Raw genomic sequence first — 461,373 nt, 5'->3', positions numbered from 1 at the left:
AGCGCAATTGGCGGCCCCATTCTTATCCATAAGCGTTAAGACCGGCATATAAAAAAGCCGGGAAGTGTTTCGACCCACTTTCCCGGCTAAATGCCTGGGCCCCATAATAATTGCAACTGACGAATTGAAACTTAATGTTTAACCCAAACACAACAAACTTATGAATTTTAATTCTAAGGCCATGCCTTTGGCATGGTCTAAACTCTCCAAAATAATATTGGTTATGAAACTAACTGCCATTTTAATAATTGCAGCCCTTACCAATGTAACCGCAAAAACGTTCAGTCAAACTGTATCGTTGCGGCAAAAAAATGCCTCTGTTGAAAAAGTTCTGCGCCTGATAGAGAAACAAACCGGCTATCATTTTATGTATGATAAGCAGGATGTATCAAAAGCCGGCGGTATCAATATCAACGTAGACAAGGTTACCGTTGACCAGGCCCTTAACGAGGCGTTTAAAGACCAGCCCCTTACTTACAAAATTTTTGAGGAAACCATTGTAGTAAAAAAGAAGGACGCTAATAATACCCCGATAGAAATTAAAGCTATTGATATACAGGGTACAGTAAGCGATGCCAAAGGCCCCCTGCCGGGTGTGAACGTAAAGTTAAAAGGCACCATCATCGGCACATCAACTGATGTTAACGGTAAGTATAAGCTGACCGTTCCGGATGGTTCTGGCGTGCTGGTGTTTAGCTTTATTGGGTATACATCAAAAGAAGTGCCTATTAATAACCAGCAAACCATTGATGTGGTATTGACCGAGCAGGCCAAAGACTTGAATGAAGTTGTGGTAATTGGTTACGGTACCGCGAAAAAATCGGACCTTACCGGGGCTGTAACAACTGTGAAGGCCGAACAACTGTTAGATAAGCCGGTGCCAAACCTATCGCAGGCATTGCAGGGCAAGGTTGCGGGTGTTGATGTAAGTGTTAACAGCAACGCGCCCGGCGCGGCTGCAAAGGTACGCATCAGGGGTATTGGTTCTATCAACTCCAACCTCGACCCTTTGTATGTTGTCGACGGCGTTGTTGGGGTCGACCCCAACTCTATCAACCCTAATGATGTTGCATCGCTCGAGGTGTTAAAAGACGCGTCATCAACCGCTATTTATGGCGTGCGCGGCGCTAACGGTGTAATTATGGTAACCACCAAACGCGGCCGGAAAGGCCCGGCTACCATTAGCTACGAGGCAAATGCCAACATAAGCGACCTGTACCGCCATGTGCCAACGCTTAACTCGCAGCAATTTGTCGACATTTATAACCAGGCGTTTGCCAACGGGGCTAAGTTTGACCCTACCGGAACGGTACAAACCCCGCCAAAGGCTTTAAACCATGCCAATTTCCCGTTATTGTTTGATGCCAATGACAAGCCCCTTTACAATACCAACTGGGAAAAAGAAACCTATAAACCGGCCTTTTCGCAAAGCCATCAATTGATCATACAGGGCGGCAGCGAAAAATCAGTTTACAGCTTATCATTAGGGTATCTTAACCAAAATGGCTTAACTCCTACATCAAACTTCAAGCGTTACTCGGTTAAAATGACCATGGACAATGATGTTAAGGACTGGTTAAAAATAGGCGGCAGCATAAATGCCATAGCCAGCAGGCAGCGTGTGGTAACTGATGGCAACGGTAGTTTGAATGTACCGCGCGCCGTAACAGAAGAAGTACCCATCGTTCCGATCAAATATCCTGACGGCACCTGGGCCGGAAATTTTGACATAGCAGGCCTTGAAGGGGCGCCAAACCCCATACAGATAGCTAACGAGCGCTATACTATTAACAATACCCAGCAAGTGGTGGGTAACGTATACATGCTGTTTAAGATATCTGATGAACTGGAATTTAAAACAGACCTGGGGTACGATCTGCGCAGCCAAAAAAATAACTTTTACTCGTCGCTTTCCCTGCAGCATTTATCGGCCGACCAGGGTGGTGTAGCAAATATCAATGCCAATACAAACTATTACTGGCAATCAGAAAATTACCTTACCTGGAATAAAAAGATCAACGACCGTCAAAAACTGACCGCATTGGTTGGGATATCTTTTAGTGATGACGTGTACGAAAGGGTTCGAGCCGAAACGCAGAACTTTATAGATGATTATTTCCAGTATAATAACTTAGGTGCCGGCTCAGTTAAAAGCGCTTCCGAATCAGACAATCAGCCCAACTCACCGGGTGGTTACCAGCCGGGCGCGTTAAACTCATACTATGGCCGTATCAGCTATAATATCGATGAAAAGTACCTGTTTACAGCAACCGGCCGCTACGATGGTTCCTCAAGGTTCAGCAGTAAAAACAAATACTCCTTCTTCCCTTCGGCGGGTGTGGCATGGCGCGTATCGCAGGAGAACTTCCTGAAGGACAGTAAGTCGATATCAAACTTAAAGGTACGGACCAGCTACGGTATTACAGGTAACCAGGAAATTGGTAATTATCGTTCACTCGCGCAATTATCCACCAACCAAACCGCTTTAGATGGTGCATCGGTAATCACGTTATTGCCGGGCTACCTTGGCAACCCCGACCTGAAATGGGAAAGGACCAAAATGTTTGATGCCGGCTTAGAATTAGGGTTATTTGGCGACAGGGTGAACTTTACCGCTGATTTTTATATCAAAAACACCAGCGATATTTTATTGCAAACCCCTATACCATGGACAGCCGGTTTTACCACCGCTAACGTTTATAAAAATGTTGGCTCGATGCGTAACACGGGTATAGAGCTAAGCTTAAACACCGAAAATATCAAAACCGATAATTTTAGATGGTCGACCAACTTATTATTTGCAAGTAATAAAAATGAGGTAACCAAACTTAACGACGGTAATGCCGATATTTTTCCGGGGCCTAACTTTTTAGGGCAAAACTATGTAATACGCGTTGGCGCACCGATAGGGTCATTTTACGGAATGACCAGGCTTGGCACTTACAGCGATTCGCCTGCTGATGTTGCCGAAGCTGCCAAGCACGGCTTAAAACCCGGAGACCGTAAATATATCTATAACGCCGATGGCAGCAATTACTACAGTATCATCGGCCGTTCTACACCAAAATGGACCGGGGATATTAACAGCAGCATGCAATACAAAAACTGGGATTTTTCGTTTGATATCCGTTTTGTACAAGGCGTAAACACCGCGGCTAACTTTAAGCACTCGGCCGAAGACAGGCAAACCATTTCAAACAGTTTGGCCACCGTATTAAACGGATGGAAACCCAGCAATCAAAACACCATGATATCGCAGGTGCGTAATTATAAATACGCGCAGGATTCGCATTTTGATACCTGGTGGGTTGAAGATGGCTCGTTCATCCGCGGGCAAAACTTTGTTTTAGGTTACAATTTCCCTACATCAACGCTTAAAAATTTAGGCATGACGCGCTTACGCATTTATACCAGCGTTCAAAACCTGTTTGTGATAACCAAATACACCGGCTACGATCCGGAGGTTGACACATTCAATCAAACTTACGGCAACAACTCGGCGCTTTCGCAAAACATCGACTTTTTTGCGAATCCCCGCCCCCGTATTTGGAACCTTGGTGTACAGGTAGGATTTTAAACTTATTATATGATTAAAACGCATAGCAACAGCAGTGAAGGATTGAATCATATCATACAAAACCGCATTAAAATGAAAACATTAAAAAATATATTGATAGTGGCATGTTTATTACTTACATGCTCGTGCAAAAAATTCCTGGAAGAAAAACCCGAGGGCTTTTTAACACCCGATGCCAACTTATCGAGCGCGAAAGTTGCCAGGGCGCTCGCCAACGGGTCTTATCAAAACCTGTCGGGTTTCCTTAATGGCCAGCCATCGTCTTACGGCGGCAACACCTGGAATTTGATGGAGTTTATGACCGGTAAAGCAAACAGCGACCTTGGGCAAACCGGGTTTGTGAATTTTCAAACCCTTATTTACGATAACACCTCGTTTTATATGGATACCTGGTGGCAGCAACTGTATTTGGGCGTTGGCGCAACAAACCTGGCTATCCAAAAGATACCAACCATTAACGCCGCTGGGTTAAGCGATGCCGACAAGACCAACATGGTAGCCGAGGCCCGCACCCTGCGCGCCCTGTACTACTTTTACCTGGTGCGCATGTTTGGCGCGGTGCCCAAAGTAACCGAACCGCCAAAGGACTTGAACCTGCAAATACCGCGTGTGCCTGCCAAGCAAATTTATGACGAAATTATAATACCTGATTTGCTGGAGGCCGAAAAATCAACACTCCCCTGGAAAGATGCCACCGGTAAGGTATCAATGGGCGCTGTAAAATCCATCCTGGCCGATGTATACTTAACCTATGCCGGCGCTGCCATTAACGGCGGCGAACAATATTACGCCGAGTCGGCTAAACGCTCGCTTGACGTGATCCAGAACGGAGGTTATACCTTATTTCCCGAGTATACAGATATGATCGTTCCGGCTAACAAAAACAGCAGGGAGTTCATTTTCCAGATACAGTATGCGGCAGCCATCCCAAAAACAAACCCGCTTACCCCGCTTACAATTCCCAACTATTCGGGTATATCCGCATATTCTGACGAGTATGGATCGGTTTACCCAACAGACCAGTTCATCGCCTCGTTCCCGGCTGGTGATAAGCGGGTACAGGAAAAGCAATTCTTTTTTACCAACTACGCCAGCTATAAAACGCCTGCCGAAACGGTGAACTTTAAAAACCACTACATTTATAAATGGTTTGATGTAAACGCGGTGCGTAACACCACAAAATCCGATCTTAACTTCACCCTATATCGCCTGGCCGATGTGATGTTAATGTACGCCGAGGCATCTAACCGTGCCGAAGGCGCTCCAAATTCAAACGCGATTAAATATGTGAACGAGATACGCGACCGGGCCGACCTTGCGCCTATCGGGGCATTATCGCAGGATGAGTTTGAGAAGGAAGTGTGGTTGCAGCGTTATTTCGAGCTTTGCTTTGAAAACAAGATGTGGTTTGATATGCTGCGTACCCGCAAGGTACACAACGATGTTACCGGCAATTGGGACAATTTTGTAGGTCATAAAACCGTTTTCGGATCCACCTTTACCGAAAAACAACTGCTGTTCCCGATACCGAAACAGGAAACTGATGTAAACCCTTTATTGTTACCGAATAATCCTGGTTTTTAATTAAACTGTTTAATGAAAAACCCAGCGTGGCAATAATTTTACAATATAAAAGACTGGCAATACCTGCCAGTCTTTTATATTTACGGCCGATTACACCATAACTATTAACGCTTCTCATGAAAAAAAGGCTCCTTTTTTTAATTTCCATACTATTTACCGCTGCCACATTTGCCCAACAGGTTACCAAAGTGACCGACCCGGTGGAATGGATAAACCCGTTAATGGGCACACAATCTAAATACGACCTGAGCAATGGCAATACCTATCCCGCGATAGCGGTGCCATGGGGCATGAACTTCTGGACACCCCAAACCGGTAAAATGGGCGACGGCTGGCAGTACACTTACGACGCCTATAAAATAAACGGCTTTAAACAAACGCACCAGCCATCGCCGTGGATGAACGATTACGGGCAGTTTGCCATTATGCCTTTTACAGGCAAAATAAAGGTATCGCAAAACCAGCGTCAAAGCTGGTTCTCGCACAAAGCTGAAATTGCCAAGCCTTATTATTACAGCGTTTACCTGGCCGACCACGATGTTACCACCGAGATAGCCCCTACCGAACGCAGCGCGCAGTTTCGGTTCACGTACCCAAAAACAGACAGCTCTTTTATTGTAATAGATGCTTTTGACCGCGGGTCGTATATCAAAGTTATTCCCGGCGAAAAAAAGATAGTGGGGTACTCAAGCAAATACGCGCGCGGCCCGCTTAAAAACTTCAAAAACTATTTTGTTATCTACGTAGATAAGCCCATAACCCTTGCGCAGGTTTACAGCGACAGCACTTTGAACGACGGACTGGAACTTACCGCTAAACATGCGAGCGCCGTTATCGGCTTTAAAACCACTAAGGGCGAAAAGGTGCACCTGCGTGTAGCATCGTCATTCATCAGTATCGAGCAGGCCGAGATCAGCTTGAACAGGGAAATTGGGAACGACAATTTTGATTTCACCAAACAAAAGGCAAAAACCGTTTGGAATAAAACCTTAAGTCGCCTGGCAGTTGAAGGCGGCTCGGTGGAGCAGGTAAAAACATTTTACTCGTGCCTGTACCGCATGCTGTTCTTCCCAAATAAAATGTACGAGATAAATGCCAAAGGGCAGATAATGCATTGGAGCGCGCAAAACGGCGAAGTGTTACCCGGTTACAAATTTGCCGGTACAGGTTTTTGGGATACCTTCAGGGCGTTGTATCCGTTCCTGAACCTGGTTTACCCTTCTATCAACAAAGAAATGCAGCAGGGCCTGATAAACGATTATAAGGAAGGTGGCTGGCTGCCCGAGTGGAGCAGCCCCGGTTATGCCAATGTAATGGTAGGCAACAACTCGGCGTCGGTGGTATCCGAAGCTTACTTAAAAGGCGGACGTGGCTATGATATCGGCACTTTGTACCAGGCCTTGTTACACGGCGCTAATAACGACGGGCCGGCAGCAACCGGCCGGGACGGTGTTGATTATTATAACAGCCTGGGCTATGTGCCTTACGATGTGAAGATAAACGAGAATGCTGCCCGCACCTTAGAATATGCCTATGACGATTTTGCCATTTACAAGCTGGGCAAGGCCCTTGGCCGCCCGGCATCCGAAACGGAGATCTACCGCAAGCGCAGCATGAACTACAAAAACCTTTTTGACCCACAAACCGGTTTGATGCGCGGCAAGAACAAGGATGGTAAATTTCAAAGTCCGTTCAACCCTTTTAAATGGGGCGATGCCTTTACCGAAGGCAACAGCTGGCACTACACCTGGAGTGTTTTTCATGATGTGCAGGGATTGATAAACCTGATGGGCGGCAAGGAAAAATTTGTGACCAAATTGGATTCGATATGGACATTGCCCCCAATATTTGACGATAGCTACTACGGCGAGGTTATCCACGAGATCCGCGAAATGCAGATAGCAGGCATGGGCCAATATGCCCATGGTAACCAGCCAATACAGCACATGACCTACCTGTACAACTACGCCGGCCAACCCTGGAAAACCCAGCTGCACGTACGCGACGTGATGAACAAAATGTATCACTCGGCCCCCGATGGTTACTGCGGCGACGAGGATAACGGCCAAACATCGGCCTGGTATGTGTTTTCGGCAATGGGCTTTTACCCGGTAACCCCCGCCAGCGACCAATATGTATTAGGTGCACCCCTGTTTAAAAAGATAACCCTTACCTTAGAGAACGGCAAGGTAGTTACCATAAACGCGGCAAACAACAGTGCGCAAAACCGTTTTGTAAAAGCCCTTACGGTTAATGGCAGGCCATACACACATAACTGGCTTAGTCATGCGGCTTTGCAACAAGGCCAAACGCTTAATTTTAACATGTCGGCCGTGCCTAATAAGGTGAGGGGTAACAACGCGGCAGACGCACCTTATTCGTTATCAAATGAGAAATAGCATCATAAAAACCGCGAGGTTGATATTCTGCGCGTTATTTATATCGTGCGCGTTTTTCACAGCTGCAGTAGGGCAAACTACATCGGTTGTAAAAACATTGCCGCTTGCGCCGGTGCAGCCGGTGTTACTGAGCACCCAGAAGCTGGCGATAGCAGGGTTGTCGCACGATCATGTGCACAATATACTGGGCGATTATCGAAACGGTAAGGTACTTATTGTAGGTATTGCCGAGGGCGACAAGCAGCTCCGTGCACGCTACCAGAAACAATACAATCTACCCGATTCTATCTTTTTTGATGACCTGAAAAAGATGGTTACAACCAAAAAGCCCGATGTGGTACTGGGCTATAACCCCGTAGCAAAGCACATCGATATTGTAGAGGTTTGCGCCCCCCTGGGCATCTCTGTAATGGTTGAAAAGCCGCTGGCCGCTACCCTGGCACAAGCTAACCGCATGGAATTTTTAGCATTAAAATATTATATAAAGCTGCTTACCAACTACGAAACCACCTGGTACCCATCGTACCAGCACGTATATGATATGGTGGCGCAGGATAGTATAGGCCAGATCAGGAAAATGGTTGTGCACGACGGGCACCAGGGCCCCAAAGAGATTGGCTGCAGCAAAGATTTTACCAACTGGCTTACCGACCCGGAAATGAACGGCGCCGGTGCGCTAAACGACTTTGGCTGTTACGGTGCCGACCTGATGACCTGGCTAATGAACGGACAAAAACCGGTAGCGGTAACAGCCGTTGCGCGTCATTTTAAACTAAAAACTTACCCCAAGGTGGATGATGACGCTACGATAATTGTGGAATACCCAACGGCCACAGGTATCATTGAGGCATCGTGGAACTGGCCGTTCTCTATCAAAGACCTTGAGGTGTTCGGCGACGAGGGCTACATGCACGCGTTAGATAAAGATACCGTTATTACCCGTTTAAATAATTTGCGGGCGGTAAAAAGCGTGGCGGCCCCTTTGCTTGCACCAAATGATCATCCTATCCCCTATCTCCAGGTTGTGGTAAAAAACCGGCTAAAGGGGATAACCGACAGGTCATCGCTGAAGTATAATATGATAGTAATGCAGATACTGGATGCTGCCAAACGGTCAATCGCCGAAGGCAAACGGATAGTGCTGTAACAACCAAATAAATACATCAAAACCCGCATTGAGCGGGTTTTGATGTATAAGGTAGTGATCTGTTTAGCACCGTTGGATACTTACATAGGGCCGCAAATCGATATCGAAATAATATTTATTAACAGTTAATACATCGCTGCATAATTGTATTATTTTAGCGGCAAATAAATCATCATCCACATATGTTAAAGCAATTTTCGGCGCTGCTGCCACTTTGTATCATGGGCATGGTATCGTGCCAGTCAAAACCATCATCTACAGAAAAAACTGCTGCCGACAGCGCCAAAACCACCACAGAAGAAACCGCGACACCAGTGGCTAAGCTGGCAACCGGCCCTGTGGATAAAGCCGCAGTTTTAGCCCGCAAACAGGTGCCTATACTGTGTTATCACCAAATACGCGACTGGAAGGCAACCGACTCAAAAAATGCTAAGGATTATATCGTTCAGATAGCGGCATTTAAAGAGCATATGAAGATGCTGGCCGATAGCGGCTACCATACCATATTGCCCGACCAGTTGTATAACTACCTGGTTACCGGGGCACCACTGCCTAAAAAGCCAATTATGCTAACGTTTGATGATACCGACGTTGACCAGTTTACCATTGCCGCGCCCGAAATGAAAAAATATGGCTTTAAGGGCGTTTTCTTTGTGATGACGGTATCAATAGGTCGGCCGCATTACATGACTGCGGAGATGATCAAGAAACTTTCTGACGAGGGGCACGTAATTTCGAGCCACACCTGGGACCACCATCGTGTAGACAAATATTCGCATAACTCCAATTTGGTGATAAAGGGCTTAAACGGCAAGATAACCAACCGCCCGGTTGACGACTGGGTTACCCAGATTGACAAACCAACAAAAAAACTGGAAGAAATTACCGGTAAAAAAATCCAATACTTTGCCTACCCCTTCGGTATATGGAAGAAACCGGTTTTACCTGAGCTTGATAAAAGAGGCTTTAAAATGGCGTTTCAACTGGCTGATAAGCGCGATCCGGATTACCCGTTATTAACGGTGCGCCGGATATTAGACAGCGGTTACTGGAGCGCAAAAACGTTAAGCAACAGTATTAGGAATAGCTTTTAACGGCTGACTTTCAATAAAAATAAGACCCTCTTTTGTACCACAAAGAGGGTTTTATTTTTTAATATATCTTGCTACTTTTAATACATGACAATTACCCTGCGCCCTATCCTTGCTGCGTTACTGGCAATTGCGTTTACAGCTTGCAATAATAAGCCCGATAAACCCGCAGTTGGCCAAAGCGACATTTCAAAACAAGTTATTGACGAGCATTTCAGGTACCTGAATGACCATGATCTGAAAAGCCTGGTTGCACAGTATGACGATAAAGCCAAAATAACCACCAGCGATTGGGATGGCGAAAACACGGGCAAACAAGGGGCCGACCAAATATTTCATCAGCTATTCTACGTATCGCCTGATGCCAAATACCTGGTGGATAATATAATCAATAACGATTCGACGGTGGTAGTTGAATACGATGTGATCGGCCTGAAAGAAAAAGCAGGCAGCCCTATCCGTTACGATGTTCGTAACTGTAGTGTCTTTAAGATAAAAGGCGATAAAATTAGCAGCGAGGCCACCTACTCAAATTCTAGGCTGTACCATAACAGGTAGGATATATTTACGAGCATAGCTATAATATTACGTCATTGCGAGGTACGAAGCAATCTCTTCACATGCTACGTGGCAATAAAAGTCCGGAGATTGCTTCGTACCTCGCAATGACGGTTTATATTAAGCCCATTATTTTATAAATTTTCACCCGAAGGGCCCTGCCCTTTGTTAGAAGAATTTTCTTCGGTAGACGGGCCCGGGCCGCCGTTATCATTATCGGGCACAACCGTTTTCACGCGTGTATCATCAGGTTTATCCTGAACGTTTGGTTCACCCCCTTTATCCAGTTCGTCACTGTCGGTATTGGTGCGTACGTTCTGGTTGTGTAAATTATCTATATTGCCCTGTGTATCATGGTTCTGACCTTGCTCATTGGCCCTTTCAAAACCTCCTGTGTTGTTTTCCATAGTATGTTTAATTTGTTTGTTCAATAGTTTCTACTTCTTTCGCGTTTATCCATTCTACAGCCTGGTCAAGTTGCGCCAACGAAAAGCCTTTTGAGTTACCCGGCACAAAAAAACGGAACGCATCTGTAACCCACTGTACGCCTTTCTGGTCGCTAACCACCGCTATTTTGTTCCACTTTGTAAAGTTTTTCAGTCCCACCTTAATATCGTTCCACCACGCGCCCATCGTCCAGTTCTGCACATCGGTATCCAGCACCAGCAGGTAGTTTATTTCGCCCTGTCGTGCTACAAGTTCGTCAATACGCGGCATCAATACATTTTCAATATCTTCTTTGGTCACCTCGCCTGTGGCGTGTATGCCTACTACATGAGGTTCCAGGTCATTAATAAATTGCAGCATAGTGTTTCTGTTTTGTAAACTATACCAAAAGCCATACCATTGTTTAGAAGAAACTTTTTTATTGCATACTTTAATTTATTTCGTCGGCTGTGCGGTGGTAAGCGGCCTAAAAACACCGGTATATTGTATCTTTGTAAAATGCAGCAAAAACTGTCGGCATACTCGCAACTGATAAAAACCGAAGCTAAAAACCTGGGCTTTTTGTTTTGCGGTATAGCCAGGGCTGAATTTTTGGAAGAAGAAGCACCCCGGTTGGAGGCATGGTTAAACAAGCGTATGCACGGCGAAATGCGTTACATGGAAAACTATTTTGATAAGCGCCTTGACCCACGTTTACTGGTAGACGGTGCGAGATCTGTTATTTCGTTAGGGCTTAACTATTATACCGACGCTGTACAACACGACCCCCTGGCTCCCAAAATATCAAAGTATGCTTACGGCACTGATTACCATTCGGTTATAAAGGATAAACTAAAGCAATTATTAGGAATAATTAACCAGAAAATTGGCGCGGTAGGCGGCCGCGCGTTTGTAGATTCGGCACCGGTGCTTGATAAGGCCTGGGCTAAAAAGGCGGGTTTAGGGTGGGTTGGGAAAAACACCAACCTGATAAGCAAACAGGCCGGCTCATTCTTTTTTTTAGCAGAGCTGATAGTGGATATTGAGCTGGAGTACGATGTGGAACCTACTGCCGACCATTGCGGCACCTGCACCCGCTGCATTGACGCGTGCCCAACCGACGCCATTGTTGGCCCCTATGTGGTTGATGGCAGCCGCTGCATATCGTACCTGACCATTGAACTGAAGAACGAGATACCGCAGGAGTTTAAGGGCAAAATGGATAACTGGATGTTTGGCTGCGATATATGCCAGGATGTATGCCCCTGGAACCGGTTTTCGGTACTGCACAACGAACCCGCATTTGACCCGCACCCGGAACTGCACGGCCTTAAAAAGCAGGATTGGGAAGAGATAACTACCGATGTTTTTCAAAAAGTATTTAAAAATTCGGCGGTGAAGCGCACCAAATTTGAGGGTTTGAGAAGAAATATAGAGTTTTTAAAAAAAACATAACAACACCGTCATTGCGAGGTACGAAGCAATCTCTTTAGCACAGTTATACACCCTGTAAGAGCGATTTGCTTAAAGAGATTGCTTCGTACCTCGCAATGACGCGCGGAAGTGCTTACCCCTTCTTAAATTTATTGGCTAACTGTGCCAGCATATCATCATCTACAGGCCTGGCCGGTTCTTCTTTCTTTTTAAACGGCTGGTTGTTTATTTGAGGGCTGCTTTTTGGGCTGTTATTCTGAAAAGCAGGGCGGGGCGTTTGTGGCTGCTGTGCCTGTTGGTTTGCAGGGCCTGCCTGTTGCGCGGGCCTGGCATGCTGGCGTTCTGCCACTTTTTTAGCGTTCCAGCGTTTGTATATCTCTTCCAGCTTACGCTTGGTGTACAGCGGGAAATCGCCCTGCATCATCCACGAGTAATAGCTTGGCTCAACATTAAATACATCCTCTACCCTTTTGCCTTTGTGTTTGCCAAAGTTTATCAGTTCTTCACCTTGTTCGTTATACACCATACGGCCTGCAAAGTCAACCGGCCGGCTAAGGTTGGTAAACTTATGTAAGGCTTCCACATCGCCCACTACAGGGATGCTTTTATTACCTTTTTTGTCTTCCCACTCCATATTCTCGTAGCGCTCTATCTGCGCCAGCAAAACTTCCATGGTAGCGCGGGTGTCGGCCTCGGCCGAATGCGCGTTAACAATTTGCTTATTACAATAAAACTGGTAGGCAGCTTTTAAGGTGCGCTGCTCCATTTGGTGAAAAATGTTCTGCACATCTACAAAATGGCGCTGATCAAGGTCAAACTGCACACCCGCGCGTAAAAACTCCTCCATCAGCATCGGGATGTCAAACTTGTTGGAATTATAACCTGCAAGATCACTATCGTGGATAAAATCGGCAATTTCCTGCCCCAAGTCATGAAAACGCTTCTCGTCCTTTACGTGCTCGTCGTAAATACCATGTACCAACGATGATTCCAACGGTATAGGTATGCCCGGATGGATGCGCCAGGTTTTTACATGTTCGCTGCCATCAGGGTTAAGCTTAATAACAGATATCTCTACTATGCGGTCGGCGCCAATATTGGTACCGGTAGTTTCCAGGTCAAAAAAGGCAAGAGGCCGCTTTAATTGTAATTTCATGCTTGCTTATCAGTAGCACAAAGGTGGTAATTCTCTTAAAATTATCAGCACACTATTTTGTAGCAAAATGTGGTTTTTATTTTTTACTTTCAGGTTTGTGTTATATAACCTAAACTACATGAATAAATTATTACTTAACTTACTGGTACTCATCTCTCTTACTACCCTGGCAAACGCACAGGATTTCGCTTACGGTCAATTCACCTTCGAAGAAATGAGGGCAACTAATTACAAGAACGATACTTCGGCCCATGCCTATGTGATACAGGAGTTTGGCTCCAGCCGGTTAGATATCACCGGCGACGACGATTTAAAGATAGCTTTTACCTACCACGTAAAGATCAAGATATTAGACAGTAAAGGTTTTGATAAAGGCACGGTAAGCATCCCTTTTTATGATTTTGACGACATCCATGATGCCGTTACCGATATCAAGGGCCGCACCACTTACATGGAAGAAAACGGCGCGATAAAAACCAGTGATCTTGATAATTCAAAAATTTACCCTACCACACAAAACAAGTACTGGAAAGAAATAAAATTTGCCTTGCCAAACCTGCGCAGCGGCTGCGTTATCGAATACTCTTACACCAAAATGGTGGATGGGTTTTACAGGTTCCCCTCGTGGCAGTTCCAGGATGATATCCCAAAAAAATATTCGGAATATCAGGCGCATATCCCCGCGTTTTGGACTTACAACGCCCTGATACGGGGTAGCCTTGCGCTTACAAAAAATAAAGCCGACGTAGAAAAGGAGTGTTTTAGCAGCCGCGGCGCAAAGTGCGATTGTTCTTTTCTGACCTTCGGTATGGCGGATATCCCGGCTTTTACCGAGGAAGATTACATGACATCGCCAAAAAACTTCCTGTCGGCTATATACTTTAGCTTGCAGGAGTATACAAACCCTTACACGGGTGTGAAAAAGAGGGTAACCAAAGAATGGAAAGATATTGATTATGGCCTTAAACACGCCGATTACTTTGGTTCGCAGATAAAAAAGGACCTGTTAAAGCCCTACATAGCCCCTGTTATTGCCGGTAAAACTACCGACATGGAAAAAGCGCTGGCGGTTTACAGCTACATACAAAAACACATTAAATGGAACGACGTCTATTCGACGGGTAGTGATGGCGTACGCAAATCGCTTGATACGCATACCGGCAATTCGGGCGATATCAATATAGCATTGGTAGCAGCCCTAAATTCTGCCGGTATAAAAACCGACGCGGTATTGTTATCTACACGCGCCAACGGCGTAGTAAACCGGCTGTATCCTGTAGAGAGTGAGTTTAATTATGTAATTGCCAAAACGACTATTGATAACGTTGACTACCTGCTTGACGCAACCGACCCTTTACTGCCATTTGGCATGCTGCCGCTAAAATGCCTTAACGATCAGGGCAGGGTAATGAGCCTTGATAAACCATCGTACTGGATAGACCTTGTTGCCAGTCAAAAAAGATCGTACACAAGCAGCCTGGACCTTACCCTGCAGCCTAATGGTAAACTGCGGGGCACAATAAGCACCTACTCCAGCGGTTACCAGGCTTATGAAAAACGGAAAGATATTAAGAAATACAACTCGGTTGAAGAGTACATCGAGAACCTGGACGAAAAACTGGTTAAGTTAAAGATACTGAAATCGAATATAACTAATCTGGATAGCCTTGATAAGCCCCTTGGCGAGCAATACGAGGTAGAGATCGATCTTTTTGATAACATTAATCATAACAGGCTATCCTTTAACCCTATCATTTTTGACCGCTACGTAACCAATCCGTTTAAATTAGAAGACCGCACTTACCCGGTAGACTGGGGCATGCCATCAAACAGCAGGTATATATTAACCATGCACCTGCCCGAGGGGTATGCCGTTGAAAGCGCCACGCAAAATATGGCTGTAAGCTTACCAAACGAGGGTGGTAAATTCATGACCGAATTTAGCGGTAAGGATAACACTTTCAGTTACTCCAATGTAATACAGTTCAACAAATCAATTTACGCGCCCGAGGAATATCCTTATTTAAAAGAACTATATAATAAAATCATAGCTTCAGAAAAGGCCGAGATCGTTTTCAGTAAAAAGTAATGAGAAGAGTTTTAGTGTTAGTGATGTTATTGGGTGCGGCCACACTTACCCATGCGCAGGTTAATTACGATGTAAGCCTGATAGCTAAAGACCTGCTGCCTTATGCAAGTGCCGTGGTACGAGATCAAAACGTATACACCGAGGTTAAGGATAACAGTACATATTATCACATTAAAAAAGCCATAACCGTTTTAAACCAGAACGGCGACGATTTGGCGCACATTGTGGTATGGTATAATAAAACTAACCTCATAAAAAGCATTAAGGGCACAACCTATAACGAGTTTGGAAAGCCCACGGGCAAATTCTCTGAAAAGAATTTTGAAGATGAAAACGCGGCCAGCGACATGTCGTTGTTTGAGGATTCGCGGGTGAAACATTTTATACCTTCTATAGGCTCGTACCCTTATACAATTGAATACGAGTATGAGATCCGGTCGAAACAAACCCTAAACATTAACGATTGGCAGCCTAACCCTAATACAGGCCTTGCAGTGCAAAAAAGTTCGTACACCTTTGCCTGCCCTCCTGACTTTGATATCAGGTATAAAGAGATAAACATGCCCGTAAAGGTTACCACAGGCAGCAAAGATGGCCTTAAAACATATGCCTGGCAGGTAAATAATTTAAAGGCCGTGAGGAGCGAACCGTTTAGCCCTGTCAGCGAAACTTATTTAAGCACCGTAAAAATAGCACCTAAAAATTTTGTTTACGCCGGTATAACCGGATCGTTCTCCAACTGGAACGAACTTGGCCGCTGGAATTACGAAAAATTACTGGCTAACAGGCAAACCCTGCCGCCCGAAACCATTGAACAGGTAAAAATGCTTACTGCCGGCATTACCGACATCAAACAGAAGGCAAAAAAAATATATGCGTACATGCAGGGTAAAACCCGGTATATAAGTGTTCAGGTGGGTATTGGCGGGTATCAGCCCATGCAGGCCGCCGATGTAGACAAATTTAGCTACGGCGATTGCAAGGCTCTGGTTAACTATACACAGGCGTTGTTGAAAGCGGCGGGTATCGATTCGTGGTACTGCGTGGTGAACGGCGACGATACTAAAATAAGCATGCTTAACGATTTTGCAGGGATGAGCCAGGGTAACCACGTAATATTGTGCCTGCCTTTAAAAAACGATACTACGTTTTTAGAATGTACCAGTCAAAAGATTCCCTTCGGCTTTCTGGGAGACTTTACGGACGACCGTACGGTGCTGGCCTGCACGCCCGAAGGCGGCAAACTGCTGCATACTCCCAGGTACGCGTCGAAAGATAACCTGCAAAGCCGTAAAGCAGCTTTTAGTATCGATACAACCGGCGCTTTGAACGGTGACATGGTAACTGTTTACCAAGGCACACAATACACTAACCCCGACGAGTTGGTTAACGAGCCTTTTGGTGAACAGAAAAAGATATTACAGAAGATGTATGCGCGCATCAGCAACCTTAATATCGAAACATGCGATATTAAACAGGACAAGTTGCAGATGCCCGTAGCTACAGAAACCGTTAAGCTAAGCGCACGCGACTTTGCTTCGGCAGATAACAATAAGCTTTACTTCGCTTTAAACCCGGTTAACAAATACGGTACGATACGCGATGTGCGCAACCGTATAAACCCGGTTTACATTAACCGTGGATACATTGATGAGGATGAGATAACGTATCACCTGCCCGCCGGTTACCGCCCGGATATGCAACCGCTTAACATAAATATTAAACAACCCTTTGGCAGTTTTACCGTGACAGCGGTTGTAAATAACGGCAATATTATTTATAAACGCCGCGTAGAACTTGTTGATGGTACTTACAGCAAAGATACCTATGAGGCCCTGGTCGATTTTTATCAGCGGATTGCCGATGCCGACGCTTATAACGTTACGCTGATTAAAATTTAAACTAACTGAATATGATGATACCCAATATGATGCCTACTATCATGATCAAATAAAGCATTATTTCGGTACCGGCAAAACGTTTATATTTAGTCCAGAAAGAATAGTCGTTATTTTGCTTCGCCATAGCGCAAAATTATACAATATATTTAAGCAATGGATATTAAAGAAGAAGAGGAAATTAAAAAAGAGTTTCAGCTGGAGCGTGTTGTTTTGTTCAGCGATGCAGTTTTTGCTATCATCATCACCATAATGGTGATCGAGATAAAACTGCCGGAAGGCCTGCGCCACCAAAGCCACGAAAAGGTACGCGAAGCATTTATTGAGCTGCTGCCAAAGTTTGCCGGCTACATATCAGCGTTTTTCCTGGTAGCTGTTTTCTGGACCAAGCATTTAAGGATATTCAGCTACTTAAAAGACTATACCAAGCAGCTCATCATTTTTAACCTTATCTTTTTGTTCTTTATATCACTCTTCCCCTTTGGCGTATCTTTGATGACCGAAACCATCAGCCCTAAAAATTTTGAAGGGTTGTTTATTTATATTGGCATTGTAATGCTTGCTTCTATGACACAAACCCTTTTAATTTGGTACCTTATACGCAATGCAAAAACGCTTTGCATAAGGCCTGCAGAAATTGAAAGGAACCTGGAATGGAAGGCCCAGCGCTTTAATTTTATAGCTATCCCTGTATTGTTGCTTTACGTTGCTGTAATCACCGCAAACCATTATGGGCCCAATGCCTATACCGTGGGTTTTATTATTTGGGCGGCCGTTGTAAGCCTGGTACGCAAAAAATTTTATCCAAAGCAAAACACCGACGGTCCAATGCTGGCAAGGTTATTCCGTTCGCGTAAAGCCAAACCTGCTGATACCGAATAATCAATTACCCTGCGATGTATAAACCGGTTCGGCGATTGAACCGCCGCGCGAGAAAAACTTGTAGATGCCGTTATCATGCAGGCGCGCGATCATGACGCCCTTTCGCGTACTGGCATGCACAAAATAACCATTTTGCAGGTACACCCCTACATGGCTGAACTGTTTTCCGTCAAAATCAAAGAAAACCAGGTCCCCCTCTTTTAGCTCGTCCTCATATTTACGCTTAATGGTATTTACCTGCATGGCGCAGGTGCGCGGCATTGGCTGATCATAAACCTGCAGCTGAAGCAACAATACCAGTCCCGAGCAATCGACCCCATCCTTATCCAGGCCGCCAAACCGGTAAGGCGTACCGTACCATTCATCAATGAAGCTGTAAAGGCGGCCGTTTTGGATCTCGTTACGTTTTACGCCCATTAAACCGGCATACTTTTCAGCGATCTCTTTGTCGGGCTTTACCATTACATACGGTCCGCGTTTTACAACAGGCACACCGTTTTGCTCCAGGTCTGCATTATTCCTAACCACCATTTTTTTTGAGTGACAGGCCGAAAGCAGTATCGTAGTAACAAGAAGTATCAGTAAACGTAAATGTCGAGGTATTAACATGAGCTAAAGATATCTGCTATGGTATAAACGTTACAAGCAGATGTTATAAACATTTCAACAATTTCCATATCGTCATTGCGAGCGATAGCGTGGCAATCTCTTTAGGACAATTTACACCTTACATAAACGGTTAGCTTTAAGAGATTGCTTCGTACCTCGCAATGACAAGATAGGATAGCACATCAAAAATCTACCCCTTTATCACCCGCTGTATCTCGTCCAGCTTCATCAGGGCTTCAACGGGCGTAAGGGTGTTAACATCAAGGTTATTCAAGGTGTCGCGGATCTTCACCAGCACGGGATCATCGATCGAGAACATTTGCATTTGTACGGCTTGCTTCTGCACCTTGCGGATACTCTCTTTGATGTGCTCGCCGCCGGTACGCTCGTTTTCTAGTTTCTTTAATATCTCGTTGGCGCGGCTTAAAACCTTTTGCGGCATTCCCGCAAGTTTAGCAACGTGTATCCCAAAGCTATGCTCGCTGCCGCCGGGTACCAGTTTGCGCAAAAAGATGATCTGCTGGCCCACTTCCTTAACCGATACATTGTAATTTTTTATGCGACTGAAACTATTGCTCAACTCGTTCAACTCGTGGTAATGGGTCGCGAAAAGTGTTTTAGCTTTCGCTGTTGGATGGTTATGCAGGTACTCGCCTATTGACCACGCGATAGAAATACCATCGTAAGTTGATGTGCCCCGGCCTATTTCGTCTAAAAGTATCAGGCTTCGGTCGCTCAGGTTGTTCAGGATGCTGGCGGTTTCGTTCATCTCCACCATAAAGGTCGATTCTCCTGAGGATAAGTTATCCGATGCGCCTACGCGTGTAAATATCTTATCCACCAAACCAATTGAGGCGGCCTTGGCGGGCACGTAGCACCCCATTTGCGCCATAAGTACTATAAGGCCGGTTTGCCTCAATAATGCCGATTTACCCGCCATATTTGGACCCGTAATAATGATGATCTGCTGCGAGTCCGAATCCAGGTAAACGTCGTTGGTGATGTACTCCTCGCCCAGTGGCAGGTTTTTTTCTATCACCGGGTGGCGGCCGCCTTTTATATCCAGTACGCGGCTATCGTTCACATCGGGCTTAACGTAGTAGTTTTTGATGGAAATGGTGGCGAAGTTCAGCAGTACATCCAGGCGAGCTATCAGTATCGCGTTTAGCTGAATGGGTTTAATGTATTCGGCAAGGGCGTATAGCAGGTCGTTATATAGCTTGGTTTCCAGCACCAGTATCTTTTCTTCAGCGCCAAGTATCTGCTCTTCGTATTCCTTCAGTTCGGGGGTAATGTAACGTTCGGCATTCACCAGGGTTTGCTTGCGTATCCAGTCGGCAGGTACTTTATCCCGATGGCTGTGCGTTACCTCCAGATAGTAGCCAAACACGTTATTGAACGATACCTTCAGCGATGGAATGCCCGTTGCCTCGGCCTCGCGTTTTTGTATCTCCAGCAAGTAACCCTTTCCGCCAAAGGCTATCTTACGCAGCCTGTCAAGTTCCTCGTTTATCCCATCATTCATCACCGAGCCTTTTACCATCATTACCGGCGGCTCGGGGTGCAGTTCGCGGGCAATGCGCTCACAGATAGACGCGCAAGGGTTAAGCTGCTCCCCAATAGCCCTCATAGGTTCGCTGGCCGATGCTTCAGTCAGTTTTTTTATGCTTTCGATGGCAGTCAAAGCTTTTTTCAATTGGCAAACCTCGCGGGGATTTGCTTTTTGCAAACCAATCTTTGATATCAGCCTTTCCAGGTCACCTATCTGCCGAATGTGATTTTGCAGGGCCTCTCGCAGTTCCTCCTGGGCTATCAGGTATTCTACAACGCCCAGGCGGTCCTGTATGGGTTTAATTTCTTTTAAAGGCATTACTATCCACCTGCGCAGCATCCGTGCGCCCATGGGCGAACAGGTATGGTCGAGCACATCAACAAGCGTCAGGGCGTTCTCGTTATTTGACCCCACCAGTTCAAGGTTGCGGATACTGAACCTATCGAGCCACAGGTACCTGTCCTCTTCTATCCGGCCTATGGCCGATATATGCTGCAGGTTGCGGTGTTCGGTCTCGTTAAGGTAATGCAGCGCCACCCCGGCGGCTACAATGCCCAGGTTGAGCTTATCAATACCAAACCCCTTCAGCGATTTTACTCCGAAATGCTTCAGCAGCGTTTCGTTCGCGTAATCGCCGCTGTAAGGCCATTCATCAAGGGTGTAGGTATAAAAGCGGTCGCCGTAGGTATCCCTGAAATCGTGCTGACGGCTTTTGGGGAATATCACCTCGCTGGGCGCATAGCTTTGCAGCAGCTTATCAATATAGTTGCTATTCCCTTGTGCGGTTAAAAACTCGCCGGTGGATATATCTATAAGCGCAATGCCTATGCTGTTCTTTTCAAAATAGAGCGATGCCAGGTAATTATTGCTTTTTTGCTGCAATATATTATCACTTACAGCAACACCGGGCGTAACCAGTTCGGTAACACCGCGTTTAACTATACCCTTTACCGATTTTGGGTCTTCCAGCTGATCGCAGATGGCCACCCGCTGGCCGGCACGCACCAGTTTAGATAAATACGTATCAAGTGAATGGTGCGGGAAGCCCGCCAGCTCGATATGCGATGCCGAACCGTTGGCCCTGCGGGTAAGCACAATACCCAAAATACCCGAAGCTTTTACAGCATCCTGACCAAAGGTTTCGTAAAAATCACCCACCCTGAACAGCAGTAAAGCACCGGGGTACTTGGCCTTTATGGCATTATATTGCTGCATTAACGGGGTTTCTTTGGTATCGCTCTTAGCCAAGGGTTTGCTTTATTAATTAATCTGCTAATTTAACCGATTACACGTGTAATACCGGGATTGTGGAAAATTTAAGGAATTGTGGATAGCCTGTGATCGATACGTTGAACAGTACTTTGCATTAAACGGATTAATAGCTAATTTACTGCGGTATGAGTGCTATCGATCTTACTAAACTTCGCCTTCAACACCAGCATTTGGCGAAACCAGTATTTAACCAACCTGCGGATGTAGTTAAATACCTCGGTGCGGTGCAATCGCAGGATTACAGCGGGGCTAAATGGGCTTTGGGCATGCGGTTAAATAACAGCACCGATGAACTGATAGAACAAGCGTTTAACAATGGCGAAATCATCCGCACACATGTAATGCGCCCTACCTGGCACTTTGTACACCCGGGCGATGCCCGCTGGATGCTTGACCTTACGGCAAGCCGCATACAGGCGTTAGCAAAGGGCAGGCATAAGCAATTAGAAATAGATGAAGCTGTACTGGCAAAAAGCGAAAAGTTGCTTTACAAGGCCCTGCAGGGCAAACAGATAGCGCGTAATGAGCTTTCGGCCTTACTTAAAAACAAGGGCATAGCCGCCGATGAACAGCGCTTTGTGCATATTATGATGCATCTTGAACTGGAGCAACTGATTTGCAGCGGCGGGCGCGAGGGCAAACAGTTTACCTATGCTTTATTTGATGATCGCATACCTCAGAGCAAAAAACTTGATCGCGACGAAGCCGTTGTGATGTTGATGCGACGCTACTTCACGTCGCATGGGCCGGCCACCCTGGCCGACTTTGTATGGTGGAGCGGCCTTACCATTACAGATGCCCGCGCAGGCATAGACACTCTTAAAGGACAATTAGAAAGCTACATCATTAACGGTGATACTTATTGGTTTGCCGAAAGCGTCTCATCTGTAGAGAGCCCCACTGCATACCTGCTACCTAACTACGACGAGTACCTTGTGAGTTATAAAGACCGCAACTTTGCCATAGCCGAAAAAAATATCAACAAATCCGACCCGCGCGGTACGATCTTTAATCATACCATCATCCTTAACGGCAAAATAGGAGGTTTATGGAAAAAGACAATAAGAAAAGACACGCTTGAGATAGAGCTGACGCCCTTTAACAAGTTGAACAATGCCGCTTTAAAAGTTATTGAAACAGCAGGCAAAAAATACATGAAGTTTTTAGGATGAAGGATGTTAAGCTATCAATGTAACAGTTGCCTCTCCGACCATTCTATCTGATCCGGCAGATTGGCTTTGCTAAACTCGATATGGATAACTTTACGGGGCTTGTTATTGGTAGTGCGGTTAGATGCATGCAGCAATAAAGGCTTCATGATCATAATACCGCCTGCCTTCACATTGCAAGTTTGTTCAGTTTCGCTATTCCAGTCGATCGTTTCCGGGCGGTAAACACCTTTAAGGTGCGAGCCTGGAATAACCTTTAAAGCGCCGTTACCTTCGTCTGTATCATCAAGATGAATGCGGATAGTAAAATTGTTTTGCAGGATATTGAGCGGCGGCTGCACAGCAAACTGGTTTTGCTTAACCGTCCACGGGCCATAGCCGGGCAGATCGGCTTTTTTATTTACTGATATGGTCAGGTCCTGATGCCAGGCTACAAACCAGTTAGACTTTTCCGGCTTATCAAAGTAGATCGATTTTACAGCGAAATAGTCGTCTCCGAACAATTCATCAATAATGGCCGTTAGCTTAGTGTTAAAAATAATATTGTTAACAGCAGGAAGTTCTTTCAAAAACTGCCTTATAGCAAACAGGTCGTCAGTTTTACGGAAAGTGTTTTTATCGGTATCGGCTTTGGCTATTTCAGCAAGGATGGCTTCAATTTCTTCCTGGGTATAAACAGCCTCTATAACTGTAAAGCCATTGGCTGAGATATTATTTTTGTAAAAACTGATCGACTCCATTAACACAAAGGAAAGAAAAAGATAAACATATTTTTTGGATTAAAGACGCGAAGTATCGCATCTCTACGGCGTTACATGATATAAAACCCCGGTGCTTCGTCCCCTATTCATTAGCACAAAAGCCACAAAGTTTTCACTTTATGGCTTTCCGTATTTATTTTGAAGTATATGCTACTTTGTTTTGCGCGGTTGTACTTTGCGTTGCGCTTGTACCTTAACCGGCTCAGGTCTTATTTCTTTATTCCTTCGCAGTATCGACATAAAGAACCCAATGATCATGATAATGGTGCCGGCCCACAGGAAATTAATATACGGGAACTCGATAGCTTTCATCACAATGAATTTTTTCTTGCTTTCGGGTTGCTGGTAAACGGTTATTTCTACCTTACCCTCAGCAAGGGTTTTGCCTGGAATGATTTTGGTAAAGCGCAGCTTTAAACCGGCATCTTCTATCTTCTTACCAAAATCAAACACGCTACGGCCTTTTATCAGGTAAACAGGCTCGGTTTGGTAGGTTTTACCGTGGGTAATTACCTCAAGCTGCGCGCCAACAGCAATATCCTTATCTGTAATAGGGATATTTTGTAGCTTAACATTCTTGTTTAAGCCTTTCAGCACAATTTTACCATCGCGATAGTTCATGGTATCGCCAATGGCAATTTCATGCGCCACGGGGGCGTCGTAATTCTTATCATCGCCTTCCTCACCATGCGATGCCTCTTCCTCTTTCGGCGCTGTGCTTATTACGTTGGTCATGGTAATATGCGTGTACAGGTCATGGAAAAGATAATGCTTGGTATCAGGCGTTGACGACATGCCGCCCTGCGCCTGTATAACGTTTGGCCTAAGTGTAAAGCTTTCGGTTACCTTACCATCTTTTATCCGCTGGTAATCGATATTGAAGAAATGGCTGGCCCCGTCAATGGTATCGCCTTTAAACGTTACCATGTACTCGCCCATTTTTATAGGTTCGTTCTTGTAAAGCAGTATATTATCTTTCGGGTTTTCTTCCTTCGCAAAGTCGGCACTGTATTGCTCACCGGTAAGGTTTTCAGATACGATCTTTTTTGTACCTGCCGATATTAGCGCTCCAACCAATAATAACCCGAAACCGATATGCGCCACGGCAGATCCTGCAAGCTTATATTTGCCCTTAAATGAGTCGGCCAGTATTTTGGCATTGCTAACCAGTGTGTATACTGAGCACAGCATTACCAGTATAAACACAAAATGCAATTTATAAACGCCCGTTGCATAAACTATCAGAGCGGTAACCAGGGCCGCGAAAACAAGGTATATCAGCGTGGTGATAAAAAAACGGGTAACATCTGTTTTTTTGTATTTCAAAAACTGGGTAAAGCCGCTTAACAAAGCTATCACCACCGCGAACGATGCCTGTATAACGTTGTAGTGTTTAACCGGATCTGTAGGCGGCGCCAGTTTGGTGCCGAACATCAGGTTCCATACGGGTACCGAGGTTACGATGATGAGGTGGAAGCACGACAGGCCAAGGAAAATAGCCCCTACAAACATCCAGAACTCGCGCGAGTAGGTTTCCTCATCTGTTTTGGTTATCGGCAGTTCTTTCCAGCGGGTTACAAGCAGGTAAACGGTGATTGCTAAAAATATCAATATACCCACTACCAACTGCCAGAACAGGCCCAGATCGGTAAACGCGTGTACAGATGACTCGCCCAGTACACCGCTGCGGGCCAGGAATGATGAGTACCAAACCAGTACAAATGCCACCATGGTTAAAAAAGTGGCCGTAAAATATGAGTGACCCGTATTTTTATAAACTATTAATACATGCAACGCCCCAACCAATATCAGCCACGGAAAGATAGAGGCGTTCTCTACAGGGTCCCATGCCCAAAAACCACCAAAATTCAGCGATTCGTAAGCCCAGAACGAGCCCATTACAATACCTGTACCCAGCACCATACAGGCAAACAGCGCGTATGGTATGGCAGGTTGTACCCACTCTTTATACCGTCTTTTCCATAAGCCGGCCACCGCGTAGGCAAACGGCACAACCAACGATGCCGAACCCAAAAACAGGGTTGGCGGATGGATGATCATCCAGTAGTTTTGCAGCGAAGGGTTCATGCCCTTGCCGTCCTTAATAAAGTCAAGATAATTGGGGTTCTGGAAAATAGGCGCTTCCATACCTGAGTTTCGCAGCAGCATGAACGGCGAGCTGCCTATATGTGCGCTGCCTATTTGCAGCCCCAGCACCATGGTGCCCAACACTACCTGTGATAGCGCGAGGGTTGTCATTACCGGTTTTTCCCATGATTTGGCTTTCCATATCAGGATATTACCCAAAACAGCTTCCCAAAACATCCACAGCAAAAAGCCACCCTCCTGTCCGTTCCAGAAACCGGAGATCAGGTAGTAGGTTGGCAGTTCGCGCGAGGTGTATGACCAGGCGTAATGGTATTCGAAATAATGATTGTAAAGGATATAGAACAGGCAAACACCCATGCCCAGTATGGCTACGCTGTTCAGCCAATAGCCTATACGGCCCAAACGCTGCCACGAGTTATCAGTTTCGGCAGCATTTTGCTGCGAGGCAAAAAAATAACAGATAAAGGAAAAAAGCGCGGAACCAAATGCAAGAACAATAAAAAACTGGCCTAAATCACCCGGTAGCAGGTGTTCGCCTTTAAAAACTGTATCCATTAAAATCTAATTATAAGTTGGCGCTTTTTTTGGCGCTTACCTCGGTAACATTCAGTTTGTCATCGGTGTATTTAGAAGGGCATTTCATCAAAATTTTTGAAGCGTGAAACTCATTTCCCTTCATTTGGCCGGTTAGTACTATCTGCTCCGAGCGTTCAAAGTCCTGAGGTTTGGTGCCGGTGAAAACTACCTTGCATTCTTCGCCTTTATTATCCTTCATGTAGAACGAAAAATAATTGGCGTCCCTGGTAGCATCATAAAACAGCTCTTTTGATTTATTCAGATGCCCAACCACGTGCAATTCGCTTTTGGTTGTTTTAGCATCGTGGAATGAGCCATAAGTACTTGTATTTGAATAGGTACTGATAATTACCGCAATGGCTATAGCAATAACAATGATACCTATGATCGAACTTTTTTTCATTAATTGGTATTTTCCTGTAAAACGGTTTACAAAAATACAAAACGCAAAGTTAAATATGTTTATTACAAGCCATATATGTTATTTAGAATTATTATTGATAATATACTGGCAGGTATGGTTTGTTGTGAACTTTTGCGATTCGTAATTATATTATCATCCTTAAAGTTCTTTTATTACATTTACTGTATTAAATCTCTTTGTAAATATCCAATATCAGCATAAGGCATCAAGCCTATGCGCCCTCATGTTTCCATACCCGGCGACATGAGCTTAAAACGTATTATTTTATATTTACATAACAGGGATTTTAATGAGATCTATACATACACTTGCCGTTATAGGCGGCACAGGCAAAGCAGGCAGATACCTGGTTAAACAATTATTGCTGCAAAACTTCCGGATTAAATTACTGCATCGTAAGCCCGAAACTTTAAGCTTGGACAGCCCGCATATTGAAGTTATTAAAGGCGACGCGAGAGATTATAACGCTATTTACACCCTTTTAACAGGATGTGACGCAGTTCTAAGCTGCTTGAGTCAGCCGGTTGGCGAACCCTCCATTTTTAGCGATGCAGCCCGGAATATTCTGAAAGCGATGCACATCCTTAACATCAGCAGGTATATCACCATTGCCGGTTTAAATGTAGACACACCAAATGACCATAAAAGCGCCCAAACCCAATTTGGCACCAATTGGATGTACGAGAATTATCCGGCCACTACAAAAGACAGGCAGGTAGAATACCAACTGCTGGCGGACAGTAAGACCGACTGGACGATGATACGCCTGCCGTTGATAGATCAGACCGACGATGCAAGGGCTATAACCGTTAGCCTGGTTGATTGCCCGGGCAGTAGCATCAGCGCTACCAGCCTGGCCTTGTTCATGATAAAGGCCCTTAAAAACGGGGAATATATAAAACAGGCACCGTTTATTGCGGATGTATAGCTATTGTTAAATAACTGTACTACGCAATGGTTTTGAAAGGGGGCGCGTTTATACGTCCCCCTTTTACCATACCAACTTATACCCCACCCCGCGAATGTTCATGAGCTGAATATTAGGGTCGGCTTGCAGATGGCGGCGCAATTTAGTAATAAACACATCCAGGCTGCGTGCGTTAAAGAAACTATCGTCGCCCCATATGGCATCCAACAATGTCTTGCGCGGGATAACCTGATGCTGATATTTGCATAACATGTGCAGTATCTCGCTCTCGCGGGCGGTAATTTGCCATATGTTTATACCTTGCTGCAATGTATTTTTTTGGGGATTAAAAAACAGATCGCTTATCCTGTAAATTTCCCTCAGCGTTTTTGGCTTGTCCAGCAGGCGGTTGGTGCTGAGTAATACCCTTATCCTAACAATCAATTCCTCTACACTGAATGGCTTCTTCAAATAGTCATTTGCGCCGCTTTCAAAACCTGTTACCACGTCTTTCGGCTGCGAGCGGGCGGTAAGGAAAATGATCGGTGTCAGTTTATCCGCTTCGCGTATCCTTCGTGCAACTTCAAAGCCGTCAACTTTAGGCATCATCACATCAAGCGCCAGGATGTCGGGTTTTTTGTCGCGATATTTTTGAAGGGCCTGCTCGCCGTTAGCACATAATATAACGTCAAAACCGCTCTCTTCCAGACTTTCGCGTACAATATGCGCCAGGGATAGTTCGTCTTCCGCTAATAATACACAGATCTTATCCATTTTTTAAAGGTAGGGTTATAATGAATTCGCTTCCCGTTCCTTGCTGACTTTTTACCCTAATGCTGCCGCCATGCGCGTGTACAATGTACTTTACATAGTTTAAACCTAAACCGGTACCTTTTACATTATGTACGTTACCGGCCGGCACCCGGTGAAACTTATCAAATATATGACGGACGTGCGCGGCCGGTATGCCAATACCATTATCTTTTATAGAAAATACCGCTTTACCGTTATGGCTTGACAGGTTTATTTTAACTTCGGCAGGCTCGTCGCTGTATTTAATGGCATTATCAATAATATTGGTCATTACATTCCTCAGATGCGTCATATCAGCTACGATAGTAATGATTCCCTCCGGGTTATTATAACTGATGTCGACCTTTTTACCCGCTTTTAACTTTTCTGACGAGATCACGTCGTCTATCAACCGGTCAATCTGTACCTGCTCCTTATGTAAGTTTATTTGCTTGCTTTCAAATGCCGCCACGTTCAGTACCTTACTTACCAGGTCATTAAGGCGGGCAAGCTCGTTGCGCGAGGTTTGCAGGTAGCGCTGCGTCTTTTCCGGATCGCTGAAGGCATTGTACTTTTGCAGTCCCTCAATTGCAACGGTTATAGTAGCTATAGGCGTTTTCAGTTCGTGGGTCATGTTGTTGATGAAGTCGTCCTTTAACGCGGTTAATTTTTTTTGCCTTACCATGGTGCGGATGATATAGTAAAAACAGAATATGGTAAATACTATGAGTAAACCTGAAAGTAACAAGGGCAATATCATTTCTTTTAAAACTCCTACCTGTGCACGGTCAAACACAGCGCGTACATACAAGGTGTTCTTTTCGTTATGCTGCAGAAATAAAAAACCGTGATACTTGTAGTCGTATTGTTCAGTTTCGCTATACATAAGCTCGTTAGCATGATTTGTCTGAGCGGAAGTTATAGCAGCAGGCTGTGGTGAAGAGTGCCACAGCATGGAAAACGGCTTTGGCACACTGGTTACAGTGGCCGCTATCGGCTTGTCAGAAAAATGCAGTTCAAATTCGGCGCGCGGGTGTAGCTTATCCAGTTCTCTGCTGTAATATTCGTATAGCTTTATACTATCAGCCCTCCGGTAATTTTCAGGTAGTTCAAAAATTCCGTTGTGCAAGCCCTGGTTACCCGTATTGCTTTTCATAGCATCCTCCATTCCTAATAAAAGCAAGAGCTCATCCCTTAAATGCGGTACGTAAAACGACATTTCCGTTAAAACTTCGGGCACGGTGGCTTTATGGTCTATTTTCTGCCTGTAATAATCGTATACCGGTACGGTGGTGCTGTAAGGTTCACCTAAACCGGTGTATTTATTTTTTATGGTTATCTGTAAGGCCACGTGGGCTGTATCGCGCCCCATGATGGTATCTATTTTAATATGCGTACCCGGATCTGAAAGGCGCCTTACCATTACCACGCGTACAGAATCGAAATAGTCTTTTTTACAGCTGTCAAGCGCGCGCTGCATCACCACGTCAATATCATCGTCAAAACGTTGTTTGTTTAATTTAAAGGCATTAAAGCTCCAATACGCCTGGAATAAAATAACACCTGCCAAGGCAACGGCGGCTAAAACAAATACAATTTTAAGTTTGGTTTTCATTGCTGTTTGGGTTGATCGGAATAAAAGTAATGTGCCAAAAAGCAATCAGGCGTATCTGTTAACATTCGTTAACATAAAATAAGATTGGTTAGGGAAAAGTTACAAAAACAGCTTGTAGTTTTGGTGCCAGTAATCTTTTACAAAACCCCATTTATAGTTTGTATAGTTATTGATAGCGGTGATATTCATTTGCTTCATTTTAATGTTTTTTCCGCCAACAACCCTGTAAATATATATTCCATCTTTAATTTCGTTGTCGGCACATTCGTAACCGTTGATGGTGCCAATTTTAACAGGCTTGTAGTTCTTGAGGTAGAACAGGTCGCTCGTCCAGTTCATATCGGCACAGCCACTGCGGTGGTACGAGTAATAATAGCGGGTACCCTTTATTGCTTCCGGCGCAGGGAAACGGTCAAAGTCGGTTACCTCTATAAAGGTTTTGGAGGTTTTGTTATAAAGCAATAACCCTCTTATGCCTGGTACGTTGCCCGGTCTTACTATCCAGATATCTTTATAGCCATCGTTATTAAAATCTTTAAATTTCGCGTCGCTTATGTATGACGAGTCGCGGAAGATGATCTCTTCTTTTGAATTAAGCAAGGTTAAGCCAGCCTGCACAGTCCTGCGGATAGTATATTGCCGGCCGTCGACAACTTCTTTGATAACATCTAATACCGTATCAGCAACTGAGGGCGCCAGTGCAGTTTTGATGAAAGCGTGGCGTTCAATCGCTTTCGGTTCAGCCCGGTATTGCGGTGCCGCTTCCTTCGGCTTGCCGGTAACCACCAACGTTATAAAAAACATGAAAAAAAGTTTAGGCATACAGCTATAATTTGGCTTGAATATAATATTAAATCCTTGGGCAGCCATAAAAAAAGAGCGCCTTTAGCGCTCTTTTTTTATAATCGAAACGGAGACTAATCTCCTTTCTCTAATCTCTATTTACGGCCACACACCAAGGTTTTGGTACGATACCGCTATTTTGTTGATAGCGCCCACCATTGCGGCGTTACGCAGGGTTTCAACCTTGGGGTTGTTTTTGTATATCTCGCGTATCTCGTGGTATGAACGGATCATGGTATCTTCTAAACCGGAGTTCACCAGTTCAAGTTCCGATGCACCTTTAATAATGGTTGAACGTTGAATAGGTGTTAATGATGTACCGGTAATGCCTTCAACCATATTTACCAGGTTAAGGTTCGAGTTTTCTTCAAACCTGCGGTTCATGCGGCCGAAAGCAACGTGACTAAGATTTTTTAACCACTCAAAGTATGATACGGTAACACCGCCGGCGTTGGCGTACATATCCGGGATGATCATACCGCCGTTTTTATAGAATGCAGCCTCAGCCTCTGGCGAGGTCGGCCCGTTTGCACCTTCGGCAATGATCTTTGCCTTAATGCTGCCAATGTTTTCGGCGGTTATCTGGTTCTCTAAGGCGGCAGGCACTAAAATGTCGCAGGGCTGCTCCAGGCCATCCATGGTGTTTTTAAACTCTTTTTTGGCGCCTGTATAACCTAAGATAGAGCCGGTTGATTTGCGGTGCTGAAAAACGGCCTCTACATCCAGGCCATCCTCGTTATAAATAGCGCCTTCAAACTCACAAAGCCCTACTATGATGGCACCAAACTCCGACAAGAATTTTGCGGAATAGTACCCCACGTTACCTAAGCCCTGTACAATTATCTTTTTGCCTGATAAACCTGCAGTAAGGCCAAGCTTCTGCATATCCTCGCCAACGCTTACGCATTCGCGTATGGCAATGGCCACACCACGACCGGTAGCTTCGCGGCGGCCTGCAATACCATGCAAAGCGATCGGTTTACCGGTTACGGCGCCTAAAGCGTCAAGCTGGCCGGGGTTCATGGTGGCGTATGTATCGGCTATCCAGCTCATTTCGCGCTCGCCCGATCCGTAGTCAGGGGCAGGTACATCAATGCTGGGGCCAATAAAGTTCTTTTTGATCAATTCTACCGTATAACGGCGGGTAATATTCTCCAACTCGCCAACGGTGTAGTTTTTAGGGTTTATTTTAATACCGCCCTTTGCCCCGCCAAACGGTACGTTTACAATGGCGCATTTGTAGGTCATCAGGGCTGCAAGGGCCATAACCTCATCCTCGTTCACCATTTCGCTGTAGCGGATACCGCCCTTGGTTGGCGACTGGTGGTGCGAGTGCTCTACACGCCATGCATCTATCACTTCAAAGCCATTGCCTTTGCGTATAGGGAAACGAAACCGGTAAACACTGTTGCATGATTTGATCTGGTCTAACAAACCGGCATCGTGCTGGGTAAACTGCGCTGCATGATCAAAGTTTTTACATACGTCACCAAAAAAGTGCGTATCCTGATTTGCAGTCGGATTATTGATATTCATAATTTAGAATTGGATAAATAATTAATTCCTTAAAAAAGTGCACAAATTTGGTATAAATTTTATCAATAATTCAAATTTTTAATGTTAGTGTATCGCTTACACATGTGGCTATATGCGCCCTAAATCAAGGTTTAAACAACACAGGCCATGCTTTTGATTTACTTTTCTTTCTCGATTTTTCTCAATCTCCTGTCAATGCTGAACAGGTAAATAGTTATCCCGGCAAATACTATTACTATGGTGCCAATTACCACGTAAATTTTGCCTTCGCTGCGCATTTTATCGGCCATTTCAACAGAAGCTCCGTTTTGTGCTTTTACGGCAACAAAGCAAAGCAGCATCAGTAGTACGGAAACAAGTTTTTTCATCAGGCAATTTATTTTAATGGTGATAAGCGATCATGTGTCGGTTTACTTTTTTGAGCGGCGCACATGAGGGTTTTATATTAATTGATAGCGTTCTTTTTATATTCAATTAAACGGATGCGGTAACGTATAGTAGCTATCCATACGGCTATAAGCGCCCAGGCAATAAATGCCGGGTATAACACTATCCGCATACGGTTATCCATATCCAGCTTACCAAATGCCGGATTCCCCCCGTTGCCCGGGTGCAACGAGTCGGTCAGTCGTGGCAGCACCATAATAAGCACCACCATCACCGGGAAGGCGAAAATGTTGTATATGGCCGATATTTTGGCACGTTTCTGCTCCTCGTCTATCGAATTTCGCAGCACCAGGTAAGCGCAATACAGCAAAAAGGCAATAGCTGCGCTGTTTTGCTTGGGATCGTTACTCCAGTACTCGCCCCAGGTATAGCGTGCCCAAAGCATGCCCGTTATAAGCCCTAAAACAAAGAAGAATACACCCGTATTGGCGCATTCAACAGCTATCATGTCATACTCTTCCTTGCCGGATTGCAGGTACTTTATACTGTAGATGACCGATATGGTAAACACCGTGAACATGGCTATCCACATGGGTACGTGGAAGTAAGTGTTACGTATGGTTTCGTGCATGATGGGCAACCTTGGCACACCCAGCAGAAACCCGGCTACAAGCGTGTAAAAGATCACTACAACGGCTAATACTTTCCACCAGGTTTGATAAATAAATTTCATATATAAATTATGGCAGCAAATGTAATAATTAGATAGGTTGATTTAAGCATGCTGCGCTATTATTAGCAATGTTTCATTATGCATGCATATCAATTATAATAAGTTATTTACGCAGGTATGTTGAATTGAAAGATTGATAGGGTTTTGGGTTTGTGTGATGCTGCGCCCATCTTTCCACGCGGTTGAGAAATTCACTAATTCCCTGCCCCGTCCGACGGCTCGTAATCAACCGGCAATAAATTAGCCAGCTTGGCTTTTGACCATGTGCCTTCATAAAGCGGACTATCAGCCACCACTGTTCCGTTCATATCAAATACTACTATCGGGGCTAATAAGGTGATAACACTGGTTTCAAAATTTTCCATATCCAGCGGGCGGTAAAGGTCTTTAAAATCTTCGGTTTCGTGCTTTTTGGTATAAACAACGTACAGGTAATTGGGAAATGTTAGTACAAACAAACCTTCTTGCGGGGGTTTGCGCAGAACCGCGTAAGCGGTTAAAGGTGGTTTAGTAAGGTGCTCTTGGTACCATTTGGGCATGTCCTCCTTCCCCAGCCAATAAATAGTCGAGTCGCGATTAACCATTCTGAACGCTTTCAGCTTTTTTTGTATCAGCGCTTCGGGCGGCCGGTTGGGGTCAAGGGTCCTGCTGAAATCGTATATAACAAACCCTTCCTGCGAGAGGCGGTTCTTATACAGCGACCGGTAAAAGTGCTGGGCCGAGCCATAGTATGCTTCATCGCGCCTGGTCTTCCACTTTTGCTTTTGCGCTGCGGTGCCCGGCAACTCTTCAAAAAGCACGCGGCCGGAGTAGTTTATAGTACGGGTAATATTATTGCTGCTAAAATCCCTCAGTAAAAATTTCACTTTATATCCCAACGCATCATTATTCACCACCAAAAACTCATCACTCGATGCTTCTAACGTTTGTGTTTTACGGATAAACGAAAGGCTGAGCACCCGGGGATTTTCCACCTTGCAGTATTTAGCATTATCCGTTACGCCTATAAAGTCTTTTTTAAACTGTTCAAAGTTCTTTTTCCAGTCGGCGTTGCTGGTAATTACCACCTCGCGCATCATCATTACTTTTGGCGTAAGCGCTATGTTAACGGTTATGGGCCCCTGCCCCACCTGTATTTTTTGCGTGTATTCTTCATATCCAAGGGTTGATACGATGAGGTCATACTGCCCCGGCTTAACGCCGCGTAAAGTAAACGTACCGTCGTCATTAGTTGCGGTGCCAAATGTGGCGTTGTTTAGAAATACGCTGGCCTTTGGTACAACCTCGTTTGATGCCGAACTAACCACCTTGCCATTGATCACTGATTGCGCATCGGCACTAAAACCCCAGCCAATACAAACCAGTAAAACAAACCACCGGCAAACAGCTAAACGATATAATGGTGACGAAAGCATCAGTCGCGCCACAGATATGGAAACAATATTAAAGAGGAGGCAATAACAATAACGTTTATGGCCAGCAGCACGCCAATGCTGCCCAGGCTGAGGCTGCGGTCTATACCATCCATGGCAGCTTTGCTTACTTTTACCAGCAGCAGTATCACCGGTATAATAACAGGGAAGCTTAGTATAGCCATGAGCGTACCATTGTTGCCCGCCTTTGATGCTATGCCCGATAGCATGGTAAACACGGTAGAAAAGCTTATGCTGCCCAACAGTACGGTTACAAAGTAGAACAGGAGATCGTTTACTGTGTTAGGGAAAAACAGCATATAAACCAGCAGGGCCAGTATGCTCAACAATGCCATGAGTAAGGCGTTGTAGATGGTTTTTGACAGGATAATAGCTTGCGGATGCGCTATAGAATAATAGTAGAGCAAACGGGCCTTGCTTTCCTGCAAAAAGCTTTTGGCAATAGCGTTTACTGATGCAAAGAGCATAATTATCCAAAAAAGGATATTCCATACAATGGCGTAGCCGGTGCTTTCTTTAAAACCGGGATTTAGGTTAAAGGAAATATAACAAACAAACACGGTAGAAACGATATATAGCAGGATACCATTAAAAGCGTATTTTGAACGCCATTCCAGGATGATCTCCTTTTTTAAAAGTTCGATAGTTTGCCCGGCCAGTTTCATACTGCAAAGAAAGGTAAAAAGTCCGAAAGTCCGGAAGTCAGAAAGTCCGGAAGTCGGAATGTCCGAAAGAAAAAATATCTTTAACGATCGGGCTCCTGTCTTTCGGTCTTACGGACTTTCGGACTTTCCGTATTTCGGTCTCTCGGTCTTCCGGACTTCGGTCTTTCGGACTCACGGACTTCCCAACTTTCCGACTAAAAGAATAACTTAGCAAAATGAAAAACCTGCAGTTGAATAATAAATGGGTATTGGTAACGGGCGCATCAAGCGGACTTGGGCAGGAAATGGCCCGGCAGCTGGCGAACGTGCATAAAGCCAACCTTATTATTGCCGCCCGCCGTGCCGATAACCTGAACCAGCTGAAGGCCGAACTGGAACAGGTCGCGGGTATTAAAGTTAAGGTTATTGTTGCCGACCTATCCATCCCGGAAGAGGCCGACCGGGTAATTGCTGAAAGCATTGCAGATAATAACCTGTATGCCGCCATTTTAAACGCCGGTGTAACCTATTTTGGCAGGCATACGGAGCTACCGTGGGATAACTTTGAAAGCATCCTTAAAACAAACGTAATAGGCGTGGTACGCATGACCAACAGCCTTGTAAAATATTTTGACAAACCCGGTACTGAGGGCGGGTTGATGCTGGTATCGAGCATGGCAGGTTTTTTCCCGGTGCCCTACCAGGCGGCTTACTCGGCAACCAAGGCCTTTATAACCGCGTTTGGCAATGCATTGCATAACGAGTTAACCAACCCTGCTTTTTCAATAACTGTTTTTGCGCCGGGCGGCATAGCTACCGAGATGACCGACAACAGCAAGTTTAACGAGCTTAAAGGATGGCTGATGCCTGTTAGCGAAGCTGCAAAAGAGGCGATCTACGCGTTAATTACCCGTAAATATAACTATGTGCCTGGCTTGCTAAACCGCATAGGGAATGTATTCATGAACTTTTTACCGGCAAAATTTATAGGCAGTAAAATGAGCAAGGTGTATTTAAAATCGCTTACAAAAGCACAGCAATAATATGTACCAGGTTTATCACCGCACCCCTGTAGGTATTGCCCTTATCACTGCTGATGATACACATATCACCAAGGTATCCATCCGCGATGAAGAGGGGTTGCAAGAAACCGGAACCGATTCGCCGTTGCTGAAAGAGGCTATGAAACAATTAGACGAGTACTTCGCCGGCGACCGGAAAGAATTTGACCTGCCGTTAAACCAGCCTGGCTCGGCTTTTCAGCAACAGGTTTGGCAGCAGTTGTTAAAAATACCGTATGGCAGCACCATTACCTACGGCCAGCAATCAACCCTGAAGAACAACCCGCTGGCCATACGCGCCATTGCAGCGTCAAACGGCAAAAACAATTTGTGGATAATTGTGCCATGCCACCGCGTTGTGGGCAGTAACGGCAGCTTAACAGGTTATGCAGGCGGCTTATGGCGCAAGCAGTGGTTGTTAGACCACGAAGCGCGCGTTATGGGCAAAGGCCAAATTAAACTGCCCTTTTAGCCATCTTTTTGTCTTTTAAAACCTTTGCTATTTTGGCATGCAACTCATGTGCTTCAAAGGGTTTCGACAATACATCATTCATACCGGCAGCTATCGCTTCGAGCTGCTCGTGTTCAAATGCCGACGCGGATAGCGATATAATAGGTATACTGCGCATGGGCTCCTCAAACTCCGTACGGATAGCCCGGGCAGTTTGGTAGCCGCTTAGCCCCGGCATATGTGTATCCATCAGCACCAGGTCGTAACGCGTTTCTTTTAACTTTTCAAGAGCTTTATCGCCTGAATCAACAATCTCAACCTTTACATTCCAGTCCTTTAGCAATTTGGTCACCATAAATTGGTTTATCAAATTGTCTTCTGCAACCAAAACACTTGTGTTTACAAACGGGGCCAGTTTAGTGCTTGTTTTAACCATTTTAGGAACCTGAGGGTGGTTTGCTATAGCAAACCAGTTTACAAAACTAAATATGCTGCCGGTGCCGGGTTTGCTGCTTACCGTAAGCTCGCCTCCTTTTAGTTCGATGAGCCGCTTAACAATAGCAAGGCCTAAACCGGTACCTCCGTATTTATTAGAGGTATCGTCTTCGGCCTGTTCAAACGATTCGAATATCTTCGACAATCGTGCAGGCGGTATACCAATACCGGTATCCTCTACACTAAACTTGAGTTTCACTTTATTGTTTGATTTTTGCAGCACGGATACATTAAGTTTAACGTATCCCCTATCAGTAAACTTTATAGCGTTGCTTAGCAAATTCATCAATATCTGGTTTAACCGCAACGAGTCGACCAGTAAAGTTTCGGGTATATCGCTGTCTACATCGGTAATAAACTCTAAATCTTTTTCATCCGCATTAAATTTCAATAAACCTGCAACCGAGGTAACGATGGCTTTAATGTTATTTGGCGAACGAACGATGTTCAGTTTACCTGCCTCCATCTTGCTTATATCAAGCACATCGTTAATAACGCCCAATAATGAACGTGATGATGTTTCGAGCATATCCAGCAAGTTGTTCTGCTGGTTGTTAAGGGGTGTTTTGCGCAGCAAGCTGCTTAAGCCAATTATACCGTTAACCGGCGTGCGCAGCTCATGGCTCATGTTGGCCAAAAAGGTCTCTTTTACTTTTTTACCGTACTCGGCCGCTTCTTTTGATTTAATAAGCTGTAACTGATAACTTTTTTGAGGCGAGATATTGCTGATGTTGATAAAGATAGTCTTATTACGGTACGAAGCACGGCACTCTACCCATATAACATGCTTATCAAAGGTATTGAACTGAAGTTCGGATACCGCAAAACTTTTGTTGTCCTTAACAATTTCGCCCAGCTTTTTCCTGAACACGGGTTGGTCGGTATCAATGGCCAGATCAATAATGCTGGTACCTAAAACGGCAGCTTGCTTGTGGCCCAAAATAGTTTCGACAGCCGGGTTTACAGACTTTATCCTAAAATTTTCCGCATCAACAGCACATATAATATCGGCGCTGTTTTTAACTACTATTGCAAAATCTTCAAGCTCGTTGTTTTTTTGCCGGATATCATTCTGCGACCGCGCAAGCTGTATAAAGGCATCAACCTTGGCGGATGTAATATACGGATCGAGCGGTTTATACAAATAATCTACCGCCCCTGCTCCAAAACCTTTAACGGCGTACTTTGATTCTTTGGAAATTGCAGTAACAAAAATAGTGAGTATATTTTTTGTACGGGGGTTGGCCTTCAGCATTTGTACCAGTTCAAAGCCATCCATTTCGGGCATCTGAACGTCAATAAGCGCTATGTTAATTGGCGTTTTCCATGCTATTTTAAGCGCGTCGTTTGGCGATGTAGTGGCGAATAATTGTATATCCGGGCGGTTAAGCAGGGCCTCGAGCGCTATTATATTTTCTTTCCTATCATCAACAATAAGAATATTTACAGGGGCCATTAAGGTGAAATAAAGTTGTAGGGGTTATGTTATTTTTCAAGCAGTTCAAAAATCTCGGTTGTTCGTAAAATGTATTCGGCAGCACCCAAATCAATGGCCGCCTGGGGCATTTCTATCATATCTGCGTCGTCGGGATGCTGCGCTATTGTTAATGCCCCCTTCTGGCGTAATTTTAATAAACCCTCTGCCCCATCCTGGTTAGCGCCCGACAATAAAACGGCAGTAACACGGCTTCCGTAAACGTCGGCAACACTCTCAAAAGTAACATCGATAGAGGGCTTTGAGTACCACACCGCATCAGATACATCAAGGCTAAAAAAACCTTCGTTCTCCACCAGTGTATGATAATTTGGCGGTGCAATATAAATTACGTTGCGCTCTACCGGCTCCTTGTCGCTGATTTCCCGTAGCAACATACGGCTATTCTCTGCGAACAGTTTTTCGATTTCGCTAAAAAAGTTTTTTTTTCTGTGGATAACGATAATTACCGTTTTATTCAGGTTTTTGGGGAACAGTTTTACCAGCCGGAACAAAAGTTTAAATGACCCCGCCGAACCGCCTAAAAGCAGTATTCGCGATTGCGCCCAACGGTTCCTTATTTCATCATCAAGAGCCAATTTTTTGGTATATGTTTTCTTTTTGGTTGATGACCTTGAACTTTTTACGGAAAACCTCTGAACGGATGGTTTCCTTGTTGCCTAAACAAAGGTAGCCCAGCGGACAAAGGCTTTTGTAAAACAGGTCGAGTATCTTGTATTGCAATTCGGTTTCAAAATAAATAAACACGTTGCGGCAGCTTATCATCTGAAATTCGTTAAAACCGGTATCAGATATTAAGTTGTGGACCGAGAAAAGCGTATTTTGCTTCAGCTCGCTGTGGATGGCCGCGGCATCGTACATAATGGTAAAATGGTCGGTCAACGAGCCGGGAAGGCCTGTGAACAAATAGTTTTCGGCATAGCTTTTTAATTTGCGCAAGCTGTATATGCCTTTTCGGGCCTCGTTAAGTACACCGGCATTTATATCCGTACCGTATATAAATGTTTTTTTAAGCAGCTTTTCCTCGTTAAGCAAAATTGCCATTGAGTAAACCTCTTCGCCCGACGAACATCCCGCACTCCATATCTTTATATTCTGATAGGTTGACAGGTATGGTACCACCTGGGTTTTTAAGGCCTTATAAAACGCCGGATCGCGAAACATTTCGGTAACATTTACCGTAATTTCTTCTAAAAATTCCTGAAAAAATTCGGGGTTATTTACCAGTATATGTTTAAGATCGTAAAATTCCAGCTTTTTCAACATCATGATGCGGCCAAGCCTTCGCTTAAAGGAGGCTTCGGTATAATCACTAAAATCAAACCCATGGATAGTTTTTACAATATCTATAAGTTCGTTTAGTTGCGCGCTTGTTATGGTGTCTTTAGTTGGCAGTACCTTCATATATTAGCTATCCAGCCACAACTGCATTAAGGATATCAGCCTATCCATATCAACCGGTTTAGTAATATAATCGTTAGCGCCGGCTGCTATGCATTTTTCACGGTCATCCTTCATGGCCTTTGCGGTTAACGCAATAACAGGAAGCTTAGCCCATTTGTTTTGTTTACGAATATGCCTTGTGGCTTCGTAACCATCCATTTTCGGCATCATGATATCCATCAGCACAATATCAATATCGGTTATCTCTTCCAGCTTCGCTATAGCCTCTTCTCCGTCGTTAGCAATCACCACGTTAAGGTCATAACTTTCAAGGGCGCTGCTTAGGGCGAAGATGTTGCGCATATCGTCATCAACAATAAGCACCTTTTTGCCTTTAATGGTTTCTTTACCTTTGGTGGTGGTTTTAATTTTACCCGGGTTTGCTCCGGGCTGAATGCCCGATTCGCTTATCTTGTTCAAAAACAGGTTTACTTCGTCTATCAGCCTGTCTGATGATTTGCTGGTTTTTACCACCATGGCATTGGCATACTGCATCAGCCTGTTTACCGATGTTTTATCAAGTTCCATAGCCGTATTGATGATAACCGGCAGGGAAGCAAATTTATCAACCTCTTTGATCTTGTCTAACAGGTCAAGCCCGGATATATCAGGCAGGTTAAGGTCAAGTATAACGCACTGGTATTCGGTCTCGTGCAGCATCCGGAATGCCGACTCGCCGTCAAACGCGGCATCTACGGTTATACCGCGGCTCTGCATCAACTCTTTAAGCGCCTGACTTTGCGCCTTATGGTCTTCTACCAACAATATTTGCGTAACACGGGTATCGCTGTTGGCAACAATATCACCAAACAGCTTATCAAGGGCTTCGGTGCTTACCGGCTTTTTCAAAAAGCTGATTGCGCCTTCTTTACGTACACGGTTTGCGGCGGCTTCGCCGGCCGACATTAAATGCACAGGGATATGCAAAGTCGCCTCATCGTGCTTTAATTCTTTCAATATCTGCCAGCCATCCTTGCCCGGCAGCATGATATCCAGGATGACTGCATCGGGCTGCTGCTCCTTAATGGCTTCAACAGCGTTGGTGCCTTCGCTTATCACTATAGATTTAAATCCATGCTCCTGAGCGTAATCCTGCAGGATGTTGGCAAAGTTTTTATCGTCCTCAACAATGATCACAAAGGGCTCGTGGTCTGGGTCAGAAGATTTTTTAACTATCGTTTCCAGGAAGGTGGTCGGCTGATAAGTTTCCACTGTCGGCAGGCTGTTTTCGTGCGGTTCGGCATTTTTAGCCTTAAAAGGAAGGGTAAGCACAAACTCGCTGCCCTTGCCCGGCTCGCTGCTAAGGGTAATTGTGCCGCCCAGCAGTAAAGCCAGTTCGCGACTGATAGACAATCCTAACCCGGTACCGCCGTATTTGCGGCTTGTTGAACCGTCGGCCTGTTGAAACGCCTCGAAGATCAGCTTCTGCTTTTCGGCCGGGATGCCTATGCCCGAATCTTTTATTTTAAAGCTAATGGTGTTTTCGCGGGGGCCTGCAACAGCGTTTATACTGATGGTGCCAGCTTCGGGGGTAAACTTAAACGCGTTCGCCAGCAGATTTTTCAATACCTGCTCTACCCTTACCTTATCAGTGTATATGGTTTGCGGCACATCTGATAGCTGGGTGGTATAATTGATGTGTTTGTTGCTGGCAACTTCGGCAAAAAGCGATTGCATATCGGCCAGGATATCGCTAACACGGATATCTTCGTTTTGCATATCCAGCTTACCCGATTCAATTTTCGACAAGTCGAGGATGTCGTTGATCAGCGTAAGCAGGTCGTTGCCGGCATTGAATATAACACTTGCGTATTTGATCTGATCTTCGGACAGGTTGTGCGGTTTGTTGTCTTTCAGAATACGGGCCAGCACCAAAATACTGTTTAGCGGGGTGCGCAGTTCGTGGCTCATATTAGCCAAAAACTCTGATTTGTACCTGCCTGTGGTTTCCAGTTCGTTCGCTTTAATGCTGATGGATTGGCGGGCCTCTTCAATGGCCTGGTTCTTTTCTTCAAGCAGGCTTGCTTTTTCTTCCAGTTCGGCGTTAATGGTTCGCAACTCTTCCTGCTGTACACGCAGCTCTTCTTCTGATGCCTGCAACATTTCTGTTTTGTTCATCAGTTCTTCGTTGGTAACCCGCATTTCTTCCTGCTGTGCTTCCAGTTCTTCGGCCTGTTGCTGGGTTTCTTCAAACAGGTCGTGCATAATGGTGCGCGCCTGCGATGTATTTACCGCTATGCCAATATCGTTTGACATCAGTAATATATATTCTTTTATATGCTCGGGTACCTGTTCCCGGAAACCAAGTTCGATAACGCCTTTTAGCTTTTTATCAAAAAAGAAGGGTACTATAAAGGTTTCTACCAGTTCGTCCTCTAAAACAGAGGAGCTTAACAGCAGTTTATCATTAAGTTTACCTTTAACTATAGCAGCCTTTTCGTCACTTGCGGCCTGGCCTATCCAACCTTCGGATATACGGATGGATTGTTTCAGTGCACTTGGGTCGGTAAAGGCGTACGACGCGTACAGGTCAAGCTTCTCTTCATTCTCGTTATACAGATACAGGGTACCGGTAAGGGCATTTGAATATTTGCTAACTTCTGACAGGATATTATTTGCCAGTTCTTTTTCGCTTTGCTGGCCCTGCATTTTTTCGTTTAGGTTGCCGCTACCGGTAAGCAGCCAGTTTTTCGCCTCGTTTTCGGCTAATACCTTTTCCAGTTCAATGTTGGCAACACGTACTTCTTCTTCTACTTTTTTCTGGCGTGCAAAAGTTGCCTGTATGTAAAAGAACATGATCACAACAATAAGCAGGAATATGCCGCAGCCAATTGCAATTACAATTATCGCCTCCCTGGAAGCCTTGTCAGATGCCGCCTTGCGCTCGGCCAGCAGGCTGTTTTCAGTTTCTACTACGCGGCTGTTGATATCGCGGATACTATCCATGTTACCCTTACCCTTAAAAAACATGCGGTTGGCCACCATATAATCAAGCCCTTTGGCTTCGCGGGTTTCGATATTTGTTTTCAGGATAACCAGCTGGCGGTTTACAATCGTCTTCAGCGAATCAACCCTTCTAATTTGCGATGGGTTATCAGCCACCAGCTCGGTTAATTGGTTCAGGCTTTCGGTAATCCGTGGTACTGCCTCGTTATATGGGTCAAGAAAGCTCTTATTAGCTGTAGCACCATAACCGCGCATGCCCGTTTCGCCATCGATAAGCAATTGCATTAAATTATTGGTGGTTCTTATAACCTTTTGTGTGTGGTTAACCCAAACGGTATCGTCCTCTAACTGCTTTATGCTTTTAAAGGAAAGTACGCCAACAATTAATACAAGCAGAATAGATATGGCAAAGCCAGCTAATACCTGATTGCGAAAATTAAGCTTGAACATAGATATGAGGTAGTTTAATGTGGTGCAAATATGTTTAAAAATATTTGCACCCAAAATAATATTGAGTAATAAACAATTAGCAGGTAAACAGTTATCTGCCTTCGTTGTAAGTACGTTCTTTTGAACTTAAAGCACCTATTACGGCTATTGCAGGCCCGGCAAATAATACATACCAGCCCCACTTAAATGCAATTTGCCTGGTAAGGAACCCGTTTATACCCTTAAATGGTATAAAGCTAAAGCTGGCCTTTACTTTTAGCAACGCCGCAATATAAAGAAGCGTTACCAAAACCAGGGCTACCCATGCCACAACGCGGGCAATTTTAACCTGATTAAGCACGGTGCAAAGTATGCCTATAACGCCAACCAGCATAATGCAAATGCCGTAGGGCTGGTTAAGCTTATAAACATTCATGTTAAATAAATGAAACGGACGCAGCATTGGGCAATAGGTTGCCACAATTAACATGATAAAACCTGACAATAACAAAAGTGATGCAGGGCGCATAGCTTATTTTTTTATCTCCATTTTATCGGCAAAGTGGGCACAGTAATCGCGCAGATCTTCTACGATATTCTTTTCGCCGGTTGCCCGTAAAAAGGTATCGCCCATGGTTTGCAGGGTTTCGTAAAAAAAGCGTTTCATTTCATCTACAGGCATATCTTTTGTCCACAGGTCTATCTTCAGCGTATTTTGATAACTTTTATCCCAAAGCGATAACATCATTGCGTTTACAGGCAAAGCCTCTTTGTTTTTAGAATCGGTTGACTCCCACATAATGTTTTCGGGAATGTTGTTATCGTCAAGTTGTATGGTAAGCTTTATTTCAGCGGTCTTCATTTAAAAGATATTATTTAACAAGGAAAAATATGATCAGCACCAAAGTTATAAAGCTTAGCTCTACAATCCATAGTTTTTTGGTTTCGGCAAAGAAATTACGGAAAATTATATCCAGCAATGACACAACTATGCCAAAAAGAATAAATATAAGGCCAATGGTTCCGCTCCAATGTTCGTAGGGGCTGCCGGTAATTTTGGCTCCGTTTATAAAGATATAGCCCGCCAGTATAAAAAAGGCAGCGGTTGCAAAGTTCAGGGGGCTTATCCTGAATTTTGATGGCTTAGTAGCGTTTTTTTCTGTCAGATCGTTTTGCTCCGCCATAGGTTTTAGCTGGTTTCTTGTTAGCACTGTTAGGTTGTTTTTTGGCTTTCGCGGCCTCGAATTTCTTGATCTGCGCAAGCGATTTCTTCTCGTGAAAGGCGCCCTTAAAATCAGGATCTTCCTTTCGCTTTTGCATATCTATTTCGCGGGCCTGATCTTGCCGCTCGGCATAAGGCGTTTCTTCAACAAATACCTCATCGGGCATATTATACACCGGGATGGTTTGCCTTATCAGCTTTTGGATCTTATTGATATAATATTCTTCAGAGGGTACGGCAAATGTAATGGCCACGCCCGAATTATACGCCCTGCCCGTGCGGCCTATACGGTGCACATAATCTTCAATCACTACGGGCACGTCAAAGTTTATAACGTGGCTAACGTCGCTTACATCAATACCGCGTGATGCCACATCGGTAGCCACCAGTATTTTTACCTCATCGTTTTTAAACGAATTAATGGAGTTAATGCGTGTATTTTGCCCCTTGTTGGCATGCAGTACCTTTACTTCTGCTTCGCCAAACTTGCGCAGCAAAAATTTGTAAACATCCTCGGCAGCGGTGCGTGTCTTGCAAAATATCATTAACTTTTTAATGTCGCCCTCTTTATCAAGCAGGGCTTTAAGCAGGTTTATTTTAGTTTTAACGTTGGGTACGTGGTATAGTTGCTGGTCAACCGTTTCGGCGGTAGTTGCCTGTGGGGTAACTTCGATAATCGTAGGAAACTCCAGGAAATTGTACGAAAGCTGCTGTACCTTATCAGACATGGTAGCCGAAAAAAGCAAGTTCTGCCGTTTTACAGGCACCACCTCCAAAATTCGATTTATTTGCGGCATAAAGCCCATATCCATCATTTTATCGGCTTCATCCAATACCAGGGTATTAATGGTTTTGGTAACAATGTGCCCGGCTATATAAACGTCAAGGAAACGCCCGGGTGTAGCCACAATAATATCAACCCCTTTTTTAATGTTCTCTATCTGGGTTTTAGGACCAATGCCGCCATAAAGCACCACTACACGCAAATCGGTATTTACAGCAAAGGCCTTGATATTCTCTTCTATCTGCATAGCCAGTTCACGCGTGGGCGATACAATAAGTGCGCGCGGGTTTTCGCCTTGCGCATATTTAAGCTTCATTAAAATAGGCAATACATACGCCGCGGTTTTACCCGTACCGGTTTGCGCAATACCCATTACATCCTGCCCGTTTAAAATCGGCGGAATAGCTTTTTGCTGTATAGGCGTAGCCTCGGTATAACCGGCATCGGCAATAGCATTTAATATTTGCCGGTTAAATTTAAAATCTTCGAAAGGTACAGCCATAGCGGCAAAGATAAGGTTTTGTTTTTAGTCGTCATTAAACTTACCCCCTGCCGCGCTAAACGGGGATTTGAGCATAAGTATTTCCCATTCTGCCTTATTGTGCAAAAAGAAGATATTACCCATTGACCGGTACTTTGCTTGTATCATCGGCATTGTGTTTCGCGTATAGCTTTCAAAACTTATCTTCGCTCAGAATTAATTTAACACATGAAAAAACTTTTACTTACTGCAATTACCGCGCTCTTCATTTTTTTTACTGCTTCCGCTCAAACGGGCAAAGGTCATAAATATCTTGGCGGCAGTTTCACCTTTAGTTACGACGAAGATGGCACCGTGCAAAATGTGAATTTTGACAGCGGCACTACACAATACTTTAATAAGAACATCATCAGGTTCAACATCAGCCCCGAGTTTGGCTTCTTTTTAGGCGATAAATGGTCTATCGGCGTACAGCCCGGCTATTCAAGGGTATCGGGTACCGAAATATCAAATTTTTATTCAGATACCGACCCCACCAAAAATTACAGTTATACCAGTAAGTATCATACCGATGTTATTGGCCTTGCCCTTAACATACGCTACTACTGCATGCTTACCGATAAATTCGGCATTTATCCCCAGGCAGGGATAAGTTCGTCGCATATAGCCAATAACTTTACCGATGGCCACTTTGCAGCCTTTGCCGGGCCTAATGTGGTATTTTTCCCGACGCCAAGAGTTGGTTTAAATATGGGGTTTGGTAATATCAGTTACCAATACAACTACCTGAGCCACGGAAGTTTTGTAAACGCGAGCCTTAACGATAATTTTGTTTTCGGGATTAATTATTACTGGGGTAAATAGCCGTTCTGCTTCCCAAAGAGGGTTATCCCCGGGTAATAATAAATTGCAGGTGGTTTACCATACCAAAGTCAAAGCCATTTTTTGACACGCATAAGTTGCAGATTTGACCCGGGATAAAATGGAAAACAGTACCTTTACAGCTATGGCAAGTATCCTTATTAAAAGCGCTACTATTGTAAATGAAGGAAGGCAAACCCAGGCCGACCTTTTTGTTAAAAACGGTTTTATTGAAAAGATCGGCGGCAATATTAATGTAAAGGCCGATAAAGAAATCAATGCCGAAGGCCTGCATTTGTTGCCTGGCTGTATTGACGACCAGGTGCATTTTCGCGAGCCGGGCCTTACGCATAAAGGGAACATCTATTCTGAATCGCGCGCGGCAGTTGCAGGTGGCATCACCTCTTTTATGGAGATGCCCAACACGGTACCAAACGCCTTAACACAACAATTGCTGCAGGATAAGTACGATATTGCCGCCCGGAATTCGCCTGCAAACTATTCCTTTTTTATGGGTGCCTCAAACGACAACCTGGACGAGGTTTTACGCACCGATGCGCGGAACGTTTGCGGTATTAAGGTTTTTATGGGTTCATCAACGGGCAATATGCTGGTAGATAACCCCCACACACTTGAAAACCTGTTTGCGCAATCGCCTATGCTGATAGCCACCCATTGCGAAGACGAGGCCACTATCAAAAGCAACCTGGCGCATTACAAGCAACTGCTTGGCGACAACATACCGGTAAGGCTGCACCCTAAAATACGCAGCGCCGAGGCTTGCTATCTTTCATCGTCAATGGCGGTTGAACTGGCTAAGAAACACAATACCCGGCTGCATATCCTGCATATATCTACCGCTAAAGAAACCCACTTGTTCAGTAACGATATCCCACTGGCCGACAAGCGCATAACCGCCGAAGCCTGCATACACCATTTATGGTTTACCGATGCCGACTACGAAACAAAGGGCAACTTTATTAAATGGAACCCTGCCGTTAAAACCGCGGAGGACAGAGATGAGATATTGAAAGCCGTGCTGGACGGCCGCATAGATGTGATAGCAACTGACCACGCACCGCACACCCTGGAAGAGAAAGCGCAACCTTACCTGCAGGCGCCAAGCGGCGGCCCGTTAGTGCAGCACGCCCTGCCGGCCATGCTTGAACTGTATCATCAGGGCAAAATAACACTGGAGCAGGTGGCCGAAAAAATGGCCCACAATGTGGCAACCATCTTCCGGGTAGAAAAGCGCGGCTTTATACGCGAAGGCTACTGGGCCGATCTGGTGCTGGTAAACCTGAACAACCCGTGGCAAGTGAACAAAGATAATATCCTTTATAAATGCGGCTGGTCGCCGTTTGAGGGTAACACCTTTAAGGCAAGGGTGGTGAGCACCATTGTATCTGGCAATTTGGCTTATGAAGAAGGTAAGCTGGTTAGCCAACAAAGCGGGCAACGGATGACGTTTGAGCGATAAAATTATCCAAACGTGTTGGGGGCCGGCAAGAGCATCCTAACTGCTTCCTCACAACCCAAATCATGGTTAACATGGTTAACACAATTAAGCCGATTTTTGACACAAGTAGTTGATTATAAACTATTTAATAAAAAACCGTGTTAACCATGTAATGATCAATCTACCGCTACGTATACTTTCGATTCAATATCCTCAAACGCTTTGCCGGTAACATCGTAAACATCAAAGTCGGCGGTGTAGGTACGCCCGATACCCGATTGCCAGATGTATTGCCAGGTATCGCCAATGTTGGCAGGGAACTCGCCAGCCGGCGTAAATACCATGTATTTGCCAGCCGGGATAGCCTTGCCGGTAAATCCTTCGGGAAGGTATTCTATCGAACTTACCTTGCAGCCTAATATGGCGTTATAGTAATCGTTGTGATCGCTTTCGTAGTCGGTATAAACGCAATACAGTTCGTTGCCCTCCTTTTCGTTCAGCTTTTCGGCCATATTACCATCGGTAAACTTTTGCCAAAGGCTCCCAATGTCGCGGCTTGCCCGGCCGTCTTTATTTATTGTTCGTACGGCTAAGCCCGCCACGTAAAACATAGGCAGGTGCGTTATTTCGTTATCCATTTAAATATAGTTGTTTATAAATGCAGCGTATGCGGCGGTTATTTTTCTAAAATCTTTTTTAAACCTCCAAATACCATTTGCCAGTTCTTTTCCGAATGCTCTTTCGAGGCTTCATCCTTTATATTATCCTGGGTGAGGGTAAGTGTGGTAACACCATCATTTTCCGCTAAACCGTAGCTTACATTAGCGTAGTTTTCGGGCTTATCCTCGGTGCCGCTCATGCTGCTCCAATAACTGTATAAGATATATTTACCGGGGATGATTTCCTTTATGGTTCCCTTGTCCTGGTAGGTTTTGCCTTCCCATTCGCCGCTAAAAGTAATAGGGCTGCCTGCCTTCCAGTCAGATTTTACCGTAGTGCCAAAAAAATATTGCTTAATCACCTCAGGGTCTGTTAACCCCTTCCAAACCTCGGCAGCAGGTGCCTTAATATCAACAGTTGTTGTTAACGATAGCTTATCCATGATGTTTTATTTTGATTTTAGTGTAATTAACAGCCTATATCGCTTATAGTTTGCTAACACAAATAAAGGGGGCGAATTGACAACTGTATGTCAGCAGGACTAAAAGTGGCACCGAATTTATTTTGGGATCACACTCGCAACTTAAGGTGCACTATCTACCTGTCCTGAGAGATGCTGAAATAAATTCAGCATGACGAACCGATTATACTTCAACAGGAGTATTCCGTTTTATGATACCCTCCGCTATCTCCGCTATTTTATCTTTTAAACCAGCCGGGCTTAACACTTCCGCGTGGTCGCCAAACATCATAAACCAGCGCGCAAAGCCTTGTATAGAGATGGTAAGGAAGGTCATTTCGCGGTACCCCTCAAACTGCTTTTCAGATACAAAGCCATGGTAATAGCGCTGCTCGTTTATATAATTTGTTACCCCGTCATCAACCCGTATTATAACGGTTTCCAGCTTATGCTCTGACGCGGTTTGCGCTATGTAATCTTTAAGTGTCGGGTGGTTCCCTTCAAATACCTCGTCGGTTTCGGTAAGGCCCAATATCCGGTCGAGCCTGAAGTCGCGGTAATCGTTACGCATTCGGCAATAGGCTATCAGGTGCCAGTAGCTATCCAGGTAAAAAATACCAATAGGCTCTATGTGGCGGTTAGTTTTGGTTTGGGTATAACCGGCCATGTAATCGATACAAAGCACTTTTTTTGCAGCAATGCCATTTAATATCGTTTGTATGTGGTTATTGTTGTTTACCCGGCGCTGTATCTGGCTTTTTAGCACCTCAATACTGCTGTCCATACTTTCCAGCAGGTCCTTTTCAGATGTTTTTAGTATAGCCCGTATCTTATACATAGCCGAGCGGTGCTGCGCCGCGGTAGAGGCGTCGGTCATTTTTTCTACAAACTTCTCAGCAGTTAAAAAAGCCGTGGCTTCTTCGCGGGTAAACATAATAGGTGGCAAACGGTAACCATCTACCAATGAGTAACCTACTCCCGCCTCGCCAATAATGGGCACGCCGGCCTCTTCAAGCGAGCGCACATCACGGTAAACCGTGCGCAGGCTGATGTTAAACCTTGCTGCTATATCGCTTGCTTTTACAACTCTGCGGGTTTGCAGCTGTATCAATATGGCAGATATGCGGTCGATGCGGTTCATTGCCCCAAAATAACAAAAAACAAAGTATCTTAGTGCAAATGTTATTTAATAATGACCGAAGAACCGGACGACAGGATCATCACCCTCGAGCAATATTACGACCCCATGCTGGCGCATATTATGCGTACCAAACTGGAAGATAATGGCATCCCCTGTTTTATTGCCGATGATAATATCATATCAGCTAACCCAATATACAGTAACGCGGTTGGGGGTATCAAGCTCAAAATATTTGAGCGCGACCTTGAAAAATGCCGCGAAATTTTAGCGCAAACCGGCGATCTGCACGAGCAGGACCACTTTGAGATAGACGAGGAAACACATGTGCCGGTTGTATGCCCGTATTGCGGGTCGAGCAACGTGCGTTACGGTGCAGCCACGGAACGGAAGGCGCATTGGTTAACAGCATTCTTATTTTTGATACTTTCGGCATTTCCGCTTTACGCGCGTAAGGCCTGGCATTGCTTTAACTGCCAGCGGGACTTTGACTGAGCCTCACCCCAGCCCTCTCCAGAGGAGAGGGAGCAAAACTTTTTTAAAGTCCTCTCCTTTGGAGAGGATTTAGGTGAGGCTTCCCGAATGTATCAAAGCTGATACATTCATACATATTTACACCCTATCATTATATTTATCTCTATGTATAACCGTCGTAAATTTTTACAGCTAACCGCTGTAACTGCTTCTTTAACAGCTATATCAAAATATGCGCCTGCAAAACCTTTTGCAAGCAAGGCCGCCGGCCGGTTCCCTATCGTGATCTCTACCTGGGATTTTGGCATCGTAGCCAATAAGGAAGCATGGAAAACGCTGTCAAAAGGCGGGCGGGCGTTAGATGCTGTTGAAGCCGGTGTGCGCATACCCGAAGCCGACATGAATAACCATACCGTTGGACGCGCCGGTTACCCCGACCGCGACGGCCACGTTACACTGGATGCCTGCATTATGGATGAGTTTGGCAATTGCGGATCAGTGGCCGCGATAGAAAACATCGCGCACCCCATATCGGTAGCCCGGCTGGTGATGGAAAAAACCCCGCATGTAATGCTGGTTGGCGATGGCGCTACACAGTTTGCCGTTGAACATGGCTTTAAAAAAGAAAAGCTGCTTACCCCCGAATCATATAAAGAATGGAAGAAATGGCTTAAAACAGCCAAATATTCGCCGGTGTTGAACATCGAAAACCAGCAGCACCGCCCGGGTGGCAAATACAACCACGATACCATTGGCATGCTTGCTATTGATGCCAAAGGCAACATCAGCGGTGCCTGTACTACCAGCGGTATGGCCTTTAAGCTGCATGGCCGTGTTGGCGATAGCCCTATCATAGGCGCAGGGCTATTTGTAGATAACGAGGTGGGCGGCGCAACATCAACCGGCGTGGGCGAAGAGGTGATACGCAACGTAGGCAGCTTTTTGGTAGTTGAATTAATGCGCCAGGGCTACTCGCCCGAGGATGCTTGTAAAGAGGCCGTTAACCGCATCATCAAAAAGAAGCCCGAAACCGCCAAAGAGATACAGGTAGGCTTTTTGGCCATTAATAAAAAAGGTGAGTATGGCGCATATGCCATACAGGAAGGTTTTAGCTTTGCCGTATGCGACGCCAATAAACAAGACCTGCTGATACCGGGCAAAAGCTTTTACAAGGATAAAAAGTAGTATCTTTACCAGGCTCGCACCTTTCATTCCAATTAACTTTTTTACGCTTAATAAGGTTTAGTACCGTAACCCCTGCTATGATATTATGAACCGCGAAAAGCTCCCTGTAATACTCGAAGTTTGTTCAAATTCTGTAACATCGGCCATTGCCGCGCAGCAAGGCGGTGCGGTGAGGGTTGAATTATGCGAAAACCTGGCCGAGGGAGGCACTACCCCATCGTACGGCCAGATACTATTGGCCCGCAAACACCTGCACATTAAACTTTACGTGCTGATACGCCCGCGGCGGGGCGATTTTCTGTACACCGACCTGGAGTATGAGGTGATGCAGGCCGATATACGCAATTGCATTGAAGCCGGTTGCGACGGTATTGTAATAGGTATACTCCGGGCAGACGGATCAGTAGATAAGGAACGCTGTACCGAACTGGTGCGCCTGGCCAGGCAATGGGGGCTTGGCGTCACTTTTCACCGCGCGTTTGATATGTGCGCCGATCAGTTTCAGGCACTTGAGGATATTATTGAAATGGGCTGCGAGCGAATCCTTACTTCGGGCGGTAAAAGCACCGCCATGGAAGGCGCTAACGTAATTGCCCACCTGATAGAAAAGGCCGCAGGCCGAATCGCTATTATGCCCGGCAGCGGCATAACCGAAAATAACGTAGCCGACCTGGTGCATTTTACCGGCGCTACCGAAGTGCACTCATCAGCCCGTGTAAATGTTAATGGTGGCATGGCTTATAAGAACGATCACATCTTATTAATGACCAATAGCATTGCCGATGAATATAGCCTTGATGTAACCAGCGCCGAGCGGGTAAAGGAGATATTGAAAAGGGCGAACGGGTAATTCGAAAAAGCGTCATTGCGAGGAGCGATAGCGACGTGGCAATCTTCGTTATAAATATCGCCGACTTTCTGTCGAAGATTGCCACACTACGTTCGCAATGACGGTGGGTACTTGTCTATCCTAAAATATCGCCACAGGCAACACCAGTTCTATCCGGTTACGGCCGGTGCCGCCAAAAATATCTTCATCCAACAAACGGCTGTAGCGTATCCCGAATGATATGGGTGCCTGGTTAAACCATTTGGTATCAAAAAATATCGCGGCGCCTGCCGAACGGAAATTGGAATTTAACGCCGACTTATCCGCATAAAAATCATCTTCCGCAGCGTGTGTCTGATCGTAAAATAAGTTACCGCGCAGGCGCATCACATAAAGCAGGTTGCCAAAGCCGGCATCGGGGTAAGCGATGGGGAAATGATAGCTTGCCGCGAACTTATTCATGTTGTTAAGACTTACCGCCGTGTAGCCGTGTGAGAAAGGAAAATCGTTTGAGAAGCTGATGCCGTTATTTTGCGGGCGATATTGGTATGCGCCGCTTATAACAAGGCTGTGATTGGCCGATAGCCCGGGAAAATAAAATGTGCCCGTGCTTAAAAACCGGCTGCCTTGCCTGCCCGAAACAGATTTTTTATAATTAAGGCTGATGCTTTGCGCAAAATGCGGGTTTATATGCTGCCGGGCCTGTTGCGTTTGGTTCCTGAAGCTCAGGGTATTGCTTATATAAGTATAATAACTATCTGCAAACAAACTGCGGTACGCCTGCTGAATGGTGGTACGGCCATAATAAAAAATACTGCTTGCCGATAATGACGTAAGCCTTTTACCAACCGATAAATTAAGCGGCACCTGCAAACCACCGTGTATAGCCGTTTCGTTAAAATAAACACTGTTGCCCTTATAAAATACGCGTCGGTCAAAAGTGTAGTCGGCCCCGGCTAAAATGTAGGGAAAAAGCGCGCCGTAGGCCGCCTCGTAACCTATCTCTTTATAACCTTCATCGCGGTTGTAGGTAAAAGTTAGCTGCGACTGCAATGTGTTCAATACGTTTTCGCCAACCAGTTGCAGCGAGTAATTGGGGTCATCCAACGATGGAAAAATGCTGTGGAAATTAAACAGGCGGTGTTGTTTACTGTAATTAGTTATCGGCAACGCAGCAGGCGTTACGCTTGCTGATATATTTGACGCGCTATCGTTACTCAGCGCGCTTATATTCATATCCGGCAAGGCCGAAGCCTGATCGCTATTTACAGGCGAGAGTTTCATATCAGCATGGTTATATTGCTGCAAACGATAGCCCGATGCGGTAAAACCTGTCCAGGCTATTTTGTTATTACCAATTGCAGGCTGGTACTGCCCTATCGCGCCGTTTTGCTCCGCTGTAGTTACCTCATTCAGTTGGTTGGAACCGATATCTAAAACAAACAGTTTATCGTTTAAACCGGATGTTTTGGTAAAGTAAACCTTATTGCCCTGCACCTGGGGGAATGCGATGGGTTGGAAACTAAAGGGCAGCAAGTACTTTGCTGCTCCGGAAGATATATCAATTAAAGCCAGGGACATTTCGCCCTTAAAATTACGAACGGCCGATACCAGCTTATCGTCGCCATAAAACTTAGGGTAGGTATAAAACAAGCCGGCAGTATTTGGCAGCGTTTTGATCAGCGTGCCGTCCGCGGTATTGAGCAGGTGCAGTTCGCTTTTGCCTGTTGATGCAACCTGTACGGCCACAATGGTTTTGCTATCGGCACTAAATGCAGGTGCAAAGTATTTGGTTTTGCGGGTAATGCGGCGCTCTGTACCGGTGTTTACATCAAGTACTGCCAGCTCGCTGTAATTACGGTACCCCCAGCGTACATCCGGCCGGTATGATGCGTAAACTACTTTTCCATCGCGATAGCTGAAATAATTATCGGTGGTAACACCCTGGGCAGCGACCGTCTTTTCCTCCTTTCCTGATTTAATAACAAACCGGGGAATATCATTATAGGTTGATCGCAGGTAGATAAGCGTATTGTCATTCACAAAAGCCGGGTACTCTTCATCGGCTATAAAGTGTTGGTATTTAGCATTGGGATCTTTAGTATCAGCCTTAAACACTTCCTTAAAGTGATCAAAGGCAGCGCTTCTAAAGTCTTTATAACCCACACCTGCATGCCTTTTTATAGCGCCCTGTAACGGGTAAAAACCTGTATTAAAAGCGGCGGCATCATATGTAACGCCCTTCCAAAACGCATTGCCATATTTTTCGCGCCCGTAAGCTACCATCATGTAGCCCAGGGGGTAATGGTTTGGTGTATAATCCACATACGAACCGTTGCGCAGCTTCATCCAGCTATAATCTTTCCCGGCAGCCCATAACGCACGGAAACTGTTAAAAAAATAGGGCAGTCTTCCCCTGCCCTGCCGGCTTACCAGTGTTTCGTTGTAAACCGCATCGCCCTCAAAAAACCAGTCGGGCACCGATAGCGTGTTACCCAGCGCCTGCCCGCCTTCACCAAATAATATGCGCAGCCCGCGCGACAGGCCCACATTAAAATTATTGTACTGCTGTACATGCCTGAATTCGTGAATGGCCAGTTGTTCGGGCCAGGGCAGGCTGCCTATTTCGAAGCTGTTTTGCCCTGCCGTTAAGTAAAACTCGCTGCGGAACGGCGCCAGCCCCACGTAGGCGTTTGATATAGTTGTCTGATTTTGCAGCACAATGCTAACCTGTTGTTGTTTAAAACCAATAGTTGGCTGTATAAGCGGGTTCATAGCAGCTATGGTTTGGGCTACCCGCAATGCAACAGAGTCCATCCCCCGCGAAAATATAACACGGGCAGCAGGCGTATTCACCTGTTTCCATTTAACGGATGGCGGGTTACCGCCAAACTGCTGTGCCTGTACAAAAGTGGCTGTAAAAAGTAAAATCGGCAGCAGCAGTCGTTTCATCAGGGATGAAAGTAATAAATCAAACAATCAAATCCGAAATCTAAAATCGTAAATCCGAAATCCACATGACACTCCTTGCCTTAAAACTAAGTACATTTGCGCTTTGTTACTATATACCATGGCTAAAGTTTCCATCAACCTGGCAACAGGTTCAATACAAAAAGAAGATATTATTGTAGGCATCGACCTGGGCACCACCAACTCGCTTGTTGCTTTTATAAATCCCGAAAAAGAACCTCGGGTGATCAACGATGCGGGCAAAGGTGTGCTGGTACCTTCAGTGGTGCATTTTGGCCAAACGGGCGATATCACCGTGGGTAACGATGCTAAAGAATATTTAATTACCGACCCGCAGAACACCGTATTTTCGGTAAAGCGTTTGCTTGGCCGCTCGTACGCGGATGTAGCCAACTACCAAAACTTTTTCTCGTACAAAATCATTGACGACGACAGCGAAAACCTGGTAAAAATTAAGGTTGGCGATAAATTTTACAACCCCATTGAACTGTCGGGCCTGATATTAAAAGAACTGAAAGAACGCGCCGAACATGTGTTGAAAACGCCCGTTAACCGTGCGGTGATAACCGTACCCGCGTATTTTAACGACTCGCAGCGCCAGGCAACCCGCGATGCAGGCAAATTGGCCGGATTGGATGTTTTACGTATTGTGAACGAGCCTACCGCAGCAAGCCTTGCCTACGGTATTGGCCTGAACCCCGAAGAAACCAAAACCATTGCCGTTTACGACTTGGGCGGCGGTACATTTGATGTTTCCGTTCTGCAGATACAAAACGGCATTTTCGAAGTATTATCTACCAACGGCGATACTTTTTTAGGAGGCGATGATTTTGACCGCGCCATTGCCGATTATTGGATAGATAAAAACAATATTGATAAGACTACCCTGGCTGATAACCGCGAACTTACCCAGCAGCTGCGGTTAAAGGCCGAAGAAGCTAAAAAGGCGCTGGCCCACCAAAGTCTTTTTAACGAGCAAATTGGCGATATATGGTGCACTATTGATCGCAATACCTTTGAAGAACTTATTCTTCCAAAAGTACAGCAAACCATAACCGCCTGCCAAAACGCGCTTAAAGACGCTAAACTGAGCACATCCGATATTGATGAGGTAGTGATGGTTGGCGGCAGTACCCGCACAGCCCTGGTTAAAAAGATGGTGTCGGAGTTTTTTGGCCGCCCGGTGCATGACGATCTAAACCCCGATGAAGTGGTTGCCCTTGGCGCGGCTATTCAGGCCGATGTGCTGGCCGGTAACCGCAGCGACATCTTACTGCTTGATGTTACCCCGCTATCTTTGGGTATTGAAACCATGGGCGGTTTAATGGACACCATTATTCCCCGAAACTCTAAGATCCCTACCAAGGCGGGCAGGCAATACACTACCAGCAAAGACGGCCAGGTGAACATGAAGATAGCCGTTTACCAGGGTGAGCGCGACCTGATCAGCGAGAACCGAAAACTGGCCGAGTTTGAACTGAAAGGCATACCTGCCATGCCGGCCGGCTTCCCTAAGGTTGATATTAACTTTATACTGAATGCAGATGGTATTTTAAAGATACAGGCCATTGAATTGCGCAGCGGCGTTAAGCAGGAAGTGGAGGTAAAACCCGCCTACGGCATTACCGACGACCTGGTTGAGCAAATGCTGATGGACAGCATTACCCACGCTAAAGATGATGTAAGCGCGCGCATGCTGATTGAAGCGAAAACCGAGGCCGAACAAATGGTTTACACGGTTGAAGGTTTCTTAAAAAAGAACGGTCAATTGTTAAATGCTGATGAGGTAACCGAAACCAATATCCGGTTAGAGGCCCTTAAAGCCGCGCTAAGCACAGGCGATAAAGACCTTATCCACTCCAAGATAGATGAGCTGAACGACTTTACCCGCCCCTTTGCCGAAAGGGTAATGGACGTAGCCATAGCTACCGCGATGAAAGGGAAGAGTATAGAATAGCTTCTGACCGTCATTGCGAGGTACGAAGCAATCTCAAGACTTTGCATCGCCGCTTAGCATGAAGAGATTGCTTCGTACCTCGCAATGACATATTTTTTATATTTGGCTTATGCCATCCACGCCCTACCACCAGCTTAAACAATACATCAACAACAATATGCGGGTTGATGAACAGCAGGCAGAAGCGTTTTGCAAAAAATTCAGGCATAAAACGGTTAAACGTAACGAAGTACTGCTGCGCGTTGATGAGGTTTGCCCTTACATCTACTTTGTAAACTCGGGCTGCCTGCGGGTGTATATGCTGGATGTAAATGGCAAAGAATCTACCCGTTTCCTGATTACCGAGGGCCGGTTCGGCACAGCGTTCCCCAGTTTTAATTTACAGGAACCGTCGTTAGCTGCTATACAAAGCATAGAGGCCGGCGAAATACTTTATATTTGTCACCACGACTTTAACGACCTGCTGGCTAATTTTCCCGGATGGGAACACACCTACCGGATAGGTTTAGAAAAAGATTACATCGCTTCCATCAAGCGTATCGAAAGTTTGATCACCATGGATGCCAGGCAGCGTTACCAACTGCTAATGGAAACCAGCCCCGCCCTGATACAAAGGCTGCCGTCGAAGATCATTGCCGACTACCTGGGCATATCGCAGGAAACCCTTAGCCGCCTTAAATCAAAAAAATAAATTATTGACATTTGTCAATACCCGGCAATTTGTAAATACCTTGTTTTGTGTATTAATTTATACTCATGAAACTAAAACACCTTATACTGATATCACTGTTTTTACCGGCCTATGCCCTGGCACAAACCGCTATTGGTGAGCAAACCTATAGATATAACGATACGGCACGCAAACGCCCGTTAGTTACCGAAGTATGGTATCCTACAGCTGACCGCAAAACACCGGCACTTAAAGAGAATTTCCCCTTTATAGTTGAACCCACCATACGTAATGCCAAACTCCCGGCAGAAAAGCATCCGCTCATCATGATATCACACGGCACCGGCGGGGGGCGCTTAACCATGGAGTGGCTTGCCGACGCGCTTGTAAAACAAGGCTTTATTGTAGCAGCGGTTGACCATTGGGGTAACACTTACGATAACAAAATAGCCATTGATTTTTTAACACCCTGGCAGCGCGCCCAGGATATCAGCTTTGTGTTAACGCAATTATTGAATGATGCCGCTCTGGATAAAGTAATAGACAGGCAGCGCATTGGCGCGGCGGGCTTTTCTATCGGCGGCTTTACGGTAATTGCTTTGGCTGGAGCCAAGGTGAGCTTAGATGCCATGGATGCCTTCAACAAAACACCGCAGGGTATCAAGGAAATAACCATCCCCGAATTTCCGGACCTGATCAATAAGGTGGATGAAAAAGAACTGGCGGCTTTGTTTGCAAAAAGCCCGCCCTTAAAAGATAAGCGCATTAAAGCCGTATTGGCCATGAGCCCGGCCGTGGGCCAGGGGTTTGTAAGCCCGGTGCAGTTTAAAGAGGTAGATATACCAATGTATATTATCAGCGCGCAAAGCGATAGCATTGCACCCGTTAAAACCAACGCGGCCCATTACCATCGGCTTATGCCAAAGTCAAAACTTTATGTTGTGCGGGGCAAAGCAGGGCATTACGTATTTCTTAATGAAGCAATACCTGAAGTGAAAAAAACAGGCGGTATCATTTTTAATGATGACCCTGCTGTAAGCAGGTCGGCCGTTCATGAACTGGTTGGTAATATGGCGGCGAAGTTTTTTAAGGAGAGTTTGAAGTGGCAATTATAATTCCCTCCCTCGGGAGGGCAGGGAGGGGTTATTCGCATGCAAGGTATCAAACCCCTCCCTGCCAGCGCACATCCTGTCCCGCCCCTCCCCAAGGAGGGAACTTAAAAAAAAAAGCCCCTATTCGGGGCTTTTCGCGGTTTAGCATTCGCCTTACAATTTGCTTATTTCTTCCTGCTCTTTCAAACCGGAGATATTATTTTTGCTGTTGAACTCGCTGGTTTGCGATGCAAAGTCCTCAAGGATGCTTGCAATCGTATCCAGGTTATCGCTAACGCGCTGGTGCATATCCGGCAGATCCTTTTCCAGGCGTTTGTTGCCCAGGTCAATATTATCTACCTCTATCTTTGTTAGCTTTTGCACTATAGCCTGCTGACTGTTCTTTAAATCTTCTAATTCATGGACGATTTTTTCCATCAATTCAAATTTCCTTATCTTATCCATAGTATCTGGTTTATATACAGGTACAACCGTTAAAGTGCCAATTTGTTTAATATTTGGATATATGATTTATAACTAATAATTTAGTTATATGAAATCCATCGTTACATCTGCCCTTTTTTGCCTTTATTGCGTTGTAAGTTTTGCACAGTCGAAAGTAGACGACGCCCTGTTATTAGACTACTACCAAAATCAGCGTTTTGCCGAAGCTGCCGACTACCTTAAAAGCTCCTACCCCGAACCTGTAACAGATATAAAAGCTTTGGGTCAGCTGGCTTATACCAATAGCATGGCCGGCAGACTGGCTTTTGCCGAAGATTATTACCAGCGTATTTACAATATCGATTCGACTAACACTAAGGTATTGATCAGCCTTGGGGGGCTTAATATGCGCAGGGGCAATATTACAAAGGCCGAAGGTTATTATAAAAAGATAACAGCTCGTGATACCACCAACTTTATGGTGTACAAGCAGCTTGCAAGCATCAGTCGCGACAAAAATGATCTCACATCCTATATTGTTTACCTGCAAAAGGCCAACTTGCTAAACCCGGCCGAACCGGATGTTGCAGCCGACCTGAGCGATATTTACGTGAACATGAAACTCAACACGCAGGCCGAAAAGGTATTAAACCGGGCTATTGCCAACGATAAAGAAAATATTGTTTTGTTGAACAGCCTGATGAAGTTACAATATGCCCAAAAGAAATGGCCCGAAACCATCAGCACCTGCCTTAAACTGGTAAATGCGGGCAGTCAATCCGGATTGGTATTAACTAAACTGGGGATTGCCTATTATAACATTAAAAGTTACGAATGCAGCTTAGCTGCCTTTATGGATATTGATGAACAGGGCCGTAGCGAAACCAGTTATTACTATACCGCGCTTGCCTACAAAGCGCTTAAAGATCAACGGATGGCTATAGTTTACCTGGATAAAGCCATTACCGAAGGTATATCGCCAAACACTGCAGCCTATTACGGCGAAATGGCCGATAGCAACGAAAAACTGCGCCATTATAAAAATGCGCTGACTGCCTACCAAAAAAGCCTTCAGTTTAATGAAACGCCGATGGTATATTACTCGCTTGCAAACGTTTACGACACCAACCTGAAAGATAAAAGAAGCGCTGTTAAATACTACAAAAAGTACCTGGCAAGTAAGCCACCGGTTGATAAGCAGAAGAGCTTCATTGCGTATTCGAAAAGCCGGGTGGCGGTGCTGAGTAAATAATATATAAGACCCTCACGCATCATTTCGGACGAGCGATAACGAAGGGAAATCTTATTCGAAATGCAATGTCAACGACCTGTAATTTGACAAGATTTCTCACTATAGTTCCAAATGACTGGGTTATTGTAAGATGTCATGGTGAGCCTGTCGAACCATTATTAGCGCGTACGGGTCTTCGACAAGCTCAGACTGACAGTTGAATTACCTGTTCATCAATCTTGCAACATACTTACCAATAATATCAAACTCCAGGTTTACTACGCTGCCCTCGCGCACATTGTGCAGGTTGGTATGCTCGTAAGTATATGGTATTATAGCGACAGAGAAATGATCCGGACCGGAGTTTACAACTGTAAGACTGATACCATTAACACATATCGAACCCTTTTCTACGGTCACATTTCCTGCCGAGGGATCATATCTGAAAGTGTACTCCCAGCTGCCATCCAACGCTGTAAACCTTGTACAAGTAGCAGTTTGGTCAACATGCCCCTGAACAATATGGCCATCCAGTCTGGCGTTCATTTGCATACAGCGTTCCAGGTTAATGGGTTCGCCTACCTTAAGCTGGCCCAGGTTGGTTTTATTAAGGGTCTCATCAATCGCAGTAACGGTGTGCATGCCATCGCCAAGGGCAATAACCGTTAAGCAAACACCATTGTGCGCTACCGACTGATCTATTTTAAGCTCGTGGGCTATGGCCGATGCTACCGTAATGTGCAAGTTACCCTGTTCGCGGCGCAAGTCGGTCACTTTACCTAACGTTTCAATAATTCCTGTAAACATACGGCAAAAGTACAGATTTTTAAGCTTGCCATGCGTTACAGAAACATCATAAAAAAAGCGGTTAACCTTCGTTAACCGCTTTTGTGTAAGGTAGAACTAAATGCTATAAAATTTCAACATCATAAGTTTTGCCGCCAAAGGTTACTTTAGCTTTGTGGCCGCCCAAAAACTGGATAGTACCCGAGTAACTGAAATCTTTACCTGCGTTGGTGCCGTTTGAAACGAAAGTTGCGGTACCGGCAGTAATATCAAAAGGCTGTGTGGTAGAGTCTACTACCAATCCGGTTAAAGTGTAAGAGTTATTCTGCACCATATACTCGCCATCTTTTTTGGTTACTGTTTTATAAACTGAAACCTGGTTACCGTCAACCTGCATCCTTGCATATTCGGGTGCTAAGGCTTTCAGCGTATAAAATTCTTTTACGGTTATATCGTAGGTACTGAAAGGGTTAAAGCCGGTATTAACATAGCTGCCGCTGTAAGTGTAGCCATTAGGATTGTTGTTTGCATCGCAGCTGATCACATACTTATTTGTTCCGTTCATTACATCTTTAACCGAATCCCCTTTGGTGTAAATATTATTGTAAGGCTGCTCTATATATTCACCACAGGTAAGGTCGTTAACCTTTTTGCCATTACGCACACTGTTTATAACAGGCAGGCCTGTAAGGGCGTTTTTGCTGGCAATGGTACTACCAAACGAATGATATAAGCTTACAGCTATAGTTTTAGCGATTGCAGCGCTATCGTCTTTTGTTGATTTAGATGAATTATCTTTTTGGCAGGATGAGTACGACAATACAGCTGTGGCTAATAAAGCTACTACAGCTATTGGTTTAAATTTCATTATCATAACAAATAGTAATAAAGTTACTTATATATCCCAAAAGTACTTCATTTATAATCATTTACACAAAAAATTTTCACTTTACTGAAACAAAATTTCAATTTAAGAAATGCGAAAAAATTGCCGTTATGTTTGCCCTTTGATTAAATATAAAAGGTTTAATTAACCATTAATACACAAAAAATGTAATAAAGGCTTATCGCCTGATTTGAGCGTTATCTGTAAAAACGCATCATGTTTATCCGAAGGAAACTTGGCGGCGTTATATACATTCGATGGCAACGCTGTTTGAAGCCGCATTGTATGGCTGGTTCAACTGTCGCTTTCCAGGCGGGAGATCACTGCATCGCCCAGCGGTTATAATAAGCAAATAGCTTTTTTACACTTGCCAAATAGCTGTTACCTGCATTTTCCATCAGTTTTAACTATTTAAAACAAGTATTCAGATCAACCCTTTTGTTGCGCAGGTCCTTGCCTCCTTCTATAACAGATTTTAAATTGGCCAGGTAGAAAGTCCACCCTATCTGGCATTGCACCAGTAAATTTTTTTCCGGGTCGCTCTCCTGCGGTATATCTGTTTGTTCAAGTTCGATGATGGTTAACCCGTTACGGGTTGAAAAAGACACGCTTACGGTAGTACCGCCCGTAAAGGTGAACCTCAGTAAGTCGTGGCCGTTTGCTTCAAGTATCCTCCCTTTTTCAAACACATTGTTGTGGTGTCCGTGCCAGTACCATACATAGGTATCCTCCTTGGCTATTTGCTCGTCATTCGCACGCAGCCGCTGCGGTACGGTATAAAAGTCGGCTTTGCGCAGAAACCATTTTTCGAGCCCGCCGGGGGTTGTCCAGGCTAGGTAAAGGCTGCGCATATCAGCGTTATAATCGCCGCATAATTTAAATTTTTTCCAGCGGGTATCTTCCATAGCTACCAGGTTAATAGAAATGTGTGCATATAAAATTAACCATAATACTTTGTGTTTTGTAATTTGCCACCAAAACAATTTATGCCAAAACAAAGCGCGGGAATATTGCTGTACAGGCGGGCGAATGGTTTACTGCAGGTTTTCCTGGTACACCCCGGCGGCCCGTTCTTCCGTAATAAGGATAACGGCTCGTGGTCGGTACCCAAAGGTGAGTATGTTGACGGAGAAGAACCGCTTACCGCTGCCAAACGGGAATTTGAAGAAGAGACCGGGCAAACCCTCACCGGAAATTTTATAAAGCTAAAGCCTGTAAAGCAAAAAAGCGGCAAAACTGTACATGCCTGGGCTGTTGAGGGCGATATTGATCACGAAAAGATTATAAGCAATGTTTTCGAAATAGAATGGCCGCCCCGCTCCGGCAAAAAAGCTACCTTCCCCGAAGTTGACCGTGCCGGATGGTTTACTATTGACGAAGCCCGGTTAAAGATAATACCAGCGCAGGTTGGTTTGATAGAGGAATTGGAAGGGATTGTATGAACCGATATTACCGCAGTGCCAAGCAACCTCTTTTTGTTCTTCGTTAGGAACGGGCTTGTGTCGTATGACCGTCAGTGGATGTACTTTTTCTTTTCTCTCAACAGAAAAAGTACCAAAAAGAAAAATCGCGGCTGCGCCCTGTTCTGTGAATGTGTGTGCCGAGACAATGTCTGTGCTACCCGAACAGGCCAATGCCGCAGTTGGCGGTTACGTTCCGTTCATCAGGCACGAAATAAAAGTTAAGAGCGCAGGCGTTCATAAAAGCGCAACCTTAAGTATGAGATACTGAAACAAGTTCAGCGGCGAATATATTTGATAACTGTCCTAAAGAGATTGCTTCGTACCTCGCAATGACGTGTAAGGTAAGTCGGGCTTTTCCTTACTTTTGTCCTTTACTTATGAGTATCTTCCTATCTCCTGTTCCTCACCCAATTACTTTCTTCCACTCCCGCAGTTTCGGTGAAGGCTATTTTTTTGGCGCTTAATAACTTTTCCATTATCAATGCAGCTATAAGGGCTTCGGTTTCGTTACCTGTTTGCAGCGATTCGGGGGTGAAATATTTTTTCACAAAATGAGTATCAAAATTACCTGATGTGAACGCCTCATGCTGCATTACAAATTTGCCAAAAGACAGCGTGGTCGTAATGCCGGTGATCATATACTCGTCGATAGCGCGGATCATTCGCTCAATGGCTTCAGTACGGTCTTTACCATAGGTTATCAGTTTGGCTATCATGGGGTCGTAATAGATAGGTATCTCCATGCCCTGCTCAAAACCATCGTCAACCCTAACGCCGGGGCCTTTTGGGGTAACATAGGTTTGTAAGGTGCCTATATCAGGTAAAAAATTATTATCGGGGTCTTCGGCGTAAACACGCAGTTCCATAGCGTGTCCCTGTATCTCCAGATCTGTTTGTTTAAAACTGATGGCTTCGCCGCGGGCAATACGGATCTGTTCTTTTACCAGGTCTATGCCGGTTATCAGTTCGGTTACGGGGTGCTCTACCTGCAGCCGGGTGTTCATCTCCAGGAAAAAGAAGTTAAGCTTTTCGTCCATGATAAACTCCACGGTACCCGCGCCGGTATAAGCAACCGAGCGTGCTACATCTACGGCGCATTTGCCCATCGCTTCGCGAATTTGGGGTGTAAGTACAGACGATGGCGCTTCCTCCACCACCTTCTGGTGGCGGCGCTGTACCGAGCAATCACGCTCGAACAAGTGCACGATATTGCCATGTGTATCGCCTAACACCTGTATCTCAATATGGCGCGGCGACGAAACATAGCGCTCTATAAATACCGAGCCATCGCCAAAGGCCGATATAGCTTCGGATACAGCCAGGCTCATTTGTTCTTCAAAATCTCCGGGCGCGTCTACTATGCGCATACCTTTACCGCCACCGCCGGCAGCGGCTTTTATAAGTATTGGGAAACCCACTTCAATGGCGCGCAGCTTAGCCTCGGCAACATCGGTAATGGATTCTTCGGTGCCGGGCACCATAGGTATGTTGTATTTTAAAGCGGCCGCTTTTGCAGATAGCTTGTTGCCCATCACTTCCATAGCCTCAGGCGATGGGCCTATAAGGATCAGCCCAGCCTCGCGCACCTGACGGGCAAACGCGGCATTTTCGCTCAAAAACCCGTAACCGGGATGGATACCCTCTGCACCTGTTTGTTTACAGGCGGCAATTATTTTATCTCCTACAAGGTATGATTGACTTGACGGCGCTTCGCCAATGAACACGGCTTCGTCAGCATAACGTACATGAAGCGCGTTACGGTCGGCTTCAGAATAAACAGCTACAGTTTTTATGCCCATTTCACGGGCCGAGCGCATTACACGTAAAGCTATCTCGCCCCGGTTTGCTACCAATATTTTTTGCATAGGTAACAAATGTAATTATTCTATCGAAAGGCTGAAATATCGGCGCGGGGTATTAACGTTTTTCTTTTTTGCCGCTGCTTTTTCTGATGACAAGAAATAATGCAAGCACCACAAATATGGCGATGCCTACAAATGCGAATGGTAATAACATAGTATTTAGTTTAATTTATTAACTAAACATTAATAAACGCTATGGGTTTTCAAAAATTTGGATTAGGATTGCTCACCCGCAACAATATGCTCCTTTTCAATCTTCTTTTGCAGTTCTAAGATCGAGCCTATCAAAGCCTCGGGGCGGGGCGGGCAGCCCTGCACATACACATCAACCGGGATAACCCTGTCTACTCCTTTTACCACATGGTAGCCGTGCTGCCAGTACGGGCCGCCGCAGTTGCTGCACGATCCCATCGAGATAACGTATTTGGGGTCGGGCATTTGCTCGTACAGGCGTTTAATGCGCTCGGCCATTTTAAAGGTAACCGTGCCGGCGATGATGATCACATCGGCCTGACGTGCAGAGGGCCGCGGAAAAACGCCAAACCTGTCCAGATCGTACGTCGACGCCATAGCGCCCATCATTTCTATCGCGCAGCAGGCAATACCAAAGCTTAATGGCCATAACGATGACAGCCTTGCCCAGTTAAGCAGGTCATCCATCTTGGTGACAACAATGCCACCGCTTTCGTTGGTCAGGTCAGGCGTCATTAGCTGGTTTTTTAAATGCTGGTTTAAACATGGGCTTGCGTGGTTCGGTTGCAGGGGCTGTAATGCCTGGAGATGTTGGGGTTGCCGCGATGGCGGGCTCAGCTACTTCCAAACTAAATTGCTTTACCTTAAAGTTGCCCTGTTTAGCGTTCAGGTCGTCATATAACGATCGCGGGATGCGCGCGTCTGTTTGCGGCAGTGTAACGTTCGGCTTTATCCAGTTGAGGTCGCCTTTGCGCCATACATAGGCCAGGCCCAGTATCAGTATCCCTAAAAAGATAAACATTTCCGTAAGCGCGATCCACCCCCAGCGTGCATCTGTGGCTATAATTTCGCGGTTACCGAAAACCGTTGCCCACGGAAAAACAAACACCATCTCTACATCAAACAACAAAAATACAAGGGCTATAACATAAAAGCGCGAATTGAACGGCAGCCAGGCGCTGCCTGTAGGCTCTTCGCCGCATTCGTAGGTGGTAAGCTTTTCGGGGGTTGGGTTGCGGGGCGATAAAAGGCGGTTGGTAAAAAATAATCCGCCTATTGCCACAATGCCCGTAATTAAAAAGATAAGTATCTTTCCAAATTCTGATATTTGCGCCACACCATCCATGACAGCAAATTTAACAAAACAATCAAACTTTGACGCTATAATTATTGGCGGCGGCGCCTGCGGATTAATGTGCGCGGTACAAGCCGGCTTTTTGGGCAAGCGAACTTTGGTATTGGAGAAGAACGATAAGGTTGGCGCCAAGATACTGATCAGCGGCGGCGGCAGGTGCAACTATACCAACCTGTACACCACTCATAAACAATTCATTTCGCAGAACGAGCACTTTAGCCGCTCGGCCCTGGCGCAATGGACGGTGGAGGATACCATCAGTTTTTTTGAAACCTATGGGATTGAAGGCAAGGAAAAAACCCTGGGCCAGCTGTTCCCGGTAACAGATAGGGCTAAAGATGTAGTAAATGCGTTTACAAGCCTTTGCGCCGATCTTGAACAGGAAATTTGGTGCGATACAGAGGTTATAAATATTGAAAAGGCTGAAAATGGTTTCAATATCGCCATTAACAAAAATGGTAAACAGCAACTATTGTTCTCGCCCAAAGTGGTTGTAGCCAGCGGCGGGTTGCCTATACCTAAAATGGGCGCTACCGATTTTGGCCTGCGAATAGCGCGCAAGTTTGATATTAGGGTTACCGATACCTCTCCGGCCCTGGTGCCGCTTACCATTACGGGTAAAGACCAGCCCTGGTATGAACAATTATCGGGTAACAGTATTTTTTGCCGGGTTTGGAACGACAGGGCAAGCTTTGAAGAAAATATCCTGTTTACCCACTGGGGATTAAGCGGACCGGCCATCCTTCAGATCTCATCGTACTGGAAACCCGGCGAACACATCTATATCGACCTGCTGCCCGGCAAGAATATTACTGAACTGATACTACAGGAACGCGAGCAAAATGGCAAAAAGATGCTGCTGGCTTATTTGTCTAATTTGTTTACCCGCAAATTTGCCGAGGCTTTGATGGACCATATCCCTGCCGATAAAAACCTGGCCTCGTTAACAAAAACAGAACTGGAAGACCTTAGTGCGCTGCTGCACCAGTTTAAGGTGAAACCTGCCGGTACCAAGGGTTATGATAAGGCCGAAGTAATGACAGGCGGCGTAGATACCAACGAACTATCATCTAAAACCCTTGAAAGTAAAAAGGTGCCCGGCATGTTCTTTGGCGGCGAATGTGTGGATGTTACCGGCTGGCTGGGCGGCTATAATTTTCAATGGGCATGGGCAAGCGGCTTTGTGATAGCGCAGAATTTGTAGTTTTAACTGCAAAGGGTGCAAAGGAAAAGCACAGAGGACACAAAGAACTTGCAATCATAGTTGTTCCCGTCTTCCCGCACAGGTACCCTTCACAGGGCTCGTGCGTGTATGTTGCTCTTAAGTGCTTAAATGAACGTTAGCCCGCTCATTCGCCGCGGAGGGCTATAACTTTGTCTTGATACAAAGTACTCAAAAATCAAGACAAAAAAATCCTTCGCCACACAGGCCGTACCCATCGGCCCCGGTTTTTTGTCGGTCCATCGCTCCTCAATACTGGCCTCGCACGTCGCCGTCCTAATGCGGCCTTAGCGCATTGCGGATGGCACAGGCCCTGCCTTATCACATCCTTTAAAAGCAAGGCGGTACAGCCGCGTGTTTTTTCTTTGGTTCGTTTCTTTTTTGCGACACAAAAGAAATGAACATCCACTGACGATCAATACCATTTACTACCATTCCTAATGAAATACTGATAGCAAACGATTCATCTAAAATTGCCAAGTATAGCTTGGAATGAGCTCGGAGTTAGGTATAAATTAAAAGGCCACAAAGAAAAAATCTTTGTGGCCTTTTAATTTCGGTTCAGCAAAATTACGGTTTTGTTTCCGGGGCAGGCTGCTGCTGTCCTTCGGCAGGTTTGCTACCACCCGGTGCCTGGCCGTTACGCGGCGGGCGGGGCAGTTCAGAAGCCCTTACTACTTCGGGGTGCTGTACGCCGCGGTGGCAGGTATAGCAGTTAACATTGCTCTCAACCACCATGTTGGTGCTGTCTTTTTTGGAGTGAAAATACTTTTTGTTGATAGCTTGGGTCATTTTATACATGTTGCGGGCCATTTCTTTCTCAGGCTTGGCATCGTTGGCCCAATCCATTTTTTTGGTATCCTCGTTGCGTACATGGCAAAAGCTGCAACGCGCGCCTAAAGCATGCTCCCACTCCTCCATTACCTTATGCAACTCTTTATCTGATATATCTTTTGGCAAAACCTTAAGGTTTACAAACTTATCGCCATCAGCCGGTACCGCTGCCGGCGACATAGCCATAAATACTACTGCCGACAGCAGCCCTATTGTGGCCAGTAATTTTTTATTCATTGTCATACAAATATTCAGGTTGTGTGTTTAAACTTCTAAACTAGATTATTTTATTAATATTAACAATACGTAGCATGTTTTTTACTAACCTCAGGTTAAAAAGGGCGCTATAAGTTCCATGCTCAACTCCCACAGCCTGTCGCGCCCTACTTCGTTTGTGGCTGCCGCCGAAGTATTTGCCGGATGCCTGTTTTTAAAATACTTGCCGCTTTTAGCATCAATTCGGGAGGCCGATGCCAGGTAAATACTGGTTTGGGCACCTGTTTCGGCCGATATCATAAACGGCCGTGCCAGCCACATTAATGTTTTACCAATACCGGTAAGCCCTGTACCAAAGCGGGTGTTAACCAATCCCGGATGCACCGCAAATGCACTTATTCCCTTAGGGCCATATTTTAACGCCAGCGACCGTGTAAAATAAATATTAAATAACTTGGCGGTGCCATACGCCTTCCACGCAGCGTAAGGCCGCTTTGTCCATTGCAGGTCGTTAAAGTTTGGTTTAGCCATGCGATGCGCTTCCGAGCTTACATTGATAATCCGGGCCTGGCCTTTCTCTAACAATGGCAAAAGGTTTTGTACCAATAAAAAGTGCCCAAGGTGATTTACTGCAAAGGTCATTTCAAAACCGTCCTTACTTTCGCTTCGTTGGTTAAAAATGCCGCCCGCGTTGTTTATCAATACATTAATAGCCAACAAACTGCTTTTTAATATACCTGCGGCGTTCCTGACGCTTTCCAGGTCGGCAAGGTCGCAATGCACCACGTAAACACTTTTGTTTTTTGTGATAGCTATAATATCCTGCTTAAGTTCCTCGCCGCGTACGGTATCGCGCACCAGCAAGTAAAGCGCATGGTCTTTTTTGGCAAGGGCAATTGCGGTCTCTTTTCCTATACCGGATGTTGCGCCCGTTATAACTGTAGTTGTGATAGGCATAGCTAATTATTAATAGGTTGCTGTTGTAAAACTAAAATAATTCGGTCAAAAGGCAAACCTGCGTAAAACCTGCTAACTGATGTTTAAACGGGAAATATGCCAAAATCTTTTACGGTATCGGTTTTTGCCGAAAATTCTTTTTGTTAAATTTTGTTAAACAATTTGCATTGTTACGAAATAGTCGTATGTTTACGAAATAATCGTAGAAGCATGGAGAAATTATCACAACAGGAAGAAGAAGCAATGCAGGCAGTTTGGCTTGCGGGTACCGGTTTTATTAAAGATTTTCTTGACCAGATGAACGAACCGAAACCGCCCTATACCACCCTTGCATCCACCATAAAAAATCTTGAACGCAAAGGTTTTGTAAAGGGCGAAAAACTGGGTAACTCGTACCGCTACACACCGGCCATTGCTGAAGAAGAGTATAAAAAACGCTTTATGAGCGGCTTTGTGAGCGACTATTTTAAAAACTCGTACAAAGACCTGGTTACCTTTTTCGCCAACGAAAAAAAGATAAGCGCTACGGAGTTAAAAGAGATCCTAAACCTGATAGAAAAACCTAAATCATAATAAAATGCCAGCCTTATTTGTCTTTTTATTTAAAGTAAATATTGCACTGCTGCTGTTTTGCGCAGGCTACTACCTGGTGCTACGCCATCTAACCTTTTATACGCTTAACAGGGCTTATTTAATGGTTGCCATATTGTTTGCAACCCTTTACCCAAAAATAGACCTGAGCGATTTTGCATTGCGCCACGAAACATTGACCAGGCCGGTGCAAACAGTGGTATTAAATTGGCAAGCGCCTGCCCAAACACTTATAAAACCGTTAACCCAGCCTAATTACTGGCAATGGGCAACAGCTATATTCTGGATCGGGGCTATTTTTTTGGCCTTCAGGCTAATGATGCAGTTATTTTCGCTGTTCCAGTTGTACCGCAGGTCGCGGCCGGCGCGCATCCTTGATCATGATGTAAGGGTTATTGAGGGCGAAGCCGCGCCATTCTCTTTTTGGAGGAGCATTTATGTAAACCCTGCCAACCATACCCCTACCGACCTGAAAGCTATATTACTGCACGAGCAGGTACACGTAAATGGCTGGCATACTATTGATATTTTACTGGCCGAGCTAAGCAGCATATTTTATTGGTTTAACCCCGGTATATGGCTCATGAAAAAGGCTGTGCGCGAAAATATCGAGTTTATAACCGACAGAAAAATTTTAAACAATGGTATTGATAGTAAAACCTACCAATATAGCCTGGTAAACGTGAGTTTTAACGCCACTACCCCCGGCATTGTAAACCATTTTAATATTTCAACTATAAAAAAACGTATAATTATGATGAACGCTAAAAGATCTTCGAGGTTTACACTTACGCGGTATGCGTTTGTGGTGCCTGCTGTTATTGCCCTGCTGCTGGTATTTACACTGTCAAAAGCTGATGTTGCCAAACCAATTACCCATAAAATAGCTGTTGCAATAAAACCGGTTACCGCAGCTATAAAAGAGGCGGCTAAAACCGCGATGACCATTACTTTGACCGATACTGTGCCGGTTAAAAAGGCAAAATCAGCGCCGGTTATACAAAACGACAATGAAAAAGTAACCATAAACCAGGTATTTACGGTTACAAAAGCCGATACCGGCAAAAAACGAAAGTTATACATCAGGACATCCACAACAAATAATATCGACTCGATGAACGTGGTATTAAACGGCAAAAAGATAACTAACGGAAAATTCTCGGAAATTGACCCTGAAACAATATCGAGTGTTAACATTGTTAGCGCCAGCAAAATAAAAAGCCTGCTGGATGCCAATCCAAATTACACCTTCGATAATAACGACCAGGTTATTTTTGTTACCACAAAAGATTCGAAAGAAGGAAAAGAACTTGCCGAAAAACTGGGCGTAAACCGCCAGATAACCAACATCAGGATAAACGGTGTAACAAAAGACCGCAACAACCTAACCTTAAAGGAAACAGCGTTGGTAAATTCGTTGCCGGGCCTAAAGGGTACGCTGAATGATGTAGTTGTAATTAACGGCAGCCCGGCCCAAACTACCGACAAACTAAATGAAGTTGTGGTACAGGGCTATGGTACAAACATTTTAACAAACGATACCGCCGTGGTAGTTAAAGGCTATCCTTCAAAAATTGCAAAAGAAGTTTATGTAACCGGCGTACCTTCAAAACGCTATACAGTGGCGACACGGAATGGTTCAGTATATTACCCGTCAGCAATAAACTTAAAGCGCAGCAGTACTATCGACAGGATATCAGATAAGCTGATCGTTATTGATGGTAAAGTGGCCAGTGAAAAAGAAATGAAAAAGTTATCAGCCTTTGATATCGACAGGATGAGCGTGAGCAGGGATAACGATGCGGATACCCTGAAAAAGTATGGCGAGAAGGCTAAATATGGTGTGGTTTATATCTATACCAAAAAAGGAAAATAATCAGATCAGTTAATAGTTAACCATCAGGTTGGTTGGGGCAAGCCCGATCGACCTTTTTTGGTTGAAAATATTTGTCATGCTGAAGATGGTGAAGCATCTTTAATAACCAGAAGCTTAATTTTCCTCCTCGGGGAGGGGCGCTGAGAGCTGTGTAACGGCAGGGAAGGGTTAACCCTTCCCTGCAGCCTCCCGCCGGGAGAGAATCGCACGAGTCCTGCATTAACTTGCTGCCGCCAGCTTCTCGTTCTCTAAAATTTCCAGTAGGGCTTTTTCGGCTTTATTAAGTTCGGCGGCCTTAATATCCTTATCTTCATCAAGCGCCTCGATGTACTTAAATATGGTGCGTTCTTCGTAGCTTTTTATAACAGTAGGGTGCACATAATATTTTTTGCATACCGTGCGGGTATTGCCAAGGTTTATGGCAACCTCGTCGAGCACGCTCACTATCTTCCTTTTACATTCGGCTATGGTATCAAAACCACCCTGGTCTTTAAAGGCGTACAAAGCGCTTACACTGCCCGCCCAGGTACGAAAATCTTTAGCGGTAAAATCTTCGCCGGTAATTTCTTTTAAGTAAGCGTTTATATCGCCAGAGCCTATGGTGCACCTGCTGCCGTCCTGGTTATAATACTGAAACAGCTCTTTACCGGGTATATCGCGGCATTGCTTAACCAGTTTGGCCAGCTTTTTACTTTGCAGGGCAATTTTATGCATCACGCCTTTTTTACCCTTAAACTGAAAATTAAGCTTGCTTCCCTCTATCTTCACATGCTTATCCATCAAAGTGGTCAAGCCAAACGATCCATACAGTTTTTTATACGACTCGTTACCCACGCGAATGCTGGTCAGCTCCATCAGGCGTACCACCAGGGCTACCACCTTTTCGTGGTCGAGGTTTCGGCGGGCCAGGTCCTGGTCAACCTGCTGGCGTATGGCAGGCAAATGCGCAGCAAACGTTTGCAGGCGGTGATATTTGGATTGATTGCGTATCTGGTTCCAATAGGTGTGATAACGGTATTGCTTGCGCCCTGCCGCGTCAGTACCCGTAAACTGCAGGTGGCCATTCTCGTACGGCGATATCCATACATTGGTGTACGCAGGCGGTATTACCAGTTTGTTGAAACGCGAGATAAGCTCTTTATCTTTAACCGTATTACCGTCGGCATCAATATAACGCCAGCCCTTCCCGGCCTTTTTGCGTGTGTAGCCGGGCACCGAGTCTGATACATAGCGCAGACCCACTGCCTTAGCGGTTATTTTTGGGTCGCGGCCAATTTTTTCGAGTTTTTTTAACAGGCGGTTCATGTGTATGATACAACATGCGTGTAAGTCGAAAGTTTTAAGTCCGCAGTCCTAAGTAAAAAATAACCTCTTACTTTAGACTTAGGACTTTAAACTAGAGACTTTTCAGCACATCCACCACATACTCTACCTGACCCGGGTGTACATCCAAATGCGTTACAAAACGGATGCGGTGAGTATCGGTGTTGTTAGCCTTTATACCTTTTAATTCTAATTTGGCAAGCACGGCATCAGCAGGTTCGGCGGTGTCAAATAAAACGATGTTGGTTTCAACGGGCACTACGTTTGTTACCCAGGGGCATTGGGCCAGTTCTTCGCCCAGTATGCGCGCGTGGGCGTGGTCTATCTTTAATCGCTCTACGTGATGGTCGAGCGCGTATATACCTGCTGCTGCCAGGAAACCCGCCTGGCGCATCCCGCCGCCCAATACCTTGCGTATGCGGCGGGCATATTTTATGGTAGGCTTATCCGCCAGCAAAACAGAGCCTACCGGCGCGCCCAGTCCTTTTGATAAACATACCGAAATACCATCGAAGTATTTGCCGTAATCTAAAGCGTTGTCGCCCGTGTGGGCAAGGGCGTTAAAGATACGCGCGCCATCCAAATGCAGCTTTAAGTTTTGCTGTTGGCACAGTTCGGCGATGGGCTTTATATGTTCTAATGTATAGCAGCTGCCGCCGCCCTTGTTCACCGTATTTTCCAGCACTACCAGGCTGGTATGCGGATAATGAATGTTTTCGGCGTTTATTTCGGGCGCTATCATTTCGGCGGTAAGGATGCCCCGGTAACCGTTAAGCAAGCGCGTTGATACCCCTGAGTTAAAGGCGATGCCCCCACCCTCGTAACGGTAAACATGCGCGGTTTGGTCGGCTATCAGTTCGTCAAGCGGCTGGGTAAAACATTTAATTGCTATCTGGTTGGTCATGGTGCCCGAGGGGCAGAATATGGCATCTTCCATACCAAACATAGCGGCGGCTTTTTGCTCCAGCGCATTAACGGTTTCGTCCTCGCCAAACACGTCGTCGCCCACTTTGGCGCTCCACATGGCCTCAAGCATTCCCGGGGTCGGTTTAGTTACGGTATCGCTGCGCAGATCAACTGTTATCATGTCAAAAATTCCATTATATTTGGTTTCAAATCTAAACCATTTATGAGGAAAATATTACTCCTGCTTTGTATTTTAAGCATTACAATTGGCGCGAAGGCGCAATTATTTGGCAAACATTACGACGAAGGAGCTTACTATGATTCAGTTGGTGTAAAACATGCAGGACTAATTTCATGGGAAGTTCCAGCCCCTTCAATTTTTAAAAAGAAAGGCGATCATATATATTACAAACCCAATAAAAACGCTGATGACGTTAAGATTAACTCTACTGCCCTTACTTCGTTTACCATGAGGCGAAATGAGGAAACCGTTGATAGCTTTGTTGTTTCCCAAAATAAAAAATTTGAAAAGGCTCCGTTTTTAAAGGTGGTAATTGCAAATGAGGTAAAACTGTACAGTTGGACTACCATGTCCCAGTCATCCGGAATGTCAATGGGCACAGGCTTTTCTGTAGGGGCCGGTGTTTCAGGCGGCAAAACAACTTATTTTTTCGGTAATGGTCCCGAAGATCTCACCGAACTTAATAAAAAGAATTTCATCGAAATTATGAGCCAGATAATGGCAAACAAGCCCGAAGCTGTTGCAAGAATAAAAAATAAGAAACTGCGTTATGGTGACATGGACGACCTGCTTTATTTTTATAAATACGATGTAATGCCTCCGGCACAGGCCCCTGATCCATTCAGCGGTTCAAATAATTAAACCATGCGTAAAATAACACTGATACTTTTTATCCTTACCGGCTGGCTTACTGCCAACGCTCAGGGGCCACAACGCAAATGGTTCGAGGGTACGGTTTACCATACCAGCGGCGAGATATTCGACGGGCTGATATCATGGCAACCGCCCCACAAAGGCGAGTACGCCGATGGCGACCAGATACTGTACACCGCCAACGAGCACTCGGAGGTATTCCCTATCCCCTATTATAAAATAAAATCGTTTGTAATGGGTGCCGATAGCTTTGTGGTATCGCACAACGTGCTGTTTAAAAACAACCCGTTCATGATCGTATCGCTTGATAACCCTACTAAACTTTTTACGGTTAAAACAGCTAAGAACGGCTTCCCGCTGATGCTTAACACCGGTGGCGGCGGCGGCAATTTTGGCGTAGGCGTGGGCATAGCTACCACTGTTGGCGGCGGCACCCGCACTACTTATTATTATGGCACCAATAAGGATAACGTTACCAAACTGGAGAAGAAACAGTTTATTGAGGTGATGAGCGATATTATGGCCGACAAGCCCGAGGTGGTGGCCAAAATTAAAGATAAAACATTTCGTTATGGTGATATGGAAGACCTGCTGACCTATTATAAAACAGGGCAAATGCCAAAAAGATCATATGACTATTAATTATATACTTCCCGTTAAACATATTTTTAAGGCCGCACTTGCCTTGTTATTGATACTGATAACAAGTAGCAGCGTTATGGCACAAAAATGGCTGCCGGGCTTTTTTATCGATATAAAAGGCGTAAAAACCGAAGGCTTCATCCACCCTAACCCCGGCGGTAAGGGGCCGATAAAAGACGAAGGCTTTATTGAGTTTAAGGACGAGGAAAAATCCACCCCGTATTTTTTGAGCACCAGCGACCTGCAGTCGTTTGTAGCAGGTAAGGATAGCTTTGTGGTGGCGCACGCGCCCGGCAACGAAACCTGGGCCAAAAAGGACTTTGATTTTGTACGCGTAGCCGTTAACGAGGAAATGAAAATTTATGCTACCCGCGGCGCAGGCAGCGGTGGCAGCGGCGGCAAAAAGGTGCGGGTAGCACCATCAATGGGCGTTGGCGCGGGCACTTACGGCGCATCGTACGGCGGCGGTTTAGGTATAAGCATAGGTGGCGGCGAGGGCGGCAGCAACAATACCAAGCTAAGCTATTATTATGGCAGCAACACGGCTAATATGCAGCACCTCACCAGCGAAAACTTTAACGATATCATGAGCGAGGTAATGGCCGATGAACCCGAAGTGGTTGAGCAGATACGCAACAACCGCTTTAGCCTGGGCAGCATAGAAAAATTGATAGCGTACTTTTATAAAGTAAAGGCTTCGCACAGGTAAAATTCTTAAAACTTTTTAGGTGTGCTGTGTGTCGTTAGTACATAATATTGCAGCCTTATGCCCGAAAAACATCCAGAAGCGCCAAAACACCCCAAAAAAGAGCTTACCTATATCGAAAAGGTATGGCACACAGTAGCCATAGTAGCCTTGCTGGTGGTGGCTATTTTAATAGCCCGGGTAGCCTTTAATGTGCTGCTGATGATACTTGCCGGGTCGTTAATTGCGGTATACTTTCATGGCCTGGGCGATATTATTGAACGCCGCACCAAGTGGAACCGCAAATGGTGCATGACCATATCCGTTGGGGGGTCGTTTTTACTTTTGGGCGCATTGTTTTGGTTTATGGGCACTACCATACAGGGGCAAATTGCCATCCTTAGCGAAAGCCTGCCCCAAACCATCAGCAATTTAAAGTTAAAGCTTGGCGAAAGTCCCCTCGGCGCCAAGGTGCTCGAATATTTTAATGATGACAACGGCGACAAGGTATTTTCTACCGCGCGCAGTTTCTTTAGCACCAGCTTTGGTGTGCTGGGCAATATTTACATCATACTGTTTCTGGGGATATTCTTCACCACACATCCCTCGTTGTATAAAGATGGCATCATTAAACTTTTTCCGGTTCAGAATAAGCCTATGGCCCGGCAGGTAATAGACCGTACCAGCCAGGCTTTAAAGGGCTGGTTAAAAGGCACAATGCTTTCTATGGTGCTTATATTTATCATGATAAGCATCGGTTTGTACATCATTGGCATACCGGTAGCCCTGGTACTGGCGCTTTTAACCGGCTTGTTAAAATTGATACCAAACTTTGGCTCATTGGCCGCGATGATACCCGGCGTACTGCTGGCATTAACAAAGGACGTTAATACTGCTATTATTACCGCGTTGCTTTATATGGTGTCGCAAACCATAGTGAGTAATATCGTTACACCGCTCATTCAAAAAAAGATGATCAACATACCCCCTGCTTTAACCATTATCAGCCAGGTTATTATGGGGGTATTATCGGGCGTGTTGGGTATAATATTAGCGGTACCGCTGCTTTCGATTTGTATAATCCTGGTAGACGAACTGTATATCAAAAAGATCAATCCCGAAGAAGCTAACGATAACAAGGTTGGTAAACGTACGGTCGACAGCGATTGAAGCAGTTGGCGGTTGGCAGTTGGCAGTTGGCAGTTGGCAAATATCCGGAATAAAAAGGCCTGTCCGTAACTAACGGACAGGCCTTTTTATTTTGACTTTTAACTTAAAACTTTAGACTTTAGACTTAACTATTGCCCTTGCGCCAGGGTGTATCCTATTTTACCATCAAATTTCATCAGGAACTCTACCGAGCATACTTTAAAATCTTCCGACAAGTCGGCAGCGATATGCAGTATCTCTTTTTGGGTAATATCGGTACCTTCCTTCTTTTCAAAACGCATACGATATTCGTTCACCAACTCGGTAAAAATGGACCCGGTTGGCCATACCTGTGTACCCCGGTTTGATATCATCACCAAATGAAAGTTATCTATCAGTTTACGCTGGGCTATTTCGGCAAGTTCGTTTGGTTGCTTGTTAGATTGTACAAACACATCTACCCCTATCATCTCCTCTTTTGTGTTAGCGTTGGTAACGGTAAGCTTATTTTTTGAAGGATGATCGTGGTTGGCTTTCACTTCCATATCCGGCTGCCCCACCACGGCGCCCTTTGCAGGGGTTTGTCCCAGGTTGCTTATCACCGCGTCGGCAAACGCTTCGGTATTAACCGATGGGGTTGCTTTGTCGCCAAAATCACCGGTATGTACCCCTTGTTCAAGGGTGTAAAGCAGCGAGTTTTCGATAGTCGCGGCAGCGGTAGTAAAACCAAGATAGCGCAGCATGGATATACCCGATAGCAGTAAAGCCGTAGGGTTGGCAATACCACGACCAGCAATATCAGGCGCGGTACCGTGTACGGCCTCGAAGATAGATATATTATCGCCAATGTTGGCAGATGGGGCAAAGCCAAGGCCGCCAACCAAACCTGCGCACAGGTCAGATACAATATCGCCCTGCAAATTGGTTAACACGATAGATTGGAACATCTCCGGCCTTGATACCAGCTTCATACACAAATCGTCCACAATAATATCTGATGATTCGATATCCGGATATTCACGTGCTATCTCATAAAATGTTTCCAAGAACATGCCATCGGTAAGTTTCATGATATTGGCCTTGTGGCCGCAGGCCAGTTTGGTATAACCCTTACGGCGCGCCATTTCAAAAGCATACCGTATTACCTGCGCCGAACCGGGGCGGGTGATGATACGGCGGCCAACAGCAACGTCGTTAGTTAGCAAATGCTCTATACCACCGTAGGTATCTTCAATATTTTCGCGTACTATGGTCAGGTTAATGGGGATACCTGCTTTTGAAAAAACAGTATCAACACCATTTAAAGATCTAAAATCGCGTTGGTTGGCATAAGTATTCCACACCTTCCGGGCGGTTACGTTAATACTTTTTACGCCTTTGCCCTTAGGGGTTTCCATAGGGCCTTTAAAAAGCAGGCCTAAGCGCTCAATAGTTTCTTTAGCCAGGGCGGTCATGCCGGTAGAGTGGCCTGCATCAAAATAAGATTTGCCCATTTCTACAAACTCGTAATCGAGCTGTACATTGGCGGCTTCAAATATGCGGAGAACGGCTGCCATAATTTCGGGGCCTATGCCGTCACCTTTTGCTACTGCTATTTTGGTTTTCATGAAGTTGTATAGAGGTAAGTAAAAACAGCGCAAAGATAGGCTTTTTAAGGGTATTTTTAGCCAACAGCCTACCTATTGCACTTAATTTGTGACAATTAAAACAGCTTTGTTTGCAGATAGTTTGATGGTATATTTTTACAAGCAATAATTCTTCAACCGCTATTTAAAAGATTTAGGTAAATTTGCAGCCTACAATGAAAGCATTTTACGGCGATTTAAAATTAGGGATTTTAGGCGGCGGCCAGTTGGGCCGCATGCTTATACAGCAGGCAATAAACTATAACGTTACCGTTAAGGTACTGGACCCCGACCGCGAGGCGCCCTGCCGCAAGCTTTGCAACGAGTTTGTTGTGGGATCGCTGGGGGACTACGAAACGGTTTACAACTTTGGTAAAAAGGTTGACCTGTTAACCATCGAGATAGAAAAGGTAAACGTTGACGCGCTGGAGCAACTGGAGAAAGAAGGGGTGCTGGTTTACCCGCAGTCGCGTATTATTAGGCTGATACAGGACAAAGGCCTGCAAAAACAGTTTTTTAAAGAGAACGACATACCAACCGCCGAGTTCCAGGTGATATCATCGCCCGAGCAACTGGCGCAAAGTCATATCCCCTTTCCCTACATTCAAAAGCTGCGCCGCGATGGTTACGACGGCAAGGGCGTTTACCGGGTAAACGATGAAAGCTATTTGCCCAGCGCCTTTACGGAGCCGAGCATTATTGAAAGGATGGTTGATTTTGAGAAAGAGATTGGCGTAATTGTAGCCCGTAACGAAAGTGGCGAAGTAAAGACCTTTCCGTTGGTTGAGATGGAGTTTAACCCCGAAGCTAACCTCGTAGAATTTTTGATCACCCCCTCTACGTTCGCTTTTGAGGTGCAGATGGAGGCCGAAAATATTGCTAAACGTATAGCCGAAACACTGAACATTGTTGGCATACTGGCAGTAGAAATGTTCCTGACCAAAGATGGTAAGATACTGGTGAACGAGTTGGCCCCACGCCCGCACAACAGCGGCCACCAAAGTATTGAAGGTAACGTGGTGTCGCAGTTTGAGCAGCATTTACGTGCGATATTTAACCAGCCACTGGGCGATACCGCCTGCCTGAGCAACGCCATTATGGTAAATATTTTAGGTGAAGCAGGCTACGAAGGCCCTGCCATTTACCAGGGCATCGAAAAAATATTAAAATGCGATGGTGTTTATGTGCACCTGTACGGTAAAGCGCTAACTAAGCCTTTCCGCAAGATGGGGCACGTTACCGTTATAGATAACGACAGAGAAAGAGCGATAGAAAAGGCAAGGTATGTGCAGCAAACGCTAAAAGTGATTGCATAAAAGTTAAACAAAAAATTAAACCCACGTCATTGCGAGGTACGAAGCAATCTCTTTAGGACAATTAGACGCCCTGTCTAAAGGATTTGCTCAAAGAGATTGCTTCGTACCTCGCAATGACGGTTTGAAATAAACAATACAACCAATGAGCCAACCAAAAATTGCCATTATAATGGGCAGCAAATCGGACCTGAACGTTATGCAGGATGCCGCGGATGTTTTAAAAGAACTGGGTGTGGAATATGAAATAACTGTGGTATCGGCACACCGCACACCCGACAGGATGTTCAGCTACGCCCGTGCCGCTGCCGACCGGGGCATAAAAGTAATTATTGCAGGTGCCGGTGGTGCCGCGCATTTGCCGGGCATGGTGGCCTCGTTAACCCACTTACCTGTTATTGGCGTACCCGTAAAATCAAGCAACTCAATTGATGGCTGGGACTCTATCCTGTCTATCCTGCAAATGCCAAACGGTATCCCGGTGGCTACCGTTGCCCTTAATGCGGCTAAAAATGCAGGCATCCTGGCAGCGCAGATCCTCTCGACCGCTGATGAATATCTGGTTCAAAACCTTATCGCCTTTAAAGAAAAGTTAAAGCAGATTGTTGAAGCCTCGGCAGCAGAAATGGAGAAGTGAGTCGGAAGTTTTTAGTCGGAAAGTCCGGAAGAGAACGCGCTGTCATACGGAGCAATAGCGAAGTATTCACTAACGAAGAGTTCGTGACCGTTTCGGTGGTTAGATCCTTCAGTATATTCAGGATGACAAATGGGAGATCACAAATCCGGAATCCGGAATCACTTAATTTAACATCGGGTTTTCCGGAAAATTGGCAATATGGGCGTAGCGCTGGCCAAGGCTGATCACTATCTCTTTCCACAGGTTTTGCTCGTTATTGCTGAATATATTATCGGCTTCAAATTTATTGGCCACTATCCAGGCGTCTTCGCGAAGCTCATCATCAAGCTGTCCGGGTGTCCAACCTGAGTAACCCATAAAAAATTTCACCTCGTCTTCTTTTAACTGATAATTGCTTATGAGTTCTTTGATCTGCTCAAACTCACCGCCCCAGTAAATACCGTCCCATATCTCAATACCATTGTCTATCTCGTCGGGGCAGCGATGTATGTAATGCAGTGTATTGCCCGCAACCGGCCCGCCCATGTACACAGGTATCTCTGAGTACGAAATATCCGGCAATATATCGCCCAGCAAATACTCGGTTTGGTGATTAAGAATAAAACCCATAGCGCCCGCCTCTGAGTACTCAGTAAGCAGGATAACCGACCGCTTAAAATTAGGATCGGGCATAAAAGGTTCTGATATGAGCAAACGGCCCGCAGCCGCCGAAATTTGACTTAGCATGGGTGGTATATTTACATATGATTAACAGTAAATTTAAAAATATGTTCTTTAATCGTCAAAATGAACTGCCTGTAGATATGTACGGTATAATTAATTTGTAAGTTTGCGTCGATGGACCAAAAAGATATAGAAAACTTACGGCAGGACTATACCGCGGCTTCGCTGAACGAAACCGACGTTGACGCCAACCCCATACGCCAGTTTGACAAGTGGTTTAACGAAGCTATTAATTTTAAGATACACGAGCCCAACGCCATGACATTGGCCACCGCAACACAGGATGGCCGGCCATCGGCAAGGATAGTGCTGCTTAAAGGCTTTAGCGATGATGGCTTTAAATTTTACACCAATTACCTTAGCCGAAAGGGTAAAGAGCTAAGTAAAAACCCGTTAGGCGCCCTTGTATTCTTTTGGGGGGATATGGAACGCCAGATACGTATTGAAGGCACTATCGAAAAACTGGATAAAGCTTATTCTGAAAAGTATTTCCACTCGCGCCCCAAGCTTAGCCAGATCGGCGCGGCAGCATCGCCGCAAAGCAGGGAAATTGACAGCCGCGAAGAGCTTGAACAAAAGATGGCAGCGTTGGAAGTTGAATACGCTGATAGCGAAGTGCCAAAACCATCGTACTGGGGCGGTTACATTTTAAAGCCCCGCCTGATAGAGTTTTGGCAGGGCCGCCGCAGCCGCCTGCACGACAGGATAGTTTATAAGAAAACGGATAATAAAAACTGGAAAATTGTTCGGCTGGCACCATGAGTTTTGATGATATCAAATTATTGCTTATCCAAAAGTTTGGCGAAACTGTAATTATCGGCGAAGAACGTACCGGACTGCAACCCGCACTGCTGATAAACCCGGACCATATTGCCGGTGTTTGTTTAGAGCTGCGCAATAACCCAAAAACTTATTTCGATTTTCTTTCGTGCTTAACAGGAATGGACTACGGGGCAGAAGTCGGCCGGTTTGGTGTGGTGTATCACCTGTCCTCTATCCCCTACCATTTACAGCTTACACTTAAAATAAGTAAGGAAAATGACCGCACGGCGGATAATTTGCCATCGTTCCCGAGTATCACGTCGGTTTACCGCACTGCGGACTGGCACGAGCGCGAAGCTTACGACCTGGTAGGGATATATTTTGAAGGCCACCCTGATCTGAGGAGAATTTTACTGCCCGATGATTGGGAAGGTTATCCGTTAAGGAAGGATTATAAAGCAGCAGAATATTATAAGGGGATAAAAGTTGACTAAAAATAATAACCGTCATTGCGAGGCACGAAGCAATCTCCTGACTTTGCAGGTTAGATTTGCATGGGAAGAGATTGCTTCGTACCTCGCAATGACGACACGGATAAAACATTGAACACAGAGACATCAAAATATAACCGTGCTTTAGAAGCCTATCACAAAAAGATAGCGGACGCCGCCGTAGAGGATATGGTGCTTAACATGGGGCCGCAGCATCCGTCAACACACGGGGTTTTGCGGCTGGAGCTGATAACCGACGGCGAGATAGTGAAGGAAGTGATCCCCCATGTAGGGTACCTGCACCGTTGTTTCGAAAAACATGCCGAATCGCTCACCTATCAGCAAACCATCCCTTTTACCGACAGGCTGGACTACCTTGCATCAATGAACAACAGCCATGCCTGGGTAATGGGCGTGGAGAAAATGCTGGGCATTGATCAGGATATTCCAAAACGGATAGAATACATCCGCGTACTGGTATGCGAGCTTAACCGCATTGCATCGCACCTGATCGCCATTGGTACCTACGGTATTGATATTGGGGCTTTCACCCCTTTCCTGTGGTGCTTCCGCGACCGCGAACATATTATGGGCATGCTGGAATGGGCCTCGGGCTCGCGCATGTTGTATAACTATATTTGGGTAGGTGGTTTATTTTACGATTTACCCGTCGGGTTTGAAGAGCGCTGCCGCGAGTTTGTAGATTACTTTAAACCAAAAATGGTTGAGCTTAACCAGCTTTTAACCGATAACCAGATATTTATAAGCCGCACTGCCAATGTTGGGGTGTTGCCTATGGATGTGGCCATTAACTGCGGCTGCAGCGGCCCTGTGCTGCGTGGCTCGGGGCTTAAGTACGATCTTCGCCGTATTGATAATTACTCGGTTTACCCCGAACTGGAATTTGACATCCCGGTAGGTAAAGGCGAAATGGGCACAACCGGCGATTGCTGGGACAGGTACAAAGTGCGCGTTGACGAGATTCAACAATCGCTGCATATTGTTGAGCAGTGCCTTAACCGTTTGCAAAACGAATTAAAACGTACCCCCGATTTTGACCCCCGCGCTAAAATGCCCCGCAAACTAACTCCAAAAGTGCAGGATTATTACGCCCGCTGCGAAGGCGCCAAAGGCGAGCTGGGCTTTTACTTTGTGCATAATAACGAACGTTCCGAAATTCCATTCCGCGCTAAAGTACGTGGCCCAAGCTTCAACAACCTATCTGTATTGCCCGAAATAGGCAAAAACATCATGATAGCCGACCTGGTGGCAATTATCGGCTCACTGGATTTTGTATTGGGCGAGGTGGATAGGTAGGATTTTAGAGATAAGAGGTTTGTGATTAGTGGGTAGGTTGACAACTACCTGTCCTCGCGTCATTGCGAGGTACGAAGCAATCTCTTTAGGACAATTCAACACCTTACATCAACGAATGGCTCAAAGAGATTGCTTTGTCGCTATCGCTCCTCGCAATGACGCGTTGATGAAGTGAGCCAAAAAAAGGGAGGCAGTTTCCCGCATCCCTCTTCGCTATATAAATTGTTGATTTTTTACTGGTTGTAAACCTTCACCATAAACACATAGTTACGCAGCTTTTTTATTTGCTGGGTACGGCTAAGGCCGGCCAGGGTGTTTTTGGTGTTAAGTGTAAGCGATTTGCTTAACGAATCGGCAGGGATGTTTTGAATGGCCTTTAGCAGGTAATTTGATTTTACCGCGAAAGCCGCTCCGGTTGTTTGGGTTTGCTTACCGTTTATCACACCAATGATATTGCCCTTATCATCAAGTAAGGGGCCACCGCTGTTGCCGGGGTTAACGGGTATAAATACTTCATATTCGGTGGTATCGCCGCGGAAACCGGTGCTGGCGGTTAGCGCGCCGGGGCCAAACTTGATGTCATCGCCGGGGTAACCCAATGTATATACTACTTCACCTAAATCGCTTTTCGATTTTTTAAAGGTATACGGCACCGGGCCGATATTTTTGAACAACGTATCGTTGATCTGTAAAATGGCTACATCATACGCCGGATCGGTATAAACCACTTTGGTGTGGTACGATTCGCCGGCAGCATTTTGAACATACACGCTGTCGCCACCGTTTATCACATGATAATTGGTAACAATGTACCCGTTACCGGTAAGGGCGAAACCTGTACCTCTGAACCGTGCAGAAATGCTGGGACCTGTTTTAGTGCTTTTAATAATATTATCCTGCTGCTGCCCCAACTGGCGCTGCTGGTCTTTAACCAGTTTAACCTCCCTGCTCAATTGCTGGAAACGGGGATCCTTGTTGCTCAGGTCGCCGGTGGCGTAAAGTATAAGCAAAACCGCAAATATAGCTACCGACGCTGCAACTGATATTTTTGAGTGATGGTTACGCCACATTTGTACCACCCACGATGGATGCGCCATCAGGTCGTCTTTAAGGGTATGCACATCAATTTCCTCGTGTATCTCGTCTAAACGGGCCTGCATGCTCAAGCGGTCGTTATATTGTTTTAACAGGCCTGTAAAATGTTTGTACTCTGTTATTTTTGCATCAATGGTCGCATCCTTTTTGCGCAATGCCTCAAACTGAGCGCGTTCACCCTCGGGCATTTCGCCGCTCAGGTAGCTCTCTATCATTTCTAAAAGTTGGTTATCTTTCATTTCGTCGCCCCTTCCTTATATTACTGCTGAAAAAATAATTTCTTCAGCCTTTGCAAGCACTTGTACTTCTGTGTCTTCGCGTTATCAGCATTGGTATAGCCAAACCGTTCGCAGATATCCTGCATCGATCTGTTATGCATGTAAAAATCCTCCATAATAGTTTTGCAGGGTTCGCCGAGTAACTTTAGCGCGTCGCCCATTTTGTTAAGCTGCATATCGCGTTCCTCGTGCATCTCCACCTCATCCTCAACCGGCAGGTACTCCTGAAAATCTTTTATATCGCCGCCGTACCTGTTCAGTTGCTTAAGCCGCTTTAACCATAAACGCCTGCATATCGAATATATGTACGTTTTTAATTTGCTGCTCAGCTCAAAATCGCCCCGCTTAACCTTATTATAAAGAACTATTATCGCTTCCTGGTAAATATCCTTAGCTTCATCCTCGTCGCCATTGTTACTGATAACGAGTTGTAAAACCATTGGAAAATAAGCCAGGTATAATTTTTTTAAAACACTATCAGAGTTATTAAGTATCCCAATGATCACTTCCCTATCCGATGGTGCTTCCACATTTAACTGATTATTCACTACTTAATACTTTTTATACTCAATTGTAACCCAATTATATTTTTTATTTTTTCGGTTTATGTTAATAGCATGCTGTATTCCGCATCTTGCCGCAATATCGGTAAATATTTATTAGCACAGAGCGGCATTAAATTTGAGTTAGGTATGGCATAACATAAACAGCTTAGTATGAAAAATTTAATAAAGACAAGTTTTTTAGCGTTTTTTATCGCTACAACATTTGCCGCGTGCAGCGGAAACAATTCTACGCACGTTCCGGATAGTACGCGGGTAGATACCCCGGTAAACAAGAATGCTCCTGATGCCGGCGGCGCCGAAGCTAACGGCGCGCCATCTGCAATCGACAGCGGGATGGATAAATCCGGATCGGGCGGTACGGATAGCGTAAAACAAAGTAAGAAGCGAAAAGAATTTGACCATTAATACCTTGCGAAAGTCAAAAAGCTACAAACGGGGTAGACAGTACTGTAAAAGTTGATTCGACCGCCGCGCCTGTTGATTCAACAAAAAACGACAGCGTAAAAAATAATTTAAATTAGTGGGTTACCTTTTTCAGATCGGCGTATTAACAACCGATAAGAATAAAATAACTTACAAATCATCAAACAACAAAAAATGAAAAATTCATTCAAAATCGCATTTTTAGCTTTAGCTATCGCTGTTTCAGCTGCTGCTTGTAAAGGTTCTGGTTCTGCATCTTCAGCTGATTCTGCTGCTGATACTACTGTTAAAGTTGACTCTACTGTTAAAGTTGATTCTACTGTTAAAGTTGACTCTACTGCTGCTCCAGCTGATTCAGCTAAAGCTGATTCAACTAAAAAATAATTTAACGTAACCCGTTAAATACTAAAAAATTACATTGTTAATTTTTTAAGTTTTTTAATTTTTTAAAGAGGTAACCTGCATTTTTTTTAAAAAGTGGGTTACCTTTTTTTGTTTTGGGTATTAACTAACGAAAAACTATTAAATCACTTAAAAAAAACAAACAATGAAAAATGCATTCAAAATTGGCTTTTTAGCTTTAGCTATCGCTGTTTCAACTGCTGCTTGTAAAGGTTCTGGTTCATCATCTGCTGCTGATTCAGCTGCTATGGACTCAGCTAAAATGGATTCGGCTAAAATGGATTCAACTTCTACTATGACAGATTCAACTAAAATGGATTCTGCTGCAACTGATACTGCTGCTAAAAAAATGTAATAACTTTTTTTGGTAAAAAACGCCCCTGGTTTTCAGGGGCGTTTTTTTTTGCCTTTTATTTACGTGAAAACATTCGAGTGGAAGTTTGTTTATTGATGGAAAAGCGTACACATGAAATATTCTGAATGGAAAAACCTTAGCGACGAAGACAAGAAGAATACCCACTGGCGACATCACCCCCGCATCAGGATCGCTACAATATTCACCTTCCTGTTTGCGCTCCTGTTTTTTGTGGTAATGCTACGTGTGCTGCAAAACCGGCGCGTACATGTAAACCGGAAACCAAATGCTAAAGAAGCGTTTGCTATAGCCAAGGTATTTATTAACGATAAACTGCGTCAGCCGGGTACGGCCAGCTTCCCAAAAAGCAGGTTCGAATCTGATATTGATACCGCCCGCAACACCTACAATATATCATCGTATGTTGACGCGGCAGACAGCGCCGGAAAAATAGTTAAAACCACTTGGCGGGTAAGCCTATCATATAAGGGGGGCGACTGGGCCGATAAAAAGAGCTGGAACGTTGTTGATATGCGTATAAACCGCTAACGCGGCTATTCCCGTTAGTTTTGCGCCTTGCATCAGCGAGCAGTGGCTTAGTTTGCATCGTTTGATGCTGTAAACATAAGATAACGCCGGCATCAAGATTAGTTCTGCGATCATGACTGCCTGCATAAGCTTCCCTAAACAGTCCCGCGGGCAATAAAACTGCAAAAAAAATATTGTTTTAGTTAAAAAACAATATTTTCCAGTAGGTTATGATATAATAAGTACGGCTTATGATCTTCCTCTGAACGCTGATATTATCCAGATGACCAACAGGATCACTACAATTACGGCTATAACGCCTACAGCTGCCCCGGCTTTAAAAATACCGCCGATAACAGAACATCCGCTAAAGGCAACCATTGCCAATGCGATCAAAAATAAGTTAATTTTTTTCATGGTAGATCATTGTAAGATTTATGATTGTAAATCTTAGTACAATAATCAGACCTTGATTATTACAGTAATAAATTCGAATCAGATTCTTCCGTTTCTGTATTCTCGTTTGGTAAAAATTGTACAGCAATCAATACAATAAAGATTGCTAACAGGCTCATGGGTACAAGGGCTTCAACAGCAACTAACAATAGTTCCATACTTAAATTATTGGGGGGTAATAATTAAAACTGGTTAATTCTTGCCGCAGCTCAAATTGGTATTTTTCATTCAGGTTGCTTAAAGCTAAATATTGTTTTCTGAAAAAACCAAGAAATGTTAATAAGTTAATAAAAATGTTACAAGTGTATCAAAGTTAAGTTTGGGGCACAAAATGTAAGTTAGAACGCAATAATCTGCAGCCGATGTGTAAATTCACCGTCCTATGACACTGCCTCTGATCAACATTCATAACGCATCGATAAAACTCCCGGAAAAATTCCTATCCACTAATTTGAATTTTGTGCTGCATCCCGGCCAAAACTGGGCGCTTATAGGTAAAAGCGGCTCGGGTAAAAGTGTGCTGCTGCAGGTTATCGCAGGTAACATGGCCATAAGCGGTGGCAACATTACTTATGGCTTTATGGATGAGGTGCATCAGCAGATGCCACTTACATATGATTTGCTCACGTTTCATCGCTTTATTGCTTTTGCAGGCGCTAAGCACCATTTTAAAACACTATCAAATACTTCCGAATTTTATTACCAGCAACGGTATAATTCGTCCGACGCTGAAGATAGCCTTACCGTACGCCAATACCTGCAATCCGTTAAGGTTAACAACCATCGACCTCCATACTGGACGTTTGATAAAACTGTAGCATCCCTGAATTTAACCGCACTATGCGATAAGCAAACCATTAAACTATCAAACGGCGAAACTAAACGCCTGATGATAGCAGCCGCTTTGCTAAAAAATCCAATTATATTACTATTAGATAATCCGCTAACGGGCCTGGACACAGCAACCCGCAAAGCGTTTAACGATCTGCTAAGCGAGGTATCAGCCTCGGGTATCAGTATCATTATGGCAACATCTGCTTTTGAAATTCCGGATTGTATTACCAATGTGGCCATGTTAGATAATGGCTGCGTGAGCCAAAGCCTGAGCAAACAGGAATATGAAGCAAGCGAGCACTTTACCGCGCCGAAAGCATTCGTCGACGCCGGGGTATTAGGGCAATTGCTTAACAGCCCGGCAGTAACCCATCGTTACAATAAAATAGTAAGCATGACCGATGTTTTAGTTAAGTACGGCGACAAGGTTATCCTGAATAAAATAAACTGGCAAATAAACCCCGGCGAGCGCTGGGCGCTGCTTGGCCCCAACGGTGCGGGTAAATCAACCCTGCTGAGTTTGATAAACGGCGACAACCCACAAGCCTATGCCAATAATATTACACTATTTGATAAAAAGCGCGGCACCGGCGAAAGTATCTGGGACATTAAAAGTAAAATTGGTTTTGTATCGCCTGAGCTTTACCAGTATTTCCCTACCGATAACTCGTGCCTGCAGGTTATTGAGAGTGGCTTTTACGATACATTGGGTTTGTTTAGACCCAGCAGCCAAACCAACGCCCACCTGGCGTTGAACTGGATGAAAGCTTTAGAGATAGACCAATATGCGCGACAGCTATTGAAAAATATCCCCGCCAGCGCACAGCGCCTTTGCCTGCTGGCCCGCGCGCTGATCAAAGCCCCTGCCCTGCTCATATTTGACGAACCCTGCCAGGGACTGGATGATCACCAGCAACAGCATTTTAAGGCCGTGGTTGATGCCATTTGCAGCATAAGCAACGTAACGCTGATATATGTTACACATTACCAGCACGAGATACCTGATAGCGTGGATAGGGTTTTAAGATTGGATAAAGGGTTGGTAGTCGGCAGTTAACGGTGTGCAGTTAGCACATTTGTCAACCCAACAACACCTTTCACCTCTACCCTTTCACCTTTAAGCCACAACAACGTATATTTGTGTATGAATACAGCCGAACTGTTGCAGCGTGCTTTAGCTTTTGATTTTTTGAGCATTGATGAGGGGGTTTACCTTTACAACAATGCCTCAACGGCGGACCTGATGTACGTAGCGAACGAGCTGCGCAAGATACAGGTGCCGCATGGCAAAGTTACCTGGCAGATAGATCGTAACGTAAACACTACCAACGTTTGTATTGCCAACTGCAAGTTCTGTAATTTCTTCCGTCGCCCGGGGCACGAGGATGCTTACATTACCGATATCGAGACCTATAAAAAGAAGATTGAGGAAACCTTTAAGTATGGCGGCGACCAGCTTTTGTTACAAGGCGGCCACCACCCAGAGCTTGGCCTGCAGTTCTATACCGATCTGTTCCGCCAGCTTAAACAGCTCTATCCTAAATTAAAACTGCATTCATTAGGCCCGCCCGAAATTGCCCACGTATCTAAACTGGACGGGATGAGCCATTACGACGTGTTAAAGGCTATGAAAGATGCCGGGCTCGACTCATTACCCGGTGCGGGCGCCGAGATACTGAACGACCGCGTACGCCGCCTGATATCAAAAGGTAAATGCGGCGGCCAGGAATGGCTCGATGTGATGCGCGCGGCGCACCAGCTAAACCTGCCTACCTCGGCCACCATGATGTTTGGCCATATCGAAACCATTGAAGAACGCTTTGAACACCTGGTTTGGATCCGCGAAGTGCAATCAGAAAAACCCGAAGGCCATTATGGCTTCGTGGCCTTTATACCATGGCCATTCCAGGATGATGGCACCCTGTTAAGGAAAGTTCGAGGCATCACCAACAACGTAACAGGCGACGAGTATATACGCATGATTGCCCTGAGCCGCATTATGCTGCCTAATATTAAAAATATCCAGGCATCGTGGCTAACTGTGGGCAAACAGGTAGCCCAGCTTTGCCTGCATGCCGGCGCTAACGATTTCGGGTCTATCATGATCGAGGAGAATGTGGTATCTGCCGCCGGCGCGCCTCACCGCTTCACCGCAAAGGGCATACAGGACTCTATCAAAGAAGCTGGTTTCGAGCCGCAGTTGCGCACCCAAAAATACGACTGGCGTGATATACCGGCCGAGATAGAAGAACAGGTGATAGACTATTAAGTCAGAAAGTTTTTTAGTCGGTAAGTCCGAAAGACGAACCGGCTTTACAATTTTCCTCCTCATTATAAATCCGTCTTCCGGACTTTCGGACATTTTTACTACTTTCGGACGTCACTGACTTTCCCGACTTCGGACTATTATGGAAAACATCGAGCAATACATCGAGGCGCTTATTTTTGCATCTGAACAGGGCATCCGTACCGAGGAAATTATTTATTGCCTGCAAGCATCGTTCGAGCATGACTACACCGTTGATGAGGTTACGGAACACGTAAACACCATCACCCAAAAGTACCTTGATGATGCTTTCGCAATTGAAGTAGTAAAGATCAATAACGGCTATCAATTTCTTACAAAAAAAAAATACCATGCAGCTATCAGCCTGCTTCAATTACAACGTTCAAAAAAGAAACTAAGCCAGGCCGCACTGGAAACGCTGGCTATTATTGCCTATAAACAACCTGTTACCAAAACCGATGTGGAGCAAATACGCGGTGTAAACTGCGATTACTCGATACAAAAACTGCTGGAAAAGGAACTGATAGCCATAACAGGGAAGTCGGAAAGTGTGGGTAAGCCGATATTATACGGCACCAGCAGCCTTTTTATGGATTATTTCGGCATAAACAGTATTGCTGAACTTCCACAGTTAAAGGAGATTACCGACAATAGTTCGGCTATTGGTGAGCAAGTTGAATAAATTTAAAAATGATTTTAATTAAAAATGATTTTAATTATTTTTACTGGTAAATAATGCTGATTATAACGCAGCAAACGAATAATAAAACAAGCAGGTTTATCTGATATAAGTTTTAACAAACATTTATTAAAATGGCAGCTCCAAAAAAACCTTTGAACACCTCTACCAAAAAGATCAGCGATGAGGAGGATGACGATTTTGATGACGACCCGAAGCCGGGCAAGAAAGTGGTGGATGACGATGACGATTTTGATGAGGACATCCCCCTGGATGACGACTTAGGTGTTGCCGGCTTTGACTCGTACGACCCGTACGACGATGATGACGACGATTAACACTTGATGGTGTAAATTATACATGTAAAGCATTCAGTAATACGCTGAATGCTTTTTTTATAGCTGGCCAACCAATTACCTATGATACTTACCGAAGTAAAAAGCAAGGCTGATAAAAAAGCTTTTTTGGATGTTGCGCGCATTATCTACAAGGATGATCATAATTGGGTTTGCCCGTTGGATAACGATATCGAAGCGGTTTTTGATCCGTTGAAGAACAATTTCCATAGCCATGGCAAAGCAACCCGGTGGATATTAAAAAACGATAAGGGCGAGCTGATTGGCCGGATAGCTGCCTTTATTAACGATAATAAAGCTTACCAATATCCACAAGCTACCGGGGGCTGCGGTTTTTTTGAATGTATTGATGACAGGCAAGCCGCGTTTTTGTTATTTGATACGGCTAAAAGCTGGCTTGTGCAAAATGGCATGCAGGCAATGGACGGCCCGATAAATTTCGGCGAGAACGACAATTTCTGGGGTTTGCTTGTTGAAGGCTTTACGCCCCCTTCCTACGGGATGAATTACAACCCACCTTATTACCAACAGCTGTTTTCAGAATATGGTTTTACAACGCTGTATGAGCAAATAACAAATCATTTAGATGTGCACAAGCCTTTTTCAGAACGGTTTACCAGGATAGCCAATTGGGTTATGCAAAAACCAGGCTATACCTTTGCACATTTTAATGCGTCTGAAATAAATAAATTTGCTGCTGATTTTATCGAGATCTATAACGATGCCTGGCAGGGCTTTGATAACTTTGCGCCCATAACCCAGGCCACTATATTGGAAAGCTTCGAAAAGATGAAGGCCATTATGGATGAGAAACTGATATGGTTTGCATATGTAGATAACGAACCGGCGTCGTTCCTGGTGATACTGCCAGATGCAAACCAAATGATAAAGTCGCTTAATGGCAAACTTAACCTGTGGGGCAAGCTGATTTTTTTATACCGCAAATGGCGGGGCGTATCGCGTATGCGCGCCATTGTAATGGGCACCAAACAAAAGTTTCAAAAGCACGGGTTAGAGTCGTGCCTGTTCATTAAACTAAAAGAATATGTATTGCCACTAAAGCAATACGATGAGTTGGAACTATCGTGGGTTGGCGATTTTAACGATAAAATGCTCGCCATACATGCTGCCGTTGGCGCGGTATTTGGCAAAAAGCACTTAACAATGCGGTATATATTTTAAAAGCCCGAATAAATCGGGCTTTTAATTACGCGTTGGCTATTTTTTTATGACGTAGCTCTTCAAAGAGCTCAATAACCTTCTTCTGCAGGTCAATAACTTCAGTTTCACGGTCCATCAGCTTCTTGTTCACATTTTCAAGCTCGGTGGCTATCTTCTGGTCTTGCTCAACCTCGTTATAGGTAAGCAGCTGAACTACCGACATTTCGAACAAAACCGCTATCTGCTCAAGGCGCGAAAGGTTGATATCGGTAATACCGGTTTCAATTTTAGAAAAAGCAGGGATAGAAATGTCTAAGCGTTTAGCAACTTCTTCCTGGCTCCATCCTTTTTGATGGCGCAATAACCGGATCTTTTTTCCAAGTGTCTTCATATATAACGTTAATTAGGTAAGGTTTCTCAATAGTTAATAAAGTTACAACATTTTTTATCAACAAACTAATAATCAATAAATTTTATAGTAAAATATTTTTTAATTCTATTAAATTAATGCCGCCGAAATTGCCCGAACTCATCATCAGCAGGTTACTATGGTTAATATTCAGGTTTTCAAGGTGTTTCAATAACTCCGCCGGGTCATTAAAAAACAACAGGTTTTTGTTCGCAAAGGCTTCTTTTACAGCCTCAGCCGCATACGGATCGATCTTTTTCTGTTCAAATGTTTTTTTGTCGATAAACACGATCGCGCGATCAGCCTGATCCATAGTCCCGGCATACTCGTTCAAAAAATCCTTATTTAAACTGCTAAAAGTATGCAGCTCGATACACGCGATCAGCTGCCTGTCAGGAAACTGGGCCTTAACTGCACGGATAGTTGCTGTAAGCTTCGATGGCGAGTGCGCAAAATCTTTAAATATAGTAGCATTATCATTTTTGCCAACCACTTCCAGCCTGCGTGCCGCACCTTTAAATGTGGTGATATACGTATAAAAATCAGCGCTGCCGATGTCCAGCGCCTCGCATACTAACCGGGCGGCCTGCATGTTCAATAAATTATGCTGCCCAAATACTTCGAGCGCGCACTTTTCACCATCGGCGATAATGCTGGTTATACCGTTATGAATGCTGTATTCGGGCAGGTCATAGGGTATTTTTTCGATAGCCACAGTTAGGTTTGCAACCATCTTGTTCAATACCTCATCGGTTTGGCTGTAAATAAGCCTGCCGTTGGGTTGTATGGTTTCAGCAAATATCCTAAACTGATCTATATAATTATCAAATGTGGGGAATACGTTAATATGGTCCCAGGCTATGCCGCTTATTACACCGATATCCGCTTTATAAATATGAAATTTCGGGCGCCTGTCTATAGGCGAGGCCAGATATTCGTCTCCTTCAATAATCATCACCGGTGCATCGCGCGTAAGGCCAACCATGGTTTCAAAGCCTTCCAGTTGTGCGCCTACCAGGTAATCAAACTTTTTACCGGCCTGCTGCAGCACGTGCAAAATCATGCTGGTAATGGTGGTTTTGCCGTGGCTGCCGCCTATAACCACACGCAATTTATCTTTTGATTGCTCGTAAATATAATCGGGATAGGAATATATCTTAACACCGAGATCCTGCGCTTTAAGCAATTCAGGATTATCTATGCGGGCATGCATGCCTAATATAACAGCATCAAGGCTGGTTGTTATCTTTTGAGGGAACCATCCCACCTCCGCCGGCAATATGCCATATTTGGCCAATCTCGAAGCCGAAGGCTCAAACAGTACATCATCAGAACCTGTTACGTTAAATCCTTTTTTATGAAGGGCAATAGCAAGGTTATGCATAGCACTACCGCCTATTGCAATAAAATGTACGTTCATAAGTATATTGGCAATTGCGCAGCAAATTAACGTAAAAAATACCTGTCGGAACAACAATTTTGCAAACTATAACCCAATAAATTATCATTTAAGCAACAAAACGGGTATAGTGGAGTTTTTTGCTAACTGTTGTGATATGCTGTTATGTAATATGGATTGCAGGAAACTATAGGTGTGTGGCAGAGCGATAACCATCTGGGCTTTTTGTTCCGCGGCAAAATTCAGTATTCCGGTAATAACATCGGGGTTGTTTACGTAAAAATACTTAGGCCGGAAACTTTTTAACATGCCATGCACCGCCGTTTGCTGCGCCAATTGTTCGGTATCGGCATCCTTGCCCGAAGGATTTATATTCACCACCAATAACTTAACCATCTGTTTGCCTAATAGTTTGTGCAAAACATCCATTGGTATATTTTCTTTAACCTTCTTAAAATCGCACGCTAAAACAGCTTCATTAATTAAGTGGTACCGGTAATCAGGCGGTACTACAATAACCGGCACCGCACTCGCCTTTGAAATTTTGATAACATGATCGCCAATACCGGCGCTTCCTTCGCGTACGGTACTGTTGCCGATACTGCCTAATATCACCAGGTCGGCGTCATCTTCGGCAATCACATCAACCACCGCGCGCAACAAGTGCGACCGGTTTAAACGTATGTTTATCTTAACGCCTTCCTTAACCTGCTTGCTAAGTTTGTCGCGTAGTTTTTTTAATCCCTCCACGCGGTCTCTTGCTTCCTCTTCTATCTCCTCCTGGCGCAGCATTACCATATTTGTATCAGGGAGCATTGTCTCGTATGGCGATATGTAATAAGCATTCATCAGGATAATGGTTGTTACATCGCTTTGATGACTTAAACTGGCAGCAAAATGAGCGGCATTCAATGCGGCTTCAGAAAAATCGACGGGTACAAGATAGGTTTTCATATTTGCGAATTGGCTGTTTAATCTATCTGAAACAGATAGCTCCATAAATTTAACAATGTTGAAGTTTTAATTGTCAAATATCCTTCATATTAACATAGAATAATTGCATTTGACTCAAAACACACCTATGTTTGTACTGTAATAAAAAACATTACAATTAATTATGAATGGCCGGTTTCCTATTGCAATGCACATCATGACCCTGCTTTGTAAAGCTGACGGTTTGTTATCATCTGACTACATGGCGGGTAGCATCAATGTTAACCCGGCATTGGTGCGTAAAGAACTGAGCAACCTAAATAAGCATCAAATGGTAACAAGCCGCGAGGGCAAAAACGGAGGGTACAGTTTAAGTAAACCCGCCCGCGAAATTAGCCTTGCGAGTATTTACAAGGCGGTTAAGCCAAATCAAGTATTGGGGCAGGCTAAAAACGAGCCTAACCCCGCCTGCCCGGTTGGTAAACAGATCAACGAACATTTAAATGGCCTGGATAACGAAATTGAACAAACTATGATGAATAAGTTGGGTACCACGAACCTGGCTGAGTTTTGCAAAAAGTTCAATTAAAAAATTTACACTAAACTGTAACAAATTTAATTACATATAACAAATAACATTATGAAAATTGCGATAATAGGCGCTACCGGATTTGTAGGCCCGGCCCTGGTAAAAGAGGGTTTATCCCGTGGTTATGAGATAACAGCTATTGCCCGGAATACTGATAAAGTGGAAAAAGCAGCAGGTATAACCCCTGTGGCAGCCGATGTAAATGATGCAGAAGCTTTGGCATCGGCGTTAAGCGGGCACGATGCGGTGATCAGTTCGTTTAATGCAGGTTGGACAAACCCTAACCTTTACAACGATTTCATGAACGGATCGAAAAACATTCAGCAAGCAGTAAAGAAGGCTGGTGTAAAACGTTTTATAACCATTGGCGGTGCCGGCAGCTTATTTATCGACGGTAAGCAGTTGGTAGATTCGCCCGAATTCCCGAAAGAATATTACCCTGGTGCGTCGTCAGCACGCGATTATTTGACCGAACTTCGTAAGGAAACGGATTTGGATTGGACCTTTGTAAGCCCTGCGATAAACCTGCATCCAGGTGAAAGGACCGCGAAATTCCGTTTAGGTACCGAGAACCCGGTGTTTAATACGGAAGGTAAAAGCGAGATAAGCACCGCTGACCTGGCCGTTGCAATATTTAACGAACTGGAAAATAATCAGTTTGTTAAAGCGAGGTTTACGTTGGGTTATTGATTTTGTAATTCCAAAAGTTTAAGAATGATTACACCAGTCTTGATGAACCGGTGTAATCATTTTAAAAACAGGTGTAATCCTATAAAACAAACTTAGCAGCTACCCACTCTTTATCTTTTTTGTGGGTAATGTACTTCAGGTTGTATTTGCGTGCTTCTTCGGTAATGATATCAAGGTCAGGCGATTCATAAAACCCGCTAAAATAGATCTCGCCGCCGGGTTTAAGCGTTTCGGCGTAGCGCTGCATCTGGTCTGTCAGGATGTTGCGGTTGATGTTGGCCAGGATAATATCATATTGCTCATCAGGGATAACTTCTTTTGAACCGCACAGCGCTTTGATGTTTCCGATGTTATTCAGTGCGGAATTTTCAATAGTGCTCTCGTAGCATACCACGTCGTAATCAATAGCTGTAATATCTTCGGCGCCAAGTTTGGCCGCGAGGATGGCCAATATACCTGTTCCGCAGCCCATATCCAGTACCTTTTTGCCCGCAAAATCATTTTCCAGCATCAGGCCCATCATCATGGCCGTGGTTTGGTGATGGCCGGTCCCGAAAGCCATTTTTGGGTCGATGACGATCTCGTACGGAAACTCGGGCTTCGGCTCATGAAACGTCGCACGAACAAATACCTGGGCGCCTATTTGTATGGGTTCAAAGTTTCCCTCCCACACCTCGTTCCAGTTTTTTTGAGGGATAAGGGTGATGTCATAACTAAAAGTGAACATGTCGCGGTAAGCAGCCAGCGTCTCATCTAATAGTTGCTGGTTAAAGTCGTCTACCGGGATATATGCCTTAAAGCCCAGGTCAATTTCTTCAAAAGTATCAAAACCAATTTCACCCAAAGCGCCTATCAGCAGGTCCTGCTGGTAATCTTCCGTGGTAATAGTGGTAAAAAGGAGTTCGTAGTAGTTCATGGTGTAGATTTGAGTATTGAGATGTGAGATATGAGACTCAACAACCTGTGTAGCTTGTCTCAAATCTCATATCTAACATCTCAAATCTAAAAGACTAATTAAACGCCTTAACAATATCCGTAAAGTCGCGCGATTTCAGGGATGCACCACCGATAAGGCCGCCGTCGATATCCGCGCAGGCAAAAAGCTCGGCCGCGTTTTTAGGGTTGCAGCTGCCGCCGTAAAGTATCGTTGTATCATCAGCAACCTGCTGATGATATTTTGCGGCAATTTCCTTACGGATAAATGCGTGGATCTCCTGCGCCTGGTCTGACGTTGCGGTTACGCCGGTACCAATAGCCCAAACCGGCTCGTAAGCCAATACCAGTTGTCCAAATTTTTCGGCATCAAGGTGAAAAACACCTTCGGCCAACTGACTTTTTATTACATCAAAATGCTGACCTGCTTCGCGCTCCTGTAAGGTTTCGCCGATGCAGAAGATAGGTTTTAAACCGTTGGCTAAAGCTGTATCAGTTTTTTTAGCTAAAAGGCCGTTGCTTTCGCCAAAGTAGTGGCGGCGCTCCGAGTGGCCTAAAATAACATATTCGGCACCAACAGATTTGATCTGCCTTGCAGATATCTCGCCTGTATAAGCGCCGCTTTCGGCCTGATGGGCATTTTGCGCGCCAACCGTTACTTTATGATATCCTTTGGCCAGTTGCGCCAGGCTATGCAGATGAATGAACGGGCTGCAAACCACCACTTCCTGGTTGCCGGTTGCTTCGTCTTTTACCATGTTTATCACTTCGGTAAAAAGGCCAAGGCCTTCCGTATAATCAAGGTTCATTTTCCAGTTTCCGGCTACAATTTTTTTTCTCATCTCAGTTTGTTTAGTCCATGGGCCATAGTCAATAGTCCATAGTATTGATTAATATTCTATTTGTATTTCATGCATAGCTGCCAGCCATTTCGGCGCCTGCTTATTTTTTAACTCCCTTTGTAAGCTCATAGGCTGCCGTCAAAATAGCTTTTTCAGCATCATCAAATTTGCGGTGCGGGCGCCGGGCCACTGCCTTAGCAGCGGTATCTATCATTTTATCAAAAGCATATTCTTCAAAGCCGTTAGCGCCGCCCCACGAAAAGTCGGGGATATAATTGGGCGGGTATCCCCCACCAAAAACATTAGCGCTTACGCCAACAACCGTACCCGTATTAAACATTGTATTTATACCACATTTGGCGTGGTCGGCCATAATTAAGCCACAAAATTGCAAACCGGTTGGGCGCATGCTCTTCGTCGGGTAATCCCAAAGTTTCACCTCGCCATAGTTATTTTTCAGGTTCGAGTTATTGCTGTCGGCGCCAATGTTACACCACTCGCCTACCACGGCATTACCCAGATAACCTTCGTGGCCTTTGTTAGAATAGCCCCAGATAACCGCGTTGTTTACCTCGCCGCCCACGCGGCAATACGGGCCAACCGTAGTGGCGCCGTATATCTTGGTGCCCATTTTTATCTGCGAGTGCTCGCACAAAGCAAACGGCCCGCGTATATTGGTACCTTCCCAAACTTCGCTATTGGCTGCCAGGTAAATCGGTCCGTTCAATGTGCTGAAGCTGCAACACTCGGCTTGCGCACCCTCTTCCGCGAAAAAATCATCACCTATTATCGTATTTGTACTGCTGATATTGGCGCTTTTGCGGCCTTTGGTAAGCAATTTAAAATCCTTGCGAAGTTCGGTGTCGTTTTTACGAAAAATATCTTCAGGGTGGCGAATCATCACCAACTCATTGTTGTAAACTATTTCGTTTGAATACGTGGCAAGTGGGTTAAAAGCTGCAGCGTAAACATCAATAAGCTTCACTGCCACCAAAATATTCCCGCAGCGCAGCGCTTGCCCGCTGCTTAAATTCTTGATGGCTTCAACAACCGCATCATCCGGACAAACCGAACCATTGATAAATATATTATCGTCGTGAATAGCGAGCGGAAACTTAACTTGCAGGTATGCTTCGGTACGAAAAGAGAACGTTGATTTTAAATATTCGGCCCACTTTTCGGCTATGGTTAATATCCCTATTCGCAGATCGGCAACCGGGCGGGTGTATGTTAACGGCAGAAGGGTGTTACGAGCATCGTCGTCAAAAAGAATGATTGCCATGGGCCAAAAATAAAAAAAGTCCCCCGTTTTGCGGGGAACTCATCAATATTTTATTGAAAAAACACTTATTTTTTGTTGTAACGGGTACGGAATTTATCAATACGCCCGGCTGTATCAACTAACTTCATCTTACCTGTGTAAAACGGGTGCGAAGTGTGCGAAATTTCTAATTTGATCAATGGATACTCGTTGCCATCTTCCCATTTTACGGTTTCGCGGCTATCGATGCATGATTTGGTTATGAAAGAATAGTCGTTTGACATATCCTTGAAAACAACTAACCTATAGTTTGATGGATGCAGATCTTTTTTCATTGCTATTGTATACTTTCTTTCTTATAAAAGAGGTGCAAATGTAACAATAAAAGTTTAAAGTAAAAAGCTTAACGTAAAAAGTTTTTAACAGGGTGTTGAGAGGTTTTATTTGGTTAGTATCTTATACAAAAGCAAACGATTGGTTGATGATAATACCTATCACGGCTCCTGAAATTCGGCTGCACCAATATCAAAACCACTTCCCGAAGGGCGTACGCCGCCGTAATAATCGGTATTTATGCCATACGCCGAAACATTGCTGCCGGCATTAATAAGCGGCGACGACGCTTTTAAACGATAGTTACCGCTGTTAAAGTTTACAAACCCGCAGGCATTAACATCAATGTTAACATAATTATTAGCGGTGCTAAGCTTCACATCGCCATTCATCCGGTGGATGGCTACGCCCGTACCGGGGTTGATGATCACGTTATTGATAACCGTATTCATGGGGATAAATACCGAATTTAACTTTATCCCGTCGTCTCCGGGCGAGATGATAGTATTGTTTATAAACTGAAAATTTGGGCCCGGTGTGTACCGCGAATCTGCAAAAATACCGTTATTGCCCGCGTTAATAATGTAGTTATTATAAACCAGGTTATCCCCAAGCCCCAAAACAATGATGCCGTTGCCCGGTGCATTTTTTATCAGGTTGTTGTAACAAGTACCGCCTGTGCCCTCGCCTATTTGTATGCCATTGTTCTGTCCGCTGGCAAAAGGCGATAATCCGGGCGATGTGATGGTATTATTATACACCTTACATCCCGAAACCGCGCTGCCAACCTGTATGCCTTCGCAACCGGTAGAGTCCACGACGTTGCTGTATATATAAACCGCTTTTATATCGTGCGGCAGTACTGTGCCGCACGCAAGCGAAACCCCTTCGGCATAAAAGGAGTTACCCACGTATACGCCCTCACCGCCTGTTTTATGAATATAGTTCCTGTGAATTTTGATGTTCTTCATGGTAAAGTGGCCGCGCTGGGTTGCTATATCGCATGAAGGGTCGGTTTTTGCCATAATACCGGCAAAGCCGCTGTTGCGTACCTCAACATTTGTGATCTCAAAATCCGAGCTCAGGTCGTCCATCGTCATGCCAATGTTTCCGCCGTTCACATCAAATCCGTATTTAACACCCGATTGGCCGTTACCCGATATTTTAAAGAATTGACAGTTTTGGGTTTTAAAGCCGTATGAAGCCGCGGTTGGTGCAGAAAACGTTACTTTACCGCCTTTATTAATGATGATGATTGGATTTGCGGCAGTGCCTTTGAAATTTTTTAACAGCAAAGAGCCCCGCGTTCCGGCCGGCACGTAAACAACAGCGCCCGGAGGGATATTAGTGCCATCAATAAACCATTCGGAGGGGTGTACAGTATATGTAAAACCCGCGTTGGCGCTATCAGATTCTTTTACCGATAGAGTATCACTCGCCGGTGGGTCGTTCTTAGGCTGAATAATTGTTTTTTTTGTGCACATCGCAAAGGATGACACCACCAGCATAGCCGCTATGCCGCGTAACAGATAACTTGTCATTAAAGAGTTAATAAAATGCAACGACCTTTATACGTTGTTTATGGTTTATTGGTTGTTTAACAATTTTTTTTTTGGAGGGCTGTTAAAATGGGATGCAAACATCCTTCAACGCCATATCGTCCGCCCCCCATATAAAGCCACTACTTATAACACTGCTTACTCGTCTTAATGTGGTTATCAACAGCAAACTATTTGATATAATTTCAAACTCCGGCCCCTACTTCGGGGCGCTTCGGGTGTCCTCCTGGCACAACTCTACCAAAACCCCATTCATTCCCTTTGGGTGCACAAAGCAAACCAGCTTATTATCGGCGCCCTTTTTTGGTACATCATTCAATAAAACAAAGCCTTCTGCTTTAAGGCGGGCCATTTCGGCAGCAATATCGGTTACATCAAAGGCTATATGGTGGATGCCTTCGCCGCGTTTTTCAATAAATTTAGCAATAGGACTATCCGTATTGGTGGCTTCCAGCAGTTCTATCTTATTTGGCCCGGCCTGCAAAAACGCGGTTTTAACCCCCTCGGTGGCCACATCTTCTGTTTTATAAACAGTTGTGTTAAGCAATTTCTGGTAGATATCGCCCGCCTGTTTAACACTGTTAACCGCAATGCCTATGTGCTCTATCTTATTCATGTCCAAATATTGTAAATTCTTGGCATCAAAATGCAATTTATAGCTAACCAAAGCTATTAAAGTAAAAGTTTACGTATATTTGTAATGTTAATTTTTTACCATGAACATCCCAATTTATTTAGATAATAACGCCACTACCCCTATGGACCCAAGGGTGCTTGATGCTATGCTGCCTTACTTTACCCAAAAGTTTGGTAATGCTGCAAGCCGTAACCACCCGTTTGGCTGGGTAGCCGAAGAGGGCGTTGATTATGCACGCGAGCAGGTTGCAAAACTTATCGGCGCTTCTGAAAAAGAGATCATCTTTACATCGGGCGCTACCGAATCTGACAACCTTGCTATTAAGGGTGTATTTGAAATGTATAAAGAAAAAGGCAATCATATTATTACTGCCGTTACCGAGCATAAGGCCGTTTTAGATGCCTGCAAGCACGTTGAAAAGCTTGGCGGACGGGTTACTTACCTGCCGGTTAAACCGGACGGCCTGGTTGACCTTGCCACCCTTGAAGCAGCCATGACCAGCGAAACCATCCTGGTATCCATCATGTATGGCAATAACGAAATTGGCGTTATACAACCTATAAAAGAAATTGCTGCCATAGCGCATAAATACGGTGCACTATTCATGACGGATGCTACACAGGCTGTTGGTAAAATACCGGTTAACGTTATTGCTGATGGTATCGACCTGCTGGCCTTATCGGCACATAAAATGTACGGCCCTAAGGGGGTTGGCGCTTTATACGTACGCCGTAAAGGTCCGCGTGTTAAGGTGACCGCGCAAATGGATGGCGGCGGCCACGAACGCGGCATGCGTTCGGGTACGTTAAACGTACCGGGCATTGTTGGCCTGGGCAAAGCCTGCGAAATTGCCGGTTTAGAAATGGAAAGCGAAGCCAAACGCCTTTCGGCCCTGCGCGATAAGCTGGAAAGTGCTTTAACTGTATTGGAAGAAAGCTACGTGAATGGTAATGTAGAACACCGCTTGCCGCATGTTGCCAATATATCATTTAAATATGTTGAAGGCGAAGGTTTGATGATGGCCATGAAAGACCTGGCAGTATCGTCGGGTTCGGCTTGTACATCGGCATCGTTAGAGCCATCTTACGTTTTAAAAAGCTTAGGATTATCTGACGACCTGGCGCACTCGTCTATACGTTTTGGCCTGGGCCGCTTTACAACCGAAGAGGAAGTTGATTACGCTGTTGAAGTAACCAAAAAAGCGGTTACTCACCTGCGCGAACTGTCACCGCTTTGGGAAATGTTTAAAGAAGGCATTGACCTTGACTCGATAGAGTGGGCAGAACACTAAACTGATTTCGGATTTACGATTTTCGATTTCGGATTTATTTTAGAATTTAGAGTTTAGAATTTAAAACGCAAAAAGTACTAAAGCTTTTGACTTTTTACTTTTGACTTAATACTTAAAAAAATGGCTTATTCAGATAAAGTAATTGACCATTATACTAACCCCCGCAATGTGGGTACGTTAGATAAGAGCAGCCACAAGGTTGGTACCGGCCTTGTTGGTGCGCCAGAGTGCGGCGACGTTATGCGCTTGCAGATACAGGTTGATGATAACAACATCATCACCGATGCAAAATTTAAAACCTTTGGCTGCGGTTCGGCAATCGCTTCTTCATCTTTAGCTACCGAGTGGTTAAAGGGCAAAAGCGTTGACGACGCCATGAAGATAGATAACATGGATATCGTTGAAGAACTGGCTTTGCCACCGGTAAAGATCCACTGCTCGGTTTTGGCAGAAGATGCTATAAAAGCAGCTATTAACGATTTCCGCGTTAAAAACGGCATGGAGCCGATCGCGCTGGAAAAATCACATCACTAATTTAGAGATGTAAGATATTAGATGTGAGATTTGAGATACTTGCATCTGGTAAATTATTAATGTTTGAGGTATAATGTTTCGAGCTTGTCTCAAATCTAATATCTCAGATCTCAAATCAAAAACAATGCTAATTTAGAGATGTAAGATATTAGATGTGAGATTTGAGATACTTGCATCTGGTAAATTATTAATGTTTGAGGTATAATGTTTCGAGCTTGTCTCAAATCTAATATCTCAGATCTCAAATCAAAAACAATGGTAACTGTAACTGATAAAGCAAAAGCTAAAATAGATGCATTGATGCGCGATAGCGGGCTGGATAGCTCGTACTTTTTGCGTGTATCTGTACAGGGCGGCGGCTGTTCCGGTTTATCTTACAACCTCGATTTTGATAACGAGGAAAAAAAGGGCGACCAGTTTTTTGAAGACCGCGGCGTACGCTTTGCCCTGGATATGAAATCGTTTTTATACCTGGCCGGTACCGAGCTTGATTTTAGCGACGGACTGAACGGCAAGGGCTTTAATTTCCACAACCCCAACGCCACCCGCACCTGCGGCTGTGGTGAAAGCTTCTCGGTATAAAATTTTATTTAACGACATTATCAAAGGCTGATTATAAATATAATCAGCCTTTTTTGTTTAGTAACATATAGATAGCCTGATAACAATGCTGTATAATAAACGTAAAAGAACACCTGATCGAGAACACGCAAAACGTTGCTACAAACCGAGATATATTATTTCGCAACTAAAACCTAAATTAGCGTCTAACAAAAATCTAATGAATCTAAGGTCAGTTTTTAGCACGGTAGTATGTTTAATTATAAGTATATGTGTTTCATCTGCCCAAACGGCAATGCGCCCAATAAATATTCTCACAGCAGATAAAAGCGGGCAAACTATTCTAAAACAACTGGTTAAAGCAGCTAAAAACCCGGTAACTATATTGCCGGCGAATCAGGAAAAAGCGGACGAAGCTCTTTATCAAACTCAAGTAACAACACGCTCTTTAATGGGCGCTGTAATTTATTTTACAGGTGGTATTTTAATTGACAACGGTTGGATACGTATACTTGGATGTGGGAGTGACAGCAAAATGAATAGAAGCCTACCAAAATGGAATAAAGGCAAAACCTTTAAAGAGTTTGGAAAAAAACCCACGTACCTGCTTATTGGTGACGATGCCATAGGCGGACTGTTCGCTATAAATGGCGGGGCATTGGGCCAAGAATTGGGTAAAGTTTATTACCTGGCGCCTGAAACCCTGAAATGGGAATCGCTTGGCCAGGGTTATTCTGAGTTTTTAGATTTTTGCTTAAACGGTAACCTTGATCTTTTTTATAAAGGCGATAAATGGGAAGGCTGGCAAAAAGATGTCGCCACTTTAAACGGGGACAACGTTTTTAGCTTTTATCCTTACTTATGGAGTAAAGAGGGTAAAGATATCAGTAAATCATTACGAACTATTGTTCCTTTGCAGGAACAATATGACTTGACCATTTCAACTATAAAACAACTTGGACTATAAACAAATAATTGCGTAGATCTTTCGCCACATCATTATTGATGTGAAAGTTTTAATTTAATGATTGAAAAACACTAAAATGTCAATCATCTGATTATCAAGTGTTCATGAATGTTCACGGTGTTCACGTGTGTCGAACGTGAACACCCTGGGCGTACCGGATTAACGCGGCTGGCGTATCTAGCGGTTGGTTATTGGGGCGTTTTTAATTAAAAGCAAAATAATTAGCTTTGTTAGTATATAACCTGATATAAACTTAATGAACATTGTAGCTGAGCAATCAACTATACCGGAACTGATCCGTAATATTGTTGCTAACATACACCCCGAAGACCAGACTTTCCTGATCCATAAGGTAAAGGATACCTGGGTTGAAATATCCTATAAACAAGCGCTTGAGAAGATCGATGCCTTATCGGCCTGGTTCTTGAATATAGGCATCAAAAAAGGCGACCGCCTTGCCCTGATCATCGAGAACGGCCCCGATTATATTTATTACGACCAGGCGTTACAGCAAATAGGCGCGGTAAATACATCGATATACCCCACCCTTTCTGAAAACGAAATAGAATACATACTTAACGATTCGGAATCACGCACCATCATCACGGGCAATCCGTTTTTATGCCGCAAAGTTTTGAAGATTGCCAATAATTGCCCCTCGCTTATCCGCATTATCCCGGCTTTTGAGGGCTTCGAAAAGTTTACTGAAGGCCTGCAGCTAAATGCCGGCGTTGTGGGCTTTAAAAAAGTAATAGAAGAAGGTTTAGCTATTGTAGATGAATACCGCATGGCCATAAATGCCGCCCGCGAAGCCATCCTGCCGTCTGATCTTTCCTGCCTCATCTATACGTCGGGCACTACGGGTACGCCAAAAGGTGTAATGCTTACCCATTACAACCTTACAGAAAACTGTCGCACAAGTTTGATTCAGATACCGATAATTGAAAAGACGGATATGTTTCTGTCTTTCCTGCCGCTTTCGCATGTGTTTGAACGTATGGCTACCTACTACATCTGCATGAATAAGGGCTGCGCCATCGCCTTTGCCCAAAGCCTTGAATTGTTGGCCCGTAACATGGCCGAGGTTAAGCCAACCGTTATGTGCTGTGTGCCGCGGCTGCTTGAGCGTATACATGACAAGGCCATGAAGAACGGCCTTGCGGCCGGCGGTGTTAAAACAAAAATATTTACCTGGGCCCTTAAAATTGGGCGCCAATATCGATTGGAACAAGAGGCCGGTAAAAAGCCCGGCATTATACTCAGCGCACAGCAGAAACTGGCGGACAAGCTGGTATTCAGTAAAATAAAAGAAAAAACAGGCGGCCGTTTAAAAGTGCTGTTATCAGGCGGCGGCGCGCTGCCCAAAAATATCGGTGAGTTTTTTGGTGATATCGGTATAAAACTACTGGAAGGTTTCGGCCTTACGGAGACCTCTCCCGTTATGGCGGTTACCGAGAATGACCGCATTATATACGGCACCGTTGGCCGCATTATACCAGGCATTGAGGTGGGCATACAAAACGTGGATACCAAAAAAATATACACCATACAAACTCACGAAAGCTTTAACCCAAATTTTGAATCAGAAGAGGGCGAGATCATTGTGCGGGGGCATTGCGTAATGAAAGGGTACTGGAAAAAGCCCGAAGAGACCGCCTCCGTTATCGACACCGAGGGGTGGTTTCATACTGGCGACATTGGTCGTTTTCACCGCGGAAACCTGCAGATTACCGACAGGTTAAAAAATATGCTTGTAAATGCCTATGGTAAAAATGTTTACCCCACCCCGGTAGAGAACACTTATTTAAAAAGCCCAAAAATTGAACAGGTATTTTTAATTGGCGATAAACGCGAATACATTACCGCCATACTGGTGCCGGGCCGCGAAACCTTGCAGGATGCCTTTAATATGGGGGACGACTTTTTTGAAAAACCTGAGCTTTTTATCGAGGAAAAGGAAATTGTTGACTGGATAGCTCAGGACGTGAAGCGTTTATCAAACGAGCTGGCCAAGTTTGAGCGTATTAAAAACTTTAAGGTAAAGCGCACCCCGTTCAGCATGGAGGCCGGTGAAATTACCCCAACGCTTAAAGCCAAACGCAAAGTAATAGAAAAGAAATATGCCGATGCCATTGACGACCTGTATAATTGGGAAGATGACACCGAATAGTGCCGGGGTTATCATCACATGTTAAAAGAATTCTTCGCTATTCGGGCTTATCCCACATTAGGTACAGAGCGCCGTTGTCAACAAAAGCTGGTATTGCTGCTGCAAATTTATGGCATTATATTTTTGTTTAACCTGTTAACAGCGCCAATAGCTTTGGCGGTTGACTTTTTTGCAACCCACGTGCTGCATTTTAAAAGTATAACCAAACAGTACCATGTTTCGATGCTGAGGTTTTTCGAAAAATTTGGGTACTTCAAGGCAGTATTATATATCTGCATCGCCGCGCCTGTAATTGAGGAAAGCATCTTCCGTTTGCCGCTATCTTTTAAAAGGCAGCATATCGCTTTGTCGCTTGGTTTTGCACTGGTGCTGGCTGCAAAAATCCTGCCCCGTCTTCAACAACAAGGCCTCGCAGTAAACCTGTTGGCAAGGGCGATACTATTTGTTGTGGGTTATTTAATTTTTAACCGGGTTTTACCCCGGGTTAAGTCGCCCGGCGAAAAACTGCAAAGCCGGCTAATAATCATATCCATCCTTGGTTTTGGGCTCATGCATATTTTCAACTACGTGCCGCTGCAATGGAGTATCATCTACCTATATCCATTCTTTGTGATCCCCCAGTTGCTCATGGGTTGGTTTCTAACTTACATCCGTTTTAAAAACGGCTTTTTCTGGGGCATAGCCCTGCATGCCCTGGTTAACAGCGTATCCATGCTGATATACACGGCTTTCAGGCATTAAGCTAATCTGTTTTGCGGGGGGTGTATTTCCAAAAATCCGTTAGCAGGCCGGGGTTGCCTGTACCGATGTAACCCACACCGTTTATCGCGAAGCTAACCATATCGTAACGGATAGGTCCGGTAAAATTAGTGATCTTCTGCCAACTGTTTTTGCCCGTGTCATACATGTACCAATCGCCAGCGGTTTCGGTCAGGGTAGATCCGAACCCAACATAGCCTTTTTCGCCTATCACAAACTGGCCGCTAAAAGCCCTCCCTTTCCCCGGAAAATCGGCCATCTTCGTCCACTTATCGCCAACAGGGTCGTATTGCCAGAAATCCTTTGCAGCTATGTTAGGGTACGCCCCGCCTGTACCTGCATAGCCTTTGCCGTTACAGGCAAACGCTGCTACGCCAAAGCTTCCGCTTCCCGGGTAATCGGCAACGCGGGTCCACTTATCCGCTACAGCGTCATAGCTCCACATATCTTTAAAGCTGGCGTTATAGTCGTTATCAGTGCCTAAACCCATATATCCCTTACCATCTATTTCAAAAGCTATTACGTTTTCACGCTCCCCCCCGGCAAAATCGGCTTTCCGGGTCCACTTATTGGTTGCGGGGTTGTATTCCCAAAAATCGTTGTTTTGTGGTTTATCGTCTCCGGGTATAGCTAAACGCCTGCCAAAGCCCGTACCTACATACCCCTTACCATTAATGCTAAAACCCTTTAGGTATTCGCCTGCCTGGCCGGGGTAATCCGCCCTGCGTTTCCATTTGTCATTGGCCGGGTTATATTCCCAAAAATCATTGATCAGTTCCGAGTTAAAACCGCTGGCGGCATTGCCACCAATTACATACCCCTTGCTACCTATAGTGAACCCGAAAGAACGCACCCGGCCTACCCCTTCAAAATCGTTTAATTGCTCCCACAAGCCGGGCAACCCGTTTTCGGAGTTGGGCACAAAAACCACATCCTTTTTACAGGACCATAGTGTTAATGCAATTAAAATTACAGCAAAGGTTCTTTTAAGTATCATGTGGACTGGTGCAGATACGTAAATATATCATTTACATTTCACAATCTATATCGCACTTGCGAAGGTATTACGCGGCTTTATGCGCTTCGGTTGCTTATTGAGCTCATTGATCATTCGCTTCGCTGTCATTGGTTCATTGATGGATCTTTCCCACCTGCGCAGCTGTTACTGCCTGTTAAGCAATTCCTGGAAAGTATCAATAAACTCGCCTACGTGGCGCCCGTCCATCAGGCCGTGATGTACCGTAACCGAAACAGGCATAGTCTTTCTACCGTTCAGTTCGGTTATTTTACCTAAAGATATCTTGGGCATGCTGTCCTTAAACGCGAAGTTACGGGCATGCGTTAACGCTGTAAAATTTACCCATGGTATAGCCGATACATGTAAAACATTATATACAGGCCGCAATTCAAGGCCTACGGTGCTTTTTACACGCTTGATTTCGGCCTGCGCGCCAATAATAAATTGGTCCAGATCGGGGTGATGATCTATATACGAAAATCCAAAGGTGGTATCGGGCCTGCTAATGGTTGTTGATGTATTCACCACATCATATAAATATACCTCGCCATCTTCCACACGATACTTAAACTCTTCCACCTTGTTGGCCGCTGTTAAAATACAGTGCAGATAATACAAAAAAAATGATATGCCGCGTTGCTTAGCCTTTTGGTAGGCAATGGTTACATCGATGTTTACAGTAGCGCCGAACAAGGGTTCGTCAAAAGCGTTAAAAAATTCGAAATGGTGTTTGCGGGACCAGGTTTCCAGGTCAATTTTTGTCTTCATGTTACAGGTACGCTAAGATATCCTTAATAGTAACAGCACTCTTAAAGCGCTCGTTATCTATACTATGCTCAATTTGCTCATGGGCCCAGGTGATATGATAAGGCACGTGCACCGCATGGCCGCCGATATTAAGCACCGGCATAACATCGCTTTTTAGAGAGTTGCCCACCATTAATAGTTCGTCGGGTTTAATATCCAGGTGTTTTATCAGTTTAAGAAAGTTGGCATCATCCTTTTCGCTCATAATTTCGATATGATGAAAGTATGGATTAAGTCCCGATTTTTTGAGTTTTCGTTCCTGGTCGAGCAGGTCGCCTTTAGTGGCCACTACCAGCCGGTATTTACTTTTCAACGTTTCAAGCACTTCTTCCACCCCGTCAAGCAGTTCTATGGGCTGATTAAGCATTTGCCTTCCCAGTTCTATGATCTCTCCCACCACTTCAATGCTTAACGTATTTTGGGTGATCTTCATGGCCGCTTCAATCATCGACAGCACAAATCCCTTTATGCCATATCCATAAAGCGACAGGTTGGCTATTTCTATCTTCAGCAATTCGCGCTCCAGTTCGTGCTGCGACGCATACGATGATAACAGCGTGCAAAATTGCTCTTCAGTTTGCCTGAAATAAGGTTCGTTAACCCAGAGGGTATCATCGGCATCAAAAGCGATCACTTTAATATTCATGGGTGCAAATTTAGTCAATTAGTGAATTAGATAAGCTGCTTTTTCGCCTTCTCACACCCTCTTTGCGCAGCAGAGAGGGTCGGCAAGCGGAGCGATGTCGGGGTGAGTAAATTTGCTTTGCCCAATCTTATAACCCGCCTCACATATCTCACCTAAAAATCCTATTTTTGCAGCCTTAATAAATACCCTTTTTACAATATGAGTAATGCACTATCCGAACAGGAGATACAACGTCGCAAATCGTTAAATGATCTACGCGAACTGGGCATAAATCCCTATCCTGCCGAAGCTTTTGATGTGACCGCATGGGCACAGGACATTAATGACAATTTTGAAGCCGAGCCGGATAAGTATAAACAGGTTGTAATTGCAGGCCGTATCATGACTCGCCGCATTATGGGCAGTGCCTCCTTTTTTGAATTGCAGGACAGTACCGGCCGCGTTCAGATCTATATTAAACGAGATGATATTTGTCCCGGCGAAGATAAAACGCTTTATAATACCGTATTTAAAAAGCTTTTGGATATAGGCGATTATGTAGGCGTTAAAGGGTTTGTTTTTTTAACGCAAACCGGCGAAATATCGGTACATACAGAAGAGCTTACTGTACTTTCTAAGTCGTTGAAGCCGCTGCCGGTTGTAAAACGCGAAGACGACGGCACCATACACGACGGCTTTACCGACCCCGAAATGCGTTACCGCCAGCGTTATGTAGATTTAACGGTTAATCCTGAATATAAAAACATCTTTATCAACCGCTCAAAGGTGATCAGCAGCATGCGTGCCTATTTTAACGCGCAGGGCTGGATGGAGGTTGAAACGCCTATACTACAGCCTGTGCACGGCGGTGCTGCAGCGCGGCCTTTTGCCACGCATCACAACACGCTGGATATGCCGCTGTTTTTACGCATCGCCAACGAACTTTACCTGAAACGCCTTATTGTAGCCGGTTTTGATGGGGTATATGAATTTGGTAAGATGTTCCGTAACGAGGGTATGGACCGCACCCACAACCCCGAGTTTACCGCCATGGAGATATACGTAGCTTACAAAGATTATGTATGGATGATGGCCATGGTTGAAGAATGTTTAGAAACCGTTGCTAAAGCTGTGCACGGCGTGCCCGTGGTACAGGTAGGCCAAAATGAGATAAACTTTGCGGGCCCGTACGAAAAGCTGTCGATGTACGATTCTATCTTGAAATATACCGGTATAGATGTATCTGCCATGGACGAAACAGGCCTGCGTAAAGTATGCGCTGATTTGGCCATCGAGGTGGATGCCAGCATGGGCAAAGGCAAACTGATAGACGAGATATTCAGCGCTAAGGTTGAGCATAACCTGATACAGCCAACCTATATTACCGACTATCCCATTGAGATGACGCCGCTTGCTAAAAAGCACCGTACTAAAGACGGTTTGGTAGAGCGTTTTGAGTTGTTTGTTAATGGTAAAGAGATAGCTAACGCTTATTCGGAGTTAAATGACCCGATCGACCAGCGCGAGCGTTTAGAAGAACAACTGGTACTGGCCGGCCGCGGCGATGACGAGGCTATGGCCATGGACGACGACTTTTTACGCGCCCTTGAATACGGGATGCCGCCAACATCGGGCCTGGGCATTGGTATCGACCGTTTAGTGATGCTGATGACCAATCAAAGCACCATACAGGAAGTGTTGTTCTTCCCTCAGATGCGCCCGGAAAAGAAAGCCAAAGTAGCCACCCCGGAAGATTTTATTAAGATAGGCGTGCCCGCAGGATGGGTGCCCGTGCTTAATAAAATGGGCTTTAACAGCGTTGAAGAACTCAAAGCCGGCAACCCAAACAAGGTGTTCAACGATCTTGGCGGGATGCGCAAGAAACTAAAGCTGGACATCGCCATGCCGACAAAAGAAGAGGTAATGAAGTGGTTTGAATAGATTAGTTCTAGATTCATAGTAAGAACTTTATAAAACAAAAAAGTGCGCTAAACAGCGCACTTTTTTGTTTTAACTCTCCGCGCGTCGTTGCGTGCGTAGCATCTTCGATAGAAAAGTCGGCGATATGCACGTCGAAGATTGCCACGTCCCTATCGCTCCACAGTAATGAGGCTATTGGCTATGAACTATGAACCATCAATATGAACTCCCCAGATTTTCCAAATTTCTTAACAAAAAGGTAAAGCAAGCACAACTTTCAATTAATAGTAGTTATTGAATTTTATACCGTACACACTATAATTGAATACCATGACTAATTCAATCCTTGAAATAACCGAAAACGAATACCTGATAAAACTGAACAGGAGCAATTTCGACCTGTCGTTTATCCGCAGCCTGCTAAAAATAGTTGAGGTATCAAAACCTGCCGAACCAGATGCAGATCATGGTTATTACAGCCATATCATCGACAGGCACATCGAGCCATCGAAAACCAGCTCATCAGAGCCTGATTACTTCAGCCACCTGAACGAAAAATAAGCGTTTATTGTTTCTTTTTAGAATTTTTGACGGAACCCGCCGCGCACTACCTGCTGCTTATCCATTTGCGACATCTGGCCCTTCATCATCTTTATCTGGTCGGCAAGTAGCTTGTTCTTGTCATCCTTTGCTGCCTCTTTCAAATACATCTCGGCCTCGCGTTTGTTGCGTTTTGCCATTGATATACCAGCAAGGCTTAATTTGGCCAGCGCAATATTGTGCGACATGCCCATGCCCAGTTGAAGGGCTTTCTTGAAGTATTTCTCTGATTTTAACGGAGCCTTGCGCGATTCTATTAAACCAATTAACAGGTTGTAATAACCATGCTGGCTTTTGTAAAGTTGTTTTTCATAGTCGGTTATTTTAAGCAGGGCTGCTTCGGCCTTTTCTGAGTTTTCGCGGCGCAGATAAAATTGGGCAAGCAGCATATTCTCATTAAAAAAGAAGGTAAGCAACGTAATACCGCCTAATAAAAATATCAGTATCCCCCATCCCCAAAAACCAAAGGCGCAGAATGTAACCCCGGCACCCATTATAACACAAGCAACAATTAACCTAACTATATTCGACATAATTTGTATTAGTATAAAAACAGTGTGCAAATATCGTTATTTGTAAGCTAAATAAAACACCAGTATTAATATTTATGGCAGGAGAATTACACCCATCTTGGAAGGAACATTTAAGCGCAGAGTTTGAAAAGCCGTACATGCACACCCTTAAAGCTTTCCTTAAAACCGAGAAAGACAACGGCCACATTATTTACCCCAAAAATGCCGACATTTTTAACGCCTTTAACATTACACCTTTTGACGATGTTAAGGTTGTGATATTGGGCCAGGATCCCTATCATGGCCCGCACCAGGCACACGGCTTGTCGTTTTCGGTACAACAGGGAGTGGCCGTGCCGCCGTCGTTAAAAAACATATATAAGGAACTATCAACCGATATCCCGGGCTTCCATATCCCCCAAACCGGCGACCTCACCAAATGGGCCGAGCAAGGCGTGCTGTTATTAAACGCTACCTTAACAGTTAGGGCTGCAACGGCCGGCTCACACCAAAAAAAGGGTTGGGAAAAGTTTACTGACGCAGCTATCAAAACCTTATCCGACGAGAAGAAAGGTATAGTGTTTATACTTTGGGGGGCCTACGCCCAATCAAAAGCCGCCCTAATCAACCCTGACAACAACCACCTGATCATTAAATCCACTCACCCATCACCATTAGCGGTTAGCCACGGCGGGTTCTTTGGGTCGAAACCGTTCTCAAAAACTAATGATTTCCTGGTAAAACAGGGGAAAAAGCCGATTGATTGGCAATTGTAGATGTGCGAATTTCAAATGTTCAAATATGCAGATGCGGGGTTAAGAGCTATAAAACTAAAAATGTGCAGGCGAGTTTTGAGTTCACCTGCACATCTGAAATCTGCATATCTGCACATTCAAAACTAATATTCAAGCGGCACTATCGGTTCTTTTTTGCTGGTGCTCATGATCATCATGGTTTGGAAAGTTTTAACCACTGTAATACGGCTTATCTTTTCCATGATCAGTTGTTCGTACGATTTAATGTCCCGTACATACACCTTCAGTAAAAAGTCGCACTGGCCCGTAACATGATGACACTCTGTTATTTCTTTAATGGTTTGTATTTCATCTAAAAAAGTTTGAATAGTATTTTTTTGATGAAAATCCAGGGATATCTGTATAAAGGTTTTAATACCCAGCCCAAGTTTTTCTTCATCTACCAGGGCATGATAGCTTTTTATAAACGCGGCATTTTCCAGTTTACGCACTCTTTCTAAAGTTGGCGCGGGCGATAAGCCTATTTCATTTGAAAGCTGCAAGTTTGTTATGCGGCCGTTCTCCTGTAAAATTTTTAGTATCTGAAGGTCTATTTTGTCTAATTCTTGAGCCATGGTACGTGCAAATATAAAGCATTATGCATCTCACAAAATATAATTTTTTTTAAAACTATTTATGCAAAACTTATTTGATTTTAATTTGTATTTTTAGACACAACTAAAAAAATTATTAGATTTGTATAAATGTATACTTTAGCAGAAGAAAACTACCTGAAAGCTATTTATAAGCTATCAATGATAGCCGAAAGTGTAAGCACTAACCAAATAGCGGCCGAGCTGGCCACCAAAGCATCGTCGGTAACCGATATGCTGAGGAAGCTTGCCGAAAAGCTACTGATCAATTACACCCGCTACCAGGGGGTTACGTTAACCAAAACCGGCGAAAAGGTTGCGGTAAACATTATCCGGCGGCATCGGCTATGGGAATACTTTTTAGTTGAAAAGCTAAACTTCAAATGGGATGAGGTGCATGAAATGGCCGAAGAAATGGAACACATTTCCTCGAACGAGTTAATTGACCGCCTCGATGCCTTCATGGGCTTCCCCACCCGCGACCCGCATGGCGACCCCATACCCGATAGCAACGGCAACTTTAAAAAGAACGATCTGAAACCCATTTCTGCAATTGCTGTTAATGCCAGTGGCACAATATCGGGCGTTAGGGAGCATTCTTCGGCATTTTTACAATACCTGGAGAAACAGGGGCTTACCATCGGCAAAAGGGTTACCGTAAAAGAAATAATAAAGTACGATAACGCCGTGATACTGGATATAGATAACAAGGAAATACAAATTAGCCGCGATGTGGCAAACAACCTGCTGATAGCTTTATGACAACAACACACGATAACCATTCGTTAGGAAATGTTCACAATACCGTAACAACCGAAAACAAGACCGGCTGGCGCAAATTACTCTCGTTTTTAGGGCCTGCTTACCTGGTAAGCGTTGGTTACATGGATCCGGGTAACTGGGCAACCGACCTGGCCGCGGGCAGCCAGTTTGGGTATAAATTGATCTGGGTTTTGCTGTTGTCAAACATGATTGCGCTGCTTTTACAAAATCTGGCGGTTAGGCTGGGTATCGTCAGGGGGCTGGATCTTGCACAGGCATCAAAACATACCTATCCGCGCTTTATTAATTTTTGCCTTTACATATTGGCCCAGATAGCCATCATCGCTTGCGACCTGGCCGAGATCATTGGTATGGCCATCGGCTTAAACCTGCTGTTTGGCCTGCCGTTGATCTGGGGCGTATCCATAACCTTGCTCGACACCTTGTTGCTACTTTTCCTGTTAAATAAGGGCATGCGAAAACTGGAAGGCTTTATCATATCGCTGATATTTGTGGTAGGCATAGCATTTTTGGCTCAAATGTTTATTGTAAAGCCCGATGTGGTAGATATTGCAAGGGGCTTTATCCCCACCACGCTGAATAACCAGGCACTTTACATTGCTATAGGCATTATTGGCGCTACGGTAATGCCGCATAACCTGTACCTGCACTCGTCGCTGGTGCAAACGCGCAAGATAGACCGCAGCGAAGCAGGCGTAAAAAATGCTATACGATATAATTTTTGGGATACCACCATTGCACTTAACCTGGCCTTTTTTGTAAACGCGGCAATATTGATACTGGCTGCCAGCGCATTTTTTGGCCGCGGCTATCACGAGGTTGCCGAAATACAGGACGCGCATAAATTGCTCACCAACATTTTCGGGAAGCTTGCCCCGGCGCTGTTTGCCATAGCGCTGATAGCTGCCGGGCAAAGCTCGACCGTTACCGGTACACTTGCCGGCCAGATCATTATGGAAGGTCACCTGAACCTGCGTATTGCGCCATGGCTACGGCGTTTGTTAACGCGGCTGCTGGCTATTGTACCGGCCTTTTTTACCGTTTTACATGCCGGCGACGAAGGCTTAGGTAAATTACTGATTTTAAGCCAGGTGGTACTGAGCCTTCAGTTGGGTTTTGCCATTATCCCGCTGATACATTTCACATCCGACAAAAAACGCATGGGTAAGTTCGCAACCAGCCTTCCGCTTAAAGTATTGGCCTGGACTTTTGCTACGCTGATAGTAGGGCTAAATGTAAGGCTGGTGATACAGGAAATAGAAACGTGGGCCGCCGCGAGCCCCGGCTCGGCTACCCTGGTTAACTATGTTATAACCCCCGTTGCAGTGGCTATAGGGCTACTGCTATTATATGTATTTCTTCGGCCGTTGCTATATAAACATGCTGATCAGCCAATTTATGTACCGCATGGTATCGCGGCGGCATTAGATAACCTCGACGCCGTAAGCTATAAACAGATAGGTATTACCATCGATTTTTCGCGCAACGATCAGGATTGTATCCGGCATGCATTGATGCAGGGTGGCAAAAAGGCCCATTATACCCTTATTCACGTTGTTGAAACCGCCGGCGCGCGCTATTATGGCAAACAGGTAATGGATAACGAGACCCAAAGCGATGCCGACAACCTGGATAAATATGTGGCTGTATTAATTAAGCTTGGCTATAAAGCCGAAGCTAACATCGGGTTTGGCAGTCCGGCTGCCTCGATAGCCCAAATTGTTAAGGATACTAAAACAGACTTCCTGGTGATGGGGTCGCACGGGCATAAAGTTTTAAAAGACCTTATTTTTGGCACAACGGTTGACGCGGTGAGGCATAAGGTAAACATCCCCGTGCTGGTTGTTAAACCGCAAAGAAAAAAATAATTGCATATTTGCAGCGTAATGGAGCAGAACATATATATCAAGAATAAAAAGGCATACTTTGAGTACCATATACTGGATAAATACACCGCCGGTATAAAGCTACTGGGCACCGAAATCAAATCGATACGCGAGGGTAAAGCCAATTTAAACGATGCTTTCTGCACCTTTATCGATAATCAATTGTACGTGCGTAACCTGCACATATCCGAATATTCGATGGGGTCGTTCTACAACCATGAGGCCAAGCGTGACCGGGTGCTTCTGCTCCACAAAAAAGAACTAAAAAAGCTGCATAACCGCGGCGAGGAAAAGGGCCTTACCATTGTGCCCCTCGCGCTTTTTATCAGCGACAGAGGCTTTGCCAAACTGGAGATAGGCCTTGCCCAGGGTAAAAAAACATTCGACAAACGCGAAACCCTGAAAGAGCGCGACACGAAGATCGAGATGGACAGGGCGATGAAGCAGTAGTTTGCAGGGCCGTATGCAGTTTGCACATTTCACAATGTCAGTAATAGCTACTGCCAACTGAATCACCAAGCCCTATCACCTACCAGCGGCACAAACCTGAAGGTGTCCAGCACGTGGCGTTCGTAATCATTTTCGGCGGTTTTCAAAACGGTTACCATTTTTTGTGATTGCTCGTCGCCTACGGGGATGACTATAATACCACCTATATTTAATTGTTTCAATAACACCTCGGGTACGGTTGGGGCGCCTGCAGTAACAATTATCTTATCGTACGGTGCATCGTATGCTATGCCAATAGATCCATCCCCTAAAAAGAATTTGGGCTTATAACCCATATAAGGTAATACCTGTATGGTTCGCTCGTATAGTTTTTCCTGGCGCTCAATGGTAAACACCTTTGCGCCAAGTTCCATCAGTATGCATGTTTGATAGCCGCAGCCCGTACCTATTTCCAATACCTTATCACCCTTTTGGATGTGTAACAACTCGGTTTGATAAGCAACTGTATAAGGCTGGGAAATGGTTTGCCCGGCCCCTATCGGGAAAGCGATGTCCTTATAGGCTTGGTTCCAGAACGTTTCGTCGAAAAAGTAATGCCGGGGCACTTTACCAATGGCGGTTAATACTTTTTCATCCTCGATACCCTTCTTTCTCAATAGTTCAACCAGCCTTTTACGTGCGCCCTGCTCGCGGTAATTATCAATAAACTTGTACGCCATTACAAAACAAAGTTATACAAAAAGCCGGCAAATTGCCGGCTTCTGTCATGGCTTTACAATAAGGCTTTGGTTGTTAACTACTAATATTTTTAACATTAGCTGCCGCAATATTTTACCACCAGCCGTGCACGTTGTATACGGTAGTTCGGGGTTGCGCGGCGTAGGCCACGGCCACATCGCGCGCGGCGTTTATAATGCTCATATCATTCTTTTGTTCCTGGAGCTTGAAGTTCCATTCGCGGTTATCAATTTCTTTAACGCGTTTTGCCATCTGCGCAACAAAAACCTTTACGTCCTTATAGCAGCTCGCCTGCGGGTCTATCTGCGACAGCACTTCGCTTGCCGCATTAGCACCGTTGATATCCTGGTTGGCGGCCCAAACGTTTTTAGCCTGGTTAAGCTTTGTTGCGCAGTCTTTTTCTATTTGTTTTTTGTAGATAGCAGGTACAGCTGCCATTGCGCGCCCATAGCAATTAACACATGCCTTCGGTACCGATGTAAGGTTGTAAATGGCCTCGTCGCCACGGCCGGTACTTGCCAGCGTTTGCGCCTGTTTAATAATAACATCGCAGTGGGTGTTGTAGTAGCTTATAATTTTCGCTTTGCCTTTATCTACAAAGGCCTGCAAGTTAGGGTCGTTTAGGTTGATGTTTTTAAACGCATTGATATAGGCTTTAGCCAGGTTTTCGCCTACACCTTTAACCGATACGGCTGTGCTGGCAAACTTGGTGCCCTCGTAGCCGTCGCCAATGTACAAGTTAACATCAAGCGTAAGCGCGGTCATTGGCGGCGCTGTCGACAGCATGTTCTTTGTAACTACCACCACGTTGGCGGTTATGATAAAACGTTCGCCTTCCTCGCCGCCAAAACCATTCTGGCTTATGATCTGGTTAAGTTTATTCGCCAGCATATTGCGGGCTGCATCAGGCAGTTCATCGGCCTGGTCGGGTATGTAAGCCGCAAGGGTAACCCTACCCCGGTCGTTTGACCGAGCAGGGGCGTTTTGCGCGTAGGCGCCTGCAAACATCAGGAGCGACAGGCAGCTTATGATCAGTTTTTTCATGTTATATCTTAATTATTTTTCACCAAGTACTATTACAGCCTGGCCAAGGCCTTTGGCCGTTAATTTATTTACAATAGAATATGGAGCGGCGGCAAGCATTTTTTGCAGGCCGCGGGTAAACGCGCGCGCATCTATGGCGTTACCGTTTGCATCGTATAACGGAATCCGCACCTGTTCAAACAACATCATGTTTTCGGTAGCATCGCTATTGCTGAAACGGCCTTTAACAGAATTGGCACGCACCCAATCTTCAATGATCACGTTCAGCTCTTTACCCCCGTACTCGGTTTCAAGATCGTTCTTCCACGAATCGAATTTTTTGATGCGGATTATAATTTCGCGGCCATTGGCAAACATATCGTCAAAATGCCTTTGAAGGCCCGCGTTAAAGTTGTCTATCTTATCGGCAACAGCTTCTTCTAATAACACGGCTGTTTCTGCCGAAAACGACGGGTTGCCCGTACCGCCGGCGGTAGCCACCTCTTTATCGGTGTAAGCATCAAGCCCCTGCAGGGTAAAACGTACCGATTTTTTCGGCCCTGTTCTTAACACATCCCAGGTAAGCTGGATAATGATATCGGCCTTGGCTACTTTCTTTAACTTATCCATCGGGCTTTCGGATACGCCGGCGCCGCTTTTTGAGGTAAGCACGGCATCTTCGGCACGTTCCGATTCCAGCGTTTTAACAACCGACTCCATATTTTTCACAGTGAAGCCACGCTCGGCCATCACGCCGTTTATCTTACTTATAACGGCCAGCAGATCGCTGTTTTCCTGGAACGCCCTTTTATAATCGGGTATCTTTACTTTGGTGCCCTGGTCGTCATACGTTTGCATATAACCATTTGTATTGCACCACACGTCGCTTGGCACAACCATCAGCGTTGGTTTTTTGGCCTGCGAGTATCCTGATGTTATTGCACCTAATATCATCAGGGATAAAAGGGCTGCTTTAATTATCTGTCGTTTCATTTATAAGGGTTGAGTTTTATTGATTAGGAATTATACCGTCAGAGATCATTTTTTGCTTTAAGCCCTGTCGGTTGATGCTGAATACATAGCCCGTGCTTTGCGCCACGTTTTTCACTTTTTGATTTTTTGCCTTTTGCCCTGCACGCTCCTCTTTGAAAGTTGCAAACGGGCGGTAATCATTCGCAAAAAACCGGGTAAAATATGCTTCGTGGTTAACGTAGGCGTTTGCTTCGGTCACCACAGGCTTTACCTCGCATTCCGGTTTACCTTCCGTTAATCCGCTAAACAGTATATCACGTATAGCGGCCCTTTTTGCATCCTCAATAGCATCCTCTTTGTTACGCTTATCTGAAAACGATATCACGTTCTGCGATCCGTCGAACTCAACGCCCAGGCACTGGGTTTTATAGGTGTAGCTGCTGTTTAACTTCTTTTGCTCGGCGCAGCCGGTAAATGCCAGCAACGCGGCAAGGCTTAAGTACAGTAAATTTTTCTTCATAATAGTAAACTTTAAAACCCTGCGCTTAATGATTTAATAATACCTGCATCTTCCAGGTCCTTACGCAGCAGGGCTACGTTAACAGAAACCAGCACACCAATTTTGTATTGCTTACCAACTTTCATCCGGTCTTCGGCAGCTACGGCACCATCGCTTGCCAGCGAAACAAATTTTTGGTATTTACCCCCATCGGCAAAAAATTCTTTAAACCATTCGTCTTTCTCCTGCTCCAGGTTGGAGTTGGTGGTAAGCGGCGGTTTGCCCAGTATACCCTGGTCGCCTGCAAAGCCTTTGAATATAATACCGTGCACAGCATTCTTTTTAGCCTGCTCAATAGCCACGTTTGGTTTTTTTGAATACGACCATACTTTTAAAAGATAAGTGCCCTGTACGCCAGTGCCTGCTACTTCCAGTTCGTAGCGCCATGCTTCGGTATCGGCATTTGCCTTTTTGTTTGTTTGGGCGTTAACTGCCGACGAAAAGCCAGTTATCAGCAGCAGCATCCATATTGTGGTATATTTCTTCATTGTCATGTTTTATTTGGTTTTATTTTATCTGTCTTAAAAGCATACCGGCATAAAATTTACCACCGCCTTTAAAGTATGTCCTGTCAAGTTCTGGCTGGTTTTTATCCTTTTTGTCTTTTTCGTCCTTTTCCGAAACTTCTTCGCCCGCGTTAAACCTGTTATCCCATATTTTCTTCTTATCCACGGTTACGGTACCGCGTTTTACGTAGGTGGTAAGGCCGGTTTTAGGGTCTAAGGTTTGCTCCAGCACTTCAAATTTTTCGCCGCCCTCAAGCCCCTCCTTCATACCAATTTTAGCGGTAACGGGTTCGCCGGAGTATATAGGTGTTTTGGGTTTAAACACTTCGTATGCTTTTTGCAGCTTGGCAAAAACATGCTCAACGTTACGCACGGTTGCCAGTTCAACAATCTGATCTTCGGTACGGGTTTGCTTTAGCGAAAAAGTAACCAGGCTGCTTGACTTCTCGCTGCCGATATACTCCATCTGAAACAGGTTGTTGTTATCAAAAGCCGCTTTCTTCTTCGCATCTGTCTTTCCCTTTTCCATCCACATATCATTATAAAAAACGGCTGCGATCGAGTCGTTCCACTTCAGGCGGTACAGGTAAGATGTGGTCCATACCGAGTAGCCTTCTTTAGCCTTATTATAGGCCACATCCAGCAGCTTATATGCAGCCGGCTGGAACATGGCAGGTAAATTATTAGCTTTTAGTTTGGCTACCTCGCGTATGGCAGCGGCAATAGGTTCGTTACTTATAAATTTAAGGCGTGTTAATACAACAAAGGTGTTGCCTATTAACTCTTCACCTGCGTCTGATAAGGAGGCTGTGCCCCTTGCGCTGCCCTTGGCAATGTTTGCCTGCATTTCGGTAGCGTCATACGATCCGCGCTCGCCAACAAGCTTCATGTCAAAAGAGCCATCGGCCTGGCGGTTAAACCACTTGGCGACTAACTTGTTGGCTATCTTTTTGTCTTTAATGATCTTATCGGTTATAACCGGCATGTCGGCCGCGTCTTTATCAACAATACCCGCGGTTGCGCCCGCTAACATGTTAGCACCCAAAGCAGCCATGCCGGTTTTTTTGGTACCCGCTGTGATTTTCTCCGCGTCTGTAAGCGCATATGGGGTCGGGTCCACACTATTTACGTCAATTGCATGGTTATTATATTTATCCGGGAACGGGGCCTCGTGGTAGGCTTTCATTACTACCTCCTTACGCGGAAAGTCTTCTGATTCCAGCAGGATAAGGTGTAACGAGCTGCGACGGTATTTCAGCTCTGCTTGTTTATCGGCAGGCGCCTGCGCATTCGCAGCAAAGCTCAGCCCTAAAAACAAGTTTAGTACAATAGTTAATTTGTTAGTTTGTTTCATGATGGTGTAAGTGTGGTTTAAGTATCATTTTAGCTTTAAAATTACCCGGTTAACAGGGTGGATTTTCAGGATTAAAAGTAGGTTCAATATGTGTTGGCGGGCCGAGTTATAATCACATATATTTAGGGTGTTTTCACCCACGCATAATATTATTATGCAAACAATATTTGTTATACTGCCGGTATGATATTTTACCCAACCTTATTTGATAATGCCGACACTATCACTTTAACAATGATCTGTTATTTGCCTTGCAATTTTTATCGGGCAGCAATGAGACACCTTTGGGGACCGATGTCGTGAGGGTGATGTTTGTATCAATAGTTTCATAATTAAGGATTTAAGCTTCGATAAATATATACGTATTACCCATCAACGACAATAGGATTTGGCGTTAACAAGCAAAAATACCCAATACTGGGTATGCAAACAGGCCTTTAAGAAAATAGACTTGCCATATAAAACAATTTATAAACCTTTAATTACCCGACATAATTTTATGAATAATATATTTCATAAGTATCACTAATAATTAATGATACTTAACCGGTTTTTATTGGAAAAAATTGAAAGAAATTGAAAGAAATTGAAAGAAATTGAAAGAAATTGAAAGAACTTGAAAGATTCGGAAGAAAATTTAGTAAGGGTCAACATCAGGCTGTATTATACTGCCTTTGCTTAGTTTGGTGGTTTGGAAATTTGTAATAACATCCCTGATAATGGCTTTTGCCTTAACAATGGAAATGGTATCACGCTCGAACTTAAGCATGATAGATTTAATGTAATAATTGCGGATACGATTGATAAGCGGCGCCTCGGGGCCAATAACGCGGTCGCCAAAATGGCTGCGTAATTCGCCGGCCAGGTACTCGGCCTGGTTGTACAATATCTCGGCGTTTTTGTGTTTGATATCCAGGCTAATGATGCGGAAATAAGGCGGATATTTAAAACTTTTGCGTTCCTCCATCTCGGTAAAATACAGGTCGCTGTAATTATTTTCGATCACTTGTTTTATCACCCGGTGGTTAGGGTCGTAGGTTTGAATAACCACCTTGCCTTGTTTCCCGCGGCGCCCTGCCCTGCCGCTAACCTGCGCCAGCATCTGGTAACTGCGTTCGTTGGCCCGGTAATCGGGGTACTTCAGCAAACTGTCGGCATTAATGATACCAATAACCGTTACATCTGCAAAATCCAGGCCTTTGGCAACCATCTGGGTACCCACCAGTATATCTATCTTTTTTTCTTCCAGGTTGTTCAGGATGTTTTGCAGCGAGTTACGCGAACGTGTGGTATCAAGATCCATACGTGCCAGCCGAACATCCGGCATCAGTACAGACAGCTCGTCTTCTACTTTCTCTGTGCCAAAGCCCTTATATTCTAAATTGGTTGATCCGCAGGCAGGGCAAACGGTTGGGTTATCTTCTTTGTACCCGCAGTAATGGCAATGCAGCTTGTGGGTATGCTTATGGTAAGTTAGGCTCACATCGCAATTAATGCACTTTGGGGTATAAGCGCACACCCTGCACATGAGCACGGGCGCATATCCCCGACGGTTCTGAAACAGGATCACCTGCTCTTTATGATCAAGCGCAAGCTGTATATCCTGCATCAGCACACTGCTAAAATGCGATTGCATGGTTTTGCGTTTGGTTTCTTCGGATATGCTTACCACCTCTATTAAGGGCAACTGCACGCCACCGTAGCGCTCGGTTAATTCAACTAAGCCGTACTTATGTCCCCGGGCGTTAAAATACGTTTCGAATGATGGCGTCGCCGAGCCCAATAACACCTTGCCTTTATACATGTTGGCCAGGTAAATGGCAGTATCGCGGGCGTTGTAGCGCGGTGCCGGGTCAAACTGTTTATACGATGTTTCGTGCTCTTCATCAACAATTATCAGCCCCAGATCGCTAAAGGGCAAAAACACCGATGAACGGGCGCCAAGCACAACTTTATATTCGTTATTCAGCACCTTTTGCCAAACCTCTACCCGTTCGTTATCGTTGAACCGCGAATGATAAACGCCAATGGCCCCGCCAAAATATATCCGTAGCCGCTCTATGATATGCGTAGTTAAAGCGATCTCGGGCAGCAGGTAAAGCACTTGCCTGCCGGTCGCTATCATATCTTCTATCAGCTTTATATATATCTGCGTTTTGCCCGATGAGGTAACACCATGCAGCAGCACCACATCTTTTTGCAAAAACTGCTCTTTTGTTGCTTCGAGTGCTGTTTGCTGTGCCGGGCTTAATACAAAATTGCTTAACTGGTCCTCATCTTCATGGTAGCCAAGCCGGCTAACGGTTTTATCCTCAGCAAAAAAAACCTCTTTTTCTATCAGCGATCTGATGCTCGCGTCGCCGCTACCGCTTTCCTCTATCAGTTCGCTTTTCGATACCGCTTTTTGCCCACGCGATAATTTGATGAACGCCAGCACGGCATCAGCCTGTTTAGGGGCGCGTTTTTCAAGAATAACAAACAGCTCGCGCAGGTTATCCTGATTATGATAGGCCGGGTTAAGCGTTATATAAGTGCGTTTGCGGGGTTTATAACGTTCGTTTACTTCTTCGGATATATTGATGATATTTTTTTCGAACAGCGATTTAAGGATAGGCATTACCGTTTTTTGCCCTAACAGCTTCGCAATATCGCTTATGGTAAGGTCGGGCTGTATATCCAGCGCTTCGGCTATCAGAAATTCTTTATCATTTAGTGCCGACTTGTCGTATTCAAAGTCTTTATTCAGTATGATCCGGGTTTCGCTGGCCAGTTTCAGCGCCGATGGAAGCGCCGCGTTCATTACCTCGCCTGTGTTGCACATATAATAATCGGCAAGCCAATGCCAAAACTGCAGCTGCCGAGGGGTAACTACCGGCTGTTCATCTAAAATATCAATAATGTATTTGGCCTCGTACTTTTGGGGCGCAAGCTCGGTTATATTTAATACTATGGCTGTATAAAGTTTGCTTTTGCCAAACTGCACCACCACCCTTTTACCTGCAGCTATGGCGCTGTTAAGTTCAAAAGGCACGCGGTAAGTATAATTACGGCTTATAGCTAAGGGCAAAATCACTTCAACAAAAAGTGTTTTACGTGTAGGCTGCAAGCCATCGGCAAATTCTAACATTGGTTTATTTGTTTCTGAAAGCAGCGAAAGCTAAAAACGCCCATCCTATAATAAACAGCAAACCACCTATTGGTGTTACGGGGCCTAATGCCGATAAACCAGGCATTCCTAAAACATCGCGGCAGGCCAACAGGTAAAGCGAGCCTGAGAACAATATGATGCCAAAGGTAAAAAGGTAATATGCGCTTACAATAACCTTGTTTTTAAAACGTGTAAAGGTTGACAGGAACAGCAGGGCAAACACATGGTAAAATTGGTATTGCACGGCTGTATGCCAAACTTCGAGCTGGTACGGAGATAACGAGGCCTTTAACGCGTGCGCGCCAAAAGCACCGGCAATAACGGCCAGGGCGCCAAGCAGCGATGCCGTAATGATGATTTGTTTGTTCATGCAAATATAAAAGGCTAAGTTAACCAAATGAGGTGAAAGGTGAGCGATTTTCAATCGTTCAATCAATAATTACTCATAAATTGCACACGTAAATACGTAATGAAACGATTAATAGTTATTACTCTATTTTTACTTGCCGCAACGGCATTTATAACCTTTAAGTATTTTAAAAACTTAAATACCTCTGGTATGCACGCCGGTAATATTATACGCACCATTCCGGATAATGCGGCGGTTGTATTTGAATTTACCAACGAAAAAAGTTTTTATGATATTTATAATGGCAATGATCTGCTCAAAAACCTGATAGGCGGACAAAAAATAAGCGAGCTTGATACGGTGCGTAAGGTTTTGTTCGGGAGCGCCGAACTTGGCACATCGTTCAACGGACGTAATGTTTTTATATCGGTACACCCTTTAACTACTAACCAGCCAGACCTGCTGCTCACCACATCGGCGGCTAAGGATTTTGACATTTCCCGTTTTGATAATCTGGCTGCAAAGCAAAAAGCGGGCATGCTGATAACCCCTTTAAAAATCGGCGAAAAGCGGGGCTATAATATTTATTTTAACTCGTTAAAAAAACGGTTTTATATCATCAACATTGATGCTAATATATTTTCGGGCAGCTTTTCAAAAGAGCTGATAACCCTATACGCCAACTACAAGGCCGACCGCGACAAACAAGCGTTTATGCTGCTGCCCGATCAGCAAAATTCAAACTCGCTGGCCAATTTGTATATCAATTACCAACGGTTGGGGCCGCTTTTTTCGCAATTGTTCAAAAACAGCAATACCGATATTTTTAAACCTTTCAGGCTGCTGCCCGCGTTAGCGGCGCTAAACCTTAATTTTAAAAATGATGCCATTATGTTTAGCGGTTATAGCAATATACAAACCAATAAGCCTGGTACTTATTTAAACATTTTTACTAAACAACAACCGGTAACCAACCAGTTAAAAGACCTTTACCCGGCTACAACAGCTTACGCCGTAAACCTGGCGGTATCCGATCCTGTTAAATTCTCCGCCGATCTGTCTGAGTTTTATACCAACGCCGGCCTGCATGCTGAAAAGGATGCTTTGTTCGCTAAAATTAAAACAGAAACAGGCCTGAGCCTGCAACGCGAGTTTGCCAATTTGCTTGGTAACGAGTTTGCCGTTGTAACCACCCGCTACCAGGAAAGAATAGCCATTATATCGGTAAAGAACGGCTCAAAACTTAAGCCCTTTGTAAACAACATCAGCCGGATGATAACTGATGATGCCGGGCAGTTCAATTATTTAAAAGTGCCCTACTTTTTATTGGGTGATGTTTTCAGCGCTTTCAAAAAACCATATTTCAGAGTTATCGATAATTACCTGATATTAGCCAACAGCATAAAAGAGCTGGATAGTTACAACGACACTTATTTTAACCGTAAGTTTTTGAACAAAACCCAGCAGTATGTAAAATTTGACAATCTGCAGGCCGAGCGCAGTAATGTCGCCTTTTTCATGAACTTCAAAAACGCGCAGCAAATATTAAAGAACGGGTTAACAGACGATTATTATTCTGCATATAAAAACAACCCGTTATCCTGGAAGAATTTTTACGCCGCATCGTATCAGTTTGCCGCAACCGACAAGAATTTTTATACAAATTTTTGCTTACTACAAAATCAGCCGGATACTGTTGTTAATAAAAAAAGCGATTAAAAAACACCCGATCACACAACCTAAATACAACAAATACGTTAAAGCTTAAAATATTTGAAAAGTTTTTACAAGGCTGCCCCGGCATCCATAAAGCAACAGGCATCGGGAACGTGTATGAAGAATTTTTTACTGGTAATTTGTTTTCTATTCATTTCTGTTGAAACTTTTGGCCAGCAATTTTCTCAGTACAATACTGGCACACTATACGATTCGTTCGAAAACCCTGCCCAGGCCGCCTTTATCCCCGATACAAGCAATAAAATAGCTTTCAACCTCTTTATCCCAAATTTTAACAGCAATTTATATCTTACAGGCAACGCACAAGTGCCGCTAAAAAACCGGGCTTTCGACGGAAGGTACATCAACACCGGCTTAACAATAGAAGAAGGCCGATTTAGCAGGGCCAACGCAAACGCGAACATATACTCTATAATGTTTAAGGTTTTCAGCAGTTTAGACGGAAACCAGGAAATAGGCTTTGCTACCCAAACCCGTGGTGAAGGCCGTGGACTGTTTACCGACGAAACGCTGTTGTTGCTTGCCGGCAGCCAAAATTTCGACAGGGACGATTATTCGAACATATTTAATAGTAATTATACGTATCAAAGTTATCACCAGATAAGCGCCAGTTATCGCGAAAAAATAAGCAAAAGCTTTGCTTTTGGTGTAAAGTTAAGCGCACTGCTTGGTATACAATATCAGCAATTACAAATAGACGGGTCGCATATTACGTTTGACAGGGCCAATGATGCCGCCATCATCACCTTGCAGGGGCGCAACCGCAACAATTATTTACCGGGCGGTTTCAGTAAGCACGATCTTATCCCATCTTTTAAAAACCCGGGGGCTTCAATAAGTATTGGTACTATTTTTAAAACACGCGATAATTACAACATCCAGTTTAATGTAAAAGATGTTGGTTTTATACACTGGAGCGCACAATCTAATGTTGGCGAGTTTAACACTACGCGCACTGCACCGGCCATTAGCAGTAACCGCCGCGAGGATAATTTGTATGGCAGCGTTTACGATATTGTACACTCGGCCGACGTTGAAAAGGCCTTTACCAGCCCCACCAACGGAAAAATAGAACTAAGCGCCAACAGATCGTTTTGGCTGGATTATGAAAAGCGCTTTAAATACTCGCCAACCGCTGTATTACAAAAAGAGATTTTTTATGATGGCTATACAGCCGCGCTGGTTAACCCGTTGCAATACAATAACCTTGTGGGCACCCTGACCACATCGTACAATAATTACGGCATATTTAGCGCGGGCCTGCAGTTTATGGTAAAATCGCCGAATATCGAGTTTTATATTGGCAGCGATAGGGTTATGCAGTCGGTAAGTTTGCTGCGGGCTGCACGCAAAAGCAATTCACAGATCAATAAAAACGCCGGGTTCTCGGGCGCCGATTTCTATTTGGGCTTTTCGATAAAATTTGGGGACATGATTGAGCACCCATTAAATGCAAGCCATGTGCCTCTTGGCGACAGGCCGGGTTTCCTGAAGCGCATGTGGAACAGCGTGTTCCATAAGGATTAGTTCTCCCCGGCCTTTTTGCCGGCAATAAAATCTTTAAGATAATACGGTTCAAAGTACGCAACATCTTCAAACTCGCCACGGTTGAACTTTTCTAACGCAAGGCCGGTAAGGTGGGTTGCCGAGTTTACAAAGTTTCGCAGGAAACGGGCATTAGGATTATGGCCCAGGGTATCTATACATTTATCTGCCCCATCGCCAAAAAATAGAACCTGCCGGGCAGCAAGTATATCGCTAAAACTATTCGTATCTATGATCTCGGCCGCTGTTGGTTTTATCATTTCACCGGTGGCAGTAAACACGGCAGTATAAACCTCCATACGGCGGGCATCTATCATAGGGCAAAGCAATGTATTGCTATCAATGCCGTTTTCGGCAGCTGCCCCGCCTGCCATAGCGGCTAAAGTTTCCACAGCTATCAGTGGTTTATCCAGCGCATAGCACAGCCCTTTTGCGGTTGATACGCCAATGCGCAGCCCAGTATACGACCCGGGCCCGCAACTCACGGCAATGGCATCAAGCGATGCATAGGTGCCGCCTGTTTGCGCTATCAGCTCATCAATATACACAGTTATTACCTGTGCATGCATATTACGGGCGTTTATCTCTTTAAAAGCCAATACCTGGCCGTTTTGCGCTAAAGCCACCGAACATGATGTGGTTGCCGTTTCTATCTGTAGTATCATTCTAAGTCGTAAGTTCTAAATCTTAAGTCTTAAGTTATGGTTAAAAAGTTCAAATATATGACTTTTGACTTTCGGCTCAAGACTATGGACTTAATCAGGTACCGGGTCGTGCCCGTGGCCGCCCCAGGGGTTGCAGCGGGCTATACGCTTTATGGTTAGCCAACCGCCTTTAAACGCCCCGTGCTTTTTTATGGCTTCGATGCCGTACTGAGAGCAGGTGGGTGTATACCTGCATGCGTTAGGCAATATAGGCGATATAAGGTATTGGTATATTTTTATCAGCAGCAAAAAAAAAGCCCCTGTAATGCTTTTGATTATACCCCACAAAAATTTCATTTAATAGCCTCCCCTGCAAGCTGTTTTAAAAGCTTAAGCATTTTTTTTTCAAAAAAATCATAAGGGGATATTTCTTTACCAATGTAGCTTACAGAAAGCACCAGCTTTTTACCGGCGCCGTTAAGCACATCGTATAACTGTACCTGCTTATTTAGCCGGTAGGCTTCGCGCATGCGGCGTTTAACCAGGTTACGGTCCACAGCGCGTTTGTAACGCTTCTTGGCTACAGAAAATACTATCTGTACAGGGAACAGCTGCCCGCTATCGGCAGGCATCCACGAAGCTTTAAAGGGATAACATAAAAAAGAAGAACCGTTATGAAAAAGGCTTTCGATAAGCTTTTTGTTACATAACCGTTCTTCTTTTTTAAAAGTGTACATAGTTGTTGTTGCTGAACCGAAAAAATGTTTACACAGCCGGTTCGGCTCCTTACAAAAGGAGTAAACAACCGTAATTATGCTTTGTGGCTGCGCTCGTCAGATACAGTTAATCTTTTTCTGCCTTTTGCTCTTCTTGCCGCAAGTATCCTTCTGCCGTTAGCAGTTGCCATACGCTCACGGAAACCGTGCTTATTTCTTCTTTTCCTTTGTGAGGGCTGAAATGTTCTTTTCATGATATATTTATTCTGTTATGCTATCGCCGTTTTTAAAAACAAGAGCGCAAATGTAGCCTTTTTTTAGTACTTTTCAAATACAAATGTTGTTATTTAATAGTGTATATTTATTAACTTATTAACATACCTAAGCACAATATGAAGTTTTTGACCAGCTTTCTACTATTATTATTACCTGCCATTGCCTTTTGCCAGGACCCTATGGCACAAAACTACAAAATATACAATACGGCAAAACAGCGCCCGGCAACAGTCGACGAGATCATAAACGATCTTGATAAAGCCGACGTGCTGTTTTTTGGCGAAGAACATAACGACAGCACCGGCCATTACCTGGAAAGCCTGCTTTTTAAAAAAATAGCAGATAAATATGCCGGCAAAACAGCCTTATCGATGGAAATGTTCCAAACGGATTGCCAGACGGTGCTGAACGAGTACCTGGCAGATATGATACGCGAGAAAAATCTGATAACGGAAGGCCGCGCCTGGAAAAACTATAAGGATTACCGCCCCATGATAGAAACCGCAAAGGCGGCTCATATACCTGTGGTTGCCGCTAACGCCCCTACCCGGTACACCAATATGGTTACCCGCAACGGCTTAAACAGTCTTGATCAGCTTAGCGCTGCTGCCAAAGCATGGCTGGCCCCCCTGCCTATTGATACAGCTACTGGCCCTTACTACGAAAAATTTGTAGCTATTATGGGCGGGCACAGCGCAATGGGCAACTTAAAGATATACCAATCGCAAAACGTTTGGGATGCAACTATGGGCTGGAACATTGCACAATTCCTGAAAGCGCATAAAGGCTACAAAGTGTTCCAGGTGAATGGCGGGTTTCATAGCGAAGAAAAGATGGGTACCGCGGCACAGTTAAAAAAGTACCTGCCAAAGGTGCGCATCATGAACATCGCCGCATATGCCGACGACAGCTTTGACAACCCCGACTGGACAAAATTCGCTAAAATGGGCGACTATGTTATACTAACCAACCCTAAGCTGCCGAAGACGTTTTAGTCCATAGTCCATAGTCGATAGTCCATAGTCCATAGTCGAAATTAGAAGACCAAAAAAGGGTTTTATCTACTCAAAAGTTATCAGCTCTGCTAAATGTTTGGGCGCTACTTCGCAATAGGCGGCCTTTAATATTTCGGCAAGCATTTCTTCTTTTACGGTGGATAGGTTGATGTGCGTCCATCCTTGCTTGCCCCATTTGTTGGGCACGGGGTATATTACCGAACTATCAAACGTGCAAAAGATATCCTGGTCGGCAGGGGAAAGTTTAACCGTAGCCCGGCTGTGTTCAGATACCATCGTAGCAAATATCTTTTTATTTACACGATATGATGTTTTATCAAAGTGCGGCTCTTCGGTGGCTTCGGGGAGCGAAAGGGCAATTTGCTTTACCTTTCCAGCGTCAACCATTAAGCTTTCTTAGCTAAAATATCGCGTATTTCGGTTAACAACACTTCTTCTTTTGATGGTGCAGGCGGTGCCGATGGCGCGGCTTCTTCTTTTTTCTTGAACCTGTTAATAGCCGTTATTATAATAAACATCGATAAGGCTATGATAATGAATGAGATAACCTGCGATAAAAAGTTACCATATTTAATGGCCGTGCCGGGCACCACTAACTGACTAAGATTTGATAAATGGGCGGCTTTTAAAGCGGGCGTTAAAACGGCCGGCGTAATAATATCATCAACAAGCGATTTTACAATGCTACTGAACGCCGCACCAATAACTACTGCAACGGCTAAATCTAATACATTGCCTTTAACAGCAAATTCTTTGAACTCTTTAATAAATCCCATAGTGTTGTGTTTTGTATAATTAAAGTTAACAATAAATGTGTGGCTCCTCCAAACAAAACAAGCGTAAAAGCATTTAAACAACTTAAATGCACCTGCGCAAGTAATTTTAAACTTCAAGGTAATTGGTGTATTTTTGTGCTCGTCTATAATTATGCTTAAACAAAATCTTCAACAGAAACTTTTACAAAAATTATCGCCCCAGCAAATACAATTCATAAAATTGCTGCAGGTGCCAACCGTATCGCTTGATACCCGCATAAAAGAAGAACTGGAAGAGAACCCCGCACTTGAAGATCTGAGTTTAACCAATCTGAACGAACCCGAAGAACAATACCCGGACCGCGACCCCGACGAAGACACCTACAACAGCGACGACGACCAGGGCCCGATGGATGAGTTTAATATTGACGATTACCTGCAGGACGATAACGTGAACGATTACGGCAGCCGTTATGACCAGAATGGTGATGATGACGACGACCGTAAAGAAATACCAATTGCCGTGCAGAGCTCGTTTTTTGAGAGCCTGCAGGCGCAGTTAGACCTGCTGCCCCTGTCAGACAAGGACTTTAGCATAGGTAAACAAATTATAGGCAGCCTTGACGATGACGGATACCTGCGCAGGCCTATCATGTCGCTTACGGACGACCTGGCCTTTTCGCAAAACGTAATGGCCGATGATGAAGAGGTGGAAGACATGCTGAAGGTGATACAAGGCTTTGACCCGCCGGGCGTTGGCGCGCGCAGCCTGCAGGAATGCCTGCTGATACAGCTACGCCGCAAGGACGCGAATGACCCGATCATCAAAAAGGCTATACTGGTGGTTGAGAACTACCTGGAAGAGTTTACCCGCAAACATTACGATAAGCTGGAAAAATCATTAAACATGAATTCGTCCGAGCTGCGTGGCGTGGTGAATGAAATTTTAAAGCTTAACCCTAAACCCGGAGATAGCAACGAGGTGAGCACCAAGCAAATGCAGGTGATACCTGATTTTCACATCAAGAACAATGATGGCGTACTGATACTTACGCTTAACTCAAAAAACGCCCCCGAACTGAAGGTGAGTCGCTCGTACCAGGAGATGTTCCAGCATTACGATAAGGCATCGCAAAAAGATAAAAAATTAAAAGAAGCGGTACAGTTTGTAAAACAAAAGCTCGATTCAGCTAAATGGTTTATCGATGCTATAAAACAGCGCCAGCAAACGCTGCTGAAAACCATGAACGCCATAATGCAGTATCAGTACGATTTCTTTTTAACCGGCGACGATAAGAACCTGAAACCGATGATCCTGAAGGATATTGCGGACAGAATAGGTATGGATATCTCCACTGTATCACGTGTGGCCAACTCTAAATACGTACAAACAGAACATGGCACCTTTCTGCTGAAATCGTTCTTTAGCGAAGCCATCCAAACCGAAAGCGGCGAGGAAGTATCAAATAAGGAAGTTAAAAAGATACTTGAAGAGCACATTGGCAAGGAAGACAAACGCCACCCGCTGGCCGACGAAAAACTTACCGAAATATTAAAAGACGCCGGCTACAATATCGCCCGCCGTACCGTAGCGAAATACCGCGAACAAATGAACATCCCGGTAGCGAGGTTGAGGAAGGAACTGTAATCCCCCCCCTGCCCCCTGAAGGGGGAGTTCTTGAAAAGCATAACGCTTAACGTCTAATAATAAATGCAGAAACACGAAATAACTTGACTTTCGCGATTTGACATTCATTATTGGGTGTTCAATATTTTTTACACTCCCCCTTCAGGGGGCCGGGGGGCTCACCACCCATGCTGCGGGCTGGTTAGCCTGTACCGGTTGTTTAGCATAATACCTACTACAATTTCGTGAGAACCATTGCTTACGGTGCGTAGGGCCGAAGTTGTGGCGTCGTACGAGTAGCTCACATTAATGAATGAGCTTAAGTTAAACCCTGCCAGTATGCCAAACGAATCGTCCTTACGGTACGAACCGCCAAACCAGAACCTGTCGCGAAAGGAAAGCTTCGCATTGATATCGAATGTTGTTGGGGCGGGTTTTATGAATTTTATCAACGCCGAAGGCAGCAGGGATACATCGTCGGTTAAATAAACCTTATAGCCGCCTGTAATAAAATAATGCGGAACGGTTTTGCTTAGGTTTGAATTGTTGCCGGTGGTTATATATTGGTTTTGAGGTAAAATTTGTTGTGCAGATAACCCGAAAAAGTAATTTGACGAATACGCCCAAAGGCCTACGCTCGCGTCGGGTCGCCACTGATTATTATTGATATTATTCAATACGGGGTCGTTCTGGTTCTCTAAGGTTATCAACGACGTATTTAAATGCAGCTGATTGGCACCCGCTGATACACCCACCGCAAGGTTAAGCTTATCGGTGATACCCAGGTGATAGGCATAAGTAACGGCCAGATTGGTTTGATCGATAGGGCCGGCTTTATCTGTTACCAGCATAAAGCCTATGCCATGGTGTGGTTCGGCAGCCCGGTAGTCCCGCGAATACATCCTGCTATACGGGTTATCATCACCCGATGGGAAGGAAGTAGCGTCGCCTTGCGTAAAATTGGTACCTAAGGGCGCGTTTATGCTAAAGTAAGCCGTAACGGGGGCTCCCTCAAGCCCTGTCCACTGGCTGCGGTAGCCCAGCTTTACATCGGTATAGTTCTCTATACCGGCAACTGCCGGGTTAAGCAGGTAATTATTAAATATATATTGCGTGTACTGCGGTTTTTGCTGCGCGTAGGCGCTTGTTAAACAAAAACATACAACCGTAAAAAGTAAAGCTCTCTTCAACATTTATTTAATAATAGTAACACTGCCCGAAATTATTTTCCGGCCGTTTTTAGGGTTTATAATATAATAATATGTACCCGTAGGTAGTATACTACCGTTGTACCTGCCATCCCAGGGGATTGCATAACCAACAGACGAATATACTTTTTCTCCCTGTCTGTTGTATATGTCAACTGTATTTCCGGGGTAAGTTTCTAAATATTTTATTGTCCAGGTATCGTTTACCCCATCGCCGTTAGGTGTAAAGGCATTTACAATTACCGGTTTTTTAAGCACTGTAACAACTATTTCGTCGCTTGACGCGCAACCGGCGTCTGTGGTAACAGTAAGTTTATATCTCTGGTTATCAATAGCGGAACAAACCGGGTTAAGTACATTTGCATCGTCGAGCCCTATAGCAGGTTCCCATTTATAGGTTAAGCCGCTGCCGCTTGCCTTAGCAGGTAAAACCACGCTTTCGCCCTCCAGCAATGTCAGGTCGTTTCCGGCATCAACAGTTGGTAAAGGCGCTACAACAAGGTCTTGCGTAGCAGTAGCCTGGCATCCGTTCTGCCTTATAAAAGTATAAGTTATGGTAAATGTGCCGGGGCCTGAAACCGCCGGATCAAACAAACCTGTTGAAGTAATCCCTGTGCCGGTGTAAATACCATCGCCAATAAAGCCCTTATTATCGGCTACAAGCTGCACAGGCCCATCTCCCTCGCATATCGGGCTGACAGCGGCAAGCGAAACTATCGGGCTGCCCTTAACCGTTATCTCGTGTTCGGCCCCATTGTCGCAAAGCCCATCCTCCCCTGTGTAAACCATCATTTTTACGGTGTACTTTGCATCAGTAGCCAACGGCGGGTACCTGTGGTGATAATTGCTATCTGCCGGGATCTCGTTCTTATTGAATATCTCAAAGCTTTCGGGATGGTTTATAAAATCAAACCATATCTTCACTTTGGTAATACTACCCGGCTCTGCAACAGATCTGTCGTGAATAATCACATCGGCCGCGCTGCATAAACTTGGCGCATACGAAAAATCGGCGGCAGCATAATCAGCGATCGAGAAATCAAAATCTATATCCCTGTTAGACCCGCACTCATCAGTTAAGGCTACAACCGTGGCCGTGTAACTGTAATTACCTCTTGGATATTTAACATAACCGGGGTAATCATACCGGTAAAGTGTCTTTCCATCACGCTGAAAAGGCACTGCAATGGGGCTGTTAAAAACCTGCACCGGCGAGCCGTCGTTAAAGTTCCATTTTATCTGCGGTGTTTGGTAGGGCAGCACCAGTTGTAGTTTATACTCGATACCGCTGCAGCCATTTACCTGGGTAGTATTAGTTTGCGGGTCTACAAACGTTATGTATTCATCCAGGTTTCTCAAGTTTGTCCCGGCCGAGTACCCGTACGATTCATGGTCGCCAAACCCATAGGCTATAGCATTAAACCCATCATCGGCGCTGATGTAATGTGTACCTTCCTGTACGGGTATCTGTGCATATGCATAACCGCCGCCATTTAATATCGCTGTAAAATTAGTATAAGGTGCACCGTCAATTTTAAAGCTTGATGCCTTATTAGCTTTAATCACCACATTAACGTAATGTTTATTTATTGCATAATAGCCTGACGAATAGAGCGTCACATGGTCAAGCGTTTGCTCAATGGGGTTCAGGTATATCATCTCCGGGTCTCCCCTGTCCCGCAGGTCAAAATCGCAGCTGTTGGGCGTTGTTTTGCCCTGCGATACCGCGTACTGTACTACCTGTATGGGCTTATTGGCTGTAATGGTGTTTGGCTCGTTTGATGAAAACTCGTACACATTATTGCTTTGTATAGCAGCGGCGGTTATAGCTTCCCCGTTAACTGTAAGCATAGTGCCGGGATCGCTTAAAAAAACGCGGAAAATATCATAATGCCGCCCTTTTAATGGTACCGTTATATAATTTTTGCCCCAGGATGCCGTTGGGTAAACCTGTTGAAAAAGATTATCAGATGTAAAATTGTTATCGTGGCATCCGATGCCGATTTTTGAACTGCCCGAAAAGACCGCGATTTTTTTACACTGTCCCACACTGCGTATTTTGGTGTTGGTTAGGTCGGTTGCCGAAAGGCCCTGGTAAACTTCGCCTTTATTTAAGCTGATCGACAAAACCGTTCCGGCGGGTGTTCCGTCTATTAACGTTTGCGATAGCGTTACTTCAACCTGGGTGTTATCTTCGGTTGCAATGATCATAAAGGTAGAAAATGCGGCCCCTTCAGCGCCGTTAGATTCCTGCTTATAATTTATGGAATAATAATCTTTGCCTAAAACCGCGACAGGCAACAAAAGGGTAGCGCCCGATACGCTTGACGCGTAAATATGAGCGTAAACAGCAACTCGTTTTTCGGCAGTAATGTGCAGGCCCTTTAAAAACTTGCCCTGGGTTGCCAAAAACGACGTTTTAGGAACCGAAACAATAGTAACCTGGTTAGCTGTAACGTTAAATGTAATTGGTTGAAAACTACCATCGGCTATCTCAACCTTCCCTGTGGTATTTTGATCGCCGGTGATGTAAAGTGCCATCTCGCTTGGCCCGTTATCTTCAATATGCAGCATGTAAGCCGTCCAGAACTCCTTGCCCTGGTTGGTAGTATTGCCCTGCGCAAAGCCCGAAAAACTGCAGCAAACAAATATGAATGTTATTAAAACACGTAACGCCTTTACCCTATTCACCTTAACAAACGTTTATAATCGCTTAAATGTAAGCAGATTTATCGTAATGATGAACAGCAACACAGCAGTTAGTGTTACCATTGCCTGTTATGTCAGTTCCTTAGAAGAACTTATCCGGGTTAGGCACCAGGTTCAGGAACTTTTCAAACTTCTCTTCGTAATGTGATGGATCAAGGCGATAATAAAAGGCCCCTTTTTTTGACGACTGCTTATCTTTTTCGGCCAGTTTTACCAGTAAACCCGTAGATAGGAGTTTGCGGCTAAAGTTGCGGTCGTCAAACTGGGTTTGGTAAACACCCTCATATAAGGCCTGCAGCTGGGGTATGGTAAACCTTTCGGGCAGCAACTGGAAAAGTATAGGGTGTAGCGCAGCTTTATAGCGCAGTTGTTTTTTTGCCAGCTTTACCATTTCGCTATGGTCAAAAACCAGTTCGGGCATTTCATCAAGCAGGAACCACTCAGGGTGGTTTTCGCTGGTAAGCTGCTTTTCGTATTTCTGAATATCAATAAGCGCAAAGTAAGCAATAGATAGGGTACGTTCTACCGGGTCGCGGTCAGGCTTGCCAAACACCCGGAATTGCTCCATGTACACATTTTTCAAGCCCGTACGCTCTTCAAGCACCCGGTTAGCCGCATCCTCCGGACTTTCTGAAGGGTGTATAAATCCGCCCATTAAGCTCCATTTGCCAATTTCGGGTTCCAAATTACGCTCTACCAGTAACAATTTGATGTTCCAGCCATCAAAACCAAATATGATACAATCTACTGCAGCCAACATTCGTTGCTGCCCGGGATATTCTTGCATTGTGTACGTTTATTTACAAGTGTAAAGAAATAATCGGCATTTTAAAAACAGTAGTGCAGTGTAATGCTTTTGTAACTAAATATATTAAACCTGCCCCTTATTAATAAATATTTGATATTTACTTTATTACAGCAAAAACAAATACCGACTTTGGAAAACATCTTAAACATATCAAACCTAAACAAAACTTATAAAAGTGCCGGCCGGCAACTTACAATTTTAGATGATATAAATTTCAGCATCAGCGCGGGTTCTACAAACGCAATAGTTGGCCCGTCGGGCAGCGGCAAAACCACCCTGCTTGGCCTTTGCGCCGGGCTGGATAGCGCAAGTGCCGGCACCGTTGAATTAAACGGCATAAACCTGGGCAGTTTAAGCGAAGACAAGCGGGCACAGGTGCGCAACCAGTATGTGGGCTTTATATTCCAAAATTTTCAGCTGCTACCAACGCTAACTGCTTTAGAGAATGTGATGGTGCCGTTAGAGCTGCGCGGCGAAAAGAACATTAAGGCGCGCGCGCTGGACCTGCTTGATAAAGTGGGCCTGGCCGACCGCGGACACCACTACCCTGCCCAGCTATCGGGCGGCGAGCAGCAGCGGGTATCACTTGCAAGGGCTTTCTCCAACTCGCCTAAAATATTGTTTGCTGATGAACCAACCGGTAACCTTGATGCCGAAACGAGCGAAAAAGTGGTAAAACTCATCTTCGACCTTAACCGCGAAGCGGGCACTACCCTGGTGCTGGTAACCCATGATCTTGAACTGGCAGCAAAAACACAACGAATTATTAAAATAAAGGGTGGCAAATTAGTTGCCGACGACAAAACCGGTAATGTATAACACACCCATGGATAATTTGACTTTTAATAGAAAAATAACTTTATCGTGGCTGTTTAAAATGGCGCTGCGCGATAGCCGGCGTAACCGTGGCAGGCTGCTGCTTTTTATTTCATCAATAGTGTTCGGCATAGGCGCGCTGGTGGCCATCTACTCGTTTAGGTATAACATTCGCAACGATGTTAACAACCAGGCTGCCACCCTTATAGGCGCCGATCTTTCCATCAGCGGCAATAAAGAGCCTGACGCAAAACTGCAAAAGCTGCTGGATAGCCTGGGCGACGACCGATCGCAGGAACGCAGTTTTCCATCTATGGTGCTGTTCACCAAAAGCCAAAACACCAGGTTAGTGCAGGTAAAGGCCCTGCAAGGCAGTTTCCCATATTATGGCTCTTTGGAAACCACACCCGCACAGGCAGGTATATCTTTCAAAAAAGGCAAGAACGCGCTGGTTGATAAGACGCTGATGCTGCAATTTAACGCTAAGGTAAACGACTCGATAAAAGTTGGTAACGAAACCTTTTTAATAGCGGGCATTCTAAACAAGGCACCCGGTCAAACGGGCATTTCATCGGGAATTGCCCCGGTGGTTTATATCCCGATGCAATACCTTGATAAAACAGGATTGATAACCACAGGCAGCCGCATCAACTATAGCTATTACTACAAATACAACAGCAATACCGATGTAGAAAAACTGGTAAAGAAACTGGATCCTACACTTGATAAGGCCGGGTTTGGGTATGATACCGTAGAAGGAAAAAAGGAAGGCACCAGCCGCTCTTTTGCCGATCTGTCGAAGTTCTTATCACTGGTGGGTTTTATTGCCCTGCTGCTGGGTTGTGTGGGCGTAGCAAGCGCCATCAATATTTACATCCGCGAAAAGATACAATCCATCGCTATTATGCGTTGCCTGGGCGTAAAGGCATCCGAAGCCTTTCTGATCTATCTTATACAAATAACCGGCATTGGCCTGATAGGTTCGGTAGCCGGAGCGGTATTGGGTACGGGCGTACAGCATTTATTGCCGCTGGTGTTAAAAGATTTTTTGCCCATAACCATATCCGTTACCATATCGTGGATGGCTATATGGCAAGGCATTGTATTAGGGCTTATCGTTTCCATATTGTTCGCTTTGCTGCCGCTCATCTCTATCCGCAATATTTCACCGTTAAACACCTTGAGGCTATCAGTCGACAATACCACAACCCTGCGCGATCCGTTAAGATGGGCGGTTTATATGCTTGTTCTGGTATTTATCACCTGCTTTGCTTACCTGCAAATAGGCGACTGGGCCGGCGCAATATTTTTTACCATGGGTATGGGCGTAGCCTTTTTGATATTAACAGCAATTGCCTGGCTGCTTACCCGCTTTGTAGGCCTGCTGATAAAAGCATCGTGGAGTTATACCTGGAGGCAGGGTTTTGCCAATTTATACCGGCCAAATAATCAAACCATTATCTTAACGGTTTCTATTGGCTTAAGTACCGCGTTTATTTGCACGCTATTTTTGATACAGCAGCTGCTTATTTCCCAGGTAACGCTGTCAACCGGCGATAATCAATCCAACATGATATTGTTTGATATTCAGTCGGGCCAGCAAAAAGCCGTTGCCGACCTCACCCGCAAACAAGGGCTGCCGGTGCTGTCCGAGGTGCCTATCATCACCATGCGGCTTGAAAAGGTAAACGGTAAAACCGCTGCGGATGCCAAAAAAGATTCGACCCTGCATATATCTGAGCGTGCTTTTAACTATGAGTACCGGGTTACCTATCGGGATGCGTTAACCGCGTCCGAAAAAGTAACTGCCGGCACCTGGCAAGGCTCGGCCACGCCCGGTAAAGACATCCCTATATCCGCCGAAGAGCGCTTTGCCGGCCGCATTAATGCCAAAGTTGGCGATAAGCTGGTTTTTAATGTACAGGGTGTACCTATGAATACCTACATCAGCAGTATCCGTAAGGTAAACTGGAACAAGGTTTCAACCAATTTCCAGGTGGTGTTCCCCACTGGGGTTTTAGAGGACGCGCCGCAGTTTCATGTATTGCTTACGCATGTGCCATCAAACGCAGTATCGGCAAGGTATCAGCAAGTCGTGGTAAAGCAATTCCCCAATGTTTCAATGATCGACCTGGGCCTGATACTGAACGTACTGGACGAACTGCTTGGTAAAATAGGCTACGTGATCAAATTCATGAGCGGCTTTAGTATTATTACAGGTATCATTGTATTAATATCATCGGTACGCATCAGCAAATACCAGCGCATACAGGAAAGTGTTTTGCTGCGTACCCTGGGCGGCAGCCGCAAACAGATATTTACCATTACCGCGTTAGAGTATTTGTTCCTGGGGGCACTATCGGCGCTTACTGGTATTGTCATCGCTGTTGGCAGCAGCTGGTTGCTGGCCAGATATACTTTTGACATGCCGTACTCCGTTAATTTTTTACCGGTAGGCATTATCTTTATTGTTATTACATCGTTAACTGTTATAATAGGCCTGTTAAACAGCAGGGGTGTATTAAACAAACCACCGCTGGAAATACTGCGGTCAAACTCATAAAAAATCATGCACAATAAATTCAGGATAATTTTAGCCATAGTGCTAACCATTACCATTGCGGGCTGCGGCAGCAAATCGGCCAAAACAGATACCCTTGCAACGGACAGCGCTAAAACAGCGGCCCCGGCATCAACCAAAAACATTTTAGTTTTTGGCGACAGCTTAACCGCGGGCTACGGACTGGATGACCCATCACAATCTTACGCGGGCGTTTTGCAAACTAAAATAGATTCCGCTAAGCTGCCTTATACCATTATAAACGGCGGCGTTAGCGGCGAAACATCTGCCGGGGGCAAAAACCGTATCGACTGGCTGCTGAAGCAACCTGTTGATGTATTTGTGCTGGAACTCGGCGCAAACGATGGGCTGCGCGGCATCCCGGTAAAAGAGACTACCAAAAATCTGCAAACCATTATTGATAAGGTAAAAGCCAAATACCCCAACGCTAAACTGGTAATGCTGGGCATGCAGGTGCCCCCAAATATGGGGCCTGCATACGTAAGGGATTTTAAAAATATGTTCCCACAACTAGCTACCAAAAATAATATGGCGCTGGTGCCTTTTCTTTTACAAGGGGTTGGCGGCGTGCGGGCGCTTAATCAGCAAGATGGCATCCATCCCACTGCCGAAGGCGCTAAAATATTAGCAGCTAACGTTTGGGATATGTTAAAAGGGGTATTGTAGACTCAACTTCATCTATCATCTTCGTTAGGAATGGCTTGTGATATATAACCGTCAGTAGATATACTTTTTCTTTTCTCTCAAAAGAAAAAGTACCAAAAAGAAAAGTCGCGGCCGCGTCCTGTTCTGTGATAGTTGTGCTTAATCATTTAATGTACCATTCGAACAGGCCAATGCCGCATTTTTGGTGTCGTTAGGGCGGTGCTTTTTCCTGGCGGCTCACTTTTCTATCGAAGATTGCCACGCTACGCTCGCAATGACGTTAGGGGAGCGAGTGTATTCCCGTCAGCAAACCAGCTTCGGGCGAAAACGGGCAGAACAATGGTGGGTTGTGCGTGGCAAGGGCATTAGGAAATTTTGCTGAAGCGCTGGGCATGTGCGGCGAAGCGTGGGGCAAAAGATTCCAGCCCGTGGTTCTGCCTGCTTTGCAGGGTAAAGGCCTTGTGCGCAAAGAAGCCTTTTTGCTGACTTGAATTTTTGCTTCTTTTGTTTCAAGACAAAAGAAGTAGCCCTCCGCGGCAATGAGCGGGCTGGCGTTCATGAAAACACAAAGCTTCATTTGTTCTTCGTTAGGAATGGCAGTGTTACAACCAGTCGCCAGTGGATGTACTTTTTCTTTTCTCTCAAAAGAAAAAGTACCAAAAAGAAAAGTCGCGGCCGCGTCCTGTTCTGCGAAAGGGTGTGCTTTATCAGTGTTGTGCTATCCGAACAGGCCAATGCCGCATTTTGAGGCGTCGTTCCGTTTGTCAGGCTCTATTCAAGAGCGCGGGGCTTCCTGTCAAAGTGAGCAGAATGAAGCACCGCTCTGACTTGAATTTTTGCTTCTTTTGTTTCAAGACAAAACGGCGAAGCCCTCTTGAGCACCTTAAAAAAAAACAAACAACAGCGAAAAACAAGTAGCCTCCGCGGCAATGAGCGGGCTAACATTCATCTATGCACCTGCCAGCGCCCTGTCTAAATGCACATACCCACCATCCACATACACAATTTGCCCGGTGGTGTGGCTGGAACGGTCTGATAGCAGGAATATAACGGTATTAGCAATTTCCTGGGTGGTGGTCATGCGCTGCCCCAAAGGTATAGTGGCTTCTATCTCTTTCCGCTTGGCTAAAGGGTCAGGCAGGGTATTTATCCAATTTTCGTAAAGCGACGTCCAGCACTCGGCAACCACAACCGCGTTAACCCGTATGCCATATTTCAGCAACTCAACTGCCCATTCGCGGGTAAGCGCATTGCGGCCGCCATTTGCAGCGGCATAGCCCGATGTATTACCCTGGCCTGTATCTGCCACTTTAGAAGATATGTTGAGGATAGCGCCCTTTGATTTCTTTAGCAAAGGCAAAGCATAATGCGCCACCAGGTAGTAATGCACCATATTTTTATGGAGCGATGCCATAAAATCAACATAATTGCCATGCTCTAAGCTAACGCTATCGTTTATACCGGCATTGTTCACCAAGCCATCTATGCGGCCGTATTTTTCGGCTATGGCCTTCACGGCCTGCTCGCATTCTTCAGGGCGGGTTAGCTCGGCAACAAACTGTCCTGCGCGGCCGCCTTTTGTGGTTATATCATTTACAACTACCAGGTTGTCTGCTTCGCTGCGGCCGATGATCACAGGGATGGCACCTTCTGCGGCAAGACCGCGTACAATACCTTCGCCAATGCCCCTTGCACCTCCGGTTACTACTATTACTTTGTCCTTTAAATTCAGATCCATAGTGTATTATCTTAAGAGCCTGGCCTCAGTGTCCGGCTACTATCTCTACCTTTTTTACTCTCAGGTTCTTTAAGGCAAACCTTAAAATCCCCACAAAACAAACGCCCGGCACGAGGTACGAAAGCTGTATGTTCGACGCGTCAGATATCCTGCCCATTATTGGCGGCAACACTGCGCCGCCTACAATACCCATGATCACTAATGAGGACCCCAGCTTGGTTTTTGACCCCAGGTCACGAATGCTTAACGAGAATATGGTTGGGAACATGATAGACATAAAGAACCAAACGCCCATCAACGTATAAACAGCGGCCGGGCCTTTTAAACTAACCGCCGCGCCAATTAATATAATGTTGATGATTGCATAAGTAACCAGCAGCTTAACCGGGTTAAAAAACTTCATCAATAAAGTACCTATAAACCTGCCGGCCATAAACATGCCAAAGGCTATGGCCAGATTAACCGAAGCAGGTTTTTCTGCAAAGCCGGCTACCCGCTCGCTAAAACGGATGAAGAAACTGCTAACACAGGCCTGCGCGCCAACGTAAAAAAACTCGGCCAATACGCCCGACATCAGGTGCTTATCCTTGGTAAGCTCAAGTATGCGTGCACCTAAAGGCCTGCGTTCCTCCGCCAGCTCAACGCTGCTTTCTTCCTTTATTTTGGGGAAAGCAGTACGCCACACCATTATCGCCACCAAAAAAACCACGATGCTTATGATCACAAATGGCATCTGCACGGCAGATGCTTCATGATTTAAATACTGGTTCAGTTGTTCAGGCGACATGGCTTTTTCCTCGGCCGGGCTCAAGGTTTTCCCCGAAAGGATAAACATGCCCCCAAAAGTAGTTGCCGATACCGCCGCAAAACCATTGAACGACTGTGCAAGGTTAATGCGGATGGCAGAGCCCCTGGGGTCGCCGATAAGGGTGATCAACGGGTTTGCAGCTGTTTCCAAAAATGCCATCCCCGAAAAAACGACAAACAATGCGCCTAAAAAGAACGCGTAGTTGCGCACCGCTGCAGCCGGGTAAAACAGCATAGCCCCTACCGAGAACAGCAGCAGCCCTAATATAATACCACCCTTGTAACCATACTTTTTCATAAACTGCGCGGCCGGTATGGGCAGCAAAAAGTAAGCTATGTACGATGCAGAGTCTATCAGCGACGATTGGAAATCGGTAAGCTGGCAGGCTTTTTTTAGATGAGGAATTAATATGGGATTAAGGTTTAGTGCGAAGCCCCAGATAAAAAACAGGGAGGTAATAAGCGCTACGGCAGCTAAGCTTTTGTCTTTTGACATTTATACAAGTTTTAAAATTCAGGAATTTGGTGGCTCAAGATAAATTATTTAAAGGCAGCTTGTATATCCTTTAATGAAATTCCGAGCGTTTTTAGCGCGATCTGGTTCAATTGTGCTTCATCGCCGGTAAAATGGAATACACTATGGTTATGCGTAAGCTTTTGGCCGGGCTTTAAAAATGCTGCCGGCGAAACACTTTCGATCTCGTAAAACGGCCCCATTTGCCCGCCCGTTGCCAGCGGACCATCGTTATAGGCGTTTACCGCATCGCCAGTAAACGGGGGCTTATCGGGTGTCCACTCCTGGTTAAGGTAAGTGCCTTTGCCGTCTACATCATACATAGTAATGGTTAGCACTTTGTTTTGCGGATCGTAGCTGCCCGCCATGTTTTTGGCCCGGTTTGGCGGCATGCCCAGCTTGCCCCTGCTTTTACCATCGGCCTTAAAAAGCAATATGCCTTTATTATATTTAACCCTGTCGGGGGGTATCTGCCCAAAATAATCGGTGGTGGCAACCTTGCCGGTTGTATTTTCGTGGTAAGGCACTACAATAACCGTTTTTTCAGATGGCGAAAACATATCCAGGTTCCAAAGGCATGGCGCGCCGGTAGTTTTATCCCAGGCTTTATCGCCGTTATTGGTAATGGTATTAGTTGTGCTGAAGCCCACTGCTTTTACTTTATGTTCCGCGTTGATACCCAGCATTTTTTGGATATCATCCGTACTGAACAATTTCACTGTACGGTCTAACTTTATTTTTAGCAGCGTGTTAGCATAGTTAAGCATTTCGGTGGTTTTGCTCATGGCAACCTCGTTATCGCTTTTTGATACCAGTTGCCAGCTTTCGTTATCAATAGCCGGCGGTGTGTGCCAGTTGGCAAATTCCATTTTGGTGCCGGGCTTAAAGTAAAGCGAGAATTTGCCACCCTCGGGACCAAGCCACAGGCGGTCTTCGCCGCCAAAGGCATTCATGTGTTCATCGGGTTTGGCATCAAAGGTTTTATAATTCACCCAGCCAAAGCTGCGGCCATCGGCACCATTAGCGGTCGAGGTAAATACCTTTGCCTGGTACTTTGGCGATACGATGATCTGCGCCATACTATCGCTGCTTTTTAATACAATAACGCTGTCGTGCTTTTGCAGAAAGCTCAGGTCGTAACCAAACGTGCCGTTGGCCAATAGTGCGGTGTCGGCGATATTGGCCTGCTCCTTTTTAGCGTTTTGCGAGCATGATACAGCCAATATTGGCAACGCAAATAACAAATTGCGAAAATGCGTCATAGGTTTACTTTTTATGTTTCGGGTTGATGGCAACAGTGTTTACCATGGTGCCAATATGATCAATGCTTATTTCTACCACGTCGCCCTCCTGCAGTGTAAAGGTTTGCGGCGGTACCAGGCAAGTGCCTGTCATTAAATAGCATCCCTGCAAAAAATTTGTCTCGGCAAATAAAAACCCGGTTAATTCGGTGAACGAGCGTTTGATGCGCGACACGGTAGTCATGTCGCTGAAGGCCGCCTGCCCATTCCTGCTGATGGTCATTTTTATAGCTGATTCTGCGGGGATAGGCGTTTCGCTTACATACAGGCAAGGGCCAAGCGCGGCGCTTTTTTCGTAGATCTTAGCCTGCGGCAGATACAAGGCATTCTCTCCCTCGATGCTGCGCGAGCTCATATCGTTACCTATGGTATAACCCTGGATATTGCCGTTTGCATTTACAAACAGGGTAAGCTCCGGCTCGGGCACATCCCATGTTGAATCCTTGCGGATATAAACTTCTTTTAAATGCCCCGATACCCTTGATGCCACCGATTTAAAAAACAGCTCGGGCCGTACGGCATCATAAACCAAATCGTACAGGCTGGCCGCGGTTTCAGATTCTTCCATCCGTGCGTCGCGACTTTGCAGATAGGTAACCCCCGCGGCCCAAACTTCCTGACCGCCTATTGGCGGCAAAATACTGCCCGCACTTAGCCACAGTCGGCTATCTTCGTCAGTTAATTTTTTTGCCGTGCCTGCAAGGCTTTTTAGGTGGGTTTCCAACCGGTCGCGGTTAACAAGGGCATCCCATTGGGAATCTATTACAAAAAAACCGCCTTCGTGCTCCAGCAGGATGCCATTGATGGTTTTGTATAATTTCATATATCTCAGTTTATCTCCAGTTCGTCTTTCGATGGCAGCTTAGGGAACGGCCCGTGCGGCCCGGTCTGGTACCAAAAAACCACCGAAGCAATATCATCCTGCAAGGGCAGATACCTGCCCCCGCTGCGCCATCCTAAGGCTTGTATGGTTACTTTTAAATTCTTCTCGAACCGTATGGGGTCGGTGATGTGCCAGCGGTACATGCCAAAGCGCTGCGCCACGTTATAATGCCCATCGCCGCGTATCACCTGGGGCAAACCGGTATAAGGGCCACTAAACTCCGTGTATTCAGTTCCTTCGCTGCCATCATCGCGCTTTTTACGGGTATCAAAATCATAAGATCCGCAAAAATAATCTTCGGTACCGGTGCCTATAATAGTTGGGTACTTGGTATCCCCATCCATAAAAAACTTGATCTCGCCTTCGCCCCACCAGCCGTTCTTGTTTGAACCATACGCCATGTAAGTACCAACGTACTGGCCTTTGCCTTGAATGCTATCCACCAATACATAATCCTTTTTATATGGCAGCGGGTTTATGCGCCTGAACTGGGCGTGAAAATAAGCGGCATCATCGGGTACTTTGGTCAGCGTATAATCAACCTGGTAGTACAGTACCATATCCTGGTCGTCGATATTTTCCATGGTGATGCGGCATTTTTTGCGGAACGGCATTGGCCAGTAACAGTTAAAGGCGCTGCCGGGGTTTACCACTACGGCCAGCGAGGTTACCGGCGCGTACTTGCCCCAGCCCATGCAAAAGAAATCGCCAACGGGCGACTCCACCGACGGCGTGGTTTCATCATCCCAATAAAAACGGATGATAGAATTGCGCCAGTTGCCGGTAGGCGTCATCCAGATATGCTGTATAGCGCCTTCGCCGTTAATTTCGGCAACGGTGTAGGTGGTGTGTTTTTTAATGATAACGCTCGGGCTCACCTTCCAGGTTGGGCCCAGGTCGCGCGAGGCCGCGGCGCCGGTGCCGGTAGTAGCCATGCCGCCTTTGCCCTTTTCACCGTTAAAATTTTCGGGGCTGATGGAGCGGCTCACCGCATCGGATGTGCGGTAAATGTTACCCAGGTTAGCATCTAAGCCATTAAACTTTTGCTGCGCGCGCGCAGTGATGCAAAGGATGCTGAGCAGCCCTGCTAATAAGAAAGTCTTCTTCATAATTGTAGGTTTAACGGTTAAAAGTAGTAAATATCTTTTTTACTGTATTAATAAGTATCGCGCTCTTTACCGGTTAGTTTTATTAAAAAGCCCCCGCCCGCCGCCATGTGTATGGGCAATTTATCTTTTTTGGTGAGGTGTTTGGTATCGATACTGTAATCTGATCCGTAATGATCGGCATTGACACCGTCTGTACAGATAACAGCATCGTAAGTTGCGCTGTCCAGCAAATCCAGATCAACACTGATATCCCTGGCATCGACAGTCATACCGGCTATAAACCATTGATTGCCCTTTTTACGGGCTGTTACAATGTAGCTGGCTACTTTTGCATCCAGGATGACGGTTTCGTCCCAAACGGTAGGCAGGCTGCCCAGCAGCTCCATAAATTTTGGCTCCAGGTATCCCTGCGACGGGTTGCCCGAAAATATTTGCAGCGGGTTATCGTACACTACAAACATGGCCAGCTGATTGCTTCGTGTGCCCTGGCTCATGGGGTTGCCTTTTTGCTGTATAAACCGGCCCTGAGCGGCATTATTGAGCAACCCGGGTTCGTAATCCATCGGCCCGGCCAGCATGCGGGTAAAGGGCAGCGTTAAATTATGCGCCGGCGTGGGCTTGTCCGACCAGATATTATATTCACTGCCCAGCACGCCTTCGCGGGTAATATTGTTCGGATAAGTGCGGTTAAAACCCTTTGGCGGGTAAGCGCCATGAAACATGGTCATGATATGCTTATCGGCACAGGCCTGTGTAATGCGTTTATAAAAATTAAGTACGGGCTGGTCGTCGCGGTCGATAAAATCGGTCATGATAAAATCCACCCCCCATTTTTGAAACTGTTTTAAGGCGCTGTCCAACTGGCGGTCCAGTGTCATGGATAGCGTCCACATGCTTAGCTTAACACCCTGCTTTTTGGCGTAGGCGGCAAGCGTATCCATGTTGATGGCCGGGTTTATCTTAAACAGGTCGTTGTTATCGCTCCACCCGGCATCCATCATTATCCGCTCGAAACCAAAGCGTTTGGCAAAATCAATATAGTATTTATACGATGCCGTGTTTAGCCCGGCCTTGAACGGCACATTAAAAAGATTGATATCTATGATCCATTCATCAGTGCTTTGGCCGGGGTGGATCCAGGATGTATCCTTAATTTTTGATGGTGAGGCCAGGCGGTAAACCAGGTCGTTACCCGGGAGTTCTTTATCCTGCCGGGCTATGATCATTACCCGCCACGGGAAACTTCGCGTGCCCTGTGTTGTTGCAATATAATTTGCACGCTCCGCTACAACCTTTTGCGGGTAATCGCCCGGTTGTACTCGCTCTTTTAGCGGGTATGGTGCAAAACTGGCCGTAAGGGTCGAAGCACTATTTCCACGCAGGAACATCCCCGGGTAATCATCAAGATCAGATTCGGTAAGGCCTACCTTAAAACCCTTGTCTAATGCTACCAGCACCGGCGAATACATAAAGCTATCTGCCGAAAGGCTATCCAGCGCCTTGTATGGGTACTGTTCTTCAAAACTGGTGTGGTACACATCCTGCCCCTCGCGCTTGTGAATGATGGGGGCATAAGCATGTGCCCCGGCGGGGAAACTGAATTTTGCGGTTTCGTCCTTTACCGTTATCTCATTTTTAAAACCGGTTGTTATGCGGTAGGCCACCCCATCGTTATAAACCCTGAAGATAACCCCGAAGCCGTTTTTAAACTGTATGGTCAACTCATTATAAACCTCGGGTATCTGTTTACGCTTATCGGGTACGGGCGCTGTTATCACCTCGTTTACCCGGCGGCGGCTCATGCTTTTAATCCGTAAGCCCTGCGATAGCTTTTGGCTGGTTAGCAGTTCCATATCAATTACCGATGGTAAAATGATACGTGTACCATCTGCATAAACTGTGTAGGTAAGCCCTTTTACAGTATTGATATCCACACGGATATTTTTATCGGGCGAATACAACTGTTGCTGCACCGTGGCGGCATAGCAGTTTGCAGCCGCAACGGTAATGAATAACACGAGGAACGATCTAAGCATACAATGTTAATTGGGTACTAACCCTGCGGCGGCCACGGGTAAACTAAATTAAAAATATAAAATGTAAACGCGTTAAAAAGCTATAGTTTAACATGATAGCAATGAACTGTTAACTCACCCTGTCGTTGCTTCGCTCGACCACCCTCTCTCCGCAAGCGGAAAGAGGGTTGGCACCTTTTTTACCCTCTCTGCTGCGCAAAGAGGGTCGACCAGCGCAGCGCAGTCGGGGTGAGTAAACTAAACGCCAAACCTACCGCCTCGTTTTTACCCACCCGGTCATCCCTTGCCCGACCACCCTTTCTCTCCGCAAACTGAAAGACGATAACGCCTTCCCCACCCTCTTTGCGCAGCAGAGAGGGTCGCGCACGCAGTGCCGCGGGGTGAGTCAACCGTACCCCAAACGCATTACTATTTATCCCATTTAACCCATACTGTTACAGTACCGCAAAAGCGGGATGGTTTTGGTATCTTTGCGCCTCTTTAATAATTAAAAAATGGTGTGGGCAGAGAAATTTAAGCTGAACAAACAGCTGGTACGGTCGGTAACCGAGGCAGGGTTTGCTACCCCGAAAGAAATACAGCTAAAAACACTTAACCGCATTATCGGCGGACAGGATGTTGTTGCCATTGGCCCCGGGGGATGCGGCAAAACCACGGTTTTGGTACTGGCTACCCTGAACCGTTTTAAGCATAGCGCCGATGGCGTACCCAAGGCGTTGATACTGGCCCCCGACCAGGAAAAGGTATTTGAGATACTGGCCCAGTTCGACCGTCTGAACCGGAACAAGTCTATCCGCATAGTAAGTTTGCACCCCGGACAAACCACAGAGCAAAACATGGACGACCTTGCCGACGGCGCTGATATTGTAGTAGCCACGCCTGAACGGGCCCGCGCCATTTATCTGAAACTTGGTTTGAACCTTAATAAGGTTGATTTTTTTGCCGTGGACGATGCGCAGCTTATAGTTAAGAAAGGCCTGCAACTACCTGTTGTTGAACTGGCTAACAGTATAGGTAAAGCCCAGCACCTGGTATTTACCGAAGTAATGCACGACAGGCTCGACAAGATGATAGCGCCCTTTATGGAATTACCCGCTACTATTGAGGTAGAGGAAACGCCCGAGGCCCAGTTGCCCGTACACCCGCAAATGCTATATCATGTTCCTAATTTCGGTACAAAACTAAATTTGCTTAATTTGTTTTTGTACGACGAGGAACTATTTACTAAAGTGATAGTTTTTGCCAATACCCGCCTCACTGCCGAAACCATTTATAAAAATCTTACTAATCGCCTGCGCAAAGCGGTTGCCATGGTAAACCCATTATCATTCGAGTATAATAAGGTTAATGATGTCAGCGAATTTAAAGCCGATAACAACCTGCGGGTGCTGATCGTAGCTAACGAGGGCACCGGTGATATCGATGTTACCGGGATTCCGTTCATTATTCATGTCGACCTGCCTGCTGAACAGGATGTTTACATTAAACATGTTGAAGATCATGAAGTTGACGCAGATGATGAAACCTTAGCTTTAACCTTTGCTACCGATCTTGAACTTGACCAGGTACGCCGCATTGAACAGGCAACCGGTCAAAAAATGCAAAAGGCCGACCTCCCCGAGGACCTGGTTATAGACAAAGACCGAAAACAAAAGGAAACCGAAAAGGAGCAGAAAAAGAAACCCGCCAAAGCCGACCCTAACCAATATGTTCCGGGCGAAGCCTTCCATCAAAAAAAGCCCGAGAACTCAAAAACCTACAACTATAGCTCGGGCACCAAGGCTAAAATGAACATGAAGAAAAAGCACGGGTAAACGTCCACCACATTCCCTCCCAACGGGAGGGGTGCGGCTGTCTGTGTAGTGGCAGGGAGGGGTTGAACGCCATACATTAAGGAACCCCTCCCTGCACCCTCCCGTTGGGAGGGAATCGCAGCAGCCACAGCTTTCGGTGCTATTATCCCATCTCCTTATAAAACTCAATATACAGGTCCTCTACCTTTTTGCGGGCCCAGGGGGTTTTACGCAGGAACTTAAGGCTGGAATTAATGCTGGGGTTATCCAAAAAACAATTTATACGTATGCGGTAGCCCATTTCGGCCCAGCCCAGGTGAGCCACTAAGGCGTTAAGGATGGCTTCTAAGGTTTTGCCGTGCAGCGGGTCTTTTGATATTTGCTCCATACTGCAAAAGTAGCGTTTCTTTTTACTTGCTTAGCTGTACCAGTTCAAGCGCCTTCAAGGTATCATTATATAATTGCGTGTACAGGCGTTTATCGAGTACATTACGACTAATAAGCTTGCTGCCCATGCCCACAGCGCACACGCCTGAGCGGAACCATTCGGCAATGTTACCAGCCTCAATCTCTACCCCGCCTGTGGGAATAAACAACTGCCCGGGGAATAACTCCCTGATAGACGTAATGAACGCGGGGCCAAGTATATTTGCCGGAAATATCTTTATCAGCCTTGCTTTGTAATGCTGGGCTACATGTATCTCGGTAGGGGTCATGCAGCCGGGGATCCAAAGCTTGTGGTAATTACCCGCAACCAGGGCTACCTCGGTATCCACCACCGGCGACACAATGAAATCGGCGCCCGCGTCAACAAACGCCTCGGCCTCCAGGCCGGTTTTTATGGTACCTGCACCCAGGTACATATCCGGCATATCTGTTGTTAACGCCTGTTTTAGCCTGTAAAAATTACTCAGCGCTTCCTTGCCACGGTTGGTGTATTCTACCACCCTGACACCCGCACTGTACATGGTACGAATTACCTCCAGGCTAACTTCGGCATCCTCGTAAAAGAACAAGGGCAGCATCCCCTGCGATAGAATGGCGTCAAGTACGGTCTCTATTTTATTCATCACTCAGACTTTGGCAGATGGGTGTATAACCAAATCAATGCGGTATACCTTACAAAGTAACAACAAAAAAGCCCGTAATTTCTTACGGGCTTTAGATAATATCGAAATTATGCGCTACGCTTATTTAACCACCAGCACACCATCCGCCATAATAGAAATATCTTTCTTTGGCTGGTTTATCATGGCTATTTCTTCTTTGCTTTTACCGGCATCAGCCGCGTAGTGCTTTAAACGCTCAACCGAGGTTTCCTTCATTTTGGCTTTGCCTTCAACCACTACGGTTTTGCCAACAATGTTTTGCGGCATAAAATAAGCGTAATCAGTAAACTGAACCATTATGGGCGCACCGTTAGCCTGCTGCAATTTCATAAAGCAGCCTTTTTTGGTACAAACTTCAACAACGGTACCCGTAATTTTGCCGTTGTAAACGCTATCGGTACTTAAGGTCTTATTCAAAGCGTCGGTGTTTACAGCGTTATCTGCTGTAACGGTTTTGCCGTAAGTTACGCCTGCTTCCGCAGGTTTAATAGTGCTTTGCGCAAAGGTAACGGTGCTTAAAGCTGCACATATCGCAAATAAAATTAATTTCTTCATATCAAGGGTTTTAGATTTTTCTACAACAAAACTAACACTTTATTTTTATTTACCGGTAATAGCCAATAATTAGCCCATAAATTCGCTATTCACATTAATTTTTTGTTTATATAAATCCTATGAAAACCTGATTATAAACTAATTAAAATTTATATTTCGTTTAAGTTAAATTCAATCATAGCTATGTTTATATGTTCGGCACAAAAAATGATATACCTTTTGAAACAAGATATCATCATGAGCTCAGCATTTGTAAAAGAAGGTGAAAACCAGTGGCTGCACGAGATCGGCCCATCTATGAACGCGTTGCTTGTTTTCCTGCAACGGGAAAACGGCGGATTAAGAATTTACGAGCGTAAGAACTATTACAACGCCACCGAAGGCCGCGATGTTTACCAGATGAGCGACGGCCTCAGCTACGCCAAAAACGACGAGGGCAAGTGGTACATTGTGTGGGATTAATTGTACCCTTGCCCCGCCGTTTTAAAATATTCCTGTTAGGTAATCAAAGCTTCAGCTTAATGCCCCCATTTACTACAAACCCGTCAAGCGGCGCGTAAATATCCCTGAAAACAGGATTGCTGATACTGCCGGTGTAAATACTGTCGAAACGGGTTTGGCGGGTATCTGTCAGGTTTTCGAAATTAATAAACACAGAAAAACGCTCCCAGATCCGTTCGGCCATTATACCGGTGGTCCAATAGGCTTTGCCTGTGGTACCGTCATTTAGTTTTTGCCTGCTAAAATAATAGGCCTCCGCCCCTATTTTCCACTTCTCGGCTATTTCGTACATCAGCACATTGTTCAACCTGTGTTTTGATACCAATGCGTATGGGCTTATGTTATTACCGGTATGCTGGCTTACATCTGCCAGTGTGTAGCCCACAAATAGCTTAAGATCGCCATAGGTAAGCTTAATATTCGTTTCCAGGCCCCTGGTGTTCAAATCGCCTGGCGGTTGCATGTACTGCAGGTTACCGTTTGCCAGCTGTGTAAGTAATATCGGGCGCTCTATCCGCGTATAAAAAAACAGCTGGTTTATGCTAAAGCTGCCCTGGCCGTTAAATATGGGCGTGCGGTAGTTGATATCGTAATTAGCGCCATACGAACGCTCGGCCCGGGTGTTAGCTACATCCAGCGGTAAAACGTTCCTGAACTGTATCCGCTCGGCATCCTCGGTAAATACGTTTGGCCCTTTATAGCCCAGGCCACCGCCCAAACGCGTTGACAAACGCGGGTTTATTTTCCATAAGCCTGATATGCGCGGCAAAAGCATAAAGCCGTACCGGTTATGATAGTCGCCCCGCAGGCCACTCTCTAAAGTAAAAGCCGCGCTTATATCCCAGGTGTTTTGAATAAACGCGCCGATGGTGTTATTGGTGTAACTCCGCAGCGGAAACGAACTGTACCTGTTCTCGTTAAAATCGTCCGTCAGGAAGTTAAGGCCCGCTACCCAGTCAACTTTGCCGGTACTGCGCGTATAATTGGCTTCGGTGTAGGTTGATGTTTGCCCGCCTGAAAAACGGTAGTCAGGCAGGTTAATGGTCCGGTCAAAATAACTCACGCTGTTCTTCATTATCAGTTTGGCGCTGCCACCCAATTTATGCACCAGTTCAGCCTGTGTGCTGTAACGGCCTGTTTTATTTTCTTCAAAATACGAATGCAGGACATCGCCATCGCCTTCAATATAGTGCAGGTCGCCCCCTATCCTGTTCTCCACGGTAGCGTTAATACCTGCGGTAAGGGTAGTGTTATCGTTAAAATAAAAAAACAGCTTAGGATTGAGTGTAAACCTGTTGAATTTCGGGATAGCCGTGAGGTCAATATCCGAAGGATCATATGCGCTGCCATGGTTGTAGGCCGCATATACTGTTGAGCCTATTTTGTTGAACTTTTGCGCGTAAAAGATGCTGGCATCAAGCCCGCATGCCGAAGTGCCGTTTAGCAGTACATTCAGCTGCCTTTCGTCCGTCGGCGTTTTTGATACCAGGTTTACCAGCCCGGCTATAGCGCCGCCGCCGTACAAGGTAGACGATGAACCTTTTACCACTTCAACCTGTTTCAGGTCGAGCGGGGCCACCTGCAACAACCCCAAACCGCCCGAAAAACCGGAGTATAGCGGGAACCCGTCGCGAATGATCTGCGTGTATTTACCGTCGAGCCCCTGGATGCGGATACTGGAATTACCGCTTGTGGCCGAAGTTTGCTGGGTTTGTATGCCCGTGCTTTCGGCCAGCACCATGCGTATATCGCCGGGCTTCATGTTGCTCTTCTCGTCAAGTTCCTCGCCCGATATTACCTCCACACGGGTTGGGATATTGGCGATGGTGCGGCTGCTGCGCGTGGTGGATACTACCACTTCGTTAAGTTCATTCTCCCGGGGATGAAGCAATATTTCTAAAGGCTGTGTTTGCTTCAGCGGGAAAACGATAGTATCCTGGCGTGTTATATATCCGATGTAGTTAAACCTGATAAGCTGCTTACCATCAGCGATTTTGATGAGTGTTACTAAACCTGTGGTATCGGTAGTTGCACCTATTGTTGTACCCGGTACCGATGCTGTGGCGCCAATAAGCGGCTGTTTGGTTTGGGCGTCCTTAAGTATGGCAGTAAATGTATTTTGTGAAAATGCCGCAGCAGTATAAAGTACCGCCGCAAAAAGCACGAATAGTTTTTTCATTGAAAATGTTGTAGTTAAAATAATACCTGTGAATGACCCCATACGGGGGGACTTGTAGCGTATTATCCTAATTTAGGCGGCTGCCAGATAGATGACGATATCTCTTTTACCTCCGGCTGCTGATAAGGCGTATAAACCTGCGCTGCCCTGGCTGCAAAAAACAGGAGCGTTGCTGAAACCGGCTTTGTAACGGTAAAGCCTGCGCAAGTGCCGCAACTAAAAAACGGCGAACACCCCGCACAGCTTTTAGCTTTGCTTTTAGCTGCCTGTTCTGTTTTTGCAATAGCATCGCAATCGCTATCTGTGCAGCAAGGCTTTACTGCCAGATACACAACAACAAACGCGAACAGGATGCAAAGTAGTTTCATCACCGCAAAAGTAATTAAAAAACCGTGTTTTTGGCAGCCTGCTGCATTTCGGCATAGCTGTAAAATTTACGAAGGGGTAAGCTGTTATTGTACAATATTTTAACGCGCATGGCTTTAAGTCCGGATACACCCTGCAGGTCCTCTATACTTAGCATTTCTACTTCTTCGTCAAACAGGTGCTTGGCCTGCAAAAAGCGGATATAGTTGCGGTACTCGGCCTCTTCCTCATGGTTCGAGTAAACGATCGTGATCTTCCCTACGGCGGTAAGCCGGTCGGTTGTTCCTTTTATAAAGGCTTTATCAATGCGTTTTTTTACGATCTCGAACCGTGCGTTGTAGGTGCCGTCCACATCAAAGCGTTTCTCATCCATCCTAAAGCGGATAGACATTGGAAGGCTAAACGCCAGGATCAGCGAGGTAACATCAAGCGGGTATGGCAGGCTGCTTTTCAGAAAATGGTGTTCAAGTTCCATCTCGCACAGTACCTGTAGCTGCCATAAACGCAGATTGTATAAATAACTGATATCAAATTTTTTAGACGGGGCAATTGCAGCGCCTATATACAGGTTATGCTCAATACCATCGGTTTTAAAACGCTCGTAATAATGCGGGAATACGGCCTGCGCCTCTGCCTGGGCCCTATCCAGCAGCAGCGCCATCTTTTCGTTGATGAGTGCAACGGTTGTTTCGTATTTACGACGGTGCTGATGAAAATCGCCGTTCTTGTCCGCCCGTTCAAAGTACATGGCTATCGCGGCGTTATCAGTCCCGGCGTCCCTCAAAATCGGGTGTAGCTGCATTTCCAGGTAGTTTTGAATAAACTGCTCAGTATCGGCACGCAGCGAGGTTTGAACATCCATCACCAGTTCCTGCAAATTTCTTATATTTTGTTCCAGGCCGGCATCGTTACTTGTAGCGCGCAACTGCTCAACAAGCGGTATAAGCGCCGTTAACTGGTCTTTAAGATCAAGCTGTACGCTATAATTACGGGTTTCTGACGAGCCTTTGATATCAATTTGCCCGTACAGCGGGTACACATCCTGAAAGGTCACTTCCTTTAAAGCATAATCTTTTTTAAGCCCGCGGTATTTAATAAATTTTACCGCTTCTTTTTTAAACTTCCAGTAAACGCTTGGGTGTATGGTAGTATACTCGTTTTGTATAAGCGCCTGTATCTGGTTTTGCATATAACTGTACTGCCTGTCTATAGTGTCGGTAATGTAAGGCATTACTATTTCCAGTTGGTTGGCGTTAATACTGTTTAACTCACCAACGCGGCATGATACCAGTTCAATTATACCCAGTAAGTGTCCGTTCTTTACCACGGGGGCCAATATCAAACTATTAATACCCTGCGCCAGAAAGCGCTGCGCCATCATATTGCCGGGGCTCTCCAGCAAAAACGCGGAAACATCTGATACCGCGAAGTAAGCTTTTTCTTCCACCACCTTAACCAGCGAGTTTACGCAAAAGGCGTCGAAGCACTCCTCTTCTACATTATCAGGCAGCAGGTAACTTTTAAGGTTGGGGTTAAACGTGGCAATACTGAAGGTGTTTTCAGCATCGTTGAAAGACGTAAACCCGATATCCATATCGGGTATTTTGTATATCGACCGGAATACATCAAGGATATTATCCTTTAAATTATTACTATAAGTTGCACCCAGCAGCGTTCCCTTTAGCGCCGATACCGCATTCTCTACCGTAGCATCAAAAAGGCTCACGATGGCAAAGCCTTTTAATATCCAGCTGTTCTTGGGGAAGTATTTTTTCCAAAGATCAAGGTCGTGGTAATTATCGCGCAGCAGCTCTATATCTGCGGCGGTAATTTCAGGTGCCCCCGGTGCGGGCATCAGGTCCATAAAATCTGCGTTATATAAAATGCGGTAATGTTTCATTATCCCCCGCGCATCCGGGATATCATAAAACCACGGCCTGGAAAAATTGAAACTGGTACCGTAAAACTCATTCAATATAATGCAGCAGGTACTAACGTATACCTGGTGTTCGGTAAAATCGCGTATGTTAATATCAAATGCCGAACCCGCCGCAGCAAGTATGTTTTGCAGCCGTTGTGTTTGGTTAAAAAGCACATCCTGAAAAGGTACCGTAATGGCCTTTATCTCGTTAAGCGTAAGTGCCTCAGGGAAAATATCGGCGGTTAGGCGTTTAATGAGAGCAGCATGCTTAACCAGCTGGTCGGTATCGGTGATCCCTTCCCTCAACTCGGGATAGGGTTCTATTTCATGCAGTATTTCCCGCGCCATGGCCGACCGCATACCGTTGTTTAAAGCGGCTTGCTCTTCCAGTTTCGCTATCAGTAAATGAAACGAGATGCGTATCTGGAACGGACTATCGGCAAAGGGTTTAAGATTCATTGTGTAATGGCCTCACCTGCTTCCTCGTCAAAAGGGAGGAATTGAGTAAGGCTTCAAATTTAATTATTATATTAATTGTTGGTGCATACTGCATTATTTATGACTTTGGCAAGAAAGTGCCGCAATTACTTTTTTTAAACCTACCAGCGTTTTACCGGCTGTAACAGTAATGCTGTGCCTGTACCCAGCGCTGCACCGGCGGCAACGTCGGTAGGATAATGCACCCCCAAATACATGCGCGAGTAACCAACCGAACCGGCCCACAAAAATGATGGCGCGATAACATACCATTTAGGGTATGCGTTTGATAAAGACATTGCCGTAGAAAAAGCGGTAGAAGTATGCCCCGAAGGGAACGACGTACCGCCGGCCATATAAACCGGTACAATATTTATGTTTTGCACAAACGGCCGTGGCCGCTTTATCAAGTGCTTTAACAATAACATTACTCCCACTGATATGGCGGTGCTGCTTGCCACATAAGCCGAATTTTGGCGCATTTGCTTATCGTTGCTGATGATACCGCCTGCCAGCAAGGCAACGGGCACACCTACGTTAACATATTTGGACGTATTGGATAAAAACAGCATTACGCCCGTTTGTTCGGGCGTGCGGTGCGCGGCAAGGCTTATCATCACTCTGTCATCAAACTGTTGAATTTGCGATTGGGCCGACACCTTTACAGCAAACGGCACAGCCGTAAAAAGCTGTATTGCAGCAAAAAAAGCCACAAAGTATTTATTAAAGCCGAGTTTCATGAATACGCTGGTAAATATTTAATTTTACTTTTATACCAAAGTAAATAATATTTACGGTTGTAAAGGTCAGTAACTGGTAATAAAAGCCAGCGGCTGTTTTCCGCTCATCTAAACACACATCATGAAATACCCCGAACTACTGCGCCAGATAAGGGAATACGCATTGGCGTACCACAAAACCCACGCTGATGCCAAACTGGTATACCACGATAAGGCCCACACCGAAGGCATGGTGGCTGCAGCCGCGCAAATTGGCAACCACTACCAGCTAACCGACCGCGACTTTTTTATTGTGCAGGCCGCAGCCTGGTTTCACGACCTGGGGTACATGGTAGATATTGCGCATCACGAGGCCCAGAGCGCAGTGCTTGCCGAAAATTTTTTGCGCAAACACGATGCCGATGAGGCGGATATTGAACAGATAAAAACCTGCATACTGGCTACGCAAATGCCGCAAAACCCCGTTACGTTGTTAGATAAAATTGTTTGTGATGCTGATCTTTTCCATTTAGGTACAGATGATTTTTTTAACACCGATAAGCGCCTTTTAAAGGAAATAAGGGCCTTGTACCATAAAGATATAAGTAAAACAGAGTGGCGCCGTAAAAGCCTTAAGTTTTTAGAGGATCACCGGTATCATACCGATTACTGCCAGGTATTGCTTAGCAGCGGCAAACAAGCTAATATACAGGCGTTGAAAAGTAAAATAGCAGCCGCCGAACAAAAAGAAGCCCAAAAGCCTGCCGAAACGATGCAAGAAGCAACTTCAACGCCAACCATTGCTGCTGATGAGGAAAAGAAAAAAAAAGCGGACCGGCCGGATAAAGGTATCGAGACCATGTTCAGAATAAGCAGTGGCAACCACCAGCGTTTGAGCGATATGGCCGATAACAAAGCGCACATCATGATTACGGTCAACTCCATTATCCTATCGGCTATTATCAGTTTGCTGCTGCGCAAACTTACCGAATATGAATACCTTATCATCCCAACGTTTATATTATTATCCATTAGCCTGCTGGCCATGACGTTCTCAATACTGGCTACACGGCCGTCTATCCCCCCGGGTATTTTTCAACGCGCAGATGTTGACGAAAAGCGCGTAAACCTGCTGTTTTTTGGAAATTTTTATAAAATGCCGTTGGAAGATTATACCTATGGCATGGTAAAAATGATGGACGACAAAGATTTTTTATACGGCAGCCTGATCAAAGATGTGTACGCGCAAGGAGTAGTATTGGGTAAAAAATACCGTTTACTGCGCGTGGCTTATAACATTTTCATGTTCGGGCTTATTGCCGCGGTTATCGCGTTCATCATCGCATCAACCGTGTATAACAGTAAAGGGCATCACTAAGTATGGTAAACGCCAAATACTTTAACAGGGATATCAGCTGGCTTACCTTTAACCGCCGCGTACTGGAAGAGGCCGCATCGCCTGCAGTTCCGCTGGTAGAGCGTATCAGGTTCCTGGCTATCTATTCTTCCAACCTCGATGAATTTTACAGGGTGCGGTTCCCGGTGCTACGCGCCCTTAAAAACATTGGCCGCAACAGCAATACGATAGATGCCGGCGAGCAGGAAAATATTTTGCAGCAGGTTGGCAACATGATACTGCAGCAGCAGGTGCGTTACGGCAAATTGTTAACCACCCAAATTATACCCGAACTAAAAGCCGACAATATTACGCTGCTATACAACACGGATTTACCCGAGGATTTGAAGAATGACCTGTCGGATTATTTCCTGTCGCAGGTGCTGGCATTTTTGCAGCCGGTGGTTTTAGATGAGGATACCTCCTTCTTCCCCGAAAACAATAAACTGTATTTTATTATTCAGCTGCGCGATGCGGATGATGCTGAAAAACTGGTAGTGCTGAACATCCCCTCGGATGAGCTGCCAAGGTTCTTTACTACCCGCCGGGGTAGTGAACAATTCATCGTTTTTTTGGATGACGTTATTCGGTTTAACCTGGAAAAAACTTTAAAAAATTCAAGAATTTTCGGGTGTTTCAGCATCAAAATAACCCGCGATGCCGAACTTGACCTGAAGGATGAATATCCGGGAGAACTGTCTGAACAGATAGAAAAACAATTGCAAAAAAGGGATAACGGCCTGGCCACCCGGTTGCTTTACCAGGCAGATATGCCCCTGCGCATATTGCAGCAGGTAACGCAGCAGTTGGGGCTGCAAAATGCAAGCACGGTTGAAGGCGGGCGATATCATAACCTCAAAGACCTGTACAGCATACCCATAAACTCCCCTGCCCTGCTATATGATAAATGGCCGCCCATTAGCTTAGCAATACCTAATAATGATCCCCTGGTATCGGCAATAGCCAATGGAGACTTGCTGGTAAATACGCCCTATCAATCCTACAACACTATACTGCGTTTTTTTAACGAGGCAGCCATTAACCCTGATGTAGAGGAGATTAACATTACGCTTTACCGCGTGGCCAGCGATTCAAAAATTGTGAACGCCCTTATCAGCGCGGCCAAAAAAGGCAAACGGGTAAGGGTGGTTGTTGAGTTAAAGGCCCGGTTTGATGAAGCCAATAACCTTAAATGGGCCAAAAAAATGAAGAATGCCGGCGTGCAGATCATTTATAGCGTTACCGCCTTAAAGGTGCATGCTAAAATCGCCCTTGTTAAAACCCGCAAAGGCGACCGCATAAGCTACTCCGGCTTGTTGGCTACCGGCAACTTTAATGAAGGCACCGCCCGTTTCTATACCGATCATATATTGCTGACCACCAACCCGGATATACTTCGCGAGGTGGAATTGCTGTTCATTTTCCTGGCCAGGCGCGAAAAACCGTCGGCGGATAACCAGATCAAATTCAACCACTTACTGGTGGCCGGTTTTAACCTGCAAAACGGTTTTATTGCCTTGATAGACCGCGAAATCGCCTTTGCAAAACAAGGACTGCCTGCTAATATTACGATCAAAATGAATAACCTGGAAGAGAAGGTGATGATCAACAAACTTTATGAAGCATCAGAGGCCGGAGTTAACATACAGCTAATCATCCGCGGCATTTGCTGCCTGGTACCGGGCGTAGAAGGCATGAGCAGCAACATCACCATTAAGCGTATTGTGGACCGCTACCTGGAGCACGGCCGGGTATTCATTTTTAACAATAACGGCAAACCAGAGGTTTTTATGGGCTCGGCCGATTGGATGAACCGCAATATATACCACCGCATCGAAGTTTGCTTCCCTGTTTACGACGAAGCTATAAAACAGCAAATTATCAACCTGGTTGATCTTCAGTTAAATGACAATGTACAGGCGGTAGAGATAGATGCGCATCTGGATCAGGTAAAGCCCCAAACAAAGCGCCCCCTTGTGCAATCGCAACGGGCTATTTATCAATACCTAACCCATAATACCGCAATATGAAAACAGCTATCATCATTACTTTATTGTGTATCGGCATTGCGGGTACTTCGTGCAGCCAGGGTGGTAAAAAAAATACGGCTGATAATAACTTGCATAGCAAAACCGCTGCAGGTGGCACAAGCCCCGCCGGTTATGATCTTTCCAGCCCTGTTAAATACACCATGCCTGCAGACTTGCTGGAAATATCGGGCATTGCTTTTGACAATGGCGACAACAGTACCCTGTACGCCGAGCAGGACGAGGACGGCAGGATATTTTACTTCCGCCCCGGCGATGATAAAGTTAACCAGGTAAAATTCGGCAAAGCCGGCGATTATGAGGATGTAGCCATATTGAATAACCAGGCGGTGCTATTGCGCAGCGACGGCAGCCTGTTCAGTTTTCCGCTATCGGAAGTAAAAGCCGGAGAGGTAAAAAGCGTAAAGGAATTTAAAAAGCTACTGCCTAAGGGCGAATACGAAGGTTTACACGCGGATGGGGACAAGTTATATGCGCTTTGTAAACAATGCGCGGGTGCGGATCATAATAAAGAATGCAACGGTTATATATTAAATTTAGCTGCCGACGGCAACATAACCCAAAGCGGCATTTTCACCATTGATGTGCAAAAAATTGCCGCGCTGATAGGTAAAATGAAATTGAAATTCCACCCATCAGCGTTAGCGAAAAGCCCCGTAACCAAACAGTGGTATGTGCTATCGTCGGTAAATAAATTACTGGTAGTGCTCGATAGCCAATGGAACGCCCTGCAAGCCTATCCGCTAAGCGGCAAAACATTTTTACAACCCGAAGGCATGGCCTTTGATAAACAGGGCAACCTTTATATTTCGAACGAGGGAGATAAAATTACAAATGGCAATGTGTTGCTGTTTAAATACAAAAAAGGCGAAAGGTAAATGCTGAAAGAAAAAGTGATTGTGCGATTTCCTCCCGTTGGGAAGGTGCAGGGAGGGGTTTATTAAAGCGGACTGACCCCTCCCTGCCTTTGCACACATGCCAGCCGCACCCCTCCCTAAGAGAGGGAACTGAACGCTTTTTTGACATTTAGGGTTTAGGATTTAGAATTTCAAGAAGATGCTTAAAAAACTACTTATCATAATCATAATATTTCCGGTGGCGGTACTAAGTTCGAACGCACAGGTTGCGGCCCCTAAGGCTGTTTTTCGCGATAGCATGGTGGTTAGCGTGCATTCCAAATATGATAAGGTAAGTGGCATCCACCGCTGGTTTTTTGGCAAAAATTACCGTAAAGAATGGGCTACACCGGTAAAATTGCCGGTGATACGCATTTCTGAGATCTACGGCGGCCTTACCCCCGAAAAAGCAGGCGGGGGTATGCAGTCTAAATCGTTACGGTTAAAAGATAAGAGCGGCAAAGAGTGGGTACTGCGAAGCGTTGAAAAAACACCAGACAAGCTTTTGCCGCCGGCTTTGCGCCAAACCTTCGCGGTAGACTGGCTGGACGATGCCTTGAGTGGCCAGCACCCGTTCTCGGCGCTGGTTGTACCGCCCTTAGCTGCCGCAGCGGGCGTACCGCATGCCAACCCGGTTATCGGGATCGTAGCCGACGACCCTACCCTTGGCGAATACAGAAAAACGTTCGCCAACCTGGTATGCCTGCTGGAAGAACGCGAACCGATAGGCGAATCGGATAATTCTATCAAAATGTTAGAGAACCTGGTGAAGGACAATGATAACATTTTTGATGGCGAAGCATTCCTGCGCGCCCGCATGCTCGACTTGTTATTGGGCGATTGGGACCGCCACGAGGATCAGTGGCGCTGGGCCGAAACAAAAAAAGGCAAGGGTAGCGCTTATGTAGGCGTCCCGCGCGACCGCGACCAGGTGTTTCACCTGGAACAGGGCTTGTTCCCGGATATCGCAGCTTTGCCATATATAAACCCTGCTTTAGGCGATTTTACTGAAGAGCCGAACTATAAATACGGTGTTTTTAAAACCCGTTTTATAAACCCCTATCCCAACGCGCAGATGAGCCACGCTAACTGGATGCGTATTGCTAACGAATTTGTAGCCGCGGAAACCGATGCCGTACTGGAAGAAGGTTTACGCCGCCTGCCCGGTGATACCTATAAAATGGGTCACGATGTTTTGCTGGCTAAACTAAAGGCCCGCCGGGCCGCCATACCGGCAACCATGGATAAGTACTATCGGTTTATTTACCGCATTGCCGATATACGCCTGAGCGATAAGAACGAAAAAGTAGTAATAACCGGCATGCCCGATAAAAGCCTGTGGATACAGGTTAATAAGATAAATAAGGATGGCGAAGTAAAGGACACTATCATGTCGGTGGTTTACAATTCGGAATACACCAAAGAAATAAGGCTTTATACATCCGCCGGCGATGACCATATAACCGTCAACAACAGTACTTCGCCTATAGATTTACGCCTTATAGGCAGCGGCGGCGATAAAGTTTACACCGTAACGCGGTCGATAAATAAAATACGTCTGTACGATACCAAAACCGCAAAGTTTGAAGGCATGACCGATAGGCTAAGCAAGCACTTAAGCTCGGACACCAGTAACACCCATTTTGTGCGTACCAACCCTTATAATATATGGATGCCGCTGGCTACAGCCGCTTTAAACTCCGACGACGGCTTTTTGCTTGGGCTGGGTTTTAAATACACCAAAAACGATGGTTTCCGTAAACTTCCGTACACCAGTTCGCAGCAGCTTATGCTTACACACGCTTTTGCTACCGACGCCTTTCGCATTAATTACAAAGGGGAATGGATAGAAGCTATTGGCAAGGCAGACTTTACGCTGCAGGTTAATGCACAGGCGCCTGATAACACAGTAAACTTTTTTGGCGTGGGCAACAATACAACGTTAAACAAGCAACAGCCAAATTACCGCAGGTTTTACCGCACCCGGTTTGATACCTACCAGGTTGACCCTGCACTGCGCTGGCATACCGATACCAATAGCACCATTAGCGTTGGTCCTTCGTTCCAGTATTATCGTATGGACATAAGCGATAACGCGGACCGGCTTATCAGCAACAGTTCGCTTATCGGATCGTACGATAGCCTTACCGCTAATAAAGACAAAGCGCACCTGGGTTTTGCGGTTAACTTTAACAGCAACAACCGCATTGGCGGCGTTTTACCTACCGGCGGCTATTACATTAATATTGATTTGCAGGGTTACAAAGGGCTAAACAATTATTCCGAAAGCTTTATACAGTTGCGGCCCGAGTTTTCCTTTTACCAGAAACTTACAGATAACGGCGCGGTGGTATTATCAGACCGTATTGGCGGCGGCATAAGCTTAGGTAAGCCGGCCTTTTACCAATCGATGTTTTTAGGCGGGCAAGGAAATTTGCTTGGCTACCTGCAATATCGATTTGCGGGCAAGCACATGATATATAATAACCTGCAAGGCCGGGTTAAGCTTTTCAACATAGCGAGTTATATTATACCCGGGCAATTGGGATTGAGCGGCTTTTATGATACCGGCCGTGTTTGGGCCGACGAAGATAAGTCTGACAAATGGCACCACGGTATTGGCGGCGGGTTGTACTTTTCACCTGCCGGGCTCACCATATTACAGGTTTTAGCAGGACATTCTGACGAAGGATGGTATCCATATATATCACTAAACTTCCGGATCTGACATTTGTCAAATCCGTATCTAGCCAAATAAATGCACACTTGTGTGTAAAATATACACTATATTATTTTACATACCATTTAGCTATAAATACATGTGTAAATCTATTATGTTTTTATACCCATCAACCCTCACCTGACTTTTGTCATCAAAAAGTTAAATAGTAAATTTAGTTGACGATATTAGTCAACTTGGTTTACATTTGTGCTGTTATTATCACGCACAATGAAAACGTTAACTATACCTCAGCCAAACATCAGCTCTCTTTTCAAAAGAAATACTGACCATACCGCTGTTTCGCAAAACCCCATTTCTTCGTCAACAGCGCATGCAAATCAGAAGCACGTCATGTCTGCCGGGGAATACATCATCAATGTTTTGGGCGAAGGGTTTAAGCAAAATTTTTTAGGCGCTGATATCAACATGGAGTTTTTAACCCTAACCGTACGCAGCTATGCAACATCAACCGCAAAGGCGCTGCGTAAACTGGTGGTTAAACCCGCCGCGAAACAACACCATATTAACCCAACCTCTATCTAATCCATAAGCTTATAATGAAACGTTTACTCACCCCCATTTATAGTGCAAGCATTTTACTGATACTTGTACTGCTTAGCTTAACTGCAAGCCTGCATGCCCAAACCGTGGTGCGCGGTGTAGTTACCGATGCAAAAACAAAACAACCCATGTCGTATGTTACGGTAACGTTTGCCGGCACCACTCAAGGCTCGGGCACCAACGGCCAGGGCCGGTATGCAATATCAACTACTGATAATACCGTATCGCAAATAAAAGTATCGTTTGTAGGTTACCGTACCGCGGTGCGTAACATCACCCCCGGGCAGGACCAAACCATCAACATTGCCCTCGCGGAAGATAACCACTCGTTGAACGAGGTAGTGGTAAAATCGGGCAAAAAGAAAAAATACAGCAATAAGAACAACCCCGCTGTTGAGCTTATCCGCCAGGTTATTGCCCACAAAGCACAAAACCAGGTAGAAAATTACAATTACGCTGAATACCGGCAATACGAACGTATGAATGTTTCGCTAAGTAACCTGAGCGATAAGTTCCGTAATAAAAAGATCTTTAAAAATTACCAGTTCTTATTCCGCGAGCAGGATTCTACAGCCATTGGCGGTAAAACCCTGCTGCCCATGTACCAGGAAGAAAAAACCTCTGATAATTACTTCCGTAAAGCGCCGTATGCTAAAAAGCAGATCATCACGGCCAGCAAACAGGTAAAATATGATGAGAACTTTGTAGACAACCAGGGACTTACCGCGTACTTTAACCGCATGTATCAGGATATCAATATCTATGATAACAATGTGTCGTTATTAAGCAACCAGTTACTTAGCCCTATTGCCAACAGCTCGCCAGATTTCTATAAATTTTTTATTACCGATACCCTTAAGGATGTACAACCAAACCTTATCGAGCTGAGCTTTACCCCGCGCAACACCAACAACCTTTTATTTGAAGGTAAAATATACATTACCATGGACGGGAACTACGCCGTACAAAACGCGCTTTTAACCGTTAATAAAAACATCAACCTTAATTTTGTGCGCCAGATGCAGGCCGCGCTATCATTTGAAAAGAACAACGATGGCCGCTATCACCTGAGCCAAAGCGACCTGAAAATTGAGTTCGGCATCAACAAGAACAAGGGTGGCGGTGTGTACGGCGAGCGTTTAGTTACTATCAATAATTTTGTAATAAACAATGCCCGTACCGACGATACTTATAAAGGCCCTGCGCAGGTTATCGCGCTAAATGCAGAAGATAAAGACGATACCTTTTGGCAAATGACCCGCCCTGATACGCTTGATGCAGCATCAGCAAGTATCTATAAAAACATCGATAGCCTGCAAACCATCCCATCGTTTAAAAAAACCATGGATATCGCCACGCTGGTTTTGGCCGGTTACAAAAACTATGGCGCATTTGAGGTTGGCCCTGCCAATACCTTTTACAGCTTTAACCCGGTAGAAGGTTTCCGGGTACGTTTGGGCGGCCGCACTACCCCGCAGTTAAGCAAGCGGTACTATTTTGAAACCTATGGGGCTTATGGCGCCAGGGACCAAAAATTCAAATATTTTTTAAGCAGCACGTATTCGCTTAACAACAAATCCATCTATTCTTTCCCGCAAAATTACATACGGGCAAGTTTTCAGCACGATACCAAGATCCCGGGCCAGGAACTGCAGTTTGTTCAAGAGAGCAACTTCCTGCTATCCTTTAAGCGCGGTGCAAACGATGTATGGCTTTACAATGATATCTTCAGGTTAGATTATGTGCACGAGTTTACCAACCACCTGTCGTATTCGTTAGGGTTCAAAAAATGGAATCAAACACCCGCTGGCGCATTGCTTTACCAAAGCGTACTGCCCAATGGCGTAATCAATAACGTTAACCTTATTCAAACTACCGAGCTTTCGGCACAACTGCGCTGGGCGCCGCACGAAAAATTTTACCAGGGAAAGCTTTACCGCACGCCTATACCTGATAAGTACCCTATTTTTACCCTGAACTATACCCAGGGCGTTAAAGGCTTATTTGGCGGCGAGTATAACTACCAAAACGTGGTGGGTAACATCAGCAAACGTTTTTACATGTCGCAACTGGGCTTTACCGATGTGACTACCGAGGGCGGCTACCTGTTTGGCAGCGTGCCGTTCCCGTTGCTGGATATACACCACGCCAACCAGACCTATGCTTTCCAGCTGCAGTCTTATAACCTGATGAACTTTCAGGAGTTTGTAAGCGACCATTACGCCAGCATAGCCATCGATCATAACTTTAACGGCTTTTTATTTAACCGCATACCGCTGCTTAAAAAGCTAAAGCTCCGCGAGATCATCGACGTTAAAAGCCTTTGGGGTGGCGTACGCAGCGAGAATAATCCGGCTAATAACTCGTCATTATTACAATTTCCGGGCAGCTTAAATGGCGGCGCGGCAGGTACCTATGCATTGGGCAATACGCCGTATGTAGAAGGCAGTATAGGCGTAGGTAACATATTTAAGTTACTGCGTGTAGACTTTGTTAAGCGCTTTACCTATTTGGACCACCCGGGCGCACCAGAGTACGGCATACGGTTTTTTGTGAAATTTGATTTTTAATTTATATTCGTAAACCTGGTTGACATTTAATTGTTATCATTTAAAACTATCATGGCAGAAACTTGTGTAATGACGGAAGAAACCAAAAAGGTTGCCCCAAAGCTGGTATACCTGCTTAAGCGCCTTTTGGATGAGTGGATGGGTAAAAAGCTTTGCCGTATAGATCAGCCTGGCTTTAACAGCGCGCACCTGCCCTTGTTTATGAGTATCGGTAAAACCGGCATTTCTAATAACGAACTTGCTGCCAAAATGAACGTGAGCAAACAGGCTACCAGCAAAATGGTGAAAGAGCTGGAGGCCATCAATATGGTGAGGAGCGAAAAAAGCCCCGACGACGCACGTGTAGTAATGCTTTATTTTACTACCGAGGGCGAAGCCTTTTATTACAACCTGAAAAACCAGGTAATGGAACTTGAGAACCAGTACAAAAAGGTGGTGGGTAATAAAAACTACGAAATTGCCATTGAGGTGATGCTGAAGCTGGTAAAGTTTCACGAAGAAACTAACTGCATCGAAGATAAAGCATAAAATAATCTAAGTTTACGAAGCAAATGACATTAAGATGAAACGGTCCGTTAAAATCTGTTATACATTTGCTTAACACTGTTAAATAATCTAATAGGAGTAAAAAAAAACGCCATGGGCAGCAAGGAAAGGATATTACGATTGAAAGAGGAAACACGGGTTAACATCCTGGAGGCCGCTCTGCAAATTGTAAAAGAAGAAGGATGGCAGGCACTGAGCATGCGGAAGATTGCCGATGTGATTGAATATACAGCTCCTATTATTTACGAATACTTTGCCAACAAAGAGGCAATATTATTAGAACTAACACGCCAGGGTTATTTAAAATTGGCGAAGCAACTGCAGGAAGCTAAGGACAAGCATACCTCGCCGGCTCTCCAGCTGGAAGAGATGTGGCTGGCCTACTGGAACTTCGCCTTTGCCAATAAGGAGCTTTACCAAGGTATGTTCGGGATAACTACCAGCTGTGCCTGTAAAATGGTAAACGAACTACCCGAGGCCGAATTGCCATGGGACATCATTTCGGCATCCATCGGCGAACTGATGGGGATAGAGGATATGGAATCGGACGTTATATGCACCAAGTACTATACTTTTTGGTCGGTAGTGCACGGGTTGGTTTCTATTAACTTGTTAGACCGCGGCGACTCAGATAAAATAAACAGGCAGGTGTTACGCGATGCCATAACCGGCATTATACGTTCTATAACTCCCTAATTTTTTAATTATGTTTTAACATTGTTAATTTATTTAACGATGTTAAATACAATTGTTCAACTATAAAACTCACAGCTTATGAAAACAATATCATCGTACGTGCCGAAGCGCTTAACAGTGTTAAATTATCTACCAATGTTAATAAATTTTTCATTTAGCTATTAGCATAGTGATATTTCTCTCAGCTTAGCACACTATATTATCGAATAAAACAATACTTATAAAAATGCACCACACCACAAAAACGACAGACACCATATATATTAACAGCCTCAGGGCTGCATTAACACCCATTAACTCACCATCAAAATTAATCATCATGAAAATCATCTTAGCAGCCATCATCGCTATATCATTGTTCAGTTGCGGCCCTAAGCAGCAAGCGCAGCAGGCACCGCCCCCACCGGCGTTACCTGTAGCGGCAGTTGAATCAGGCAACCAAACAACTTACCAGGAATATCCTGCATCTGTTGAGGGTACCGTTAACGTCGAAGTTCGCCCGCAGGTTAGCGGCAGCTTGGATAAGGTATTTGTTGACGAAGGCGCCTTTGTAAGCGCAGGGCAGCCTATATTTAAAATAAACGACCAGCCGTACCGCGCCGCGTTAAACAACGCCTTAGCAAGCCTGCACGCCGCCGAAGCGGCCCAGGGCAACGCCCAAATAGAGGTTGACAAGTTAACCCCGCTGGTTACCAACAAAGTAGTATCAGACTACCAGCTAAAAACCGCGAAGGCGACATTGCAGGTTGCCAAAGCCAATATCGAATCGGCAAAGGCCAACGTTGCTACGGCAAAGATCAACCTGGGTTATACGCTTATTAAAGCGCCGGTTAGCGGTTACATTGGCCGCCTGCTGAAAAAACAGGGCAGTTTGGTTTCGCCACAGGATGCGGAAGCTTTAACCCAGCTTTCTGACGTGCACGACGTGCATGTTTACTTTGCCCTTGGCGAAAAGGATTTTGTAGACTTTAAAGATCAATACGCGGGTAACACCATTAAAGACAAGTTAAAAAGCCTACCCCCGGTTACTTTACTATTAGCCGACGGCAGCGAGTACGCTAAACAAGGCAAGATAGACGTAATTGACGGGCAGTTTGATAAAACCACAGGTGCTATTACAGTACGGGCAAGTTTTGCCAATCCGCAAGGCTTATTACGCTCGGGTAATACAGGTAAGGTACGTTTAAGCCTGCCGCATCCAAACGCCCTGATCGTGCCGCAGTCGGCCACTGTTGAAATGCAGGATAAAGTGTTTGTGTATGCACTTGCCGACAGCAATAAGGTAAAAAAACAGCCAATAACGATCATCGGTACCAGCGGCGAAAATTACCTGGTTAAAGATGGCATTAAAGCCGGCGACCAGATTGTACTAAGCGGCATGGACAAATTACAGGAAGGTACCGTTATCGCTCCGCAAAAAACCGTTGATAAAGCTGCTGCGGTAGCAAAAAACTAACTCGACAAAAAGACACCAGATTTAAGAATCAAGAACCAGGACTTAAGGCACAAGAACATACCGAAGGCGATATTTTCGTCTTGGCTCTTGACTCTCATGTCTTGATTTCTACTCAAAAATTACTACAATGTTTAAAAAATTCATAGAAAGGCCGGTACTGTCAACCGTTATCTCCATACTGTTGGTGATAGTAGGGATACTGGGCCTTACCAAACTGCCCTTAGAGCGTTTCCCTAATATTGCCCCGCCGGCAGTATTGGTATCCGCTGTTTATCCGGGCGCTAACGCCGAAACCATTTTGCGTTCGGTAACACCTTCTCTGGAAGAAGCAATTAACGGTGTAGAGAACATGACCTACATGACCTCGACCGCCAGTAACGACGGTACCCTGGGTATCACCGTTTACTTTAAGCAAGGTACAGACCCCGACCAGGCTGCTGTAAACGTGCAAAATCGTGTTTCGCAGGCCACAAGCCAGTTACCCGCCGAGGTTGTGCAATATGGTATCACTACCACTAAGCAGCAAAACAGCTTTATTGGTGCGATGGCCATTTATACTGATGACCCCAAAAAATACGATGCTACTTTTATTGCTAACTATGCACAGATCAATATTGTACCCGAGATAAAACGTATCCCGGGCGTTGGTTCGGCCAGTGTGTTTGGCGGCGTCAAAGATTACAGCATGCGCGTGTGGTTAAATCCTGCTCAAATGGCGACCTATAAAGTTACCCCGGCCGAGGTAATGGCAGCCATACAGGATAAAAACCTGGAAGCAGCCCCCGGCCGCTTTGGTGAACGCAGCGATAACGCGTTTGAGTATGTGATAAAATACAAAGGTAAACTTACCAAACCCGAAGAATACCAGAACATTGCTATCCGCTCTAACGCCGACGGTTCTGTACTGCATTTAAAGGATGTGGCACGTGTTGAATTGGGCGCCTACTCATACAATAGCTACAGTAACCTTAACGGAAAAGATGGTGTTATCATCGGTATCATACAGTTATCAGGATCAAACGCTAACCAGATCCAGATTGAAATTGATAAGCTGATGGCAAAGGTATCGAAAGATTTTCCCGTAGGTATTAAATATAACCAGTTCTATCGCACCAAAACAGACCTTGATGAATCGATCAGTCAGGTTGAGCATACGCTGATAGAGGCTTTTGTGCTGGTGTTCATCGTGGTATTCATCTTCCTGCAGGATTTCCGGTCTACCCTTATCCCGGCCATAGCCGTTCCGGTGGCTATCATCGGTACGTTCTTTTTCATGAGTGTATTTGGATTTTCAATCAACCTGTTAACACTCTTCGCGCTTGTGCTCGCCATCGGTATTGTTGTGGATGATGCGATTGTTGTGGTAGAGGCTGTGCACGCCAAAATGGAGCACGACCCCACCCTTACGCCAAAAAAGGCAACAACCGAAGCCATGCACGAAATAACCGGCGCTATTATATCTATTACCCTGGTTATGGCGGCGGTGTTCCTGCCTGTAAGCTTCATGACAGGTTCTACAGGTATATTTTACAAACAGTTTGCATTAACCATGGCTATAGCCATTATTATATCGGCTGTTAACGCATTAACGTTAAGCCCCGCCCTGGCGGCCTTATTCTTAAAAAACAAGCATACTGCCGATGGGCAGGCAGCCCCTAAAAAAGGTTTTGCCGAGAAATTTTACGCGGGCTTTAACGGTAGTTTTAACTATATCACCAACCGGTATATAGGCGGTATAAAATTGCTTATCAAAAATAAATGGATAAGCATGGCCGGCCTGGCCTTAGTTATCGTGGTTACCGTTTTCCTGGTGAATCGGACCAAAACCGGCTTCATCCCTACCGAAGACCAGGGCTTTGTGGCAATAGCGGTATCAACCCCATCCGGCACTTCGCTGAGCGGTACCAACAAGATATTTAAACAAGCCGAAGATCAGTTGAAAACGCTGCCATCTGCAAGGTTTGTTACGGCGCTGTCCGGCTTTAACTTTTTAACACAGTCAAGCAGCCCGTCGGCGGGTGTAATATTCCTGCTGCTGAAACCTACTGATGAACGCGGCGATGTGAAAAACATCGACGAGATCCAAAACATTGTGAGGGGGAAATTAGGCGCGGTACCCGGTGGTACATTCTTCGTATTCAGTTTCCCTACCGTTCCCGGCTTTAGCAACGTGGAAGCGCTGGATGTGATGCTGCAGGATAAAACCAACGGCAAACTGGATAAGTTTAGCGGCATAGCCAATAACTTTATAGCCAAGCTAATGCAAAAACCGGCAGTTGCCTACGCCTTTACATCATACAAAGCCGATTACCCGCAATTACAGTTAGAGATTGACGACGAAAAGGCTAACCAGTTGGGGGTAAACGTTAAGGATATCCTATCTACCATGCAAGCATACTTCGGTACCGCACAGGCTTCGGACTTTAACCGTTTTGGTAAATACTATCGTGTAGTAGTACAGGCTGATGTTGCCGACCGCACCGACCCAACCACTATCGACCGTGTGTTTGTGAAAAACAAAGCAGGCGAAACGGTGCCTATAAATACCCTGGTTAAACTAACCCGCGTGTATGGTTCAGAAACGGCTTCGCGCTATAACCTGTTCAATTCCATCGAAGTGAATGCCATTCCTAAACCCGGCTACAGCTCGGGCGACGCAATAAAGGCTATTGAAGAAACTGCAAAAGAGGAATTGCCGCAAGGTTTTGCCTACGAGTTTTCGGGCCAAACCCGCGAAGAGATATCATCGGGCGGGCAGTCGGCTGTCATCTTTGCTTTGTGTTTGGTGTTCGTGTACTTCCTGCTATCGGCACAGTACGAAAGTTATATCCTGCCGCTGGCCGTGATCCTTTCTATCCCCACCGGTATTTTGGGTGTGTTTGTGGTGCTGGGCTTAACCGGTATCGAAAACAACATCTACGTACAGGTAGCGCTCATTATGCTCATCGGTCTGTTGGCGAAGAACGCTATCCTTATTGTGGAGTTCGCGGTGCAGAAACGCAGGCAGGGATTAAGCCTGGTTAATGCGGCTATTGAGGCAGCAAGGCTGAGGATACGTCCCATTGTGATGACATCCCTGGCGTTCGTGTTCGGCTTATTCCCGATGAGCATTGCCACAGGCCCCTCTGCACAAGGTAACCACTCCATCAGTATTGGTGCAGCAGGCGGTATGGTATCGGGGGTAATATTAGGTTTATTCATCATCCCGGTATTGTTTGTGATCTTCCAGCATTTGCAGGAAAAAGTTACAGGCGTGCCGCTATCAAGGCACCTTGATAAGAATTACAATCCGGATGCCAAGCCTGTTGAAACATTAGAAGCGCATTAAGGCCTCACCCTGCCCTCTCCAAGGGAGAGGGTTCAAAAATGCTTCAGCCCCTCTCCTTTGAAGAGGGGTTGGGGTGAGGCCAAACAATATGACAATATACCCCCCTTACTTCTTAGCCCCTCTCCCTCGGAGAGGGGGTTGGGGTGAGGGCCAAATACAAAAACAATGAAAAAATATATAAACACATTCGCATTTATGCTGCTGCTGGCATTAAGTGCATGTAAGGTTTCAAAGGATATTGAAACGCCTAAACCTGAGTTGCCCGCCACGTTCAGGAACGCGGCAACAACAGCAGATACGGCCAGTATAGCCGATATACAATGGAGAAACTTTTTTACCGAACCAACCCTGCAAAAACTGATCGACAGCGCCATAGCCAACAATTATGACATGCAGATAGCGGTTAAAAATATTGAGGCATCGCAGTTGTTGTTTAAACAGGTTAAATGGAATTACACCCCGCAGGTAAACCTGAACGTAACGGCCAGTACCAGTCGCCCGTCTGATAACAGCCTGAACGGTTTAAGCCTTGATCAATATGATATCAAAACCAAACATGTCGAAGATTATTCCGCTAACCTGGCGCTATCGTGGGAAGCCGATATCTGGGGCAAGATACGTAACCAGAGCAAAACAGCTTTGGCTCAATACCTGCAAACTACCGAAGCAAAAAAGGCTATTCAAACCAATATAGTGGCAAGTGTATCGCAAGGGTATTACAACCTGCTGATGCTTGATGAGCAGCTTAATATCGCTCAAAAGAACGTTAAACTAAATGATAGCACGCTGCGCATTATCCGTTTGCAATTTGATGCGGGGCAGGTTACCTCGTTGGCCGTACAACAAGCCGAGGCACAACGCCTTGCAGCAGTACAGTTGGTACCACAATTTGAGCAAAACATAACCATACAAGAAAATGCCCTGCGAATACTTACCGGTTCACTTCCCGACAGGATAGAACGCAGCAACACTTTGGATAACATACAACTGGCCGATAACCTGCCTGCGGGCTTACCATCAGCTATTGTAAGCCGCAGGCCCGATGTTAAAACCGCCGAGTTGGCCCTAAACATTGCCAACGCGCAGGTGGGGATAGCTAAGGCAAGCATGTACCCGTCACTAACCATTACTGCCGCCGGTGGTGTTAACTCTTTTAAAGCAAGTAACTGGTTCAATATTCCGGCATCATTGTTCGGTACAGTGGCGGGCGGTATTACCCAGCCATTGTTTAACCGCAAAAGGTTAAAAACACAATATGAGGTGGCTAAAGTTGACCGCGAAAGAACCGTGCTGCAGTTCCGCCAGTCGGTGTTAAATGCTGTCGGCGAAGTATCTGACGCACTGGTCAAGATCGAAAAGCTGAAGGCCGAGCAAAGCATAGCAGCAACAAGGGTTGCAACACTGCAGCAGGCTACCGGTAACGCCAACCTGCTGTTCAGAAACGGTATGGCTACCTACCTTGAAGTTATAACCGCCCAGGGCAACGTACTGCAAAGCGAACTTGAACTGGCAGCTATTAAACGTGCGCAGCTTAGTGCCATATCAGATCTTTACCGCTCATTGGGTGGTGGCTGGAAATAAGAGCAGTGGGTTTGTGCGATTCCCTCCCAACAGGAGGGTGCAGGGAGGAGTTAATGTGGCACGGGTATTTGCACAGCCACCCTCCCTCCCCTACAAAGGCCAGCACACCCCGCCCGAGGGAGGGAATTATTTAGATACTAAGAGCAAAGGATGAGTGATGAGTGAAGCCGCTCCTTCGATATTTCGAAGGGCGGCTTTTTACTTAATTAATACTATGCGCCGCCATCGTTACTTAAGTTAATAAGCTTTTTACCACGTATCACCATTTTCATACGCTGGCGCCTCAGTGATATTTTTACATGCAGGTTCTCATTTTTGTGGATATTGGTCTGGTAGGCCTTGATAATATCCTTATATGACAACACCCCTATCACTTTACCATCGCCCCCGGCAGATAAAATAGGAAGTACTTCGGCATTGTTTTTCGACATGATCTCTACCGCTTGGTGTAGTGTATCGGTGCTTTTTATCACCGGGCCCGGGCCGGGTTTTACCAGGTCGTTCAAACTTTCGGCGCCCTTGGCATCAGCGTTGTACAGATCGGTTATCTTCAACGTTCCGCCGTAATTATTTTGGTTATCTATCAATACAAAATAGTTGTTATCTACCTTGTTTTTATTCAACCAGTTTTTCACCTCAGTAATGGTATTTTCGGCGCTCAGTACGATGGCATTATCATCTATTACATCGGCTACGTACATTTTCTGCAAAATATCCGGCTCAAACGAATCGGGGGTGGCGATCCCGCGACGGGCGATCTTTTCTGTCATGATGGTGTTTTCCATCAAAAAGAACGATACGATATATGCCGCTGTACAGGCGCCCAGCAAGGGCAACAGCGCGTGCGATTGCATGGTTGCCTCGAGTGCGAAGACGATACTGGTAATAAACGCCCTTGACGCGCCCGCAAACATAGCCGACATGCCTATCAACGCCGCCATCGGCAATGTTATACCCGAGTTGGGAAAGTAGGTTAATATGGCGTAACCTATTATCGACCCCGATGCGCCGCCAATAGTTAACAATGGTGCAAGCGTACCGCCGGATGTGCCGCTGCCCAGCGCAATGGCCCATGATAAAAATTTGAACAGGCACAGGCTGATTATAAGTGTTAATGGCCAAGTACCTGATAAAATGCCGGTGATATTATCATACCCCACACCCAGGGTATGAGGCGAAAAATAGCCTATAACACCCACCGCCAGGCCGCCAATTGCAGGCCACCACATCCAGTGTATGGGCAGTTCTTCAAAGGCATCTTCAATAAAATAAACTATTTTGGTAATGCCTAATGATAGAAGACCGATCAAAAGGCCGATAAAGCTGTATATGCCTAACGCCAGGTTTGATGGTATGGCCATATCCGGCATTGGGAATACCGGCCCCGATTCGAACAGCAAATGGTGCCCTGCCGCGCCCGTAATACACGCCAGCGCCACCGGCAATATCGATTTTGGTGAAAACTCAAACAATAAAAGCTCTATCGCCAGAAACACAGCGGCAATGGGGGTGCCAAATATGGCCGACATACCTGCTGTTGCCCCTGCTGCCAAAATAATTTTTCGCTCGTTGGCGGTAACTTTAAACAATTGCCCCAGGGTTGAGCCCAAAGCCCCGCCGGTGGCAATAATAGGCCCTTCCGCGCCGAAGGGTCCGCCCGTTCCGATGGCAATTGCTGATGATACCGGCTTTAAAAAGGTTATAGAAGGCTTGATATTACTCTCGTTAACCAATATCTGCTCCATAGCCTCGGGTATGCCATGGCCACGTATGGCCTTTGAACCGTATAGCGCCATGAAGCCAACAATAACGCCCCCGATGGCAGGTATGGCAATAACCCATAAACCCAGGCCGTTGGCCGCCGGACTATGGAAAGCTACACTTAGGCTACCATAAAAAGATATATTAGTTACCAGGTTGATAAGCGATACCAGCACTTTAGCAATAAAGCTTATTGCCACCGCAACAACCACCGCGTAAACACATATGCGTAAAAGCCGTGCTTTTAAAAAGGTTGATTTGTTTACCGGGTCTGTAGCATTATCAAGTTGATTTAATAGAGGCGAAATGGGAATACCGTTTTTTAGATTACTTTTTTTCATAAATTAATGTACATACTGTAAGCCATATTTATTTCAATAAATAACGGCTTAATCAGAATAATTTTATTGTTTTAACAATATATTTACAAATATATAAGTAAATTTACATTTTAAAACATTGCTAAAGCAATATTTAATCAACATTAGTTTGCCGGGCACTGTATTCCAATAAAAAGCCGGCGCTAACCGTTTAGTATTAAAGAACTTTAAACCTGCAGGCATGAATGTTATTAATAAAGTTGAGACCTGGGGCGACAAACACCACCCTGCCATCCTGGATATACTGCGCATTTTACTGGGGATATTCCTGTTTTTAAAGGGGCTCACCTTTATGCAGAATATAAATTATTTACGTTGGATCATTGAAGACCAGCAGGTTATAAACCTTTCACCGGTTTTTTTAAAGGCGGTGATGTATTACGTAATTTTTGTACACATGACAGGCGGCGTGTTGATTGCGCTGGGCTTGCTTACCCGTTTATCATCAATTTTACAATTACCCATAGTCATATCGGCTTTATTCGTCATTAACATATTCAAATCAGAACCGAACAATGATCTATGGTTATCTATTTTTGCCTGTGCGCTGCTTACAATTTTTGCCGTTATAGGCTCGGGGCCATTATCGCTAAACAACCTTTTGACTTCAAAAGACGAAAATAACGCCGCACAGTAACCCGCTCCAGCTAAATATTACCTGCTTTTAGTGATATTGCAACCGCAACCTTAATGTTAAATGAAAGAAAGTAAAGATGTATGCAATTTAAATAATTGCTTTTTATGTACTAACAGTGTTAAAGATTGGTTACCCGCTATCGGCGCCCATAAAACAAACTTCATAATAAAAAAGGGCGAGAGTATTTTTAAGGAAGGCGACCCCGTTAAGGGTGTTTACTTTGTTTTTACAGGCAAAGTAAAAGTACACAAACGCTGGAACAACGATAAGGAGCTTATTATTCGTTTTGCTAAACCGGGCGATATACTGGGGCATATGGGCCTGGGTAATAACCCTGTTTATCCGGTAGCCACAACAGCTTTAGAACAAACCACACTGTGCTATATCGACCTCTCCTTTTTTGAATCAACACTTAATGTAAATCATAAGTTCACTTACGCCTTAATGAAGTTTTTTGCGGATGAGCTGCAAAAATCAGAAAAACGCATGCGTAACCTGGTACACATGCCTGTTAAAGAACGCATTGCGCTTGCTATGCTCAACCTCAAAAATTTGTTCGGCACCGATGCAGCCGGCGCGATAAACATCGAGCTGACCCGGCAGGATCTGTCCAGCTACGCGGCGGTATCCTACGAAACCTGGTTTAAGGTAACGCAGGATTTCATTCAGGACGGGCTGATAGCGGTAAACGGCAAAAGCATCGTACTTTTAAATGAACCGGCGCTTCAAAAGCTGGTGGACAACGCCAACGAAGGATTTGAATAGGCAACTAAGCCCTTACTACCCCTAACAACCGGGTGCACCGCCGCGCCAACCGCGCATTGGCTGGGCATAGACGGGGCCGATACAGCAGCAAACATCTGGCTTGCTTGTCGCAAAAAGGTAACGTTAGCACAAATTGCTGCTCGTGCTATTATAAAAATTGCGGCAGATCAAGGCTAAAGAAGATGCAGGGCACGTGGGATTTAAGGGCGATGAGATGATTAAAAATATCTAAATTAGCATCAAACATTTATCGTTATGAAAACAGATTACGGAACGCTATCTCAAACCATAAACGGTCTTAAAGCAGAGGGCTACACGCTTGATTTTAATGTTCAAAAAGATTGTCTTATCTGCCATAACACGAATACCCAGCTATCTCCGGAGGAATTTGAAATAGACGGCGTTTTCCGTTTTGAAGGAGAATCCGACCCGGACGACGAAGCTGTGCTTTACGCAATATCTTCTACTAAAAGCGATGCAAAAGGGGTACTGGTAAACGGTTACGGGGTTTCAAACGACGACGCGTCGGCCGCACTGGTACAGAAACTGAACAGACATAGGTAATACTCCTATTTACGTCATTTTTGGCAGGTGTTCATTTTCGGTGCACGTGAACACCGTGAACAAACATGAACACCTGATAATCAATCAGTTGAATTTTTATGTTTTGCAAGTAACTAATAATCAATTAGTTAATAAAACACCCCTTTAGGCGGCTGTAAAAGAGTATTTTAAGGGCTTCCGATACTCAATAATCACCAAAAATCCAACAATGTTGCGGCTTTTTATCTAATTATTATTCGTTCTAAATTGCTAAAAATGTGCAATTTATATAAGTAAACGTTTATATAGTACTTAAACTTGCACTATGGATAATTTTATGGCCGCGCGGTCGCAAATGGCGTTGTCCCTGGGCTTCCACATCATATTTTCATGCATAGGTATGGTAATGCCCTTTTTTATGGCAGTATCACATTTTTTATGGTTACGTACCGGCAACCCGGTGTACCGCAATGTAACCAAAGCCTGGAGCAAAGGCGTGGCCATCTTCTTCGCAACCGGCGCGGTATCAGGCACGGTATTATCTTTTGAGCTGGGCCTGCTTTGGCCAACCTTTATGAAACACGCCGGGCCCATATTTGGCATGCCCTTTTCATTAGAGGGAACGGCCTTTTTTATTGAGGCCATCGCGCTCGGCTTTTTTCTTTACGGGTGGAACAGGTTTAACCGATGGTTCCATTGGTTTACAGGGATTGTGGTGGGGATAAGCGGGCTGTTGTCGGGCATATTGGTGGTAGCTGCCAATGCCTGGATGAACACCCCTGCCGGTTTTGATGTGGTAAACGGCAAATACATTAACATTGACCCTATCAAGGCGATGTTTAACCCAGCCTGGTTTTCGCAAGCGTTGCACATGTCCATAGCTGCATTTGCGGCTACCGGCTTCGCTGTGGCGGGCGTGCATGCGCTCATGATCATGCGGAAACAAAATGTAGGCTTTCATGCAAAAGCGTTTAAAATAGCGGCAATTTTTGGGGTTACAGCCAGTATATTGCAACCCCTTAGCGGCGATATATCGGCAAAAATGGTGGCCAAAACACAACCCGCCAAGCTTGCCGCCATGGAAGCTCATTTTATTACCAGGCCCAACACTCCGCTTATTATTGGCGGTGTGCCCGATGTAAAGAATAAAAAAGTTGATTACGCCATTGAACTGCCCGGCCTATTAAGCTTTATGGTGCACGATGATTTTAAAACACCGGTAACGGGCCTTGATAAGATCCCTGAAAAAAACCAGCCGCCTGTGGCCGTCACACATTATGCTTTTCAATTAATGGTGGGCCTTGGTATGCTGATGATGGCCTTGGGGGTGCTGTACCTGGTAGCCCTGTTAAAAAAACGCTCCTGGTTCGACAAACGCTGGTTCCTGAAACTATTTATAGCGGCTACCCCTATTGGTTTTATTGCCGTTGAGGCCGGATGGACGGTTACCGAGGTTGGCCGCCAGCCCTGGATAATACAGGGAGTTATGCGTACTGCCGACGCTGTTACCCCTATGCCGGGGGTGGCTTACTCTTTTTACCTGTTTACGGCAGTCTACTTTACTTTAAGTATAGTAGTCATATTTTTGCTGTACAGGCAAATAAAAATGGTACCGGTAATTTACGACAAGGATACACCTAAACCTGTAAGCGCATGATATACGTGGTCATTGTTTTTTTGTGGGTAGCCCTGCTGTTGTACCTGGTTATGGGCGGCGCCGATTTTGGGGCGGGTATTATTGAAATGTTTACATCAAACAAAAACAAATCGCGCACGCGCAAAATCATGTATAACGCCATTGGCCCTATCTGGGAGGCCAATCATATGTGGCTTATTATTGCCATTGTAATACTGTTTGTGGGTTTCCCGGTGATATATGCAACCATGTCTACCTACCTGCATATCCCATTAGTAATCATGCTTATGGGCATCATCGCGCGCGGCACGGCCCTCACCTTCCGCAATTATGATGCAGTGCACGATAATATGCAGAAGGTGTACAATAAGATATTTGTGTATTCCAGTTTTATCACACCGTTGTTCCTCGGCATTATAGCCGGCAGCACCGTATCAGGCCGGGTTGATCCGCTGGCAACCAATTTTATGGACGCCTATATTTATAGCTGGCTAAACTGGTTCTCGGTGGCTATTGGTTTCTTTACGGTGGCGCTGTGCGGTTTTCTGGCAGCCATTTACCTTATTGGCGAAACCGAAGACGAACGAAAGCGATTCATCCGCAAAGCAAAATTGATGAATATTGCAGCGGTAGTTGCCGGCTCGGTTGTTTTTGTCGCTTCGGTTAAAGAGGGCATTCCGTTAGTGCAATGGGTTTTTGGCAGCATCATCGGCGTAGTTGCGGTAAGCGCGGCTACCATATCGCTGATAGCGCTTTGGTATTTGATAGCGAATGGTAAGCGCTTTATTATCCGTGTGCTGGCGGGTTTTCAGGTTACCATGATACTGATAACCACTACCTATAAGCATTACCCGAACATCATTATTCTAAAAAACGGCGGGCATTTATCGCTCATCCAGCATCAGGGCGCCGAAAAAGCCATCCAAATGTTGGGGGCGGCATTACTTATAGGCAGTGTTTTTATATTGCCTGCCTTGTTTTACCTGGTGTGGAGCTTTCAATACAAACCCGAAAAAACGGAGCATGAGGGCGGTGACGAGCAATAGATCGACCTAAAGGATGACAAAAACTTTAACCATCCCGAGACCGAAGGCCAGGTGCTCATCAACAGCGCCCCAAATTTCCGGCAGGCCCGGAAAACCCATGGTCAAATCCGTATAACTAAGCCGATACTAACTGCATCCGGCATGCAAGTACAAGGTTACTGATATCGTTAAAGTATACACCCGCCAGTTCATCCCAACTCAAGTGCTTACTGTATTGTAACCCGTTGGCCGCAAAGCTGGCGCTAAGCTGCCGGTTGTGCAATAATAATTCTATCTTTTCTACGTATTCATCAGCATTGTATGGGCTGCATTTAAAGCCGTTAACACCCTGGTCAATAAAATCTTTTGAGCCGCCCCCATCGGCAATCACACATGGCAAACCAGACGCCATGGCCTCTATTACCACATTGCCATACGTTTCGGAAACCGACGGGAACAGGAAAACATCCGCTGAAGCGTAGAGTACCGATAAGTATTCATGATCGATATCGTTGGTAAAGACAGCATTGGGCATTTTAACTTCACATGCCTGTCGGGCCGTGCCATTACCAACTATCAAAAGATTTACAGGCGTTTTAAGAGCTTGCAACTTATCGTATATATTAAAAAGGGTTTCCAGGTTCTTTTCCCAGACCAGGCGGCTGGCAAATATTACGGTTGGATTTTTGTTACCCACCACTTTTTGTATCCGCCTCTTATCTTTTTTATATGGCGAGAATAAAGCGGTGTCTATGCCCCGCTTCCATATTTTCATGCTATCGGGATAAATACCCATTTCCGTCAGTTCATTCCTGATGCTGTCAGATGGTACGTAAACTTTATCGCAACGGTTATAAAAACTTTTATGAGCTTTAGTTAGATGGTGCTTAACATGCCTGATAAGCAACGGAGCCCGCTTAAAATAATAATCTACATACGATATAAAGTGAGTGTGATATATGCTGATAACAGGTAAACCGGCGCGACAAGCATAATCTAACCCGAATGACCCCAAAAAAGAAGGGGTGGCAATGTGAACCACATCAGGATTAAATGCCTGTAACTTTTTTATTAACCTGCCTTTTGCCAATAAGGGTATGGCGATTGAATAATTTGAGTTTACAGGTAAAGATAGCGCGGGTATCTGAAAGCTCCCGAAATTTAATATGCTTTCGGGCCCCTCGCCATAAATAAACAGGTAATCGAACCGGGCGGCATCAATACGGTGTATAAGCTGATACATAGTGCGCACTGCACCATCAAAATCCACGGTGAGTATATCAGCGAAAAACGCCACCTTGATCTTTTTCATATCCTTCTTGCCCGTCGCCGGCAGGCAGCGCGATACATTAGGATATGGCATGGGTTGTTTTTCTTCCGCGCTTAAATCCGGGCTTACTATTCTTTTTTAAATTGACGTTAGTTTTTACCGGCACGCGCGAAGCGGCTAATATTACCAATGCAGCTATCAGCAGCATGGCAATGTCAAGTGATGAATATCCCATTTCCATATATTTTATATTATATACAGTAAAAGTGCTGCCAGTGTTTTACTGGAATGTCAAGCGTGGGTTATCGTTAAAACAACGTTATGGTATTTTAATGTTAAATGCCGGGGATAGCAGCACCCATCCAATTGTAAATAAATTGCCTATAAAACAGCTTGTTATGCCCAAGTGGCAAAAAATGAAATGATTTTTGTATTTACGGCTACATTTTTACATATTTGCAACCTCGAAAATAACAACTATTTTCAGCGCCTATAGCTCAGTTGGTTAGAGTAGAAGACTCATAATCTTTTGGTCCCTGGTTCGAGCCCAGGTGGGCGCACGATGTAAGGTTTTTTTGAAAACCTCAACCCTCTAAGTCACTGATTTAGAGGGTTTTTTCTTTTTTAGTAATCCTTCTCAGTCCTTCTGAATACAACACTTGCGAGACCAATCTGGCTACCAGTTCTCTTTTTTTACATTTGGTATCCAAAAGTGGGTTAAGTATTTGACATACAGCTATTTGAATAAATTAAATATAAATCGAAAACGACTCAAAAAGACTGCAAATCTCAAATCTAGCCCGCGATCAGGATACCTAAAATAAAGGAGCCCTGGATGGAATTAATCATTTTATTCATTCAAAAACTGTTAAAAGATGAAAACATCGCAGTCGTTTGGTGTCAACTTCACCATCAAAAAACAAAAGGCCAACAAGGACGGAAAGACCAACGTGTATGCCTGCATTATCGTCAACAAGGAAAAAATATTCCTCGCACTCAAAAAGCAGGTTGCCGTAGAGGATTGGGATTACGGGCGTGGCAGCCTCAAGGTCAAAGCCGCAGAGGCGAGGGACACCAATAGTTATTTAGAGCAGGTCAAGTTCACCATTACTACTTATTACCAACAATTGCAGATCGCCGGTAAAGAAGTCACCCCGCAGTTATTAAAGTCCATGTTCCTGGGCGAGGACACCGATGAAACCTATACCCTTAGCAAACTGATGGACTATCACTACGAAACCGCTTCGGCCGCATTAAAGCCAAGTACGCTGATCCATTACGGCGTGACCAGGCGTTACCTGGAAAAGTTCCTCAAAGAAAAATTGAAAACGACCGATATCCGCCTCCATGATATCGACTACAAATTCATCATCGACTTTGAGACCTATCTCCGGAATCACAAGCCCGCAGACCACTTTCAGCCGATCAATAATAACGGCGTGATGAAACACCTGATCCGTTTGCGCAAGATGACCACCTTGGCCTTTAAACTGCAATGGATCACCAGAGACCCGTTCAAAAATTACAAGTTCCGTTATAAAAAGGTCGAAACGGCCTTTCTATCCACCAACGAATTAAAAGCCCTGGAAAATTACGAACTGGCCTCTGAGACGCTTCAGATGATCCGCGACTATTTTCTTTTTGCCTGTTACACCGGCCTGTCATTCGTTGACCTGATGAACTTACATGAAGGAAATGTCGTGCGCGGCGAGGATGACGAAAAATGGCTCAAGCTCTTCCGCCAGAAAAGTAACGAGCCGACCAACATACCGATCCTTTCACCGGCGCTGGCCATAATGGATAAATACAAGGATAATCCGCGTTCCATCAGCTTAGGAAAGATATTCCCGACCATCACCAATCAAAAAACTAATGTTTACCTGAAAGAGGTCGCCAAGATCGTCGGCATTAGGAAGAAACTGACCTTCGGCGTGGCGCGTCATACCTTCGCCACCACCATTACCCTGGCTAACAACGTTCCCATCGAAACCGTGAGCAAGATGATGGGCCATACCAAGATCGCTACCACGCAGATCTATGCCCGGGTGCTGCTCAAAAAGATCAGTGAAGACATGAGCGTACTGAAAGAAAAATTGGAGCCTGAGCCCAAACGTCCGACAGCGAAAAAATCGAATGTTAAACCCGTGATGAAACGCGTCAGCTAATGGAACAATTAACCAACGACAAACTTTTCAGGTCAGTCAGGGAACTGATCGAAAAGTCCCGGAGCGAGATCGTCCGAAATGTGAATACGGTAATGGTTTACACCTATTATCATATAGGTGAACTGATCGTCAACGAAGAACAAGCCGGTAACAAGCGGGCAGCTTACGCCGAAACGATCGTTAAGGATCTCAGTGAAGCGCTGAGCCGTGAATATGGCAAAGGCTATTCTCATCGTAACCTGGACTATTTCAAGCAATTTTATTTATTGTATCGGGAACGAATTGCGAAATCAGTGATTGCGCAATCTGATACCGTTAAAAACATTTCGCAATCACTGATTGCGTTTTCTGGACTGTTCAAAATAAGCTGGACACATTACATCCAGCTAATGAAAATTTCCGACCCCGGTGAACGGGAGTTTTATGAAAGGGAATCCATCGCCAATAACTGGTCCGTCCGGGAATTGCAACGTCAGTATCATTCATCGCTCTTTGAACGATTGGCACTAAGTCAAAATAAAAGAGGGGTTTTGAATGATGCGAATACAGCGCAGATCAGTGAAGCACCGGTACATGCTTTAAAAAGTCCCTTTGTATTGGAGTTCCTGGGCTTAAAGGAGGACAGTGGCTATTCAGAGAATGATCTTGAAACCGCGATTATCAATAAGCTCGAACACTTTATGCTCGAATTGGGCAAAGGCTTTTTGTTCGAGGGGCGGCAACGCCGAATCACGCTTGAAAGCGACCATTTTTGGATAGACCTCGTCTTTTATAACCGGCTGCTGAACTGTTTCGTCCTGATCGACCTGAAGATCGGAAAACTGACTCACCAGGACATCGGGCAAATGCAAATGTACGTCAACTATTATGACCGGAAGATCAGGCAGGCCCACGAGAAACGCACGATCGGCATCATCCTGTGTAAGGAAGACAACCAGGCGGTCGTAGAGTTTACGCTGCCGCTGAATAACGAGCAAATTTTCAGCAGAGAGTACAAACTTTATTTACCCAGCAAGGAGGAACTTAAAAAGCAACTATTATGATCAGGCATCACCAGCAGGAAATCCATCAAATCAGCACCATGATCCGCATGGCGCGTTCAGCGCAAAAGATGACCCGGCACTAACTGGCCGATAAATGCGTATACCGAAGTACCGGATAGCGAAAGCAGAAAATGACAGTGGCGATGTGCCTGTCTCCATCTTGCGAACCATTATAAAAAGGGGTTGTCAAAAGCAATGATCCGAAAGTTGGCCACTCATTTTAAAGTAAGGCAAGAGGCTTTTTAACCGGCCCTATAGTTTGCATTAATTGCCTATTTGTTTCAAAATTCCGAGACGCTGTCTCGGAATTTCACATCCTCCAAAGTTTTCGATCCTTTTTATTCTTTTCGGATTCACATAAACGCTAAAAACCCACCATATACCCAAAGTTGTCATTTCCTGAATTTGAACCTGCACATCTTTGCAGTCCACAAAAATTTAATTATGGAAAAGGCAAGTGAACAAAGATTAAGAACAACCATGGGTGTGGTTCCGACACGTAACCAGCTATTGACCCTAGGTGACCTGGACGATTTCAAAAACGATGTCCTCCAGGAGGTAAAACGCATTATTAAAGAATGCGTTAGTGGTGCTCCCGGTAAGAAATGGCTCAAGTCAGCAGAAGTTAAAAAACTGCTCGGTATTTCGCACGGTTTCCTCCAATCCCTGCGCGACAGCGGCGTATTACCCTTTACCAAAATAGGCGGCTCGATCTATTATGATTACGAAGACATCACTTTCATGATGGCCAGCCACAAGAGCGCCTGATGTTGAACCGGCCGGGCCTGTTTGCCAGGACCCGGCTATAATTTTTACCTTATGCTATTCCAAACACCGAAACGTAAAGCCAGGCGGGTGCAGGTAGAACGCCGGAAGTCCGAACCGACCATCCAGAATGGATTTGGCATCGAAATGCCGCCGCAAAGGCTCCTGGTCGAAATTTACTTCGACCAGAAAGAGTGCCCAAATCAGGCAAGTGTATTTTATGAACATTACCAAAAGGCCGATTGGGCCAGCCCCAAAGGCACACCCTACCGTAACTGGAAGCTATTGGCCGGAGACTGGATCTACAACTATCAGCAGGCGGTCAAGCTGGCCAAACGAATACGAACCAACGCATTGAGCAAGCTATCCTTATAGCAAGCTATCATTCTATCAACATAGCAAAATAACATCATGGCAAAGATCATTACCATCGCCAACCAGAAGGGCGGCGTAGGCAAAAGCACCCTCGCGATCAACCTGGCTTTAGCTTTCCGGGACCAGTTAAACGTCGTGCTGGTCGATACCGACCTTCAGGGCAGCCTGTACCATATCCGGGACGAATTCCCCAGCCTGCCGGTCATCGGGCTAGATAAGCTCACAGACATTCAGCAACTGGACTTTGATCTGGTGGTCGTAGACACGCCGCCCTATCTCTCCAGCCGACTGCCCGAGTTATTCATTTATTCAGATTTTATTTTGGTGCCGACCAAAGCCGGTTTCTTTGATGTCATGGCGATTCGGTCGACGCTGGCGCTTATTAAAGAGGCCCAGCATAAAGCGCCGCGTATCAAAGCCGGTATTGTATTAAATATGATCAAACCGCGTGCGGGCATCACACAGGAAGTCTCCGTTCTACTGGAGAGTTTAGGCACCCCACTGTTGCAGACCAGGATACATGACCGCGTAAGCATTGCCCGCTCCTTCATGACCGGTGGCGTTTTAAACGGCCATGATGCCCGCGCCAAAACAGAGATCATGTCGCTTACGGAGGAAATCGTTGATCAGATTATGGCGGGATAAATGGATAGCTTTTTATTTGAATAGCATCATAGCAACCTCGCAAACTATGACAATAGCAGCTTAGCATGATAGCACAGTTTGATAGCAAGTTAGCATGATAGCCCACTCATAAAATTTGATAGCAACCTAGCATGATAGCCACATGGATAATTACAAAAACAAACTCGGCAGCCTGGCCGACAAGCTCAAAAAGGAAGCGCCAAAAACACCGATACAGGAAGTACTACCGGTCAAGGTCGCCGCACCGCAGGAACCCAAAGTGCAGTTCAATAACCGGATCCCCAAAAGCTTGCTGAAACGGCTGAAGGCAGCAGGCCTAGACGAAGATGTATCCTTGCAGGAACTAACGATACAGGCACTTGAAATGTATCTCAGCCAAAAGGCGAAGCCCGAATAAACGACAAAAATACCAATGGAAACACTGATAGCAGGTTAACCCTGCCCGCTGCGCAGCAGTGAGCAAGATGTACAATTGTGTCACAATTGAAATCTTGCCCCGGCTTCCGGGGATGACCGCTTTTAGGTAAAAATCCGCCGGAGTTGGATTTTTAATTTTAAAGACGATGAGCAAAACAAATAACCGAACCCGCTGGAAAAACCTTCGCTTTCAACCGGAGGAATATCAATTGCTGGAAGGCCGTTTTAAAAAGACACCCTTTCGCAAGCTCAGCGAATACATGCGCAGCGTGCTTCTGGAAAAGCCGGTAACCGTCTTTTACCGTGACCGGGCCATGGATGATATATTAGAGGAAATGGTGTTGCTGCGACAAGAGCTCAATGCCATCGGCAACAATCTGAACCAGGCGATGCATAGCATTAATAGTGCGCACGGGAATGCTGATACGCGATTGTGGATGAATTTAATGCGTGTTATCAATAGCACACTGGAGCCATCCATTGATCGCATCAAAGAAAGAATGAACCAATACGCGGATATATGGTCGCAAAAATTAAGAGCGGCAAAAGCCTGATCGGCGCGCTCAACTATAACGAAAACAAAGTAAAACAGGGAAAAGCTAGCTTGATAGCAGCCGTAAAATACCCCAAGGAAAAGGAACAGCTTTCATTTAACGACAAGCTGTTCCGGCTGACCGATTTGGCTGGGATGAACCAACGGGCCAAAACCAATACCGTTCATATTTCCCTGAACTTTCCAAACGGTGAGCACCTGGCAGACCAAAAGTTAACCGAGATCGCAAAGGAATACTTAGCAGGCATCGGCTTTGCAACCCAACCCCATTTGGTCTACCGCCACGAGGATGCCGGGCATCCGCATATCCACATCGTCACCACGAACATCAAACGGGATGGAGAACGGATCAGCTTGCATTACCTGGGACAAAACGAATCGGAAAAAACGCGTAAGGCCATTGAGGTCAAATATAGTCTGGTTAAAGCCGAAGAGCAACCCAAGCAAAAGCCTTCGTTAAAAGCGGAGATAACCGCAGCGGAATACGGTAAAGCGGAAACCAAGCGAACGATCACGAACATCCTTGGCTTTACCCTAAGGGCCTACAAATTCACCAGCGTTCCCGAGCTCAATGCCATCTTGCAGCAGTATCATATCCAGGCCGACCGGGGTTCTAAAGATTCCAGTATGTATGCCCGCGAGGGTTTGGTTTATTGGATACTGGATAAAAAAGGGAACAAAATTGGTGTGCCGATCAAAGCCAGTACGATCTACGGCAACCCTACGCTGAAAACGCTGGAAGAAAAATTCCGGCTCAACCAACAATTGCGGAAACCATTTAAAGCGGAACTCATCAAGCTCATCGACCTGGCACTAACCAAACCGCAAACCAAAAGCAGTTTCCAAAAGGGACTCCAGGCAAAGGGTATCCAGGTGATCCTGCGCCACAATGAGGAAGGCCGCATTTACGGTGTGACTTTCATTGACCAGCCAAATAAGGCGGTATTCAATGGCAGCGACCTCGGCAAAGCTTACAGCGCGAACTTACTATCCGCCAAATTTCTGCCGGAGTTCCAAACTAAGGTGGTCACGGCTCAACAAACCGAAAACGAAGCGGTCCATCCAAGCGCCGCCGGTAATGATGAATTGTTAGACATATTATTCACGGCGGAGCGGGAGGACCTGGCTGCGCTCAGCAAATTCAAAAAGAAGAAACGTAAAGGATTAAATCTATAACGCCATGCAAACCGGAGAAAACGAACAAGCACTCCGTAAGATCATCGATTTTACCAGGCTGTTGAGTATTGCGATACTGCTCATTCATTTTTATTTATGCTGTTACCAGACGTTTCAGAGACTGCAATTAACGCACACTATCGTCGACCATGTCCTATTACCACTCGCTAAAATGGCGATTTTCAAAACGCTGCTGATTGCTAAACTAAGCGCGCTGCTATTGCTGGTGGTATCCCTGGTTGGAAGCAAAGGCAAAAGGGATGAAAAAATAAGGCTTAAAACGGTCGCCACTTACTGTGCGACCGGCTTACTGATCTACTTTTTCAGCAATTATCTATTGCATCTTGGGTGGCTTTATATCACAGCTACCTCGTTTGGCTACTTATTATTTATGACCGGCGGCGGAATGTTGTTCCGGATGTTAAAACTGAAATTTGGCTCAGATATTTTCAATAAAGAGAATGAGACCTTCCCGCAGGAAGAACGGTTGCTGGAAAACGAATATTCTATCAACCTGCCCGCCAAATATCAATTAAAAGGTAAAGAGCGTGATAGCTGGATCAATATTATTAACCCCTTTCGCGGCACGCTGGTTGGCGGCAGTCCAGGCGCAGGTAAATCCTATTTTGTGATCCGGCACATCATCACGCAGCATATCCGCAAGGGCTTTAGTATGCTCATTTATGATTTTAAGTATGATGACCTTTCCCGGATCGCCTACAATGCGCTTAGGGAACATGGTAGTCGCTCATTCTATGTCATCAATTTTGAAAACATTATGCACCGCAGCAATCCCCTCGAGCCGGAAACGATGACCGATATTACCGATGCGATGGAGGCCGCACGGACGATCATGCTGGGTTTGAACCGGGAATGGATCAAAAAGCAGGGCGATTTCTTTGTCGAATCGCCGATCAATTTTGTGACGGCGCTCATTTGGTTCCTGAAGAAATATGAGGGCGGGCGCCATTGTACCCTGCCGCATGTGATCGAATTATCGCTGGTGGATTATAAAGACCTCTTTGCTGTGCTGACCAGTGAACCGGAAATTGAGGTACTGATCAACCCTTTCATATCGGCCTGGAAAAACGAAGCTTATGAACAGTTGGAAGGTCAGATCGCCAGTGCCAAAATAAGTTTGGCGCGCTTGTCCTCACCCCAATTGTATTACGTCCTAAGCGGCAATGATTTCTCACTGGATATTAATAATCCCAACAACCCAAAAGTGGTGTGCTTAGCCAATAACCCGCAAAAGTCGCAGGTATATGGCGCGGTCTTATCACTTTATGTCAACCGTATCAACAAGCTGGTCAACCGCAAACAACAGCAGAAATGCAGCCTGATCTTTGACGAGTTCCCGACCATCTACTTTAATGGTATTGATAACCTGATCGCTACCGCGCGCTCCAATAAGGTGGCCGTAACTTTGGCGGTGCAGGACTACTCTCAATTAAAGAAAGACTATGGTCGCGAGCAGGCCGAAGTGATTATGAACATTGTCGGCAATATTATCTGCGGTCAGGTGACCGGTGATACGGCCAAACAGCTTTCCGAACGCTTTGGCAAGATCAACCAACAAAAGGAAAGCGTTTCAATCAATAGCAGTGACACCTCCATCAGCCGCTCGACACAACTGGACTATGCGATACCTGCATCCAAGATCGCCGGGCTGTCATCCGGCGAATTTGTCGGTATGGTTGCGGATGACCCGACGAATCCCATAGATCTGAAAACTTTCCATTGCCGCATACAAAATGATCACGAAGCGATCGGATTGGAAGAGGCAAGCTATGAAGCTATCCCCACCGTCCGCAGCATTTCCATTTTCGAGGCTCAAAGTAACTATCAAAAAATCAAAGCAGATATCCGGGAGCTTATTCAAACCTTCGTCGAATAATTAGTCAGCCCGCCTTTTTAGCTAATCGTTTTTAACCGTTGGTGCTTTGCCGAATTTCTTTTTAAAGGAATGAGAAAAGTGCGACAGGCTTTCAAAGCCCAGGTCCAGATAGATCGCAGACGCTTTTTGGTGCTTGTTTTCGATCAGGTGTTTAGCTTCTGCCAGGCGCCTGTCCTGCAGCCACTGCCGTGGCGGTATGCCGAAGGTCTTCTGGAAATCGCGTTTAAAACCGGCGAGGCTGCGGCCGGTCAACTGGGCGAACTTCTCTACGGGTACGTTGAATTGGTAATTGCTGCGCATGAACCGTTCCAGATCGATCTTATGCGGTTCAGAAAAGTCGAACAGGAAATTACGCAGTCCGGGCAGCGCATTCATTAATAGTTTGACGCCTTCTTTTATTTTCAGGATGCCCATTTCCTCCGTCAGTGCCGCTGATGTGCGGCGTGCGTAAGGAACAATGGATTGAAAATAACCTTGCAGGAATTCATCGACCGGAATCAGCATATTGGGCGGGCCTACATATTTTTGATCCGTTTCTATCTTTTCTTCCAGGGCGATCTTACGCAGCAGGTCTTCCTGCAAGGATATGATTATAGTTTCATAATTACCACCCGGCAAAGGTGTTTTAGTGATCGTACCCAGTTGATTTTTTCTGATCAGCAGCATCGCACCGGCAGTCATACCTATGGTCTGTTCTGTTGTTTCCAGGCGAAATTGCCCCGAAACCTGCAATACTAAAGTATGGTGATTCCAAAAACAGACCTTCTCTTTCCGCTCGGTAGAAAGATAAGCGTAGAAGATCACGCCGGGCAATATTTCTTCGGGATTGGTCATTTTAACGTTGCAAGTAGGTGCCGCCTAAGATAGCGCCTGGTGCAAAGGTAGTATTTAACGTTTCCAACTCGTTAGCGGTGAAGGTAATTTCCATAGCGGCGGTATTCTCAGGCAGGCGCTTCCTTTTGCTCATACTTACTAATGGCATAATATGCTCGCCCTGGGCATTTACCCAGGCAATGGCCAGCTGCGTCGGTGTAGCGCCTTTTTCCTGAGCCAGTTGTTTCAATACTTCCACCTTCTCTAAATTTTTGATAAGGTTATCTCCCTGGAACCGGGAAAAATGACTTTGATAATCGTTCTCGGCCAAAGGTGCTTTCATTTCCCCGGTCAATAGGCCTTCAGCGGTATTAGCAAAAGCCACTACTGCAATTCCCAATTCTTTAGCGGTCGGCAGCAAGTCTGTTTCAATTTGACGGTCAGCTAATGAGTAACCGATCTCTAATGCACTGATAGGATAAACGGCGTTTGCCTGACGCAGTTGCGCTGCTGTAATTTCAGATACGCCGATATGTTTTACTTTTCCTTCTTTGATCAGGTCAGCCACGGCACCAATAATTTCTTCTACCGGTACGCTGCCGTCCATACGGCATGGCTGGTACAGATCAATGGCGTCTATACCTAAACGGGTAAGCGAGTAATTGATGAAATTCTTAATGGCAATGGGGCGCAGATCTAATCCCAGCCAATGGCCGTTATGGAAGATGGCCCCAAATTTCACGCTGATAAAAGCATCGTCGCGCCTGCCTTTGATGGCTTTGCCCACGAGCATTTCATTGTGACCGGCGCCGTAGAAATCGCCGGTATTTAAAAAGTTGATACCGTTATCCAGCGCTTGTTGTATAGTGGCGATGCTTTCTGTTTCGTCAGGCGTTGGGCCGCCCCAGATCGAAGACATGCGCATGCAGCCTAATCCCAGTTTGGAAACCAACGGGCCGTTTTGGCCCAACGCTATTTTTGCTATATTTTTCATAGGACAAAAATCAACAAAATAAAAGGGCTCAGGTTTCGTATATGGCTCAATTTAGTTGAGTGTATGGCTCGGATGGTTTAGCGTTCATTAACGGACCATAAATCATTTTCCAGACTATTGTTCACTTTCCCTTGTTCGTTAAAAGCAATGAGCGCATCTTTGGGAACAGTGTTAATCGTGTCAGGCGCTATCAACGCTTCGATATATTTTACATCACTGTATGCGGGTTCTTTCGTACCCGTACTCGCCCACAGCAATTTCTGAGGCTTCCCGCCAAGTTTTTCCAATTTTTAAAACGTTTGCTATGAAAAGCGTTTTTATAAATCTGATACGCAATTTTGGCTGACGCCACCGCTACTTTACCCTTTAGCTCGCGAAGTCCTACTTCTTCTAACAAAGGATCAACAAGCGTATCTATGCGGCTGAGAAAGAAACTGGCCACCGAATCAATTCCGTCTATTGCCTGTTTTGCGGCTAAGCGATATTCTAAACCGGAAAGGTATGCTTCAACGACCTGCTTGTACTAAATCAAATAGTAGGTTGATGTTTACATTTATGCCGTCACAGGTGCATTCGTAAATAGCAGTCAAACTTTCTTTGGTGGCAGGTATCTTGATCATCCCGTTTTGACGCTCGACTGCTCTCCGTAACTCTTTAGCCTGCTGAATCGGTCCCTGGGCGTTTCTGGCTAATCTAAGAGACAGCTGAAGACTGATAAATCCGTCGGTACCGCCACTTGCCTGGTAAACCGGATGAAGGATGTCAGCCGCCCTCTTAATATCGCTGACCGCCAGTTCCATAAATATTTCTTCACCGTTCTTTAGGGTATAGAAAATTTTGCGATATCGGCATCGTAATCAGTATTACTACTTATTGCTTTTTCGAATATGGAAGGGTTCGACGTAACGCCGGTCAAAGCATATTCAGCCATCATTGATTCAAGCTCGCCATTATTAAGTATCCGCCGCTCGAAAAAATCCAGCCAAATACGCTGATCCAAACGCGTTATATCCTTTACCTTATTTGATTTCATAGTTTTATGCTTTTGTCTCTTAATAATTTAGAACATATCGGTCAGCGCATATATCAACTATTAGAGAATCGCAAAAGGAAAAGGGTTACAAAATGAACAGGATCATAAGTAAAAGCATCCGGATGACCGGGTATGAATAAAAAATTCGCTTCACTTTGTAACCCTTTTTCTGCGGGCATACTCTAACCTATAAAATATCATCATGGCACTGCAATCACCCATAACTCCGGGCTGTTGATTGGCCATCGATCAAAACACAATTATTGAAAGTAAGTGAGGTCGTGCTGTGGCGCGCGACTCCACTATGCGCAAACTTTAAATTTAAATGATATGAGACCTTACAAAAAAATTTCAGTGGTAGCTGTTTTACTGCTATTTGTATTTATTCTTACCAAATGTAAAAAGGAGCACAAGGAAGATAAGAAAGACTCCGATGTTCAATTGATCAATGACGGCAAACAGGTTTTTCGCTTCGATACGTTTGGTGACGAAGACTTTTGGAGCGGTACATTGCATCTCGACAAAGCCATAGCGGGTGCAGCGAATGGCGGTTTCGGTCCCGGAGTAAGCCCAAAAACAGCGTTGGCTGTCGGCTTGAAGGTAGATGCGTCGGCTTTACCTGCAGACGTAGTTGCCGGCATCAAATCAGGAACTGTAAATTTAGATGACCCGGCCACCACGCTGGCACTTTTACGCTTAAATGCAGTAGTTGGTGTTAAGGGAACATTTGCATCAGATGGCAAGCTGCAGGCCATAGGCATCACTTGTGCTTCCTGCCATTCTAACGTGGACGATTCCTTTGCTCCCGGAATAGGCAACCGTTTAGACGGCTGGCCTAACCGCGACCTTAATGTAGGGACTATTATCTCACTTACAGATAATGCTAAGCCTGTTGCTAACCTGCTGCATGTCGATGAAGCCACACTTCGGGCAGTGATAAAGCAGTGGGGGCCCGGCAAATTTGCCGCTGCTTTGTTTATGGACGGAAAAGCGTTAAAGCCTGATGGGACCGCAGCCGCAAATTTGATCCCCGCCGCGTTTGGCCTGAAGGATGTTTCATTGACTACATATACCGGATGGGGTGATATCAGTTATTGGAATAGTTTTGTCGGTAACCTGGAAATGCACGGGAAGGGAAGCTTTTCCGATCCCAGGTTAAATAACAGCGCCAAATATCCAATTGCGGTTGAAAATGGTTTTTTTAATGTCGTAAACAATCCAGACCAGATCACCTCGAAGCTACCTGCGTTAAAGGCATACCAGCATTCAATACCTGCGCCAAAACCGCCTGCAGGAAGTTATGATGCAGCGTCAGCCGCTTTAGGAAAAGGAATTTTCATGAATAAGGCGAAATGCTACAATTGTCATACCGGTTCTTCATTCACTGATAACATTTTGCATACACCGGACGAGATCGGTATTGACGATTTTGAGGCGAAGCGATCACCGACCGGTAAGTATCGCACCACACCTTTAGCAGGCATATTCGCAAGGATGAAGGGTGGATTCTACCATGATGGCCGGTTCGCTGCATTGAGTGATGTGGTAAATCATTACGATGCAAAAATGTCTTTAAATCTCACTACAACAGAAAAACAGAATTTAGTTGAATACTTAAAATCATTATAACAGCAAACGGTTGGATTAATACCATGCCCATTATCAATAACTTATTTGTAACCCTTTTCCATTAACAAATCTCTAATAAATGTTCACTTACCATAAATCAAAAAACGTTATGAAAAAAAAAACAAACTTTATCCCGATCATTCTGGCTTCATTACTGGGACTTTCTTTCCCCTCATTTGCACAAAATTCGAAACTGACCGATCCGGAGATCGCATCTATTGCTGTAACGGCAAACCAGGTAGACATTGACCAGGCCGCCGTGGCACTGAAGCTTTCCAAAAATCCCGATGTGATACATTTTGCAGAAACAATGGCCAACGACCATAAGGCGGTTATCGGGCAGGCAGTAGCACTGGTGACCAAGCTAAAGGTGACACCTAAAGATAATGCTGTCAGTAAGAAGCTGACTGCCGATGCCACTAAAACGATAGCCGACTTAAAAAAGAAAAGTGGCAAGGCGTTCGATAAGGCTTATGTTGACAACGAAGTCGCTTATCATAAAGCGGTTATTGGCGTTGTAGAAGGTACCCTGATCCCCGCGACCGCAAATTCAGAATTGAAGGACTTGCTGCAGAAGGTCGTACCGGCGCTGAAAGCACACCTGGAACATGCCGAAATGATACAAAAAAGCCTGACTAAATGAAAAGACTGATTTTCGCAGCCGGCTCCTGCCTGTTATGGGCCGGACTGCTTATGATACAAAGCTGTTCCTCAGCACCGGAGAAACCTTCCGCTTATGTTGTAGAGATCAAGGACATGAAATTTGTGCCCGAGGACATCACGGTTAAAAAAGGCGATACGATCACCTTTATCAACCGTGATATGATGGCCCATGATGTTACTGAGGAAACAGCGAAATCATGGAGCTCCGGCAAAATGGAAGCGGATGTATCCTGGAAGCTGGTGGTCAGCGAGGCTGCCACTTACTATTGCAGTATTCATACGGTCATGAAGGGTAAGATCGAGCTGGAATAGGAATAGCCATTGTGTACATGACATGATTGCAAAATGTACGGTTGAATTTAACGTCGGAAAAGGCCACTACGGTTATCTTTGTTCAAACCATTCGAGGATGATGCTATCCAGCCGCTATTTGGACTTTGAATATGATGCCAGCCAATTAATTAAGTTTATTGCTGCAGGCGATTTTTTTTCTTGTATGTTAAAAACCGGGGATATTATTCATTATACGCCGACGAACCCCGATTTATTTCTACAGTGGCTGGTTGCTCATGATATTGAAAATATCAGAAGGATAGAACGAGATACTTTTAACTGAACAGACGGGGAACAAGGTGAAGGCTTACTGACATTTACTGATCAAGCTGTACACTTTTTTAACGATAAAAGGCAGCCGGTCAACCGGCTGCCTTTTGTTTAAAATGGAGCCGGCTGATCGGACCGCAGGTAAAGAACCGTTTTGTTGATATAAGGTAAAAGCGCAATGAGCGTGATCGTAAGGAATAGCATAAGACTATGGATTGATAGTAGTCCATAATGAATCTCACCTGCCCCTGGGTATTCGCCGAATGAATGATCAGCTGATGGGCCAGTTTGCCCGCTTGCGCATTTTTTATACCCTTTGCAGTAAAAATATGAGTTTGCTTCACGACAGTTTGAGTGGCTACCAGATTGGTTCGGCTGACCTGCTCCTGGAAGATATTGTAATGTTTACTTTTTGAAAAAAGCTCAAAAAAATTGATTAGCGCGATACTTACCATAAAGCCTAAGCAGCGGACAAATAAGCATACGCCGGCGGCGGTAGTACCTAACCTATGAGGTACCGCCGCGATGGCAAACACAATAGTTGGTGTCATTAACATACCTGCCCCCAGGCCCTGAATGACCAGCGGTAACGTATACTCCGACTCATTAGCTTGTATATCGAGGAGGAAAAACATCCCGGTATGATAGATCAATAGCAGCAGGAAACCGCTGATCAGGATCAACCGGACCGGCCGGTGTACGCATTCAGCACAAGACCCTCGTTGTCCATACTCGGCATTACTTCTGGATCCCGGCCGGCATCGCACATGTCTTAACGGTGAGCAACTCGGCCCCTGTATTGAGGTCTCTATTCTTCTATACGTTTGATGACGAGAAGCATCCGTTTTTTTTGAATGTCGGTATTTATCCCATTAATGAACTCTTGCTTCAGATGATCAAACATTCTGATAAGTGGGAAGGTCAGATTCGAACAGCGGATCAGCGTTATCAATTTTTGGTGACCGTCAAGAACATTTTGCCCGAGATCAGCACTCACATTATGCCGATGGCGTTGCCAACGACGGATAATGAGCGTATGCTTCCGGTGCTATCCTTTATGGCAGAGCACTTGTCAGAACCCCATAATCTGGAAAATATCAGTAAAAGATTTGGTTTCAGTAACCGGTCGCTGTCCAGGCTATTTAAAGCCACACTCGGGGTTTCATTCCTGCAATATCTAACGTTACTCAGGATGGTTAAAGCCTTTGAAAGATCCTTGGAACTGATCACTCCTTATCTCATATCGCTTATTCCGTGGGTTATCACAGTTTGTCGGCCTTTAGTACAACCTTCTATCAGATCACGAAAATGTCACCATGAAGTTTTAACCGTTACCGGTCATGATAAAGGAAAGTATATGGAATTAACGCTGATTCACCGGGGGAGAAGAGCGCCGCATCTAAATAAATGCGGCGGCTCACTATAGCTTAATGACATTGATAGCTGACCAACTCGCCATCCCGGGTTTTGGCTTGTGCTGCGGAATGGGTAGTTGCGGGACCTGTATGGTACAGGTTGCAGATTCGTTTTCTATGGCGAAACGCCCCGTATTGGCCTGCGGTACACCTGTTGACGGTACACTTTCCAATGTCTGTATTTTTATCCCGGACAAAATTTACTGAAATCCCTCATTTATCCAGGTATCTCAAAAATTCATCCCTTGTAGCCTGGTTCTGAAAGATCCCGGAATATTCTGCGCTGACCGTGCTGCTGCTGATGTCTTTTATGCCCCTGGAAGAGACACAAAGATGAACCGCATCGATTACAACAGCGACATCATCAGTGCCCAGCACAGCTTTTAATTCTTCGGTGATCTGTCGGGTCAAACGTTCCTGTACTTGTGGGCGCTGGGCATAATAGCGGACGATCCGGTTGAGTTTTGACAGGCCGATCACTTTTCCACTGGAAACGTAGGCGATATGTGCCTTACCGATGATCGGAACAAAATGATGCTCACAATTGGAATAAAGAATGATATTCTTTTCCACCAACATTTGTTGATATCCGTATTTATTGTCGAATAAGGCGATGTCAGGTTTATTCCGGGGGTCCAAACCGCTGAAAAGTTCCTTTACGAACATTTTCCCGACACGTAACGGTGTTCCCTTCAGGCTGTCATCATTGAGGTCCAGACCTAGGATCTGCATGATCTCTTTAAAATGGTAAGCGATTAACACTGTTTTTTCTTCGTCCTCCATATCAAATGCGTCGGCACGTAAGGGGGTATCCCAGGAAGTAGCGATATGTTCTTCACCCAATTCATCGGCCAGGTGATGTTCCGCTATACTCGACGAAGTTTCGTTCTGTTTCATATAATATTATCATTAGTTTTTGTAAAATATGGGGTTTCAGCAGATCATAAATAACCACAGCGATATTTTCTGCCGTAGGATTTAAAGCTGCAAACTCGGGCAGGTCGAGATTTAAATTTTTATGGTCGAAGCGCCCGGTTACTTTTTCTTCGACCAATGATTTTAACAATTTAATATCCATGACGAAACCGGTATCAGGATCGATCTCACCCGTGATCTTGACGATCAGTTCATAATTATGGCCATGGTAATTCGGGTTACTGCATTTTCCAAATATCTCCTGGTTCTTCTCCGGGGTCCAATGCGGATGATGCAAACGGTGAGCGGCATTGAAATGAAATGCCCTGCAAATAGTGACGGACATATTATTGCTCGATAACGATCTGCTCATCTCCAACGTTCAAATCGTGCAACATGCCGATCATATCCGAGGTAAACGTTTCAGGGCCGCAGATGTAATAATGTGTGGTATCCTCAAGAATGCATGCATCCAACAGTTCCTTATCGATCAGCCTCTTTGCATTGCCGAAGGGAGGGGTCCGTATAATGTCAATATAATGTTCCCCCAAAAGTGACTTCAATTCGTCCTGCAGGATAATATCGGCAATGGTGTGATTGGCTAACAGTAAAGTATTGCCTGCCAATTGGCCTGACGCTTTCAGCTGCCGGAATATCGCAATGAAGGGCGTAATACCGGCTCCGCCGGCGATAAAAACACCAGGTCCCTTATAAGCTATAGCGCCGAACACGTCGTGAATGACAAGTTCATCGCCCGCTTCCACCTTTGCTAATTGCTCCGTCACGCCATTATGGCCCTTGTAGATCTTAATAATGAATTCAAGGTGATCCGCATCCTGCGGGGAAGTAAATGTGAAGGGCCTCAGTTCGTTAATGAGATCCGGACTGTTGAGCGCAACATCTGTAGCCTGCCCCGGCGCATAGGTATAGCCGGCTGGTTTTTCAACCACAAATCTTTTTACATTATGGGTTACAAACGCTGTCGCCAGTACTTTTACAATATGCTTTTCCATTAGATTGATTTTAATTGGTTAACAGATGACAGCCTTGCTAATGTGTAAGCACCGATCGCCATGACGATATCGCGTACGGCAACATCAAGATAACTTCCCGAGGCCAGTAAGTTTAGGGCGATCAGCAGCAACCAGAGGCTGACGATAGCGGCACCAATCCGGGGCTTCGCCAAAACTATCAGGCCTGCAACAATCTCTATGATACCCACGATTACCATAAAGACATGGACATCAAAAGGAAGGATTTTTTTTAAAGAGGGACTTAGATATTGTTCCCAATTGGTTAACAGGTTCGTAAATTTGTCAGCGCCTGCGACAATCGGTACCAGTCCATAAGTGAACTTTAATAAGGTCCGTGTGCTGTTAAGATTTTTTGTGTTTACTTGCATAAATTTCGATTATATACCTATTAGAGTCGCCTGTTTAAAAAAGGGTTACAAAAAGTTACATACATCGCCGCAGCCCAATTAACCTGATAATATTGTAACCCCTTCCCCTTTTAAATACTCTAATAGTCATAATAGATAAATTATGGACGGCCCTTTAATAAGCGATTTAAATGATGAGGAATTGGTTTCCAGGATAGTGAATGGGGAACCACGCCTTTATGAAGTGTTGATGCGAAGGTACAATTCAAGAATGTACCGCATAAGCATGTCAATCATAAACGATGATGCGGAAGCGGAAGATATCATGCAAATCAGCTACCTTAATGCCTACCGGCAATTGGAAAATTACCGCGGGCAATCGAGCTTTGGTACCTGGCTGACCCGGATACTGATCAATGAAAGTTTACTACAGAAAAAACGAAAAACAAAAAAAGAAAAATTACTGATGGAAACCACGTTTGTTGAGGAGCATCATAACACCCCTTTAAGCGGCTTGATGAATAAGGAATTAAAAGCCATCCTGGAACAGGCAGTAGCCAGCCTGCCGGAAAAATACCGCCTGGTATTTGTCATGCGGGAAGTGCAGGGCATGAGCACAAGCGAAACAATGGAAGTACTGTCGCTGGGTGAGTCCAATGTTAAAATAAGATTGGCACGCGCCAAGGAAATGTTAAAAGCCGAACTCAGTAAAAAATGGATGCCGGAGCAGATTTATGATTTTAACCTCGTACGCTGTGACGTTATCGTCGATGCGGTAATGTCGCAGATCTTACAATCACAATAACATCCCACCAAATTCACAAAGAGGAACAATTCCCTTCCAGGGGTAGCGTTTCTTATTTTTGTTGAATAAAAAGATAAAAAAGTCTTTTAATATTAAATTTTACCATTACCTTTGTTGCGCAATGAGCATATTTTCGAAAACATGCGAGTATGCGATGAGGGCTGTATTTTTCATCGCGCATAAAACTGCTGATGGCGGCCGGGTGGGTATTAAAGAAATAGCCACAGGCATCGATTCACCTGAGCATTTCCTTGCCAAGGTGCTGCAGGACTTAAGCCGACGCGGTGTAATTCAATCCGCCAAAGGGCCGAATGGCGGCTTTTATACGGATGCAACCATCCTTAACCGGCCGATCAGCGATGTGGTTGAAGCAGTAGATGGTAACGGCATTTTTGTCGGCTGTGCTCTGGGTTTAAAACAGTGCTCGGAGATCAATCCCTGTCCGTTGCATCATGAATTCAAAGCGATTCGTAACCAGTTACATCACATGCTCAACAGTACGACGATCGGCGAATTCAACACCGACCTGATATCGGGGCTAACGGCACTAAAAAAATAAAAAATTTGAGATAATAAAAGATAAAAAGGTATTAATATATTATAAATGAAAAAATTTACCCTTTATTTAACACTAATCCTGTTGTCAAAAGCAGTGCATGCCCAAAGTGGTTCACCCGGTTCAATGCCTGATTCCCCGGACACTGCTTCACCGGCAATAACCTTAATCTTAATTTTAGTATTCCTGGCCATTTTTATCGGCTTGGCATTATGGCTTTTCGGAAGCAGCAGCCGTTTGGAAAAGCTATCCAACCGTTCCGAAGATGATGGCCATTCCTGGCTAAAGAAACATTTAAAAGATCTGGAAAAATATCAGCTTGATCTCATCATCAAACGGAAGAACATAGAAGAAGAACCAGACCGGAAAAACGAGCCCGGCCAGGCGGCAAGCGGAAACAATCTAAAAAAACCGATTCTTCTCTTGCTCTTCCTTTTCCAGGGCCTGAACCTGTTCGCGCAATCCACGGAAGCTTCGGGCAGCGTTTGGACAAATCCCGGCGTGCTGATTACTATTACTCTGATCCTGATCCCGCTATTGATCGCGGTTTATATTGTTTCGCTAAAAGTCAGCCACCTGGCAAAAAACATCCGCGGTTCTCAGATCAGGAAGGATGCGCGAAAACTGGCGAAGTCGATCAGCGAGTTGACCAACGATGAACTGAGGGAAGAACTGATTGAACGGAAAAAAGCACTTGATTTTCGGTTGAGTAATACAGAATTAGCGGGAGAACAGTTGCCCGCAGACAAAAAAGGCTTGCTTCATCATATTGCGGAAGTGGATTCCCCCCGTTTCATCGCGCCGAAAAAGAAAGCCGTTAAACGTCCGGATATCGATCCCGCACTGTCCAAACTCATTTTATGGTATTTGGGAACAGCGGCGTTTTGGCTGGTGTTGGGAACGTCGGTTGGCGAATACCTGGGCATTAAATTCGTAGCCCCGGATGCCGATCATGTCAGCTGGCTTAGCTTTGGGCGGCTAAGGCCGGTACATACCAATATGGTATTTTGGGGCTGGTCCTCACTGGCCATGGTCGGACTGGGGTATTATGTCGTTTCTACGGTCAGCAATACGGTTGTCGCCAGTCTGAAGCGCGGCTGGTATAGCCTGTTCCTGATTAATGCCGCTGTTATTGCCGGCAGTATATCTCTTATGGCGGGCGTTAATAATGGCGGCGGCGAGTACCGGGAATATATCTGGCCTATTATGCTGCTGTTTGCCATTGGGCTGGTTATTACTTTGATCAACTATTTACAGACTATCGCGCGGCGCAAAACGAAAGAGATCTATATCTCCAACTGGTATATTGTTTCAGCAGTCATGTTCACCATTGTCATAGCGCTGGTAGGCTACCTGCCCTTCTGGCAAAACGGACTTGGTGAAAGTATCGCTCAAGGTTATTATATGCACCAGGGCGTAGGCATGTGGTTCATGCTGTTTAACCTGGGGCTGATCTACTATTTTTTGCCGCAGCAACTCAATACCCCTATTTATTCTTATAGCCTGGGCATCCTGGCCTTTTGGACCCAGATCCTGTTTTATACCCTGATCGGGACCCACCATTTTATTTTCAGCGCCATCCCGTGGTGGCTGCAAACCGTGGCCATCATCGGTAGTATGGGTATGCTGATCCCGGTATTCGCCGGTACCACGAATTTCCTGATGACCTTTCGCGGCAATTTTCATAAGATCGGTTCCAGCTACACACTGCCGTTTTACCTGGTGGGTATCATCTTTTATTTTACCGGTTCGTTCCAGGGTACCGCCGAAGCGTTCCGCTCCGCAAACCTATACTGGCATTTCACTGATTTCACAGTGGCGCATTCCCATCTGACCATGTACGGCATCATCGCTTTTATGCTTTGGGCGGCGATTTATACCCTCGTTCCCCGCCTGACAGGGAAAGAGCCCCGGCAGGCCTGGGTAGGCGCGCATTTCTGGATGGCGCTGATCGGTCTGCTGTTTTATACGATTCCGCTGATGGTTGGCGGTACACTGAAGGGTATGGCATGGCTGGAAGGCAAACCCTTTATCGATTCGGTTGTGCTGATGGCGCCTTATTGGTTATGGCGTGCCATTGGCGGCTCCCTGATGTGGGCGTCTCATCTCATTTTTGCCTATAATCTTTATTACATGATCGCCGGTAAGGCAGAGATCGATCTGCAAAAAACCGTTTTTGACGAATTGGAAAAATTACCTGTTACCGAATAAGCAATGGATATTTATAATAATCATAAAAGACTCTTTGGTGCCGCAATAATCCTTTTTATTGTATTAACAATGTTTGCGGCCGTACTGCCGGCGCTGGATTCCCAAAACAACAATGCGCCCCTTCCTGAAAGTAAACCGCTGACCAGCGAGGAGATCGCCGGGAAGGGCATTTTTATGCGGGAAGGTTGTATCGCCTGTCATACCCAACAGGTACGTAATGTAGAGATGGATAAAATGTGGGGCATCCGCCCCAGCATCGCCGCTGATTACGCGCGTAATGTTCGTACCGATATATGGCGTAATACGGCCAACCTGATGGGGTCGGAACGTACCGGGCCAGATCTGATGAACATCGGCAACCGTCAGCCAAGCGAAGACTGGCACCTGCTGCATTTGTATAATCCGAGATCGGTGGTAGCCCAATCCATTATGCCCGCTTATTCCTGGTTATTTGAAATTAAAGATTACGTCTTTCCGGATGATGTCGTCGTCAATGTGCCTGATGAATTCCGCAAGGGCGTTACCGGTAAGATCATTGCCACTAAAGAAGCGCTTGAACTGGTTGCTTACCTGAAATCCTTCAAACAACTGAAGCTGCCGGATGGCAAACCGACACCGGTTTTCTTATATGGCAAGGAAAACCGACAAATATTGCCCGGCACAACCAGTAAACTGAATACCGAATTAGACGGCGCGGCACTTTATGCCTCCAACTGCCAGAGTTGCCACCAGGAGAACGGCGAAGGATTGAAAGGCGCCTTTCCGGCGCTCAAGGGCAGCGCGGTCGTTTTGGATAAAGACCCCAAGGTACAACTGAACATCATCATGAAGGGTTACAATGGACGCGCCGGCGAAGGCTATGGTGTGATGCCGCCGGTCGGCACAAATAATAACCTGAAGCCCGAAGAAATCGTCGCCATTATGAACCATGAACGGACCAGTTGGGGCAATAACGGCAGGAAGGTAACCCTAACCGAAATCAAAGAATTATTTAACCAGGTCAAATCAGGACCAGTAGCCAAATAGATATGAAAAAGCGTTCATTTTATGTAAATACTTTATTAGTGACGGCAGTTCTTACGGGGCTTTATTCAGAAGCGCTGGCCTGCGATGCCTGCAAGGCGCAACAACCTAAATTCCTGGCCGGGATTACCCACGGGCCGGGACCGGGCAGTAACTGGGATTATGTCGTGGTCAGCTTGATGGTCTTGATTACGGCCTATTCATTTTATGCCATGGTGAAATGCCTGGCCAAACCTGCTGAAAAAACGCATGAGCATATTAAAAGTATCATTATAAATCCATAAGCAATGGAAGAAAAAAGTTTTGTAACGCTATTTATTGATGATGATCCCCAACCCATAGGGATATTCCCCGCGCCGGTTTCCTTCGAGCTGGATACAAAAAAATTGACCGACGGAAAGCACACGTTGAAGGTGGTCAGTAAGGATCATAAAGGGAAAGAAGGTATCAAAACGATCCCGTTCGTGGTCAGAAACGGGCCTGCCATTGCCGTTGAGGGTATCCGGAAAGACGAAGTGGTAGACGGCGTGCTTCCCTTGATGATCAATGCTTATGGCAAAGGCGACCAGAAAACGTTTATGCTACAAGGCAGCGAAACGCCGCAAAGTATCCCTTTCTGGATCATCATTCTATTAATTGCTTTTACGGCCTGGGCAGTATATTATCATATCACCTCCGGCCAAACCCCGTTATCCAAATGAAAAAAGAAATTGAAAATATCGAAGATATCAAGGTGTTCGTTGATGACTTCTATACCAGGGTCAGGACCGAAGAACTGATTGGCCCCATCTTTATGGAAAATATCGAAGATTGGCGGCCCCACCTCGACAAAATGTATGCGTTTTGGAATGCGGCGTTATTTGGCGTACACGGCTTCCGCGGTAATCCCTTTGCCAAACATGCGCCGTTAAATATCGGCCGGCCACATTTCGAGCGCTGGCTGGAACTATTTTATGCGACGATTGATGAACACTTTGAAGGCTTTATAGCGGAAGATGCCAAGAAGCGCGCGGAGCTGATGGCGAGTATGTTTTTAACCCGTTTGCAGCAGTTAAACGGTAACAGTGACCGGGTAATCGTGTGAATATGGAAACACAACTTCATGATATGGAAACCGAAGCTGATGTACGGCTATTAGTTGATGCATTTTATGGCAAGGTACGTCAGGACGAGCTATTGGCTCCTGTTTTCGAGCCGGTGATCGGCGGTAATTGGGATCATCATTTAGCACGTATGGCCGACTTTTGGTCCACCTTGCTGCTTTACACCAAAAAGTTCAGTGATGACCCACTGACCAGGCATTTGCCGCTGGTATTAACCAAAGCGCATTTCGACCGCTGGTTAATGCTCTTCCATGGCACCGTGGATGAATTATTTCAGGGTGATATCGCGGAAAATGCCAAAAAAAGGGCCTATAGTATAGCCCGGATCATGAAAGCAGTAAAAAACATCAATCAATAATCATCATGTATCATCGCGTCGCACTATCGGTTAGGAGTATAACGGCCATCTTCTGGTTAGGTTTTTATATGGCTATCAGTTTTATGGAAGCACCGCTGAAGTTTACCGCCCCCGGCCTGAGTATGGCCGAAGGATTGCAGATCGGCAAAATCATTTTTAAGTCGTTGAACACTTGTGAATGGACTTTTTTTTTGATCCTTATTATTACTTGTATTGTTCAAAAAACGACCCGAATGGGTTTTTACCTCATTACGGCTATCAGCTTAATACTCGTCGTTGAAACGAAGTGGTTGTTACCTATCCTGGACCACCATGCGAATGAGATCATCAAAGGAGGAACAGTTACTGATCATAACGCGCACTGGTTGTATATCCTGTTGGAAGTGATTAAAGTACCCGTCTTACTATTGATCGGGATCGAAAGCGGCAAAATGCTCTGGAAGAAAAAACCTATAAAAGAATCATGATCATGCAGGAACTTGAAAAAAATACGCATTATAAAATCCTCCAGGTCGAATTACCCGCGGGAACCAATATGCAGCGTCATTATGCCACGTCGGAAGCTTTTGTGATCGTTGAGTCGGGGAACGCTTTATTGATCTGCAAGGGCGAGACCGCCGAACTTGTACAAGGTTCCAGGATCGCTATCCCCTCCCATGAGCCGCACATGCTTAAGGTAATACGTGATTTTAAGGCATTGGTCGTGATGGCAGGCGATGCCATCATCACTTACTCAGTTCTTTAAGATGGGAGCAGGAAAAAACAAACCGATCAGGCGAAGCGAGCATATTGTCACCCTTTCCCGTGACCATCACGCGGGCCTGCTATTTTGCTGGAAAATCAGAGAAGGCCTGAAAAAAGAAATCCCGCTGTTCAAAATATTGAAATACATGAATTTCTTTTGGGAGGAGCATTTGAAGGCGCACTTTCGTGAAGAAGAAGCGTTGCTCTTTAGCCGGCTGGATGATCCCCTGTCCCGGCAAGGTAAAACGGAACACCTGATGCTCGAAGAGCGGCTGCGCCATCTGAACCATTATGAAAATAAGAGTGCGTCGGAATTCATGTCTTTCGCCGATCTGTTGACCAGGCATATTCGCTTCGAAGAGCGCACTTTGTTCCCGCATCTGGAAAATACCTTACCTGAATCCGTTCTGGCGCCGATAGGCAAATACCTCGCTGAACAGCACAGGGAACCATTTGTAGAAAGCTACCCGGATGAGTTTTGGTCTAAAAACTATGTATGGTCGTGACCAGCCTGAAAATACCGGTGAGGGATATTACGGTCACTATAGATCACGACGGCGAACAGCATGAATTGCGTACGTATAGCAAGGAATACCGTAGCCTGATGATGCTGATCTATGACCGGATAGGTATAGAGGGATTTGGTGAATGCCTGGGAATGGTTAAATGCGAAACCTGCCTGGTGGAAATCACAGAGAAGCAAACGGAGCCGACAGCTTATGAAAGAAATGAGCAGGCCACTCTTTTTAAAGCCGGTCATTCAGATAACAACAGGCGGTTGTCCTGCCAGCTAATGGTCGATGAAAGCCTAAATGGATTGAAGGTGAAGATACTATTATAGCGTAAAATTAATCAGATATAAAATATGGTCATACAAGATGTAGTGAAGGCAGTTGCACAGGCGGCAAGCCCGGTGGTTAAAATATTGGTTAAAGGCGAGGCAGCGAAAGTGATCGTACTTGGCTTTAAAAAAGGAATGACGCTCAAGGAACATAAAACAAATGTGAACACCCGCCTGGTGGTGCTTGAGGGGCAGATCAATTATTTCAGCGCAAATAGCAAAGTAACCATGAATAAATTCGACGATTTGGATATTCCGGTCAACGAACCGCATTCTGTCGAAGCCCTGGCGGATAGCATTTGCTTTTTGATACAGGGATAACGCGTGATGAACGGAACGGAAATAATGATCGAAACCGATATATGTGTGGTAGGTGCGGGCCCGGTGGGGTTTGTTTGCGATATTCGAGGCCGGCCTTCTGAAAATGCGCTGTCATTTAGTCGACGCACTCCTGCTGACGGGGCTGATCATGCCCTTGCTGATCAAAGCATTAAAGAAGTGGCTGAGGGCGTTGATTACGATCAGATTTTTTGTTTTACTAAGCCAGGTAGTTTAAATTTGATTATGCTTACGATGGAACAATACGATGCGCTCGATGAGGCTGAAAAAGCCGCGTTCATTTTACAAGGCGAATTTTTAGCTGATCGGGAAGAGAGCGGGCTGATCGTCCAATTGTACAGCGTCGGTTCCTTTTATGGCGAATTGTATTATGATCCTTTAACCGAAAATAACAGCGACTCGGCGGACTGGATACCTCTTCTAAGCAAAATTCGCCGGTACATCAGACGCCGGTCGACCAGACCTTGGGAATCCGGGAGTTTTATGTGGATGACCCGGACGGAAATACTTTGTGTTTTGGAAAGTCAATTCATTTAATGGAAAACTTGCATCGGGTCAAATCCTAAATTGTCGATCAGCTGTTGATGAGTAACCTTTCGTTGTGCTAAATGGGCCCTTTTTTCTGTCGGCAGGTTGGGCATCCAGTAGCACAGCAATTCGTTATCGTACTTGATGATCTTATAATAGTGGGTAGGTACAGTAACTGTTAACTTGCCTTTAGTATAGGAATTCGCACTGCCGAAGGTACCGCACCATATTCGCACGCTGTCGGTTTTATCTGTAAGCTTGCGGCATAGCTCCTCGGTGGCGATCTCTGTGCCAATGTTTTGCCCCTGGTACTCCATGCCCGCGTTAAAGGTGTAGGTATCCGAAAGGATTGCCGCATCGGCGCACCAGGCTAACAAAATCCAGGCCTGGCAATGGCCTTTGGCGATCATATTCACCGACTGTGCGTTGGCCTCTTTATAAACTTTGGTTTCATCAGGCTGCCCGTAGGCCGGGTGCCAGGCGGCATAAATGCCTGTTCGTGGAACGTTTGCGGTTTCCTGTGCTATCCGGTGGGCCCTGGTGTAGACATAGTAGGTGACCAGCGGCATATGCCGGGCTGTATCGGCGATGGATCTGTAATAAGGGTTTACCCAAAGCTTGCAGGAAGGGCAAAAGTCTGACGGAAGTGTCGGATACTGCTGGTAAAGCGCTTTGACATAAGCTGAATTGATCGTCTGTGCGCCAGCATGCAGACTGATTACCAGTAACAATAGATTGATTATTGTTTTTTTCATTTTACCAAAACTGCTGCCACTTCTTTTTCTTCGGTACTTCCCATTCTCTATACTTTAACTCATCCGATTCCTGGTAAGTGCCGTTGTCCTGGTTAATTTTAAAAACGTCTGCCTCCGGGCCTATATCGATCACCCGGTCTTTGTGCGTGATCACTTCAAACCCGTGCTCCGGATCCCAGCGGCATCGGAAATGCCATTTGATATAGGCCACTTCATCTTTCACATCTTCTTCTATGCTGATGGATACGGTCCGATATAATCTTTAAAGTCGAAACCGGGCGTTAAGTCCGCGGATTTTGGAAAGTCTCCGTTTTCGTGATCCCATGAAGCATACTCATCGGCAAGCAAACGGGGGAATTCCTCCTTTAGTTCCTGGATAATCGCCCGTTGAATCTCTTGCTGTTGTTCTACCAAAAAGACGTACGCATTGCCCTGTTCCTGATTAGTAGAGAAACTGTGATCTAAACCGATCTCACCGTCTACCCAAAGATCGATCCGGCCGTTGGTCACCACCTTGGTCTTTATTAAATAATCCGGTTCTTCGATCAAGAAAAAACCTGTCCAGCAAGGCAGCTCAATAAAACCTTTGATCACCTGGAGGGGCTTTTTCGACGATCCGATATTCTGGATTTGAATGTTTGGTATCGTGTTCATTCGATATTTAGGTCTTTAAAGATAAATAAAAGTCCCCAAACACTCGCTGCCGGGGACTTTCAACCTAAACCTTATCACAATGGAAGACAGGAATACCTTCCTTAAGATGAGGCAAAGATAGGGATCAAACAGTCATTTTTTTTCCTTTAGATTTTTTTTTTGACGCTTCCTGGGTTTGGGTTTCGGCCTTTTTCTGGTCGTTCTTCAACTCCGGTTTTTTATAATGTTCCAACTGCTGCGCTTCGCCCTTCCAGTTAGTTAAATTGACGCGGTGCTCAGCGGGGTTGGCTTCGAGAAAAAGCTTAACCTCTTTGCCATCCTTCATGGCGGTAACCTGGTGGCGGTTGCCTTTTTCCAGTGACTTCATCAGTTTATCACGGGCACCTTCTTCATTGATACCGATAATATCTAGTTTGTCGATCGCCCTTTCGGGTTTGTAGTTCCAACCATTGGTAAAAGGACGTAGTTTGAAATTGCCATTTTCTGTTTTGTTTTCCTTGTCCAAAATGATCCAGGCATGGTATTTTTCACCCTCCAGGTTTTCGAGTTGCTTATGCACAGCACGGCCTTCCATGAGGTTATAGGCCTCCTTCGCGGTAATGCCGCTGCCTTTATTTAGGTAAAAGGTCTGTCGCATATCTTTATCCCGCAATGAGGCGTCGTACTTATTAAAGAAGTACATATCGTTCTGATCGCCGGCTTTGTAATGCAGGGTGTAATCCACGTTTTGTTTATTGTACTCCTGAGCGGTAGCTAAGGTAAATTCCTTTTTGCCCGACTTGATATTTTTTTCGAGCTCGTCGTTTAGTTTCTCGCCAAACCCCAGGTTTAGCAATTGCTTTTGCAGGTAACTTAAATTTTGATCGTTCATAACATGATTTGTTTTTAATAAATGAATATAGGCTTGTGATTCTTCGAGGTTTAATGGCCTAAAAGGGTCGTGATCATTTCTGACCAACAGGCGTAGCCGGAGCAATTCAAGTTCGGTGGCTACATTAACATCAGGCTGAAAGTATTGCATAACCTGGTTATTGACCTTACCGGCGACATCCATCGATGCGTCGATGCAATACAATTGGTAACCATCTTTGGTCATTTCAAAGGACAAGGCGAAATCAGCGCCGTCCTGTTGGATATAGATATCATGCAAAGTTTTTTCACCGGTAACCATGGTGCGCAACTCATTCAGCAATGCATCTTCGTTGAAGCCCAGCGCTGCCAGTTGGGTCCGGAGTTCGTAAAAGTTAATGGCCTTATTCATATCGATATGGTCCAAATGATCCGTCTCCCTTGGGTCGATGTTCAGTTCGTCGTCCATTATTTGTTGATCTTTAAGAGCACCGGGTATTTGTTTTGTAGTTTGACCTTGATTTTCTTTACCTTTTTGCTGAAAAGGCGCTTTGCAGCATTCACGCCACCGGCTGCGGCTTGTGCGCCTAAGCTTTGATCCATGGATAGGAACTGCATACTTTGGATAGCGTCATCAGCGCCGGAACCTGCCGCTCCGCCTAATTCGACATCAGGCGCAGGTATGCCCGGCATGCCATCCAGACTGAACACAGTGAGGTTAACCGGAATGATCTGTTTGTCCAGGCGGATGTTTTGGATCGTTAACAGCAATCGTTGGTTGGTCACCTGACAAACGCCGAAAAGTTCCTGACCTTTAGGTAATAGCTGGTTTTTTAGGGTAACGGTATCGGTCAGCTTGAGTTTAACAGCCGCGCCGTCCATGACCTTTTGTTTGCCATCGATGATCGCTGAAATGGCACGGAAGGGTTTGGAGGGTTCGGCTGTCGCTGTTTTAGGCTGTACCGATCCGGGATTTTGAATGGCCTGTATCTTATCCAACATCTTATTTAGCTGCTGCATTTCCGGATCAGGCTGGTTTGCGCCGGCGTTCATATTGCGCATCATTTTTTTCAGCTGTCTAACCTGCTGCGGATCGGGTTCATTATAAGCTATTGGTTGCCGTGTTTCCTGCGGCTGGTTAAGCTGCCTGTTCAGCTGCGCCAGTTTGACCTGTATCTTTTCGGCCTGGTCGTCCGGCGTGGCCACCGAATCTTTGGCGAGGCCCATAGACCTTAAGAAAGCCGGGCTTACCCCGTTTTGTAAGGAATCATGCTGCGCCGCCAGGTAAACAGCCATTTTATCGGTTTTACCTTTGTCCTTAAACTGCGCTTCCGGCAGGTCGGTATCCAAACCGCGGTGACCTGCGACACGCTGATTTTGGTTTTTGCCGCCACCTAAAGCCCAAAAGGCCATAGTCATAAATGGGATCACCAATAGCGGTAATACCAACAGGAATTTTCGTTGCTTATCCATATTTATCTGTTTTGAATTCTGGGTTGTTGAATTGTACCGGTGTTGATCCGCATTTGCTGATAGCGGATGCTGAGTATCAGCAGCACCGAGAACAGCAGACAAAAAATCACAAGGGCTATTTTTTGCTGCTTGAGCGTTAATTGATTGAACTTTTTCATGGGTTGATAGTGGTATCACGGTTGGCGATGGTTTCCCATTTTTCAATCAGAAAGCCATGTGGGTTATTGTCCGAGCGGCTGACGTTACGCAAATAGCCTTGCGTCACCAATAATTTATTGATCGTACTGGTGGATCGGATCAGCTTCTGCGTGGCGAAACATTTGAAATAATAAGGCTCGGAATTGATATTGAGTTGTATGCTGTCTACAGTAATTTGCTGGCTGATATTACCCGAGATCAAGTTGTTATAATAGCTTTTTTCTTTCAGCCCGTTATACTGGTTACGCGCGCTTTCATCAGCCAGGTACAGGGCTTTGCGGATGTTGTTGTCGATGACTTTTTCATCGGGGTCAAGTGTGAAAAAGTAATGATGGAACATCTTGATATGGTCTCGGGCTTCCACCGGGATATTGTCTTTACGGTCAGCAGCGATGGCTTCCAGTGCTTTTCCGTTGGCGAGCACGTAAATATGCGCCGAAGCTTTTTGATAGGCTGCAAAAGAAAAGTAGATCGCCGCAATGGAGATCAGGGCGCTGGTTAAGATGACGAGTGCCACGATCCGTTTGTTTTGCTGAAAAGCGGTTTCGATATTTCTGAGGTGTGTGAACATGATCTTTATTTTTTAGGATTCCCGTTTAATTTTTCTTCGTGGTAGCCTTCTCTGATATGGCCCGGCGCATTAATGATATTGGTCGCACCGCTGGCGGCGCGGTTACTGACTGAACTCAGGCTGATAGCGGTCAGGTTGGTGACTTTGTTCAATAAGCCGTTTCCGCCACCGGGATTGATGATATAACCGGCCACGGCAGGCACGGTAAAGTAACCGACGATACCGATCAAAAGAAATATCAGGTAAGCGGTATCGGTGCTGGAAAAAAAGGTATCGCCTGCATTGCCAATTTGCTGGATATCCAGCTTGAGCATGTTCTCCTGGACTTTACCGATAATACTGCCGAAGATGTTAGCTACCGGCAGCCAGAGGAACACATTGAGGTATTTGGCCAGCCAGGTCGTTAGCGTATGCTGAAAGCCATCGAAGACCGACAAGCCGAATACCAAGGGTCCTAATATGGCCAGTACGATCAGGTAAAATGTACGGATGGTATTGATACAAAGCGCTGCGGCTTCATACGCTACTTGCAGGATTTCCGACATCCATTGTTTGACGCTGTTGCGGAATTTATAACCGGCCTTATCCATGGCGAACTTGACATCATTCCCGAGGCCGGAAAAAACGCCCTCCTTATCACCATTAGGGTCGTCGGGATGCGTGTATTTGTACCATTTATCCCGGTCGCCTTCACCGTCATCGCCGACATACATTTGCCAGGTATCCGTTTTCTCGATAGCCGCTTGCTTTTGGGCCAACAGCTTCTCGATCGCGGCATCAGAATTTTTGACCATACCGCCGGTAGCGGTCACGACCGGGTTCATGATACCATTGATCACGGCAATGACCGTAGGAAACAGTAAAATAGCCATGCCCAAAGCGAATGGCCGCAGAAGCGGGTAAAAATCCACAGCTTCCGTATTGGCGAGATGCCGCCAGACACGCGCGGCGATATACCACAAAGCGCCAAACCCGGCAATGCCACGGGCAACACCGATGAGTTGGCTGCACATCGGCAGCATCTCATTATAGACATTGTTTAATACGCCCTGAAGACCCTGAATATCGTCTGCCAGGCCATCGGCCCGTACAATTTGCGGCAAAGCCGTCCCGGTGATCGCCAGCAAGGCGATCATTATAGCTTTCTTTTTCATAATTTTTTAGTTGATGCCGTAAAGCCGTTTAAGCGTTTGGGTGTCGCTGAGATCTTTACTGCGTTGTAAACTCAGCATCACCGCTTTACGGTTGAAGTATCGTAAAAACTGTAGTTGATCGGTGCTGCTTACATAGATGCGATCGATGGTCCGCAGCCGGTCATCATCCGACATGCGCAGTTGGTTCGCGGTCATTACATTAGCCAGTTCGTCCAGGTTATTGTTGCCTTGCTTGACGAGTTGATTAAATACATTGTTGATATAATTTAATTCATCGCCTTTAAAGGAGCCGCTTTGCCGGAACAGGCTGGTGTAACGCTTGTATTCGTTGATCAAGTCATTCTGCTGCGCCATGATCTGGCCCACTCTGGGGTTATTCCGCACCGCCGGACTAACCGCCATCAAGCCGGTTAGATAAATATTATGCAGGTTGAAATTGCCTTTTGATAAATTAGAGACCATTCCATAGCCTTGCTGATAGATCTGGTAACCTTGTTTCATATCGGACAGAATGGCTTTGAACTGCGTTAGCTTCTCAATGTTGAGCATTAATTGCTGCAGTTCATCACTTTGGGCCTGGGCGCTGATGCTAAAGCACAGCATAGCTATGAATATTTTAATGGTTCGCATATAAGTTCCTTAAAGTGTTATTGTCTTGTTGTTCCTGTTGCTTATTACGCGCGTAAATTTGAAGTTGTGAACGAAAATTCGCGGCGAAGCGATAGTTATCCTGCATCGCTATGTGCAGTCGGCCAATTTGCCGGAGGCGTTCCTCATCGCTCATTTCGGTCTTGTTATCCGATAAAATAGTCTGCAGGTCATTGATACGGGCATCGCAATCGCTTAACAAGGCACTACAAACTTTACCGGCATAATTGTTTTCATTCGCTGTTAAGCCAGTTTGCTTCTTTATAGCCATAGTTTGCTTTAAAATATCCTGCTGCCAGCGAATAATGTCATCAACGCGCGGATTATTCTTAACGGCTATACTTACTGTGTTTAAGTGCTTGTAATAGCCATCGTGCAGACTAAATTCATTACCAACATAGGAGGTGATGGAACCCAGGCCACCCTTAGCAATGCTATAACCGGTTTTCAGGTAGCCGCTGTAAACCTGTAAAGCTGCGATCTGCTGGAGCAGGTATTTCTTTTGCGTTTTCTTTTGGCTGAACCATTCCGCGAATGTTTGTGCCCGGACGCTGCCAGCCAGCAGCAATGCGACCAGTGTTAATTTAATGCAATCCATAATAATTTTTGATCGTTTGTAGTTCATTCAGATCCTTGCTGCGGTGCAGGCTCAGGATCATATTTTGGGTATTGTATTGTTTTAGGTCGCTGTAATTCTCGTCCAGCCGGTCCCCGGCCTTGTTGATGGCCTCCAGTCTTTGCTGATCAGTCATTTGGGTTTTTCCCGGATTAATGACGAGCATAATCTGATCGATATTTTTAGCGCTGGCATCCAGAATGCCCACGTAAACCCTTTGCATTTGGATAATTTCATCGGGCTGAAAGTGCTCATCGGATTGGAATAGCTTCCAGGCCCTTTGGTATTCGCCCACCATGGCTATTTGTTTTACGGTCAGGTCCTTGATGCGCTGGTAATAAGCGACGGTGGATTTTACTTTCCATAGCTCGTCATAATAGTCCCTATAGAGTGCATTTTGCTTTTCCGACCAGTTGGAGATCTCGGTCAGGCGGAACTTGGACTGTTCGTTCTCGATGTTCTTCTGCGCGTTTTGCAGCCAGATGGTTTCGTTCTGCATCCGCTGCACCTTCAGGTCGATAGCCTTGATCACTTTTTTAACCAGCGAGGTGACGATCTGGTATTGCGCCTGGGTGCGGGTTGCAAACAACAGCAGGATAATGACAATTAGTTTTTTCATGGCAGTTTATGATAAGTAGTGTTGCCGATCTGGATTTGATCGCCCTTGATCTGCATTGGCGATGCGTCAGGACTATTTAGTATCCATTTACGGCTTTTGAACGCTTTTCTTAAGGTTTGACCATTCCTGATCTTTTGGTAGCCGGTATGGTTAATAACTACAGTGTCATCAATAATCAGCGTATCATCAGCTATAGAAAACTGGCCCTCGTTATGGCTGACGTAAGTGCCATCGTGATTCGTGCTCGCTTTGCAGGCTGCAAAGAGCAGCGCGATAAAAATGATCTTTTTCATGCGGGGTTGTTTTTGGTTTCTTTTTCGTCCTGAACGATCACAGCGATCGCTTTGCGGATATCGCCATACTTCTTTTTGTAAGCTTTCACTTTAGCCTTCTCCGCAGATTCTGTGGTATAGGTCCAGTATTCTTCCCGGCTAACTTCCGTGCGGTAAACCCTCGATAACTGGCCGTTCAGGCTGATGAATACTTCTTTGTAGCGGTATCTTTCATCATTAGCACGGTTCATACTCATGATGAGCGCCGTTTCCTTATCGGTGATGCCAAGCAATTGTTGAATTTTCGGGAAGTCGTTTTGATACTTCCGTTGGTCGAGCAGGATCTTGCAATCGCTATTATTGATAATGGCTTGCTTCACGACCGGTGAACTGATGATATCTTCGATATCCTGGGTAACGACCAATGCTTCCCCGAAATACTTACGGACCGTCTTGAACAGGTACTTGATGTATTCAGCCATACCTTCACGGGCAATGGCTTTCCAGGCTTCTTCGATCAGGATCATCTTTCTGATATCCTTCGATAATTTTCTCATCTTAGAAACGAAGGTTTCCATGATGATGAGCGTAACGACCGGGAACAGGATCGGGTGATCCTTGATATTATCCAGTTCAAAAACAATAAAACGACGGTGCAGCAGATCCAGGTTCTTCGTGGCATTTAGCAGGTAATCGTATTCACCGCCTTTATAATAAGGCCGCAAAACGAACAGCAGGTTGTCGATGTCAAAGTGCTGGTCTTTCACCTTGCTTTGTTTCATGGTTTCGTAGAACGTCCCTTTCAAAAATTCATAGAAGGAATTAAAGCAAGGGAAAGCAGGTGCGGATTCATAATAGTGATATAGCGCATCGGAAATGGCTATATATTCCGAGCGCTGTACACCTTCATCCTCTTTTTTCCAAAGCGCCAGGATCATGGCCTTGATACTTTCACGCTTTTCGGTATCGAGTACGTCCTCTTTACCCACATAAAAAGGATTAAAGCTGATGGGACTTTCTTCGCTGTAAGTGAAGTAATAGCCGCCGACAAATTCGCAAAGCCCCTCATAGCTGTGACCGACATCGACCAAAACAATATGGGCGTCCTGCTCGAAATAGCTGCGCAGCAGGTGGTTGGTAAAAAAGGATTTACCGCTGCCGGACGGCCCTAGAATGAATTTGTTTCGGTTGGTCGTGATGCCGTTTTTCATCGGCTCATCGCTCAGGTCAACATGCAGCGGCTTGCCTGATAGCCGGTCACCGAGGCGGATGCCGCAGGGCGATAGTGAGCTTTTATAAGTAGTTTCTAAATTGAAGAAACAGCAGGCTTGCTCGGCAAAGGTGTCGAACGTGTCATTCATCGGGAAGTCGCCGCTGTTGCCGGGCAGGCCCGCCCACCATATCTGCGGCGCGCCATCGGTTTCCTGTTTAGGTGTCGCATCCAGTTGGGCGAGTGCCGAGCTGACCTTGTTTTTGATCTCCTTGGGTTCGCCCCAGGCCAAAATGTTGAAATGTGCCTTAACCGGAAGCCTTTGCTGGCTGATCGCTTCGTGCAGGAACTCGTGGGTGGCATCCCGGCCTATCGCGTTTTCGCGGGAGTATGCCGACAGGGATTGCAAGCGCAGCTTTTTGGCTTCCAGTTTCTTAAGGGTCTTGGCACTGTCTTCAATGAATATATACTGGTTATAAATGTGATTACAGTTCAGTAAGGCACCGATAGGAGTGGCAAAGCCGGTGCTGAATTTGGTTTTATCGGTACTGTACTGATCGTAGGTGATGCGCGGTCCAACCAATGCAGGCAAGTGCTCCGCTTCGGCTAACGTATATAACTGGCAATGGTTGTCACCGATCCTGATGCCATCGTTAAAATGAATGTCCTTTAATACTGGCTCATCATGAGCACTAACCAAAAAACAGTATTGTTCAAGGATACCCGGTGTTACCTGCGTGCCGGCAAGGTCTTCATTGGTCAAGCGGAGGGCACGGACCAGCCCGCTGTCTTCCAGGATGCGTTTGAATTGGCCGGCGCTGTCCGTGAAATCGCAGAACAATTCTGTGGAAGTTGTTTGTGAAGGGGTGATGTGCTTGCGCAGCAGGCTGCTGCCCGCACTGGTCAACGCTTTAAAATTGTCGGGCCGTTTGGTGAGCATAACGAGGCAACGATGTGCCAGGAACGGCCGTTCATGGAAGAAACGTTCACTGGCATGGCTTAAGAAGGTTTTATCGCCGAAAGAAGCCTGGCACTTATCTTCGACAAACCAGTCCTGCTTATGAAATATACAGTTCCGGGGTAATAGTTTAATGGCTTTAACCCAGGTCTGGTGAAAGGCCAGGTATTCATCGTTCGATAATGTAAATACCTCGGGCAGCGTGAGCTCGAACGCAATAGTCAATTCACCCTGCATTGATACGAGCGTATCATGCTCGATTTTATAGATCGGGAAAACTTGTTCAGCGCTTTTCATGAAATAACCTCCTTGATTTGAATTTTAAATAATCCGGCAGATACCGCTTGGCTCGACGTTTCATCCAACCATGTTCACCATACTTGTGGCTTAACGAGAATACTTTGTAGAACAGTCCGCTGCCTAAGCCCAGGATGATCAGGATACATAAATACACAGCCATGCCAATCAAATAAAGTGCGGCGAACAAGACAAGCAGGCCGACTAAGCCGCCACCCAAATAGCCAATGTATTGCGCTTTCAGCCCCTTGAACTCAATGGGCCGGTTGATGCCTTTATTGATTTGGTAACTCATACGCCGAAGAATGATTTGAGTACGGTAGCTACGACGACCAGGAAAATGCAGGAGCCGAACCAGCTGGAGGCGACTTTACCGGTATCATGTTCGCCGTCATTCCACTTTTTATAGACCTTGATCGCGCCGACCAGACCGACAATAGCGCCGATGGCATACATGAGGTTGGTGCCGGTGGCGAAATAACTTTTGACCTGGTTAGTGGCTTCATTGATGCCTGCATTGCCGTCCTGGGCCATTGAGACTGTTGCGATGAACAGTAACGCGATGAATACTTTGATCTTTTTCATGCTACAAAAGTTTGCGGCCATTCTTCGGCCTGGATTTCAAATGGGAGTTGAAGCGATCTGATGACCGCAGACAAGCTGATCTCATCAGCGAATGCCTCGTATTTGGACAGCAGGAGCTTAAACAAGGAAAGGAACTCGGTCTTGTCAGAGCAGGCGCCTGCCAGCACCTGGGCTTCGGCCAACAGGTCATCCGAAGGCCCTTTGGGCAGGGTCTGGTCGCTGATATCATCCGGCTCACTACCGGAAAAAAGCAGTTCTTCGGGCGGATACAATCCGGTGTCGGCTTCGGGTTTGGCTTGCCCCATCACGGCGGTCAGTTTGCCGGCCACGGCTGGCATGGTGCGCTGAACCGAAGGTTTGATTCTGAGCAGGGCGGCTATCTCCGGGCGGTAATAACGCAGGCCGACATAGCTGTACCAGGCAATAGCGAAAAGGAAAACGGCAGTCACATATTGCTGCCAGGAAATAATTTGTATCATAATGCTTGTGATTTGTTGAAAGCAAAGGTGAACAGAGCGAAATAACTTGTTTCACCATGTGGCGGCAGGTGGTGAATTATTGCTCAAGCAAAGGACTGAAAGCGATAAAGATGAACTGAAATTCAACGCTTCGATTCCGGAGCAAAGCGCTTATCACTCAAATTTCTCCCGGATAAAATTCCACAAGCTGTCCCTTAACCTGACCAGGAACACGAACATTTCTTTCTTGCGTTTGCTGATGTCAAGGAGTTTATGATAGCTCTCTTTGAGCTCGATCTGGAAGATAAATTCCCAGATGGCCACAAGTTCGGCGATGTCGATGTTGCCATTATTGACGGCGCAGCCAGTTTTGAGGGCATACAGGAGTTCGACGGCGTCGGTCTGGCTGGCCGTCCATTGAGGGTGTCTAAACGGGAAAGGTTTCCCTAAAGTGCTGAGGTCATCGCGGCCGGTCCTGGCGAGTTCGTATTTGAAATAAGCCTGGAGTTTCTCATTGGCCATGATCTTGGATATCTTGTAATCGTGCGAAGTGGAGTAGTGTTCGTCCTCTTCGAATTCCTCGGGTTCCATCGCCAACTTATAGCCATCCCGGGTAAAATAGCTATGGTCCATTTGCTCGCTCCCGGAGCGGTAATACTGGTAAAAGGCCTTATTGCTGTCAAAAAAACGTTGAAGCTCAGCCAGGTGAAAGCTGACATAGGCCTGCAGAGCTTCCTCGCCGCCGGGAGGTCGCTGGATAAGATATCTGTAAATATTAACGTAGTAAATGAACTTGCTGTAAAATAAGGGCTTGGTGTATTTGAAAAAGTAAATTTCCGCTTCCGGGGTATCGAAGACATTTTGATAAACACAGGTCCGGATTATTTTCAGGGCCTTTTTACAGTAAATGATGGATCGCTGTACGCGTTCCAGCTCGGGCATATCTTCTTTATTGAGCAGGCCCAGCATTTTGTCCAAGGCCGTCAAAAGCCGCTGTGATGTTTGATTATGTATCATGGCTGAGATAATAAAATTTAAAAATAAATGTTAACTATTAAGCATTGGTTTAATCACAAAGAAAATTAATTGACCGGAACATCGTTTTGATGATTGTCAAATTCTTAAGCTAAGCGCTTTATGAATGCAGAACTGCTTATACAAACACTCAATTTTATCTCGCCCTTGTCATCCGCATTGGACCAGCGCTTCCGCGAATTGCTTAAAGAAGAACGCCTGCCAAAGCGTACGTTGCTGCTCCGCGCGGGGGAGGTTTCTAGAAAAATATATTTTATCAATGAAGGCTTCGCCAGGGCATTTCATTTGACCCGGCATGGGCGCGAATGCACCTCCTGGTTTATGGGCCGGGGCGATCTGATGATCTCGGTTTATAGCTTTTACACACAAAAACCGGCGGAGGAAAATATCGAATTATTGGAAAACAGCGAATTACTGTCCATGACCTGGAACCAGTTGCAAAGTATCTACGCGGAGTTCCCGGAATACAATTTCACAGGCCGCCTCGTAACCGAAAAGTATTACATGCTTTCTGAAGAGAGGACGATACTGCTCCGCACCTCCTCCGCCCGGGAGCGGTATGAAAAGCTGTTGCAGTTGCACCCGGGCATTACGCAGAAAGCTACGCTGGGGCAGGTGGCCTCCTATCTCGGCATTACACCGGAAACCCTCAGCCGCGTCCGTGGAAATAAGACGGTTTTGACATAAATCAAAAAAATGAAAAAGAAAGTAGCCTTGTTATTCCTTGTTTTGGCAGCGCTGGCTTCCTGTCAAAAGGATCGGTTCGAAGAAAAGACGAGCGGGTCACACCCCCCGCCCGTTGACCTCACCGTTGCAGAGGTGAAAAGCTGGTGGGAAAGCAATGCAAATAACCGTGCAGATAAGGCCATGCTGATCGACTGGTCCGGGGCACAAAGTGAAGCAACGGATTCGGCCGCTTTCCTAAGCATCCCGGTAAAAGGCCAGCCAGTTTTTCAGCAGATCGGCCAGGGTTTCACCAAACTTGTTTTTCGGCGTAACGCTGGCGGAAGTATCACCGCTAACCTGGTCGAGATCATCCCCGACGGGCTGCATTACCAGCGCGAGCAAAAGATTGAGCGCAGTACCTTTACCGGTCGTATATTCTATTATACAACGGATGGCGGATTCCTTGGGGGGCTGGTCTTTGGAAAGGGTAAACGCATCGGGACGATAAAACCAAGGCCGGGCGATACGCGAAATCTAAAAACCGAGCTTGTACAATATATAGAAGACTGCCAGTGGGTAGACCAGAATTACATCAATTCATCTGGTGAGGTCGTGATATACTCTGAACGGATCTGTACGTATACCCCGGTCGATGTCGGGCCGGATACACCGCCCGGTGTGCCGGATTCCGGTGGCGGCGTCCCCGGTTATGCCGGTGGTGGCGGAAGCAGCGCGCCTGCCCCGCCCCCGATGTCAAACCTGCCGGGGGAAGACGGTGACAAGATCGATCCGAAAGCCTATATGGACTGTTTTGGCACGCTACCGGATGCGGGGTCGAAAATGACGATCACGGTATTCGTACAAGAGCCCGCGCCGGGTCTGCCCTTTAATATCGGACCGAACTCCGTCGGCCATACGGCTATTGGCCTTACCAAGACCTACAAAGGGCAAACCATCACGCAGGTTGTTGGCTTTTACCCGGACGCAACCGGCAAAGCCAAAGCGCATGCACCATCACGGATATTGGACAATAGTGATTTAAAATACTCTATCAGCATCAGTTATAACATTATCGCTTCAGAGTTCAACAAAATAGTGAATTATATTTCCGATCCACCAGAAATTTATGATATACTCACAAATAACTGCACCAACTTTGCTTACAACGCTTGTTTGGCTGGAGGGATTAAATTGCCCGACCCTACGGGTAATATGGGCTTAGGGCAGACCGGCATGACGCCAGCAGCGTTGGGAACTAGTTTGAGAAGCCTAATACCCGATAAAAACGTCGATTCTAATGGGGGCCTGGTACAGCCCACACATGGACCTTGTAAATGATCAAATATGAAAACCATTAAAATAATCGCAGGTACATTTGTAATACTCTTTATCTTAAACTACACACCTATTGCTTACATTCTAAAAGAAAATTATAGGTATCGTAATTTTGACAATAGTTTTGTTATTGATGAAGCCGGAGGAAAAGGCTTTGACTATGAAATAATTAAAATTAGGTATAAAAGGTTTTTAGATCAACACCCGTCAAAAGCTGCCCAAGACAGGCGATTATACCGCACTTTTTCCATCAAACCGTGGTATGTCTGGCAGTGGGGGGACTATCTATTCCACAACGAACGTTTTCGACTTCCTTATAAGGAACCGTTAACAAGCGCCCACCCCGCTTCTTAAGCTTGCTATCGACTCACGCGGTGATGTTGCTGTGTTATCAATTTATCATTAAAGAACCCGCCGAAAAAGCCGATGAACCCGGCGCTTGCCCCCCGCCCGCTTAATAGGATATTCAATCAAAAACTGCCATTTAAGTCTAAAATAAAATATATATTTTGGGGCCTAGTGCAACGATATGAGCCAAAAATAACTATTTGGCTTGTTCAAATGAACACTGTAACGAACAATAACTAGTCCTGTGGGGCAATAATGGAAGAAATAAAGCATATGGTTAAAATTACCGAGCCAGGAAATTGACTATTTTAAAATTGGCAGGATGCTGATAAGCCGCTGGTACTGGATAGCAGGTTCAATGATCCTTTTTATGCTCAGTTCGTATGTTTTCTTGTGGTACACCCCAAAAACTTATGCCACACCGGGTACGATGAAGCTCGAGGAAAAAAATCAAAAATATCCGATCTGGTGAACGTGATAGGGAGTTCGAACAGGGCGCCATCAAGGTGATATTTCACTAATGGGAATTAGTGAGGATGCGTTCAAAAAAGCCTAAGTGAAAAATAAGGTCCACCCGCACGGACCAGGCGTTTAGCGTCCGCAAACTGGCCTTGCTTGCCGATAGGGAACATCACCAGTTATTGCGGATCGAGCAGGGACTGGTGGACATCCGGTTAACGACCCTGCGGAAAATCGCCGCGGCCTTAAAGCTGAAGGAAACCCAGCTATGGATATTTGAACAGCCGCTGTGTACTGGCTATTTCCCGTTATTGCACTTGGCTAAGCGTAAGAAGCTCCTGAAAAAATCCTTATTCAAACCCTTATTCCTCCTATGGTCTTCATAAAATACAAATTCGATCATCAGATTTGCCGTTCCATGTTTTCAATACGCTCTATACCCGGGGAAGATTGATTTACCCGGTAAAGATGCCGAATATCAGAGCATTGACGAGTATACGTTAACATACTTAAAGCTGATCTGAAGCTTCTTGCACCCGCCTTAACAATAATGGTGTATACTCCACTATCGCTGATGCAAATTTAAAAACAGCGATTGGTATGATGCGGTTGTAACCTATACCGTACCGTTGGTTATAAAAACGCGTGGCAGCAGGCGCAACTTTTTCGATATTAAACTTTAACGCATAGATTTTTACCGGACTATTAGTGGAATTAGTTTGAAGTTCGAAACATACACGTTTATCCAATTCGCCTATCAAAAAAGCGTTTGAAAGAATCGCTTGCAAATGCCTTTAATCTAGCGTAAATAACAAAGTCCGGTCATGCCGGGCTTTGCTTAAATTGTATAATGATTTAGCAATCCTTATTTTATTAATTATGGAACGCGCCCACCAACGGGGATATTTAGTGATAAAAGCAAGTTCAATCAATCCTCCAGTTTAGGTTTATAGGAAATCATATTATGTTGATAAGACTCTGCAATAGTTGACAGGACTTTTAACATGGCTCTGTTTGTGGCATGATTACGTTTAAAGAAGTCTAAAACGGATTGAATTTCATCGGGCATATCTTTAGTCGGTAATAAAGCGATCCCCTTGCCATCTTCTAAAGCAATATAATGCTTTCCATGAGCCGAATTAGAACCAAAAATATATAAAGTTGCTTTATTCAACTTGTTGCCAAATGTCGCGATAACACGATCAAACATATAGCCTTCTAATGTTGCAAGGTGGCTCGTATCATCTACGGTTGGCAATTGTTTTTGGGCAATTAGAAACGTTATCATTTTAACATGTCTTTTTTCCTTTATCTGTTGAGATAAAGTTTGTTTACTGCATAAAAGCAAAGCTGGTAGCAGTAGTATAATAAATGTCTTCATCATATGTTTATAAACAAGGAATTTTTTTTACTACATCTTTCATAACCGCCCTTTCCAATATCTTTTTTTCGTTGGCATTGGGGGCAGCTTCAACGTCTTTATTTGTTCCCTTTTTATTATTTGAACTAATATCTTTTTGATTTTGTGGATCAGTTCCATGTATTCGTTCATGTCCGGCGGCACCAGCAATAACGGCATCTTTATCCCCCAATTGCAAAGCAACCGTTTGCAAATGACCTTTGTCGCCTGCATAGGTTTTTCCGGCCTCAACATTTTGCTGCATTTCATCCACGCTACCACCAAAAACAGTAACAGTTGCTTTTGCAACCTGATCTGTGCCTGATATAAAATAGTTATCTGTATGTCCCAATTCATCACCACCATTCGCGGTTGAATAGACCAAAGATACTTTAACTTTAGAATCCCTGAAAGCATCCAAGTCGCCGATTGCGCCACTTTTTGCTAACGCATTTCCGATAGTCATTGCGCCAGATGTGGCATTTGGCGACCAGGCGAGTGAACCATCTTTGTTTACAGTATAAGTAATAGGCTTGCCGTTTGCATCCACAATTTCAGCCCCATTTGGATCAATACTTCTAATCGGGTTATTATTAACGTAATTATACGGAGATAAAGACGGATATTTTTCAGATTTGGGATCAATCGTTGTCCATCTCCCTACTGCCGGATCATACAGCCTTGCGCCGTAATCGTACAGGCCGGTTTCGTCCTGCAACTCCTTACCATTGTAAAGGTACTGATTTTTTGGGCTCGGTACATTCGGCTCCAGTGATTTTATCGATAAGCCGAAGGCGTAGTAGTCGTTCTGCTGCAGGATCTTGGGCGTAAGTTGCGTAGCGTCCGCCGCATCCCAGGTCACCGTTGTGCGCGTGTTGCCCAGATGGTCCTTGAGGTCGTACTCATATTTGTACACCGTCCCCGATAACCTGGCCCGCCCCTCTTCGTTCTGGATGAAGTCTATCGCCCCGTTCGTGTACTGGATCCCGCCGATGTATTCCGTCGTGGTGATATTGCTGCCCGCCGTAAACACCTTCTTGAGCTTTCTGCCTGACGCGTCATAGGTATACGTTACCGTATTGCCGTTGACCGTGATGCTTTCCGGCAGGTTCAGCATATTGTAGTTAATGCTGGTGATCCCCTTATTCAGGTCCTTGCGCATGTTGGCATTTCCGTCATAGGTGTACTCGTTCGCCACCTGCACGCCGTCCGTGAACCCCGCCAGCCCATTATAGGCCGAGGCATCGTCCACGCGCGTCAGCCGGTTCCCATTGTAGGAATAGCTCAGTGTATCGATCTGCGTCTTGACCCCGCTGACCTTTTCGTTACGCCCAAGGGCCGTGATGTTGCCCATCTGGTCATAGGTGAGCGCTTCGTTATAAAAGCCGTCCTTGGCAGCGCTGCTGGTCGATACCGCCGCCGTCAGCCGGTTCAGCCGGTCGTAATCGTAATCGTAGCTTTGCTGTCCGGGCAGCGGAAGCGACAGGTCCGTGCGTCCCTGCTTCCATTTGACCGTCGAGATGTTGCCGTTGTACTGCGGCCTGCCTGTGCTGGTGCCCTGGTAGGCGATCTCCATCCCGAAAGCGGCATTGCCGGCGCTGTTGGTGTACCCGCCGTCATCGCTCAGCGTACTGTTGTTGATGCTGGTCAGCCACCCCCGCTCGTTATAGCGGTAGTACACGCTTTGCAGGTAGGCTGTGTAAGGGGTAAGCGAGTGCAGCCCTTTTTGGATCACCTGCCCGATCCCGTTATAATAGAACCGGTTCAAAGCCACCTTCGCCTGCGCCGTCAGCGCCTCGTGTTTGAGCTGGTTGTAGCTCCGGATCTTCCTGCCCATATGGTCATAAGAATAGGTGTCGGTCGAGGTCAGGGACAGCACCCCCGCCGTACCCGCCGTGTTACGGCGGTAATGCGCGCGGGCAACCGACATGGGCTGGTCGTTAAAGTTATAGGTGGTGGTCACCATATCATAGTTGTACTTATTCAATGCCGTGCCGCCCCCCTGGTAATGCTGGCTGAAGCTGCGTGCCGGCCGCCCTTCCTCATCATAATAGTTCACCGTCCACAGCATATCCGTGGTCCCCAGTACGTTGACCTTGCTGGCCGTCAGCAGCCCGGTCGTGCGGGTGCTGTACCCGGTGGATGAATAAAGTCTCCCGGGAATATCGTAATCGTCATAATAATTGACCTGCAGCGTAGCGGACAGCGTTGCCGGCCAGGCTGCACTGGTATATCCATCACCCGTGCTTACCCGGCTTTCCCATAAGGTCGTAACCGCATTGACCAGGGCTTGTACGCCAGCGCGGTTGTCCGCCCCCGCAACGCTGCCCGGGTGCTGATAGATACCCGTCAGGATCACCCTGCCCATCGCATCGTATTTGCTCACCGTCCACTCCTGCGGCGCTTTCATCCGCTGCACCGAATCCTGGGTGGCCACCACCTGGTCGAGCTTATTGTACACCATATACTCCCAGCCTTTGGCCGGCAGCTTCTTTTGCATCAGCCGCCCACGTTCATCGTAGCGGTACTGGTAAACATAGGCCGCCAGGTTGCTTACGCTGATAACGGTGGTATTATCCCCCTTCGAGGCCGGTGGCAATACAAAGGCCAGCTGCCCCATATCATCATACACATAATACGTCGAGAGCATCTCCAGCACATAGCTGCCCCCGCTTTTGATCTTGTTATACGTCCGCTTGAGCACTACATGCCCCACTTTATCCTTATATTCTTCCGTGGTGCCCAGGCACCCGTCCGCCGGCTGCCAGTTCTCGTCCCGCGTGATGGTCAGGTACAGCTCCCCGCTACTATAAGTAGCCGTATTCCCCGTCCTGGCCAGCGTCCGGCTCCCGTCCGCATTCACCGCGGCCGTGTACAGCGCTACCTTATGGCTCCCCATATTGGTAGCCGATACCGCTGTGCTGAAACCGGACTGGTCATTGGTGCTGTAAACCATGCGCAGCGTATGGCCCGTGCTGCCTCCATCCCCCGTGCCCGGCAGCTGCCAGGACGCGCCCGGGGCTCCCTGCTCTACCACCCGGTTCTGCGGCGAGGGCTCAAAGCCCGTTACTGCGTACGGGTACGCCGTCCGCACCACGCCGTTGGTCTGCTGCGGGTTCGTGTTGCCCGGCGTGGGATCATAATACGCCGCCTGCTTGACCAGCGCGTCGCTCCGGTAGGCGCCCGTGCCTGTCCCCGAATAGGCAAACGGCAGGAACTTATACGCTTCCCTGCCAAAAGCGTCATACACAAATGGCTGAACAATGTCGTTCGAACTGCTCGTCGCCTGGACCTGAACCGTTTGAAGCGGACGCCCCAAACCGTCAAAATACGCGACCGTTCGCATCACACTGTCCTTGTTCCCCGTCAGCGAATCCAGCTTCCCCTCCGCACCGATCCCCCGACGAGGTACCCGCGTCATAACATAGTTCTGATCCGTTGATTGCGCTATAGCCGCCTGATGCGATATTACCACCAGCGCCGGTAAAAAAACTACATATTTTTTTATCTGCAACATTTTCTTTCGTTTAGTTATCACCTTCACTCCACGTTCCCTCCATATGTACACGTTCCGAACTTATTGACATAATTTTGCGCGTTAGCCAGCAGGTCCGCCTGGGCATAAGCATCCGCCTCGGCCTGCGTCGCGCCTTTGTATTTGCCGGCCCCTACGGTATACGTCAAACTGGACCCCTCCTCATAAATCCCGCAATTGTTCCGCGCAAGGGTAACTGACACGGCAGCATTGCTGAAAGGGCCTGCGCCATAACCAACCAACTGGTTGCCCGCATAATGGTACTCCAGGTTTTGCCGGATATTGCCTTGACTGTCTTTGACATTTTTGAGCCGGTTGTAAAGGTCATATTCATAAAAAGTCGTCAAATTTTTGGCATCTGTCATGCTACTGACCCCTATGCCCGGGATATAGGTATAGGTGGTCAGCTGCGCATCGGCAGGGTATATCCGTATATCGTCGTAGGCGTCGCCACCCGCAAGCACAAAGGATGATGCCGCATAACTTTGCGGAAGGCTAAATTTCCACACTGTTCCGCTTCGGTACCAATAGCTGATGAGATAAGCGCGGGCATTGGGCCGCGTCCAACTGACCGTAAGATTTCCGTCATGGAAATGGCTGCCCGTATGCCCGGGACCCACAGCCGCGGAGGCGTCATCCTCAAACCCTTCGTAATAAAATTCGGTTTCCGCCGCGTTCCTGCATTCGGCGATCACATAAGTTTTGTTCGTACTGGTATTCGGAAAGTGCGGCACGGTGGAATAGGCCCATTTATAAGAGAGCGCCGGCCCGACGGCTAACTGCTGCCCCACGACCTTGCCAAAGCTATCGTAGGCATAATTGACACGCCCTTCAAAACGCGTGTCGCTGAGCAGTGTCAAATATTTTCCGAGCCCGTCCTTCCCCTGGTTGTTCAGTATATGAATATTCTGGCCACCCAAGGTACTCACGCTGACCGGCTTATATACCAGGCTGTCATACTTGGTAACCACTGCGGATAAAAGCAAAGAATCAGTGCCGCTTTTTCGCCATTTCTGCTGTTCAAATACCGGCGCCAGGACATTTGCGGCCACAAAAGGGGCAGCAAGGGCGGCGGCATAATCTTGCGGATATTTATACCTGGTGATCTGCCGCAGGCCGCGGCTGTCTGTGGTTTGCACGGACACCAGGTTTCTCGTCCCATTGACATCATACTGGTTTTCCGTCAGAGTTTCCAAGGTATCGTTGCCTTCATAGCTCATGTTGCGCTGCCAGGCAAGATAACGCCAACCCGAGACAAGGTTGTAGCGGTTCATATCATACGCGTAGAGTGGCAAGGGCCCGGCATGGGCCTCCATTGTTTTTTCCGGGTGCAGCGCGTGAAAATAATTTTCCAGCTTCCGCTCATAATGATATTCCACCAGTTGCGAAGGCACAAGCTGATTGCTTGCTGCATTTTTGTAAGTGGTAATACGGACCGGTTCTATGCCCATCGACAGATCTTCGAATGATTCAAAATCGGTCCGGGTGCTGAATTTGCCGGCCCCGGAACTGACCGATTCAAGGACGGACTTATAATATTGCGGGACACCCATCTGGTAGTTTTCGCCGATCACGGAGGTGGAGATCAAAAAAAAGTTGCTGTACCAGGACATCCCGGAAAGTGATTCCCGTTCTTCCATGTTGCGTTGATTGTAAGCACCCAGGTTGGTAACGCCGCTGGAAAAGCCATCCGGCCTGGTATAGCTATATTCTTTACTACTGGGCTGTCCTGTCAATGGGAATGAAGTGATCTTCCTGATCCGGAGTCCGCCTACCTCTTTACCCTCAATAGGGGTGGTCGTTTGTTGTTTATAGTCCAGTTGGCCCGTGACCTGATTTTCATTCGCGTCACAGTAAAAACGGATACTGTAAGTACCGGCGGCTAAAGCATAGGTAAACGATTTACCGCCATTGTCCGCCTGCATGGCGATCCAGGTCGAAAGCGTCGTGTCTCCTCCGATCTCGAAATCCTTATAGGGGTTATGGACGATACCATCGCCTCCGCTTGATTTCGGCGTCCTGCTGATCGTCACCGTTACCGTTTGCGGTGTCGTGAGTTGAAAGTGCTTCGGCAGCGTGCTGATCAGCCCATTCGGATTGTTGGATGGCCGGGTGATGGCATCGTTCAAAGTTTTTCCGTTCATTACATAACTTTGACCGTCGTAAACTTTGTTCAACTCGTACTCGAAGGTACTGTAGCCCCCGGTCGGGTAAGTCACCTTTGTAAGCGCCCCCTGTTGCGTCCCACCCAACACGGGAGAACGGTCAACCCCGCTCTGATAAATTGTATTCGGGATCATGGTCCCGTTAAAATCCCCCCTCCCGGTATAATACCCATAATGGTCCACCCACGCGTTACCCCAGTTCGAGCCGCTGGCGGGCACGTAATCAAAAGCGTACTTTCTCGCGTTTGCTGTATCGTACTGAGCCGGTCCGTCGTCACCGGGCAGGTAGTTCGTTTCAATGAGCGTATCCAGACGCAAGTTGGACAGATCATTATGTTTGAGTAAGAACCGCTTAACGGCCGCCATATCGCTGTTCGTGATGGTTACCCAGCTCAATGCCTGGGTGCCCGGTACATCCAGCCGGGGCGTACCCGAGAAACTGACCCTATATTTTTCCGAAGTGATCGAAACCAGGCGTTTGGGCGTTATGTAAACCCCATATGGGGCAACGGGGGGAAACAATTGGTCCGATGCGCCGGGCCCGCCGTAATTATTGCTGCTCACAAACTGTTTCAGTGTTTGTACAAATGAACTTCCCCGGATGATCGTTGACTCACTGGCATAGTCGAGGTATATGTTTTCCGTGTTGGCCGCGTTGGTTACCTTGGTCAAATACCAGGAAGAGGTGTAGGTCGGCAAATTATAAACCCCTTGGGAACTTTTTTGGCTGCTGGTCTCCGTTTCCGTGAAAAAATACTGAACGCCGTCATCCGTTACGATCTTAAATCCGCCCGCCAAGGCACTGATCTTAAACTTTTGGGCCGGAAAACAATAAAACTGCCCCTGAAAACGGATAAATTTTCCGGAGTAGTTGCTGAAATTAAAGCTGTAGATATCTGGCTCAGAATCGATATGGCCGATAGCGATTTGATTGAGGAATTCCACTCCGGGTCCGAACGCCAGGTTAATGGAATCCTGTATGGCAAGGTCGTCATAGTCCCGGTTGAGGGACGCTGTATTATCCAGTCGGTCCTTGACCGTTAGCGAAATGACCCCTCCGGCATTGAGCGACCAGCCCAAGCCAACCCAACCCACGGGCTCTACCGGGCGATAACCGCTGTAATTATAATTTAAGGTTACTGGTAAGCTAAGGTCGTTTCCCGATACGGTAAATAGCGGTATGCTTAAATTGGCCATACCGGTTGACATATTCACCGGGATCTCGCCGTAACGGCCAATACTGGAAGCGTTCGGTGACGCCGGTACCAGGTCCGTACGGATGTAGTTTGTAGGGTCGCCGTTACCAGGTGGCTGTGCCAAACCCATCCGGATGATCAACATAAATTGCAGGTAGAAAAATATTTTTTTCATAATGATAAGGTATGGCGCTGAAGCGCCAGGAATTGCGAGGTATTTGGAATGGGTTTGGAATGCCGGACTAGCGGTGTCTATGACACCATCTGGCGCTTTTTTTTCGGCTGTTGTTCATATCGTGATATATTAGGTTTATAAGCCGAAATATAAATCAAAATAAAGGACCGTACAACTTTTTATAAAACTATCTGCAATATTATAGTATCCCGCAGCGCTGCGGAACCTTAGCAGGGCAGCCCGGGCGCTATACTTTTGGTGAATCTTTGAAGTCGTCCCCGAAAAACTCCATCAGGGACACGTTCAGCGCCTCCACAACATATAACAAATTGGAATATTGGAGATTCTTGCCGTTCTCATATTTGGCATACTGCGCGCGGGACAGCCCCCGCTCGTTGGAAAATGCTTCGGCGCTGGTAAAGCCCTGGGCAATGCGAATGGTCTTTATCCGGTTGCCGAGCTTTTTATACTCGCCTTCCCAGACATCGATCTTTTCCGTACGGGAACCCTTCTTCGCCATACGGTAAAATAAATTAAAACAAAGTGTAAAAATAACTCCATTAATGACGTCTCTATTAAAGGAGATTTATTATTTTTGATTATAAAAATTTTAATATGATATCAGCCGAACAGCTTTTGGAGCAACCGGTTGCAGGCGCAGGATTCAGTAACAACTTTACGCTGCTTTGCGGGAAAATGGGTTTTGAGAAGATCGGGGATATTGCGGCCCTGACGCCCGAGCAGCTGCTACACCGCGATGGGTTTACCTTTCACTGGCTGAGCGAACTGATCACCTTCCTGGAAGAAAACCAAGCGCTGCACCTGCTGCAAGCCAGGCCACCAAAGGAAAATACAGCCGGTTGATCCGGGCGATCATTTGCTGCAGCATGCCCTGCACCTTGGCCGCGGTAACCTGTGTCGTGCTGTAATATTCCTTGCTCAGGCTCCTGGCGGATATGTTTTTCTGACGCTTAGCGCTGAAGTGACCCGCTACGAATTGAAACAAACGGGTCAGGTTTAGGTCCGCCGGGACACTTTCGCAGCAGAGGAGCTTCAGGAAGCAAGCCAAGTGGGCTACCGACAGGTTTAACGGTACCTTTTGCGGTGGCATGGAGGGGTTTCCTGCTACCTGCCGCGACTCATATTCAACGGCCGCTATCTCTTCCGACAACCAGCCGCAAAGCATAAAACCCAAAGAGGGCCAACCAGGACGACAGGGTGCTACAGGCGTTTCGGATAGCAGCATCAGCCGTGCCTTCTCCGCTTTTAAGTACCGGATTTTTTCCGCCGCAGGCAGCGCCTTACCGCCGTAAACCCCTTGTCGGAAATTCAGGTACGAAAGGTCATTGAAGTTCAGCGATTCCAGCGCAGCATGAATAGCGGACTCCACCTCCGGTTGTTGGAAATCCAGATCAGAAAGCCGGTAGAGCCAGGCCTGGAAATAGTTAAGGTCGTGAAAACTTTTGGGGATGCCGGCACTGGTCATCCCGCTCATAAAGTTTAGCAGGCAGTCCTTCAGCTTACCGCGTACCCGGGCGGCCCTTAGCTTCGCGTTTACATTTCCTGTTGTAAGCGCAATTGCCGCGATATATTTTTTTTGATATGCCGGCGGTGCGGTGATGTTCCCGTCAAGATAAACGCTGTGGTTCATCCATAGATGATCTATCAACGCTAATAACTCTATCGACAGGCAATGGTCCACTGCAATACCACTATCTGCGGCGTTCGTAATTACCGTAAGTTCCTGCAAGTGATAGTTAAAATACCTTTTCAAACACCCGTCTGAAGATGCCGTAAAGATCGCAGCCCGCCACACATTGCGGATACGTTCACAATCCCGTCTGGCTATGCATGGTACGGTCTGGGCCGCATCCAGGGTTTTATCCACCTGGGATGCGGCCGTTCGCCGTAAAAAATCAAGCTCATCCTTCAGCATAACGCGTAGCAGTTACGGTAACGAAGAGAACCTTACAATTGTTGGAGATGAGTGGTGGTTAAGATCGTGATCACCGTTGTAGTTGGGTCACAGGTTGCGCTGGTTTCAAACAAGACGGATGACCTTTCATAGTTATACAAAGGACATGTTCGTTGCTGAGGCAGTTTGTTAGTTGTTTTTTCCATGATTTATGATTGTTTTTACTAAATTATGCTTATCAGTAATTTTACACCATTTTGTTACACGAACGACGGTATTAGGATGATAAATAATGAAAAGACCATTCAAAATTTCAGTTGCAGGGATTAATAGACGTACGGTCATGTTGCATGTACTTTGTTGGGGCATTTTCATCCTGTATGAATTATGTTTCCTTTATTATGCCGTGCAAAAGTTTTCCATTACCTCGGGCGCATCATTTCTGCTGTATTATATGGTAAATATCTGCGTATTTTACAGTGCCCTTTACTTGTTGAATGGAACATTTGAGAGAAAAGAGCGGTCTTTCGCGAATGTGCTGCTATTCCTCCTTTTGTTTCTTTTCTTTACCCTGACAAAAGTGGCCCTGGCCATAATGCTGGATCCTGCACCACCGTCAACATTTCGCCAAGTGCTGACGAGTGTCGGCAACCTGATCGCTATTAACACCTTTAGGAGTATTTATTTCTGCGCACTCGCTTTGCTTTACTGGGTGGCGGGCAATATCGCCAGCTACCGGAAAAAAGCTGCTGAATCCGAAAAAAAGCAACTGATCGCCTTAAAAGATAAAGCAGAATTGGAGCACCGGTTGTCCGAAAGCCGGAACGCCTACCTGCAGCAGCAGCTCAACCCGCATCTGCTGTTCAATTCCCTGAGCTTTATCTATAGTTCCGTTTACGCCCATTCTGAAGATGCTTCGCGGTGTGTGCTGCTGCTTTCCGATATCATGCGTTACAGCCTGGACAGCACCAGCGCCGACGGTAAGATACCACTTGCAGATGAACTGCAGCAAATCGGCAACCTGGTCGAGCTGAACCGCTACCGTTTCCACCAGAACTTGTACCTGCATACCGCTATTGAAGTAGGAACGGATGACCTGCGCATTATACCGCTGGTCTTGCTTACGCTAACGGAGAACCTGTTCAAGCACGGTCACCTGACGGACAGGTCTTCTCCCGCCCTGCTCGAGATTGACGTAAATGCAAGCGGCCAGCTCCGCTACCATGCGCGCAACCGGAAGGCAGTGAAAAGCAGCGTCCCCCGGCGCGGTGGCCTGGGCCTCCGGAACACCCGGACACGCCTGGAGCATACCTATGGCGATCATTACAAGCTGGAAGTAAAGGAAGACCAGGATTTTTTTGAACTCACGTTAACAATACCCTTATGAAAAACCTCACCTGCCTGGTTATCGATGATGAGCGGCATGCCGCGGAACTGCTGACCACTTATATCAGCAAGACGCCCGGCCTGGAAGCGTTTGGTTTATATACGGACCCGCTAAAGGCGCTGGAAGTGTTCGCAGCAGGCAGGGGCATACCGGATATGACCTTTCTCGATATCGACATGCCCGAACTTTCGGGGATCGACCTGGCGGGTATGATCGGCGGCCGGAGCACGGTTATCTTCACCACTTCTTACCGCGAGTACGGTCCGGAAGCCTTCGAAAAGAACGCCGCGGACTACCTGCTCAAACCCATCAGCTATGAACGCTTCCTCTATTGCATCCAGAAGATCCGGCAGGAACGCCCGGTAAGGGAACTCAATGACTATTTTTTTATAAAAACCGATATCAAGGGGAAAATGCTGCGGATCAATACCACGGACATCCGTTATATCGAAAGTAACGGCAATTATGTCCAGCTTTTTCTCGCCAAGGAAAAAGTGATTGCCTACCTCACGTTAGGCGAGATCCTGGCGCAGCTCCCGCAAGCGGATTTTTCCAGGATACACCGGTCCTTCGTTGTTGCGCACGCCTATATCCGGTCGGTCGAGCATGGCCAGGTGCGGCTGCAGGACCGGGCCGACACCTTGCCGGTCGGCGAGGCATACCGGGAAGCGTTCCTGCACAAGATGGAAGCGGCGCTGATCGTCAGTAAACGAAAACTACTTTAGTCCCTTTGTCTCGCTTTCAAAGAACGCAGGTATTTAGACAGGCAGTACCAGACCACCAACTCCTGTTTCCGTCCCTCTGTACTGAACGTCCGGTTCAACTGCATGTGCACCAGGTCGGCGGTTAGCTGGCGACGTCCGTCTGCGTTCCTGGCAGCCGCCCCGGCAATCTGGCGCAATGCGCCCATAAGGTCCTCATCTGCCCGCCGGGCACCCAGCACTTCGTGTAACCCCGCCTGCAATTGTCGATATTTGCCGTCCAGGCTGATCCGCAGCGCCTTATCCGCTTTATATTCCGCGAGGAACCGGTCAGAAACCTCCCCCGCAAAACCGGCCGCCCATTCTCTCCCGGCCATGATGAAAACCATGTCCAATGCTGTGGCAAAAGCAATATCGAATTCACTTGGACCGTTCCCGCGTCCCGCGGATAACAGGCTTTTCAACACCAGCTCGCTGCCTCGCCAGAAAACCTGTTCAACCCGTTCGATAAGCCTGGCGCCATACCGTTCCAACTCCCGGTTGTAGGTGTCAGCCTGCAAGGCATGAACAAGGCGGTCATGCCCCGTTTTTGCCAGCGCATCGCAAAGGTCCGCCAGCATCTTGCCACCGTCGCGCTTCTTCACCTTAAACCGCAGGCGCAGGTGATATCCCGGGTCGGTGTACCGGATAAAGAACCAGCAAATGATCAAATCCGCGGATTTCTCCAGTAGCGGACCGATCACTTCGCCCAAAATGCGGTCAGCGGTAAGCGGCGTGCAGTAAAGCTTCAGGTACAGCCAGTCACTGCCCGGCGGGAATACTCTTTTAACGGCCCTTTCCGTTTTCGGCCGCCATGCTTCCAGCGGCTTGTAAACAGAACGTTCATGATACAAAAAACCGATGTATTGTGCCGCCAGCGGCCGGTGGCCGGCGGTTACTTCCTTGACGGGCGAAAGGTATTCCAGCAGCGTCATCTCCTTTAAGCCGGCTGCGCAATCGAGAAAGAACGCCGCATCCCGGCGGTCAGACAGATCAAACACCAGTTGCTGGTCATAGCTGCCCGTACTTACCCATCGCGGCAAATGGTGTTTTTTGCGGAAACGATCTACAGCCTGTTCCTTTCCATCGAATAACGGCAAAAGGTCCGCTGCCTTAAATCTCCATTTCGCTGCGCTGAGGATCACGCGCCCAAAGCAAATCCGGGGATAGAACGCCATGCCCGGGAAGACGCGTTCAGGATCCAGGGAAAGTCCTGCGTTCAGCCCCTGGTATTGCACGTCGCAGAGCAGCCGGAAGAGCCCCAGTTCGTTATTTTTATAATTGTACGCGCTCGCCAGCCGCGGCACCACCCGCTTACCAAGACGCGCCGACTCCAGGACCAGTTCATCCCCCAGTAATGAAATCAGCAGATCGCCCGGCGGCAGCTGCGCCTCGCCGGCAGATGCTGAAAAAACATTCAGCGGGATCTCATAGGGATAAATGTGCTTCCTCCGGTTGATATTGTCCACATGTTTGTCCGAAAATAGCGCGATATCCGCGAACAGCACATCCGGATTGGCCGCGCATTCCAGCGCGGCGATCTCCCGGCAAAGGCTCGCTGACGCCTCGCTAAAAACTGAAAAACGGCCCGTAAGGGCGGCGCCTGCCGGCCCGCCCGACTGTTCCAGCAAGATACCTTCCGCGCACTGGCGGAAAAGGATCGCCACCGTATTGGCAAAGCCGATATCCGTCGCCGGCTGCAATCCCGCCGCCTCCAGGCCCTCCTCCGTCAGCTCTACAGGCGCATAGGCGTCCCGGCCGCCATTTTTCCAGTGATCCAGCAAGAGGCGGTGCAAGCCCGTCCACGGGAGCGCGGCTCCCCGCTGCCTCACGTGCGGAAAGCGGACGCCCTGGAGCGTGTCCCCTCTTCCCGCCGTCCCCGCCATATTTTCATAGGCAATGCCCGCGTCCGGGTCTACCGCCAGCAGCAAGGGCACCTTTTGCCGGTCAAACCTGGCCCGGAACGCCTCTTTAAACTGCCTCAGCGCATCCGGGATGCCGGGCGACGCCAACCGCTGCAGCAGGCGCACTGCGCGTTCCAGGTCTGCTCTATCGATTTCCGGGGGCCCGCCCGAGATCAAAGGCCGCTCGGCCGCGGCATAAAAAAAACCACTGTCTGAAGATAGGCTTCCGCTCAACTCCGCCGACAATGCGGGAAGCGAATAGGGGTCCGGCAGGTTCGCCAATGCGGCACGCTCCCAAAATCCGGGCGGCCCCATTGCTATAAATTGCCCGCCGGTCACCGAACCCCGTCCCGATGCGTACAAGAGCTGTTCTCTGATCAAAAAGGAAAGGTGGTCCGCAGCCTCAAGCTCCGTACAACCGCTCTGCCGCATCATCCAGCAAACAACTTTTTCTGCGGCCACCGGCGCATTTGCAAACCACCTGAAGATGTTGTTATAGAACGGATCAGCCTCCACACTATCGAGAAAGAAGCAGCATTTGCCGCTGGGCCCGTATACCGAGCGGATATACCGGTAGTGACCGCCAAGGCGGTAAAGCATCGGGTTTACCCGGAGCAGCTCTCCGGCGGCAGCAATTGCCGCTGTCCCGGTTCCTCCCTGGCGCAGCCCTTCATCCGGCTGCAGGTGCAACCGTACCCCGCTGTCCGCCGCCAGCTTTACGCGATCGCCCTCCCCCCACTCCACCAGGGTAAAGGTCGAAAAGCTGCCGAAGGGCGTCGGGCGGAAAGCCATCCGGTTATAATATTTGCGCAGCGTATGCCGCTCTTTTTCCGATAAACGGTCCCAGTCAAACCCTTTACGTTCCAGCAGGCCGTAGAACACCGGGCTGGCCAGGAACACCGCGTTACGAAATTCCGCACGCGCCAGCACCTCCGGCATCCGCCCGAGATCATAGGCCGCGTAACTGTAGAACGGCGCCCTTAAAAAAAGCCAGGGCAGCAGCCGGTAATTCGGACAGGCATTCATGTCCTCTCCTCCCGCAAAGGGTATACTACCCATTTGCCACTGTTTGACGCTGCACCCGCGGCCTTACTTTGTGCCAGACAAACATCAGCCGCCATGAAAACACTGCTCAAGAACACCGCCCCCGCACTGCTTATTTTGCTTTTCGCGTACGCCGCGACCAGCAAGCTGATGGACCTCAACCTGTTTCGCCACGAGATGTATAACCAGAACTTTCCGAAAGAGATAGCCGGCGCGCTCATCGTCCTCATTCCCGCAGCCGAGATCCTGGCGATCCTGCTGCTGCTTATCTCAAAATGGCAGGTGGCCGGGCTGTTATTTTCGGTGCTGCTGATGACGGCCTTTACCGGGTATACCGCCTTGGTGCTGGCCGGGTACTGGGACCGTGTGCCTTGTTCCTGCGGCGGCGTGCTGCAAAACATGTCGTGGACGGCGCACTTCTTTTTTAACCTGTTCTTCCTGGCCCTGGCCGCCGCGGCCCTGGCCCAACGATATAAGGGGAATGCCGAAAACCTTCGAAAAGAGTAGGCAGCATTATTTTTCACTAAAAGTTTTCGTTCGTTTTTGACTCTAAAAGCGTTCATGTTTATGAAAAATTTAAAAAGCACATTCGCCGCAGCAGCCCTTATCCTGGGCCTGGGTTCCGCCTTGCTGACCAGCGCTGCTACCCAGCAGCCCGGCACCAAAACCTGGGGGCACCGCACGGACGGCAGTTATGTAGACCTCACCGGTGAAAACCCGGCAGATTACCGTTGCACCGGCTCCATGCAGATCTGTAAAGCGGTTTACCCGGACACGCAGGACCCGAACGTGAACCCGGCTAACCCGATCAGCACCGTTGCCGGCGAGTTCAGCGGTTTGTAAAGCCGCGCCTTCGCGAAAGCCGCCCCCGCCGGGCGGCTTTTTTTTACCGTTCGTTCTGCACCACGCCGCCCAGCCGGACCTCTTCATCCGGGACCGGGTAAACATAGCGGGCGCTGCCCGGCTCCAGTGTGTAGGTATGCCCGTTCACCGTCCTGCGCAGTGTCACCCGGAACCGGGGGTCCCTGTTCAGCCGCCGCAGATCATTCCAGCGCAGGTTCCTGCCCAGCAGTTCCTTTCTTCTTTCCGCCAGCACCTGCCGCAGCGCATCCTCCGCATTAGCCGCCGTATAAGGGACAAAGGTCCCCGTCAGCCAGCGCTTGATCAGCAGCGTATTGAGGTCCGCCATCGCACCGGCCGCGTCCCCCGCACGGGCCCGGCATTCCGCCCGCGTCAGGTACAGCTCATCGTTGGCCAGCCCGCCGAACAGGGTGACCGAACCGGCGTAGTTCCCTCTGAAGCGGAAGTCCCCGGGCGTCGCTTCTTTGAAAAAAAGCTTTTTGCGCAGGTCGCCGGGCGCATAGGCATCATAGAGCTGCCGGTCCACATAGGTCGGTGCCGAGGGGCCGTCAAAGCTGTAAGGCAGCAGGGCCGAATAGTACGTAACCTCGTCGTTGCCGCTGGGCAGCGCGCGCGGGAACGGCCGGTTTGCGGACGCGTTCAGGCTGTTGTAATCCAGCAGGGTGTGGTTGATAGACAGCGCCGAATCCGCATACCTGCCCGCAGCCGGGTAATCTTCCATGGCCAGGGCGACGCGCGCCTGCAGGGCCAGCAGCGCGGATACCGTCGACCGAGTTTTATAACCGGCCGTTACCGGCAGTAAGGGCCTGGCCGCCGATAAGTCGGCCCATATTTGCGCGTAGGTCGCCGCAAGGGTTGCCCGCCCCGCTTTCAGCGTCACATCGGCATGAAGCCGCAGCGGTACGCCGGGCGCGCTGGCCGCCGTTGCCGCGTCGTATGGCACGGCGAACTGGCTGACCAAGTTAAAATAGGCGAAGGCCCGGTAGAAAAGGGCGGTGCCCCTGATCTCTTTCACATCGGCCTCGGGCAGGCGTGCTGCGGCTTCCAGTACCACGTTCGTATAAAAGATCTGCTTGTAGGGTGTGTTCCAGTCACCCGCGACGGCGCCGGCAAAAATGTCCTTCGACCAGGCATAGCTGTTCCGTTCCATGTCCAGGCGGTAAGTGCCGTAGCCCGCATCCGTCGTGTAGTAGTCGCCGTCCGCCAGCGGCGTCAGGTTCGGCCGGATATTGAACACGTCGTTATTGTCCAGCAGTACCCGCAGGTCGTCCGGTGTGGTGGGGACCAGCAGCGCCTTGTTCGGCCGCGCGTCCAGGAAATCCTTGCGGCATGCGGGCAGCGTAAGGGCCAGCATCAATACCGCGTTTATCAAAAATATCTTTTTCATCATCGGGGTTTTAATAGGTTAATCGGATCCCGCCCGCCACCGTGCGCGGTGCCGGGAAGGTGTTGCCCGCGTCGGGGTCCAGGTGCTGTTTGTTCGCCCGCCATAAAATGCCGAGGTTGGCAGCATAGAGATAAAGCTGCAGGTTGGCCCCGGGCAGCAACCGCAGGGCGCCTCTGGAAAGCTGGTAGGACAGGTTGATATCCTGCAGGCGGATATGGTCGCCTTTCTCCACCAGGTCCGATGAAAAGCGGTAAAAGTCATCCCGCTGCGCATCCGGAACGGCAGGGAGCGAGGGCACGACCGTATGCTGCTCATCGCCCGGCTGCTGCCAGCGCAGCGCGAAGTCGCCGCTTTGCCCGGACAACCCGTAGTCATTGCCATAATACACCGAGCGCCTCCGGAAATAATAACCCAGCCGGTAGCTGATATTGGCTGACAGGCTCCAGCGCTGCCAGCTAAAGGTATTCCGGAAGGCACCGAACACGACCGGGCGCGAGGGCCCGTTGTACACCAGGTCCTGCGGCGAGGAGGCTGCCCGCATGGCGGTGTAGTCGCTGCTGGCCTGACCGTTGAGGTACCCCCGCGGATCGCCCGTCGCCGGGTCAAGGCCCGCCGAGCGGTAACTGTATATGGCGAAAAGCGGTTTGCCTTCCAGCGCGTAATTACCCGTGTAGCCGAATTCCAGGTAATCCGGTGCCAGCGAGGCCTGCCCGTAATGCGAAACCTTGTCGGTCACATAGCTGGCAAAGAACGCCGAGGACCACTTCAGCGTGCCGGTGAGGTTGAGCGTGTTCAGGCTGAAGTCGAGCCCGTGGCCTTTTGTGTCGGCCGTATTGCCCGTAAAGGCGATGATCCCGGTGGAGGGCGTATAGGAGGTCTGCCCGATCAGGTCGATGCCCCGCTTCAGGTAATACTCGAGGGTACCGGAGACCCTGCCGCCCGCGCTACCGAAGTCCACGCCGAAGTTGATATGCCGGTTGCGCTCCCAGCGCAGGCCGGGGTTGGGCGGGTTGATGATCTCGGCATAAGGCAGGCCGGTCGCCGTGCCGCTGCCGTCCAGGTAGCCCGCGGTGGTATAGGCCGACAGGTTCTTGTTGATGTTGCCGTTGTAGCCGAAGGTGGCGCGCAGCTTCAGGTAAGGCAGCACGGCCATATGGTAAAAGCCCTCCCGGCTGAGCTCCCAGGCCAGGCCTGCCGACCATAGCGGTACCCCTTTCTGGTTGGTCTTGACGCCGAAAAGGTTCGAGCGGTCCAGCCGGGCGCTTGCCGAAAAGGAGATCCTGCGGTCGTAGGTGTAGGCCCCGTTCGCGTAATACGACAGGTAATGGTCCGTTGCGCCGCTCTCATACTGGTTTTGCGGAATGGTACCGCTGCCGTAGGGGTTGTTGTAATAACTGAAAAAATCAGCGCCGTCCACCTGCTGCATCGTCCCGTGCGCCGCATCATAGCCGTACAGGCGGTGCCCCTCGCCCGTCACTTGCAGGCTTTGCACCTCGTAACCGGCGATAGCGTTCAGTTCGTGTTTGGCGCCAAAGGCGCCGTCATAGTTGAGCTGCAGCCGCCCGTCATGCGCCGAGGAGCCGCCCGTGTTCAGGTCAAGGATGGCGCCCCGGGGAACCGGGAAGGTTAACTTCCCGCTGCCGTCGTCCTGCGTATATTGGTTGACGAGGTTGCGCGCCGCAAAGGTCCCGGCGTCCATCAGGTTGCGGCCGTCCGACCGGCTGCGTTCGTACTGGTAAAGGAACGCTGCGCTCAGCCCCGGCAGCAGCCGGTATTTCAGGCCCGTATTGACGCGCGCATCCATGGCCTGCTGCCCGCGGTCAGCCAGGCGCAGTTCGTCCAGCGGCCGGTAGTTCCAGTCCAGCAGCCCCGCCCCCGGCGCGGCATCCGCAAAGCCCTGCCGCAGGTTATGGGTCACCGGCAGCGCATTACCCGCAGCGTCGGCCAGCTGCGCGTAAGGGTATACCGGGTAACCGTTGTTCCAGGTGGGCAGGCCCGGGTTATTCAGGTTGGTCATGGTCTGGGTATAGTAGATCCCCGTGCTGATCTCCAGCTTTTGGTGCAGGGCGCTCCAGGTCTCCTTGCCGTTCAGGGTCAGGCGGCTGAAGCCGTTGCCCGCCGCGTTATCCAGGTTGCGGTCATAGCCGGCCGAAAAGTAATACCGCTGCCCCGCCGAGCCGCCGTCCAGGCTCAGGGCATACTGCTGGTTCAGGCTTTTGCGGTAAAAATATTTCTCCAGGTCGCCCCGCACATCATTCTTTTCGAGCGCGTTCAGCCGCGCTTCCAGGTCCGCCTGACTGAGCGACCCGTCCCGGCCGGCGATGAGCAGCTCCACCACCGGCGACAGCGGTAGGTGGTTATAGGCGCTTTCCGTCCCGGTGTAATATCCTTCGCTGAAGAGGCGTTTTTCCAGCCCGATGTAGTCCTTGCTGCTCATTTGCGAACGGTAGTACAGGTCCGGCCGTTCGCCCGCGGTCACGCTGGCGTTCAGGGATACCCGCATGGGCCGGTCGAAAGCGCCTTTGTTCGTCGTGATCACGATCACCCCGTTGCCCGCCCGGGCGCCCCAGATGGATGCCGCCGCAGCGTCTTTGAGCACGCTGATGCTTTGGACATCGGCGGGGTTCAGGTTTTCTACCGGCTGGTTATAAACGAAGCCGTCTACGACGATCAGCGGCTCGGCGTTGGAGAACAGCGTACTTTGCCCGCGGATGCTGATGCGGGTGCCCAGGTTATTGAAGCTGAGTCCCGGCACGACGTCGCGCAGGCGGGCGATCACGTCGGTGCTGACGCTGCGGCCGATCAGGGCCTTGTCAACGGCCACAAAGGATCCGGTCGCCCTTTCTTTTGGCAATTCCTGGTAACCGGTCGAGACGGTGACTTCCGCAAGCGCGTTTGCTGCGGACAGCACCAGCGTCAGCCCGGCAGCCGCGGGCAGCACTACCTGCCGCCGCAGCGGCGCATAGGCGATGTAAGACGCCTGCAGGATATACTTGCCCGGCGGGGCGTAAAGGGCGAAGCGGCCGGCCGTATCGGTCACCGTTCCGATGGTTGTGCCGGTCAGGGCGATGCTCGCCCCGGCCAGCGGGCGCCCGGTGCTGTCGCGGACAACGCCCCTTAACGGGGGTTGGTCCTGCCCGTAGCCGGGCCCGGACAGCAGGACGAAGAGGATGAGGGTAAACAGGTATTTCATGATTTAGGGTTTTGGTTTCAGAGATGATGAGGCATCGTCGGCGTCCCGCACCACGAGCAGGTCGACAGCCGCCTCTTTTTCGATCAATTGCAGGTCGTACCGCGCCAGCTCCCGGTTCATCGCCGCTACATCGTTCAGCGGCGCATCGACCGCGAGGTCCACCGGCCCGTCGTACCCAGTGCCATCTATAACCGGCAGCGGGTAACCTTCCAGGTACTGCACCTGCAGCCGTTTGATCAGCTGCCCAAGGCGGGTGTTGTGCAGGTGGGCTTTGAACGGCGTGACGTCGACGAGGGACTTTCCGCCGATGGTCTTCAGTTGGTCCTGGCTGCTGGTGCGCACGAGCACAAGGCAGCGCGTTACCACACGCTCGACCTCAACGTGGTACTGCGGGAACAGCCGCGCCACATCCTGCTGCATGATATCAAAGGCAGCCCCCGCCAGGGCCGGCGGCACGACCAGTTCATAACACCAGCCGTTCCCCTGGCTGAGCCATTGTTCGTAGGCTTGCCCGGAAAGACTGGTTTGCATGCGGGCAGAGTCTTTGGTCAGCAGGCGCATGAATGCGCCGGAGAACCAGCGGTTATGATCGCTCCAGGCCATCCGCAGCAGCCAGGTCAGCGGCACATTACGGACGTTGCAGCGCTGGCCCCTGACACTGTCCCGCGGGTAGATATCCATGCCGGCTTCGAGGCCGGGGATATAGCCCGACAGGACGGACTGGTAGCGGACGGCGGACGCTGGCAGGTTGTTGCCGGGGGCAAACAGCGGCTGGTCACGGTCATAGGTGAGTACGAGGTCTTTTTTGGTGGCCAGGGCGGGTGCTGCGCCGGCGAGCATGCGCTTGATATGGGCAGCCGTGACTTCCTTTTCTTCGGTAATGGCGCATACCCTGCCCTGAGGGTCTATCCATACATAATGCGGCAGGGACCTGTGCGGGAACAGTTTGTGCAGCGCCACGTCACCCGTCACCTCCGGCAGGTCAAAAGGTTTGATCTTCCGCATCGCGGCCAGCACCGGCGCTACCACCGCGGCGCTTTCATACGTTACCGGCAAGAACACCACTTCTTTCTTAAACTGGCGTTGCAGGCTGTCCATGACAGGCACCATCCGCCTGCAGGGCGCGCACCAGGTCGCCCAAAAGTCCAGGATCAGCAGTTTCCCTGCAAAGGCAGACAAACGGGCCTCCTTTACCCCCTTACCGTCCAGCACCAGCCCCGAAATATTCTTTATCATCACATCAGGGACCTTGTCCCCTATTTTTATTTCCTGTCCGAAGCCGCTTCGCCCGAAAAAAAGGCAAAGCGCGGCCAGGAAGCTTATTTTCAGCTTCATTTACATGATTCAAGACATTAAAAAATTGATTGATTACAGCTGTTAGCGATGGCAGGACGCCACGGCGTTCAACAGGGACAGCCGGCCCCCGGACCAGATTTACTCGGGAGGGCAGATCAGCAGCAGCCAGGTATGGACAGGGTAATTACTCATGTCCCTCACCCTCCTGCCCGGTCGATAGATCAGGATTTAAAGCCCCGCCTGCCTGGTGCAATGTAGAAGCCGCAGCCACCAGGTCAATTAACTGATCAAACAGCAGGGCGATTTCTTGACAAAAATATTTGCCCTTGATCTTTATTTCACCTATCACCGTCAACCAATAAGTTTTTAAAAACGTTTGGAATACAATGAATTGCCTTTTTGAAAACGACTCAAATTCCATAGCCGGAGTTTGAACGTTTTTTGAAATTGGTTTTGAAAAATCGTTCGTCATTTTGTAAGCAAATTGCTTGGCGTTACAAAATAAGCCACAAAAAATGGGCTATTCCCCGTACGCAATGACACCTCGTTGGAAAGGCGGAAGCCGAAGCTTCCTTAGCACGCATACGGAGAATAGCCCATTCTCCTACAAATATAGGATAAATGGGCATTTCATTCACCGCAACCTCGCGTGCTTTAAGATTTCCAACGTCTGTCAAAGCAAGGTTTCTTTTGATGAAACACCAATATTAAAAGTGTATATCTATTACATGTACAACAGCTATTTTTTATAAAGGTAACTAAAAATTATATTCTTGTCAATATTGACAAGAATATAATTTCATAAAGTTCTCATTTTACCTAAATGAAGGATAAGTTCATAATTCATTATGAAACTGTAGGTAGAAATGTGCGATATTTTAGATTCTTGAATGGTTGGACACAGGCTGAATTAGCCCATCGATGCAGTGTGAATGCCGAGCAGATTAGTAGAATTGAGAATGCGAGAAGGGATTATATGCATTCTACCTTGTTAGAAGTCTGCGAGGCTTTAGAAAAGAGCATTTTTGAAATAATGCAAAGAAATGATGACGCGGAGCTATATCATTTAGAATATGTGAAGAAAAAGGAGGCGTCAAAAAAAAAGAAAAGCTAAAGTAGTATCCAAAAAATTAGAGCCGTTTCCCTATTTTACGATTTGGAAGCAAGCCCACTTTATAAAGGAACAAAACCATTGTACGAGCTTTAACCGCCTTGCTCAACGGAATAACTCAGAATAGAAAGCTTTTCAAACTGTGATTACCCTTTACGACTTCCAAGCCATGACCCTAAATGAAAAAGCCGACGCTGTTTGGGAAGGCATGTTCATTGGAGACAGGGTCGAAAGCAATTTGCGCGTACAACTATACTGCGTTGGTAACTTTTACGCCGAAGTTTATTACGAGAGCCAAGGTAATGACATCATCAAAATACGCGGATTTACCACGACGCGATTGATCGAGCCTTATTTGCATACTATAAAGCTGGACTTAAAATAGTTTAGTGACGCCTCGCACAATTCCTTCAGGTGCTTAAAGCGACCGCAATTTATACGAGCAACTCTAACTGCTAATCCTCCCCTATATAACGCAGTACGCACAAATTCGTATCGATAATCATCATGATAATAAATAGTTATCCTTTATTAATTGACCAAATAATGTTCTAGTTTTAATTGCTTGTACGTTTGTGTCAAAGGCCTCGATGTCCATATTAACTGGACGCGGGGGGGGGGATAGAGGTTGAACCATTGCAAGAAGAAACTACTGAACATCACCGAATTTTTTTATAATTAGCATTATGCGGATGACTTCATCAGTTCTTTTCCTTTCCAGTACCTTATCTAATAAGTTTTGAAATTCGACATCGCTACGTTTGATGTTTTCTTTTTGCTCATACCGGGCAAGTTGATCTCCGATCTCAATAGTTTCGATGTTCTCGAAATACATAGTCATATTGTGGCCAGCCCGCATATTCCATTTTGGGTCGTACCAAATACCAGAGTCATGCCATTCGCCATAAAATTGTACAGAGTTTTTCATACGAAACCCCTGTAAGCCTTCCGCAGATCCTAAAATAATAACCTCTATTGGATCTGGAAAGAAACCGACTACCTTTTTATCTTCCTGATATGCCATCATGCTTTCAAAATACTTCTTTTTAAAAGCATCAAATAGCAAGATTACATTGTCAATTTTGGGATATAAAAAGTCATTGATGCTAAATTTGGAATGGCCAATATTATTTATATATACCGGTTCTGAATCATGGAGATAGTACTTTTCATCATCAATCGAATATGCTGAATGAACGAATGTATTTCTTATCTCTTTAAAATAGTTTTCTGTGAAGAAATCGATTAAGTGGGGCTTGTCGGCATCTGCAAAAGCTCGGTCAAAAAATCATGTTTTTCACCAACCCATAGTAGTCGCTCATATTTCCTCGTCTTCCAAAATAAATATGACGAGCCTTTATAGCCGGTTTTAATTCTGCAAAAACTGCCAATAATATTGTAGAACTCACTTCCCTCAAAAAAAGTAGCATACACCATCAAGCCCATCCTGGTCTTTTCCTTTCCGGTCAATGTTTGATAAAGCTGTTTATAGAATTCTATCGATTCGAACCATTCATATAAATTGGTTACTAATTCCCGATCTCCCATTCCCTTGTAGTTCATGAGGGTGAGCACAAAGTCAGATTCACTTCTTTGCTGAGCCTCGTCGAAAAGGGTCAAAACTTCATTTATCACTTCATCCATTATATTGGGCGCTTAATTTTAAAAGATATAAGTTCATATATTTTGATCTGTGCCGAAGAATTTATGTAAGGCGGTCTTTTTGCGATCCGGCGTATATTCTGCGGCAATAGCCTGAAGGTTTCTGGCATCCAGCAATGAACCGCAACCTGCTTCCCGAAATATGGCATCCAATTGCGCATCTTCATGGATGCGATAAGCCGTGAAAGTGGATAGTTTATCGATGTCCAAATATTTCTTGTCAATTTTTGTGAGGCCGGTCAATGCCCTCAATTTTCGGCCTTCCGGGGTGCCATCATTGGTTAGAAATAAAAAAGAGCGGATCACCAACTTATCATCGTGCATGGTGGTGAGTAAATACCCTACTTTGTATTCATACATATTAAATTCGATCAAAGTGCAGCTATTACCAAGGACATAATTTACAGGCTGCTCATATAGGCTGAAAAATAAATGGGAATGCACATTGTTGGATTTCAAACCAAGCCGTTCATCTAAACGGTGAAGGGCATGGCGCTGAATATAAACCGGTAAAGGGTCATCTGCCGCTGATTGCAGACCGATAGCCGAAGGCCGGAACTTTACCTGCAAACTGATACCTTTCGGAACAAACCTGTTTACGGCGACAACTTCGCGCTTGCTTCCTTTGATAGTTACATTGCTTATGATTGGTTTGTATAAGTGTACAATGATCGTATTTGGCGTTGCCGGAACTTTCCCGATGTTTGTCTGCGTTCGGTCGGCGTGCAGAAAGCCATCCTGGAAATTACCACTGCGCACATCCATCAAAAATAGCAGGAAAGCAAACTGATCGGCAATATAGCTATAGTAGCCGTTGGTTGTAATCAAAAAAGGTTTAAAAACGGCCCGCAATTCTTCCGATCGTGGAAAACGTTTTTCGGCCATCATAGAAACAAAATGTATAAGCGTCAGTCCCTCACTGAGCATAGTTTTGAGCGGAATGCTTTGCTCGGTGACGTCAAAAGCTGGAGCCCCCAGTAACTCCGATAAGGTTTTGCGGTAGATTTGCCAACGGTTTACGTCAATGGTCGCATCCGGTGCCCTATTGACCGTGAGCGACGGGTAACGCTTTTCGTAAATGCTATCCAAATCAACCGCAGGAATGAGTTCAAACCAACCGCGGCCAACCAGGTTATCGCACACCATCTTCAAGCGTGACAAATAATCACGTTTGTGTTTAGCCTGCAATTTTAGCGGGTTTTCCTGAATTTTATTGTTGTTTTTCTTCTTGCTCATCGGATGAGTCTGGTGGAAACAAGATCAAAATGAATATAAGGTACGCATATGCTTGAAATTACAGTAAACCGAATCAAGCAACCTGATTAACACTATCCATTAATGCTTCAAATTGGTCAGGGTCGGCAGTTCTGATCTTTTCAATAACTGCACTGGATACTCTTGTGATTTCGTCCATATCGATAGGTTGCATACCTCTGTCAAACTGATCCTCCATATGCGAATATTCATTGATGACCCGACTAATCAGCGTGTAAGTTACTCCATCATTTTGGAAATATTTTAACAGCCGTTGTTCAAAACTCATGTTGTGAGTCGGGTATCGGTAGAAAGTATACGATTCCAGAAATTTACGCATGTTATTTCCAAAGCTATATTGATAGTTATTGTTGATAAATTCTCTGTCACCAATTGAGCATTGATAGATTTGATCAAACAGGTAATTAAATTCAGTAATATAGTTTTTCATGTAAGGTGGCGCCAACATCAATATGCTATTACTTTGGCTGCGTCGTTCGATCATGAAATGCCCGACATTCTTGCTGGTCTTCATTCCTGTCAGTTTTTTAACATACTTTAAAAACTCCATGTTGTGCGTTGAAATAAACAGTTGACCATATTTTTTGGGCTTGGCAATGACATTTTCAATTAAACTAAACATAAAAAAAATATGATTACTATCGAGGCTGGAGATAGGGTCATCTATATAAATGACCAGCTTGTCGCTTTCGGTCTCATCTTTCAATTCATCTTCGATCTTTGCCATGAAATAACAAAAAGAGATCAGGCTGCATTCACCTTCGCTTAAATTGTTCGCGGGCGCGCCATCCCTGTGGATAATAAATTTAACATTAGGTTGTTCACCTTCAGCAACGAGCTTTAGTTCGCTGTGGCCAAAATAGTGCATCAAATGTTGATTAACAAGCTCAGCCCCTTTGCTTTCATCTTTGGCTTGTGCTTCCAAATTCCTTTTTTCGTCCTGTAGCCTGGTGATCGCTTCCCGTTTACCTTTTACCGCACCACCCATCAGGTTCAATTTACTGTCTTCAGCTTCAACCGCAGCCATAACATTCTTGTAATCAATGTCAGTTATAAATTGCGCAATATGTGCCAAGCGTAATTTTTTCCGGGCGATGTCCTGATCTTTAGCCAGGGTACTTGTTTTTCGGTTATGATCGGTGAGCGCGTCGTTAAATGCTTTGATCGCCTTGATAAGACTTTCTGAAGCATCGGTCAATTCCGGTAAGCTGCGCTCTTTGAAAATGTCCTTTTCGCGTGCTTTTAATTCGGTGATAAGCCGCTCAATATTCTCCATATAAACGCTGCTTGCGGCGCTCCACTGTTTGAATGCAATGTCAAAATCACCTTGCAAAGTCCCATAGAACAAGTCTCTTTTTAGCGTCAAGAAATTATTCAAACCTTTTTTTGCAATTTCCAGTTCATCTATTTTGCTCCTAATCTTATTGCGCAATTCCTCTGATTCCTTACTGAAATGCTGATCCAATTTATCCCACAGATCGCTTCCCAGATCATTGCCGCAAAAACCGCAAGTTGCCCGTTTACCTCGGTGTTTATCGATACCCTGTCTAACCCATTCCTGCAATAAACTATCATTGATGAGTTCGGTTATCGGCTTGCTTGGTGTTATTTTTTGCTGAAGTATTGTTTCACAATCCTGCGCGTATTCCGCGAATTTTGGCTTATTGGAGGGTAGCGGATCTATATCATCCATTGCCGCTTCTTTAAGCAGCTTAAATAATATTTCTGTTTGCTCTGCGTCGAGGAAGTGAGTATCGGGATTATCGCCAATGGTGATGATTTCAGCCTTTATATCCGTTATGGTGTAAGTTTTTTTCGCTGATGAAGCCACAAATAAAGTATCTGTTATCTTAATATGATCAGCAGCACGTTTTTTAAGCTTATCCTCAATTTCATTGCCTTTGTTATTGTTTTGCTTACGCAGGTTTGCCAAAGAAGTTTCTTCTTCCGCAAGCTCATAAATCAAGCCTTTATTACTTTCAACTGCACCCAGTTTTGTTACAATTTCCTCAATTTGTTTTTCGAGTTCCACGTTGGCGGCACCCAATATGGTAAAAGGTTTGATCGTTCCGTCCTCACGATGCAACCATCCTAAATTTTCGCGCACAAAATCAGTATTATAAACGCGGATCTTATGATGTTGTGCGAAGTCTTGTAGATTGGAATTGGTAACGACCTGACCGCCGGAAAGTGTCACCTTAAATTGACAGGTGAAGTAGTCTTTATGCATCAGGGTGTCTTCTATGCACTTAAATATCCTGGACAAAGTAGTTTTTCCAGAATAGTTCCGACCGTAAATAATGTTTATTTTTTTGAAAGACTCATTTGTGATAGCTGTATCCCAAGCATAATTCTTAAATAATCCGAATTGTGAAACATCAATTTTAGCGATCATGACTTTATTATAATGGTTTACAGTAAAGGTTTATCAAACTTAAGAAATAAACCATATCGTTATGCTCCATGTTGTGATTGGTATCAACACTGCGATAGTTACCTGCTAACTCTTTGCCGGAGAAAGCGGCAATATTTTTTTGCTTTTGAGAAACTGATGAACTTTAATATGCTCCCACATGACAAGTTCTTCACCTACCTTCATTACTGCCCTGATTTCTCCGTCCTGCGATATGACGAAACCTAAACTACCAGGGTTTGCATAACAATAGGCAAATAAAGAACGGTGGCGGGTGCCAAAATGCTTAGGATCCATCGGCTTTAGATTTGCTCTCGCTACCGCGGTTGACGAGACCTGTACGCTCTCGGGCAGCTCCTTTTCCGTAATAACGGTCCCAAAACTTTTGACGTGAAGCCGGTATGACAAAACGACAAGGCCATCAACGCAACTTAGGGATGAGATAAACCTGACCGCACCTTTAAGTTCACTTTCTGCCTCTTGCAAAGCGTCCATACTTTCAGCATAGTCAAGATAGTCGTCCATCGAAACAGCCTTTTTTGCTTCGGATTCTGCAACGTCCAAATCACCTGTTACGGAATCATAAAGAATAGATGTCTTTAACAGATTGCTCTTTGCTATCTCCAGTCTGTCATAATTCAGTGAATATTTTGGTGCCAGTCCCTTAATAAAGTCGTTGGTGATTAAAATAGCGCCGCCATGCCGGTAATTCCTGATCTTTAATAAAATCCGGGAGATAGACTGTACATAAAGTTTCTCTATCAGCTCCTCCCAATCTGCAAGCGTAAATTCAGCGTATTTTTCAGACCGTATGAAACGATCAACATGCTTTTTCAACTCGGCGGTGTTCTTTTTCATAAAGTCAGCAACGGGTCCCTGTTTAAAAACATCGATGTAGCGGCGGGTAAGCTGGCTTTTGTTTAAGGTCGCTAAGGGTTCAAATTCGAAGATCACGTTTAAAACGCCAACATCTTCTATAATGGTTTGGATTATCCCCGTTGTATGTGGCTTTTCCTCCCGTTCAAAATTCAGAAAGCTTTGGAAATGAAGTGCCTGATCGATCATTCCATATATAAATAGTTGATCATGATCATCGTAATCAACGGCGAGAGAAGAGCTCCAGGGGTCCGCCGCTTTTGATAACTTGATCAGGTTTTTTTCAGTAAATGGTATAGGTTCATCGAATGGAAACAGTTGTGATTCGTCGTACGACCCCTGCCTGGATGCGGTGGCTTTAAATTCTTTGGTCAGTAAGGTTACGGTTACTTTAATGAAATCGCTTTCTTCCGTTGCCAGACTTGCATAAAAAAGTATACTGAACAGGCTCGAAAGCACTGTTTCCGGTGGTTTCTTGCCTTTGAATTTTGATGCTTGCAACTTCTGGTAAACAAATGTTGCTAAATCAATCGTTGTTTTTACTTCTGACATGGTAAGGTGGGTTTAGAACGGTTAAAGATACATGCTTCCATGAATATTTGTTTACCCGGAAAATTGGCATATCCAAAATTTTTAGCAAAATTTACCTACCGTAACCTGTCACGGTTTACTAAATGGAAAATACATTACTGGATTGGGAGTTTGTCAGTTGGGAAGATTTTGAAACGCTCATTGTTTTTCTTGCCCAGGACTTTTTCAAAAAACCTTTTTTTGAAAAATATCTTCGGGCGGGTAACAAACAGCGCGGCATTGACATACGGGATAACAACCCTGATACCGGAAAACCCGTATATTTACAGTGCAAGCATGAAAGATTGACTGTCCGCAAACTAGAAATCCTGCTCGAAAATTTCACCAACGAGCTGAACTGGAAAGAACACACATCGCCCCGCTCCATCTTTCACACGCCGTAATAATTTGGGAGGTTGACACCGCAGCCGGTTTGAACCGTTTACAATCAGTTGCCCACATGCTTGTTGATCCGGTATATGATCAGTATCGGTTTTGGGAAGCGCCAAAACAATTTCTATTGGAATTACTGTTCGGCTTCTCAAAAAAGGGCGAGGACGATCTATTATTAATCGAAGATTTTCTGCATAGTACGGCAGATCAGCACGCTGTAGCTTTTCCGGTCGAGACCGCACACCTGCGCTGGCATGCCGAGCGCGCGCTAGATCAGTTTCGGGATACTCAGCAAGCCGGATTTCCGATAACCGTTATCAGGCAAATTTTACGTGAGTTATCAGCGTAAAAAGATTAAAAAATGTACTTAAATTCAACAAATGAAGATCAATGAATACGAAGCGGGGATGCTGGACACGATACTGGACGCATTCGGTAATAAGGATAATTTGAGTCGCGAGCAAATATTAGCCATGTTCGACGGTGATGAATCGCTGGCGCATGCCATTGTGGAAATATTGGTTGAAACCGGTATGGTGAATGCAATCATGTATACGGAAGAAGCAGATCTGCCAATGCTGATCGTTCGCGAGCCCAAAGCTGTCCTTTTAATCAAAAATGGCGGCTTTACGGCTCAATTCCAATCATTTCAAACAACTGCGAACAGCCAGGCTGATATGGATAAGTTGCAACGGGACAATTTGCAATTGCAAAATGAGAAAATGGTTTATGAGCGTAGTTTACGGGAAAAAGATGAAAAGATTCGCGACCTGGAGTTAAGGAATAAACGTTTTGAACTGCTTAAAAATGTTTTATGGTTGCTCGGCGCTGTTGATATCGGCTTAATATTTTGGATTGTTAAACTAATTAATCATGCGCATTAACAGTACTGAGAATTCATGAATAAAGTAAACTTAACTATAAATCTTAAACCGTGACGGCAACATTCGAGGAAAAAACCTATGAGAATTATTTTAACATAGAGTTGGCGAGTCGGTCAAAGGTTGTATATCCTATAGGACAGGCTCAGGAGGGTTTTTTGGGTTTTGATTCTTCCGCCTTTTCCAGGCATTCGGCGCTCTGGCATTTTTTTAAACATCCGCTTTGGCCCATCCGTCCCCTGAGGGGCGTTGAATTAAGAACAATTGCAAGGGATATGGAAGATTATCTGTCGGTTGTTATTGATAATATACCCGTTAATTTAAAGGTTAATTTGTTGTTTCAATATAAACGCCCTGAAATCATTACGCGTAGTAGCGGAAAAGAATGGCGGCATTGGAGAAGGAATTATTTCAGGTATGAAGTCTACCAGCGTCAGCAGGAACTGCTGGAGAATATTGACAGTCAGGTGGGAAGCAAAGTATTGACCTTATATGCCTGCCCTGCATTTCATGACCATAATGATCTGGTGTCGGCACACATAAGCCGCAGCATCATCAACAACTCGAATTTTACGCGGGCAAGTGATTTGGCCGGGCATCATTATAATACGTTTACTGATCCCGGTACAATTTCTATGGCCTTTAGTGAACCTGAACCAATCAAAAGCGTGGATATAGTGGAAACGATAAATAGTTTCAGTGATAGCCAGCAGCGCAACTCCGAAGAAAACAATCGAAACTTCATTATCAATTTTAGCAAGCAGATTGAATCTGTCACCTTACAAGGTAGTAGCTACTCTGACGCGTTTCGCCAGTTAAGAGATGCGGTGGATAACATCACTAATTATCAACTATTTTACAGTTTTATAACCATGTATAATTTTCGTCAGGTGACGGGGCTGCAATGGTTGATTACTTATTAACTGAACGGCTAATTTATTTAGTGACATAACATATTTGATAATGGCTGTATAGTCCAGCTGAAATTTATGAGTAGTCAACGGACAATCGAAACCATATTGAACCTTACAACCGGAGAACAGATAGAGGTGGATGAACTGTTTAAGGATCAGCATACGAATGAAGCAAAGATATTTCAGCTACGTACGCAAATTGAAAAAAATCTGCAAAATAATGCTGTGGAATTAGTATGTCTGTACTGCAAACAGCCTGTAGCGATCCGGGGGCGGGTGTCCACGGATCAAAAAAAAACCTTTTATTTTACCCATCCTTATAAAAGTGCGGATTGTGTAATAAAAACTCAAAGCCGGTTAACAGAAGAAGAAGTCAGGTGTATCAAGTATAACGGCGAAAAAGAAAGTATCCTTCATGATACACTGAAGCGGTTGATCGCCCATTTCCTTACACTTAATCCGGGCATCAACAGCGTAAAGGTCGATGAGGTATATAAAGATCAGGCCATTTCCAATAAATGGAGGAAGCCTGATGTCCTTGCCGATCATAACAAGATTGGGAAGATCGCCTTTGAATTGCAGTTGTCAACAACATTTCTATCCGTAATTGTTGGACGCAGCCTTTTTTACCAACAGCAAGGTGTTTATCTGATCTGGGTGTTTCCAAATTTCTCTTTGCAGTCCGACCTTCAGAAATTTACCCAAAAGGATGTTTTTTATAACAACAATAACAATGTGTATGTCTTCGATCAGAAAGCGCAGGCAAAGTCCAGGGAATCCGGCAAATTGATCCTTACCTGTTATTATCGTGAATTTTTTATTGACGACTTAGAAATTAAGGCGCGATGGAATGAAGCGTCTATCGGCTTAGATGAGATCCGTTTTATCAGTCACGAGAAATTTTATTATTATGATTCTGAAGGCGGTCAAAAAGTGATAGAAGAGGAACTGACACAACTTAAGGTTGATCGCAAGAAAGCAGATGCCAGGGCACAAACGCAAAGGACACAGGACAAAATCGCTGAATACCTGAACCGTTTCTACAAAAAGGACTGGTTGCATGAAAACGAAAGAGAGCATTTATCCGACTTGATCAAATATTCAATTTCAGCGGAGGATTTGGAGGAAAGGCTGAAATTTTGTGGAGATAATGCCCAGATCATAACCAAATTGTTTTTCGAACGCAGAAAATTTAACTTTCTGCGATTTCTTTGCAGCACCGACAAAATCCTCGTAAATACAGCATTACTTATTCATAACGGGGTAAATGTTTTCCAGGAAATATTACGTATCCCGGATGAGATGTTTTTTCAGCAGTATTTAACCTGCCTCTTTCGTAAGGGCTATGTAATGACGGAGCACGATCAGCAAGATTTACAGCAACTTTACGATAAGAATTATTTTAACCAGAGCGAATACGAAAAGCAACAGATCGAACGATGGGCAACTGTCAAGGTCTACGCCGGTTTAGCTAATCAATATGCGGCCTTTGAATTAACCCGGCTGAATAAAATATTAATGGCAGTTAGCTCCCTAAAATATAAAATGATCATTGGCTTCCGCTACATCCATATGAAACAAGTTGCGCACTATATATTTGACAGCCAAAAAGACTATGCCATGCTATATTTTCGTGCGATCAAAGTATATGGTTACTACGATCAGTTACTGCTTGAAGATAAAAGCGGAAAATTAAAAGGACGGTTTAACTATTATGAGCGAACAGGAACTATACCTTACCCGGAAAATGGTTCTCTCCTTATGAATCTTTTTCCTGAACTTAAGCCGTTGCATAATATCTGAGCAATGGTTACGACGCTATAATTATGAGAAAGCCAAAAACTGGAACGATCAAAATTCACCTCCCTGCCACTGATAACAGTGACTATCCCTTGTGCAGGCAGACAAATTATAAAAGTATAAGAAAGTTTGCCATAACAACGCCGATAACATCGTTCGTCAAACTTGATTATTATATGCGATGTGAAAAATGCTAAGCTTATACTATCAGTTATCAAGTAATTACTAAAATAACTAAAGCATGATCAAACTTCATTAGTGAAGTTTACAGTTGGGTACAATGGATAACTGAACATTATCTGTATTGATTTCTCCATTAACAATTTTCGAAACTTTTACTAAATTAGTGAACCAATAAAGGATAACTAATAATTATCAGGCGGCATCAATGCTTTTAGTAGAAACTTATATAGCACCAGTTGAAGGAAAAGGCATGGCCCTGTTTGCTAAAGTACCCATATCTAAAGGTACTGTATACTGGAGGCGCGACGAAAGTTTTGACCGCCTTTTTACCCCGGAAACCCTTGGCCGATTACCGCTGAACGTTATCTCTTATATTCAAATTCATGGTTTTCAAGAAGTGACCGGTAACTGGTATTTGTGTGGCGATAATGCGCGTTTTACCAATCATTCGCTTGATCCGAATTTCATTAATCATTATGATGAAGCTGGGCTGGTCGATTATTGTTTCACAGACCGCGACATTGCAGCCGGGGAAGAAATTGTCTGCGATTACTATGATACGTGCCAAAGCTGTGCTAGCGGCCTCCCTTTTGAGGAAGTGTTGAATTAAGTTTCTCGTTTTCCGCTAATATTTTTAGCTCGTTGCGAACCTCACTAATCAGTTGTCGCATGTAGCCTTCGAAATCCGTATCGAATGTGTTTCCACTGACCTCCCATGCGCGCAAGAAGTTCTCCCGGTGGCAAAACGAGCGGATATAGTCTTCCCAGCCCAACCATTGCTTTCTCTTGATCTCCGAATACTGGTCTGAATATAACAGGTATGCCCGTTCAAAAATGGAAAACAACATGGTCAGTAATATAAGCTCCTCCTTGGCCTGTTTTTCATCCAACTGCTTCGGGTGTTCATCAGGTATATCAAAAATGTTTAGGTAGGAATGATCCAGGCATAGTTTCTGAAACTCCAGGTATTTTTCATCAAGGGCGTTATAAGTACCATATTCCCTATCTCGTTTTTCTTTCTTTTTAGTACGGAAGTATTGAATAAAAGCAATAGGCAACCCCAGTATCACGACAAATTTGTCGATCACATCGAGATAGGTCACAAATTCCGGATCTATTTTATACATCGTCGCCTGATAATTATTAGTTATCCCTTATTGATATTTTCAATCCAGATAAATAATATTATATTCGGGTAGTTCAACCTGACCGCAATCATGACCGATTACTACAGAATTTTCTCAGCTATACCCGGACCGGATTATGAACAATCAGTCGTTTATTTACGAAAGGAACTGGCATATCACTTAACGGAAGAATACGAATCGAAGTTCGAAGATGCGGAGGTCAGATATTTTAATGACAACGTCAACCGCAATTACACCTTGTATTTTGATTGTACGGAAGACCCTAGCCCTGATATCTTCAGCCGGACAGCGCGGGTTATATTTATACTGGCGAGATCGGCGGCAAATACTTCTGTTCGGAAAAATTATCGAATGAAACAGTTTTTAGGTCCTTTTAAGGACACCCCTGCGTTTGAAGGGTATGATAAGGGACATTTCATCGCCCATTGTAACGACGGGCAATTGGATCAGAATATCTATCCGCAATTACGTGAATTGAACCGCGGCTTATCGCTGCAAGGAAAATTATTTCGGGCAATGGAGCGTTATTGCCAAAACAACCTTGGCGTTTTTTATTTCGTAAGACCGATCTACAGCGACCTCACATGGATACCGGAAAAGATTGACTTTGGTGTTTACACGACCGAAGGCGGTATATTGATGAACCGTTTTAATAACAGGGCGAACAACACGATGGAAACAAAATTACAAACCAATAACGGATAACTGATTATTATCGATGTTTACAAAATTCGTCAACCGTACCAAAGAGTTCGAATTCCTGGAGATACGTGGGCAAGACGTAGGCGTCGGGACCAATACCGTGATGTTGTGCGGAGAGAGCGGTGTCGGGAAGAGTGAGCTTGCCAGGAACTTTCTTGACAGGAAGGCTGAACTATACCCAACAATCAAAGTACCTATCCAGCAGGCTGAAAAGGATAGTTATTCAGCAGGCTATTACCTGACGAAGCTGGCCAAGGAAATGCACGATCATGCGAGGAAGGATAAGCGAATCTATTCCTTGGAAGATTTTTTGAGGAAGAGCGCCAGCGCGAGCGTGCTGGTCAAAAAGATCGGGACCAATTTCAAGACAGACCTCAGTGCTTTTGTCCCGTTTTCAAATACTGCCAAAAGTGTTTGGGACCTGGTTTTTGCATCTGGTGATTTCGACGCCAGCGCTTTTTTTCAATCCACGCATTCGGACATACTTTTGACCATTTATGAATATGTTCTACACGAGTGCAGCCGTCATTCCATGATCGTCAATATCGAGAATGTCCAAAATATCGATTATAGGTCATTGGAATTATTGACTTCCATCATCCGTTCCAGCAATAATTGTCTCTATCTGCTGGAGTTCACGGAGGACAGTGCGACTGGCTATCACTTTTCAGAACTTGTTTCCATACTACAGGAGAACAATATCACCGTTGATTTCCTGCCTGTAGCCCCACTTTCGTTGGAGGACGTCAAACGATTGATCGATGAACAGCCAAACCTGACCTGGGAAGTCCTGAAAAATTCTTATGTGAACTGGAATGGTAATATGCGACTCATCGTCGATGTATTGGCGAAGTTGAGATACGGTTTACCGGTCAAAGGGGTTAAAGTGGTCGATATCCTTTCTGCAACCATAGAACATATCGATGTCTTGAAAAACGCTGAACTTTTCTTGCTGACGATCATCGCAGTACACCATGAACCAGTAGAAATAAATTTATTGAAGCGACTGACGACATTCAAGGAAGCCTTAGCTTATGTGCTCGACGTCGATAGCATACTATCAGCCTTGGAAAACAGGTACCTGATAAAGAAATCGGCCGGGACAGTGATGCTCGCCCATGACAGCATTGCCGTAGCACTACATAAATTATCAAGGTCTGGGCTATTTTCTATTATTGGACAACGGTTTTGGCTGAATACCTATGAACAACTATTGGATGAACGTGACATATTTTTATCGCGCGGCTGGCTGCTGATGAAAGTACTGTATTTTTCCTCTTTACTGACCTTAGATGCCAAGGTGTTCGGGCTTTTAGACCTTATCAACCAGGAAGCTTTGAAGAGCCGGGATCCGGAGAAGATGATCGGTTATGTAGCTGACGTCCGGCTAAATCTTTTTCAAAAGGATACCATCAAACACCATGATTTATTACTTCGTTTAGACCATTGGTTAATTGAAATATGGTTAAAATTGGGCCACAGCCAAAAATCCTGGGAGATTTTATTACAGTTGAACGACAACGCAAAGGTTTTTCGTTTGTTAAAGGCGATGCTAATGGAGCAGATAGGGAAACATGGCGATGCGATTGGTTTTTGTGAATCCGAACTGTCGACAGCCATAACGGGCTCTAACTACGAATTGGCACTCCGTTTGGTCAAACTGGTGACCAATTACGACATCGGGAATAAATCTTTATCCTCCGCCGAATTTTTTGACCTTTATCGAAACGATTCCTACGTGAACCTTTTTGAATACGGCTTTTTATTGCGGAACGCCGAATTGGTTTTCAATTACGTCGACGGTTTGCCCTATTACTTGGAAAGTATTTCGCATTTCGAACGTTTCGGCGCAAAAAGACAAGCCGCGTTTTCAAGGATTACCTACGGTGTCCATTTAGGCCTAACCGGAAAATATAGGCAGGCAGAAGAACAATTTTTGCAGGCAGAAGATGAATTAGGGGATGAAATCACCGAAAAACATACCTTGTGGAACAATTTGGCCGTACTAGAATTATCCCGTGGTATCACTAACGGTAACGCTGAAGAATTACTCCGACAAGCTTTGGTCACTGCATCGGGCGACTTCGACCGCTTCACCATTGCCATGAACTACCTGATATTAATGGATTTCAAAAATCAGGATTCGGATGCGGAAATGGCCATTTCTACCATGCTCAAGATATTGGAACAGCCCAGTTTCGCTAATAAAGAAATACTGAGGTATGCATTTTTTGACCTTCATAAATATTATGAAAAAACCGGTAACGCTGTATTAGCGGGTCATTGGCGCAAGCGTATCGATGAACTCGGAATGGAAGAAACCCCGATCTGGCGGTTTTGGCTTTATGGAGTACACATACCTGAAAACGATGAAGAATATTTTTTATCGCTCCAAGACCGGGCGATCAGCTTCCTTTGTAATTGGAATATGGAATACGATAGCTCATTAATGCGGTATGAATGATATCGGTTAACAAATCCCTGTAACTCCTTTTTTTTTGTTTTATCGCGTCGGCAAAAGAACAATCTTCACCTATATAACAATCTGGAGTGATCTCAATTAGGAAAAAACCGTCGTCGTTCAACCTACCATCGATCCGCATAAAATCCATTTTTCCCAAACTAAGAAAAAGGTTTTTAAGGTTTACTTTTTCAGTTGGTGAAAGCAGCCCGGTAACCACGCGGTGGTAACTGTCACTATCAGGCAAATGTTTGTCTTTTGCGGAATAAACCTTATCAAGCAAATAGTCTTCATTGTCCTCAAAAATGATTTCCATCGCTTCGAACATGCGGATGCCATCATTGTTACCGATGATGCAAACTACAACCTCTCTACCGCTGATAAACTCTTCAACTAATACCGGCTGCTTAAATTGATTGAGCAGGTGTCTTATCAGTTGGTAAGCGCTTGAATAATCGTGGACCTTGGAACTATCCGCGATCCCGATGGAACTGCCCTCTAAATTCGGCTTTACGATCAGCGGTAATGTTAATGTCTCAATCATCTGCATCGATTTCAGGTCATCGATAAGCACGCCGGCCGCACCGCGCACACCTTGCCTTTTTGCGAATTCCTTAGCAAGAAACTTATCCTGGCAGACGATCCTGGCATAAGCATCGGCACCAATGAATTTTATATGGTGAGACTCACAAACAGCAGGGACTAATGCCAGCCTGTTCCTGGAGCCGCTGCCGCCATAAATTGTAAAAACAATATCCTCCGCGTGTTGGGAAGCGTGTTGGCTTAGTTCTTCCGGCGATTGATAATGCACAACCTCTTTACAAATCGAACTTAATGTTGAATAAACTTCGTCGAAGTACTCATCCGAGATCATTTCGAGCTTGTCCCCGTTGATGTCGGACTGTAAATAACTTTTGTAAGTCCGGTCAGCAACCAAAACGACCCGGAGATTTTTTAATGATAAGAGAGTCATCGATAATAATCAGTTATCCTTTATTCATATTACTGCATCGCTATTGTAAAACTCATTCTCGGATGCTTTTCGGCGAGGATCTGTTTTTGTTTTTCCAGATTGACTTGGGTATAGATCTGGGTGGTCATGATCGAACTATGGCCGAGCAGGGACTGAATGTATTTTATATCTACATCGTTTTCGAGCAGCAGGGTAGCGAAAGTGTGGCGCAGGACATGGGGCGTGACCTTCTTTCCGATCTTGGCATTGATAGCCAAACTGGTCACCAACAGCCGGATCGACTGGTCCGAAAGTTTATTATCCAGGCGGTTGATAAGAAGGTAACCCCCGCTACAGGCGATCTTGCCGGCGTACAGCTCGCAGTAGGTGCTGAGCGTATGGATGGTGTCGGGATTGCAAAGCTGTATCATGCGTTGTTTGCCGCCTTTGCCGTGGATCGTTACGGTGCCTGATTGCAGGTCGAGGGCGCTGCGCTGCAAATTGGCGATTTCTGACACCCTGGCCCCGGTCGCGAATAACAGCTCGATCACCACGATGTTCCGCAAGGCCTCCAGGTACGCGTACCTGCTTTTATCCGCAGTCAGCAGTGCAGCATATACCTTTTTGAGCAGATCGTTTGATTCTGCGGCGTTCAGCGCTTTGGGCAGTAAGGCCGGCTCCTTGATCTTGATCCGGAGTTTGCGCAGCGGGTTGGCTACGATATGGTCTTCAAACTCCAGGTAATTGAAAAGCGCCTTCAACGTGGCGACCTTGCGCTTGATCGTCTTTGGCTTCCAACCGGAGATCTCTTTCAGATAAGCTTTGAGATGGGTCTTATCTATTTCTTTGACGGACTGAGAAAAGCTTTGCAGTTCGAGGAAGGCGCTGAATTGCAGTAGGTCGATCTGGTAAAATTTCAGGGTCTTCTCCGAAAGGTTCTTTTCATACCGGCAATGACTGAAGAACTCCGCCATCGCCTCTTTAAAAATAAACATATTGTTGTTGCTTAAAAGTAAATAAAGTCGAAAGATGGCTCAATCATTTCCAAAGCGCAATGATTATTTGCGGTGTTGATACGTAAGATGATAGATGATCGATTCTGTAGTGAACCTTGTCCGTAAACAGATAGGCCTGTTCGACCCATTGAAATTTAGAAGTCCGAACTACTTAAAGCCTGGACCCGAAATGACGATTTGTTATTTAAGTTATTAATATTGAGAATTTTACACTTGTTTCTTTCAAACCAAACCATTATTTTAGCTTAACTAAACGCTTATCATGAAATTCATAGTAATCGTGTCCCTTATCTTATCGGGATACCTGACTGCTAAAGGTCAAAATTGCCCGCCGCCACCAAAAGGATGGTCTATCAAAATTTGCATTGACCGTACCGAAGCTAATAGCATGAAGTTGGAGTATCGTATCGGCGGTTGCGACGATTGTGCTGTGTTTGAAAAAACATGGCATCGCGGCGAGTTACTGGAGTGGCAACTTCCTGTTCAAATACGCTACGCCCGTGAAATTTGGATACGGGCTACAACAGGGCAAAATAGAAAAGAAATCCACTTATGTTTGCTATTTAATGGACAGAGCGTAAGGGAAATTAAATGCAACGGTAATCCCGAAACCCATGATTCCGAATGGACAGATCGCAGACATTGCGCTTGTAACCCCTAACTGATAATAAAACCTGAACCATGCGAAAAATAGGATTGATTTTGATGGCGCTTTCTCTCATTAACTGCGCCAGCGCCCAACTTAGACCCATTGCTCCACCGCGAACAATTGAAACTGCATTTCCACAGATCGTACGTGCCGATGCCAAACTTTGCATCCCTATACGTTTTCCGATTCCCTACGTAAATACTTTTGCGCAAAATATCTGTGAATATTATGAAGGAAACTATCAAGACGGCACATTGAACTTAGTTCCACCTGTGGTTTTCTTTGTTGATGTTGATTACAAAGTTTGGAGAGATACACCATTCGATGAATTTAAGTTTCACGGAAACACTTTTTCAATTGCCGAGAAAATTTTTTATTCCGCTGACGGCTATGTAATTATTGGAGCGATTCCTGTTCCGGGGCAATGTGGTTGGGATGACGAAGCAGCCAGGGAAATTGTTATTGGCTATGATTCGGAATTTGGATTTTCACCTGATTATAGTTTGATGACCAAAACAAAACGACGAGCAGTAATAACCCCCAATCGCTGTTTGGTCACCTTAGCAGACCGCGACGTAACTGATAATTTAACGCGTTTGATCGAAAGGTTTATGGATATCGGCGCTAATAAAGTCGATGAATTGGTGCCCAAATTAACAAATTTTAAGCAACCTATATCTCATTTGTGGGAAGTTCTTCAAAAGCCCATTAAGCTTGACGATAACACTTGGCTTACATTGGGTTTAACTAAATTATCAGGAGGTCAAATATTGGTGAATGATGGAAATCCTCAATTTGTTTCCACCACCGTGGGCTTAACGTTCTCGCCGGAAATACAGACAGGTCATGAACCTGTGCTTTCACCTGTTCCTTTACCTCCGCTAAAGCTTGAAGATTGTGCTCCCGGTTTCGAACTCCATCCGGAAGTAAGCTTCTCCTTTACCGATTTGGAAAGCAAGCTGAATAATGGAGGGGCGCAAACAACCTTTCAATTTGGCAAAAGGAAATTGCTCGTTAATCATACCCGCCCTTACAACTCTGGGCAAAAAACCGTGCTTGAAGTGCAAGGCAAATTAAGAGCAGCCAGGCCAGAGCATCCACGAAATCGTTTTTTTAGCAACATAGCCTATTTTTTTGATAACATTTTTTACCGCAAAAGCGCCACTTTATACGTTGTCGGAACGCCAAGCACCGAAACGGTATCGCATGATTTCAGATTGGCTAATATTCAGTATGACGCCCACACTAAGAATATTATTCGACGTAAAGCTGCGTGGATTGAAAATACGACCTTACTGACTTCGTTAGAAAACACCTCGCGCATGTCGACATCTGCCAAACTGGAGAATATCAAGTCTGCGATTAATACTGGATTGACGAAAAGTGTCGATAATATACAAATATCTTCAACCACGACCTCCATAACCCCTGAAAAAACATTTATATATAATGACCGTATCTATTGCAGGTACAAGCTTGTTATAGATCTTCAGGGAAAATATCAGGTAAATTAAATTGGCGATGACCACATTTCGCTTAACGTATCACAATAAAGAGATGCGCCAGACTACTTCTTCCTATCTCAAACCTCGCAACAGCCCTCAACAGCTCCTCCGTATATTTATAGATCTCATCCAAAGACCCGATTTCATACCTCCCTTCCTTCTTTGTTTCGTCCAGCACCACCAGGTATTGCTTCGAACCACCCAAATAAAGCTCTTGTTGATACGCGACATGGCAATAAGTGTTAAGGTTAATGAAAGATAACACAAATGTATTGATTATCAAATACTTATTGATTTATTTGAATCAGCCACTATCTTTTATTTTTCAAACTTGCATAGCTCGAAACCTTTTTTCTTAGCGGTTTCTTCCGTGGTTTCTACGATCTGGTGCGTACAATGACTGAGCCCCTTACAATCATTCTTTAAATGATATTTTTTGGCATGTGGACTATCGCAGATATATACCTTGACTTTTGACTGAGTTTGAACATTTGCAAAGAAAATAATGCAAATAAGGAAGTATTTCATGTTTCCGGATAAATTTCAAATGCTATGTAACAACAAAAAAACAGTTTCATGCTGAAATCTATTTACGGTTTCCCGTAAACCAATCACCTGCCCCCGATCTTATCTTTCCGGTTACGGCAAACGTTCACAATAAAATCAGTCATCTCTTTAAGCTTTTTATGTTGATCTAAGGGATGCCTGCCCTCCATAGAGAACACCTCTATGCTATCCCCTACTTTGGAATACCAAAACCGGCCCACCGCATAGCGGGTCAATGTATCCGTGTGCCTGATTTTCCGGAACCGCTGTAATTTTATGCGATCCAGCGTCATTAACAGCGTATCCGGCCTGGCTATGCTGCAGGAAGTTTCCACATAATGATCACCATTCCAGTACATACATGCTGACCCATGGGATGAAAACAATACTGCTAATACGACGATCATCAAACCCAATACCCCCACAGTCCACCGCCAATCGGTTTTTAACCTGGCTGTGCCGTCCTGTCCTGCTTCAAACTTCCCTTTCTCGCCTGACGTTCCTGTGTCCACTTCAGCATCTGTGCCGCCGATTAAAGTCGGTTCATCTTGAAGTTCCGTCAGATCCTGAAGATCCGATAAATACGAAGTACCCGGTTCAACTTTAGTGACCGTCCCTTCTTCAGTACCGGCTTCAACCTCTGTATCCGCTACACCGTCCACTTCCGTTTCATCTTCCTCTTCTGCTGTATATTCAGGTCCATCTACAACCTCAATGCTTCCCTCCTGGCCCCTCCATTTATAATTTGAACACGGCCGGTCCGGAAATCCGATAAGCCAGGCAAGCAACTCGACACTCCTTTCTGCGGGGTTAATGCTCGTATTATTCAAAAACATTTCAAAACTCCGGAAAGCATTGCCTTGCTTATCGCTCATTGCGGCACTAAAATCATTATCTGTAGGTTTCATTCTCAGATAATTGCGCAGCGTCGCCATATCCCGCGATTCCAGGCCATCCTCGATCAGCTGACGGCATCGTTGTTTGACCCGGAAACGGGTCGGATGCATCAGCCAGTCCAACGGGGATACCTCACGTTCCCGATGGTAAGCATCCGTAACCTCTTGTTTATAAACCTTGAATTTGTCCGTATACATCACCCTAAAATTAGATTATTTCCGGAAACTTTCAAGTCTTTTCGGAAGAAGACAGGTATTTACGGAAATTCCGGAAGAACCTGCTGCATAGCGATTTACGCCATATACTTTTGCTTCACAATCAAATCACCCGGTCGGCCGGCCGGGATAGTGCACGAATTGATTCAAACAGCGCAACGAACGCGGGAGCCTATTAAATGGCTTGGGAGGCATTTAAAAGTTCCCGCATTCAAGCGCTCACTTCCCAAAATCAACCTGCCTCACTCACGGGATAGTCCCGTCGGGCAAGCAGCATTTTTTAACGATTTAAACTAAAGTGAAATGTTTGAAATTTTTTTCGCCATTTTTTTGGCACTGTCATGCCCTGCGCATAACCCTAATAATAACCATAACGGCAATGGTCAGGTAAGTACACTTGACGTGGATACCGGCGGTGACAAGGGACAATATCCCCCACTTCCACCGCCACCTCCGCCGCATAATAGCTAACACCGGAGTGGAAGTAAAAATAAGGCAGGCCAGGCTTGCCTTGTTTTTTACCTGCTTTTTCTTAGTTTTAACAAAAAAACTTGAAAAAGACCAACCTTATCCTTATTGCTATCCTTCTCATTTTGGCAGCCTGCCAACGCGAGCCGAAAAAAAAGGTGAACGTAGACTGGACGACCTTCAGGATCGCTTACGACTGGTTCGGTAAACAACAAGACTCCGCATTTTACTATTTTAACCAGGTCACCGCGCAATCCCGCGACAGTCTTCAGGTCGCGATGGCGTACAGCAATATGGCCAAGATCCAATACCGGGCGGGAGATTTTTACGGGGCACAGGAAAGCCTGGTCAGCTCACTGAAGTTCCTTAATGAACATCACAAAACCGATCATGCCACCCTTGCGAGCAATTACAATGATCTCGGCTTGATCCGCGCAGACTTAGACGACCAGAACGGCGCAATTGATTTTTACCGGCAAAACCTCCGGTTCGCGCAGGACACCTCACTCAAGGACCTGACCTGGAATAATATCGCTTACGCTTACCAGCAGAAAAAAGAATATGATCAGGCGATCGCGATCTATCAAAGGTTACTGAACAAAGAACGCCAGGAAAACGCCGATTATGCACGCGCTTTAACTAACCTGGCAACGGCCCAATGGCTTCGCAATCCCAGTTTTAAGGCCGCACCTCCTCTTTTAAAGGCCCTCCGTATCCGTCAAAAAGCAAAAGACGATTGGGGCCAGAACTCCAGCTTTGCCCACCTTGCAGATTACTACCGGTCGATTAAACCTGACTCCGCCTTAGGCTACGCAAAATCCATGTATGAAATTGCCAAGCGGCTAGAAAGCCCGGATGATCAGTTACAGGCACTGGGTAAATTGGTCGACTTAAGTCCGGTAAAACACACAAAAATCTATTTCGGCCAGTTTAAAGAACTAAACGACAGCCTACAAACAGCCAGGAATGCCGCGAAAAACCAATTTGCCCTGATCCGTTACAAAGTAGAAAAGAGCAAGGCTGACAATCTGAAACTTCAAAAAGACATTACCGATAAAAAATACCAGCTTATCCGTCAAAACATACGTTTCTATGGCGCATTATCTGCGTTTATATTCATTACCATATTCGCCCTGTTATGGTACGGAAAAAGAAAACGCCAGCAAGAACAGGACAAACAACTTGCCGTCACGGAAACCAGGGAAAAAGCGTCGAAGAAAGTACATGATACCCTGGCCAACGATGCCTACCTGATCATGAAAAGACTCCAGAACGATGTGGTTCTGGATAAAAACTGGCTGTTATACCATGTAAAAGATCTTTATATCCGCGCAAGGGATATATCTTATGATATCATACAACGACCGGAAAAAGATTTTTATTTAAAGATCTCCGCCTTACTCAAATCTTTTTCTACAGATGACACCAGGGTATCAGTAGTCGGAAATAACAAGGACCTATGGGACAGGGTCGATCCGGTCCACCAGTTTGAACTTAAGTATATCATCCAGGAATTAATGGTCAACATGCAAAAACACAGCGAAGCGCACAATGTTATCCTCAAATTTGAAGTACAAGACAACCGCTGCTTACTGACCTATTTCGACGATGGCATCGGCCTGAATAAAGATTTTTCACAAAAAAATGGACTGACAAATACGGGAAACCGTATAAACGCTATAGGCGGCGTGCTTACTTTTGACACAGGCATTGAAAAAGGATTGCAAATCAGTTTATCCTTTCCGATCAAATAATACGAATTACTATGCTTCAAACCGCACTGATAGCTGAAGATCATCAAAACTCTAACAACTGGATCCGGCAAACTTTAAAAGAAATGGGCATTGAAACCGTCAAACACGCTTATTACTGTGACGACGCCTATTCACTTCTAAAATGGGGCGTTCAAAACGGCCAGGCTTTTGATCTGCTCGTCACTGACCTGTCTTTTAATACCAGCGGCCGTGAACAAAAACTTAATGGGGGTGCCGCGCTTATCGCGGCAGCCAGGGATATACAACCTGATATCAAAGTTCTGGTCTTTTCCGCCGAACAACAGGAAACGATCATCACCAGCCTTTACCAGCGGTCTGATATAAACGGTTATGTATGCAAGGGCCCCAGCGACGCCGAAGATCTTAAAACAGCCATTGAAAGCATTTCGAAAAACAAACGCTACATCCCTGCCGGGCTCCTGCAACAGGTCAGGACAAAAAACGCCCACGATTTCAGCGACTATGACATCATGGTCATCGCGCAACTCGCCAAGGGAACCTTACAAAAAAACATCCCTGCCTATCTTCAGCAACAAGGCATCAAGGCCAACAGCCTGAGCAGCATCGAAAAACGCCTAAACCAGATCAAAGATGCTTTAGGATTTACCAATAATGTCCAGTTGATCGCCTATTGCAAAGACTACAGGATCATCTGAGCAAACTTCGTTCGTTACGGCTTCCCGTAATAATGGCATTCCTGCAACATTTAATTTTGAATTATTATTTATTTAATTCAAAAAACATGAGGTATTACGTTAACAAACATGCCCAGAGTAATGGTGACCATGAAGTACACAATTCGGGCTGCATTTATTTGCCCAGCGCGGAGAACCGGAAAGATCTGGGGGATTTCTCCAATTGCCAGGACGCCGTTAAAGAGGCGAAGAAAACTTATTCGACAGCCGATGGCTGTGCAACCTGTTCACCGAGTTGTCACACCAGGTAACTCATCCGGCGTTAAGTACATCACATGATCGATGAGATGGCTTAACGCCATTTTTAATTTATTCGTCCCAATATTCCCACTATCCGACCGAGATCCACCTGAGGCAAATACCTTTAAAATAACTTTCAGTTTACGGTTTCCCGTAAAATTATGGATTACTATCGATTTACTTTTGGTTATCAAAAACAATAAGATATGGCAAACTTTAAAATTTCCGGTGTATGGAAAAACGCTAATGATGTAATTACTCATTATGCAATTCACAGTGTAGGTGAAAATTCAACTTCAAGAGCTGTAAAAACCACCAAAGCCGATGCGGTAAAGTTATTGACAAACACTTCAAATACGGCGATGACCTGGCTATGGGATTATCAGAACGCGCGTTGGAAAGATGGTGAAAAAGTAACAGTTGTCAATAACAGTTACTTACGATCAAACCATGACAACAAATTAACGGATAACCTCGGGCATTTGATTGATTACGATTGGTTGCTGTCCTAATGGATCAATATTTAAATAAAGTACGGAAAGACAAAGCCACAAAGCAAAAAACAAATGGAACTGATCGATCAACAGGTAATCAACGATAACAAGGAAATTTACGCCAAGATCCAGGGGGAACTGTTTGCCGCCCAATCAGAGATATTGATCGCGACTGCCTGGTTCACAGATGAAGACTTGTTCAATATTGTGCTTAGCAAACTTGCAGAAGGTGTTCATATCGAAATTATCATTGCCGACAATCAGGAGAATGAAAAATTAGATTTTGCGTTGCTTACTGCTAAGGGCGCACTCGTTTACAAGATAAAAAACAGCGGTTATGGCAGCATGAACCAGAAGTTTTGCGTCATCGATAAACGTATTGCCCTCCACGGTTCTTATAACTGGAGTGTCAACGCAAAAAAAAACAACCAGGAAAGCATCATCAGTACAAACCACCAGGAAACAATTAGTTCACTTATAGATAATTTCGACAGCCTCAAAACCAAAATAATTAAGCAAAGTAATGAACCTGAACCACTTGTACGGGAAAAAGCCAAAGTTATTGCTCCGGAAAATGCCCTTAAAGCAGGAGCTGAATTTGAAAAAGTTCTGGATTCGATGATCGCTGCTGAAGTCGGCAGCTTCGACCGGAAACTATTGCGCGAACAGGGTTTTGAACGTTCCAAACTGAATAGCGGCGATCACCAGGTATTGTATAAGTCATTCGACACCGTTTACTCGGTATTCATCAATGATATCGATATTATTGACGACAAGAAGAAACGATTGCAAACAAAAATAGATGAACATCGGGTGAAAACCTGCGACGCATTGAACAGGACCTGTGAACTTGAGATCGATCATTGCGAGCAAAACAGCGCTTTGAACAAAAGCAATTTTGAAAGTGAACAAACGCGCGCGGAAGCTGAAGTAGCGGTTATAGCAAGGCAAATCGAAGAAATAACAAAAGATAAGATCCCCTTCATAGAACAGGAAAATAATGAGCTCAATAATGAGATAAAAAAGGTTGAGCTTGAATACTTCACACCAAAGATTAAATGGTACGAACTGATCCCGACGATAATTTTTAATGCTGCGTTGTTGTGCTATTTATTTGTATTCTATTCGTCAGCAGCTTATATTTTGTTGTTCAGTGTTGGTGATGCCGAAGAAGCAGAAGCACAGAACATGCCGATTGCTGTTCCCCAGATCTTTAACGCGCACGCAATTAGTAAAGCGGGCGAAAAAGGGTGGGTTGCTGTTACGTTTATTTGTTTATTCGTATTTATACCCTTGTCTTTTGCCATGGCCGACCGGTTTATCAAAGCTAAGTGGGTAAACCTGACCATCTTTTGGACGGGGATTATTTTCCTTGACGGGGCGGTTGCCTACAAAGTTACTCAGTCGATTTACGAGGTGAACTATGCGCGTGGTAATGTAAATATCCCCTGGCGCTGGGATATGGCCTTTACAGATACCAACTTCTATCTGGTATTCGTATTTGGAGCGTTAGGCTTACTTATGTTCAAGTTCGCCTTGAGCAAAATGATGCAACTCTTTGAAGACCGGGATCCGGATGTCTTGACCCAAAAGAACAGGCTATTGATCAAACAGCTTTTAGCGGAAGTTAAAACGAATCTTGAAAAAATCATGGTCCTCAAGGAAGAAATGAGTTTACTGGATACGAATATTATTCAGTTAAAAGCAAAAATCAAGTCCACCCTACAGGAATTGACCAGCCTTCCGCTGAAATTAAGCCATGAGTTGCAGAAAAAACGGGGGCAATTAATATCCGATCTGGAGACGATCGATAAGATAGCTTCTATCTACATGGTACATATTCAATCAGATAACTTACCGATCTCGGTCGATGCGCTGAAAGACCGGATCAACATCTTTTTAGAAGGCTGGAACGATTTTCTGTATCAGGAATATGCTATCCCGAAGGCAACGTTAAAAACTGCTCAGGCTGCCGAGATAGCCATCTCCTGGCAACAGGAGAAACTTCAAACCAACAAAGTCGATAAACGCGTAAAATTCCATACAGGTGAATAAATTATTGTTCGCGGGTCTATTGGTCCTACTGACCTCCGCCCCTAAGAAATTTGTGATCACACATTATAATATCACATTTGCCGCTGATCTTTCAAATAGAGTAAATAGTAACTTATACCGGCGCCCGCTAAATGATGTGGAAATATTGAAAATACTGACCACGAACCTCTATCCATCGATTTTACGGAGCCACCGTTCAGAAAATCAACGGGACAAAATCCGGATCGATTTTATCAACAAGGGGTTAATAAATCAATATCAGGTGAATACGGGAAAACTCTCTATAGACTTTGCCCGTTTTCCGAATCAGAATGCCCGCATAGACTATATCAAAGAACGAAATGGCGTCAAGCAAACCTTAAAAAAAGACGTCAGTGATCTCGTCTCCGAATTTAACAGGGTGAATGTCGCTGCCGGACGTCAAAATTTCGGTGCTGACATTTGGACATACTTAAATGAGGGACTGGATAATGCCGCAGTCCTTCCAGATGAAAAACCAGTGACCGATGAATATAACACTTATGTAAGCACGTATCGGAATATCCTGATATTAACGACCGACGGTTATATTGAAGCCGGTATCTATGACAAAGGTTTTGATCTAAGTAAAAAAACGGTTGACCGGTTCCGGGATGCTTACCTCGCTTCCGGAGAAAACGACATGGCCGCCTTCTTCAGAAAAAACAAACAATTCCGGATCAGGCCTGTGCAAAATGAAAAATTAAAAAACCTGGAAATTCTGGTCCTGGAGCTTTATGACCGTTCCAAGTCAAAAGTCGGTGCTGCAACCGTGCATCCGACTGATATGGAAATCATCAAACTGTACTGGTCGAACTGGCTAAAAGAATCTAAAGTTGGACGATTTGAGCTCAGACCCTTTGCCAATTCAAAGGAAGAAGCCGAAAAAATAATCCTTGACTTCTTAAATGTCGAAAAAAAGAACGACTTATAATCATCAAACCTAAACCTTATCATATATGAGCTGGTCTTATCGCAAATCATTGGGTTCCGGCCCGTTCCGGATCAACTTTTCAAAAAGCGGCATCACTTATTCCGTTGGCGTCAAAGGCGCGCGTGTGAATATCGGCCCAAGGGGCACCTATGTCAACCTGAGTTCCCACGGCATCAGCTACCGACAGAAGATTTCCGGGCCAAATCATTCGCCAACACAGCAACCTGCCAGCCAGCAATTTTTGCCCGCCACGTACGAAGCAGTACATCAGATCGCCTCGGCAGACATCGGACAATTAAGCGATACAGATTCCAAGGCATTTATCAGCGAACTCACTCAAAAAGCGGGCATGATATCCTATACCAAATGGTTTGGTACTTTTCCATTGATCGTGTTCCTGTTCATCATGGCATTTACCTCATTCAGCAGCCGTACGGTGATCATACAACCCGCTACGGACAGCGTTTTCGCGAAAGTCACCTTTTATACGGGCGTCAATATCCGGAAAACAGCAAGCGCCAAATCTTCCATATTGAAAGCCGCGACCACAGACCAGCGTTTCCAACTGCTTGATTCCACGGACGCCAAATGGCTAAAAATCGCCTATTCCGATTCGGCAGGTTATATTGCCCGCCGGTTCGTCGCTATTGAACACCAGCACTATGATCAGACCAACCGGGAGGAAACTTTTCTGTCAAACCCCTATGCCGGTTACGAACTGGCAGGCGGACTGCTCTTTTTCCTGATCCTGATCCCGCAACTGAGGAAATCCGACAAACAGCGATTTGCCATGCAACTCCATTATGAAATGGACGAACAGTTCAAACAAGTTTACCAGCAGTTCAGCAACCATTTCGCCACACTCTCCCGTTCGGCCAGGGTCTGGCAATACTTAAATGCAAGGCAAACCAATGATTACAAGCGCACCGGTGGTGCCGATAAACTGATCAACCGTGTCCCCCTGAAAAGCATATCACCCAACCAATCGCCCCTGCCCTATTTCACGACCAACGTAGCCATCCCCTGTCTCCGGCTCAGTAAGCTGGAATTCTACTTTTTACCGGAACGCTTACTCGTGAAAAACGGCAGCACCTTTGCCGCAGTCTTCTATAAAAACCTAAAGATCGAGGGTTACCCTACAAGGTTCATTGAAGATGAAAACGTACCACACGATGCCGATATCATTGGCCAGACATGGCGTTACGTCAATAAACAAGGCGGCCCCGACCGCCGTTTTAACAACAACCGGCAGCTACCCATTTGTTCTTATTCTGAATATACGATCACGTCCGACACCGGTATCTATGAAGTGATCACCACCTCCAAACAGGGCGCCATGGACCCCTTTGCGTCTTTTCTCGGGCAGATCGGCAGCCTGCAGCGCAAAATGTCTATCGCTTAATAACCTCCCGAAAAACACAATCTATCAAAAGATGAAACTTCACCATATTGCTACACCTCTTATCCTATTGGCGGTTACAATAATTCTTTTATTTAACCAGCCAGGCATGGACTCGTTATAAAATGTTCCACGCAGAAGAAAAATACAATGGCAGCAAGATGAGCAGATCCGTAAATTATACGGCTTTCCAATAACGGTGTATATTTATCCACAAACATTGTGATGACCAATGAAATACAAAATGACGTCAAAACAATCAGGACATCTTTTAGCGCGTCGTACAGATTGCTGAAAACAGTTTTAAAAGAAATTTTTTAATTTGCCTAGACTTTGTCAAAATCGCTTCCATCCGCCGCATTTGTTCTTCGTATCCGGAAATTTTTGCGTTTTCATTTACGCCATTTGAAGAACCAACGACCCGGCTATTGGCCACTCGTTTAGTGTATTTACCTATTTGCTGGCGGATATCAAACAGCCTGGCAGAATTAGCCGAGCACTTATTGATCAGTTGAACCTGTAATCCATTGAGGTGCTTCAACATCTTCACGTCATCGATGAACTCGTTTTTTTTTATGGCATCCTCAAGCATCTCGATATGTGTCAAACTTAATTCGCCACCAGATGACTCCGGTTGCTCGCATCTGTCTTTCATTAGATATTTACACTGATGAAAGAAGGCGCTGCAGTTAAACAGGAATTACAGAAATCACCGGGTAGGTTTTCCATTTCATTCTGCTTGACGCTGTAGATGAAATTAGAGCTATTGATATCAGGAATGCTAAATCCCTCTTTAAAAGTGTTTGTCAACATGAAATAATTTGGCTTATGATTAAGGTTTATTACGGAAGTAATGCATCGGATTAAAAGTACAAAAATTGTTAATTTTGATGGCATAATGTACAGAAACATTATCCGTATTTTTAATGGGGTAGCTATGCACTTTGCAAGATTTTGTCGTCACTGTTAAGCATGAGACTGAAGGTGTACATGCTCGCTAAAATTTTGTATGTAATCACTAAGATTTTATAGGATAAAACCAAGATTATAGATCCGTGCAACAAAATTTCGTCACATTTTTATATAATTTTGTGACATACATTCCATTCATCAGGAAATAACAGGTCAAATAAACGCTTTACAACCACGCATTATCTTGTTCCTTTCTTCGAGTCCGAGTTTTTGTACAATGCCATTAATGAATGACTTATCCGTTCTCAGTGCCGCCCACCTCTGGAACCGCTCCCACCAACATGCCTGACAGAACCTCCGGGGGTACTCCTTTTCACATAAGTTTTATTGCCATTCTTATTGATATAATATTTACCCCCTCTGGAGCCAGTTTGTATCGTAGCATCGTAACCGCCGGAAGATGCCACACCGCCTGTATGGTTAGATTCGTAGCTCGCGTAAGTTTCATTGTAATATTTAGGATTGAAACCCGGAACCAGGCTTAAATGAACAGATGGTGCCCAGTACCAATTCGCATCATTGTGGAACCTTACTCGCCGCATACCGTGCCGGTCACTCCCCCTAAGCAATAACATTGTTCCAACCGGGACATTGAAAGCCAGGTCACCGGCCCCTTCGCTCTGATAAAGGTCAATTGGCTCCGTAGTAGCGGCCACATAATAAGTATTACAGCCAGCCAACGCTGATAAAAATAACAGCGTAATAAAGAAGATTTTTTTCATGATCTGAAGGTTTGGTTGTGCTAATATACTGGAAATAAACATAATTATTTATCAAATAACAAATAGTGTCCTATATGCTGGTAAAAATCATCATTAACCACTATACATGGGCTTAGTGCCAGACGGTTTCAATATCCTAGCGTTGAGCTTAAATGTCAATCCAGGATCGATTGTTACGTCAGTATTCATATAATTTAGAAATGCATCTTTTTTATAACGAATCTACTTATTTCGAGCTGCTATTAAATTTTCCGAACGTTCCTTGGCTTTGCTCTTTCAAATTTGATCTAAGGTTGTTCCCGTAATAAATGTGCCTTGGAATTTACAAATGATTTGAATTTATAAATTTGGAATTCAATATTACATGCGCCAACAGACATGGTTAATATTATCCGAAATTATTAGCCATTTTCGACACACCGATAGAGTACCCATATCTGATAGAGGCTAATACATTTTTTGTCCGGAAGTTTAATCGGATTTTTCAGCCTTTTTTACGCCAATATTGGAAGACCCCAAAATTACAAGAACTATGAATTCAAAACTGCGTTGAAGTCGAAACAGGCAGTTCAAGATGAATGAATTTGATCAACGGCCTTTAATCTTTTTTGAAATAGTGTGGTAAAAAAATTTCTATCGACCGTTTGTCATCTTATAGAAAGAACCTCGAAATCATTGCCTTAGGTACTAGTATTAACAGATCGTCATTTACCTTTTTGCGAACGATATTTGCCAAGCTTTTCTAAAGCCAAAATTTTTATTTTCAATGTTATAATAGAATCTCTTTTTTCTAGATTATACTGCTGCAACAGATTGATCCTTATGGCATTAAGACTGTCATTTTTACTTCTGACCGCCTCAACTTTTTGAATTTGTTCTATAGCTAGTTTATTTTTATTGCTGCTCTCTAAGGAGTGTTTATCACTAAGCCATCCGCCCCAACCAATCAGTAAAATAGAGAGAATGAGGAGTAGGAACATGGCAAAATGTTGAGAAGCCATTTTTTTATCTCGATTTATATAGTATTGTGTTATTTCAAGCCTGGCGTTCAAACTTTTATCTTTTTCAAAGTCCTTCTCGAAACCTTTAAATCGATTAGTAATGTTTACACTCATCAGTAAACCGATTCCGACACCTGCCAGCGCTGCAAGCAATACACCTCGGCTATACCAATCCATGCTGAATAATTTATTTAATAAAACGAGCAGCGTACTAGTCAGCAATGAAAAGTACACGGAACGAAGCCAGTCTAAAATATTAGGACCTAATTTTGCCGATGTTCTCAAAAAAAAGATTTTCATAGTTTTCTTAATAATTCTTCTAGTTTTTTACAGGCAATTTCACATTCATCATTTCCAAACTCCCCTTGGCTTGAGTAACGAATAATTGTCTCACATAAATTTACAAGCGTCTTATTCTCACCAGTGTTCTGCGTCGTTAAACTTTTCATATTTTGAATGATAACTGTGAACTGATTAACATGAGGTATTAAAGATTTATTATGTCGATATCTACTCAAACCGTTTTGATTCGTCTCGATCTCTTCAAATTTTTTAATGATCGGAAGTAAATAATGACTCTCAATGATGGGAACAGATTCATTCAAAAGTTCTTTTATCTGGGATATGACGTTTTGTTTAAAATATTCCGGTTCTAAAATTTCTTCACCGCTGTAACCTTTGGATACCCACCGAACCGGTGCTTTCACTTCAGGTAAATATTTACATACATCAACGTGATTCTGCTCGGTCCGGCTTAAAAACAGGATCGGCTGAGTCATCATTTCCTTTCTCAATTTTTTGGCGAGTTGTATCCCGTTTTCGGCACTATGGTTGCCGACCAGTATATGGTCAATGATCAAAAGATCGGGCTTAAACTCTTGTAAGTCCTTGATTACGGACTGTAGCGCCTCAGCCTTCTGTTCTTTGCTGTAACGCGTGTTTAGGTGGATCCGCACTTTATCCAGAAAGTTCTTGTAACGGGTATAGTCCGGAAAGAGTGTATATTCTTCCAATAAGCCGCTAATCACATCAAACTGATCATATTGATTCTCTATTATGGCGATCTTCATGGCTCTGTGTATAAAACAAGCTTAACCGTAAATCTGGAGAGTTCTGCAGAAAGATAGTCCTCTTCAAATGACATAGAACCTATCTCAAATTCGGTTAGCACTGTATTGATCATTTCTATACCAGATGAATAGTCGTAACGCTTGATATTTTTCTTCTCTTGAATCTTCTGTAGCTCACCGCTTTTTAAACGTGGACCTGTGTTACCTATACTTAATTCGAGCATTTGAACTGTCTTTTTAACCGTTATCCAGATTCGGTTCGTTGTAAATGACTCTTCGTAACCTTCATGTGGCATATCATCTAAAAAAAGCCATCTGTTCTTTTTGGCATTGACTAAAATCTCAAAACAGAACATGTTAAGGAGATCCTTGTCAAACTGAAAATCAATCGATTCTGGATCCAATGTTACTTGAACGTCTTCGGCACTTAGTGTTTCTTTATTTTCTATTTCCTGAAAGCCGAAAATATCGGTCGCCATTTCCACCAGATCTTTTTTGAAATAGGAGGTATTTAATGCACTAGGTTTGGCCTTGAAGAAACTTTTAAAGATTCGATTAATACGGCTGCTTGCTATACCAATGCGATTAGCCTCCCGAAATTCCTCCTTTTTATCAATAAGTAAGCGCTGAACTTTAAGCAAAGTATAGGCGATCTCCTTATAATGATTATCTTCTCTTAGCGCTATATTGAGGAGCATTTCTTTACCATGACCGCTTAGGATTGACATCTTTTGCTTAATTTCCGCGAGCTGCCACTTTCTAAATTCATCACTTTCGTGGTGATTCTGTATAAACTGACTGAACGATTCTCTCAAAAGGATCATATAACGGGCCACGTCTACCTCTGCAGCTGACAAAGGCTTATCTGTCGTGTAATAAAATCCGATAATAGCTTGCGGCTTCTCGCTCCTTTTAGTGTAACTCCGCTTGCTAAGCCGTACAAGCATTAACCGTTGATAGCTCTTAGACACAACATTAGGTGAGAGTGTTGAAATGGGTTTCAATCCTTCTGGAGTATAAAGATCGTTCCAATTCCCATCACCGTCCCGTCCAAGTTCAATGATCGTTTTAAATTCTTTTAAGGACGAAGCCCCGTTTGCCTGCTTTCCGTTTAAAAATTCTTGGAGAAACAACATATCTGAAGTACCCCATTTCGTACTATCAATCTCACGGGTACCCTGCGCGTTTTTATCGTATGCGAAAAACGGATCATTTTTACTGTCATAGACAATCAGAAAAGAGCCCGAAACACTGATTTGATGATCTAACAATATATTTTTGAGTTTACTCATAATGAAATCGGTCTTATCATCAAGGTCAATCTGATTAAACCGGTCGTTGGCAAAGAAATATCGCAACCACAGATAATTGAGTAAACTGTTATTCCTTTCGATTGGCACACGGCCAATAGCGCTGAAATAATTGTTCAGCGAGAGGTACTTTTGATGGTAGGATATAGACGTTTTTTTTAAAAAATCTGCTATGGGCTTGTTAGGATAAATGATGGGCTCTTTTTCGAGACTCTTTTTCCCTCTTTTATGATAAATTGACATCCACCCATTATCCTGGGAGATATTCTCGTAAAATGCATGAATAGTGAGGCCACTTTCTTCCCGCAGCACTCGCACGATCTGGCGGATATGCAGATCATCGCATTTGTCCAAGACTTTCAAATTATGTTCCAGTCGGATACAACGAGACTCATTTTTAAGTAAAAGCTCTTTAATTTGTGCCGCATAAAATACGTAGAACTCTTCCAGACGATTTTTGATCTCCAGATGCCGTTCCGCCAAAAGACCAGTACTGTTGACCGTGTAAAATTCAATTAATTTGGGGATACCATCTTTTTTGTAAAGTTCGATAAGAAAACCGAAAAATTGTTTGGAAAATAAGTAGTTAGAGTTTAGCAAACCGGCACGGCGAATCAAAAACTTGAGATCTTTAAACGTGGCATAGGTAAATTTGCCAGCTTTAATTTGGATTTTGACTTCCTTTTGAAAGTCGGTCAATAAGTAGAGGACCCAACGGAAAACGTTTGTCCGTAAAGGTTCATACTGAGTAAAAGGTGACTGGGTGAGCACTTTCAGATATGCAGCCTGTTCATTGCTAATTAATGAATCGGTTTCGGGTTCCGGAGCAGCATCGTTTGCCGGGGAATGCGTATAACGTCCCAGATCCTGAAGAAAGCTTTCAAAAGTGAGCAATTGTGGTTTTTGAACGACGGTAAAGTATTCATACACGCGGTGTGTCGCCATAAGCATATCCAAATGGCGTGATATTTTATCAGGCGAAAAATGGCGGCCATGCCGGTTCTGGTCTGTGTTTAATTTCCTTGCCTGATTAAAAAAATGCACTTTCAAGCTATCCAGGAATGAGTTTCCGAAAGACGCAAATAACGTGCTTCTTCTAATTCAAGCGGGGAAACTTCATCATGTTTCAGGGATGTGTATAAATGCAAATTTGCAAAAGCATACATACCTTGCTGACTTACAAGACGTTTTTTGATGCTTTGATATGTAAATGACTGGCCCATGTTCACTAGGAAAAAACATCCCGAAACACCGCGTGACACATTTGGCGTTTGAATTAAGGTATTGTCCAAGAAATAATAGATTTTTTCAAAAGCGCTGCCTGATTTAAGCGCATCATCAACGAAATAAATCCGGTTTGCAGCGTTCAGCTCCCTGCCATAAACCATCCTGAAGTTTTGGATATAATCGTAAGCCGGATCATAATGAATAATGTTGGCCGAACCAGCAAACAATCGTTCATTAATCAGATTAATGAACGCCGCGTTGGAATAGTGGCAGGTCGAAATAATGATAACCCGGTCACTTTCGCGAAGTCCTAATTTCATTTCTCCATTTTCAAGGCCAAGCAGCCATTTCTCAACCTCGATTTTGTTCTTTTCAAGGAAATCCTCCGTATCGATGGCGTAAAGAAAATGCCTGTTATTGCGCATGTGATGTCCATAAGCAATCGCCACGCCCTGAAAATTATAGCGACGTCCCCGTTCTTCTTCGGTGAAAAGTCGGCCACGGGGTGGTTCAAATATAATAGATGGTGTGACAGCCGTCCGGTCTGTCTCATATAATGCCCGTTCGGTTAGGGGCAATTCATTTTCATCCGCGTCTACCGGTGCGCATAACTTACAATCCTCTATATTATGCCATTCCGTTGGAACATTTAAATAAAAACGTTGAATACGGGTGGCTTTCTTAACTGATGTCTCATCGAAAAAAGCACGTACAACTATTTCTTTTTCACCTGTTCTTTTTTTATCCCAGCCAAACATATCTTCTATGGTTCCAAGATCATCACTTAACGGCCCATTTGAGATATATAATACGTTAAAATGGGGTTCGAAAATGTAAAGCTTCGATGAATTGCCATTCTGTGCCCAAGACTGCTTTAGCCTTTCTTCTATTTTTATTGCGGTACTGAATGTAGTTGCAATGGGAACAATGATGACGGCATTACGCTTTACATTAAACGCTTTACAAAGGTTCAACGACTCCGCATCCTCAAATAAATTATGGGTTATCTTGTCACCGGAAATATGGAGTTTTGCCCGTAAAAATCGATCAACCAAGCTAAGCAACAAAACAGAATACATTTCGTAGCCAACCAGTGTCAGGCCGTTAGTCTTTACATCATTTAAACGGTCGGTCTCAATGATTCGGTCATAAATATCCCGAGCCAAGAGAAAAGCGATACGGCTCGCAAAAAAACCATTCTGAAAAAAACGTTTGGCATAATAAAAATCAGTAATATGGATTTTAGAGCCGATCCGGAAATGCGACTTTTGGATTTTAAAGCCTGGCAGGTCTTCTACGGTGGTAACAAGTGATTCCATTAACCTGTAATTTTTATTTGATTTTGTAATAGTACAGCGGCATTATGTTCAAACAGCGTCCGTCCTTCTTCTCCGTTGATCATTAGATCAAAAGGCAATAAGGTTGTTTTATTATAGAAAGCTACTGGTGTATTGGGCGACAACTTTTTATTATAATTTAAGACGGCTTTTTTCACTCGTACCTCATCTACAAGTACGGTAGAATTAAAGCTGGTTTGGTTGACTACCCAATTGAGATTTGCAAAATCCTCGTATGTCCTGCCCCATAACACATCTGTAAAATAAAAACGACCGTTTTTTGTTGGTATGTAACTGTAAACGATACTCGCGATCCGCACATTCCAGTAGTCAACAGTTCCTGTATTACTTGTGAACAAATCATTTATCTTGAGTAACAAATGGTAGAGATCCGTTTTTATATTCGCAATTGCCAGGGCTATATCGGGGAAATGCAATTCCCAGTTACCTGCTAACCGAAAAAGTTGGCTATCATCAAGTTCAACAACCGATAAGTCAAGTACAACCAGCAATTTTGAGGGATTTCGCTTATCAACATCAGTCATCGTTTTAGTGATTTCTTTCCATAATATTTGCTCATCACGTCTTAAAGAAACAGCTTGATGTAATGGTCTTATAATAGCTAGTTGAGGACTTTTACTATCGTTATATTTACTTCCAGGGTATTTGTAATCCAGTAGTACCTCCAGCCCTTTAAGTTCCTTTGACGACGTATCATAAGGTACGGTTATTGTGTGAGGCAGATGACTTTCGTAAGCTTCAGCACGTCGTATTGGCAGCACAATATGATAATTCGTTCCATAGCCAATAGATTTAACATCTGTTGAAATGGAATGATTAATAAATATTTCCGGCAGGCCGCCCTCAGCTGTGCTGCAAGCAATCAAAAGGCCGTAGTTTCGGACCATAAGCTGATCGAAGGTCATCAATCCAAAATGAGCGATGCTTCTTTTTAACTGTTGATTTAATATCGGCCCATGACCAAAAAGTCCACTGATTTGCATCGATTCAAGTATCATTTTATCCTCTTCCAAAAGTGAATAGATCGATTCCAAATCAGGATCTTCTAACAATTCATCAGTTGATTTGCGTAAAGTTTCAACCGCACCCATGGTACCCAGATCAGCGATATGCACATCAAAAAAAGCATCCGGTGCTTCCGACAATTTACCATCGAGGAACTTCCGGTACCCATCGTAAATATTTGCAGACATATCATCCAAAGACTGCAAATCTTGCCAGGTCTGCGTGCTGACGATACGGATGCTGATGGCACCTATGCCGGGTTTAGCATGATCACGTATATTTTTTGCCATTTCTCTGATACCGCTTACAAAATCCTTGGTAAAGTCCCAGAGTTGGTACAATTTGCTTATAAAACGTTCCTGATTATGAATATTAAGTTCATCTCTACCTGTGTCTACATCTTTCATAGCATTTGTAGAAAGGATCATATTGAACAACAATTGATGAAGCATTGAACGTTCCGCTAATTCGTCAAATAATGGCCTAATAGACCGATAATAGGAAAATGCTTCTTCTCCTTCTAACCTTCCTGCCTTTATTTTTGCCAGCTCATCCGCGCTCATCTCCACGAAAACTGCCTCAAAATACATCGGCAAAGCTTTTGCTTCATAAAGACTGTTATAAAAAGCGGCTTTCAATAAATTGGTCAAACTTTGCCGCCTTTTAGCAGGAACGGAGGCATTTCTTAATTCGTTATGTATATTGCTACGCAGTAAATCATTATCTGAAGTCCAGTTTACATTATCCGGAATTTCCTTTAGTGATGTGGAAGACAATTCCGGTAATCCTTGTCCGAAAGCAATATCCATCAATTCATCGTTATCCAAAACCACAATTGCGGGAATAATTTCTCTAGAAAAAACAAAATATTTATCAGGATAATCGGTCAGTCGCTGATCATCATTTTGAAATGAAAATTCTACGGCCTTTTTAGGAGAGCTCGCTAATCCGAGAATACTAAACAAACTTTTGCCACTCATGACGTAGGCATATGTCCCAAGTTGCTTCAAAGACATTTCTACTTTCAAATTCGAATAACCTTTAGGAAACCTGATTTCGATCTTCAATTTGGGAATTAGCTTATTAAAAATAAGAAAGTAAGCGATTAAGGCAGGATCGTAACCCTTTACATGAGCGATGGCTTCAATGATCAACTCTTCATTCTCTGTTTTACCAGCTGCCATATCCTTTACAACGGTAACGCAGCGCTCAAGGTCGCTTCGGCGGATATAGTCATCGCGAACTATTACAGTAGCCATAAATTGATTATAAAATGTGATTTGGTTAGGTTATTAAGCAATTGTGAATCTCATGCAAAATAAAAATTAATTTCATATTTCTATAGAATTGGATAGTTATATCTATTCGCTAACCGCTTATTTCAGAGAAAATAACGGACATTTAAGGTCTATTTAATCCCAAATTCAAGAAGGCAGTACGATCAAGCCTCTTCATATTCCTTTTGGGGAACTATTAAGACTGTAACTCTTCGGTCGCCGGCAATAAATTATCTGTATTTATTTGATTATTAAATGATTGTACCTACATTTAATAACCTAAATCAATATCATGAAAACTCAACAACAAAAAACTGTATCGCAGCACCGGGAACATAGTAGATCTATTTTTCGGAGAATCATGTTCCAATTACTTACGCTAATGTTCTTTTGTATCAGCAATGCTTTATGGAGCAGCTGTCGTTATGCTGTGCCAAACAAGGAAATGGAATCCAAGACAAAAAAAGACACGGTGATCACGCTGGATTCAACATCTGACAGTCGGGAGATTTGCAGAGTTGATTCAATACCGTGGACACCAGGAAGCAGTGAAAGCATATTACTGGATCCTCTCATGAATGTTTTTCCGGGCGCCGTATTAAGTGCCGAAAGTTTTGAAACCGGGAAATATATACTGCTGGACGATGATAAGCGAAAGCCCATAACATTTTCTTTGCAGGGGCCAATATTTAAAAAAAGTGCAATGGCGGTTAATGTAATGCCAAAACTTGCGCAGGTAGATGACGCCATAAACAAGATATTAAAAGATTCCGTTGTCGGGTTACCTCCTGCCAAGCTTGTCATTGAAGCGCATGAAGTTTACTCTAGAAGTCATTTGAACCTGATGTTTAAAGGCGAATACTCAGGAGGTATAGGCAGAATAGAAGGTGGTTTTAACTTTGATGATAAAACGGTAAAAGCAAGGTACCTTTTGGATGTGACACAAATTTACTATACTGTAAATGTCAACAATCCGACAAGCACCGGCTTTTTTAAAAGCAAACCCCAAGGTATAGGCGACTTCAGTCCAGTTTACGTTTCCCAGGTTAAATATGGCAGACGAATTATGATCGCCATCGAATCTAAAAGCAATATCCAGGGACGAGAGGCTGAATTAAAGGCCGAATTCGGCTTGTTTGCAAAATCAAAAGTTAAGTCCAGTTTAATTGATTCCACAATCAATAAAGAAAACTCTTTGAAAGTCTTAATTATGGGTGGTAACGCGGATGTTGCATTTGCTACTATAAAAGCTGTCGGAAACTCAGATTCCCTTTATGCCGCTATCGCCCGTGGTGCAAATTGGTCGCTTTCAAACCAAGCGATTCCCCTGGCCTATACCTTACAATATACACATAACGGCGCGGTGTTTAATATATCAAAAACAGGAAGTTATGTTGCACGAAGATGCGTTATAAAACCGGTTCATGAATTTATTTTAAACAATATTACAAAAAGCAACATCTGTCCGCAAGAACCTTACGGCGGAGATGACAGAGAATTTGCCGGGGATCCACACTTTACAAGCAGCATTAACCTAACCTGGGAAGGGAATACGATCATAGCAGAAGTTTATGGGCATTGGCAGGAAGATAATGGAAACACATCCGGAACGATTCCCAATCAAAGATTCGTTATCGCAACGGTACCCGATAGCTTGGATATCCTGGATATTACCTCATATAAAAGTTTCAGCCTTTCCGACATCAGGACCGCAGGATATGGCAATTATGAAATCCCACTTACCGTTAACGAAAAAAACTCCTGTGTCAGGGCCATGACCGTAATTGGTGACAGCCCATTATCTGACGACATGTATCCAAACGGATGTGTTGATGACATCCATACAAAAATTAAGAAGATCTCGTTCTACCCAATTAAACTTAGTGTTACTAAAAGGGTAATAAAAAAATAAGTTTGAGTACACAGACCCGTTAAACAAACTGCTCAGCCCGGTCGGAAACACATTGGTTCGGGCTAAGTAAAACATCCGGTATTACGCTACTTTTGTGAAAATAAAATAAAACAAATCCGTCTTTGCCTGCGGTAATAATAAGCGCAAACTTAAAAAAGCGATAAATGTCCGGAAGTGGCGACACCCGGATCATCTGCAATAACCTTTTCAACTATTTTGTCTGTAAGGGTACTAAAATCATCGTAACTGCTCTTAACAGCTCCAAGATGCGCTCCAATAGCGCCATCTGAAGGCTTCAGTAAAAAGATTGGTTTACGTGCTTCCATCGCCATAGGTATGAGGCTGTGATAATGTTTTAGTAAAGCCAGGCAGTAGGGGTCATCATTCACGCTGAGTTCAGTCGGGTCTTCTTCATTTAGCACATAATGATGAAAAGTTAACGGAATTCTATTGGCCCATTTTAGATAAGATTTCACAGGACGGCTTTCTTTAATGCCATGTTGCATCACCACATACCCAAGCGGCTCAATTTTCCCGGATGGTAAATTGAGCGTAGATTCAGGGTTTCTGCTGGCCCTATCTGCCCATTCCTCCTGCCATGTGCCTAACCTGCTACCCAAATTCTTAAGGCCCTGAAGAGAAAAAAGATCGGCAGCCATAGGAACGACCACGTAATCCGCAGCGATTAAGGTGGCGCGATTGATCGCTCCAAAGTTTGGTCCGATATCAAGAATGATAAAATCGGCTTCAAAACGCTCTCCGGCTTCCTGGATGATTCTGTAAAAAGAGGAAACCACCCTAAATGCTGCCTCATCCCTGTTCAGACAGTTATTCCAGCTAACGCTAAGCTTATCTTCGAAAAGTGATAATTCCAGATCGCCAGGTATAAGTCCGATCTGATCAGATATCCGTTGGATCTGGGCCGAAGTGACATCTCCTGTTCCCCGGTTCAAAGGTTTAATGCTATCCATGATCGTAGGCCGGAGATGATCTGTGTCATAGATCTCCTGTAAACGTTCTTCATCCAGGAACATAGAGGTTAGGTTGGTTTGCGGGTCGAGATCCACTGCCAGGCACCGATAACCTTTCTCAGCAAGCATATAGGTAAAATGATAGACCAACGTTGTTTTTCCAACGCCCCCTTTGTTGTTAAAAAATGCAATTGTCTTCATTATTTTTTGAATATGATAACGCCAAAGCTAGTGGGCTCGTTGATGATAAATTTGGGTTCTGTCGATCCGTTTTTGACCAGCGCGCTAATCGCTCTTTTAACGCCGACATTAAAACTGTTGATATAGCCAAGATTCTTTGCTGCTTCTGCTAATGTCGGGTTCCGGTAATCATTTTTATTTGGAAAGTTCTCCGGGCGTGCATTGCCATACAAACCACCAGGATTTGTGATCTCTATCCGGTCGCTGAATTCGTAAAACTTGATCGGCGCATTGGATTGATAGTCTTTATGAATAACTGCATTGTATAAAAGTTCCTGTATTGCTGAGGCCGGATAAGCCTCCTGATAACCTTGTCCGAGATCTGCTTGGACCCGTTTTACGATTTGCGATTTTATAAAGTCATCCATTACTTTCATTTGTGTTGTCAGATCGCCATCGAAACGATGTTCAAATTCAAATTCGCTTGTTTCGTCATCCCCGTTGAATTTAACGTACTGAACATATGCGCCGCTCAGGTAAAATCTCGGGTTTTTACCAAAAAGCAGGATACCCGCATTTGTAGGGCAATCCTGTTTAAGATCATAAAATTTCAAGGACGACAATTGCTCCTTTATTTCTCGGCCGTTCGCTTCCAGCGTTTCCCTGTCAATAGCTGTCGGCAGGTAGGTAAGTTTGAATATTTCCAGGCTCAGATCGTCCAGCTTGCTCCCAAATGCCGGCTGCGTGTCAAACGAACGGGCAAAGGTTGAGCGTTTTTCGCTCAGTATACGCTCTTCGGTTTCATTAGCGATCCCCTTACGCGGTCCTGTACGGATACACACTTTTCCTTTATAACGGGCCGGAGGAACCAATGATGGCATCACTTCTACCACGGTTACTTCGCCTTCAGGAAAAGAAAATGCCTTGACAGACATCGCCGGTGGCGGCACGATCCTGCCGTCCGTCCGGAACGCAAGCAATGTTTGCATGATCTGCTCGTCAGACTTTGTGCCATCTAACGTTCCGTCATCATTTGCACCGATGATCAGGTACCCGGGTAAACCATGACCTGACATATCATTACAAAAAGAACAGATAGCTTCGCCAAATTTGTCCGCATTATTTCTTGATACCGTTTTTTCGACCCGATCATCTTCTAACAAGGGCAAAAGCGCTTTTAACTCATCCTGGTTAAGCATATACTATCATAAGTTTAAAGACAAATTTAACTATAAAAATGGAGGAACTGATATTTCATCTTGCAAATGTATCAGCTTCTTGCTATCAACTTTACCAGCAAGTTGATCGCTACAACGGACTTGCCCGTTCCGTGCTCCAATGATTACGACATTCTTCTGACTGCAGGCCGACGAGAGCGCCAAAGCCATTACTTCTTCCTGAATGACCTTTTGCGCGTCGATCAGCACAAATTCCAAACTGCTTTCGTAAAAAACATTTTTTCAAGGATAGCTTCGTCAGAACCCCACTGGAAAAATATCCAAGATCAAATTGAGCGCTCAAAATGCACTTCGGTTTTGCAATCGGAGATACAGACCGAGGACAGACTCGTCGAACCGGAAAGCGCCTTTTACATCAAGTGTCTTCCTGCCGACCTACCCCTGTATTTCGAAAAAATGCGTGACCTCATCCCCCATATCGATCACTATCTCGAAAATTCCATCGCAAACCAGCCCCTGATCATGGAATTCAGCAAATGGCGCGCCCACCCCCTTTCCCCTACCAGGTACATGTCCTAAAAGGAAAAAATTATGACTTTGAAGCCACCCGCCAATTTCTGGAGCAAATCCGCTTAGTTTCGCTGACCCAGTTGAAAGATGCGATCGCTTCCGGGTTAGGAAATAGTTCTGCCCCATGTCAGAGCTGCCGCGGAAAAGGCAAAACCGAATGCCGGGTGTGCCATGGTAACGGGCAAGTGGTTACGCTGAACACCTGCAGAACTTGCAATGGCACCGGCAAGCAGTTGTAGCCGTTAAGGTTAGCGATCTTTTTGAAATAAAAGGCCCAGTATTCCGGCCAGCATCGCTTTTTACCTCTTTGTTTCCCGCTTTACCGTACGTATGATTCAAAAAGTCTACAAAACTTTCTGCAGTGCCTGAATATTCCCTGACCAGCTCCAATTTCCTTTTTTACCCCTGATTTGGATTTGTTGCCTGTGTATAATACGCCCGTAAGGGCGCGGTTCTATAGCCATCCCGTTAGGTGCTTTACTATAAGGTTTCGGAAGTTACTATTTAATAATTTGCAAAATAGTCGCCTCTCCAATCGCCTCGTAGTGCGGGCCTAAAAAAAGCCTGTTGTCCACAAAAAAATTTTTCATTAACGATTCATTTCTCACTACACGCAATTTTAAAACCGTTTCCGTATTAAGCTGCAGCGGCTCATGCCCGACAACAACTTCAGCCGGTAAAGAAGGGCGCTGGTCTTTGAACCAGACCGATACCCTGATCGTATTTTGAACAGGGAAACGAAAACATTGCTGTGCCTGTTCAAAAAATATCAATTTTACAAGTAATTCAACAAGACCATCCATATTACCTATATTGAAACCAGTTTATTGTCATCGCAGAATTAAAGATAGAAAGATTTGTGCTATTGCTGATCGTTCCGCCCGGATAACCGTCAACATGAGGTACATTGTTGATCAGGTCATGACCGTATTCAGAAAACAGATAGTTTGGATTACCAGGTGTCACAAAAGAGGTAGGTATCGTTAACTTGACCGTGAACTGCTTCTGAAATTGTGTTTGCATCCAAAAGTCAAGCCCGGATTCTCCAATCCAGAATTGTTTGCCCGCATAATTATTTTCCGAAATGGAAAACCCCCCGCTTTCTCTTATCGATTTATATTCGTTCGGCCCGAAGTTTCTGTATAACGTAGTGGTCCCCTCACCATAATTGTTATTGATCCACGTCTGCGTGTTATCCAGCATAGCGGTCGAATTCTCCTGATTTACCTTCCACTGCCTCATTTTACCGGCCATATCGGTCGGGTCGCTCAGATACTTTTCAAACCTTGCGGCCTCGAAACTGGCAGTCCCCTCCTGTTTCGCCATGGCCCCCAGCACCGGATCGATCGTATTCCAGTTGGCGAATCCTTCTTCCGTGACATAAGTTGCGGGATTTTCCGGCAGGATAAAATCACTGACAAAAAAACTCGCCGTAGTTGCCAGACCAAGCATCGCGCCGCCTACATCTCCTTTCCGGGCTGCGTTCGTAAAATCAACGATGCCGCCAAAGGGCGTCAAATGGATCATGAAACCATAGAAATTGTTCAGCCCCTGATCCCATGCGCTCGTCGTCGGTTTCCACATATCACTTTTTGCTACTGTCCAGTCCCGGTAGATCAGGTAACGTGCAAATTCATCGACACTGGGAATCACATCAAATACCGATTGACCGTCAGGATCAACGTTGCGGACCGGGTTGTTATAGGTGTAACTGTAAGGGCTCCATCTGCGGCTGCTTTCTGCCTCGTTATCCACGTTATTCCAGCGGGATAAACTTTGGTTATAAAGCCTGGCGCCGAAATCATAACCGTTGATGTCTGCCGAATACTCCTTGTTACTGAATTTATAGGGGTAGACCGGGCCGGTATCGTCCAGATAAGCGATCTGCTTTCCAAAGGCATAATAATCTGTGATCTGCACGATATCATTGGCGGAGAAAACCCCGTTACCATCATCTCCAAACACCGCCCTGGGGCTGCCCAAATGATCGGCAATCGAATATTCCGGTTTGTACGAGACACCGTTTTTGATCACCCGCCCCTCTTCGTTATAAAAGCTTTCGAGCGTATTCGCATTGTATTCGATACCCGAAATGTAGCTCCGGTCCTCGATAATTCCTCCACCTGCATTGGCGGTAATCTTTTCCAGCTTTGTTCCGGTAGGCGTATAACAGAATTTGATCGTTTTCCCGGACACCAGGGTAATCAGCGACGGAAGATTTATGGCGTTATACTGGATGCTGGAGATCAATTTGCTGTCACTTGCTTCGTTACCGCTGGAATGATAGGCAAAGGTTGCATTATAGCCTTCTGTCCCTAAATCACTAACCGACTTCAGGGCGTTGCTGCGCTGCGAACCTGCACCATAGTTGTAGCTGAGTTTGTTTGCAAATGTCGTGCTGTTGGTTATATTCCTGTTCAGGGTGAGGATGTTTCCCAATTCGTCGTAAGTGATGGCCTCACTAAACTTGTCATTGCCGGACGGCGAGCGGTAACCGGCGCCGGTAAGCCTGTTCATGGCATCATAAGAATACACGTAACCCCGCCGTTCCTGCACCATTGGGGATTTAGCGAGCGACTGCCAGCTTATGGAACTGATATTCCCGTTATATTGCGGCGTTGCAGGGGTATAAAGGCTACTGGGGCTCTCATAGTCAATTTGCTCTGCAAATAGGTCCTGTCCGCCATACACAGGGTCGCTTAGGTTGCCCGGGTCATTGATACTGGTCAGCCAGCCCCGGTTATTATAACGGTAGTCAACATGTTGAAAAAAACCGGTAAGCGGCGGCGTTGCGCTGGAACTGGCGCTGTGAAGATGTTTTGTCTTCAGGCGGCCAAGTTCATTATACTCAAATGCTACCGGCGTATAAATAGCCCCGGTATTGATCTTTTGCTGCACCGAAGTTTTCTGGCCGCCGGCATTGTAATTGTTCCAGCTGACCACATTCAACTGTTGTACCGACGACACATAATGCAGCCGGGTACTCTTAGTGACCTGGCCGCTGAAATTATATTCCTGCTCGGCCACATCATAATTGCCCGCGTTTGTGCTCCCCTGCTTGAAGGACTGCGTGATGGTTTTCACGTTTCGCCCGTAAAGGTCATAATGGCTGATGCTGAGCAAATAAGTGGACGTTGGTGCACCGATGACTTTGTACAGGGTTCCGGTTGCAAGTCCCGACGGCGCCCTGTAAAGATTGTCAGCAGCAGGTGCTGTGAATACGCTGGTATTGGGATTGATAGCTGCATTCGAAAGAAAATCATACCCATCGTAGTAGGATACGGACCAAATTTCCTTTGCGGCGCTTAAGGTGTTGTCAGGGTAACTATTATCTGAATAGCCGTAATTGACAGGTGTATTAGTGAAAGCCTCAAAAGCGGGCCCCGCAAATGACTCTGCTGTCGCCTGCAATGCCGTCCGGTTGCTTGCGCTTGTCAGTGTACCGGTCATGACCGTGTGCCCCTGGGCATCGAATTTAAAAAAAGCCCATACGCCCAGGGCCAGTTGCGATGGGGTCTGGCTTAGCACGACCTGGTCCGCTTTGTTATACACGAAATACTCCCATCCTTTACCCGGGATTTTCTTCTCAGTCATCCGGCCGCGGCCGTCATAATGGTAGCCGTATAAAAAATTTGCAAAAAGTGGGTCGCTCTCCGAAAATGAAGAAGGGAGCGGAACGGCAGCAGGCAGTGTAGGCAATGGCGGCACCACGTAACGGAGATTATTAAAATCATCATAGAGGTAATCAGTGTATAGATATAGCGCCGCCCCGGCCTGGACCTTTTTACAAACCAAATTTCCGCTTAAGTCTTTGTACTGTGTGACGCTGTAGCCGTTTTCATTCGTGATGGTTGTGCCCAAAAGCTTGCCGGCGGGATACATCGAATAGGAAGCACCCGTACCGCTGACGGTCCATTTTCGCACTTCGTTGGCCGCGTTTGTCCCGTATGAGGTCTTTACCGTGTGGCCCGAGCCGGTTTGCCAGGTCTCTCCGGCGTAGCTTTGTTCCGTAACCCTGGCAAGCGGAGAACCGTCGTATGTCGTTATAGAGAAAGGCACGTTCGTGGTTGCGATCGCCGGCACGGCGGTCCCCGGTGCGTAGAAGCTCGCTGTTTCGGTAGTCCCGGCAGGGCGGTAAGCGCCCGGCGTCGGGTTGGCAAAGGTATACGGAAGCCATTGTTTGGCCTCCCTGCCCATCAGATCATATTCTACGGCATGGATTACATCTTTTCCGGTAAATGATTGCTGGCACCCCACCGTTTGTTTCGTACGACCGAATAGATCGTAATATACAAAGTCGGTTTGCACCAGTGAGGGGTTTGACGCATTGGCATCTACACCTGCAACGGTAGCTACCGGGGATAGCGGTATGCGTGTTCTGAGGTAGTTCTCCTCCTGCGCCTTAACGGTAAACCACTGCAGCAGCAGTAATACGGAGGCAATTTTGGATAGTAAACTATTGCGGATTATAAGCGTATTCATGGTCAAATGTGGTTTAATAAGGGGTTATGCTAAGCGTAAGAATGTTACCTGGACTGATTATGACATTGGTAAAGGTCGTCCCCGGGCCGTACTGCGCCGCCTTGCCCGTCAGGTCGAACACCCGCTGGACTGTGTAACTACCCACCGGAGCAACCGAAACGCTGTAAGTGCCTGAATTAACGCTGACCGTTTTCATTGTACTATTGGCGTTGAAACTAAAGCTTGTATAGCCAGAACCCGAAAACGTTACTACGTACCCGCTCAGACCGGTATGATTGACCAGGTTAAAGGAAACGGGCACACTTACCGGCGTACATGTTCCGTTAACATTTGCGTTGTTTTGTCCGTTAGATTTCTGATCAGCGGCCGCTTTGTCATCCGCATCCTGCTGGGAGAGTGTCGAAGTATAAGCATTGGCCGCTACATTGTAAGGGATTTGTGAAGGGGTAGTGTTAACCGGGCAGCCTTGTTTTTCATAGGTCTGGCTGATGGCTGCATTACTGAAAATTCTTTTATGGTACGTATAGGTTTTCGTAATAAATCCGTTCAGGTCACGCTCCACGACCAACCGTCTGTAATTGTCGTACTCATAACTTACCGTCTGTCCTTTTTCATCGCCCGACCCGGTAAGCCCGACCAGCGGTTCGTAATTATAGGTACTCATCAGCGCATCGGCAGGATAAAGACGCAAATCATCGAACCAAACCGTTCCGCCGCCAGGGGCGCCGTTGTTGTCGACCCGGAGATTCAGCTGGGTAACATCGGCCGGAACCAGGAATGTCTTTTCAAGGTACACCCATTTGTTGGTCACTGTGGTAATAACATTGTCAACATAAGAATAGTAACCTGTCTCACCCGCACGTTTCATAAACAAAAAGATTTCGGCTGAAGGCTGCGTGCTGTAAACCCATCCTGAATATTTGAATTTTTTAGGTACCGCCAGGGCCACGCTCAGGGTGATGTTGCTATGCTGATAGATCTCATTGCTACCGGTGTTGACGATCTTCGCAGAATATTGGCCACTGTGGCTAAACGTGTTGTCATAGGTCACCCCTGCCCATGAACCGGCTTCTTCCATGCCGTCATAGAATATCTCATTTGGCTTGGCGTTCACGACTTTGGCAACCGTATAATTTTTATCATATCCATATAAATTAGAGGTCTGGATATTGGAAAAAGCATTTTTGGTACTGAGCGGGTTCCCCCAGGCATCGTAATCGATAACCTGGACCGGTTCTAGATTGGTGTTGTCAATTGTTTCGGTCTCACTGCCGCCGCCCGGGGTGACGGTATAAAAAATATAGTTGCTCTTCAATATCCCCTGGTTCCTGAGCCGGTAAGTGGCTGTTAGTTTGACGCCCGGTCCGGCGGCGGTATAACGGTTTAGCACCGCAGAGGTCAGGTATTCAATGCCGGCTTTTGTTATCGTCTTCGTTGTTTCCACAATATCGCCGATGCGATTGTTTTGTACCATAAAGGATAAAGGCGAACTCGTTGTTACCCCAACCGAAGGTATAGTCGTCAGTACGCTGAAAGGATAGCGGTAAACGGTCTTTTCAACATTCCCGTTGCTCAGGGTTTTCGTCTCTGACGAAATAAAGCTTTCACCGTTATACGAGGTATAGGTGTAGGTTATACCGGTGGTTGAAGAGCCATTGGCGGTCTGGTTGATGAAAAAGTTGTTGGTCTGCGTTTGGGAGGTTAATAATAAGTCCTGCTGCTGAAAATCCGACCTGTGGATGGCGTATAACTGCACCGATGGCAAAAATGGAATACCGGACCAGGGGTACACCTTTTTCCATACTACATCACCCGTAGCGGCGGACATCGAATAGGTGTTGGTAACCTCCGATACCGTTTTTTGATCTGCGTTGATTTCCTCTTTTGACAAGATCTGACCCCGCGCGAATGAGAAAGAGGTTTTGGGAAAGTTTGGTGAATAGATGTCGGAAATGGGATCGATCGTGGTGCTGGAGTGATCGTTGATGTTGTACCTCGTTTCGTTTCCTACATCGGGATAATCCGAATAGTTGGTATAGTGGTATCTGCTGGCGCTGCCGTCGGCATTGGTCACCTTAACCCATGAATAGCCCACGCTTAGCCCTGCCAGGTCGGCAACGGCGGTGATCGACTCGGAGAAATAGTACATAGCGGGCGCCGCGTAGAACCATTCCAGGCCAGAACCGTTGAAGGACTGGCCGCTGGAGTACCCGGTGGACGGGTCCGTATAATCATAGGTCTGACTGCTTACCACAGCATTATTCTCACCATAGCTGGTGACATTCTTTATCCTCACGCCGCCGACCACTTGGCTTTGGCCGACCACATTTTGCTCATAGGTAAACTTGTCAGTACCGCCAAACTCATTCGTTGCCGATAACAGGATGTTTGCTTGCGTTCGCACCGGGTCAGGAGATTTGTTGCTCCCGCCATAACCTTCTACGTTGGAAGTTCCCGGATTTGAATTGTAATAGCCCCAGTAGTCGGTTTGAATTGAATTCCTCTCGGGCAGACTTACCTGCGAGTTGTACGTGAACCCGTACATGTAATGCCGTTCGGTTGTGACAATGTCCTGTCTTTCAATGGAAGAGAGCAGCAGCCTGTAGGAAGGGAAAAAGCCGGTATAGTTGAAGTGGTAAATATATTCCGTTTTACCTTTCTGTTTGAGCTCGATCTCATATAAAGCAGGCGAATTGTCAAAATTGAAATTGACTTCAAAGATGGAATAAGTGATACTCTTCAGCGATAACGGGGCGCTGATGCTGACATCGCTATCCTCATTATAGGCTTTTGATTTCGTCTGGTTGTTTTCGACATAATACATGACCACATTCAGGTAATTGGTATATGACTGCCCGGAAGTGCTTTGATAGGAAAAATTAATGATCTGATTGTCTGTAGTTATTATCTTGCTCAGATACCATCCTGATATGAAGGTTTTAGTGAATGCATTAACGGCATTTTGCCCCTTATTGGTTACTACGCTTGTTTCCGTTGCGCCGCTGCCAAAATAATAGCTGTTCCCCTGACGGTCCTTTATAATCCATTGTTCCTGTCCGCCCGCTGCCCTGCCTGTGGTTCGGTCAAAGGGGCTGTAGATAATTTTTAAACCGTAGGATGATTTCAACACGGGCCGGCCATCTGGATCAAGCATAAAGATCCCCGAGAAGTTCAAAAAACTAAAAAAGAACTGATCAGGCTCGGTGTCCCAGGTGGTCTTTGTATTGTCGTTATTTATGGCATTTACGGCATAGGTCGTGGTAGCTGCCACATAGTTGTTCCCCCCGATCCGGTTGGCCCCGCAATAGCCGTTGGCATGTTCGTCCGGCAGGCCTTGGACATAGCGTCCGATAAGCCCGCCTGCGTTTAGTTTCCAGGAAGTGCCCGTTATGCTCTGCAGCTCCTGCACTTTAACGCCCGACGCTTTATAAGAAACGCTGATCGGAATGTCTATGCCGGCAAACTTTAATTTAGTAATTGCAGCTTCGTACTGCAGCTGGCCGCTGTACAGATTTACCTTATAATTCTGGGAGCTGTTTAACGCTGAAGCTGCATTTGCGGACGGCGAAGCAACGGAATTCACATTGACTGTCGCATTCTGCCCGTAGGCACATGCTGCCTGGAAGAAAATAAGCAGGAGTACATATAAGAGCCGCAGTCCCCGCAGGTAGTTGTTAGAATGCAAATTGAATAATCTGATAACGAAAAGGAGCTTCTTTGAATATCCCGGTACGGATGCGAAAGCGCGGACAGAAACGACAACGCGTTGCTTTGTTAAAAGTGTCATTTGTGATATGGGTTGGTTGGTTACGTATTCATACGAATACGGCATCCCTAAAATAATGCCTTTTTTTTAAAAATCAAACCACTGACGGTTATTTTTTGAAATCATGATGTCATGATCAAAAGTCCGCCATTGAACATTGTAACGGCTTAAGCCTCGACAACCTTGATATCGCTATCGGGCAATAGAGCGCTAGAAATGGCCGGACCAGATCGCCACTGGTTATCATAGTTTATCTCCAGAAATCGCCTTTTAAAGCATAAACCCGCAATCCGCAACATGCGTCCATTTATTCCGTTTCTCTTTGCGGGGCTTCCCTCGCTGGTAATCTTGTATCAGAGAATACCTGTACTGACACAGTTCCTGTCGCCATCAAGGAACGTACTGCATAACTTTGTATATAACAGTCAATGATGTCGCCCCTTACAGGGTCGCCAACAATTGGTAAGGTAGCCTCTCAAAATTCACTGAGTTCATGCGTATAAAAGCTTATTAAATATTTGAAATTGCTTGTTAATTAATCCGCAAAATGTATATCTTTAAAGACCTACAAACCATAACACATAAAAATGAATTCCGCACAAAAAATCGGCCTTTTATCCTTTTCAATAAGACGACTGAGCTCGCACGAGCATAAACGCCTAAATTAATATTGTCGTCCTAATTCCAATTACGCCAAACCTAAATCATGATGTACCTAAACCGCATTAGTATATTAATACTATCCTGTTTTCTTTCTCTGAATCTCATGGCTCAATCCAATGAGAATTTTATTCCTAACGTGTTCAGCAAATCCCCTGCAGCCGCTTCTTTTACGAAGTACGGAGACTACCCGACCAACCTTTCCAGTGGCTTGCCGGGTATTTCTATACCACTTTATACAGTCGAATCCGGCGGATTACAAGTTCCAATAACGCTGTCGTACCACGCCTCAGGCGTAAAGGTGGATCAGGCTGCTACATGGGTTGGCTTAGGATGGTCGTTAAGTTCCGGCGGCAGCATTTCCAGAACGGTGTATGGCCTACCTGATGACGCCGCTACGGGTGGATATTTCCGATACTACCGGAAAGCTATCTCTATCCATACAACTCAATGGAGCGATGTGCAATACCTTTATGGAACGGTAGCAAATAAAAGCAATGATGACCGTCCTGATATTTATAGTTATGATTTGCCAGGATATAGTGGTAAGTTTTTTTTTAACGGGATGAATGGGACCCCGATAACGGGCTACAAAATTGAAATGATCCCCTGGTCACCGCTCTTGATAAAAAATACCGCGACACGCCCCGATTTGGATACGGCAAAGTTCTCTGTGCTTAATGAACATGGTGATAGTTATATTTTGGGCAATACGTATCGGGAGGCTTCCCATACAACCAGTACTTCAAGCCGCCCCGGTGAAGATGCGACAACGTCCTGGATGCTTGAAAAGATGGTATCGCAAAATAAGCACGATACGATCAGCTTTACCTATCGCAAACAAAGTCTTAACCTCCCGGATCAAACGGGCCAGTCCTATCCCGTTGAAGATATGGATGCCGATATGGCAGGGCCGTCACATTTAAATAACAACTGGATGGCATACCAAAGCAACACTTCGTCAACGGTGGACGAACAGGATCCAAAAGAGATCTTTTTTAAAACAGGTAAGGTAGTATTTAAAATATCATCGACCCCACGAACAGATCTCCCCGGCATTCAATCCTATTCGCTCGATACCATACAGGTATTTGCTTACGATTTTAATATTAAGCAATACGAGAGCCGCCCTCAAAAAAGTATTGTTTTCAAAAAGAGTTACTTTTCCGTTATGAGCGGCGCAGTAGGACGTTTGAGACTTGATGGCATTCAGGTTTTGGATAAAGCGGGTAGTATCGTACAGGAGTACAATTTTACCTATAACAATACGCCATTGCCGACATACAATTCATACTCAAAGGATTTTTGGGGGTATTATAACGGTAAAATGGACGCGCCCGGAATAACGCCTTACACGTTGATTCCTAAAACGCAGATTAGTGTCCAGCCTTCTGTAGGAGTGCCGCCCAACAACGTGCCCTATTTACGATATATAGGGAGTAATGATTCCACGAGCCGAGATCCGGACACCGTTAAAATGCAGGCAGGGGTTTTAACAAGGATCCAATACCCCACAGGCGGATTTACGAACTTTACTTATGAGACAAACCGGTATATTGACGAAAATGCTATAACCCGTTTTGTAGGCGGACTTCGCCTGAAATCGATTGAAAGCTATGTTGGTGCCACGGCAGTACCCGTGCTAAAAACTTATAAATATAATACGGCTTATCCCAATTTTATCACAAACCCTGTTACGGGGTATATCAATTACGGGTACTTTGTAAACAGCGCGTTATCGATGACCTACTACCCCACCAAAAGAGTAACCAAACGTGTCAGGATGTATTACTCCGAGTCGTCCAGCAGTTTAACACCAACTGAGGGAAATCCAGTAACCTACACTTCGGTCACAGAATATATTGGAGACCCAGTAACCAACATTGGAAAATCTGAATACAATTATAAATTTAATGCAAATACCTACTCAGGGGCATCGGGCTACACGCTCCGTCCGGTTATTTTAGACAGATATTTTAAACGCGGCCAGTTGGAGCGAAAAGCGGATTATCTTCATAAATCTGATGGTACATATCAGATAGTTAAGGAGGAATTGCATAGTTATGGCGCATTTTTAGATGGACGTGACACGACGTATAATGATGTCGGCCTTATCGTAGGACAACGGTGGCAATCTTATTCAGAAGGAACACCCTTTCTGTACGAGTCGCCCGTTAACGGTGTGCCAGGTGATGAAAATGCATTGCCATTTGCAGCCTATAATATCGTGTCTGGCGATACTTATCCAATTTCGACAACGACAAAGATTTACGATCAAAATGATACGACAAAGTTCCAGGCATCGACCATAGAATATAAATACGACAATTTTAAACATCTCCAAGTGTCGCGAATCAGAATGAACGACAGCAAGGGAAACACAAAAGTTACTGTAAACAAATATCCTGCAGATTATTTAATAGGAGCAGCTACATCTACAAATCACTCGGTTTTGGATGCAATGCTCGCTAGCAATATGCAAGCGGAACTAATTGAAAGGTGGGATAGCGTAAAAAACGCCTCCATAGGCGTTAATGCCGTTATAGGTGCACAGTTAAACCTTTTTCAATCAGGAAATCAGGCGGTACTGCCGGCTGAGATCAGCAAACTTGCTGTTTCCGTTCCATTGACCAACTTTGTGCCCGCATCCGTGGTATCAAATAATATGGTCGCGGATAACAGATATGTTCAGATGATAAAGTTTAATAAGTATATCTATAATGACAATAGTTTGCTTCAATATACCCCGAGAAACGCAGGCCCGACTTCTATCATATGGGATTATAATAATTCCTATCCTGTGGCACAGATCAAAAACGCCATTACATCGACAATATTGGGAAACCACAACAGTGCTTATTCAAGCTTTGAAGCAGATGGCAATGGCAACTGGACGGTTACCGGTGTGCCGGTTTTGGAACAATCCGCTCCTACCGGCCACAAGGTATTGCCGCTTTCCAGTGGCTCTGTCCGTTTGTCCGACGGCGACTTCACAAAGCCGCATACATTAACGTATTGGAGTAATAACGGCGCAGTCTCAGTGTATATAGGTGGCTCGAATTACGCGGGTGCCGCGCTGAAGACCGTCAATGGATGGACATTGTATAAACATGCTATACCCGCGTTCCCCTCTGTGCAAAGTTTATACATATCTGGTTCAGCTATGATTGACGAACTTAAGACATATCCTGCAGATGCGCAAATGATGACTTATACATTCGACACAGATGGGTTAATTGCGACGACTGACGAGAAAGAGCAGATCAGCCGGTTTGAATATGACCCCGCCCAGCGTTTAAAAAACACGAAAGACTGGCAGTATAATATTGTGAAGAGCCAGGATTATCATAACTACAACATGACGGTTGGTAACGACGCACAACCAGTGACAACCTTTACCCGGAATAATTGCCCGCCGTTTACAGTCCCGGGCGCAACCACCTATTCCGTTGCGGCTAATATCTACTATTCGGTTACAAAAGCTTCGGCCAATGCGCTTGCAACATATGACCTCAATACCAATGGGCAGGCTAAAGCCAACGACCCGGCGATTTGCGGCTGCCCAATTCAGTATGTAACCTTCACGATGAAAGATCAGACTGGCCTGGGAACGTATCAGGCGGGATTTTCAGGCCCAAAGACGCTGTATTTCAACATGCCCAGCGGTACCTCTACGGGGCAGGTGCCAGCAAACGATAACTATACCTTGCAGATAAGTGCCATCGGTACGCAGATCAAACATTTCCAGCTAGGCAGTCGCCCCGTTGTTACTGGTCGCACCGCGACATTTAACAATGTGAATATCACTTCTGGAAGCTCAGACCTAACTTTAACAATTTACTAATGGGAACGATTTATAAAAGGCCGCTTATGGCGATGGTGGTAAGAACAGTTCTTACCTCTCTAATCGTTTGTGTTACCCTATTGGTATCCGCTCAAACCACTAACCTAAATTATGTAGTTACCAAGACATTGCGGGTCAGTGGGGTAACGAGTGATGCAGCCTTAAGAATGGCAGCCACCGACAAAAACAAAGTACAGACAGCGATAGAGTATTTAGACGGGTTGAGCAGGCCACTGCAGTCCGTCCAGAAAGCGGCTTCCCCGCTTGGTTTTGATATTGTGCTGCCGAGATTGTATGATTTATACGGGCGGGAGGTGAGGAAATACCTACCATACGTACCCACTACCGGCACCTTGGGCGCTTACCGTTCCGGCACGAGCCCACAGCAAGCCTTCTATAACGTGCCGCCAGCAGGGGTTGTGACCATACCAAGCGCTACCGAAAGGGCTTATGCGGAAACCAAATTCGAAGCTTCTCCATTAAACCGGCCTATCGAACAAGGTGCACCTGGACTGAATTGGAAAATTGGAGGCGCGCATACTGCACTTATGTCTTACGGCGTAAACCTTGCCTCTGACGCTGTGAAACTGTGGCAGATAAATATTGCAGGCGGGGCATCGTATTCAACCACTTATGCAGAGGGCACATTAACCAAAATAAAGGCGCTCGATGAAAATCACAATGCGGTTATAGAGCTTAAAGATAATGAGGGGCATATCGTAAGCCGAAAGGTACAAAACGGGGTCGGTGTTTATCTGACTACCGATTATATTTATGATGATCTCGGTAACCTCCGTTACGTTATCCCACCGTTGCCGAGCGCATCAGGGAGTAATCCGGCAGTACCCATTCCAACTTCTTTTACTGAGGCAGATAATGTTTTTGACGGCTATTTTTATGCCTACCACTACGATGGACTAAATCGGATGATCGAAAAGAAAATACCAGGACAAGGCTGGCAGTATATGGTGTATAACAATATGGATCAAGTGGTCCTGAGTCAGGATGCCAACCAAAAGCTAAGTAATATATGGATGGTGACCAAGTACGATGCCTTGGGTAGAGTAGCGATTACCGGAAAATATTACAACACGACTGCTACCCGATCGAGCCTTCAAACTACAGCCGATACCTATACTAGTAATCTTTATGAAACTTTTACTAATGCCAGTACTTTTTATGGCTATACCCATGTAAGCTGGCCGGATATCAGTACGGGTACAAATAACAAAGTACTTACAGTTACTTACTACGACAAATATGATTTCATTAGCAATGCATCAGTAAACCCGGGTTCAACAGTATTTACAGCTCCGGATCCTTTAGTAGACACTTTGGAAAAGGCACCAAACGGTTTACCCGTGGCTACTTTGACTAACGTTTTAGGGACAACAACGTACCTGTTCACCATAATGCATTATGACCAGTATGGCAAGGCTGTAAAAACGATCAGCCAGCATTACCAGGGAGGTACAGCGGCATACAACAAATACGACACGCAAGAAAGCGCTTATAGCTTCCAGGGGTTGGCTTTGCTAACCACCCGCAAACATTATTTACCGTTATCGGTTCCCGCGCAGATTACCATTAATACATGGAATACTTACGACCACGCAAATCGCCAGGTGTTGACACAAGAGCAATTTATTTCTCCCACCAACACTGGCACGATAACATCAATTTCAAAAATTGATTATAACGAATTAGGACAAGTCAGCGTAAAACACCTGCATAGCACTGATGATGCAACAAACCCGGCAAGCAGCACGTTTTTGCAGCATATAAATTACAGTTATAATTCGCGTGGATGGGTGACAAATATCAACGATCCAACTAATCTCACAGATCCGGTATTCCCTGCTACATTTGACGTCTTTGCCGAGCAGCTGGATTACGACCGATCTGCCATTGGCTACGCCAACACGCCGCAATATAACGGTAATATCAGCGCGGTAAAATGGCAGACAAAAAATCCGTCTTTAACGCCGATAACACAAGAAGTTAAAGGTTACATTTTTAGCTATGATCTGCTTAACCGACTTACCAATGCAGCAAGCAAAGCTTCTCTATCGGGCGACGGATTATATGACGAAAGTCTCACGTATGACGAATTGGGCAACATTCTTGGCCTGACGAGAAAAAAAGAAGGCAGCGTACTCAATAATATGCTTTATAACTATACGGATGCGTCGGTGCGGAGCAATAGATTAAAAAGCATTGTTAATAGCGGAACGGTTAGTGAAAGTCAGACAACGACCTATAACTACAACTCAAACGGCAGTTTAACCGGTGATACAAGAAAGACGGTAACCGGCATTATTTACAACGAGCTGAATCTGCCCTCTGATGTAACCATAACTATGGATAACAAAGTTATTAATTATGTTTACGATGCTGCTGGAACCAAATTGGGAAGGATAATAAAATTAAATAGTGCAGTAAGTGAAGAACGGAGCTACAACGACGGCATTGAGTATGTAGGCAATACAATAGAATTTATCCATATGCCAGAAGGAAGGGTTGTGCCCTCATCTGGAACATATTTTTATGAGTATAACGCTACAGATCACCTTGGTAATGTGAGGGCAGTATTTGGTGACAAAAATGCTAATGGAATTCTCACAACTGATGAGATTTTGCAGATAACTGACAACTATGCATTTGGCAGGGAGATAAATTACACCCAAAACTTAGTACCTTCACCTAATAATAAATACAAATATAACGACAAGGAATATCAAGACGATTTAGCAGAATACGATTATGGCGCACGGTTTTATGACCCTGTGATTGGGAGATGGAATACTATTGACCCTCTTGCGGAAATAAGTAGAAGATGGTCACCATATAACTATGTGGAAAATAATCCACTTATAAATATTGACCCGGATGGTATGTATGCTAATGATGTCAATGACACTCCTACCAATGCTCAAGACTACATGGACCAGCAGACAGAAGATTTTTTAAAAATGTCTGATGTTAGAGTAGCAATAAATAAAGTCCTTTCTGATGGAGGAGGAAAAAAAGGCAAAAAAACTCAGGATAAAAAAAAGGAAAGCGTAAGTGGTGTTATAGTTGTTGGTCCAAAAGTCAATCATCATACCGGTAATACGATTAAAAGCCAATCTGGTGATGATACATTTGCTGATATAACTGATACAGGAACGGGTGTTGTAATAAGTTTTACTCCAGTTGGTTTCGGATACGATACATATACATTGTTTACAGGAGAAGATGCATTAGATACCCATGGCACAAAGATTGGTTGGGGCTGGCGTTTTGCAGGCATGATTCCTTTTATATCAGAATTACGCAAAGCAAGGAAAGTTTGGAACCTTACCGAAAAGGGAGCCGCTATAGTCAAACAACACAACTTATTCGGAAAGTTTTATAAAAGTGCTTCTGACGGACTGTGGTGGTCAAGAGATTTGTTTGGACATGGGGGAAGCCATTTTAAAGTTTTTCGTGAGACAAAAACTGGTTTAGAATGGTTCAAGGATGCAGATAAATACGGTGATTTTATTATAAATAAGCACAAAGGTCCCACTGGAGCTTTTATTCCATGGAAAGAACTACATTAAATAATATGAAAATAATACAATCCATATTGAATAACAAATTCCCATTTCCTTGGGTTAATTTAGAATTTCTACCAAACAGTGATGGCAAACATCTTGAAGTATATTTACGCGATGATACAGATCCTATTTTTGGAATGATTGATATGTTTAATACGCTTTTTTTAAATTCGGTTGACCACATTTATGTATACAATTCAAATTGGTGGGATTTTTCTTTGGAAACATGGGATATTAAGTCGGGTAAAAGCGATTATACAATTGATAACCAAAAATCAGATGATACGCGAAAATATTTAAAAATGCTTTATGAAAATGATATTCCATTAGGGTTTAAAGGCTCGTGTAGTTGCCAAAATTGGGAACAATTTTTATTAACTATTTTACCCTGTATTGTAAATCATAAAGCTCCTTATAGTCCCTTATTTTTTTTCGACAATTACGACATATTCTTTTACTTTCATTATAGTGGCAGTATCGGGTTCTATTATAAAGATAGCAACCGGTTTATAGAAAAGCTAATTGAACATGTGACAATAAATTACATTATTAATTAATAATTACCGCGGTCTATAGGTTCGTTTTTATAACGAAAGCTGTGATATTAGTCACTGAATATTCGGTTACAGGCCCCGGTTAACAATTCCATAACGTTTATGTTTCTGCTAAGATGATTTTCGAAGCCAACTTCTTTTAGAGTAGATATTTAAATATCCATGTGGTTAAAAATAAACTAAGAGATAGCAATATTAATGTGAATAAGATTCAAACTGCTGTAAGAAGTTGTTCAAAACACTTACTAATAATAATCGCTTTTTTACCAAAGCCCGCATATGCAGGCTTTGGTATTGATTAATTAAAAGTCAATGAACGCACTAATTATTCCGTGATATCTCAGTTATGGATGTGACCTTTTGCTCTCCCATCCAACAATTGTGTCTTCACAAACACCTATTGTCTTTGCAACATCTTTTTGGAAGAGACCCGCGTACAATTCGGGTCTTCCGAACATGCGCTCTGAGGGTTTGTAGGTTCAATGGAATCTCTTTTGAAAGGATTTTTAACTATCTTTCGGTATGGAAGAAAAGTGGATGCATGTACGCAGTTGTGACTATTTATCCAAGGAGATTTTAATCATTTCACAAGAAGATGAAACGCCATTACCTCAAGTGCCACTTCTTTGTCGGGTTCTTGTTTTAAACGAAATGTTCTGTCGCTTGTTTGGCCTTTAGGTGCCTTATGATATGGGGGATTTTTGATTTCAGTTCTTGTATTGTTGAGAACGCCTGTAAGATCGCTATTTCTTACAAACATGATGACTGCTACCTTAGAATCACGCCACGTTAAATACCGGTCAAATAATTGTTTAATTGTTGATAGAAACCGCAGATAGCCTATCCAAATTCACACTCCGCAATAAACGTCCCGCGAGTCGCAATGACGCCTTCGTAAAGGAACTTTAACTCGGTAAAAAGAAGTCTCGTAGCCCGTTTCATCCCGTTAAAAAAATTGGACCAAACAAATCGATGATGTCTTGGCTAATGATTAAATCGGAGAAAAAAACTTTGTTTTTGAGAAAAAACGGTAAATTAGTGGTTAATTCCTGATTATGAAATTACCTAAACCGCAGCTCAAGATCCGAAGGGTCAAAGCGTTTACATTAACCGAAGTGCTCGTTGTGCTGGTCATCATCGGTATATTGATCTTTTTGGCCCTGCCTACCTTTATGCCGCTGATCACCAAGACAAAAAGTACGGAAGCGAAAACACAGCTCGCCTACCTGCAGACCCTGGAGGAAAGTTATTTCTTTGAACATTCCCGTTACACACAGGATATGACCGAGATCGGCTTTATCCAGCGCAAACTGGTCACCGACGACAAGACCGGCACCGCGAATTACCGCATCGAGATCATTAAGGCCGACAACACCGGCTTCGTGGCCCGGGCCACTTCGGTGACCGACTTTAACGGCGACGGAAAATTTAACGTCTGGGAGATCAACCAGGACAAGGCGATCAAAGAAGTTACCCCCGATTAAAGTGCTTTTCTTGCTAAAAATAGCGGCTGCCGCGCTTTTAATAACCGTATTGGCACAGGACATGAGAACGCGGTCGGTATCCTGGCCCGTATTCCCGCTGCTCGCACTTTGCGGTTTAGGTCTACAGTGGGGCCACGGCTATCCGCCTTCGGAAGTGCTGATGCCGGTATCCGTGAGCCTGCTGTTCCTGGTCGTGCAATTTGCCCTGGTGAAGCTGTACTTCACTTTGAAACAGGGTAAAAAAGTGGTGCTTGCGGACAGCCTTATCGGCTGGGGAGACATGGCGTTCATGGCATGCACCGCCTTTATGTTGCCGGTACTCACTTTTATATTATTTTACATGGTTTCGCTATTGCTGGTCCTTGCGGGCTGGCTACTATACAGCCGGATCCGGAAAGCGGGCGGCAATCACATCCCGCTGGCGGGCTTACAGGCGCTGCTGTTGCTTTTGCTTTTAGCCGGCGACTGGGCGCTCGGCTGCTATGACCTGTATGACGATCAATTATTCACTTTTCTGATTCGCTGATATGGAAGAGATCATCATCAGCACCGACGAACTGCACAAGCTAAAGGCGGAAACGGCCTGGCATTACGGCGTTCTTCCCAAAGAGCGCAAAGCGGATGTTTTTGAATTATATTGCGGGCCGGATATTGACCCGGAAACCTTTGAGGAAGAGATCAGCGTTGTTTTGGGAAGCGCTGTACGGCTTTTTCCACTGCCCAAAGCACATATCGAGCGGCTGCTCGGCACCTACTACCAGCGTGCAGGCAACGGGCAGCCCGGCGAAACAGGCGCAAAGTCGGATAATTTTCTCCGTAAGCTGATCGCGGAAGCACGCAGGCTCAGGAGCAGTGATATCCATATCGAAACCTATGAGAACAAGTGCCGGGTGCGCATGCGTATCGACGGGCTGCTCGTCGAGCGCCACCTCGTCGCCCAGGCAGATTACCCTTCGCTTGTCAATATCATCAAAGTGGAAGCCAACCTGGACATCGCCGAAAAGCGCCTGCCGCAGGACGGACGGATGAGCTTCGAAAGTCCGGAAGCCAAATTTGACATCAGGGTCTCGGTCCTGCCCACCCTTCACGGCGAAAAAGTCGTTTTGCGCTTGCTGAACAACGATGCGGCCGATATCAGCCTGGACCGGCTCGGCTTTTCCGGCCGCGACCTGGACAATTACCTCCAGGGTGTCAAACGGCCGAACGGCCTGCTGCTCATCAGCGGTCCGACCGGGTCCGGCAAGACCACCACGCTGTACGCGACGCTGAAGCTGCTCAACCAGGAGACGCGGAACGTGCTCACGATCGAGGATCCGATCGAATATACGCTTGACGGGATCAACCAGACGCAACTTAAGGAATCCATCGGGCTGACCTTCGGTGCCGCGCTGCGTACTTTTCTGCGGCAGGACCCCGATGTGATCATGGTCGGCGAGATACGGGACCAGGATACAGCAAATATGGCTATCCGGGCAGCCATGACCGGCCACCTCGTGTTATCCACCATCCACACCAATTCAGCCTGGGGTACCGTCAACCGTCTGATCGATATGGGCGTGCCGGCCTTTATGCTGTCCGGTACCCTGAACACCTCTGTGGCGCAGCGGCTGGTCCGGCTGCTTTGCCCGGCCTGTAAAAAGCAGGTCACATTTGATCCTGCTGTCTTTCCCGCGCATTTCAAATTGCCCCGCGCCATCAGCACCTGCTACAAGGCCGCAGGCTGCAGTGAATGTTTTTATACCGGTTACAAGGGCCGCAAAGCCATTTACGAAGTGATCCCCATTGATGCGGAACTCTCCGCGGAAATAAAAAAGGGCAATCAGCAGGTAACGGACCTGTTGAAGGCCCGCGGCATCGGAACGCTTGCCGAAAATGCGTTTACCCTGTTCTGTGACGGCGCCACCTCAGCTGAAGAAATATACCCCCTGTTGTTTAACTTTTAGATTTTATGCGAAAGATTTTTACCTGTTTTTATGGCGTTATACTGCTGATCTGCTTCTCCCGCCCCGTATATGCGCAGGACCAGGACCGCATCAAGGTGATCGAAAGCCAGCTCTCCGCTTTATCGCAACAGGCTCCCGGCCTGAAGCAAAAGGTGCAACTCCTGGTAACGGGACTGCCGATGCGCGATTACCTGAACGCGCTGGCGCGCGCTACCAACATCAATATCAGCGCAGACCCTTCCCTGACCGGCCCGGTCTATGACACCTTTAACGGGGTTACCGCTGCGGAGATCATCGCTTTCCTCGCTTATAAATACACCCTGGAGGTCAACATCACCGGCTCCATTATCCTGATATCGCCCTTTCATCCGCCGATCAATACCTTGCCCGCGGTGCCAAAGGTCGTTAACGCGGCTTTTGATGGTTCGACAGGTTCCCTGTCGCTCGAACTGAATAACGACAGCCTGGGCGCCGTTGCGCGCCGCATTACGGCAGTTTCCGGCCGGAATGTGATCGTCCCGGTCGCCCTGCAGGGCAAAACCGTGTCGGGCTTTATAGCAGCCGCGCCATTCGATGCCGCCCTGGAAAAACTGGCCTATGTCAACAACATCAAGATCACGCGGACGCCGGACGGCTTTTACGTTTTCCAGAGCCTTGATGAAAACGAAGAGACGTATGTCAACGGCGACCGGAACACCTCGACGCGGAGGATGCTACGCCCGGCACAGGGGCCCTCGCAGTCTTCCGGGGTATTTGCCAGGAAGGTTGGTGATAAGAAGTTGTTGTCAGCTGATGCCAACAACGCACCGATAGACGATATGATCCGCCGGGCATCTGCGGAAATGAACAAGAACTTTGTGTTGTATACCGAGCTGAAGGGCAATATCAGCATCCATGTTTCGGACGTCTCCTACGAAAGCTTTCTCAGCATGCTGCTCAAAAATACGGAATACAGTTATCGCCAGGACGAAGGCATTTACCTGATCGGTGACCGGAAGGTGACCGGTGTGGGTACCTTTAAGATGGTCAAGCTCAAAAGACGCGCCGTGGATTCGACCCTGATGCGTTCGCTTCCTGCCGAACTGACCATCGGTTTGCAGGTCCAGCCGTTCCGCGAACTGAACTCCATCCTGCTCTCCGGCTCGGCCATGCGTGTGGCCGCCGTAGAATCGGTCATTCGTCAGCTGGACGAATTGGTACCGGTGGTCCTTATTGAACTGACGATGATCGATGTCCATAAAAACCGGACGGTGGCGACCGGGATCAGCGCCGGCGTCTCCGACAGCGTGAAAACCGGCGGCACCGTTCTGCCGGGTATCAATTACACTTTCGGTTCAAAATCGATCAACAGCTTTCTTAACAGTATGACCAAATTCACTTCCCTTAACCTGGGGCACGTCACGCCGAACTTCTACGCCTCGATCAGCGCGCTGGAAAGCCAGGGCAACGTGGAGGTTCGTTCAGTGCCGAAACTCTCATCACTGAACGGCCACCAGGCCAGCTTCAGCGTCGGTAAAAAAGCGTATTACAAGGACGTCACCCAGAGTGTCATCCCTTCCCTCAACAACCCGACATCATATTTCACCAATATCTATAAAGAAGTCAATGCCGACCTGTCGGTCAACATCAACCCGGTCGTATCGGACAACGACCAGGTGACGCTCAGTATAAAGATCAATATTTCGGACTTTCTCAGCATTCCCACGGACGGTTCCCCCCCGCCGCAATCCGTCAGCAAGTATGAGACCAACCTCCGGGTAAAATCGGAAGACACGATACTGCTGGGCGGGATCGAGCGTACCGAGGACAATGAAAGCGCTTCCGGCGTACCGTTACTATCCCGCATACCGGTCCTGAAATGGCTGTTCAGCAGCCGGACCAAGACCAATGACAAGGTTGTCACTTTACTGTTGATCAAATCAACCATCATCCGGTAGGCAATGTTAAAGTCATTAACCCAAATCAACGCCTGTACCGGTATCAGCATACGCTTTACCGGCAACGGCACGCGCATCTCGGCGCTGAGCGTTTCCAGGAACGGCAGCCGGCTTGACCTTGGCACCGCGTTAAAAGATCAGCCGGACCTGGAGACCGTCATGGCAGCACTCCCCGCCGGGGCTGTGGTGTCCCTTAATTTTACGGGCAAAGGGATATTGCATAAGGCAGCCGATGCCCCCCTTGCGGGTGGCAATGACTTGTTTATGCAACTCATGCCGGGTGCTGGCCCCGGCGATTTTCATGTTCAGCAGTTTGGCTCCGCGAGCAAAACTTTCCTCTCCCTTGGTCGTAAAGGCGATATAGATCCTTTTATCGACCGCCTGAGCAATGCAGGTTTTCGCGTGGTCATGCTTTCCTTCGGTCCCTTTCCGGTCAAAGGGGTGCTGGAGCAATTAAACCAATACGGGGAGGAGTTCAGCTTTGACGGGCATGAGATCACATTCAGCGAGACCAAGGACTGGACGGGATATCGTTATCGCGAAGGGAGTGCCAGCCGTTTCGCTATCAAACTGGGCGTTGACCAGATCGATGAACAACTGCTCCTCCCGTATGCCGCTGCCTTCCAGGTGATTTTATATGATCAGGTAGAGCCTGCCGAAGCGAAAGTTGCCAGAATAAGCGAGCAAATGGATAGCCTGCGCCAGGCAGGTGCCCTTAAGCGAAATAGTGCTATAGTGCTCATCGCCGCCTTCGTATTACTTTTCGCCAATACCTTACTATTCACCCATTTAAACAGCGAGAACGGACGTTTGATGGATGCGCTCAGCCTGCATTCCACGCAAGCGTCCGACGTTACCGCATTAGCAGATAAAACAGCGAAGACCGAGGAACTTGTCAAGTCCATCGGCTACAGCAAGGCACCGGAAAAGGCCGTGATGATCGATGAAGCTGCCGCGCTGATGCCTGCCGAAATTTCACTGTCGGCGGTTGAGCTCAACCCGCTCACCGCGCGGCATTCAGACAACCCGTCAGCGGCATTGTTTGCCGGCAACGTGCTGATCATCTCCGGCACCTGTAATTCGATACTACCGGTTAACGAGTGGCTGGCGAGGATCAGGTCGCTCAAGTGGGTAACGCGTGCCGAACTCAGAGATTACGGCCTGGCAAACGACACCGCAAACGGGGGATTCACGATCATCATCAATTTCTGATATGCTTATAAAACTTTTTAAAAACAAATATGCTTTTCCTGTAGCGGTCGTGTTATTCTGCTGCATTTGCTACCAGGCTGCCTTCCGGAAGACGCTACTGGCCTGGCGGCTCAACCAACAGTTCAAAACCGAGCTTACCGCAGGTGCCGGGGCCGGCGCACAACCCGGTTTTATGCTCCGCAAACAAAAAAACCTGCAGCTGATCGCCGATCGCTACAGCCTGGATAGTGTGGGATTCCGTTCAGCGGTGATCACCAGGACAGCCCTGATCGCCGGGCAACGGAATATTACCGTCAAAGAAATACCGGAAGAGGCGGCTGCCCTGCAGACCAGCAGTACGGCTGTTGAACGGGTCAATTTTGCCGGTGGTTATGCGAACCTGCTGCGCGCGCTGCAGGATATGGAGCGCGCCGGCGGCATCGGGATGGTGCGCTCAGTGAAGTTTTATCTGCCCCGCAAGGGCGGCCAGCAGGCAGGGCAAACCCTCGAAATGAGCGTTTACCTGCAGGCGATCAAGAAGTAGGACGCTACTGTATGTTACTGCTGATCTGGAAAAGGGGCAGGTAGATCGCGATAACGATCACGCCAACGACGATACCAAGAATAATGATGATAACCGGTTGCATAATGCGGCTCAGTGAAGCCGTTTGCAGCTCCGCTTCGGCGACATACTGGCTGCCGATCCATTCAAAAAAAGCGTCCAGTTGATTGGTCCGTTCGCCCACCTTGATCAGCTGGATCATTTTGGGCGGAAAGACCGCGAACTGCTGCATGCTCATATGCAGTGGCACACCGCTTAAAATATCGCTCTCGATAACTGCCAGGGCTTTTTCAAGCGGAAAAAAACCGATCATCTGCCGGCAAAGTATTATTGCGCGCAACAGCGGCAGGCGGGCATTGATCAACAGGCGCATGGCGTTGCTCAGCCGTGCAAGATAGATCTTTTGCGTCAGGGGCCCGGCCAGCGGGGTGCGCAGGACGATACGCGATGCGTAGTCCCGGAACCAAAGCGTATTGCGGTAATAAAAGGCCACCGCGATAAGGACGATCACCGCCAGCGCAGCGGTGCCCCCGTAAAGGCCGAAGCCGTCCGAAATGGCGATCATTTTTTGCGTGATCCAGGGCAGCTCGCCTCCCGAGCGCCGAAAGATATCGCTGAACATCGGTACGACAAAGCGCATCATAAAGGCCAGCGCGCCCACGGAAGCCGACAGCACGATAGCCGGGTACGTCAGCGCCGAGATGATCGTCCGCCGCTGGGTGATCTTCGTTTTGTAAAAATAAGCCAGATCGGCTAAAACCTGTTGCAGCTGGCCCGATTCCTCCCCGATCTCGATACTGTAAATTTCATAAAGCGTGAATTTACCTGATCCCTTCAATGCCATAGAGAAGGACGCCCCCTCAACAACATCCTGCAGTATACGGTTAAAAAGGGCCGCATCCTGCGGCTTTTTTTGCCCCGAGGCGACCAGTTCAAACGCGCTTTTGAAATCCACGCCTGCACGCAGCAGCGCACCCAGTTCCAGATAAAGGTATTCCTTTTTCTCATCAGCCAACCCGCTGCCGCCGAACGAGAAGTCCTTTTCGAAGAGCGCGGTAATTTGACTGGCCACACTTTCCGGTGTTCCAGCCGGTTTTTTCTTTGTTTTTTTTAGGTTACTGATGTCGATCGATGCCATTTGTCAGGTTGATAAGTTGCGTTGCGCTGTACCATTTGAAGAAATTCTCCGGAAGCTGCTGCTTTTCGAGCAAAATACTAAATGTCAATTCATCTATGGGCATCTGCTCACCAGCGGCCTGCACCGGCTGAGCCCTAAAGGCTGTTACCAGATCGCTTGTCGCAATGCGGAAGGAATCCACCCGCACCGCCCGGCGAATAACAAGGCTGTCCGCAAAAACATAAGACACCGTATCGCCAGTGCTTAACAGGCGGACGGAATGGTCGTTCCCAAGGATGACCTCCGCCTTTTGAAAGTCGCGCCGCAACCAGTGTTCCAATCGTTCCACGTCATTGACCCGCTCATTTTTTGCCGCAAAGGCCGCGTGTGTTTTGTAAACGATCCGGAGAACTTCGTAGGCCATTGCCACGACAATAGCCGTCAGCAGCATCACCATGATCATCTCCGTGAGGGTAAATGCCTTCAAATGCTTATTTCCCATGCCATACAATAATTTTGTCAAGAACGGCCAGGGTGTCATTATGCTCCCCCAGGGCAATTAACTGCAGGTGCGCGGTCCCCGGGCCGCCTGCCGCTGTTACCGAACGCCGTATCAGCGGACCGTCAAAACCGGTGTCCGATACCGCCGTATCCTGCAACTGTTCTATCCGGCGGGCAGCTTGTCTCAAAAAAGCAGCCGCGCGGACTTGCTTAACCGGGCGTGAAGCATGCAACACGTTGGCATAGACCATCATGGCAATACTGAAAACAACGACGATCAATACCGCCGCAATAACCACTTCCAGTAAGCTGTCCGCTTTCAGCCGCCCGACCTTCGCTACTTTAGCCATTGTACGATCTTTTTTGTTGATGGCCCCTGTCCGGGGAACACCGCCGGGCTAAGGTAAAATGGCGAAAGGGCATGCGCATCTATACGCGCCCCGATCAGGTAATTTTCAAAATTGGAAAAGCCGGACCGGTAAAAAAACCGGCGGCAGGTCACACTGCCGGCAATGGCTGTGCTATCGCCAAGGCCCAAAAGTCCCGTATAGATCTGTCCCTGGTAGGTGCCTTTACTTCCTAAGTATACTGCCGGCGGGAAGACACCGGGCAACTTTTCCCAGGCAAGCAGCCCGCCGAAAAAACTGCAGCTGCGGCCAAAACGGATGAAGCCTTGCTTCCCGGCCTCCTCAGCGCGCGTCCGTAGCAGAGCGGCTACCGACGGGTAGGCGAACGCAGCACGGTCGCCGATACTGATCGAATCACGGGCGAACAGCTGGCAGCGGCCCCGAAACCCGGGCCGGACAACGATTGCCGGTGCAAAGATCATCACTTGTTCCAGCGCCGCGGTGCTATCGATGGTCAGCAGCGAATCGCAGCGAATAATGATATTCCCCTGTAAGCTGAGCGCTTTCAGCGTAAAGGGTGCTTTAAGCCGGTACTCGCGGGTCGGCAGCCCGAAGCTTGCAGTTAGGGTGTCTGGTATAAACCGCTCCTCCGCCTGCCCAGCGCTGAAGGACTGATCGATCCGCGCCAGACGCAAAATATCCGGCTCAGGAAGTTCCCGCTTGCTGAACCGGTGCACCTCAGCGATAAAGGCGGGCTCACCTTCGTACCCGTGGCTGTTGACATACGCTGACCTGACACCCGCTTTCGGCAGGTAAACGTCTCCGACGACTGCCGTCCTGCCGCTAACCGATAAAGGCCGGTCTTCGTCTGCAAGCCATATGGCAAAACGCGAGAGCGAATCCAACTCGTTACCGATCAGGATAGCAGCAAAGGCGGAATCTCTTCCGCTGCCTGCCCTGCTCACGCCGATATCAAAACCACCCCAAAAATACCTGCTCAGCCTGACCGTGTCCGCACCCCGCTCAAACAAGTCCACCAGTTCGTTTCGGTAATCGGCACGCTGCCCGTCCGACAGGATCAGGTTCAGGCCGGAGCTTACCCGGTTATCCAACCGGTCGAGCCGGTTCCGCTGCGCATGGTAAGCACGGTAATAAAAAGCGCTTGCGATCAGCGCTTCGCAAAGTAAAGCGATCACCAGCGCGACAACGATAACGATGTAAAGCGACGCGGCGGTTAACCTGCCCGGTCTACTGCTGTGGCGTGGCAATGGCTGTGGTGTCGGCACGGTTGCGTTTTTTGAAAGGGTTCAATCGCTTTAATAAAGGCTGATGGCGGGTCACGCGGCCACGGTGGTACCAGGTCACGGAAGATGAATCACTTCGCGTATAATATTTTACCGCCCCTTCCAGCAGGTCATCGCGGTACCTTCCCTCCTGACGGACCTTTCCCTCGGCATCGTAAACGGCAAAAGGGCCGGAGCGCAGGCCCTCCTGGTAACTGACCGTTTGCTTAAGCGTACCGTCGGAATTCCAGGAACGCCAGGTCCCGGTCTTCAGACCTGCGGCGAAACTCCCGCTTTCCATCATGGCTCCGCTGTCATAAAAAGAGTGGAATACCCCGTGAAGCAGGTGCCCGCCAAAGCCGCCCTGCGTCTGGTAGAGCCTCCCGCTGCTAAACCAGTAGTACCAGCGGCCAGCGCCGGGATGGGCCGGATTTTTCACCGGTAAAATTTCTGCATCGGCCGTCAGCCCGGGCTGGTCGATATGCACCTTGTGCATCCCGCCGTCCGGAATACGCTGCCCGCGAACGGTGGTATGCCCCAGGGAAGCCAGGCAAACGGATATAAAAAACAATATTTTTCTCATGATGACTTCACAATAAATCTGACCCGACCCCGGTAAGCGACCTTGACGGAGTCGCGCATATTCTTCAACACCTTAATGCCTTCTGCACTCTCCCCTTCATTGAGCATCATGGTCTTGCCGTTGATCAGCAACATGCTCAGGGTTCGCTTTGAAACCGGGTTGGCGATATAGCCCGCATATTTGACAAAACCCATATCGGCCTGCGCATGCGGAACAGGCGTCGTACCTCTGATCGTCTTCATATAGGTTTGCGTGTCGGTTTTCATGGCAACTGGCGTCAATCCGAAGGGGTCGCGGTAGTTTGCCCGCAGCTGCACGGTGTCCGTCACCGCCGCGAAATCATCGGCCGGGCTTTTGACCATTGATGGCGCCGCTACCGGCAGTTCCTCCTGATCACCAAGCGCGGAAAGCACACGATAGCCTGCCCCGCCCCATATGATGATGACCGCTATGCCCAGCAGAAGGTTAGTTCTCTTCTTATTCATCACTACGGTATGATAAAGCTCCTCGTCGCGCTGGCCGTGCCCGCGTTCCCCGCCGCATCGATGGCTGCTACCTTCCAATAGATCCTTTCCCCACCGGTGCCGGATTGAAAGTCATAGGTATTTTCATTAACGATAACGGGGAAATTTTTACTATAACTCGTAACCGAATCGGATTTAAGCAGGTACAGGCGATAGCGGACAGCGGAAGCTACATTTTCCCATCGCAGGTGAACCGGCTTGTTAACCGTTTGGTTATCCGCCGGCTCCAAAGCCTTTACCCTGCCCGGGGGTAAGCGGTCCAGCGTGAAATGATTCACAACAGACCATCGCGATTGCGCGGTATCGTTTTCCGCCTGCACGCGCCACTGGTAAGACTGGTCTTTGGGTAAAGCGAGCGCAAGCTCGTTCCCCGGCAATGCCTCGTTATAAACGACCGAGCTTTCATTGATGAAATTGTTGGTATCGATCTGGAGGCGGTAGCGTGCAGCGCCGTAAAGCGTTCCCCACCGCAAGTTCACCTGGGCGTTATTGATCTGGGCCTGATCAGCGGGCGCGTTCAATTCGACCGCTTGCTGCTTTATCGAAGACTGTAATACCTCGAACGATCTTGCACCGCTGTAAGCCGTTACCGTACTGCCGTTCTCGGCGCGCAAGTGCCACTCGTATTTGCCCGGGTCCAGGTTCACGCTGAACTTATTGCCGCTCACCAGCGTATCAAGCACCAGCCGGTCCGGGGCTGCAAAGCCAGGCGATACCACCTGCAGCCGGTACCCCAGGGCATCCTCCACTTCATCCCACCAAAAGCTGATCTTATATAATTTGCTTTGAAAACCGTCGGACGGAGCCTTTAAATAAACCTTTTTATTCTCTATCGACGGTTCAATGAATTCTTTGCAGGAAACCGCTAACAGCGAGGTAAAAAATAAAAGGAAAAGCGCGATAAAGGCAGGTCGTTTCATCATACCGAATTTAGGCAAAAATACCTTCCCCGGCAAATTTTGATAGTATATCAGTTTGATTATTTATCCACAGGAGGGAAAAATATTCTATGCATTCAAGTCTATCATTTAATAGCTTTTAGGAGATATTTAAAAAAGCAACCATAATGACCATAGGCGCTAACATTACGAAACAGCGAGCAAGAAGGATGCTGCAAAAGCAGCTTGCTGCTGAAGTGAACATACCCTATACCAGCTAAAATAAGGTAGAGAACATACCCGTGATATTGCTATTGATGAACTGGAACGCTTTGCGGGGTATTTCGGCATGACCATTGACCAGGTTGTGCACTTTGATGTTCAACCCGTAGATGTAGCCATTCAGGACAAGCCTAATTTCGAGCAGATCAATATGATCAACCAACTGGATGAGGACGACCGCACTGTGGTTTTTAAGATTATTGATACTATGCTTACCAAAAAGAAGTTCAAGGACTTCTTTAATAATAATTTAGCTGCCCTATAACAACAAAGCCCCTAACCGGGGCTTGTTGTTTACGTTATCTTGTTTCACAGCATTAGGTACTTATAAAGTTTTAAGACAAATAATAATAGCCCAATTAGAACAAAGAATATTCAATACTTTCTGTAAGAACGCCAACTTTCATTGGGCGAAAATCTAAGCATAATTCCTACAAGCAAAAGCGCAATAGGAGCAAGAAGTCCAATTATAGTATTAAAAGTCATAAAATTAATTTGCAAGTGATTTCAAGATAAAAACTATCCCAACAATAATACTCAAAATCGCTATCATCCAAAACTGAATATATTGGGGCATCAATTGCCCTTTCCAGTTTGTATCCTCAGAAGCGGGTTTTCGCCTTCTAACGTTATTGAACATCAGCAATCCAACTATTGAAAAAGTTATTCCTGCAAAAAGAAGTTTATAATTCATATTAGTACCGCTTCTGCGCCGTCCATGTCTTCAATCAGCGCAGTTTATGTTTAGTTCTTCTTTGCCGAAATTTAGTAAAAGGCGTTCATGCTGAGCGTGGTGGTCTCTTTTTTATCATCCTCCGGCATCAGTTTCGCTTACGCTTTCCTGTAACCAGGTCTTGCTCGGTCCGCTTGCGCCCAGGCACATCAGGTGCAGCGGGGTATGTCGTTTTCTTGAAGTATAGGTAAGATAGGCGATCAATGCGTTTGTTTCTTCGCCCACCAGGCCGCTTTGGGCTATCACTTGTTTTGTCCGGGTTAACAAGTCTGGGGATTTTAAGTACGTTATAGCCACTTTGCGTTCCTGTTCGCTTAGCTGCTTCTTTTCAACCTGCTTAGGCTTCATAACTTCCAGGCGTTCCGACCTGTAATTTTCTAAGCCAGTCGTCAGCTGGCCTATTGCCGTGATGATCTCATTTATGCTGATGTCCAGGGCTTCGGCTGATTTATCTATGAGTTGTTCCGTTTGGATGCTGTTGTACAGGTCTAAGTTATGGCGGAATGCGTTTTGCTTATGGTCTGTAATGGTTAGTTTCAGCGTTATTTTCATACAATCTAAGCCCGTTAGCTTGATACCGCCCAAGATGGTAACGCGCAGTTTGCCGTCCAGGTAGATCAATAGCTCCGCATTTTCCGTTATAAGTTTAGACATGTTAAAAAAAAGTTTTACGACTTATTTATCACAAAAAAAGATATATCAGAATTAAACAAGACTTATCTTACTTTGATGCTATTTATATCACTTATTTTTGTTTAACTGTTAGATTTGATAGCAGGCTGATCTCGGCAAGCGCGTGGAAACATCGGGTGATATTATCGGCAGGTATGAACGTGACGAAGTTAAACCCTCTATTGAGGTTGTCATCCGTATGGCCGATGCCCTGGAAGTTTCTTTGGATTTTCTTGTTGGTAAAACTGATATGGAATTGGACAGTTCCACACTTAACCGCATTCGTGAAGTTATTGCACTACCTGATGAAGATAGAAAGCAGGTCTTTATGGTCGTAGATGCACTTATTCGGGATTTTAAAGCTAAAAAAGCGTATGCTCATTAAATAACAAAAGCCCAGCACACAGCCAGGCTTTAACTATCTTCTTTACATCACCGGGAGGATGGGCTAATTTTCCTGAACCCCTAGTGTTTCAAATATTTGAAGATGAACAAAAATCAACAAAATGAATAACAGGACGCTCAGTACCTTAATTAAAATAGCAGAACCCTTATCTCGAAGTACACCTATAATCAGCATAATAAAGCAAGGTACCAACCCAATAAAAAGCAGCATATGAATCCAGCCCATTCCTTCTGTGTCATGTATGCCCCCAGAAAAAAGTTTAATACCAATATCATTTAGCCCTATAAATAAATATGTAAGGATTGATTTTAAAAGGATACTTAAGTCATTATTTGTGAAAATAATTAATCCGGTCATCAGCGTTACTATTAAGGGAATAAGCGATATTCCTGTAGGAGGCAAGAAATGACCAACAATCACACTAATTAATAGTATAATTACTAACAAGCTAATAAGCTTTGTATTATGAAGTTTCATGTATTTTATGGTTTTTTTTCGTTATCAGGTATAACAGTAGGTTTTGATAATGGCCCCACAGTAACGGTTCCTTCCCTTTTCTTTTTAGGTTGTGGTAGAATTAATAAAACACCTCCTGGGTTATTCTTTATTATTGCTTTAAATCTGACATTAGGGATTGGCGTTAAATAAGTGTTAGGGATTATCCCAAAAACCTTAGGTCCGGTACCATTATCAAACCTTCCGGCATGTAAAGCATCTGATGCTACATCAATACAACTATTGGCCAAAACGTTGTAATCGGATTCTACAGCCTTTTTTGCCGCCTCTTCCATCTTTTTATCAGTTGCTTCATCTGTTTTAAGTTCATATGCTTTTTCATATGGTCCATCCTTTTTATTATCTTCACTTGCTTCAAACTCTTTTAATGACGCGTACTTTCGTCCTACCACTGGATGCTTATCCGAAGCCCCCCATGCACCCTTGTGTTCAGTGGTCCCATTTTTTGAATAGTATTTGTATCCCGTTTTATCATTGCCAATAAGAACGGCTGCATGACCGTATCCGCCAGCATGTGTGGGTGCACTTAATACAATGAGATCTCTACCATCTGGGTCGATAGAGGTTATGGGATTGTTATTTACGTAACTATAAGAAGATATTGAGAAATAGCTACTTGCATGTGGATCACAATTGGTCCACCTCCCTATCACCGGATCATACAGCCTTGCGCCGTAATCGTACAGGCCGGTTTCGTCCTGCAACTCCTTACCATTGTAAAGGTACTGATTTTTTGGGCTCGGTACATTCGGCTCCAGTGATTTTATCGATAAGCCGAAGGCGTAGTAGTCGTTCTGCTGCAGGATCTTGGGCGTAAGTTGCGTAGCGTCCGCCGCATCCCAGGTCACCGTTGTGCGCGTGTTGCCCAGATGGTCCTTGAGGTCGTACTCATATTTGTACACCGTCCCCGATAACCTGGCCCGCCCCTCTTCGTTCTGGATGAAGTCTATCGCCCCGTTCGTGTACTGGATCCCGCCGATGTATTCCGTCGTGGTGATATTGCTGCCCGCCGTAAACACCTTCTTGAGCTTTCTGCCTGACGCGTCATAGGTATACGTTACCGTATTGCCGTTGACCGTGATGCTTTCCGGCAGGTTCAGCATATTGTAGTTAATGCTGGTGATCCCCTTATTCAGGTCCTTGCGCATGTTGGCATTTCCGTCATAGGTGTACTCGTTCGCCACCTGCACGCCGTCCGTGAACCCCGCCAGCCCATTATAGGCCGAGGCATCGTCCACGCGCGTCAGCCGGTTCCCATTGTAGGAATAGCTCAGTGTATCGATCTGCGTCTTGACCCCGCTGACCTTTTCGTTACGCCCAAGGGCCGTGATGTTGCCCATCTGGTCATAGGTGAGCGCTTCGTTATAAAAGCCGTCCTTGGCAGCGCTGCTGGTCGATACCGCCGCCGTCAGCCGGTTCAGCCGGTCGTAATCGTAATCGTAGCTTTGCTGTCCGGGCAGCGGAAGCGACAGGTCCGTGCGTCCCTGCTTCCATTTGACCGTCGAGATGTTGCCGTTGTACTGCGGCCTGCCTGTGCTGGTGCCCTGGTAGGCGATCTCCATCCCGAAAGCGGCATTGCCGGCGCTGTTGGTGTACCCGCCGTCATCGCTCAGCGTACTGTTGTTGATGCTGGTCAGCCACCCCCGCTCGTTATAGCGGTAGTACACGCTTTGCAGGTAGGCTGTGTAAGGGGTAAGCGAGTGCAGCCCTTTTTGGATCACCTGCCCGATACCATTATAAAAGAAACGGTTCAATACCACCTTCGCCTGCGCCGTCAGCGACTCGTGACGCAGCTGGTTATAGCTGCGTACCTTACGGCCCATATGGTCGTAAGTATAGCTGTCGTAAACGGTAACGGCAAGCGTTGCTGCCGTGCCGGCCGTGTTCTTACGGTAATGCCCAATCTTATAGCCATTTGGGCGTTACCTGCGGCCCGCGTTATCCGTTCATACTACACGAAGCATTAGCCGCGAGGCCGGTATCCGCTCCTATCGCTAACGCAGGATTTTTCAAAGAACATTTTGTAGAAACCCAGTTACAAACTGTATCGATGCAATACCACGAGTTACAAACTCGCGGTAGGTATGCGCCAGCATGGGGTAATGGCTTATCTACCTAATATGGTTATCGACCATCAGGTGAATAGGTGAGTTACGAACCCCAAAAGTCGGCTTAGCATTTAACGAAATAATAGTTGCCAGAGTAATCAGAAAACAAAATAAGGTACTTGTTATTAAACAAAATTTTAATAAGAGTATTCAAAGTATTCATTTCCATCGGCTTATTTTTTAGCTTGCCATTTTCACTAATTAAAAAAGTCTTAATGATATAATTGATACCATATTTTTCATATAGTTGGTAAATTGGAAGTCGCGAATTTATTATTGTGTACGATTGAGGGTTTAATTTACTAGAGTATATTATTTCGCTATTATTAAAAACACGTTCTAAAAATAAAATATAAGGACCTTTTTTCTTATTTCCTCCTAATTTTTCATAATAGTTGTGCAAAAAATGATTCGTCATCAAAATGTCATTTTGCATTTTTCCATTCTGTATTTGAAGAACAACGTATACATCATTATATTTAAATCTAGTAGATAAAATTTTAATATAATCCTTGTCAATTGTTTGTGAATAACTTTTTAAGCAGATAAAAATCAGTAATATTAAAATTATTTTTCTCATTCCTTTTTTTTATTTGGATCTTCTATTTTCTTTTTATCAATTTTTTTCCCACCATAAGAGTCTCGCAACTTTTTGTCTCCCCTACTGTTTTTAATACGGTTCTCAAAATTAACAGCATCAATTTCAGCCTTTTTTTTATTTGATGGCTTCTCATATACCTGACCTTTCATATTTCCTTCTTGTATATCAAAAGCGTGAAAAAGTTCATGCCCAACAAGGTCGTCACTATTTACTGTTTTACCATCCTCCCCTTTTTGAGAGTAATCAATTTCAATTATAGAGTCACTTCTATCCCCCTTGTTTGATGCTACATCATTTGTCGAATTTGTGGAAGAAACCCCACCAATAAATCCATCTTCAATTGAATGTTTTTCTTTACTTGTTGTTAAAGACCCTATCACTTTTTTTACATAACTATCCTTTGAATTACTTAACCGGTTTAGAACAGCTAACGTTTTATTCGCAAATTCATTTTTTCCTTTGTAAATTTTACCGTTTTGGTTGTAAAGATTTCCATTTTTATAATGTAAATCTCCTCCCGATGTTGCTATAATAATTTCGTTACCGTCTGGATCAATAAATTTGATAGGTTCATCTGCAACATAGTTATATGGAGATAATGCCTGATATTTCTCCGCCAACGGGTCAGGAGTCGTCCATCTCCCAATCACCGGGTTATAGAACCTCGCGCCATAATCGTACAGGCCGGTTTCGTCCTGCAACTCCTTACCATTGTAAAGGTACTGATTTTTTGGGCTAGGCACCGTGGGCTCCAGTGATTTTATCGATAAGCCGAAGGCGTAGTAGTCGTTCTGCTGCAGGATCTTTGGCGTAAGTTGCGTAGCGTCCGCCGCATCCCAGGTCACCGTTGTGCGCGTGTTGCCCAGATGGTCCTTGAGGTCGTACTCATATTTGTACACCGTCCCCGATAACCTGGCCCGCCCCTCTTCGTTCTGGATGAAGTCTATCGCCCCGTTCGTGTACTGGATCCCGCCGATGTATTCCGTCGTGGTGATATTGCTGCCCGCCGTAAACACCTTCTTGAGCTTTCTGCCTGACGCGTCATAGGTATACGTTACCGTATTGCCGTTGACCGTGATGCTTTCCGGCAGGTTCAGCATATTGTAGTTAATGCTGGTGATCCCCTTATTCAGGTCCTTGCGCATGTTGGCATTTCCGTCATAGGTGTACTCGTTCGCCACCTGCACGCCGTCCGTGAACCCCGCCAGCCCATTATAGGCCGAGGCATCGTCCACGCGCGTCAGCCGGTTCCCATTGTAGGAATAGCTCAGTGTATCGATCTGCGTCTTGACCCCGCTGACCTTTTCGTTACGCCCAAGGGCCGTGATGTTGCCCATCTGGTCATAGGTGAGCGCTTCGTTATAAAAGCCGTCCTTGGCAGCGCTGCTGGTCGATACCGCCGCCGTCAGCCGGTTCAGCCGGTCGTAATCGTAATCGTAGCTTTGCTGTCCGGGCAGCGGAAGCGACAGGTCCGTGCGTCCCTGCTTCCATTTGACCGTCGAGATGTTGCCGTTGTACTGCGGCCTGCCTGTGCTGGTGCCCTGGTAGGCGATCTCCATCCCGAAAGCGGCATTGCCGGCGCTGTTGGTGTACCCGCCGTCATCGCTCAGCGTACTGTTGTTGATGCTGGTCAGCCACCCCCGCTCGTTATAGCGGTAGTACACGCTTTGCAGGTAGGCTGTGTAAGGGGTAAGCGAGTGCAGCCCTTTTTGGATCACCTGCCCGATCCCGTTATAATAGAACCGGTTCAAAGCCACCTTCGCCTGCGCCGTCAGCGCCTCGTGACGCAGCTGGTTATAGCTGCGTACCTTACGGCCCATATGGTCGTAAGTATAGCTGTCGTAAACGGTAACGGCAAGCGTTGCTGCCGTGCCGGCCGTGTTCTTACGGTAATGCCTGCGCGTAACGGATGTCGGCTGATCATTAAAGTTATATACCGTGGTGATATCGTCGTAATTATAAGCGTTTGCCGTTCCGCCCAGGTAATGCTGGCTGAAGCTGCGTACGGCACGGCCTTCCTCATCGTAATAGTTCACCGTCCACAGCATATTCGTGCTCCCCAGTACGCTGACCTTACCGGCGGTCAGCAGCCCGGTGGTCTGCTGGCTGTATGCCGTATTGCTTTGCTGGTCGTACGGGGCAGGCAGACCCGGTATGTTATTGTAACCGTCGTAGTAATTGATGCTGAGCGTTGCCGCAAGCGTGGCAGGCCATGCCGCATTGGTGTAGCCGTTACCGGCGGCGGCAGGTCTTTCCCAAAGGGTGTCCTGCGCATTCACCAATGCCTGCAGGGCAACGCGGTTGTCGGCCCCGGACACGCTCCCCGGGTGCTGGTAGATACCCGTCAGTACCACCCGTCCCATCGCATCGTATTTACTCACCACCCATTCCTGCGGCGCTTTCATCCGCTGTACGGAATCCTGGGTGGCCACCACCTGGTCGAGCTTATTGTACACCATATACTCCCAGCCTTTGGCCGGCAGCTTCTTTTGCATCAGCCGCCCACGTTCATCGTAGCGGTACTGGTAAACATAGGCCGCCAGGTTGCTTACGCTGATAACGGTGGTATTATCCCCCTTCGAGGCCGGTGGCAATACAAAGGCCAGCTGCCCCATATCATCATACACATAATACGTCGAGAGCATCTCCAGCACATAGCTGCCCCCGCTTTTGATCTTGTTATACGTCCGCTTGAGCACTACATGCCCCACTTTATCCTTATATTCTTCCGTGGTGCCCAGGCACCCGTCCGCCGGCTGCCAGTTCTCGTCCCGCGTGATGGTCAGGTACAGCTCCCCGCTATTGTAGGTGGCCGTATTCCCCGTCCTGGCCAGCGTCCGGCTCCCGTCCGCATTCACCGCGGCCGTGTACAGCGCTACCTTATGGCTCCCCATATTGGTAGCCGATACCGCTGTGCTGAAACCGGACTGGTCATTGGTGCTGTAAACCATGCGCAGCGTATGGCCGGCGCTGCCTCCATCCCCCGTGCCCGGCAGTTGCCAGGACGCGCCCGCGGCTCCCTGCTCTACCACCCGGTTCTGCGGCGAGGGCTCAAAGCCCGTTACCGCGTACGGGTACGCCGTCCGCACCACGCCGTTGGTCTGCTGCGGGTTCGTGTTGCCCGGCGTGGGATCATAATACGCCGCCTGCTTGACCAGCGCGTCGCTCCGGTAGGCGCCCGTGCCTGTCCCCGAATAGGCAAACGGCAGGAACTTATACGCTTCCCTGCCAAAAGCGTCATACACAAATGGCTGAACAATGTCGTTCGAACTGCTCGTCGCCTGGACCTGAACCGTCTGAAGCGGACGGCCCAAACCGTCAAAATACGCGACCGTTCGCATCACACTGTCCTTGTTCCCCGTCAGCGAATCCAGCTTCCCATCCGTACCGATCTCCCGCCGCGGTACCCGCGTCCTGACATAGTTCTGGTCCGAGGTCTGGCCGAAGGCGGAAATAGAAAACAACAGGGTCGCAGCAAACGAAATACTTAAACGGCTATATATATAGTTCTTCATTGTCTGTTAGTTTATAGTTACGAGGAAATAGGCCGAACCTGATAAAAGCGTAACATAAGTACTGGTACAAGGCGCCGGATCGCCCCCCCCTCCCGGAAGGGTGTTCGTCGTCGCGCCGGAACTAGCCGATTGTTGGTTACTTTGCTGCGACGTTAAATTCACGGGTATTATACCACAAGTATTTTCGTCTACCTGTACATAAACCGCACTGTTTCCCGTCGTTACCGTAGCCGTAACTGTCGTGTTTTGCGTGCCGCCGGACGACGAACTGGTTAACTGGTATTTGATAGTCACCGGTAAATTAGCCGTCAAAGGAATCGTCCCCGCCTGGTCCTGCCAAAGACTGAACGAATAATTGCCATAAGCATGACCTTCCGGGCCGCCAATAAACCCGGATTCGCGTACCATTTTCACAAAGGGCGTTTGCTGACATATGCCCTTTAAGTTGGCATAAGCCTGCCCGTTCGCGTCGACATCCGCCTGTGCCTGTGCGTTTGCCATATCAAGCGTAACTGCTTTATAGGTATGGGCAGAAACCGAATAAACCACCGAGGTTCCCGTTCCTGCACACTCCCGCGTGAACGTTCTGTGCTTTTCGTCGTTCCAATAAACCGGTTCGATATAGTGGTACTCCGTATTCTTCAGGATATTTTGATCCCGATCACGAACATTCACTAAGCGGTGGAAACTGTCATATTCAAACGTAGTGGTCTCTCCCCTGGCGTCAGTTATGCTGTTGACCCCAAGTCCCGGATCATACGTGTAGGTAGAGATCTGCGCGTCTGCCGGATAGATACAAACATCGTCATAAGCGTCCCCACCGGTACAGGCGTATGAAGACGACCCGCCCGTATAGTTGTCTTTTTTATATTTCCATACGCCCCCCGTCCTGTACCAATAGGAAATTAAATAAGCGCGGGAATTGGGCGGTGTCCAGTTCGCCGTGTAAGCAGAAACGGCGTGCAGGCCCGTATGGGCACCGGTCGCCAGGCCTGAAGTAATCTCTTCAAAATTCTCATAAAAGAATTCTGCACTTGTCGCATTTTTGCATTCAGCGATAACCTGGATCTTATTAGACGTCGGTGGCGCATAAAGATAATTAATGGCGGCATAACCCCACTTATAGGATACCGGCACACCGCCTTTCAATCGCTGGTCCGTCAGGTTACCGTAGCTATCATATGCGAAATTTATCCGTTCCTCATTCCGGCTGTCGCTCAGCAAGTAACTATAGCGCCCGGTACCATCCTTGCTTTCATTATTGAGTACAGCAATATTTGGAGCTGTGATCGAATAGACCTTTGCTGGTTTAAAAAACACGCTGTCATACTTAGTGATCACAGAGGCTACCAGGCCGGAATCTGTAGCACTTCGCTTGGTCCAGACCTGCTTCTCCAGCACCGGGTCCAGCACATGTTTATCGGTAAAACCGGATGCTATTGAAGCGCTGTAATTTTCCGGATATTTAAAGCGTGTTATCGTTTCTTTTCCGTCAGACCCCCTAACGGACGTGCCCACCAAATTACGCGTACCATTTACATCATTGTCATTATAGGTTATGGTTTCCAGTGTATCAGTAGCTGTATAGTAGCTGGTTTTAGCAGAGACCAGGTATTTCCAGGCAGAAAAATATTGATAGAATTGCCGCTCGTACTTATACGGCCCTTCCTGGATCTTGATCGGCTTCAAACCCCGGAATACTGTATCAGTCTTTATTTGATAATTGTAGTCTGTTCGCTGTAACGGCAGCAGCGCGCCGCTGACCATCTTATATTGCGTTGTAGAGACCGGTTCGACCCCCAACAGGTAATCGCTGTAAGAATGAAAGGAAGTGCGCGTGCTGATCCTTTCAGTGCCATTGGAGACCGATTCGAGTACGCTGGTGTAGTAATGCGGCACCCCCATGTAATAGTTTTCAGCAATAGTTGAGTTGATCATCAGGTAATTTACATCCCAGGAATTCAGACCATCATGACCTCTTTCATTGAATGGTTTCACATCGTAACTACCGTTCATGGATACCCCCGAAGAAAAACCGAGGGTGTTCGTATAAACGTATTCTTTGGTGACGGGGGCGCCGATGACCGGGTTATTGGTAATACGCTTCACCCTGATGCCCCCCGCGATCGCGCCGTCTTCGGGAATGTTTGATTGCTCTTTATAATTGATAGTTACGGACATTGCGTTTTCTCTATCATCGCAGTAGGCATTGATATCGTAGTCCCCCGCCGTGAGTAATATCGAAAAGTTAGCATTGGCATTATCTAATTGGCTCACCACGCCGTCCTGAGCGACGACAGTGCGGACCCCGCCTACCGTTTTGTTGATCACAAAATCGCTATAGGTTTGATGGACCATGGTGTCACTAACAGTTTTTGGCGTCCGGACAACCGTTATATTGACCGTTTGGTCAAAATTCAGGGTGAAATTTTCGAAACCACCTCCAATGACCGCATTTGGATCACCGGATCCCCCCCGGGTAACCTGGACGTTTTTGGCGTGGGGGATATTTTTGTATTTATTCCCGTCGAATGCCCTGTTCGGTTCATACTCGAATGTAGAATACCCGCCGGTTGGATATTTTACCATGAACATAGCGCCTTGCCTTACGTTCTCATTGGGCGAACGGTCAACGCCGTTTGCATAAAGCGTGTTTGGTATGATCGTGCCGACAAACGAACTTCCTCGGTAGTACCCGTAGTGATCGACATTCGCATCGGGCCTGTATATCAAACTATTGATAGTCAGATCAATGGGAAGATACTGAAAAACATATTTCTGTGATTGCGTAGAGTCTATTTGAATGATATCATCCCCCATGCTCACGCTTTTGTATTCCATCAGGGAATCCAAAAGAAGCACCGAGCCGCCGGCAGTGTTGTTATGTTCCAATCTAAGAAATTTTACATTTTGCCCCGCCGAATTTTGAATGCTGATCTTGTCTAAGGCCCGGACACTTGCTGATTCCTGTAGCATATCCCCCCGAATCTGCCCGGCAATAAAATTGACCGTATATTTTTCGGACGTAATGCTGGAAAGGCGCTTGGAATCAGCCCGTGTCGGATAGGATCGGGTAATGCCCAAATCTTGATCAAGATAACCTAAACCATTATTTTCATTGCCACCGCCATTTGCATTTAAGAATTTTTTAAAGGTTTGGCTCAATGCACCGAGGCGGGGCACACTGCCTTCACTTGCATACTGCAAATAAATATGATCCGTAGCCGCGGCATTGGTGATCTTGGTCAGGTACCAGGACGACGCCGTACCGTAAGGTATGTTGTAAACGCCAAAAGTTCCTTTTGGGCTGATCGTCTCGATCTCATTGAAAACATAAGACGTTCCGTCTTCCGTGACGATCGTAAAGCCCGTATCTCCGCCAGATATCTTGATCTTTTGATACGGAAAACAGTAAAACTTGTTCCGATACTTGATGAACTTGCCCGAATAGTTACCAAAATTGAAACTATAAATATCCGGCTCAGCGTCATACGTGCCATTAAAAACGGCGTTCAGGAAGTCGTCATCCTGACTTACCGAATTTATCTTATCGATCACATACTGATCCTCAAAGTCCTGATTCGGTCCTCCAGTGTTATCCTTCCTGCCCCTGATCGTCCTGGTGATCACCCCACCCGCATTGAGCGTCCAGCCCAGGCCCACAAAGCCAACCTGTTCGGTAGGCCGTAAACCGGTATAGTTATAATTCAGGGTGATAGGCAGGCTCAGGTCATGACCCGTTACCGTAAAGACCGGGATATTCAAACTGGCAGCACCTGTCGAAAGATTCAGCGGCAGTTCGCCGTATTTTCCAAGCGAGGAGGCGTTCGGAGAGGCCGGGATCAGGTCGGTCCGTATTGTATAAGTAGGATCTACACCACTACCACCACCCGGCGTTGCATAAGAGGAGGTCACCTCAACTTTCTGCGCCATGGTCTGTATGCCGCAAAAAAACATAAAGCATAAAAATAATGAACCTTTTACGGCGGGTCCAGAAAATGACAAAAAATAAATGAAACGATATGGACGCGAAACGCCCAGCGGAATAAATGATTTACACATTGTGATAATAAGGAATAAGTACAGACAATGATAATAAAATATATTTGAAAACACGCCCTTCTCGTTATACCTAAACAAGGAAAGTAGATAAAAACTACGATTGTTCTACTTAATACACTTTAAGGAGAATTTATGCCGCGAAAGTGCTTAATTTATCGATACTACCTTGGATTGTAGGAGAATGTGGGATAAGCAGCCGTTGGCGAATCAACAGGCTAATTTTTGCTTGCCAGTTTCAATCCCTTATTAGTTTACAAAGCCGAAGATTGGTGTATTTCACATGACGGGCTTCAAATAAAAAGGGAATGTAATATATTCGATCTATGAAATATCAAGGAAGCAGATTTGTTGATAAGCTTTTTTTGCTGTATGTAAGGAAAACCCCCAATCATCCATTTAAAATAAGGATCGTAAATTGGATAAATAACTTCTTTTTCGGCAAACAAGTGATATTTGAAAGTGCCAACGGCTCTAAGCACTATCTTTCGACCGGGGAATATACCGGGCATCAACTTGCTTTTGTTGGGGAATATGAGCCGCTAACTTTTAAAAAATGCGAAAGTTTATTACATAAAGGCGGTATCTTATTCGACGTAGGTGCCAGTATGGGATTGTTTAGTCTATACTTAAGTAAAATTCCTAATTTAGAAATTTATGCTATTGAGCCATCCGCGCAAAATTTTTTAAGTCTGCTCAAAAATGTTCAATTGAACCATGCTGAAAACATTCATACAATTCATGTAGGCTTGTCAAACGAAGATAGTTTTGGATATATAGTCAATTTAACGCCTAAAAACACCGGAACTACAAAGGTTGTTGATTTACCCCTGGCAGGTCATCATTCATATCTTATACAGCTAACAACCATGATCAGCCTAATTAAGCACTTCAATATCAAAAAGATTGATTTACTCAAAATAGATGTGGAAGGTTATGAAATAAACGTATTCAAAGGTCTTTTTGGCCACCCTTCGGCGATAATGCCTGAAAATATAATTATGGAGTTTAGTGACTTGGTTATTCGTAGCGGTTTATCTGAAGAGGAGTGCATTAATTACATAAAAAGCTTTGGTTATGAAATCTTCACGGTGACTGGAGTTCCATTTCAATTAGGTGACCCAATGCCTGAATCCAACCTTTGGCTGACAAGGGCCACCTTACTTTAAATCCAAACCAATCAATATTGCGTAAACGAATTAATCATGTATCCTTTTTGCTACGCTTTTACCTGGTAATATTAAAGATAAACGAAGTATTATTGTCTTAGATTCCGTCTCGATATTCCAAAAACTTTTGACCTGATAAACCATATCGCTGCTTATGTTGCTTGTATAACGCAATTACATATTGGAAATGGCGTCTAGCCGGAAGGGAATATAATTTAACTAGCATGACGTTGACTGGAATGCCTTGGAAATATGGTCGCGCTCATAAATTTGCAAGCACGGGCGGGATCGTTGTTCAGCTTGCTGATCAAATTTCTACGCTGTTGGCTTTGCACCGAACTGAGGCCAGTCAAAAATGCCACAACTTCTCCATTAGCCTGGCCGGTCCGGGGGATTATCTTAGCAGATAACAACAGTTTTTATACCCAACAGATTACCGAGCTTCTGAATTTTTGAAGCTATATGACCCCTGCCTATCGCACAATGATGTGCCGGGCCTTGCTCGTTCCATTTTTCCATAAAAAGACCAGCATCAACCGGAAAACGGTAACGGCTGTTCGTATTGCCTATTTCGAGAATTGGCCCCGGCACGCTTTCTGCTTCCGCCACAAGGAACAAGAGCTTGTTCTCCGGCGTTTCTACTACGGAAAGCAATGTCACTTTCCCGTGCGCTACAGACATTTCCACCGAAAGGCCCCGGCCAACTTTGCCGTGGTAGATATCCAGCGGTTTTACCTTTACCTTCCCCTCTGCTATCTTAGGATGACACGGGCCATCATGGCCCATAATTACCACGTTATCGTTAAAATCCATGGCGTAATACTCTGTGAATGATCCTCCGGCGCCAAAAATATCCATGATCTTCATTGCCTGAACATTCTTTACTTCATATTCTCCTGCAACCGGAACACCGTTCGCCGTCAACATTGAAGTTCCCAAAATGATGGAACTCATGGTGTTTTCGTTCGCAGGGACCCCTAGCCCCTTATGATAGTAAGCGAGCGATCCCAATCCGTACTTTTCAACTAACCTATCCAACGCTACCGCCGTGGCAGCAGCCCGGGTAAGCTCGGCAGCCGGGCAATCCGGCTTAATATCAAATGCAGTTTCGAACCCGGCCATTTTTGCCTTTACATCAGCATCTGTAACAAATTCTCTTATTTTCGATAGCTCGTCCACCTCAATAATTTCTATATGACCACCAAAAGTGGCGCAATGCAGCCGCAGGTTTGAATATATATCCAGCATGCCCGGGTAATAATTGCCCATCAAACCCAGCACATTGCGCGACATTACATGAGCTACCCTTGCCGCTTCTATCCATTCGCCGGCTTTTTTCCAAACCTGCTCATCATCCAGTGTGCCGGTTATTTGATAAAATGGAACTCCAGCGCTTTTAAGCACGCTTACAACTTCAGGCACAGGGCAACTGCCACAATGGGCCAGCCATTCTGCGGTCATGCTGGAACGGTCTGGAAGCCGGTTGAAAGCGCCGTAGTCTATCGCAGCCCCCGGGCTAAGGTTGAGCATAACAACAGGCACCTTTAACTTCCTGATCACCGGCAAAACCGTTGACGAGAGTGCATAGGTGGTGGCATAAAGAAAGATCATTTCCACATCAGCCCGGCGAAAATCGGTGCCGGCCTGAAAAGCCATTTGTACATCGTCGATAAGGCCGACATTCAAAACTTCCGCCTGAAACCTCCCGAGATGTTCACTTACGGTTTGAATATACCCCAGCAAACGGTCTTTTAAGCCCGGGAACTGATCCCAGTATGTATTTAAGCCGATTCCGAACAAGCCAATTTTAAACGCAGTTTTTTTTGATTCAAGGTTTTCCATAGGACAGCCGTTTAAACCTAAACGGGAGGTTATTTAATAGTTAGGTATAAATGGCCTGCAAAGCCTCCATTGTTACGCGCTAAGTGAGACATTGAGACCATTGAACGCGACAGGGTAAACCACAGCTTATCTGTCGCTTTGAAAACCCGAGCCTTTGTTTATCCGCTTACGATACTCTAATGGCGTCATGCCCGTTCTGCTCTTAAAAAGCCTGCAGAAATAGAAATATGACGCAAAGCGCAGGTCGTTTGCTATCCATTTGGTCGACAATGACGGATCACTCAACAGATTTTTTGCTCTTTCGATTTTTAATTGTATAAAATACTGCCCCGGGGAAAGACCTGTATGAGCCTTAAAAACTTTCCGAAACCACGAATAGCCGACCTGGAGTTGATCGGCGGCAGTTTCCGGCGAAAAATCCTCATTGATATTCGAACGGAAAAGTAAAAGCGCTTTGTGGATAACCGGGTTGATATCAAACGCAACCGCCCCCTGCCTTACTATGGCATGACAACTACCCAACAATGATAACGCAGCCCCCGAAACATCGGGCTGATAACCGGGGTTCTCGGTCTTGGTTTGCTCGATTATATAGTGGAGGTTGTTGAATACCTTTTCATTAAAACCAATAAACAAACAAGGGTATTCCTGTTTAAAAAAGCCATTAGATACCAACCTGTCCATAATCTCTCCTTTTAAACCAATCCAGTATTCATCCCAGCCGGTATGAGCGCTCGGCTTATAACGGTGCCTGTCACCTGGGTAAAGAATAATGATCGTTCCGGCCCGGATATCTACAATACCTGCACTGTCGGACTCAAAAACACCTTTCCCCGCCGTTATATAAATAATTTGGTATTCATTCAATACCCTCCCTTTTTTCCAATTGAAATTATGGTGCCCCGGATGATCTGGCACCGGGTAACAACTGTCGGGCTTTACACGCGTACAACCCGCATTGACAACCGATAGCCCCCACCGCGCATCCTCATCACTTATTGGCAAATATTTGTAGTAGTTATTCATATGACAGCTATGTAAGCAGTAATTTATAAAAACCCAATATTAACTTTTGGATTTGCATAGTACCACATCTCCTTTACAACGCTTTTATCTTAATTTTTAGTCGCATTACTTCGCCCGGCCTTTTAGTAAAGGTGTTGCCACCATCCTTACTGTTGATCAGATAAGCACCCGCATTAGCGCCCTCCTTACGTGCTAAAAAGCCAAAATAACCCACAGGAGAACCAGTATGCATAATAACTGCATATTTGGCCCCCTTTTTTACTTTTAAACCGGGCGAGATCACCAATCTTTTTGCTGACCAGCCGATACCTGCCACAGACACAACCTTTTTGAATAGCGGAGCAGACATTTGGAGTTTGCTGTTCAATACGGCGCAAATGTAAATCTCCAGGTCCTTCTCGGGGCGATGATTTTTAAAAACCGACATTTCCAGTTTCGCCACCAGACCGTTCCGATCGGCAACAAATGTCTGCCCCCATTGCGTTTCCTTATCAACCCTGGCTTCGGCAGTAAAATAGTCTTGTCTTGGCGCCGGGGCTACAGGCTTTTTACGGGATAAGACTTTGGTTTTCCGGTACTCCTCCGCACACAGGAGTGGTTTGATGCTGCCATCGGTGTTGAACGCTAAAGGAGCCCAATAGTAATTTGCAAGGGCCTCATTTTTGGCTGCGTTGTTCCACAGATCGCTGCCATAAAGACATATCTCGTCGTCGTTGATCTTTATGGTGGATACGAACGACGGCTGGCCGCCGCAGGAGTTATCGCTGATGGAAATCCCTTCGCTCCAAGGGCCTAAGGGATTAGCCGCAGTGCGGTATGATGTGCCCGTCCCCGGGCAATAACCGCAGTTGGGATCTGAATAAGTAAGGTAATAAAGGTTTTTTCGTTTAAAAAGCGCCGGGGCTTCCGTTGATCCGGGCGTAACCATTTTTACACATTCTCCCGTACCCGTTAAATAATCGGCGCTTAGTTTTTCGATAACGATGGTACCCTTGGTTCTCCAGTCGGTAAAAGCGATATATCCCTGGCCGTCGCCATCAATAAAAATATCGTGATCCCCGTTGTTAAGCCCGGCCCTGGGTTTATCGGCATTAACGGTAAGTTTTGGCTCGGCTACTTCTTTGAAAGGCCCTGTAGGTGAACTGCTGCTGAACACCCGGTAGCCGATGACATTATCATAAACGTTTATCCACAGAACGTAATTGTTATTGAGCTTGTTATAAACCACATGCGGACGGAAACAACCATAAGTTTTGCCATCGCAGCGGCTTTGCCAAACCGGCGTTTGAGCATCAAACAAATACCCTTTATCCGCCCAGTTCACCAGATCGTTAGAGGAATAAACCTTAAAACCGCAGAAGGGGGCACCTTTATTTCCCCATTCAAACCCACAATCGTAACTGGTACCATACAGATAGTAAGTTCCGTTGAATTGTGCTATTTCTCCGTCATGGGCATCTATGGCATCCCCCGCCATACTGAGGCGCGTGATTTGGCGTCCATCTTGGTCGAAGTTCCTTATTTGGCACAACGCGCTGCGAGCCGAAAGGCATATTAATAAGGTGATCGTTACAATATGTAAACGTATAGTGGTCATGTGCAAAAGAGCTTACATTGGTAAAGTGCCCCATAAAACCGGAATCACTCAATCAGTCAAATTTAAAGATTAAAGAAGGCTTGCGCTCGACCTCTATGGCTTAATGTTTATCCTTTTTGATATTTTATAAAACGCCACCGGATACCCATGGATCCGCAACGAACTAAACGTATCCGGTATTTATGTAGCACTAAATGTCAAAAAGGTTAAAAATTAGTCCATTAGTTCCAATTGTGGTACGATCGTTTTCCAATACTTTTGATTGATCTCACTATAAAATTCTTCGAAATGCTTCATTATTTACTTAAACCCGGTAAATTTTGCCCGAAACCAATGGTTTTCAATAGCTTTTTCGGTAAGCTGGCTTGGTTATTATTTTTTATGGTTATAACCAACAACATACCTGCATTTGCTGCTGCAAACCAATTACAGAGATCGGGAAAGACATATGTTATTGAAAATGGTAAAATCAAGCTTGTGCTTAATTTCGGCAGCGGAGCCAGCGTGGTTTCCATGGCGCTTAACGGCAGAAAAGTAGTTGACGCCCACGATGGTATGTTCACCTCCCTGAGCTTTCGGGACAAGACTTATACTTCGCTTCATCTTCTTGGCAAGGCCCTGGTTGTACCAGGAAAAGACCGCACCGTGATCGATAATATCAACTATGGCGATGATGAACTATCTGTAAAGGAGACCTGGACCTTTTTAAAAAAACGCGATCAGCTTGTTTGGCAAATTGCCCGTAAATTCTCCAAAATTGTTCCGCTCACCGCTACTTCAACGCCCGTTATCAATTTTAAAAGCATAAAAACCTGGGACGGCGCTTTCCAGGGTTACGGAGGATTAGCCTGGTTCTACCTTTTTACAAAGAAGCCTTCCAGTTACGGGGTACATTCGCAAACGTCCCGTTTCTGGAATAGCCGCAACGCCGACGGGTTAGACGTATCGGTCAGTGCTAACGGAAACCAGGTAGCAATGACGTACAAGTACACTGCCGAGGACAGGTTGTCGTATAGCATCGTTAGCTCGCCACAGGATATTAAGCCGCTTATGGACAAAGATACGCACAGGAGATTATTTATCAGGGGCGAGGGAAATTTGTGGGCGCCGCTGCCGGGTGTAAGCCAATCAAACCTATCGGTCATGTTTAAGTATGCCGACAATAATGCGCGTTATGACAGGGGACATTTAGCTGGTGTGGATGGCGACCAGGTGAGTGCCGTGTTAAATACCATTGCCCGCATTGGCGTGATCGATTCCCTGCATTACGGCGGCAACAGTTGGGCAACGCCTTACGGCCCCATCTGCCTGCATGAGCAATATATCGCGCAGTTGGGTTTGGGGATAAATGACCCGGCATACCTGAAAGGATACCAGGCCTGCCTGGACTTTTACCGTGACCACGCGATTAAAGCGAATGGCCGGGTTTACGCCCGCTGGGCTTACTCGAATGAAGACGCGGCGCCAGGCCAGTTTAACAAGTATGGCTTTTATGAAGCACAATGGGGTACCCTGATGGATTCCAATCCGGATTACGTCAGCAATGTTTCGGATCTTTTTGACCTGACGGGCGACAATACCTGGATAAGGGGGCAGCAGAAGGCTTGTGAAAAGGCGCTCGACTGGATACTCAACCGCGATGAAAATCATAACGGACTGGTGGAAATGATGAATGACAACCAGCACGAGCAAAAAAGCAGCGACTGGATAGATATTGTATGGGCATCTTATGAAAATGCATTTGTAAATGCCAAACTGTATTACGCGCTGACCAAATGGGTAAAAATTGAAAAATTACTGGGTAACCCTGCTAAAGCGGAATATTATGGGGCGTTTGCCGCTAAGCTTAAAGAGCGTTTTAACAAGCCGACCAGCCGGGGTGGATTTTGGGATGAAAAAAATAACTGCTATGTACACTGGCGCGATAAGAACGGCACCATCCATGGCCGCAATATGGTAACGCCGGTAAATTTCATGGCGATAGCTTACGGCATTTGCGACCGGCAGGAACGGGCAAATCAGATACTGAATAGTATTGAGCAGCAAATGCAGCAGGAAAAATTGTTTTTCTGGCCCCTAACCATGTCCTCTTACGAACCGGGAGAGTTGCGTAAAGATCAGCTTCCGTTCCCGAATTATGAAAACGGGGACCTTTTCCTTTCCTGGGGCGCCGTGGGCGTTGCCGCATATTCCAGATACCAGCCGCAAATTGCTTTAAAGTACGTAAAAAATGTCCTTCAACAATATGGAAAGGACGGATTGGCTTTCCAGCGCTACAGCCGAAAAGATCAATCCGGGCAGGGTGACGACATCCTGGCCGGTAACAGCCTGGCCATCGTCGGACTTTATCAGTCCATCTACGGTGTCAATCCGTTGTATAACCGGCTGTACCTTGATCCGCATTTAACACCTGAATTGTCCCGCACTGTTCTTAGGTACCGTTATCACGACCAGGATCTGAAAATCAAACTGAGCCCGGGTGACTACGGGATTGCCGACGGCAGAATTGAAGTGCGCGCCGCGTCAAAATTTGGGTTTTCCTCGTCAGGTAACCAACTCAATTACTTCAACGGAGATAGCGAAAACCCGGCCATGCAGGTAACAGGTAGCTGCCGGTATAAGTTAACCATCAACTCATGGACCAATAAGCAAAAAACATGGGTTTTTAATTTTTTAAACGGAAAAAAACAGCCGTTGACTTTTCACGTCAAGGAACTTAAACCATCAACAATGTATAGCTTAGCGATTAATGGTAAAGTACGCAGGGTGAAGAGTGACAGCAAAGGAAGTATCGCGTTTAGCGAAAAACCTTCAGCGAGCGCCCGCAAGATCAGTATAACGGCTTTTTAGTACATCTTTCATAAAGCAGTTAATCTCGAACGGATCAGCGACAGGAGCATTACTGAATGGCAGTGTGGGCATATAGGGCGGCGGACCGAACTCGGTTGTAAAGGTAAGGACCAGGCGCCCCGCGCGTTTGTTCTCCAGCACAATACGTTCCCACCAGGTAAGAAACTTTTTAGAAGCATAGCTCCATTCTGAAGCCCTTGGGTCGGGCACCTGGGGGCCGTTTTCATGACCTATTCTCGCGTGTACATGCCGTGTGCGTTTAATAGCCTCATCCATAATGTGTTCAAAGTTCTCCAACATGCTTTCTGTAACGCAGGTCCAATGCGAAAAATCTGCCGTTAAAAGGTATTGTTCGCAAAGCTGAAACATTTCTGCGGCAGACTGGGGAGCATACCCCAAACGCCCCCGGTGCGTTTCGTGTACCACAGGGATACCGGTCTTAATAGAGAAATCGTGTGCGATGTCGATCAGCTCAATATTTTCCTGCACGGTAAACCAGTCGCGCCCTGTGTGCGAATTGATAAGCACCGGTTGCGCCACCGCACATTCTGTTAGGCGCTTTATAAACGACGCTTTGAATTGGCGGAAGGTTGCGCCGTGCGCCTGGTACTGATGGGCAACCAGCGGCATTTCAAATTGCTGAAGATAGTCATACAGGATTTGCCGTTCCACTTTATCCTCGGGTATCCAGGTATCAAATCCGTCGAAACCGGCAGATCTGACCTTCTCGAGAAATGAGAAGATCGGCAAGTGCCCGTGCCCCCAAAGCGGACATAATATTTTAAGTTCCACCCGAAAATTATTTTTTTATGTAGATCAGCGGGTTCTGGCGCTCATCATTGAGCAAGTCGCCGACGTTAAGCTTACTTACCTGCTCATCGGTCAGGATATTTTGTATACCGTTATAAGTATTACCCTCCGGCATGTAAGCACAGGTCATCGCACGGCGAGACTTGGAGGTCATATTCGCATTGGCGCCATGTATGGTTAACCCGTTGTGAAACGAGCAGCTCCCGGCTTTCATAGGGGCAGCCACCGATGGCATTTGCTTAATACCCGGGTAATACTCAAAAATAGAATCCATGTTTTTGCCAATACCCGGATTTTCAAAACGGGTTTTTTTATGAGATCCGGGGATAAAAAATAAGCAGCCATTTTCGAGTGTGGCGTCGTCAAGGGCGATCCAGATAGATAAAGCTTTTCTGTCTGAGAAAGACCAGAATGGCGTGTCCAAATGCCATGACGTCGGATTTGCCCAGGGTTTCTTAAACAAAGCCTGATCATGCCATATTTTTATACCATCTACACCGGCCAGTTTCGCTGCCATTTCTCCAAGCCGCGGGTCACACATCAATTCTTTTACCTTTTCGTCGGTTTGCCAAAGGTTGATCAGCTGATCAAAAACCTTACTAAAATAGTCAGCATCGTTATTGATCCCGTCATCTTCACCCACTTTGCCGGCTTTGCCGGGTATTTTTTGGCCCGCCCGGTTAGCAATAGCGTTCATGACGGTCTCTCTCCAGTAACTGAGCTCATCCGGTGAAAGAAAATCTTCAATAACAACAAATCCGTTTTCCTGGTAATAATCAATCTGTGACTGGCTAACTGAGGTATTCATAACTTTGAAAGGTTTTTTGACAGTTATGGCAAACATAGCCATTGAGTGTTAGTGCTCCTTTTTCAAAAAACAGCAATCTTTTGTATCTTTTGATATAAACCTGCATTTGTTTACGCCGCTATCATCAGCGCCAACTTATATAGCGTAGTTTTTGCCGGAAATATCAAAAAAGGTAAAAAAAAGTTAAAGGTGGAAATACCAGCTATGGATTGGATGGTTATTTTAGATAATATTTTTTTCCTCAGGAGCAGATGAGGGAATTGCATTTATCCTGTTAAAGCGGTATCGTAAAATTTACACATCATATATTGAAGAAGAACTTTTTTAAATATCTTAACATAACTCCGGTTGAAGAGAGGTGGGGAATTTATGTTACTGCTGCAGGTTACTCAAAGGTGGAACCCTTTGATAATTACCCGAACCAGGAACATCCTGAAAGCCATCATCTGACCTGGAACAGAGGGCGGATACTGAACGATTATTATCTCGTTTTTATTTCAAAGGGGAAAGGTATTTATGGTTCATCGCTTATCGAACCAACTAAAATAAGCGAAGGGACCTGTTTCTTTTTACACCCCGGTGTATTACACAGATATAAACCCGACCTTAATGAGGGCTGGGAGGAATACTGGGTGGGCTTTAATGGTTTTTTTGCCAAACAATTAATTGAAAGCAATTTCTCAAACGCTCAATCACCCTTTGTCCATTTGGGGCTAAACAAAGATTTGCTCATTCTTTTCCGAACAATGATCGAGTGCATACAGGCTTCATTGATAGGTTACCCTCAACATATAGCCGGTACAACGATGCAGATATTAGGGCTTGTACACTCGACGTTATTGCATGACGCGGCTACTGATGATCCGGTCGCTAAGTTAATTTCCAAAGCTAAATTTTTTATGCAGGAGGACCTGGATGGCCCGCTTGATATGGCAGCTGTTGCCGCACAATTGCCCATGGGTTATTCCATGTTCAGAAAGGCTTTCAAGCGGATAACAGGTCAATCACCCAATCAGTATCATCTCAATTTACGCCTGGAGCGCGCAAAAAATTTGCTAACCACCACAATTCTTAACGTATCCGAGATAGCAGATCAAACCGGATTTGAATCTGTATTTTACTTTTCAAAACTGTTTAAGAAAAAAATTGGCATCTCCCCGCTTCATTACCGAAACACTATCGAACTGAAACGATAGATCGGGCTTCCGTCCATATTATTTCTTCGCTGTCTTTAACTATTCGTTCCGGCTGCAAAATCCCGAAAGGCGGAGCATCCCGTTGTTTAGTGATGTTGCTACCCCCTTTGGTGAAATTTATCAAAAAGCGCAAATAATTGTCCAAATCGGGCATTCCATAGTAGTACCTCACAGGATAACTTTGATTTAACCATTATAACCCGAAGCCCGATGGGCTCGATAGTTTGTCAAATACATAACCCAACAGCAAGATGAAACCTTTTGCAGGATACTCAAATATGCTGTGTAATGCCTTCAGCAATGACGCTCTTTGTAGCGGCGTGGAAGCAGCCAAGCATGCGCTTTCGCATTTGGAAACCGGCTGAAAAGCTAATGCACCCCGCCCGCCGCTATGAAGACGCCACTGCGGCGGCAGTTTAGTGATGAGTACTGATAAAAGTCAGACTTCCCCTTTAAAACCAATTAACCCTTTTATTATGAAACGAAAACCTTTACTATTAAAAATCTGGAGATGCGGCCTGTGTCTTTTAGTAGCGCTGACCGCTTTTATGCCCCATGACCTCTACGCACAGACCGAGATCCGCGGGGTCGTACGAGACTCCACCGATTCTTCGACGATGGCCGGAGTATCCGTGGTAGTGAAAGGGACCACAAATGGTACCCAGACGGATGCCAACGGCAGATTTACCATTTCTGCAGCCAATGGCAGCACCCTGGTATTTTCCTTTATCGGTTATAAGCCAAACGAGCGTGTGGTCAGGGATAATACCTCGCTGGATATCCGTTTAGCAATCTCATCGCAAAGCATTAAAGAAGTAGTTGTTGTAAGCTACGGAACGCAAAGCAAGCGCGAAGTGACCGGTTCTATCGGACAGGTTAAAGCGTCCGAGCTGAAAGATATGCCGGTACCCAATATCGGACAGCGGCTGCAAGGTAAATTAGCCGGGGTACAGATCAATAACAACTCCGGTACGCCTGGCGCGGAAATGAGCTTCCGGATTCGCGGCTCTGCTTCAATTAACGCGGGGAATAACCCGCTAATTGTTATTGACGGGTTCCCTTCACAAAGCGGCCTGCAGACGCTGAGCCCGGAAGAGATAGAGAATATCTCTGTTTTGAAGGATGCATCCGCCTCGGCACTTTATGGTTCAAGAGCCGCCAACGGCGTTATCCTGGTAACCACCAAGCAGGCAAAGGTCGGCCAAAAGAGCCTCACTTTTAGCGGTTACTATGGTATCCAGGCCGTCCCCCAGCGCGGCCGGCCGGATTTGATGAATGCGCAAGAATTTGCGCAGTATAAAAAAGAGTATTACGAAGACGCTGCCAGGTATGAAGGTTACACCGGCGGTGTTCCCGAGGTTTATGCAAATCCGGCCCAGTATGCGGGACAAAATGGAACCGACTGGTACGGTGTATTATTGCGCAACGCGCCTACACAAACTTATAACGTTAACTTCGCCAACGGCACAAAGGAGTATAAAGCCGTAGTTAACGCAAGTTACAGCCGGCAGGAAGGTGTAGTATTAAATTCTGCTGATGAGCGGTACACGGTGCGGTCGAACAATACCTATACACCGTCTGACAAATTCACCCTTGGTGCCAACGTAGAACTGTCTTATGGTAATAACCAGGTTGTTCCGGGCCTCGATAACGGCCGAAACATTATCGCGAACGCTTACCTGATGGACCCGACGCTGAATTACAAAAACCCGGACGGAACCTACCCGATCTCATTTAACCAACCCGGTATGTTCCCCAATCCAAACTATTACCTGGTAGTCACCCAGAGAATAAACAAAACCGCTGCGGCACGGGTGTTGGCCAATGGTTTTGTAGAAGTTTCTCCGCTGGCTGGCCTAAAACTAAAATCTACCTTTAACGTAAATACCGACAACACTAAGAACCGGCAGTTTACACCATCTACTGCCCAGGGCGGCCTGGGCGCGGCCCCACCAAGACCCGCATCCGGCAGTTATTCCACAAGTAATTTTGTGTCATGGCTTAACGAAAATACGATCAATTATAAGCGGTCCTTCGGCAAACATAACCTTGAAGCACTTGCTGGTTATACGATTCAAAAATTCTCATCGGAGAACAGCGTGATCAATGGTAGCCAGTTTCCGGATGATAACATTTCCTGGGTCTCGGCCGCGACCACACGATTGGGCGATGTAGGCGCGGGTCAATGGTCGCTGCTGCGTTTTGTTGGACGCCTGAATTACAACTACAACGAAAAATATCTGTTTGAGGCAGCGTTTAGCAGAGATGGTTCATCGCGGTTCGGGACCAACAACAAGTATGGTAATTTCCCGTCTGTTTCGGCCGGCTGGGTAGTGTCTGATGAAGAATTTTTGAAAGATGTTAAACCCATCAACTTCTTAAAACTACGCGCAAGCTATGGCAAGGTAGGCAATAATAATATAGGTAACTATACTTACCTGGCGTCAATAAATACCGGCAATTATGTTTTCGGGAATGCCGTAACGCCCGGTAAATTGCTAAGCGGTATCGGTAATAATAATCTGACATGGGAAACCAGCACCAGCTATGATATCGGCCTGGACCTGTCCATGTTCAACAGCCGCTTGTCGTTCACTTATGACTATTACTGGAAAAAAACGGATGGATTGCTTTACGCAATCGATATCCCCGTACAGTCCGGCTATAATTCCATTACTTCTAATATCGGTCGCTTTGACTTTTGGGGCCATGAGTTGACCATCTCATCAAGAAATTTAACCGGCGCCTTCAAATGGAGCACGAACTTCAATATCTCATTTGACAGGAACATTGTAAAAAAACTTGGAACCAACGATGCACCAATCGGTGGTTATAATGAATATTGGGACGATAACCGGACGGCGGTCGGCCAACCTATCGGTATGTTCTACGGCTACATCAATACCGGTGTTTATATGACGCAGCAGGAATTCGACACGCAGCCACACGGTGCCACATCAATGGTAGGAACCGCCCGTTTCAAAGACGTGAGCGGACCAGACGGCGCGCCGGACGGGAAAATAGACAGCTATGACCGGACCTGGATAGGTAACCCGAACCCTAAATTTATCTACGGATTAACAAATACATTCAATTATAAAGCCTTTGACCTGAGCATTACGGCTGCCGGTACGGTAGGCAACGATATCGCAGACGATGCCATCCAGTCGACTGAAAATCTCGACGGCGTTTTCAACGTATTGAAAGGTGTATCCGGCCGTTGGCGGTCAGAGGAGAACCCCGGGGACGGCATTTATCCCAGAACCCGGACAGGCACCACCGCAGACTTCCGGAACTTTACGAGCAGGCAGGTTTTCAGCGGCACTTTCCTTGCTATTAAGAACATCACCTTTGGCTACACCATTCCGGTAAAAGCCAATAAATATTTCAAAAGCTTCCGGGCCTATCTCAGTGCTCAAAATGCATTCATATTCACAAAATACCCCGGTATAAACCCCGAAGCCGGTTACGCCGGATTGAATGGCCTTAACCAGGGAAGGGATTGGACCAGTTATCCTGTGCCGCGTACGGTTTCGGTAGGTTTCAACGCCGGATTTTAATAACGAATTTAAACAATCAGATAATGAAAAAGACGATATATACTACACTATTGATACTGGCAATGGCATCCTGCAAGAAGGATACCCTTAATCTCGTGCCGCAAACGCAGTTAAGCTCGGGCTCCTTCTACAAAGATGCTGCGCAGTTCAACCAGGCACTTACCGGAGCATATACCTATTTAAGAGGGGTAGCAACCATGGGTATCTATATGGATGAGATGCGCTCCGATAATACCTTTTTTACCTTTTATTCTGCCGACAGGGGTACAGGAGCCAGTACGGAGGCCTTTGCCACTTTTATTGATAACAGTACCACAAGCCAGGAACTTAACTCGCCTGGAAACCGTTATGGGAACGCTTACTCCGGCATAGCTGCTGTTAACACCATTCTTACCCAACTGGAAAAATCTTCTTTGTCGGAAGCAGATAAAAACCAGATTTCCGGGGAAGCGCTGTTTTTACGCGCATTCTATTACTATGACCTTGTGACCCATTATGGTGGCGTTCCCCTGCAACTGGAACAGGTAACAGATGTTGATGGCGCTTTCCTGCCGCGAAACACCACCGATGAGGTATATAAACAGATCATCACAGACCTGACTGCCGCTGTGCCTAATTTGCCTATAGCCAAAACATTTCCTCAAACCGGGCGCGCAACACAGGGGGCGGCAAAAATGCTGCTGGCTTACGCCTATATGGCAGAGCCTACACGTGAGTATCAAAAAGCAGAGGCGGCCCTTATTGATATTACAAAAATGAACTACTCCCTGTTGCCTGATTATGCCAGTGTTTTTAACCCGGGCAATAAAAATAGCCAGGAGTCGATTTTCGAGGTGCAATATAAAATGGGAAATGACGGGCAGCAAAGCGATTTCTCCTGGCGATTTATCCCAAAGAGCAGTAGCGCACAGATGCTGATCGGGATCGATGTGAGCAATGGCGGCGGCGGTCTTCATAGCGGTGGCTGGAACGTCCCCACCCAGGAACTGGTTGACTCTTATGAAAACGGGGACAAGCGGTTGCCTGCATCAATAGGCGTTGTAGAAGGTACGCTTGCAAGCGAAATCCTGACACCTACTGCAGTAAAAAGTCCGGTTGGTTATACACCAACAACTGGTGTACCTTACTTCTATTTCGTTAAAAAATATCTCCACCCACCCTATCAGGTTGAATGGAATACTGACGATAACTTTCCGGTATACCGATACTCCGGAGCGTTACTCTTGCTGGCGGAATGCCTGGTTGCCGAAGGCAAGGCAGGCGAGGCACTTCCCTACCTGAACCAGGTAAGGATAAGGGCTGGCCTGCCTGCTTTGGCTGTTGCCACCAAAAACAATGTTGCAGATGAAATGCGGCACGAACTGGCATTTGAAAATCATAGGTGGACCGACCTCATCCGGAACGGCATGGCCATAGATGCGTTAACAGCAAAAGGCCAGCGCCTTAAAGTCATGAACGGTTGGTTGCTCCCAGGTACATTTAATATTACACAAGACCGGCTGATTTACGCTATTCCTTTCAGGGAATTGCAGATCAATAACAAACTGACTCAAAATCCCGGCTATTGATCGATGGCAAAACTTAAAATCGTATATATCCGGGTAACAAGAAATAGCGAAGGTTAAGTGATTTGCTGTTGAACTAAATGATTCATATCTTTAAATCTCCGCTATTAGCATAAAAAAAAGCAAAAGCCCTTTGATTGATCAATCAAAGGGCTTTTGCTTTACCATACGGGTTGCGCGCCCTTAAAAAACCCTATAGCCATATTTGATTATTTTTCGCCTTAATTCAGAAAACAGAATGGCTGTTCCAGGCACATGGTTATGTAGAGGATTTTGTGAATTGCGGCTCGCTCATCGGCTCCCCTTATGTGGAAGCTTTCGTGGTCGGTGATAGCTTTTCAGAAAAAATAACGCTAATTTCTACCGTTGTAAATGAAAATAATGTGAGGTGGGTAAAGTCCGTATCACCACTTTTAGCTGGTTAGTTGATACAGATGAAAAAAGATTGTTCGGTCTAAGACAAAAACTCAATGAACGCTATGATGATATTCCTGGCATGGATCTTTTTGTCCAAAAATATCCGCCACAGCTGTCGGTTGATTTCCGAAAAGAAGGAACCAATGATTAAGTGATCACCCAAGTTGTTCAGCCAGTCCGACAAGAATACCCTCCGTTCCGCGAATGTAACATAGCCGGTACGTATTTTCATATTGCATAATTTCGCCCACCAGTTCAGCGCCCTGCTTCAATAGCCGCTCAACCAGTTCGTCGATGCCATTGACCTGGAACATTACGCGCAGGTAGCCCAGCGCATTAACCGGGGCTCGCCTGTGATCTGCGATCGTGTCAGGTTTGATAAACCGGGAAAGCTCTAGGCGGCTATGCCCGTCCGGAGTCACCATCATCGCGATCTCCACGTTCTGGTCACCCAGCCCGGTCACGCGCCCGGCCCATTCGCCGGCCACATGGGTGCGGCCTTCCAGCTTCAAACCGATCTCCTCAAAAAATGCAATGGCCTGATCGAGGGATTCCACCACGATGCCCATATTATTCATGCTGATTAAATTGCTCATAAGTTTAAAACACCACCATAGGCGGATTGTTCGTTAAGGTATTTAAACCGCAGTAGATGCCGCCACGCACCCGGTTTTTCTCATACTATTCATAATCACGGGTCACCTTCTTTTCTGCCTAAGAACGGTGTTATACCGGATCATCACAATATCATTAAGCTGCTGGTAAAATCTGACTGGAAAGCAAATTATAAATCAATTCAGGAGATTGCCGATGGAAAATTCTCCTTAGACATTTTTGATGAGCAGATAGAGTTTCTTGGATATACCACGACTATCGGTAAATATCTATTCTATCCTGGAATGTTTGACCCCACAAAATTTACCCAAGAGTTTTTTGACCTTGTGGAAAAAAGTATTATTGCCATTAAATCGGCTATAAAATCTCTTGCTGCAGATTTCTCACAACGAGATGAATATAATGCATATAAACACGGAATTCGGATATTTCCTAGTTATAAATCAATTCATTTTGTTAGTGTAGAAGATATGAAAGAACAAATGTCATGGGATCTTTCGAATTCTGTTTCTTTTACACATTCAACGATAAATTGAATGAGAGCAAGATCACAACAAAGCTATTTGATTCAGAGCGAGACTTACTCATGACACGACTTTGCAGCAACCTTATTTTACATTGATTAATTACAGAAACATTGTAGTCAATCCGGAACAGCAGAAAAAAGATGAGCCAATAAGGATAATTTTTTTTGATATAGACCGGGTGGAAGATTGTAAACAACACCATGTCGACGTTCAGGATATTGTTTTTTCTAACCAAATGATATTGAATAATCCAATTTAAGGCCAATTGATTATTAATGTATAATTGCAATCGAATATAGTTTTTTACCTAATAGCCGTGGTTCGGTTCGAACTGGGAACCCACTAATTTTTCTGGCCAATTTCTGGTATTTTCCGGTATTTCTGTACCTTTATGTCGCTAGATAGGTAAACCCCTAAAGCGGCACTCAGTGCCTGCTGTTCCTGTCGTAAGTAATTGAAAATCAATAGATAATAGAGATACGTGCATAGCCCAGGTGGGCGCACAAAATGGGAGTTTTATCCAAACTTTCAAATCGAGATAACCCTGTAAATCAATGATTTACAGGGTTTTTTATTTTATTCAAATCCTTCTCGATCCTTTCGAATGCACCGTTTCTGACACCTAAACGCCCAACCCGTGACAGATCAGAAATCTGCACCTTTTTTCATCTTAAAAAACCCCGAGATCGAAGTTTCGGGGGATTAGTTAATCGTTTACTCATTTAAAAACTATTAAAAGATGAGAACATCACAGTCACTTGGTGTACACTTCACCGTAAAAAAGGACAAAGTAAAAGAGGACGGCCAAACTAAGGTCTACGCCTCTATTACCATTAACAAAGAGAAGGTGATCATCGCCCTGCCGTTCTTCGTCAATTTTGAAGCCTGGGACAAAGGGTACGGTTGTGTCAAGGTAAAGCTGCCCGAAGCAAAGGAAGCTAACGTATACTTAGAGCACGTCAAATTTACCATCCTCAAAGAGAAAAAAACACCACTGAATGCGTATCCACGAGATCGACTAAGCCTGATAAAAGATTCAGCATTTTAGAATTTGTGTATTAAAGCTGTTAGAACAAGCTGGATTGTTCATGACCACCACCTTGATAAACCCGGATCAGCCCGATCAATGCCGTTCCATATTGTGTCGCTTTGTGCTGGCCAACGCCTTTGATGGCACCAAGGGCTTTTAAGGTAGCGGGTAATTTTTCGGCGATGGCGGCGGCGGTTTTTTCGGATAACACCATATTAGGCATTACCTTATCTGTAGCCGCCTGGGTTTCCCGCCAGGCTAAAATCTGTTCATAAAGCACTTCATTGGGTATCGCATTGAGTGCTTTGAGATAAGAGCGGTCATGGATTTTTGCTTGGTTTTGATTTAACGCCTGGTAAGCTTCGGTTGTAAATGCGTTGCCGGCGAAGTGTTGCAATAGCTGAATGCGGTTGATTAACCAGACCATGAGTTGATCGGCCTTTGCGGCTTTGGCTTTGGAATCGCCAATAAACAAGGGTAATTGGCGGTGTAAATTTTCGACGGCGCCGACCAATTTCTCTAAAAAGTAGGCAGCGGCCTGAATGCTGCGTTCCAGGCTTAATTGTCGGCTGAATTTTTCAGCGATGCTTAGGATATCAGTTGAAAAGGCCGGCCATAGCGTTTCAAAGTCTTTCAGTTTCGCCTGTAGTGGTAAAAAATTAAAGAGTTCGCTGAACAAATAAAGTTGGTAACGTTCCTGATCGCGTTTTAAGGTTTGCACATCGGGCTTAATGACTTCCGTTTGTTCGTTAAAACGAATGACTACCGGGTCGCCGATGATGTTGTGCGCCGCAATCGGATTACGCAGTACCATGCCCGATAAACTGCGGCAGCGGCTGAGCGCCACATAGGCCTGTCCGTGGGCAAAAGACTCCGAAACATCAATAATGGCCTTATCGAAGGTTAAACCCTGGCTTTTATGAATGGTAATGGCCCACGCCAGTTTAAGCGGGATTTGGGCAAAGCTGCCGGCGTTGGTTTCTTTGATCGCTTCTGCCTCGGTTTCATATTTGACGTTCGTCCATTCCAATGGTTCTACCAAAATTTCCTGATCAATACCACAGCGCACTATCACCGTTTGATCAATTATTTGGGTAATGGTGCCGATCTTGCCATTGTAAAACCGTTTTTCGGCAGAGTTATCGTTTTTGACGAACATGACCTGGGCGCCAGCCTTAAGCTTCAGGCTGGTTTCGGTTGGGTAAGCGTCCTTTGGAAAATCACCGCGGATCGTCGCGTTAAACTCCTGCGCCTGCCCGGGCAAGTTCTCCAATCTTTCGCTATTGATCTGCTGAGCGATACTATTATGAGTTGTTAAGGTGATGTATTCGTCCTCGGGTCTGAAATCAGGAATATAGCGCTCATTCAAACGATCCAGGCTTTCGGTACTCAGCGTTTGATGGCGAACCTCGTTCAGGATATCAACGAATATCTGTTCTTTTTGGCGGTAGACATGGTCCAGTTCTATCCGCACGAATGGTGCTTTCCGCAAAACCTGGCTGCTGAAAAAATATGGCGTGGCATAGTAAGGCCGAAGAACGCCCCACTCCTCCTCCCGTACGATCGGGCTCAATTGGGACAGGTCACCGATCAATAGTAATTGCACACCGCCGAAAGGATGGGCCGAACGCCGGATGGTGCGCAGCGTCACATCGATCTGGTCGAGCACATCGGGCCTGACCATACTGATCTCATCAATGATTAGTAACTCCAGGTTTTGTAGTAGTTGCCGTTTTTCGGCGCTATAAAAACTTTCCTGTCCCATCGTACCCGGAATAACCGGCGCGAAGGAAAACTGAAAAAAGGAATGAATGGTCATCCCGCCTGCATTGATCGCTGCGACGCCGGTCGGCGCGATGACAGCCAGTTTCTTGGCAGAACTTTGCCGCAGATTTTGTAAAAAGGTAGTCTTGCCCGTACCGGCCTTACCGGTTAGAAACACCACCGTGTTGGTCGTAGCCAGGTAATCGCTGGCTAATTGCATTGCCGGATTAGTTTCCATCTTAACGGCTTAAAACAATTAGTTTTTCCGCCAGGGCCTGCAGTAAGTCTGGCGGGGTGTGGGTAGCGAAAGCGCTGTAACCTCCTTCCTCATCGGGTTCGAAAACCACAGTTTCTTCACCGACCAATACCGCAAAGCGGTGCGTATAGCCATAACGCTCAAAGCGGGCTTTATACTCTTGGTCTCCGACGATCAAATTAAACGGCTCGTTCATAAGTAACACTGCCAAATATACGCTGCGCCTCCTGCGGGAACAAGGCAGAATTGCGCGGGATTTCCACGATATATAATTCAGTATCCAGCCAACTGACAAAAAAGAAAACAGCCATTTTCCTGATGTCCGCTGCATCTCCGTCCCCCTGAAAGACGTAGGTCTGCCGGGGCACGTAACTTCGTTTTTCGGCATATAGCGTCCCTTGGCAAAAGGCTGTTCCGTCCACTCCTTCGCCAGGGTTCACGCATACTTTTAAACCCGATGTCGTGTCGATAATGATGGTTTCTTTTGTGTTATTAATTACCTCGTATCCCATACAAGCAAATATATTACTAAAAATATTAGTATAGTATTTTTTCTAAAAAACTTAAGACGGCCAACGTAGTTACCATAGGGTAACAGCCCCTTAATCCCGGCTGGGAGATAAAAAAGCTGGATGAGCAAGGTAACCTCGGGATCGTTAAAAAATCTTAAATCTATTTGCAAAGGCCAGCCCGGCCGCACTTCGATCAACAGATCGCTGCCATAACATCCCGCTTACGTAACCCGGCGACTAAATAACCTGGTTTTATTGGGTTTAATTCCCGGTTTGTCTGCATTTTTTTTGTGTTGGTCGTTTTATATTGATAAGACGGCTTAAAAAAGGCAACTTTAGGTATGCCAATGTTTCAATCCCAATTTTTGCTTTACCCAGGCAGGGGCCTGCGCTGGTTGCAGCATGTTTCGTTCTGGCTGCTGCTACTTGGATTGCGCTTTTATCTCACAAATATCTCCTTTAACGTCTACGGCGGTTTTCCTGTTAGCAGTATGCTATTACTCAACACCTGCAGCACCGGCGTTATTGTCTTATTTTATTACACCCTGGTTTACTACCTCTGGCCAAAGTATTTCACCAGCCATCAATACATTAAAGGTGTATTGCTGATCTTGTTGCTTTTAGTGGTTTATACGATCTCTGATGCTATTGCCGAGAAATTTCTGATCAGCAGATGCGCACCTTGTATGGCAAGGTTAGCTAAGACGGAACAGGGCTACTTCCAACTTATGAAATCCGATTTGAGCAATATCGTTCTCGTTCGCCTGGTTACTTTTGGTACCCCATTTTTTCTGCTGCTCACGTTGACTATTCCGATCAGCATTAAAACTGCCCTTAACGCCTACCGCAGCAATATGAGGAGCGTATCCCTGGCGAAAGAAAAGCTCGAGCTGGAACTAAATTTTTTGCGGGCGCAGCTGAACCCGCATTTTTTATTTAATTCTATGAATAATATTTATGGGTTGATCATCAGCGGGGATACGAACCGTTCAGCCGCTCTGGTATCCCGTTTGTCTGAGTTATTGCGCTATATGCTTTATGAATCCGAAGCGGATACTATGCCGCTTAGCAAAGAAGTAAAGCTGATGACCGATTATATAGAACTGGAAAAAGTGAGGTTAAATTTAACAAAAGTGACGTTTACCCCGCCAACAGTTTTGGCTGATGTCGGAATCGCTCCTTTATTGCTCATTCCGCTGATCGAAAACGCGTTTAAATTTACGCCAGACGAACCGGGTGCTTTTATCGATATCTCTTTAACCCTCACAGCACATACCATAAACTTTAAAATAGAAAATAGCGTCGACCCCACCAGGCCGGATGGCCTGTCCGGCGGCATCGGCCTGGGCAATATGCGAAAGCGGCTCGAATTATATTATCCCGGCCGCTATCGTTATGAGATCAGCAACAACGGAATTAATTATTTGGTGAATTTAGCCCTGAACCTATGAAAAAGATCAATTGTATGATTGTTGATGATGAGCCGATCGCGCGGGATATCCTGCAAACTTATATTCAGCGTGTTCCCGGGTTGGAACTCGTTAAAAGCTGTCGCAACGCCACAGAAGCTTACGAGGGACTTTACAGCCAGCAGGTGGACCTTATTTTCCTCGACATTCAGATGCCGGTCATTACCGGTACAGAATTCATGCGCTCGCTGCGCAAGCCGCCACTGGTCGTTTTTACTACCGCTTATTCCAGCTACGCCGTAGAAGGATTTGAGCTCAATTCCGTTGATTACCTTTTAAAGCCGATCACTTTTGAACGCTTTTACCAGGCCGTACAAAAAGTAAGTGAAAGGTTGGCTATGAACCAGATCCGGGTATCAGAAACAAAAAATCTTCCGGATTACCTGTTCATCCGCCAGGATAACAGGCTGGTGCGTGTGGAGCATGACCAAATTCTGTATATACAGGCGGAAAGAGATTTCAGCTCGGTTTATTTAAAGGAAACCAGGTTATTTGCAGGGATGCACCTGAAGCTATTCGAAGATATTTTGCCGCCCGGGCAGTTTTTTCGGGTGCACCGGTCATATATCGTCAATCTGAAGGCAATTCGCGCGGTTAAAGGGAATATCATCGAGCTGGAAAACGTCGAGGTTCCTATCGGAGCAAGTAGCCGGGAGGAGCTGTTCCAAAGATTGCAGCTTTGAATGGCCCGTCTTGTTATTTAACGAAGTTGTTTAAATTTGCAGCAGTGATGACCAGCCGGGCATTTCCTTTTAGTTTGGTTAAAATATTTCTGGCTTTGAGCGGACCAAGATCCACGGAACTGCCCTGATCGAGTGTGAGGCGCAAAGTGTCCGTCCAGTTACGATCCATGAAAGTCGCGGTCGATGAATGTCTGGCGCTGAGGGCCAGGCTGCCTAGCCGGAGATCTTTTATTCTCAGGATGGCCTGATGCTCCTGCCTGATCAAAAGTGAATCCTGTTTCAATCCGCTTAGTTCACAATTAATGCCGGAAGTATTGACCATCGCCAGTGCGGGAACGGTCAGGATCAGTCCCGTGGTGCATTGTTCCGGCGACTGGTATTGCTGGTTGGAAACCATAAAATTGATCGCCAGCGTGTCCAGGCGCTGTTCCATTCGGAAAAATTGTTTTCTGGAATTCATCAGCCGGATCGTATAGTCAGTTCCATGCACGATCCTGACCGTATAGGAATTGCCCCCGCTGATATTCAAAACCTTGTAAGGCCGGACCGGCACCATTCCAAAATTCTTAAAAGGATCTTTCAGGTCGATCCTGCGGTACTGTCTGGCCAGTTCGCGGTCCGCAGCAAAAAGGGCGGCCACAAAGAAAAGGGCGAAAGACGCTAATATCAGGTTGCTTCTTTTGATCATCATGAGATTAAATTTCTTTTTCCGTAAACTTGAGGTAGGCGATGTAGCTTAAAAACAGCGGCAGCAAAAAATTACAGCTTATATTGATCAGTGCCTGGATGCTCGCCGGCAGATACACATAAATATTTTCGCCGTTATGAACGAACTGGAAATAATTGAAAGGCAAACTGCTGGTAATGCTGTCTTCACCGGTCATCGCTTTCATCAATACGACATTACCCGTTGCGGCGATGATAAAATACAGCACCATTAATAAAAGCGTTTTGATCAGCGCCCCCTTTCGGAAAGTCAGGCTGCCGATCAGTAGCCATAACTGGAAATTGATAAAGATCAGGTAAAAGCTATAAAAGCCGTTACTAAATACATTTGCTTTCATCATGGCGGACTGGGGGCCTGCTGCGATGCTAAAAAATACCGCTTCGACCAGGTAAAAGATGATGGTGTAAGCCGCGCCGTACAGGAAAACAGCATAAATGATCCATAACATGATCTTCTGGCCGGCTGACGCAATGATGCCCAGCAGCCAGATCGTTTTCGCGGGATGACGGAGATCCTGATATAAAGACGCAGAAAATGCAGCGCCGCCGCCGAAAAGACCGATCAGGAAGATGCCATTGCCTACCCCGCCGGAAAAGCTTTCCCGCCAATGCCAGGTAATAAAAAAGAGTAAAAATAATAAGCAGGCGATAGCCAGTGCCAATAAGCCATAAACCTGCCGGTGCTCCAGGTACTGGCGCCTGTTCAAGGCGATCATTTTTGCGATATAGTTCATTTCAGCTTTATAGGGTTTCAAAAACATCCCGGATGCCTGACGGGTTATAAATAGCCGCGTTGAAAAGCAGTTCCAGATCAAGCGAGGATACCTCTGCGCCGGTGTTCCTGCTGACCGTCATACGCCCCCCCGGTGCATCAATGCCATATATGATGGTCTCGTCGCCGGCCAGCTTCGCGCCGAAACAAAGCTTTTGCCCGATCTCTTCTTTATCGGCGGCTAGTAATACCCGCCCCTGGTCAATGATGATCACACTGTCGATCAGGCCATCCAGGTCTTTGACCTGGTGGGTAGACATAATCGTAATCTTATCATACCTTCTTGTCCTGGCAATGATTTCCCTGAATTCGATCTTCGACGGGATATCCAGACCGTTAGTAGGCTCGTCCATGATCAGGACATCGGTATTGGCCGCCAGTGCGAAAGCGATATGGATCTTTTTCTTTTGACCAAAGGACAGTTTTTGCAGCTGGCACTTCTCCGGAACATTGAAAATTCGCAGGTATTCATAAAAGCAAGCCTCGTCAAAGTATTTGTAAAATACGCTGTAAATCCTCACAAAAACAGGAATGGTAACCTGCGGAAGCTCACACTCTTCGGGAATAAAGAACAGTTGGGCTAAAAAATCAGGCTGGCGATGCCGTGCCTCCAGGCCATTAATGGTGCAGCTTCCCTTATGGGGGAAGATCAGCCCGGCTATATTTTTGATGAGGCTGGATTTACCGGCACCGTTCTTACCAAGTAAACCATAGACCTTTCCCGATGGTAGCGTCAGGTTCAATTCCTGGAAAAGGGTGGTCCGGGAATGATAGCTATAAGTCAAATCTTTGATAACAATCATGCTACAAATGGAAGAACAATCTACCATCTGCTCAATTTTATTCGACGAACCTGGCTATATTTCCAACAGGCGGCGATCAGCAAACAACCGAACGCTGCCGGAACGGCCGGCAGCAACGCTATCGCTGGTTCGGGCTATTTGGTTGGCAATTCCAATAGGTTCGTCGATTTTATTTTCCGGCTTCAATTGAATATTGTCCTTTTGTGAGCAATCAGGATAAAAAATGGAAAAGGAAAAATTGATTAACCTGCCGCCCGTTTGGCTAAGGGTGAGCGTTTATTTTATAGTTATTATCGTAGCCGCTTACATCGCCGGAGTCGTCCCGGTGCTCGACAGCATCTTCTTTTATTTCGGTATCGCGCTGCTATTAAGCTTTTTGTTCCTTAAAGCAGAAGGTAAACCACTAACCAGCCTGGGCTTTGTACCTGCCAGCGCTGTCGATTGGAAAAATTTCTTCCGCGGGTTGGCCTGGGGCATAATCGCCTTATTGACAAGTGCGGCGCTTACGATCTGGTTGAATGGCGGCCGGCTGGTATTTAACGGTCATGCTGACCCTGTATTCTTACTAATACTCGTTTTTATCCACCTTTGGTCGTCTTTTGTTCAGGAATTTACCTACAGAGGCTATCCCTTTCAACGTCTGCTGAAATCGTACGGCCCCTGGGTCGCTCAACTGGCGGTCACTCTGCCATTTGCCGTCATGCATTTGAAACTAAACGCCGGCATAACCTGGCAACAATTTTTAATGACTTGGCTCACCACGGGACTGGGTTCTTTGCTTTATGGGCTTTGTTACCTGAAAACCGGGAAACTGGTGTTGTCCATCGGCCTGCACATGGGGTGGAACCTGGCCCAGGCGCTTGTTCCGCGCTCACCTGAGGAAAGCAAGACCATGCTTTTTACCCTTGTGCAGGATGGCGGACATTATCACCCTTTACATGTGCTGCTGCCCTACATAGGCGTTACTGCTATTATGTTATTCTTTATCTGGCGGTCTAATATACTTCATGAAACAAACAGGCTATAACAGGATCGCCGCCGGCAAAATAAATACTTTATGGCGGGTCATGCTTTTTTGCATGTTGTGTGCACTCCTATTGGTTGTAGGTTCTGCTGTACTTAAAAGCTGGCAAAGTCCCCTGGCAGACCTTTCACTAGGCGCCTTTGCTGCTGTGGCATCATTTCTTCTCTCCATTCCGTTTGCGAAATGGGAGAAGTTATCACTTGGGCAACTTGGCATCGTTCCGGGCAAGGCGACCTTTAGCAAGGTAGGCACAGGTTTTTTGATCGGGCTGCTTATCGCTGGTCTCCATTTTTCTTTAGTGCTGATTTTTGGGCATATCAGTCTGACCAGTGCAAACCCTTCATTTCACCTGGTCATGTTTTATTTCCTACTCTATTTGACTTTGGCAGCAAGGGAGGAAATCGCATTTCGCGGTTATGCGCTTCGCAGCCTGTCTTATAAGATAGGTCCCTGGAAAGCGCAGCTCATTATTGCCGTCATTTTCGCGCTCGAACACGTGGCCGGAGGTTTCACCTGTCAGCAGGCCTTTTTGGGTTCCGGCGTAGGCGCCATACTGTTTGGCATAGCAGCGCTGCGAACCAAAGGTATAGCGCTGCCCATTGGACTTCATGCCGCCTGGAACTTCGGAGAATGGTGTTTCGGGCTTAAAAATATGCCTGGGATCTGGCGCGTTTTGCCCGTTGAAGGGTTTGAAGAAAAGAACCAACAACTAACTATGATTTGCTACCTGATCGTTGTTGGGCTGGCAATAGCAGCTTTTTATCTGTATCCTTTAAGAAAATCACTAAAAAACGTAAAAACATGACACAGACTTCCATATACGGATGTCGGGCCAATCATGCGTTTAAATACATTCAAGAGAAAAACATGCAAAAAATAACCCGATATTTCCCCTAACAAAGTTACCCCATGTATATAGCTTACTTTAAACACATTACAAAAAAAATAGTGCATAATTATTTCATTGCGGTACTATTCATTTTTTCGATCTGCTCCTCGAAGGCACAATCCCTGTACGTAAACCCGGTAAAAGGAAACGATCAGGCAAAAGGCACATTGGCGGAGCCACTGGCCAGCCTGGATAAAGCGGTGAGCCTCGCAAAAGGTTTTTCCGGTAATAATAACATCGATATCAAACTCGCCCCAGGTTTATATCTGATCAGGCAATCATTAAAAATCGAATCCAATTCGCAGGCTGTTTCAGGAAAATTCACTATTAAGGCGATGGTAATGCCTGATGATGTTGACTGGACACCCGCGAAAATGCCGGTTATTCAGGTTACAGCAGATTCCAACCGGATAGGTAAGCTTTCCCATGCAAGTATAGCCTTCCAGGTCGAACGGAACAATGTGGCCTTAAAAGGATTGAAATTTTTAGGGAACCCTAACCCTTCATCGGTTTATTTTTACGCCATAGAGCGAAGGAACAGTGCTTTGAAAGATCTTATAATATCACAGTGCTATTTTATCGGTGAAAAAAATTCGGCGCCCATACAAGGGGGAATCTTTGCCCAGGGCGAAGGTATCCATATCGATCACTGTATATTTTATAACTGCAAGAATGCAGTGTTGTCATTCATCAATGTAAAGGATTTTTCCATTACGCATTCTATTATATACGGCGCTTACGAAGCAGCCATATGGCTAGGCTACGGACCAGACGCAGACCTGCCATTCACTTTTCATAATAACATCGTTGCCAATGGCAATTATTTCTGGGTGGGGGCTAAAGGCATTCATAAAAATTATCTGTTCAGCAATTCGGTTATTTCCGGAAACGCCAACTATTTAGGCATCAACGGTGATACCATCGTGCCCGACCAGGTCAATAAATCAACTGAAAGAAATATCGATAAATCAGGAAAGGTGGTCTTAAGTGAGATCACGGCAGAGGGCGTTCAGCGTGATTATTTAAATCTCTCGGGCACCTCCGCAGGCAGACAGATCGATGCGGGAATATTCATTAATAAAAAAGCTAACTAACGATGAGAACACCAACTCTGCGTATCAGTAAACATTTCAGTTTTATATTATTGGTTCCTGTCTTTTGCATGATCAGTCTGATTTGTTCAGGGCAGACCCGACCGGTATCATCAGATAACCCGCTTCGTTCCCGCCTGGATTCGCTGGTTGACAAAAGCGTTCAGCGGTATTTCCAGGATAAAAAGGCCGTCGGGCTTTCCATCGCCCTGGTGCAGCGCGGTAAACCGCATTTTTACAATTACGGGGAGACCAGGGCCGGCAACGGGCAGCGTCCCGATAAGACGACTATTTATGAGATCGGTTCAATGACCAAATCCTTTACCGGTATAATTTTGGCGCAAGCCATATTGGATAAAAAGATCGCGCCAGAAGACGATATCAGAAAATATCTTAAAGGCACTTTTCCTAACTTAAGTTATAAGGGTACCCCGATACGCATTAAGGACCTGGCCAATCATACCTCCCGGATCACCAGGATATTCCCGAATATGTGGGAACGCCCCACCTATGATTCGCTTAATCCCCTCTCTAATTACTCCAGGGCGCTTTTATACGAAGGCCTGCATCAGATGAAAATGGATACACTTCCCGGAAAAATTTACTCCTACTCAAATATGGCGGTTGCTTTACTGGGTACGATACTGGAAGACGCTTACGGAAAGGATTACTTTTCACTGTTGACAAAAAACATCCTGAAACCCTACCAAATGAGGGATACCAGGATTGACATTGCATCACTTCCGGCTGACCGGGTCGCATGGCCACATGGCGCACAAAGACAAGTGGTGCCGCTTTGGGATTTGGGAGAAGTACCGGCAATGGGCGCCTTAAGATCCACCACCGCTGATCTGGTTAATTATATCAACGCCAACAATGCGGAAACAAATCCGGCTATTAAGCTTTCTCATCAGCGAACATTCGGTACTGAACAGGACGGTATGGCCCTGAATTGGTTTATCCATAGCACCCCAAAAGGCTACCGTGTTTTAGAACACGGTGGCGGTACAGGCGGCTCCCGCAGTTCACTGGATTGTTTCCCACAACTCAATGCCGGTCTAGTTATCCTGGCTAATAGCCTCGCTAATCGGAATGACCTGGAAAAGGCATTGATTGCCGTATTGGCGGAATAGCCAAAGTCCGCAATCGACGTTCTTCCTGAACGACCTTTCCGGCCTTATCCTGAGTTAATGATGTCGTCGGAAGCGGCGGCGATCGCGGCTAGCACGGCTTACTTTTTTTGCCGGTGATCCGCCCGCATGGCCTGTTTTTCGTCAGCTAGCGAGAACACATCAGGCATTAACGCGACGGCAAAGCGCCTGAATGGTTGATTTGAGGCCGCTGATGCAAAGACCGCCCGTGACCTGGTAATCAAGCGTACCAACGATAAACAAAAGTCCCCAAAGCGCTCGCCGCCGGGGACTTTCAACCTAAACCTTATCACAATTGACCGGCAGGATCGCCAGTCATTAGTATCGCAAATTTACAAATCGTACGCTCAATTTAGCTCTGCGTCTGCTGGCTGCGGTTGATTATGATCTTTCTTTTGCTCTTTTTTAATTCCGAAGATTCGTCAGTTTCTCTGCCACGGCCTTTAACTTATCGCAATATCCTTAATGTCCCGTATCACCGGCACCATATTCAGCGCTTCGCGGATGAGTTTGACCTTGCCGTTCTCGGCCACCACCCGCCCCATATAGTGTTGCGCGTAAGCTTTGCCGTTGGAAGCGATCGTAGCCGTGGCCTCATATTCGCCGAAAGCCTGGTCAGGAGTATCGATGTGGATCCGGATGTTTTTGAATTTAAATCCCGGGAAAGTTTTGGGCAGGTTGCTCAGGAAGTCATATAACACTTCCCGTCCTTCCCAGCGGGCCGGTACGCCCAGGCTGGCCAAGTAAGGCAGTTCGAATACGGCATCGTCAGCGAACAGTTCGATCTGAAGATCAGGATTGCCGATGTTTTCTAAATAGGCTAATAATAATTCTTTGGCTGTTTTCATAGAACAAATATCCGCCGTCGTTACGGCCGGTACATTGATATAGGATAAGAAAGCATTTGACATAGATCAAGAATTTTTATCTTTAAAGCGTGATAGCCGTCTTTAGAAACTATTTACAGGAAAAAGGAAATTTTACAGAATCCGAACTCGATACCATTACCGCTGCCGCCGCGATCAAAAAAGTGCGTAAAAGGCAGTACCTGTTACAGGAGGGCGACGTCTGGAAATATAATGCCTTCGTGACCAAAGGTTGTTTACGCACTTATTCGGTTGATTTGAAAGGTATCGAACACATTCTGAACTTCGCGGTAGAAAACTGGTGGACGGGAGACCGGGAAAGTTTGCAGACCGGTAAGCCATCGGAATACAATATTGACGCACTGGAAGATTCAGAAGTGGCGCTGATCAGCCGGGAAAAGTACGACCAGTTGTGCCGGGAAATACCGGCGTTCCACAACATGGTCAGTGCTATCCTGGAAAAAAGTTTCCGCGTGGCCCAGAGCCGCATTCATACTTTTATCAGTGCCAGCGCCGAAGAAAAATATCTGAGATTCCTGGAGAAATTCCCGCACCTGGTGATGCGCGTACCGCAAAACATGATCGCTTCTTATCTGGGTATCACGGCGGAAACCCTAAGCCGGATCAGGAAACAGCTGGTTAAAAAGTAAAGCCGTCCCCCGAAGGAACGGCTTTGCGTCTTTAGATCAAGCCTTTATTAAAGCTTAGGATAGCGGCTTCAGGGTCGGCCAGGAAGGCTGTGCGTTGTTTGCCAGCTTCCCCCACAAATATTTCGTAATGATCTTGCTCAATCCCTTCCGAAATATTCTCCGCAGCTACACTGGCGGGCAGTCCGTCATTCAGTCCCAATGCCCGGGTGCCTTCAGTATCGATCAGTGATGGGAATACCTCAAATAATTTGATGTTGCTGGTATGGGCCAAAGTTAGTCTCAGCGCGATAGTATATGAATGCAATGCGGCTTTAGAATCCGAATAGGTCGGCAATACGACCAGGGGATGGAAAGCGACATTGGAACCTAAGTTAACGATGGCGGCTTCGGGCTGTTTTTTCAATAACGGCAACAGGCTTTCGGTCAAACGGATGGTACCGAAATAGTTGGTATCGAATTCTTCTCTGGCGATCTCCAGTGTCTGGTCCACCTCCCCTAAGCGGTAAACCTTGCCGCCACCGGCATTATTGATTAGTACGCTTAGCTCACTATAAGATGCCTCAATTGTAGCGACCAGGCTGGCCACGTCTTCCGCTTTGGTCACATCCAGCGGGATGATGTCGGCACCCAATGCGGTACCGGCTTTTTCCAGTTTGGCAACATCGCGGCCGGTGATGATCACCTTGTTACCTTGTTTGATCAAAAGTTTGGCTGTTTCATAACCGATACCTGAGTTACCACCAGTAACCAGGATTGTTCTATTTGTTAATTTTATGATTTCTTTTTTTTGATATCACAAAATTGCACCATTGCGCCGGGCTGACCATTGATGTCGGATAAGAAATGGCATTGATAAATATCAAGTATTTCCCTTAATCCAGATACCCTTTCAATACCCAGCTGCGGGAACTGGCCCGAAGCCTGGCCAGCGCTTTGTCTTTGATCTGCCGGACACGTTCGCGGGTGAGGTCATACTTATCCCCGATCTCTTCCAAACTATGCGGTTGCCCATCGCCTAAACCAAAAAATAAGGTGAGCACATCCCTTTCTTTGTCAGCCAGTATGCGCATGCTTTCCCCCACCTCGGTAGACAAGGATTCGGCCATCAGCGCTTTATCGGTTCCAGGCTCGGCGCTTTGCAGCACATCCAGTAAAGTATTATCATCTTCACTCGAAAATGGCGTATCATAGGAAATATGCCGGCCGGAATGCCCCAATACATCGCTTACTTTTTCAGCGGTGACCTCCAGGCTTTCTGCCAGCTCTTCGGGAGTTGGCTGCCGTTCAAACTGCTGTTCCAAAGCGGATGCGGCTTTGGCAATTTTGGACAGGTCGCCAACTTTGTTTAAGGGCAAGCGGATCATACGTGATTGCTCATTAATGGCCGACAGGATGGATTGACGGATCCACCACACGGCGTAGGATATAAATTTAAAACCTTTGGTTTCGTCAAAGCGCTTAGCGGCTTTAACCAGCCCCACATTGCCCTCATTGATCAGATCGCCCAACGTTAATCCCGAACTTTGATATTGCTTGGCTACCGAAACCACGAACCTCAGGTTTGCCGTGGTCAGCCGCTCTAATGCGGCCTGGTCGCCTTCACGGATCTTTTGCGTTAAGATCACCTCCTCCTGCGGAGTTACCATCGGAATCTTTGCGATATCTGACAAATATTGATTCAACGATGCGCTTTCCCGATTGGTGATCGACTCACTTATTTTTAGTTGCCTCATGTATATGAATATTTAATGTGAATGCTAAAGATTCGATGCCTTATTATACGCGATGAGCAGAAAGGTTCTCAGAGAGATTGCAGTGAATACTGGTGCTTGCGGGATAAAGGTGCTATAGATCTTTAACATACAAAGATAAGCACGAATATAAAAAAAAGTGTTATCTGGATGTCAGGAAGTAAGCTGGACCGCTTTTGGGGTGGTCTTGCCGATCCTTTTATCCCGGTTACTTACCAGTTCGCAAACAGCTATAGCGGCTTCCTCAAAATCTTCGTGTCCGGCTTGCAGTAAAAGCCAATTGGTTTCTGTCAGGTGGTCCTCAAATTCAAAATCATTAAGCGCGGGAATTGTCGCTTTCAGGCTGGCATGATCGTTCCGCTGGGTGGCGATCCAGATGCCATTGTGCTGCGGGTCTTTCTGGACCGATCTAGATATCAAGACGATCTTGCCTTCAAAATAAATATAATACATCCCGATAGCGGGCTTAATCACCACGTTAGCAGGCAGGTAATCCAGCAGAAAATCAAAAGGCATGGGCTTTTTCATCACAACAAAGATAAATTAGCTTTGTTGTAAAACACTATGGCAAAGATATTTATCACCGGTTCCGCGGATGGCTTAGGCCAGCTGGCGGCTAAGGAATTAGTCAAACGGGGACATGAAGTGGTGCTGCATGCGCGTAACGAAGCACGTGGCAAAGATGCGTTGAGACAAGTACCCGGCGCTAAGGATGTGCTCATTGCAGACTTAGCCGATATGGAAGCCACCAAGTCGTTGGCATCAAAGGCCAACGCGTTAGGTACATTTGATGCGGTAATCTATAACGCCGGCGTTTATCAAACAAGTGCACAGCAATTGCTGCATGTCAATACACTGGCGCCGTATATATTAATTGCTTTGATGCACACGCCTGAACGACTGATCTATTTAAGTTCGGGAATGCATTTATCCGGCAGGCCGGAATGGACGGAACGGCCAACTTATTCCGATACGAAACTGCATATCCTGATGTTAGCTAAAGCGCTGGCGAGAAAATGGCCTGAGGTGTATGCCAACGCGGTCGATCCGGGCTGGGTACCCACCAAAATGGGCGGCGCGGGCGCGCCGGATGACCTGGAACAAGGTTACCAAACGCAGGTTTGGCTGGCCGTTAGCAATGATGCGGGCGCGTTAGTTAGCGGGCAATACTTTCACCACAAAAAGACTGCTCGTTATAACCCGGCGGCGGATAGTTTGGCTGCTCAGGACCGCCTGCTGGCGGAATATGCCCGGCTGACCGGTATTTCAATTTAAAGAGCTGACCAATTATTCATCTCGCTTAAAATACCAGCCCATAAACGGTAAATTGCTTGGTAAGGGTGCCGCTGGCCAATGTTTTAGGCTTAATCCAACTAATATTGTCAATTCGTTACTACCAATGTACTATTGCATCGTGTTCGTTATATGATACCGGGGTTTCTTTAACTGTTTGCAAAGTAGAACTGCAGCCACCATACTGATCAACCGGACTAAGTGCGGCCGGGCGTTACTCCTCATTTAGTACCCGCCTTTTTAGGCAGCGTTCTCGCCAATGTTGCTTCATCACTGGCTACAACCACCGGAATTTTTTCGCCGTGGTGGAAGATGCACCCCTCCTCGAGGCTGCCGCCGATGCTTTCAATGATATCCTTTTTATGTTGTTCAGTCTTACAGATAATAGCTATCACATTACCTGCCAACGGTATCTGGTGCCAAAAAATCTGCTCGTTATTTGACAATCCGCCTGGGTTATTCACAGTACTATTGAAAGCACTATTCCTTCCGCTTTCAGACTGCTGTTCCCACAGATCAAAAGAATCGAGTGTTTTGTCGCCTATCATTTTATCTGTGACCCCTGGGGCTTTACCTCTCAGGTCGGTAGAACTATGCCGCCACGCCGGGATGTCGATAAGTATTTTGGGGCGTAAAACTATTTGCGCCTTACTGATGCTGCTGCCAACGCCCTGGCCAAACGCAGGCCATGAAGTATGCTTTGTGCCTACAGCCCTGGTGTAAACAGCTAAGCCGCCCCCGCCGTTCTTATCCGCATCGCGACTGTAGTTGCCGTAAGGCCCCTCCCGGGTGTAGGCGCTTGACAGAAACCCGTTTTTGAACGCGCCGGGTATATGTTGAGTGCTTATACCGTGCACTAGGGCAAGTGTTTTACCAACATCAACAGGAGCCGGGGCTGTTCCGCGCCCGGCTTTAAATAGCGGGGCTATGCCCTGGTTATAAGAGCCATCGCTGTTTTGAGAGGCCGGTATGCGCGTGCGCTTGTCATCGCGAGGGGTAAAATTGATAACGGGCTTTAAAGCTGGGCTGCTTGTTTTGCGAACAACCTCCACTTCAACCTTTTTATCAGCAGTTTCATCGGGGTTAACGGTACCGGTTTTTACAGGCTGCTTTACAACAGGCGTGGAAGGCCTTTTAAGCGGCATATCGGCGCTAAAGCTATGCAGGAGCCCCAGGATATTTGCCGGTCCTTTAGGGCCTTTACCCGCAAAAAGTGCAAAAGCCTTAGCTATAGGGTTCTCCGGATCCATTAGCGATTGTATTCCGTGATACTCAAACGGAACAGCCAGGTCTTCGGGCTTTGTATCCTTGGGGGCACCTCCCCTTGTATTACCGCCGGTACCCTGTATTAAACCTATTACCGCTTCTAAATGAGCTTCGTCTTCCTCTTTGCCCATGGCGTTGGTATTTACCAATACGTTTCTGCGAGAGCTGTATTTTTTCTTCATCTCCGGATAGGTGCGTATATATTCATACGAATCCGCGCCCGCTATGATCGCTGCTCCCTGCTCTTCCGCAGTAAGCTGGTCCCAGGGCTTTTTACTTACCGATATCTTCCCCTTTAATTTCAGGCAATCCGCCGCCCACTGGTAAGCAGGCGATACCGGTTTATTATGAAGGTTACCTTTACCATCTTTTTGTAGTTGCTCCACAAATAAATCCCCCTGCTTGTTCTCGGCAAGCTTATCATCTTCAAAATTATTTGCAGCGTCATGCCATAGGGCCGCCATCGAGAGCGCTTTCAGGTGCTGCGTATCAAGCGGAAATTTAAATTTATGTTTTTGCGAGATGACATTTACGAGCCTCAATACACTGGCGGCCACGCGTATGCCGTGCCCTAAACCATGGTCTTTCCGCGCACGGTATTTTTCGGTTGTGATTTTCTTTTGTCCTCTAAACCCCTTATGGTATTGCGTGCGGGCACGGTTATACATTTCATTCTGGAACGGGTCGGCTTCTACAGGCGCTGCCGACGCTTCATCATCTGTGGTTTCTCCCTCCCTTGCAGGTACAACATCTGCTTGCAGCGGGCCCAACCTTTCGAAATGGCTGCCGCTTGAATATATTTTTATAAGCGGCCTGTCGTCGGCTACATTAAAAGGATCGGTTTCCTGCAGGCCGCCCATCAGGTCGTTCTCAAATAGCTGGATGCTTTTTCCATGCTGTATGGCAAGCGCCTGTAATTGCTCGGCATTCAGCCAATGGTGCTGGCTCCTGAGCAGCGCTATGTAGGCTTGTTTAACGGCATCGTTTTGCAGGGCGCGCTCAACAAACGCGTTGCTGTTTATTTTTCCTTTTATATAAGGCTTAAGCAGCCAATATATCGATTCGGCTTTGTGTTTCATGTTGGCGGGCAATATTGCCTCAACACTTTGGGGGCTTAAGTCAGGTGCCGCTACCGTATCATCTTCACTAAGTATCCCGCCGGCCTTTAAAGTACCTAATACTTCCTCGCCCGTCACCCCGTTGATCATATCATTAAAAGTTGTATCCTGCACTTTTTTTGTAACCGATTGCGCATAATGCCCTACGTTTACCTGATGTATAGCTTTGAGCAAGTTTTCTTTAAGCTGTTTATCACTTATTTTCTTCTCGTTTGAACCTTCTTCTTCTTTTGGATCGTTCTCTGAAGCGGCGATGCTGGGCATACCTTCTATATGGTCTGTCAGCAAGTTATTGGCAAACTTCCTGATGGTAATTTCGCGGGCCAGGTCCATTTTAGCCATAGCATGAGGGTGGAGCGTACCTGCCTGATAGTGATCTGCAAGCGTTTCCCTGGTTTGCTGCGCGGCATCGCATATCAGCGTGCCGTCCTTGTCCTCCCCTAAAAGGGCATGTATAGAGCAGTTACCATCGCCAAGCGTATTCATAGGCTGCAGGTGCTTTTGGGCAAGCTGTTCTTCCTGCGAGGGTGGATTGGCAATATCATCCGCGCCGTAAAATATTATTCCGCCAAGTATATTAGCTGTCAGGGTGGGTTTTATTTTCGAGAGCGTAGGGTAACCTTCCAATATCCTGCCCAGCAGGGCTTCTATGCCCGGGCGGTCATCTTCTGTAAACGGCCCCATGGATTCTAAATAAGCATGCAGTTCGTGTACAAAGTTTACCAACCCTGGATCTTCGGTTGTGGGACCATGTTTGTCTGTAACCACCTCGCTTTTATCGGCGGTAACGGGTTTTGATTCGCCTTCAACCAAGCGTTCCGGTTCCTTGGCCGATTCACTTTTCTCCGATGGCTTTACCACCCCGGTTTGTACTGGTATGACGGGTCTTGTTGACGTTTTCGATACGCCTTTTAACGGTAAAGTTCTTCCCGTACCTCGCTGTAATGTTTGCTCAACGACAGTTTTGGGGCGGTTATCAACAACACGGCCCGGTCCTTTACCCGACCCAACCGTTGTCTTGGGTATGAGCACAGTTCGCTTCGATGGGTCAACAACAGCGTCACGTTTATCAACCAGCAGTACACCGCGGCCGGTACCTTGCTGCCCGCCGGGCACAGTACCAGGTTTACGATCGGGCTTGTTGGTTGGTTGTTTATACATAGTTTGCAATATCTATTCAACTACTGTGTAGTTGTGTAACGTCGTAGTTAGCTTCAAAAGCGGTTCACTTTTTCGTAGACGTATATATATGATTGATTTTTTGCCTGCTTATATGTTTCCTGAGTATGCATGGTCCTCTTACCTCCCATATCATCATGTTTGTGCCATTCATCGCTCATGTTTTTAACGTGCGAAAGGTAATGCCCGCCCCCGTAGCCGCCCGAATGCTCTACAAAGTGAACCAGCCTGTACCGTATAACTTGACCCTCCAGATCGCCTGCTAAACAAACGGCTGGTATAGTTAATAATGTTGGCGCCTTTACCCGCTTTGTTATTTTTTGGCCTACCCCATAAGCATTAAAACTAAACCGTTTTAAAACAATGGTTAGTATCGTTGGCATGCTTGTAAACTTAACTTGCTTGGCAACCGTGATGTCGCCTCCCCCATGCTTAAAGTCGTTGACCTGCTCAACAGCCGAAAATTTAGTTAAGGCATCCTGTATGGTCTTGGTATCGCGTCCTATAGGCAATTGAAGTGTAGATTCTTGTATGTTAGTGGTGCCTCCTGCAAAACCGGCATCAGCATTAGGGCCGAGCCTGCTTTGCAAATGTAACTTCAGATCGTTGCCGGGTTGCAGGTACGATAACATCTTGACCAGGACTTCGGCGGCATCCTGCTGAACGCCCCATGATGCGGGGCGGGATCTTTTTGTAAACGTCATCTTGTCCCGCCTGGGGCTCCAGGCAATTTCTATAGATTTTTCTGCCCTGGCCTTTTTGTCTTTTTCCATCATCTCTTCAGACATCACGGTCGCTTTACCGGCAAGTTCTTTCGGTTGTGGCGTTTTGGTTTTAACAACCGGCGCGCCTGCATCAATTATGCCCCCGATTAGGCCTAGGAATGTCATAATATCGGCCATGGTTTTTTTGGTGACCACGCCGCGCGGATCACGCAGTGTAAGTATCGCTTCGCCTACCCGGCTTGCCATTTGTATAGCCTCGCCTTTTTCGCGATCGGCCTGCCGTATCAGCAAGTTGGCATCAGGGCCGGCTTCGAGCGGTATCACGCGCGTTGGCCTGAACAGATTTGACAGCCGCGCGTGGCTGGCAAACAGGTGTATCAATGCAGATAGGTAGCACGTGTTCTGTTCGTGCATTATCCGGCCTGTATCAAACGTATCGCTTTCGGGGTCAGAAGAATACTCCTCTTCCTCTTCCTCAAATTCGCTGCTGCTACCCGAAGATGATTCTTCTTCGTCATCAGAAGAATGTTCGGATGATGAATGATCGGAAGATGATGATGCGTCTGAGGGATCGCCCGGCGGCCCGCCGCCGCCGATCCGTTTTTTGCTCTTTAAAACATTAGGCAGGCCCGTTGGCACAAATTTATAGCCATCAACATTTGATGGCTTAGCAGCCTCGCCGTTAACAGCTAAATATTTGCCGTCTTTTGTAAGCGTATATGCGATGCCGTTAACCAGCACAACTTTAAGCCCTTTTAAATTCTTCGGAGGTACAAAACAAACTATTGTGGGGGTCCAGCCCTGTGCGTGAAACATCGGGGTTGTGGAGACACTTTCCGCAAACTCCCGAATCCGGGCATTTTTCTTATTGCTCTTTTTGCCGCCTTTTATCCCCGTAGTTATCCTGACTGTCCAGCCCGCATCCCGCAGGCCCAGTATGATGCGTTGTAAGTTTACGTAATCGCTACCCTCCTCATCGTCAATTTCGTAGATAGCCGGGAAATCAAGTAAAAAATTCACGTAACCTTCGTACCGCTGCTTCGCTGCACGCCAATCTGTATTTTTAGCTGTAAGCTGCGCTATGGTTTGCCAAAAGCGTATAAGCTCTACGGTTAACTCGCGGGCGCAGCCAACGCAGGTAGAGCGGTTTAGAACCAACTGCAGCGTGTTGAACGACAGCTTAATCAGTTTTTCGGGCTGATCTTTATTACTACCTATTTGCTTTACCAGTTTGTTAAATAAACTGATCCAGGTGCGGGTGCTGATCAATGCCTGTTCGGCATGCGTGTGTGAATCCTTTCCGGATGAGAGTTTGGTTGGCGGACGTCGGGTTAACACTTGCGACGCGGCAGAAGGATTAACCTCAAGCCTGAGGTCCTTTTTGATTTTTTTTCTGGGATTGACCAGTTTACGTGCTTCGGCATAATCTTCCTCCACCGGCCTAATGCTGCTTCCAAATAATATGCCTTCTACATGGGGCCTTATCTTTTCGGCCAGGTAGGCCCTTATTTCATCAATTTTCTCTTGCTCTTTGCGGGTTTTCTTTGCTTTACGCTTTTTGTCCTTACCTAATGCATCCAGTTCAAGCATTAATTTGTCCCTCTCTTTCAGTTCGGGTTTAATTTTAGCTTCAACATCTCGCATTCTTTTTCTCATGCCGGTGGCATTACTCACGCCGTTAACATTACGTGGCACAAGCTGCCCGTCTTTAAATAATCCCAAATAGGTATCGGCGTGGGGCAAGCCGGTAACCAAGTTTCTGAACGGTCGGTCTATCTCGTCTAAACCAGGTACATGCGACCGGTTAGAAACCGCAGTCATGGAGAGCGCATAATTTCGTAAGCGGACATCCGGATCATATTCTTCATCGCTCGACTCCGAGTCGACTTCGTTGCTAAAAGTCGACGGTGGTATCTTATCGCTTTTTTTTGTCCTTGTGCGTTTCTTTTTGTTTACATCAGGCACATAATCTATCTCCGCGTGATCCTGCAGGTCCTTTTTGGCTTTGGCTATGGCTACGCCTAATTTCCTGGTGTCGTCGCGGCTTAGTTTTTTATCGCGGCTCGTGTGCGTTTTATCTTCCACCGCCTTTTCTATATCTTCTATTTCCGCCCGGTGCAAGGGCTTATCTATGGTACTTTCGGCCAGCCTTTTGTAAATTTCCTCAAGCGTCCAGGACTTGGGCGTGTATGGTTCTTCAACCTCTATTTCCTCATCAGACACAACGTCAGGCAATTGTTCCTCGTCATCATCAAATACCTCCTCCTCATCATCATCGTGAGATCCAGCCTCTTCCTCTTCTTCATCAGAGGAATAACCACCTGTGGATGACTCACTGCTGCTCTCTTCGTCACTACTGTCGTAACCACCTTCATCTTCACTGTGCAATGCTTTATCACGCTTATCGGATGATGGTGGGAGGCTAATTGGTCCGCCAAAAGGCACTAAATTAAATGCGGCGTCGTCAAACGGCCTTATGATTTCGTTACCATCATCGTCCTTTAACCGGTAATTCAGTTTACCCAAAAACTGCTCGGTACCTATTATGCGATAGATAACATTGCCCGGACCTTTAACTCGGCGGCCCGCATGAAGCATGCCGCCGGGCCCAATTACATACTGGATAATATCAGGGGTGACATTTGCATGCGAAAGATCGCTTAATGAAGCGTTACCTGCAGGTGAACCAGCGGTGCGCTGAAGTGCCTTTGCACCCATTACATCTGCTTCCCGCTCTAAACCTGTATCGTCATTAACGTTTGGTATGCCCTTCATTTGCAGGGTTGGCTTTACCCTCCCTTGTTTTTGTTGGGCGACATGCCAGGCTTCGTGGGGAAGGTGTTTTTCGTGTCCCGGGGCAAGATGTATAACTGTACCCTGAGCATAAGCCAGCGCATTTACCTGTGCCGGCTTATCAGAGTTATAATGCACTTTTACATCATCCATTGATAAACCCGAAAGCCCCTCAATACCTGCTTTCAATTGACCGGGAAGCCCCGCACCCTTAGCGTTGCCGAAGTTACCCGATACAGGCCGGAAAGCGGCAGGATCGCCGCTTTGCTTTTTTTGCAATACCTGGTTGGGGCGATGGTCCTGCAAGTAAAAATGGTTCGGGCCTGTATGCCCGGCTTTATTGTGCGGCACAACTACGGTATCCTTATTACTGTTTTGGTGCTGAGGGGGTGCTTTTCTTTCCATAACGAGCGCTGCGGTTTTTAATTGGGTTTACATGTCATTACAACCGGGCCAACACCGCCGATATACTCAATCGCCGATGAAAACTCCTCGGTTTGCACCTGTTTCTGCAGTTTAACATAGTAGTAATTGCTATAAGGAGATTTAAGCCTTCCGCCGGTTAAAAGGGACGTTACCTGGGCGTCTTCCATCATGGTGGCACGCAGGTCTGCCGGATATAAGTCGATCACCTTCGTTATGGCCGTGCCTGCACCCTTATCACGCCGTATAATTTTTCGCAGAGCGTCTGCAACCAGTTTTTGTATAGCACCGATATCTTTTTTATCGCAAGCCGGCACCAGATATAGCTCAGTTGCCGTTATAAGGTAGCCGTAAATTACCAGCTGCCCCTTATGCACCAATTCGTTCAGCATCCCCGCAATAAGCACCTTATGTTCCAGGCCGCGCCTGCTGTAAACGGGATAAATAAGGGTAAATTTTAACGTAATACTGCCTGCACCGCGCGGTCTGTCCGCAGCTTTATTTACTTTTTGTATAGAGGCCCGTTTTGCCATAAGGCGTTATGATCACAAAATATTCACCGTAAATGTTTTGTTGTCCTTTTTATATTCCCGGCGTATCCCCGCCAGTAATTCTGACTGTGTTACCAGATGATCGTTCCGGGATACGGCCGACATAGCGCAATACCTTAAAACGTTTATAATTGCTCCGCCTGATAGTTCAAACTCTTCGGCTATGCGGTATACATCAATATCGGGACGCAACCGGCATTTTCCCGAAAAAGCATTTTGCCATAATGTGTAGCGTTCATCCACATCAGGCATGGCAAAGTGTATCATCCCCTGGAACCTGCGCGTAAAGGCATCATCCATGTTGGCCTTCAGGTTGGTAGCCAGTATCACAACGCCGGGATAATCTTCTACCCTTTGAAGCAGGTATGCAGTTTGCTGGTTGGCATGCCGGTCGTTTGATGAACTTGCGGCGGTACGTTTGCCAAAAAGCGCATCAGCCTCATCAAAAAACAGTATCCAATCCTTATCCGTTGCTATATCAAATATCCGCGAAAGGTTTTTTTCCGTCTCGCCGATGTACTTGTCAACTACCAGCGAAACATCTATCCGATAAACATCGCGCCCGGTTTGCTTGCCGATAAGCGTGGCGGTAAGCGTTTTACCCGTGCCGGGCGGGCCGTAAAAAAGCACGCGGTAGCCGGGTTTTATTTTATTGATAAGCCCCCAGTCCTTCATCAGTATTTCACCGTGCGTTAGCCAGGTGGTTATTTCATTTACCTGGGCAAGCGTGGCGTGGTCAAGCACCACATCGCTCCATTCCATCGGGGTTGATATTTTTTGCGCCGGGAATGCCGGGTCGTACGACGGGGCCGTCTTTTCGCCGGTAATAAAATATCGCACCCACTCTTTACTCATGATAAGCTGCCCGTCAAGCGCGGGCAGCCCTTCGTCCGGCTCGGCCAGGCTTATAACTTTCTCTTTTATCAGTACGCTTTCGTCCGACAGCACCTTGTTCAACTCGGCTGATTTTAGCACATCGTTGGCGGTTAATAAAAAGCTAAGCGTTTGCCCCGACGGAATAAAACCCGGGTGGCCTTTTTCCGGGCACCCGCCAAACTCGGTAAATGGCCTGTCGGTTAACTGGTTACGACCATAAAATACGTCCAGTATCTCCGGTCGTATATGTGGCGCCATGGCCAGGGCCAGGGCAATTCTTTGACATGCGGTAAGGTTCCATCCGTTTACGGTATCTGCATACGGCGATCCCGAACCGGCAAGGTCCGGCACGGGTAACGCGGTCCAGTTCTTATCATAACCCTCGTGTAAGAGGTAAAACCCTATGGCCTGCTGAATAACTTCCTGCAGCCATGCAAGTTCGGTTTGTATATCTTTTAAAAAAGGTTCAGTTTCCATACCTGGGGAATAATGCCTCCACATCATCAAGGTTCATATCGGCCCATTTAAAATACAGCAGCGCGGTATTGGCGTTCAGCTCATTAGCGCGCAGCGAATCGAGCAAACTGTATCCGGGATTACCGCTTAGGGCGTGTATATACACCGAATCCGTGTCGAACTGTTCATAAAAGCCCAGCGCCCACTCCTGGTGCTTTCGCCGGTGGAGTATTAACTCGTTGATAAACACACCGATCTTTTCGTCCTGTACCACCAGTTTTTTAGCGCGGAAAAATGCCGGCCGTCGTTGCTTTTCCATGTGGTAATACTCCACGTTTTTAGACTGGATAGTGCGCACATCGGGGTGGCCAAAAATATCCACAAGGCCAAAATTTTCCGTGGCGGTCGCTATTTCAAGTTCCGCATCCTGGCTACCGCCAACGGCCAGGCTCCAATGCGCCGTGCTTGCGCTTTCTGTTACAACAAATACCTCCCTGAAGGAATAATAAACCTGCGTAAGCTTGATGATCAGTTGATCCTGCAGGTCGCTCCAGTTGGCGATCCTCACCAGTTTACGGTCAGCGGATGAGAATACAAAACTGCCATAACCGGCGAAGGCAAGTACCTGCTTGCTAAACTCGAACTCGCCGGGGCCAGCTCCATGCCCGCTGCTCCTGCCCGAGTACGGCCGGCTTACACCGTCTTCAAACTTCCACTCGGCGCCGTTCAGGTGCTCGTCGTAGCTGATGTTTACATCCTCCGGCCCGATGATATGGCTAAAAAAAATATTCCCAAGCACTACCATTTCACCATTCCGTATCTGAAAAAAATCGCCGGGGTAAAGTGGCTGGCTCAAAGGCTTGGCGGGGATATATCCACCGGTTTTCAAATAAAAACTCCTATAGAATTTATGGAAAAGATTGTTCATATACTGGATGTGTTAAAATTCGCTCCCCGGTGCGGGGAGCGAATGATGACGGTACTTAAGAAGCCAAAGCGGCGGCGTTGGCAGCAGCAAGGCCAAGCTGGTACGACCGAAGCTTGATTTGTGCCTGAACAAGATTTGCCGTTGCCTCGCTCAGTTGCTGGTTAGTAGCATTTGAAGCTTTAAGCGACTGATCGTAAGCTTTTTTGGCATTCTCGTAAGCCTCGTCCAGCAGTGTAGTGATAGATTTCGATGTATCCTTCGAATCTGCACCGTTAACCGTTAAAACGTCAAACAGCTTCATGGCCTGCGTATACTGCAGCGCCGATGCCGCTTCCGACTGCAAGTTTGATGCCTGCGCAGCATAAGCCGACTGCAACGCCACCAGTGTTAAGGCGACCGCATTATTGGCATCGGCACCCGCAGTGCTGACACGGGTGACCAGATCATCATTGATCAAAGGGTTGAGCGCTTTTTTCCTGATAATAAGATTCGACAGCTTATTGATTACCTCCGCTGCGTAGATCAACTTATCTATCAGTGCTTTCACCCCAACGGCTACGTCCCGGGTTTTCGCGTCGGCAATTACGATGGCGTTGAATGCCGTTTCTGAATTTTGCTGCAAAGTTGTGGCCGATTGAACTATTTGCGTTACCAGGTTTTTATTATTGAGCGCCTGCACCCTGTTATTATCGTTTGTAACAAGATACGCCTGGAAATTTGCCGCCTTAACGGTAAGCGAATCTACAATAGCCTGCAACTGCTGCACAGTATACTGCGCGTCGGTTACCTGTAGGGTCAAAGCATCAAGCTCAGATTTTTTCTTTTCGGTGACCCCGTACCTTTTAGCAGGGGGCATTAATAAAGTGCTCATATGGTTTCAGATTTAGGGTTTGATGAACTTATTTCATATTTAAAAGGTTTTGTTTTGGCGTATTCCGACAGCGCGTTCTTGTACTGCACCATATCCTCTTCAGGCACGTTGGGCACCGTTAGCACCACCGGTATATAATGGTATCCCGGTATAAGCGGATCGCCAAAATTATCGGTAACCGTCGAATCGATCTTCACATGAAAAACGCCGTTTTTCACTTCTTCCTTGTCTTTGGAAGGATGAACTACGGTATAATTTGCAAATGATACCTGTTCGGCTATTTTGGTATTGAAGAAAAAGCCCGGGTGTTCCTGTTTGGCAGGCGTAATGGCTTTCATCTCGTTATCCCTTTCTTTACGGGCTTTTGTCAGTTCATGCCTAAGGCGGGTATATTCAGCTTTGGTATTGCTTAACGCCTTTTGGTCGGACGAGCCGGCTTTGGCACCGGCCTTATCAGCAGTTGGCGCCGCTGTCCCTTCGTTTGTGGCGTCAAGCCGTTCAGATGTGGCGCTCATATCCGCCTGAAGCGTTAGTAATTGTGCTTCGAGGTTTGATATAAGCGGATCGTATTTATCGGCTATCATTTCCAGCTTTAATACTTCCTTCTCAATACTCCGCAGCCCTTCTACCGATAGCAAACCGTTAATAAGCCCTTTGTTATCAGGCAAATATATTACCCGGTGTTGCACAGGTACACCGCTTGGTTCAACTACCGTAAACGTAACTTCTCCATCCTTGTAGCCTATGGCTTTATGCCCGGGACTCACCAGGTCGACCGTTAACGCGAAGGACTCTGAAGGTGCCGACAGATAATCATCAAAATTATTGATGAGTTTTTTATAATCTTCTTTGAGCTGGGCAAATACAAAAACCGCGTATTTAGCACCAAGCTGCATCGGCTGTCCGTCAGAATCTAATAAATCATCTATAGAAATGGTCGTTTGAATCAGTCGTTTGGCAGGTGTTGCTGGCAACGTCACTAATTTCCTTTGTTTATGGTTCAATACCAAATTCTCCGCATTTGATATCGTAAACACCTGCTTCTTGCTATCCTTTACCAGCATGATATAGTAATGCTGCACGGGGTAGCTGTCAACAGTTGTTTCGTTTTTTTCCGATGCCGAATGGTTTTTGTCCGGCTTGAACGGCGCATTATAATAATTAAAGTACACGTCGTAAGATATGCTGGTTTTGTTGGCCACTGTAAGGTTAAGATTAAGCTCCCGATTATTGAGACGATAAGCGGACCTTACCGAAAAATATTCGGCGTTGCTTGATTCAAGGGTACCTTCCGCCACTTTTTCGGTGGCGCCCGCGGCAGCCAGTGCGGCATGGTCTGCAGTTACAGTTGCTGCAGTAGCGCTGAAATCCGCGTTGGTAACGGCCAGCAGGTTGGCAATAGCGGTATTTGTAACAGCCGCTTCATCAGCCACCGTGCTCGATGATACTTCGGCGGTATAGGTAGAGGCCTCCATAGCGGTTTGCGATAACTTTTCCGCATCGTAAGCCGTCGCGTTTATTAAGCGGTAAGCCGTTTCGCCCTGGAGGTAAAGCTCACCTTCGGCATCGGCAGCTTTAAGTATGCTGAATATGCTGCCCATATCACTGGCCAATCTAACTACCGCGTTTGAGGCTATCTGGATGTTCGACGCACTAACCGCGGTATTGGTAACAGATTGTGCCGTATAATTTTTTTGCTGCGTTGCAGCGGCTGCCAGGTTAGTGGCAATATTCGCGTTTTTAACCGCCTGCGAACTTATATTCTGTTGGCTTTTGTATTTAAGATTCGCCAAATTGAGGTTTTCACTTGCGGTAATAATTGCGCCTTCGGCATAATAGAGGCTGAAAATAGAAGCATCCAGGTTCGACTTGAGACTTTTTTCGGCCAGTTCAAGCGTTTGCAGCGTATTAACCACACTGGAATGCAAGTTGTCGTTGTAAGAGTTCATAATTTATTGTTTTGTGATCATTTAATTTTGTTAGTTACGCTTTGCAGTTACATGGGTTAGCTGCTGTCCATTTTTAAGCTATCAGGTTTCATAAATTTCGTTTTTATATTTTCCATTTTACGTGGAGGGGCTTATCCATCCACTGATATTTTATAATTGAAAAAGAGAAAGGGAATTGATTGATCAATATATCGTAGGGCCTTGGTTCTACGGCCAGTTCCCACCGTTCTTCCGTTTCACGTAGCAGCCCGTCGCGGACCAGCCAGTTACCCCTGAAACCCTCTACGCTTGTTTTGCCAATTACCGGCCACTGGCTTACCATATTAAGTATCATACCTGAAATAAGCTCTTTTTGCCCGGCAGTAAGCGTTATACCCTCCGGCACGGGCTCAGCCAGCGGCATCCCGCAAAACACCTTGTTAAGCGGAAGATATTGTTCTGACGTATGCGTTAGGCCCGTAACCGCATATTGAAGCACATGCGCAGCCGCTAACCTGGCCTCCGAATTAACAAACACTTGCCCATTTAACATCCTCATATGCCTAAACAGCGCGGGGATGTATTCGCTAAGTAACACCATGCCGGCATTTTTTACGGGAACCGGCTCTGTTGTTACCCCGGCGGGCTTTTGAATAATTGGCATTTCGGTGAGGAGTTTGGTGTTAATAAATTTGTCCTTTAAAGCTTTTGCTTCGCCGGCTGCGATAATTAACCCCAGTGCTGCCCGGTAACCCGGGGGAAGCAGGTTCGCTTTTTTTGCCGCCAGTCTTACAAAATCACTTTTCGGTATGTTGAAGTTAACCTGCATATCCCAGATAAGCTCCTGCCATATACGACCGGCCGATATTAATGACCGGTTGCCCGATTTGATCACGAGCAATAGTTTGCGGTACAGCAGCATTTGTATATGCCGGCCTGTTACAGCGCCAAAAGCCATTTCTCCCAGTGCGTTGTACAGGCGTTCCAACTCATATATAACTGACCTGCCGCAATTAGTAACCAACAACACATGCTGAAGCTGTTGAAAGGGCAGCACAGCGGCTAACCGCTCATATTCTTGCCCTGTTAAGCGTTCGCTTTTTAAGATATTAAGCAACGTAAGGGGATGTCGCGCCACAATTTCTTCAGCAAGCATTGCGGCGCTATATAGTGGCCGCGGGGCAAACCAGGTGGGGACATCCTGCCCGGTAACAACCATGTATAGCAGCTGTTCCGTAACGTTAGTTTGGTGCGCGCGAAGTACATCTTTGCTCAATGTTTTTACAGCCTGCGGTGATAGGTTACCGGCGGTAGTTAACGGCAGTTCAGTGCCTGTTGCTTTTAGCGCTTTTAAGCCGGCTGCATTTAACTTGGCAATGAACTTTTGCTGTGATGCAGATGCGCGTGAAATAAAGTTCCGTCGCATATTTGATGATATGCCAAACCCTGCGGCGTTAAATTTTACGGCGAGTTTGTTGCTCAAAGCAGCGTTTGTTTTTAACAGCGCGAGGGTTTGCTTGAACAGTTTATCCAGCGCGGGCTGCCAGCTTCCCTGACCGCTGCTGAACAATAATGCCTGTCTATAAACATTCATCATGGCAGCCTCATTATCAACGCCCCCTCCGGATGCATCAAGCAGCAGGATGATAAAGGCGAGATCGCCTATGCGTTGAGATAAAGACGGTTTGCTGATGTTTAAACGGTAAAGGACCTGCTCCAGGTCGACTTTTTGCATAAACCGGAGGATCTCCTGATCTGACAAAGCAAGGCCTGCGGAAAATTTCAGGGGATCGCCCTCGCCGGTCACTATTTGGAACAATACATCTGTAAAAGTTATACTTTGACGGCCACCTGCGAGTGTGTTAGTACCGGCAGCAATGGCCGTTTTAAGGGATTTTGTCAGTCCTGCATGGCTTATATTTGCCAAACCTGCAAAATTATGCGGGGCAACGTAAATTTGACCACGCACTTGTAACCGATCGGAACCTGTTACGATAATACCCGGGTAATGATAGCTTACAGCCGCTTCAAAGTTCTTTTTAAAACCCCTAAACCCAAGCCTGTACCAGCCAGTCGCTAAAATGCACTGCCAAAACAGATCAGTTAACGTCCTTTGCACCGATACTTTATTCACATTCGGTGTCGTCCTACAAATACGGGCAAGGACGGTGCTGACTAAACCGGTTACCTGTTGTGTATCCTTGCTAAAAAGCCTGTTCAGTAGTAACCGGTACAAATGGGTGTTTTGTTTGATGGCCTGTATAACCGGGTGATTAAAATGATATTGCTGCAGTATTTCCTGAACAGCATCCGGAGCCGTCTTCTCATCCAGCAAAAGGGTATTTACCAATTCAATCGTTTCGGTGTTGCTCCCGCTTTGTGCTGCGGTTGGCCGGCGCTGCCGGCGGCGTTCTGCCGGTAATGGTTCGAGGCTTAGTTGGTCCCTCAGCCATGTAACAAATTCCGGTGTAAATCGGCCAGATCGTTCCGCCAGTTCTGCCAGCTGCGTAACAAGCAATTTTGCGGAAAGCCCGGGTTGCAGTATCAGCGCCTTTAAAGCCAGTGTCACCACATTTCTTTGCAGCCACGCAACCTCCTTGCTGCCCGCCAAAACGCTATTGCTGCCTGTGATCTTGATAAATTGCGTTACCACCCCAAAATTTGCACCTTTACCCGCCCGGAGTAACCTGTCGATCGACCAGTTGTCAGTTAGCAGCGGTAACGGGCCAAACAAAAACGCCTTGTTTTTATATGCCCTTAGTAACTGCAGCACCCTGTGCGCGTCCAGCCGGATAAGCGCTTTCAGATCGGCGCGAAGCAACCTTAAAAAATCGCGACCGGTACGGTTGATTGCATTTTGCAGTGTATAAGTATTGAGGTTATAAACTATAGCCGCAAATGGCGCCTTATCGTTTTTTATATAGTTCATTTCAGCCGGTACAGCTGCCAGATGGGTAAAGTCGGCCATAGATAGCCCCTGAAAGCGCGAGGCCATTATTACCCTGCACAGCGTATTATATACTTGGGTAGTAGTAGTGCCGGAAATGTTGGCACACTGTTGCAGCAAATAGCCCAAAAATGTTTTTATAGTTATCTGTTGCCTGTACTTTAGCAGGTATGCTACGCATATTGCCCTCGTTTTATACCGGCCTGCAAGCGGCGGTATTCCGCCGGGAAGTTTCGTAAACAGCTGCACCAGCTTCACCACATCGCAGGGTAAGGTATATTGGCAGGCATTAAAAAATACAGCCATAAAATGATCATCCAGGCCTGTTGCGTTCTTAAGCCAGTATTTAACATCGACCGGTAAAGCCAGCAACGATGAATGGCTGTCCGGATACCCGGCGTTTACAATATATGCGGCAAATTGTGCCGGGGACGGGTTTCCGGCACGCGCTTGCTTCCGGCGGGCAGCAGTGCTACCGGGCAAGTTTAAATTGTTATCAGGCAGGCTAACCGCGGTAAGTCGTTGCTGCTCCGACAACATATTGATCACCGTCATGAAATCGCCCTTTACATTAAACGCGAGGTTTGGTTTTACAATGGCGTTTTCTATCAGCAGCAGCAGATCGCAATAGGCAATGTTATGGCGATGGGCCATTTGCACAAGAATATCTTTCATGAACGCAAGGTTGTTAAATATCGTCCCCCTGTCGCTCAGCAGGTAATTCAGTATCCATAGCCTTATTTCCTTTTCTAAATCGGCAACGCTACTGCGCACAAACTGCTCTTTATGCTGCAAGCGCACCATCTCAGCCGACAGGCAGTTGATCTGGTCGTAACTCACGGGCTCAAAGCCGCGAATGGTGGCGTTGTAATTAGCTTTGTTAAACTGCCAGGCCATGCGTTTTCTGGTGGCCGTGTACACCGTGCCGGTTTCGCGCAGTAACTCAATTGTTTGGTGTGGCTGCTCCTTAAATAGGACGCCTACAAGCGCGTTAACATCACCCCCGCTATAGTTCCAGGGCATCATGCCGTTAACCAGAAAGTATCGCAGGCTTTCTATCGATGCAAGGGTCTGCGTAACAAGCTTAAGGTTTTGTCCCGGCACCCCATAGCTCAGCATGTCGGCGAGTTTCTCTCTGAGGGTTGCTACCAGTCTTCTCTTTAGCTGTGCTTCAAGTTCGTTAACTTCAATCTCTCCTAAATCTATTTCCAGCGAATGAATAGATAGGGACATCCCCTCCGGGCAAACCGCCTTAAAAACGTAATCGAGTTCACCGGGCATAACAAACCTGCTCCACTGGCTCAAGCGGTTCTGGAGGTCGAAACCCAGCGCCCTGTTGTCAAACGTGGTGTCCCAGCTCAACGTTGATACGATATGCCCTTCACGCTGCCTCATGATAATGCTTTGGTTTAAAAATCAATTGGTTATGCCAGTAAACAAAGGCCGGTATAAAAGCCTCAAGCTGTTCGGTGCCTAAAAAGTGAACATCGTACGTTAGGTGCACAGGCAGGCTTTGTTGTAAAAAGTATTGTATCCGTTTTTCAAAGGCGGGCTTATCGGTTGGTAGAATAAAATCAGGGAATATAAATTCGACATCGCTTTTAAAAACCGGGAACTCATCAAATTTTTCGACCTCCTTTTTACCGTCTATTTTTACCGTGAAGTAATAAGCAGAGTGCGGGATTTGCTTAAAGTATTTATTTCGTTGCTGTTCGCCTGATGCGGTTAGAAACCTGTAGTGTATCCCATTTACATCCAGTCCGTTATACTCATAATCATCAAGATGTTGTTTATTATCGGTAAGCGCCTGCACTACCTCCCATGCCTGGTTATAATCCAGTTCCCCGGCCACCTGCAGATATGGTCCGTAAGCCGCCTCCCTGGTAATCACAATCTGGTAGGATACATTCCTTTGCAGCAGGCAGTTTTCGATAAATATTAAGCCTTTACGCTCGGTTATCATCCATAGGGCATGCCGCAGGTCGGTACCTTCTGCAGCCTTATCGAAATTGCAGAGTATAAAGTTGAGGTAAAGCATCCGCAGGCCAAAAAACAGGCACATTTTTAACTCTATTGCCGAGTAGTTATCAAAATCGGTTACGGTAAGTTTTTCAAGCTCGTCTATTTTGGTGGCATCAAATATAAAGTCGCGGTCGTTGCCGTTTAATATCTGGTGTTCAAAATCCGTCGGAACTGCCTTGGGTAGCCCGGCTATTTTTTTTGCGGCCAGCATATTATACCCTTTGTACCTGAAATAAGATAAAAGGCCCAGGTTTTGAAGATACAGGCTTTTAAATATAACCAGGTCTTTAGCGCCGTTGCCGCTGTATACCGACCCTTTGAGCATTTCGTTGATGGTTAAGGGCGATTCGCCATGTCTGGCCAGCAAATGATCGAGCATTGCGTTGCGGCGGGTAATGCTGGTATTCTCATCTTCCATAAACGCTGATAAGCCATGGATGTAAGCATTATACGGATCGTGTTTAAAAGCTTCCCAGCTATCGTAATCGAGTTCCTTTTGCGTTTGCTGACCGGTGTAAAAGCGCTTTACATCATTATCTTTTAACAGCGGCCTTATGTTTGGCACGTCGTAAAGCGAGCGGTAAAAATACGTTGGTGAAAAGCAAACATAAGGAGCCGGATATTCGGGGAACACGCGCTGCTCGGCGTTTAAGGTACTGTAGTAGGATACCTCATCCAACGTATCGGCGGTAAGCGAGTTGCGAAACGAAAATAAGCGGCCGGTACCGGCCAGCTGCGCAAATTGATTTGCAAGCACCTGGTCGAACAGGGTGAGGTATGCTTTTAACTGCCGCGACTGTGCTGCTGAGTATTTTGTGGTATTGCCGTCGGCTACATCGCCGCCAATAGAAAATATGGCGGGAAATGTATTCTGGATAGAGTAATAACTTTCAATATCGCGGTAGACACCCGGTTTTACCTGGCTGTTTTCGTTTTCCATATCAAGGTAAACGTTACCTGTATTTATACCGCGGGGCTTTACAGGTCCTGTAAATTTGTAGTCGGCGGGGATAACAGCGCCCTTATAAGTAATACGCAGGCCGCTGGAGAGCGACGCCGAACAGTCTAACACCGGCAGTTGGCTGGGCGATAATATTATCTGTTCCATCATCTGGCCGCACACATATATACTCAGCTGCCCTACTTCACTGACGCCCTTTACTTTACTGATAACCTCCATCAGTTCCATCGTGTTAAGCTTTGCCTTTGGTGTACCCAGGGTTTGGTTGGTAAACCAGCCATTATTAAGCACGGGCCCGTCTAATATGTCCTGGGTATTGTATCTCTGCTGCCGTAATTGTTCAAATCCGTGCTGTACAGCGGCCGGGAAAATATATTGCTGTATGGCGCTATTTATCTCGGTAAGTATTTGATTAACAGGGGCGGTACTGTTTATTTCAATATTACCGCTTATGCTGAATGGCAAGTTTTGAAACGGCCGTGGAGTAAAAAACAGCTCTCCCGCATTACGGCTTTTATTAAGATAGTAATACGCTTCGGTACAAACATCGTTCTTTTCGGTCTCGGTCAGGCGCTCATCAAGCAAAAGGTAGGATTGATATATATACCTCATAAAAGGCGGTATTGACGGATATACAATGAGTATAGCATTTTTAATGGCCTTATTACTGTCTATCAAATACTTGCGGTAATCATCGGTAGTAAACGGACTGATTGTAAGGATGGCTTGCGGTAAATAGAACTGATCGTTGGTAACGATACGGCCGTTAGCATCTGTCAAGATATCTTCTATCGGAAAATCGTTGCAATACCCCAGTTCGGTCAGCGCGAAACACACCTGATCCAATATGGTCACCCCCGGGTCGCTGGCGTTGAAATTTGTCCACTCGCCGCCGCTGTGTTCCTTAAGAAAAGCAAGCCCTGCCGATTTTAGCGCCTGAAAATCCTGCGTTTCCGGTAACGGCTTATCGATTATAAATAACTGCTGTTTCATGATATTTTGCAATTAATATTATGACCGAGATTGGATACCAGCAGCATTGACGGATCAAAGGGCTTAACACTGCTTGTAAAAGCTACCGTTGCGATTTCAGTTGCGGGGTTTGTCCAGGTTTGCAAACGCACATTGTTTACTTTTTGCACACCGCGCAGGCCGGCAACAAAGGCGGCTACCTGTGCCGTAGTTATGGCTGCATCTATAGTAACCTGCTGGCCTGTTGAGGAGATCCATGGCGACAGGAACAAATCAAGCTGCTGCCCTACCTGGGCCGCTATTTCGTTAGTACCGTTCGCCGGTTCTGCAACCAGGTCGACTGTTACTTTTACAAACTGAAAATTAAAGTTAGCTACTCCTATGCTCACAAAGCACGACGACTTTGCTACCAGCAATTCCCGTATCTGCTTTTCGGCGCAGGCGGTAACAAGGGGCGTAAAGGCGCCCGTAATTTCGGGCCCTGCGAAAGCTTTAACCAGGTATACCTGGTTGACATTGGTGCTCTTGTTAAAAACAGTTTTGGCGTAAAAAATATCAGGAAAAGACTGTACGATGATCCGGAAAAAATCGTCGGCAGCGGCTGCCCTGTCCTTGGTTTTAATGCGATTGCTAACACGCAGGTTCATCAGCACAGCTGTTTCCTCAACCTTGCCGCCAAAAGATGCAAACGGTTGCTGAATAACGCCCAACTGCGGAACGGCAGTTGAGGTTTTGGAGATGGTGGCCGCCGGGATATGCGTTACGGCTGCACCTTGTTGCAGTTGGGTGCGGCGCGCGATAAAACCATTTGTAGCGCAAAAAACGGTTTGCGCGTATGATTGCGGCTGGGCAGATACCGATATGGCTAACCAGCACTTGCCCTGGTTGTCCGGCAGGCCGTCATAATCGATATCCGGCGGTATATTGGCTTTAATAATGCCCGAACAACTAAAGTTATTTGTACCGTCGGCGAGTATCTCCAACGTTTTCCACCCCGTGGTGCTCAGGTAAGAATAAGAAATAGCGGTAACCCCTCCGGTTATGGCGTATACACGGGCCAGTTCAAAGTAAAGGTTGATCGGGCCGGGCGCAACAAGATTATCGAGGCCTGTAAAAAGATAACCGGCGCTGCTTAGCGGTGCGAACATAGGTATACCGGTGTCATCAACTTTATTATCACCGCTATACGTATAGTTGTACTGCGTAACGCCCGATGCAGCATCAAATACCTTGTAATTTTGAAAAGGCGTGTAAATAAAACATTGCATCGGGTTAGTGCTATCCGGCGTCGAAAAATTTACGGTAGTATTTGCGCTGTAGGTGGCTGACACCGCCGTCACCTTTGGGATAAAAGGCTTTGGTGTGAGGGCGGTAAAAGCGGCCGCCTTCTTATCAGCTATCTGCTGGGCGTTATCTAACGTTATCTGGAATACAATAGCCGGGTACAACAACGAGCCGAAGCCATAACCGGGGCCGTTAAGTGTCATCTTTATAAAACCGGATGCGTTTTGCCCTGTATACTTTAAAGAAGCGCCCTGTAGGGCGGCATCAGGTATTATTGCATCCCCCTTGGCAATATAACTAAAGGTAGACGTTGTATCCAATACATTATTTGTTGTAGCGAACAGGGTTGTTGGTGCCGGGGGTACATTAACGTCGCTTGCGCCGGCATCGATAATGCAGGCGCCGCTGTTACGCAGGTCCAGATCTGTCCATACCCGGTTTTGCAACAGCTGAAACGCCACCGTAAAACAGCAGTTATTAAAAACCGCGTTCGGCTGTTTTTGGTCAGTTATTTCCGGCTTTTTCCCGGTAATGCTGTCTTTCAACTTTATTAACCAGCATGGCTTTGGTGCAGGCGGCAGGTCCATATCCCCTTCAAGGTATTGGTTGTATTGCAGGTAATAGGTTTTAAAGTCTGCCGGAAGGCCGTTCCAGTCTATTTCAAGTGAAAAGCTTTTTACCGGCTTGCTGAATATTTCGCTGCTGCCAACAATAAAATTGCTGCCGGGCATGGGTGCCGGCCCCATAAACTGAAAGGGTGCTTTTGTACTCAGCGTTCCGTAGTCGTTATAAAGCTGCAGGCTTTTAATGCCGTTCACTAAAACATCAATTTCTATTTTTTTGATCACCGGCGGGTTAGCAAGATCGGGAACCTGCTGAAACTGTATTTTAAAAAGCGGCCATTGTGTATCTAACATATCCGGATTTTTCCTGAACGGCTCGACAGGTGGTTGCGTTGCATCCAATTGAAACCGCAGAACCATTACTTTTGCAGGCCCGGGCGGTGTCGGCAGCGGCACGGCATTTACAGCCAGCCAACTGGCAGCCGTGCTAAAGTAAAATTCGGCGTTGTCAAATATCGAGGTATCAACTTCATTAATGCAGGTCATGGTAATAGTAATGGTGCGGATGCCTTCCTTCAGTAAGAACATGGGCGATGCAAAGGCGATTCCGCCGGTTGCCTGCGTACCCTGGTTGTTCGTATTCCCGAATGTATCGAACCCTATGATGCTACCTTGCTGATCGGTTTTTACCGTGCCCGGAGCGGACACCGTGTTCAAATATATACCCTGCCCGCCGTTCAGCGGCGAAATTGAAAGCGTTTTAAGATCGGTAACCACGCCGGAATTGAGCGTTACAGGTTGCGGGTTTGAGAACACTACCGGTTTTTTCCGGCTGTCCGTGCCGGCACTAAATAAGGTATTGGCAGGCAATGTAAACAGCATCCCGGGCTTACTAAGCGTTGTGCACAAGTAAGCACTATCCGTAGCGCCGGGTAACGGCCTTTGCAACAAAATATCCCGGTAATAAAAATCAAGGTGTTTTTTTGAAATATCGTTAAGCTGGCTTTGGTGAATTTTTAGAAGGTCGACAAATCCGCGCAGCAACAGGGTATCGGGGTAACTGCTTTTCTTTTGTTTCAGATAAGTGTACTCCGTAGCGGCATAGCTAACGCACTTGTCCAGAAAATCAAAAACTATTTCGCCTGTTTTTTGCAAAACACCCAGCAAGGTTTGGGGCTGCGTTTTAAATGTAATGCGATGCCCCATATCAAGCACTTCCCAGTACGGTGCCTTGCCCATCCCGGTTTGCCATATAATTTGCTCGGTATAGCTGTAGCTTTCGTCTGCAAGGTTAGGGGGAGCGGTTATAGCGGGTACAATGCTGGTTTTATGCATTGCTTCTTTCAGGGCGATCAGCGCCCAAAAGTATTGGCTGTATATATCGCGGATATTGGTGGTAACAAACCTTTTAAATTCGTAGCGGGTCTGCGATCGTTCCATGTAGTATATCCAGTCCCTGAAATAACCGTACACCTCTGCTATCTGATCAAACAATGTGTTAAATGTAAAGGAGATAAAAGCACTGTTATCGCTATTTGTACCATCGGCATTAAGCAGTGTTTTAAGGGTATGGCAGTTATGGCCAAACCGGGCGTATAATTCCTTGCTTTGTATCCTGCTGATCATGGCGGTCAGGAAAACAGGATCTTTTAAGATAAGCGGGGCCCAATTTCCCTGCACGAGATTATCCTGGTTATAAAAATTAATGACAGAAGCGAATTTGGAAAGGAAACAAAGCATATCTTCCTCGCTCCTGCCATCTATTAAATTAGCAGCAGGGATAAGGGAGTCCTTTAACGAACTGTATGCACTGTTTTGATCTGTCCCGCTTATCATCTCACTTTAAATTGGTACCCTCCATTAATGAAAATGGAAAGGTGTGATTATGCCTTGTATTGGTTTGTATGTATATGTAATTTATCGTTATTTCCAGCATCCCGTTTAAGATGTCAGTAAATTCCACATCAACACCGGTTACATTTATCCTGGGTTCGTTGATGAGTAACGACATTTTAATTGTATTGATCAGCTCGCCTTTAAGTGTTTCGCTCGTTTTCCTGAAAAAATATTTCTGCAGTCCAGAGCCAAATTGCGGCTCCATATTCCTTTCGCCGGTAGCGGTGAACAGGATCAATCTTATCGACTCGCTGATGTTTTCCTCGTATGCTGTGATGCTTACCTGGCACGTTTCGGCAGAGAAACTTACCGGGAACGACCACCCCGATCCCAAAAAATTCTTTTCCTTTATGATCTTATGACTATCCACCTATTTCAACTGTAAAATCACCTAATAATATCGACCCGCCATGAGCCGTTGTATCGCCTATCCTTGCCGCCGGCATATTTCCTATTAAAACCGTTGCCGACCCCTTTACGATAGAATCGGGCGGGCCAACGCAGGTTAACATATCGCCTACCCGGGCCGCCGGCAGGCCACCAATAAGTACCGTTGGCTCGCCGGGGCCAACAACCGGGCCGCCGACATGCGGTATAGGCGCCGGTACCGCCGGTGTTTCCATCGGGCACTCATGAAAATCGGTTAATCTGGCTGCTGGTGGCATGTGCTTTTAGTTTATCATGATCATTGCACTCTTCAGGGTTAGCTCCATGCCGCTGTTTATCTGTGCGGTTTCGCTGCCCATTGCCGAGTACTGGCTATCGGCTGTTTCTTTTATGTTAATCCCGCTTATCTCTACGTCGCCCCCATCTGCGGTTAGGGTTATTCCCTGGCTGCCGGTAATGCTAACCTTTTGATCGGCCTGGATATTTATGTTCTTTTCGCTTTTTATAGTGATACCGTCGGCCGACATTACAATGCTGTTGTTGTTCTCGTCCTGGATGATTATCTGCTTATCCTTATCGCTGAATATCATCGTGTTTTTATCGGGGGTGTTTATCGTCAGCACAACGTTCTCGTCATCAAACTGCACATACAGGCCCGATTTTGACACAATAGATTTAAGGGTATTATTTTGATTTGGCTGCAGCGTATTGTATGGTTTGAGCGAGGCGCTGCTGTACATACTGCCCAGTATAACCGGGTAACGCGGGTCCTCATTAAGAAAACCCAGCACCACTTCGTCTCCTACTTCGGGTAAAAAAAAGGCGCCCGCGTTTGAGGTGGAGTAAAAGTTGGATAACCGCGCCCATATACCTGCGCCGTTCTGGTCAAACAACGGTATGTTCACCAGTATACGGTATTGGTTGTCGGGGTCGTCGTTTATTTGTTTTACGGTTCCGTTGAGCAAACCGCGCGCGCCGGGCAGCAGGCCCGATGCCGGAGGCGCCATTACGTCGGGCTCCTCTGTAAACCATGCTGGGGAAAGCCCAAGTGATGCTTCGGTTGTCCAGTTTCCGTCGGAGAGGTCATGTGTTATGCCCGATACGAAATGGTTGCCCGTAAAACGGTCCCCTACACCTTGTAAGGTGATATAGTTGGCGATATCTGCCAATGCCGAACCCTGGTATAGTACGCGCCCCTGTATTTTGGCATATTCACCTTTAATTACCTGCGCGTTGCACCAGCCGTTGAGGTCGGTGGTTTCCAAAGGCGCGGTTGTTTGCAGCTGGTATTGGTTTATCCCGACCATGCCTGCCAGGTCTGATGAGCTCAGGTTGCCGGGCCCCGGTATCTGGTTTTGAGCAGATGAAGTGCCTACCGCCTGGTTTTTATAATCCCAGCTGGTAGCGTTTACTCCGGGCAGCTGCGTTAAGGCGTTTAGGTCGGCATCAAATTCAAGCAGGTTATTGCCATAGGCAATGGTTAGTACCGGGCTTGTACCGGCATCTGGCTGTGCCACGGTTACCTTATTGTTTATGGTAGTAACTATCAAGCCATTTGCCTCCGCCCTTGCAAGCATAAAATCCCAGTCGGTTGTGTAGTATTGTATCTGTTCGGGCCATTGCGTGCTTGTTGATGTGACGTCAGCGCTCAGGCCATCGTACGTGCCTATTATTGATGTTATAATATCACTGTCAGCTTGCTGCGAAAAGGTAAGGCACTTGCGCCCTGCGGTCATTTTTATGGCCTGATCGCGGCATTCTATCTCCAGGGTCGAACCGACTAAATCGTTTATAACTATGCGCTGCCCGGTGACTATACCCTGAAAAATCACCTGCTCGGCGTTATCATATCCGGCCTGTACTGCAATAACCGCCCCGGGGACGAACGTTGCCGACGAGCTTACATCAAACGTACCGGTATCCGCCTCACCATCAAGAATGATGATGCGTGCAGATGCCACCCTGTTCACGCGTTTTTCTACCCTGACGGATAGTATACGTACCGTATCGGGCACGGGTGCCCCCCCTGCCGTAACGCTGAACGATACCAGCCCGCCGCTTGTTATATTAGTTGCTTGCGACATGTTGCGATGGGATTATTGGTGGAAACGCCAGGGTGCCTATTCCCCTCAGGTCCCTGAACTTATTAAGGCCGTTAAATTTGGCTACCTGTATGTAATAGTTCTCGTTGTTCCATACCTGGTTGCACATTTGTGGCAGGGTAAGCCCTTCTGTTACGGTAACTAAATGCGTAAGATCAGGCGACTCGTCTGCGTCTTGCTTGCTGATCACGACCGGCGAAAGGTACTGACTAAAGGTAAGGGATACCTTTGCCCGCAGCGGGCTTCCGTCCGGCCGGAAGAGCGTATACGATATATCCATTGTGTTAAGCACCCCCTGGAACATGGTATTCTTCCCCCATATTATCTGCACGTAGTTTGGCCGGTGAATTTTTCCCTGGTAAATAAATACAATATTCTCCAGTGCGCTTATTTCCTGCGCCATATTAACGCGTGTGCTGTCTACGATACCGGTGCAATCAATAACAATATCAAAGCTCAGCTTATCGCTTGCGGTGTGTTTATACTTTTGCGCAGATGAACTTGAATCGGGTGGCTGCTGCTCGTTATAGTCGATGCTTCGTTGCAGCTTTACCGATTCGGGGTTTATCATCACCTCGTATGGGTCGCCTACTGAGCTCTGATAGTTCTCATCAGAGAAACCGGATATCTGCAAAGGTTCTAATGGCATTTTTGTGATGTTTAACGGTTGTTGCGGTACCTGTTTTTACTCTCCCTGATCATTTCACGGCAGGTTTCTATCACGCTTCGCTTCAGCGCCTGTATTTCGCGGTCGCTTATTGCATGTTGCCGCGATTGCCCCGACACTATTTGTGTTTTTATTACCAGTTCTCTGATCTCTATAGCCATTATGAGTTATTTGATGATGGTGTTGGGTAAACAATGCTATTAGTAGTCACCTGGAAAAACGTATAAGCCAGCTCTACCGATTGAATAATGATGCTGCCATCCTGCGAGTTAAGATCTGACACCGAATACTTTACCGGATAGGCAGCGTTAAACGTCCAGGCCAAACAAACCTGCCCGGCAGGGTTCAACAGATCAACCAGTAAATTGCAAGTGGTTATAGACTGGCTAAACCCGCCCGATAACGTATTTAAACACCAGGTGTTAAAGGTTGACGATTGCGGCAAAACCGCGCTTTTCAACACCAGGTTTTTGGTACTTGCAATAACGGGTAACCGGTACTTAAACCGGTTTTCCCCGCCACAGGCTACTTCTTCAATAGCCATTTCCTGCGATATGCCCGATACTTCCCGGAACGCGATGTTCTCGTTATTGTACCCTACCTGGAAGTAAAAGTTTACCGGGTAATCATTATGAGGACTTACCGTTGGTAATGATGAGTTGCTCATGTGCAATTTCTATGGTGTCTACCGCTACTTCGTTTCCGTCAGATTTAAGGTCTGTACTGGTAATTTTGGTTGGCCATGCGTTCAACAACTGCCACTGCATGGTTATATCGCCGTTTTCGTCAAGCAGTTTTATTACCACCGTTTGCCTGGCAACGGTGTTCATAGCAATTTGCGAGCGCCAGTTCCAAAACGTGTTGTCGTTCACAAACACGCCGCGTTTCATGGTCACGTTGCCATATTTAACTATACCGGGCATTTTTTCGGTTGAAAAAAGCGGGCTGTTGCTGTTTCTGTATTCAATTATCTGGTGTTCTACATCCATGCCCGATACTTCCTGAAAGGCTATCTTTTGCATGGTAGATCCAAGGTCTACCTCAAATCTGAATTTCGGCATCGGCCATGTTGAGCCTTCTGCACTTCCGTTGTCTGTTGCCATTATCTTATATTTTTAAGTTGTAATACAATTGGTTAGCTTGATACTGCCATCTCCTGTTGGAAGGTGATCACGATAAACTCAGCGGGGTGTACCAGCGATACTTTTACGGTTACATTCATAAAGCCCGCAAGTATATCGTCGGCGGTCATTGTCGATCCCAGTCCGCAATCAACACTGTATGCATCCGATGCGCTGGCGCCCATTAGCCCGCCCTGTTTCCATATAGAGTTTAAGAAGCTGCCGATCATAGATTTTACAGCCTCCCAGGTGTTTTTAACGTTTGGCTGAAATACATAGGCCTGTGCCGCCAGCTTACACGATTGTTCAAGCATGATCATGGTACGCCTTACCGGCAGGTAGCGCCAATCGTTGCTGTTACCATCCAGCGTGCGCGCACCCCAAACCAATATGCCTATACCATTGAATGAGCGTATGGCGTTAACAGATTTACCCGATAATGCATCAACGTTCAGGTTGGCCTGCTGCGTTTCGGAAAGCTTGATAGGAAGCGATGATACGCCTACTATTGATGTATTCGCGGGCGCTTCCCAAACACCGGCTGCCTGGTCAATAGTGGTCATCACACCGGCCATACCGCCGCTTGGAGGCAGTATGTTCAAGTCGAGCAGGATGCTGTTAATGATAGTTTTATATACAGGGTTTGCAATTATAAGCGCATTATTTAACTGCTGGACCGTCATGGTAGAAGTACCCGACTGTATAGTGCTTAAAATTGATGCCGTTGTAGGATCGGGCGCCGAGGCGGGGTTGATTATGGGTGCAAGCTGTTTGGTATCGCCACCAAACAGATTAGTATAATCTATATCTCCGGGCTGCATGATACTGGTGCCCACAAACGGGTAGTAAGCAGTACCATAACTAAGTCCGTTAGCGCCGGTGCTGCTTCTGAAATTCGTGATATCGTTGGTGTAAAGTATCGGGTCGGGTGCTTTACCCCCTATAATGTCAAATACACTTATTGTTGTACCCATTGTTGAGCTTTGCAAAAGCATTTCCTGCATCAGGGTGCCATTATCCGCCAGCGATAGCAGGGTGGCTTCGGGGCAGATGTACATGGTTGGTTCGTCCTCATTCTGCAGGATGCTTAGGCCGCCGAGCAGGTCATTTAACTGCACATTCGAGTTTACGATCTGGTCGCCCGGGTTTGCAGGTTTACCCGAGGTTGCACCGTAAGAGCCTACCGAAACGATGTAGGCATCGGCACCACCGTTCTGGTAAAACATCATGATACTGTTATAGAGGTAGTATATAGAGTTCGGATCTGGTACATACGAGTAATAGGTACCGTTAATAAGCATGTAATTACCTGTTGCCGGCTGGCTTTTTTGCGCTACCAGGTAATACTGCGGGTTGTACTGCTTGGCGGCGGGAGCCGGTGCGGGCGGCGACGGATAGCAATAAATTGCTTGAAAATCTGCAAATGACGTTATCTTAAACGCAACATTGGTATAAGATTTACCCTCATATACGGCCTGGGGCGTATAGCCTATAAAGGCGGGTACGGCGGTAGCCACAGGGACCACCGAGTTAGAGAATGCATTCTGTTCGTTGATGTAAACTCCGGGAGACGCGATTGTTGAAAGGTTCATAAAGTATGTTTTAAAATTGCTAACTATAAGTATACGTACATCGGTGACGAAAGCTGCTGCCGGTTATTAACCAAAACCGGGCTAACATATCCCGGATCGGGGTTCGGCAAACCCTTAAATACCATTTTGGCCGTGGTTGCAAAGGCAGCCGTGCCCTGGCTTTTAGGTGGCAGGCGGTCTAAAAGGTTAAATTTATATTTAGGCCAGTTGCTCAGCGGCAGCAGGCGCTGGCCAGATGAGAAGAACAGTGCCGGCTGCCCCATCACCGTTGTTACCTGTTGCGGCCCCTCAAAGCTGGTTTGGTGCTGCTTATCCTCTATAACCGGCGACGAAAGGTATACCGCACTTTGGTTAATAACATAATACTGCCATTGCGTAGCCCGCGGCGAAAATTCAATGTAAAAAGCTGGCCGCCCGTTCAATGATGTAAGATCATTAAAATTTATGATGATTTTACCAGCGTAGCCGGGCTGCGCATCAGGCAGCAGCTTCGCATAAAGCTCTGCAGCATTTGCGGTTGCTGCAGATGTATATGCCGTGTTATACTCTATACTCCCTATCCAATTAGTCGGCAGTTCGGTGAAGTTATAAAACGTGGGGTCGCTGCAATTGATATTTATCTGGAAAAACCCGGGGCCTGCTGCATTCAAACTATCTACCAGGTTTGTTAAGCCCCTGCCAAACGTGTAAAGTTTAAAGCCTCCTGCAACTGCTGCAATACCTATTTGGTAGCGCTTAAATAAACGTGCTGTATCTTCGTCCGCACTAAAACTAAAACACTCGCACCAACCCGATTCGTAGTATGCGTGCCTGGTCATCAGTTCAAAAAATATGTTGCAGTTAACTTTCATTGCGTAACCATGTTTTCTGTTTTTGTAACAGCCGCAACCGCTCCCTTTACCTGGCCCGATTGTATATTTAGTAACCTTACCTTATAGAGGATAGAGGGTTGATATTTTGCACCCATAGCCGTCCATAAACTATGCATTTGATGAAAAGCCAGCCTTTCTACATCAACGTCAAGCTTTTTTATACCGGCGGGTATTGCAGATGAATCGGCAGGGGTAAGCGAAGTGTGGCCCTGGAAATAGGCAATAACTGCGCTCAGCATTTTTAACGATTCGCTATAGTCATCAAAATTCGAACTGAAAAGAATATCAAGGTTATAATATTCGGAAGGACTGCCCGCGGCATAATTATTATCTTCTAACGGCCGCTTATAGGTATTAAACGGCTTATTGGTCTCCTTTTCGATATTAATAAGCGACAGCACCACCTTATTTTGATTGATAAGGGGTATGGTACCATCCGCCTGAATCACGTTGTTCATAACAACAAGGTCTTCATCAGACAGAAAATTGTTTTTAAGCGCCTGGTTCAAAGCCTGAACTATAAACTGTAGTGCCTCGTTTATCATAGTAGCTGTTTATGTTGCCTAACGGATAAAGTAAAATTACGACCTTCAAAACAGTCGCGTTAAAACCCGGCGTATACCAATCATGAACATCGCGAAGCAAAATATTATCCGGATAGACAAAACATAGACACCCAAAAAACGGCGACGGTAAAGCCCCGCCTGGTTTGTATATCCCGGAAGAAATAAAGGGTGATGATCAGCACGCTGACCGGAGGAACTTTCTGAGATCTTCGCTCCGGGTAAGGGAGAGTTTCTTTTTTAGGCGGTAGGTATGCGTGCGCACACTCTCCTGGTTTATGCCTAAAAGGTTCCTGATGTCGTCGTAAGACATGTCCATTTTGAGGTAGCAGCAGTACTTAAGGTCGATCGGAGTGAGATACGGGTACCTGGCCGCTAAAAACCCAAAAAAGTTAGGGTTTGCCTGCTCAAAATGCAGTTTAAAATCTATCCATAAGTGTTTATCGTTTTGCGCAATTTTAATTGCGTTAACAATGGAACTTAGTTCGCCTCTTAATGAATTATCCGCTTTTTCGTGAATGCCGGCGATCCGGTTTTTCACTTTAGTTAAAAGCACTGACTTTTGGTCGAGCTCCATAATATAGCGGCTAAGGCTGGCGACCGCGGCCGGATCAACCCCTGGCATTCCAACTGCCGCAAGCGGCACCGCAGCGGGTGATTCGTGCTGCAGAAGAAAGATAGAATTTATACACGAGCACAGGTGATTTTTTATTTTAATGTGCTCGATGGAGTAAGTAAACATAATGTGCTGTGCTGACCAGCACAGCCGCTCTATCTCGATGCCCCTTGTCACACACAACACGGGCGTTTTATTTGCTGAAACTTGGAAACAGGTATCGATAATCAATTGGTTGTTCCAAAAGCTCAGTACGATAATATCCGGTTCAACCGCCTTGGTGATCTTGACCAGATCGACACCCCGGGTAACGGATGTTATCCGGAATTTAAACATGCAGGTTTCTTTAAAAGCACTCAACAATAAGGTCAGCCGGTCGGTATCATCACAACCTATTACTATTGATTTCTCTGCCATCATCCTTTTTCAGTATGCAGGTCAGGTACAGCAATCCCGCGGAGATTATACGTTACATGCACCCGGGAAAAGGTTATAATGTAAGGGGCTTTCATCAGGACGGGTTTAGGTATTAACTATCTTGCTAATTTTAACCATTAAGCAAGCAGAAATTAAAGATAAGACAGGTTTTTAAAATAACAAAGGGCAAAATCAGCTTTTTTTACTTTCGAAACTTGGGCACTTAACGTGGCGCGCCGCCCAACCGATCTACCGGAAGGCCTGCAAAGGGTTAAACGCACAGGTGTTACCCTGTGTATGGAAGATTAAGCTAACCAGGAAATGAAAAAATCAGATTAATCACTTGAGCAAGAATTTTACCGCTCTTCCATCCAGTTCAGAAAGCTGTGCGATTTCTCTTTATTAATAAGCAGTCTTTCCGGCGTTTCGATAATCAGTTTAACATATAACTTCCGCAGAAAATAGTGCTCTACCTCCTTAATCGCCCTGAAGTTGACCAGGTACTGCCGGTTAATCCTGAAGAATTGTCTAGCCGAAACAGAAGCAGCAATAGTATCAAGTGATTGGTTAAGCGCATACTCCTGCCCGTCGAAACACATTATCGAGGTGGAATCATTTCTGATGTAGAAGAACGCAATATGATCTGTTTGCACGGTCGTATATTTCTGATTTTTAAAAACCAGAAAACTAGTTTTCCCGCTAGAGGGGTTAAGCCTTAAGAGCAGGCTTTCTAAATCGGGCGAAGTTTTTTGTTGAAAAAAGTTTTTTAGCTCATCCACCTTTCGCAGTGCTTCATTAATGTCGTCTTTGGAGAACGGCTTTAGTACATAATCAACACCATTGCTTTTAAATGCCTCCAGCGAGTACTCATCAAAAGCGGTACAGAATACAACCGGACAGGTGATTTTTACTGATTTGAATATTTCAAACGATAAGCCATCAGCCAACTGAATATCCATAAAGATCAGATCCGGTTGTGCTGCTGTATTGCTCAATGCTGCTACCGATTCTTCTACACTTTGGTATTGTCCGGTTATCCGTGCGTTGGGTTTGAGATCTTTAATAATGGTTTCGAGCGACTTAGCCGTCCGTCGTTCGTCTTCAATAATGAGAATGTTCATATATAAGCGGAAGTTTTACCTTAAAAGTTTTGTCGTCATTAATAATTTCAATATCCTTTTCCAGCAGATGGCTGTAACGTAACCCAATATTTTTCAAGCCCACACCTGTGGAGCTCACCTCGCCTTTTTTTACCTGCAGTTTATTTTCTACTACTATGTACTCGCCATCTTCGTAAATACTAATATGCAACGGGCGCTGTAACGATACGATGTTATGCTTAATGCAATTTTCAATTAGTAATTGCAGTGTAAAAGGAGGAACCAGGGTTTTTAACGTCCGATCGGTTAGCTTACTGGTGAATGTAAATCCACCATCGAAACGTGCCCGTTGTAGAAAAAGATAGGCGTTCACAATCTCCATCTCCTCGCTTAAACGGATCAGGTCCAGTTTTCGGCTCTCTAAAGTAAAGCGGTAGAAGTTGGACAGTTTGAGAATAAAATTCACTGATTCCTCGTCGCCGGTTTCTACCATCGCCTTTAAGGTGTTTAGGCTATTGAACAAAAAATGCGGATTGATCTGCTGCTTCAGCAATTCGTACTGCGCTGCCAGGTTGTCGCTTTTGATGCGTTCCAGTTCCATGCTCACGTGCTGATTTTCATAGTTCTGTTGCAGCAGATTTAAGAACATGTAAAAGACCAGGTTAATGAGTATACCGCGCACTTCGACCATCAGCATGGTAGGGCCGAAATTGATGTGAGAAAGAATCAGTTGCTGCACCCAGGCCAAAGCAAACATCACGATTAGGCCGAATAATAAAGAGCTGAACAATTTGCTATACGAGATACTTTGCCGGCGCCTGTTACCTGGCTTACGCGATAACATATAAATGTTGAAATACCACATCAATACGGCAAAAGAGCCGGTTAGCCCCGCATTTACCGCCGCTTCAAGCGGATTGAATTGGTGCGAAGCTAGTTGCGGTACTGATGACAACAAGCCCAGTATGACAGAACTGATCCAAATAGTGGCGTGTGATATTTTAAGCCTGGAGTTTTTCATTTATACAATCCTTGAAGATAACATTGTTTAACAAAGCTATCAATTTCGTAAAAGTACGCGTTAGATGTTCCTTTAACCCAGCTTATGAGCGTGAAGCGGACATTTCCTTTCCCCAAATGGACAACATACGCCCTTAAAAGTAAGGACTTTATACATATATTTTAACATTTTTGTTAAACAAAAAAGATTAAATTATTATTTTTGAACAGGAATGAGTATAACGATAAGTACCTTATCTTACCGTCACCCTAATAAGGAGCGGCTATTTGAACAAATTAGTTTTACGATAAATAAGGGCGAGAAAGCTGCGTTGGTAGGTAATAATGGAGCCGGAAAATCTACACTGTTGCAACTCATAGCAGGAATATCGCAGCCATCGACAGGTATTATTTTCACATCATCGGCACCCTGGTATGTACCACAGCACTTAGGTCAATATAATAGCTTAACAATTGCAGCAGCGCTAAAGGTTGAACATAAGTTAGCAGCCATAAAAGCAATTACAGAAGGTAGCATTGACGAGCAACACTTTAACAACCTGGAAGATGACTGGGAAATTGAAGATAAGGTACGCGCAGCTTTAAGCAAGTGGCAACTTGGTCATCTATTGCCTAAACAACAAATGGCAGACCTTAGCGGGGGTGAAAAGACAAAAGTATTCCTTGCAGGGATTGATGTTCACGCCCCTGAAATAATTCTGCTTGATGAGCCTTCCAACCACCTCGATGTTCGTAGCCGCGAGAAATTATATGAATTGATTAGTAATATCAAAGCAACAATACTGGCGGTAAGTCATGACCGTACTTTGCTTAACCTGTTCCCCGAAACATTTGAACTAAGCCCATTCGGTATGGAAGCTTATGGCGGCAATTTCGACTTTTACAGGGAACAGAAGGAAGGTAAAGTAAACTCCTTGCAGAACGAATTACACGAGCAGTCGAAAACGTTAAAACAAATACACCAGAAAGCCCGCGATGTGGCCGAAAAACGGCAAAAGATAGAATCGCGCGGACAAGCTAAAGGGAAATCAGGGTCTTTGCCAAGGATTATTGCAGGTGGTTTAAAAAGTAAAGCCGAAGGCAGTACGGCTAAAGCATTGGATGTCCAGGATGAAAAGCTTTCGGCCATCAGTGACAATATCAGGAATATCCGTGGGCAGATACAGCAATACCAGGTACTTAAAATTGACATTGGACCGTCTGATCTTCACCAGGGCAAAGTGCTGGTGGATGCGACTGATCTGACTTACGATTTTGGAAACGGGCCGCTTTGGAAACCGCTTAGCTTTCAAATTCGGTCGGGCGACAGGGTGCACATTAAAGGGGATAACGGCGCAGGGAAAACTACTTTATTTAAATTAATTACCGGAATACTGACAGCGAGTCTCGGAAACATCAGCCGGACAGACTTCACCTACCTGTACCTCGATCAAGAGTACAGGATTATTAATCCTGATAGGACGGTTTATGAGCAGCTGCAGCATTACAATAGCCGAAACTTGCAGGAACACGAGCTTAAATCGCTATTGATCTATGCACAGTTTGAACGCCAGGCCTGGGACAAAAATTGTGGGGTGTTAAGCGGCGGTGAAAAAATGAAACTTTCGCTATGCTGCCTATCGGTAAGTAATCACACGCCGGATATACTGATTTTGGATGAACCGACCAACAACCTGGATGTGAAAAGCCTGGAAGTACTTACTTCAACGATTAAGGATTTTAATGGAACGTTGCTGGTGATATCCCATGACCGCTACTTTACGGAAGAGATAGGTCTTGACCAAACTATTGAGGTAAAAAAAATTCTTTAAAAACATATGCCAGCCAAAGACAACGGAACCGAACAATTAATTAAAGCCACGGCTAAACGCATTTTCTTTGCGGAGGGAAAACTACATGCAACTACGCAGGACATTGCTACTGCCGCCGGCGTAAACCGCGCCGCACTGCACTATTATTTCAGAACCAGAGATCAGCTTGTTGCCGAAGTTTTTAAAGAATCCATGCAGGGCTTAAGCCTGCGCCTGGGAAACATCATGTCGGCTAAGATGCCTTTCAGAAAAAAAATAGAGATGTTGATCGATGCGTTTACGACGGAAATGAGGGAATACCCTTATCAGGAAGTTTTCCTGGTCACGGAGATGAATACTGTCGGTCATGGCCTGGTGACTAAAATTGATGAGGGCCCCATATCTTTTTTTCTAACTGAAATTGAAAAGGAAATGCAGTTGGGAACGATTGGAAAGATGAATCCTAAACATTTTCTGATCAACCTTTTCTCTTTGCTTTCTTATCCGGTTATCATGTCGCCAATTTACCGCCAGTTCTTTAAGATGAACCATCAGGAATTTGATCAACTAATTGCTGAGCGCAGGGAACTGATCTACCGGATGATGTTTAAATAAAAAGCGGAAGCAGTTTTCAAGCCCGCTTCCACTTCAATCAAACACAATAGCCGTTAAACTGCTACATTGATCTCTACGTTAATATTGCCACGTGTCGCTTTTGAGTAAGGACAAGTTTGGTGCGCGGCCTCTACTACTGTTTTGGCTTGTTCTGCAGTCAGTCCGGGCAGGCTGACGTTAAGGCGGGCCTGTAATTGAAAACCGCCGTCCCCGGTACCCAAGGCAACTTCGGCGTCGACAGCCAGATTTGCAGGCAAGGCTATTTTTAAGCCGGAAGCATTATGCTTCATGGCGCCGATGAAGCAGGCGGACCAGCCGGCAGCAAACAATTGCTCGGGGTTAGTGCCGGTACCGGGGCCGCCGGGTGTAGAAAGGCTGATATTTAAACGGCCATCGCTGCTGGTTGCGTTACCTTCACGGCCGCCGGTGATATGAACTTTGCCGGTGTATAATACTTTGCTTATTTCAGCATTTGCCGTATTGGCGCTGCTGATCACATTTTGATTTTCCATTTGATTAAGGTTATTGTTTACTAATATTTAACTATTCAATTATTGTGCAAGCGCGTCAGCCTCTTTAATAGCGTTGGCAAATGCTTGCGGAGCTTCCTGCGGTAAATTATGGCCGATGCCGCCTGTTAAGGTGTGATGCACGTACTTGCCTTTAAATTTCGCTATGTACTGGGCAGGATGCGGATGGGGTGCTCCGTTAGCATCGCCCTCTAAGGTTACGGCAGGTACGGTTATAGCTGGAGCGGTTGCCAGTTTCTTTTCCAACTCATCGTACTGTGGTTCACCAATGGCAAGGCCTAATCTCCAGCGATAATTATGGATCACAATAGCCACATGATCGGGATTATTAAAGGCCGCAGCGGAGCGGTCATAAACTGCATCGCTGAACTTCCATTCCGGAGAGGCAGTTTGCCATATCAGCTTATCAAAATCCTTTCTGTTGGCCTCGTAACCTAACCGGCCACGCTCGGTAGCAAAGTAGTACTGGTACCACCATGCTTGCTCTGCCTTTGGAGGCAGTGGAGCTTTATTAGCTGCCTGGCTACCGATCAGGTAACCGCTCACGGATACCAAAGCCCTTACGCGGTTTGACCACAGGGCTGCAACAATATCTGCCGTACGGGCCCCCCAGTCAAAGCCGCCCAGTGTGGCTTGTTGAATATGAAGGGCATCCATCAAAGCAATTACATCTACCGCCAGCGCTGCCTGCTGTCCGTTGCGTACGGTTTTTGCAGAAAGGAAGGTAGTGCTGCCATACCCCCTTAGATAGGGTACGATAACGCGGTAGCCTTGCGCTGCCAGTAACGGCGCCACTTGGGCATAGCTGTTGATATCGTAGGGCCAGCCATGCAGTAAGATAACCGGCTTGCCGTTTGCCGGTCCAACTTCAGCGTAACCTACGTTGAGCACACCAGCTTTGATTTGCTTAATTTTTGTGAAAGCGGTGTCGGACGGACTTGTTTGCTGAGCAGTACTTTGATTAAGCACTGGCTGTGCTCGTAACAGATCTGAACTGCTTAGCAATATGATAACTATCATTACGGCGGCTGCAATTATTAAAATGCGACGGCCGGTAGTTGTAATTTCTTTCATGGCAATTGATATTTATAGGTTGCGATTGACGATTTGTGGATTATACTCTTTCGAAGTTATTGACTACTTGTTCTGCGCCGGCTTTGGTGTAAGTGGCCGGGTACAGTTTTCTGAACATGATGTAGGTAATTGAAATTGCGATGAAAGCAACAATGGCATCAACAGTCGGGGCAAAACCAAGCACAGCCAGTTTAGAGAAGAATGCGAAGGTGATATCGAAAAAGATGCCCGCAAATACCCATTCTTTTAGTCGAAGAAAGCGATTGGGAGTTAACAATACGGCTACGCCTAAAAGTTTAGCTACGCCGAGAATGTAAATGAAGTGCGGCGGGTAACCCAGCTCTACGGTAATGTCCCAAACGACAGGGTTTTTAGTAAGTTCGAAGAAACCGCTTGCGCCAAACCAAAGTGAGATAAAGATGGCACCTGACCAGTAAATTGTTTTTGATGTTTTTAAGTTCATGACGTTGTTTGTTTTGATTGTTGACACAAAGTTGTGCTAAAACAAACCCCGGAATGAGCAGATAATGGCCCAGGCGGACAGATCTGGGCACGAGTTAGACATTAACCGTGCTGGATAATTCCAGTTCAGCTTTCTTTAAGCTTTTCGCGATGCTCTTTTCCCCACTTGATCATGTGCAGGATGATATCACCGAAAGAATAACAGTAATCTGTTGGCGAGTACTCTACCGTTACCGGACTTGTAGGGATGACGGTCCGTTTTAACAACTTGTTCGCTTCCATATCTTTCAGCTCACGAGAAAGCATGCGGGTCGTGATACCGGGAATACTACGTTCTATTTCCCGGAACCGCCGGTTGCCATTGCAGATAGAGTTGATAATGGGCAATTTCCACTTGCCGCCTATAACATAAATGGTGTCCTGCAGGGCTTGTACTTCTTCCCGCTGATTTCGTGGATTGGAAAGCACTTCTTCAGCCAGTTTATTTCGCTCTTTTTGATTCATTATTGGTATACTCCATGATACTGGTAACAAAGTTATACCAATAATGGCATAGGTTTGCCTAAAATTTATTCAAATGGAAAATTTAAAAGGAAAAATAGCATTAGTAACAGGTGGCAACAGCGGAATAGGCTTTGCGACTGCCAAAGAATTAAAAGCGCAAGGTGCTGAAGTGATTATTACCGGCAGAAGAAAAGAAGCGATAGACGCGGCAGCCAACGAATTAGGCGTTACCGGGCTACTGGCTGACCAAGGCAGTGTAAACGCCATTGAGCAACTAGCTGACGACGTGAAAGAAAAGTTCGGCAAAATAGATATCCTGTTTATCAATGCTGGTATCGTTGGCGGGGCTTCCATAGAAAGTGCAAATGAAGAAACGTTCGATCAGGTCGTGAATATCAACTATAAGGGCGCATATTTTACATTAAGTCGTTTCCTTCCCCTTTTACCTGACGGCGCCTCAGTTGTTTTTCTGTCCTCCAACACCGCCAGTATGAACGGTGCGAATTCGTCGATATACTCGTCAACTAAAGCTGCGCTAAATGCCGTTATGCGCATCGCTGCTTTGGAACTCGCTCCGCGCAAGATCCGTGTAAATGCAGTCAGTCCAGGCCCGACGCAAACTGAGATCCTAAACAAGCTTGGGCTGAATCAAACCGCACGGAAAGGATTGGACGACTGGATGATCGGGCAGATCCCATTAAAGAAGATCGGTACAGCTGACGATGTGGCTAAGATGGTAGCCTATTTCTGCGGAGATGCTGCCAGCTTTATTACCGGAGCAGAGATCATTATGGACGGCGGCATGAGTTTATAACACCGCAGTTTCATCGTTAAAACTTCAGGGTTGACGGGCAGTTGTGTCCGCTTCAGCCCTTTTTTATTCCAGGCTGTGCAGTTCTACCAATAGTTTTGAATCAAATCAAAAGATCAGAACTATGAAAATGTTAAAATTATCCGCCATTTGCGCTGCCGTTGTACTCTTATTAACATCGGCTGCGTATGTAGACCGTCAGCATTTAAGTAAACGCAAACCTATGAATTTCGATTCAGGTAAAGGTTTCGCCGTATTAGAGTTATTCACTTCTGAGGGCTGCTCGAGCTGCCCGCCTGCCGAAGCGCTACTGGAACGCATTCAAAAAGAAGCGGGAGACAAACCTGTTTATATATTAGCTTACCATGTAGATTATTGGAACCGCCTGGGTTGGAAAGATGTATTTAGCAGCCCTGAATTTTCTAAAAGGCAGTACTGGTATAATCGCAAGTTTACGAGCGAAGTATATACGCCACAACTTATCGTTAATGGTAAAACCGAGTTTGTTGGGTCAGACGAGGAACAGATCAGAAATACGCTAACCGCAACCCTTAATGGAACGGCCACTCCTACCCTAAGCCTGCAAGCGCATCAGGTTGGCAAAAATTTAAACGTTACCTACCGGTCTGAAGGCGGGTCGGCGCAAAGCAATCTGGTACTCGCCCTGGTACAAAAGCATGCCGTAAGCATAGTAAAAGCGGGCGAAAATGAAGGCCGAACCCTTACACATGCACAAATAGTGAAGCAATTAAGTACGTTTTCTTTGTCTCCTGGAGGCAAAGGGTGCGAAACGGTGGCATTACCAACGGGGTTCGACACTCAAAAATGGGAACTGATCGGTTTCATACAGAAGCCGGATACAGGCGAAATATTAGCCGCTACCAAAACCTCTGTTCCTTCACCTTCAGCCAGTCTTTAATCTTTTCATCAACAATTAAATCATTTATAGAATCATGAAAACATCATTCAAATCTTCAGAAAACCTTCACTTTTTAATTTTTACTATCCTGTTTATAGCAGCACTTATTAACTTAGGAACGGATGTAGCTCATGCTCAACCCAAGGGAGTAAAAAACATTGTATTAGTTCACGGCGCTTTTGCCGACGGCTCTGGTTGGAAACCGGTTTACGATATCCTGGTCAAAAAAGGATATCACGTCAGTATCGTACAAAATCCTTTAACATCGCTGAAAGCGGATGTTGATGCCACCAACAGTGTGATTAACCGGCAGGACGGAAAGGTGGTTTTAGTAGGCCATTCCTGGGGCGGAACCGTCATTACAGAAGCCGGCATAAATGAAAAGGTAGCTGCATTAGTTTACGTAGCTGCTTTTATGCCGGATAAAGGTGAGACTACAGGAAAATGGGTTGCTGCGGCACCTGCTTCGCCCGAAGCTGGCTTCACGTCGCCTGATCAGTTCGGTTATGTTTACTTCGATCCGGCTAAATTTCATGGCGGCTTTGCGGGTGATTTAAGCACAGCACAAAGCGAATTTATGAACGCATCACAAGTGCCGATTATTGGTAAATGTTTTGAAGAACCGGTTGAGCAGGTAGCATGGAAAAGCAAGCCAAGCTATGGTATCATCGCAACGCTTGATAAAGCTTTGAACCCTTCGACAGAACGTGCGATGTACGAACGCGCAAAAGCTAAGATCACAGTAATTAATGGCAGCCACGTAATATTCATTTCTCAGGCCGAGGCCGTAGCAGAAGTAATTATTAAAGCCGCAAATGCGTTGCAGTAAAAGACATCATCATTAATCCTTTGAAATATTTTGATATGAAAACAATAGAAAGCGTTTTTGTGAACGGACAGTTCAGAAAACCACATGGCACACAAGTGGTAAAAATAATGTCTCCTTTAGATGGAGAAGAAATAGCACAGATAACCTATGCGGATGAGCAAGATACCTTATTGGCTATTGAAGCGGCTAAAGCTGCTTTGCCGGCATTTGCCGCCAGTACAAAAGCCGAACGGATTGCTTATTTAAACAGAATAAGCGTCGAAATTGAATCGCGGATAGATGATCTGATCAATGCGACGATTTTGGAATACGGCGCTCCCAATGAGCGGGCGAAATGGGCCAACCTGATTGCCGCTACCACTTTTGCCAATCAGGCAAAATTATTGGAAGATTATGCTTTTACAAAGCAGGTGAATGAATCTTCCGTAGTAATGGAACCTATAGGCATTGCCGCTTTATTTACCCCCTGGAACGCGGTAGCCGGATCAATAGCTATTAAGGTTGCTGCTGCAATAGCAGCAGGCTGTACCGTGATACTCAAGCCAAGTGAATTCGGCGCATGGCAGGCACAAATTATCATGGAGTGTATTGCCGCAGCCGGCCTGCCTGCGGGTGTGGTCAACATGGTTAATGGAGACGGTGCAGTGATCACCAAGCCAATAATGGAAAATGAGCAGGTAACCAAAATATCATTTACCGGTTCCACCGTAGTAGGCAAACTACTGGCCAGACAAGCGGTCGATACGATGAAACGCGTAACGCTGGAATTAGGCGGAAAATCAGCCAACATTATACTTGATGACGCTGATTTAAACCAAGCCATACCAATGGCACTTCAAGCAGCGTTTATGAACAATGGGCAGGCATGTATCGCGGGTACCCGATTATTAGTACCCGAAGCTAAAATCGACGAGGTGAAACGGCTATTGACCCGGGAAGCTGCTCAATTTGTTGTGGGCGATCCGTCTATCGCCGATGCTAAGATCGGCCCGCTGGCCAGCCAGAAGCAGTTTGACCGTATCCAGCAGTATATTCAAAGCGGAATTAACGAAGGTGCCGAACTGCTTGTCGGCGGCATGGGAAAGCCGGAGGGTTTGGAAAAAGGCTATTACGTAAAGCCAACCATTTTTATTGGGGTGCGGAATGACATGAAGATCGCCAGAGAAGAGATCTTTGGCCCGGTGTTGTCTGTTCTTTCCTATCGCACCGAAGATGAAGCAATTAAAATAGCTAACGATTCTGAATACGGTTTAATGGCCTACGTAAGCTCGGGCGAAGAAGCGCGCGCTCAAAACGTTGCTGATCAACTTAAAGCAGGCCGGGTATTGATCAATACCTTAAAACATGATCCCATGGCACCTTTCGGAGGTTTCAAAAGTTCAGGGATCGGCCGGGAAAACGGAATAACAGGTCTGGAAGAATATCTGGAACCAAAAACCATAATAAAATAAGGACTCAAAAATACCGTGAAAGATCAGAAATCTGCACCTTTTTTCATCTTAAAAAACCCCGAAATCGAAGGTTCGGGGATTTATTAATCGTTTTACTTTTTTAAAACTGTTAAAAGATGAGAACATCACAGTCATTTGATGTACGCTTCACCGTAAAAACAGACAAGGTAAAAAATGGTATAGCCTGTGTGTACATTTCGTGATAAGTTAGATATGATTTTAAGACTTTTCTGAATAAAAAAAACTATTGAAACATAGCTACTGTTCTTTTTTTAGTCCTTTTGGCTGCGAAGGTATCTGAATCTTAAATACGCCAGCAGTTCTCTTGGCCTGTCTGTTTGTAAAACCATCGCACCATGAGCCAGCAGCCAGTCCCAGCTATCTTTTTTGTTGCCTTCTTCTACAGCAAGGTCGTCGTCGTGCCCAGCGTTGAGGGATGCCCAAAGTGAGTTGAGCCAAACTTTAGCACCAGTCCGGGTAATAAATTTATTATCGGTAAGAATAGATGAGGTATCCGTTTTAAAGTTCAGCTCAAAAGCCCAGGGCTTCATGTGTTGCAGGTACTCGTTAATTATCAACCGCGCGTCCGGCTTATCCAAATTAACAACAGGCATGTAGGTTATGCTGTCTATCAGACTTCCATAGCGTTCTTTCATTGCCGGGTAAGTTACCTCTGCCTTAAATATGGCTTGTTTCAATGTGCCGGTTTCATTAAGCGCCTGACAGGCTTCGCGGTAATATGGGTAGCTCTTGTCCAGGTTTACCATAATGGGTTTTCCTTTAAGTGCCTGCATCACCTCTTTAAAGGTTGGAATAGAGTTGCGGGTTACACGGCCTAACCCATTCTTCAAACCAAACTTGCGGATCTCTTCCAGCGTGTAATCAGACGGTTTACCTTTGCCATTGGTGGTTCGGTCGATAGTTTGGTCGTGCATAATAATAAGCACGCCATCTTTAGTTTTGTTTAAGTCCAGCTCGACAATATCTACACCCATAGCGGCGGCATACTCAAAAGCACGTAACGAATTCTCCGGCGCATTCCGCCAGTCTCCACGGTGCGCGGCTACCAATACTTTTTTCTGGGCTTTTAGGCTGCCGGCGGCTAACAGCAGTACAGTTACGATCAGTTTGGTTCTCATCTTAAGCAAATTAAAAAGGGGATGTTACTCCCCTTTTATATTATTATCATTATTAATTATAGCCCGGGTTTTGGTACATTTTCTCCGGATTCAGTTTGTACTCATCAAACGGGATCGGGAAGTAAATGTCTTTTGTGGTGAAGTTACTAAGTTTAGGTATACCAAAATCCGCCTGACTTTTAGCTCTGAAATAAATAACAAGGTCCTCGGCATTAAAAGTGCGCAACAGATCGAACCAGCGGTGGTGCTCAAACGCCAGCTCAACACGGCGTTCGTGCAGGATAGCCATACGCAAGTCGGTGTATTTGTCGGCATACGCCGGGTTGGTCAATGATGCTGCGTAAGTTGGCATACCTGCCCTTGTACGTACCATATCCAGGTAGGTAATTGCACCACCTTTATCGCCGAGGTAATTGCTTACTTCGGCCAGCATCAATATAACATCGGCGTAGCGGATCAGTATCCAGTCGTTACCGCCATAACCCAGGTTTGACGCCGTAGGGCTTGTATCCCTGAATTTAGTGATAAAGTAATCCTTAACAATAGGGTCATTAGCAAATTTTACCGAGAACGCCATACGCGGGTCGCCTGCTTCGTATTCCTTGATCAGATCGGGCGTTACGTTACCGCCCACGCCAGACTGTGGCGCGAGTGAATTGATGTTTTCGCCTTTTGCCTGGTTATTGGCAGCTATAGAAGAGCTATAGGTAGGGTCGCCCTGTTTGTTTACGATCTGCCAGATGACCTCCTGGTTGGAAGCTTTCTTAGCTACGTCGAAAACATCAGCATACGGGATACTGCTTAAGCTACCAAATTTACGCATATTGTACGCGGCAAGCAGGTAAGTTTTGGCGTTGTTGAGATTCTCTGTACGGGCGGCCTGGTCTTGCGTGGTTGCCATGGTTAAATAAACCTGGCCCAATGTAGCATTTATGGCTGCTTTTGATGTACGGCCCAGGTTTGCGCCGCTTTGCAGATCGGGAAGGTTACTGTTCAATGCATCTTTAAGGTCAGCTACTATTTGCGCGTAAACAACGGCCTGTTTTTCGCGGGCAGTAGCGTCGGTCAGTTCACCATAAGTAAGTTGTTTAGTTACCAGGGGCACGTCGCCCCAGGTGCGCACCAACTGGAAATACATTACCGCACGTAAAAATTCGGCTTCGGCAATATATTGCTGCTTTTGGGCAGGATCGCTAAAGGTTACTTTATCAATGTTTGATAACACCACATTAGCACGAGAGATAGTACCATACAATGATACCCAATGGCTTTTTAAATAGGTGTTGCTTGGCAGTATAGAAAAATTGCCAAACTGAAACGGCTCGCCGGCGTTAGACTGATTGTCGTTGCGGCCCGTATCGTCAGACCGTTCATCCGTCCACAAACCGCTGTTTTCGCCAATATTGTTGCTGCTGCGTAACGATTGGTAAATACCATTCACGGCTGTTAAAACGTCTGACGGTGTACGAAAACTTTCGCTTAAGTCAATTGCGTTAGGATTTTTCTGATCCAGAAAATCTTTTTTACATGAGGGCATTGATACTGCGAGCAAAGCGGCTGCACTCACGGTTATAATAATATTCTTCTTCATCTCTTTTATCATTTAATGTTAGAATGTAGCACGTACGCCTAAGTTGAACGAGCGCACCAAAGGATACACACCATAGTCGATTCCGGGGGCAAGGTTAGACGGCTGGGTGTTGTTTGAAGCACCGCTGCTGAAGTTATAGTCAACCTCGGGATTGTACCCTTTGTATTTGGTGATGGTAAACGCGTTTACCACCGAGCCGTAAATACGCAGGTTACTCATGCCAATAGCTGTAACAGCCGATTTTGGCAAAGTGTAACCCAGGGTGATGTTATTACACCGAAGAAACGAACCATCTTGCAGATAGAAAGTTGATAAGCGGGTACTATTGCTTTGTGTACCTGCGCGTGATGCACGATAAACGGTGCCATTGCCCGGGTTTGCAGCGTTACGATAGCGGTCGGCCACGTTTGCATACTGGTTGCCCGATCCTTCCATATTGTACAGGTAATAATCCTGCCCGTCTAACACTTCATTACCTTGCGAACCGTTAAAAGATGCGCTGAAGTCGACCTTTTTATAGTTAAGGTTAATAGCAAAGCCATAAGTAAAATCCGGGTATGGGTTACCGATAACGGTTTTGTCCGCATCATTCACGACGCCATCACGGTTAGTGTCCTCGAAATAAAGATCGCCAACATGTAATGGGTTTGATTGTGCCGATGACGGTGCAACTTTGCCAATGTTCTCTTCAGTTACCATGCCCGCTACTTTAAAGCCGTAGAACATACCTACAGGTTGCCCCTGTTGGGTAATGTTGGTTAAGTACGAACGCTCGGCACCGTTAATAATAATGGTATTGTTGCCGCTAAGTTTGGTAACCTTATTGCGGTTAATAGAGATGTTACCGCTTATACTCAGATTAAAATCTTTACTCTGAACAGCACGGCCATCCAGTTGGAAATCAAAACCGGTGTTGCGGATCTCTGAGTTACGCAGATTGGTAAGGATTGTTGTAGCACCCGAAATAGCCGATATAGGCTGGTTGTACAACAAATTATAAGATTTACTTATGTAGTAATTGGCAATTAACGATAAACGGTCTTTAAGTAAACCAAATTCGGCGCCAAAGTTATACTGAGAGGTAGATTCCCAGCTAAGATTAGGGTCTTTTAAACCGTTAGGATAGGTTGCAGAGGCAACCTGGCCGTTACCAAATACCACACCGGTTGGGTTTGACAATGTTTGCAGATAACCGTAATTAGGAATATTGTAATTACCACTTAAGCCCCAGCTTGCCCGCAATTTAACGGTTGATTGTTCGCCAAGCAGGCTGTTGTAAAAAGGCTCTTCAGATACTGTCCAGCCGGCAGCTACCGATGGGAAATAGCCGTACTTGTTTTTAGGGCCAAAACGAGAAGAACCATCTGCACGGAATGAACCCGTTAAGTAGTATTTACCAGCGTAGTTATAGGCAACCCGACTAAAATAAGATAGTAGCGTAGTAGTTGATTTACCTGTATTGTTGTTTAGTGTAAAAAAGGCTGCATCGGCACCCTTACCTGTTATTTCGGTAACGTTATCATTCTGGAAACCCTTTGCCGTAACCGACATAAGGTCGCCGGTTGTGCGCTGAATGGTATAACCGCCCAACGCGTCGATACGATGTTTACCGAATTGCTTGTTGTAATTAAGTGTAAACTCGGCTAATTGATCATTAACGGTATTGGTTTGCGCTACTGCATTAGCAGCGGCAATTGACTGTGCCGACCCCGGTGGGTTAGCACCGCTACTTAAAGTAGTTGGCAAATAGTAATCATACTTCTCATTATATGTATTAGTACCAACGTTGACTTTAAAGGTTAACGGATCAATTATTTTATAGCTGGCCACGGCATTAACGTTGGTACGGTAACCTTTCCTGCTAATTTTTGTACGGGTTGCCAGCGCAACAGGGTTTTCAATGCTTTGGAAACCATAGGCCGATGACTGCGCAGCCGCTGTATTGGTTGCCAGGGAACCATCTGCGTTATAGGCCGGGAAGAATGGCATATAAATTAATGCACCCAATATAGGGCCGTGATCAAACCTTCCCTCCTGCGTCTCGCGGTTGTAGTTTTGGGTATAAGAGACATTAGCGCCCACGTGTAATTTTTTGCTGATGTCGGACTCTACGTTCGAACGAAAGTTATAACGCTCCTGGCCTGATGATACAATGATACCCGGCTGGTTCTGGTAAGCGCCGCTAAAATAATAACGCGTGCCGTTTGAGCCGCCCGAAAACGAAAGCGTATGCTTTTGGTACAACGTTTTGCGGTAGAGCTCGTCCTGCCAGTCGGTGTTTACCGTTTGGTGTTTCAACGATTGAGTCGAAAAGTCATACAGGTAATCGGGGATCTGCACACTACCTGCGTTACCTACGTTGGTAACCCGGGTTGCATTTGGGTCGCCGTACATGGCATCATTCCATGTGTGGCCCGTGTTCACCCAAAGGTCATGGTAGGCGTTGTTACGGCCATCAATAACTAACTGGGCAAAGTCATCAGAGTTAAGCAACTTTACTTTATGGGCCAGTTGGTCGCTACCTATCTGAACATCGTATTCAAATTTGCCTTTACCCTCTTTACCGCGCTTGGTTGTGATCAAAACCACCCCACCTGATGCCCTTGAACCATATATAGCAGCAGATGCAGCATCTTTTAAAATGTCTATAGATTCTACATCCTCCGGATTAATATACACGTCGTTATTAGCAGGGTAACCATCAATAACATAAAGCGGATCGGAACTGGCGTTGAACGAACCCACACCCCTTACGCGTATTTTGGTACTCTGGTAAGGCGCACCACTGGTTTGCGACACCTGCACACCGGCAATTTTACCAACTAAAGCCTGCCCAATGGTTGGCGCGGCCAGGTTAAGCTCGCTTGCTTTGACACTTGAAATGGCGCCGGTTACATCGCTTTTACGCATGGTTTGATAGCCAATAGCCACCACTTCGTTAAGCATGTTGGCCTGCGGTTTAAGTTTTATATTTATCGGGCTGCCTGCGTAAGTAATTTCCTGGCTTATGTAGCCAATAAAACTAAACACCAGGGTAGCGCCCCTATCGGCATTAATAGAAAAGTGGCCCCTGGCATCGGTACTAACTGCAACAGATGTATTTTTTACTCTTACGGTTACACCGGGTAGTGGCTGGTCGGTCTCGTCTATTACGGTACCTGTAATGTTGTCGAAAGTTGCTGCACTTACAGCGGGTTTGGCGGCAAAAGCCGTGGTAGCAAACATTAACAGTAAAACAAAAGTAATACTGTTACATGCTTGCTTTAAAAGATTGTCGGTAATCTTTTTTTGCATACATTTAAAAGTTAATTGTTGAAAGACTTATTGGTATGAGTTTATAAACAAGCGATCACTTAAACCGGAAGATGTTAGCGCAGCTCCGGTTTTTGTGTTTTATGCCTGTTTTCTGGTCGATAGGAAATGGTGCTACATAGGCAGAAAATTTTAACGATTTTTAAATAAGTTGATTACTTTATTAAAGTAAAAGTAAATTACAGATAGGTACTTTACTATAATGGCAACAAAGCTATCACAGATGTCTTAACAAAACAGCGTATAAAGGTTAACATTCTGTTAAGTGGAAAAATATTTTACCAGGTAGTGTTGGTATAGCTAACGTTGTTTTTACGCGAGGAGGTAACGGCAATGCCCGTATGTCCGTTAATGAAGGTAAAGCCTTCCAGTTCATCCGGTCGGCTGTCTATATCAATCTGCTTGATCACCTGCATACCACCGGCATCTACAGACTTCTTCAGGTCTACATAAGTTAAACGCCATTTACGGCCTTCAACCTGATTTTGTATCAGTATAAGGATGCCTTTATCAGATACCCAATACAGGTTTTGCACCCAAGGTGTACAGGTAAACTTTTTGTAGAGCACCCCCGGTTCTGACGTTTTTTTGCAACGTGCCAGCTTTTCGGGGTCGTACAACCTTACTTCGTTTCCTTTGTTGCCATAATCGGCAGTGGCAAGGTACCATTTGTTGTTATACTTTACATATTCGGGGCGGGTGCCCTGTATGCAGGCGTCATCGTCAATAGTGCTGATGATGTTGCCATCAAGCGTGCCTGTATTTTGCAATCCCGGCCAGTTAATCTGGTATATAACGGCCTTCCACTGCGTACCCTCTTTATTCAGACGGACGGAGTTGCCAATAAACACTTTATTACTGCCATTAAACGCAATGCCTGTTGGGTGGCCTATAACGTCCTGCCCGTTTTGGGTGAGCTTATATTCTTTGTTTGTATAAACAAGGCTATCCTTTTGCCACTTGTACTCGCGTATCATGCCCACCTCCCTATCGCCGTATAAAAATATGCGGCCGTTTTGGTAAGATGCTCCCTGGCATGCGCCAAGCGAATCTACAGTAGTTTCGCGCACGATGGTGGTATTGATGTTCTTTTGAACAAATGGGGTAAGCCAGGCGGCTAATAATAACGAGATGACAGACAGTGTAGTTTTCATGTGTTTTTATGGGTCCATTGGCTCATCAGCATCTATCTGCAGCGAGGTAATAACCGGATAAAATTCAAGTTCGGTTTCAGATAATCGCTTGCCCAGCTTGTACGGTATATACTTTAATTCGTTTAGGCATCGCTTCTCCATATTTTCTATAAAATCATTCTGGTATTTATCGGTAACGATAAGTCCGGGTTGTGCAAACGGCATACTATACCTAAAAACTATCCTGACATCATTACGGATGTTGGTTGTAGTGTGGCGGGCATGCGGGTCAATTATTACCGCGTAGGCGGGCACATGCAAGGTCTTGATCATATACTTTCGCATTTCAATCGCCTCGTTATTCCGGGTTTTGTAAGGATGCACCGCCCCGCCCGATACCACTACAAACGGCGCTTTACCTGTAAAGTATGCTCTTGCCGCGGTGCGGCAGCGCAACATTCCCTCTCCGCTTAATGGTGTGATCAGATTATCCGGACCTGCCCCCGGCACCAGTATATGGCTGTATGGATACCCCGCCCAATTAATAGTTTTTATTTTGGTTACGGCGAGCTTATTTTCGGTAGCTGCCATCGGTTCAAAGTCGCCCGCATTATTGCGTTCATTTATTTCAAGATAAGTAAGCGCTGAGTGGAGAGGTATGGCAAAGAAAAGGCTGGTTGATCTGGTTACATCGGCAACCTCGGTTGCACAATCATACATTAATATAAGGTAGTTTTTCTTGTGAACATCAAAGCTGATAGAATCAATAGCGGGATAATTGGGCTTTCGGCCTTCGCCATACACCCCGATGGCAAAATTTACCGCCGCGGCATCCTGTTGCCAGGCTTTTATTAAAAGGTTAGCGGGCGTTTCGTCTTTATACAAAATATAACAGCCAGACGGAATGAGCTGTGTTTTAACTAACTTGTCTAACGCGTTACCGGGCTTGTATAAAGCCGCTAAGAGGCTACTTACCAGCTCAATATCGGCATCGGTAAACTTCAAAGCTGCCGGCAAGCAAAGCCCATCCTTGCAATTTTTTATCGCGGCTTGCAAGGCATTATACTTTTCTTGCGAAAGTTTACTTAACTGGGCGTCGGCTTTTAAAAGGGATTGTACCTGTTTGTCCTGCTCAAGTAAGGTAAGCAGGTAATAGTTTTTTGCTTTAACCCAGTTATTACCCGTTACAATTTTGTACCCGGGCAATGCGCCTGAATATTGTGCAGATACACCAAAAGAAAATAAGAAAAATATGGAAAATACTAAGATCTTTTTCATGCGGTATTTGAAGACGCAAATTAGCCGAACACTTGTTAAGTATACATTATATTGCGATTACAAAAATGTTATGATTACGACAGTTTGTATTTAGCAGGCTATCAAAAATTATTGTTTAAACAATTGTGAGCTTAGAAACCACATGGTAAACGAGCTTCAGTTTTTTTACTATTTAAGCAAAAAAATAGAAGTGCCACAGGGAGCTCCAATCCGATAGTAACGATGCAACGATGCTTCGTATGGTCGATCATTTTATTGTTTAATGGCCTCATCGCTACCCGGCCCAGCCTTCCCTATCCAAACTTCTGAAATGTATGGCTTCGGCAAGGTGCTCTAACAATATTTCTTCGCTGCCGGCCAGGTCGGCAATGGTGCGTGCAACTTTCAGGATGCGGTCATAAGCCCTGGCAGACAGGCCCAGCTTTTCCATCGCCTTTTTCAGCAGGGTTTGGCCGGCGGTTGTTATTTTACAAATATCCCTCACCATTTGTGGGCTCATCTGCGCGTTGGCATGCAGATCTGGCCGGTTGCCGAACCGCTGTAGTTGCACCTCGCGGGCTTTCATCACCCTGTCGCGTATCAGTTCGCTTTTCTCGGCCAGCCTATCGGATGATAACTCATTAAAGTTTACCGGCGTAACCTCTACGTGCAGGTCAATGGTCCAGAAGCGGCCCGGATATTTTACTCAGATACTTTTGAACGGTGCCCGGAGGGCAGATGCATTCCTTCTCAGGATGGTTGTAATAACCACATGGGCATTCTTGCGTCCACTTTTCTTCCATACCGCAAGGTAGTGAAAAAGCCGCCTTCAAAGGACATTCCTGTTAATCCTCAAACGCTGGGGGAGCACATAAGAAAGGCGAGAATTGAAAGGGGGCTGTTACAAAGAGAGGTCGCAGAAGTGTTTGGGGTTTGCGAAGACACGATTGTAGGATGGGAAAATGGCAGGTCTTTTCCACAACGAAAATATCAGAATAAAATTCTTCATTTCATTAACATATTAAAAGAAGTTAATTTAGAAAAATAAAGACCTGCCAATAAACAGGTCTTTAATTGTTAAGCACAGCTATTTAACTAATTACACATAATAATATTCATTTATGCGAATTATAATTTAATAGATCAATTAGTCCAGCTTGTTATAACTTTTAAAAACATAAAAAGAACATTCACAGCTTTGTTACTCTTAGAGCCACTCTTCATACAAATGCTTTGATGTGCTTTTATATTACGCAATTCATATGTATTTAGTGGTTATTGTTTATCGTATAAATTTCAATCCTCGAAGATTTTTTGCGGCATGTAGACTTGTTATCGAATCGCCATCGACAGAAATTGGAGTATCGTAATAGTATGTCCCATTTACGAGATCTGCTTTCTTTGACCAAACCTCCTCTAAAATAAATGGATATGCATTGTTAAGTTTTATTAATTCACCATTTGACGTATTATCTTTACGAGACAATATTTTATAAGGTAAACTCTTATTATCCCGTGCATATATAATGTAAATATTTTTAACGGAATCTATATTATAAACTTTATATCCAGTAAAATTAGTTAAACTATTTTTTAAAGAGTTTTTTGATGAAGAACATGCAACCACCAAAAGCATTATTAAAATTAAGTAAATTTTCATATTATTATAGTTTTTGAGGATATGTTTTAGACGTTAATGGAACTGCGGGTTTAACACCGTTATCAAGAATATATTCTGTTTTTCCCATAATGCCGGGTTTACTTACTCTACCTCCTAATGGACCATAATATTTTTCTATTACTGGGCCTGACTGATCGGTAGCGGCCTTATGCGCTTTCTGATAATCGCTATTTGGGTTGGCCACCTCACTTGGTGAGGCGAATGGTGAAGAAACCCCATTACTCTGCGCAATTTTTGCGCCATTATAAGACTCTGTGACTTCATGAAGTGTTGTTTTGCCCGGGCTGCCAAAATAGTTATCCATCTTTTCCAGTATTTCCGGCGATATAACTTGTTTAGTGTTCACATTGCCGCTTGGCAATAAATCGTTTCCCAAAAAAGCACCCCCAACAAAATCAACCGTACTTATGATATTTCCTTTAGTAGCAGTAACGTTAACATTTACAGTATGATCGTCAATCGCAGCAATCAACTGTTTCGCGTCCTTTCCTATAAGAGGATCAGGAGCAGATTTAGAATACGTCACGTTACCTTTATCATCCATAGATAAGGTTAATTGACCCTTTACTGATTTTTGCAACTCTTCGAAAGCGGCCTGTTTATCATCCCCACCAATAATAACATCAGTCGGTGCCATACCATCAGCATCAATGAATCTTAATGGATTGTTGAATGCATGATTGTAAGTGGAAACCCGACGCATTTTATCTGCGAGAGGGTCTACAGTAGTGAAACGTCCAATCACCGGATCATAAAACCGCGCGCCATAATCGTATTGATTTGTTAGATCCAATTGTATTTCTTTAGCATTATAAAGGTAACGATTGTGATTTAAAATATCATAATCAACCGGCGTTTTCCTTAGGCCAAACGAATAGTACTCATCTTCTTGTAATCTTCTTACTAAGCCAGAGACAGGATCTCTATCAAATGATAATCTTACATTACCTAGCTGATCTTTAAGATTGTATTCATAATTGTAAACACCACTAATATTTTTAATACGACCTTCCTCGGTCTGTATAAAGTTAATTACATTATTTGTATATACAATCCCGTTTATATAATCCCAGCCACCATCGCTACCAACATTTCTTAATTTTCTTCCTCCCACGTCATAAGTATACGTTGCTAATATCGTATCTGCTTGTTTGATTGTTTGTGGCAGGTTCAATAAATTATATGAAATATTTTTAGTTCCGCCATCAGATGTTGCATTCCCATTACCATCATATGCATAACTTCTGAAAGCGTTTCCATTATTGGTTACCGTTTGCAAACGGTTATTCAAATTAGCATTATAGTAGCTGTAGTTCAGATTTGCAGAATTACTGCCACTACGTACAAGTTTTGTAATATTGCCCATTACGTCATAATCAATAGTTTCATCTAAAGCGCTATCTGATGACAAGGCACTTTTTAGCCTATTCAATTGGTCGTAACGATAATTAAAATTCACATTGCTACTGCCGGTCTTAGTGTATTCCATTTGAGCAATATTCCCATTAAATTGGGGACTAACACCAGCATTTGGTTTATTATAGGCAAGGCTAAAGTTAAACAGGTTGGTATTGCTTTTGCCTGATAACAGCCATGCCCGTTCATTGTATAGATAGTTAATATCTTGTAAAAAGGGAATAGTCCCGGACAATCCATGCAGGTGTTTTGTCTTCAACTGCCCGATAGCATTGTAATCTAATCGGCTGACTAATACTTGCGGGTCTGAATTAATTCTTTCAAATGTTTCCCTTTTTCGGTCTGCCTGGTCGTAATTGTATTGGTTCGCAATTGACACTGCCAATATCGCGGCTGTATTGTCGGCATTTTTGGTATATTGTTTTCTACTGGTCGCTGTTATTTTATCAGTAAAATCATACGTATTCGATACATCATCATAATTGTATGAACTCAAAGTACCTCCCAGATAGTGCTGCATATACGCTTTTACTACCCGGCCTTTATTATCATAGTAATTCACGTTCCAAAGCATGTCAGGCTCGGTGTTTGAAAGTGTATTTAACACCGCTGTTTTTGATACTGTGACAAGTCCTTTTGTTAAATTACTATATGTGCCCGGTGTTGGGGTAAGCCCCGGAGGTATTGTCGGAATATTTGTGTAGTTATCATAATAATTTATCGTTAGTGTTTTCGTCAAAGCGGGATAGCTTGTTACTTTATATCCTGTAGTATTATTCGCATAATCCCTGATATCCCACTGACTGGCTGCGTATATGCTATCTTGCAAGGTGGTTAAAGGTATGTTAGCCCCTGCATTCCATAACCCGGTTATAATAACTCTGCCTAAACCATCGTACTTATTAACCGTCCATTGATTGTTGCCTCTTTGAACAGAGTCCTGTGTTAATACTATTTGGTCGAGTTTGTTATAAACCATATTTTCCCAACCCTTTCCTGGCACACGCTTTTGCGAAAGTCTGTTATACTCGTCGTATCGATATTGATAGCAAAGGTTGTTTAGTATGGTTTGAGTTGGAACTGTGTTGTCAGCATTACTTTTCGGTGGTAATACATATGCTAAATTTCCAACATCATCATACACATAATAAGTACTTAATATCTGTAATTCATTAGGGGCGCCTACAAGGTAACTGAATGTTCGCTTTAGTACTATACGACCTTCCTTGTCAATATATTCTTCAGAGGTACCTCCGCGCCCACTTTGCCAGTTCTCATCTTTCGTGATTTTTACTGTTAATTCACCAGCAAGATAATTACCGTCTGCGCCACTCAACCGAACAAGTGTCCGGCTTTGATTGGGATTAATGGTAACCGTATACAGCGCAGCAAGATATGTGTTTGCCGTATCAGTCAAAGCCAAAGTGTTGTTAACTGAATATGAGGTTTTAATCGTATGCCCAGAACTTACTCCACTTGGGTTAATGGTGCCGGTAAGTTGCCAAGGGTCGCCGGGAGCGCCTTGTTCTAATACCCGGCCCAAAGCAGACGGTTCATATTTTGTCATTGCATAGGGCGTAGAAATGTGTGCAATTCCCCCAGGCAGCTGTGAAGTTGAATCAGGCACCCCCGCCGGATCATAAAATGCAAGCTGATTCGTAATGGCTGCAGATCTATAACTCCCATTCGCGCTGGTAGAAGCATAGGGTAAGTATTTTACTGTTTCCCGATTAAGTGAATCATACGCAATGGGCTGTACCAGATCATTGTAACCGGGAGAGCCTTTAATCTGAATCGTTTGAATAGGACGCCCTAGGCCATCAAAGTATTGTACGTTTTGCATCAGTTCGCACGTGGTACGATTTGCAAGCCCGCTCCGAGTGGTAATGCCGCTTATACGCGGCGTGCTTATCATTACGTAATTTTGACTCGAACTTAAATTGAGCGTCAACGGCACACAATCTTTTATGAATAACTTAAGCGTCTGCCCGGACGATGCCGTAAACGTAAAGTTGGGACTCAATGTTATTTGTTTTTCATTGTAATACTGGCCTGCGGCAGGTGTTCCTGTCATTGGGGTATTGATATATGTTTGTGCCTTCAATGGTGTTATGAAGAGAACAATTAGTGCCCATAAAAAGGCCCCTTTGATATATTTCATCATATTATCTAAAATTATTGTGGACAAGCAGTTCCTTTTATATACGGCCCTCCGTTAACTGTTCCTTCTCGTGCGCATAACGTCACTGAATGTCCTTGTTCTACATATTCTGTCCTGTCAATTCCTTCACAGTCTTTATAATGATAAGTCGCACTAAATCCTTGGTTTGCACTGAATGTGTAAGAGTAGCAGGGGATTAATGTGCAGGTAGCATCAGGGTCCGAGTTTGCATAAAGCTGCCCTTGTACATCAGCATCGGTCTGCGCGCGTTGATCGGCATCAGCCTGTGAGATCGTTGATAAGTAAGTGCCTTTAAAAACTTTATAAGTGACCAGGGAACCAAGATAATGCACCCCACATTCTTTTCTATGTGTTGTAATTATTTCATCATTTTTATAAATCAATGGATCTACAAAGCAGTTAGTGCTGCCGCCCTGATAGTTATAGCAATAACTTTTAACAATATTTCCATCCTGGTCCTTAACATCCATTAGTCTGTTAAATCCGTCGTAACTATAATAGTTTGTTAGTCCTTTGACATCAGTCGTTGTTCCAAGGCCTATTAACGGCATGTACGTGTAGGTTGAGATTTGAGCATCAATTGGGTATATGCATATGTCATCAAATGCAGTTCCGCCGGACAGGATAAATGAATTACCCGTGTAAGGCAACTCACCGCTGTACTTCCATGCTCCGGTATCTTTATACCAGTAACTGATTACATACTCGCGATTGTTGGGTTTGGCCCAACTTACAGACGCATTAGTAGAATATCGCAAGCCTGTATGAGCATCTCCGCCTGACACTGTTGTTCCATTTTTTTTTTCAAACCCCTCATAAAAAAATTCGGCGCTCATTGCGTTTTTTACTTCTGCAATTGGGTACTGCTGATTATAACCCCATCGGTATGACTGATAGGTTTTAGTATCAAGCAACACTTCCTCAATATTGCCATTAGAAGTATATTTTGTAACCTCACTCTTTGTAATCAGCGGGTTGGTACTCAATGTCTGGACTTTTACAGTGGATGGTTTATAGAGTGTTCCATTGTTATATATCCCAAAGTCTTTCAACGTATAATTAACCTGATTTCCGTTAACGAGCTTTTGTTCTTCTATAACCGGAGAAATGATATTTTTACTTATCATCGCCGGATACACCCCGCCAGCATAGTCAAACGGATATTTATACCGTGTTTCAACAGTACCAGGTGTGGATGAGGTTATTCTGCTGTTATATTGGATTTGTTTCCTGAGCGAATAATAAGTGCTGTCGTATTCGTAGATGTTCCGTACCATATAGTTTCCAGCAGGGTAATAATACAGAGTGCTATCACTTTTTTTCTGAATTAGACCCGAGATTACCGCAACTCCTTTAGCAAATTGGAATGAGCCTTCCGATCTGGAGATCGCTGTCTGACGCCATAACCTACGCGAACGGAACTTCTCTGTCATCGTATACGCTGTTTGGGTTTCGCTAACGATAGCATTATTTTGGTACTGTTTAACGCTTTTGGGAAGGCTGCGGGCAAAGTCATAGCTTTCATATGGGCCTACCTGGTTGGTACCCAATCCGTAATTTACTCCCAAATAATCGGGGTAGTCCAAATGGGAGGTAAACTCATAATCAGTTCTAATAGTGCTTCCGGTCGTCTCGCGTACATTGAAATAGTATATTGGCGTTTGCGACAATGTGTAGAACGGATCGGATTTCCAAATATTCCAGTTGACCGTTGTGTCCGGTACTTCACCTCCAAACAGCCAAGCTAGCTTACCGCTTATTTGTGACACCTGGAATGTAAAGAAAAACTTATTGACCGGTGCTAACGCTACCCCGCTGCTTAAGTTTAGGTTATTGAACTTATTATAGGAGTATTCTTTCGTCATAGCAGGCATTCCATTACCGCCGCTGTCGATCATTTTTTTCAATCGGATTCCTCCACCGGCCCGGCGGCCAATAGCTTGTCCATTTTCAGTCGTATCTTGCCTGATATAACTGTATTCGTTCTGTTCATATTCAAATGAGGAAGTGCCGCCTGTTGGGTACGTAATTTTTTTCAACGCACCTAGTACAGTATTGCTGAAGGAAGGCTCTCTATTGGCAGTGTATGGCGAAACAGGAATCAGATCGGCATTATTTACTCCGTTGTAGTACCCCCAATAATCAAGTCCCAAAATGTAATAGGTGGCCGGAAACGGAGTATATTCAAAGGCATGTGTTTTATAAACAGCGGTGCCTCCGGTAATGGCCTTCTCTTTCAAACCAGTAAGCAGGCACTTCATATCGGTGCTGGAATAGGTTGCGTTGTAGCGTTTTATTTCGTTACCGTTCGTTAGCGATAGTAAAACACTATTTAATGTGTGTAGCGCCGTATCAGATTCCAGATTGTTATACGAGAAATCTACCTTCCACGTAGAACCCTCAATTTTGGTAACAAAATTTTCCGATGATATAGAATAATCAAACCCCGCAACCTCCTCAGAACTGTGCGGTGTAGTTGTATATACCTGAAACGGCGTTTTTGTAATCCTTTGACGGTTTAATTTGAAATAAGACTGGTTGTCTTTATAATCATTCAGGTAGGAAAGCTTTATTTTATTGCCATCGGTATCTTCTATTTCGTATAACAGCCAGGCACTAATGGGTGTCAGGTATGCTGTACTAAGCGGGTCCCAGAATTCGTGCTGAGAATAAGAAAACTCAACATTTTTCATCGGATCTATTGGAATAACCTCCGCCTTAGGGGTGGGATCTCCAAACCGGTACACAGTGCCATCTTCGGTGGTTATGGTAAATCCATTAATATTAGTGCTAATTCCGTTATAGATTCTTTGTAAAATCGGGGTGTCAAACTGATGGTACTCAATTTTCAGTTTTCTGTCAGAAACAATATGAGGCAGACCATCATCACCAAAAAAGAACTTTCCTGAAATATTACCGAATGAGAAATAAAACATATCGGGTTCGCCGTCGCAATTGCCATCAACAAAGCAACTTGGACAGGATTGATTCTGACAATTTAGTGAGTCGTTCACCTTCAATAGGCTTTTTATATTTGCGCTGTTATACAAATACCCTAAACGCGTGCTACCATGTAGCTCATCGGGCAGCCCGTTAACCACTCGGGAAATGACTCCGCCAGCCATCAACGACCAGCCACGACCTACGACCCCGGGCTGGTCAGAGGGACGAAAGCCGCCATAGTTGTAGTTTATTGAAATTGGCAGAGCTAGGCTGCCTTCCTTCAGGTCTAAAAGTGGAATGCTAATGTTTGGCAATCCCGAGCTATAATTTAGCGGTATATCTCCGAATTTGCCTATCGAGGCTGAATTTGGTGATGGAGGTATTACGAGCGAGTACGGTTTGGATTGGGCAAAAATTTCATTATATGGTAGCAATACGATTGATAATAATAAAGTAAGCCACCATTTCTTCTTCAAAAAATGATTCATTGTAAAATATTTAATGTATGAATTACAGCGATTTGTTTTCAATCGATTTTTCCATTTTATCCATTCGGGCTTTCAGAACATTAAGTTCCTTTTCCTTTTCAATCAGATAAAGTGTAAGTTCTTCTACTTTTTTTGTAAGCACCTTGCTTAACTCGCCCAGGTTTAATCCATTAGCGGCGATTTCTTGTTCCGATGGCATGTCAGGCAAATGCTGATTTCGGTCGATGTAATTTTTCACCTCAGTTAAGGGAAGCAGTTTATAATCCTTTTTAAATACGTAGTCAGGCCACTCGCCGTACATTTGAACAGTTACCGCTGTCGCGATAACGCTTCCATTCACCGCCAATTTGTATCCCGTGGGCGGGGCTATTGTTCCTATTCCAACACTGCCATAACGGACAGTAAGGGTGTTGTCATAAGCGCCCCCTGTGAGCATGCTTTGGATGGTCGTCCGCGCATTGGCATAACCCGTCCCCCCGTCGAACAAACTGTAGATCCTTCCAGAGTTCAGACTGCCGCTCGTGTATCCGCCTTTAAAATTAATTCCGGCTTCGTAACCTAAAGCGCCTGCATTTTCAATAGTGACATTCGAAAAGCCTGGAGTTGCGTTCGTTTCTTTTACATGCAATTTTGAACTGGGAGTGGTGGTTCCAATACCGACGTTGCCTGAAGCACCGATTATAGACAGGCGTGTTTGCATATTAGTATTATCGCCTAACCGAAAATACATATTAGCTCCGGTTGCAACCCTGGTTAATCCAATTTCTCCGGAGTTTGTCACATTCGCGGGATTGGTTGATGCAACAAAACGCATTGTTACCCCTGTATTTGCATTTGCAAAAGGGCTTTGAAGAGCGAACAGGGCAGTTTCCGTAGCGGCGGTACCGCCATAGATATGAGTTAAAAATGAAGGACTGCTTGTACCAATACCTACGTTTCCCGTAGTAGGCCAGGGGTTTGAATTTTGAGCAGATACGAGGAGTGTGCTGCCTAATAAAGCAGCGATGCAAATGATTTTTTTCATGTAGGATAAATTGAGTAACAGGTCGCCGAAAAGCACGGCAAACGCTGTTATAAGTCATAAATTGTTTTTGGTTATTTGTTTAATACTTAAATATGAATCTCGTTGTTAGCGAGTGATTACCAGAGAGTGGTAAATGCCTGAATTCTGAGCTTGATAATAACAAAGGTACGAGGTAAAACTCTTGTTGATGGTGACACTACATTGTCAGTACGTTCTTTTCTTTGCTTGTAGCTCCCTTTAGCATCTGAACAATACAAAATTACGCGATAAAATTATTTTAATGGTGTCAGAACGGTGTCAGTGTAGTTACTTCAAAAAAAGAAAGCACAGATTTAGTCGTGCTTTGATGAATAATATAATTACAAAAAAATATATCACTTGATTCAGTTACTAATTGGGGGACAATTACCACACTTCTTATAATCGAAAGATATTTTAAGAATACTCAATGCTAAGGAATCGCACTTATCTTCGTGCTGTAGAGCGCAGCGTCAATAGCGACCTTTTATTTGGTCTTGCAGTTCGTCTTAAAGTACTGTATGCTACTTTCTTAGGATGCTTTATTCAAATGTCATACATATTGGCTTTCGCACATCGAAAGCTTTGTAATGGTATACGATGGTCCGGCATACGCAGGTTCCAAGCCACTCTCATTATCAGCTATGTACTATCTGGTTTTTAGAATGCTTCGGTGGCGCACAGTACGCAACCTTGGTAAACGATGAAGATGGGAACAATAAAGGCACAAGAGAAGAAGCGGAAGCCGAAGCGGCAGGTTGTCAGGACGACCTCGTTATCGAACTTAAATTGCCTGGCAGCCACGCCTTGCGTGGCCATTTTCGCCCCCTGTTTCGCCAAGCTGATGATCTGTATCAGGTGCAAAACAGGGGGCGTTTTTTTTGGAGAGCTGCTATGACTGGTTCCGGAAAGTGGATTTTTTCACCTGCATTACAAGGCATAGACATCCTTCAACGCCACCCGATGATTCCAGCCAAAAATATCGGGCGACCGCCCATAACGAATCGCTTGAAGATCACTCCGTAAGGTCGCGGCCACACCATCATCTGGCGTTGCCGGAAAATAGCTTTTGCCCAGTATATCGATCTCCCTGATCTGGGTCAGAACGGCTGCTGTGCCTACGCCGAAAGCTTCCACTACTGATCCGTTTTCAAAAGCTTTTTCCAACTCCGAATAGCTGATCGGCCTTTCTTCGGTTTTGATACCGCGGGCCTTGGCAAGCGTGAGGATGGAATCCCGGTTCACACCATCCAGGATCGTCCCGTTCAGCGGCGGCGTTATGAGCGTACCGCCGATGGCGAACATCACGTTCATGGTTCCCGATTCTTCGATAAAACTGTGTGTGTCTCCATCTGTCCATAGTACCTGGTCAAAACCGGCGGCTCTGGCCAAACGGGTGGGCAGGAACGCGCCGCCATAATTACCACCGCATTTGGCAAAGCCGGCACCGCCTTTAGCTGCCCGGGTATATTCTGTCTCTACTTTTACACGCACCGCGCCGTTGTAGTAATTGGCCATCGGCAGGGCGACAACCATAAAGCGGTATTCCTGAGCTTCCATGACACCCAATCGGGCTTCGGTGGCGAATACCATTGGCCGCAGGTATAGTGAATTGCCCGACAAACCGGACACCCAGCCTTCATCAATCGCCACTAAATTTTCCAAAGCCGAAAAGAACAGTTCTTCAGGTACTGCTGGCATACACATCCGCTCCAACGAGCGGTTCAGACGCAACAGATGTTTATCCATACGGAAGATGCTAACGCCACCATCTTCTAATCGAAAAGCCTTCATACCTTCAAAAACGGTTTGCCCGTAGTGCAGGCAAAGCGCCAGCGGACTAATGGAGAATTCGCCAAAAGGTTTGATAGCGGCATCCTGCCATTGCCCGTCCCGGTACTCGGCGCTGAAGAGGTGGTCCGTCGGGTTAGGCCCGAACTGTACATTGTTGAAGTCATAGGTCGCCAGCCTGCTATGCAGGGTTCGCTCCACTTGGATAGGGTATTTCATATTTCAGGATTGTTTAAAAGCGGTAAATATTTTTGTTGGATGATGGCCAAATGGTGCAGCGGATGCCCGGCCATGATATAGGCCAGGGCCAGTACCGATACCCGTTTCCCGGCGGCAACACCTACACGGCGCAGCATTTCGTCTGTAAAGTTTTGATAGAGCAGTAAAGTACCTTGCCGTAGGTGATCAAATTCGGTAAGCAGGTCAGCAATACTGCGGCAACTGGTATCGACATATCGGGCGTAAGCGGCTTCATCGTAATTGGGCAGGTCGGCCTGTTCATTCCGTGTCAGGCATAAGGCGCGGTAACTCAGGATGCGTTCCGTATCGATCAAATGTTGCAAGGTGCCTCTGATCGTCCATTTGCCCGGTGCATAAACAAGGTTCCCCAGTTGATCTAGTCGTTTTACTTCAGCTGAAGTAAATATTACCGCATGTTTTTTTAATACCTCTAATGGCGGCAGATCATCCGTCAACCGGATATAGCGCGAATGCCAGGGATGGATATCGTGTAAGGTGCTGATGTCTCTTTTGGTCATAACACAAAATTGGGCGAAAAAAAATTAGGTGTACAGATGCAGAAATTGTAATTTTGACCATAGCAGATGAAAGTCAAAACAAATCTATATGATCAGATCGCGGCAGATATCGAAGTGCAGATCGCGCAACAGGTACTGCGTGTGGGCGATAAATTGCCTTCGCTGCGCCTTATTTGTGAACGTTACAGCGTCAGCCAAAGCACCGCCTTACAGGCTTATTACCAATTGGAAAGTAAGTCGCTGATCGAATCCAGACCGCGGTCAGGCTATTTCGTGCACCGCTCACCAAATCGAAATTTGGGCTTGCCCGCTACCAGTACGCCCGTTCACGGCACAGCAGGCGATATGCACGACCTGATCAGCCGGGTCTACCGGGACATGGGCCGGGATGGGGCCGTCCCTTTGTCGCTCGGTGTGCCTGCCTTAGCACTTCTGCCTGTGGCCAAGCTGAACAAAGGCTTGCTCCAGGCAACGCGCAAGTTAAAAGGCAGCGGACTGGAATATGAACAGGTGCAGGGCAGTGAACACCTGCGCCGACAGGTAGCGCTGTTTTATTCAGGCGAAGGCCGTTCACTGGGTAGTGACGGCCTGGTAGTGACTGCCGGTTGTATGGATGCGCTTTCCCTATCATTAATGGCGGTAACCCAACGCGGCGATACGATCGCTGTGGAAAGCCCTGTTTACTTTGGTATATTGCAATTGGCAAAAAGCCTGGGACTGACAGTCGTTGAACTGCCTACGCACCCGCAGACCGGTATTGAGCCGGAAGCTTTGAAAAAAGCCTTGATGACCAAAAAGATCAACGCGTGCCTGCTGGTCAGTAATTTCAATAACCCGCTGGGTAGCCTGATGCCTGATGAACATAAAAAGGAAGTGGTCAAATTGATCCAGCAGTATGGTATACCGCTGATCGAGGATGACCTGTACGGCGAGGTGTATTTTGGTAATGAGCGCCCGCGTTCCTGCCGCTCCTTTGATGACAGCGGTTTGGTATTATGGTGTTGTTCGGTTTCCAAAACCCTGGCACCGGGTTACCGTGTGGGCTGGGTAGCGCCGGGGAAATTCAAAGATGAGGTGTTGCGCCTGAAACTCTACCATAGCATTGCGGGTACGACGATTACCCAGGAGGTAATCGCCGGTTTTTTAGAAACAGGCCGGTATGCGCATCACTTGCGCGGTTTACGGCATACGCTGCAAGCCAATGCCTTGCGTTACAGCCGTGCCATTGCTGAGTATTTTCCGGAACATACCCGCGTCAGCCGCCCCCAGGGTGGTTTTATGCTTTGGGTTGAATTGGATAAGCGGATCGATACCGCTATGCTTTATGACCGCGCGGTGAGGCAAAAGATCAGTTTCGCGCCCGGCGCGATGTTTTCGCTGCAAAACCAGTACAGCAACTGTATGCGCCTTAGCTACGGTATGCCTTGGAACGAAACGATAGAGAACGCTTTGCGCCAGTTAGGGCGCCTTATTATTTAACGAATGGAAATTATTCAAGTACCTCAAGCTGTTAAGGGTCAGCCGCAGATCGCGGCGGGAGATATCGTATTCCTGAATTATAGGGACCGCGGCGGGCCATTCCGCAGCCGTGTGCTGTTTGAATGTTGCGCGTTCAGCTTTGTCCAGCACGGGCAAAAGCGCATTTATCGTGCCGGCGGCAACACTACACTGCGCTATGGGCATGGCGTGCTGATCCCCGAAGGTAATTCTATCATTGCCGAACACAGCAATACTGACGCTTTATACCAAAGCTTCATTGTATTCTTTCCGGCGCGGCTGGGACATGAGTTCATGGCGGGTAAACCGGCACAACCTCAGCCCAAAGCCAATGCTCCCTATCTGTATTTTGAGGTAGATAGCTATATACAGTCTTATGTTGACCACCTGCGCTCGCTGATCGATCAGCGGCAAACATTGTCGGCTGAAATGGCGGTATTAAAGATCCGGGAATTGCTTACAGCCTTATATGAACTTGCGCCCGACGTAATTACCGCGCTGTTTGGTGCACAAAATGAACCGCCATTGAAGCATCTGGTTGAGGCCAATTTAATGAACCCGCTGACGCTGGAAGAACTGGCCTTTCTGGCCAACCGCAGCCTGTCGTCATTCAAACGCGATTTTGAGAAGGCTTATGGCGTGTCGCCGCAAAAGTATATCCGTGAACGCCGGCTGGAAATGGCAGCCGCCGAACTGGATAAAGGTAAGCCTGTTAGTTCGGTTTACCTGGATTATGGCTATCAGCACTTGTCTAATTTTAATACTGCCTTTCGAAGGCAATATGGCTCCACGCCTGCGGATTGGGCTTTGCGCAATAAAGATTGAACTTTTTGCAATAACAGCGATAACCTGTGCCCCGGCATATTTGAGGTATGAAAAAGATACTTTTTATTGCCCTCGCATTAGTGATCGCTCAGCACGCTGTTGCACAAACATTTACACTAAGCAGTGCCGACCTGGGCGGTCAGTTCACCCCGGCGTTCGTGGCGGGAAACATGGGCTGCAATGGCCAGAACCATTCACCCGAGTTACATTGGAGCCACGCACCTGTAAATGCCCAGAGTTTTGCCGTTAAGATGTATGATCCTGATGCGCCCACAGGCAGCGGTTTTTGGCATTGGGTGATCGTAGACATCCCGGCTAACATCAGCCGGTTAAAGCAAGGTGCCGGTGACCTGAAAAGCAATTTAGCACCCGCAGGCAGCTTACAAAGCGCCAATGATACCGGTGCACGGGGTTACCAGGGGCCTTGTCCGCCCGAAGGTGATGCACCTCATCGTTATATCATCACCGTATATGCGCTGAACACCGCGAAACTGGGAACCAAGAGTACTTCAACTGCTGCAATAACTGGCTTTATGCTAAACAAGGCCGCAATTGCTAAAGCTTCACTAATCGTTTATTCCAAGCGTTAACCATGATCTATATTATAGGGGCCGGGGCAATCGGCCAGGCATTGGCGGTTCTGCTTCAAAATACCGGCAAAGAAGTTGTGCTGGTTAAAAGCAGGCAGGTACAAGAAACACAGCGTGATTTCCAGGCCATTCACGTCCATGTCTCCGGGCAGCTATCTCAAGCGGCGGTCAAAGTCGCCAGCCTCGCCACAATTTCATTTGAGAGCGGCCTGATATTGGTTACCGCAAAATCATTCGCTAACAGCACTATTGCGGCAAAGTTAAGAGGCGCCAATCAACCTGTCATCCTTTTACAGAACGGCTTGAATATCGAACAGCCCTTTATCGATCAACATATCCGGCAGCTCTACCGTTGTGTGCTGCTGGTCACCGCCCAGTTCAATGCGGATGGTACGGTACGCTTTAAGCCGGTAAGCGCCTGCCCGGTCGGTTTGGTCCAAGGTGAACAAGGGATGCTTGATGAATTGGTCGGCCAACTCGACAACCCCTGGTTCCGGTTCAGGAGTGAGCAAAATATCCAGCCGCTGATCTGGAAAAAGGTGATCGCCAATTGTGTGTTCAATTCCATTTGTCCGTTGCTGGATATTGATAACGGCATTTTTTACAAAAATGAATTCGCCCTTCGAATGGCACGGAATGTTATTCATGAGTGCCTGGCTGTTGCTGAACGACAAGGTGTCGCACTAAGTGCACAAGAGGTAGAGGACAGTTTATTGTCCATCAGCCGGATGTCCGACGGGCAGTTCATTTCTACCTTACAGGATATCCGCAACCACCGGCCGACCGAAATCGCAACACTTAATGCCGAGATTGTAAGCCTGGCGGGCGACCTGCCTGTTCCTTATACTAAACTATTGGGTGAACTTACCGCCCTGAAATCACAATTAAACCTCTTATAAATGCTTTTTGATAAAAAGAAACCTATTGCCGGGCTCTTACAGGAAACCGGAAATTTACCGCGCACACTGGGCGTATGGTCGCTCATCGGGTTGGGCATCGGTGCCGTTATTGGTTCCGGCCTGTTCGTGAGCACCGCTACCGCCATTGCCGATGATGCCGGCGCTTCGGTCACCATCGCTTTCGTGGTTGCCGCGCTGGGCTGCGCGCTCAGCGGATTTTGTTATGCCGAACTGGCCTCGGCTATTCCCATATCGGGCAGCGCTTATACCTATACTTACGCGACCATGGGCGAATTGCTGGCCTGGATCATCGGCTGGGACCTGATCCTCGAATATGCGGTGGGCGCGGCTACGGTGGCCATCTCCTGGAGCCAATACCTGAATAACCTGTTGGTGAATATCCTCCATACTACGCCAATCCCTTTTGCCTGGTCGCACTCGCCTTTCCAGGTGTCTGCTGGTGGGGAACATGGTATCATTAATTTACCTGCGCTGGTGATCATCGCGCTCATCAGCCTTTTGCTGATCAAAGGCACTAAAGAATCGGCCTGGGTAAACGGCATTATTGTGATCGTCAAGGTGGCGATTGTTGTGCTGATTATTATAACCGGCTGGGGTTTTATCAACGCAGCTCATCACACACCCTTTATTCCACCAGCAACGACCTATGTGGATGAACAAGGTTTCAGTCACCCTTTTGGCGGTATCGGCGGCATACTTGCGGCGGCCGGTACGGTGTTCTTTGCTTTTATTGGTTTTGACGCGGTAAGTACCACAGCACAGGAAACCATCAACCCTAAACGAAACATGCCCATAGGGGTTTTAGGCACCTTGGCTTTTTGCACCGTGCTATATATTCTGTTCGGCCACGTACTATCCGGGCTGGTCTCTGTGCAGGACCTCCGTAATGGAGGCAGGGAAGCCTCAGTTGCGTTCGCCATCCATCAGGCTATGCCGGGTTACGATTGGCTGGCGCAATTGGTTACGGTGGCCTTGCTTGCCGGTTTCTCGTCGGTTATCCTGGCCATGCTGATGGGGCAGTCGCGCGTATTTTACGCCATGGGGCAGGATGGCTTACTGCCAAAAGTGTTTGCCGAATTACATCCCCGTTTCCAAACGCCTTATAAAGCCAATTTAGTGATCCTGCTTTTGGTGGGTCTGTTCGCTGCCTTCATACCCGGCAATGTGGTCGGCCACATGAGCAGCATCGGTACTTTGTTCGCTTTCATACTGGTCAATCTTTCGGTCATTATTTTACGAAAGCGGGAACCGGGTTTGGAACGGCAATTTCGTACGCCTTGGGTGCCCGTAGTGCCGCTATTAGGCATCACCTTTTGCGCGGCTATGATCTATGGCCTTGGCTGGGCTAATTGGCTGCGTTTATTAGCCTGGCTAATTCTCGGTTTAGTTATTTACTTTGGTTACAGTAAAAAGAACAGTAAATTATGAATTACCTTAACAGCGCGATCAAGCAATTTGAATATTATAAACAACTGGGCGAGCGCACCTTTGCGCAGGTCAGCGATGAACAATTGTTCTGGCAGTTCAATAGCGAAAGCAACAGCATCGCCACGATCGTGAAGCATTTGGCCGGCAACATGCGCAGCCGCTGGACAGACATGCTCACAACAGATGGCGAAAAACCGGACCGTGACCGGGAAGCGGAATTCGATAACCATGTTGCATCACGAACTGAAATGCTGGCCCTTTGGGAAAATGGCTGGCAGGTGTTACTAAATACGCTGCACTCGCTACATGAGGCCGACCTGGATAAGATCATTTATATCCGAAACGAAGCACACACAGTAATGGAAGCCATTAACCGGCAACTTGCCCATTATCCTTATCATGTAGGCCAGATCGTTTACATCGGCAAAATGTCCGCGGCCGACTGGCATTCACTAACCATCCCACGCGGCGGCTCCGCGAGTTTCAATGCCAGCAAGTTCGGTACCGGAAAACATTGAAAAATTTGACCTGGAAAAGCACCCTGGTCTGATTATATTATCCCCTTCAAAGACTGCGACCTGTTCGTCATTGGAATAAAACGCTTTGATGGGTTGCTACCTTTTCCGGAGTTTGGCTACGTAATGCCCCGATTTCACTACGCCGGGGAGCTGAAAGCTGATGACCTTTGACTATATCCAAATTTAATCAAAAGAAAATGAAACAGTCAAAAACACCCATCATCAGTTTTAGTCCAATTGTATTAACTGTACCCGGCCGACATGTAGACCTTGAAATAAAAGTTTCTGCACCCGCAAGCGGAAACAACCTGCCTGTCATTCTCCTTTCGCACGGACACGGCCCTTCTAACTTTCTATCTTCGTATAAAGGATATGCCCCCATGGTAGATTTTTTTGCGGCAGAAGGGTTTGTTGTTATTCAACCTACTCACCAAAATTCCAGAGCACTCGCCCTGCCCGCATCTCTTCCTGAAGCGCCCCTGTTTTGGAGCTCACGGGCAACGGACATGAAATTTATCCTTGATCATTTGGACGAAATAATTTCAACGGTACCCGGCTTAACCGGAAGAGTAGACAAATCAAAAGTCGCGGCCATCGGCCATTCCATGGGCGGGCACACGGTTGCCATGCTGGCCGGTATGGAGGTAACTGACCCTGCAACAGGAAAAATAGTGAATTTCACAGAACCGCGGATAACCGCCCAGGTGCTGATCGGTGTGAGCGGTGGCCCCGAAGGATTTAACGGCGTAAACAGACAGCATTATCCGGTGTTGGCGGCCGGTAATTTCGGAACTATGACCTTGCCGGCGCTCATTGTGAATGGCGACAAAGACATCAACCTCATGTTCTCTGATGTGGACAATTGGCGTGCAGATGCTTACTATCAGAGCCCCGGCCCGAAGGACCTGCTGACCGTGTTCGGCGCCGAACACATCTTTGGGGGCATATCGGGGTATGATGCCCGCGAAACAAGTGATGAAAATCCGGAGCGTGTTGCCTTTGTATGTGAAAGCATTTTGGCTTATATTCGGAGTACTTTCGATCCAAACGACGCAAGCTGGGAACAAGCAAAAAAAGCCCTCAACGGCGTAGATGGTACTTTGGGCAGTATTGAAAGCAAATCATAAACAACCATCATGAAGGACGAAATAGCTAACCATCGATTCGATTCTTTATCAAGGATGCATAAGGTGCTGAACATGCCGGCACCTATGCACCCTTTGGTAAGTTTGATGAATAACGCCAGTGGTACAATCCCGCTGGAAAGGCTTCCCAGCCCACACATTTTGAATTTTTACAAGATCTCCTATAAGATGAACTTCCAGGGAAAATTCAAATATGGGCAGCATTACTACGATTTTGACGAGGGCGGAATGTTTTTTGTTTCGCCGAACCAGATCACGGGGGCCCACGAAGCACTCAGTGATCAATCTGGTTATACTTTACTTTTTCACCCGGATTTTTTATTGGGTTACGAACTCGCCAGGAAGATCAAAGAATATGGCTTTTTTTCTTATTCCGTCCATGAAGCGCTGCACTTATCAGAAAAAGAAAAAACCACCATCATTGCTGTTTTTGAGAGTATTGAAGAAGAATTAAATGGCCGGATCGATAATTTCAGCCAGGACGTGGTTATTTCCCAGATAGAATTGCTGCTGAATTATGCCAACCGGTTCTATAGCCGGCAATTCATCACCCGTAAGGCGGTAAGCAGTGATCTGCTTCAAAAGGTAGAAGAAATTTTGCACACTTACTTCAGGTCGCCAAACATACAAAAGCAGGGGCTTCCTACTGTTCAATTTCTTTCAGAACAGTTAAACGTTAGTGCCAGTTATTTAGGTGATATGCTGCGATCACTTACGGGGCAAAACGCACAACAGCACATTCATAACCACCTGATCGAAAAAGCGAAGGAACAGTTATCAACCAGCCCGGCCTCGATAAGCGAGATAGCCTATCAATTAGGATTCGAACATCCCCAGTCTTTTAGCAAATTTTTCAAGCTCAAAACCACTGTGTCGCCTTTGGATTTCAGGCGTTCTTTTGCGAGGTAATATCGCTGCCCAAAAAATTAAATACAGATACGGTGATGGTTAAAGGTTCAAGTCCTTTACGTTCTACAAAATATTTTCCTGAGGTGCAATGGCAGCACGCCTGGTTTTGGTCCGGGTAGTAGTGGTTCGAATCCATTCAGGAAAACATGGTTTTTTGAGGAGTGATCTCAATGGGATCAAGCGAATAATTCTGCACACAAGCGGGTAAGGGAAGGTGCGGTTTATTTACAGAAATATCTGTAAATAGCATTATGCTTTAAGCTGAGAGTTTAATGTGTTTGGGGGTGAAGTTGAAACTTGGGCCGGTAAGGATTTTACTTTGTCACACGCGGCACGCATGCGACAGCAAGGGGGCCAAAATGAATAATAAGGATCAATCCTATTGCAGCACTTCGTAGTGCAACGTTTTTTTAGTAATAGGATTTATGGTATATTAGTTTATGAAACCTTCATCATATTTAAAAGAACATCCTACTGAAACCATAGCGATGCTGACTGGATTAAGTTATTTCTCGGTATACATTTACGAATACTTTTATTGTTCTTACTTTAAATTGCCGGCTGGATTTATTCAAATAAGTGTAATGAATGTTTTAGGGTTTTTTTTGGTTCGATCTCTGTTATTCTAACTCTTGTTTACTATATCAATTTGCTTTTTCAAAGACGAAATTCCTTTGCAGATAGTTTTGGATTTAAAGTTCGATATCTTCAACTGTCAATATTAACTGTAGTTTTTTTTCTTATTACAAGAATTGAATTCAGCACTATAGCATTCTTTTCAATATTAATTTTTGATATTATAATCTTATATCTAATAAAAAAATTTACACAAAAAACTATCAAGAGAAGATTTAGCTTATGGCATAAAATTAAAGGCTTTAACCCAGATTTATCAAATAATGAAATAACTGATATTTTTTATAAAAAAATTAAAAAACCAAATACAGATATCAAAGATTTTTTGTCCAACTGTATAATAACCTTATTGTCGATAGTTGTTATTTCTGGAATACTTGGTTTTGGAAAAGCCCAACATGAAATTTATTTTTCTGAATTAACTTCACATAAAGGTTTGGTTATTTTAAGAGCTTATGGAGACAAATTGATTTGTAAAAAATTTGATAAAAGCTCCAAACGTTGGGCAGACTCAATAGTGGTTGTTAATAGTACGCTCCGGGATTTACCATTGAAATCAATCAAAATTAACTTGCCTGATAAATCCTTGTTTTAATTTAAGGACAAGGCTATAAAAGCCGCTAAAACGCGGCTTTGAACTGCTATTTTAACGGGGGGGGGGGGCAAAAGTTTTATTACGATAAATTTTTCCATTCAAGCATTTGATTAGCAAGATGTATGATTTCGGTCGCTGGAAGTATTTTCGTTACACCGTTTTGTTTTTGATATAGTTGAAGAATCAAAAGCTTAAGCTTTTCATCAAATGATTTCAGTTGAAATGATTTGTTGGACGCATTTACGTCAAGATAATCAGCAAATATCTGTTGTGCTATGGCTGTCGCCTCCTGTTTGGTCTCAGGAGATTTACTGGTGTATCTAACAGGTCGATCTTTTCTTTCAATCTGATCTAAGCGTTCGAAAACCTTTTCAAATTGCTTTTCAAAAAACACATTTGCTGGCACTTCTTCAGTAGTCAATTTGGGTTTATAATTGACGAAATGCTTTAAAAAAGTCGAATAGTTTTCAGCTTTTGAAGCTTCGTAAGTTTTTAATAGTTTGCCTTTTAATTTTACTTTAAATTCTTCGATTTTGTGATAGTGAAGGTCAGCTGGATAGCCGAGATGTTCAATTGGAGATGTATCAAAATTGTAGCTTGTGATGTCGTCTTTAATGATAATTGTGGCTTTGTCAAACGCCAGACGTAAACCCAATTCGAACATTACGTTAGGGTTTTTTGAACTAACATCACAGATGACTATAGGATTTTCGGCAAGGTTATTTACAATACGATTATGGATAATACCTACATCATCTGCGTTACTAACGATATTTGGTTCAAAGCCAGATTCTGTAACAACTAACTTTATAATTGCCATTACTTCCTGCCAATGAGAGTCTGTGTAACCATCAGTTGGAGAAATTGGCATGATTATACCGCAGGTTTTTAATTGTTCTGATTTTTCCTCCGATTTATTTTCGCTTTGCTTTGCCATATAAAAAAATATTTATAGTCCATAACTTTTTGGATCTCTTTCATTAAATGAAGGTCTTGGTGTACGTTTACGAAAACCGCAAGTACCGCTATATTTGTTGCCGTTTTTGCAATATTTACAATTTTTGCAAGCTACACAGTTAGCCTTCCCGCCGCAAACCGGCCAGTGGCGTTTGTGCTGGCCTGAGCTACTCAGACAGCATAACAGAAATAGGAGAAAGAAGAAGTTCCTTGCAAGGTTACACCTGAATTGCTTTCCTGGTAGTGTTAGATTCACGGTAAGTTCCGATACTAAAGTCACCGTAATCAAAAGCAGATTTTGAACCGTCAGAAAATACGAAATTCAAGATCAGGTGTCCGTTAAATGAATCATGCCCCTTAGCGTTAATTTCCATGTAAAATGTTGTTTCGTTAAGCTGGGATTTATCGAGCGGGTTGTACATTCGCAAAGGGTGGCGCCATGGCGCTTCGCTACCTATAACGTTTGCATCGTAATATGCAATGACGTTTGATTCGCTGCCGTGATATAATTTAAACTGGACTGTGGAATTGTCGTCTACGCCGTCTCTTACGGCGATTTCGAGATTTACTTCGGTTAAAGTTGGCATGACAATAAGATTTGGTTTATGATATCGAAGCTAACTTAATACTTTTACAAAAGCAAATTTCTCGCTTATGCATTTACCGCATCTTTTACAGCCAGTTTTTTAGCTTTATAGTTATCGTATGCACGGTCGTTGAATATCACCTGCTGGTCTTTTATGGTTGCTGAACCTGATCTAACTTTGCCACCAGCTAGCCAATGTCGAAATTATTCTGGATCAGCGTGCCTATGATATTAGCCGTGCGCGGGTTTTGCAGCATCCAGTTTGGTGCAATTCATTCGCGGCCGGCCTCACCGGCAACAATGGCCGGCGTGATGCTGATTTTTTAAAAATTGTAGCCTGGCCAACGTAACCGGCGGGGTCTTCGTCACTAAAACCGCCATCGGCAAATTCGGGCGCTTTCATAACTGATATCTTATCAATCTCCATACCCGCCCCTACGCTGGCGCACGCGTGCCGCTTGTGATAATGGCCGTTATTAATTTGCATGCTTAGAGATTGCTTCGTTCCTCGCAATGACGCGGTGAATGAGGAAGCCTCCATCCCCGCCATGCCTGGCTTACCAACGCACGCGCTTCATTAATTTCTTTCTTCGCTTCCACCACTCATATCCCCCTCTAACACAAAAATATGCTAAGATGGAGTACCACATAAAATGCCTGGTGCTGTTATCATCAAACAAAGCGATCATTAAAATGAAAAAAGCCAGCAAAAGCACAAGGGCGCCGATCCTTTTGAGGTAAAGTTTTAGTTTTCGCTTCTTTTCCTTTTTCGCCCATGCTTTCCTAAGCGATTCGTTAACTGCATTAACCCGTTTCTCTTTTTCCTTCAGCAATTCCAATACCTGTAAGTTGATATCAACCCACTGTGTATAATTTCCAAGGGTGAATGCTTTGTAAATAGCCAGAAAACTACTCAGTTCTACCTGTAGTTGGGTTAAATCAGGCGAGTAGTATATATGGTATTCGTCAAACTCATAGATAGTGTCATTCTCAAAAGGTGTTAACCTATCCCATGACGACATACTACCTACCATTTTTGCTACCTTCTCTGCTTCTTCCACATCATCTATCGGCTGCCGGTGGTATATAAGCCCCAAAAGCACCCTATCGTATATCGGGTTGTTAGTTGGCTTAACATACTTGTGTAATACTTCAACAAGGCCGTTTACATCGCCGCTAAGCGATACCTCGATAAAAAAATAGTCGGGTTCGTCAGTATCCGCAATAATGCGATCGGCCCACAAAACAATCTCCTCCCTCGAAATTAAGCCAAGCGTAAGCCCTCTCCGAAATACTTCGGGCAATAATGGAAAATCTTGTACCTGGTGCGATGGTGCCATATTTATTTTAATCGTTCTTTTAAATGTGTAAAATCATGGTTAACACGGTTTTAATATAAAATATTGGTAATCAATTATTTAATTCAAAATAGGCGTTAATTATGTTAACCATGTTAACCATCTTTTGGTCCGGTGGTGGGGTAATTCCTTACCACCGCCCTCAATCCTCCGGCTTCTCCCTCGCATCGGCCATTCTTACAATGACCAGCATCTTTAAATGAGCCGTTAGCCGTCACCCTATTTTCGTGCTGTTAGTGTAACTTCAATAAGTGCATGATGGAATTCCCTGCCGAGGTAGTCGTATACACAAAAAATTAACTGTAAATCCAAATTACACGCTGCTCTCTGCCCTATCGCCATCCAAACAAAAACGCTTCAAAATGCGTATTCTATTGATAACGCAGGATTTAACGCCGGTCTATGAGTACAAAAAATATTACACTCCATAAACTTAACGAACTGCAGGCAACTGCCATCTCGGGTAACGATATCAGTTCTTCCTGTCTGTATGTTTCTGCATTGACCATTGCCTATGCAGGGCAGTATGCCTGGATATCACTGCTGGTAGTGGCCTTGGTGCTTTTCCTGTTCCGGAAGATCTATGGGGAAGTGGTCGGGGCCCTGCCATTGAATGGTGGTGCTTATAACGTTTTACTGAATACTGCCTCCAAGCGTACTGCTTCATTTGCCGCCTGCCTCACCATTTTATCTTACATGGCTACCGCGGTGATCTCGGCTTACGAGGCCATGTTCTATTTCCATGACATCGTTCACGATCTACCGTTGATCCCGGCAACGATCATGGTCCTGGTTATCTTCATGATGCTCACGATCATTGGTATCGGCGAGTCCGCTTTCATAGCCGTTATCATATTTATCACCCATATCGTTTCGCTCGTATTGCTTGTACTGGCGGCCTGCTGGTTTGTCATTCAGCATGGAACAGGTATATTCTTGTCTAACTGGCATCTCCCGGTCACTTCGGGCGGCGTCTCCACTGCGTTATTCCTGGGTTTTTCGGCAGCTATGCTCGGTATCTCCGGATTCGAGAGTTCGGCCAACTTTGTTGAAGAACAAAAACCGGGGGTGTTTCCGAAAACGCTGCGTAACATGTGGGGCGTGGTAAGTTTCTTTAACCCCGTTATTGCGCTGCTTGCGCTGGCCGTCCTGCCCATGGCAGACATCAGCGGTCACCAGGAATCGCTGCTTTCGTTCATGGGAGAAAAGGCGGGTGGCAGCTGGCTTAGCCACTTCATTGTGATCGACGCGGTGCTGGTATTGAGCGGCGCGGTTTTAACTTCCTATGTTGGCGTAACGGGCCTTGCCGAGCGGATCACGCTGGACAGGATATTGCCAAACTTCTTTCTGGCCCAAAACCGCAGGGGCGTAAACTACAGGATCGTTATCGGCTTCTTCCTGTTATGCGTGTCTATATTGTTAGTAACCAAGGCTGACCTGGCCAGCCTGGCGGGTGTGTATACTTTTTCCTTCCTGTTGGTGATGGCCCTGTTCGGGGTAGGAAATCTGCTCTTAAAGGTGAAGCGGGAAAAGCTGCCCCGCCCTGAACGCGCCACGGTAATTTCTGTCATCATAGCCATCGGCTTCATCGTAGCGGCCTTCTTGGGCAACATGCGGCTTAACCTGCCATCGTTCTACGTTTTTATTCAATATCTCATCCCAACTGTATTGTTCATCCTGGTAATGCTAAACCGCGCACGGGTCACCAGATGGCTCATCTATGCCGTTAGTCACGCAGGCCAACCTTTACAGCGGCTGGTGAAAAGAACGATACGGCCCTACCGTGCTTTGATAAAGCTCAATTCGCAGGAACTGGTTTTTTTTACCCGCGGTGACAACGTCGCCATTCTGAACCGGGTAATGATCTACGTAGAAGAGAACGAAGCCACCAAACGTCTGAAGATCGTTCATATCGCCAACGAGGACAGTAACAACGATCATTTAAAAAAAGATATCGAGGTGCTTGACCGGGCGTATCCGGATATTGACATTGATTTTGTAGAGATCGAGGGACGGTTCGGCCCGGAAATGATAGACCAGCTATCGAAGGAATGGAACATTCCAAAAAATTTCATGTTCATCGGTGCACCCGGTAACAAATTTCCTTATCATGTTTCAGAACTTGGCGGGGTAAGATTGATCATGTGATTACTAACCCTAAAATCAGGTTTGATTTTATTAAGTTTGCACTATGGTCAATGAGATACCGGGCGTAAACATGTCGGAACTGAAGCTGCAAGGTTTCAAGATCCATGAGTTGCCTGCTTTAGTCGAGGTGCCGGCAGTGCACGGGCGGCGCGATTTTTATAAGATGGGCCTGGTAACGGGTGAAATGACCGTTGGATATGGCGGCGAGGTGCTGGAGCTGAGCGGAACGGTGCTGTTCTTTGTGAACCCCAGGGTGTCGCGTTCTGTCGTCCGGCGCTCGGTGAATACGACCGGCTATGCCTGTATCTTTACCGAAACATTCATGCCGGCGATCGTCAAAAAGTCGCCGCTTTGGAACGCCAGCGAAAACCCAATGATACCCCTGAACACGGAACAGGCCGCTTTTATGACGGCTATCTTTCAAAAGATGCTGGCTGTTCATCACAGTAATTATAGCTATAAGCGTGACGTGATCAAGAATTGCATTGAACTGATCGTTCATGAGGCACTGGCCATACAGCCGCCGGTCCGCAGCCTGCAAAACGGTGCCGCCCGCATCACACAATCGTTTATAGATTTGCTGGAAAGGCAATTTCCCATCGAACATACCGCAGCGCCGTTGAAACTGCGAACGCCGCAGGATTTTGCGGCCAAACTCGCAATACACGTCAATTACCTTAATCGCGCTGTTAAACAAGCGACGGGCAAACCCACTTCGGTGCATATCACCGAACGCGTAACTGCTGAGGCGAAAGCCTTGTTGAAGCATACCGATTGGAGCGTCGCAGATATTGCCTATGCCCTGGGTTTTGAATACCCGACTTACTTTAATAATTACTTTAAAAGAATAACGGGGACTACGCCCAGCTCGTTCCGGCAGGTTTGATTATCATACTTATTGGTTTGATTTTCGTTTGCGGACGTTTCCGTATCGACCGACCTTTGGGTTATGAAAATATTAGTAACCGGTGCCACCGGAAAGGTTGGCAGCAGATTAGTTCCCCGTTTAATAGCTAAAGGCTATACTGTCCGTGTATTGGTGCGTGATGCCGCTAAAGCCCCGGCAAACACCGAAGTCATCGTTGGTGACCTGTTCGATGCAGCTACCTTGGTTCCCGCAGTATCGGGCGTGGACGCAGTGGTGCACCTCGCCGCCTTGTTCCGTACCACTGATAACGACAGCATTGTCAAAACCAACCACGACGGTGCCATCGCCCTGGCCGATGCCGCCATAGCTGCAGGCGTAAAAAGATTTGTATTTACCAGCACCAGCAATGTTTATAGTTCGGGTTATGGCCACCCGGCCAAAGAAGACGAGGTATTGAACAGCAATGATCCCAGGGCTTATTCCTCCAGTAAGATCGCCGCCGAAGAGGAGCTTCTGAAAAAGGAACTGGATGTCCGCATCCTCCGCTTAGCCTTTGTCTATGGCGACAAAGACCCGCACATCGAAGAGATCCTGCCGCTGTTAAAAAAATGGAACCGTCATTCCGGCTGGCGCATGCAAATGGTACATCATTTAGATGTGGCCCAGGGCATACAAATACTACTGCAAACAGACGGCCTCAATGGCCAGATCTATAACATTGCCGACGATGCCCCCATCAGCCTCTACGAACTGGCAGATGCCTTCGGAAAAGCAACGGAGACCTTTGACGCCGAACAAGGCCCCTTAACTGACCCCTTCGAAGGTATCACGGACATCTCCAAACTCAGAAAGATCGGCTACCGGCCGCTGGTACCCAGCTATTACGTAGCGCGAGACCTGGATATTTTATGATGGGTAGTATACCCCGGTAAACCAGGCCACTCATTTTATACCTATAAAAATAACAAAGCCCGTATCTTCTGTTGATGAAACTGTTGTGGTGTCCAGTAGATCCGGGCACTTTAATTATTATAGCAAAAAGGAGGCTGGTCTTTTTTTTGGTGTTACAAGATCAAATGTGACCAAAGTTACCGTACTTAAGTTTAGATATGCAGATTTTTGTGGTCATGGAGATGATCGCTTATTTCGCTGCTGCTTTTATTGGTATTTCGCTTGGTTTGATCGGCGGTGGCGGTTCCATCATAACCGTGCCGGTTCTGGTTTACCTGTTCGGCATCAACCCACTGCTTGCCACATCGTACTCTTTGTTCATTGTCGGGTCTACCAGCCTAGTGGGTGCCATCAACAGTTACCGGCAAAACCTGGTCAATATTAAAGCTGCGCTGCTGTTTGGGTTTAGCTCAATCACCACGGTTTTTCTGACCAGAAGGTTCCTTATTCCGGTTATTCCAAAACATCTCGGCCAGGTGGGCTCCTTTGAAATAACAGCAAACCGGCTAACTATGATCCTTTTCGCGATACTTATGGTCCTTGCCGCAAGCGCCATGATCCGTACCGGCAATGCAAATGATCGTGAACTTACAGCAAGTTCAAGGCCATTAAACCTGCCTAAGCTTTTTGGTTACGGGATAGCTATCGGCCTGGCAACGGGCATACTGGGGGCTGGCGGCGGCTTTCTGCTGATACCTGCCCTGGTGCTGTTGGTAGGCTTACATATCAAAGAAGCTGTGGGCACGTCATTGTTGATCATCGCCCTTAATTCGCTGATAGGGTTTACCGGCGACCTGGGTCATTTCACCATCAACTGGTTTTTTCTATTGAAAATTACGGCCATCGCCATTGCCGGAATTTTTGTCGGCGGCATGCTTAACAAAAAAATAGATGGCAGCAAGCTCAAAAAGGGCTTCGGCTGGTTTGTGCTGGCCATGGGTAGCTACATCGTCATTAAAGAACTTGTGCTGAGCTCATGAAGTGTGACCATGGTCACCGAAATCAATAAATCATTTACAGAAATTTGAATTTAAATTATTTAGCTATGATCATTGAACAGATCTACACCGGATGCCTGGCGCAGGGCGCCTACTACATCCAATCAGAAAATGAAGCTGCGATCATCGATCCGCTACGCGAAGTTTCACCGTATATTGAACGGGCCAAACGCGGCGGCGCAACGGTGAAGTATGTGTTAGAAACCCACTTTCACGCTGATTTCGTATCCGGGCATATCGACCTGGCTAATAAAACCGGAGCGGAAATTGTATATGGCCCTACAGCGACTCCTGCTTTTGCTGCCCATGTAGCTAAAGACGGCGACGAACTGGCGCTGGGCAAAGTAAAACTGCGTGTGATACACACACCCGGCCATACCCTGGAGTCCACCTGTTATTTGCTGACCGATGAAAACGGTAAAGAAACGGCACTATTTTCGGGCGATACGCTATTTATCGGCGATGTGGGTCGTCCGGACCTGGCGCAAAAAGCAGCCGGTATGACAATGGAACAGTTAGCCGGAACGCTTTACGACTCGTTGCGAAACAAGATCATGCCTTTGGCAGACAACATTATTATTTACCCTGCTCACGGGGCCGGCTCCGCCTGCGGCAAAAACATGAGCCAGGAAACTACCGATACGTTGGGGAACCAAAAAAAATACAACTACGCGCTGCGCGCTAACATGACACGGCAGGAATTTATCACAGAAGTGACCCGGGGCCTTACCGCGCCGCCTGCATATTTTCCAAAAAACGTAAAAATGAATAAGGAGGGTTACGAAAATATCGACCAGGTGATCAGTCATGGTACGAAGCCGCTTTCGGCAGAAGAATTTGAAGCCACAGCTAATGAAACGGGCGCCTTGATCCTGGATACCCGCGACGCACAGGATTTTGCCCGTCAATTCATCCCTAATGCGGTGAACATCGGAATCGATGGTAACTTTGCCCCATGGGTTGGCGCCCTGATACCCGATATTGAGCAGCCGATACTGCTGATTACCGAAGCGGGGCGTGAGGAGGAGGTAGTGACCCGTTTAGCGCGGGTGGGTTTTGATCATGCTATTGGATACTTGAAAGGCGGCATGCCCGCATGGACAACTGCCGGAAAAGAAACCGACCATATCGTTTCGCTCACGCCGGAGGAAGTTGCCGACCTGGAGGCATCGGGCGAACGGGTAAAGCTGCTGGATGTCAGAAAATATCCGGAATACCTGTCAGAGCATGTTACAGGTGCAGAAACACTTCCCTTAGATACGATCAATGAACAGATAGCTAAACTTGCCAAAAACGAAAAGTACTTTGTGCATTGTGCCGGCGGGTACCGTTCCATGATCTTTAATTCGATACTGCGCGCGCGGGGATATGATAACCTTATTGATATTAAAGGGGGTTTTAAAGCGATGAAAGCATCAGGCAGATTTAAAATAACAGATTATGTTTGCCCAACCTCCATTGTATAAATAGTATTATTTTTGAATATGATCGAATTACTTAAGCAACCCTGGCCCTGGTACACCTCGGGGGCCGTTATTGCGGCTATCATGGTAACTTTATTGTTTTTTGGCAAATCCTTTGGTTTTTCCTCTAATCTGCGAACGCTTTGCACCCTGGCCGGCGCGGGCAAAAAAACGTCTTTTTTTGATTTCGACTGGAAAACTCAAAAATGGAACCTGCTGTTCCTGCTGGGTTCTGTTCTGGGCGGGTTAATTGCCCGTACCTGGTTGCAAAGCCAACAGCCCCTGCAGTTATCGGCAGCAACTATTACCGACCTGAATGCGCTGGGGATCCATTTTGACGGACAATTAGAACCCGAACAGCTATTCGGGCTGCAGTCATTGTCGTTACAGAATGTCGGCCTGATGCTTGCAGGCGGCCTGCTGATCGGCTTTGGCTCGCGCTATGCGGGCGGCTGTACGTCGGGGCATGCCATCAGTGGCCTGTCTAACCTGCAGTTACCGTCGTTAGTAGCGGTGATCGGCTTTTTTGCGGGCGGTCTGATCATGACCCACTTATTATTTCCGCTGATATTTTAATTATGAAAGGACTCAAGTTTATTTTAGCCGGCATCGTTTTCGGCATCGTAATGGTGAAATCAGAAGCGGTAAGCTGGTATCGGATTCAGGAAATGTTCCGTTTTCAATCCTTCCACATGTATGGCATCATTGGCACGGCGGTAATTTTTGGAATGATATCGGTTTTCCTGATCAAAAAATTAAAACTGCGCGATGTGCAAGGCGTTCAGATCAGGCTTGCTGCAAAAGATAAACAATGGGTAAAGTATGCCGTGGGCGGCCTGATATTTGGTTTGGGCTGGGCGCTTACAGGCGCCTGCCCAGGGCCAATGTTTGTAAACATTGGCTATGGCTATCTGGCCATGACCATTGTTGTTTTAGGCGCGCTTGCGGGAACATTTGTGTACGGCCGCGTCAAAGAACGGCTGCCTCATTGACACTATTAAAATACGGCTGCTTTTATTAACTTGCCGCTTAATCAGGTTTTACTATGCTAACTATAGATAATTATCTGGACAGTCATTACATCAAACGCAGCAACTGGCTCAGGGCAGCCGTTCTGGGGGCTAATGACGGTATCATATCCATTTCAAGCCTCGCCATCGGCGTGGCCGCGGCAAGCAATACCAGGGAGCCGATTGTTTTGGCAACGGTTGCCGGGCTGGTGGCGGGCGCATTATCGATGGCGGCGGGCGAATATGTGTCGGTTAGCTCGCAAACCGATACGGAGCAAGCCGATATCACCCGGGAAGCGCAGGAACTGAAGGATATGCCCGAGGCAGAGCTAAACATATTGGCAGAAATATATGAGCGGCGTGGATTGAAGAAGGAAACGGCCAGGCAGGTAGCTACTGAACTGATGGCGGCAGATGCCTTAGGCGCGCATGTGCGCGACGAGTTGGGCATTAACGAGATCAGCCAGGCTAATCCAATACAGGCGGCGCTGGCATCGGGTGCATCTTTCACCACGGGCGGGGTGCTGCCGCTTATGGTTATCTTGTTCGCGCCCGTCAGGCAAATGGAATATTACCTGTATGCTTTCACCATCTTGTTCCTGAGCATTCTGGGCGCCATCGCGGCACGTGCCGGAGGCTCCGACGTTAAAAAAGCGATCATCCGGATCACCATCTGGGGAACGCTTGCCA

416 protein-coding genes, 2 tRNA genes and 2 pseudogenes (1 of these 420 cut by a window edge) are annotated in these 461,373 nt (G+C 45.8%); 196 read left to right on the top strand and 224 right to left on the bottom strand.

The window, feature by feature from the left end; genetic code table 11:
* The first annotated feature begins 160 nt into the window (after positions 1-160).
* From GWR56_RS15045 to GWR56_RS15020, 6 genes are all read left to right on the top strand, one after another.
* Positions 161-3,577, top strand: coding sequence for a TonB-dependent receptor (locus GWR56_RS15045; protein WP_202925327.1), 3,417 nt, complete (start codon positions 161-163; stop codon positions 3,575-3,577).
* A gap of 72 nt (positions 3,578-3,649) precedes the next feature.
* Positions 3,650-5,161, top strand: a complete 1,512-nt coding sequence (locus GWR56_RS15040) for a RagB/SusD family nutrient uptake outer membrane protein (RefSeq protein WP_162432047.1) — start codon at positions 3,650-3,652, stop codon at positions 5,159-5,161.
* 116 nt (positions 5,162-5,277) lie between these two features.
* Complete coding sequence (locus tag GWR56_RS15035) at positions 5,278-7,560, top strand: GH92 family glycosyl hydrolase (protein ID WP_162432046.1); 2,283 nt, start codon at positions 5,278-5,280, stop codon at positions 7,558-7,560.
* On the top strand, positions 7,550-8,707 hold the full coding sequence (locus tag GWR56_RS15030; protein WP_162432045.1) for a Gfo/Idh/MocA family protein: 1,158 nt from the start codon (positions 7,550-7,552) through the stop codon (positions 8,705-8,707). Before GWR56_RS15035 ends, GWR56_RS15030 begins: the two co-directional genes overlap by 11 nt.
* 182 nt (positions 8,708-8,889) lie before the next feature.
* The gene (locus GWR56_RS15025) at positions 8,890-9,801 is read left to right on the top strand and encodes a polysaccharide deacetylase family protein (protein ID WP_162432044.1); all 912 of its coding nucleotides are present in this window, start codon (positions 8,890-8,892) and stop codon (positions 9,799-9,801) included.
* Positions 9,802-9,885: 84 nt separating this feature from the next.
* The gene (locus GWR56_RS15020; protein WP_162432043.1) at positions 9,886-10,356 is read left to right on the top strand and encodes a nuclear transport factor 2 family protein; all 471 of its coding nucleotides are present in this window, start codon (positions 9,886-9,888) and stop codon (positions 10,354-10,356) included.
* A gap of 134 nt (positions 10,357-10,490) precedes the next feature.
* Here the strand turns inward: GWR56_RS15020 and GWR56_RS15015 are convergent, their stop codons facing one another.
* A complete protein-coding gene (locus tag GWR56_RS15015) occupies positions 10,491-10,763 on the bottom strand; it encodes a hypothetical protein (protein WP_162432042.1) in 273 nt (90 codons plus the stop codon).
* A 7-nt stretch (positions 10,764-10,770) separates the two neighbouring features.
* Positions 10,771-11,163 (bottom strand): STAS/SEC14 domain-containing protein, encoded by a 393-nt coding sequence (locus tag GWR56_RS15010; RefSeq protein WP_162432041.1) that lies wholly within the window; start codon positions 11,161-11,163, stop codon positions 10,771-10,773.
* Positions 11,164-11,301: 138 nt separating this feature from the next.
* Here GWR56_RS15010 and queG point away from each other — a divergent pair, with 138 nt between their 5' ends.
* Positions 11,302-12,237, top strand: a complete 936-nt coding sequence (queG, locus tag GWR56_RS15005) for a tRNA epoxyqueuosine(34) reductase QueG (RefSeq protein WP_162432040.1) — start codon at positions 11,302-11,304, stop codon at positions 12,235-12,237.
* A 112-nt stretch (positions 12,238-12,349) separates the two neighbouring features.
* Here queG and GWR56_RS15000 read toward each other — a convergent pair whose 3' ends face one another.
* The gene (locus tag GWR56_RS15000; RefSeq protein ID WP_162432039.1) at positions 12,350-13,372 is read right to left on the bottom strand and encodes a 3'-5' exonuclease; all 1,023 of its coding nucleotides are present in this window, start codon (positions 13,370-13,372) and stop codon (positions 12,350-12,352) included.
* Between the two features lie 118 nt (positions 13,373-13,490).
* Between GWR56_RS15000 and GWR56_RS14995 the strand changes: the two genes are divergently transcribed.
* Entirely contained in the window at positions 13,491-15,461 is a 1,971-nt protein-coding gene (locus tag GWR56_RS14995; protein ID WP_162432038.1) for a DUF3857 domain-containing protein, read from the top strand.
* Positions 15,461-17,362: a DUF3857 domain-containing protein gene (locus GWR56_RS14990; protein ID WP_162432037.1), complete on the top strand. Its 1,902-nt coding sequence runs from the start codon at positions 15,461-15,463 to the stop codon at positions 17,360-17,362. The genes GWR56_RS14995 and GWR56_RS14990 overlap by 1 nt, the downstream gene beginning before the upstream one ends.
* 1 nt (position 17,363) lies before the next feature.
* Here GWR56_RS14990 and GWR56_RS20720 read toward each other — a convergent pair whose 3' ends face one another.
* Positions 17,364-17,486 (bottom strand): hypothetical protein, encoded by a 123-nt coding sequence (locus GWR56_RS20720; protein ID WP_255456698.1) that lies wholly within the window; start codon positions 17,484-17,486, stop codon positions 17,364-17,366.
* A 29-nt stretch (positions 17,487-17,515) separates the two neighbouring features.
* Between GWR56_RS20720 and GWR56_RS14985 the strand changes: the two genes are divergently transcribed.
* Positions 17,516-18,241: a TMEM175 family protein gene (locus tag GWR56_RS14985; protein WP_162432036.1), complete on the top strand. Its 726-nt coding sequence runs from the start codon at positions 17,516-17,518 to the stop codon at positions 18,239-18,241.
* Here the strand turns inward: GWR56_RS14985 and GWR56_RS14980 are convergent, their stop codons facing one another.
* Both GWR56_RS14980 and mutS read right to left on the bottom strand, forming a co-directional pair.
* Entirely contained in the window at positions 18,242-18,772 is a 531-nt protein-coding gene (locus GWR56_RS14980; protein ID WP_238395244.1) for a C40 family peptidase, read from the bottom strand.
* Between the two features lie 268 nt (positions 18,773-19,040).
* Entirely contained in the window at positions 19,041-21,650 is a 2,610-nt protein-coding gene (mutS, locus tag GWR56_RS14975) for a DNA mismatch repair protein MutS (protein ID WP_162432034.1), read from the bottom strand.
* A gap of 149 nt (positions 21,651-21,799) precedes the next feature.
* Here mutS and GWR56_RS14970 point away from each other — a divergent pair, with 149 nt between their 5' ends.
* Positions 21,800-22,846: a winged helix DNA-binding domain-containing protein gene (locus tag GWR56_RS14970; RefSeq protein ID WP_162432033.1), complete on the top strand. Its 1,047-nt coding sequence runs from the start codon at positions 21,800-21,802 to the stop codon at positions 22,844-22,846.
* A 14-nt stretch (positions 22,847-22,860) separates the two neighbouring features.
* Here the strand turns inward: GWR56_RS14970 and GWR56_RS14965 are convergent, their stop codons facing one another.
* The 3 genes from GWR56_RS14965 to GWR56_RS14955 form a co-directional block, all read right to left on the bottom strand.
* Complete coding sequence (locus tag GWR56_RS14965; RefSeq protein WP_162432032.1) at positions 22,861-23,583, bottom strand: phytanoyl-CoA dioxygenase family protein; 723 nt, start codon at positions 23,581-23,583, stop codon at positions 22,861-22,863.
* Positions 23,584-23,754: 171 nt separating this feature from the next.
* Entirely contained in the window at positions 23,755-26,268 is a 2,514-nt protein-coding gene (gene ccsA, locus GWR56_RS14960; RefSeq protein WP_162432031.1) for a cytochrome c biogenesis protein CcsA, read from the bottom strand.
* Between the two features lie 10 nt (positions 26,269-26,278).
* Positions 26,279-26,692, bottom strand: a complete 414-nt coding sequence (locus tag GWR56_RS14955) for a cytochrome c maturation protein CcmE (RefSeq protein ID WP_162432030.1) — start codon at positions 26,690-26,692, stop codon at positions 26,279-26,281.
* 310 nt (positions 26,693-27,002) lie between these two features.
* On the opposite strand from GWR56_RS14955, the gene GWR56_RS14950 reads away from it, so the two are divergent.
* Positions 27,003-27,641 carry an NAD(P)-dependent oxidoreductase gene (locus GWR56_RS14950; protein WP_162432029.1) on the top strand — a complete coding sequence of 213 codons (639 nt, stop codon included), beginning with the start codon at positions 27,003-27,005 and terminating at the stop codon, positions 27,639-27,641.
* Positions 27,642-27,704: 63 nt separating this feature from the next.
* Here the strand turns inward: GWR56_RS14950 and GWR56_RS14945 are convergent, their stop codons facing one another.
* The 8 genes from GWR56_RS14945 to GWR56_RS14910 form a co-directional block, all read right to left on the bottom strand.
* Positions 27,705-28,394 (bottom strand): response regulator transcription factor, encoded by a 690-nt coding sequence (locus tag GWR56_RS14945; RefSeq protein ID WP_162432028.1) that lies wholly within the window; start codon positions 28,392-28,394, stop codon positions 27,705-27,707.
* On the bottom strand, positions 28,387-30,027 hold the full coding sequence (locus tag GWR56_RS14940; RefSeq protein ID WP_162432027.1) for a sensor histidine kinase KdpD: 1,641 nt from the start codon (positions 30,025-30,027) through the stop codon (positions 28,387-28,389). Before GWR56_RS14940 ends, GWR56_RS14945 begins: the two co-directional genes overlap by 8 nt.
* 99 nt (positions 30,028-30,126) lie before the next feature.
* Positions 30,127-30,849 (bottom strand): hypothetical protein, encoded by a 723-nt coding sequence (locus tag GWR56_RS14935; protein ID WP_162432026.1) that lies wholly within the window; start codon positions 30,847-30,849, stop codon positions 30,127-30,129.
* Between the two features lie 120 nt (positions 30,850-30,969).
* On the bottom strand, positions 30,970-32,406 hold the full coding sequence (locus GWR56_RS14930; RefSeq protein ID WP_162432025.1) for a Glu/Leu/Phe/Val dehydrogenase: 1,437 nt from the start codon (positions 32,404-32,406) through the stop codon (positions 30,970-30,972).
* Positions 32,407-32,564: 158 nt separating this feature from the next.
* Positions 32,565-32,774 (bottom strand): CcmD family protein, encoded by a 210-nt coding sequence (locus GWR56_RS14925; protein ID WP_162432024.1) that lies wholly within the window; start codon positions 32,772-32,774, stop codon positions 32,565-32,567.
* 77 nt (positions 32,775-32,851) lie between these two features.
* Entirely contained in the window at positions 32,852-33,517 is a 666-nt protein-coding gene (gene ccsA / locus GWR56_RS14920; protein ID WP_162433213.1) for a cytochrome c biogenesis protein CcsA, read from the bottom strand.
* A gap of 203 nt (positions 33,518-33,720) precedes the next feature.
* Positions 33,721-34,941 (bottom strand): carboxypeptidase-like regulatory domain-containing protein, encoded by a 1,221-nt coding sequence (locus GWR56_RS14915; RefSeq protein ID WP_162432023.1) that lies wholly within the window; start codon positions 34,939-34,941, stop codon positions 33,721-33,723.
* Positions 34,941-35,624, bottom strand: a complete 684-nt coding sequence (locus GWR56_RS14910; RefSeq protein WP_162432022.1) for a heme exporter protein CcmB — start codon at positions 35,622-35,624, stop codon at positions 34,941-34,943. Before GWR56_RS14910 ends, GWR56_RS14915 begins: the two co-directional genes overlap by 1 nt.
* Positions 35,625-35,839: 215 nt before the next feature.
* Here GWR56_RS14910 and GWR56_RS14905 point away from each other — a divergent pair, with 215 nt between their 5' ends.
* Both GWR56_RS14905 and GWR56_RS14900 read left to right on the top strand, forming a co-directional pair.
* Positions 35,840-36,646 (top strand): SDR family oxidoreductase, encoded by an 807-nt coding sequence (locus tag GWR56_RS14905; protein WP_162432021.1) that lies wholly within the window; start codon positions 35,840-35,842, stop codon positions 36,644-36,646.
* A 1-nt stretch (position 36,647) separates the two neighbouring features.
* The gene (locus GWR56_RS14900) at positions 36,648-37,136 is read left to right on the top strand and encodes a methylated-DNA--[protein]-cysteine S-methyltransferase (RefSeq protein WP_162432020.1); all 489 of its coding nucleotides are present in this window, start codon (positions 36,648-36,650) and stop codon (positions 37,134-37,136) included.
* Here GWR56_RS14900 and GWR56_RS14895 read toward each other — a convergent pair.
* From GWR56_RS14895 to GWR56_RS14860, 8 genes are all read right to left on the bottom strand, one after another.
* The gene (locus tag GWR56_RS14895) at positions 37,120-39,066 is read right to left on the bottom strand and encodes a response regulator (protein WP_162432019.1); all 1,947 of its coding nucleotides are present in this window, start codon (positions 39,064-39,066) and stop codon (positions 37,120-37,122) included. The two genes, GWR56_RS14900 and GWR56_RS14895, sit on opposite strands and share 17 nt — an antisense overlap.
* 29 nt (positions 39,067-39,095) lie before the next feature.
* Positions 39,096-39,683, bottom strand: a complete 588-nt coding sequence (locus GWR56_RS14890) for a chemotaxis protein CheB (RefSeq protein ID WP_162432018.1) — start codon at positions 39,681-39,683, stop codon at positions 39,096-39,098.
* Positions 39,673-40,509: a protein-glutamate O-methyltransferase CheR gene (locus GWR56_RS14885; RefSeq protein ID WP_162432017.1), complete on the bottom strand. Its 837-nt coding sequence runs from the start codon at positions 40,507-40,509 to the stop codon at positions 39,673-39,675. Before GWR56_RS14885 ends, GWR56_RS14890 begins: the two co-directional genes overlap by 11 nt.
* Positions 40,510-40,512: 3 nt before the next feature.
* A complete protein-coding gene (locus GWR56_RS14880; RefSeq protein ID WP_162432016.1) occupies positions 40,513-43,944 on the bottom strand; it encodes a response regulator in 3,432 nt (1,143 codons plus the stop codon).
* 91 nt (positions 43,945-44,035) lie between these two features.
* Entirely contained in the window at positions 44,036-44,386 is a 351-nt protein-coding gene (locus tag GWR56_RS14875; RefSeq protein WP_162432015.1) for a hypothetical protein, read from the bottom strand.
* Positions 44,387-44,455: 69 nt separating this feature from the next.
* Complete coding sequence (gene gldC / locus GWR56_RS14870; RefSeq protein ID WP_162432014.1) at positions 44,456-44,785, bottom strand: gliding motility protein GldC; 330 nt, start codon at positions 44,783-44,785, stop codon at positions 44,456-44,458.
* Positions 44,786-44,795: 10 nt separating this feature from the next.
* The gene (locus tag GWR56_RS14865; protein ID WP_162432013.1) at positions 44,796-45,107 is read right to left on the bottom strand and encodes a hypothetical protein; all 312 of its coding nucleotides are present in this window, start codon (positions 45,105-45,107) and stop codon (positions 44,796-44,798) included.
* Entirely contained in the window at positions 45,067-46,431 is a 1,365-nt protein-coding gene (locus GWR56_RS14860) for a DEAD/DEAH box helicase (protein WP_162432012.1), read from the bottom strand. The genes GWR56_RS14865 and GWR56_RS14860 overlap by 41 nt, the downstream gene beginning before the upstream one ends.
* Positions 46,432-46,638: 207 nt before the next feature.
* On the opposite strand from GWR56_RS14860, the gene GWR56_RS14855 reads away from it, so the two are divergent.
* Positions 46,639-47,274 carry a hypothetical protein gene (locus GWR56_RS14855; protein WP_162432011.1) on the top strand — a complete coding sequence of 212 codons (636 nt, stop codon included), beginning with the start codon at positions 46,639-46,641 and terminating at the stop codon, positions 47,272-47,274.
* 142 nt (positions 47,275-47,416) lie between these two features.
* Complete coding sequence (locus GWR56_RS14850) at positions 47,417-48,751, top strand: dihydroorotase (RefSeq protein WP_162432010.1); 1,335 nt, start codon at positions 47,417-47,419, stop codon at positions 48,749-48,751.
* A 155-nt stretch (positions 48,752-48,906) separates the two neighbouring features.
* Here the strand turns inward: GWR56_RS14850 and GWR56_RS14845 are convergent, their stop codons facing one another.
* The 3 genes from GWR56_RS14845 to GWR56_RS14835 form a co-directional block, all read right to left on the bottom strand.
* The gene (locus tag GWR56_RS14845) at positions 48,907-49,368 is read right to left on the bottom strand and encodes a GyrI-like domain-containing protein (protein WP_162432009.1); all 462 of its coding nucleotides are present in this window, start codon (positions 49,366-49,368) and stop codon (positions 48,907-48,909) included.
* Between the two features lie 38 nt (positions 49,369-49,406).
* The gene (locus GWR56_RS14840) at positions 49,407-49,832 is read right to left on the bottom strand and encodes an SRPBCC family protein (protein WP_162432008.1); all 426 of its coding nucleotides are present in this window, start codon (positions 49,830-49,832) and stop codon (positions 49,407-49,409) included.
* Positions 49,833-50,034: 202 nt separating this feature from the next.
* Positions 50,035-50,991, bottom strand: coding sequence for a YafY family protein (locus GWR56_RS14835; protein ID WP_162432007.1), 957 nt, complete (start codon positions 50,989-50,991; stop codon positions 50,035-50,037).
* Between the two features lie 51 nt (positions 50,992-51,042).
* On the opposite strand from GWR56_RS14835, the gene GWR56_RS14830 reads away from it, so the two are divergent.
* The 3 genes from GWR56_RS14830 (at position 51,043) to GWR56_RS14820 (ending at position 53,497) form a co-directional block, all read left to right on the top strand.
* Positions 51,043-51,483, top strand: a complete 441-nt coding sequence (locus tag GWR56_RS14830; RefSeq protein ID WP_162432006.1) for a DUF2007 domain-containing protein — start codon at positions 51,043-51,045, stop codon at positions 51,481-51,483.
* A gap of 144 nt (positions 51,484-51,627) precedes the next feature.
* Positions 51,628-52,647, top strand: a complete 1,020-nt coding sequence (locus tag GWR56_RS14825) for a N(4)-(beta-N-acetylglucosaminyl)-L-asparaginase (RefSeq protein ID WP_162432005.1) — start codon at positions 51,628-51,630, stop codon at positions 52,645-52,647.
* A gap of 85 nt (positions 52,648-52,732) precedes the next feature.
* On the top strand, positions 52,733-53,497 hold the full coding sequence (locus GWR56_RS14820) for a copper homeostasis protein CutC (RefSeq protein ID WP_162432004.1): 765 nt from the start codon (positions 52,733-52,735) through the stop codon (positions 53,495-53,497).
* A gap of 120 nt (positions 53,498-53,617) precedes the next feature.
* Here the strand turns inward: GWR56_RS14820 and GWR56_RS14815 are convergent, their stop codons facing one another.
* Positions 53,618-56,428 carry a hypothetical protein gene (locus tag GWR56_RS14815; RefSeq protein ID WP_162432003.1) on the bottom strand — a complete coding sequence of 937 codons (2,811 nt, stop codon included), beginning with the start codon at positions 56,426-56,428 and terminating at the stop codon, positions 53,618-53,620.
* A 118-nt stretch (positions 56,429-56,546) separates the two neighbouring features.
* Between GWR56_RS14815 and hscA the strand changes: the two genes are divergently transcribed.
* From hscA to GWR56_RS14800, 3 genes are all read left to right on the top strand, one after another.
* Positions 56,547-58,403, top strand: coding sequence for a Fe-S protein assembly chaperone HscA (hscA, locus tag GWR56_RS14810; protein ID WP_162432002.1), 1,857 nt, complete (start codon positions 56,547-56,549; stop codon positions 58,401-58,403).
* A gap of 109 nt (positions 58,404-58,512) precedes the next feature.
* Positions 58,513-59,094, top strand: a complete 582-nt coding sequence (locus tag GWR56_RS14805) for a Crp/Fnr family transcriptional regulator (RefSeq protein ID WP_162432001.1) — start codon at positions 58,513-58,515, stop codon at positions 59,092-59,094.
* Positions 59,095-59,159: 65 nt separating this feature from the next.
* Complete coding sequence (locus GWR56_RS14800) at positions 59,160-60,188, top strand: dienelactone hydrolase (RefSeq protein ID WP_162432000.1); 1,029 nt, start codon at positions 59,160-59,162, stop codon at positions 60,186-60,188.
* 150 nt (positions 60,189-60,338) lie between these two features.
* Here the strand turns inward: GWR56_RS14800 and GWR56_RS14795 are convergent, their stop codons facing one another.
* Complete coding sequence (locus tag GWR56_RS14795) at positions 60,339-60,629, bottom strand: hypothetical protein (RefSeq protein ID WP_162431999.1); 291 nt, start codon at positions 60,627-60,629, stop codon at positions 60,339-60,341.
* 88 nt (positions 60,630-60,717) lie between these two features.
* Here GWR56_RS14795 and GWR56_RS14790 point away from each other — a divergent pair, with 88 nt between their 5' ends.
* A complete protein-coding gene (locus GWR56_RS14790; protein WP_162431998.1) occupies positions 60,718-61,860 on the top strand; it encodes a hypothetical protein in 1,143 nt (380 codons plus the stop codon).
* 201 nt (positions 61,861-62,061) lie between these two features.
* On the opposite strand, the gene GWR56_RS14785 is transcribed toward GWR56_RS14790, so the two are convergent.
* From GWR56_RS14785 to GWR56_RS14775, 3 genes are all read right to left on the bottom strand, one after another.
* Positions 62,062-62,646: a riboflavin synthase gene (locus tag GWR56_RS14785; RefSeq protein ID WP_162431997.1), complete on the bottom strand. Its 585-nt coding sequence runs from the start codon at positions 62,644-62,646 to the stop codon at positions 62,062-62,064.
* Positions 62,647-62,749: 103 nt separating this feature from the next.
* The gene (locus tag GWR56_RS14780; RefSeq protein ID WP_162431996.1) at positions 62,750-63,493 is read right to left on the bottom strand and encodes a hypothetical protein; all 744 of its coding nucleotides are present in this window, start codon (positions 63,491-63,493) and stop codon (positions 62,750-62,752) included.
* A gap of 425 nt (positions 63,494-63,918) precedes the next feature.
* Positions 63,919-64,416: an SRPBCC domain-containing protein gene (locus tag GWR56_RS14775; protein WP_162431995.1), complete on the bottom strand. Its 498-nt coding sequence runs from the start codon at positions 64,414-64,416 to the stop codon at positions 63,919-63,921.
* A gap of 81 nt (positions 64,417-64,497) precedes the next feature.
* On the opposite strand from GWR56_RS14775, the gene GWR56_RS14770 reads away from it, so the two are divergent.
* Positions 64,498-64,953 carry an NUDIX domain-containing protein gene (locus tag GWR56_RS14770; RefSeq protein WP_162431994.1) on the top strand — a complete coding sequence of 152 codons (456 nt, stop codon included), beginning with the start codon at positions 64,498-64,500 and terminating at the stop codon, positions 64,951-64,953.
* A gap of 410 nt (positions 64,954-65,363) precedes the next feature.
* On the opposite strand, the gene accC is transcribed toward GWR56_RS14770, so the two are convergent.
* From accC to GWR56_RS14755, 3 genes are all read right to left on the bottom strand, one after another.
* Positions 65,364-66,839: an acetyl-CoA carboxylase biotin carboxylase subunit gene (gene accC / locus GWR56_RS14765; RefSeq protein WP_162431993.1), complete on the bottom strand. Its 1,476-nt coding sequence runs from the start codon at positions 66,837-66,839 to the stop codon at positions 65,364-65,366.
* Positions 66,840-67,052: 213 nt separating this feature from the next.
* Entirely contained in the window at positions 67,053-67,544 is a 492-nt protein-coding gene (locus GWR56_RS14760) for an NADH-quinone oxidoreductase subunit B (protein ID WP_162431992.1), read from the bottom strand.
* Entirely contained in the window at positions 67,534-68,154 is a 621-nt protein-coding gene (locus GWR56_RS14755; protein WP_162431991.1) for an NADH-quinone oxidoreductase subunit A, read from the bottom strand. Before GWR56_RS14755 ends, GWR56_RS14760 begins: the two co-directional genes overlap by 11 nt.
* On the opposite strand from GWR56_RS14755, the gene GWR56_RS14750 reads away from it, so the two are divergent.
* Complete coding sequence (locus tag GWR56_RS14750; RefSeq protein WP_162431990.1) at positions 68,153-69,367, top strand: NAD(P)/FAD-dependent oxidoreductase; 1,215 nt, start codon at positions 68,153-68,155, stop codon at positions 69,365-69,367. The genes GWR56_RS14755 and GWR56_RS14750 overlap by 2 nt on opposite strands.
* A 588-nt stretch (positions 69,368-69,955) precedes the next feature.
* Here the strand turns inward: GWR56_RS14750 and GWR56_RS14745 are convergent.
* Entirely contained in the window at positions 69,956-70,456 is a 501-nt protein-coding gene (locus GWR56_RS14745) for a c-type cytochrome (protein ID WP_162431989.1), read from the bottom strand.
* A 90-nt stretch (positions 70,457-70,546) separates the two neighbouring features.
* Entirely contained in the window at positions 70,547-71,392 is an 846-nt protein-coding gene (locus GWR56_RS14740) for an SDR family oxidoreductase (RefSeq protein WP_162431988.1), read from the bottom strand.
* A 210-nt stretch (positions 71,393-71,602) separates the two neighbouring features.
* On the opposite strand from GWR56_RS14740, the gene GWR56_RS14735 reads away from it, so the two are divergent.
* Positions 71,603-71,965: a BlaI/MecI/CopY family transcriptional regulator gene (locus GWR56_RS14735; RefSeq protein ID WP_162431987.1), complete on the top strand. Its 363-nt coding sequence runs from the start codon at positions 71,603-71,605 to the stop codon at positions 71,963-71,965.
* Positions 71,966-71,969: 4 nt separating this feature from the next.
* Positions 71,970-73,859 (top strand): M56 family metallopeptidase, encoded by a 1,890-nt coding sequence (locus GWR56_RS14730; RefSeq protein WP_162431986.1) that lies wholly within the window; start codon positions 71,970-71,972, stop codon positions 73,857-73,859.
* A gap of 219 nt (positions 73,860-74,078) precedes the next feature.
* Here the strand turns inward: GWR56_RS14730 and GWR56_RS14725 are convergent, their stop codons facing one another.
* Together GWR56_RS14725 and GWR56_RS14720 are read right to left on the bottom strand one after the other, a co-directional pair.
* A complete protein-coding gene (locus tag GWR56_RS14725; protein ID WP_162431985.1) occupies positions 74,079-75,164 on the bottom strand; it encodes a DNA topoisomerase IB in 1,086 nt (361 codons plus the stop codon).
* Positions 75,165-75,255: 91 nt separating this feature from the next.
* Positions 75,256-76,269: a low specificity L-threonine aldolase gene (locus GWR56_RS14720; protein WP_370463772.1), complete on the bottom strand. Its 1,014-nt coding sequence runs from the start codon at positions 76,267-76,269 to the stop codon at positions 75,256-75,258.
* Positions 76,270-76,311: 42 nt separating this feature from the next.
* Between GWR56_RS14720 and GWR56_RS14715 the strand changes: the two genes are divergently transcribed.
* From GWR56_RS14715 to GWR56_RS14700, 4 genes are read left to right on the top strand one after another with little or no spacing between them, the layout of a single operon-like run.
* Complete coding sequence (locus GWR56_RS14715; RefSeq protein WP_162431984.1) at positions 76,312-76,971, top strand: hypothetical protein; 660 nt, start codon at positions 76,312-76,314, stop codon at positions 76,969-76,971.
* A gap of 3 nt (positions 76,972-76,974) precedes the next feature.
* On the top strand, positions 76,975-77,625 hold the full coding sequence (locus GWR56_RS14710) for a hypothetical protein (protein WP_162431983.1): 651 nt from the start codon (positions 76,975-76,977) through the stop codon (positions 77,623-77,625).
* The gene (locus GWR56_RS14705) at positions 77,615-78,334 is read left to right on the top strand and encodes a hypothetical protein (protein WP_162431982.1); all 720 of its coding nucleotides are present in this window, start codon (positions 77,615-77,617) and stop codon (positions 78,332-78,334) included. Before GWR56_RS14710 ends, GWR56_RS14705 begins: the two co-directional genes overlap by 11 nt.
* Before the next feature lie 57 nt (positions 78,335-78,391).
* Entirely contained in the window at positions 78,392-79,480 is a 1,089-nt protein-coding gene (locus GWR56_RS14700; RefSeq protein WP_162431981.1) for an AI-2E family transporter, read from the top strand.
* A 128-nt stretch (positions 79,481-79,608) separates the two neighbouring features.
* Here the strand turns inward: GWR56_RS14700 and GWR56_RS14695 are convergent, their stop codons facing one another.
* The gene (locus GWR56_RS14695) at positions 79,609-81,066 is read right to left on the bottom strand and encodes an NADP-dependent isocitrate dehydrogenase (RefSeq protein ID WP_162431980.1); all 1,458 of its coding nucleotides are present in this window, start codon (positions 81,064-81,066) and stop codon (positions 79,609-79,611) included.
* Between the two features lie 194 nt (positions 81,067-81,260).
* Between GWR56_RS14695 and GWR56_RS14690 the strand changes: the two genes are divergently transcribed.
* Together GWR56_RS14690 and purE are read left to right on the top strand one after the other, a co-directional pair.
* Positions 81,261-82,400 (top strand): 5-(carboxyamino)imidazole ribonucleotide synthase, encoded by a 1,140-nt coding sequence (locus tag GWR56_RS14690; RefSeq protein ID WP_162431979.1) that lies wholly within the window; start codon positions 81,261-81,263, stop codon positions 82,398-82,400.
* A gap of 142 nt (positions 82,401-82,542) precedes the next feature.
* Positions 82,543-83,034, top strand: coding sequence for a 5-(carboxyamino)imidazole ribonucleotide mutase (gene purE / locus GWR56_RS14685; protein ID WP_162431978.1), 492 nt, complete (start codon positions 82,543-82,545; stop codon positions 83,032-83,034).
* 162 nt (positions 83,035-83,196) lie between these two features.
* Here the strand turns inward: purE and GWR56_RS14680 are convergent, their stop codons facing one another.
* The gene (locus tag GWR56_RS14680; protein ID WP_162431977.1) at positions 83,197-83,760 is read right to left on the bottom strand and encodes a YqgE/AlgH family protein; all 564 of its coding nucleotides are present in this window, start codon (positions 83,758-83,760) and stop codon (positions 83,197-83,199) included.
* Between the two features lie 111 nt (positions 83,761-83,871).
* On the opposite strand from GWR56_RS14680, the gene pdxH reads away from it, so the two are divergent.
* From pdxH to GWR56_RS14665, 3 genes are all read left to right on the top strand, one after another.
* The gene (gene pdxH, locus GWR56_RS14675; RefSeq protein ID WP_162431976.1) at positions 83,872-84,519 is read left to right on the top strand and encodes a pyridoxamine 5'-phosphate oxidase; all 648 of its coding nucleotides are present in this window, start codon (positions 83,872-83,874) and stop codon (positions 84,517-84,519) included.
* A complete protein-coding gene (locus GWR56_RS14670; RefSeq protein ID WP_162431975.1) occupies positions 84,516-85,013 on the top strand; it encodes an NADH-quinone oxidoreductase subunit C in 498 nt (165 codons plus the stop codon). Before pdxH ends, GWR56_RS14670 begins: the two co-directional genes overlap by 4 nt.
* A gap of 186 nt (positions 85,014-85,199) precedes the next feature.
* Positions 85,200-86,327 carry an NADH-quinone oxidoreductase subunit D gene (locus GWR56_RS14665; RefSeq protein WP_221262148.1) on the top strand — a complete coding sequence of 376 codons (1,128 nt, stop codon included), beginning with the start codon at positions 85,200-85,202 and terminating at the stop codon, positions 86,325-86,327.
* Between the two features lie 233 nt (positions 86,328-86,560).
* On the opposite strand, the gene GWR56_RS14660 is transcribed toward GWR56_RS14665, so the two are convergent.
* Positions 86,561-87,661 carry a S1C family serine protease gene (locus GWR56_RS14660; RefSeq protein WP_162431973.1) on the bottom strand — a complete coding sequence of 367 codons (1,101 nt, stop codon included), beginning with the start codon at positions 87,659-87,661 and terminating at the stop codon, positions 86,561-86,563.
* Positions 87,662-87,681: 20 nt separating this feature from the next.
* Positions 87,682-88,248: an RNA polymerase sigma factor gene (locus GWR56_RS14655; protein ID WP_162431972.1), complete on the bottom strand. Its 567-nt coding sequence runs from the start codon at positions 88,246-88,248 to the stop codon at positions 87,682-87,684.
* Positions 88,249-88,416: 168 nt separating this feature from the next.
* On the opposite strand from GWR56_RS14655, the gene GWR56_RS14650 reads away from it, so the two are divergent.
* The 4 genes from GWR56_RS14650 (at position 88,417) to GWR56_RS14635 (ending at position 89,995) form a co-directional block, all read left to right on the top strand.
* Positions 88,417-88,671 (top strand): hypothetical protein, encoded by a 255-nt coding sequence (locus tag GWR56_RS14650; RefSeq protein ID WP_162431971.1) that lies wholly within the window; start codon positions 88,417-88,419, stop codon positions 88,669-88,671.
* Between the two features lie 192 nt (positions 88,672-88,863).
* Entirely contained in the window at positions 88,864-89,073 is a 210-nt protein-coding gene (locus tag GWR56_RS14645; protein ID WP_162431970.1) for a hypothetical protein, read from the top strand.
* A 163-nt stretch (positions 89,074-89,236) separates the two neighbouring features.
* Positions 89,237-89,446, top strand: a complete 210-nt coding sequence (locus tag GWR56_RS14640; protein ID WP_162431969.1) for a hypothetical protein — start codon at positions 89,237-89,239, stop codon at positions 89,444-89,446.
* 111 nt (positions 89,447-89,557) lie between these two features.
* The gene (locus tag GWR56_RS14635; protein WP_162431968.1) at positions 89,558-89,995 is read left to right on the top strand and encodes a hypothetical protein; all 438 of its coding nucleotides are present in this window, start codon (positions 89,558-89,560) and stop codon (positions 89,993-89,995) included.
* A 228-nt stretch (positions 89,996-90,223) separates the two neighbouring features.
* Here GWR56_RS14635 and GWR56_RS14630 read toward each other — a convergent pair whose 3' ends face one another.
* Entirely contained in the window at positions 90,224-90,391 is a 168-nt protein-coding gene (locus GWR56_RS14630) for a phosphatidate cytidylyltransferase (protein WP_162431967.1), read from the bottom strand.
* Between the two features lie 421 nt (positions 90,392-90,812).
* Between GWR56_RS14630 and GWR56_RS14625 the strand changes: the two genes are divergently transcribed.
* The 5 genes from GWR56_RS14625 (at position 90,813) to GWR56_RS14605 (ending at position 95,768) form a co-directional block, all read left to right on the top strand.
* Complete coding sequence (locus GWR56_RS14625) at positions 90,813-92,321, top strand: ATP-binding cassette domain-containing protein (protein WP_162431966.1); 1,509 nt, start codon at positions 90,813-90,815, stop codon at positions 92,319-92,321.
* Positions 92,322-92,408: 87 nt separating this feature from the next.
* The gene (gene mqnC / locus GWR56_RS14620; RefSeq protein WP_162431965.1) at positions 92,409-93,533 is read left to right on the top strand and encodes a cyclic dehypoxanthinyl futalosine synthase; all 1,125 of its coding nucleotides are present in this window, start codon (positions 92,409-92,411) and stop codon (positions 93,531-93,533) included.
* A 139-nt stretch (positions 93,534-93,672) separates the two neighbouring features.
* On the top strand, positions 93,673-94,233 hold the full coding sequence (gene scpB, locus GWR56_RS14615; RefSeq protein WP_162431964.1) for an SMC-Scp complex subunit ScpB: 561 nt from the start codon (positions 93,673-93,675) through the stop codon (positions 94,231-94,233).
* Positions 94,234-94,364: 131 nt separating this feature from the next.
* Positions 94,365-94,568, top strand: coding sequence for a hypothetical protein (locus GWR56_RS14610; protein ID WP_162431963.1), 204 nt, complete (start codon positions 94,365-94,367; stop codon positions 94,566-94,568).
* Positions 94,569-94,649: 81 nt separating this feature from the next.
* Positions 94,650-95,768, top strand: a complete 1,119-nt coding sequence (locus GWR56_RS14605; RefSeq protein ID WP_162431962.1) for a GNAT family N-acetyltransferase — start codon at positions 94,650-94,652, stop codon at positions 95,766-95,768.
* A 25-nt stretch (positions 95,769-95,793) separates the two neighbouring features.
* On the opposite strand, the gene GWR56_RS14600 is transcribed toward GWR56_RS14605, so the two are convergent.
* The 3 genes from GWR56_RS14600 to GWR56_RS14590 all read right to left on the bottom strand — a co-directional run bounded on the left by GWR56_RS14600 (position 95,794) and on the right by GWR56_RS14590 (position 98,509).
* Positions 95,794-96,138 (bottom strand): helix-turn-helix domain-containing protein, encoded by a 345-nt coding sequence (locus GWR56_RS14600; RefSeq protein ID WP_162431961.1) that lies wholly within the window; start codon positions 96,136-96,138, stop codon positions 95,794-95,796.
* 82 nt (positions 96,139-96,220) lie between these two features.
* Entirely contained in the window at positions 96,221-97,576 is a 1,356-nt protein-coding gene (gene murC / locus GWR56_RS14595; protein WP_162431960.1) for a UDP-N-acetylmuramate--L-alanine ligase, read from the bottom strand.
* Between the two features lie 84 nt (positions 97,577-97,660).
* Positions 97,661-98,509: a universal stress protein gene (locus GWR56_RS14590; RefSeq protein ID WP_162431959.1), complete on the bottom strand. Its 849-nt coding sequence runs from the start codon at positions 98,507-98,509 to the stop codon at positions 97,661-97,663.
* 163 nt (positions 98,510-98,672) lie between these two features.
* On the opposite strand from GWR56_RS14590, the gene GWR56_RS14585 reads away from it, so the two are divergent.
* Complete coding sequence (locus tag GWR56_RS14585) at positions 98,673-99,077, top strand: Rrf2 family transcriptional regulator (RefSeq protein WP_162431958.1); 405 nt, start codon at positions 98,673-98,675, stop codon at positions 99,075-99,077.
* Between the two features lie 51 nt (positions 99,078-99,128).
* On the top strand, positions 99,129-99,767 hold the full coding sequence (locus tag GWR56_RS14580) for an NAD(P)-dependent oxidoreductase (protein WP_202925326.1): 639 nt from the start codon (positions 99,129-99,131) through the stop codon (positions 99,765-99,767).
* A gap of 79 nt (positions 99,768-99,846) precedes the next feature.
* On the opposite strand, the gene prmA is transcribed toward GWR56_RS14580, so the two are convergent.
* The 6 genes from prmA to mce all read right to left on the bottom strand — a co-directional run bounded on the left by prmA (position 99,847) and on the right by mce (position 105,311).
* Complete coding sequence (prmA, locus tag GWR56_RS14575; RefSeq protein ID WP_162431957.1) at positions 99,847-100,683, bottom strand: 50S ribosomal protein L11 methyltransferase; 837 nt, start codon at positions 100,681-100,683, stop codon at positions 99,847-99,849.
* Between the two features lie 94 nt (positions 100,684-100,777).
* A complete protein-coding gene (gene tpiA / locus GWR56_RS14570; protein WP_162431956.1) occupies positions 100,778-101,542 on the bottom strand; it encodes a triose-phosphate isomerase in 765 nt (254 codons plus the stop codon).
* 100 nt (positions 101,543-101,642) lie between these two features.
* On the bottom strand, positions 101,643-102,824 hold the full coding sequence (locus GWR56_RS14565; RefSeq protein WP_162431955.1) for a GlmU family protein: 1,182 nt from the start codon (positions 102,822-102,824) through the stop codon (positions 101,643-101,645).
* A 65-nt stretch (positions 102,825-102,889) separates the two neighbouring features.
* The gene (locus GWR56_RS14560; RefSeq protein WP_096351682.1) at positions 102,890-103,138 is read right to left on the bottom strand and encodes a type B 50S ribosomal protein L31; all 249 of its coding nucleotides are present in this window, start codon (positions 103,136-103,138) and stop codon (positions 102,890-102,892) included.
* A 159-nt stretch (positions 103,139-103,297) separates the two neighbouring features.
* A complete protein-coding gene (locus GWR56_RS14555; protein WP_162431954.1) occupies positions 103,298-104,677 on the bottom strand; it encodes a right-handed parallel beta-helix repeat-containing protein in 1,380 nt (459 codons plus the stop codon).
* A 217-nt stretch (positions 104,678-104,894) separates the two neighbouring features.
* A complete protein-coding gene (gene mce, locus GWR56_RS14550) occupies positions 104,895-105,311 on the bottom strand; it encodes a methylmalonyl-CoA epimerase (RefSeq protein ID WP_162431953.1) in 417 nt (138 codons plus the stop codon).
* 100 nt (positions 105,312-105,411) lie between these two features.
* Between mce and GWR56_RS14545 the strand changes: the two genes are divergently transcribed.
* The 6 genes from GWR56_RS14545 to GWR56_RS14520 all read left to right on the top strand — a co-directional run bounded on the left by GWR56_RS14545 (position 105,412) and on the right by GWR56_RS14520 (position 111,596).
* Positions 105,412-106,623, top strand: coding sequence for an IscS subfamily cysteine desulfurase (locus GWR56_RS14545; protein WP_162431952.1), 1,212 nt, complete (start codon positions 105,412-105,414; stop codon positions 106,621-106,623).
* 120 nt (positions 106,624-106,743) lie between these two features.
* Positions 106,744-107,157 carry a Fe-S cluster assembly scaffold IscU gene (iscU, locus tag GWR56_RS14540; protein WP_067059246.1) on the top strand — a complete coding sequence of 138 codons (414 nt, stop codon included), beginning with the start codon at positions 106,744-106,746 and terminating at the stop codon, positions 107,155-107,157.
* Between the two features lie 255 nt (positions 107,158-107,412).
* The gene (locus GWR56_RS14535) at positions 107,413-107,739 is read left to right on the top strand and encodes an iron-sulfur cluster assembly accessory protein (protein WP_162431951.1); all 327 of its coding nucleotides are present in this window, start codon (positions 107,413-107,415) and stop codon (positions 107,737-107,739) included.
* A 274-nt stretch (positions 107,740-108,013) separates the two neighbouring features.
* Entirely contained in the window at positions 108,014-108,685 is a 672-nt protein-coding gene (locus GWR56_RS14530; protein WP_162431950.1) for a DUF2625 domain-containing protein, read from the top strand.
* Positions 108,686-108,941: 256 nt separating this feature from the next.
* A complete protein-coding gene (locus tag GWR56_RS14525) occupies positions 108,942-110,855 on the top strand; it encodes a long-chain fatty acid--CoA ligase (RefSeq protein ID WP_162431949.1) in 1,914 nt (637 codons plus the stop codon).
* 18 nt (positions 110,856-110,873) lie between these two features.
* Positions 110,874-111,596 (top strand): type II CAAX prenyl endopeptidase Rce1 family protein, encoded by a 723-nt coding sequence (locus GWR56_RS14520; protein ID WP_162431948.1) that lies wholly within the window; start codon positions 110,874-110,876, stop codon positions 111,594-111,596.
* 1 nt (position 111,597) lies between these two features.
* Here the strand turns inward: GWR56_RS14520 and GWR56_RS14515 are convergent, their stop codons facing one another.
* From GWR56_RS14515 to GWR56_RS14505, 3 genes are all read right to left on the bottom strand, one after another.
* Positions 111,598-112,611, bottom strand: a complete 1,014-nt coding sequence (locus GWR56_RS14515) for a hypothetical protein (RefSeq protein ID WP_162431947.1) — start codon at positions 112,609-112,611, stop codon at positions 111,598-111,600.
* A 165-nt stretch (positions 112,612-112,776) separates the two neighbouring features.
* Positions 112,777-113,400 carry a chloramphenicol acetyltransferase gene (locus GWR56_RS14510; protein ID WP_162431946.1) on the bottom strand — a complete coding sequence of 208 codons (624 nt, stop codon included), beginning with the start codon at positions 113,398-113,400 and terminating at the stop codon, positions 112,777-112,779.
* 1 nt (position 113,401) lies between these two features.
* Complete coding sequence (locus GWR56_RS14505) at positions 113,402-114,085, bottom strand: HAD family hydrolase (protein ID WP_162431945.1); 684 nt, start codon at positions 114,083-114,085, stop codon at positions 113,402-113,404.
* A gap of 198 nt (positions 114,086-114,283) precedes the next feature.
* Between GWR56_RS14505 and lysS the strand changes: the two genes are divergently transcribed.
* The gene (gene lysS, locus GWR56_RS14500) at positions 114,284-116,005 is read left to right on the top strand and encodes a lysine--tRNA ligase (RefSeq protein WP_162431944.1); all 1,722 of its coding nucleotides are present in this window, start codon (positions 114,284-114,286) and stop codon (positions 116,003-116,005) included.
* A gap of 309 nt (positions 116,006-116,314) precedes the next feature.
* Positions 116,315-116,545, top strand: a complete 231-nt coding sequence (locus GWR56_RS14495) for a hypothetical protein (RefSeq protein WP_162431943.1) — start codon at positions 116,315-116,317, stop codon at positions 116,543-116,545.
* Between the two features lie 17 nt (positions 116,546-116,562).
* On the opposite strand, the gene GWR56_RS14490 is transcribed toward GWR56_RS14495, so the two are convergent.
* Positions 116,563-117,117 (bottom strand): DUF2892 domain-containing protein, encoded by a 555-nt coding sequence (locus tag GWR56_RS14490; protein WP_162431942.1) that lies wholly within the window; start codon positions 117,115-117,117, stop codon positions 116,563-116,565.
* A 74-nt stretch (positions 117,118-117,191) separates the two neighbouring features.
* On the opposite strand from GWR56_RS14490, the gene ung reads away from it, so the two are divergent.
* Entirely contained in the window at positions 117,192-117,872 is a 681-nt protein-coding gene (gene ung / locus GWR56_RS14485; protein ID WP_162431941.1) for a uracil-DNA glycosylase, read from the top strand.
* A gap of 122 nt (positions 117,873-117,994) precedes the next feature.
* Here the strand turns inward: ung and GWR56_RS14480 are convergent, their stop codons facing one another.
* Positions 117,995-118,465: an Lrp/AsnC family transcriptional regulator gene (locus GWR56_RS14480; protein WP_162431940.1), complete on the bottom strand. Its 471-nt coding sequence runs from the start codon at positions 118,463-118,465 to the stop codon at positions 117,995-117,997.
* A 129-nt stretch (positions 118,466-118,594) separates the two neighbouring features.
* Between GWR56_RS14480 and GWR56_RS14475 the strand changes: the two genes are divergently transcribed.
* The 3 genes from GWR56_RS14475 to smpB are packed head-to-tail and all read left to right on the top strand — an operon-like array spanning position 118,595 to position 121,602.
* The gene (locus GWR56_RS14475) at positions 118,595-119,245 is read left to right on the top strand and encodes a metal-dependent transcriptional regulator (RefSeq protein ID WP_162431939.1); all 651 of its coding nucleotides are present in this window, start codon (positions 118,595-118,597) and stop codon (positions 119,243-119,245) included.
* The gene (locus tag GWR56_RS14470) at positions 119,242-121,134 is read left to right on the top strand and encodes an Nramp family divalent metal transporter (RefSeq protein ID WP_162431938.1); all 1,893 of its coding nucleotides are present in this window, start codon (positions 119,242-119,244) and stop codon (positions 121,132-121,134) included. The genes GWR56_RS14475 and GWR56_RS14470 overlap by 4 nt, the downstream gene beginning before the upstream one ends.
* An 18-nt stretch (positions 121,135-121,152) precedes the next feature.
* The gene (gene smpB, locus GWR56_RS14465; protein ID WP_162431937.1) at positions 121,153-121,602 is read left to right on the top strand and encodes an SsrA-binding protein SmpB; all 450 of its coding nucleotides are present in this window, start codon (positions 121,153-121,155) and stop codon (positions 121,600-121,602) included.
* 62 nt (positions 121,603-121,664) lie between these two features.
* Here smpB and GWR56_RS14460 read toward each other — a convergent pair whose 3' ends face one another.
* From GWR56_RS14460 to GWR56_RS14425, 8 genes are all read right to left on the bottom strand, one after another.
* The gene (locus GWR56_RS14460) at positions 121,665-122,321 is read right to left on the bottom strand and encodes a protein-L-isoaspartate(D-aspartate) O-methyltransferase (RefSeq protein WP_162431936.1); all 657 of its coding nucleotides are present in this window, start codon (positions 122,319-122,321) and stop codon (positions 121,665-121,667) included.
* A 112-nt stretch (positions 122,322-122,433) separates the two neighbouring features.
* Positions 122,434-123,384 carry a hypothetical protein gene (locus GWR56_RS14455; protein ID WP_162431935.1) on the bottom strand — a complete coding sequence of 317 codons (951 nt, stop codon included), beginning with the start codon at positions 123,382-123,384 and terminating at the stop codon, positions 122,434-122,436.
* 12 nt (positions 123,385-123,396) lie between these two features.
* Positions 123,397-124,356 (bottom strand): DUF6175 family protein, encoded by a 960-nt coding sequence (locus GWR56_RS14450; RefSeq protein WP_202925325.1) that lies wholly within the window; start codon positions 124,354-124,356, stop codon positions 123,397-123,399.
* Between the two features lie 16 nt (positions 124,357-124,372).
* On the bottom strand, positions 124,373-124,855 hold the full coding sequence (locus GWR56_RS14445; protein WP_162431934.1) for a hypothetical protein: 483 nt from the start codon (positions 124,853-124,855) through the stop codon (positions 124,373-124,375).
* A gap of 11 nt (positions 124,856-124,866) precedes the next feature.
* Positions 124,867-125,382: a hypothetical protein gene (locus GWR56_RS14440; RefSeq protein WP_202925324.1), complete on the bottom strand. Its 516-nt coding sequence runs from the start codon at positions 125,380-125,382 to the stop codon at positions 124,867-124,869.
* A 19-nt stretch (positions 125,383-125,401) separates the two neighbouring features.
* On the bottom strand, positions 125,402-126,754 hold the full coding sequence (locus GWR56_RS14435; protein ID WP_162431932.1) for a hypothetical protein: 1,353 nt from the start codon (positions 126,752-126,754) through the stop codon (positions 125,402-125,404).
* 637 nt (positions 126,755-127,391) lie between these two features.
* Positions 127,392-129,881, bottom strand: a complete 2,490-nt coding sequence (gene priA / locus GWR56_RS14430) for a primosomal protein N' (RefSeq protein WP_162431931.1) — start codon at positions 129,879-129,881, stop codon at positions 127,392-127,394.
* A 4-nt stretch (positions 129,882-129,885) separates the two neighbouring features.
* A complete protein-coding gene (locus GWR56_RS14425; protein ID WP_162431930.1) occupies positions 129,886-130,272 on the bottom strand; it encodes a DUF423 domain-containing protein in 387 nt (128 codons plus the stop codon).
* 99 nt (positions 130,273-130,371) lie between these two features.
* Between GWR56_RS14425 and GWR56_RS14420 the strand changes: the two genes are divergently transcribed.
* Both GWR56_RS14420 and GWR56_RS14415 read left to right on the top strand, forming a co-directional pair.
* The gene (locus GWR56_RS14420) at positions 130,372-131,970 is read left to right on the top strand and encodes a hypothetical protein (protein WP_162431929.1); all 1,599 of its coding nucleotides are present in this window, start codon (positions 130,372-130,374) and stop codon (positions 131,968-131,970) included.
* Positions 131,971-132,024: 54 nt separating this feature from the next.
* Positions 132,025-133,515, top strand: coding sequence for a DUF5723 family protein (locus GWR56_RS14415; RefSeq protein WP_162431928.1), 1,491 nt, complete (start codon positions 132,025-132,027; stop codon positions 133,513-133,515).
* On the opposite strand, the gene tsaB is transcribed toward GWR56_RS14415, so the two are convergent.
* The 4 genes from tsaB to rpmH form a co-directional block, all read right to left on the bottom strand.
* Positions 133,512-134,198, bottom strand: coding sequence for a tRNA (adenosine(37)-N6)-threonylcarbamoyltransferase complex dimerization subunit type 1 TsaB (gene tsaB, locus GWR56_RS14410; RefSeq protein ID WP_162431927.1), 687 nt, complete (start codon positions 134,196-134,198; stop codon positions 133,512-133,514). The two genes, GWR56_RS14415 and tsaB, sit on opposite strands and share 4 nt — an antisense overlap.
* Before the next feature lie 90 nt (positions 134,199-134,288).
* Positions 134,289-134,534 (bottom strand): membrane protein insertion efficiency factor YidD, encoded by a 246-nt coding sequence (gene yidD, locus GWR56_RS14405; RefSeq protein ID WP_162431926.1) that lies wholly within the window; start codon positions 134,532-134,534, stop codon positions 134,289-134,291.
* Positions 134,531-134,914, bottom strand: a complete 384-nt coding sequence (locus GWR56_RS14400) for a ribonuclease P protein component (RefSeq protein WP_162431925.1) — start codon at positions 134,912-134,914, stop codon at positions 134,531-134,533. The genes yidD and GWR56_RS14400 overlap by 4 nt, the downstream gene beginning before the upstream one ends.
* A 74-nt stretch (positions 134,915-134,988) precedes the next feature.
* Positions 134,989-135,147, bottom strand: coding sequence for a 50S ribosomal protein L34 (gene rpmH, locus GWR56_RS14395; RefSeq protein ID WP_162431924.1), 159 nt, complete (start codon positions 135,145-135,147; stop codon positions 134,989-134,991).
* Positions 135,148-135,285: 138 nt separating this feature from the next.
* Between rpmH and GWR56_RS14390 the strand changes: the two genes are divergently transcribed.
* Positions 135,286-136,164 (top strand): ChaN family lipoprotein, encoded by an 879-nt coding sequence (locus GWR56_RS14390; protein ID WP_162431923.1) that lies wholly within the window; start codon positions 135,286-135,288, stop codon positions 136,162-136,164.
* A gap of 66 nt (positions 136,165-136,230) precedes the next feature.
* On the opposite strand, the gene GWR56_RS14385 is transcribed toward GWR56_RS14390, so the two are convergent.
* Complete coding sequence (locus tag GWR56_RS14385; RefSeq protein WP_162431922.1) at positions 136,231-136,572, bottom strand: MmcQ/YjbR family DNA-binding protein; 342 nt, start codon at positions 136,570-136,572, stop codon at positions 136,231-136,233.
* Positions 136,572-136,961, bottom strand: a complete 390-nt coding sequence (gene mscL, locus GWR56_RS14380) for a large-conductance mechanosensitive channel protein MscL (RefSeq protein WP_162431921.1) — start codon at positions 136,959-136,961, stop codon at positions 136,572-136,574. The genes GWR56_RS14385 and mscL overlap by 1 nt, the downstream gene beginning before the upstream one ends.
* A 151-nt stretch (positions 136,962-137,112) precedes the next feature.
* Here mscL and rpoN point away from each other — a divergent pair, with 151 nt between their 5' ends.
* On the top strand, positions 137,113-138,588 hold the full coding sequence (gene rpoN, locus GWR56_RS14375; protein ID WP_162431920.1) for an RNA polymerase factor sigma-54: 1,476 nt from the start codon (positions 137,113-137,115) through the stop codon (positions 138,586-138,588).
* A gap of 158 nt (positions 138,589-138,746) precedes the next feature.
* Here the strand turns inward: rpoN and GWR56_RS14370 are convergent, their stop codons facing one another.
* The 3 genes from GWR56_RS14370 to GWR56_RS14360 all read right to left on the bottom strand — a co-directional run bounded on the left by GWR56_RS14370 (position 138,747) and on the right by GWR56_RS14360 (position 143,271).
* Positions 138,747-139,760, bottom strand: coding sequence for a type IX secretion system membrane protein PorP/SprF (locus tag GWR56_RS14370; RefSeq protein WP_162431919.1), 1,014 nt, complete (start codon positions 139,758-139,760; stop codon positions 138,747-138,749).
* Positions 139,761-142,466 carry a gliding motility-associated C-terminal domain-containing protein gene (locus tag GWR56_RS14365; protein ID WP_162431918.1) on the bottom strand — a complete coding sequence of 902 codons (2,706 nt, stop codon included), beginning with the start codon at positions 142,464-142,466 and terminating at the stop codon, positions 139,761-139,763.
* A gap of 100 nt (positions 142,467-142,566) precedes the next feature.
* A complete protein-coding gene (locus GWR56_RS14360; protein ID WP_162431917.1) occupies positions 142,567-143,271 on the bottom strand; it encodes an NUDIX domain-containing protein in 705 nt (234 codons plus the stop codon).
* 150 nt (positions 143,272-143,421) lie between these two features.
* Here GWR56_RS14360 and GWR56_RS14355 point away from each other — a divergent pair, with 150 nt between their 5' ends.
* The 3 genes from GWR56_RS14355 to GWR56_RS14345 are packed head-to-tail and all read left to right on the top strand — an operon-like array spanning position 143,422 to position 147,355.
* On the top strand, positions 143,422-144,111 hold the full coding sequence (locus tag GWR56_RS14355) for an ABC transporter ATP-binding protein (RefSeq protein ID WP_162431916.1): 690 nt from the start codon (positions 143,422-143,424) through the stop codon (positions 144,109-144,111).
* Positions 144,112-144,118: 7 nt separating this feature from the next.
* Positions 144,119-146,671: an ABC transporter permease gene (locus tag GWR56_RS14350; protein ID WP_238395243.1), complete on the top strand. Its 2,553-nt coding sequence runs from the start codon at positions 144,119-144,121 to the stop codon at positions 146,669-146,671.
* Between the two features lie 6 nt (positions 146,672-146,677).
* Positions 146,678-147,355: an arylesterase gene (locus tag GWR56_RS14345; protein WP_162431915.1), complete on the top strand. Its 678-nt coding sequence runs from the start codon at positions 146,678-146,680 to the stop codon at positions 147,353-147,355.
* Between the two features lie 259 nt (positions 147,356-147,614).
* On the opposite strand, the gene GWR56_RS14340 is transcribed toward GWR56_RS14345, so the two are convergent.
* The 7 genes from GWR56_RS14340 to GWR56_RS14310 all read right to left on the bottom strand — a co-directional run bounded on the left by GWR56_RS14340 (position 147,615) and on the right by GWR56_RS14310 (position 155,722).
* Entirely contained in the window at positions 147,615-147,911 is a 297-nt protein-coding gene (locus GWR56_RS14340; RefSeq protein WP_162431914.1) for a hypothetical protein, read from the bottom strand.
* 372 nt (positions 147,912-148,283) lie between these two features.
* The gene (locus tag GWR56_RS14335; protein ID WP_162431913.1) at positions 148,284-149,072 is read right to left on the bottom strand and encodes an SDR family oxidoreductase; all 789 of its coding nucleotides are present in this window, start codon (positions 149,070-149,072) and stop codon (positions 148,284-148,286) included.
* Between the two features lie 25 nt (positions 149,073-149,097).
* Positions 149,098-150,375, bottom strand: coding sequence for an L-fucose:H+ symporter permease (fucP, locus tag GWR56_RS14330; RefSeq protein WP_162431912.1), 1,278 nt, complete (start codon positions 150,373-150,375; stop codon positions 149,098-149,100).
* Between the two features lie 44 nt (positions 150,376-150,419).
* Complete coding sequence (locus tag GWR56_RS14325) at positions 150,420-151,655, bottom strand: DUF6786 family protein (RefSeq protein ID WP_162431911.1); 1,236 nt, start codon at positions 151,653-151,655, stop codon at positions 150,420-150,422.
* A 4-nt stretch (positions 151,656-151,659) separates the two neighbouring features.
* Positions 151,660-152,517, bottom strand: coding sequence for a fumarylacetoacetate hydrolase family protein (locus tag GWR56_RS14320; protein ID WP_162431910.1), 858 nt, complete (start codon positions 152,515-152,517; stop codon positions 151,660-151,662).
* Between the two features lie 5 nt (positions 152,518-152,522).
* Positions 152,523-153,686, bottom strand: a complete 1,164-nt coding sequence (locus tag GWR56_RS14315; RefSeq protein WP_162431909.1) for a glycoside hydrolase family 172 protein — start codon at positions 153,684-153,686, stop codon at positions 152,523-152,525.
* Between the two features lie 47 nt (positions 153,687-153,733).
* The gene (locus GWR56_RS14310) at positions 153,734-155,722 is read right to left on the bottom strand and encodes a glycoside hydrolase family 97 protein (RefSeq protein ID WP_162431908.1); all 1,989 of its coding nucleotides are present in this window, start codon (positions 155,720-155,722) and stop codon (positions 153,734-153,736) included.
* 494 nt (positions 155,723-156,216) lie between these two features.
* Between GWR56_RS14310 and GWR56_RS14305 the strand changes: the two genes are divergently transcribed.
* Complete coding sequence (locus GWR56_RS14305; protein ID WP_370463768.1) at positions 156,217-157,536, top strand: DEAD/DEAH box helicase; 1,320 nt, start codon at positions 156,217-156,219, stop codon at positions 157,534-157,536.
* A 142-nt stretch (positions 157,537-157,678) separates the two neighbouring features.
* Here GWR56_RS14305 and GWR56_RS14300 read toward each other — a convergent pair whose 3' ends face one another.
* The 3 genes from GWR56_RS14300 to GWR56_RS14290 all read right to left on the bottom strand — a co-directional run bounded on the left by GWR56_RS14300 (position 157,679) and on the right by GWR56_RS14290 (position 159,179).
* Positions 157,679-157,903, bottom strand: a complete 225-nt coding sequence (locus tag GWR56_RS14300; protein ID WP_162431907.1) for a VF530 family DNA-binding protein — start codon at positions 157,901-157,903, stop codon at positions 157,679-157,681.
* Between the two features lie 22 nt (positions 157,904-157,925).
* Entirely contained in the window at positions 157,926-158,585 is a 660-nt protein-coding gene (locus tag GWR56_RS14295) for a bifunctional 4-hydroxy-2-oxoglutarate aldolase/2-dehydro-3-deoxy-phosphogluconate aldolase (protein WP_238395242.1), read from the bottom strand.
* Between the two features lie 120 nt (positions 158,586-158,705).
* Positions 158,706-159,179, bottom strand: a complete 474-nt coding sequence (locus GWR56_RS14290; protein ID WP_162431905.1) for a DUF4920 domain-containing protein — start codon at positions 159,177-159,179, stop codon at positions 158,706-158,708.
* Positions 159,180-159,416: 237 nt separating this feature from the next.
* Here GWR56_RS14290 and GWR56_RS14285 point away from each other — a divergent pair, with 237 nt between their 5' ends.
* Positions 159,417-159,641 carry a hypothetical protein gene (locus tag GWR56_RS14285; protein WP_162431904.1) on the top strand — a complete coding sequence of 75 codons (225 nt, stop codon included), beginning with the start codon at positions 159,417-159,419 and terminating at the stop codon, positions 159,639-159,641.
* 43 nt (positions 159,642-159,684) lie between these two features.
* Here the strand turns inward: GWR56_RS14285 and GWR56_RS14280 are convergent, their stop codons facing one another.
* The 4 genes from GWR56_RS14280 to GWR56_RS14265 form a co-directional block, all read right to left on the bottom strand.
* A complete protein-coding gene (locus GWR56_RS14280; protein WP_162431903.1) occupies positions 159,685-161,859 on the bottom strand; it encodes a TonB-dependent receptor domain-containing protein in 2,175 nt (724 codons plus the stop codon).
* Between the two features lie 62 nt (positions 161,860-161,921).
* Positions 161,922-162,227, bottom strand: coding sequence for a hypothetical protein (locus GWR56_RS14275; RefSeq protein ID WP_162431902.1), 306 nt, complete (start codon positions 162,225-162,227; stop codon positions 161,922-161,924).
* Positions 162,228-162,241: 14 nt separating this feature from the next.
* A complete protein-coding gene (locus tag GWR56_RS14270) occupies positions 162,242-164,605 on the bottom strand; it encodes a GAF domain-containing protein (protein ID WP_162431901.1) in 2,364 nt (787 codons plus the stop codon).
* A gap of 140 nt (positions 164,606-164,745) precedes the next feature.
* Complete coding sequence (locus GWR56_RS14265; protein WP_304608922.1) at positions 164,746-165,363, bottom strand: phosphatase PAP2 family protein; 618 nt, start codon at positions 165,361-165,363, stop codon at positions 164,746-164,748.
* Positions 165,364-165,484: 121 nt separating this feature from the next.
* On the opposite strand from GWR56_RS14265, the gene GWR56_RS14260 reads away from it, so the two are divergent.
* From GWR56_RS14260 to GWR56_RS14210, 11 genes are all read left to right on the top strand, one after another.
* On the top strand, positions 165,485-166,720 hold the full coding sequence (locus tag GWR56_RS14260) for a Pycsar system effector family protein (RefSeq protein ID WP_162431900.1): 1,236 nt from the start codon (positions 165,485-165,487) through the stop codon (positions 166,718-166,720).
* Positions 166,721-166,722: 2 nt separating this feature from the next.
* Positions 166,723-168,768, top strand: coding sequence for a polyphosphate kinase 1 (gene ppk1 / locus GWR56_RS14255; RefSeq protein WP_162431899.1), 2,046 nt, complete (start codon positions 166,723-166,725; stop codon positions 168,766-168,768).
* Complete coding sequence (locus GWR56_RS14250; RefSeq protein ID WP_238395241.1) at positions 168,765-169,664, top strand: SdiA-regulated domain-containing protein; 900 nt, start codon at positions 168,765-168,767, stop codon at positions 169,662-169,664. Before ppk1 ends, GWR56_RS14250 begins: the two co-directional genes overlap by 4 nt.
* Positions 169,665-169,842: 178 nt before the next feature.
* Positions 169,843-172,410, top strand: coding sequence for a BamA/TamA family outer membrane protein (locus tag GWR56_RS14245; RefSeq protein ID WP_162431898.1), 2,568 nt, complete (start codon positions 169,843-169,845; stop codon positions 172,408-172,410).
* A gap of 222 nt (positions 172,411-172,632) precedes the next feature.
* The gene (locus GWR56_RS14240) at positions 172,633-172,947 is read left to right on the top strand and encodes a hypothetical protein (protein WP_162431897.1); all 315 of its coding nucleotides are present in this window, start codon (positions 172,633-172,635) and stop codon (positions 172,945-172,947) included.
* A 14-nt stretch (positions 172,948-172,961) separates the two neighbouring features.
* Complete coding sequence (locus tag GWR56_RS14235) at positions 172,962-175,535, top strand: DUF5686 and carboxypeptidase-like regulatory domain-containing protein (protein ID WP_162431896.1); 2,574 nt, start codon at positions 172,962-172,964, stop codon at positions 175,533-175,535.
* Positions 175,536-175,586: 51 nt separating this feature from the next.
* Positions 175,587-176,063 (top strand): MarR family winged helix-turn-helix transcriptional regulator, encoded by a 477-nt coding sequence (locus GWR56_RS14230; protein ID WP_162431895.1) that lies wholly within the window; start codon positions 175,587-175,589, stop codon positions 176,061-176,063.
* Positions 176,064-176,174: 111 nt separating this feature from the next.
* Entirely contained in the window at positions 176,175-176,777 is a 603-nt protein-coding gene (locus tag GWR56_RS14225) for a TetR/AcrR family transcriptional regulator (RefSeq protein ID WP_162431894.1), read from the top strand.
* Between the two features lie 319 nt (positions 176,778-177,096).
* Entirely contained in the window at positions 177,097-178,233 is a 1,137-nt protein-coding gene (locus tag GWR56_RS14220; RefSeq protein ID WP_162431893.1) for an efflux RND transporter periplasmic adaptor subunit, read from the top strand.
* Between the two features lie 127 nt (positions 178,234-178,360).
* Positions 178,361-181,561, top strand: coding sequence for an efflux RND transporter permease subunit (locus GWR56_RS14215; protein WP_162431892.1), 3,201 nt, complete (start codon positions 178,361-178,363; stop codon positions 181,559-181,561).
* A 165-nt stretch (positions 181,562-181,726) separates the two neighbouring features.
* Complete coding sequence (locus GWR56_RS14210) at positions 181,727-183,142, top strand: TolC family protein (protein WP_162431891.1); 1,416 nt, start codon at positions 181,727-181,729, stop codon at positions 183,140-183,142.
* Positions 183,143-183,354: 212 nt separating this feature from the next.
* On the opposite strand, the gene GWR56_RS14205 is transcribed toward GWR56_RS14210, so the two are convergent.
* A complete protein-coding gene (locus GWR56_RS14205) occupies positions 183,355-185,244 on the bottom strand; it encodes a chloride channel protein (RefSeq protein ID WP_162431890.1) in 1,890 nt (629 codons plus the stop codon).
* Positions 185,245-185,464: 220 nt separating this feature from the next.
* On the opposite strand from GWR56_RS14205, the gene GWR56_RS14200 reads away from it, so the two are divergent.
* The 5 genes from GWR56_RS14200 to GWR56_RS14180 all read left to right on the top strand — a co-directional run bounded on the left by GWR56_RS14200 (position 185,465) and on the right by GWR56_RS14180 (position 189,910).
* The gene (locus GWR56_RS14200; protein ID WP_162431889.1) at positions 185,465-185,920 is read left to right on the top strand and encodes a DoxX family protein; all 456 of its coding nucleotides are present in this window, start codon (positions 185,465-185,467) and stop codon (positions 185,918-185,920) included.
* Positions 185,921-185,980: 60 nt separating this feature from the next.
* On the top strand, positions 185,981-186,685 hold the full coding sequence (locus GWR56_RS14195) for a Crp/Fnr family transcriptional regulator (protein WP_162431888.1): 705 nt from the start codon (positions 185,981-185,983) through the stop codon (positions 186,683-186,685).
* 255 nt (positions 186,686-186,940) lie between these two features.
* Entirely contained in the window at positions 186,941-187,249 is a 309-nt protein-coding gene (locus GWR56_RS14190; RefSeq protein WP_162431887.1) for a phosphoribosylpyrophosphate synthetase, read from the top strand.
* Between the two features lie 304 nt (positions 187,250-187,553).
* Complete coding sequence (locus GWR56_RS14185) at positions 187,554-188,885, top strand: cytochrome ubiquinol oxidase subunit I (protein WP_162431886.1); 1,332 nt, start codon at positions 187,554-187,556, stop codon at positions 188,883-188,885.
* A complete protein-coding gene (locus GWR56_RS14180) occupies positions 188,882-189,910 on the top strand; it encodes a cytochrome d ubiquinol oxidase subunit II (RefSeq protein ID WP_162431885.1) in 1,029 nt (342 codons plus the stop codon). The genes GWR56_RS14185 and GWR56_RS14180 overlap by 4 nt, the downstream gene beginning before the upstream one ends.
* A gap of 115 nt (positions 189,911-190,025) precedes the next feature.
* On the opposite strand, the gene GWR56_RS14175 is transcribed toward GWR56_RS14180, so the two are convergent.
* Complete coding sequence (locus GWR56_RS14175; protein WP_238395240.1) at positions 190,026-191,252, bottom strand: glycosyltransferase family 1 protein; 1,227 nt, start codon at positions 191,250-191,252, stop codon at positions 190,026-190,028.
* Positions 191,239-191,394: a hypothetical protein gene (locus tag GWR56_RS14170; protein WP_162431884.1), complete on the bottom strand. Its 156-nt coding sequence runs from the start codon at positions 191,392-191,394 to the stop codon at positions 191,239-191,241. The genes GWR56_RS14175 and GWR56_RS14170 overlap by 14 nt, the downstream gene beginning before the upstream one ends.
* A gap of 251 nt (positions 191,395-191,645) precedes the next feature.
* Here GWR56_RS14170 and GWR56_RS14165 point away from each other — a divergent pair.
* The 10 genes from GWR56_RS14165 (at position 191,646) to mobC (ending at position 200,195) form a co-directional block, all read left to right on the top strand.
* A tRNA-Ile gene (locus tag GWR56_RS14165) sits at positions 191,646-191,719 on the top strand.
* 315 nt (positions 191,720-192,034) lie between these two features.
* Complete coding sequence (locus GWR56_RS14160) at positions 192,035-193,324, top strand: site-specific integrase (protein WP_162431883.1); 1,290 nt, start codon at positions 192,035-192,037, stop codon at positions 193,322-193,324.
* The gene (locus GWR56_RS14155; protein WP_162431882.1) at positions 193,324-194,367 is read left to right on the top strand and encodes a YhcG family protein; all 1,044 of its coding nucleotides are present in this window, start codon (positions 193,324-193,326) and stop codon (positions 194,365-194,367) included. The genes GWR56_RS14160 and GWR56_RS14155 overlap by 1 nt, the downstream gene beginning before the upstream one ends.
* Before the next feature lie 444 nt (positions 194,368-194,811).
* Positions 194,812-195,135: a helix-turn-helix domain-containing protein gene (locus GWR56_RS14150; protein ID WP_238395239.1), complete on the top strand. Its 324-nt coding sequence runs from the start codon at positions 194,812-194,814 to the stop codon at positions 195,133-195,135.
* Positions 195,136-195,186: 51 nt separating this feature from the next.
* Positions 195,187-195,507, top strand: a complete 321-nt coding sequence (locus GWR56_RS14145; protein WP_162431881.1) for a hypothetical protein — start codon at positions 195,187-195,189, stop codon at positions 195,505-195,507.
* 36 nt (positions 195,508-195,543) lie between these two features.
* Positions 195,544-196,152, top strand: a complete 609-nt coding sequence (locus GWR56_RS14140; protein ID WP_162431880.1) for a ParA family protein — start codon at positions 195,544-195,546, stop codon at positions 196,150-196,152.
* A gap of 142 nt (positions 196,153-196,294) precedes the next feature.
* Positions 196,295-196,549 (top strand): hypothetical protein, encoded by a 255-nt coding sequence (locus GWR56_RS14135; RefSeq protein WP_162431879.1) that lies wholly within the window; start codon positions 196,295-196,297, stop codon positions 196,547-196,549.
* A gap of 166 nt (positions 196,550-196,715) precedes the next feature.
* A complete protein-coding gene (locus GWR56_RS14130; RefSeq protein ID WP_162431878.1) occupies positions 196,716-197,123 on the top strand; it encodes a hypothetical protein in 408 nt (135 codons plus the stop codon).
* Positions 197,090-198,298: a relaxase/mobilization nuclease domain-containing protein gene (locus GWR56_RS14125; protein WP_162431877.1), complete on the top strand. Its 1,209-nt coding sequence runs from the start codon at positions 197,090-197,092 to the stop codon at positions 198,296-198,298. The genes GWR56_RS14130 and GWR56_RS14125 overlap by 34 nt, the downstream gene beginning before the upstream one ends.
* Before the next feature lie 4 nt (positions 198,299-198,302).
* On the top strand, positions 198,303-200,195 hold the full coding sequence (gene mobC / locus GWR56_RS14120; protein ID WP_162431876.1) for a conjugal transfer protein MobC: 1,893 nt from the start codon (positions 198,303-198,305) through the stop codon (positions 200,193-200,195).
* A 21-nt stretch (positions 200,196-200,216) separates the two neighbouring features.
* On the opposite strand, the gene GWR56_RS14115 is transcribed toward mobC, so the two are convergent.
* From GWR56_RS14115 to GWR56_RS20705, 6 genes are all read right to left on the bottom strand, one after another.
* A complete protein-coding gene (locus GWR56_RS14115; RefSeq protein WP_162431875.1) occupies positions 200,217-201,029 on the bottom strand; it encodes an AraC family transcriptional regulator in 813 nt (270 codons plus the stop codon).
* Between the two features lies 1 nt (position 201,030).
* Complete coding sequence (locus GWR56_RS14110) at positions 201,031-202,002, bottom strand: aldo/keto reductase (protein ID WP_162431874.1); 972 nt, start codon at positions 202,000-202,002, stop codon at positions 201,031-201,033.
* 77 nt (positions 202,003-202,079) lie between these two features.
* Entirely contained in the window at positions 202,080-202,289 is a 210-nt protein-coding gene (locus tag GWR56_RS20715) for a transaldolase family protein (protein ID WP_255456697.1), read from the bottom strand.
* The gene (locus GWR56_RS20820) at positions 202,211-202,444 is read right to left on the bottom strand and encodes a transaldolase family protein (protein WP_162431872.1); all 234 of its coding nucleotides are present in this window, start codon (positions 202,442-202,444) and stop codon (positions 202,211-202,213) included. The genes GWR56_RS20715 and GWR56_RS20820 overlap by 79 nt, the downstream gene beginning before the upstream one ends.
* A gap of 64 nt (positions 202,445-202,508) precedes the next feature.
* Positions 202,509-202,802, bottom strand: a complete 294-nt coding sequence (locus GWR56_RS20710) for a transaldolase family protein (protein WP_162431871.1) — start codon at positions 202,800-202,802, stop codon at positions 202,509-202,511.
* 20 nt (positions 202,803-202,822) lie between these two features.
* Positions 202,823-203,035 carry a transaldolase family protein gene (locus GWR56_RS20705; RefSeq protein WP_162431870.1) on the bottom strand — a complete coding sequence of 71 codons (213 nt, stop codon included), beginning with the start codon at positions 203,033-203,035 and terminating at the stop codon, positions 202,823-202,825.
* 330 nt (positions 203,036-203,365) lie between these two features.
* On the opposite strand from GWR56_RS20705, the gene GWR56_RS14085 reads away from it, so the two are divergent.
* The 4 genes from GWR56_RS14085 to GWR56_RS14070 all read left to right on the top strand — a co-directional run bounded on the left by GWR56_RS14085 (position 203,366) and on the right by GWR56_RS14070 (position 205,943).
* Positions 203,366-204,664 carry a hypothetical protein gene (locus GWR56_RS14085; RefSeq protein WP_162431869.1) on the top strand — a complete coding sequence of 433 codons (1,299 nt, stop codon included), beginning with the start codon at positions 203,366-203,368 and terminating at the stop codon, positions 204,662-204,664.
* 109 nt (positions 204,665-204,773) lie between these two features.
* Positions 204,774-205,307: a DUF4142 domain-containing protein gene (locus GWR56_RS14080; RefSeq protein WP_162431868.1), complete on the top strand. Its 534-nt coding sequence runs from the start codon at positions 204,774-204,776 to the stop codon at positions 205,305-205,307.
* The gene (locus tag GWR56_RS14075; RefSeq protein ID WP_162431867.1) at positions 205,304-205,639 is read left to right on the top strand and encodes a plastocyanin/azurin family copper-binding protein; all 336 of its coding nucleotides are present in this window, start codon (positions 205,304-205,306) and stop codon (positions 205,637-205,639) included. The genes GWR56_RS14080 and GWR56_RS14075 overlap by 4 nt, the downstream gene beginning before the upstream one ends.
* A gap of 97 nt (positions 205,640-205,736) precedes the next feature.
* The gene (locus tag GWR56_RS14070; protein WP_162431866.1) at positions 205,737-205,943 is read left to right on the top strand and encodes a hypothetical protein; all 207 of its coding nucleotides are present in this window, start codon (positions 205,737-205,739) and stop codon (positions 205,941-205,943) included.
* A gap of 79 nt (positions 205,944-206,022) precedes the next feature.
* On the opposite strand, the gene GWR56_RS14065 is transcribed toward GWR56_RS14070, so the two are convergent.
* Entirely contained in the window at positions 206,023-206,565 is a 543-nt protein-coding gene (locus GWR56_RS14065; RefSeq protein ID WP_162431865.1) for an MFS transporter, read from the bottom strand.
* 143 nt (positions 206,566-206,708) lie between these two features.
* On the opposite strand from GWR56_RS14065, the gene GWR56_RS14060 reads away from it, so the two are divergent.
* A complete protein-coding gene (locus GWR56_RS14060; protein WP_162431864.1) occupies positions 206,709-207,356 on the top strand; it encodes an AraC family transcriptional regulator in 648 nt (215 codons plus the stop codon).
* Between the two features lie 4 nt (positions 207,357-207,360).
* Entirely contained in the window at positions 207,361-207,552 is a 192-nt protein-coding gene (locus GWR56_RS14055) for a 2Fe-2S iron-sulfur cluster-binding protein (RefSeq protein WP_162431863.1), read from the top strand.
* Positions 207,553-207,558: 6 nt separating this feature from the next.
* Here the strand turns inward: GWR56_RS14055 and folE are convergent, their stop codons facing one another.
* From folE to GWR56_RS14035, 4 genes are read right to left on the bottom strand one after another with little or no spacing between them, the layout of a single operon-like run.
* Positions 207,559-208,242 (bottom strand): GTP cyclohydrolase I FolE, encoded by a 684-nt coding sequence (gene folE / locus GWR56_RS14050; protein WP_162431862.1) that lies wholly within the window; start codon positions 208,240-208,242, stop codon positions 207,559-207,561.
* Positions 208,190-208,633 carry a 6-carboxytetrahydropterin synthase gene (locus GWR56_RS14045; RefSeq protein WP_238395238.1) on the bottom strand — a complete coding sequence of 148 codons (444 nt, stop codon included), beginning with the start codon at positions 208,631-208,633 and terminating at the stop codon, positions 208,190-208,192. The genes folE and GWR56_RS14045 overlap by 53 nt, the downstream gene beginning before the upstream one ends.
* On the bottom strand, positions 208,608-209,273 hold the full coding sequence (locus tag GWR56_RS14040; protein WP_162431861.1) for an FAD-binding oxidoreductase: 666 nt from the start codon (positions 209,271-209,273) through the stop codon (positions 208,608-208,610). Before GWR56_RS14040 ends, GWR56_RS14045 begins: the two co-directional genes overlap by 26 nt.
* A complete protein-coding gene (locus GWR56_RS14035; RefSeq protein WP_162431860.1) occupies positions 209,273-209,662 on the bottom strand; it encodes a hypothetical protein in 390 nt (129 codons plus the stop codon). Before GWR56_RS14035 ends, GWR56_RS14040 begins: the two co-directional genes overlap by 1 nt.
* A gap of 142 nt (positions 209,663-209,804) precedes the next feature.
* On the opposite strand from GWR56_RS14035, the gene GWR56_RS14030 reads away from it, so the two are divergent.
* The 15 genes and pseudogenes from GWR56_RS14030 (at position 209,805) to GWR56_RS20810 (ending at position 218,158) form a co-directional block, all read left to right on the top strand.
* On the top strand, positions 209,805-210,446 hold the full coding sequence (locus GWR56_RS14030) for an RNA polymerase sigma factor (protein WP_162431859.1): 642 nt from the start codon (positions 209,805-209,807) through the stop codon (positions 210,444-210,446).
* Between the two features lie 121 nt (positions 210,447-210,567).
* Positions 210,568-211,005, top strand: coding sequence for an Rrf2 family transcriptional regulator (locus GWR56_RS14025; protein WP_162431858.1), 438 nt, complete (start codon positions 210,568-210,570; stop codon positions 211,003-211,005).
* 45 nt (positions 211,006-211,050) lie between these two features.
* Positions 211,051-213,213 carry a cbb3-type cytochrome c oxidase subunit I gene (locus GWR56_RS14020; protein WP_162431857.1) on the top strand — a complete coding sequence of 721 codons (2,163 nt, stop codon included), beginning with the start codon at positions 211,051-211,053 and terminating at the stop codon, positions 213,211-213,213.
* A gap of 69 nt (positions 213,214-213,282) precedes the next feature.
* Entirely contained in the window at positions 213,283-214,239 is a 957-nt protein-coding gene (locus tag GWR56_RS14015) for a cytochrome c (RefSeq protein ID WP_238395237.1), read from the top strand.
* 2 nt (positions 214,240-214,241) lie between these two features.
* On the top strand, positions 214,242-214,520 hold the full coding sequence (locus GWR56_RS14010) for a hypothetical protein (protein ID WP_162431855.1): 279 nt from the start codon (positions 214,242-214,244) through the stop codon (positions 214,518-214,520).
* 3 nt (positions 214,521-214,523) lie between these two features.
* Positions 214,524-214,937, top strand: a complete 414-nt coding sequence (locus GWR56_RS14005) for a cytochrome C (protein WP_162431854.1) — start codon at positions 214,524-214,526, stop codon at positions 214,935-214,937.
* On the top strand, positions 214,934-215,320 hold the full coding sequence (locus tag GWR56_RS14000) for a group III truncated hemoglobin (protein ID WP_162431853.1): 387 nt from the start codon (positions 214,934-214,936) through the stop codon (positions 215,318-215,320). The genes GWR56_RS14005 and GWR56_RS14000 overlap by 4 nt, the downstream gene beginning before the upstream one ends.
* A gap of 2 nt (positions 215,321-215,322) precedes the next feature.
* Positions 215,323-215,697 (top strand): group III truncated hemoglobin, encoded by a 375-nt coding sequence (locus GWR56_RS13995; protein ID WP_162431852.1) that lies wholly within the window; start codon positions 215,323-215,325, stop codon positions 215,695-215,697.
* Positions 215,698-215,702: 5 nt separating this feature from the next.
* On the top strand, positions 215,703-216,164 hold the full coding sequence (locus tag GWR56_RS13990; protein ID WP_162431851.1) for a hypothetical protein: 462 nt from the start codon (positions 215,703-215,705) through the stop codon (positions 216,162-216,164).
* Positions 216,161-216,442, top strand: coding sequence for a cupin domain-containing protein (locus tag GWR56_RS13985; RefSeq protein WP_162431850.1), 282 nt, complete (start codon positions 216,161-216,163; stop codon positions 216,440-216,442). The genes GWR56_RS13990 and GWR56_RS13985 overlap by 4 nt, the downstream gene beginning before the upstream one ends.
* A 1-nt stretch (position 216,443) precedes the next feature.
* Positions 216,444-216,947, top strand: a complete 504-nt coding sequence (locus tag GWR56_RS13980) for a hemerythrin domain-containing protein (protein WP_162431849.1) — start codon at positions 216,444-216,446, stop codon at positions 216,945-216,947.
* Complete coding sequence (locus GWR56_RS13975; RefSeq protein WP_162431848.1) at positions 216,938-217,282, top strand: 2Fe-2S iron-sulfur cluster-binding protein; 345 nt, start codon at positions 216,938-216,940, stop codon at positions 217,280-217,282. The genes GWR56_RS13980 and GWR56_RS13975 overlap by 10 nt, the downstream gene beginning before the upstream one ends.
* Before the next feature lie 24 nt (positions 217,283-217,306).
* Positions 217,307-217,603, top strand: coding sequence for a hypothetical protein (locus tag GWR56_RS13970; protein ID WP_162431847.1), 297 nt, complete (start codon positions 217,307-217,309; stop codon positions 217,601-217,603).
* Between the two features lie 24 nt (positions 217,604-217,627).
* A pseudogene (locus GWR56_RS20815) lies at positions 217,628-217,745 on the top strand (ferredoxin--NADP(+) reductase); the annotation flags it as partial.
* Between the two features lie 110 nt (positions 217,746-217,855).
* Positions 217,856-218,158 carry a hypothetical protein gene (locus tag GWR56_RS20810; protein WP_162431846.1) on the top strand — a complete coding sequence of 101 codons (303 nt, stop codon included), beginning with the start codon at positions 217,856-217,858 and terminating at the stop codon, positions 218,156-218,158.
* Here GWR56_RS20810 and GWR56_RS13955 read toward each other — a convergent pair.
* The 17 genes from GWR56_RS13955 to GWR56_RS13875 all read right to left on the bottom strand — a co-directional run bounded on the left by GWR56_RS13955 (position 218,155) and on the right by GWR56_RS13875 (position 230,453).
* Positions 218,155-218,904: a DNA/RNA non-specific endonuclease gene (locus GWR56_RS13955; RefSeq protein WP_162431845.1), complete on the bottom strand. Its 750-nt coding sequence runs from the start codon at positions 218,902-218,904 to the stop codon at positions 218,155-218,157. The two genes, GWR56_RS20810 and GWR56_RS13955, sit on opposite strands and share 4 nt — an antisense overlap.
* Position 218,905: 1 nt before the next feature.
* A complete protein-coding gene (locus GWR56_RS13950; RefSeq protein ID WP_162431844.1) occupies positions 218,906-219,127 on the bottom strand; it encodes a hypothetical protein in 222 nt (73 codons plus the stop codon).
* A gap of 8 nt (positions 219,128-219,135) precedes the next feature.
* Complete coding sequence (locus GWR56_RS13945; protein ID WP_162431843.1) at positions 219,136-219,558, bottom strand: hypothetical protein; 423 nt, start codon at positions 219,556-219,558, stop codon at positions 219,136-219,138.
* Between the two features lie 124 nt (positions 219,559-219,682).
* Positions 219,683-220,876: a hypothetical protein gene (locus tag GWR56_RS13940; RefSeq protein WP_162431842.1), complete on the bottom strand. Its 1,194-nt coding sequence runs from the start codon at positions 220,874-220,876 to the stop codon at positions 219,683-219,685.
* A complete protein-coding gene (gene traM / locus GWR56_RS13935; RefSeq protein ID WP_162431841.1) occupies positions 220,876-221,880 on the bottom strand; it encodes a conjugative transposon protein TraM in 1,005 nt (334 codons plus the stop codon). The genes GWR56_RS13940 and traM overlap by 1 nt, the downstream gene beginning before the upstream one ends.
* 2 nt (positions 221,881-221,882) lie before the next feature.
* A complete protein-coding gene (locus GWR56_RS13930) occupies positions 221,883-222,038 on the bottom strand; it encodes a hypothetical protein (RefSeq protein WP_162431840.1) in 156 nt (51 codons plus the stop codon).
* The gene (gene traK, locus GWR56_RS13925; protein ID WP_162431839.1) at positions 222,035-222,649 is read right to left on the bottom strand and encodes a conjugative transposon protein TraK; all 615 of its coding nucleotides are present in this window, start codon (positions 222,647-222,649) and stop codon (positions 222,035-222,037) included. The genes GWR56_RS13930 and traK overlap by 4 nt, the downstream gene beginning before the upstream one ends.
* Before the next feature lie 5 nt (positions 222,650-222,654).
* Positions 222,655-223,803: a conjugative transposon protein TraJ gene (gene traJ, locus GWR56_RS13920; protein WP_162431838.1), complete on the bottom strand. Its 1,149-nt coding sequence runs from the start codon at positions 223,801-223,803 to the stop codon at positions 222,655-222,657.
* A gap of 6 nt (positions 223,804-223,809) precedes the next feature.
* Positions 223,810-224,433, bottom strand: coding sequence for a TerB family tellurite resistance protein (locus GWR56_RS13915; RefSeq protein ID WP_162431837.1), 624 nt, complete (start codon positions 224,431-224,433; stop codon positions 223,810-223,812).
* The gene (locus GWR56_RS13910; RefSeq protein ID WP_162431836.1) at positions 224,420-225,049 is read right to left on the bottom strand and encodes a hypothetical protein; all 630 of its coding nucleotides are present in this window, start codon (positions 225,047-225,049) and stop codon (positions 224,420-224,422) included. The genes GWR56_RS13915 and GWR56_RS13910 overlap by 14 nt, the downstream gene beginning before the upstream one ends.
* On the bottom strand, positions 225,036-225,686 hold the full coding sequence (locus tag GWR56_RS13905) for a conjugal transfer protein TraI (protein ID WP_162431835.1): 651 nt from the start codon (positions 225,684-225,686) through the stop codon (positions 225,036-225,038). Before GWR56_RS13905 ends, GWR56_RS13910 begins: the two co-directional genes overlap by 14 nt.
* Entirely contained in the window at positions 225,683-225,979 is a 297-nt protein-coding gene (locus GWR56_RS13900) for a hypothetical protein (RefSeq protein ID WP_162431834.1), read from the bottom strand. Before GWR56_RS13900 ends, GWR56_RS13905 begins: the two co-directional genes overlap by 4 nt.
* Complete coding sequence (locus GWR56_RS13895; protein WP_162431833.1) at positions 225,976-228,423, bottom strand: TraG family conjugative transposon ATPase; 2,448 nt, start codon at positions 228,421-228,423, stop codon at positions 225,976-225,978. The genes GWR56_RS13900 and GWR56_RS13895 overlap by 4 nt, the downstream gene beginning before the upstream one ends.
* Positions 228,410-228,718 (bottom strand): DUF4133 domain-containing protein, encoded by a 309-nt coding sequence (locus GWR56_RS13890; RefSeq protein ID WP_162431832.1) that lies wholly within the window; start codon positions 228,716-228,718, stop codon positions 228,410-228,412. Before GWR56_RS13890 ends, GWR56_RS13895 begins: the two co-directional genes overlap by 14 nt.
* Positions 228,715-229,029, bottom strand: a complete 315-nt coding sequence (locus tag GWR56_RS13885; RefSeq protein ID WP_162431831.1) for a DUF4134 domain-containing protein — start codon at positions 229,027-229,029, stop codon at positions 228,715-228,717. The genes GWR56_RS13890 and GWR56_RS13885 overlap by 4 nt, the downstream gene beginning before the upstream one ends.
* Positions 229,005-229,487 carry a hypothetical protein gene (locus GWR56_RS13880; RefSeq protein WP_162431830.1) on the bottom strand — a complete coding sequence of 161 codons (483 nt, stop codon included), beginning with the start codon at positions 229,485-229,487 and terminating at the stop codon, positions 229,005-229,007. Before GWR56_RS13880 ends, GWR56_RS13885 begins: the two co-directional genes overlap by 25 nt.
* 153 nt (positions 229,488-229,640) lie before the next feature.
* The gene (locus GWR56_RS13875) at positions 229,641-230,453 is read right to left on the bottom strand and encodes an RteC domain-containing protein (RefSeq protein ID WP_162431829.1); all 813 of its coding nucleotides are present in this window, start codon (positions 230,451-230,453) and stop codon (positions 229,641-229,643) included.
* A gap of 150 nt (positions 230,454-230,603) precedes the next feature.
* Here GWR56_RS13875 and GWR56_RS13870 point away from each other — a divergent pair, with 150 nt between their 5' ends.
* The 3 genes from GWR56_RS13870 to GWR56_RS13860 are packed head-to-tail and all read left to right on the top strand — an operon-like array spanning position 230,604 to position 232,856.
* Positions 230,604-231,188, top strand: a complete 585-nt coding sequence (locus tag GWR56_RS13870) for a Crp/Fnr family transcriptional regulator (protein WP_162431828.1) — start codon at positions 230,604-230,606, stop codon at positions 231,186-231,188.
* A 9-nt stretch (positions 231,189-231,197) separates the two neighbouring features.
* A complete protein-coding gene (locus tag GWR56_RS13865) occupies positions 231,198-232,505 on the top strand; it encodes a hypothetical protein (RefSeq protein ID WP_162431827.1) in 1,308 nt (435 codons plus the stop codon).
* Positions 232,506-232,511: 6 nt separating this feature from the next.
* The gene (locus GWR56_RS13860) at positions 232,512-232,856 is read left to right on the top strand and encodes a hypothetical protein (protein ID WP_162431826.1); all 345 of its coding nucleotides are present in this window, start codon (positions 232,512-232,514) and stop codon (positions 232,854-232,856) included.
* A gap of 1,381 nt (positions 232,857-234,237) precedes the next feature.
* Here GWR56_RS13860 and GWR56_RS13855 read toward each other — a convergent pair.
* The 4 genes from GWR56_RS13855 to GWR56_RS13840 form a co-directional block, all read right to left on the bottom strand.
* Positions 234,238-234,693, bottom strand: a complete 456-nt coding sequence (locus GWR56_RS13855) for a hypothetical protein (RefSeq protein ID WP_162431825.1) — start codon at positions 234,691-234,693, stop codon at positions 234,238-234,240.
* A gap of 4 nt (positions 234,694-234,697) precedes the next feature.
* Positions 234,698-238,054, bottom strand: a complete 3,357-nt coding sequence (locus GWR56_RS13850; RefSeq protein ID WP_238395365.1) for a DUF6443 domain-containing protein — start codon at positions 238,052-238,054, stop codon at positions 234,698-234,700.
* Positions 238,055-238,248: 194 nt separating this feature from the next.
* On the bottom strand, positions 238,249-241,779 hold the full coding sequence (locus GWR56_RS13845) for a DUF5977 domain-containing protein (RefSeq protein WP_162431823.1): 3,531 nt from the start codon (positions 241,777-241,779) through the stop codon (positions 238,249-238,251).
* A 247-nt stretch (positions 241,780-242,026) separates the two neighbouring features.
* Complete coding sequence (locus tag GWR56_RS13840) at positions 242,027-242,299, bottom strand: helix-turn-helix domain-containing protein (protein WP_162431822.1); 273 nt, start codon at positions 242,297-242,299, stop codon at positions 242,027-242,029.
* A 95-nt stretch (positions 242,300-242,394) separates the two neighbouring features.
* Between GWR56_RS13840 and GWR56_RS13835 the strand changes: the two genes are divergently transcribed.
* Positions 242,395-242,643, top strand: coding sequence for a hypothetical protein (locus tag GWR56_RS13835; protein ID WP_162431821.1), 249 nt, complete (start codon positions 242,395-242,397; stop codon positions 242,641-242,643).
* Here GWR56_RS13835 and GWR56_RS13830 read toward each other — a convergent pair.
* Positions 242,570-243,553, bottom strand: a complete 984-nt coding sequence (locus GWR56_RS13830) for a hypothetical protein (protein ID WP_162431820.1) — start codon at positions 243,551-243,553, stop codon at positions 242,570-242,572. The two genes, GWR56_RS13835 and GWR56_RS13830, sit on opposite strands and share 74 nt — an antisense overlap.
* 73 nt (positions 243,554-243,626) lie before the next feature.
* Here GWR56_RS13830 and GWR56_RS13825 point away from each other — a divergent pair, with 73 nt between their 5' ends.
* The 3 genes from GWR56_RS13825 (at position 243,627) to GWR56_RS13815 (ending at position 245,806) form a co-directional block, all read left to right on the top strand.
* Positions 243,627-243,785, top strand: a complete 159-nt coding sequence (locus GWR56_RS13825) for a hypothetical protein (RefSeq protein WP_162431819.1) — start codon at positions 243,627-243,629, stop codon at positions 243,783-243,785.
* 363 nt (positions 243,786-244,148) lie between these two features.
* Entirely contained in the window at positions 244,149-245,081 is a 933-nt protein-coding gene (locus GWR56_RS13820) for a sensor histidine kinase (protein WP_162431818.1), read from the top strand.
* On the top strand, positions 245,078-245,806 hold the full coding sequence (locus GWR56_RS13815; protein ID WP_162431817.1) for a LytTR family DNA-binding domain-containing protein: 729 nt from the start codon (positions 245,078-245,080) through the stop codon (positions 245,804-245,806). The genes GWR56_RS13820 and GWR56_RS13815 overlap by 4 nt, the downstream gene beginning before the upstream one ends.
* Here the strand turns inward: GWR56_RS13815 and GWR56_RS13810 are convergent.
* Positions 245,803-248,751, bottom strand: a complete 2,949-nt coding sequence (locus GWR56_RS13810) for a lantibiotic dehydratase (protein WP_162431816.1) — start codon at positions 248,749-248,751, stop codon at positions 245,803-245,805. The two genes, GWR56_RS13815 and GWR56_RS13810, sit on opposite strands and share 4 nt — an antisense overlap.
* Before the next feature lie 93 nt (positions 248,752-248,844).
* Between GWR56_RS13810 and GWR56_RS13805 the strand changes: the two genes are divergently transcribed.
* Together GWR56_RS13805 and GWR56_RS13800 are read left to right on the top strand one after the other, a co-directional pair.
* The gene (locus GWR56_RS13805) at positions 248,845-249,276 is read left to right on the top strand and encodes a MauE/DoxX family redox-associated membrane protein (protein WP_162431815.1); all 432 of its coding nucleotides are present in this window, start codon (positions 248,845-248,847) and stop codon (positions 249,274-249,276) included.
* Between the two features lie 60 nt (positions 249,277-249,336).
* Positions 249,337-249,612, top strand: a complete 276-nt coding sequence (locus GWR56_RS13800; protein WP_162431814.1) for a hypothetical protein — start codon at positions 249,337-249,339, stop codon at positions 249,610-249,612.
* A 43-nt stretch (positions 249,613-249,655) separates the two neighbouring features.
* Here the strand turns inward: GWR56_RS13800 and GWR56_RS13795 are convergent, their stop codons facing one another.
* From GWR56_RS13795 to GWR56_RS13780, 4 genes are all read right to left on the bottom strand, one after another.
* Entirely contained in the window at positions 249,656-251,020 is a 1,365-nt protein-coding gene (locus GWR56_RS13795; protein ID WP_162431813.1) for a RagB/SusD family nutrient uptake outer membrane protein, read from the bottom strand.
* Between the two features lie 7 nt (positions 251,021-251,027).
* Positions 251,028-254,210 carry a SusC/RagA family TonB-linked outer membrane protein gene (locus GWR56_RS13790; protein ID WP_162431812.1) on the bottom strand — a complete coding sequence of 1,061 codons (3,183 nt, stop codon included), beginning with the start codon at positions 254,208-254,210 and terminating at the stop codon, positions 251,028-251,030.
* 3 nt (positions 254,211-254,213) lie between these two features.
* Positions 254,214-255,545 carry a TlpA disulfide reductase family protein gene (locus tag GWR56_RS13785; protein WP_162431811.1) on the bottom strand — a complete coding sequence of 444 codons (1,332 nt, stop codon included), beginning with the start codon at positions 255,543-255,545 and terminating at the stop codon, positions 254,214-254,216.
* 145 nt (positions 255,546-255,690) lie between these two features.
* Positions 255,691-255,978 carry a hypothetical protein gene (locus tag GWR56_RS13780; protein ID WP_162431810.1) on the bottom strand — a complete coding sequence of 96 codons (288 nt, stop codon included), beginning with the start codon at positions 255,976-255,978 and terminating at the stop codon, positions 255,691-255,693.
* A gap of 351 nt (positions 255,979-256,329) precedes the next feature.
* Between GWR56_RS13780 and GWR56_RS20805 the strand changes: the two genes are divergently transcribed.
* Together GWR56_RS20805 and GWR56_RS13770 are read left to right on the top strand one after the other, a co-directional pair.
* Positions 256,330-256,620 carry a helix-turn-helix domain-containing protein gene (locus GWR56_RS20805; RefSeq protein ID WP_162431809.1) on the top strand — a complete coding sequence of 97 codons (291 nt, stop codon included), beginning with the start codon at positions 256,330-256,332 and terminating at the stop codon, positions 256,618-256,620.
* Positions 256,621-256,786: 166 nt separating this feature from the next.
* A complete protein-coding gene (locus GWR56_RS13770) occupies positions 256,787-257,002 on the top strand; it encodes a hypothetical protein (RefSeq protein WP_162431808.1) in 216 nt (71 codons plus the stop codon).
* A 264-nt stretch (positions 257,003-257,266) separates the two neighbouring features.
* Here GWR56_RS13770 and GWR56_RS13765 read toward each other — a convergent pair whose 3' ends face one another.
* From GWR56_RS13765 to GWR56_RS13745, 5 genes are all read right to left on the bottom strand, one after another.
* Complete coding sequence (locus GWR56_RS13765; RefSeq protein WP_162431807.1) at positions 257,267-257,644, bottom strand: hypothetical protein; 378 nt, start codon at positions 257,642-257,644, stop codon at positions 257,267-257,269.
* Between the two features lie 218 nt (positions 257,645-257,862).
* Complete coding sequence (locus tag GWR56_RS13760; protein WP_162431806.1) at positions 257,863-258,261, bottom strand: hypothetical protein; 399 nt, start codon at positions 258,259-258,261, stop codon at positions 257,863-257,865.
* 33 nt (positions 258,262-258,294) lie between these two features.
* Positions 258,295-259,515, bottom strand: a complete 1,221-nt coding sequence (locus GWR56_RS13755) for a hypothetical protein (protein WP_162431805.1) — start codon at positions 259,513-259,515, stop codon at positions 258,295-258,297.
* Between the two features lie 73 nt (positions 259,516-259,588).
* Positions 259,589-261,949 carry an AAA family ATPase gene (locus GWR56_RS13750; RefSeq protein ID WP_162431804.1) on the bottom strand — a complete coding sequence of 787 codons (2,361 nt, stop codon included), beginning with the start codon at positions 261,947-261,949 and terminating at the stop codon, positions 259,589-259,591.
* A gap of 105 nt (positions 261,950-262,054) precedes the next feature.
* The gene (locus tag GWR56_RS13745) at positions 262,055-263,395 is read right to left on the bottom strand and encodes a putative sensor domain DACNV-containing protein (protein WP_162431803.1); all 1,341 of its coding nucleotides are present in this window, start codon (positions 263,393-263,395) and stop codon (positions 262,055-262,057) included.
* A gap of 122 nt (positions 263,396-263,517) precedes the next feature.
* Here GWR56_RS13745 and GWR56_RS13740 point away from each other — a divergent pair, with 122 nt between their 5' ends.
* From GWR56_RS13740 to GWR56_RS13715, 6 genes are all read left to right on the top strand, one after another.
* Complete coding sequence (locus GWR56_RS13740) at positions 263,518-263,817, top strand: hypothetical protein (RefSeq protein WP_162431802.1); 300 nt, start codon at positions 263,518-263,520, stop codon at positions 263,815-263,817.
* 56 nt (positions 263,818-263,873) lie between these two features.
* A complete protein-coding gene (locus GWR56_RS13735; RefSeq protein ID WP_162431801.1) occupies positions 263,874-264,155 on the top strand; it encodes a hypothetical protein in 282 nt (93 codons plus the stop codon).
* A 31-nt stretch (positions 264,156-264,186) separates the two neighbouring features.
* Positions 264,187-264,690, top strand: coding sequence for a hypothetical protein (locus GWR56_RS13730; RefSeq protein ID WP_162431800.1), 504 nt, complete (start codon positions 264,187-264,189; stop codon positions 264,688-264,690).
* Positions 264,691-264,740: 50 nt separating this feature from the next.
* The gene (locus GWR56_RS13725) at positions 264,741-265,610 is read left to right on the top strand and encodes a hypothetical protein (RefSeq protein WP_162431799.1); all 870 of its coding nucleotides are present in this window, start codon (positions 264,741-264,743) and stop codon (positions 265,608-265,610) included.
* Between the two features lie 96 nt (positions 265,611-265,706).
* Positions 265,707-267,404: a DUF6035 family protein gene (locus tag GWR56_RS13720; protein WP_162431798.1), complete on the top strand. Its 1,698-nt coding sequence runs from the start codon at positions 265,707-265,709 to the stop codon at positions 267,402-267,404.
* A 385-nt stretch (positions 267,405-267,789) separates the two neighbouring features.
* Entirely contained in the window at positions 267,790-268,194 is a 405-nt protein-coding gene (locus tag GWR56_RS13715) for an SET domain-containing protein-lysine N-methyltransferase (RefSeq protein ID WP_162431797.1), read from the top strand.
* On the opposite strand, the gene GWR56_RS13710 is transcribed toward GWR56_RS13715, so the two are convergent.
* The gene (locus tag GWR56_RS13710) at positions 268,160-268,687 is read right to left on the bottom strand and encodes a hypothetical protein (RefSeq protein WP_162431796.1); all 528 of its coding nucleotides are present in this window, start codon (positions 268,685-268,687) and stop codon (positions 268,160-268,162) included. The genes GWR56_RS13715 and GWR56_RS13710 overlap by 35 nt on opposite strands.
* Before the next feature lie 114 nt (positions 268,688-268,801).
* Here GWR56_RS13710 and GWR56_RS13705 point away from each other — a divergent pair, with 114 nt between their 5' ends.
* Together GWR56_RS13705 and GWR56_RS13700 are read left to right on the top strand one after the other, a co-directional pair.
* A complete protein-coding gene (locus GWR56_RS13705) occupies positions 268,802-269,437 on the top strand; it encodes a DNA/RNA non-specific endonuclease (protein WP_162431795.1) in 636 nt (211 codons plus the stop codon).
* 13 nt (positions 269,438-269,450) lie between these two features.
* Positions 269,451-271,898 (top strand): hypothetical protein, encoded by a 2,448-nt coding sequence (locus tag GWR56_RS13700; protein ID WP_162431794.1) that lies wholly within the window; start codon positions 269,451-269,453, stop codon positions 271,896-271,898.
* On the opposite strand, the gene GWR56_RS13695 is transcribed toward GWR56_RS13700, so the two are convergent.
* Together GWR56_RS13695 and GWR56_RS13690 are read right to left on the bottom strand one after the other, a co-directional pair.
* Positions 271,840-272,868 carry a hypothetical protein gene (locus GWR56_RS13695; RefSeq protein WP_162431793.1) on the bottom strand — a complete coding sequence of 343 codons (1,029 nt, stop codon included), beginning with the start codon at positions 272,866-272,868 and terminating at the stop codon, positions 271,840-271,842. The genes GWR56_RS13700 and GWR56_RS13695 overlap by 59 nt on opposite strands.
* 29 nt (positions 272,869-272,897) lie before the next feature.
* A complete protein-coding gene (locus GWR56_RS13690; RefSeq protein ID WP_162431792.1) occupies positions 272,898-273,842 on the bottom strand; it encodes a tyrosine-type recombinase/integrase in 945 nt (314 codons plus the stop codon).
* A gap of 283 nt (positions 273,843-274,125) precedes the next feature.
* Here GWR56_RS13690 and GWR56_RS13685 point away from each other — a divergent pair, with 283 nt between their 5' ends.
* Both GWR56_RS13685 and GWR56_RS13680 read left to right on the top strand, forming a co-directional pair.
* Entirely contained in the window at positions 274,126-274,524 is a 399-nt protein-coding gene (locus GWR56_RS13685; RefSeq protein WP_162431791.1) for a hypothetical protein, read from the top strand.
* 20 nt (positions 274,525-274,544) lie between these two features.
* On the top strand, positions 274,545-276,026 hold the full coding sequence (locus tag GWR56_RS13680) for a DUF4403 family protein (RefSeq protein ID WP_162431790.1): 1,482 nt from the start codon (positions 274,545-274,547) through the stop codon (positions 276,024-276,026).
* 602 nt (positions 276,027-276,628) lie between these two features.
* Here GWR56_RS13680 and GWR56_RS13675 read toward each other — a convergent pair.
* Positions 276,629-277,657: a hypothetical protein gene (locus GWR56_RS13675; RefSeq protein WP_162431789.1), complete on the bottom strand. Its 1,029-nt coding sequence runs from the start codon at positions 277,655-277,657 to the stop codon at positions 276,629-276,631.
* 569 nt (positions 277,658-278,226) lie between these two features.
* On the opposite strand from GWR56_RS13675, the gene GWR56_RS13670 reads away from it, so the two are divergent.
* From GWR56_RS13670 to GWR56_RS13645, 6 genes are all read left to right on the top strand, one after another.
* Entirely contained in the window at positions 278,227-279,897 is a 1,671-nt protein-coding gene (locus GWR56_RS13670; protein WP_162431788.1) for a tetratricopeptide repeat-containing sensor histidine kinase, read from the top strand.
* An 11-nt stretch (positions 279,898-279,908) separates the two neighbouring features.
* Positions 279,909-280,574: a response regulator gene (locus tag GWR56_RS13665; protein ID WP_162431787.1), complete on the top strand. Its 666-nt coding sequence runs from the start codon at positions 279,909-279,911 to the stop codon at positions 280,572-280,574.
* Between the two features lie 485 nt (positions 280,575-281,059).
* Positions 281,060-281,365: a DUF3892 domain-containing protein gene (locus tag GWR56_RS13660; protein WP_162431786.1), complete on the top strand. Its 306-nt coding sequence runs from the start codon at positions 281,060-281,062 to the stop codon at positions 281,363-281,365.
* A gap of 54 nt (positions 281,366-281,419) precedes the next feature.
* Positions 281,420-283,402: a phospholipase D-like domain-containing protein gene (locus tag GWR56_RS13655; RefSeq protein ID WP_162431785.1), complete on the top strand. Its 1,983-nt coding sequence runs from the start codon at positions 281,420-281,422 to the stop codon at positions 283,400-283,402.
* A gap of 136 nt (positions 283,403-283,538) precedes the next feature.
* Complete coding sequence (locus GWR56_RS13650; protein WP_162431784.1) at positions 283,539-284,354, top strand: hypothetical protein; 816 nt, start codon at positions 283,539-283,541, stop codon at positions 284,352-284,354.
* 25 nt (positions 284,355-284,379) lie between these two features.
* Entirely contained in the window at positions 284,380-285,756 is a 1,377-nt protein-coding gene (locus GWR56_RS13645) for a DUF4236 domain-containing protein (RefSeq protein WP_162431783.1), read from the top strand.
* Positions 285,757-286,024: 268 nt separating this feature from the next.
* On the opposite strand, the gene GWR56_RS13640 is transcribed toward GWR56_RS13645, so the two are convergent.
* The 7 genes from GWR56_RS13640 to GWR56_RS13610 form a co-directional block, all read right to left on the bottom strand.
* Entirely contained in the window at positions 286,025-286,408 is a 384-nt protein-coding gene (locus tag GWR56_RS13640; RefSeq protein ID WP_162431782.1) for a hypothetical protein, read from the bottom strand.
* Positions 286,409-286,970: 562 nt separating this feature from the next.
* Positions 286,971-287,447: a hypothetical protein gene (locus GWR56_RS13635; protein ID WP_162431781.1), complete on the bottom strand. Its 477-nt coding sequence runs from the start codon at positions 287,445-287,447 to the stop codon at positions 286,971-286,973.
* 704 nt (positions 287,448-288,151) lie between these two features.
* Entirely contained in the window at positions 288,152-288,748 is a 597-nt protein-coding gene (locus GWR56_RS13630; protein WP_162431780.1) for a hypothetical protein, read from the bottom strand.
* The gene (locus tag GWR56_RS13625; protein WP_162431779.1) at positions 288,745-289,518 is read right to left on the bottom strand and encodes a response regulator; all 774 of its coding nucleotides are present in this window, start codon (positions 289,516-289,518) and stop codon (positions 288,745-288,747) included. Before GWR56_RS13625 ends, GWR56_RS13630 begins: the two co-directional genes overlap by 4 nt.
* Positions 289,515-291,878, bottom strand: a complete 2,364-nt coding sequence (locus GWR56_RS13620; RefSeq protein ID WP_162431778.1) for a hypothetical protein — start codon at positions 291,876-291,878, stop codon at positions 289,515-289,517. The genes GWR56_RS13625 and GWR56_RS13620 overlap by 4 nt, the downstream gene beginning before the upstream one ends.
* Positions 291,875-293,374, bottom strand: coding sequence for a hypothetical protein (locus tag GWR56_RS13615; RefSeq protein WP_162431777.1), 1,500 nt, complete (start codon positions 293,372-293,374; stop codon positions 291,875-291,877). The genes GWR56_RS13620 and GWR56_RS13615 overlap by 4 nt, the downstream gene beginning before the upstream one ends.
* A complete protein-coding gene (locus GWR56_RS13610; protein WP_162431776.1) occupies positions 293,374-295,677 on the bottom strand; it encodes a hypothetical protein in 2,304 nt (767 codons plus the stop codon). Before GWR56_RS13610 ends, GWR56_RS13615 begins: the two co-directional genes overlap by 1 nt.
* A 310-nt stretch (positions 295,678-295,987) precedes the next feature.
* On the opposite strand from GWR56_RS13610, the gene GWR56_RS13605 reads away from it, so the two are divergent.
* Positions 295,988-297,607: a thiol-activated cytolysin family protein gene (locus GWR56_RS13605; RefSeq protein ID WP_162431775.1), complete on the top strand. Its 1,620-nt coding sequence runs from the start codon at positions 295,988-295,990 to the stop codon at positions 297,605-297,607.
* A gap of 149 nt (positions 297,608-297,756) precedes the next feature.
* On the opposite strand, the gene GWR56_RS13600 is transcribed toward GWR56_RS13605, so the two are convergent.
* Together GWR56_RS13600 and GWR56_RS13595 are read right to left on the bottom strand one after the other, a co-directional pair.
* Positions 297,757-298,779, bottom strand: coding sequence for a ParA family protein (locus GWR56_RS13600; RefSeq protein WP_162431774.1), 1,023 nt, complete (start codon positions 298,777-298,779; stop codon positions 297,757-297,759).
* Positions 298,779-299,957, bottom strand: coding sequence for an ATP-binding protein (locus GWR56_RS13595; protein WP_162431773.1), 1,179 nt, complete (start codon positions 299,955-299,957; stop codon positions 298,779-298,781). The genes GWR56_RS13600 and GWR56_RS13595 overlap by 1 nt, the downstream gene beginning before the upstream one ends.
* 66 nt (positions 299,958-300,023) lie before the next feature.
* On the opposite strand from GWR56_RS13595, the gene GWR56_RS13590 reads away from it, so the two are divergent.
* Positions 300,024-300,515 (top strand): hypothetical protein, encoded by a 492-nt coding sequence (locus GWR56_RS13590; protein ID WP_162431772.1) that lies wholly within the window; start codon positions 300,024-300,026, stop codon positions 300,513-300,515.
* A 491-nt stretch (positions 300,516-301,006) separates the two neighbouring features.
* Here GWR56_RS13590 and GWR56_RS13585 read toward each other — a convergent pair whose 3' ends face one another.
* Genes GWR56_RS13585 through GWR56_RS13575 form a run of 3 tightly spaced genes read right to left on the bottom strand, consistent with a single transcriptional unit; the run spans position 301,007 to position 308,571 of the window.
* Positions 301,007-301,309 carry a hypothetical protein gene (locus tag GWR56_RS13585; protein WP_162431771.1) on the bottom strand — a complete coding sequence of 101 codons (303 nt, stop codon included), beginning with the start codon at positions 301,307-301,309 and terminating at the stop codon, positions 301,007-301,009.
* Position 301,310: 1 nt separating this feature from the next.
* Entirely contained in the window at positions 301,311-304,988 is a 3,678-nt protein-coding gene (locus GWR56_RS13580; RefSeq protein WP_162431770.1) for a DUF6443 domain-containing protein, read from the bottom strand.
* Between the two features lie 13 nt (positions 304,989-305,001).
* On the bottom strand, positions 305,002-308,571 hold the full coding sequence (locus GWR56_RS13575) for a DUF5977 domain-containing protein (protein ID WP_162431769.1): 3,570 nt from the start codon (positions 308,569-308,571) through the stop codon (positions 305,002-305,004).
* Positions 308,572-309,460: 889 nt separating this feature from the next.
* On the opposite strand from GWR56_RS13575, the gene GWR56_RS13570 reads away from it, so the two are divergent.
* From GWR56_RS13570 to GWR56_RS13530, 9 genes are all read left to right on the top strand, one after another.
* The gene (locus GWR56_RS13570) at positions 309,461-313,258 is read left to right on the top strand and encodes a DUF5977 domain-containing protein (RefSeq protein ID WP_162431768.1); all 3,798 of its coding nucleotides are present in this window, start codon (positions 309,461-309,463) and stop codon (positions 313,256-313,258) included.
* Positions 313,258-316,842, top strand: coding sequence for a DUF6443 domain-containing protein (locus GWR56_RS13565; protein ID WP_162431767.1), 3,585 nt, complete (start codon positions 313,258-313,260; stop codon positions 316,840-316,842). Before GWR56_RS13570 ends, GWR56_RS13565 begins: the two co-directional genes overlap by 1 nt.
* Positions 316,824-317,396: a hypothetical protein gene (locus tag GWR56_RS13560; protein WP_162431766.1), complete on the top strand. Its 573-nt coding sequence runs from the start codon at positions 316,824-316,826 to the stop codon at positions 317,394-317,396. Before GWR56_RS13565 ends, GWR56_RS13560 begins: the two co-directional genes overlap by 19 nt.
* A gap of 1,052 nt (positions 317,397-318,448) precedes the next feature.
* Positions 318,449-318,877 (top strand): type IV pilin protein, encoded by a 429-nt coding sequence (locus GWR56_RS13555; RefSeq protein WP_162431765.1) that lies wholly within the window; start codon positions 318,449-318,451, stop codon positions 318,875-318,877.
* 10 nt (positions 318,878-318,887) lie between these two features.
* A complete protein-coding gene (locus tag GWR56_RS13550) occupies positions 318,888-319,403 on the top strand; it encodes a hypothetical protein (RefSeq protein ID WP_162431764.1) in 516 nt (171 codons plus the stop codon).
* 1 nt (position 319,404) lies between these two features.
* Positions 319,405-320,820 (top strand): GspE/PulE family protein, encoded by a 1,416-nt coding sequence (locus tag GWR56_RS13545; protein ID WP_162431763.1) that lies wholly within the window; start codon positions 319,405-319,407, stop codon positions 320,818-320,820.
* A 5-nt stretch (positions 320,821-320,825) separates the two neighbouring features.
* Positions 320,826-322,757 (top strand): type II secretion system protein GspD, encoded by a 1,932-nt coding sequence (locus tag GWR56_RS13540; protein ID WP_162431762.1) that lies wholly within the window; start codon positions 320,826-320,828, stop codon positions 322,755-322,757.
* 3 nt (positions 322,758-322,760) lie between these two features.
* Positions 322,761-323,969: a hypothetical protein gene (locus GWR56_RS13535; RefSeq protein WP_162431761.1), complete on the top strand. Its 1,209-nt coding sequence runs from the start codon at positions 322,761-322,763 to the stop codon at positions 323,967-323,969.
* Position 323,970: 1 nt separating this feature from the next.
* Positions 323,971-324,492: a hypothetical protein gene (locus tag GWR56_RS13530; protein ID WP_162431760.1), complete on the top strand. Its 522-nt coding sequence runs from the start codon at positions 323,971-323,973 to the stop codon at positions 324,490-324,492.
* Positions 324,493-324,496: 4 nt separating this feature from the next.
* On the opposite strand, the gene GWR56_RS13525 is transcribed toward GWR56_RS13530, so the two are convergent.
* From GWR56_RS13525 to GWR56_RS13495, 7 genes are read right to left on the bottom strand one after another with little or no spacing between them, the layout of a single operon-like run.
* Positions 324,497-325,648, bottom strand: a complete 1,152-nt coding sequence (locus GWR56_RS13525; RefSeq protein WP_162431759.1) for a type II secretion system F family protein — start codon at positions 325,646-325,648, stop codon at positions 324,497-324,499.
* Positions 325,626-326,129 (bottom strand): type II secretion system protein J, encoded by a 504-nt coding sequence (locus GWR56_RS13520; protein WP_162431758.1) that lies wholly within the window; start codon positions 326,127-326,129, stop codon positions 325,626-325,628. The genes GWR56_RS13525 and GWR56_RS13520 overlap by 23 nt, the downstream gene beginning before the upstream one ends.
* On the bottom strand, positions 326,119-326,478 hold the full coding sequence (locus GWR56_RS13515) for a hypothetical protein (protein ID WP_162431757.1): 360 nt from the start codon (positions 326,476-326,478) through the stop codon (positions 326,119-326,121). The genes GWR56_RS13520 and GWR56_RS13515 overlap by 11 nt, the downstream gene beginning before the upstream one ends.
* Complete coding sequence (locus tag GWR56_RS13510) at positions 326,466-327,761, bottom strand: hypothetical protein (RefSeq protein WP_162431756.1); 1,296 nt, start codon at positions 327,759-327,761, stop codon at positions 326,466-326,468. The genes GWR56_RS13515 and GWR56_RS13510 overlap by 13 nt, the downstream gene beginning before the upstream one ends.
* On the bottom strand, positions 327,724-328,341 hold the full coding sequence (locus GWR56_RS13505) for a toxin-antitoxin system YwqK family antitoxin (protein WP_162431755.1): 618 nt from the start codon (positions 328,339-328,341) through the stop codon (positions 327,724-327,726). The genes GWR56_RS13510 and GWR56_RS13505 overlap by 38 nt, the downstream gene beginning before the upstream one ends.
* The gene (locus tag GWR56_RS13500) at positions 328,338-328,826 is read right to left on the bottom strand and encodes a hypothetical protein (protein WP_162431754.1); all 489 of its coding nucleotides are present in this window, start codon (positions 328,824-328,826) and stop codon (positions 328,338-328,340) included. Before GWR56_RS13500 ends, GWR56_RS13505 begins: the two co-directional genes overlap by 4 nt.
* A gap of 2 nt (positions 328,827-328,828) precedes the next feature.
* The gene (locus tag GWR56_RS13495) at positions 328,829-329,788 is read right to left on the bottom strand and encodes a hypothetical protein (protein ID WP_162431753.1); all 960 of its coding nucleotides are present in this window, start codon (positions 329,786-329,788) and stop codon (positions 328,829-328,831) included.
* Positions 329,789-330,092: 304 nt separating this feature from the next.
* Between GWR56_RS13495 and GWR56_RS13490 the strand changes: the two genes are divergently transcribed.
* Positions 330,093-330,290, top strand: a complete 198-nt coding sequence (locus GWR56_RS13490) for a transcriptional regulator (protein ID WP_162429151.1) — start codon at positions 330,093-330,095, stop codon at positions 330,288-330,290.
* 543 nt (positions 330,291-330,833) lie between these two features.
* On the opposite strand, the gene GWR56_RS13485 is transcribed toward GWR56_RS13490, so the two are convergent.
* A complete protein-coding gene (locus GWR56_RS13485; protein WP_162431752.1) occupies positions 330,834-331,412 on the bottom strand; it encodes a hypothetical protein in 579 nt (192 codons plus the stop codon).
* Between the two features lie 142 nt (positions 331,413-331,554).
* Here GWR56_RS13485 and GWR56_RS13480 point away from each other — a divergent pair, with 142 nt between their 5' ends.
* Positions 331,555-331,815 (top strand): helix-turn-helix domain-containing protein, encoded by a 261-nt coding sequence (locus GWR56_RS13480; protein ID WP_162431751.1) that lies wholly within the window; start codon positions 331,555-331,557, stop codon positions 331,813-331,815.
* Positions 331,816-331,878: 63 nt separating this feature from the next.
* Here the strand turns inward: GWR56_RS13480 and GWR56_RS13475 are convergent, their stop codons facing one another.
* The 4 genes from GWR56_RS13475 to GWR56_RS13460 all read right to left on the bottom strand — a co-directional run bounded on the left by GWR56_RS13475 (position 331,879) and on the right by GWR56_RS13460 (position 342,581).
* Positions 331,879-332,313 carry a hypothetical protein gene (locus tag GWR56_RS13475; protein WP_162431750.1) on the bottom strand — a complete coding sequence of 145 codons (435 nt, stop codon included), beginning with the start codon at positions 332,311-332,313 and terminating at the stop codon, positions 331,879-331,881.
* Positions 332,314-332,318: 5 nt separating this feature from the next.
* Complete coding sequence (locus GWR56_RS13470) at positions 332,319-334,175, bottom strand: RHS repeat domain-containing protein (RefSeq protein ID WP_162431749.1); 1,857 nt, start codon at positions 334,173-334,175, stop codon at positions 332,319-332,321.
* An 861-nt stretch (positions 334,176-335,036) separates the two neighbouring features.
* Entirely contained in the window at positions 335,037-338,576 is a 3,540-nt protein-coding gene (locus GWR56_RS13465; protein WP_162431748.1) for a DUF6443 domain-containing protein, read from the bottom strand.
* A 6-nt stretch (positions 338,577-338,582) separates the two neighbouring features.
* The gene (locus tag GWR56_RS13460) at positions 338,583-342,581 is read right to left on the bottom strand and encodes a DUF5977 domain-containing protein (RefSeq protein WP_162431747.1); all 3,999 of its coding nucleotides are present in this window, start codon (positions 342,579-342,581) and stop codon (positions 338,583-338,585) included.
* Between the two features lie 380 nt (positions 342,582-342,961).
* Between GWR56_RS13460 and GWR56_RS13455 the strand changes: the two genes are divergently transcribed.
* On the top strand, positions 342,962-343,804 hold the full coding sequence (locus GWR56_RS13455) for an FkbM family methyltransferase (protein WP_162431746.1): 843 nt from the start codon (positions 342,962-342,964) through the stop codon (positions 343,802-343,804).
* A gap of 399 nt (positions 343,805-344,203) precedes the next feature.
* On the opposite strand, the gene GWR56_RS13450 is transcribed toward GWR56_RS13455, so the two are convergent.
* The 3 genes from GWR56_RS13450 to GWR56_RS13440 all read right to left on the bottom strand — a co-directional run bounded on the left by GWR56_RS13450 (position 344,204) and on the right by GWR56_RS13440 (position 348,149).
* Positions 344,204-345,646, bottom strand: coding sequence for an arabinose isomerase (locus GWR56_RS13450; RefSeq protein ID WP_162431745.1), 1,443 nt, complete (start codon positions 345,644-345,646; stop codon positions 344,204-344,206).
* 126 nt (positions 345,647-345,772) lie between these two features.
* The gene (locus tag GWR56_RS13445; RefSeq protein ID WP_162431744.1) at positions 345,773-346,672 is read right to left on the bottom strand and encodes an AraC family transcriptional regulator; all 900 of its coding nucleotides are present in this window, start codon (positions 346,670-346,672) and stop codon (positions 345,773-345,775) included.
* A 73-nt stretch (positions 346,673-346,745) separates the two neighbouring features.
* Entirely contained in the window at positions 346,746-348,149 is a 1,404-nt protein-coding gene (locus tag GWR56_RS13440) for a family 43 glycosylhydrolase (protein ID WP_238395234.1), read from the bottom strand.
* 408 nt (positions 348,150-348,557) lie between these two features.
* Between GWR56_RS13440 and GWR56_RS13435 the strand changes: the two genes are divergently transcribed.
* Positions 348,558-351,119, top strand: coding sequence for a hypothetical protein (locus GWR56_RS13435; RefSeq protein WP_162431742.1), 2,562 nt, complete (start codon positions 348,558-348,560; stop codon positions 351,117-351,119).
* Here GWR56_RS13435 and GWR56_RS13430 read toward each other — a convergent pair.
* Both GWR56_RS13430 and GWR56_RS13425 read right to left on the bottom strand, forming a co-directional pair.
* Positions 351,081-351,911 carry a sugar phosphate isomerase/epimerase gene (locus GWR56_RS13430; RefSeq protein WP_162431741.1) on the bottom strand — a complete coding sequence of 277 codons (831 nt, stop codon included), beginning with the start codon at positions 351,909-351,911 and terminating at the stop codon, positions 351,081-351,083. The two genes, GWR56_RS13435 and GWR56_RS13430, sit on opposite strands and share 39 nt — an antisense overlap.
* Before the next feature lie 7 nt (positions 351,912-351,918).
* Complete coding sequence (locus GWR56_RS13425; RefSeq protein ID WP_162431740.1) at positions 351,919-352,737, bottom strand: phytanoyl-CoA dioxygenase family protein; 819 nt, start codon at positions 352,735-352,737, stop codon at positions 351,919-351,921.
* A gap of 308 nt (positions 352,738-353,045) precedes the next feature.
* Between GWR56_RS13425 and GWR56_RS13420 the strand changes: the two genes are divergently transcribed.
* The 4 genes from GWR56_RS13420 to GWR56_RS20555 all read left to right on the top strand — a co-directional run bounded on the left by GWR56_RS13420 (position 353,046) and on the right by GWR56_RS20555 (position 359,626).
* Positions 353,046-353,933 (top strand): AraC family transcriptional regulator, encoded by an 888-nt coding sequence (locus tag GWR56_RS13420; protein WP_162431739.1) that lies wholly within the window; start codon positions 353,046-353,048, stop codon positions 353,931-353,933.
* Between the two features lie 476 nt (positions 353,934-354,409).
* Positions 354,410-357,493 carry a TonB-dependent receptor gene (locus GWR56_RS13415; RefSeq protein ID WP_202925322.1) on the top strand — a complete coding sequence of 1,028 codons (3,084 nt, stop codon included), beginning with the start codon at positions 354,410-354,412 and terminating at the stop codon, positions 357,491-357,493.
* Positions 357,494-357,516: 23 nt separating this feature from the next.
* Positions 357,517-359,061 carry a RagB/SusD family nutrient uptake outer membrane protein gene (locus GWR56_RS13410; RefSeq protein ID WP_162431738.1) on the top strand — a complete coding sequence of 515 codons (1,545 nt, stop codon included), beginning with the start codon at positions 357,517-357,519 and terminating at the stop codon, positions 359,059-359,061.
* Positions 359,062-359,446: 385 nt separating this feature from the next.
* A complete protein-coding gene (locus GWR56_RS20555; protein WP_202925321.1) occupies positions 359,447-359,626 on the top strand; it encodes a hypothetical protein in 180 nt (59 codons plus the stop codon).
* Positions 359,627-359,630: 4 nt separating this feature from the next.
* Here the strand turns inward: GWR56_RS20555 and GWR56_RS13400 are convergent, their stop codons facing one another.
* Positions 359,631-360,071 carry a VOC family protein gene (locus tag GWR56_RS13400; protein WP_162431737.1) on the bottom strand — a complete coding sequence of 147 codons (441 nt, stop codon included), beginning with the start codon at positions 360,069-360,071 and terminating at the stop codon, positions 359,631-359,633.
* A 303-nt stretch (positions 360,072-360,374) separates the two neighbouring features.
* Between GWR56_RS13400 and GWR56_RS13395 the strand changes: the two genes are divergently transcribed.
* Both GWR56_RS13395 and GWR56_RS13390 read left to right on the top strand, forming a co-directional pair.
* The gene (locus GWR56_RS13395; protein WP_162431736.1) at positions 360,375-360,626 is read left to right on the top strand and encodes a hypothetical protein; all 252 of its coding nucleotides are present in this window, start codon (positions 360,375-360,377) and stop codon (positions 360,624-360,626) included.
* A gap of 730 nt (positions 360,627-361,356) precedes the next feature.
* On the top strand, positions 361,357-361,665 hold the full coding sequence (locus GWR56_RS13390) for an Arm DNA-binding domain-containing protein (protein WP_162431735.1): 309 nt from the start codon (positions 361,357-361,359) through the stop codon (positions 361,663-361,665).
* Between the two features lie 19 nt (positions 361,666-361,684).
* On the opposite strand, the gene GWR56_RS13385 is transcribed toward GWR56_RS13390, so the two are convergent.
* From GWR56_RS13385 to GWR56_RS13375, 3 genes are read right to left on the bottom strand one after another with little or no spacing between them, the layout of a single operon-like run.
* Complete coding sequence (locus GWR56_RS13385; protein WP_162431734.1) at positions 361,685-363,649, bottom strand: HRDC domain-containing protein; 1,965 nt, start codon at positions 363,647-363,649, stop codon at positions 361,685-361,687.
* A gap of 1 nt (position 363,650) precedes the next feature.
* A complete protein-coding gene (locus GWR56_RS13380) occupies positions 363,651-363,845 on the bottom strand; it encodes a hypothetical protein (protein WP_162431733.1) in 195 nt (64 codons plus the stop codon).
* A gap of 1 nt (position 363,846) precedes the next feature.
* Positions 363,847-364,179, bottom strand: a complete 333-nt coding sequence (locus tag GWR56_RS13375; RefSeq protein ID WP_162431732.1) for a hypothetical protein — start codon at positions 364,177-364,179, stop codon at positions 363,847-363,849.
* 347 nt (positions 364,180-364,526) lie between these two features.
* Between GWR56_RS13375 and GWR56_RS13370 the strand changes: the two genes are divergently transcribed.
* Positions 364,527-365,630, top strand: coding sequence for a sensor histidine kinase (locus GWR56_RS13370; RefSeq protein ID WP_162431731.1), 1,104 nt, complete (start codon positions 364,527-364,529; stop codon positions 365,628-365,630).
* Positions 365,627-366,331, top strand: coding sequence for a LytTR family DNA-binding domain-containing protein (locus tag GWR56_RS13365; RefSeq protein ID WP_162431730.1), 705 nt, complete (start codon positions 365,627-365,629; stop codon positions 366,329-366,331). Before GWR56_RS13370 ends, GWR56_RS13365 begins: the two co-directional genes overlap by 4 nt.
* 13 nt (positions 366,332-366,344) lie before the next feature.
* Here the strand turns inward: GWR56_RS13365 and GWR56_RS13360 are convergent, their stop codons facing one another.
* From GWR56_RS13360 to GWR56_RS13350, 3 genes are read right to left on the bottom strand one after another with little or no spacing between them, the layout of a single operon-like run.
* Entirely contained in the window at positions 366,345-367,022 is a 678-nt protein-coding gene (locus GWR56_RS13360) for a hypothetical protein (protein WP_162431729.1), read from the bottom strand.
* Between the two features lie 4 nt (positions 367,023-367,026).
* Entirely contained in the window at positions 367,027-367,791 is a 765-nt protein-coding gene (locus GWR56_RS13355; RefSeq protein WP_162431728.1) for a hypothetical protein, read from the bottom strand.
* A gap of 7 nt (positions 367,792-367,798) precedes the next feature.
* A complete protein-coding gene (locus GWR56_RS13350) occupies positions 367,799-368,632 on the bottom strand; it encodes an ATP-binding cassette domain-containing protein (protein ID WP_162431727.1) in 834 nt (277 codons plus the stop codon).
* A 223-nt stretch (positions 368,633-368,855) separates the two neighbouring features.
* Here GWR56_RS13350 and GWR56_RS13345 point away from each other — a divergent pair, with 223 nt between their 5' ends.
* The 4 genes from GWR56_RS13345 (at position 368,856) to GWR56_RS13330 (ending at position 372,769) form a co-directional block, all read left to right on the top strand.
* Complete coding sequence (locus GWR56_RS13345; RefSeq protein WP_162431726.1) at positions 368,856-369,659, top strand: CPBP family intramembrane glutamic endopeptidase; 804 nt, start codon at positions 368,856-368,858, stop codon at positions 369,657-369,659.
* Positions 369,640-370,461 (top strand): type II CAAX endopeptidase family protein, encoded by an 822-nt coding sequence (locus GWR56_RS13340; protein WP_162431725.1) that lies wholly within the window; start codon positions 369,640-369,642, stop codon positions 370,459-370,461. The genes GWR56_RS13345 and GWR56_RS13340 overlap by 20 nt, the downstream gene beginning before the upstream one ends.
* A 104-nt stretch (positions 370,462-370,565) precedes the next feature.
* Complete coding sequence (locus GWR56_RS13335; RefSeq protein WP_162431724.1) at positions 370,566-371,639, top strand: hypothetical protein; 1,074 nt, start codon at positions 370,566-370,568, stop codon at positions 371,637-371,639.
* Between the two features lie 2 nt (positions 371,640-371,641).
* Positions 371,642-372,769: a serine hydrolase gene (locus GWR56_RS13330; RefSeq protein WP_162431723.1), complete on the top strand. Its 1,128-nt coding sequence runs from the start codon at positions 371,642-371,644 to the stop codon at positions 372,767-372,769.
* A 461-nt stretch (positions 372,770-373,230) separates the two neighbouring features.
* Here GWR56_RS13330 and GWR56_RS13325 read toward each other — a convergent pair whose 3' ends face one another.
* Positions 373,231-373,698 (bottom strand): nuclear transport factor 2 family protein, encoded by a 468-nt coding sequence (locus GWR56_RS13325; RefSeq protein ID WP_202925320.1) that lies wholly within the window; start codon positions 373,696-373,698, stop codon positions 373,231-373,233.
* A 26-nt stretch (positions 373,699-373,724) separates the two neighbouring features.
* Here GWR56_RS13325 and GWR56_RS13320 point away from each other — a divergent pair, with 26 nt between their 5' ends.
* The gene (locus tag GWR56_RS13320; protein ID WP_162431722.1) at positions 373,725-374,303 is read left to right on the top strand and encodes a Crp/Fnr family transcriptional regulator; all 579 of its coding nucleotides are present in this window, start codon (positions 373,725-373,727) and stop codon (positions 374,301-374,303) included.
* A 31-nt stretch (positions 374,304-374,334) separates the two neighbouring features.
* On the opposite strand, the gene GWR56_RS13315 is transcribed toward GWR56_RS13320, so the two are convergent.
* The 3 genes from GWR56_RS13315 to GWR56_RS13305 form a co-directional block, all read right to left on the bottom strand.
* Positions 374,335-375,006, bottom strand: a complete 672-nt coding sequence (locus GWR56_RS13315; RefSeq protein ID WP_238395233.1) for an SDR family NAD(P)-dependent oxidoreductase — start codon at positions 375,004-375,006, stop codon at positions 374,335-374,337.
* Positions 375,007-375,175: 169 nt separating this feature from the next.
* Complete coding sequence (locus GWR56_RS13310) at positions 375,176-376,036, bottom strand: RNA polymerase sigma factor RpoD/SigA (protein WP_162431721.1); 861 nt, start codon at positions 376,034-376,036, stop codon at positions 375,176-375,178.
* Positions 376,037-376,207: 171 nt separating this feature from the next.
* Entirely contained in the window at positions 376,208-376,582 is a 375-nt protein-coding gene (locus GWR56_RS13305) for a hypothetical protein (RefSeq protein ID WP_162431720.1), read from the bottom strand.
* 36 nt (positions 376,583-376,618) lie between these two features.
* Here GWR56_RS13305 and GWR56_RS13300 point away from each other — a divergent pair, with 36 nt between their 5' ends.
* Positions 376,619-377,329 carry an SDR family NAD(P)-dependent oxidoreductase gene (locus GWR56_RS13300; RefSeq protein ID WP_162431719.1) on the top strand — a complete coding sequence of 237 codons (711 nt, stop codon included), beginning with the start codon at positions 376,619-376,621 and terminating at the stop codon, positions 377,327-377,329.
* 239 nt (positions 377,330-377,568) lie between these two features.
* Here the strand turns inward: GWR56_RS13300 and GWR56_RS13295 are convergent, their stop codons facing one another.
* The 23 genes from GWR56_RS13295 to GWR56_RS13185 form a co-directional block, all read right to left on the bottom strand.
* Positions 377,569-380,892: a hypothetical protein gene (locus GWR56_RS13295; RefSeq protein ID WP_162431718.1), complete on the bottom strand. Its 3,324-nt coding sequence runs from the start codon at positions 380,890-380,892 to the stop codon at positions 377,569-377,571.
* Positions 380,893-380,945: 53 nt separating this feature from the next.
* Positions 380,946-384,833: a DUF4157 domain-containing protein gene (locus GWR56_RS13290; protein WP_162431717.1), complete on the bottom strand. Its 3,888-nt coding sequence runs from the start codon at positions 384,831-384,833 to the stop codon at positions 380,946-380,948.
* Positions 384,834-384,850: 17 nt separating this feature from the next.
* Positions 384,851-385,384 carry a hypothetical protein gene (locus tag GWR56_RS13285; RefSeq protein WP_162431716.1) on the bottom strand — a complete coding sequence of 178 codons (534 nt, stop codon included), beginning with the start codon at positions 385,382-385,384 and terminating at the stop codon, positions 384,851-384,853.
* Between the two features lie 12 nt (positions 385,385-385,396).
* Complete coding sequence (locus tag GWR56_RS13280) at positions 385,397-386,755, bottom strand: ATP-binding protein (protein ID WP_162431715.1); 1,359 nt, start codon at positions 386,753-386,755, stop codon at positions 385,397-385,399.
* A complete protein-coding gene (locus GWR56_RS13275) occupies positions 386,745-387,662 on the bottom strand; it encodes a hypothetical protein (protein WP_162431714.1) in 918 nt (305 codons plus the stop codon). The genes GWR56_RS13280 and GWR56_RS13275 overlap by 11 nt, the downstream gene beginning before the upstream one ends.
* A gap of 55 nt (positions 387,663-387,717) precedes the next feature.
* Positions 387,718-388,533, bottom strand: a complete 816-nt coding sequence (locus GWR56_RS13270) for a hypothetical protein (RefSeq protein ID WP_162431713.1) — start codon at positions 388,531-388,533, stop codon at positions 387,718-387,720.
* On the bottom strand, positions 388,530-390,482 hold the full coding sequence (locus tag GWR56_RS13265) for a hypothetical protein (RefSeq protein WP_162431712.1): 1,953 nt from the start codon (positions 390,480-390,482) through the stop codon (positions 388,530-388,532). The genes GWR56_RS13270 and GWR56_RS13265 overlap by 4 nt, the downstream gene beginning before the upstream one ends.
* A 103-nt stretch (positions 390,483-390,585) precedes the next feature.
* Positions 390,586-394,803 (bottom strand): contractile injection system tape measure protein, encoded by a 4,218-nt coding sequence (locus GWR56_RS13260; RefSeq protein ID WP_162431711.1) that lies wholly within the window; start codon positions 394,801-394,803, stop codon positions 390,586-390,588.
* Positions 394,790-397,384 (bottom strand): hypothetical protein, encoded by a 2,595-nt coding sequence (locus GWR56_RS13255; protein WP_162431710.1) that lies wholly within the window; start codon positions 397,382-397,384, stop codon positions 394,790-394,792. The genes GWR56_RS13260 and GWR56_RS13255 overlap by 14 nt, the downstream gene beginning before the upstream one ends.
* Complete coding sequence (locus GWR56_RS13250; protein WP_162431709.1) at positions 397,381-401,046, bottom strand: hypothetical protein; 3,666 nt, start codon at positions 401,044-401,046, stop codon at positions 397,381-397,383. Before GWR56_RS13250 ends, GWR56_RS13255 begins: the two co-directional genes overlap by 4 nt.
* Before the next feature lies 1 nt (position 401,047).
* A complete protein-coding gene (locus GWR56_RS13245) occupies positions 401,048-401,476 on the bottom strand; it encodes a GPW/gp25 family protein (protein WP_162431708.1) in 429 nt (142 codons plus the stop codon).
* Complete coding sequence (locus tag GWR56_RS13240) at positions 401,469-401,771, bottom strand: PAAR domain-containing protein (protein ID WP_162431707.1); 303 nt, start codon at positions 401,769-401,771, stop codon at positions 401,469-401,471. The genes GWR56_RS13245 and GWR56_RS13240 overlap by 8 nt, the downstream gene beginning before the upstream one ends.
* A 6-nt stretch (positions 401,772-401,777) precedes the next feature.
* On the bottom strand, positions 401,778-403,577 hold the full coding sequence (gene vgrG / locus GWR56_RS13235; protein WP_162431706.1) for a type VI secretion system tip protein VgrG: 1,800 nt from the start codon (positions 403,575-403,577) through the stop codon (positions 401,778-401,780).
* Positions 403,561-404,244 (bottom strand): hypothetical protein, encoded by a 684-nt coding sequence (locus GWR56_RS13230; RefSeq protein ID WP_162431705.1) that lies wholly within the window; start codon positions 404,242-404,244, stop codon positions 403,561-403,563. The genes vgrG and GWR56_RS13230 overlap by 17 nt, the downstream gene beginning before the upstream one ends.
* Before the next feature lie 11 nt (positions 404,245-404,255).
* On the bottom strand, positions 404,256-404,423 hold the full coding sequence (locus tag GWR56_RS13225; protein ID WP_162431704.1) for a DUF5908 family protein: 168 nt from the start codon (positions 404,421-404,423) through the stop codon (positions 404,256-404,258).
* The gene (locus GWR56_RS13220) at positions 404,423-404,929 is read right to left on the bottom strand and encodes a phage tail protein (protein ID WP_162431703.1); all 507 of its coding nucleotides are present in this window, start codon (positions 404,927-404,929) and stop codon (positions 404,423-404,425) included. Before GWR56_RS13220 ends, GWR56_RS13225 begins: the two co-directional genes overlap by 1 nt.
* Complete coding sequence (locus GWR56_RS13215) at positions 404,892-405,365, bottom strand: phage tail protein (RefSeq protein WP_162431702.1); 474 nt, start codon at positions 405,363-405,365, stop codon at positions 404,892-404,894. The genes GWR56_RS13220 and GWR56_RS13215 overlap by 38 nt, the downstream gene beginning before the upstream one ends.
* A 32-nt stretch (positions 405,366-405,397) precedes the next feature.
* A complete protein-coding gene (locus GWR56_RS13210) occupies positions 405,398-406,975 on the bottom strand; it encodes a phage tail sheath C-terminal domain-containing protein (RefSeq protein ID WP_162431701.1) in 1,578 nt (525 codons plus the stop codon).
* A gap of 23 nt (positions 406,976-406,998) precedes the next feature.
* Complete coding sequence (locus tag GWR56_RS13205) at positions 406,999-407,826, bottom strand: hypothetical protein (RefSeq protein WP_162431700.1); 828 nt, start codon at positions 407,824-407,826, stop codon at positions 406,999-407,001.
* A complete protein-coding gene (locus GWR56_RS13200) occupies positions 407,823-408,392 on the bottom strand; it encodes a DUF4255 domain-containing protein (protein ID WP_162431699.1) in 570 nt (189 codons plus the stop codon). The genes GWR56_RS13205 and GWR56_RS13200 overlap by 4 nt, the downstream gene beginning before the upstream one ends.
* 196 nt (positions 408,393-408,588) lie before the next feature.
* A complete protein-coding gene (locus GWR56_RS13195; RefSeq protein ID WP_162431698.1) occupies positions 408,589-409,446 on the bottom strand; it encodes a hypothetical protein in 858 nt (285 codons plus the stop codon).
* 353 nt (positions 409,447-409,799) lie between these two features.
* The gene (locus GWR56_RS13190; protein WP_162431697.1) at positions 409,800-410,564 is read right to left on the bottom strand and encodes a LytTR family DNA-binding domain-containing protein; all 765 of its coding nucleotides are present in this window, start codon (positions 410,562-410,564) and stop codon (positions 409,800-409,802) included.
* The gene (locus GWR56_RS13185) at positions 410,545-411,564 is read right to left on the bottom strand and encodes a sensor histidine kinase (protein WP_162431696.1); all 1,020 of its coding nucleotides are present in this window, start codon (positions 411,562-411,564) and stop codon (positions 410,545-410,547) included. Before GWR56_RS13185 ends, GWR56_RS13190 begins: the two co-directional genes overlap by 20 nt.
* 211 nt (positions 411,565-411,775) lie before the next feature.
* Between GWR56_RS13185 and GWR56_RS13180 the strand changes: the two genes are divergently transcribed.
* Both GWR56_RS13180 and GWR56_RS13175 read left to right on the top strand, forming a co-directional pair.
* On the top strand, positions 411,776-413,374 hold the full coding sequence (locus GWR56_RS13180) for an ABC-F family ATP-binding cassette domain-containing protein (RefSeq protein ID WP_162431695.1): 1,599 nt from the start codon (positions 411,776-411,778) through the stop codon (positions 413,372-413,374).
* Between the two features lie 6 nt (positions 413,375-413,380).
* Positions 413,381-413,968: a TetR/AcrR family transcriptional regulator gene (locus GWR56_RS13175; protein WP_162431694.1), complete on the top strand. Its 588-nt coding sequence runs from the start codon at positions 413,381-413,383 to the stop codon at positions 413,966-413,968.
* Positions 413,969-414,021: 53 nt separating this feature from the next.
* On the opposite strand, the gene GWR56_RS13170 is transcribed toward GWR56_RS13175, so the two are convergent.
* The 4 genes from GWR56_RS13170 to GWR56_RS13155 all read right to left on the bottom strand — a co-directional run bounded on the left by GWR56_RS13170 (position 414,022) and on the right by GWR56_RS13155 (position 416,538).
* Positions 414,022-414,480, bottom strand: a complete 459-nt coding sequence (locus GWR56_RS13170) for an organic hydroperoxide resistance protein (protein WP_162431693.1) — start codon at positions 414,478-414,480, stop codon at positions 414,022-414,024.
* A 39-nt stretch (positions 414,481-414,519) separates the two neighbouring features.
* The gene (locus tag GWR56_RS13165; RefSeq protein ID WP_162431692.1) at positions 414,520-415,572 is read right to left on the bottom strand and encodes an alpha/beta fold hydrolase; all 1,053 of its coding nucleotides are present in this window, start codon (positions 415,570-415,572) and stop codon (positions 414,520-414,522) included.
* Between the two features lie 40 nt (positions 415,573-415,612).
* Positions 415,613-416,035: a DoxX family protein gene (locus tag GWR56_RS13160; RefSeq protein ID WP_162431691.1), complete on the bottom strand. Its 423-nt coding sequence runs from the start codon at positions 416,033-416,035 to the stop codon at positions 415,613-415,615.
* 125 nt (positions 416,036-416,160) lie between these two features.
* On the bottom strand, positions 416,161-416,538 hold the full coding sequence (locus GWR56_RS13155; RefSeq protein WP_162431690.1) for a helix-turn-helix domain-containing protein: 378 nt from the start codon (positions 416,536-416,538) through the stop codon (positions 416,161-416,163).
* 73 nt (positions 416,539-416,611) lie between these two features.
* Between GWR56_RS13155 and GWR56_RS13150 the strand changes: the two genes are divergently transcribed.
* The 4 genes from GWR56_RS13150 to GWR56_RS13135 all read left to right on the top strand — a co-directional run bounded on the left by GWR56_RS13150 (position 416,612) and on the right by GWR56_RS13135 (position 420,548).
* Complete coding sequence (locus GWR56_RS13150; RefSeq protein ID WP_162431689.1) at positions 416,612-417,352, top strand: SDR family oxidoreductase; 741 nt, start codon at positions 416,612-416,614, stop codon at positions 417,350-417,352.
* A gap of 121 nt (positions 417,353-417,473) precedes the next feature.
* Entirely contained in the window at positions 417,474-418,268 is a 795-nt protein-coding gene (locus tag GWR56_RS13145; protein WP_162431688.1) for a thioredoxin family protein, read from the top strand.
* A 34-nt stretch (positions 418,269-418,302) separates the two neighbouring features.
* The gene (locus GWR56_RS13140; RefSeq protein ID WP_162431687.1) at positions 418,303-419,097 is read left to right on the top strand and encodes an alpha/beta fold hydrolase; all 795 of its coding nucleotides are present in this window, start codon (positions 418,303-418,305) and stop codon (positions 419,095-419,097) included.
* 35 nt (positions 419,098-419,132) lie between these two features.
* Complete coding sequence (locus GWR56_RS13135; RefSeq protein ID WP_162431686.1) at positions 419,133-420,548, top strand: aldehyde dehydrogenase family protein; 1,416 nt, start codon at positions 419,133-419,135, stop codon at positions 420,546-420,548.
* 272 nt (positions 420,549-420,820) lie between these two features.
* Here GWR56_RS13135 and GWR56_RS13130 read toward each other — a convergent pair whose 3' ends face one another.
* From GWR56_RS13130 to GWR56_RS13105, 6 genes and pseudogenes are all read right to left on the bottom strand, one after another.
* Positions 420,821-421,687 carry a glycerophosphodiester phosphodiesterase family protein gene (locus GWR56_RS13130; protein WP_162431685.1) on the bottom strand — a complete coding sequence of 289 codons (867 nt, stop codon included), beginning with the start codon at positions 421,685-421,687 and terminating at the stop codon, positions 420,821-420,823.
* A 52-nt stretch (positions 421,688-421,739) separates the two neighbouring features.
* Positions 421,740-423,278, bottom strand: coding sequence for a RagB/SusD family nutrient uptake outer membrane protein (locus tag GWR56_RS13125; RefSeq protein ID WP_162431684.1), 1,539 nt, complete (start codon positions 423,276-423,278; stop codon positions 421,740-421,742).
* An 18-nt stretch (positions 423,279-423,296) separates the two neighbouring features.
* A complete protein-coding gene (locus tag GWR56_RS13120) occupies positions 423,297-426,572 on the bottom strand; it encodes a TonB-dependent receptor (protein WP_162431683.1) in 3,276 nt (1,091 codons plus the stop codon).
* A 296-nt stretch (positions 426,573-426,868) separates the two neighbouring features.
* Complete coding sequence (locus GWR56_RS13115) at positions 426,869-427,744, bottom strand: hypothetical protein (RefSeq protein ID WP_162431682.1); 876 nt, start codon at positions 427,742-427,744, stop codon at positions 426,869-426,871.
* 6 nt (positions 427,745-427,750) lie between these two features.
* On the bottom strand, positions 427,751-429,001 hold the full coding sequence (locus tag GWR56_RS13110; protein WP_162431681.1) for a YdcF family protein: 1,251 nt from the start codon (positions 428,999-429,001) through the stop codon (positions 427,751-427,753).
* Between the two features lie 274 nt (positions 429,002-429,275).
* Positions 429,276-429,759 (bottom strand): annotated as a pseudogene (locus tag GWR56_RS13105) (ATP-binding protein); the annotation flags it as partial.
* On the opposite strand from GWR56_RS13105, the gene GWR56_RS13100 reads away from it, so the two are divergent.
* Positions 429,759-430,028 (top strand): helix-turn-helix transcriptional regulator, encoded by a 270-nt coding sequence (locus tag GWR56_RS13100; protein ID WP_238395363.1) that lies wholly within the window; start codon positions 429,759-429,761, stop codon positions 430,026-430,028. The pseudogene GWR56_RS13105 and the gene GWR56_RS13100 sit on opposite strands and share 1 nt — an antisense overlap.
* A gap of 234 nt (positions 430,029-430,262) precedes the next feature.
* On the opposite strand, the gene GWR56_RS13095 is transcribed toward GWR56_RS13100, so the two are convergent.
* From GWR56_RS13095 to GWR56_RS13065, 7 genes are all read right to left on the bottom strand, one after another.
* Positions 430,263-430,640: a hypothetical protein gene (locus GWR56_RS13095; protein ID WP_162431679.1), complete on the bottom strand. Its 378-nt coding sequence runs from the start codon at positions 430,638-430,640 to the stop codon at positions 430,263-430,265.
* Positions 430,641-430,644: 4 nt separating this feature from the next.
* On the bottom strand, positions 430,645-434,241 hold the full coding sequence (locus tag GWR56_RS13090) for a DUF6443 domain-containing protein (protein ID WP_162431678.1): 3,597 nt from the start codon (positions 434,239-434,241) through the stop codon (positions 430,645-430,647).
* Positions 434,242-434,252: 11 nt separating this feature from the next.
* The gene (locus GWR56_RS13085; protein WP_162431677.1) at positions 434,253-437,690 is read right to left on the bottom strand and encodes a DUF5977 domain-containing protein; all 3,438 of its coding nucleotides are present in this window, start codon (positions 437,688-437,690) and stop codon (positions 434,253-434,255) included.
* Positions 437,691-437,712: 22 nt separating this feature from the next.
* Complete coding sequence (locus GWR56_RS13080; protein ID WP_162431676.1) at positions 437,713-438,714, bottom strand: hypothetical protein; 1,002 nt, start codon at positions 438,712-438,714, stop codon at positions 437,713-437,715.
* Positions 438,715-439,392: 678 nt separating this feature from the next.
* Entirely contained in the window at positions 439,393-439,596 is a 204-nt protein-coding gene (locus GWR56_RS13075; RefSeq protein WP_162431675.1) for a hypothetical protein, read from the bottom strand.
* Between the two features lie 66 nt (positions 439,597-439,662).
* Positions 439,663-440,742: a branched-chain amino acid aminotransferase gene (locus tag GWR56_RS13070; protein ID WP_202925319.1), complete on the bottom strand. Its 1,080-nt coding sequence runs from the start codon at positions 440,740-440,742 to the stop codon at positions 439,663-439,665.
* Positions 440,739-441,281: a DinB family protein gene (locus GWR56_RS13065; RefSeq protein WP_162431674.1), complete on the bottom strand. Its 543-nt coding sequence runs from the start codon at positions 441,279-441,281 to the stop codon at positions 440,739-440,741. The genes GWR56_RS13070 and GWR56_RS13065 overlap by 4 nt, the downstream gene beginning before the upstream one ends.
* Positions 441,282-441,347: 66 nt before the next feature.
* Here GWR56_RS13065 and GWR56_RS13060 point away from each other — a divergent pair, with 66 nt between their 5' ends.
* The 10 genes from GWR56_RS13060 to GWR56_RS13015 all read left to right on the top strand — a co-directional run bounded on the left by GWR56_RS13060 (position 441,348) and on the right by GWR56_RS13015 (position 450,344).
* Entirely contained in the window at positions 441,348-442,760 is a 1,413-nt protein-coding gene (locus tag GWR56_RS13060; RefSeq protein ID WP_162431673.1) for a PLP-dependent aminotransferase family protein, read from the top strand.
* A 3-nt stretch (positions 442,761-442,763) separates the two neighbouring features.
* Positions 442,764-443,603 carry a helix-turn-helix transcriptional regulator gene (locus GWR56_RS13055; RefSeq protein ID WP_162431672.1) on the top strand — a complete coding sequence of 280 codons (840 nt, stop codon included), beginning with the start codon at positions 442,764-442,766 and terminating at the stop codon, positions 443,601-443,603.
* 47 nt (positions 443,604-443,650) lie between these two features.
* Positions 443,651-444,193: a YbhB/YbcL family Raf kinase inhibitor-like protein gene (locus tag GWR56_RS13050; RefSeq protein WP_162431671.1), complete on the top strand. Its 543-nt coding sequence runs from the start codon at positions 443,651-443,653 to the stop codon at positions 444,191-444,193.
* A gap of 2 nt (positions 444,194-444,195) precedes the next feature.
* Positions 444,196-445,092, top strand: a complete 897-nt coding sequence (locus tag GWR56_RS20550) for a ketopantoate reductase family protein (RefSeq protein WP_202925318.1) — start codon at positions 444,196-444,198, stop codon at positions 445,090-445,092.
* Positions 445,093-446,541: an amino acid permease gene (locus GWR56_RS20545; RefSeq protein ID WP_202925317.1), complete on the top strand. Its 1,449-nt coding sequence runs from the start codon at positions 445,093-445,095 to the stop codon at positions 446,539-446,541. It begins immediately after the preceding gene.
* The gene (locus GWR56_RS13040) at positions 446,538-447,059 is read left to right on the top strand and encodes a DUF1572 domain-containing protein (RefSeq protein WP_162431670.1); all 522 of its coding nucleotides are present in this window, start codon (positions 446,538-446,540) and stop codon (positions 447,057-447,059) included. The genes GWR56_RS20545 and GWR56_RS13040 overlap by 4 nt, the downstream gene beginning before the upstream one ends.
* A 197-nt stretch (positions 447,060-447,256) precedes the next feature.
* Positions 447,257-448,186: an alpha/beta fold hydrolase gene (locus tag GWR56_RS13035; protein WP_162431669.1), complete on the top strand. Its 930-nt coding sequence runs from the start codon at positions 447,257-447,259 to the stop codon at positions 448,184-448,186.
* Positions 448,187-448,195: 9 nt separating this feature from the next.
* Positions 448,196-449,113 carry an AraC family transcriptional regulator gene (locus tag GWR56_RS13030; protein ID WP_162431668.1) on the top strand — a complete coding sequence of 306 codons (918 nt, stop codon included), beginning with the start codon at positions 448,196-448,198 and terminating at the stop codon, positions 449,111-449,113.
* Between the two features lie 74 nt (positions 449,114-449,187).
* Positions 449,188-449,258 (top strand) — tRNA-Gln (locus GWR56_RS13020).
* 504 nt (positions 449,259-449,762) lie between these two features.
* A complete protein-coding gene (locus tag GWR56_RS13015) occupies positions 449,763-450,344 on the top strand; it encodes a hypothetical protein (RefSeq protein ID WP_162431667.1) in 582 nt (193 codons plus the stop codon).
* Between the two features lie 79 nt (positions 450,345-450,423).
* Here GWR56_RS13015 and GWR56_RS13010 read toward each other — a convergent pair whose 3' ends face one another.
* From GWR56_RS13010 to GWR56_RS12995, 4 genes are all read right to left on the bottom strand, one after another.
* On the bottom strand, positions 450,424-451,281 hold the full coding sequence (locus tag GWR56_RS13010) for a hypothetical protein (RefSeq protein WP_162431666.1): 858 nt from the start codon (positions 451,279-451,281) through the stop codon (positions 450,424-450,426).
* Between the two features lie 238 nt (positions 451,282-451,519).
* Positions 451,520-451,888 carry a hypothetical protein gene (locus tag GWR56_RS13005; RefSeq protein ID WP_162431665.1) on the bottom strand — a complete coding sequence of 123 codons (369 nt, stop codon included), beginning with the start codon at positions 451,886-451,888 and terminating at the stop codon, positions 451,520-451,522.
* A 222-nt stretch (positions 451,889-452,110) separates the two neighbouring features.
* On the bottom strand, positions 452,111-452,374 hold the full coding sequence (locus GWR56_RS13000) for a hypothetical protein (protein ID WP_162431664.1): 264 nt from the start codon (positions 452,372-452,374) through the stop codon (positions 452,111-452,113).
* 70 nt (positions 452,375-452,444) lie between these two features.
* Positions 452,445-453,227: a hypothetical protein gene (locus GWR56_RS12995; protein ID WP_162431663.1), complete on the bottom strand. Its 783-nt coding sequence runs from the start codon at positions 453,225-453,227 to the stop codon at positions 452,445-452,447.
* A 420-nt stretch (positions 453,228-453,647) separates the two neighbouring features.
* On the opposite strand from GWR56_RS12995, the gene GWR56_RS12990 reads away from it, so the two are divergent.
* The 8 genes from GWR56_RS12990 to GWR56_RS12955 form a co-directional block, all read left to right on the top strand.
* Positions 453,648-455,393 carry an APC family permease gene (locus GWR56_RS12990; protein WP_162431662.1) on the top strand — a complete coding sequence of 582 codons (1,746 nt, stop codon included), beginning with the start codon at positions 453,648-453,650 and terminating at the stop codon, positions 455,391-455,393.
* A gap of 43 nt (positions 455,394-455,436) precedes the next feature.
* A complete protein-coding gene (locus tag GWR56_RS12985) occupies positions 455,437-456,279 on the top strand; it encodes an AraC family transcriptional regulator (RefSeq protein ID WP_162431661.1) in 843 nt (280 codons plus the stop codon).
* A gap of 63 nt (positions 456,280-456,342) precedes the next feature.
* Positions 456,343-457,173: an NAD(P)-dependent oxidoreductase gene (locus GWR56_RS12980; RefSeq protein ID WP_162431660.1), complete on the top strand. Its 831-nt coding sequence runs from the start codon at positions 456,343-456,345 to the stop codon at positions 457,171-457,173.
* 197 nt (positions 457,174-457,370) lie between these two features.
* Positions 457,371-458,192, top strand: a complete 822-nt coding sequence (locus GWR56_RS12975; protein WP_238395232.1) for a sulfite exporter TauE/SafE family protein — start codon at positions 457,371-457,373, stop codon at positions 458,190-458,192.
* 65 nt (positions 458,193-458,257) lie between these two features.
* On the top strand, positions 458,258-459,676 hold the full coding sequence (locus GWR56_RS12970) for a rhodanese-like domain-containing protein (protein ID WP_162431659.1): 1,419 nt from the start codon (positions 458,258-458,260) through the stop codon (positions 459,674-459,676).
* 18 nt (positions 459,677-459,694) lie between these two features.
* The gene (locus GWR56_RS12965; RefSeq protein WP_162431658.1) at positions 459,695-460,249 is read left to right on the top strand and encodes a YeeE/YedE family protein; all 555 of its coding nucleotides are present in this window, start codon (positions 459,695-459,697) and stop codon (positions 460,247-460,249) included.
* Between the two features lie 2 nt (positions 460,250-460,251).
* Positions 460,252-460,665, top strand: coding sequence for a DUF6691 family protein (locus tag GWR56_RS12960; protein WP_162431657.1), 414 nt, complete (start codon positions 460,252-460,254; stop codon positions 460,663-460,665).
* 53 nt (positions 460,666-460,718) lie between these two features.
* Positions 460,719-461,373: the 5' portion of a VIT family protein gene (locus tag GWR56_RS12955; protein ID WP_162431656.1), read on the top strand. The gene runs 47 nt beyond the window's last position; only the first 655 of its 702 coding nucleotides appear in the window; it begins with the start codon at positions 460,719-460,721; its stop codon lies off the right edge, out of view.

The organism is Mucilaginibacter sp. 14171R-50 (genome assembly GCF_010093045.1).
Classification (GTDB): Bacteria; Bacteroidota; Bacteroidia; order Sphingobacteriales; family Sphingobacteriaceae; genus Mucilaginibacter.
The sequence above is the reverse complement of the archived record's forward strand: the minus strand, read 5'-3'. Positions and strand labels throughout refer to the sequence as shown.

Bases quoted from the DNA above. Each gene is read 5' to 3' on its own strand.
- GWR56_RS13930 (WP_162431840.1), bottom strand. From the start codon at position 222,038: ATGAAAAAGTTCAATCAATTAACGCTCAAGCAGCAAAAAATAGCCCTT.
- GWR56_RS12980 (WP_162431660.1), top strand. From the start codon at position 456,343: ATGAAAATATTAGTAACCGGTGCCACCGGAAAGGTTGGCAGCAGATTA.
- GWR56_RS15035 (WP_162432046.1), top strand. From the start codon at position 5,278: ATGAAAAAAAGGCTCCTTTTTTTAATTTCCATACTATTTACCGCTGCC.
- GWR56_RS14190 (WP_162431887.1), top strand. From the start codon at position 186,941: ATGAAAACAGATTACGGAACGCTATCTCAAACCATAAACGGTCTTAAA.
- GWR56_RS13030 (WP_162431668.1), top strand. From the start codon at position 448,196: ATGAAGGACGAAATAGCTAACCATCGATTCGATTCTTTATCAAGGATG.
- GWR56_RS14790 (WP_162431998.1), top strand. From the start codon at position 60,718: ATGAAATCCATCGTTACATCTGCCCTTTTTTGCCTTTATTGCGTTGTA.
- GWR56_RS13580 (WP_162431770.1), bottom strand. From the start codon at position 304,988: ATGAATACGCTTATAATCCGCAATAGTTTACTATCCAAAATTGCCTCC.
- GWR56_RS13000 (WP_162431664.1), bottom strand. From the start codon at position 452,374: ATGCAAATTAATAACGGCCATTATCACAAGCGGCACGCGTGCGCCAGC.
- GWR56_RS13450 (WP_162431745.1), bottom strand. From the start codon at position 345,646: ATGGAAAACCTTGAATCAAAAAAAACTGCGTTTAAAATTGGCTTGTTC.
- GWR56_RS13740 (WP_162431802.1), top strand. From the start codon at position 263,518: ATGGAAAATACATTACTGGATTGGGAGTTTGTCAGTTGGGAAGATTTT.
- GWR56_RS13150 (WP_162431689.1), top strand. From the start codon at position 416,612: ATGGAAAATTTAAAAGGAAAAATAGCATTAGTAACAGGTGGCAACAGC.
- GWR56_RS14275 (WP_162431902.1), bottom strand. From the start codon at position 162,227: ATGAAACTACTTTGCATCCTGTTCGCGTTTGTTGTTGTGTATCTGGCA.
- GWR56_RS15015 (WP_162432042.1), bottom strand. From the start codon at position 10,763: ATGGAAAACAACACAGGAGGTTTTGAAAGGGCCAATGAGCAAGGTCAG.
- GWR56_RS13215 (WP_162431702.1), bottom strand. From the start codon at position 405,365: ATGGCAACAGACAACGGAAGTGCAGAAGGCTCAACATGGCCGATGCCG.
- GWR56_RS14825 (WP_162432005.1), top strand. From the start codon at position 51,628: ATGTATAACCGTCGTAAATTTTTACAGCTAACCGCTGTAACTGCTTCT.
- prmA (WP_162431957.1), bottom strand. From the start codon at position 100,683: ATGAACTACTACGAACTCCTTTTTACCACTATTACCACGGAAGATTAC.
- GWR56_RS13200 (WP_162431699.1), bottom strand. From the start codon at position 408,392: ATGATAAACGAGGCACTACAGTTTATAGTTCAGGCTTTGAACCAGGCG.
- GWR56_RS15000 (WP_162432039.1), bottom strand. From the start codon at position 13,372: ATGAAATTACAATTAAAGCGGCCTCTTGCCTTTTTTGACCTGGAAACT.
- GWR56_RS14530 (WP_162431950.1), top strand. From the start codon at position 108,014: ATGCGCCCAATAAATATTCTCACAGCAGATAAAAGCGGGCAAACTATT.
- GWR56_RS13335 (WP_162431724.1), top strand. From the start codon at position 370,566: ATGTATATAGCTTACTTTAAACACATTACAAAAAAAATAGTGCATAAT.
- GWR56_RS13090 (WP_162431678.1), bottom strand. From the start codon at position 434,241: ATGATGAAATATATCAAAGGGGCCTTTTTATGGGCACTAATTGTTCTC.
- GWR56_RS13770 (WP_162431808.1), top strand. From the start codon at position 256,787: ATGACCCTAAATGAAAAAGCCGACGCTGTTTGGGAAGGCATGTTCATT.
- GWR56_RS13360 (WP_162431729.1), bottom strand. From the start codon at position 367,022: ATGATGATCAAAAGAAGCAACCTGATATTAGCGTCTTTCGCCCTTTTC.
- GWR56_RS14420 (WP_162431929.1), top strand. From the start codon at position 130,372: ATGAAACGATTAATAGTTATTACTCTATTTTTACTTGCCGCAACGGCA.
- GWR56_RS20710 (WP_162431871.1), bottom strand. From the start codon at position 202,802: ATGGAACTGGCGGTCAGCGATATTAAGAGGGCGGCTGACATCCTTCAT.
- GWR56_RS13135 (WP_162431686.1), top strand. From the start codon at position 419,133: ATGAAAACAATAGAAAGCGTTTTTGTGAACGGACAGTTCAGAAAACCA.
- GWR56_RS14350 (WP_238395243.1), top strand. From the start codon at position 144,119: ATGGATAATTTGACTTTTAATAGAAAAATAACTTTATCGTGGCTGTTT.
- GWR56_RS13795 (WP_162431813.1), bottom strand. From the start codon at position 251,020: ATGATGAAAAAGATATTTTTGATAAACGCGGTATTGATGCTGGCCCTT.
- GWR56_RS14600 (WP_162431961.1), bottom strand. From the start codon at position 96,138: ATGAAGACACTTGGAAAAAAGATCCGGTTATTGCGCCATCAAAAAGGA.
- GWR56_RS12970 (WP_162431659.1), top strand. From the start codon at position 458,258: ATGATCATTGAACAGATCTACACCGGATGCCTGGCGCAGGGCGCCTAC.
- GWR56_RS14835 (WP_162432007.1), bottom strand. From the start codon at position 50,991: ATGAACCGCATCGACCGCATATCTGCCATATTGATACAGCTGCAAACC.
- GWR56_RS14965 (WP_162432032.1), bottom strand. From the start codon at position 23,583: ATGGAGTCGATCAGTTTTTACAAAAATAATATCTCAGCCAATGGCTTT.
- GWR56_RS13590 (WP_162431772.1), top strand. From the start codon at position 300,024: ATGTATCAGCTTCTTGCTATCAACTTTACCAGCAAGTTGATCGCTACA.
- GWR56_RS14030 (WP_162431859.1), top strand. From the start codon at position 209,805: ATGGACGGCCCTTTAATAAGCGATTTAAATGATGAGGAATTGGTTTCC.
- GWR56_RS13800 (WP_162431814.1), top strand. From the start codon at position 249,337: ATGAAAAATTTAAAAAGCACATTCGCCGCAGCAGCCCTTATCCTGGGC.
- GWR56_RS20720 (WP_255456698.1), bottom strand. From the start codon at position 17,486: ATGGCGAAGCAAAATAACGACTATTCTTTCTGGACTAAATATAAACGT.
- GWR56_RS13470 (WP_162431749.1), bottom strand. From the start codon at position 334,175: ATGGGCCGTAAGGTACGCAGCTATAACCAGCTGCGTCACGAGTCGCTG.
- GWR56_RS14280 (WP_162431903.1), bottom strand. From the start codon at position 161,859: ATGAAAAAACTATTCGTGCTTTTTGCGGCGGTACTTTATACTGCTGCG.
- GWR56_RS12985 (WP_162431661.1), top strand. From the start codon at position 455,437: ATGGTCAATGAGATACCGGGCGTAAACATGTCGGAACTGAAGCTGCAA.
- GWR56_RS14370 (WP_162431919.1), bottom strand. From the start codon at position 139,760: ATGTTGAAGAGAGCTTTACTTTTTACGGTTGTATGTTTTTGTTTAACA.
- GWR56_RS13985 (WP_162431850.1), top strand. From the start codon at position 216,161: ATGATCATGCAGGAACTTGAAAAAAATACGCATTATAAAATCCTCCAG.
- GWR56_RS15040 (WP_162432047.1), top strand. From the start codon at position 3,650: ATGAAAACATTAAAAAATATATTGATAGTGGCATGTTTATTACTTACA.
- GWR56_RS14645 (WP_162431970.1), top strand. From the start codon at position 88,864: ATGAAAAATTCATTCAAAATCGCATTTTTAGCTTTAGCTATCGCTGTT.
- GWR56_RS14140 (WP_162431880.1), top strand. From the start codon at position 195,544: ATGGCAAAGATCATTACCATCGCCAACCAGAAGGGCGGCGTAGGCAAA.
- GWR56_RS13115 (WP_162431682.1), bottom strand. From the start codon at position 427,744: ATGAAAACTACACTGTCTGTCATCTCGTTATTATTAGCCGCCTGGCTT.
- GWR56_RS20550 (WP_202925318.1), top strand. From the start codon at position 444,196: ATGATCTATATTATAGGGGCCGGGGCAATCGGCCAGGCATTGGCGGTT.
- GWR56_RS14285 (WP_162431904.1), top strand. From the start codon at position 159,417: ATGAGCTCAGCATTTGTAAAAGAAGGTGAAAACCAGTGGCTGCACGAG.
- GWR56_RS15030 (WP_162432045.1), top strand. From the start codon at position 7,550: ATGAGAAATAGCATCATAAAAACCGCGAGGTTGATATTCTGCGCGTTA.
- GWR56_RS13280 (WP_162431715.1), bottom strand. From the start codon at position 386,755: ATGGAAACTGAACCTTTTTTAAAAGATATACAAACCGAACTTGCATGG.
- GWR56_RS13915 (WP_162431837.1), bottom strand. From the start codon at position 224,433: ATGCGAACCATTAAAATATTCATAGCTATGCTGTGCTTTAGCATCAGC.
- GWR56_RS14700 (WP_162431981.1), top strand. From the start codon at position 78,392: ATGCCCGAAAAACATCCAGAAGCGCCAAAACACCCCAAAAAAGAGCTT.
- GWR56_RS13110 (WP_162431681.1), bottom strand. From the start codon at position 429,001: ATGAAAAAGATCTTAGTATTTTCCATATTTTTCTTATTTTCTTTTGGT.
- GWR56_RS14635 (WP_162431968.1), top strand. From the start codon at position 89,558: ATGAAATATTCTGAATGGAAAAACCTTAGCGACGAAGACAAGAAGAAT.
- GWR56_RS13340 (WP_162431725.1), top strand. From the start codon at position 369,640: ATGAAACAAACAGGCTATAACAGGATCGCCGCCGGCAAAATAAATACT.
- GWR56_RS13745 (WP_162431803.1), bottom strand. From the start codon at position 263,395: ATGTCAGAAGTAAAAACAACGATTGATTTAGCAACATTTGTTTACCAG.
- GWR56_RS14705 (WP_162431982.1), top strand. From the start codon at position 77,615: ATGACTATTAATTATATACTTCCCGTTAAACATATTTTTAAGGCCGCA.
- GWR56_RS15010 (WP_162432041.1), bottom strand. From the start codon at position 11,163: ATGCTGCAATTTATTAATGACCTGGAACCTCATGTAGTAGGCATACAC.
- GWR56_RS13455 (WP_162431746.1), top strand. From the start codon at position 342,962: ATGAAATATCAAGGAAGCAGATTTGTTGATAAGCTTTTTTTGCTGTAT.
- GWR56_RS13375 (WP_162431732.1), bottom strand. From the start codon at position 364,179: ATGGGATACGAGGTAATTAATAACACAAAAGAAACCATCATTATCGAC.
- GWR56_RS14085 (WP_162431869.1), top strand. From the start codon at position 203,366: ATGAGACCTTACAAAAAAATTTCAGTGGTAGCTGTTTTACTGCTATTT.
- GWR56_RS14250 (WP_238395241.1), top strand. From the start codon at position 168,765: ATGAAAACAGCTATCATCATTACTTTATTGTGTATCGGCATTGCGGGT.
- GWR56_RS14735 (WP_162431987.1), top strand. From the start codon at position 71,603: ATGGAGAAATTATCACAACAGGAAGAAGAAGCAATGCAGGCAGTTTGG.
- GWR56_RS14170 (WP_162431884.1), bottom strand. From the start codon at position 191,394: ATGGGATATTCATCACTTGACATTGCCATGCTGCTGATAGCTGCATTG.
- pdxH (WP_162431976.1), top strand. From the start codon at position 83,872: ATGGACCAAAAAGATATAGAAAACTTACGGCAGGACTATACCGCGGCT.
- GWR56_RS13815 (WP_162431817.1), top strand. From the start codon at position 245,078: ATGAAAAACCTCACCTGCCTGGTTATCGATGATGAGCGGCATGCCGCG.
- GWR56_RS14885 (WP_162432017.1), bottom strand. From the start codon at position 40,509: ATGAAGGTACTGCCAACTAAAGACACCATAACAAGCGCGCAACTAAAC.
- GWR56_RS14720 (WP_370463772.1), bottom strand. From the start codon at position 76,269: ATGATAACAGTTGATCTGCGCAGCGATACCGTAACTAAACCGACCCCG.
- GWR56_RS13635 (WP_162431781.1), bottom strand. From the start codon at position 287,447: ATGAAAAAAATCTTCTTTATTACGCTGTTATTTTTATCAGCGTTGGCT.
- traK (WP_162431839.1), bottom strand. From the start codon at position 222,649: ATGTTCACACACCTCAGAAATATCGAAACCGCTTTTCAGCAAAACAAA.
- GWR56_RS14580 (WP_202925326.1), top strand. From the start codon at position 99,129: ATGAAAATTGCGATAATAGGCGCTACCGGATTTGTAGGCCCGGCCCTG.
- GWR56_RS14180 (WP_162431885.1), top strand. From the start codon at position 188,882: ATGATATACGTGGTCATTGTTTTTTTGTGGGTAGCCCTGCTGTTGTAC.
- GWR56_RS13855 (WP_162431825.1), bottom strand. From the start codon at position 234,693: ATGATGAAGACATTTATTATACTACTGCTACCAGCTTTGCTTTTATGC.
- tsaB (WP_162431927.1), bottom strand. From the start codon at position 134,198: ATGATACTACAGATAGAAACGGCAACCACATCATGTTCGGTGGCTTTA.
- GWR56_RS13690 (WP_162431792.1), bottom strand. From the start codon at position 273,842: ATGTTTATTTTTAAAGAGGCGATGGCGGAGTTCTTCAGTCATTGCCGG.
- GWR56_RS14545 (WP_162431952.1), top strand. From the start codon at position 105,412: ATGAACATCCCAATTTATTTAGATAATAACGCCACTACCCCTATGGAC.
- GWR56_RS14895 (WP_162432019.1), bottom strand. From the start codon at position 39,066: ATGGCCCCTGTAAATATTCTTATTGTTGATGATAGGAAAGAAAATATA.
- GWR56_RS13270 (WP_162431713.1), bottom strand. From the start codon at position 388,533: ATGAGCACTTTATTAATGCCCCCTGCTAAAAGGTACGGGGTCACCGAA.
- GWR56_RS13890 (WP_162431832.1), bottom strand. From the start codon at position 228,718: ATGAGTTACCAAATCAATAAAGGCATCAACCGGCCCATTGAGTTCAAG.
- GWR56_RS14135 (WP_162431879.1), top strand. From the start codon at position 196,295: ATGGATAATTACAAAAACAAACTCGGCAGCCTGGCCGACAAGCTCAAA.
- GWR56_RS13300 (WP_162431719.1), top strand. From the start codon at position 376,619: ATGGCAAAGATATTTATCACCGGTTCCGCGGATGGCTTAGGCCAGCTG.
- GWR56_RS13195 (WP_162431698.1), bottom strand. From the start codon at position 409,446: ATGATGGCAGAGAAATCAATAGTAATAGGTTGTGATGATACCGACCGG.
- GWR56_RS14990 (WP_162432037.1), top strand. From the start codon at position 15,461: ATGAGAAGAGTTTTAGTGTTAGTGATGTTATTGGGTGCGGCCACACTT.
- GWR56_RS14900 (WP_162432020.1), top strand. From the start codon at position 36,648: ATGTACCAGGTTTATCACCGCACCCCTGTAGGTATTGCCCTTATCACT.
- GWR56_RS14075 (WP_162431867.1), top strand. From the start codon at position 205,304: ATGAAAAGACTGATTTTCGCAGCCGGCTCCTGCCTGTTATGGGCCGGA.
- GWR56_RS14715 (WP_162431984.1), top strand. From the start codon at position 76,312: ATGAGGAAAATATTACTCCTGCTTTGTATTTTAAGCATTACAATTGGC.
- GWR56_RS13665 (WP_162431787.1), top strand. From the start codon at position 279,909: ATGCTTCAAACCGCACTGATAGCTGAAGATCATCAAAACTCTAACAAC.
- priA (WP_162431931.1), bottom strand. From the start codon at position 129,881: ATGTTAGAATTTGCCGATGGCTTGCAGCCTACACGTAAAACACTTTTT.
- GWR56_RS14055 (WP_162431863.1), top strand. From the start codon at position 207,361: ATGACATTGATAGCTGACCAACTCGCCATCCCGGGTTTTGGCTTGTGC.
- rpoN (WP_162431920.1), top strand. From the start codon at position 137,113: ATGCTTAAACAAAATCTTCAACAGAAACTTTTACAAAAATTATCGCCC.
- GWR56_RS13265 (WP_162431712.1), bottom strand. From the start codon at position 390,482: ATGAACTCTTACAACGACAACTTGCATTCCAGTGTGGTTAATACGCTG.
- GWR56_RS14335 (WP_162431913.1), bottom strand. From the start codon at position 149,072: ATGGATCTGAATTTAAAGGACAAAGTAATAGTAGTAACCGGAGGTGCA.
- GWR56_RS13435 (WP_162431742.1), top strand. From the start codon at position 348,558: ATGCTTCATTATTTACTTAAACCCGGTAAATTTTGCCCGAAACCAATG.
- GWR56_RS13755 (WP_162431805.1), bottom strand. From the start codon at position 259,515: ATGAGCAAGAAGAAAAACAACAATAAAATTCAGGAAAACCCGCTAAAA.
- GWR56_RS13805 (WP_162431815.1), top strand. From the start codon at position 248,845: ATGAAAACACTGCTCAAGAACACCGCCCCCGCACTGCTTATTTTGCTT.
- GWR56_RS14130 (WP_162431878.1), top strand. From the start codon at position 196,716: ATGAGCAAAACAAATAACCGAACCCGCTGGAAAAACCTTCGCTTTCAA.
- GWR56_RS13295 (WP_162431718.1), bottom strand. From the start codon at position 380,892: ATGTATAAACAACCAACCAACAAGCCCGATCGTAAACCTGGTACTGTG.
- GWR56_RS14845 (WP_162432009.1), bottom strand. From the start codon at position 49,368: ATGGATAACGAAATAACGCACCTGCCTATGTTTTACGTGGCGGGCTTA.
- GWR56_RS14400 (WP_162431925.1), bottom strand. From the start codon at position 134,914: ATGTACACTTTTAAAAAAGAAGAACGGTTATGTAACAAAAAGCTTATC.
- GWR56_RS13285 (WP_162431716.1), bottom strand. From the start codon at position 385,384: ATGGCAAAACGGGCCTCTATACAAAAAGTAAATAAAGCTGCGGACAGA.
- purE (WP_162431978.1), top strand. From the start codon at position 82,543: ATGAGCCAACCAAAAATTGCCATTATAATGGGCAGCAAATCGGACCTG.
- GWR56_RS14470 (WP_162431938.1), top strand. From the start codon at position 119,242: ATGACAACAACACACGATAACCATTCGTTAGGAAATGTTCACAATACC.
- GWR56_RS14980 (WP_238395244.1), bottom strand. From the start codon at position 18,772: ATGGTGGTTAGGAATAATGCAGACCTGGAGCAAAACGGTGTGCCTGTT.
- GWR56_RS14185 (WP_162431886.1), top strand. From the start codon at position 187,554: ATGGATAATTTTATGGCCGCGCGGTCGCAAATGGCGTTGTCCCTGGGC.
- GWR56_RS14215 (WP_162431892.1), top strand. From the start codon at position 178,361: ATGTTTAAAAAATTCATAGAAAGGCCGGTACTGTCAACCGTTATCTCC.
- GWR56_RS14435 (WP_162431932.1), bottom strand. From the start codon at position 126,754: ATGAAACAAACTAACAAATTAACTATTGTACTAAACTTGTTTTTAGGG.
- GWR56_RS13390 (WP_162431735.1), top strand. From the start codon at position 361,357: ATGAGAACATCACAGTCACTTGGTGTACACTTCACCGTAAAAAAGGAC.
- GWR56_RS13160 (WP_162431691.1), bottom strand. From the start codon at position 416,035: ATGAACTTAAAAACATCAAAAACAATTTACTGGTCAGGTGCCATCTTT.
- GWR56_RS13155 (WP_162431690.1), bottom strand. From the start codon at position 416,538: ATGAATCAAAAAGAGCGAAATAAACTGGCTGAAGAAGTGCTTTCCAAT.
- GWR56_RS14290 (WP_162431905.1), bottom strand. From the start codon at position 159,179: ATGAAGAAATTAATTTTATTTGCGATATGTGCAGCTTTAAGCACCGTT.
- GWR56_RS20545 (WP_202925317.1), top strand. From the start codon at position 445,093: ATGCTTTTTGATAAAAAGAAACCTATTGCCGGGCTCTTACAGGAAACC.
- GWR56_RS14650 (WP_162431971.1), top strand. From the start codon at position 88,417: ATGAAAAATTTAATAAAGACAAGTTTTTTAGCGTTTTTTATCGCTACA.
- mobC (WP_162431876.1), top strand. From the start codon at position 198,303: ATGCAAACCGGAGAAAACGAACAAGCACTCCGTAAGATCATCGATTTT.
- GWR56_RS14605 (WP_162431962.1), top strand. From the start codon at position 94,650: ATGATACTTACCGAAGTAAAAAGCAAGGCTGATAAAAAAGCTTTTTTG.
- GWR56_RS13845 (WP_162431823.1), bottom strand. From the start codon at position 241,779: ATGAAAAAAATATTTTTCTACCTGCAATTTATGTTGATCATCCGGATG.
- GWR56_RS13515 (WP_162431757.1), bottom strand. From the start codon at position 326,478: ATGGCTAAAGTAGCGAAGGTCGGGCGGCTGAAAGCGGACAGCTTACTG.
- GWR56_RS13475 (WP_162431750.1), bottom strand. From the start codon at position 332,313: ATGAAACTTCATAATACAAAGCTTATTAGCTTGTTAGTAATTATACTA.
- GWR56_RS13060 (WP_162431673.1), top strand. From the start codon at position 441,348: ATGAAAGTCAAAACAAATCTATATGATCAGATCGCGGCAGATATCGAA.
- GWR56_RS14155 (WP_162431882.1), top strand. From the start codon at position 193,324: ATGGAACAATTAACCAACGACAAACTTTTCAGGTCAGTCAGGGAACTG.
- GWR56_RS13730 (WP_162431800.1), top strand. From the start codon at position 264,187: ATGAAGATCAATGAATACGAAGCGGGGATGCTGGACACGATACTGGAC.
- GWR56_RS15045 (WP_202925327.1), top strand. From the start codon at position 161: ATGAATTTTAATTCTAAGGCCATGCCTTTGGCATGGTCTAAACTCTCC.
- GWR56_RS14020 (WP_162431857.1), top strand. From the start codon at position 211,051: ATGAAAAAATTTACCCTTTATTTAACACTAATCCTGTTGTCAAAAGCA.
- GWR56_RS13695 (WP_162431793.1), bottom strand. From the start codon at position 272,868: ATGACTCTCTTATCATTAAAAAATCTCCGGGTCGTTTTGGTTGCTGAC.
- GWR56_RS14590 (WP_162431959.1), bottom strand. From the start codon at position 98,509: ATGAAAACCTATCTTGTACCCGTCGATTTTTCTGAAGCCGCATTGAAT.
- GWR56_RS14305 (WP_370463768.1), top strand. From the start codon at position 156,217: ATGGTGTGGGCAGAGAAATTTAAGCTGAACAAACAGCTGGTACGGTCG.
- lysS (WP_162431944.1), top strand. From the start codon at position 114,284: ATGAGTAATGCACTATCCGAACAGGAGATACAACGTCGCAAATCGTTA.
- GWR56_RS13120 (WP_162431683.1), bottom strand. From the start codon at position 426,572: ATGCAAAAAAAGATTACCGACAATCTTTTAAAGCAAGCATGTAACAGT.
- GWR56_RS13555 (WP_162431765.1), top strand. From the start codon at position 318,449: ATGAAATTACCTAAACCGCAGCTCAAGATCCGAAGGGTCAAAGCGTTT.
- GWR56_RS13605 (WP_162431775.1), top strand. From the start codon at position 295,988: ATGAAAACTCAACAACAAAAAACTGTATCGCAGCACCGGGAACATAGT.
- GWR56_RS14480 (WP_162431940.1), bottom strand. From the start codon at position 118,465: ATGGCTCAAGAATTAGACAAAATAGACCTTCAGATACTAAAAATTTTA.
- GWR56_RS14945 (WP_162432028.1), bottom strand. From the start codon at position 28,394: ATGGATAAGATCTGTGTATTATTAGCGGAAGACGAACTATCCCTGGCG.
- GWR56_RS14795 (WP_162431999.1), bottom strand. From the start codon at position 60,629: ATGGATAAGATAAGGAAATTTGAATTGATGGAAAAAATCGTCCATGAA.
- GWR56_RS14245 (WP_162431898.1), top strand. From the start codon at position 169,843: ATGCTTAAAAAACTACTTATCATAATCATAATATTTCCGGTGGCGGTA.
- GWR56_RS14725 (WP_162431985.1), bottom strand. From the start codon at position 75,164: ATGAACCGCCTGTTAAAAAAACTCGAAAAAATTGGCCGCGACCCAAAA.
- GWR56_RS13400 (WP_162431737.1), bottom strand. From the start codon at position 360,071: ATGAGCAATTTAATCAGCATGAATAATATGGGCATCGTGGTGGAATCC.
- GWR56_RS14260 (WP_162431900.1), top strand. From the start codon at position 165,485: ATGAAATACCCCGAACTACTGCGCCAGATAAGGGAATACGCATTGGCG.
- GWR56_RS20810 (WP_162431846.1), top strand. From the start codon at position 217,856: ATGGAACAATACGATGCGCTCGATGAGGCTGAAAAAGCCGCGTTCATT.
- GWR56_RS13445 (WP_162431744.1), bottom strand. From the start codon at position 346,672: ATGAATAACTACTACAAATATTTGCCAATAAGTGATGAGGATGCGCGG.
- GWR56_RS13540 (WP_162431762.1), top strand. From the start codon at position 320,826: ATGCGAAAGATTTTTACCTGTTTTTATGGCGTTATACTGCTGATCTGC.
- GWR56_RS14820 (WP_162432004.1), top strand. From the start codon at position 52,733: ATGAACCGCGAAAAGCTCCCTGTAATACTCGAAGTTTGTTCAAATTCT.
- traJ (WP_162431838.1), bottom strand. From the start codon at position 223,803: ATGAAAAAGAAAGCTATAATGATCGCCTTGCTGGCGATCACCGGGACG.
- GWR56_RS13070 (WP_202925319.1), bottom strand. From the start codon at position 440,742: ATGAAATACCCTATCCAAGTGGAGCGAACCCTGCATAGCAGGCTGGCG.
- GWR56_RS14565 (WP_162431955.1), bottom strand. From the start codon at position 102,824: ATGGCAATCATTCTTTTTGACGACGATGCTCGTAACACCCTTCTGCCG.
- GWR56_RS13645 (WP_162431783.1), top strand. From the start codon at position 284,380: ATGAGCTGGTCTTATCGCAAATCATTGGGTTCCGGCCCGTTCCGGATC.
- GWR56_RS14775 (WP_162431995.1), bottom strand. From the start codon at position 64,416: ATGGAAGATACCCGCTGGAAAAAATTTAAATTATGCGGCGATTATAAC.
- GWR56_RS14455 (WP_162431935.1), bottom strand. From the start codon at position 123,384: ATGAAAAAACTGATCATAAGCTGCCTGTCGCTCCTGATGTTTGCAGGC.
- GWR56_RS14035 (WP_162431860.1), bottom strand. From the start codon at position 209,662: ATGCAAGTAAACACAAAAAATCTTAACAGCACACGGACCTTATTAAAG.
- GWR56_RS13485 (WP_162431752.1), bottom strand. From the start codon at position 331,412: ATGTCTAAACTTATAACGGAAAATGCGGAGCTATTGATCTACCTGGAC.
- GWR56_RS12995 (WP_162431663.1), bottom strand. From the start codon at position 453,227: ATGGCACCATCGCACCAGGTACAAGATTTTCCATTATTGCCCGAAGTA.
- GWR56_RS14145 (WP_162431881.1), top strand. From the start codon at position 195,187: ATGCTATTCCAAACACCGAAACGTAAAGCCAGGCGGGTGCAGGTAGAA.
- GWR56_RS14875 (WP_162432015.1), bottom strand. From the start codon at position 44,386: ATGCTGCGTCCGTTTCATTTATTTAACATGAATGTTTATAAGCTTAAC.
- GWR56_RS14505 (WP_162431945.1), bottom strand. From the start codon at position 114,085: ATGAATATTAAAGTGATCGCTTTTGATGCCGATGATACCCTCTGGGTT.
- GWR56_RS14665 (WP_221262148.1), top strand. From the start codon at position 85,200: ATGGTGCTTAACATGGGGCCGCAGCATCCGTCAACACACGGGGTTTTG.
- GWR56_RS13230 (WP_162431705.1), bottom strand. From the start codon at position 404,244: ATGCCATTAGAACCTTTGCAGATATCCGGTTTCTCTGATGAGAACTAT.
- GWR56_RS13425 (WP_162431740.1), bottom strand. From the start codon at position 352,737: ATGAATACCTCAGTTAGCCAGTCACAGATTGATTATTACCAGGAAAAC.
- GWR56_RS13840 (WP_162431822.1), bottom strand. From the start codon at position 242,299: ATGGCGAAGAAGGGTTCCCGTACGGAAAAGATCGATGTCTGGGAAGGC.
- accC (WP_162431993.1), bottom strand. From the start codon at position 66,839: ATGCAAAAAATATTGGTAGCAAACCGGGGCGAGATAGCTTTACGTGTA.
- GWR56_RS13415 (WP_202925322.1), top strand. From the start codon at position 354,410: ATGAAACGAAAACCTTTACTATTAAAAATCTGGAGATGCGGCCTGTGT.
- GWR56_RS13165 (WP_162431692.1), bottom strand. From the start codon at position 415,572: ATGAAAGAAATTACAACTACCGGCCGTCGCATTTTAATAATTGCAGCC.
- GWR56_RS14910 (WP_162432022.1), bottom strand. From the start codon at position 35,624: ATGAAACTGGCCGGGCAAACTATCGAACTTTTAAAAAAGGAGATCATC.
- GWR56_RS13970 (WP_162431847.1), top strand. From the start codon at position 217,307: ATGGTCATACAAGATGTAGTGAAGGCAGTTGCACAGGCGGCAAGCCCG.
- GWR56_RS14880 (WP_162432016.1), bottom strand. From the start codon at position 43,944: ATGTTCAAGCTTAATTTTCGCAATCAGGTATTAGCTGGCTTTGCCATA.
- GWR56_RS14450 (WP_202925325.1), bottom strand. From the start codon at position 124,356: ATGAAACGACAGATAATTAAAGCAGCCCTTTTATCCCTGATGATATTA.
- scpB (WP_162431964.1), top strand. From the start codon at position 93,673: ATGGAAAACATCGAGCAATACATCGAGGCGCTTATTTTTGCATCTGAA.
- GWR56_RS13655 (WP_162431785.1), top strand. From the start codon at position 281,420: ATGGAACTGATCGATCAACAGGTAATCAACGATAACAAGGAAATTTAC.
- GWR56_RS13715 (WP_162431797.1), top strand. From the start codon at position 267,790: ATGCTTTTAGTAGAAACTTATATAGCACCAGTTGAAGGAAAAGGCATG.
- GWR56_RS13325 (WP_202925320.1), bottom strand. From the start codon at position 373,698: ATGTCAAATGCTTTCTTATCCTATATCAATGTACCGGCCGTAACGACG.
- GWR56_RS13615 (WP_162431777.1), bottom strand. From the start codon at position 293,374: ATGGAATCACTTGTTACCACCGTAGAAGACCTGCCAGGCTTTAAAATC.
- GWR56_RS14805 (WP_162432001.1), top strand. From the start codon at position 58,513: ATGCCATCCACGCCCTACCACCAGCTTAAACAATACATCAACAACAAT.
- GWR56_RS13825 (WP_162431819.1), top strand. From the start codon at position 243,627: ATGCATGGTACGGTCTGGGCCGCATCCAGGGTTTTATCCACCTGGGAT.
- GWR56_RS14905 (WP_162432021.1), top strand. From the start codon at position 35,840: ATGAAAAACCTGCAGTTGAATAATAAATGGGTATTGGTAACGGGCGCA.
- mscL (WP_162431921.1), bottom strand. From the start codon at position 136,961: ATGGGATTTATTAAAGAGTTCAAAGAATTTGCTGTTAAAGGCAATGTA.
- GWR56_RS14850 (WP_162432010.1), top strand. From the start codon at position 47,417: ATGGCAAGTATCCTTATTAAAAGCGCTACTATTGTAAATGAAGGAAGG.
- GWR56_RS13370 (WP_162431731.1), top strand. From the start codon at position 364,527: ATGTTTCAATCCCAATTTTTGCTTTACCCAGGCAGGGGCCTGCGCTGG.
- GWR56_RS14490 (WP_162431942.1), bottom strand. From the start codon at position 117,117: ATGTCGAATATAGTTAGGTTAATTGTTGCTTGTGTTATAATGGGTGCC.
- folE (WP_162431862.1), bottom strand. From the start codon at position 208,242: ATGAAACAGAACGAAACTTCGTCGAGTATAGCGGAACATCACCTGGCC.
- ppk1 (WP_162431899.1), top strand. From the start codon at position 166,723: ATGGTAAACGCCAAATACTTTAACAGGGATATCAGCTGGCTTACCTTT.
- queG (WP_162432040.1), top strand. From the start codon at position 11,302: ATGCAGCAAAAACTGTCGGCATACTCGCAACTGATAAAAACCGAAGCT.
- GWR56_RS13660 (WP_162431786.1), top strand. From the start codon at position 281,060: ATGGCAAACTTTAAAATTTCCGGTGTATGGAAAAACGCTAATGATGTA.
- mce (WP_162431953.1), bottom strand. From the start codon at position 105,311: ATGAATAAGATAGAGCACATAGGCATTGCGGTTAACAGTGTTAAACAG.
- GWR56_RS13980 (WP_162431849.1), top strand. From the start codon at position 216,444: ATGGGAGCAGGAAAAAACAAACCGATCAGGCGAAGCGAGCATATTGTC.
- GWR56_RS13500 (WP_162431754.1), bottom strand. From the start codon at position 328,826: ATGAATAAGAAGAGAACTAACCTTCTGCTGGGCATAGCGGTCATCATC.
- GWR56_RS14785 (WP_162431997.1), bottom strand. From the start codon at position 62,646: ATGTTTACAGGAATTATTGAAACGTTAGGTAAAGTGACCGACTTGCGC.
- GWR56_RS14865 (WP_162432013.1), bottom strand. From the start codon at position 45,107: ATGGCGGAGCAAAACGATCTGACAGAAAAAAACGCTACTAAGCCATCA.
- GWR56_RS14610 (WP_162431963.1), top strand. From the start codon at position 94,365: ATGGCAGCTCCAAAAAAACCTTTGAACACCTCTACCAAAAAGATCAGC.
- GWR56_RS14265 (WP_304608922.1), bottom strand. From the start codon at position 165,363: ATGAAACTCGGCTTTAATAAATACTTTGTGGCTTTTTTTGCTGCAATA.
- GWR56_RS13050 (WP_162431671.1), top strand. From the start codon at position 443,651: ATGAAAAAGATACTTTTTATTGCCCTCGCATTAGTGATCGCTCAGCAC.
- GWR56_RS14760 (WP_162431992.1), bottom strand. From the start codon at position 67,544: ATGACGCCTGACCTGACCAACGAAAGCGGTGGCATTGTTGTCACCAAG.
- GWR56_RS13640 (WP_162431782.1), bottom strand. From the start codon at position 286,408: ATGAAAGACAGATGCGAGCAACCGGAGTCATCTGGTGGCGAATTAAGT.
- GWR56_RS13305 (WP_162431720.1), bottom strand. From the start codon at position 376,582: ATGAAAAAGCCCATGCCTTTTGATTTTCTGCTGGATTACCTGCCTGCT.
- ccsA (WP_162432031.1), bottom strand. From the start codon at position 26,268: ATGGATACAGTTTTTAAAGGCGAACACCTGCTACCGGGTGATTTAGGC.
- GWR56_RS14460 (WP_162431936.1), bottom strand. From the start codon at position 122,321: ATGGCGTACAAGTTTATTGATAATTACCGCGAGCAGGGCGCACGTAAA.
- GWR56_RS14045 (WP_238395238.1), bottom strand. From the start codon at position 208,633: ATGAGCAGATCGTTATCGAGCAATAATATGTCCGTCACTATTTGCAGG.
- GWR56_RS14080 (WP_162431868.1), top strand. From the start codon at position 204,774: ATGAAAAAAAAAACAAACTTTATCCCGATCATTCTGGCTTCATTACTG.
- GWR56_RS15020 (WP_162432043.1), top strand. From the start codon at position 9,886: ATGACAATTACCCTGCGCCCTATCCTTGCTGCGTTACTGGCAATTGCG.
- GWR56_RS13765 (WP_162431807.1), bottom strand. From the start codon at position 257,644: ATGATGGCATATCAGGAAGATAAAAAGGTAGTCGGTTTCTTTCCAGAT.
- GWR56_RS13490 (WP_162429151.1), top strand. From the start codon at position 330,093: ATGACCATTGACCAGGTTGTGCACTTTGATGTTCAACCCGTAGATGTA.
- GWR56_RS14970 (WP_162432033.1), top strand. From the start codon at position 21,800: ATGAGTGCTATCGATCTTACTAAACTTCGCCTTCAACACCAGCATTTG.
- GWR56_RS14815 (WP_162432003.1), bottom strand. From the start codon at position 56,428: ATGAAACGACTGCTGCTGCCGATTTTACTTTTTACAGCCACTTTTGTA.
- GWR56_RS14300 (WP_162431907.1), bottom strand. From the start codon at position 157,903: ATGGAGCAAATATCAAAAGACCCGCTGCACGGCAAAACCTTAGAAGCC.
- GWR56_RS13055 (WP_162431672.1), top strand. From the start codon at position 442,764: ATGGAAATTATTCAAGTACCTCAAGCTGTTAAGGGTCAGCCGCAGATC.
- GWR56_RS14115 (WP_162431875.1), bottom strand. From the start codon at position 201,029: ATGACCAATCCCGAAGAAATATTGCCCGGCGTGATCTTCTACGCTTAT.
- GWR56_RS14770 (WP_162431994.1), top strand. From the start codon at position 64,498: ATGCCAAAACAAAGCGCGGGAATATTGCTGTACAGGCGGGCGAATGGT.
- GWR56_RS14195 (WP_162431888.1), top strand. From the start codon at position 185,981: ATGAAAGAAAGTAAAGATGTATGCAATTTAAATAATTGCTTTTTATGT.
- GWR56_RS13535 (WP_162431761.1), top strand. From the start codon at position 322,761: ATGTTAAAGTCATTAACCCAAATCAACGCCTGTACCGGTATCAGCATA.
- murC (WP_162431960.1), bottom strand. From the start codon at position 97,576: ATGAACGTACATTTTATTGCAATAGGCGGTAGTGCTATGCATAACCTT.
- GWR56_RS14940 (WP_162432027.1), bottom strand. From the start codon at position 30,027: ATGAAAACCAAACTTAAAATTGTATTTGTTTTAGCCGCCGTTGCCTTG.
- GWR56_RS14925 (WP_162432024.1), bottom strand. From the start codon at position 32,774: ATGAAAAAACTTGTTTCCGTACTACTGATGCTGCTTTGCTTTGTTGCC.
- GWR56_RS14345 (WP_162431915.1), top strand. From the start codon at position 146,678: ATGCACAATAAATTCAGGATAATTTTAGCCATAGTGCTAACCATTACC.
- GWR56_RS13170 (WP_162431693.1), bottom strand. From the start codon at position 414,480: ATGGAAAATCAAAATGTGATCAGCAGCGCCAATACGGCAAATGCTGAA.
- GWR56_RS14855 (WP_162432011.1), top strand. From the start codon at position 46,639: ATGAAAAAACTTTTACTTACTGCAATTACCGCGCTCTTCATTTTTTTT.
- GWR56_RS13885 (WP_162431831.1), bottom strand. From the start codon at position 229,029: ATGGCCGCAAACTTTTGTAGCATGAAAAAGATCAAAGTATTCATCGCG.
- GWR56_RS14985 (WP_162432036.1), top strand. From the start codon at position 17,516: ATGGATATTAAAGAAGAAGAGGAAATTAAAAAAGAGTTTCAGCTGGAG.
- GWR56_RS13900 (WP_162431834.1), bottom strand. From the start codon at position 225,979: ATGAAAAAGATCATTTTTATCGCGCTGCTCTTTGCAGCCTGCAAAGCG.
- GWR56_RS14995 (WP_162432038.1), top strand. From the start codon at position 13,491: ATGAATAAATTATTACTTAACTTACTGGTACTCATCTCTCTTACTACC.
- GWR56_RS14360 (WP_162431917.1), bottom strand. From the start codon at position 143,271: ATGCAAGAATATCCCGGGCAGCAACGAATGTTGGCTGCAGTAGATTGT.
- GWR56_RS13065 (WP_162431674.1), bottom strand. From the start codon at position 441,281: ATGACCAAAAGAGACATCAGCACCTTACACGATATCCATCCCTGGCAT.
- GWR56_RS13140 (WP_162431687.1), top strand. From the start codon at position 418,303: ATGAAAACATCATTCAAATCTTCAGAAAACCTTCACTTTTTAATTTTT.
- GWR56_RS13530 (WP_162431760.1), top strand. From the start codon at position 323,971: ATGCTTATAAAACTTTTTAAAAACAAATATGCTTTTCCTGTAGCGGTC.
- GWR56_RS13410 (WP_162431738.1), top strand. From the start codon at position 357,517: ATGAAAAAGACGATATATACTACACTATTGATACTGGCAATGGCATCC.
- GWR56_RS14625 (WP_162431966.1), top strand. From the start codon at position 90,813: ATGACACTGCCTCTGATCAACATTCATAACGCATCGATAAAACTCCCG.
- GWR56_RS14830 (WP_162432006.1), top strand. From the start codon at position 51,043: ATGACCGAAGAACCGGACGACAGGATCATCACCCTCGAGCAATATTAC.
- GWR56_RS14535 (WP_162431951.1), top strand. From the start codon at position 107,413: ATGGTAACTGTAACTGATAAAGCAAAAGCTAAAATAGATGCATTGATG.
- GWR56_RS14915 (WP_162432023.1), bottom strand. From the start codon at position 34,941: ATGCTTTCGTCACCATTATATCGTTTAGCTGTTTGCCGGTGGTTTGTT.
- GWR56_RS13625 (WP_162431779.1), bottom strand. From the start codon at position 289,518: ATGAAGATCGCCATAATAGAGAATCAATATGATCAGTTTGATGTGATT.
- GWR56_RS13495 (WP_162431753.1), bottom strand. From the start codon at position 329,788: ATGATGAAACGACCTGCCTTTATCGCGCTTTTCCTTTTATTTTTTACC.
- GWR56_RS12990 (WP_162431662.1), top strand. From the start codon at position 453,648: ATGAGTACAAAAAATATTACACTCCATAAACTTAACGAACTGCAGGCA.
- GWR56_RS14510 (WP_162431946.1), bottom strand. From the start codon at position 113,400: ATGAAGACAAAAATTGACCTGGAAACCTGGTCCCGCAAACACCATTTC.
- GWR56_RS13190 (WP_162431697.1), bottom strand. From the start codon at position 410,564: ATGAACATTCTCATTATTGAAGACGAACGACGGACGGCTAAGTCGCTC.
- iscU (WP_067059246.1), top strand. From the start codon at position 106,744: ATGGCTTATTCAGATAAAGTAATTGACCATTATACTAACCCCCGCAAT.
- GWR56_RS13005 (WP_162431665.1), bottom strand. From the start codon at position 451,888: ATGCCAACTTTAACCGAAGTAAATCTCGAAATCGCCGTAAGAGACGGC.
- GWR56_RS13820 (WP_162431818.1), top strand. From the start codon at position 244,149: ATGGTAAATATCTGCGTATTTTACAGTGCCCTTTACTTGTTGAATGGA.
- GWR56_RS13955 (WP_162431845.1), bottom strand. From the start codon at position 218,904: ATGAAAAAAACAATAATCAATCTATTGTTACTGGTAATCAGTCTGCAT.
- GWR56_RS14340 (WP_162431914.1), bottom strand. From the start codon at position 147,911: ATGAAGCTTTGTGTTTTCATGAACGCCAGCCCGCTCATTGCCGCGGAG.
- GWR56_RS13760 (WP_162431806.1), bottom strand. From the start codon at position 258,261: ATGGATGAAGTGATAAATGAAGTTTTGACCCTTTTCGACGAGGCTCAG.
- GWR56_RS13780 (WP_162431810.1), bottom strand. From the start codon at position 255,978: ATGACGAACGATTTTTCAAAACCAATTTCAAAAAACGTTCAAACTCCG.
- GWR56_RS13910 (WP_162431836.1), bottom strand. From the start codon at position 225,049: ATGGATTGCATTAAATTAACACTGGTCGCATTGCTGCTGGCTGGCAGC.
- GWR56_RS13700 (WP_162431794.1), top strand. From the start codon at position 269,451: ATGTTTACAAAATTCGTCAACCGTACCAAAGAGTTCGAATTCCTGGAG.
- GWR56_RS14440 (WP_202925324.1), bottom strand. From the start codon at position 125,382: ATGAAGAAATATACCACAATATGGATGCTGCTGCTGATAACTGGCTTT.
- GWR56_RS13525 (WP_162431759.1), bottom strand. From the start codon at position 325,648: ATGGCATCGATCGACATCAGTAACCTAAAAAAAACAAAGAAAAAACCG.
- GWR56_RS13250 (WP_162431709.1), bottom strand. From the start codon at position 401,046: ATGATAAGCGGGACAGATCAAAACAGTGCATACAGTTCGTTAAAGGAC.
- GWR56_RS14525 (WP_162431949.1), top strand. From the start codon at position 108,942: ATGAACATTGTAGCTGAGCAATCAACTATACCGGAACTGATCCGTAAT.
- GWR56_RS14515 (WP_162431947.1), bottom strand. From the start codon at position 112,611: ATGATACTTAAAAGAACCTTTGCTGTAATTTTAATTGCATTAACACTA.
- smpB (WP_162431937.1), top strand. From the start codon at position 121,153: ATGGAGCAGAACATATATATCAAGAATAAAAAGGCATACTTTGAGTAC.
- GWR56_RS14175 (WP_238395240.1), bottom strand. From the start codon at position 191,252: ATGCCATATCCTAATGTATCGCGCTGCCTGCCGGCGACGGGCAAGAAG.
- GWR56_RS13345 (WP_162431726.1), top strand. From the start codon at position 368,856: ATGGAAAAGGAAAAATTGATTAACCTGCCGCCCGTTTGGCTAAGGGTG.
- yidD (WP_162431926.1), bottom strand. From the start codon at position 134,534: ATGAAATTTTTGTGGGGTATAATCAAAAGCATTACAGGGGCTTTTTTT.
- GWR56_RS13180 (WP_162431695.1), top strand. From the start codon at position 411,776: ATGAGTATAACGATAAGTACCTTATCTTACCGTCACCCTAATAAGGAG.
- GWR56_RS13310 (WP_162431721.1), bottom strand. From the start codon at position 376,036: ATGAGGCAACTAAAAATAAGTGAGTCGATCACCAATCGGGAAAGCGCA.
- tpiA (WP_162431956.1), bottom strand. From the start codon at position 101,542: ATGAGAAAAAAAATTGTAGCCGGAAACTGGAAAATGAACCTTGATTAT.
- vgrG (WP_162431706.1), bottom strand. From the start codon at position 403,577: ATGTCGCAAGCAACTAATATAACAAGCGGCGGGCTGGTATCGTTCAGC.
- GWR56_RS14935 (WP_162432026.1), bottom strand. From the start codon at position 30,849: ATGCCTAAACTTTTTTTCATGTTTTTTATAACGTTGGTGGTTACCGGC.
- GWR56_RS13125 (WP_162431684.1), bottom strand. From the start codon at position 423,278: ATGAAGAAGAATATTATTATAACCGTGAGTGCAGCCGCTTTGCTCGCA.
- GWR56_RS13085 (WP_162431677.1), bottom strand. From the start codon at position 437,690: ATGAATCATTTTTTGAAGAAGAAATGGTGGCTTACTTTATTATTATCA.
- GWR56_RS14660 (WP_162431973.1), bottom strand. From the start codon at position 87,661: ATGAAAGATAACCAACTTTTAGAAATGATAGAGAGCTACCTGAGCGGC.
- GWR56_RS12960 (WP_162431657.1), top strand. From the start codon at position 460,252: ATGAAAGGACTCAAGTTTATTTTAGCCGGCATCGTTTTCGGCATCGTA.
- GWR56_RS13680 (WP_162431790.1), top strand. From the start codon at position 274,545: ATGCGAAAAATAGGATTGATTTTGATGGCGCTTTCTCTCATTAACTGC.
- GWR56_RS14950 (WP_162432029.1), top strand. From the start codon at position 27,003: ATGAGATCTATACATACACTTGCCGTTATAGGCGGCACAGGCAAAGCA.
- GWR56_RS14740 (WP_162431988.1), bottom strand. From the start codon at position 71,392: ATGCCTATCACAACTACAGTTATAACGGGCGCAACATCCGGTATAGGA.
- GWR56_RS13630 (WP_162431780.1), bottom strand. From the start codon at position 288,748: ATGAAAATCTTTTTTTTGAGAACATCGGCAAAATTAGGTCCTAATATT.
- GWR56_RS13095 (WP_162431679.1), bottom strand. From the start codon at position 430,640: ATGAAAATTTACTTAATTTTAATAATGCTTTTGGTGGTTGCATGTTCT.
- GWR56_RS13905 (WP_162431835.1), bottom strand. From the start codon at position 225,686: ATGAAAAAACTAATTGTCATTATCCTGCTGTTGTTTGCAACCCGCACC.
- GWR56_RS14010 (WP_162431855.1), top strand. From the start codon at position 214,242: ATGAAAAAGCGTTCATTTTATGTAAATACTTTATTAGTGACGGCAGTT.
- GWR56_RS13240 (WP_162431707.1), bottom strand. From the start codon at position 401,771: ATGCCACCAGCAGCCAGATTAACCGATTTTCATGAGTGCCCGATGGAA.
- GWR56_RS14690 (WP_162431979.1), top strand. From the start codon at position 81,261: ATGAAAGCATTTTACGGCGATTTAAAATTAGGGATTTTAGGCGGCGGC.
- GWR56_RS13330 (WP_162431723.1), top strand. From the start codon at position 371,642: ATGAGAACACCAACTCTGCGTATCAGTAAACATTTCAGTTTTATATTA.
- GWR56_RS14040 (WP_162431861.1), bottom strand. From the start codon at position 209,273: ATGGAAAAGCATATTGTAAAAGTACTGGCGACAGCGTTTGTAACCCAT.
- GWR56_RS13735 (WP_162431801.1), top strand. From the start codon at position 263,874: ATGCTTGTTGATCCGGTATATGATCAGTATCGGTTTTGGGAAGCGCCA.
- GWR56_RS13010 (WP_162431666.1), bottom strand. From the start codon at position 451,281: ATGGCAAAGCAAAGCGAAAATAAATCGGAGGAAAAATCAGAACAATTA.
- GWR56_RS13560 (WP_162431766.1), top strand. From the start codon at position 316,824: ATGGAAAGAACTACATTAAATAATATGAAAATAATACAATCCATATTG.
- GWR56_RS14000 (WP_162431853.1), top strand. From the start codon at position 214,934: ATGAAAAAAGAAATTGAAAATATCGAAGATATCAAGGTGTTCGTTGAT.
- GWR56_RS14015 (WP_238395237.1), top strand. From the start codon at position 213,283: ATGTTTGCGGCCGTACTGCCGGCGCTGGATTCCCAAAACAACAATGCG.
- GWR56_RS14270 (WP_162431901.1), bottom strand. From the start codon at position 164,605: ATGAATCTTAAACCCTTTGCCGATAGTCCGTTCCAGATACGCATCTCG.
- GWR56_RS14695 (WP_162431980.1), bottom strand. From the start codon at position 81,066: ATGAAAACCAAAATAGCAGTAGCAAAAGGTGACGGCATAGGCCCCGAA.
- GWR56_RS14230 (WP_162431895.1), top strand. From the start codon at position 175,587: ATGGCAGAAACTTGTGTAATGACGGAAGAAACCAAAAAGGTTGCCCCA.
- GWR56_RS13610 (WP_162431776.1), bottom strand. From the start codon at position 295,677: ATGGCTACTGTAATAGTTCGCGATGACTATATCCGCCGAAGCGACCTT.
- GWR56_RS13205 (WP_162431700.1), bottom strand. From the start codon at position 407,826: ATGAAAGTTAACTGCAACATATTTTTTGAACTGATGACCAGGCACGCA.
- GWR56_RS13365 (WP_162431730.1), top strand. From the start codon at position 365,627: ATGAAAAAGATCAATTGTATGATTGTTGATGATGAGCCGATCGCGCGG.
- GWR56_RS13595 (WP_162431773.1), bottom strand. From the start codon at position 299,957: ATGCTTAACCAGGATGAGTTAAAAGCGCTTTTGCCCTTGTTAGAAGAT.
- GWR56_RS13350 (WP_162431727.1), bottom strand. From the start codon at position 368,632: ATGATTGTTATCAAAGATTTGACTTATAGCTATCATTCCCGGACCACC.
- GWR56_RS13565 (WP_162431767.1), top strand. From the start codon at position 313,258: ATGGGAACGATTTATAAAAGGCCGCTTATGGCGATGGTGGTAAGAACA.
- gldC (WP_162432014.1), bottom strand. From the start codon at position 44,785: ATGAAGACCGCTGAAATAAAGCTTACCATACAACTTGACGATAACAAC.
- GWR56_RS14730 (WP_162431986.1), top strand. From the start codon at position 71,970: ATGCCAGCCTTATTTGTCTTTTTATTTAAAGTAAATATTGCACTGCTG.
- GWR56_RS13505 (WP_162431755.1), bottom strand. From the start codon at position 328,341: ATGAGAAAAATATTGTTTTTTATATCCGTTTGCCTGGCTTCCCTGGGG.
- GWR56_RS14425 (WP_162431930.1), bottom strand. From the start codon at position 130,272: ATGAACAAACAAATCATCATTACGGCATCGCTGCTTGGCGCCCTGGCC.
- GWR56_RS12965 (WP_162431658.1), top strand. From the start codon at position 459,695: ATGATCGAATTACTTAAGCAACCCTGGCCCTGGTACACCTCGGGGGCC.
- GWR56_RS13570 (WP_162431768.1), top strand. From the start codon at position 309,461: ATGATGTACCTAAACCGCATTAGTATATTAATACTATCCTGTTTTCTT.
- GWR56_RS13355 (WP_162431728.1), bottom strand. From the start codon at position 367,791: ATGAACTATATCGCAAAAATGATCGCCTTGAACAGGCGCCAGTACCTG.
- GWR56_RS20805 (WP_162431809.1), top strand. From the start codon at position 256,330: ATGAAGGATAAGTTCATAATTCATTATGAAACTGTAGGTAGAAATGTG.
- GWR56_RS13385 (WP_162431734.1), bottom strand. From the start codon at position 363,649: ATGGAAACTAATCCGGCAATGCAATTAGCCAGCGATTACCTGGCTACG.
- GWR56_RS13860 (WP_162431826.1), top strand. From the start codon at position 232,512: ATGAAAACCATTAAAATAATCGCAGGTACATTTGTAATACTCTTTATC.
- mqnC (WP_162431965.1), top strand. From the start codon at position 92,409: ATGAATACAGCCGAACTGTTGCAGCGTGCTTTAGCTTTTGATTTTTTG.
- GWR56_RS14065 (WP_162431865.1), bottom strand. From the start codon at position 206,565: ATGTTTTTCCTCCTCGATATACAAGCTAATGAGTCGGAGTATACGTTA.
- GWR56_RS14200 (WP_162431889.1), top strand. From the start codon at position 185,465: ATGAATGTTATTAATAAAGTTGAGACCTGGGGCGACAAACACCACCCT.
- GWR56_RS13850 (WP_238395365.1), bottom strand. From the start codon at position 238,054: ATGCGAACGGTCGCGTATTTTGACGGTTTGGGGCGTCCGCTTCAAACG.
- GWR56_RS14385 (WP_162431922.1), bottom strand. From the start codon at position 136,572: ATGGTTGACGCTGGAAAGGTAAAGCAAATTGCCCTTTCGCTCCCCGAA.
- GWR56_RS13790 (WP_162431812.1), bottom strand. From the start codon at position 254,210: ATGAAATACCTGTTTACCCTCATCCTCTTCGTCCTGCTGTCCGGGCCC.
- GWR56_RS13685 (WP_162431791.1), top strand. From the start codon at position 274,126: ATGAAATTCATAGTAATCGTGTCCCTTATCTTATCGGGATACCTGACT.
- GWR56_RS13290 (WP_162431717.1), bottom strand. From the start codon at position 384,833: ATGGAAAGAAAAGCACCCCCTCAGCACCAAAACAGTAATAAGGATACC.
- GWR56_RS13895 (WP_162431833.1), bottom strand. From the start codon at position 228,423: ATGAAAAGCGCTGAACAAGTTTTCCCGATCTATAAAATCGAGCATGAT.
- GWR56_RS14495 (WP_162431943.1), top strand. From the start codon at position 116,315: ATGACTAATTCAATCCTTGAAATAACCGAAAACGAATACCTGATAAAA.
- GWR56_RS14125 (WP_162431877.1), top strand. From the start codon at position 197,090: ATGGTCGCAAAAATTAAGAGCGGCAAAAGCCTGATCGGCGCGCTCAAC.
- GWR56_RS13870 (WP_162431828.1), top strand. From the start codon at position 230,604: ATGAATGCAGAACTGCTTATACAAACACTCAATTTTATCTCGCCCTTG.
- GWR56_RS14475 (WP_162431939.1), top strand. From the start codon at position 118,595: ATGTATACTTTAGCAGAAGAAAACTACCTGAAAGCTATTTATAAGCTA.
- GWR56_RS13145 (WP_162431688.1), top strand. From the start codon at position 417,474: ATGAAAATGTTAAAATTATCCGCCATTTGCGCTGCCGTTGTACTCTTA.
- GWR56_RS13465 (WP_162431748.1), bottom strand. From the start codon at position 338,576: ATGAAGAACTATATATATAGCCGTTTAAGTATTTCGTTTGCTGCGACC.
- GWR56_RS13260 (WP_162431711.1), bottom strand. From the start codon at position 394,803: ATGAGGCAGCGTGAAGGGCATATCGTATCAACGTTGAGCTGGGACACC.
- GWR56_RS13275 (WP_162431714.1), bottom strand. From the start codon at position 387,662: ATGAACAATCTTTTCCATAAATTCTATAGGAGTTTTTATTTGAAAACC.
- GWR56_RS14445 (WP_162431934.1), bottom strand. From the start codon at position 124,855: ATGAAGAAAAATTTACTGTACTTAAGCCTTGCCGCGTTGCTGGCATTT.
- GWR56_RS13880 (WP_162431830.1), bottom strand. From the start codon at position 229,487: ATGATACAAATTATTTCCTGGCAGCAATATGTGACTGCCGTTTTCCTT.
- GWR56_RS14680 (WP_162431977.1), bottom strand. From the start codon at position 83,760: ATGCTAAGTCAAATTTCGGCGGCTGCGGGCCGTTTGCTCATATCAGAA.
- GWR56_RS13975 (WP_162431848.1), top strand. From the start codon at position 216,938: ATGGTCGTGACCAGCCTGAAAATACCGGTGAGGGATATTACGGTCACT.
- GWR56_RS12975 (WP_238395232.1), top strand. From the start codon at position 457,371: ATGCAGATTTTTGTGGTCATGGAGATGATCGCTTATTTCGCTGCTGCT.
- GWR56_RS13835 (WP_162431821.1), top strand. From the start codon at position 242,395: ATGATATCAGCCGAACAGCTTTTGGAGCAACCGGTTGCAGGCGCAGGA.
- GWR56_RS14235 (WP_162431896.1), top strand. From the start codon at position 172,962: ATGAAACGTTTACTCACCCCCATTTATAGTGCAAGCATTTTACTGATA.
- GWR56_RS14780 (WP_162431996.1), bottom strand. From the start codon at position 63,493: ATGAAATTTAAACCAATAGCTGTAGTAGCTTTATTAGCCACAGCTGTA.
- GWR56_RS14240 (WP_162431897.1), top strand. From the start codon at position 172,633: ATGAAAACGTTAACTATACCTCAGCCAAACATCAGCTCTCTTTTCAAA.
- GWR56_RS13185 (WP_162431696.1), bottom strand. From the start codon at position 411,564: ATGAAAAACTCCAGGCTTAAAATATCACACGCCACTATTTGGATCAGT.
- GWR56_RS14555 (WP_162431954.1), bottom strand. From the start codon at position 104,677: ATGACAAGTTATCTGTTACGCGGCATAGCGGCTATGCTGGTGGTGTCA.
- GWR56_RS20705 (WP_162431870.1), bottom strand. From the start codon at position 203,035: ATGAAATCAAATAAGGTAAAGGATATAACGCGTTTGGATCAGCGTATT.
- rpmH (WP_162431924.1), bottom strand. From the start codon at position 135,147: ATGAAAAGAACATTTCAGCCCTCACAAAGGAAAAGAAGAAATAAGCAC.
- traM (WP_162431841.1), bottom strand. From the start codon at position 221,880: ATGGATAAGCAACGAAAATTCCTGTTGGTATTACCGCTATTGGTGATC.
- GWR56_RS13440 (WP_238395234.1), bottom strand. From the start codon at position 348,149: ATGGCGGGGGATGCCATAGATGCCCATGACGGAGAAATAGCACAATTC.
- fucP (WP_162431912.1), bottom strand. From the start codon at position 150,375: ATGTCAAAAGACAAAAGCTTAGCTGCCGTAGCGCTTATTACCTCCCTG.
- hscA (WP_162432002.1), top strand. From the start codon at position 56,547: ATGGCTAAAGTTTCCATCAACCTGGCAACAGGTTCAATACAAAAAGAA.
- GWR56_RS14225 (WP_162431894.1), top strand. From the start codon at position 176,175: ATGGGCAGCAAGGAAAGGATATTACGATTGAAAGAGGAAACACGGGTT.
- GWR56_RS14205 (WP_162431890.1), bottom strand. From the start codon at position 185,244: ATGAAAAAAAGTAATCTAAAAAACGGTATTCCCATTTCGCCTCTATTA.
- GWR56_RS14025 (WP_162431858.1), top strand. From the start codon at position 210,568: ATGAGCATATTTTCGAAAACATGCGAGTATGCGATGAGGGCTGTATTT.
- GWR56_RS14325 (WP_162431911.1), bottom strand. From the start codon at position 151,655: ATGACGCATTTTCGCAATTTGTTATTTGCGTTGCCAATATTGGCTGTA.
- GWR56_RS14630 (WP_162431967.1), bottom strand. From the start codon at position 90,391: ATGAAAAAAATTAACTTATTTTTGATCGCATTGGCAATGGTTGCCTTT.
- GWR56_RS14520 (WP_162431948.1), top strand. From the start codon at position 110,874: ATGTTAAAAGAATTCTTCGCTATTCGGGCTTATCCCACATTAGGTACA.
- GWR56_RS14640 (WP_162431969.1), top strand. From the start codon at position 89,237: ATGAAAAATGCATTCAAAATTGGCTTTTTAGCTTTAGCTATCGCTGTT.
- GWR56_RS13080 (WP_162431676.1), bottom strand. From the start codon at position 438,714: ATGAAAAAAATCATTTGCATCGCTGCTTTATTAGGCAGCACACTCCTC.
- GWR56_RS13520 (WP_162431758.1), bottom strand. From the start codon at position 326,129: ATGGGAAATAAGCATTTGAAGGCATTTACCCTCACGGAGATGATCATG.
- GWR56_RS14220 (WP_162431893.1), top strand. From the start codon at position 177,097: ATGAAAATCATCTTAGCAGCCATCATCGCTATATCATTGTTCAGTTGC.
- GWR56_RS13940 (WP_162431842.1), bottom strand. From the start codon at position 220,876: ATGGACGACGAACTGAACATCGACCCAAGGGAGACGGATCATTTGGAC.
- GWR56_RS14755 (WP_162431991.1), bottom strand. From the start codon at position 68,154: ATGGATGGTGTGGCGCAAATATCAGAATTTGGAAAGATACTTATCTTT.
- GWR56_RS13865 (WP_162431827.1), top strand. From the start codon at position 231,198: ATGAAAAAGAAAGTAGCCTTGTTATTCCTTGTTTTGGCAGCGCTGGCT.
- GWR56_RS13210 (WP_162431701.1), bottom strand. From the start codon at position 406,975: ATGAACCTTTCAACAATCGCGTCTCCCGGAGTTTACATCAACGAACAG.
- GWR56_RS14800 (WP_162432000.1), top strand. From the start codon at position 59,160: ATGAAACTAAAACACCTTATACTGATATCACTGTTTTTACCGGCCTAT.
- GWR56_RS13545 (WP_162431763.1), top strand. From the start codon at position 319,405: ATGGAAGAGATCATCATCAGCACCGACGAACTGCACAAGCTAAAGGCG.
- GWR56_RS13945 (WP_162431843.1), bottom strand. From the start codon at position 219,558: ATGAACACGATACCAAACATTCAAATCCAGAATATCGGATCGTCGAAA.
- GWR56_RS13810 (WP_162431816.1), bottom strand. From the start codon at position 248,751: ATGAATGCCTGTCCGAATTACCGGCTGCTGCCCTGGCTTTTTTTAAGG.
- GWR56_RS14750 (WP_162431990.1), top strand. From the start codon at position 68,153: ATGACAGCAAATTTAACAAAACAATCAAACTTTGACGCTATAATTATT.
- GWR56_RS13675 (WP_162431789.1), bottom strand. From the start codon at position 277,657: ATGTATACGGACAAATTCAAGGTTTATAAACAAGAGGTTACGGATGCT.
- GWR56_RS13995 (WP_162431852.1), top strand. From the start codon at position 215,323: ATGGAAACACAACTTCATGATATGGAAACCGAAGCTGATGTACGGCTA.
- GWR56_RS14585 (WP_162431958.1), top strand. From the start codon at position 98,673: ATGAATGGCCGGTTTCCTATTGCAATGCACATCATGACCCTGCTTTGT.
- GWR56_RS13175 (WP_162431694.1), top strand. From the start codon at position 413,381: ATGCCAGCCAAAGACAACGGAACCGAACAATTAATTAAAGCCACGGCT.
- GWR56_RS14005 (WP_162431854.1), top strand. From the start codon at position 214,524: ATGGAAGAAAAAAGTTTTGTAACGCTATTTATTGATGATGATCCCCAA.
- GWR56_RS14160 (WP_162431883.1), top strand. From the start codon at position 192,035: ATGAAAACATCGCAGTCGTTTGGTGTCAACTTCACCATCAAAAAACAA.
- GWR56_RS14710 (WP_162431983.1), top strand. From the start codon at position 76,975: ATGCGTAAAATAACACTGATACTTTTTATCCTTACCGGCTGGCTTACT.
- GWR56_RS13705 (WP_162431795.1), top strand. From the start codon at position 268,802: ATGACCGATTACTACAGAATTTTCTCAGCTATACCCGGACCGGATTAT.
- GWR56_RS14390 (WP_162431923.1), top strand. From the start codon at position 135,286: ATGAAGTTTTTGACCAGCTTTCTACTATTATTATTACCTGCCATTGCC.
- ung (WP_162431941.1), top strand. From the start codon at position 117,192: ATGGCAGGAGAATTACACCCATCTTGGAAGGAACATTTAAGCGCAGAG.
- GWR56_RS14210 (WP_162431891.1), top strand. From the start codon at position 181,727: ATGAAAAAATATATAAACACATTCGCATTTATGCTGCTGCTGGCATTA.
- GWR56_RS14310 (WP_162431908.1), bottom strand. From the start codon at position 155,722: ATGCTTAGATCGTTCCTCGTGTTATTCATTACCGTTGCGGCTGCAAAC.
- GWR56_RS15025 (WP_162432044.1), top strand. From the start codon at position 8,890: ATGTTAAAGCAATTTTCGGCGCTGCTGCCACTTTGTATCATGGGCATG.
- GWR56_RS13220 (WP_162431703.1), bottom strand. From the start codon at position 404,929: ATGAGCAACTCATCATTACCAACGGTAAGTCCTCATAATGATTACCCG.
- GWR56_RS14070 (WP_162431866.1), top strand. From the start codon at position 205,737: ATGATGCTATCCAGCCGCTATTTGGACTTTGAATATGATGCCAGCCAA.
- GWR56_RS14930 (WP_162432025.1), bottom strand. From the start codon at position 32,406: ATGAATATCAATAATCCGACTGCAAATCAGGATACGCACTTTTTTGGT.
- GWR56_RS14315 (WP_162431909.1), bottom strand. From the start codon at position 153,686: ATGAAGAAGACTTTCTTATTAGCAGGGCTGCTCAGCATCCTTTGCATC.
- GWR56_RS14860 (WP_162432012.1), bottom strand. From the start codon at position 46,431: ATGGCTGTACCTTTCGAAGATTTTAAATTTAACCGGCAAATATTAAAT.
- GWR56_RS14745 (WP_162431989.1), bottom strand. From the start codon at position 70,456: ATGAATAAAAAATTACTGGCCACAATAGGGCTGCTGTCGGCAGTAGTA.
- GWR56_RS13255 (WP_162431710.1), bottom strand. From the start codon at position 397,384: ATGAAACAGCAGTTATTTATAATCGATAAGCCGTTACCGGAAACGCAG.
- GWR56_RS13585 (WP_162431771.1), bottom strand. From the start codon at position 301,309: ATGGATGGTCTTGTTGAATTACTTGTAAAATTGATATTTTTTGAACAG.
- GWR56_RS13225 (WP_162431704.1), bottom strand. From the start codon at position 404,423: ATGGCTATAGAGATCAGAGAACTGGTAATAAAAACACAAATAGTGTCG.
- GWR56_RS14670 (WP_162431975.1), top strand. From the start codon at position 84,516: ATGAGTTTTGATGATATCAAATTATTGCTTATCCAAAAGTTTGGCGAA.
- GWR56_RS13040 (WP_162431670.1), top strand. From the start codon at position 446,538: ATGAATTACCTTAACAGCGCGATCAAGCAATTTGAATATTATAAACAA.
- GWR56_RS14295 (WP_238395242.1), bottom strand. From the start codon at position 158,585: ATGAATAAAATAGAGACCGTACTTGACGCCATTCTATCGCAGGGGATG.
- GWR56_RS13785 (WP_162431811.1), bottom strand. From the start codon at position 255,545: ATGAAGCTGAAAATAAGCTTCCTGGCCGCGCTTTGCCTTTTTTTCGGG.
- GWR56_RS13600 (WP_162431774.1), bottom strand. From the start codon at position 298,779: ATGAAGACAATTGCATTTTTTAACAACAAAGGGGGCGTTGGAAAAACA.
- GWR56_RS14560 (WP_096351682.1), bottom strand. From the start codon at position 103,138: ATGAAAAAAGATCTGCATCCATCAAACTATAGGTTAGTTGTTTTCAAG.
- GWR56_RS14840 (WP_162432008.1), bottom strand. From the start codon at position 49,832: ATGGATAAGCTATCGTTAACAACAACTGTTGATATTAAGGCACCTGCT.
- GWR56_RS13395 (WP_162431736.1), top strand. From the start codon at position 360,375: ATGTTTGACCCCACAAAATTTACCCAAGAGTTTTTTGACCTTGTGGAA.
- GWR56_RS13035 (WP_162431669.1), top strand. From the start codon at position 447,257: ATGAAACAGTCAAAAACACCCATCATCAGTTTTAGTCCAATTGTATTA.
- GWR56_RS14320 (WP_162431910.1), bottom strand. From the start codon at position 152,517: ATGAAATTATACAAAACCATCAATGGCATCCTGCTGGAGCACGAAGGC.
- GWR56_RS13130 (WP_162431685.1), bottom strand. From the start codon at position 421,687: ATGAGAACCAAACTGATCGTAACTGTACTGCTGTTAGCCGCCGGCAGC.
- GWR56_RS13990 (WP_162431851.1), top strand. From the start codon at position 215,703: ATGTATCATCGCGTCGCACTATCGGTTAGGAGTATAACGGCCATCTTC.
- GWR56_RS14110 (WP_162431874.1), bottom strand. From the start codon at position 202,002: ATGAAAAATATAGCAAAAATAGCGTTGGGCCAAAACGGCCCGTTGGTT.
- GWR56_RS14955 (WP_162432030.1), bottom strand. From the start codon at position 26,692: ATGAAAAAAAGTTCGATCATAGGTATCATTGTTATTGCTATAGCCATT.
- GWR56_RS14150 (WP_238395239.1), top strand. From the start codon at position 194,812: ATGGAAAAGGCAAGTGAACAAAGATTAAGAACAACCATGGGTGTGGTT.
- GWR56_RS13750 (WP_162431804.1), bottom strand. From the start codon at position 261,949: ATGATCGCTAAAATTGATGTTTCACAATTCGGATTATTTAAGAATTAT.